Here is a 461,373-nt window from a genome sequence, read left to right on the forward strand (position 1 = left end):
CTGTGATTCGCTTAAATCACCGCAGCGCATATCCTCCGCGCGATAGTCGTCCATTCGTTTTTGGGTTTTGAATATAGTGCAGGGAAACTCTAGTGCTGACATGGCGATACATTCCTTGTGTCGTCGTCCATTGCGGTCCTTGTCCATGGATAATAGGTCATGACCGACTGCGGTGTAAATGTTGAGCAACTCTCCCTGTCGGCTTACCGAAAGCAGGGCAGGCTGTGCCATTTTTCTCTCCGCTGGGGTAGCGCCTGGCGTAAACGGGAAAAATGAGAATTCTCTTACTGTCCCTATACGATAAAGTAAATTTTATTTGTGTTGTATTTTTACTATCTCACCATTGTGGTCTAAACGATAATCGCTGCCATCATATACAACAAAGATAGTACCCATGTTTTTACTATGGTCCACAGAGAAAATTGCATTTTTATCAATGCAATTTTTCTGTGTTTTCATATCTTCAAAACATAACCTGTCATACTTACCTTCTTCTTTATATCCGTCACCAAAGTCCCAAAATATCACAGTATAAAAACCATCTGAAGCAGGTTTGGGTATGTTATATTTCTCTTTCAATATCTCCTTATTTTTTAGCCACCAATTTACCTTCCTTTTATCGCTAAAAGGAAAATTTTTTACTAAAACAGAACTATAGTTATTTCTCTGATGGATAGATATGATTTCTACCGGACGTGACGACAACCAGAATAAATAACCAAGCATAGCGAAACCAATTAGTGATAGCACTGCTAGGATTTTTTTATTTATTTCCTTCATTTCGTCCCCCAGTAATTTCTACAGTGGCTTCCATATTGGTCATAAAGGGTTTAAAACCAAACTGATGGTATCGCTGAAGTACAAACCAGATACGGAAAAAACGGAGCCGGTTAAATTTAGAGTTTGAAATATCGTCACCGTCCAGGCCGAAGTGATCCTGTACCTTGTAGTGCACAATCGCACGATAGCGGTTATTATCAATCTGTAGTGACTTTATGGTGATATGAGTTGCCCAGGTATCGTGAACAGTGATGCCCATGCCGTTAAAATTATCCTGGAATCTGTCAAATTTAGGTAATCGCCCAAAGGATACTGCATCTGTTAATCTTCCATTATTACCTAACGGATAACATCTATTCTCCCAGTCTATATTTTTTTCAAAGGCCGCGCTTAATAAAAGACGTGTACTATTTTTAGAATTGTCACTCAAAACATGCTCCTTCAAAGCCGCATCCAGATGCGTACTGGTGAAGGGCGAACCTTTGCCATTCTGCATATGGGTGATCATCTTTTCGATCAGCGGCTTGTAGGGACCATATACGGAGAAAGGCTGCGAGAGGTGACGGAATTCATCAAACAGAATGTTGGCGCATGCCTCACGGGTAATTTTCTCGTCCTCACCGCGGGAACCATGCGCCAGTGATTGTGGCTGGCTGAACGGGGTGATTTTCGTCAAGGTGAACGGATTAACCCTGGCAGAGATGTCGGCCAGATTAAATGTATTTTTTAACTGTGATTCGCTTAAATCACCGCAGCGCATATCCTCCGCGCCATAGTCGTCCATTCGTTTTTGGGTTTTGAATATAGTGCAGGGAAACTGTAATGTTGGCATGGCGATACATTCCTTGTGTCGTCGTCCATTGCGGTCCTTATCCATGGATAATAGGTCATAGCCGATTGTAGTGTAAATATTGTTCAATAATGCCTGTGCAGATTCGGATTTTCGGCCGTTTCCGGATAAAAGGCCATGGCGGGTATCACCGCTATCCTCTTAACCTCTCAGCAGAATGTCATCAACCTCTATTGGTTGCCTATGTCTGATACTCTCAATCCGCGTGTTTATATGTTGCGAATCTTGCCGGATTGAATGGTTGGTCATTGCTCCGAATAGGGGCTAGCCCTTGTGATTACATCAGGTTCAGACATAAAAAATCCGGAGTCAGGGTTGACTCCGGATTGTCTTTTACTGCCGGGATCGTTCAGACATTCTTAAGAGATCTGTATTACCGGTCAAAACTAGGTTTTTTGAAGATTACTTCGCTTTACCCTGGTTTGCCACGGCGGCCGCTTTAGCAGCGATCTCGTCGGCATTGCCCAGATAGTAACGTTTGATTGGCTTGAAGTTCTCGTCGAACTCATACACCAACGGCACGCCGGTTGGGATGTTCAATTCGAGGATCTCGTCTTCGCTCAGGTTATCCAGGTATTTCACCAGCGCACGCAGGGAGTTGCCGTGAGCAGCAACGATAACGCGCTCGCCGCTTTTGATACGTGGCAGGATTTCTTCATCCCAGTAAGGGATCACGCGATCGATGGTCAGCGCCAGGCTTTCGGTCAGCGGCAGCTCTTGCTCGGTCAGCGCGGAGTAACGTGGGTCGTGGCCCGGGTAGCGCTCGTCATCTTTGGTCAGCTCTGGTGGGGTAACGGCGAAGCCGCGACGCCATTGCTTAACCTGTTCATCACCGTATTTTTCTGCGGTTTCAGCCTTGTTCAGGCCCTGCAACGCGCCGTAGTGACGCTCGTTTAGCTTCCAGGATTTTTCAGTCGGCAGCCAGGCTTGATCCAGTTCGTCCAGAATGTTCCACAGGGTGTGGATAGCGCGCTTGAGTACGGAAGTGTAAGCAAAGTCAAAAGCGAAACCTTCGTTTTTCAACAGTTCGCCTGCAGCTTTCGCTTCGGTACGGCCTTTCTCGGATAAATCAACATCATACCAACCGGTGAAGCGGTTTTCGTTGTTCCACTGGCTTTCGCCGTGACGCACCAGAACCAGCTTAGTTACAGCCATAACTTAACTCCTTAATAATCTGATATACCCGTCATACTTCAAGCTGCAGGTGTGTTGACTGCGATCGTTCACCCGAATCACTTACTTGAGTAAGCTTATCGGGATTCTCGCTCTTGTCGCCTTCCTGCAACTCGAATTATTTTGGGTATCGTTCAATGATAACGAAAATCATTATATTGCCGCGGCCGGTGGCTCGGCAATCGATAGTGTTTAACCATAGCCAATTTCTTGCCGCAAAGTAAGTGCTGCGCCGAGGAAAAGCTGAATCGTTCAGGCGGGCGCCGAAAGGGAAGGCAGCACGGCTAAAGGAAATTCAGCCGTGCCGCAAGAGCAGGGGGATCAGGCCGATTTTTTCAGGCAATTGCTCATGAAGGTTTTACGTTCGTCGCCTTTCAGACTTTTGGTCTTGGCGTCGGCGTTACAGGTTTTCATTTTCTGCTGCTGCGGGGTCAAGGTTTTGGTCGCAGCGGTGCCTTCGGATTTCAGGCAGGTGCTCATAAAGGTGGAGCGGTCCGCGCCTTTCAGCGCTTTGCCAGAGGCCTGTTGATTACAATCGGTCATGCGTTTCTGTTGTGCAGCCTGCGCCGGGGACGGCGTTTTTGTCGCAGTTTCGGCAGCCATCAGGTTTGAGCTCAGCAGTAAACCTGCCAGCAATGGAAGTGCAGTAATCAGACGCATAGGTGTTCCTTCAGCTATTGACCGGCCGGGGTGGCCGAAAATTGTGACCTTGCACAAGGTGTTGTGCTTATCACCGTAGCCTGATTCTAGTGCGCGTCCTGGAATAAGGAAAGGCGACCGCCAGTGGGGGGGAAGGGTAAAAAGGTAAGCATTTATAACAAACGGCCCCCTGCCGCGTGGCAAGGGGCGTAGCGGGTCAAATAGGATAAAACTGATAATGGGTGGCACTGAGATATTGCTGCCCTGGCTGCAACCAACAGCTGGGTTGCGGCCACTCCGGGTGGTTTGGGCTGTCTGGCAAAAATTCGCTTTCCAGCGCTACCCCGGCATAATTGGCATAGCTGCCGCCATCACGTGCCGGGGTACCGCCCAGATAATTGCCGCTGTAGAGTTGCAACGCCGGTGCGCTGGTGAACACGCTCATTTGCACCTGACCATCGGCCGACCACAGGTGAGCCGCCGGGCAATCCAGCGCGCCACAGGTGCGGTGCAGCAGATAGGCGTGGTCGTAGCCTTTAACCCGTTGCTGGTCGCGATCGCTCAAAAAATCCTGCAGCAGGGTTTTCGGGCGACGGAAATCCATGCCACTGCCTTCTACCGGGGTTAGGGAGGCGCTGGGGATACCCTCGCTGTCGACCGGCAGATAACGGTCGGCAAACAGTTGCAGCCGCTGGTGACGGGCATCGGTGCCGGCGCCGTCCAGATTGAAGTAGGCGTGGTTGGTCAGATTAACCGGGCAGGCGCTGTCGGTCCGCGCCTGATAGCTGATTTCCAGGCGATTATCGGCGGTGAGGCGGTAGTTGACCTGCACGTCGAGGTTACCGGGAAAACCCTGGTCGCCCTCTGGCGAATGCAGCGCGTAGCTCACCTGCTGTTCATCCTGCTGGATAATCTGCCAGCGGCGGGTGTTGAAGCCTTCCAGCCCGCCGTGTAACTGGTGTTCCCCTTGATTGGCCACCAGCGAATGCGGCTTGCCATCAATCAACAGGCTGGCGTTAGCGATGCGGTTGGCATAGCGGCCGACGGTAGCCCCCAGATAGGCTGCCTGCTGCAGGTAATCCGCCGGTGTTTGGCAACCCAGCAGCAGTTCACGCGTTTTGCCTGATTTCAGCGGTAGCAGGGCGGAAAGCCAGGTTGCGCCCCAATCCATCAGCGTGACCGTCATCCCGCCGGCGTTTTTCAACTGGGTTAACTGGTAAGGCTGGCCGTCAGGAGCCAGCGTCAGGCTGTTTTTCAGCATGTACCGGCCCCTTCTGACGCTTTGCAGACATAAAAGGTTTCTTTCAGCCCGTTGGTCTGCAACGGATACTCGCGTGCTACGGCTTCGCGAACCGACTCCACCAGCGCCAGCGGCATCAAGGCCACGATGCAACCGCCAAAGCCGCCGCCGGTCATGCGCACGCCGCCGCGCTCGCCGATAACGGTTTTGACAATTTCGACCAGCCGATCAATCGGCGGTACGGTAATTTCAAAGTCATCGCGCATTGAGGCGTGTGACTCTGCCATCAATTTGCCCATCATTTTCATATCACCGGCGGCCAGAGCATCGGCTGCGGCCAGGGTTCGATCGTTTTCGCTGATCACGTGGCGTGCTCGTTTGGCGACGATCGGATCCAGTTCGTGCTCGATCGGGAAAAACAGATCCGGGCTGACGTCGCGCAGTGCCTTGACGCCGAAGAAGCGTGCGGCCTCTTCACACTGTTCGCGACGAGTGTTGTATTCGCTGTCTACCAACCCGCGCTTCACATTGGAATTGATGATCACCACGGCAATATCTTCCGGCACCGATACCGCCCGGGTCTCTAATGTGCGGCAATCGATCAGCAACGCATGGTCTTTTTCACCGAGTGCGGAAATCAACTGATCCATAATGCCGCAGTTGCAACCGACGAACTGGTTCTCCGCTTCCTGACCATTGAGCGCCAGTGCTACGCCATCCAGCGGCAGGGCATACAGCGCCTGCATGGCCTGGCCAACGGCAACTTCCAGCGAGGCAGAAGAACTGAGACCGGCACCCTGCGGCACATTACCGGAAATCACCAGATCCGCCCCGCCAAAATCGGCGTTACGCTGCTGAAGGTGTTTGATCACTCCGCGAACATAATCGGACCAGCGTTGATCCGGATGGCTGACGATCGGGCTGTCGAGAGAGAATTGATCCTGCTGGCCTTCATAATCGGCGGCGATCACTCGGATCTGACGATCGTCGCGTTTGCCACAGGCGATCACTGTCTGATAGTCAATGGCGCACGGCAGCACAAAACCGTCGTTATAGTCGGTGTGTTCGCCGATCAAATTCACCCGGCCAGGAGCCTGAATCGTCAGCGTGGGCGCGTAGCCAAAATGTTCGGTAAACAGGGTGTGGGTAAGGTTCTTCAAACTCATTTTTTGGCTCCGGCTTCACGGTAATGAATATCGCTAACGGCACGCAGACGTTCTGCGGCCTGTTCTGCAGTCAGGTCACGCTGGGTTTCCGCCAGCAACTCATAACCCACCATAAATTTACGCACCGTGGCGGAACGCAGCAGTGGCGGATAGAAATGGGCATGCAGCTGCCAGTGGCGGTTATCCGCATCATTGAACGGTGCGCCGTGCCAGCCCATGGAGTAAGGGAAGGAACATTGGAAAAGGTTGTCGTAACGGCTGGTGAGTTTTTTCAGCGCCAGCGCCAAATCGCGGCTCTCTGCGGTGCCAAGATCGGTCATGCGTTGCACTGCGGTTTTCGGCAGTAGCAGCGTCTCAAACGGCCAGGCGGCCCAGTAGGGGACGACCGCCAGCCAGTGTTCGGTTTCCACCACCGTGCGGCTGCCGTCAGCCTGTTCGCGCTGCACGTAGTCCAGCAGCATTGAGGATTGGTGTTGCTGGAAATACTCGCGCTGCAGGCGATCTTCATGCTCAGCTTCATTGGGCAGGAAACTGTTGGCCCAAACTTGACCATGCGGATGCGGGTTGGAGCAGCCCATCGCCGCGCCTTTATTTTCAAATACCTGCACCCACGGATAGCTGCGCCCCAGATCGGTAGTCTGTTCCTGCCAGGCGGCGATCACGCTTTCCAGGGCCGGCAGCGTAAGCTCCGGCAGGGTTTTGCTGTGATCGGGGGAGAAGCAGATCACCCGGCTGGTGCCGCGTGCGCTCTGGCAACGCATTAAGGGATCCTGATTCTCTGGCGCCGGCGGGGTGTCGGTCATTAACGCGGCAAAGTCATTGGTGAACACATAGGTGTTCTGATAATTCGGGTTTTTATCACCGGTGACGCGGGTATTCCCCGGACAGAGGAAGCAGTCCGGATCGTGCTGCGGCAGTGTTTCAAGCTGCGTGGCTTCCTGTTGGCCCTGCCAGGGACGTTTGGCGCGGTGGGGGGATACCAATACCCATTGGCCGGTCAGCGGGTTGTAGCGGCGGTGGGGATGATCGATGGGATTAAAATCCGTCATGACGGTTCCTTTTTCTTGGTCGCTACGGCTGTGTGTAATCGCTTTCACCTGCCGCTAACGCACCTTTCACTCATGTAAATGGATAGCTATGGCCAAAAATATAGCATGCCCTTTGGAGTAAAAAGGTGATCCAGAGCGAAAAATGGAATCGTTTACACAACCTGGAACAAGCAAGAATACGGCCAGTACGCCAGGGGGAGATAAAGCAGGAAAAGTAACAATCAGGGGTGAGTGATAGCGTTTTCACCGGCATAACCGGCAGGGATTTACCTGCCGGTTATGAAAATCAGGGGTGCTGGTACAGCGGGTAAGTGAACAGCAGCAGATGGGTCAGATTAAGCCCGAAGTGGAACAGAATCGGCACCCACAGGCGGCCGCTCCACATCCACGCCAGACCGTAAATCAGCCCGGCAAGCGTAGCGAAAGCCACCATCAGCATACCGCCAGCCAGGTGCGCAGCGCCGAAGATCAGTGCGGCGATAATCAAGGCCGGCCAGGCCCCTAACCACTGACTGAGACGTTGCTGCAGATAGCCACGAAACAAGGCTTCTTCGGCCATACAGACAAAGAACAGGTTGGCCATGACAAATACCAGGATCCAGGCTGGGGCATGCAGTTCAATCTTCAGGCCGCCGAGAGCCACCGCCAACAGCAGCAAGGCCGGAACGCTGATAATCAGCGCGATCCAACCGGATTTGTTCGCGCTTTTACCGGTTTGTGCCGTAAACAACGTCGGCAAACAGGCAAACAGCAGGAAGGGCACCAGCGCCTTGTCGAAGTTGTAATACATGGTGAACGGCGCGCTCAATGGGCCGGCTTTATCACCGTCAATCATCAACTGGTTATGGAACCCCGGCACCCAATGCAGAAATAGCGCCACACAGCTCGCGACCACCAGCACTTCGAGTGCAACCGCCAGATTGCGCTGAGCACGAAAATGGTGTCGCAATCCTGCAAGAGCGAAAATACCTAATAAACACGCCAGGCTGAGCGGGGTCAGTACTCCATGGTACATCCCCATTCCTGCCGATGCAGCCAAAATTACCCAGGCAATAAGCCGGTTAAATGGCAAAAAGAATAACGCCGTAGCCAGTACGCCCCACATAACTATGTCCCTTTAAAATATGCACACGGTGCCCATTACCGAAGGCAATCATTGCTTTATCGGTGTGCTAATGATCGGTGAGTTGGGCACTATTTTGGATAGTAGCACAGTGAAATGACAGTAAAGGTCGGTGCAGTGGGTGAAATAGTGCGTTCAGCCCTTCATCCAGGTCGATGAACGAGTGATTTCCGCCAGATTCTGCAGAATATCCAGACTCTGCTGGTGCATCTCCAGAGTCGGCGCGGCGCACAAGTCCTGCAAGATGCTGACCTGAAAACCGGCGTCGTGCGCCTGTCTGGCGGTGCTCTCTATTGCCAGCGGGGTACTGACGCCGCCCAGCAATAAATGATGGCAGTGATGCTGCTGCAGCCAGGCTAACAAATTGTTACCGGCAAAGGCGCAAACACCGTTCTTTTCGAACTGAAAATCCGCCGGTAAGACCTGCAAATCCTTATCCCACTGGCAACCTGCACTGCTTAAACGCAGCGCGCCGATCTGTTTTAGGTGGTTGAACAGCGGAGAGTGGGCAGGAATATCGTGATAGTCATCGGCAAAGCCGACGCGCACCCAAATCACCGGAATTTTGCGTACCCGAGCGTAAGCCGCAGCGGCATTGGTGTTGGCAATCAGATTTTGCGCGATCACCTGTTCACGACAATGATTTGCACGTCCTTTGGGGCCAATCAGATCGTCGATAAGATCGATAATAATCAGTGCGGCGGACATAGTGTCTCCAGAAACGAACCCTTTCCACTTATGATAAAAGGCCAAATGTGATGTGTTACCGGGGAAGTGTTGCCGGATATGTCATCGGATGAGTGGTAAGGCCACCCATCCGGATTTTTCAGTTCAGCGCATCGCGTTGGTAACGATAGCCGTCGCCGTCAGGCACAAAGCTCAGGCGGTGGGTAATACTCTGTGGCGCGTCCTCTGCATGATGCGAAACAAACAGCAGCTGGGTTGCGCCCTGGCCGATCAACACGTCGACAAAACGGCGCACCAGTTGGCGATTGAGCGGATCCAACCCCTGTAGCGGCTCGTCGAGGATCAGCAGCGCTGGGTGCTTGACCAGTGCGCGGGCAATCAATGCCAGCCGTTGCTGGCCCCAGGACAGGCTGTGGAATGGGGCTTCACCCTTTGAGCCACCCAGCCCCAGCAGCGCCAGCCATTGGTCGGCCAATTGCCGCTGGCGGTCGGACACTGCCTGATAAATGCCTATCGAATCGAAGAAGCCGGACAGGATGACGGTACGCACGCTGGCACTGACGCGGTAGTCCAGATGCAGGCTGCTGCTGACGTAGCCGATATGGCGTTTGATATCCCAGATGGTTTCGCCGCTGCCGCGACGGCGACCGAACAGGGTAAGATCGTTACTGTACCCTTGAGGATGATCGCCGGTGATCAGGCTGAGAAGGGTGGATTTACCGGCACCGTTCGGGCCGACGATCTGCCAGTGTTCACCGGGGTTAACCTGCCAGTCGAGATGGTTGAGGATCGGTTGATCGTTATAACTGACCACGCCATCGCGCAGGGTGATTAAGGGTTGGTCTGCCGGCAGCGTGGTTTTTTGCGCGGGATCTTCGGTTTCCGGCAGCGCCAGACCATCCAGGTTCTCACTGTGTGCCAGTTGGGCGACCAGTGCGTCCGCCATCACCTGCTGCCGTGTTCCCTGACTTGCCAAAGTACAGTCTGCCAATACGCCCACCTGACGGATAAAGTCCGGCACTTCGTCAAAGCGGTTGAGTACCAGCACCAGGGTATAGCCATGCCCTGAAAGATCGCTCAGCAGCGCAGCCAATTGGGCGCGCGAATTGACATCCAGCCCGTCAAAAGGCTCATCGAGGATCAGCAAGTCGGGTTGCGGCATCAGCGCCCTGCACAGCAAGGTTTTGCGTGTTTCACCGGTGGAAAGATATTTGAAGCGGCGTGACAGCAGCGGGGTAATGCCGAACTGTTTGGCCAATTGCGCGCAGCGGGCTGGGTCCTTGAGCTCTTCCTGAATGATTTCCGCCACGCTACGGCCGGTATCTTCTTCACCAGGGCTGAGCAGGTCGGTGTTGTTGCGTTGCCATTCGTCGCTGACCAGCTTTTGCAACTGTTCAAAAGAGATACGTACCGCATGGCGGAAATCGCTGCGCCGCTCGCCGCTCAATAACACCAGCTCATCGGCCAGCGCGCGAGCCAGAGCAGATTTACCGCTGCCGTTGGCGCCGACAAAGGCCCAACTGTCGCCGGCCTGAATATCCAGCGCATCCAGCGTCAGGGTGCGGGTATCGCTTAAGCGGAATGAACCTTGCGAAATGTGCAACGACGACATCACCTGTTCCTTTTTATGCAATTATTTTGTTTAGAAATAGGCGCATTGCAGGGTGATGTCAATCGGCAAAAATGCAACGTTACGTTGCGTTTAACACAACGTGGCGACAATCACGCGATCGGCGTTAAACAAGGCATATACTGCACTGCCGGGCTGCAATTTAAGCTGTTGTAACTCCGGGGTGGTCAGGGTGGCGCACAGGGTTTCGCCTCCGCTTAGCCTGACCAAAACTTCGCAGTGATCGGCACCTGGCTGGATGCTGGCCACCACGCCAGCCAGTGAATTGTCTGCCGCACCGGCCAGTGCCGGATCGGTGTTCAGCTTTACCCACGGCGCTTTAATCAATGCCAGCACTTCCTTACCGGGCGAGAGCTGCAGTCGATCGGCGCTTTGCTGGGTAATGGCTGCGCTGAGACGGGTTTTGCCGTCGTTCAGTAAAATATCCAGATGTTGCTGCACTTGCTGATGGTCGCGTTCGATCACCGTACCGAAAAATTGGTTGCGCGCGCTGGTTTGCAGCGAAAAACGTGAGATGGCCGCCAGCAGGCTGTCGAGTGGCAGGTTGTCTTGCTGCAGTACGTCGAAGGCTTTTTGCTGGATCTGCCCCAGCAGATCGTAAAGCTGGATCAGCCGTTCACCATAATGGGTTACCTGAGCACCGCCGCCGCCTTTGCCGCCGGTAGCGCGTTCCACCACCGTCTGCTCCGCCAACTGGTTCATTTCGTTAATCGCGTCCCAGGCGCTCTTATAGCTGATGCCTGCCAATTTAGCCCCCTGACTGATGGAGCCGGTGTGTCGGACCTGCTTAAGCAGCGCGATACGGCGCGGATCGGCGAACAGTTTTTGCTGGAGTTTGAGAGTAAGAAGAATTTCGGCCTGCATAACACGTCCTGTCGGCTGCAAAAGGGTTATTGTCGCTGATTTGTGGACAAAGCGCCAAATGATGCGTCGCCAACCGTGATGGGCGCGGTGACACAGGGACAATAAAAACTGGCCTCCGGTTTGTGGTATGTTATAACATAACAAAAAATACAATAACGGTCTTCGGCCGTACCGGGTTTTTATTTCACCACAGGGATGCTGTAAATGAGTGCTGCACGTCGGCGTTTCGTCACGCCCAAAAAACCACCTTATTATCTGGCCACGGCCTTGTTTTTCAGCCTGTCGGGCACCGTACAGGCCGCCGCGGACTGCAGTAAAACCGAAAACTCACCGCGCTGCGAAGACAGCGTGACCGTTGAAGCATCAGCCCAGGCGCAAAGCCCTTATGGCGGGTTAAATACCGTTACCCAGACGGCTTCACGCCTGGGCCTGACTAGCCAGGAAACGCCGCGCAGTGTCGATGTTATCAGTCAGCAGGCTATTGAGCAGCGTGGCGATCGGACGCTGGCAGAGGTGGTTGAACACGCGCCCGGTATGTCAGGCGTGGCCTCGCCGACGCTCAGCAATAACTTTTCGCTCCGCGGTTTCCGGCCGGTATCCTGGCTGTATAACGGTGTCGAAACTCCCGGCAGTACCCTCCAATTAGCGGACCCTTCCCACTACGGCAGCGTAGAAGTTCTGCGCGGCCCCGGCTCGGTGTTGAATGGTCTGAGCGCCGCCGGCGGCAGCGTCAATCTGATCTCGCGCCAGCCGACCTTCAGCCGCCAGCCCGTTGAGCTCGACTACGGGCTGTCGAGTTATAACAGCCAGCGCCTGCATCTCGGTTCCGGGGGAACGTTGTTGGATGACGTGGCGGCGTATCGGCTGGACGTCAGCGGCAGCGACAGCGGCACCAACGTGCTATATGAGCGTGACAAACAGAAACGGGTGTCAGGCTCCTTGCTATTTAAGCTGACAGAGAATGCTCTGCTGACGTTGAGCCTGGATCGCATGCTTAACCGCACCACCAATCCTTACTACGGCACGCCGCTGGTGGAAGGGCAGATTGCCCGCGAACTGCGCGATATTAACTACAACAACCTGACCGACAGCCGGATCCAGAGCAACGCGACCTCGTTCCAGGCCAGTCTGGACTGGTTCACCACGCCGGAAATCGAGCTGCATAACCAGTTTTACTACTACAGCGGCTTTCGTGAGTGGCGAAATGTTGAACGCTTTCGTACCTCGGCGGCGACTCAGCCCGGTTACGTCAACCGTGATTCTTTCGGTGCGCTGGCCCATGACGACAGTCTGATCGGTAACCGCAGTTCACTGGTGTTCGATCGGCCATTGGGCGGTTTTGACAACCGGCTGGTGATGGGTGTTGATGTGAGCAAACGGCGCTTTCAGTACTACTCCAACGGCTTTCCCGGCTCTGAAAATGTGCCACTGCAGGCACCGGTCAGAGAAGATTTTTCACAGGGAACGGACCGTCAGCGCACCCCGGTTCGCCACGTCACGCAAAACCAGTACGCCGGATTTCTCGAAGACCGTTTCAGCCTGACCGACCGCTTAACCCTGCTGGGGCAGTTACGGTACAACCATATGCAGATGGATTGGCATTTCCAGAGTCCGCAAGAGGAAACCCATCAGCACACCTACGTCTTCAGCATCTGGAGCCTGGGCCCCAGCTATGCGTTAACTGACAATCTTAATATCTATGCCAACTTCACCACCGGCCAGGAGCCTGGCAACGATCTGTTCTTTTTAAGCCCGGCGCAAACCGGCTTGCCGCTCACCCGGGCGCGCCAGTGGGAAATCGGTGCCAAGGGGCAGTTTTGGGATAGCAAGGGCGAAGCCACGTTGGCGCTGTACGAACTGCGCAAGGACAACCTGTTCGTGCCGAATGCGCAACAGCCGGATACGCTGAATGCGGTCGGGCGGCAAACTTCGCGTGGCGTAGAGTTAAGCCTGATGCTGCGTCCCAGCTGGCAATGGGAGCTGGCTGCCAACGCGGCCTATACTCACGCCCGCTATGATGAATATCGCGGTGGTAGCCCGTTGCGCAGTTATAACGGCAATCGCCCGGCTTACATCCCCGACTGGACCGCCAACCTCACCGCTCGTTACAAGCCGACTCAGCAACTGGGGCTCACGTCATCGCTGCGCTACGTGGGCAGCAGTTATAACGACGATGCCAACCAACGCAAAATGCCGGCCTATACCACGCTCGATCTGGCGGCAGACTATCAGCTCACGCCGGTGGTCGACGTGGGGGTACGCATTAGAAACGCCACCAATCAACTGTATGCCTACCAGCGAACCTACCCGGATCAGGTGCTGATTGCACCGTCGCGAACTTATGAAAGTTTTATTTCGGTGAGGTTCTGATAGCGTCATGCAGCCGATAATTCGCCTGTTGCTCGCGCTGGGGCTGCTGTTGAGTACGCTGGTGCAGGCCGGGCCTGTTGCGCTCAACAACTGTGGCCAACAGTACCGTTACCCGGTGGTGCCGGAACGCGTGCTGGTGTACGCCAACCCCGCGCTGGAAAACCTGCTGGCACTGGGGTTGGCTCAGCGCATTATCGGGATTATTGGCTATGACTATGCGCGGGATACAGCTTCTTCTCCGGTGCCTGCCAGATGGGGCAAGGTACTGAGCCAACTGTCGGCCACTGCGCCACCGGCGGGGGAATCTTTGCTGCTGTTGAACCCGGATTTTATCTATTCGGCCAGCTATTACTGGTTCAACAGTCCGGAAACAGCCAATCGCGACCGGCTGGCAGAGTGGGGGATCGCCACCTATCTCTCGCCCAATGTCTGCGGAGGTCAGCAAAGCGCGGCCAGCTCATCGGCCAGCTTTGACGGCATTTTTGCCGAACTGCGGGATATCGCCCGCATTTTTGATGTTTCCCGCGACGCCGAAATCTTAATTCAGCATCTGCAAACTCAGCTGCGTGATCTGGGGCTGCAGGCGGCAGCGCTCCCTCATCGACGGATACTCTGGTGGTATGCCGGCACTCAAACCCCTTATGTGGCTGGCTGCTGCGGCGCACCGGCACTACTAACCCGGCAGGTCGGCAGCGAAAATCTGTTTGGCGATCTGCCCGAACTTTGGCCCACCGTCTCCTGGGAAACTATCGCCGCCCGCGATCCCGATCTGATTGTACTTGGCGATCTGCCCCGTGGCGGCCTTGGCGACAGCGCCAAAGATAAAATCCATTTTTTAGAGCACCACCCCCTGACCGCCAGCCTGCGTGCCGTGCGGCAAAAACGCTATGTGATTTTGCCCGGCTATGATCTGGATCCTTCGGTCCGCACGGTTGCGGCTTTGCACCGCTTAATAACGGGCCTGCAGCAGCAGGCCTTACGCTTAGCCACCTCCAATAAGGAACCCTGATATGTCCTCGTTTTCATTCTCTTCACTGCTGGCCTCGTGGGATCAACAACAGAGCGCTTACATCGCCGAGCGGGAAGCACGTTTTAATGCCCAGCTGGACGTGCTGGAGCTCTCGGTGGGCCAGGATTTTCAGGTACTGGATCTGGCCTGTGGCCCAGGATCGCTTAGCCTGCGCATTCTTCAGCGCTTCCCACAGGCCAGAGTAACGGCGGTGGATCTCGATCCGTTATTGCTGGCTATCGCGCGGGGTGCACTGGCGCAATACGGTGACAGGATCCGTATCATTCAGGCCGATCTTGCCGACCCGGAGTGTTTTGCATCTCTCGACGGCCTGGCACCGCAGGCGGTGGTTTCCAGCACTGCGCTGCACTGGCTGATGCCGGAGCATCAGGGGGTTTTGTACCGCAATATCGCCGAGCTGTTGCCTGACGGTGGCGTTTTTTTGAACGCCGATCATCAGCGCTTTGATCATCGGCACCCGCGGGTTAAAGCGCTGGCCGAACAGCATGATGAACAGACGCAACAACAGGCCTGGCAGGACGGCGTTGAGGATTGGGATCGGTGGTTTGCCAACGTGCAGGAGCTGCCGGAACTGGCGCAATATCGACAAGCGCGCGAAAGCCTGTTTGCCGGGCGGCCGGTTCCCCCGGCGACCGCGCTGGACTTTCAGGTTACCAGCCTGAGGCAGGCGGGTTTCACCGAGGCCGGGCCTGTCTGGCAGTTGCTGGATGACTACGTGATTGCAGGCTGGAAATAGCATGGACGGGTCTGTACGTCGCCGTTTCACTCTGCTGCCGGGGCGCTCAGGGGGCTGGTTGTTAATACTGGCTCTGGTGCTGCCGCTGTTTTTGCTGGGCGCTTCGCTGTACGGACCGGCGCCGATATCGCTGTATGACGCATGGCAGATTTTATCTGATCCCGGTGGCGCTAATGCTCAGGGCAACACCGAAGTGTATCAACGAATAATTTGGTCGCTGAGAATGCCGAGAGCTTTGCTGGCGGCGGTGGCAGGCGCCGGGCTGGCGCTGGCCGGCACTATTCTGCAGTCACTGACGCGCAACCCGTTGGCCGACCCCTGGGTGCTGGGGATCTCCTCCGGCGCCGGAGTGGGTGCGGTTTTGGTGCTGGTGTTGGGGCTGGGCGGTGGCCTGTTGTCGGTATCCGGCGGGGCGTTTATCGGCGCGGCCGGGGCATTTTCGTTGGTTTTACTGCTTGCCGGGCGTTCTCTGCACGCGGAGTCAACGCTGTTTATTCTGGCCGGGGTGGCTGTCACGCAGTTGCTTTCAGCCCTGACCTCGCTGATTACCTTGTGGCAGGCGGATGCCAATGCCACCCGCGGTGTGATGTTCTGGTTGCTGGGATCCTTCAGTGACGCCCGCTGGTCACAGGTCGGTTTGGTCGCGCTACTGCTGGCGCTGGCGTTGCTGGTTTGCTGGATGAGGGCGGGGAGCTGGATGCCTTGGCCTTTGGCGGTCTGACGGCGGCCTCTTTGGGGGTGGCGGTGGCGCCGCTGAAGCTGTTGCTGTATGTCATCACTATGGCGCTGACCGCCGTTATCGTCGCGTTCAGCGGCGCGGTGGGGTTTATCGGCCTGACGGTGCCGCATGTCGCCAGGCTGCTGGTTGGGCCGCGTCACCGGGTACTGCTGCCGGCCAGCGTATTGTGCGGTGCGCTATTTGCCGTGGCGGCAGATACCCTGGCCAGAACCCTGTTCGCGCCGCGCGAGCTGCCGGTGGGGGTATTGACCGCCCTGTTGGGCGTGCCGGTGTTTCTGGCGTTGCTGTATCGGAAAATAAACGCATGACGGCTGCAAAGGATTTGCCGGGACTGCGTGCCGAACGCTTGGGTTGGTCAACGCCGGAGAGAAGGGTATTGGAGAACCTTAGCTTCCATGCCCGCCCCGGTGAAATTACCGGGTTGCTTGGCGTCAACGGTAGCGGAAAGTCCACCTTGCTCAAGCTGTTGGCAGGGTTGATTTCGCCGAAGCTTGGGCGGGTTTATCTGCAAGATACCGACATCGCCAGCCTGTCAGGGCGTGAACGCGCCAAAAGTATGACTTTCCTCGAACAGTCCGGACCCGGGGCTTTTGCCATACCGGTAAAAGACGTGGTGCTGCTCGGGCGCCTGGTTTACGCCAGCCGCTGGGCGGGGTTTAGCGCAGAAGACTACCGCATTGCCGGGCTGGCGATGGAGCAAGTGGGCATTTCGCGGCTTGCCGAACGGGAATGGCATCAATTGTCCGGTGGCGAGCAACAGCGGGTTCATTTGGCGCGGGCACTGGCACAGCAAACCCCGTGGTTGCTGCTGGATGAGCCTGCCAATCATCTCGATATTGCCCACCAGCAACAGTTTATGGCTTTACTGCGACGACTGGGCATCAGCGTGGTGGTGTCACTGCATGACCTGAATTTGGCGGCCTGTTACTGCGACCGTCTGATGCTGCTAAAGCAGGGGTATATGCACGCATTTGGCTCACCGGAGGAGGTGTTGACGCCGGAAATTATTGACCAGGTGTATGGTGTAGAAGCTCGACTGGCGACGGTTGGCGATTATGCCGCACCGCTGATCTATTACCCGGCCCAGTAGTGCTCATTGGTTGTAGGGATTATAGCTTGCGGCACAAATGGCACGTTTGGCCGGTTACAAATTTCGTCCAGTCTTTAAAATAACCACGTTTTAGTGTGTATTTTGGTTTAAAGTAAAACACAGGTAGCGGTGTTCATTACCGCTCAATGGCAGTTAAGTGAGGCTACCATGATGGAATTATTGATAAGTTTGCTGTTCGCCGTAGTGATGGTGCCGATTGTCATGGCCATCATTCTCGGTTTGATCTACGGTTTGGGCGAGGTGTTCAACGTATTCTCCAAAGTGGGTCATTCTAAAGAGAACCGCACCTAGCACCACCTTTCCTCTATTAATACCCTATAGCTTTCAAGTTGCAGCCAGGCGGCCAGCTTGCTCATCCCCAGGCGCTTACTCGAGTAAGTTACTGGGGGGAGCAAGTGCAGATAACAACGCTGCGGCTTGAAAGATGACGGGTATATACCCGCCGGCATCGTTCGGTGGGTGTTTCTCAAGTTATCTCCCACTGTGCCGATAAACCGCATGACAAGCTTCTGCGTGACGTTATATTATTTTTTATATAACGAAGGGTGATAATGCACGTTAACTTGCGGAGAAAACAATGAAACAGCAATGGACCAAGTGGGTCGGCGGTATCGTATTGGTGTCCGGTCTGGTTATGCAGGCTTCTGCGGCGGAAAAAGTGACCGTTTTTGCGGCGGCGTCGCTGACTAACGCCTTGCAGGACATCGCAACCCAGTATCAGAAGGGCAAGGATGTTCAGGTCGTCTCCTCATTCGCTTCCTCTTCCACGCTGGCACGCCAGATAGAGCAGGGCGCTCCGGCCGATTTGTTCATCTCCGCCGATCAGCAGTGGATGGATTATGCCATCGATAAACAGCAGATGGTCAAAGACACCCGCTATACCTTACTGGGTAACGAATTGGTGCTGATCGCCGGCAAAGATGCCAAACAGGCTAAAATCACGCTCGATAAGCAGACAGACTGGACGAAGCTGCTTAATGGCGGCCGCCTGTCGGTGGGCGACCCGGATCACGTACCGGCCGGTATCTATGCCAAGGAAGCACTGCAAAATCTGGGGGCCTGGACTGCTCTGGAGCCTAAACTGGCGCGTGCCAACAACGTACGCAGTGCCATGACGCTGGTGGAGCGTGGTGAAGCGCCGCTGGGCATTGTTTATGGCTCAGACGCGGTAGCCAGTGATAAAGTCAGCGTAGTGGCTATCTTCCCGGAAGACAGTCACAAACCGGTTGAATACCCGATGGCCATCGTTAAAGGTCATCAGACACCGGCCGTCAGCGCGTTCTACAGCTACCTGAAGAGCCCGGAAGCGGCGGCTATTTTCAAACATTATGGATTCTCCCCGCGTAAATGATTTTGAGCGAGTATGAGTGGCAGGCGGTTGAGCTGAGCCTGAAAGTGTCCTCCGTGGCGGTGGTGTTCAGCTTACCTTTTGGCATTCTGATGGCCTGGGTGTTGGTCCGCTGTCAGTTTCCCGGCAAGTCGCTGCTGGACGGTATTATTCACCTGCCGCTGGTGCTGCCGCCGGTGGTGGTGGGCTATTTATTGCTGATCTCCATGGGGCGGCGCGGCGCGGTTGGTGAATGGCTGTATGACTGGTTCGGTTTCAGTTTCAGCTTTAGCTGGCGCGGTGCCGCCCTGGCTTCCGCCGTGATGGCCTTTCCGCTGATGGTCCGCGCCATCCGGTTGGCGCTGGAGGCAGTAGATACCCGTCTGGAACAGGCTGCCCGTACTCTTGGTGCCAACCCATGGCGGGTGTTTTTCACCATTACCCTGCCGCTTTCGTTACCGGGATTGATCGTCGGCGTGGTGCTGGGTTTTGCCCGTTCGCTGGGTGAGTTCGGCGCCACCATTACCTTTGTTTCCAATATTCCCGGTGAGACGCGTACCATCCCGTCGGCAATGTATACCCTGATTGAAACGCCGGGGGCTGAATCTGCCGCCGCACGCCTGTGCGTGATTGCTATTGTGCTGTCACTGGTTTCATTGATGGTTTCCGAGTGGCTGGCCCGCTGGGGACGCAAACGGATGGGCGTATAAATGCTGGAGCTGGATTTTTCCCAACGCCTTGGCGATCTGAATCTTAATGTGCGTGCCGATCTGCCTGCTCAGGGCATTACCGCGATTTTTGGCCTGTCCGGTGCCGGCAAAACCTCACTAATCAACGCCATCGGTGGCCTGACCCGCTTGCAGCAGGGGCGTATTGTCCTTAATGGTCGCACGCTGGTGGATACCGCCCGTGGCCTGTGCCTGCCGCCGGAAAAACGTCGCATTGGCTATGTGTTTCAGGACGCACGCCTGTTCCCGCATTACCGGGTACGCGGCAACCTGCAATACGGTATGGCGGCCGGTATGCGCGCGCAGTTTGACAATATTGTCGAGCTGCTGGGCATCGCTCCGTTGCTTAATCGTCTGCCATTGACGCTGTCTGGCGGTGAAAAACAGCGGGTGGCGATTGGTCGCGCCTTGCTGACCGCGCCGGAGTTGCTGTTGATGGACGAGCCGCTGGCCTCACTGGACTTGCCACGCAAGCGCGAGCTATTGCCCTATCTGGAACGTTTGGCGCAGGACGTTAATATCCCCATTCTTTACGTCAGCCACAGCATGGACGAAATTCTGCGCCTGGCGGAGCAGGTGATGGTGCTCGACAGCGGCCAGGTAAGGGCGTTCGGCGGGCTGGAGGAAGTGTGGGCCAGCAGCGCGTTGCGGCCCTGGCTGCAGCGTGAGGATCAGAGCAGCGTGCTGCGCGTCAGCGTAATTGAACATCACACGCGTTATGCGATGACGGCGCTGGCATTGGGTGACCAGCGATTATGGGTCAGCGGCGTCGACGCCGCCCTGGGTGCCCAATTGCGTATCCGCATCAACGCGGCCGATGTTTCGCTGGTATTACAACCACCGGTCAACAGCAGTATCCGCAACGTCTTGCCGGCCAGGGTGACCGAGTGCCTGGAGGTTGACGGGCAGGTGGAGGTGAAACTGGCGGTAGGAGAAAGTGTACTCTGGGCGCGTATTACGCCGTGGGCGCGAGACGAACTGGCGATCCGGCCGGGGCAGTGGCTGTATGCGCAGGTCAAAAGCGTGTCGATCAGCCGCGAGGCGCGTTGAATTCGGCCCTCCCGGTGGGGAGGGCGACGGCATTACTGACCCAAGACTCGAGTGCGGATGACTTCGGCAATGCCCGGCTGCAGGTGATCGGCAATCACCAGATCGGCGCGTTGTTTGATGGCGTCATCGGCGTTACCCATGGCGACACCCAGGCCTACCGCTTCCAGCATGCTGAGATCGTTGTAGTTATCCCCGAAGGCCACCACCTGGCTCATGCTTAAACCCTGTGACTCCACCCATTGCTGCAGGCGTTTCCCTTTGCTGTTACCGCCTTTGGCAATATCGACCTGATCGTGCCACGACCATTCGCAGGCCAGCCCCAGCTCTTTTTCTACCGTTTCGGCAAAGCGGCGCAGCGCAGGAATGTCGGCATGCGAAGTGGCGAACTTCCAGATCGACTGCGCCTCATCGGCCGCCTGAACCAGGCTGTTAACCTGCAACAGCGTTGGGCGTTGCGCCGGCGGCAGGGTTTCTGCCCAGGCCAATGAACGGGTGACGTGGCCGCTCGGCTCCTGATACAGCATGGCGTCGTCCACGTACATCAGGCCATGAATGTCGCTTTGTTTCAGCATCTGCAACACCAGCTTGGCCCGATCTTTTTCCAGCGGATCGGCCGCCAGCACTTTTTTCTGCTGGAAGTCATACAAATAGGTGCCGTTACAGCAGATTGCCGGAGTGTCTATCTCCAGCGCCTGATAGAACGGGTGGATCGCCACATGATGGCGACCGGTGACTACCACGACTTTGACGCCGGCGGCGCGCGCCTGGGCCAGGGCTGCCAGTGACTGCGGTAAAATGCGTTTTTGGTTGTCCAGCAAGGTGCCATCCAGATCGAGGGCAATGACGCGGTAGCTCATAGGGATCTCATTATCGTTAGCAACAAAATTAAACTGATGGTACACCGGATAAGCAACGGATAAAACCGCACAGATTTCATCTGCAACAGGTCACGGATGTGAGGTAAGCTAGGGGAAACCGAAAAACCTGAAACCGGTTTCTCTTTTACCCTATTCAAGGAGAATTCATGAAGCAAATCGTTTATGTCGCCAGCCCGGAAAGCCAACAGATTCACGTGTGGCAGTTAAGCGACGCGGGTGCGTTAGAGTTGCTGCAGACCGTCGAGGCGCCGGGCCAGGTGCAACCGATGGCGATCCATCCGGACAGAACGCATCTGTACGTGGGTGTGCGCCCGGCTTTCGGTATTGTCAGCTATCGCATTGAGGCGGACGGCAAATTGCAACAGGCCGGTATGGCACCCTTGCCTGGCAGCCCGACCCATATTTCTACCGATTTACAGGGGCGCTATCTGTTTTCCGCTTCTTACAGCGGTAACTGTGCCAGCGTCAGCCCTATCGGCCATGATGGCGTGGTGGTAGCGCCTATCCAGCAGATCGACGGTTTGAGCGCGCCGCACTCGGCCAATATCGACCCGACCAATCAACTGTTGCTGGTGCCTTGCCTGAAAGAAGATCGCATCCGTCTGTTTAATCTGGATCTGCAAGGTGAACTGACAGCGCACGCTCAGGAAGCCGTGACGACTGCCACCGGCGCAGGCCCGCGTCATATGGCATTCCACCCTAATGACAAATATGCTTACTGCGTCAATGAGCTCGATGGCACGGTAGACGTATTCGCCATCAGCGAAAACGGCGGCAAATATACTCTGGTGCAAACGCTGGATATCATGCCGACCGATTTCAACGGTACCCGCTGGGCGGCGGATATTCATATCACGCCGAACGGCCGCTTCCTGTACACCAGTGACCGTACCGCCAGTATCCTGACGGTTTTCAGCGTGTCCGAAGATGGCAGTACCTTGTCGGTGGTCGGTTATCATCCGACCGAAGAGCAGCCGCGTGGCTTCAATATCGACCACAGCGGCCGCTTTGTGATTTCTTCCGGTCAGAAGTCCGGTCATATCGGGGTGTATGAGATTGAGCAGGCCAGCGGCAAGCTGACCACGCTGGCAAGGTACCCGGTAGGTAAGGGCCCGATGTGGGTAAGCATCCTGGCTAAGTAAAAATCCCCGTCGTCTTTCAAGCTGCAGCGTTGTTACCTGCTTTACAAGACCCATCCGGGGGTCTTGCCCCTTCGGGGCCGCTGCAAGCAGCGTTCAAATCTGTTCCCGACAGATTTGTCGCTCACCCCAGTTACTTACTTAAGTCAGCGCCTGGGGATGAGCGAGCTGGTCGCCTAGCTGCAACTTGAAATCCATAGGGTATGAATTATTGGAAAGTAGGCTCGAAAGAGCCTTTTATTAACCAATAATCAGCTGTATTTCACCGTCAGCGTAGCGCTGCCGAGGCTATGGAAGTGCACGTTAAAACCAACCAGTGCGCCGCTGGAGCCTTCATCCACCTCAATGCTTTCTACGTCCAGCGCATGCACGGTGAAGTGATAGCGGTGGCTTTCGCCCTGCGGCGGGGCTGCGCCGCCGTAACCGGCAGAACCAAAGTCGGTGCGGGTCTGGATTGCCCCGGCCGGCAGGCCACCTTTGCCAGAGCCTGCGCCCGGAGGAAGTTCACGCGTTGCCGCTGGGATATTGGCTACCACCCAGTGCCACCAGCCGGAGCCGGTCGGGGCATCGGGATCGTATACCGAAATCACAAAGCTCTTGGTGCCTTCCGGCACGCCATCCCAGGCCAGATGTGGTGACAGGTTATCGCCGTGATAACCCATGCCGTTAAACACCTGACGCTCCGGCATTTTTGCGCCGTCCTGCAACTCATTGCTGTATAAACGAAAAGTCATGGTGGCTCCCTGTTGTCGGTAAAAGCAGAACTCCTAAGCTAGACCGTTTTGGCGGAACAATACAAGCAGCATTGTATCTCGCCAGTAGCCTTATCTATGGGTTACCATAATTAACTGCGAGGCTACATTCGCGATAACTATCATTCACAGTTCGATATAAAGTAATCATGATTTCATTCAAAAAACGCACGCCGTGGTTTGGCTGGTTGCGCCGCTGGGCCAGGGGCATCAAGCGCGACATTTATGCATTGTGGCTGGCGGCTCGTGACCGGCGTACACCCTGGTATGCCAAATTGGTCGCTCTGCTGGTTGCGGGTTATGCGGTGTCGCCGATAGATTTGATCCCGGATTTTGTTCCGGTATTGGGCTATCTGGACGATGTGATTATCGTGCCGCTGGGCATTATGCTGGCGGTGTGGATGATCCCCAAGCTGCTGATGGCGGAGTTTCGTGAGAAAGCGCAACGGCGCATCGATAATCCAACCGGCCGGATGGCGGCGGCGATGATTATTTTGCTGTGGGTGGGGTGTCTGGTGTGGCTGGCCCGTTATCTGGACCAGCATTGGTAAGCTATTACTCTACTGCGGCTGCTACGGCGGCGGTCAAACGGCTGAGCTGCTCGGGTTCAATGATATACGGCGGCATCAAATAAATCAGTTTGCCAAATGGCCGGATCCACACGCCGCGCTCGACAAAGCCACGCTGTAGCTGTGCCACATCCACCGATTCACGCATCTCTACCACGCCAATCGCTCCCAACACCCGCACATCCGCCACTTTTGGCAGTGCCTTCAGCGGCAACAGTTGCTGTTTCAACTGACTTTCGATAGCGGCGACCTGCTGCTGCCAGCGGTTTTCCGCCAACAGCGACAGGCTGGCGTTGGCTACCGCGCAGGCCAGCGGGTTGCCCATAAAGGTTGGTCCGTGCATAAAGCAACCGGCTGCACCGTTGCTGATGGTTTCCGCTACGTGGCGAGTAGTCAGGGTGGCAGATAGCGTCATATAGCCGCCGGTCAGCGCCTTGCCCAGACACAGAATATCCGGCACCACGTCGGCATGTTCACAGGCAAACAGCTTGCCGGTGCGACCGAAACCGGTGGCGATTTCGTCGGCGATCAGCAGCACCTGATGACGATCGCAGAGTTCACGCACCCGCTTGAGATAGGTCGGGTGGTAGATACGCATGCCGCCTGCCCCCTGAACCACCGGTTCGAGGATCACCGCGGCCACTTCCCCGGCATGCTGTTCCATCAACGCGGCGAAGGGGGCGATATCGTCTTCATCCCAGGCCTGGTCGAAACCGCACTGCGGCGCGGTAGCGAACAGGTGCGGCGCCAGATACCCCTGATACAGGCTGTGCATCGAGTTGTCCGGGTCGCACACTGACATGGCACCGAAGGTATCGCCGTGATAGCCGTGGCGCAGGGTCAAAATGCGTTGCCGCCGTTCCCCGCGAGCCTGCCAGTATTGCAACGCCATCTTCAGCGACACCTCTACGGCCACCGAGCCGGAATCCGCCAGGAATACGCATTGCAATGCCTCAGGCGTCATCGCTATCAGCCTGCGGCACAGGGCGATCGCGGCGGGGTGGGTAATGCCACCGAACATCACGTGCGACATCTTTTCCAGCTGTTGGGTGGCAGCCAGGTTCAGTTGCGGGTGGTTATAGCCGTGAATGGCCGCCCACCAGGAGGACATGCCGTCAACCAGACGTCGGCCATCGGCCAGCTGCAGTTCAACCCCGCTGGCAGCTTCGACCGGGTAACAGGGCAGCGGATGACTCATGGAAGTGTACGGGTGCCAGATATGGCGCTGATCGAATTCAAGGTCAGAGGCAGTGATAGACATACTTGTAAACCAAATCATATTCGTAATGGTTGACAGTATATCCACAATATCTAAACTGACGACACTTTTTTCATTTTGGAGACGCCGTGATGGCCGATCGCATTCACTGGACAGTGGGTCTTGCCCAGACCCTGTTTGATAAACCTTTGCTCGAATTGTTATTTGAAGCCCAGACGGTTCACCGTCAGCACTTTGACCCGCGTCAGGTACAGGTGAGCACGCTGTTATCAATCAAAACCGGCGCATGCCCGGAAGACTGCAAGTACTGCCCGCAAAGCTCGCGCTATAAAACCGGCCTGGAGTCGGAACGACTGATGCAGGTGGAGCAGGTACTGGAGTCGGCACGCAAGGCCAAGGCGAATGGATCGACCCGTTTCTGCATGGGGGCGGCGTGGAAAAACCCGCACGAGCGCGATATGCCTTACCTGCAGCAGATGGTGCAAGGGGTGAAGGCGATGGGCATGGAAACCTGCATGACGCTGGGCACGCTGGATGGTACGCAGGCGGAACGGCTGGCGGATGCCGGGCTGGATTACTACAACCATAACCTGGATACCTCGCCGGAATTCTACGGCAACATCATCACCACCCGCAGCTATCAGGAACGTCTGGATACCCTGGGTAAAGTGCGCGGCGCGGGCATTAAAGTCTGTTCCGGCGGCATTGTCGGGCTGGGTGAAACGGTGCGTGACCGCGCCGGGCTGCTGGTGCAGTTGGCTAATCTGCCGACGCCACCGGAGAGCGTACCGATCAACATGCTGGTGAAGGTCAAAGGCACGCCGCTGGCAGATAACGAGGACGTTGATCCGTTTGATTTCATCCGCACCATTGCGGTGGCACGCATCATGATGCCGGCTTCTTACGTCCGTCTGTCCGCCGGTCGTGAGCAGATGAACGAGCAAACTCAGGCGATGTGCTTTATGGCCGGTGCCAACTCCATCTTCTATGGCTGCAAACTGCTGACGACGCCAAACCCGGAAGAAGACAAAGATCTGCAACTGTTCCGCAAACTGGGCCTGAACCCGCAGCAGACCGAAACCGAGCACGGCGACAACCAGCAACAGCAGGCGCTGGCTGCACAGTTGATGCAGGCGGATACCGCTGAGTTTTACAACGCGGCACTGTAATGAGCTGGCAACAACGCATTGCACAAGCGCTGGAGGCGCGGCAGCAGAGCGCCGCTTACCGTCGCCGTCAGGTGAATCAGGGCGGCAATGGTCGCCATATTCAGCTTAAAGGCGAGCAGTACCTGAATTTCTCCGGCAATGACTATCTGGGCCTGAGCCAGAGTGCCCAGGTGATCGCTGCCTGGCAGCAGGGCGCGCAGCAGTATGGTGTCGGCAGCGGCGGCTCTGGCCACGTTACCGGTTTTTCTACGGCACACCAGGTGTTGGAACAGCAACTGGCGGAGTGGCTGGGCTATCCGCGTGCGTTGCTGTTTATCTCTGGCTATGCCGCCAACCAGGCGCTGCTGGCGGCCCTGATGCAGGCAGAGGATCGCATTTTAGCCGATCGACTCAGCCACGCTTCTTTGCTGGAGGCTGCTGCCCACTCACCGGCTCAGCTGCGTCGTTTTCGCCATAATCAGCCCCAGGCGCTGGCTGATTTACTGGCTAAACCTTGCGACGGCCAGATGTTGGCGGTGACCGAAGGGGTGTTCAGCATGGACGGTGACAGTGCGCCACTGGCGGAGCTGCACCGTTTGACCCGCGCGGCGGGTGCCTGGCTGATGGTAGATGACGCGCACGGTATTGGCGTTCATGGCGAACAGGGGCGCGGCAGTTGCTGGCAGCAGGGCGTAAGGCCTGAACTGTTGGTGGTCACTTTCGGCAAAGCCTTTGGCCTCAGCGGTGCGGCGGTGCTGTGCGATGAGCCCACCGCCGAATATCTGCTGCAGTTTGCCCGCCATCTGATTTACAGCACCGCGATGCCACCGGCGCAGGCCTGCGCATTGCAAGCGGCGTTGCATTGCATTCGGCAGGGTGACGAAGTACGCGCCCGACTGCAGGAAAACATTCAGCGTTTTCGTCAGGGGGCGGCTCAGTTGTCGCTGACCCTGACGGAGTCGGTTACCGCCATTCAACCTTTGCTGGTGGGGGACAATCAGCGAGCGCTCGATCTGGCGCAAAGCCTGCGCGAGCAGGGCCTGTGGGTGAGTGCTATCCGCCCGCCAACGGTGCCACCGGGCGGCGCGCGTTTGCGCATTACCCTGACGGCGGCACATCAGCCGCAGGATATCGATCGTCTGCTGGAGGTATTGCATGACGTCAGCGTTTGAATCAGTCAATAAGCAGGCGGTAGCCTCGGCCTTCAGCCGCGCCGCGGGCAGCTATGATGCGGCGGCGTTACTGCAGCGGGATGTTGGTGAGCGCTTGCTGGGGATGGGATTGGAGCTCCCGGGCGCGCAACTGCTGGATGCAGGCTGTGGTACCGGTCACTTTAGCCGCCGCTGGCGTGAACTCGGCAAACAGGTCACTGCATTGGATCTGGCACCGGGCATGCTGGCATTTGCCCGTCAGCAGCAGGCGGCGGATCATTATCTGCTGGGGGATATCGAAAATGTACCCTTGCCCGACGCCGCCGTGGATATCTGCTTCAGCAGCCTGGTGGTGCAATGGTGTAGTGACCTGCCGCGCGCCTTGGCGGAGCTATATCGGGTTACCCGCCCCGGCGGTGTGATCCTGTTTTCTACGCTGGCACAAGGATCGCTGGGCGAACTGGGCGACGCCTGGCAGCAGGTGGACGGCGAACGTCATGTGAATGATTTTCTGCCGCTGGCGCAGATTAGCGCAGCCTGCGCCGACTACCGTCACCAGTTGGACGTGGAGTGGCAAACTCTGAATTACCCGGATGTGATGGCGCTGATGCGATCGCTCAAGGGGATTGGGGCGACCCATTTGCATCAGGGGCGTGATGCCGGGCTGCTGTCGCGCCGACGGCTTGCGGCCTTGCAGGCGGCTTACCCCTGCCGGCGCGGGCAGTTTCCGCTCAGTTATCATTTGGTTTATGGAGTGATTTATCGTGATTAAGCGTTGGTTTGTCACCGGCACCGATACCGAAGTGGGTAAAACCGTGGCCAGCAGTGCCTTGTTGCAGGCCGCCACTCTGGCAGGCTACCGTACCGCGGGTTACAAACCGGTGGCGTCCGGCAGCGAGATGACCGCCGAAGGCTTGCGTAACGGCGATGCGCTGGCATTGCAGGCTAACAGTGCGGTTGCGCTAAGTTACCAGGAAGTAAACCCTTACGTTTTTGCTGAACCGACCTCACCGCATATTGTCAGCGCCGACGAAGGGCGGCCGATCGAACTGGCCCGGCTTTCCGCCGGATTACGCCACCTGGAACAGAAGGCCGACTGGCTGCTGGTCGAAGGCGCCGGAGGCTGGTTTACGCCGCTTTCTGAGCAAAATACCTTTGCCGACTGGGTACAGCAGGAGCAACTGCCGGTGATTTTGGTGGTGGGCATCAAATTGGGTTGCATTAACCATGCGCTGCTGACTGCACAGGCTATCAAACAGGCAGGGTTGTCGTTGGTTGGCTGGATCGCCAATGACGTCAGCCCACCGGGCCGCCGCCATCAGGAATATCTGGCCACGCTGCGCCGTATGTTACCGGCTCCGCTGTTGGGTGAGATCCCACACTTGCCCGAGCCCGAACGGCAGGCACTGGGGCACTATCTGGATTTAAGCGTTTTATGATGAGAAGGGGAAGGATTTTCCCCGCTTTATTGCCTCTTTAAACTGCCAGATAGGCATTAATCAATTCCTCGTCCAACTGTTCCAGCGTGCCATCCGCGACGCTGCGCCCCTGGTCCATCAGGCAAAAACGGTCGGCTACCCGACGGACAAACGGCAGCTTGTGTTCCACCAGCAGGATGGTCATGCCCAGCTCGCGGTTAAGCTTGCGGATCACGTTGCCGATATCGGCGGCGATCGTTGGCTGCACACCGCTGGTGGGTTCATCGAGGATCAGCAACTCAGGCTCCAGCACCAGGGCGCGACCAATCGCCAGCTGTTGTTGTTCGCCGTCGCACAAGTCGCCGGCTCTGCGGCTGCGCATCTCTCGCAGGTTGGGGAACAGGTGGTAAATCAAAGGCGGGATGCGGCGGTTTTTATCGCGGCCGGCCATCAGCGCTACCTGCAGGTTTTCCTCTACGCTGAGCTGCGAAAAGATTTGCCGTCCTTGCGGCACATAGCTTATCCCCAGCGCTGTGCGGGTTTCCACCGGTTGTTGCAGCAGGTTTTGTGGCGGTTCATCTGCCAACTGCCAGGTCATGCTGCCACTGACCACCGGCAAATGTCCCATGATGCAGTTCACCAGCGTGGTCTTGCCTACGCCGTTACGACCGATGAGCACCGTGCACTGGCCGCGTGGTAGCTCCAGATTGATATCCCACAGAGTATGGGTTTGTCCGTAAAACTGATTCACTGACCTTAAACTCAACATCCGGCATTCTCCTCAAAGAATTGTATTCCACTCCTGGCTACCGTTTTCGCAGTAGCGATTTCTTTCCCGAGTGTTTTAATGTCCAGAATAAAATGCTGAATGACTGCCTTTTACCAGGCAGTTTAAATTAGGGCAAAACAAGTGATACATAGCCAAAAATCGTAGTTATTGTCGACTTGTCCGCGCTCTTTGGCCTTTATCAAGTAAAGGACGGCAGTTTTACTCCCTTCTGGCCGCTAAATGACAGCGGATCATTCCGCTATTACAGCCCGGATATTTATCCCGACCGTACTTTTGCCGCCCAAGGGTAATGCAACCCTTGGGCCAACTTTATAAAACCGCTAAAAACAGGATTGTTATTGCCTTGTTAACGCTTTTGCGCGGCAGGGCAGGCCTGGCGGACCCAGTTAAAAAAGCGGGGAAAGTTAACGCGGACGATTTTTGCACTCTTCCAGTGCTGGGAAGAATGCTTATGGTGCAAACTATTTCGTCGGTTGTAGCAAGATGCATCAGGTGACGGCGACAATGAGATAAATCCGTTTTTGGCAATGGGGCTTTTTAGCATTAATCGGCATAACCAAAGCGATATTATTGTGAAAAAATAACTAAAAAAGCCATCTTGGCGGACAGAAACGGCAAAAAGCGTTCTTTCTGCAACTCCCAGCCGGGGCGGGGCGGTGAGAGTTATCCACTATTCCTGTGGATAACCTTGTGCATTAGATTTAGAAAACCGGTTTAAAGCGAGAGCGGACGCGGGTTCTGTTCGCTTTGTCCGCAATCTCGTCTTTTTTATAAAATCATTAATTATCAATATTTTAACTAAAATCAAGCGGCCAATGTATTGATGGGGTCTCTATGTATGATTTTTGGCCGCAGTGCTATCAATAAGTTAATTCGTGACGGATTTTGGGGATAAATCTGTTATTGACAATAAAAATGTCACGCGGCTGTAACCCCGACGGTGCATTCAGACTGATTTGACGCACGCTAAAGCGACGAATCGCTTGAAGCTGGTTTTATATCCAGTATCATGGGCACTGGCAAAAGTCGCCGGGGCTTTCCATAATTAGAGGCCATCAATTGAGCATTAGCTCTATGGCCGCCTGAGCGCGCACATCTCCAGGTAGGGGCGCTGCATGCTGCGCCCGCTCACCACGACAGCCGGTAGCAACGCGGCATTTTGAAAGACGAAGGGTATATGAGTAAAGTTTTCAAACTGCATTCCGATTTCAAACCGGCCGGCGACCAGCCGCAAGCCATCAGCAAGCTGGAAGAGGGCCTGGAAGACGGCCTGGCACACCAGACGCTGCTGGGCGTTACCGGGTCGGGCAAGACATTTACCGTCGCCAATGTGATAGCCGATCTGAACCGGCCCACTATGGTGCTGGCACCTAACAAAACGCTGGCGGCGCAGCTGTACGGCGAGATGAAAGAGTTCTTTCCCGAGAATGCGGTCGAGTATTTTGTTTCCTACTACGACTACTACCAACCGGAAGCCTACGTCCCCAGCTCCGACACCTTTATCGAAAAAGACGCCGCGGTGAACGAACACATCGAGCAGATGCGTCTTTCCGCGACCAAAGCATTGCTGGAGCGCCGCGATGTGATCGTGGTGGCATCGGTATCGGCGATCTACGGCCTGGGCGATCCTGATTTGTATCTGAAGATGATGCTGCACCTGACCAAGGGCATGATCATCGATCAGCGTTCGATCCTGCGTCGTTTGGCGGAGCTGCAATATGCCCGTAACGATCAGGCCTTCCAGCGCGCGACCTTCCGCGTGCGTGGCGAGGTGATCGACGTCTTCCCGGCTGAGTCGGACGAACTGGCACTGCGTATTGAACTGTTTGATGAGGAGGTCGAGCGGCTTTCGCTGTTTGATCCTCTGACCGGCCAGATCGAGCAGGTGGTACAACGCTTCACCATTTATCCGAAGTCGCACTACGTGACGCCGCGTGAGCGGATCCTGCAGGCGATGGAAGAGATCAAAGTGGATCTGGCCGAACGGCGCAAGGTGCTGTTGGCCAATAACAAACTGCTGGAAGAACAGCGCCTGACGCAGCGCACCCAGTTTGATCTGGAGATGATGAACGAACTGGGCTACTGCTCCGGCATTGAAAACTACTCGCGCTACCTGTCCGGGCGTAAAGAGGGCGAGCCACCGCCGACGCTGTTTGATTATTTACCGGCGGATGGCCTGCTGGTGGTCGATGAATCCCACGTCACCATTCCGCAAATCGGCGCCATGTACAAGGGCGACCGTTCGCGTAAAGAGACGCTGGTGGAATACGGTTTCCGCCTGCCGTCGGCGCTGGACAACCGCCCGATGCGCTTTGAAGAGTTCGAGGCCTTGGCGCCGCAGACCATTTACGTGTCTGCCACGCCGGGCAAATATGAGCTGGAGAAGTCCGGCGACGATATTATCGATCAGGTGGTGCGCCCTACCGGCTTGCTGGATCCACTAATAGAAGTGCGTCCGGTGACCACCCAGGTGGATGACCTGTTGTCTGAAATTCGCAAGCGGGTGGCAATCAACGAACGCGTACTGGTCACTACCCTGACCAAGCGCATGGCGGAAGACCTGACCGAGTATCTCGAAGAGCACGGCGAGCGGGTACGCTATCTGCACTCGGACATCGATACCGTGGAACGGGTCGAAATCATTCGTGACCTGCGCCTGGGCGAGTTTGACGTGCTGGTGGGTATCAACCTGTTGCGTGAGGGGCTGGACATGCCAGAGGTGTCGCTGGTGGCGATCCTGGACGCGGATAAAGAAGGCTTCCTGCGTTCCGAACGTTCGTTAATCCAGACCATTGGCCGTGCGGCACGTAACCTCAATGGTAAAGCGATCCTCTACGGTGACAGAATTACCGACTCTATGGCCAGGGCGATTAGCGAGACCGAACGCCGTCGCGCCAAACAGCAGGCGTTCAACGAAGAAAATGGCATCGTGCCGCAGGGCCTGAACAAGAAAGTGTCCGATGTTCTGCAGTTGGGTAAACCGGGTAACCGTGGCAAGGGCCGAGGGAAGGGCAAGGCGGCGGAAAATGCCGGGCAATACCAAAACCTCACGCCAAAAGCCCTGGATCAAAAAATCCGCGAGCTGGAAGCGCAGATGTATACCCACGCACAGAACCTGGAGTTCGAGCTGGCGGCGGGCTTGCGTGACGAGATACACCAGCTGCGTGAGCAGTTTATCGCTATTTCTTAAAGTATAAAGGTACCTGATGTTGTTTCAGAGCAACTCCCCAATGGATTTCGAGCTGCAGCTAGGCGGCAAGGGCGTGAGTCCCCATGAGCTTACTCTGGTAAGTGATTGGGGTGAGCGCGTGCGGCTAACAACGCTGCAGTTTGAAAGACGAAGGGGATAAATTTCTTGTCGCCTCCGCCAAAGCTGATTATGGTGTGCGGCCAATTGACTACTACGAGCCGCAGACCATGACCGAACACCAGTCCAAAGACCCGATGCACGGTGTCACTCTGGAACAACTTTTGAACAAACTGGTGGAGCACTACGGCTGGTCAGGGCTGGCTGAACGCATTCGTATCAACTGCTTCAGCAGCGATCCCAGCATAAAATCCAGCCTGAAGTTTCTGCGCCGCACGCCGTGGGCGCGCAAGCAGGTAGAAGATCTTTATATCGATATGGTCGAGAAGGCCGCCAGCGATAATCCCTGGTTGCGCGGCGGGCAGTAAAGCCTTAACCGCGGGCACCCAACTCGATCAATGCCTGATCCAGCGCCTGGCGTAGCAACTGACGGTCGTGGCGGTAAGGGATATCCGTCGCTTCCAGCGGTTGTTTAATCACCACCCGATCCTGTACTTCGCTGGCATCTACTGCCGGCCCAACAATCAGCGCGTCGATCATCTGGCGGCCAATTTTCTCTTCCATCAGCTCCAGCTTGTTCTTCAGCGTCAAGGCGGCTGCCGCGACGCTCAGTTCGCGCCCCAGATTGCCGATATAAATCATATTGGCGCTGCTGCGCCGCAAGGCCTGCGTCAGGTCATCGAGCAGCAGCAGCGGCATCAGGCTGGTGAGGAAGCTGCCTGGCCCAATCAGGATCACGTCGGCCTGTGCGATGGCGTCCAGCGCTTCGCGTGTCGCGTTGACGCGCGGTGACAGCATCAGTTCCTGCGGCATGTCAGTCAGTTGATCGACGTTCACTTCACCGTAGACGTGGTTGCCTTCATGGTCATGCGCCATCAGATCCACCGGCTGCTCAGACATCGGGATCAGCGCCGCGTCGACCTTCAGCAAGCTGCGTACCAAATTGATCGCTTCCAGTGGTCGCACGCTGAGATGATCCAACGCCTTCAGCATCAGGTTACCGAGGTTATGCCCCGAGAGTTCGCCATTGCCGCTAAAGCGGTACTCGAACATTGCCGAGGCTACGCTCGGTTCGGTGATCAACTGATTCAGACAGTTACGGGTATCGCCCCAGGCAATGCCGCCTTCCGAACGGCGAATACGGCCAGTGGAACCGCCGTTATCGGTGGTGGTGACAATACCGGTTAGACGGGATCCTAAAGACGACAGGGAAGACATCACGCGGCCAAGACCATGGCCACCACCTAATGCCACCACCCGATCGAGATCGGCCAGGGTACGATTACGCATAAATTTCCTTACAAAGGGGCTTAACTGCCCGCATAAAGTAGCGGATTTGGCGTAAAAACGCGAAAAAGAGTGTGATTTGCGTGATTCCGGTCAATTCGTCTGCGTGAAGGACGTTTATCATGGTTTACCTGATTTGAAAGCGCGTAAAAACGCTGTATACACAATTATATAGCGAAATTGGGCGTTGGCTATCGCCTTTGTTTAGCGCTAGAATTCTGATGAAAACCACGGTTTCGTTCCGGCTACTCAGGCAGCGGGAACTGAGACCAAAACTCCTAGCCTCTGGGCCTACGTTGTTCTTGCGAACAATATGGCGCTTGGGCCGTGGCGAAGTCAGCCACCAGGGTGCAGAGCGGAAACGCTCGCATCTCCCGACTTTGGAAGGTGTTATGGTGCCGCAACTCATTGATGCTTATGAGCGCAAATTCTATTACTTGCGCCTGTCGATCACCGACGTGTGTAACTTTCGTTGCACCTATTGTTTGCCGGATGGCTATCGCCCTAACGGCAGCCCGAAAACCTTCTTGTCGCTCGATGAGATCCGACGTGTCAGCCGTGCCTTCGCCGAGCTGGGCACCGAAAAGGTGCGCCTGACCGGCGGTGAGCCTTCGCTGCGTCGCGATTTTACCGAGATCATTGCCGCCGTGCGTGAAAATCCGGCCGTTCGCCAGCTTGCCGTGACCACCAATGGCTACCGCCTGTCGCGCGACGTTGCCGGCTGGCGTGACGCCGGCCTGACGGCGATCAACGTCAGCGTCGACAGCCTGGACCCCCGTCAATTTCACGCCATTACCGGCCAGGATAAATTCCGCCAGGTGATGGAGGGTATCGACGCCGCCTTTACTGCCGGTTTCAGCAAGGTCAAGGTCAATGCGGTGCTGATGCGTGACGTTAACCACCAGCAACTGGGCGCTTTCCTGCACTGGATAAAAGACCGTCCGATCCAACTGCGTTTTATCGAGCTGATGGAAACCGGGGAGGGCGGTGACTTGTTCCGCAAACACCACGTGTCTGGCGAAGTGATCCGTTCGCAACTGGAACAGCAAGGTTGGCAACTGCAACCGCGCGGCCGCAGCGACGGCCCGGCGCAGGTGTTTAGCCACCCGGATTACCAGGGTGAAGTGGGGTTAATCATGCCGTACGAAAAAGATTTCTGTGCCAGTTGCAACCGACTGCGGGTTTCCGCCATCGGTAATCTGCACCTGTGCCTGTTCGGTGAGCAGGGCATTAACCTGCGCGATCTGCTGGTGAATGACGCCCAGCTTGAAGAGTTGAAGGATCGCATTCAGGGCGGGCTGCGGACCAAAAAGCAAACCCACTTCCTGCACCAGGGCAACAGTGGCATCACGCAGAATTTGTCGTTTATCGGCGGATAAATTTTTCCAATTGCATGGGAGCAAGCAATGAGTCATGCCAGCAGTGAATTCATTCCGGCGCAGATCGCTATTCTGACCGTTTCGGACAGTCGCGGTGAAGCGGAAGACACCTCGGGCCAGTATCTGCAGGAAGCGGCGCTTGAGGCCGGGCACCAGGTGGTGGATCGCGCCATCGTCAAAGACGATAAATATCAAATCCGCGCCCGCATCTCCGCGTGGATCGCCGACGAGCAGGTTCAGGCCGTGCTGATCACCGGGGGCACCGGTTTTACCGCCAGGGACAATACCCCGGAAGCGCTGCTGCCGCTGTTCGATCGTGAAGTGGAAGGGTTCGGTGAACTGTTCCGCATGGTGTCCTACGAAGAGATTGGTACTGCCACTATTCAGTCGCGTGCGTTGGCCGGAATGGCCAACCAGACGGTGATTTTCGCCATGCCTGGCTCGACTCGAGCCTGCCGCACCGCCTGGGAACGTATTATTGAAGAGCAGTTGGACGCGCGTCATCGCCCGTGCAACTTCCTGCCACATTTGAAGAAATAGAAACTATGACGCAGCTGACTCACATTAACGCCGCGGGCGAAGCCCATATGGTCGACGTTTCCGCCAAGGCAGAGACGGTGCGCGAGGCGCGCGCCGAGGCCTTTGTTGAAATGCTGCCGACCACGCTGGCGATGATTATCGAGGGTAGCCATCACAAGGGTGATGTGTTTGCCACGGCGCGCATTGCCGGTATTCAGGCGGCGAAACGCACCTGGGAGCTGATCCCTCTGTGCCACCCACTGATGCTGAGCAAGGTCGAAGTGCAATTAGAAGCGCAGCCGGAACATAGCCGGGTACGGATTGAAACCTGCTGTCGGTTGACCGGCAAGACCGGCGTCGAAATGGAAGCCTTGACCGCTGCTTCGGTGGCCGCGTTGACCATTTACGACATGTGCAAGGCGGTACAAAAAGACATGGTGATCGGCCCGGTGCGGCTGCTGGCGAAAAGCGGCGGTAAATCCGGTGATTTTAAGGTGGAGCTATGATTAACATTCTGTTTTTTGCGCAGGTGCGCGAACTGGTCGGCACCGGCGATCTGTCAATGCCGGCGGACTACCCAACGGTAGAGGCGCTGCGTAAGGCGCTGTGCGCACGCGGCGATCGCTGGGCGCTGGCATTGGAGTCCGGCAAGCTGTTGACGGCGGTAAACCAATCCCTGGTGGCGGCGGAACATCCGCTGCGTGCCGGTGATGAAGTCGCTTTCTTTCCACCGGTAACCGGGGGTTAATGGTGGAAAATACCCGTATCCGCGTGGGTGAAGCGCCGTTCAACGTCGGCGAAGAATACCAGTGGCTGGCGCAGTGTGATGACGACGGTGCCGTGGTGACCTTTACCGGCAAGGTACGTAACCATAATCTGGGCGATAACGTCAGTGCGCTGACGCTGGAACACTACCCGGGCATGACCGAAAAAGCGCTGGCGGAAATCGTGGACGAAGCACGCAGCCGCTGGCCATTGCAGCGCGCGACGGTGATCCACCGCGTGGGTGAGCTGTTCCCTGGCGATGAGATTGTGTTTGTCGGCGTGACCAGCGCCCACCGCAGCATGGCATTCGAAGCCAGCGAGTTCATCATGGACTACCTGAAAACCCGCGCCCCGTTCTGGAAACGCGAAGCCGTTGGCCAGGGCGACCGCTGGGTTGACGCGCGCGATAGCGACCGTCAGGCGGCGGAGCGCTGGCATAAAGCGGCTAAATAATCGGTAAACAGCAGAAATATATCAATACCTTTGCAACTTTCAGGTTAGGTTTTCTGTGGTAGGCTTATAGCAGGTAGACCCCGCTGTTATGAGGGTCTGAAATCTTGTTCCACACGCAAAAGGTAACCGTCATGGACCGATATCCACGCTCTAATGGTTCAATCGTCGAACGTGCCAACAGCGGCATTCAGGCTTATATGGCGCAGGTATACGGCTGGATGACCTGTGGCATGCTGTTGACGGCGTTTGTATCCTGGTACGCGGCCAACACGCCCGCGATCCTTAACTTTATCTTCTCCAGCCAGATCACCTTCTTCGGCCTGATTATCGCGCAGCTGGGTCTGGTGTTCGTGATTTCCGGCATGGTCAATCGTCTCAGTGGCACGGTCGCCACCTCGCTGTTTATGTTGTATTCGGCGCTGACCGGGTTGACGCTTTCCAGCATATTCATCGCCTATACCTACAGCTCGATTGCCAGCACCTTTGTGGTAACCGCCGGGATGTTCGGTGCGATGAGCCTGTACGGTTATACCACCAAGCGTGATTTGAGCGGTTTCGGCAGCATGCTGTTTATGGCGCTGATCGGTATTGTGCTGGCTTCGCTGGTCAATATCTGGCTGAAAAGCTCCGCGCTGATGTGGGCGATTACCTATATCGGGGTGGTGGTGTTTGTTGGCCTGACGGCGTATGACACCCAAAAACTGAAAGCGATGGGCGAGCAGTTGAATGCCGATGACAAAGACAGCTTCCGCAAGTACGCCATTGTCGGCGCGCTGACGCTGTATCTTGATTTCATCAACCTGTTCCTGATGTTGCTGCGCATTTTCGGCAACCGCCGCTAAATCCGTTGTCTTTCAAGCTGCAGCGTTGTTGACTGCGCTCGCATACCCCAGTCACTTACTTAAGTAAGCTCTTGGGGATACACGAGCTGGTCGCCTAACCGCAGCATGAAATCCATAGGATTTAGAGCGAATAGAAAGACTCTGCGATCGAGATCGCAGAGTCTTTTTTTATGCGATTTTACGGCGGAACATGGCATAGGCGGCGCTGCCGGTGGTGGCGGTGATCGCCAGTAGCGGCCACAGGCTGTGCCAGATGATGCTGAAACTGGCGTCCTTCAGGTAGATCTGTTTGGTGATGTCGGTGAAGTGGCGGATGGGATTCACCCAGGTGAGGTTTTGCAGCCACACCGGCATGTTCTCCACCGGCGAGACATAGCCGGAAAGCAGGATCGCCGGCATCATAAACACGAAGACGCCGATAAACGCCTGTTGCTGGGTGGCGCACAGCGACGAAATCAGCAGGCCGAACCCCACCAAAGACAAGCCGTAAATCAGCATGGTGCCGTAGAACAGCAGCAGCGAACCGGCGAACGGGATCTGATAGATAAAGATACCGATCAGCAACACGACGCTGGCCTGGAAGGTGGCGACGATCAGCGCCGGCACCGCTTTACCGATAAAAATCTGCCAGGTGGTCAACGGCGACACCAGCAACTGCTCCAGCGTACCCTGTTCGCGCTCCCGCGCTACCGACAGCGAGGTGACAATCAGCACACCGATAGTGGTGATCATGGCGATCAGCGACGGCACCACGAACCATTTATAATCCAGATTCGGGTTATACCAGTTGCGTATTACCAGTTCGCTGTTGTTGGGTTTGGCACGGTTACCGATCAGCTCATTTTGATAGTCCTGCACAATTTGCTGCACGTAGTTGGCGGCGATTTGCGCGCTGTTGGAGTTGCGCCCATCGAGCAACAATTGCAGCGGGGCCGTATTGCCGCTCGCGATATTACGCGAGAACTGGGCCGGGAAGCGGATCAACAGCAATGCTTTTTGGTTGTCGATGGTGGTTTGTATTTCTTGTGGGCTGCGCAACAGCAGCACATGCGAGAAGGCCTTGGCTTTGGCAAAACGCTGGGTCAGTTCGACCGAGGCGTGGCCGCTGTCTTCGCTGTAGACCGCGATGGTGGCGTTGGTCACTTCCAGCGTGGCGGCGAATGGGAACAGCAGCACCTGCACGATAACCGGCATAATCAGGATGGCGCGGGTCTGCGGATCGCGCAGCAGCGACTGCATTTCTTTTATGATTAACGTCCAGAGACGGTGAAACATCGTCTTTCCCCTTAATCCAGCCGCCGCTGGGTTTTCCAGGCCGTCAGGCCGATAAACACCACCGCCGAAGCGATCAGGAACAGCAGGTTAATCATCAGCACCGTGCCGATATTGCCCGCCAGGAACAGCGTTTGCAGCGTGCTGACGAAATAGCGTGCCGGAATGATATAGGTTACGGCGCGGACGATGGCCGGCATGCTGTCGATCTGGAAGATAAAGCCGGACAGCATGATCGAAGGCAGAAAGGCGGCGTTCAGCGCCACCATCGCCGCGTTAAACTGGTTGCGGGTAATGGTGGAAATCAGCAGCCCCATGCCGAGCGTACTGGCCAGGAACAGGCTGCTGATGACGAATAAAATCAGCAGCGAACCGCGATAGGGTACGCCGAGCACCCACACCGATACCGCCATGCATAACACCATGGCGATCATGCCGAGGACATAGTAGGGCACCAGTTTGGACAGCAGCAGCTCCGCACGTGTTACCTGGGTAGAAAGTAACGCCTCCATGGTGCCACGCTCCCACTCGCGGGCAATCACCAGGGAGGTGAGGATGGCACCTATCACCGTCATGATAATGGTGATGGCACCGGGAATGATGTAGTGCCGGCTGATGGCCGCCGGGTTGAACCAATAGCGCATCTGCACGTCGATTAAGGGTTTTTCCTCGCGCCCGCGGTCGGTAGCGCGCTGTTGTTGCCAGACTTGCCACACCCCCTGGGTATAGCCCTGAACAAAGTTGGCGGTATTCGGCTCGCTGCCGTCGGTGATAATTTGAATCGGTGCGCTGTCGTGCGGCCGCGCCATACGTTGGGCAAAATCGTTGGGGATCACTACCAGCCCGCGGATGCGTCCGGCCTGCATCAGTTGGATCAGCTGCTGACGATTATCGCTGATGGTCGGCTCGATATAGGGAGAACCGGCAAAAGCATTGGCCAAATCACGCGCCTCTTCGCTCTGTTGTTCCATCAGGATGCCCAGCCTCAGTTTGCTGGAGTCCAGATTGATGCCGTAGCCAAAGATAAACAGCAGCATCAGGGGAATGACAAAGGCGATCAGCCCGCTGCTCGGATCGCGCAGAATTTGCCGCGTCTCTTTCAGGCACAGCGCGCGCAACCGTCGCCAGGAAAAACCACTGTCGTCACGGGTGGCGGTTTGACTGTTCATGCTTTTTCCTCCTGATCGTAACCCTGCACCAGTTCGATAAACGCCTGTTCCATTGATGGACTGGGGTTATCGCTGCTGGCGACCTGGTGTTTGAGATCGTCCGGCGTGCCGGCGGCAATGATCTTGCCGCGATACACCAGCCCGATACGGTCGCAGTATTCCGCCTCATCCATAAAGTGGGTGGTGACCATTACCGTCACGCCTTTATCCACCATGCCGTTGATATGCAGCCAGAACTCGCGCCGGGTCAGGGGATCGACGCCCGATGTCGGTTCATCGAGAAACAGGATATCCGGCTCGTGCATCAGCGCGCAGGCCAGTGCCAGCCGCTGTTTGAAGCCCAGTGGCAGCGAGTCCGGCGTCTGGTTGAGGATCGGGCCAAAGTTGAAGGCGTTGGACATCTCGCTGATTTTATCGCGCTGCGCCTTGCCGCTCAGGCCATAAACGCCGGAAAAGAACTTGAGGTTTTGCGCCACCGTCAGGTTGCCGTACAGCGAGAATTTCTGCGCCATATAACCCAAATGCTGGCGCGCCTTGCCGGAGCTGGTTTTCAAATCCATACCCAGCACCAGCGCCTTGCCTTCGGTGGGCACCAGCAACCCGCACATCATTTTAAAGGTGGTGGATTTACCGGCGCCGTTCGGGCCGAGCAGGCCGAAAATCTCACCGCGCTGCACTTTGAAGTCCACGTGATCGGTGGCGGCAAAGTCGCCGAATTTCTTGGTCAGCCCTTGCGCTTCGATCACCGTTTCCGTGCTTTCTCCCACGACGGTCGGCATGATCTCCGCCAGCGCAGATTTGCTGTTGGGGCCGCCGCCGAGCAGGTCGATAAAAGCATCTTCAAAGCGCGGTTCCGCTTCGCTCAGTTCAGCATCCGGCAGATCCAATGCCTGCAGTACCTGGCGATGATCTTCGCCTTGCTTGAGGATCAGCCGCAGGTATTTCCCCTGGAGAGCGCAGTCGGTGACCGACGGCAGGCAGATAGCCCGTTGCAGCAGGGCGCGGTGGCTACCGGCCGGTGGCGCGATCAGCACCGTGCGTCCGGCCATTCTCTGGGTAAGATCTTTCGGTGCGCCGCTGAACAGCAGTTCCCCTTCGTTAAGCAGCAGCACTTCGCGGCACTGTTCGGCTTCGTCCAGATAAGAGGTGCTCCACAGGATCAACATGCCGTCGTTGGCCAGTTCATGCACCATACGCCATAGCTCGCGGCGCGAGATCGGATCGACGCCAACCCCAGGCTCATCCAGCAACAGCACCTGCGGTTGCCCGACCAGCGTACAGGCCAGCCCGAGTTTTTGCTTCATGCCGCCGGAAAGTTTGCCCGCCAGCCGGCTGGTAAAGCGAGTGAGATCGGTAAATGTCAGCAGCCGATCGAAGGTTTGCTTGCGGAGATCGCCGGTGACGCCGCGCAGATCGGCGTACAGCGTCAGGTTTTCCATCACCGTCAGATCTTCATACAGGCCGAACTTTTGCGGCATGTAGCCGAGGATGGCGTGCAACTGACGATCCTGGGCGATCGGATCCAACCCGGCGACGCGCAACGTGCCACTACTGGGTTTCAACAACCCGGCCAGCATACGCAGCAGGGTGGTTTTACCGGCGCCGTCCGGACCCACCAGCCCGGTGACGGCGCCGCTGGTCAGCCGGGTCGTCAGGCTGGCGACCGCCGGTTTTGCCAGTGACGGGAAACGCTTTTCCAGCGCCTCAAGCTCAATGACCTGTTCCATCACCGCTCCCTCAAGGTTGGGTAAAGCGAACGGTGACCGGCATCCCCTGGCGCAGCGCGTCATCGGCGTCGGTCACTATCACCCGCAGGCGATACACCAGGTCGGTACGCAGGTCCGGGGTTTCGACGCTTTTCGGCGTGAATTCAGCGGTCGGCGAGACAAAGCCGATTTTGCCGTGATACGGCTTGTCTGGCCGGCCGTCGGTGTAGATTTCCAACTCGGTACCGGGCGTCGCCTTACCCAGGCTGGCCTCGTTGACATAGGCGCGTACCCATACCGGACGGGTCAGCGACAAAGTAAACACCGTGCCACCGGCGCTGAGCATGGTGCCCGGCTCGACTGCCCGCGTCAGCACCGTGCCGGCGGACGGGGAAACCAGGCTGGTGTCGTGCAGGTTAAGCTGTGCCTGCGCCAGTGCGGCTTCGCTTTGCGCCAGATTGGCTTTGGCCTCTTCTATTTCTTGCGGGCGATTACCGCTTAGGTACTGCGTCAGCTTGTCTTTCGACGCCTGCAGGTTGGCCTGCGCCTGATTGCGTGAGGTGCGGGCATCTTCCAGTGCATCGGCAGAGGTGGCATTTTTCGCCCACAGGCCCTGCTGGCGCTTCAGGAAGCTATCGGCATAGCTAAAGGCGGACAGTCGCTGCGCCATTTCCGAACGTACCTGGGCAATTTCTTCGGCGCGGTAACCGGCCATCAGCAGCGCCAGCTTGGCTTTGGCGCTGCCAACGTTAGCCTGCGCCTGCTGCAGCGCGTTGATGTAGGGCGCGTCATCCAGTTTGCCGAGCAATTGCCCCGGTTGCAGGGTATCGCCTTCATCCACCGTCAGCGACGCCAGCCGCCCATCGACGCGGAAGCCCAAATTCACCGTGCGAATATCCACGTTACCGTACAGCGTCAGCGGTTTGTCCTGATGCTGTTGGTAATACCAGACCCCGTAAACGGCCGCGGCGATCAGCACGACAACGGCCACCAAAAAGGCACTGCGTTTCTTGTTCATAACACTCCCTGCCTATAAAGATTAAACCCAATGAATTTCACGTTACGGTTAGGCGACAAGTGCGTGAATCCCCAGGCGCTTACTTAAGTAAGTGGCTGGGGGGAGCGCACGCAGTCAACAACGCCGTAGCTTGAAAGACGAAGGGTTTACGCGCCATGGCGTTGGCGCAGCCCATTAACCAGAATCTCAATGTGTTCAGCCAGTACTTCGCTGATTTGTTCTGCCTCGGCAGTGTCGATTTGCTGCCAACCGGCCTGTCGGCGAACGGTTTCCCGCGCCACGCGAAACGACAACACTTCGCCGATCAGCGCGTGGGTATGCAGCACAATTTTGGTCGAGTGCGGATCGATGCCGGTGTAGGCCGCCAGCAGGCGGCAAAGCTTGTTATGCAGCGGCGCCACCACCTGCTGGTGGATCAGCGGGTAGGCATCGGTGGGGGAGAGCTGCTCGCGCGACATGATTTTGCTCAGGTTCAGCGTCTGCGGTTGGGTCATCAGGTCGCTGAACGCCAGCAGGCCGCGTTTCAGATGTTCGAGGTAGTGCTCCGGCAGACGTTCGGCTTCCGGGAGTTGCCAGAAGCGGTCTATCTCTTCGGCCAGCGGGCGAAACGCCTGCTGGATAAAATCGGCAATCCACTGGGCGACGGCCAGATACAGGCCCTCTTTGGAATTGAAGTAGTAGGTGATGGCGGCGATATTGTGCCCGGCGCGCTGGGCAATATCGCGGGTGGTGGCACCCTGAATGCCGTATTCGCCGAACATTTCGATGGCGGCGGCAATCAACTGCTGACGCGCCTGTTCGCCCCGTGCCCGGCCGGCAGTCTGATTATTTGGCATTATTGATGATGCTCGCAAAAGTTAATCAATCGTATGATTAACTTTATGCCATATTGCACAAAATGCAATCAGTAACCGCCATTTATTTAAGGGCATCTTTTCAGACTTGGCTGAATTGTCGGCATATTGTGCTCTGCGTCACTTAATTTGCGTTTTCTTGTTCGACTTCTGCTACACTCGCCCGCTTGGTGCACTGCAGTTTGTGCCAATCCCTCGTGGTCATGCAAAATGTCCCGTCTGATAATCCTCCCAGGAAACTGCACCGAACACTGTTAGGTTAGGGGGGATCTGGAGTTTTTCTCTTTATGTCATTTGAAACCCTCGGCTTAAGTGCTGAAATTCTGCGCGCTGTTGAAGAACAGGGCTATCGCGAACCTACGCCAATTCAGCGCCAGGCTATTCCTGTCGTATTGGAAGGTCGTGACCTGATGGCCAGCGCCCAGACCGGTACCGGTAAAACCGCTGGCTTTACCCTGCCGCTGCTACAGCTGCTGAGTAAGCATGACCATGCGGTCAAAGGTCGCCGTCCGGTACGTGCGTTGATCCTGACGCCTACCCGTGAACTGGCTGCGCAGATCGGCGAAAACGTCGAATCCTACAGCAAATACCTGCGCCTGCGTTCGCTGGTGGTATTTGGTGGCGTGAGCATCAACCCGCAGATGATGAAACTGCGCGGCGGCGTCGACGTGCTGGTGGCAACACCGGGTCGCCTGCTGGATCTGGAACACCAGCGCGCGGTTGACCTGTCCAAAATTGAAATTCTGGTGCTGGACGAAGCTGACCGCATGCTGGATATGGGCTTTATCCATGATATCCGCCGCGTGCTGGCCAAACTGCCTGCCAAGCGTCAGAACCTGCTGTTCTCTGCAACCTTCTCCGACGACATCAAAGGGCTGGCCAACAAACTGTTGCACAACCCGGCATCGGTTGAAGTGGCGCGCCGTAACACCGCGTCCGAGCAGATTGAGCAAAGCGTGCACTTTGTTGACAAGAAGCGTAAGCGGGAACTGCTGTCCCAGATGATCGGCGAAGGTGACTGGAAGCAAGTCTTGGTGTTTAACCGCACCAAACACGGCGCCAACCACCTGGCTGAACAGCTGAACAAAGACGGCATCACTGCCGCCGCTATCCACGGCAACAAAAGCCAGGGCGCGCGTACCCGCGCATTGGCCGATTTTAAAGACGGCAAAATCCGCGTATTGGTCGCTACCGACATCGCGGCACGCGGTCTGGACATCGACCAGTTGCCACACGTGGTGAACTACGAGTTGCCTAACGTGCCGGAAGACTACGTGCACCGCATCGGTCGTACCGGTCGTGCTGAACGTACCGGTGAGGCGATCTCGCTGGTGTGCGTGGACGAACACAAACTGCTGCGTGATATCGAACGCCTGCTCAAACGTGAGATCCCGCGTATTGCTCTACCGGGCTATGAGCCGGATCCGAGCATCAAGGCCGAACCGATCATCAACGGTCGTCAGGCTGGTGGGCGCGGTGCTCCACGCGGCAACGGCGGTGGTCAACGCTCCGGTAACGGTGGCGGCCAGCGCAGTGGCAACGGTGGCGGCAATGGCGGTCAGCGTGAAAACCGCGGTGGCGGCAGTGCGCGTCCGCAGGGTGATGGCAAGCCGCGCTCAGGTGCTCCGCGCCGTCCGCGCAGCCGCCCGGCTGAGTAAATTGCGCTGTTGTCAGCCGTCTGAGGCCACCTTTAGGGTGGCCTTTTTTATACGTAAAAATCAGCGCATCTCAAGTTCCGGCACCACCGACATGCCAACGCGCAGCCGCGCCAGTTCCGGCTGATTTGGTTCCAGCAGGATTTTCACCGGCAGGCGTTGCACCACTTTGGTGTAGTTGCCGGTGGCGTTATCGGCGCTGATGGCGGCAAAGGTGGAACCGGTAGCCGGGGCGATGCTGTCAACGTGGCCGCGCAGCGTCACGCCGGGCAGCGCATCGACGGTGATGGATACCGGCTGACCGGCAGAGACGTTGGCTAACTGGGTTTCCAGGAAGTTGGCGACCACGTAGCTCTGCTGTAACGGCACCACCGCCAGCAGACGCGTACCGGCGGAGACCCAGGCACCCTGGCGTACCGCACGCTGACCGACGCTGCCGGCAATCGGCGCAATAATCTGGGTATAGGAAAGATTCAGACGCGCCTGATCAACGCTGGCCTGCGAGGCGGCAATATTCGCTTCGGCCTGTTTGCGGCTGGCCTGCAACACCCCAACTTCCTTGCGTGCCGACACCACTGCCGCCTGATTTTGCTTTAGCTGCGCGGCGGCGGTCTGCATTATGGAGGCCGATTTCTGCTGCTCATCTGCGGTGGCGGTGCCGGTTTTCAGCAACCGGCGATAGCGATCGGCGTTCTGCCCGGCATAGTTGAGCGTGGCCTGGCTGGCGCTGACGCCGGCTTCCTGCTGGGCAATATTGGCCTGCTGTTGATCCAGCTGCGCCTGAATACTGGACAATTTGGCCTGGCTAATCTGCAGATTGGCCAGTGCCGTTTCCAGCGCCACGCGGTAATCCCGATCGTCGAGGGTGGCCAGCACTTCACCGGCTTTTACCTGCTGGTTGTCACTGACGTTGACGCTGCGGATATAGCCGGAAATTTTGGGGGCCACCAGCGTGTAATCGGCGCTCACGACCGCATCATCGGTACGTAAATGGTGGCGATTGAGCGATGAGCGGACAAAAAAAGCGATCGCCAGCAGGATTAACAGCAGCAACGCCAGGGTTAAGGTTCGTTTTGCAGGGGTGAAGCTCATGGTTGTGATCCTGATGTTTTTGGAACTAAAGGTAAGAGCGTTTGCGGCGGATAGACACGCTTCGGCAACCAGGCGGTCAGCAACACCAACAGCAGCGCGCAGCCAATAATCAGCAGATAGGCATCACTGATGCTGAGGATCACCACCTGATGCTTTATCAGCGTCGAAAAATGCCCGAGATTTTCCGCTGAACTGACCGAGCCGTCCGGTAACAGCGGCATAGCCCCGCTGGCGTGTTCTGAGCTCTCTGCCGTCATCAGCCATGGGCGATTACCCAGCCGGTCAACCAGCACATGAGAGTGAAATTGCTCCCGGTGGCTAATAAAATTCTCGACCAGGCTGCCCGCCGCCACGGCGGAAAAACCGCGCACGGTGTTAAACATTGCCGAGGCAAAAGGCCCTTCCGGTGGCAGGATCACGCTGGTGGAGGTCATTAACACCGGCAAAATCATCATCGGCTGGCCAAATGCCTGCAGGCCTTGGATCAGCCAGAAGTTTTCTCGTGCCCAATCGTCGGTCAATTGCATTCCCAGCAGGCAGGAGACGGCGATTAGCGCGGCACCGATAGTCAGCACCCAACGGGCGTCTATCCAGCGCAGGTTCAACAGGGCGGCGATGAAAGGGGCTATCACCAACTGCGGCAGGCCGACGGCTAACGCCAGCGGCGCAAATTGTACGGTGCGAAAACCCTCCACCTGCGAAAAGTAAAACGACGGCAGCATTGAACCTGACAGCGCCAGCAACAGCACGCCAGCCAGCGTCAGCAGGCTATAAGAAAGATTGATTCGCCGCAGTAATTGCAGTTTTAACAGTGGCAACGGATGGAACCATTCGTTGATTAAAAACGTCACCAGCAACGCAATGGAAACCGGCAGCATCAGGCTAATCAAGGGGGAATTGAACCAGTCGAGCCGTTCTCCCTGTGTCAGCGAAAGGATCAACAGCGCAATACCGCTGCAACCGGTCAGCATGCCGAACAGATCGATCTGGCGGAAACGCTCCAGCCGCAAGGGATCCTGCGGCAGCCCCCAGCCAATCAATAAAGAAGCTATCAGACACAGCGGGATCGCCTGCCAAAAGACAAACTGCCAACCCAGACTGTCGGTCCACAGGGCCGCCAGCGGTGCCGCGACATTGGGGCCAAAGGTGGCGGTGAGCGCATAGGCGGCCAGCCCGTAAAGTTTGATGGTCGGGGGCAGAAAACGCAGTGCCACCGTCATCAGCAACGGCGGCAATGCCCCGCCAAACAGGCCTTGCACCACCCGCAGAGCAATAAACAGCGTGGGATCAGCGGTTAACGGCTGGAGTAAGCCGACGGTGGCAAAACCGCCGATCATCACCAGGGCGAAACGGCGTAGCGAAAAAGTCACGGCAAACCAGGGGGCCACCATCATGGCCGACACTTCCGCGGCCTGATAGGCCGAGGTGATCCAGCTCCCCTGGTCGAAACCGATACCGATAGCCGCGCGGATATCCGCCAGCGCCAAATCGCTGATGCGGTCATTGAGTCCAGAGGTCAGGGCGGCAATCAGCACACCCACTAACCCCACAGCCAGACGCAGGGTAAAAGGATGCGGCGCAGCGACGGCAGGCGCAGGCTGAGCATTCATAGTATGACTCCAGAAACGAAACTTACGATGCACTGTATTGTATAGCGATACATTGTGACGCATGCTACATTGTGATGCACTGTATTGCAATGTGGTACATCGTGCCGCCTGACCGGAAAAAATGTTACAGTGTGGTCAAAAGCAAGGAAAAGAGCCTTCCATGTCTGAACCCACAACATATTGTGATGATGAAAAAGCCGGCGGTATTCAGGTCATTACCCGTGCGGCTAAAATCCTCGATGCGCTGGGCGCCAAGCCCAATGGCATGAGCCTTGGCGAAATCGCACAGGCGGTCGAACTGCCGCGCTCCACCGTACAACGTATCGTCAACGCGCTGGACTCCGTGCAATTGGTACGCGGCGGTGCCGGTGGTGTGCGCCTCGGGCCGTCGTTGCTGCGGCTGATTGCCAGCGTACATACCGAAATGGTGTCGATTGCGACCCCCTGGTTGCAGGCGTTATGTGACGCTACCGGCGAGACGGTTTCGCTGGGGCGCGCCAGCGGTTTGCAACTGGCGGTAGTGCACTACATTGTGGCGGATCGTGAGCTGCGAGTGGTGCCACGCATCGGCATGAATCTGCCGCTGTACAGCACCTCCGGCGGACGAGCGCTGCTGGCGTTGAACAGCGACGATGCGGCCCGGGATTTACTGGGTGAGGCCTATAGGGCGGTGACCGATATGACGGTACGCGATTTTCCGGCACTGCTGCAGCACCTGACCGAAATACGCCGTACCGGCCTGGCCTTCGATCGGGAAGAAACGCTGGAAGGCGTCTCTACCATGGCGGTGGCTATCGACACCATTCTGGGGCGTTTCTCCATCAGTCTGTTAGTGCCCAGCACCCGTTTGGCCAAGAATGAAGCTCGCTTCCGCGAGGAGATCCTTAAGTGCAAAGACGCGTTGATCGATGAGATTGGCAAGGTGGCGTCGCGAGATTAACCGGAGAAGATAATGAAAACGCTGTTGGTGGCGGTTGATAATTCCGCTAATGCTCGTAAGGTCATTTCACTGGCTGCCGAACAGGCATTGGCGCAACAGGCGGCGCTAGTGGTGCTTTGTTGTGTCGATCTGAGTTATTGCGTAACGGGGCCGTTTGAAATAGAACCGGGTGAAGATCCGGCAGATTTCGGTTACGCGCAGGATGAACAACAGGCCGCCGCGACCGTGGTGCACCGGGCACTGAGCGAACTGCAGGCGGCAGGGGTCAATGCGCGCGGGCGGGTGGTGGCCGGTGAACCGGCAGAAACCATTGTTGCCCAGGCGAAAGAGCTGAATGCGACGATGATTATTATGGGGCGACGCCATCTTTCCCCCTTTAGACGTTTGTTGAATGGGTCGCACAGCGCCCTGGTGATTGAGAATGCCGATTGCCCAGTGTTGGTTGACGTGCGTGCCGACTGATTTTGCCTAATCCCGGAGCCGAAGATGAAACTGAAATGTGCCATTCTTGATGATTATCAGCAGGTCGCGCTCAGCATGGCCGACTGGTCTGCCCTCGGCGATCGGGTTGAAGTGTTCAGCATCGGCCAGCATTTTAGTGATGAAGCGGAACTGGCCGTGCATCTGCAGGACTGCGATATTTTGGTGATTATGCGTGAACGCACGCCAATCACCGCCTCGCTGCTGGCGCGTTTGCCTCGGTTAAAGCTGTTGATTACCTCGGGCATGCGCAATGCCTCTATTGATTTGGCGGCGGCGGCACAGCGTGGGGTTATTGTCTGCGGCACCGCCAGCGGCTCAGCCGCACCGATGGAACTGACCTGGGCACTGCTGCTGGGGTTGGCGAAGCATATGGTGCCGGAAAGCGTCGGCCTGCGTAATAACGGCCCCTGGCAGCAAGCGGTTGGCGTGACCCTGCAGGGCAAGACGCTGGGCCTGCTGGGATTGGGCAAGATTGGCAGCCAAATGGCGGTGGTGGCGCAGGCGTTTGGTATGCGGGTGCTGGCCTGGAGCCAAAACCTGACGGCAGAAAGGGCCGCCGAGGTGGGGGGGACGCTGGCAGCATCCAAACAGGCGCTGTTCGAACAGAGCGACTTTGTTTCGATTCATCTGGTGCTCAGTGAGCGTAGCCGTGGGCTGGTGGGCCGGCCAGAGCTGCAGGCGATGAAGAAAACCGCTTATCTGATCAATACCTCGCGTGCGGCGATTGTCGATCGCAGCGCGTTGATTGACGCATTGCAGCAGGGGCAAATTGCCGGTGCCGGGCTGGACGTGTTTGAGGTTGAACCCCTGCCGAGTGACGACATTTTCCGCCAACTGCCCAACGTGTTGGCGACGCCGCATCTGGGTTATGTGGCCGACAGCAACTATCAAATCTATTTCCGCGAAGCGATCGAAAACATCGAGGCGTTTATCGCCGGTGTTCCGCTGCGTCAATTGGCGTAGCGCGGTTTTATTCCCCCCAGATGCTTGTCTGCTGCGGGCATTCCCCCGTATCATTGCGCGTCTTTTTTAGCAGGGGTGAACATGCGCGTATTATTGGCTCCGATGGAGGGCGTTCTCGATTCTTTGGTGCGTGAGCTACTCACCGAAGTGAACGACTACGACCTGTGCATCACCGAATTCCTGCGCGTGGTTGATCAACTGCTGCCTGCCAAGTCTTTCTACCGCCTGTGCCCTGAACTGCATCATGCCAGTCGTACGCCGTCCGGCACCCTGGTGCGTATCCAATTGCTCGGTCAATACCCGCAGTGGCTGGCGGAAAACGCTGCCCGCGCAGTTGAACTGGGTTCTTACGGTGTTGATCTCAACTGCGGTTGCCCGTCCAAGCTGGTTAACGGCAGCGGCGGTGGGGCGACGCTGCTCAAAGACCCGGAGCTGATTTACCAGGGCGCCAAAGCCATGCGTGCAGCGGTGCCTGCCCATTTGCCGGTAACGGTAAAAATACGCTTGGGCTGGGACAGCGACAGCCGCAGCTTTGAAATTGCCGATGCGGTGCAACAGGCGGGCGCCACCGAGCTGGCGGTGCATGGGCGTACCAAAGAGGACGGCTACAAGGCCGAGCGCATTAACTGGGCGGCGATTGGCGAGATCCGCCAGCGGCTGACCATTCCGGTGATCGCCAACGGCGAAATCTGGGACTACCAGAGCGCACAAGACTGCCTGCAAACCACCGGTTGTGATGCGGTGATGCTGGGGCGCGGCGCATTAAACGTGCCGAACCTGAGCCGGGTGGTGAAATACAACGAACCGCGCATGCCGTGGCCGCAGGTGGTGCAGCTATTGCAAAAATACGTTCATCTGGAAAAGCAGGGCGACACTGGTCTGTACCACGTGGCGCGGATCAAGCAGTGGCTGGGGTATTTGCGCAAAGAGTATGCCGAGGCCACCGAACTGTTCGGCGAAGTGCGTGCGCTGACCAACTCGAAGGACATTGCCCGGGTGATTTGCCGTTAAGGATTAAACAGGGGAGCAGTGCTCCCCCATTGAGTTAACGGTTATTTTCCTGCCAGCAGTTTAAGAACCTCATCTGCCACTGCAGCACCCGACGCCGGATTTTGTCCGGTGGCCACGCGTTGATCGCTCAATGCGAATGCGGCCCAGGGTTCAGCCGCTTTCTGATAAAGGGCTCCGCGTTTTTTCAGCTCGGTTTCGGTCAGGTAGGGCACCAGCTTATCCAATTCGGCCAACTGTTCCTCTTCATTGCTAAAACCGGTGACCTTTTTGCCGTTAATCAGGTAGTCGCCGTTGGCCAGTTTGATATTCAACAGGCCGATAGCTCCGTGACACACGGAGGAGATCACGCCACCGCTTTCATAAATCGACTGGCTAATGGTTTGCAGTGCCGGGTTGTCCAGGAAATCCCAGATCACGCCGTGGCCGCCGGCATAGTAGATAGCGCCATAATCGGTGGCGTTTACCTGAGAAGGTTTCAGTGTGGCACCCAGCCGGTTCATAAACAGCTTGTTTTGATACCATTCCCAGTCAGTGGCGTCAGCCATGGCCAGGCTGTGGGGATCGATTGGGGTATAACCGCCTGACGGGCTGACATAGTCAACCTGATAGCCGGCAGCTTCAACTTTTTTCACGAAGTGTACCGCTTCCCCCAGCCACAGGCCGGTGGCGCGATCGATACTGGGGTATTTGGCAATACTGGTGAGTACCACCAGGATCTTCTTTTTCATTATGCTTCCTCTCGATTGACTGCTTCCATCGGGCTAAAGTATAGCCAATCTCTGAGGTTCAGTTGTCCAGATCGATCTGGAAGTAGCGCATCAGCGCTGCACGCCGTTCGTCTTCGGAATGCAGCGTCGATTCATGGCGTTGGTGATCTTCGGTGATAATCAGTTTGTTCTCGCTGAGGGTCACACGGCCATTTTCCGTTGGCCGCGAGCACACCAGCCGCTGGGTAAAATGCGACTGCGGCGAGGTGCTGTGGTAGTGGCACATGCCGTCGAACTCACTCGGCTCACGGGCTTGCAGGGTAAAGCGGTACAGGGTTTTGGCGTGCGAGCGGTTATCGCCATTTCTGCGCTCCAGGTAATAGATTTCGCCTTCCTGCTCTAAGTGGAAGGTGCCGGTGCTTTGCGGTTGCTGCTCGGTGGTGGTGATCTTCAGCGGCGTCAGGAACGAATCACCAAACCCCACGTCCACCAGATACGGCTGATCCAGCTCCACCATCAGTGCCATATGGTCGAACGGCGGGCCGAAGCTGCCGTCGCGCGCGCGGATCTCACCGGAAATAAACTGCACGTTAAAGCCGATGTCTTTCAACAGCAGAGCAAACAGCCGGTTCAGCTCATAGCAAAAGCCGCCGCGGTTGCGTTCGACAATTTTATTGAACAGCGCCGGTTCCTCCAGATGAATCCCCTGGCGATAAATAATGCTCAGGTTCTCAAAGGGCACGCTCAGCATATGGCAGCGGTGTAATTGTTGCAGCGTCAGGAGGTCAGCCTGGGGGATGCCTGCGAATCCAATATGTTGCAGGTAGCGTTGTCTATCCACGGTGTGTCTCGCAGCAAAAAAATTGATTATATCTTTCATACTTCAAGCTGCCTCTTTGTTGACTTCCTATGCTTACCCCGGTCACGTACTGCTTGTACGCTCCCGGGGATGCGCTTAGTTGTCGCCGCGATGCAACTCGAATTATTTTGGATATATAAAATAGTTGGATTTTTTACTGCTGTGGGCGCAATACGTGCTGCGTCAGAACGCCGGGGGTTGGTCCGCCGCCTGCAGCAGCAGATTCACCCAGCGGCGGGTGGTGGCGCTAACGAACGCGCTGTCCGCCCAGCACAGGCGGTAGTGGTAGGCGGCGGGCAGTTGTCGGTCGTCGCCAAAGACCCGAACCAGCTTGCCGTTGGCCAGGGCATCCTGCGCGACAGCCAGGCTGCCGAGTACGATGCCGTTACCTTCTATCGCTTCCTGCAGGGCATGGCCGACGCTGTTGAAGGTGAGAATACCGCGCGGTGCCGGGGTGCCTTCGCCATAGGCGGCGAACCAGTCTTGCCAGCCGGCTATGCCCACCTTCTGCCCATCCTTCCACGGCGAGTGGATCAACTGCGACAGCGACAAATCGGTGGCCGTAATGCGACGAGGGTGCGCGGCGAGAAAGGCCGGGCTGGCTAACGGCGCGAAGGCATCGGCGAGCAGCTCGCGGGAGTGCGGCGGCGGGTTGGCCGTTGGGCTGTAACGGATGGCAATGTCTGCCTCGCCATTGGCCAGGTCACGCAGGCTTTCGTTGGCGTCCAGCACCAGCGAAACATCAGGATCGGCACGGCGCAGAGCCGGCAGGCGTGCGGCCAGCCAGTGGCTGGCGATGCCCAGCGTGCAGGTCAGCTTCAGCGTTTGCTGTTGCTCCGGCCGGACGCGATCGCTGGCTTTTTGCAGCAGCGTCAGTGCGCGGGTCACGTCGATGGCCAGTTGTTTGCCGGTGTCGTTTAGCGCCACCGCGTTCCCCTTGCGGTGAAACAGCTCAACGCCCAGCTCATTTTCCAAATGACGTATCTGGCGGCTGACCGCCCCCAGCGTGACGTTCAACTCCTCCGCTGCCTCGGTAAAACTGGCGCAGCGCGCCGCCACCTCGAAAGTGTGCAAGGCTTTCAGGGAGGGCAGGCGAGGTTGAGCGTTCAGCTTGAGTTTCATTCAACCATATTGCCAATCTATCGATGTTCCACAAGTGATTTTTTGCTTACTTTTAGGGCAAATATTCGACGGGAGTATCGCGTGGACATTGTGATGGGGCTGGCTGCCGCACTGTGCTGGGGCGGCACGGATTTTTTGGTCGGTATCAACGCCCGATCGGTGGGGGTGCGCAGGGCGGTATTTTTTTCGCAGGCGATTGGCTTTGTGATTTTTACTGCCTTATTACCGACAACGGCGGTTCCTGTCTTTGCGACTTCCGGCGTGGTTTGGGGGTTGGCATTGCTGGCCGCTGCCCTGATCGTAGGCGGTTCACTGGCGCTGTCGCAGGCCTTCGCTATTGGCAAGGCGGCGATGGTGGCCCCTATGGTCACCAGCTACGGTGCGGTTACCACACTGTTGTCGTGGCTAAGTGGCGAACCTTTGGCGGGGCTTACCCTGACGGGGCTGGTTATTTGTGTGCTGGGGGTGATGCTGACCGCCGTCAGCCCTGCTCGGCAGCCGGAAAACTCTTCGTCGACCTTAACGGCGATCGCCTGCGCGCTGATCGCCGCGTGCTGTTATGGCACCGGTTTTTGGCTGCAGGGGAAATACACGCTGCCGGTACTGGGGCCGAGTGTCAGCCTGTGGCTCGGCTATACGCTCGGGCTGACGGCCCTGTTGGCGCTGAGCGCTAACCGGCGTGCATTGGTGGCTCGTCCAGGCTGGCGGCAGGGTGGGCTATTGCTGGCCGCCAGTTTGCTCAACCTGGGTGGCTTTAGCGCCTTTGCCGTAGGGGCCGGTGGCGGATCGGTGGCGGTGGTAACGGTGCTTAGCACTCTGTCTGGCGGTATTGCCGCGCTGCTGGGCGCTTTGCTGCTGCGTGAGCGCCTTGCCGCCCTACAGTGGCTGGGCGTGTTAACGGTATTGGCCGGTGCCGTGGTGCTGCACTGGCATTAAGCTCCAGGCTCAGCCAATAAGTCCTTACTCCTGCGTGCCGGGGTGCATATTTTTTTGCATCCAGTGGCGTAATGACACGACGTCGGGGCGATCGGCAGTGTCTTCCAGCGTCACCAGATAATAATTCGCGCCGGGTAAAGACAGATCAAAAGGTGCCACCAGCATTTTGCGTTTTATCAAATCTTCTGCCAGCAACTTACTGGCAATAACCACCCCTTGCCCTGCCACGGCAGCCTGCAACGCATGGGTTTCATCGCTGAAATACAGGCCTCTTGAAATATTCAGGTTCTCCGGCCCGTAACCTTGCTGCCAGTGTTTCCAGTCAGGGTTTTCGGCAGGAACATGCCTGTTCTCGACGTGAAACAGCGTCGTGCGGTGCAGGTCGCTCAGGGTATTCAAGGCCAGTGCCGGGCTGGCAACCACGATAAACCGATCCTCATACAGCAAGGTACTGTGAAGGCCTATTTCAGCGGTTTCACGATAACGTATGGCTACGTCGACGGTACGCTGCGTTAAGTCGACGCTTTGCACGCTGGTATGCAGGTGTAAATCAATCTCGGGAAATTGTGCTTTGAAGCTTTCAAGGCGCAGCACCAGCCAATGGGTCAAAAAGTTCGAGGTGGTGGTGATGGTCAGCGCCGGAGGTTGTCTGGCCTGATCAATTTTTTTTACCGACTCTTCCAGGGCGGTAAAGGCGGATTGGGTGCCCGTATACAGTAAGTGTCCGGCCTCGGTCAGTTTCACCCCCTGCGCGTTGCGTTCGAACACGCGGCATTCCAGCATGGATTCAATCAAACGGATTTGATGGCTGACAGCGGTAGCGCTGACATTCAGTTGCCCGGCAGCCTGCTTGAAGCTAAGGCAATCGGCCACCGCATGGAAGGCGCGCAGTGCGCCCAGCGGCGGTAAACGGGAGGGTTTCATAATGAGTTATTTTCATCCATGGGTGAAAACTCTGACTTTGATTGCCTGATTATATATGCGATAGGCTCAACATACCTCCTTGTAAGGATGAAATAAATTTTCTATCGCCGCTTTTATATAGTGAGGATCATTATGAGCACGTCTCCTTTATCCGTCCCTTTTGCCGCGTCTGCGCAACAGCAGGCGCAAACCAATGCCGGTATTCTTTTAGTCAGTGGGCTGGTAGCGCAAGTTGCACTGTTACTGAAACTCTATGCGCTGGAGAACCCGCTGCAGCTGATCGCTTTGCTGGCCTGCTTGAGTCTTGCCTTTGTTTTGGCCGTATTTTTAATGCAGCTGAAAGTGTTCCAGAGCAAAAGTCGCCTGAGCCTGGTACGGCATGGGTTTGTCATCAGTGCCGTCGGCACCTTGCTGCTGATCCTGGTATTGCATGGTCTGCCAAACGACCTGCAGCTGTTTTCGGCAATGGCTGTTTGCGGGTTGGGCCAGGGAATGGTTTACAGCGCCGCGATACGTCGAGGCACCCACAACGACGGCCATGGACTGCGCCGACGCGCACTGCTGATTGCAGGGAGTATCCTTGCGGTTGCGGCTGTCCTGCTGATCCAATCGAGTTTTAGCGGAATAACGGGTTTTCCCTATGCTTTTGCGCTGTTGATTGACCTGTCGTTACTTGCGGCCTTGTACGTAAGGGTGGTCGAGCTGGAGAGCTAGCCGTTGATGCGACTAACCGGTCGCCGGATATAGGTCAAAGGATTGAGCGAGCGCAGGTGCATCTGCAATACGGTGCCACGGCGGAAGAAGTAGTTGAGGAGGGTCAATGACAACAATTCGGTCAGCAGGGTGCTGTAGGCCGCGCCCATCATGCCGTATTGGCGGATCAGGCAGTATGACAGCGGAATATTGATGATAAACACCAGGAACATCTTCTTCGACAAGAAGCCGTAGCCGGAGAAAATCACAATGTATTTGTAGGCCAGGGTGCCCAGTGCGGAAAGCAGGGTGGCAACCGCCAACACCCCCATCGCCGGGTAAGCCGCTAAATATTGCTCGCCGTACAGCAGCACAATCACCGGTTTGCCGAGCAAAAAGATGCCGGCGACGATCGCGGCGGCAATCGCCAGCACCAGCCCATTGAGTTTGGCGGCGGTGCGCATGGCGTCATCACGCTGATAAGCGAAAATTTTAGCGAAAAATGAGGTGATCACCGCATCGGTGACAAACATCCAGGCGGTGGCCAGCGTAATGGCAACGGAGTAAATTCCCAGCGCTTCGGCGGAGACGAACCACATCAGGAACAGCTGTGCCAGCCGAGTGTAGATGGCGATGGAGACATTGGAAACCGCCAAGGGCAGGCCGCTGGCGAGCAGATAGCGCACGTATTTGCGGCGAACGCGCCCTGGTGCGACAAAGCGCGGATTGCGGCGGTGATAGATATGGTGGCGGATCAGGTAGGGGATCAAATAAACCATCACGATCGGGATCGCCAGGTAATACAGATGCAGATCAAAATAAACGATCAGATAACGCACCAGCAGCGCACTGCCCAGCCCGCTGACGTTGGCCAGCGTATTGAAGCGCGACTCCAGCCGGGCATCATGATAGATGGTGAAAACGTCCCTGAGTGAGAAGAAGCTGGCGACAAAGGTGGCGGCGCAAAAGTAGAAGGTAATGAAATCCTCCCGTAGGCCGGTGTAAATCAATATTGCCGCAGAGAACAGCACAAAGCAGCCCTGACGCAGCCGGTTGGTGGAAAACATCAATGCCGTTCCCGAGGCCGGGTTGCGGCTAATCCGCTTGAACAGCACGGTATCCGAGCCCAGCAGCGCCAGCGTTTGAGTAATGGCGAAAATCGCGGTGGCAAAGGTGATTTTGCCAAAGCTTTCCGGGCCAATATATCTCGCCATATAGGCGGTGATAAAAATGACGCCAAGGATAGACACCATTTTTTCGGATATCATCCAAAACGCATTTCTCACGATATTGATATCTATGAATTTTAATTTCATGGGACTTTCCCTGTCGCATCTTATAATAGGAATCATCCGATTATTTCCTTACCCTCTGTAAGGAATGACTCACAGGGTTTTATAATTAAGATGCAATAACCGGAATGTCAGCAGCATTTATCCCTATGCTAGATTCATGGAAGAAAGAGAAGAATGAGAAAACTCGCAAAACGACTCTATCGGGCCGCGCCCGATTTTATCTATTATCAAGTCAGCCACTATCTTGCCCATGGCGCTTGGATTAACTTCAAATCCCCCAAGACATTTTCAGAGAAAATTTATCGGCGCATGCGCTACCCATGCCGTGATTTCAGTATGTTAGCGGACAAGGTGGCCGTCAGGGACTATATTTCACAGCGGGTATCGGAAAAGTACCTAACCCCCATCATGATGATTAGCGATAATTTCACCGAACAAGATTACCTTTCATTACCCCAATCGTTTGTTATCAAAACTAATAATGCTTCGCAACAGGTCAAGATAGTCAAAGATAAAAGCGAAGTTACTTTTTCCGATATTGCGAAGATTCTTAATGAATGGTCTGAAATAACCTACTGGAAAAGGTTTCGCGAAAAACATTACGACAATATCCCGCAGAAAATTATCGTCGAGCAGCTATTGGATATAGAAACGGCAGGTGAGCTGATTGATTACAAGGTGCATGTTTTTAACGGTAAACACGCTTATTTGTTCGTAGAGCTGTTACGTGGCGGGCCTGAGCCGACGTCCCTGGAGTTTTTGGACGAGCATGCGCACCACTGTTTCTTTACCCAGGCGGATATCCCGCAGGTCAATACCCTGTATGAAAAACCGGCGTTCTGGGATGAAATGATCCGGGTGGCGAAAGCCGTTGCGGCAGATTTGGACTATTGCCGCGTCGACTTCTATCTCACCCGCGAGCAAATCTACATTGGTGAACTGACGCTGACCCCCGGTGCCGGCAACGAGGTTTACCTGCCGCGCGCGACCAACCTGCTGCTGGGCGAGATGATGTCCAAAGTCGGGTAGTGGCTGCTGCAGCCTTTAGCGGCCACAGTCCATTGGCGCGATGCTTTGCAACCATCGGAGAAACTCAGCCGCTTTGGGTTTGTCCAGCGTGCGTTGCGGATAAACCAGGTAGTAGGGCTTGCTGAGCGGCAATGCCGGTTCTGCCAGCGGCACCAGCGTCCCCCTGGCCAGTTCGCGCTGGATCAACCGCTGCTGGCCGAGCAAAATGCCGTGGCCCTCGACCGCGGCGTCAATCGCCAGTGAGGTCAGGTTATAGGTCAGGCCACGCCGCTGTGGTGGCGGTAACCCGGCGGCACTGAACCAGTCATGCCAGCCCGGCAGAAACTGACTTTCCTTGCCCCAATCCACATGGATCAGCGGCCGTTGGGTCCAGTCGCAGCCGGCCTGCAATTGCGGGCTGCAAACCGGCTGCACGCAGTCCTGAAACAGCCGCACTTTTTCCAACAGCGGGTAGTCCTGATCGCCAAAACACAGGGCAAAGTCCGCCGCTGACCCGGCGAAATCGACTTCGGCATGGGTGGCGTGCAGGCGGATATCCACCTGTGGATGCCGGGCCAGCCAATCGCCGATCGCCGGGTTCAGCCATTTTGACGCCAATGCCGGCAAGGCGAATACCGTCAGCGTTTCCTTGCCCCGCTGGCGATCGACATGCTGTTGCGCCACGCGCAACGTTTCGAAGGCCTGTTGCACGTAGGCCAGGTAGTCCGCTCCCTGCTCGGTCAGCGTCACGCCGCTTTTAGCGCGGATAAACAGCACAATACCCAGCTGCTGCTCAAGCTGGCGGATCTGTTGGCTGACGGCGGCGGCGGTCAATGCCAGGTGGTCTGCCGCTTTGGCCAGGCTGCCGGTGCGGGCGGCGGTTTCAAACGCCAGAATGGCGTTCAGTTTGGGCAGCCGGGGACGGGAAGTTGGGCTCATGGCGCTTATCGCTAAGAAATGGTTAGCTCATCCTTAACGTATTTTTGTTATTACGGCAATCCGGCATTCGCTACAGTGGGTTATCCGGCCGCTACGCCTAAGGAGTCTCTGATGCAGCCACTCGCTCATATCGTTGATTTAACCGCCAACCCGATAGGTGATCCGGCCTTTCGGGCACGATGCAAAGCTACGTTGGATACGGCGGGGGCGCTGGTGCTACCGGGCTTTCTGACGGCGGCGGCGCTGGCGACAATCCGTCTGGAAGGGGCGGAGCACAGCCATGCGGCGTTTTATGCCGCCAGCAAGCATAACGTCTACCTCAGGCCGCAGGATGAAACGCTGCCGGCCGATCATGCACGCAACCGGCTGGTGGTCTCGTCCAAGGGCTGCATTACCGATGAGGAGATCCCACCGCAATCACCGCTGCGCACACTGTATGACGCGCAGCCGTTCCGCGATTTTCTCTGCGCGGTGCTGGAAGAACAGTGTCTGTATCCCTACGCCGATCGCCTGTCGTCGATCAACCTGCACTATGCCCATCGCGGGCAGGAACTGGGTTGGCATTTCGACAACTCGTCGTTCGCCATCACGCTGTTGATCCAGAAACCGCAGGCCGGTGGACGCTTTGAATATGTGGAAAACCTGCGCGATGCCGACCGCGGCGAGATGAATTACGCCGGGGTTTCCCAGGTGCTGGACGGTGAACGAGCGGTAAAGCCGTTGGCGATGGAAGAGGGGGATTTGGTGCTGTTCCGTGGCCGCAACGCCATGCATAGGGTCACGCCGACCGAAGGTGACATCACCCGCATGCTGGTGGTGCTGGCTTATAATGCACAGCCGGATATCGCGCTGTCGGAAAGCGCCAGAATGACCTTTTACGGCCGGGTGTAAGGGGAATAAAACTGCCCCGGTTGGGGCAGTTTAAAAACTCAGTGATGGGCTTCTTCGTGTGCCTGCTGTTCCAGTTTCACTTCCTGCGCGCGCTTGCGCAGGCCAAACCAGCCCAGCACCAGCAGCACGACCAGCACAGGAATGGTGGCGATGGTCCAGGTGCCGTTCGGGTAGTCAAACGCCATCATGACCACCACCGCCAGCAGGAACGCCAACGTCAGCCAGGAGGTGACCGGCGCGCCAGGCATCTTGAAGGTAACCGGCTTGGCACGGCCTTCACGCACGGCCTTACGCAGACGCATCTGGCAGACGATGATAAATGCCCAGGAGCTGATAATGCCCAGCGAAGCGATGTTCAACACGATCTCAAACACCTGTGAAGGCACCAGATAGTTCAAAATCACCCCGAGCACGTAGATACCGCAGGTCACCAGGATCCCGGCGTAAGGCACCTGCTGGCTGCTCATTTTGGCCATAAATTTCGGCGCCGAGCCGCCCATCGACAGCGAACGCAGAATACGGCCGGTGGAGTACAGCCCCGAGTTCAGGCTGGAGAGCGCGGCGGTCAACACCACGATGTTCATGATGGTGCCGATATAGGGCACGCCCAGCTTGCTGAAGAAGGTGACGAACGGGCTTTGGCCCGCCTGGTAGGCGTTCCACGGCAGCAGCAACACCAGCAGCACCACCGAGCCAACGTAGAACAGGCCGATGCGCCAAATAACGCTGTTGATAGCCTTCGGCAGCATTTTGGCCGGATCCTTGCACTCGCCGGCGGCGGTGCCGATCAGCTCAATCCCGGCGAAGGCGAAGATTACCCCTTGTACCAGCACCAACGCAGGCAGCAGGCCATGCGGGAACATGCCGCCGTTTTCGGTAATCAGATGCAGGCCGGTGGTATTGCCCGCCACCGGGGTGCCGGTGCCGAGAAACACCACGCCGACCACCAGGAAAAGCGCGATGGCGACCACTTTGATCAGGGCGAACCAGAACTCCATTTCGGCGAACCACTTCACGCCGATCATGTTCATGGTGGCGACCACCCCGAGGGCGCAGAGGGCAAACAACCACTGCGGCACATCGGCGAAGGTACCCCAATAGTGCATATACAGCGCTACCGCCGTGATGTCGACGATACCGGTCATCGCCCAGTTGAGGAAATACATCCAGCCGGCGACGTAAGAGGCTTTTTCACCGAGGAACTCGCGGGCGTAAGAAACAAAGCTGCCGCTGGTAGGGCGGTGTAAAACCAGTTCGCCCAATGCCCGCAGAATGAAGAAAGAGAAGATACCGCAGACCAGATACACCAGCGCCAGCGCCGGCCCTGCCAGTTCCAGCCGGCCGCCGGTGCCGAGGAACAGGCCGGTACCTATTGAACCGCCGATGGCGATCATTTGAATCTGCCGGTTGCCCATGCTTTTGTGGTAACCGGATTCGTGAGAGTCTAACCAGCGTCTTCTGGCTGCATGTTGCTCATGCGCCGATTTTTTTTGTGATTGCATCGTTCGTCCTGTTTTACCTGTCTGTAAAATTATCCTGCCCCAGCTTCGGAGCAAACGATTGCTACGACCAACCGTGATGAGAATGAGGTCATGGCATCATTCTGTTGTTTATACCCGTCGTGTTTCGATCTTCAGCAATGAAATTCATAGCGTATATTATATGAACAGCTGCCGTTAAATAACGGCGAGGCATGCTACCTTTTCTCTGGAAATGTGGCAAAAAATCCTGCGTATAAATCGTGAATAAGTGTGTTTATTTTTTGTTCCATATACAAAAGAACATATTATTCAATAAGATGATTGATTTTATCAAGACGGAAATAACGAGGAATAAAAAGTGATGAAAATCACAGAATAATAATTACCGTGCAAACTACAGGGGATTTTGCTTATTTATTCGCGATGAGAAAAAAGGGGAGGGGTAATAAACGTCACTTCGCCTGCGGCGATATTGCCACAGGCGAGGAACATCATGGGGAGGGGCGATTCTTAGGCTGATTCTCCGACCGGCAGGGCCGACGCAGGCAAACCGAATATCTTGTCGAACGCCCAGTTAAACACAAAGGTGTAGCACGGGATAATGACGATCAGCGCCATATCCAGCAGCAGCGCCTGCCACAGCGTAATTCCCATCCACCAGGCGATCAGCGGGATCAGATACACCACCAGCGTTAGTTGGAAGCCCACGGCATGGATAATGCGTCGCTTGAGCGTACGGCCCCGCGTTGCCTGGCGGCTTTCCCACAGTTCAAACAGTGAGTTGTAGATGAAGTTCCAGCTGACTGCGATGGTGGTGATGATCACCGCCAGCGGCCCGGTACTGCTGGGGGCGGTGCCGGAAAGCAATGCCAGCCCGAGTGCGGAGATCGCCATACCGATAATTTCATAGGCGGTGACATACACCAGTTTGCGTTTAACGCCTTGCATTACTCATCTCCTGACTGATTTTTTGGCTATAGGGTCGGATGACCTTTTGCCGTCTGACGAGTAAGATACCGTCAATCATATTGATAGAAAAAGTCAGGAGCTGTCAGTTTATCTGACAGGTGATGCAATGAACTTTTCCAGCGATAACATTGAGCTGTTTCTGGCGGTACTGGATCGCGGATCGTTTTCCGCTGCTGCCCGCTCGCTACGGCGTGTCCCTTCGGCGGTCAGCATGGGGATCGCCAACATGGAGGCGGAACTAGGGTTTCAGCTGTTTGATCGTTCACACCGGGAAACGCTACCCACCCCGCTGGCGTTGGCACTGGCGCCGCATGCGCGGTTGATCGCCGATCAGCTAAAGCAACTGCAGAACCACGCCATCGAATTATCCCAGGGGCTGGAAAGCACTCTGTCGGTCGGCGTCGCCTCGGACATCAACAGCAGCGGGCTGTTGGCTGCGGTCAAAACGCTGGCGGAACGCTACCCGTTGCTGAATATCGAAGTACTGACCGCCCCGCAGGACGACGTGTTGCATATGCTGCATCAGGGCAGGATTGGCGTTGCTCTGGCGTTCGGCGGGCTCAATATCAACAGCCAGGAGCAGTTCCACTTCGTCGGCGCTGAATCACTGGTTGCTATGCTCTCACCTTCGCACCCGGCGCTGAACGGGGCGGCAGACGAACTGTTTCTCGAAGATCTGGTTAACGTACGGCAGATTATGGTGGCCAGCCGCGATTTGCCGATTACCGATTTGCGGCCGCAGGTGGCGGAGTCCTACTGGCGTACCGACAGCCTGCCGATGGCGCTGAGCATGGTGGAGGCCGGTTTGGGCTGGGGGAATTTCCCGCTATCGTTGACCGCACCCTTGTTGGCGCAGCAACGGCTGGTCAGGCTGAAATTCAAAAACACCAAAAACGAACTGCGCCTGCCGATGCACCTGATCTGGCTGAAAAACAGGCCGCTGGAGAAGGCCGCCCATGAATTGGTGGCGTTAATGCGGGACAGGCCGCAAGTGGAATAATCCCCGTTATTGTATTGCTTTTATTTTCGTCGCTGAGCTACTTTGAGTGATGGCATCACTATGGGGGCAGCTAGCATGTTAAGCGAGACGGCATTATCGGTACTGAGCATTAGCGGGGCGATTACGCTGGGGGCAATGAGCCCAGGACAAAGTTTTATTCTGGTGGCGCGTACCGCGGTGGCCTCTTCGCGTCGCGACGGTATGGCGGTTGCGTTGGGCATGGGCGTCGGCTGCTTTATCTTTGCGCTCATTGCCCTGTTGGGGCTGCAATCTTTGCTGCTGGCGCTGCCGTGGCTTTACACCACGTTAAAAGTGCTGGGCGGGGCTTATCTTGTCTATCTGGCTTGCAAGATGCTGCGCGGGGCCAGCCAGCCGCTGACTGTGGAAACGGTCGGTGAGCAGCATCTGGGCTTTCGCAAGGCGTTTACCACCGGCCTGTTGACTCAACTGGGCAACCCCAACACCGCCATTGTGTTCGGCAGCGTGTTTGCCGCGTTGCTCAGCCACAAAATCTCACCGGTGATGTACCTCGTGTTGCCGCTGATCGCGCTGACTATCGATGTGCTGTGGTACGCCTTTGTGGCCTTTGTGCTGTCGTCACCGCGCCCACGCCGCACCTATCTGCGGTTTAAAGCCTGGTTCGATCGGCTGGGCGGCGGAGTTCTGGCCTTGCTCGGTCTGAAGCTGATGCTAAACCGATAACGCTAGTCGGCATGGCGGCGACACCACCAAAATCGCAGCAGCAAGATAACGGCGATCACCAGCGCGCAAAACAGCACGCTGGTCAGCCGTTTGTCGAAGCCCGAGATAAACCGGGCGATCGCTTCACCGCCGAAATAGCCCAGCAACACAAAGATTGTCGCCCACAGGATAGCGCCCAGAATATTCAACGGGACAAAACGCGACGGTGGCAGCTTGCTGGCACCGATTAACACCGGGCCAATAATGCGAAAACCATACATAAATCGCACGCCAATCACGAACAGCATCGGGTGGCGGGCAATCAGCTTTCTGGCGCGTTCAATGCGCTTTTCCTGGCTCTTCATGCGTGAAATCACCTTTCCGCCGAAGCGCCGACCGAGGAAATACAGGATCTGATCCCCTAGTGTGCCTCCCAATGCCACCACCGCAATCACCCAGGGCAAATGCAATAGCCCCTGGTGCGCCGCAATCCCCCCCAACAGAGTGATGGTTTCGCCTTCGGCCAGACAGCCGATAAACAGCGCCCAGTAGCCGTAATCCGTAATGTAGTGTGCCAAATCCGCCATACTGCTCCCTTTATGTCTTTAATACATAAGGGTCAGTATACTCTCTGTCAGTCAGCCGCGCCCTTCGGCGCGACGTAGCCGTAGAGGAGCAACAGATGTATCAGGATTTTGAGAGCGAACTGGACTGGGCTATGCGCCATATGCCACGCACCCGGGCGGCGGTAGCTGCGCTGCCGGATTTGAGCGGCGTGCGGCTGGCGTGCAATATGCATCTGGATCTGAAAATGGCACCGCTGGTGGCGGGCTTGCTGGACAAGGGCGCGGCGATTTATCTGACCACCTGTAACCCAACCACGGTACAGGATGACGTAGTGGCCTGGCTGGAGCGTCGCGGAGCCGAGGCTTATGCCTGGCGCGACATGAGCGATGCCGAATGGTCAGCTTCCTTTGACCGCGCTTTGGCCTGGGCGCCGACCCATCTGTGTGAAATGGGGGCGGATTTGACCACCCGTCTGCACCAGTCAAACGCCGGGCCACAGATTATCGCCGGGCTGGAGGCCACCGGTTCCGGCATCAGTAGGTTAAACGGCATGGCGCCGCGCTATCCGATCTTCAACTGGGATGACCTGCCGGTAAAAGAAGGGCTGCATAACCGCCATATGGTCGGCCTGACCGCCTGGCACACCTTCTTCCAGACCACCCATTTGACGCTGCATGAAAAATGCGTGCTGGTGATTGGTTATGGCCTGGTAGGGCAAGGCGTTGCGGCGGCGGCGAAAGCCTACGGTGGGCAGGTGATCGTGGCGGAAATCGATCCGGCGCGGGCGCTGCAGGCACGCTATGACGGCTGGGCGGTGGTCAGTCTTGCCAGTGCGGTGAGCCAGGCCGATGTGATTGCTACTGCCACCGGGGCGAAAAACGTGCTGTCGGCGCGGCATCTGCAGCAGGCGAAGGACGGGGTGTTTATTCTCAATGTGGGTCATGTGACGGCAGAGATTGACGTTGGCTTCCTGCAAAACCTGCCGCACAGCGAGCCTATGCCGTTTGTAAACGCCTACCAACTACAAGAGAAGACGCTGTATTTACTGGCCAACGGCTCGATGTTCAACCTGACGGCGGGCTACGGTGACAGCCTGAATGCCTTTGACGTGACGCTGGCAGTGATGGCGGCGGGCATTGGCCATATTGTCGGTGACGGTGCCCGGCAGCAGCCTGGTTTATATCTGTTGCCGCAGTCGGCCTGGCTGCCGGCGCTGTAACTTTTCTCTCGCGGGCGCTTATCCCAGAGCGCTCGCGGTTTGCGCAATTTTCTGTTCGACAGAATTTGTCACAAATCGGCTCGCATAATCCCAGTGCCAACTTCAGATCCCTCACATATAATTCGGCCAAATAAGACTTTCATCTTCTTCGTCACAGAGTAATGCATGTGAAAATACGTGTTTTGGTACTAACCCTGCTCGCTTTGCAGGCAGGAGCAGGCATCGCGCCGCGCGCGCTGGCCAGCGAAAATAACGCGGTCACCCGTGCCGCCGAGCCTGAACTGGCTTCCGGCAGTGCCATGGTGGTGGATATGCAGACCCACAAGGTGATGTATGCGCGTAACCCGGATGAAGTGGTGCCGATTGCTTCGATCACCAAGCTGATGACCGCGATGGTCACGCTGGACGCCCATCAGCCGCTGGATGAAATGTTGTCGGTGGACATACATCAGACGCCGGAGATGAAAGGGGTCTACTCGCGCGTTCGTCTGAACAGTGAAATCAGCCGTAAAGATATGCTGCTATTGGCATTGATGTCGTCGGAAAACCGTGCGGCCGCCAGTCTGGCGCATCATTATCCGGGCGGTTACGGTGCCTTTATCAAAGCGATGAATGCCAAAGCCAAATCCCTGGGGATGACCAACACGCGTTACGTGGAGCCGACCGGGCTGTCGATTCATAACGTTTCGACCGCACGCGACCTGACCAAGCTGTTGATTGCCACCAAGCAATATCCGCTGATTGGTCAGCTCAGTACCACCACCGAACGCATGGCGAGTTTTAAGGATCCGAACTACACGCTGCCGTTCCGCAATACCAACCATCTGGTATACAACCAGAAATGGAACATCCAGTTGACCAAGACCGGCTTTACCAATGAAGCGGGACACTGCCTGGCGATGCGTACCATGATCGGTAGCCGTTCGGTCTCACTGGTGGTGCTGGACGCCTTTGGCAAGTACACCCATTTCGCCGATGCCAACCGCCTGCGCACCTGGATCGAAACCGGTAAGGTGACGCCGATCCCTGCGGCGGCCCGTGATTACCGCCGTCAGAAAGATGCCCGTCTGGCGAAGAACGAAACCGAATAACCCGTTCTGCGGCCTGCGGAGTTTTTTGCAGGCCGCGTCTCTCCCTAAAGCCGCCTTGTCCTTGCCGTCAGCAACATCTCCAATTACCTTGGGTAGAGCCGCGGCGCTAATCCATCCGCTATCATTAATGAATACTCTATCGTCGTGAGGACAGCATCCCATGAGCAAGGTTTCCACTTTTGTCATGTTCCAGGGTAATGCCCATGCCCAACAGGCTATTGATCTTTATAGTGAGTTGTTCGCCGGTTTCAAGGTTCAGCAGGTGCAACATTATGATGACAGTAATGATGGGCCACTGCGGATCAGGCAGGCATTCATCGATTTTAATCGGCAGAGTCTGGTATTTACCGATAGCCCAATCAGCCATGATTTCAGCTTCACCCCGGCAATATCCCTGTTTGTTAATCTGGCCAATGAAGCCGAACTTGAGCGGGTTTTCACCCGTCTGGCAGAAGGCGGCAAGGTGCTGATGCCGATTGATGACTATGGTTTCAGCGCACGCTTCGGCTGGTTAAACGACCGCTTCGGCTTGTCCTGGCAGCTGAATGTCCCGGCAGGGGATATGGCGGGATAACTTTTGAACCTGACCTATTCAACATCAATTGCACTATGCTAAACAGCTAAGAGTTAAATTTAAAAAGGATGAACCGCTTTGGCCGGAAGTAGCTTACTGACGTTAATCGACGATATCGCCTCGCTGCTGGACGATGTCTCGTTGATGACCAAAATGGCGGCGAAAAAAACCGCCGGGGTATTGGGGGACGATCTGGCGCTGAATGCGCAACAGGTGTCTGGGGTAAAGGCCGATCGTGAGCTGCCTATGGTGTGGAGCGTTGCCAAGGGGTCGTTTATCAATAAAGCGATCCTGGTGCCGCTGGCGTTATTGATCAGTGCTTTCGCGCCTTGGGCGATCACACCGCTGCTGATGGTGGGCGGTGCCTACCTGTGCTACGAAGGTTTTGAGAAGGTGTTTCATAGCCTGACCCACAGCAAACAAACGGGTGAAGATAAGAAAGAAGCGCTGGACGCCAATGAGGACGTGGCAACCTACGAAAAACGGAAGGTAAAAGGAGCGATCCGCACGGATTTCGTGCTGTCAGCCGAGATTATCGCCATTACATTGGGCACCGTCGCTGGCGCGACCTTTAGCCAACAGGTGATTGTACTGTGCGGTATTGCGATTGTAATGACGGTGGGGGTTTATGGCATTGTGGCCGGCATCGTTAAACTCGACGATTTGGGGCTGTATCTCAGTCGAAAAAGCAGCGAACTGGTGCGGTCGATCGGCAACGGCATTGTCAGCGCAGCGCCTTATCTGATGAAGACGTTGTCCGTGGTCGGGACCATCGCCATGTTTATGGTCGGGGGCGGTATCCTGACCCATGGCCTACCGCCGGTGCATCATCTGTTTGAAGACTGGGCATCTTACGCCACCGTGGTGCCAACCTTCGGCCAGATCCTGCAGGGGGTTATTCCTGCTTTGCTCAATGTGGTGTTTGGCCTGGTGGCTGGCGGTGCGGTGCTGTTGGTGGTGTCTGCACTGGGCGCTATTCGGGGGCGTTTAAAGGCCTAACTAAATTCCGCGCCTGTGGGCGCGGGGTCATTTAAAAGATCAGTTTGAAGACGCCGGTGATGGTGAGCAGGCCAACGATAAAGATAATGGCGACAATCCACAGAATGATTTTCATTCGTCTCTCCCACTTGATTTGAATGATGGCGCAGGTTTCCGCTAACCCAATGAAATCATTATTTACTGTAGTTGATAATCCACAAATTGCCTGCTGCGTTGTCTATTTGGGGGGATTTGCGTCACCTGCGCTCAACACACGCTGCATGATATGGGTGTCGCGCCACGCGCCCAACTTAAAGCCTACCGCCTTTAATGTGCCCACGCTGGTAAACCCCAGTTTCTGATGTAAGGCCAGCGAACCCTGATTCTCTTTGGCATTGCCAATGGTCGCCAGCATTTGACGCCAAGGGCCAAGTTCGCAGCGTGCGATCAGTGCGGACAGCAACGCTTTACCGATACCTTTCCCTTGCTGACCCTCGGCGATATAGACGGAGTTTTCCACAGTAAAGCGGTAGGCTGGGCGCGGTCGATAAGGCGTGGCATAGCAATAGCCCACCACGAGGTCAGCTTGCCTGGCGACCAGCCAGGGTAAACCCGCTTCCTGTACCTTGGCGAGACGCTGCTGCATTTCTTCCAACGTCGGTGGCGTTTCTTCAAACGACGCCGCGCCGTACAACACATGATGAGCGTAAATCTGTTGCACGGCTGACATGTCGTCTGGCGTAGCCTCGAGGAGCGTCAGTGGAGCGGTATAGGGCATGGTGGTACCTGTTTATCTTAAAAAATAAGAAGATAAACACATTATGCACCCGGCTTTGCGACAAGGTAAATTGGGCTTTCTTATGCTGAGCATAAGAAAAACCTATGGCTATCCGATGGCCGAACGCCGTGGTACCAAGCGTATCAATACGCCGGAAGCCAACAGTACGCCGAGGATCACCCAAGCGGCTCCGGCCAACTGCCAAACGTTGGGGGCGGTGCCCGTGGCCGTCGCTACCAGCATGGTGAATACCGGCGCCAGATTAAAGAAAATCGCGGTGCGTACCGAACCGATTTTTTCCAATCCGTTAAACCACAGCAAGTAGGCCAGCAGTGATCCGCACAGTGCCAGATAAACCACGGCGGCATGGACATTGAGGCTGGCTGCGGCCAGGTTTTGCAGTGGATTCTCGAAGATAAATCCCAATGGCAGTAGGGCCAAGGTGCCGAACAGCATTGAGTAACTGGTGTTTTCAATAGCCGTGGCATTACGCACCAGTCGACGAGTCCCAACCATATTTAGCGCCCAGGCCAGGCTGCCGAGTAAAATAATGCCATCGCCGGGACTGACCTCCAGCCGCAACAGCGTTTGAATCTGTCCCTTGGTGATCACCAGCACCACACCGATAAAGCCAGCCAGCAGACCGGCGATACGTGATCCGTTCAGTTTTTCATTTTCCCACATTACGCCAAAGACCAATGTCCATAACGGTGTCGTGGCGAGAATCAGTGCGCCGTTGACCGGTGTGGTGGACTGCAGACCGAAAAAGGTGCATAGGTTGAAGATCGTGAAACCCAGTACACCCAGTCCCAGATAGGCCAGCCAGTTGTTTCTCAGCGTACTGAGGCGCAGTTGCCCGCGCAGGCCGAAGAACACGAACAGCGTCAGCGTTGCCAAACTAAAACGCTCGATAGAGGCGGTGATCGGCGGCTGATGGGCGATGATATAGGCACCGGCATTAAAGTTGGTGCCCCAGAAAAAGGTGGCGGCAATGACGCCCAGATAGGCCAGTGGCAGCGAGGTTTTCATTATGATTTCCTGTGGTGTCTGAATATACAGAAAACAGTTTGCGGCATAACCCTTTGCGGTAATATTCCCCATATATTCACTTTAGATGTGAGAAAACGCCCATGTTCAATTGGGAAGATCTGCACTATTTCATGGTGTTCGCGCAGGAAAAGTCGCTATCGGGTGCCGCCCGCAGTTTGAAGGTGGATCACGCAACCGTCGCCCGACGTATTGCCAGTCTGGAAATGGCGTTGGCGTTAAAGCTGGTTGATCGCCGCCCGCGCAGCTATTTATTGACCGTCGACGGGCAGCGCATCGCCGCGCAGGGTGACAGCATGACGCTCAACGCCTTTGCGGTCAGCCGTGCGGCGCTCAGTGGCCGGCAGGGCATTGCGGGTGAAGTGACGCTAAGCGTGCCGCCCGTTATGGGGCTGAAGCTGATCGCGCCGCGTATTGCTCAGTTACAGCGGCGTTATCCGGATTTACAGCTTGTCTTGCTGGCGGATACGACCAACGTCTCGCTGTTGCGTGGGGAAGCGGACATTGCCATTCGCCTGAGTCGCGCCAGTGAAAGCGATCTGGTCGCCAGAAAGATTGGCACCGTCGAGTTTGGTCTGTATGCCAATGCGGGATATTTGCAGGCAACGTCGGAGGCGGAATGGGGGTTTATCGGTTATCACGACTCGCGGGCGGCGTCGGTCCAGCAAAAATGGTTGTTGGAACAGGCTGGCGGGCGATCGCTGGTCATGCGCAGCAATGACCTGATGATCCAGGCCGCGGCCGCGGAGGCGGGGGCGGGTATTGCACTGCTGCCACATTTCGTCGGACAGGAGCTGGGGCTCGAACGTTTGGCAGGGCCGCGTTCGCTCCAGCGTGAGATTTGGCTAACGGTGCATGACGATATTCGTCATGCACCGGGTATTGCCGCTGTGACGGCGTTTTTGCTGGACTGCTATGCGGGCGTTGCGGGCATCACCCGGCTGGTAGATAACCTCGGCTGAACGTGGATTAACCACGCATAAGCTGGGCCACTGCCTGCTGCAAATAACGCAACAGCGGCGGTGTCAGCCAGGTACCTTCAACCAGCGTAGGTTCCCGTTCCATTGCCTGGCGGATTTTCATTTGGGTGGCCGGATTGGTCCCCGCATAAGATTGGAACAGCTCAAGCCATTGGGCTGCCAAGCGTTTTGCCTGTTCAGATTCTGGTGGTACCCCCTCATTCAGTGCCTGGTGGAACTGTGCGATCAGCGCCGGCCATTCCTGCAAGCGGGTAAAATAGTGTTGGTGCACATGGGCGTATTCCTCCTCCGACAGGTATTTCCGGTAGATGGACAGCTTGGTTTCGGCAAAGGCCCGGGTCACGTAGTCTGTCATTGTCGGGGTGATACCGGTTTGTTCGCGTATTGCAGGCTCATCGGCATGCATAGCATTTAACCGGGTGAGAAATGCCGGGTTGTTTGCGGTATCGCGTTCCAGCATAAGCATCCAACGCCTGGCCAGAGTCTGTGCCTGTAGCGTTTGCGGCGCGACGCCGTTGTCGATCAGTTGGCGAATGCCGCCGACCAGTTCACCCCATTCCCGGTTACGTGTCGGGTTGGCCTGATAGAAGGGCAATTGTGCCAGCTCATCGGCGGTAAAATATTTGTCGTACATGGTCATTAACTCCAATGTCGTCAGCCAGTCGCTCAAATCAGGTTCGTCCCCAACGGAAAGCTGCGCGTGCATTTGCTGTAAACGGTCGCGCAGTGCGGCAGTCTGCACCAGTTGTCGATTCAGCATGGTGATTTGCTGCTCAATCACCGTGGTGAGCGCCATCCCTGAACGCGCCAAAATGGCCCCGACCTCCGCCAGCGTCACCCCCATTCGGCGCAGTGCCTGAATATGGTGCAGGCGAGTGATGTCGGCCCGGTTATATAAACGATAGCCGGCGTCGGAACGCGCAGAAGGAACCAGCAAACCTATGCTGTCGTAGTAATGTAGCGTCCTGACGGTAATGCCGGAACGTCGGGCCAGTTCGCCCACTTTCAGTAACATGAGGTGTGCTCCTCCCTGGGTGCGTGCAGAAATACTAAAGCCTGACGTAGCGTAAGGGTCAATAGGGGCAATGTGGATATTTTCGGCGGGAAAAGTTTAGCTTTGTAAGAGCTCTTAATGGCAAAAGCCCAGCATGATGGCTGGGCTTTGCGGGTCCCTTAAAGGGAAGGTATAACATAAGGGCCTTTTCGGCTACGGCAGCAATGGTACCCGACTTGATTGTTTTGTCAACAAGATGAGCGTTATTCAAGCAGCATGTTTCGAGCATTAATTGATTTGATTACAGCTCGTTGTATCTCTGCGACCAGTTCACGATGTAAACATTGGATGAGAAATCCTCGTTCCTTTCGCGCCCTGTTAAGGCGTTGGCGACTCACCTGTTGCACCAGATCTCCTTTGGCCCAACGCGTTTGTGGGTGAAAGAATCTCATGTCTTCAATGGCCTCACCGGCAATCTCAATATGCATACCCAAGTTAAGTTTACTTATGTCTTTGGTAGTCGACAGCGGCACAATGATGCAGGCGTTACCGTTGATTTTGCCATTGAGCACCACGATAAGTCGATTCTTCACCATTTCTGGTGGAATGTGGCCATTATAAAAATGGGGCGTGTGAGGGTGGGAATGGGGGCCGGATAATTACCGTAGTTGCATTCGAGAATTTCCCCGACTTTAGGGGCGAAGTTGATAGGCATATGAACGCTCCTTGTTGCGCAAAACTAACAGAACTGAATGATAATAATCAGCATATTGCCCAGTCGGAGAAAGGCATAGAAAGGAGAATTTGGGAGGATAAGATTAAAAATGCGAGCCCTTACGCAAGAGCTCGCAAACAAACTGTCGAGTTACCAGCCTTTTACCGCACCGCCGTTGAAGATTTTCTCGGCGGCACTGGCGACTTCATCCGACTCGTAGGCCTTGATGAAGTTTTGCACGTTCGGCGCATCCTTGTTGTCTGCACGCGTTACGATGATGTTGGTGTACGGCGAATTCTTGTCTTCGATAAAGATGCCGTCTTTGGTTGGCGTCAGACCGGTCTGGTTGATGTAAGTGGTGCTGATGACGGCGACGGTGACTTTAGGGTCATCCAGCACCTGCGGCAGCTGTGCGCCCTCCAGTTCCATAATCTTGTAGTTATGCGGGTTGGCGCTGATATCCAGCGAGGTTGGCAGCAGTCCTTTGCCCGGTTTCAGCGTGATCAGACCGGTTTTCTCCAGCAGCAGCAGTGCGCGGCCGAGGTTGGTGGGATCCAGCGGGATGGCAATCACCGCACCGTCCTGCAGTTCTTTCAGCGATTTGATTTTTTTCGAATAGCCGGCCATTGGGAATACAAAGGTATTACCCACTGCCACCAGCTTGTAGCCGTGGTCTTTATTTTGCTGTTCGAGGAAGGGCCGGTGCTGGAAGACGTTGGCGTCCAGTTCACCTTTATCGGTAGCGTCGTTGGGCAGCAGCGAACCGCTGAAACCGACCAGTTCGACCTCCAGACCGTACTTCTCTTTAGCCACCTGTTTGGCAACCTCCGCCACGTCCTGCTCTGCGCCATTGATGACCCCGACCTTGATATGATTTTGATCGGTTTTTTGCTCACAGCCTTGCAGCGCCAGTACGGCGGCGAATGCCGCCAGCAGAGGGGTATAACGCCAGTTTTTGATCATCGACTTCTCCCTGAAAAAAACAATGAAATCAGTTGGTTTTGTGCTGCTAGCTAAGCCTGAACCGGTGGGGAAGTCAAACACCTGCTCAGCACAAAGGCTTCTAACTAATAACAGGAAGTTTTATTGCGCACCCTTATTTGGCGCGAAATACCACGATGCCCGGCGTGGCCTGCACGTAATCCATAAAGGGCGAGTCCACCACCTGCATATTTTCTTTGCGCGAAGACGCGTTACGCAGCACCGGGCCGTTTTCGGTCATGATATAGATACCGGTATGGGTAACGTCCAACCCGGCCAAATGGGTGTATATGCCGATGTAATCGCCGGTGTGCAATTGGGCCAGTACCTTGTCGTCAATAAAATCGCTGGGCAGGTAGGTGATGCTGCGCTGAACGTTTTTCAGCCCCGGCAGATAGCTGCTGCCGTCTGACTTTTGGTTCAGGTTTTTCACCAGCGTGACGGTATGCGGGCTGAGTGTGGCGGTGATATCCGTGACGTTGGTTTTGGCCTGGTGTGACCAATCGCTGAAGAAATGCTTGCGTTGCAGGAAGCTGATTTCACCATTGGCATAGCGGATGTGGGTCAGCCGTTGGACAAAATCCGTCTGGCTGTCCGCCTGGCGTAGGGCATCGACGTAATCGATATAGGTAAAACAGTCCAAACCACGGAAGTCGATTACCCGTTTTTCCGGCGTATCCTGCGAACCAATCAGCATGTTAGCCACGTAAGGCGTACCGAGGAAGGGCCGGGACAGCAGATCGATCATGTAGCCGCTATCCTGCTGCTGCTCTGTCGACGCGGCGGCGCGCAGGGCGAGAAGCTGATTGAGTTTGTTTAACGTCTGGTTATCCATGCTGGCCTTGAGGTCTACGGGTGAGGTGATAATGGGTTCTGGCGTTTGCCCAACGGGAATTTTATCTGCGCAGCCGCTGAGCGCAATAGCCAATATCAATGAAACAACCTTGTACATTTTCCCCTCCGATGGTTTTGGCCCGTGATGGTGAAAATGATAACAGCTCTCACTATCGCCTGGAGGGGCAATGCCTAAACATAGCCTCAACGTTCGGTTAACACTTAATAACCGATTTCACTGTTAAACGGCAGGTACCAGAACAGGGCGATTTCGTGATCGGCGATGTCCGGTTGAGCGCGATACAGCAGGTGGTCGATGCCGCCGAGGATAAAGCCAAAGCGTTGATAACAGCGGCAGGCGGGCAGATTGGTATTTTGCGTTTCCAGCATCAGCCCGGCGGTTTCGTGGCGTTGAGCCCAGTGCCGGGCGGTTTCCAGCAATGCGCTGGCAACCCCCAGGCGGCGCACGTGGGCGCTGACCACGATTTCTTCAATCAGCGCATAGCCGTTCCAGTTATTGCTCAGTGTGATATGGCCGACCGGCTCGCCGCGATGACGGACCAGAAAGGTGTCGCTTTCATCGTTGACGAACGGGGCCAGCGGGTAGTTCTTGCGAAAGGGGGTAACCGGCAGCAACGGCCAGCTGTCGACCGGCGCATCAAAAACCGGTTGGGCGTAGTGAGTGATGTGAAAGCTAAAGTCGCAACCGGTTAGGTAGCCGTCGGGTAAACGGCTGACCGGGGCAATTTGGATCGCCTGGCTCATGGGGCAAGCTCCCTCAGCAAACGCGCCGGGTTACCGGCATAGATCCCCTTACGGGTGATGTTTTTGGTGACCACTGAACCGGCACCGATCACCACACCGCTGCAGATTTCCACCGCCAGCACCGTGGCACCGGAGCCGATGGAAACACCATCGCCAATGTGCGTGCGGCCCCAACTGCTGGCATCGGCGTTGGGCGCGCCATCTTTAAACAGATCGTTGGCAAAGGTGACGTTGTGGCCGATAAAGCAGTCCGCGCCAATAGTGACATATTCACAGATAAAACTGTGTGACTGAATTTTGCTGCGGGCGCCAATGCTGACGTTTTTTTGGATCTCGACAAAGGGCCCGACGAAGACCTCATCGCCAAGTCGGCAGCCATACAGATTACAGGGCTGGACTACGGTGACATTTTGACCGGCGTCGACATCGACAATACCGGCCTGAAGAACACGAATGGCGAATGACATGACATTCCTCACGGCGGTGACGCAGGGAGGAATTATAAGACAAACCGTCGCCACGTCTGTGCTTTCCGAACGTTTTTTCAACGAAAGACTATAATTAGTACAGGGGAGAGAGCCCCGTGGCCGCAATCCTCGGACGGTCAGCAATCCGTCAGAGGGGTAAATTCGTTCGCCGAGCGCGACCTACGGCGATGGAGGAGGTGTCTCATGGTTAGTCATGTTTGGGGACTTCTGGCGCATCCAAGCACCGAGTTCGAACACATCAAAAGCGAGAACGAAAGCGTCTCGCACCTTTACACCCATCATGTACTGTTACTGGCGTTGATACCGGTTGTCTGCGCCTTTATCGGTACCACACAACTGGGCTGGCTCTCCGGCGAAGGACAGGCTATCCGGCTCGACATGTTCACCGCATCCTATACCGCGGTGGCTTTCTACCTGCTGATGCTGGCGGGTGTGGCGATTATGGGGAAGGTGATCCACTGGATGGCACGGCGTTATGAAGTGCGTCCGAGTCTGCATCGCTGCATGGTGTTTGCCGGCTATATCGCTACCCCGATGTTCCTCAGCGGCATCGTGGCGCTGTATCCCGTCGTGTGGCTGTGCCTGTTTGTCGGCGTGATTGGCCTGTGCTATTCGGGCTATCTGCTGAATCTGGGTATCCCGCATTTCCTGAATATCGACAGTAAAGAAGGGTTTATCTTCTCCAGCTCTACCTTTGCCATCGGCATCTTGTTGCTTGAGCTGCTGCTGGGGGTAACGGTGTTGCTGTGGGGGTATGGTTCCTGGTTATTCTAAACTCTGTTTTGATATTGCCCCTCACGCCGCTCTGGCGTGGGGGGCTTTTGCTATTCAGGAGGCCCAGTTTTTCCGCTTGCTGGTTTTGCCCAGGCCCGGATTAAAGCTGTTGGTCGGGTCGGCGCTGCGGTAGAACGCCTGCAGGTCGGGTTTGGCCGGGTACAGATGGCCGACGTTATGTTCCGCCGGGTACTCCGCACCGCGCTGGTCGAGGATCGCCAGCATTTTCTCTTTCAATGCGTGGCTGTCGACGCCTTTTTTCACCACATAATCCTGATGGAATACGTGACACATAAAGTGGCCGTAATACAGCTTGTGCACCAACTGGCTGTCGATTTCCGGCGGCAGGGTTTCGAACCAGTCGGTGTCATTACGGCGCAACGCGATATCCAGCGCCAGAATATCTTCTACCTTGTCGGCGTGCACCGCATGGTAACGCACGGCGGCACCGGCGGCGGCAAAGCGATGCAGGAAGGCTTTCTTGCCCTCGTCCGGGGTGCAGGTGAAGAACTCGCCGTCGGCCTGGGCAAAGTACTGTTTCAGGTACTGCTGCGCTTCTTCAACCCCCGGACCGGCCATTTTCAGCAGCAGGTGATGCTCAAAGCGTTCGCGGTAGTCTTTCATCCGTTTCGGCAGGTGGCTGGGGGCCAGATGGCTCAGGCCCTGCATCAGCCGGTCGGTCAGGTTGTGCGGCAGTAATGGCAGCTTGTTAAGGCTGGCATCCATACGGCCTTTCAGGGTGAAGAAGCTGGGCATCTGGTCGGTGCCGAGCTTGTCGATCAACATAAAGGTATCTTTGCCGTACACCTCGGCAATATCAAAAATATCCCGGTGCATATACTCGCCGGCTACCGGCAGGTTGTCGAACTGGCTGAGCATATGGCGGCGCAGTTCGGTCAACACGGCGGTGTCGTTGGTACCGATATAAAACACCTGTTCCTTGCCTTCTTTCTCGAAGGTGTCCAGCCGTACCGCAAACACCGCCAGCTTGCCGGCGCAGCCGGAGGCTTCGTACAAGCGGCGCTTGTCGGCATTAAAGCGGGAGGGCGTATCGGCATCGACGTCGCGTACCCGGCTGGCGTATTCGTTGTCGGAAGCACGCAGTTCGCCGTGCTCGACATCTTCCGGCCGGTAGTCGCCTTTTTCCAGCCGGGTGAGAATTTCCTCCGGCGTATCGCCGAGGTTAATCCCCAAATGGTTTACCAGCCGCAGTTGGCCGTCTTCCCCCAACTGGGCGTACAGCGCCATCTCGGTGTAGGCCGGGCCGCGCTTGACCAGCGAACCACCGGAGTTATTACACACGCCGCCAATCACCGACGCACCGATACAGGAGGAGCCGATTACCGAATGCGGCTCGCGGCCATAAGGTTTGAGCAATTTTTCCAACTGATTGAGGGTGCTGCCGGGGAAACCGACCACCTGTTTGCCGTTATCCAGCACCTGCACGTGGTTGAGCCGCAGGGTGCTGATAATGACGACATCGCGGTCGTAGTCGTTGCCGCTGGGGGTAGAACCTTCGGTCAGGCCGGTATTGGCTGCCTGCATGATGACAATTTTGTCGGCAGCGACGCAGGCCTCCAGCAGTTGCCAGAGCTGCAACAGGCTGGTCGGGAACACCACCGCCAGTGCCTGGCCAACGCCGGAGCGAAAGCCTTTGCGGTAGCGTTCGGTGCTGCGTTCGCCGGTCAGCAACTGCGGGCTGCCGACGATGCTTTTCAACTGATTGAGAAATGTCTGGTTGGACTGCGTCATGCCGATCTCCCTTCGAATATACCCGTCATCTTTCAAGCTGCAGCGTTGTTATCTGCACTCGCTCAGCCCAGTTACTTACTCGAGTAAGCGCCTGGGGATGAGCGAGTTGGCCACCTAGCTACAACTTGAAAGCTATAGGGTATGAATTGAATTACTAACTTATTAGGCTACTGGCCTGGTGGCTTAATAGCGTTCTGCAAAACCGGCCTGGCGTTCTTCGTCCCGCAGCGTCAGGATCTCCACGCCGTCGGCGGTGACTGCCACGGTGTGTTCCCATTGGGCCGACAGCTTTTTGTCGCGGGTTACCACCGTCCAGCCGTCTTTCTTCTGTTTAATCCGGTGGTCGCCCTGGTTAATCATGGGCTCGATGGTAAACACCATGCCTTCCTGCAAGACCATACCGGTTCCCGGTTGGCCAAAGTGCAGCACCGCCGGCTCTTCGTGCATATCCCGGCCGATACCGTGACCGCAGTACTCACGCACAATACTGTAGCCGGCCTGTTCGGCATGCTGTTGAATAGCGTGGCCGATATCACCCAGCGTCGCCCCCGGTTTTACTGCCCGGATGCCTTGCCACAATGACTCATACACGTTGTTCACCAGGCGTTTGGCCACCGGCGTGGTCTGGCCGATGCAGTACATCTTGCTGGAGTCGGCGATATAGCCGTCGTTTTCCAGCGTAATGTCGACGTTAACAATCATGCCGGAGCGCAAAATTTTGCTGACCGACGGAATGCCGTGGCAGACAACGTCGTCAATTGAGGTATTGAGCACATAAGGGAAATCGTACTGCCCTTTGCTGGCCGGGCGCGATTTCAGCTCATTGACAATAAAGGCCTCGGCGCGGTCGTTGATCTCCATGGTGGAAATACCGTCGACAATCACCTCATCGAGCATAGCAAACACCTGCGCCAGCAGGGCGCCAGAGTGGCGCATTTTGGCAATCTGTTCCGGCGTTTTGATCACAATCTCTTTCACCCGACAATCTCCTTCAACGTCAGCGCGTTATCTTTCATCATTTTTTTTACCAGTTGGGGATAGGTCAGTTCCGGATGGAACTCCGCCAACATGCCAATCTTGATCCAGTATTCCGCCTGCGCGTTGATCGAACGCGTCATCGTCAGGCTGGCGAGGCGCAGATCGTCATGCAGCGCGTCAGAAATTTTCACAATGCCCATCGTCTGCTCCATAAGTGATTTATATGCGAAGTGTATATGGTTTGGATGGTGAAAATTTTGCTTTCCGTGGCATGGGAATATTCTTGGTCACAATGATTGTCGCCGTCCGGCAATGCGTTTATTGTGATAAACGACTTTTTTGCACTGATTTTTCAGAAGGATTTAGGGCGTGAGCAAATTACGTGTTGGGGTGATCTTTGGCGGTAAATCGGCGGAGCATGAAGTTTCGCTGCAGTCGGCAAAAAACATTGTGGATGCAATCGACAAAGAGAAGTTTGACGTCACGCTGCTGGGGATCGACAAGCAGGGGCAATGGCACATTAACGATGCGTCCAATTACCTGCTGAATGCGGAAAACCCGGCGCTGATTGCGCTGAACCGCTCAAATAAAAATGTGGCGCTGATCCCCGGTCAGGAGAAACAGCAACTGATCGAGTCGGGCAGCCAGGGCGCACTGGGCCAGTTGGATGTGATATTCCCGATCGTACACGGCACATTGGGCGAAGACGGTTCGCTGCAGGGGCTGTTGCGAATGGCTAATCTGCCGTTCGTCGGTGCCGGCGTGTTGGGGTCGGCGGTCAGCATGGATAAAGACGTGACTAAACGCCTGCTGCGTGATGCCGGGCTGGCGATAGCACCGTTTGTGACGCTGACCCGCAGCAATCGCGCCAAATTCGATTTTGAGCAGCTTAGCAAACGTCTGGGGCTGCCGCTGTTTGTTAAACCGGCCAACCAGGGCTCTTCGGTCGGCGTCAGCAAGGTACAGGATCGCGCCGGTTTTGAGGCTGCGGTGGCGCTGGCGTTCAGCTTCGATCATAAGGTGCTGGTGGAGTCGGCGATTGTCGGCCGTGAAATAGAGTGCGCGGTATTGGGCAACGACGAGCCACAGGCCAGCCAGTGTGGTGAAATCGTGCTGAGCGACGCCTTCTATTCCTACGACACCAAATACATCAATGAGCAGGGCGCTCAGGTGATAGTGCCGGCGGCGATTGAGCCGGAGGTGAGCGATAAAATCCGCGACGTGGCGCTAAAAGCCTTTCGGGCGCTGGAGTGTTTCGGGCTGGCGCGCGTCGATGTATTTCTGACGCCGGACAACAACGTGGTGATCAACGAAATCAACACGCTGCCAGGCTTTACCAATATCAGCATGTACCCCAAACTTTGGGCCGCCAGCGGCGTGAGCTACAGCCAACTGATCACTCGCCTGATTGAGCTGGCGCTGGAACGCCATCAGCAGGATCGCGCTTTGAACAGTTCGGTGTTTGATCGGTAAAACAAACAGGGGCGAAGTGATATTCGCCCCTGGTTTTTACTTCACCGTCACATCAATATCGCCAAAATACTTCTTCGCCAGCTCGCTCACGGTGCCCTGCTGTTTCACTTTGACGATCGCCTCATTCAGCTTTTTCTTCAGTGCGTCATCACCCTTACGCAGGCCGAAGGCAATGCCCTCACCGAGGATTTTGTCGTCGCTGACCGCATCGCCGACAAAGGCGAAGCCCTTACCGTCCGGGTGCGCCAGAAAACCGCTTTGGCCCGAAGGTGCCATGACCAGCGTTGCGTCGAGCCGCCCGGCGGTCAGGTCAAGATAAGCCTGGTTCTGATCCTGATAGGACACCACGTCCACACCCTGCGGTGCCCAGTGGGCCTTGGCGTAGGTTTCCTGTATCGAGCCTTGCAGCACGCCGACATGCTTGCCCGCCAGCGAGGTGGCGTTTGGCAACAGACCGCTGTCGGCCCTGGCTATCAGGCGATTCGGCACCTGATAGATTGAATCGGTAAAGTCTATTGCCTGACGGCGCTGGTCGGTGACGTTCATCGCCGAGTTGATAGCATCGAACTTGCGCGCCTTCAGCGCCGGGATCAGGCTGTCGAACGAGGTCTCGACCCAACTGCATTTTAACTGGGCGGCGGCACACACCGCGTTGCCCAGATCGATATCAAAACCTTCCAGCTTGCCGCTGGCCGACTTGGATTCGAATGGGGGATACAGCGCTTCCAGCCCGAAGCGCATCGTGTTTTCCGCCGCCAGCGTAGAACCGGCGGCCAGCAGGCAGCCTGCGGCGATCAACGTTTTCAGTGATGTCATAGTTGGAGCCCTTTTCCCATGGTCAAAGCAAAAATAACTGCGTTATACCTGACACAGACGGCGTGCGCCCTCCAGCAGGGTCTCATTGTCTTTTGCAAAACTCAGTCGAATGATGCCGGTGTTGGTGCCATCGCTGTAAAACGCCGACAGCGGGATCGTCGCGACTTTGGCTTCGCGGATCAGGCGCACCGCAAAATCGTTGTCGCTTTCGTTACTGAAACCGCTAAAGCGGGCCAGCATAAAGAAACTGCCACGGCTGGGCAGTAATTCAAAGCGCGAATCCTGCAGCGCGCTCGCCAGTAAATCACGCTTTTGTTGATAGAAGTCTGCCAGACCCAGATAACTTTGCGGATTGCCCAGCGCCTCGGCGAAGGCGTACTGCATCGGCGTATCGGCGGAGAACACCATAAACTGATGCACCTTGCGGATCTCGTCCATCAACGCTGCCGGCGCCATGCAGTAGCCGACACGCCAGCCGGTCACGTGATAGGTTTTGCCAAATGACGACACAATCACGCTGCGTTCGGCCAGCAGTGGGTGGCGCGCCATGCTGTGGTGGATATCGCCGTCGAACACCACGTGTTCATAAACCTCGTCGGACAGGATGACGATATCGGTGTTGCGCGTCAGGGCGGTCAGCCGTTCGATGTCATGCTCGCCAAACACGCTGCCGGTCGGGTTGTGCGGACTGTTAACGATGATCATCCGCGTTTTGCTGTTGATGGCGGCGGCGACTTCGTCCCAGTCAATATGCAGATCCTGCAGCGACAGTTTGATGGCGACCGGCGTTGCCCCCTGCAAGCGTACGATCGGCGCATAGCTGTCGAACGCCGGTTCAAAATAAATCACCTCATCGCCCGGATGCACCAGCGCGCTGATGGCGGAATACAATCCTTCACTGGCACTGGCAATAACCGTGATTTCTTCGTCGGTGTCATAGCGTGCGCCATACAAACGTTCAACTTTATCCGCCAGTGCGGTGCGTAATGCCGCCACACCGCTCATCGGTGCGTACTGGTTATGACCCTTGCGCATGGCTTGCGCCACCGCTTCAACCAACTGCGGTTCACAGGCGAAGTTCGGTGCGCCCTGCGACAGGTTCAACGCCTGATGTTCGGCGCTAAGCTGGCCGATAACGGTGAAAATAGTGGTGCCGACGTCCGGCAACTTCGAGCGGTGTGAGCAGGCGCTCTGCATGAGTGGCTCCAGGGAAATGGGGGAGGTATCGCTTGATTAAGCATCACTAAGGGTGGGCCAACAAGGGAAAATTTGTCATACTAGCCATGCACTCAGATCATGACTGATTCCCCTTCATTCTTGAAACGATCTCGGCGTTGGCTGCGCTTACTTACCCGAATCACTGACTCATGTCAGCTCATCGGGTTGCGTTCACTGGCCGCCTTGATGTCGTTCCAATTATTTGGGGGAATCCTTGGAATTTCGGGGGATATCAAGGAAACCGCCATGCAGATATCATTGCCGTCGCTCGACGTATTGAAAACCTTTGTGGTGGTGGCGCAACGGCTTAATTTCACCCATGCCGCCCAGAGCCTGCACCTGACGCAGGGCGCGGTCAGTCGGCAGATCCTCGGGCTGGAGCAGCATCTGGGTTACCCGTTGTTCAGCCGGCGCGCGCGCGGCCTGACGCTGACCCCGCAGGGCGCAATGCTGCTGGCACCGGTGCAGCAGGCACTGGGGCAACTGGACGAAGCGCTGGCGCGGGTGGGGGCGCAACCCGGCACTCTGCGCATCAAGTGCCCGACCTGCGCCATGCGCTGGGTGCTGCCGCGCATTATCCGGCTGCAAAATGAACGGCCGGAAATGCATATTGAGTTGACCGCCTCGGTGTCGCACGGGCTGGATTTTGGCGCAGAACATTTTGATGCCGCGGTGGTATTCGGCCAGCCACAGGGAAAAAAGTTGCGGGTGCATCATCTGTTCGATGAAATTCTCACGCCGGTCTGCACGCCGTCTTACCTGCCCGACTTGTCACGTCCACCCACGCCGGCCGATCTGGCGGATAAAACCCTGCTGCACCCCACGCGCGATCGCCGCGATTGGCTGTTGTGGCTGAAGGCGGCGGGGAGCGAGGCGTTGCCATCCGGCAAGGCGCAGCATTTCGATACGCTGGATCTGGCGATGAGCGCTGCGCTGCAAGGCTTTGGCATCGCCATCGGCGACCTTTGCCTGCTGGAGGAAGATATCCAGGCGCAGCGTATCGTCACGCCGTTCCCGCTCAGCGTGGTCAGCGGGGCAGCCTATTATTTGGTCTATCCTGAACGGGCGGTGGTGCCGCAGGCATTGACCGAACTGGTCAATTTCCTCAGCGATGAAGCGGCGCAAAGCCGAAGCCGGCTGCAAAACTATCGACCGACCGCCGCTAACAGCTTGTAACTTTTAACATTACAAATTATTTCTGCGCCGAAAAGGAGTATGGCACACTGCCTTTTCACATTGATAAATCATCTCCGTCGCCGTCTGCGCTGGAAACATGCCTGAGATTAAATAATATGAAATGGCTTTGTGTGGTGAGTATGTTGTCCGGTCTGGCCATCAGCCCGGTTTTTGCGCAGGAAAGCGCCGTAATCCAGGGCGTTAATGCCCAGCAGCGCGACGCCTTTGTCAGCAACCTGATGAAACAGATGACGCTGGCCGAAAAAATTGGCCAGTTGCGCTTAATCAGCGTCGGGCCGGATAACCCGAAAGAGGCGATCCGCGACGGCATCAGCAGGGGGCAGATTGGCGCCATCTTCAATACCGTTACCCGACCGGATATTCGCGCCATGCAGGATCAGGCGATGCAGCTCAGCCGCCTTAAAATTCCGTTGTTCTTTGCCTACGACGTGGTGCACGGCCAACGCACCGTGTTCCCGATTAGCCTCGGGCTGGCGGCCAGTTTTGATCTCGAAGCCATCGCCCTCAGTGGCCGGGTATCGGCGCAGGAAGCCAGTGATGACGGCCTAAACATGACATTCTCGCCGATGGTCGATATTACCCGCGACCCACGCTGGGGCCGGGTTTCTGAAGGTTTTGGTGAAGACACCTGGCTGGTATCCAAAATTGCCAAAGTGATGGTGGATGCCTATCAAAACGGCGACCCGTCCAAGCCCGGCTCAATCATGGCCAGCGTGAAGCACTTTGCGCTGTACGGTGCCACCGAGGGCGGCCGCGATTACAACACCGTCGATATGAGTCCACTGAGAATGTACCAGGACTACCTGCCGCCTTATAAGGCCGCGGTTGACGCCGGCAGCGGCGGAGTCATGGTCTCGCTCAACTCGATAAACGGCATTCCGGCTACTGCTAACCCCTGGTTGCTGAAAGATTTGCTGCGCGACCAGTGGGGCTTCAAGGGCATCACCATCAGTGACCACGGTGCGATTAAGGAGCTTATCAAGCACGGCGTGGCGGCAGACGCGCGCGATGCGGTGCGCCTGGCGATTACCTCCGGCGTCGATATGAGCATGAGCGACGAATATTACGACCAATACCTGCCGGGGCTGGTGAAGGACGGGCTGGTATCGGAAAGTGACATCGACCGAGCCTGTCGCGACGTGCTGAATACCAAATATGATATGGGCCTGTTTAAAGACCCTTACACCCACCTTGGCCCGGTCGGTTCTGATCCGCAGGACACTAACGCTGAAAGCCGTTTGCATCGTGCCGAAGCGCGCGTAGTTGCGCGTAAGACCATGGTGCTGTTGAAGAATGATAAGCAGACGCTGCCGCTCAGCAAGCAGGCGACCATTGTGCTGGTCGGGCCGATGGCCGACAGCCAGCGTGACGTGATGGGCAGTTGGTCGGCGGCCGGGGTGATTAAACAGTCGGTCACCCTGCGTGAAGGGCTGGAACATGCGGTGGGTGACAAGGCGAAAATCCTCTACGCCAAGGGCGCCAACGTCACTCAGGACAAGAGCATTATCGACTACCTGAACGAGTATGAGCCGGCGGTGGTATTTGATACCCGTCCGCCACAGCAGATGATCGATGAGGCGGTGCAGGCGGCGAAGAAAGCCGATGTGGTGGTCGCGGTGGTGGGGGAATCACAGGGCATGGCGCACGAGGCTTCAAGCCGTGCCGACATCACCATTCCGCAAAGCCAGCGTGACCTGATCGCCGCGCTGAAGGCGACCGGCAAACCGCTGGTGCTGGTGCTGATGAACGGCCGACCGCTGGCGCTGAGCTGGGAAAGCCAACAGGCGGATGCGATGCTGGAAACCTGGTACAGCGGCACCGAGGGCGGTAATGCGGTGGCCGACGTACTGTTTGGCGACTACAACCCGTCGGGTAAGCTGCCGATGACCTTCCCGCGTTCGGTCGGGCAGATCCCGATGTACTACAACCATCTCAATACCGGGCGTCCGTTCGGCAAGGAAAACCCGGGCAAGTACACCTCCCGCTACTTCGACTCACCAAACGGCCCGCTGTATCCGTTTGGTTATGGCCTGAGCTACACCAGCTTTAGCCTGTCGGATCTGAAACTCTCCAGCCCGACGATGGCGCGTAACGGCAAGATGACTGCCAGCGTCACGCTCAAGAACACCGGTAAATATGATGGTGCCACCGTGGTGCAGTTGTATCTGCAGGACGTGACCGCTTCGGTCAGCCGCCCGGTGAAAGAGCTGCGTAATTTCAAAAAGGTGATGTTGAAAGCGGGGCAGTCGCAGAAGGTGGAGTTGCCTATCACCGAAGAGGATCTCAAGTTCTATAACGCCAGCCTGAAATGGGGCGCGGAACCGGGCAAGTTTAATGTGTTTGTTGGCCTGGATTCCGACGACGTACAGGCACAGAGCTTTACGCTGAAGTAATCACTCATGGCCCTCTCTCACTGTGGTGGGAGAGGGTTTTGTTGGCATGACCACGCCAATACTTCTTGTTTATCCCCCGTATTTCCTCAATCGTTGATCCCGCTGATTGTTTCGCCATGACTATCGCTATATCATTTTGTATATAACGATAACTCACCGGAAATTCCCATGTTGAAACGCTTCCCACGGCTGTTACTGCTTTTTGTCCTTTTCTCTTGTGCCGCGCAGGCGGACCGTCAGGTGACTGACCAACTCAACCGACAGGTCACGCTGCCCGATACCATCACCCGCGCGGTGGTGTTGCAACACCAGACGCTGAACCTGCTGGTGCAGCTCGATGCGCTGCCGCAGGTGGTTGGCGTGCTCAGCAGTTGGAAGAAGCAACTGGGGGCGAATTATCTGCGCCTGGCCCCTGGGTTGGCGAACATGCCGATGCCGGGCGATCTTACCTCGGTAAATATTGAAAGCCTGCTGAGCCTGCATCCACAGGTGGTGTTTGTGGCCAACTATGCGCCGCCGGAAATGATTGCCCAGATTGAGAGGGCCGGTATCCCGGTGGTGGCCATTTCACTGCGCCGTGAGGCGGCGGATCAGGCGGGTGAAATGAACCCGGTGCTGAAAGATGACGATCAGGCCTATAACCTGGGCTTGCAGGATGGCATTCGCCTGATCGCCAGCGTAATGGGCCATCAGCCGCAGGCCGAGGCGCTGATCCAGGACGTATTTCAGCAACGGGCGCTGGTGGCGGACCGGCTGCGCGGCCTGCCGGAGGATCAGCGGGTGCGGGTCTACATGGCCAACCCGAACTTAACCACTTACGGTTCGGGCAAATACACCGGGCTGATGATGCAGCATGCCGGCGCGCTCAACGTGGCGGCGAAGGAGATTAAAGGTTTTAAGCAGGTGTCGATTGAGGACGTGCTGAAGTGGAACCCGGCGGTGATTTTCGTGCAGGAACGCTATCCAGAGGTGGTAAAGCAAATCCTTGGTTCGCCGCAGTGGCAGGGGATTGATGCGGTGAAAAACAAGCGTGTCTATCTGATGCCTGAATATGCCAAGGCCTGGGGCTACCCAATGCCGGAGGCGCTGGCGCTGGGCGAATTATGGATGGCGAAAAAACTCTATCCGCAGCGTTTTGGCGACGTTAATTTGCCACAGCGGGTGGACGCCTACTACCGGCAGTATTACCGCAGTAGCTGCTGCCAGAGTGAGCAATGAGGCTGGGGTGGCTTATTCTGCTGACGTTGCTCTGCGCATTGTTGTCATTGGGCATTGGTCGCTACCCGGTGTCGGCAGCGCATAGTCTGACTATTCTGCTGGAGCCATTGACTGGCCCGCACGGCGGCATTGATGAGGTTCAGCGCCAGGTGATCCTCGGGGTGCGCCTGCCCCGGGTGCTGTTGGCTATGGGGGCCGGGGCGGCACTGGCCCTGTGCGGCGCGGCGCTGCAGGGCGTGTTTCGCAACCCGCTGGTGGATCCGCACATTATCGGCGTCTCCTCTGGTGCGGCTTTTGGCGGCACGCTGGCGATATTACTCAGCCTGCCGATGGCGGCGCTGCTGCTGTCTGCCTTCGTGTTCGGCATGGCGGCCCTGCTGCTGATTTTTGCTATTACCAGCGCTATCGCCCGGCGCAATATTCTGTCACTGGTGCTGGCCGGGGTGATCCTCAGCGGTTTTTTCTCCGCCTGCGTCAGCCTGCTGCAATATCTGGCCGATACCGAAGAAAAGCTGCCGAGCATCGTGTTCTGGCTGCTGGGTAGCTTTGCTACCGCCGACGATAACAAACTGTTGATGCTGTTCCTGCCACTGCTGTTGGGCGGCGGGCTGCTGCTGGCATTGCGCTGGCGCATTAATCTGTTGTCGCTGGGGGATGAGGATGCCGCCACGCTGGGCATCAATGTCGAAGGGACCCGCTGGCTGATCCTTACGCTGTGTGCCGCCATCGTCGCTGCACAGGTGGCGGTGAGCGGCAGCATCGGTTGGGTAGGGCTGGTGATCCCACACGTTGCCCGCCTGCTGGTCGGCCCGGATCATCGTCGTCTGTTGCCTGCCTCAATGTGTCTGGGTGCGCTGTATATGGTGTTGATCGACGATTTGGCGCGCACCTTAAGCAGCAGCGAAATTCCATTGGGCATCCTGACGGCGCTGATTGGTGCGCCGCTGTTTGCGTTGCTGTTGCGCCGGGCGCAACGGAGAGGCTGGCATGGCTGAGACATTGCTGCGGGTGGAGGGGCTGGGTTTTAGCTGGCCTGGCCAGGCACCGCTGTTTCATCAATTGAATTTACAGTTACGGCGCGGTGAGGTGCTGGCGGTGCTCGGCCCCAACGGACGCGGTAAAAGCACCCTGATGCAACTGCTGCTCGGTACCTTACCGTTGCAGCAGGGCGTGGTGGAACGGGGTAACGGCATCGGTTTTGTCCCGCAGCAGTTCGCTGCCCCCTTTGCTTATCGGGTGTTGGATATCGTGCTGATGGGGCGCGCGCGTTACGTGGGTTTGTTCCGCTCCCCCTCGGCGCAGGATCACCGGCTGGCGAAAGAGGCCTTGCAGTCGCTGGATATGCTGGACTTTGCCGAACGTGAATTTGGCAGCCTGTCCGGCGGGCAGCGGCAACTGATATTGATAGCCCGCGCATTGGCGATGAGCTGTGAGGTGTTGATGCTGGACGAGCCGACCTCGGCATTGGATTTGCACCATCAGGACCGGGTGTTGAGCCTGATTTCGCAGCTGGCGCGGGAGCGGCAGATGGCGGTGATGTTCTCTACCCATCAGCCTAACCACGCTCACGCAGTGGCCGATCGCGCCCTGCTGCTGGGGGGGGCAGGACAGCATCAGCTGGGATCCTGCGCCGAAGTGCTGACGGCCGAGAGCCTGTCGCCGCTGTTTGATTTGGCGATTGAACGGGTGGCCTTGCAGATTGACGGTCGTCAGTTTGAAACGCTGGTGCCCTTGTACCGCAGCCAACGGGAGCGTGAAAGTGAGTAATATCTTGTTGTTCGCCGCCGGTAGCCTGCGCGGCGCATTCGGTCCCTTGTTGGCGGCGTTTCAGGCGCAAACCGGTGAGGCGGTGGAAGCGGTATTTGGCCCGGCGGGCCTGCTGCGCCAGCGAATCGAAGCCGGGGAACGCCCGCATATTTTCGCCTCGGCCAACCTGGCGCATCCGCAGCGATTGGTGAGTTTGCAACTGTCGTCAGGGGTTGAGCCTTTTGCTCGCAACCGGCTGTGCGCCACGGTGCGTAATATTGCCGTCTTAACCGAACGGCCATTGCTGGAGGTCTTATTGGACTCGCGTTGGCGGGTGGCGACGTCAACGCCGGGTGCCGACCCTTCCGGCGACTATGCCCAGCAACTGTTCGAACGCATTGAGCAGTTAGTTCCGGGGCAAGGGGCAGCCTTGCAGCAGCGGGCTTTGGCATTGGTAGGTGGGGCGAGCTCAGCGCCGCTGCCGGCGAATCGCCTGGCGGCAGAGTACCTGCTCAATAGCGGGCAGGCGGATATTTTCCTCGGCTATGCCAGCTATGGCGCAGCCTTGGCGGGCTATCCCGAATTGTTGGTGCGCCAGTTACCCACGCCACTTGCGATAGAAGCGGACTACGGCCTGTGCCTGTTGGATGCGCGGGCGCAGCCTTTGGCCGAATTTATTCTGGCGGAGCAGGGGCAGGAGATACTGCGGGAACAGGGATTTTTACCTGCCAACGTAATAGGTTAGTGGCTTATCAAGTTGGCAGGTTGGGAGGTTATTACAGCTTTTTCAGCAGTTGCAGCAGATGGTCTTCGCTCTTTTCGGCCAGGCCGTCGATCGCCAGCTTGATGATGTCGGAGCGGGTAATGCGCACCACGCCGTTACGTGCTGCCTGCACAATGATTTCATCAATGGCGTCGACGTGGTTATCGGTCAGGCTGACCGAAATAGCTTTATAAGTGCGCTTGCGGCCCTGCGGCTTGGCTTCCGGCGCGGGGGGCAGCAAGGTGTGTGACGTGGCGCTATTGATGAATTCGTCTTCCGACATACGCTGGCTTGGGGTGCGCTTTTTCACAGGATCACCTCCTTCACCAGGCTTTCGATTTCCGCCTGTGCTTTTAGGTTATTCGCCTCATGCACGGTGATGGCTTCGCCCCAGGCATCGCGGTAAATCTTGCGGTCGCACAGGCGGTGGCTGACAAGCTGCAACTCCGGATATTCGCTGAGCACCTGTGCCGCTTCATTGGCTTCATTAATAAAGATATTGGTCGGGCACATGTTCAGCACAATGTAGCCTTTCACCTTCTCGTTATATTCCTGCGCGGTGGCAAACATTTCCGACAGATAGCCGACGGTGTCGAGATCCATCTGTGATGGGCGCAGCGGGGAGAGGAACAGATCGGCGGCCAGCAGACCGGAACGCAGCTCGGCGCTGTCACGGCCGGCGGTATCGACAATCACGTAATCGTAATGGCGATCCAGTTCCAACAGCGTCTCTTTGATTTTGCCCGAGGCAGCCACCACCGGGATATGCGGCAGGCCTTCGACATTCTGACGGTCGTTGTACCAGGTCATGATTGATTTCTGATCGTCAGCATCAACGATGATGGCGGTTTTGCCCTGTTTGAGGATCAGATATCCGGCGATATTGACCGCCTTGGTCGATTTCCCTACGCCACCTTTTTGCGAGCCAATCAAAACAATCATGCTGCCATCTCTCAAGTTATTAAGTTGATAGCTTATTAAGTTAACAACTTATTGGGTTGGTAATTAAACAGGTTAACAATAACAACGCTTGAACAATATGCACCAACGAGGGCGGCTTGCCAAGCCAGTATGCGGTTAACTTTACAGCTTATTTTGCTGGTAACTTAGTAGCTGGGTAAGTAGGAATGCTCTGGGAAGTGGCTGCGCGGAGAGAGTTTTTTTAATTTAGCAGCTTAATAAGTTATTAAGCTGCTAATGATGATTGAGCGGCAAAGGTTACTTTTTCAACATTGATTTCAGATTGGCGAACGGGTTATGGGTGGCTACCCCGACGTCTTTTTGCGCGTCTTCACCGGCAATCACCGTGGAGCCGTACTGATCGGCTTCGGTGTATTTGGAGTGCTCATGGTCGTGACAATACAGGCACAGCATTTCCCAGTTACTGCCGTCTTCCGGGTTATTGCTGTGGTCGTGATCGATATGGTGGACCGTCAGTTCACGCAGGTTGGAGTAAACAAACTCGCGCGAGCAACGCCCACAGACCCAGGGAAAGATTTTCAATGCTTTTTCGCGGTAGCCGGTCTCCAGCCTCGCGTAGTTTTTGGGGATATATGCCATGGTGTGTGCCCGTCGGGTGATAACAATAATGCGCTAAATAATACCACAACGTGCCGGGTTACAGCGTGCGGCACATCACCGTCACATCTTCGCCACAAACCTCCCGCAACTCAACCGGTTGCCAGCCCAGTTTTTGATACAGCAACTGTTGATCGGGAGTGTAGAGATACAATTCGGCGATTTGTTGCTGGCGGCAGTGGGCGACGCAGTGATCGATCAGGCGGCGAGCCACCCCCTGACCGCGGTGCTGGGGAGAAGTAAAGACTTCACCCAGCCAGAACTTTCGCTCCGGTTTATCCGCCAATTCGTAAACGATCAGGCTGGCAGTGCCGAGGATCTCTTGTTGCGGCGACAGAGCCAACAGCGCCATGCCAGGGTGCTGCGGTTCACAACGCTGTTCAAGACGCCGGCTGATTTTTTCGCGGCAGCTCCACGGGGGAAAGTCCTGCCACTCCTGATGCAGTAATGCAGCCAGTTCATCAATGCGCTGGCGATACGCAGAAAGTTGTTCAATACGCATAATTCGGTTCGTTTTTTGCCCAATAGCAGCCAACTATAGCGGCAGTTTTCGCTTATTTGAAGGTCTCGATCGCCCAATCGATAAACACGCGCATCTTGGCGCTAAGGTGGCGGTTAGAGGGATAGACCACGTACATCTGTTCCGAGGGCGGTTGCCAGTCGTGCAGCAGGCTGACCAGTTCGCCGTTGTTCAGATGCGGCTGCGCCATAAAGCGGAAGGTCTGGATCATACCCAGCCCGGCCAATGCCGCCGCCAGCAGCGCATTGCTCTCGTTGACGCTGACGTGATAGCGGTGCTGGATATCAATCTCCTTGCCCCGATCAACAAAGTGCAGCGGCTGGATGCGATCGTTCAGCGCATGGCGGTAGTGCGCCAACGGATAACCCTGCTCCAGATCGCACGGGTGTTGCGGCGTGCCGTGGCGTGCCAGATAGGCTGGGGTGGCGCAGGTGACCCATTCAAGTTCGAACAGCCGGCGGGCAATCAGGCTGGAATCGGCCAGCGGACCGCTGCGGATCACGCAGTCGGCGCTGTCGTTAATCAGATCGATCAGGCGGTCACCGACCCCCAGGTCGATCTGTATCTGCGGGTAGCGCGCGATAAAGTCCGGCAGCGCCGGTACCAGCAACTGCCGCGCCGTTGAGCCACCGGCGTCGATGCGCAGCACGCCCTGTGGCGCAGTCTGCGACTCGGTCATGCTGCCTTCCATCTGTTCCAGTTCCGCCAACCACTTAACCGTACGCTGGTAATAGCATTCACCCTCGGCGGTGACCGACACGCTGCGGGTAGTGCGCTGAAACAGCTTGGTTTGCAGATGATCTTCCAAACTCTGGACAAGCTTGGTGACGGTGGCCTTGGGCATCCGCAACGAGTCTGCGGCACGGGTGAAACCGCCGGTTTCCACCACGCGGTTAAACACCCGGATAGCGAGTAAATGATGGTCCATTGCGCTCTCAGTGCAAAACCCCGGCAGAGGCCGGGGTGTGTTTCTGTAGATAAATAATGGTTATGACTGTTTAGCGCTAATCATGCCGGAACGCAAGGTCAGGCCGAAAACCAGCGCGGCGGACAGGGTAAGTGCGCCGCCAAACAGCATGGCGCTGCTGACGCCCTGCCAGTCGACCACTTCACCGCCCAGTAGCGCACCGGAGGCCAGCGCAATCTGTATTACGCAGACCAGCAGTGCCTGACCGGCTTCCGGAGCCTGGGGTACGGCGGCGAACATCCAGTTGGTGGCGCAGACCGGCACGGCGCCAAACGCCAACCCCCACACCATCACCATCAGCGTGGCACCGGCGATACCGCTAAGGAACGGCGAGACAATCAGGATAGCCGCCAACATCGCGGTGATCAGGATAAAGGTGGCGCGCAGGCTGCGTTCGGCCAGTCGCTCACCGAGGAAGGTGCCCAGCAGGCCAATGGCACCGTAGGCCAGCAGTTGCAGTGATATCGCCGATGGGCTGAGAACAAACACCTGTTGCAGCAGCGGTTTCAGGTAGGTATAGGCAGCGAAGTGGCCGATAAACAGCAGCACGATGGCAATCAGCCCGGTACGTGCCATCGGCAGGCGTAGCGGTAACAGCAGGTCGCGTGCGGTAACCGGGCGAGTGGGTGGGACCGACGTCAAAAGGCGCAGTTGCGCCAGCAGCACCCCGATCGCCAGCACCGCACTGCCAAAGAAGGCGGCGCGCCAGCCGAACAGGTCACCAATCAAGGCCCCGGCGGGGACGCCGCACACGGCACCGACCGAAATACCGCTGAGGATCAGTGCGGTAGCGCGCCCCTGGCTGGCTTCCGGTACCAGATGGCGGCCATAGTTGGCGGCGAAAGCCCAAAAACCACCGACGCAGATGCCCAGCAACACGCGGCCCAGCAGCATCATGGGGTAGTTAACCGCCAGTGCAGAGACCAGATTGGAGATGGCCAGCAGTACGCTCAGCGCCAGCATCAGCAGGCGACGATCGAGCCGACCGGCTGCCAGGCTCAGTGCCGGTGCGGCGATCGCCGCGATAATGCCGGGCACGGTCACCATCAGGCCGGCTCTGCCGGTGCTGACATCCAGCGACGGCGCGATGTTGGTTAGCAGGCCGATCGGCAGAAACTCGGTGGTGACCATCACAAAGCAGGCAACCGTCAGTGAGAAAATCGCCAGCCAGGCTGATGGTGCAGGTTTATCATTATTATTCAGCATAATACCGCTCGTCCCAGGTAAATGTGTAAATCCGCGCGGCGGGCGCGGAGTGACAGAGATCACAATTTACGCAGGCATTGACGGCGGATAAATCCGTTTGCGGTAGTTACACTGTTTCTGTGGGGGAATAATCGCGCGAGGCAAGTAAAGCGGCGGCTGGCAGCCCATCGGCAGGCCAAATGCCTAATTGGCATAAACTTATCTGACGGACACAGCAAGCCGTGCCCGAACCAGATTCACAATCCCGGCGCTTTCCACATCGAGGTGGTCAGGCCATGGTCTACCAGCGTTAGCTGGTCGGCATAGACCTGTTGCCAGGTCTCTTTTTGTCGTTGGTACAGCTGATGATTGGCCATATCCGGCTGATACTCACGCTCCCAGCGCACCAGTTGTTCGCCGGTTTGGGCCAGCGACTCATACAGTCCGGCCCCCACTCCGGCAGCAATCGCGCAACCCAGTGCCGTGGCTTCTTTCACCACAGGTACGCGCACCGTCAGGCCGGTCACGTCGCTGAGAATTTGGCTCCACAGCTTGCCCTTCGAGCCACCGCCGGCAAATACCAGCGAGCGTGCTTGCACGCCGGAGAAACGGGCGATTTGCTCCAGATTGCAGGCCGAAACAATCGCGGCGTTTTCTTCCAGCGCACGAAACAGCGTTTGTTTATTGCAGCGTTCCGGATCGAGCGACAGGTTGATAAACGAAGGTGCGGCGTGGTACCAGGTCTTGAAATGCATGGCATCGGAGAAAATCGGCATCACTCCGTAGGCCCCAGGCGGCACTCGTGCTGCCATCTCTTCCATCAGGCTGTAGGCGTCCACGCCCAGTCGTTCGGCCATCAACTTTTCTTCGGCGCAGAAGGCGTCGCGGAACCAGCGCATGGTCAATCCGGTGAAGAAGCTGATCGACTCTGCCTGGGCCATACCGGGGATCACGTGCGGATTGATACGGATGTTCATCTCCGGATCGATAGCCGGCTCTGGCAGATTGACGATTTGTTGCCAGAAGGTGCCACCCAATACCGCAGTTTGCCCGGCATGGACTATCCCCAGTCCCAGACTGCCCAACTGCACATCGCCGCCGCCCATCACTACCGGCGTACCGCGCAGCAGGCCACTTTGTTGGGCCGCCTGTTCGGTGACGTGCCCCAGTACAGTGCCGGTTTCTTTCACCGGTGACAGCATATCGGCGCGCAGCCCGGCCATGTCGAGCAACGCTGGTCGCCAGTCACGGCTGACCAAATCCAGCATGCCGGTAGTCCCGGCGTTGGAAGGATCGACCGCCAGTTCACCGCTCAGCATGTTCGCCAGCCAGTCGCTGATCATGGTCAGGGTCGCGGCCTGACGGTAAATGTCCGGTCTGTGATGCGCCAACCACAGCAGGCGCGGCATAGCGCTTAGCGCCAGCGTTTGGCCTGAATATTGGTAAACCTCACGTTCGAAATTATGGTTATGCAGCTCTTTCAGCTCGCTGACCTCCTCGCTGGCGCGCGCATCAACGTTGGCGCAGGCCCAGATTGGCGTGCCGTCGCGATCGTAAAGCACTATGCCTTCGCGCATCGAGCAACAGGCGATGGAACGGATCGCCTGCCCAGAAATACCGGCATTTTGCAGCGCCTGGCGAATGCACTGGCAGGTCAGTTGCCAGTTATGGGCCAGATCAAACTCCATCGAGCCGGCCACCCCTGGCACCGCCAAATGTCGCCATTCGGCCTGGCCCTGTGCGATCTGATTGCCTGCCAGACTGAAGATGACCGCGCGAATGCTACCGGTGCCTGCGTCCAGCGCCATCAAATAGTTATCCATAGCTCACACTCTCTGGGGTTGGGATCTTAACTATAGATGGCCTGTACTTTGTACCGATGAGGGAAATGGCGAGGCCGGCAGGATTTGTGAACTGTGCTGCAAAATTGCCGTTGCGGGGGGTAAATCAGCGCGAATAAACCTATGGTTGGAAAGCACATTGACCTTCAAGGTGAAACAAGGAGCCACCATGCACGTCACGCTGGTAGAAATTAACGTTAAACAGGACAAGATCGACGAGTTTATTGAGGTCTTCCGCGCCAATCATCTGGGGGCGATCGAAGAGCCGGGTAACCTGCGTTTTGACGTGTTGCAGGATGAAACCATCCCGACGCGTTTTTATATCTATGAAGCCTACCGGGACGAGCAGGCTGTCGCCGCCCACAAAAAGACGCCGCACTATCTGCAATGCGTGGAAAAGCTGGAAGCCTTGATGACCGGGCCGCGCAAGAAAACCAGCTTTATCGGTCTGATGCCGGGTTAGGCCAATACGCCAGGGTAATTTTGTTCAATACATTGCTTACTCTGGCCGTCAATCTGGCACCTGTGAACTCTTTCTCAGGTGCCCGTAATGAATATTTATCTTTCGATGGCCGCTTTTGCGCTGGCCTCTTCAATCACCCCTGGCCCGGTCAATATCGTGGCGCTGAGCGCTGGGGCACAATTTGGTTTTAACGCCACCCTGCGGCATGTTTTTGGCGCCACGCTGGGTTTTACCCTGCTATTGATTCTGATTGGGCTGGGGCTGCACAAGTTACTGACGCTGTGGCCGGTGCTGACTCAGGTGATCCAGTGGGCGGGCATCGCCTTTTTACTGTTTATGGCTTATCAACTGGCCTTTGACGACGGACGGCTGGGCAACGGCAGCCAGTCGCAAGCCCCCTCGTTCTGGTATGGCGCCTTGTTGCAGTGGCTGAACCCCAAGGCCTGGCTGGCGTCGGTGGCCAGTCTGGGGGCGTTTGTCGCCGACGGTGACCGGCTGCTGTTATGGCAGTTTGCGGTGATTTATTTTGTTATCTGCTATGCCTCGGTGGCCTGCTGGGCCTACACCGGCGCGATGCTGACCGGTCTATTGCAGCAGGCTCGCAATGTGCAGCGTTTTAATCGTTTGATGGCATTGCTGTTGGCGGCCAGTGCCTGCTATTTGCTGGCCGACGGCGTTTAGCGCGGGTTTTGGTACTGGCCGGGGGTGGCAGCCAGTAGCAGTTTGAAGGTGCGTTGAAAGTGTGCCTGGTCGGCAAAGCCGCTTTCGCTGGCGGCCGCGGCGATCGGATAGCCCCGTTTCAGCAGCCGATGACCGAACTGAATACGCTGATTGACCAGGTAGGCGTGCGGCGTCATGCCGTAACGCCGCTTAAAGGCGCGGATTAAGTAAGAGGGCGAGAGTGCTGCCGCTTGGCAGATGGCTTCCAGCGTCAGTGGTTGGGTGCAATGCTGGCTGATAAAGCTTGCCGCCGCCTCGAGTCTCGGATGCTCGGCTTCGGCTGTAGATAGGCGAACATCGCCCTGACAGATTTGTAACTCGGTGAAGTATTCCACCAGAGCGATCTGTTTTTCCAACTGGCAATGCTGCGGATCGATCAGTAGGGCATACAGCCGGTTCAGGCCGTTGAACAGGTCAGGGGCATGGCTGATCACCTGAGCAAACGGAATAAAACCCCCGTCGCCACCGGCGATCTCCTGCTGCAGTTTACCCAACCAGGTGGCATCAATATAAAACATGATGTATGACCAGCGTTGCTCACCGATGGGGTTGCAAGCGTGGGCCTGCTGCGGGTTAATCATCACCACGTCGCCGGTACTGACCTGCAGTTGTTGGTTGCCGTTAATATAAATGCTGGTACCGCCGGTGATAGCACCGATGGAGAAGATTTCATGGCTATGCAGGGCGTAACAAACTTTGCGGCCATCTTCAATGGCGCGAGCTTCCACAAAAGGGAGCTGTGGATCACGCCAGAATTGCGGCGCGGTAGCGGTCATGAGCTTTCCTTTCAGAGACGACAGGGCAAGCTTGTTATAGCGTAAAATGAGCGTGGGAGGGAATGCGATGATGATTTTTAATGTGTTTGGCTGTCTTCAGAATTGAATAAGTCCCGGCCACAGAAATGACCGGGGTGGTTTTTAATCTTCTTCGTTACGGGCCATCAACTGGCGTTGATGTTCTTCGCTGGCCGCCTGGATTTCCTCCAGCACTGAACCGACATCGGCGCGTTTGTTGCTTTCGACAAACTTGCCGGTCAACACGCTGGCCGGCGTCAGGTTGCCTTCCTGATACAGCGCCCAAATTTCTTTGGCGTATTTGCTGCCCAGTAGTTCCGGCGCGTACTGACCGTAAAACTGCGACATATTGTTGATATCACGTTCGAACATGCTTTTGGCGTGGTTGTTGGCGGCGGCATCCACCACCTGCGGCAGATCGATAATCACCGGCCCGTTTTTGTCCATCAGCACGTTGAACTCCGACAGGTCGCCATGTACCAGTCCGGCGCACAGCATGCGCACCGCGTAATTCATCATCAGTGCGTGATCGGCCCGCGCCTGTTCCGGCGTCAGAGTGACATCGCTCAAACGCGGGGCTACCAGGCCTTCTTCGTCGGTGATCAGTTCCATCAGCAGCACGCCATCCAGACAGATATCCGGCTGCGGCACGCGCACGCCCGCTTTGGCGAGCAGGTACAGCGCGTCGACCTCGGTGTTCTGCCAGGCTTCTTCCTGCTGCTGGCGACCGAATTTCGAGCCTTTGCTCATGGCACGCGCATCGCGGCTATTACGCACCTTGCGGCCTTCCTGATAGTTCACAGCCTGCTTGAAGTTACGCTTGTCTGCTTCTTTGTAAACTTTGGCGCAGCGGATCTCTTCGCCGCAGCGCACGATAAAGACGTCGGCTTCTTTGCCACTTTTCAAACGGCGGATGACGTCGTCGATTAAACCATCATCTACCAATGGCTGGAGTCGTTTTGGAATTTTCATGCAGCCTTGTACCCTATTTAGGCTCCGGTGTGAATGGTTTGCTAAGGTGTTACCCTAATTTAGACCCGAAAGGCAAAATTTAGTTTGTCGCCGCTGCGACTGATTGCCGCAACGGCGCATTCTCTACAGGGTATCTGCCAGAACCCAAACGCTGACGCTGCCGCCATTTACCGGGAAAGTGGCATTCCCCTGTTCGTCGGTAGTGATCTCATCCTGCCGATTACCAAGCAGATCGCGCCAGTTTTTATGTGCCAGTTCAGCGCCCAGCGAAACCGCTTTGCCGCTTTCAGCACCATTGGTGAGTACCACTACGCAACCAGGGGCGTCGGCGGTACCGCTGCGGCTGAAAGCCACGCAGTTTTTATCATCAAAATAATCGGTTTGCACGCCGTTGGCAAAGCGTTGTCGCGCCTGAATCAACTTTTCCAGTTCAGGGATGATCGGCATCTCAATCTGGTATTCCTGGCCGTCGCTGCCTTTATCTTTATAACTGGCACCGTACAGGTCAGGATAGAACACGCAGGGCACGCCCTGTTCGCGTAACAGGATCAAGGCGTAGGCCAGCGGTTTGAACCAGGGTTCGACCGGTGCTTCCAGCGATTGTAGCGGTTGCGTGTCGTGGTTGGCGACCAGCGTGACCGAATGGGCTGGATCGGCAGCGGTCAGGGTATCGGTAAAAATCTGCGCCATGTTGAACCCGTCACCCTGTTTCGATGCCTGATGAAACTTCAGGTGCAAGGCTACGTCGAACAACATGACCTTGCCCTCGACCAGGTCAATATACTGTTGCAGCGCCGCCAGATCGTGCGACCAATATTCGGCGACAATAAACAGATCGCGCTGCGCGCTGTCGCGCACGTGATCGGCCCACTCTTTAAAGAACCAGGCCGGAATGTGCTTGGCCGCGTCGAGCCTGAAGCCATCGCAGGGCAGGGTTTCCAGCAGCCAGCGTGCCCAGTATTTCAGCTCTTCCACTACCGCCGGGTTGCGAAATTCGACGTCCGCTCCCATCAGATAATCATAATTGCCTTTTTCGTCGCCAACCTGATCGTTCCAGCCGTCGTCGCCGTAGTCATTGGCGATTTTGAACACGCCTTTTTCATCGGGCTGCTCAACGTAATCAACTCCGCCAAAGCATTTGTAATCCCAAATGAATTTGGAATAGGTGCCTTGTCTGCCGGGGAAAGTGAAGCGAGTGTAGGCCAGGGCGTCGAAGCCCTGGTCATTAATATCGTTGCGGTTGTTGGCATCCGCCTTGTACACGTGAACCTGTTCTTTCTCATCGGCACCGAGTTTATGGTTGAAAACCACGTCATAAATCACCCGCACGCCGTTGTCGCGAAGCGTATTCACGGCGTTTGCCAACCCCTCTTTGTCACCGTATTTGGTGGCGCGACTGCCTTTTTGATCGAACTCGCCCAGGTCGAACAGATCATAACTGTCGTAGCCCACCGAATAGCCGCCCGAAGCCCCCTTATAGGCGGGAGGCAGCCACAAGTCGGTGATGCCCAGCCCGGCAATTTGCGCTGCGCGTTCGGCTGCCTCTGGCCATAACTGGCCGCCATCCGGGTAATACCAATGGAAAAACTGCAGCAAGGTGGTTTTTTTCGTCATGAGCAAGCCGCCCTATTTGCCAAAAAGAGGTGCAGGATGAGCCGTGGCTCATCCATCCTGTTACAGCATGGGCTAGTTTTGGCAAAAGGGAAACTCGGTTCTGGCGGCTAATACCGGCCACAAAGCCAGTGGTATTTATTATGCGGAAAAAACAAAAGGCGGCCGGGGCCGCCTCTTTGCGCAATTTCTGATTCAGCAATTAATTGTAGATAATCGCAGTACCGTGCAGCTTGTTGTCGCCGGTAGTTGAGATGATCTGGAATGATTTGGCACCTGCTTCATCCGCTTTGGCAGCCAGTTTGTTTTCCAGGCTGGTCAGGTCGGAAGCACCGCTAACGGTAACCACACCGGCTTTTTGCAGATCGGCCGGTTGGGCATTTACCAGGTCGGCGGCGAAGCTACCGAAAGAAACAGAAGCCAGTGCGATGGCAGCGATGGTCATTTTCAGGTTTTTCATGGTCTTATTTCCTATCTCGATATTCTGTACGATGTTTTTATTGGGTCGTTAAATTAATTAACGATCGATAATTTAATGTTAGACGCCTGTTCGGCGCTTTGCAACTATTTTTTTAATGTTCGTTAATTAATTTTTTCTTATCGTCGTTAACCGGGAAGATAATAGCCGTTATCGGCCCAGAGAATGACGATTAACTGATTGTTATTGATAGATTACTGCGGTGCCATGCAGTTGATTGTTGCCACCGGCACCAATGATGCGGAATGATTTTGCACCGGCTGCATCTGCTTTGGCTGCCAAATCAGCTTCCAGCGAGCTGATATCGGAAGCACCGCTGACGGTGATCACACCGAGTTTTTGCTGATCTGCCGGCTGGTTGTGAACCAGGTCAGCGGCGAAGCTACCGAAAGAAGCAGAGGCCAGTGCGATGGCGGCAAGAGTAATTTTTAAGTTTTTCATGATGTTAATTCCTATATCAGCAGCGTAAACTGGGTTGGTTAATCTTTGTCGTCATAATTACTTAACGATCGATAACTAAATGTTAATCGCTTCTCGACGGCAGCGCAATATTTTTTTATAATGATCGTTAATTTAATTACCAAGCCCTGCTGCGGGGCGGGATAAGAGAGGGTCTATGAGTATCAATGAAGAAGTCTGCGCCAAAAAAACACGTGGCAGACCGAAACAGTTTGATCGCGACCGTGCGCTGGACAGCGCGCTCGATCTGTTCTGGCGGCACGGCTATGACTCTACGTCGTTGGCCGATCTGGTAGACGTCACCGGTGCAAAAGCGCCAACGTTGTATGCCGAGTTTGGTAACAAGGAAGGGCTGTTCCGCGCGGCGGTGGAGCGATATCTGCAAAAATACACCACCTGTACCAATCAACTGTTGGAGCAGGATTTGCCAATAGCGGAAATCGTTGAGGCTTATGTGCGTTCTTCGGCGGAGGTGTTTACCGATCCGGATACGCCGTCCGGCTGCTTTATGGTCTGTGCCTCCGCGGCGCTGTCTTCGTCTTCCGATGAAGTGGCCGAGATGCTGCGTAAAAAACATCATTCGAATGAAGCCAGCCTGCGAGACTGTTTTGACCGCAAGGTACAGCAGGGGGAGTTATTGGCGAAAACGGATACCGCGCTATTGGCGAAATATATCGTCTGTACCATTGAAGGGATGTCGGTTCAGGCACGTGAAGGGGCCAGCCGTGAGGATTTATATCGCTTGCTCGATGCACTGATGCTGGTTTGGCCGCGCCTGAGTCAGGTGGGCAATAAAGTCTAGGGAAGGGCACTCGCCAGGAAATCAGGCCGCATTGCTGCGGCCTGAGTGGGCATTACTGGTTAACCGGGATCACCGCGCCCTGGTATTTTTGGCGGATGAAGTCCTGAATCGCCTTGGAGTGCAGCACTTTTACCAGCGCTACGATTTCCGGCTTGTTCACGTCAGCCTTATGCACGGTGATGATGTTGGCGTAGGGGTTGTTTTCACCGCTTTCTACCGCAATCGGGTCTTTGGTCGGGTTCAGCCCGGCATCGATGGCATAGTTGGCATTAATCACCACCGCATCGCCCTCATCGTTGTTGTACATCTGCGGCAGTAGCGCGCCTTCCACGTTCGCCAGGAACTTCAGGTGTTTCGGGTTATCCACCACGTCAGAAATGCGAGCATCGACCTTGCTCACGCCCGGTTTCAGCTTAATCACGCCTTCCTTTTCAAAGATAGACAGAATGCGGCCTTCTTCCGCGACGGCATCACGCATGATGATTTTGCCGTTGTCCGGCAGATCTTTCAGGCTTTTATATTTCTTGGAGTAAATGCCGATCGGCTCGATATGGATGGCCCCGGCGCTGACAAAGTCGTAACTCTTATCGCCGGCATGGTCCTTCAGCACCGAATTTAGGTAGGGCACGTGCTGGAAATAGTTGGCGTCAATATCGTGACTGGCCAGCGCGGTGTTCGGCAGGATGTAGTCCTGGAAAGGTTTGATCACCAGATCGATGCCTTCCTTCGCCAGAATCGGCTTGGCCTGCTCGAGGATCTCCGCGTGCGGCACGTTGGACGCGCCAACCACCAGCTTGGTTTCCGCGGCGGCGCCAAAGGAGCTCAACGCGGTCAGTGAGGCGAAAGCCAGCATCATTATTTGCTTTTTCATCATCATTATTCCCTGGTTATTTATCGTTTATCGAGCGTTGTTGTCATGGTGTCGCCGATGAACTGGATAACGAAAACGATCAGCAGGATCGTCAGTGTCGCCACCAGCGTCACGTCACCGTGATTGCGTTGAAAACCTTCCAGATAGGCCAGATTACCCAGCCCGCCTGCGCCGATCACCCCGGCCATCGCGGTGTAGCTCACCAGCGCTATCAGGGTGACGGTAATCCCGGAAACCAGCGCCGGGGAAGACTCCGGCAGCAGCACGCGGAAGATAATGGTGCTGGTTTTGGCCCCCATGGAACGTGCCGCCTCTATGACTCCCTTGTCCACCTCGCGCAGGCCAATCTCAACCAGCCGGGCGTAGAAGGGCGCGGCGCCGACAATCAGCGCCGGTAGCGCGGCATCGGCCCCCAAAATGGTGCCGATCAACGTCTTGGTGAACGGGATCAGCAGCACAATCAGAATGATGAAGGGGATGGAGCGGAATACGTTGACCAGCACTGAAATCAGCGAATAGACGGCGCGGTTTTGCAGCAGTTGGCCGCGAGACGTCAGGAACAGCAGTACGCCCAGTACGATGCCCAGCACCAGCGTAGCCAACCCGGCGATGCCGGTCATGTACAGGGTTTCCCAGGTGGCGTTCAGCAACGGGTCAATACGCAGGTGAGGGAACAGTGACTCAATCATGTTTAATCACCTCAACGGCGATTTGTTGTTCTCTTAATAATTTCAACATGCTGTCGATTTGCAGGTCGTTGCCTTCGACGTGGATATACAGCTCGCCAAAGGAACCGTTCAGCGTCTGGCTGATTTTGCCGTGCAGAATGTTAATGCTCACTCTGTAGCGCAGGATCACGTCGGAAATCACCGCCTGATGGGTTTGCACACCGACAAAGGTCAGCTTGAAAATTGCGCCCGGCAGATGCTGAGCCAGTAAAGGGTTAAAGCTTTCCTCGGTTTCCTGATATTGCGCAACCTGTTTAACGAACTGCTGGGTAATCGGCTGCTGCGGCCGGGTGAAAACATCGATAACCGGGCCTTCTTCGACGATGCGGCCGTTTTCCATCACCGCCACCCGGTGGCAAATTTTGCGCACTACGTGCATCTCATGGGTGATCAGCACAATGGTCAGGTTCAGTTTGCGGTTGATATCCAGCAGCAGATCCAGAATCGAGTCGGTGGTCTGGGGATCGAGCGCCGAGGTGGCCTCATCGCACAGTAATACTCCTGGGTTATTGGCCAGGGCGCGGGCGATACCGACGCGCTGTTTCTGTCCGCCGCTAAGCTGCGACGGATAAGCATCCTCACGCCCCTGCAGGCCAACCAGTGCGATAAGCTCTGCCACGCGCGGGTTTATCTGCGCTTTGGGCACGCCGGCGATTTGCATCGAGAAGGCAATATTTTGGCTGACGGTACGTGACCACAGCAGGTTGAAATGCTGAAACACCATGCTGATTTTCAGGCGTGCCTGGCGTAACTGGTCGCCCCTGGCTTTGGCGATCTCGAACCCCTCGACCTGAATGCTGCCGCTGGTGGGGGCTTCCAGCCCGTTAAGCAAACGGATCAGGGTGCTTTTACCCGCTCCGCTGTAACCAATAATGCCGTAGATTTGTCCGGTTTCGACGGCCAGGTTGACATCATCCACCGCGACGACGCGGCCCTGTGCACTGTCAAAAGTTTTGCAAACGTTCGAAAGAACGATCATAGCGAAGTGGATCCTTATTAATACATCACAGCATTCCGCCCAGGGTGCGTAACGCCAGGCTGTGTTCGGTTTCCTGGAATAAGGGCAGGCGGGACGTCTGTTGCTGGTGAATACAGGGCAATCCTACCGGGGGTTTATAGTGACAGGAAGAATATAGATTCTATTAGATATTCTTATTTGATATATGAAGTGATGAGCAGAAGCGATGGTGGAACCGCGGCCAACGGGGATTTGGCCGCTTTATTGACTTTAACGTTTGTCGAGCTTCATGTGCAGCAGCGGGAAAGGATTGCCCTGACCGTCGAGTGCCGAACGGCCGGTAATTTCAAAACCGTAGTGGCGGTAAAAACCGCTGGCCTGCGGGTTCTGTTCATTAACGTCCAACTGCAACTCATCATGCAACGTTTCGGCGTGGGCCAGCAGTGCTCTGCCGACGCCTTTGCCACGCTGCTCTGCATCGATAAACAGCATTTCTACTTTATTACCGCTCAGCCCGATAAAACCGCAGGGATGACCGGGTCGATCTTCTGCAACCCAAACGTCAACCGTCGGCAAATAGTCGTTAAGCACCAACGGGTAGAGTTGGGCGATATTTTCTTCGCTGAGAAAATGGTGGGTGGCGCGGACCGAACGCTGCCAAATTTCCGCCAGTTGCGCATTGTCTTGTGCTGCGCGAGCTCGGATAGTGATCATAGAAACCCCTGTGATTGAATTAGCTTATTTTAAACGCGGCCCCAGAGTCTGGCGACGGTCAGGGCGATAAAAGCTTCCAGCTTGGGTGACTGCCGTCGTTCGGGCAGATAGACCAGATGCATCGGCCGCGACAGCGGTGAATAGTCCGGCAGTACTTGCACCAAGCGGCCACTGGCAATATCTGCTTCCAGCAGCATGCAGGCGTGCAGCGCAATACCGAAACCGGCCAGCGCCGCCCGACGTACCCCTTCGCCAGAGTCCATCCGCAGCCGCGGCCTGACCGGCACGCTGATTTCCCCCGTCGGCCCCTGCAAGCGCCAGAAATGGTTGCCGTCCCACTGACTAAAACCAAAACAGCTGTGTGCGCTGAGTTGCTCCGGCTGGGTTGGCACACCCTGCTGCGCCAGATAGTCCGGTGAGGCGGCCAGCGTCATGCGGTAATCGGGCAGGGCGCGGGCCACCAGGCCATCGTCGGCCACCGGTCCGATGCGAAACGCCGCCTCGTAGCCTTCTTCAATCAAGTCTACCTTGCGGTCCGACAGCACCACTTCCGCTTCTACCTCTGGGTGCCGCTGCAGGAACTCGGTGAGGACCGGCGTCAGTACGCGGTTGCCGAACGTGACGGGGGCACTGATGCGCAGCAGGCCGCTGGGGGAACTTAATAGCGCCCGGGCACTGGCTTCGGCGGCGTCAGCGTCGGCCAGCAGACGGCGGCAGCGTTCGTAGAACACCCGGCCGGTCTCGGTCAGCCCCTGCCTGCGGGTGGTACGGTTCAGCAGCGGTGCATTCAGCCGTTGCTCCAGGTAGCGGATGTGTTTGCCGACCATGGTTGGGGAGATGGCCATCTCCTCGGCGGCGGCGACAAAGCTGCCTTTTTCTACCACTCGCACAAACACCGCCATGCTGGTTAATCGGTCCATTATAAACCCCTGGTGTTTTCTGAATGCTCTGTGGGCTACTTCTCCTGATTATAGCGCTTTGCGATAATCATTCTATCGACCGTCAGTGTGTTATTGGCGGAAACTTTTCGGAGCAGCAACATGCACGCATTAGCATTTGAACATTTTGGCGGGCCGGACGTGCTCGAATACCTTGAGCTGCCGACGCCAGCGGTACCGGCGGGTGCGGTGCAGGTGAGCATGGGGGCCGCCGGGCTGAATTTCGCGGATATTTATCGCCGCAAGGGCAACTACGTGCTGCACGGCAACCCGCCTCATATCGGCGGTTACGAAGGCGTGGGAACTATTATCGCCGTGGGCGAAGGAGTCGATGGCTGGCGGTTGGGGGAGCGAATTGGTTTCGCCGACGTCCCTTTTTGCCACGCCACGCGTATCAACGTGCCGGTGGAGCATGCCCTGCGGCTGCCGCAGGCACTGAGCGACGTCGAAGCCGCTTCGATTCTGTTGCAGGGGCTAACGGCGCAGTACCTGATTAATGACAGCGTGCAGGTGAAAGCGGGCGATCGCGCTTTGGTGCATGCCGCTGCCGGCGGCGTCGGACAAATTTTGACGCGTATGCTGGTGGCGCGTGGCGCACAGGTTTACGCCGTGGTGTCTTCGGCGCACAAACAGCAGATTGCACTGAACAACGGCGCAGCGGCAGCCTTCACTTATCAGCAGGATTGGGTCGCGCAAATTGCTGCGCTGACCGACGGTGGCGTTGAGTACGGTTTTGACTCGGTGGGCATCACGCTGCAACAGAGCATCGACGCGCTGCGTCCCGGTGGCCGGGTAGTCACCTTCGGCATGGCGGGCGGCGAAGCACCCGCTATTTCCGCCTACGACCTGATGATGGATTCCAAGGGCGTGGTTGGTGGTGACCTCTGGACCTACCTTAATAGCGCCGGGGCAAGGCGAGAAAGGGCCGAGCGCCTGTTCAGCAGTTGGCAGAACGGCGAGTTTGCCGTGCCCCATATTGAAACCTTCCCGCTCAGTGAAGGGGCGGCTGCTCATCGCCGGCTGGAGGATCGCAGCTTTGCCGGCAAGATTGTATTGCTGAACGATCGCGACCCGCAGAGTTAAAAGCGGCCTTCCGCTGCATGTTACACTGGCCGCCAGGCGATAATGGGGGTCAGTCAGGATGGAAGTGATACGTGCAGCGATAGAAAAACAGGTGATCGGCCTGACCGGGCTGGCGCTTGGCGATGTCGACTTTGAAAACCCGCCGGGTGACCCGGGCCTGTATGGGCCGCAGTCGGTCATTTGGCAGGTACACAGTGATTTCACCACCATGCTGTGCGGGGGCGTCAGCGCCTTACTGCTGCAGATGCTGCACCCGTTGGCGCTGGCCGGCGTCTGGGATCATTCCAACTTCCGCGACGATATGCTCGGCCGCCTGCGCCGCACCAGCCAGTTTGTCTCCGTCACCACCTTTGGCCCCACCGCCGAGGCCGAACGGCTGATCGCCAAAGTCAAAGCCATTCACCTGCGGGTCAACGGCGTCAGCAGCGATGGCAGGCCTTACGCCGCCAGCGATCCTGACCTGCTCACCTGGGTACACGTGGTGGAAAGCAGCTGCTTTTTAGCCAGCCATCTACGCTACCGCAACCCGCATCTTTCCCGCGAACAGCAGGACGGTTATTACCGTGAAACGGCGCGAGTCGCCGCGGCACTGGGGGCACGCAATATCCCCATTTCTTGCGCGGCGGTCGAGGATTATCTGCAGCGAATGCAGTCGCAGTTGGTGTGCGATGAACGCACGCAGGAAGTGGCTCGTATTCTGCTGGCGGCCCCGGCACCGAGCGCGCTGGCACGACCATTTGGCATATTGGTGATGCAGGCGGGCATCGATTTGCTACCGGAGTGGGCGCAGCAGCAGTTTGGTTTTTCGTCCGGCGTATTGCGGCAAAAACTGGTGCGAGCCGGCGTCGGTGGCGTAGGTAAGGTGCTGCGAGGCTCGATGCGCAACGGCTCCTATCAACGGGCGCTACGACGAATTAACAAAGCCGTCGTAGCGCATTGACCATCACCGCAGGTTAGCAGGGAAATTTGCAGGCAGCTCGCTGGCCGGACAGTTAATCACCTGCTCATCGTTTTCACCGCAGTCGCGGACAAAGGTAATGGTGGCGAATTCGTCGATGACTTCAGTCGGGTACGTCGGACCTGCTTCACGATAGGCTGCCATCTGCGCCAGGTGCTCATTTTGGAAACATACGGTGTGCTGCGGATTATTCATAACCCAGCGCGGGAAGAAAATGGTGCCGTGGAAAATCAGATCGCCCAGATTAACGATGAGGCTAACGTCGGTCCCGGTCGGTTCAGTCCATGAAATCTTATACACTTCTGCGGCCACCCGAACCACGTAGACCGCCTGATCTTTCACCCAGCGATTGCCCACTAACCCACTGTGGATCCGGTAATCGATGGTTCCGGCATTCTTCAGGTAGATCTCATAATTCCAGCCGTTGTCATAGGTATACACCAGGTGTTTGCCAATAAAACCACTCAGGTCGTGTTTGTCAAAGCTGCTCATAATGGGTTCCTTTTTGGGAGTGTTTCAAGTCGATATGAGTAGCCTACGCTGATAAAAATCGATATAAAAACGCTAATATTGGCGCTTAATAATCGAATTATTAGATGTTTTAGGAGGCGAGAATGCGGGCACCCAAAACCACTCTGGATCAGTGGCACACGCTGCAGGCCGTGATTGAGCAAGGGGGGTATATTCAGGCGGCTGAATACCTGCACCGCAGCCAATCCTCGGTGAGTTACAGTTTGCATACCTTGCAGGAGCGGCTGGGGGTTAAATTGCTGATGATTGTCGGCCGTAAGGCGGAATTGACGGTGGAGGGCCGGGCATTATTGGAACATGCCAAACCGCTGATTACCGCTTTCACCCAGCTTGAAGCGCGGGCGTCGGCATTTGCTCTGGGGGAGAAGGTGGCGTTAACGCTGGTAGCGGACAGCGTTTTTCCCAAGCCATTATTGTTTCGCGCACTGCGGCAATTTCAACAGCGCTATCCGCAAACGCAGGTACGGTTACGTGAGATCCTGCGGGGTGAAAGCCGGGAACTGCTGGCACAAGGTGATGCCGACTTGTATATCACCACTTTACCGCCGGATGCTTCGGTGGACGGCAGTTTTTTGATGGATGTGAATTTTATCGCCGTCGCCCATCGCCAACATCCGTTGCATCAATTGCATGGCCCGCTGACTCAGGCCGAACTGGTACGTTTTCATCGCGTGGTGATTACCGATCCTCTGCAGCAAGCTGATGCCGATGCTGCGTGGAGTTTTACTACCTTTGACGCGGCGATACAGGCGATATGCCATGGGGTGGGATATGGCTGGTTGCCACAGGACCGGATCACCGGGCTGCTGGCCAGTGGTGAATTACAGCCCTTGCCGCTTGCCGGGCAGCGGATCCGTGCCACGCCGCTATATTTAATTTATGGCAACCCTCAGGGATATTTTGATTTGACGACCAGAGCCATGGCGGAAATGATTACCGATGCGGTGCAACCCGGCGAACAATTAGCCAACGGCCCGAAATTTTGAGACTTTTACGGGTGATCCGGCCGCTAATGCGCTTTACACTGGGCAAAAGCCATTTTCCATTTTATTTAGCGTGCAGCATTATTCTGCGCCTTGAACCTATTTGAGGTTATATGAACGAGTCACACGTACTTGCTGAAGTCAGTAATGAGAACCAGACGCTGGTGGCGGTGGTTCAGCAAGATAGTCGGGCTGCCTATTTTTATATTTATCCTTCTGAAGAAAATAGCGAACGTTTTCAGGTGCGCGCCTGTTGGCTGCGTAACCTGGCGGCCGCGCCGCAGCAGGAAGACAGTGCGGCACTGGCACTGGGCCAACCACCGATGCTGGCCGCCGAGTTTTGCCGCAATCTGGAGGGGGAAGCGCCACTGAACCCGGAAGGGCTGATGGTGGTCTGGACGGAGAGCGACGACGGTGCGGCGCTGTGGTATTACGGCCAACTGCTGGCGGTGATCCCTGGCTGGAGTCTGTATATCGACCACTCGGTGTGCTATTCCGCCAGTTGCATCAAGGAAAGCCCATTGGCTTATCCGCTGGGATCCGCCTCCACGAATACTCAGTATGCGCTGGCAGAAAACACCCGCCAGTTCTGGCGCAGTTGGCAGCGGGAAGAGGGTAACCCATGGCCAAAAATGCAGAGCGACTATCAGGCGATTTACGATCAGCATTTTGGCCCTTCGGTGAAATACTACGCGATCGATCAGGGAAAATGGCCACCGATGGCTATCACCCAACATGAGCGCGACGGCATCTACTATTTTCTCACCATGGGCGTCAGTATCCGCCCGATGCCGTGGGTGGAAATCCTGTTTAACGACGACGCTTCCCGATACCGCCGCATGGAAATGGGCATCGCCATCGACGGTCAGTATATGACCGAGGAAAATGCGGTGCAGATGGCCAGCGCACTGGCCGGATTCGCCCACGCGCCATGGGCTAAAATTACCTGGTTTGGCGAAGGCCATACCCTGGAATCTGAGGTGGCACCACAGGGTTATGAGGGCTACGTGCTGTCCTCTTCGTTTTACCCCTATAGTGAACACCTGAACCTGCCGAAACAGTATGGCGACCCGGTGAATATTTTTTGGGCCAGCCCGGTATTTGAAGGCGAGCGCCTGCTGGCGCACGCGACGCCGAATGGCGGTCACGATCTGGTGAGTAAGTTGCGTGAACAGGGTGTTGAGCATATCTTCCGTCCGCGCCAACCGCTATGCTGATCGTCGGTAAAATTCACGGGAGTTATCATGACGTCCGCTCTGTTAATTATTGATGTGCAGCAAGGGTTGTTTACGCCGCCGCCGGCCGATGCCGAAGCGACGATTGATCGCATTAACCGTTTGAGCACTGCTGCCCGTCGGGCTGGGGTACCGGTGATTTTTATCCAGCATCAGACTCCGGACGATGAGCTGGCGCACGGCAGCGATGCCTGGCAGATTGACGGCCGTTTGCAGGTGAAAGACGGCGATCATCGGGTGGAGAAAACCACGCCGGACTCCTTTCTGCGTACCGGATTGGGGCCGTTGCTGGTGGCCAACGGTGTTTCGCACCTGGTGGTTTGCGGCTACTCCAGTGAGTTTTGCGTCGACACCACCACCCGTCGTGCCGCCGGGTTAGGCTATCCGGTGACGCTGGCCGCCGACGCCCATACCAGTCACGACAAAGCCTACGCGACTGGCTTGCAGATCCGTGCTCATCACAACGCCACGTTGTCGAATATTGAAAGCTTTGGCGTGTTGATCAACGCGCTGCCGACGGCGGAAATTCACTTTTGATCGCCAGATAAAACACGGGCCCGTTATACGCGGCGGGCCCGCTAGCGTTATTTCAATCCCGCCCTGCGTGCTGCCACTTTGTCCGGCGCTGACCTACTCGGCTCTGTTTTCTTAACCGACCCGCGCACCGCCGTTAATCGAGGTGATGGTTCCGGTGACGAACGAGGCCTCTTTTGACGCCAGCCACAGTGCGGCGCTGGCGATGTCCTCCACCCGACCGGTGCGGCCCATCGGCGTTTCAGTGGCAATGGCGTCAATGCGATCCTGCGGTAGTCCGGCGCCGAAGAAGCGAGTATCGGCGATAAACCCCGGCGCAATGGCGTTGACGGTAATCCCCAACTGGCCAAGTTCGCGTGCCAGACTGAGAGTAAAGCCCTGCACGCCGGCTTTGGCAGCGGAATAACCTAATGCACCCGCGCTGCCGCTGCCGCACTGGGCGGCAATCGAGCTCAGATTAATGATACGGCCGCCCGGTTTGCTCAGGTGTGGCAACATCGCCAGGGTAAACAGGAAGGTACTTTTCAGGTTCCCTTCGATCACCGCGTCCCACTCTTGCTCGGCCTGCGCCAACGGCGTATTGGCGGCAATGACCCGGGTAAATCCGGCGTTGTTGATCAGGACATCTACCGTACCGAGATCGGCTGCCAACTGAGCGACGACGTCTTCCACTGGCCCGCGGCGGCTCAAGTCCGCCGAATAGTAGCGGGTAGCGGGCCCTATTTCCTGCGCCGCCTGCCGCAGGCGTTGCGGGTCGCGCGCCACAATGGCGACACGGTAACCCTGTTGCGCCAGTTGTTGAGCGATGGCCAGCCCAATACCGCTGGAACCGCCGGTAACAATCGCTGTACGTTGCGTCATAACTGTTCTCCTTTCTCGCCGAGCGCACCGGAATGGCGCAGCACTGTGCGGTCGGGAAAGTATTGGCTTTTGCTATTGATACATCCAATACTCTATTCATGCTTTCAAAATACGAAAAAGGTATTGCGTGATTGAACTACGCCAACTGCGGCAATTTGTTGCCGTCGCGGAAGAAATGAGCTTTCACCGCGCCGCCGAGCGCTTGCATATGGCACAACCCCCGCTGACGGCCGCTATTCGAAAGATTGAGCAGGAGCTGGGCGTGCTGCTGCTGGAACGCGGCAACCGCGTCACCAGGATCACCGAAGCGGGGCAAGTGTTTCTGATTGAGGCGCGGCGCACGTTGGCGCAGTTTGAACGCACCCTCGGCAATACCCGACGTGCGGCACGCGGCCTGACGGAGTCGTTGCGTCTGACCTTCGTCGACAGCACGGTAAACGCTCTGTTGCCCGGCATTCTGCGGCAGTTTCGCCAGGCGCATCCGCAGGCGGAGTTTCACCTGCAGGAGGCGACGACCGCCGAGCAATTGATCGCCCTGCGCGATGACCGCGCCGACATTGGCATGGTAGTGCTACCGGTAACGCCGCAAGAGGGCTTGCAGATCCTGCCTTTCCTGTTCGATCGCATGGTGCTGGCATTGCCGGAAAACCACCCGCTGGCGGCGCAGCAGCAAGTGACGTTGAGCAGCCTGGCCGATCAACCCTGGGTGCTGTTTCCGGCGCATTACGGCCCCGGTATGCACACGGCGATCCTGCAGGCCTGTGCGGTGGCGGGATTCAGTCCGCATATCGTGCAGGAGGCACGGCAGATGCAGACCATCGGCGGGCTGGTGGCGGGCGGTGTGGGGATAGCGTTGATGCCGGCCCTGTTTGCAAGACTGCAATCGCCCGGCGTGGTGTTCCGCGAACTGAACGGCACAGGCAGCCCGGTAGCCTATACGCTGGCGCTGGCGTGGCGCACGGCTTCACCGCTGACGGACGCTTTTTGTCGTATTGCCGCTGAACAGGCGCTGAATTTGGCAACCTGCGGTGATTGACAATACGCATACAGGGGGGATACCTTAAAAGCATGAATATACCGATGCAATCCACAGTTAATCAGTCCTGGTGGCGCCTCTTCTGAAGGCGGCACGGGTATTCACACCTCTTTTCAATGCCGCCGGTTCTGGCGGCATTTTTATTGCGTTGATCCGGTGGTGTATTTACTTTCAGGAGCAAGGCAATGAGCTATACCATTCTGACCGGCGATCGTCCCACCGGCTCCCTGCATTTAGGTCACTACGTCGGGTCACTGCGCCAGCGCGTTGAGCTGCAACAACACCATCAGCAAACGGTGCTGGTGGCGGATCTGCAGGGGTTGACCGATAACGGCAACAATCCGCAAAAAATCAGCACCAACGTGCTTAATCTGGTCGCCGACTATCTGGCGGTCGGTATCTGCCCGCAGAAGACCACCCTTTGCCTGCAATCCGCGCTGCCGGCGCTGGCTGAGTTGACCATGTATTATCTCAACCTGGTCAGCGTGGCGCGGCTGGAACGCAATCCGACGGTGAAAAGTGAAATCATCGAAAAAGACTTTTCTCGCAGCCTGCCGGCCGGCTTTCTGGTCTACCCGGTTAGTCAGGCGGCGGACATTACCGCCTTTGGTGCCACTCACGTGCCGGTTGGCGACGACCAATTGCCGATGCTGGAGCAAACCAACGAGATCGTCCGGCGTTTCAATCACATTGTCGGCCGGCAAGTCTTGACGGAGTGCCAGCCGTTGTTAAGTCACGTCAGCCGTCTGCCGGGGTTGGACGGGCAGGGCAAGATGTCGAAGTCGCGCGGTAACACCATCACTCTGGGCGCCGACGCCGATCAGGTACATAAGGCGGTGATGAGCATGTTTACCGATCCGGGCCATTTGAATATCAACGATCCCGGCCGGGTGGAGGGCAATATGGTGTTCACCTATCTGGATGCCTTCTGTGACGATGGCGCGCTGGTGGCGGAGCTGAAAGCGCACTATCGCCGTGGTGGGTTGGGCGACATGAAAATCAAACGCCTGTTGGAAGATTGCCTGCAAAGCCTGCTGGAGCCGATCCGCACTCGCCGGGCGCAATACCTGGCCGATAAAGGCGAGCTGTTGCGCATTCTGCGTCAGGGCACCCAACGTGCCGACCAGGTCAGTCGGCAAACGCTGGGGCAGGTGAAGGCCGCATTGGGGCTGGATTTCTTTACCCTGAGTTGAATACCGGCCCCTGTGTTGGGAGGGGCGTCAGGCGGCGCTGTCAACGATCGGGTGTTTAACCACGAAGATATACGACAGCGCGCCGATGACGGTAAAGCAGGAGCAGAGGGTAAGGGCCAGGCTGAAAGAGTGGGTGGTATCCAGGATCCAACCGGTGACCACTGGCGCGAACGAGGCAAAGATAAAGCTGGCAAAGTTTTGAATGCTGCCGACCGAAGCGGTCATGCGTGAATTCACCGCCACGTGGATCAGGCCCCAGCAGGAGGTACCCGCAAAGTGGATGCAAAACAGCGCCATGCCGATCAGCAATACCGCGCTGTAAGTGGTGGTGGCCTGAGCGACCACGGCGGTAAAGGAAGCGGACAGCAACATACCGGCGACGATGCAAATTTTACGGCTTTTCAGCGGTGCCATGCCGCGACGCACCAAAAAGTCGGTGACGAAGCCGTTCGACAACATGCCGGCGGCGCCAAACAGGAACGGAATGGCACTCAGCAGTCCGGTGCTTTTCAGATCCAGATGATAAGTGGTCTGCAGATAACCCGGCAGCCAGGCCAGGTATAGCCAGGCGGTGTAGTTAATGCCGCTGAAGCCAATCATCATGCCCCACATGGTACGGTTCCTGAACAGTGCGCGCCATTCGCGAAAGTTCATCGGTTCAGAGCGGGCGCTGACGCTACCGGCATTCAAATAAGCCTGTTCCTGAGCGCTCAGGCTGACGTCCTGTCGGTTGCGATACAGCATGTACCAGCCGATGGACAGTGCGATACCCAAAACGCCGATGGTGATAAACATGCCGCGCCATCCGAAGGCCAGCATCATGGCGGTGAGGATCGGTGGGCTGATTGCCAGCCCGATGGTCGAAGCGGCATTAAAAATCCCCATCGGCATGCCGCGATCCTTGATATTGAACCAGTCGTTGATCACTTTCACGCCGCAGGGGTTCATGGGGGCTTCGCCAATCCCCAGCCCGATACGTACCCAGATAAATTGGGTGAAGCTGTGGATCATGCCGGACAGCGTCTGGAATACCGACCAGACAAACAAGCCGATCCCCAGCATGATGCGTGGACCTTTACGATCCAGCAGCAGGCCGCAGGGCAACTGGGCGATGCCATAGGCCAGGGAGAATGCCGACAGCAACAAGCCGATTTCGGTACCGCTCAGCCCCATTTCTTGCCGGATGGTGGAGTTCGCCACTGAGAGCGAGCTGCGGTCAAGAAAGTTGATTATGGCTGCCAAAAATAACAGCACCATGGCTGTGGTTTGAATTTTTTTAATTCTGGCCGAGCGGACCAGCATTCCCTCAGGCGGCATCGGAATTATGTGATCGGAATAGGGTTCACCCTGTTCCTTCCCGGTATTAATCGTATGACTTCTTTCCATTTTATCCTCCAGAATTTCGCATTAATAATATTTATTATTCCGGGTATTCCCCTGGGTGGTGTCTTAATGAAGGTATTAGCAGGTGGTCGGCAGTAAGCCTAGAGGGCGAAATATTTTAGGCGGTGGGTTTTGTTACGGTTCCGTGCGACAGCCAGTATTTTGCTGCTTTTTATCGGTTTTAAATGACGTCAGGGTGTTTTTTATCGATAAAAAACACCCTGCAGCTCACACGATGGCCTGATTGAGTGAGCGGATCATCGACTGTTTGGCGGTATCCAAATGGCGGTGCAGCGCGTTGATGGCTTCCTGATCGTTACGGCAAATAAGCGCGCTGAGAATGGTCATGTGTTCTTCAATGGCAATGATATTACGCTGTTTAAGATCGGTCTCATCCCACTGATAATGGAAGTGGAAAATCACCGAAATAATCTCCAGCGACTGATTGAAAAAAGGGTTATTGGCGGCGGAAAGGATCAGCTGGTGGAAGTCGCGGTCCAGCTGGGAAAACAGGCGATAATTGTCGCTGATGTCTTCCCGCAGTTGGCGGTGGCGGCTCAGCAGTTCCTTGGCCTGTAGCCAGCGTGGGTCATGCGCCGGCAGATTGATAAAGTGGGACAGGGCGTGCGTTTCCAGCATCTGGCGCAGCTCAAACAGCTGTTCGGCATAACGCTGGTCAAACTGCTTCATGCGCCATTGCCCGCGCTTGCTGCTTTCGATCAGATTGTAACGGCTGAAGTGCAGCAGAAATTCCCGCACCACCACCGGGCTCACATTGACCGCGCGCGCCAGTTGCAGCTCGCTGAAGCTGTCCCCGGCGCGCAGCAGTTTCTGATTAATCATTTGGTAGAACGCTTTTTCGAACCTTTTTCCCTGTTCGTCCAGAGAAGGGCTTTGGCAGTCGAAGCCGTCTTCCGGCTGTGGCTGGCGTAAAATCACATAGTCGTCGCCGACCTTTTCCAGCACGCCGCGTTGGAACAAATGCGTCAACGTATGGCGCACCGTGGTGCGGCTGATATTGTACATTTCGGCCAATGCGGCCTGGGACGGCAGCGGAGAGCGCAGGTGGCTATTGTTGATGCTGTCGATCATCTGGTTAACCACGTTGTGGCGCAGGTTCTGGGTTCTGCTCATGCGAGCCTCGGATGTTTTTTATCTATTTAAAACCAATTTAAAGCGGTTTATTTTGTACTGCTTCACAGATTTCGCCTCCGACTTCATGCTTGCCGGCGCTTTTATTTAATAACTCTTCCCATAAATAAAGGGGAGGTTATGAAAACAATGAAAGTATTAGTTCTCGAGCAACCAACGAAATTAATTTATCAGCAGCGTCCGGCACCTATTCCTGCGCAGGCCGAAGCGGTAATCAAAATGATTACCGTGGGTATTTGCGGCACGGATATTCACGCCTGGTCCGGTCAGCAACCTTTCTTTAGTTATCCGCGGGTCCTGGGCCACGAAATATGCGGCGAGATTGTCAGCCTGGGCAGTCAGACGGCCGGCTGGCAGGTAGGGCAGCGCGTGACGGTGATGCCCTATCTTTCCTGCCATCATTGCGGTGCCTGCCAGAGTGGCAAAACCAACTGCTGCGAGAATATTTCGGTGATTGGCGTACATCAGGACGGCGGCTTTTGCGAGTATCTCAGCGTGCCGGTCAGCAACCTGCTGGCGGTGGACGACGTGGCGCCAGAGGCCGCAGCCCTGATTGAGCCGTTTGCCATCAGCGCTCATGCGGTTCGCCGCGCGGCCATAGCGCCGGACGATCCGTTATTGGTGGTGGGAGCCGGGCCCATCGGCCTGGGGGTGGCGGCGATCGCCAAGGCTGACGGGGCGCAGGTGGTGGTGGTTGATACCAGCGCCGAACGGCGGCGGCATGTTGAGCAGGTGCTGCAACTACCGACGCTCGATCCGCAGGATGACCAGTTTGAAGCCCGGCTGCGCGGCCATTTTGGCGGCATGCTGGCGGCTAAAGTGATCGATGCCACCGGCAGCCGACAGGCGATGAACAATGCCGTCAACCTGATCCGTCACGGCGGTAGCATCGTTTTTGTTGGGCTGTTCAAGGGGGATTTGCAATTCTCGGACCCCGAGTTCCACAAAAAAGAAACCACCCTGATGGGCAGTCGCAATGCGACCGAAGAGGATTTCGCCAAGGTCGGCCGTCTGATGGCGGCAGGCGCGATCACCGCCCGAATGATGTTGTCCCACCATTTCGATTTCGACAGCCTGGCGCAGCATTATGAAGAGCAGGTGATCAATAACAAGCAGCTGATTAAAGGCCTTATTCGCTTTTAACCCCAGCGGGAAATGGCGGCATTCGTCATTTCCCGGCCATAAAACCATCATCCCGTTGTCACAAAGTTATTCGTTAATAGGTGCCCATAATGATTAGTCACTGAAACCAGAGAAATCATATGGGTCAGGCACAGTTAAAACTAGCAACTACCGACTTTCCAGGGCAACAACCGCTATCATCCCGCAAGGTGTTATCGGTAAAAGGCTTGGGCAAAGCTTATAAATCACAGCAACGGGTGCTGGACGATATCAACTTCGACCTGCACGTTGGCGAGTTCGTGGCGGTGATCGGCCGTTCCGGCGCCGGTAAATCTACACTGCTGCACACCCTGAACGGCACCATACCTTCGAGCTGCGGCGAAATGCTGCACTTTGAAGATGACGGTGTGGCACTGGACATCGCGCAGCTGGGCGCCCGCCAAATGCGCCAATGGCGTGCCCGCTGCGGCATGATCTTCCAGGACTTCTGCCTGGTACCGCGGCTGGACGTGATAACCAACGTGCTGTTGGGCCGTCTGAGCCACACTTCTACCCTGAAATCCTTCTTCAAACTGTTTGATGACGCTGACCGCGCCCGCGCCATCGAACTGTTGCAATGGCTCAATATGCTGCCGCATGCGTTGCAGCGCGCCGAGAACCTGTCCGGTGGCCAGATGCAGCGCGTAGCGATCTGCCGTGCGCTGATGCAAAACCCCAAAATTCTGCTGGCCGATGAGCCAGTGGCCTCACTCGATCCAAAAAACACCCGCCGCATTATGGATGCGCTGCAAAAAGTCAGTGAAAACGACATCGCGGTGATGGTGAATCTGCACTCGGTCGAACTGGTGAAAGAATATTGCACCCGGGTGATTGGTATTGCCCAGGGCAAAATTGTGTTTGACGGTCATCCGTCGCAACTGAACGAACGGATACTGCACCAGCTGTATGGCGAGGACGCCAATCAGATCCATTGAAACCCTTATTTTCACTTTTACCTTACACACACAAGGCAGCGTAATGAAAAAAGTATTGAGTCTGACCACCCTGATGGCCGGCGCGATGATGGTATTTAACGCTACTGCAGCGGACGCACCCAAAGTACTGAATCTGGGCATTCTCGGCGGACAAAACGCCACCCAGCAAATTGGTGATAACCAGTGCGTTAAACAGTTCCTGGACAAGGAGCTGAGCGTTGACACCAAGCTGCGCAACTCTTCCGACTATTCCGGCGTCATTCAGGGTCTGTTGGGCGGCAAGATTGACCTGGTGTTAAGCATGTCGCCGTCGTCGTTTGCCTCGGTGTACATCAAGGATCCGAAAGCGGTGGATATCGTCGGCATCGCGGTTGATGACGTCGACCAATCCCGTGGTTACCACTCGGTGGTGATCGTTAAAGCCGGTAGCCCATATAAAAAGCTGGAAGACCTGAAAGGCAAGGCCGTGGGCTTCGCCGATCCGGATTCTACTTCCGGCTTCCTGATCCCGAACCAGGAATTCAAGAAACTGTTTGGCGGCACGGTAGACAACAAATACAACAATACTTTCTCCAGCGTGACCTTCTCCGGTGGCCATGAGCAGGACGTCCTCGGCGTGCTGAACGGTCAGTTCGAAGGCGCAGTGACCTGGGCGTCGATGATCGGCGACTACAACACCGGCTACACCAGCGGCGCGTTCACCCGCATGATCCGTATGGATCACCCGGACCTGATGAAACAGATCCGCATTATCTGGCAGTCTCCGCTGATCCCGAACGGCCCAATCCTGGTGAGCAACGCGCTGCCGGCAGAGTTTAAGGCCAAAGTCGTCACCGCGATCAAGAAGCTGGATAAGGACGATCACCAGTGCTTTATCAAAGCTATGGGCGGCAAACAGCACATCGGCGAGACCACCCTGGCGGAATACCAGAACATCATCGATATGAAGCGTGAGCTGACCAAAGGCGACCGTTAATACTGCCGGGGTTCAGCCTGTCTGAACCCCGTTGAATGACTCACGTCGGAAGCCTATACCCAATAGATTTCACATCGCAGGTAGGCGGCAACTGAGTGAGGCCTCAGGAGCTTGGCATTACCAAGTGACTGGGGGAGTGACAAATCTGCCGGGAGCAGATTTGAACGCTGCTTGCAGCGGCCCCGTCAGGGGTGAGGCCCAGGGGATGGGCCGAATAACGCAGTCAACACCCCTGCGATTTGAAAGATGAAGGGTATATTTTGAATAAAGATTTTACGCACTATTACCAGCAAATCCGCAGCAAGCAAAAACGCGAGACGTTGATCTGGTCGCTCGGCCTGGTGGTGCTCTATCTGGGCGCCGGCAATATCGCCGAGTTCAACTTGCACACCGTATGGGTGTCCATCCCTCATTTCTTTGATTATCTGGCAGAAACCATCCCGACCCTGCACTGGAAGTTGCTGTTCGCTGACGGGCACACCGAGGGGTCATTGGCCTACTGGGGTTACCGGCTGAACATTCAACTGCCGCTGATCTGGGAAACGCTGCAACTGGCGCTGGCGGCGACCGTTCTTTCGGTGCTGGTGGCGGGCGTTTTGGCGTTTCTGGCGGCCAACAACACCCACAGCCCGGCAACGCTGCGTATGGCGATCCGCACGCTGGTGGCCTTTTTACGCACCATGCCGGAGCTGGCGTGGGCGGTGATGTTTGTGATGGCGTTCGGTATCGGGGCCATTCCGGGCTTTCTGGCATTGGCGCTGCACACCATAGGCAGCCTGACCAAGCTGTTTTATGAGTCGATTGAAACCGCCTCCAACAAGCCGGTACGCGGGCTGACGGCCTGCGGCGCGACACCGTTACAGCGCATGCGTTTTGGCATGTGGCCACAGGTGAAGCCGGTGTTTCTTTCGTACAGTTTTATGCGGCTGGAAATCAACTTCCGTCAGTCGACCATTCTGGGGTTGGTGGGGGCGGGCGGCATTGGCCAGGAGCTGATGACCAATATCAAGCTCGATCGCTACGATCAGGTCAGCATGACGCTGTTGCTGATTATCCTGGTGGTTTCGATGCTCGATTACACCTCAGGTGAATTGCGCAAACGCGTCGTGGAGGGGAAAAAATGATAACGGCACCCACTATTTCGACGGAAAAGCTGCAAACGCTCAAACAGCAGCACCCGGAGATCTTCTCACAGCAACGCCGCTACCTGCGCACCATCGGTATTGTGGCGGCGGCTATCGCACTGTATTACCTGTTCTTCTTCCAGTTCTTTGGCATAGCCTGGCCGCAGTTTATTAACGGCTGTCATCAGCTTGGTCGTTATTTCATGCGTATGTTTGTCTGGCATGATTTCGTCAACTGGCCGTTTATGTACTACTTCCAGCAGATATTTATCACCATCGGCATAGTGTTTGCCGGCACTATTACTGCCTCGTTGATTGCCTTGCCGCTGTCGTTCTTTGCCGCACGCAACGTGATGTCGACGCCGTTACTGCGGCCGATTTCGGTACTGGTCCGCCGCCTGCTGGATATCCTGCGCGGCATCGACATGGCCATTTGGGGGCTGATTTTCGTTCGTGCCGTTGGCATGGGGCCGCTGGCCGGGGTATTGGCTATTGTAATGCAGGACGTCGGGCTGCTCGGCAAACTCTATGCCGAAGGGCACGAAGCGGTCGATAAATCCCCCAGCCGCGGTCTGACGGCGGTCGGTGCCAACGGCCTGCAAAAGCACCGTTACGGTATCTTTACCCAGTCGTTCCCCACCTTTCTGGCGCTCAGTCTGTACCAGATTGAATCCAACACCCGATCTGCAGCGGTGCTGGGGTTTGTCGGTGCCGGCGGTATCGGCCTGGTGTATGCGGAGAACATGCGGCTGTGGAACTGGGACGTGGTGATGTTTATCACCCTGATCCTGGTGGTGGTGGTGATGATAATGGATAAAGTGTCATCCATCCTGCGCAATAAATACATCATTGGCGAAGACATCCCGCTGTATCAGCAAAAAAGCCAAATCGATTGAGAAACCCCGCTCTGATCCCTATACTGCCGCACATATTCAACTGTGCGGCCGTTTTTTGTCAGCCCCTCGCGTTAATTACCCAAAGTAATTGGAATTGCGGCAAGGCGGCAACTGAACGAATGCCAATGAGCTGACTAAATTCAGCGATTTGGGTGAGTGAAGGCAGCCAACACCGCCGCAGTTTCAAGTACAAAGGGTAAAGGCAATTACATGATTAACAATGACGTACTGCGCAGCGTGCGCTACATGCTGGGTATCAACGACGCGAAAATGGTTGAGATTATCAAGCTGGATAATTTCGACGTTGCGGTCTCGGCAATGAGCACTTACGTCATCAAGGAAGGTGAGCCGGGGTTCGAAAACTGCCCGGACGAAGTGATGGCGCACTTCCTGAACGGTCTGGTGTTCTTCAAACGCGGCAAGGATGACAAGTTCCCGGCACCGGAAGTGGAACTGCCAATCACCAACAATCTGGTGTTGAAAAAGCTGCGCGTAGCCTTCGAGTTGAAAGATACCGATATGCACGAGATCTTCACCGCGGTTGATTTCCGTATTTCCAAGCCGGAATTGAGCGCGCTGTTCCGCAAAGAAGGCACCAAAAACTTCCGTCCTTGTGGCGATCAGATGCTGCGTTATTTCCTTAAAGGTTTGGCGCAGCGCATTCGCGGCGTAAAATAACACGTTTGGAAAGCTTCAAGCGCTGTCGCAAGACGGCGTTAGTCATGACGGCGCCGGGTTTATCCCCGGCGCCGTTTTAGCTTAGGAGATATCGCGTACCAGAATATTGGTGGGCGGATGCAGACTGATATTGATCTGTTTTTCCGCCGCCGTTTGGCGGTATTCATTGAGCATTGCACGGATATCGTCGTCCAGATAATTAATCCCTTCGCAATCAATAATCACCGTGCTGTTGTGTTCAATCTGCCCCAGCAAATGCTTCAACCGCATCTTATTGAGGAAGGTCAGGTTTTGCTGACACTGCAGCAGATAATGGTCGTCGTAGCGGGTCAGCCGCAGGGCGTGACGGTTGCTTTGATACAGGCTCCACAGCAGTTGCGCTACCAGGCCGATGGCAATACCCGCCAGCATGCCAAACGCCAGAATACCGCCCAGGGTGGCGGCAAAGGGGACGAACTGTTGCAGGCCCTGACGCCACAGAGTGATAAAAATACGTGGGTGCGCCAGCTTAAAACCGGTGTAGATCAGGATTGCAGCCAGGCTGGCCAATGGAATGTTGTTGAGCAGTTCGGCAAACAGCAAGGCGCTGAGCAACAACAGCACGCCATGCAGTAAAATAGATACCCGGCTGCGTGCACCGGCCTGCACGTTGGCAGAGCTACGTACAATGACGGCGGTAATCGGCAAACCGCCCAGCAGCCCACTGATGCAGTTGCCCACCCCTTGCGCGCGCAGTTCTTTATCGGGTGACGGTTCCGGCATCATCGGCGCCATCTTTTTCAACGCTTCCTGACTCAGCAGGGTTTCCAGACTGGCAACTATCGCCAGAGTAATGGCGACCAGATAGACCGACGGGTTACGCCATGCCTGCCAGTTGGGCAACGAAAATTGCCCTTGCAGCGCTTCAACGCTATCGACCGCCGGCAATTCAATTCGTGGCAGCGTGCCGATGGCGGGCCAAATCCTCTCGCCCAGCCAGACAAACAGACAGCCCCACAACACGGCGACCAGCGGGCCAGGCAATGCCGTCAGCCGCAGGCGTTGTTTGAGCGATGACTTCCCCCAAAAAACAATCAGTAGCAGTGCCCCCAGCGTCAGCATGACCGCCGCCGGGGCAATATCCCCACGGAGTTGCTCGGTGGACGGTTTTTCACTCAGACCCTGCCCAGACGGGTAACCCATTGCCAGCGGCAACTGTTGCAGGATCAGTAAAATGCCGATGGCGGCCAACATGCCGTGGATCACGGCTCCGGGGATCAGTGCTGCCAGTTTGCCGCCGCGCAGCAGGCCGAAGGCCAGTTGCAGTATGCCGGCCAATAGCAGGGCGAATAAGAAGGTGGAAAAGTCGCCCAGCGTCAACATGGCACCGGTGACAATGGTCACCAGTCCGGCGGCCGGGCCGCTGACCGAAAACGGCGAAGGGCTGAGCAGGGTAACGACGATGCCGCCAATCACGCCGGTGAGCAGGCCAACGAACGGCGGGACACCGCTGGCTTGTGCAATGCCCAGACTGAGCGGCAGGGCGACCAGAAAGACCACCAGCCCGGCGGGCAGGTCAAAACGCAGATCGGCACGATTCATGTCACCCTCCCGGCAGCGTTGCGTTGTTCCAGCACATTCAAAAATCCGTTATGCATATCGTAAATGCAGCCGACCAGCGTCAACCCGGCATTGTGTCGCCAGGCGCGTTGTATTAACTGGGTTTTGCTAAGGGTATTGAGCTGGAGCTGTACGTTGGCGTGGGCTGCTTTATTCAGGTCGTCGTCATGGGTATCGGTCTCAGCCGGCAAATGCGGCTCCAGTGTGGCTCGTAGCGCATTGAGACGGCGTGTGAGTGAGTCCTTACTGGGGGTGTGACGGCTGCTCAGGGCAGCTTTGATCCCACCGCAACCGTAATGCCCGCAAATCACGATGGCTCCCACCTCCAGATGCTCGACCGCGTATTGCACCACGCTCATCAAATTATCATCCTGTTCTTCGACCACGTTGGCGATATTGCGGTGTACAAACAGCTCACCGGGTTGTGCACGAACAATAGTTTCGGCGGGAACCCGGCTGTCGGAGCAGCCAATCCACAGAATGTGCGGTTTCTGCGCCTGTGCCAACTGTGGGAAGAAATTGGGATCGCGCGATTGTTGCTGAGTTGCCCAACTGCGGTTTTTGACCAGCAGATGATTAATGGATGTCATGAAAGCTCCTTGGGTCAGGGGATTTGGCAGCGAGAAAATTCGGCACTGACGTGCAGGCCGTCGCCACTAGCAAAAACGTCTGTCCAAGGTTAGTTCAATCACCTCACCAATGATAAGCAGGGTTTGTGTAAAGTTTTCTATATTGAGGCGGCTCTGGTTGGTTATCAGCCTTTTAATGCTATTAGGTTATAAATATATGTCGGTTATTTATTGGTTTTTAATTCTGAGTTTTTAATGCATGCCAAAATATATGTAATGCTTTAATTGGTTACTGTAATTCATTATGCTTTTTGTGTTTTGGCTTGAAAGTTGGTTGATCGCATTGTTATGTAACTAAATAATTTATTATATCCACAGGCTAATGATTTCTGATTAATCGTAAATGGGTATTCCATTGCACGCATTTAATCTAGGGTTAATTAATGAAAACCATTTTGGCATATCGCCATAATGCAATTTATTGCACCTTTTTTGTTCGCCAGTTGCCCACGGCTGGTGCAGATTTTTGCCGTTTTACTATAAGTTTTTCTTATATTTTATTGAAATCAGCCGATTAAAAATTGGCACGCCGGTTGCTGTATGAATCCCATCTTGTGTACCAGATGGAATTTTGCCGATGACTCAGTCCGTTAGCCTACGCGGTTTCACCCTCAGCGAATGGCAGCACCATTATCATACCCGCCCCGCCGGCGAGCGCATGGCCTGCGTGCGCACCACGCTGGTTGCCTTGCTGGCCAATTTGCCAGCGGATGACAATGCCTGGCTGTATCTTGCCAGCGCGGCACAACTGGAGGCGCAGTACCAACAACTGGCCCAACGGCTTGAAGCCGTCGCCGGGGATATCAGCCGTCTGCCGCTGTTTGGTGTGCCCTTTGCGGTCAAAGACAATATCGACGTTGGCGGCTGGCCAACCACTGCCGCCTGCCCGGAGTTTGCCTATCAGGCGGCGGCGGACGCAACCGTCGTTGCCAATCTGCGCGCCGCCGGTGCGCTGGTGATCGGTAAAACCAATCTCGATCAGTTCGCTACCGGCCTGGTCGGCACCCGCTCGCCGCACGGCGCAGTGGTGAACAGTTTCGACAGTCGTTACGTCAGCGGCGGCTCCAGTTCCGGCTCGGCCTCTGTGGTGGCGCGCGGCCTGATGCCGTTCTCATTGGGTACCGATACCGCCGGTTCAGGGCGCGTCCCGGCCGGATTCAACAATATTGTCGGCCTGAAACCGACCAAGGGCTGTTTGTCGAACCGTGGCGTGGTACCCGCCTGTCGGCTGAATGATACGGTGTCGGTATTCGCACTGACGGTGGCCGATGCCGCGCTGGTGGCCGAGCTGGCCGGTGGCTATGACCCGGCCGATGCCTATTCCCGTATCAATCCCCATACCGCCCCGGCGAGTCTCCCGGCGGCTCCCCGCTTTGCGGTACCGGCGCAGCTCGAGTTTTTCGGCGATACCCAGGCCGAGCAGGCATTTCAACGGGCACTGGAGCAGCTGCAAGGCTGCGGCGTAACGCTGGAAACCCTCGATTTTACCCCGTTCCGCGTTCTGGCGGATCAGCTCTATTACGGCCCCTGGGTGGCGGAACGCACCGTGGCGGTCGAGACAATATTGAGCGCCAATCCGCAGGCGATTAATCCGGTGGTGCGCGGCATCGTCAATAACGGCCTGAAGTACAGCGCCTGTGACGCCTACAAGGCGGAATATCTGCGTGCCGAGCTGGCGCGGCAGATTGAACAACGGCTGGCTCCCTTCGACGCACTGGTGGTGCCGACCTCGCCGACCATTCGCACACTGGCGGAAATGGAGCAGGAGCCGGTGTTGTTCAACTCGCAGTTTGGTACCTACACCAATTTCACCAACCTGGCCGATCTGAGCGCGCTGGCACTGCCTGCGCCGATACGTGACGACGGCCTGCCTGCCGGTATCACACTGGTTGCTCCGGCCTGGCACGATCGGGCGCTGGCGTCGTTCGGTTTGCGCTGGCAACAGACTCAGGATCTGCCGTTGGGTGCGACCGGCCGCGCGCTGCCGCCGCTGAATTCTTTGACGCCGTCGGCTCAGCACGTGCAGGTAGCGGTGGTTGGCGCACACCTCAGCGGGATGCCGCTGAATTTCCAACTCACGCAGCGTGCCGCGATGTTGCTGGAGCAAACCACCACCGCGCCGTGTTACCGGCTGTACGCGCTGGCCAATACTCAGCCGCCAAAGCCGGGGCTGGTCAAAACCGAGCAGGGGGCCGCAATCCGCGTGGAACTGTGGGAGATCCCGCTGGCGCGTTTTGGCGAATTGGTGGCGGAAATCCCGGCGCCGCTGGGTATCGGCACGCTGTTGCTGGCGGATGGTCGCCGGGTGAAAGGCTTTATCTGCGAACCCTGGGCGCTGCAGGGTGCCACGGATATCACTGAATTTGGCGGCTGGCGCAACTACATCGCCAGCCAGAAGGAGGCCTGATCATGTTTACTACCGTATTAATCGCCAACCGTGGCGAAATTGCCTGCCGCGCCATCCGCACCCTGAAGCGCCTGGGAGTGACCAGCGTAGCGGTTTATTCCGACGCCGACCGCAATGCACCGCACGTTACCGAAGCCGATTTGGCGGTGGCGCTGGGCGGTGAAAAGGCCGGCGACAGTTACCTGTGTATCGACAAGATCCTGGCGGCGGCAGCAGAAACCGGTGCGCAGGCGATCTATCCCGGTTATGGCTTCCTTTCCGAGAGCGCTGAGTTTGCCGACGCCTGTGAGGCGGCGGGCATCGCTTTTATCGGCCCGACGGCGGCGCAAATTCGCGAGTTCGGCCTGAAACACCGGGCGCGTGAGCTGGCGGCGCTGGCGCAGGTGCCGATGACGCCGGGCACCGGCCTGCTGGACAGCGTTGAGGAGGCGGTCAACGCCGCCGGCCAGATTGGCTACCCGGTGATGCTGAAAAGCACCGCCGGCGGTGGCGGCATTGGCCTGACGCGCTGCGATGACGAAGCCGCACTGCGCGATGCCTACGACAGCGTGAAACGGCTGGGGGAGCAGTTCTTCCGCGACTCTGGGGCTTTTATCGAGCGTTTTGTCGATCAGGCCCGTCATGTCGAAGTCCAGATTTTCGGTGATGGTCAGGGCTGGGTGGTGGCCCTTGGCGAACGCGATTGTTCATTGCAGCGCCGCAACCAGAAAGTGGTGGAAGAAACCCCGGCACCGAACCTGCCGACGGCTACCCGTCAGGCGCTGCATCAGGCGGCGGTGGCACTGGGGGCGTCGGTTAATTATCGCAGCGCCGGCACCGTGGAGTTTATCTACGACGGCGCGCGCGACGAATTTTATTTCCTTGAGGTCAATACTCGCTTGCAGGTGGAGCATCCGGTGACCGAGATGGTCACCGGGCTGGACTTGATCGAATGCATGTTGCAGGTGGCGGCGGGGGATGCTCTGGATTGGGCGGCGCTGCAACGCCCACCGCAGGGGGCATCGATTGAGGTGCGTATCTATGCCGAAGATCCGCTGAAAAACTTCCAGCCCAGTCCGGGCGTATTGACCGAGGTGCATTTCCCGGATGGGGTGCGGGTGGACGGTTGGGTCGCCACCGGCAGTGAAGTATCGGCATTTTACGATCCGATGATCGCCAAGCTGATTGTTCACGGCGAGGATCGCCGGCAGGCGCTGGAGAAAATGCGCCTGGCGCTGGGTGCTACCCGGCTGCACGGCATCGCGACGAATCTCGATTACCTGCGGCAGGTGATTGCCACCACGGCGTTCCAGACCGGCAGCGTGTGGACCCGCATGCTGGACAGTTTCCGCTTCCAACCCAGCAGTATCGAAGTGCTGCAACCGGGCACTTACAGCAGCGTGCAGGATTACCCGGGCCGTGTCGGCTATTGGGATATCGGCGTGCCACCGTCCGGGCCGATGGACGACTTCGCTTTCCGGCTGGCCAACCGCATTGTTGGTAACCACCCCAGCGCCGCCGGGCTGGAGTTTACCCTGCAGGGGCCGACCCTGCGTTTTCATTGCGACGCCACTATTGCGCTGACCGGTGCGGACTGCCCGGCGGATTTGGATGGCGAAACGCTGGATTACTGGCAGCCGATAACGGTTCGGGCTGGGCAGGTACTGACGATGGGCCGTGCGCGGCACGGGTGCCGTACCTATCTGGCGGTGCGAAACGGTTTTGACGTGCCGGTGTATCTGGGTAGCCGTTCGACCTTTGCCCTGGGGCAGTTTGGTGGCCATGCCGGGCGCACTCTGCGGGTGGCGGATATGCTGGCGGTGTCCCAACCGGCGTTGGCCGCGACCACCACGCCGGCACCGGTTGCCGCGCCGCAGGCGATGGATGAAAGCCTGATCCCAGAGTATGGCAACCTGTGGAACATCGGCGTGTTGTATGGGCCGCACGGCGCACCGGACTTCTTTACCCCGGCGTCTATCGACAGTTTCTTTGCCGCCGAATGGCAGGTGCATTACAACTCCAACCGGTTGGGTGTGCGCCTGTCCGGGCCAAAACCCGAGTGGGCAAGGCAGGACGGCGGTGAGGCAGGGCTGCATCCGTCCAACGTGCATGACTGCGAATATGCCATAGGTGCGATTAACTTCACCGGTGATTTCCCGGTGATCCTCACCCGCGACGGACCGAGCCTCGGTGGCTTTGTCTGCCCGGTGACCATCGCCAGGGCCGAGCTGTGGAAGGTCGGCCAGGTGAAACCGGGCGATCGCATTCGCTTCCATCCGATCGGTTTCAAACAGGCGCAATCGCTGGAACAGGCGCAGCTTGGCAGTATCGAAGCGCTGGCGGCGGTGAAGGCCATCACCCTGCCGGCACCGGATTTGACGCCGGGTACCACGGTGTCTGCCGCTATCCTGGCGGCACTGCCGGCGACAGACAACCACCCGGCGGTGGTCTATCGCCAGGCCGGTGACGGCTACATTTTGCTGGAATATGGCGACAACGTGCTCAGTCTGGCGCTGCGGCTACGCATTCATCTGCTGATGCAGTCGCTCAAGCAGGAGGCGATCCCCGGCGTCGAGGAGCTGGCACCCGGCGTGCGATCGCTGCAGATCCGCTATAACAGCCGCGTTCTGGGCCAGGCCGATTTATTGGCACGCTTGCTGGCGCGTGAACAGGCGCTGGGCGATGTCAGCCAACTGAAGGTGCCGACGCGCACGGTGTACCTGCCGATGGCGTTTGAAGACTCTGCCACCTTGGGGGCGGTGGAGCGCTATCAACAGACGGTGCGTTCGTCTGCGCCCTGGCTGCCGAACAACGTCGATTTTATCCAGCGTATCAACGGGCTCAGCATGCGTGAGCAGGTGCGCGACATCATCTTTAATGCCAGTTACCTGATCCTCGGACTGGGCGATGTTTACCTCGGCGCACCCTGCGCGGTACCGATTGACCCGCGTCACCGGTTGCTCAGTTCCAAATATAACCCGGCCCGCACCCATACCGCCGAAGGCACGGTCGGCATCGGCGGCATGTACATGTGCATCTATGGCATGGACTCGCCGGGGGGCTACCAGTTGGTCGGGCGCACATTACCTATCTGGAACAAATTCCTCAAGAACCCACAGTTCAGCGCGGGTGAGCCCTGGCTGTTGCACTTCTTTGATCAGGTGCGTTTCTACCCGGTCAGCGAGCAGGAGTTGGATGAGCAGCGCGAAGCGTTCCGCGAAGGGCGCGCGCAGGTCCGTATTGAGAACAGCGAGTTTGATTTTGCCGAATACAGCCGTTTCCTGGCGGACAACGCCGAAGACATCAGCGCCTTCCAGCAGCGTCAGCAGCAGGCGTTCAGCCATGAAGTGACGCGCTGGCAGGAAGAAGAGGGCGAAGCCGAGGCCCAGTTGCTGCCGCCACAGGATGATGAAGAAGAGGTGGATGGCTATCTGGTCAGCGCCGACCTGAACGGCAGCGTGTGGAAAATTCTGGTGGAGCCGGGGCAGCAGGTCGAAGCCGGCCAGCCGTTGATCGTGGTTGAGGCAATGAAAATGGAGCTGGCGGTCACCGCGCCGCGCGCCGGGATCATCAAACGCATCAGTTGTCAGCAAGGGCGGCCTGTCGGGCCGGGTGATGCCTTATTGTGGCTGGAGCACGCCAGTTAACCCTGTTTACTTGTCGGGGCGCGGCAGGCTGCGCCCGCAGAGAGGAATGCGATGCAAATCACCAATAACCGCAGCAAGGCGCGGCCGGAGGGGCTGGCGGAGCGTATCTACCTGCAACTCAAGGACGATATTTTTGATTTTCAGCTGCTGCCGGGCGATCGCTTTAGCGAAAACGAAGTGGCGCTGCGCATGGAGGTCAGCCGTACGCCGGTGCGTCAGGCCCTGTTTTGGCTGGAGCGCGAGGGGTATGTCGAAGTGCATTTCCGCAGCGGTTGGCAGGTGCGCCCCTTCGATTTTGCCTACTTCGAGGAGCTGTATGACCTGCGCATCGTGCTGGAGTGTGAGGCGGTAAAACGGCTGTGCGCACGGCCAATGGATGAGGTGCCGTTGCAACTGGAGGCGCTCGGCAGTTTTTGGATCGACGAGCCACGGTTGGAGGATGGCAAAACCGTCTCGTTGCACGACGAACAGTTTCATATGGCGCTGGTGGCTGCGGCGGGCAACGGCGAAATGGCACGCATTCATCGCGATCTGACCGAGAAAATTCGCATCATTCGTCGGCTGGACTTCACCCAGGGCAGCCGGGTGGCGGCGACCTACAACGAACACGCCGCCATATTGCGGGCAATCTTGCAACAGCAAACCGGGGAGGCGCAAACGCTGCTCAGCAACCATATTGCCGTCAGTAAGGCTGAGGTCAGAAAAATAACCCTGCATATGTTGCATCAAGCACGGCTTCAGCCCTAACCCGTCGCCTTTCGAGCTGCAGCGTTGTTAGCTGCAACTCGAAATCCATAGGGTTAGGTTTTTTTAAAAAGAAGGTTGGTTTTCTAACACACATCAGGAGTTTGAATTATGCAACGTCGTCACTTTATAAAAGCTTTTGCGTTGTCCGCCACCATGATCGGCATGGGGATGGCCTGGGGCGTGCAGGCTGCCGATACCATCAAGGTCGGCATCCTGAGTTCACTGTCCGGCACCATGGCCATTTCTGAAACGCCGCTGAAAGACGTGGCGCTGATGACTATTGATGACATCAACGCCAAGGGCGGCGTATTGGGTAAAAAACTCGAGCCGGTGGTGGTGGATCCGGCCTCCAACTGGCCGCTGTTCGCCGAAAAGGCGCGTCAGTTGTTGAGCCAGGACAAGGTGGCGGCAGTGTTTGGCTGCTGGACTTCGGTATCGCGTAAATCCGTGTTGCCGGTGTTTGAAGAACTGAACGGCCTGCTGTTCTATCCGGTGCAGTACGAAGGGGAAGAGATGTCGCCCAATGTGTTCTATACCGGTGCGGCCCCTAATCAGCAGGCGATCCCGGCGGTGGAATACCTGCTGAGCGAAGACGGCGGATCGGCGAAACGCTTCTTCCTGCTGGGCACCGACTACGTTTACCCGCGCACCACCAACAAGATCCTGCGCGCCTTCCTGCATTCGAAAGGTATTCAGGATAAAGATATCGAAGAGGTCTATACGCCGTTTGGCTACAGCGACTACCAGACCATCGTCGCCAACATCAAGAAATTCTCCGCCGGTGGCAAAACGGCGGTGATCTCCACCATCAACGGTGACTCCAACGTGCCGTTCTACAAAGAGCTGGCCAATCAGGGCATCAAAGCCACCGATGTACCGGTGATCGCCTTCTCGGTGGGGGAAGAAGAGCTGCGCGGTATCGACACCAAACCGCTGGTGGGCAACCTGGCGGCCTGGAACTACTTCGAATCGGTGGATAACCCGACCAACAAGCAGTTTGTCAGCGAATGGCGGGCCTATGCCAAGGCGCACAACCTGCCGAACTACGCCACCGCAGTGACCAATGACCCGATGGAAGCCACCTATGTTGGCATCCACATGTGGGCGCAGGCGGTCGAGAAGGCCGGTACCACGGACGTTGACAAGGTACGCGCGGCGATGGCCGGGCAGACCTTTGCCGCGCCGTCGGGCTTTACCCTGACCATGGATGCTACCAACCACCATCTGCACAAACCGGTGATGATTGGCGAAATTGAAGGCAACGGCCAGTTCAACGTGGTGTGGCAAACCGATGCGCCGGTACGCGCCCAGCCGTGGAGCCCATACATTGCCGGCAACGACAAAAAGTCGGAAAGCCCGGTAAAAGGCAGCAAGTAACACCGCAACCCATGGGCCGGGCATGTCCGGCCCCTACAGAAGAGGCTGCCGATGCAACTCCCATTTTTCTTTCATTTCCGACGCTGGCTTTGGCTGCTGTGCTGCCTGCCGATGTTCGCGCAGGCGGGGCCGGCCGATGATTTTGCTGCGGCCAACCGTACGCAGCAGGCCAAATTATTGCAGGCGTGGGCGACCGCGCCGGACGCTGCGCGTTTGCCGTTACTGCAGGCGTTAAAGCAGGAAAACCTGGTGATCGACGAGGCCAAACATGCATTTATCCCGCAGGGCGATCGCTATCAGCCACTGGAGGGTAGCGCTGCCCCGGTCGGTACGCCGAAAAAGCTGTGGCTGAATAACCGGCTGCGGATCCTGATCGCCAACGCGTTGTCGGCACAGCAGCTGATCAGTGAAGATCCGGCCCTGCGTTTACAGGCGGCAAAGGCTCTGCAGCTGGAAGCGCAAAGCAGCCAGTTGGCACTGCTGACCCAGCGCCTGGCGCAGGAGAAAGACAGCCGGGTGCATGAGGCGCTGAGTATCGCGCTGGCCAATCTGCAACTGAGCGATGCCGATGCCAAAGTGCGCCTCAATGCGGTGCGGCTGCTCGGCAGTTCGGGAGCAGCGGAAACCCAGACCCGGCTACAGGCATTGACCGATGCCGCCCGTGAACCGGATGCCGCAGTACGCGCCGAAGCGCTGAAAAGCTTGGCCAGCGTGAAACACCGGCTGATGATCGGTGACCTGATTGGCCAGGCGTTTACCGGCCTGTCGCTCGGTTCGATCCTGCTGCTGGCGGCGCTTGGGCTGGCGATCACTTACGGCCTGCTGGGGGTGATCAACATGGCCCACGGCGAAATGCTGATGCTCGGTGCCTACTCGGCCTATCTGGTGCAGGGATTGTTTCAGCAGTTTGCGCCGCAGTGGCTGGCGCTGTATCCGCTGGTGGCGTTGCCGGTGGCATTCACTATCACCGCCTGTATAGGTATGGCGCTGGAGCGGACGGTGATCCGCCATCTGTATGGGCGGCCGCTGGAAACCCTGTTGGCGACCTGGGGCATCAGCCTGATGTTGATCCAATGGGTTCGGGTGTTATTTGGCGCGCAAAACGTAGAGGTCGCCAACCCGACCTGGCTGTCGGGCGGCATTCAGTTACTGCCCAACCTGGTGCTGCCGTGGAACCGTATCGCGGTGATCCTGTTTGTGGTGCTGGTGTTGGTACTCACCTGGTTGCTGCTGAATAAAACCCGCCTGGGCATGAACGTGCGTGCCGTGACGCAAAACCGTGCGATGGCCGCCTGCTGCGGCGTGCCCACTGGCCGCGTCGATATGCTGGCGTTCGGTCTGGGTTCCGGCATTGCCGGGCTGGGCGGGGTGGCGTTGTCGCAGCTGGGCAACGTCGGACCGGAGCTGGGTCAGGGTTATATCATCGACTCGTTCCTGGTGGTGGTGCTTGGAGGCGTCGGCCAACTGGCCGGGACCGTGGTGGCGGCCTTTGGCCTGGGTATTCTTAACAAAATCCTTGAGCCGCAGATTGGCGCAGTGCTGGGTAAAATCCTGATCCTGGCGCTGATCGTGCTGTTTATTCAAAAACGTCCTCAGGGACTGTTCGCCTTCAAGGGCAGGGTGACTGACTGATGAGCCAACCATTGACTGTAACCGGCCTGCAGAAGGCACCCCGACTGGCGCTGGGCATTGGCGGACTGGTGTTGCTGGCACTGGCGATCATGCCGTTTCTGGCCCTGCTGCCGGCAGACCATCCGCTGGCGATCTCCACTTACACTCTGACGCTGGTGGGTAAAATTTTGTGTTATGCCGTAGTGGCGGTGGCGCTTGATCTGGTGTGGGGGTACGCCGGGCTGCTGTCGTTGGGGCATGGGCTGTTTTTCGCCCTCGGCGGCTATGCCATGGGCATGTACCTGATGCGCCAGGCGGCGGGCGAGGGCCTGCCGGCATTTATGTCGTTTCTTTCGTGGAATGAATTGCCGTGGTTCTGGAGCGGCACTCAGTACTTCGCCTGGGCACTGTGCCTGATCGTATTGGTGCCCGGCGTGCTGGCCTTTATCTTCGGTTACTTCGCCTTCCGCTCGAAAATCAAAGGGGTGTATTTCTCCATCATGACTCAGGCGTTGACCTACGCCGGTATGCTGCTGTTCTTTCGTAACGAAACCGGCTTTGGGGGCAACAATGGCTTTACCGGTTTCACCACCCTGCTGGGCTTCCCGATCACCGCCACCGGCACGCGGGTGGCGCTGTTTCTGACCACGGTGCTGCTGCTGGCCGCCAGTCTGGCAATCGGCTTTGCGCTGGCACGAAGCAAATTCGGACGGGTACTGACGGCGGTGCGCGATGCGGAAAACCGCCTGACGTTCTGCGGCTACGATCCGAAAGGCTTCAAACTGTTTGTCTGGACGCTGTCGGCGGTGCTGTGCGGGCTGGCCGGGGCGCTGTATGTGCCGCAGGTGGGCATTATCAACCCCGGCGAAATGTCGCCGACCAACTCGATCGAAGCCGCCATCTGGGTGGCGCTCGGCGGACGCGGCACGCTGGTGGGGCCGCTGCTGGGGGCAGGTATCGTCAACGGGGCCAAAAGTTGGTTCACCATGGCCATTCCGGAATACTGGCAGTTCTTTCTTGGCCTGATGTTTATCATCGTTACGCTGTTCCTGCCTAAAGGGGTTATCGGCCTGCTGCGCAGAGGGAAATCACAATGAATTCGCTGCAAATGACCGAAGATCTGTTCACCCAGCCGCTGCCGGCCGATAAATACCGCCAGCAAACCGATCCGGTACTGCTGCTCGACAAGATCAACGTCAGCTTTGACGGTTTTCGGGCACTGAGCGATCTGTCGCTGCAGATCGGAGTGGGTGAATTGCGCTGCGTGATCGGCCCCAACGGCGCGGGGAAAACCACGCTGATGGATGTGATCACCGGTAAGACCCGGCCGGACAGCGGCAGGGTGTTTTACGATCAAACCGTCGATCTGACCGCGCTGGATCCGATGCAGATAGCCCAGGCCGGCATCGGTCGCAAGTTCCAAAAGCCCACGGTGTTTGAGGAACTGACGGTATTCGAGAATCTGGAGATCGCCCAAAAAAACCAGAAGTCGGTATGGGCCTGCCTGCGCGCCAAACTGAGCAGCGAACAGCGCGACCGTATCGATGAAATGCTGAAAACCCTGCGGCTGGGTCATGAACGGCATCGTCCCGCCGGGTTACTTTCCCACGGGCAAAAACAGTTTCTCGAGATCGGTATGTTATTGGTGCAGGAACCGCATCTGCTGCTGCTTGATGAACCGGCGGCCGGTATGACCGATGCGGAAACCGAGTACACCGCCGAACTGTTCCGCTCGCTGGCGGGCAAGCATTCGCTGATGGTGGTGGAGCACGACATGGGGTTTGTCGAAACCATTGCCGACCACGTCACGGTACTGCATCAGGGCCAGGTGCTGGCGGAAGGCTCATTGGCGCAGGTACAGGCCAACGAGCAGGTGATCGACGTGTATTTGGGGCGTTAGGAGTAGCTATGTTGCAAGTGAATGAACTGAATCAATATTACGGCGGCAGCCATATTTTGCGCGGCCTGTCGTTTGAAGCTCATATCGGCGAAGTGACCTGCCTGTTGGGGCGTAACGGCGTGGGGAAAACCACGTTGTTGAAATGCCTGATGGGGCTGATCCCGGCCAAGAGCGGCAGCATCAATTGGCAGGGTGAAAGCCTTAACGGCAGAAAACCACACCAGCGGGTGCAGGCCGGGGTGGCCTATGTACCGCAGGGGCGCGAGATCTTTGGCCGTCTGACGGTGGAAGAAAATCTGCTGATGGGCCTGGCACGGTTTTCCGGTAGTCAGGCGCGCAAGGTACCGGATCAGATCTATGAACTGTTCCCGGTGCTGTTGCAGATGAAAGATCGGCGCGGCGGCGATCTCTCCGGTGGCCAACAGCAACAGTTGGCGATTGGGCGTGCGCTGGCCTGCCGACCGCAGTTATTGATCCTGGATGAGCCGACGGAGGGGATCCAGCCTTCGGTGATCAAAGAGATCGGCGCGGTGATCAAACAGTTGGCGGCCCAGGGGGATATGGCGATCCTGCTGGTGGAACAGTTTTATGATTTTGCCGCCGAGCTGGCGGACCGCTATCTGGTGATGTCGCGCGGCAGCATTGTCCAGCGCGGTGCGGGCAGCGCGATGGAGCAAGACGGCGTGCGTGGGCTGGTGGCGATATAAGGCCTAAGGTTGGGCAGTGAAAGGGGGATTATTTTTTTATGTAGCCTTTCACTGCTGCCATAAACACATCACGATCCCACTCCACAGCGTCCCCGCTGTTCTCACCCTCGGCGATCAAACGGCGTAGTTCTTCCAGCTTTGAGGCGGCGGTGCGCTCACGCAGGGTACGCACCGATTCACGAATCACTTCGCTGGGGGTTCGATAGTCGCCGCTGGCTACCAGACCTTCAACAAAGTTACGCAGTTCTTCACCCAGATCCACCGTTAATGTTCTGCCCATATTTCCTCCTCCGCTATTCTCTTAATCATTGTAAGATTAGTTCTTACATTGTGCACGTTAAAACTGGGGAGCCCGGAACTGCAGCAATACAAGGAACTCCGGGTTTTACATCACCATAAATTAGGGATAATTATGAACGAAATCACTATGTCACGACTGGGTTGCATCGTCCTGTCACTGTTTCCGGCTCTTTGGGGGATCTTCAGTTTGCTGAACAATACCGCCGATTTTTCCGGGACTGCCCAACATGCCGTGGCCCCGCTGCTGGCCATGCAGGATACCTATCAGGTTCCTGGATTAATGTGGCGTGCTATCAGCGTTGAATGGGCCGGGCAGGTCGGGCTGGCGATAATCACTTTGCTGGAGTCTGTGGCCGGTATCACCGCGGCCTTTGGCGTGGTGCTGATGCTGAAACATCTGGGCCATTCTTACGCGGCTTTTGCCAGGGGAAAAGCCTGGGCCATGCTGGGCGCGCTCTGTGCAATCGCGGTATGGGGCCTCGGCTTTATGGTGGTTGCAGGCGACTGGTTTATGGCCTGGCAGGCAAAGGACAACCCGCTGGCGGTGCAACTGGGCGCGATGCTGTATATGGTGCCCAATACGCTGGCGCTGATATTTTTGATGCTGCAACGCGACGTTCGCTAACCGATAAAGCCGCAGGGTTTTTTAATAAAACTGCGGCGAAATTCGCGAAAGTGTTGCCAAATGCTAACCTGCCGCCGGGTGTCACATTTCGTTCATAATTGTGCCATAGCATAATGACTCTTAAATAAATTAATAATAAATCAACAGGTTAATAATTTTCGAGGGAATGCCTATGAGCGATAAACCGAATAAGGATCTGCCGTTACCGGCAGAGGAGCAGCAGCCGAGCAACCCGGCACGTCGGCGTTTTCTGGCTGGCGCGACGGCGTTAGGGGTCGGTGCCTCCATTGCGCCGTTGGCCAGGGCCGCGGCTGAGGGTAACAAGAAAGTCTTGCTGAGCGCTGTGCCGGCCAGTGCACAAAACCCGCTGTTGCGGCGTCATGTGAAAAATGTGGTAGTGATCTACGCCGAAAACCGCAGCTTCAATAACCTGTTCGCCAATTTCCCTGGGGTAGAAAAACCGCTGTCGTCGCTCAAACCCGAGGAATACCAGCAGCGCGATCGCGATGGCAGTCTGCTGGATTCGCTGCCGCCAATCTGGAAAGGCCTGGTACCAAAGGCACAGGAGGTTGGGCACGTTAACTATCAAATTGGTGAAGACGCGGTGTTCACCAATCAATTGCCCAATCAGCCATTTGTGTTGACCGGGCCACAGGGGGAGAACTTGCCGCACGGCGTGGTCACCCGCGACCTATGGCATGTGTTTTATCAAAACCAAATGCAGATCAACGGTGGCAAAAACGACAAGTTTGTCGCCTGGGCCGACTCAGGCGCTTTGACAATGGGTTATTACGGTGACGGTGCCTACAACCTGCGGCTGTGGACGTTGGCACAGGAATTTACGCTCTGCGATAACTTCTTCCAGGGGGCGTTTGGCGGTTCCTTCCTGAATCACCAGTATCTGATCTGCGCCCGCCCGCCGTTTTACCCTGAGGTTCAAAACTCCGTCGCCAAAGACGGTATTGCCCAGCTTGAAAGCGATGACGTGACGGACTCGCGCCTGAAACCGTTGGGCGACTCGCCGGTCAGCGCCTCGTTTGGCATCCCGCTGTTTGGCAAGAGCCTGCTGACGCCGGATGGCTATGCGGTAAACACCATGGCACCGCCGTACTGGCCGTCGTGGACTCAGGATGAGAAAGACCCGACGCTGGCGGACGCCAGAATGCCCAACGTTATGCCACCACAGAAGCATCAGCACATCGGCGACTTACTGAGCCAGAAAGGGATCGATTGGGCGTGGTATGCCGGGGGGTGGCAGTACGCGCTGGACAACCGCAAGGATCAGGGGGATTTCCCCGGTGCGCCGGATTTTCAGTATCACCATCAACCGTTCAACTATTTCGAAAATCTGGGGCCGGGTAACCCGCAGGCGCGTGAGGCGCATTTGCGTGACGGCGGTATTGGCGATTCAACCGGCAGCAATAAATTTCTGGCCGCGGTAGAAGCGGGAACATTACCGCCGGTGGCATTCTACAAGCCGCAGGGCAACCTCAATATGCACGCCGGTTATTCCGATGTGGAGGCCGGCGATCGTCATATTGCCCATATCATCAATAGTCTGCGCAATGGCCCACAGTGGGAAAATAGTGTGGTGGTGATTACCTTTGATGAGAACGGCGGCTGGTGGGATCATGTGGCTCCGCCGCAGGGCGATCGTTGGGGCCCAGGTTCGCGTATCCCGGCATTGGTGGTTTCACCCTTTGCCCGCAAAGGCTATGTCGATCATGAGGTTTATGATACCGGGTCGATCCTGCGATTAATCAGCCGGGTGTTTGATCTGCCACCGCTGGACGGGCTGACGGAGCGCGATAAAGCGATGGCGGCGCGCAGTCAAAAACCGCTAGGGGATCTGACCGGCGCGCTGGAGTTTCCGGGCTAAGGGTTACAGCGCCTTCGACATATACCAGATGCCGATGGAGCCCTGGGCACTGGTGTAGCAGGTTTCACCGCAAATACTCAGCCCCTGGCGTTGGTAAAAACGCTGGGCGCTGGTATTGCGCTGTAACACTTCCAGCCACAGCGTTTTTTGCTTACGTTCGAGCGCCCGAAGCTGCACCTGGTCAAAAAAGTGCTGGCCGTAACCCCGGCCGGCATATTCCGGCAGGAAATAGATTTTTTGCAGCTCAGCACCGGTTGTTTGGGTCGGTGTCAGCAGGCTGTTGAAATTCAGTCGTGCGTAGCCCACCAGGTTGTCGTCTTCATACCCCAACAACCAGCAAATATCCGCGTCCTGCAGCGTCTTCTGTAGTGCTTCAACAGCAAAGTCTTGCGCCAAAAAAGCGTCCAACTCCTCTTTATGGTGCCAAAGTTCGCCAAAATGGGCCTGATAGGTGCGAATGCCCACATCACGAACCTGCGCTAAATCACCGCTCAAAGCCTGGCGGATACTGAACATAGGGACCTCTTGGTAAGAAATGAGAAACGGCGGCCAAGCTGAAAGGAAAACGCCGCAACTGGTGAAGATTTAGACAACCCAATGCATACGAGATATACTCAATATACGCAATATCTGAATGCCGGAGGAAGTATGACACTCAAACAGCAAACCCATCGTCGTCAGGGACATCGTAGCGTTATGCAAATGCTTACTGCCGATCAGCTACAGCATCTTAAGCCAAGTAAGCCTTCGGCGCGATTTTTGGTGATTGAAATTGATCCCGATTCTCATACCACCGATTCGGATCGTAACAATGACGCTGGCAATAGCGCCCTGAGAAAAAAGCTTACCGATATGATCAATGATCCTGCAGTAGATCCCAAAGCGGCGATGCAAATGCTGGAGATTGCCTGGGATAGGGTCACCAAGTCTGCAGCAGGGAAGATACCGGCGGCCCGAGTGGATGTCGATAGCGATAACGCTATGCCTGCCGCCAGTATCTTTGCCGGTTTTCCCGAGTTTCAGGCCCGCAATGAAGAAAGGAAGCAGGACCTTCGCCAGTACCTTCTGGCAGATGCCAACTGGCTGACATCTGCAGAACTCTCTGACCGGGCAGGTTTTAAAAATCGTAACCGTAGCGCAGGCCCAAACGGTTGGAAGCAACGCGGAAAGATTTTTGCGATTAACGTTGAGGGCCACGACCGCTATCCGGCTTACGCACTGGATGAGGCTTACCAGCCGCTAAAAATCCTCAAAGACATATTGACCGTTTTTGGTGACAGCACCAGCGCCTGGTCGATAGCGAGCTGGATGGGCACGGCCAATAGCTGGCTGGAGGGTAAAAAACCCAAAGATCTGATGAAACAAGATCCTGCTGCGGTGTTACATGCAGCTCTTATACAAAAGGCGGGAGCGCAGCATGGATGATGGCTTACTGCCCCCGGTAGGAAAGGTCAATATTAACAAGTACCTTGTTAAGGCAGGGACGCCGCTTTATCGAATTCATCGAGAAAAGTACGCTGGCGATGCTTTTAATAATAGCCCTGGTGGCGACGCACGATTTAGCCCGATTATCGACCAATACAATAACGTGATCGCCACTATTTATGCCGGTGATAATACCAAGGTGGCGTTGTGTGAAGTCCCTTTGCACGATGTCGATTTCACAAAACAATATGTTGGATTCAACGTCAGACGACTTTCGGGTTTGGTTCATACCGAACTGGTGGTGAATACCGAATTGCAGCTTGCTGCATTAGATCAACCTGGCCTGGCCAAGATGAGAGCGTCTAAAAAGGTGGCGCATTGCGATGCTGCCCACTATCAGGTAACGCGCAAGTGGGCTGAAGCTGTTTATGCGCAACATCCAGATATTCAGGGGCTGATTTGGCCGTCAAAACAACATCCCGGTAATGCCTATGTTTTGTTTGGCGACCGTTTGAATGGAAACGAGTTATCTATTACTGCTAAAACGGTATCAGTAACAGATAAAAGCGTTTTAATACATTTGTTTGAACTGGCGGATAAAATGGGCATTACCCTGCTGGAAGATGATTAATGTATCGATTGTGCCCATTACGTATTTTTGACCGCAGCAAACCCTCACTCAGCAAGATGCTTCGGCGATTCCTGCCGGAACCCCAGCCCGATAATCCGACCCAATAAGCGTGGCAGCCAGCGGCTGTTACCAACCCGAGCCATCAGACTGGATCTGCCGCCACCTCGGCGTTTTTTCGGCCTGCGCTGGCTCATCTTTATTTGCAGAAACTGGGTGGCTTTGGTGGGGAAATTACGGCGTTTTTGCACGCGCAGCAGGTGCTTGAGCTGCAAACCGTGGCTGCGTAACGGAGGGATAATCACGTTGGCGGTAGCAACCGCATCCTGAATCGCCAGATTCACCCCGACGCCGCCAATCGGCGACATGGCGTGTGCGGCGTCGCCAATGCACAGCACGCCCGGCCTGGCCCACTGATCCAGTCGATCGATACGAATACTCAATAACTTCACCTGATCCCAACTGAGGATCTCCTGCAGGCGGTGGTCCTGGAAGGGGGCGACCTCGGCGAGATGCAGCAAAAACGTTTCCAGCCCATCCTGTTGGATCGCCTCGAAGCTGCCCTTGTCGATTGAATAACCGCATTGCCAGTATTCACCCCGGTCGATCATGATGAAGTTTTGTTTTGGCCCGGTGTGCCCCATTGACCAGGCTGGATCGCCGGGCCGTTTATCGATCTTCATCCACAGCACATCGCGCGGCGAACCAAAACAGTGACTGCTGAGTGCCGCCTGTTCGCGTACCACCGAGTTACGTCCGTCAGTGCCGATGACCAGTTGACAGCGGACGCGGATCGGCCCGTCCGGCGTATCTGCCAGTACCCCGCAGACCTGGCCGCGATCGTACAATAACTGGTGTACCTGCGCCGATTTTATCAGGCTGAACGCAGGAAAGGCGGCGGCTTTTTCCGCCAGAAAGTTAAGGAACTCCCACTGCGGCATAAAGGCGATAAATTTGCAGCGCGTCGGTAGGTGGGTGAAGTCCGCAAGCGTAATATCACGCCCTGCGATTTCGGCATGCAGCGTTTCTGCACGCTGGTGCGGCAGTGCCAGCAGCTCCTCCAGCAGGCCAAGCTGATGCATGATTTCCAGGGTGGAAGGGTGAATGGTATCGCCGCGAAAGTCGCGCAGGAAATCGGCGTGCTTTTCCAGCACTATGACCTCTATCCCCGCCCGGGCCAGCAGATAGCCGAGCATCAGCCCGGCGGGGCCGCCGCCAACGATGCAGCAAGCGGTGGTGTAAGGTGTGATCGGTGGCTGTGACATAGCGGTTGGCCTCAAGGATCCGCATTCTGCCGATCCTGATTGAAAACTTAATATTGATAATGATTATCAATATCAGGTAAGGCTGTCAACCCGCGGTGCTGTGTGGTCAAAGGGGCTGGAAAGGTGGCCGATACGGTAACACTGGGCGGGCAGGGTGAAACTGTATTGCATGGCAAGCATGGCGATACTCCTGAAAGCGGTTGACCGGCTGAGCATGGCACGCCATCTTTGTGAGTAATATCGGCATTATTTTGACTGATGGTTCTTAAAAACGGGATGGTTGGTATGGGGCGAGTCACCTTTGATCTCGACGATTTGCGCAGCTACGTGACCGGTATTGAGCTGGGCAGTTTCGCAAAAGCGGCGGAACGGCTGGGGCGATCCACCTCGGCTGTCAGCGCGCATCTGAAAAAGCTGGAGCAGCAGGTTGGCAGCCCCATCCTGCGTAAGTCTGGGCGCGGCATGGTGATGACCGAGGCCGGTGAAACCCTGCTGGGCTATGCGCGTCGCTTGCTGGAGCTCAATGATGAGGCCGCGACCGCAGTGCGCGGCTTGGATCTACAGGGCATTGTGCGGTTAGGGCTACAGGAAGACTTCGGTGAAACCTTTTTGCCACAGGTCTTGGGCAGTTTTGCCCGAGCGCATCCGCGCGTGCGTATCGAAGCGCGTATTGCCCGTAATGCTGAACTGATCGAGTGGGTGTTGAAAGGACAACTGGATTTGTCGTTGGCGTGGGACGGCGGTATCAGCACGCCGTTCTATCAGGCACTGGGACAACGGCAGATGCACTGGATTGCCTCACCCCATTTTGAACTGACCTCCTGGCGCCAGGGGGATGAACCTCTGCCGCTGGTGATGTTTGATGCCCCTTGTCTGATGCGCAGCGCCGCGACTCAGGCGCTGGATCGTGCCGGTATTGCCTGGCGTGTCGTTTTCACCAGCCGCAGCCTGAATGGCGTATGGGCAGCGGTCAGCGCCGGATTGGGAGTAACGGTACGCACCGACGCCGGGTTGCCAGCGGGACTGTCCCTTTTGCCACCCGACGCTTTGCCGGCGCTAAACCCGTTAGCTGTGGTGCTGCACCGTGCCGAAGAAAGTCCGTCAGCGGCGATCCAGCGCCTGGCGCAGATCGTCGCCGATCGGATCAACAGCTAGTCCTGCTCGATCGGCTGCTTGCCGCTCAGTGCACCCCATTCGCTCCAGGCGCCGTCATACAGTTTCACCTGCGGTGCACCGAGTGATAACAGGCCGAAAGCCAGTACCGCTGCCGTGACGCCGGAGCCGCAGCTGGTGATGATCGGCCCGTCGAGACTCACGCCCTTGTCGCTGAAGGTTTGCTTCAGTGCTTCCAGCGATTTGAAACGGCCGTTTTCCAGCAGTTCGCCGTAAGGAATATTGATACTGCCGGGAATATGGCCGCGGTGCAGACCCGGACGCGGCTCTGGGGCTTCGGCGTAAAATCGCGGTGCAGCGCGCGCGTCAAGGATTTGCACCTCAGTGTTCAACGCCTGTTCCACCTGCTGCATATTGACTACCGCGTCCGCATTAAAGCGGGCGTTGAAGGTTTGCGGCGTGCGCGGAGCCGCGCCGGTAGCCAGCGGTTGGCCCAGTGCTGTCCAGCCGTTCAGACCTTCGTCCAACACATAAACCTGCTGCGCGCCAAAGTTGCGGAAGGTCCACCAACCCCGCGGGGCCGAGAACTGATTGCCTTCGTCATAAAACACGATGGTCTGTTGTTCGCTGATGCCCAATTTACCCACTGCCGCGCTGAATTCCTCTGCCGTCGGCAGCATATGCGGCAATGTGGTGTTTTTATCCGCGACGTCATCGATGTCAAAATACACCGCACCGGGGATATGGCCGCGTTCAAATTCTGCGAGCATGTCTTTTTTCGGCACCTGGCCGACCGGGGACATCCTGACATCAACCACTACCAGGTTTTCATCGTTGATATGCTGCGCAAGCCATTGCGGAGTAACCAGAAACGGAGAGTTCATCGTTATTATTCGCCTGTGGTGAAAACGGTTTTTCACTATACCTTAAATAATTGGCGTTGCCTCGGCGTTCAGGGGGGCGACAATAGCGGCCAAAGCGCGATGTGCAGCTTCATCGATTGAGCCTTCCACCCTGGTTGCCCCATTCTCCGCCAACAGCGCTTGCAGGCCAACCAACCAGTCGTAGATATAAAACGCGGTGTTTTTCGCCGGGGTGGGGGCCAGTTTGGTTAATCGTTGTTGGCTACTCCAGTCCACGGCGGGCTGCGGTGGAGGGGTAAAGATGGGCTGCCCGTGATTGATTCGGCTGGCGGGGCGTAACCTCGCCTCACGCTGCTGGAAGCCCAGCCAGGTGACGAAATCGCCCAATATCGCTAACGCCTGGCTGACCTGTCTGTCCTCAGCGTGTTCAGGCTGCGCCCCGGCAGACAATGCGCGTTCCAGTGATTCGGCAATGTCCAATCGACAGGCGGCGGTGATTAACGCATCGATCAGCATCTCCAGGTGCTGCTTGCCGATACCCAGCAATGCCAGCAGTTGGCTATTGTCCGGCAGGCTGCGCAGATGGTTTATCCAATCGGCAAACACCCGTTGGGCAAACGAATCATCGTCATGCCCGATGGGGGCTACGCAGGCCATATCTCCCTCGTCAAACAGATCTATCTCAACATCAAACGCTGGGGCAGTGGCCACCGGCGCGGACAAGCTATGCTGTTGCTGGCTATACAGCTGGCGCAGGGTATCGCACTGCGGCAGCAGCCACTCAAGCAGTTCGCCGTGTATTCCGGCCTGTGCCTGCAATTTGCGCAGTAACTGCTGGGCGCGCTGTTGCGTTAACGGTGTATCCGCTGGGTGGAGCCAGTTGCCGAGCAGGCTTTCCGTCAGTTCGCGTTGCAGTTCCTGCTGTTGTTCAAGGATGCGATCCTGCTTCAATGTCGGGTACGCCTGTGCTGCCAGCCAGGCCACCATGCGCTGGCAGTCGCTTTCATCCATCGCCAGCAGGGTGGCCCAACTTTCGCCCGGTTCACCGACATAGCGTTGAACGGCGTCGTCGGGGCGCACTTTCCCTTCCTGACGTGAGTCGAACGCGGTGATTGCCCAGATTAAACCCGGCTTGCGGCGGCTGCGTAGCTCCACGGTTTCCCCCTGGGTTTGTCTGACCCAGTAGGCCAGCGCGTTGCCCGTACGGCCGGCATCTTGTGGCGTAAGGGCCGCATCGCTTACCAGCAGCAGACTGGCGTGCAGGCCATCGGCAGCGAGAGTCAGCAGGTTGGCGCGTTTTGCCTGCTGCATGCGCTGTAGCAGCCCGGCACCTGGGCATGGGCTGCCGGCCGGCAGGTCTAGCAGTTCGATGTTGTTCGGTAACCCGACGCTTCCCCTCGCCGGCAAGGTTGTCGTGACCGAGGCCGCCAACCACGCCAGATCGGCCAGCGCGATCGCCACCTCGACGCCATGCTCCGTCAGCACGGTCAGCTTTTCCCCGGCCGATGCAGGGATTGCCTGGGCATGCGCAATCCCCTTATCCTGGCTCAATACCTGGCGGGGGGCATACAGCCGCTCGCAGTGGCCCAGGGCGTGCAGGGCATGCGCCAACTGGCGATAACAACTTGTCAGTGCCGGATCCTCGTCCCACAGCGGTGCGAACAGCCTGGCACGGTCGTCAACGCTCAAATAGGGTGCGAGTGAGATGGCATATGGCCAGAAGTGTCTCGCCAGCGGCGTTTGCCATTTGCCGCCCTGATGACGAAGGTTGTCCCACAGCAATACCATGGCGTTGCTGTCCAGCCCGCCGATAGCCATCGGCTGGCGGAGACGTTCCATTGCGTGCAGATGTGCGGCCATGGCACCGGCATTCCAATCCGGTCGAAAACCGCCCATCAATGCGCTGCCGATCAACAGGGCCACCAACTGCGCCTCATCCAGCAGGGAAACGGCAACAGGGTAAGACGGCGGATTTTGGGTGTCACAACAGCTGTAGCGTACCGCCAGCGTGGCATCTTCGGTCAATAGCCTGGCACCGGGTGCCAGTGCGGCCAACAAGTGGGCCTTGGCGGCGGCGTTATGGCCATAGAGGCCGATGGCCAGAGGCTGATGCATAGCGCTGTCCAACTGCCTGGCCCGGTTGTAGCTGCGGCGCAGACGGACAGTCAGGTTATCGGCTTCCCGATTCAGCCGGGTGGACTGCTGCCGGGTGGCCGCCACCCAGTCAATCGCCTGTGCAATGCTGCTTCCAAGGCTGTTTATCGACTCGGGCCGGCCGGAGGTGATAGGTTTCATTGCTGATAAATGCTCCCGCTGTCAATCCAATAGTGGGTTGCGCCAGAGGCGCTGGCAGCCAAGGTATTGAGTTTTAGTTGTAGGTGTTCTGCGGGCACCGGCGTGCCGTCGGCCAGGCGGGCTTCGGCAATGCTGACGCCTTCCGCTCCCTGCCCATCATTGCCGGTGAGGGCCAAACGCAGGCTGATGACCGCATCACCAGCCAGTTTGCGCGCCAGAGCGGCATCGGTAATGGTCAGGGTGTAGAGCGGCGATGCCGGCCAGCGTGGGTTATCCAACTGACGGAATCCCAGACGCAGCGGGCCACGTAGCTGGAAATAGCTGTCGGGATCCAGCGCAAAGTCTGCGCAGTCCAAATCGATATCGCGATAATAGACATTATCCTCTGCCAGCATGTTATTGCTGTCCAGCATGCCCAGATGACGAATCGTGGAATAGGGTTGGAAGTCGCCGACGTTAAAATAAAAGCTCTCCAGCCGCAGGTCGATAGCCAACAGGCACAGCATGGCACCCACGGCGGCGGTTGATTTGGGGTTGTTGATGCGCCCGCCTTGGTTAAACGGGTACCAACTGCGGGTGTGATAACCCTCAAGCGGCAAAATTCGGCTGGCGGGCAAGGGTTGCAGGTGGCGCAACAGCGCCTGAACGCCCGGAAAACACGCTGGACGGCCGGTGAGTAACAGCACATCGCAGCTATACAACGCCACCACTTCGCACAGCAGGCGCAGGCAGTGGCTGATGCCGATTCGGTCAGACAGGAAAGCGGCATGCACGGCACCCAGTCGGATGACCAGCGGAGTCTGCAGAATGTCGAAGGTGGCGTTGCCGGATCCGCGCTGAACCTCGTCGTTGATAAATGCCAGCACTTGCAGGGTGGGCATCTGTGGCAGCAGTTCGCCCAGCGTGGTGGCGATTTCCGCGTGGCTGTCCAGCGGATCGTAATCCTCATAGGCACTAAGCAGCGCGCGTCCGGCGGGCATGAAAATCTGCAGCGTGGCCTGCTGGCGCTGGGTGGAAAACCCATCCATACGCCCCTGGTTGCCAAACAGCTTGTCCATTGTCGCTGCTGCGGCGCTGACCCCGGCCTGTTCGAACGCCTGCTGTACGGCGGGCAAGATAAATTGCCCAATCACATCCAGCAAAATGTCGTCGCCGGCGAGCTTAAATCCTTCACGGAACAGCAGACGCGGATTGATTTTGATGTTGTTGCCTACGCCATTATCCAACCGGTATTGGGTGATCGCCAGATCGGTCGTGCCGCCGCCGATATCGATAGAGGCGATACGCAGTGATTTTCCCGGTTGTTCTCCCGCTTCTGGCGGTCGGTCCGGCCTGGCCATGGCGGCGAAAAAGGCGTCGGTGCGGCCGGCAAAATTGACCTGGGTTTCGTTATACAGATAAACCATCTGGCCGCAGGTGGCTTCGTCCCATTCCATATGCACCAGTGGCACCGGCATACGGGCTTGCTCAGCGCTGAACGGCGCATCCAGCGGGTGCCAGCCCATGGCTTTCCATATCAGGCCAATCGCCTCCTGCATGCGGCGGCGGAAAATTTCACGCTCCGGCTTGGGCATCGCCGAAGGCAATGTCAGGATGATGGTACGCAGACGCCGTGGAGCCGCGGTGTTCGGCATTTTGATTCGTTGGGCGGCGCTGTTGATTTGCATCAGTGCCTGCGCCAGCAGCTCGGTCAGCATCAGGGCCATGACCGCGCTGCGGCTATAGTGGGCGGCAAAAACCGGCAACCGCTCTTCTAGCGGCAGCGCAGACAGGGGGATACCCTCGTCGTTGATCAGTGAACTTAATGGCGCGGCCGCAGCCATGGGTTCTTGTTGGCCGTTAAAACGCCAGCCGGGTGCATAGCGTTCTTCGTCCCACAGGTAACGGCGTGGGCTGGAAATGCCGGTGGTGCCTTCGGTCCCTTCCCGCCGCAGTGCCAGTTGCGCGGCCTCCCGGCCCACGCGGAGGATGGAAGGCCAGACAAAGGCATCATCGCGGCCGCTTTGATATGAAAGGTGAGGTTTGCCAAATGACGCCTGGGCAAACTCTACCCGGCTTTCAAACAACGCGTTGTCCACGCAATGCGGTGCAGACAGGGAACGTAACTGCAGTTCATTGGTTTGTTTCAGGCCATTATTTTCTTGCGGATGATCTTCGACCAGTATCCCGCAGGTGTGCGAATTGCCGACATCCAAAATCAGATCTACGTTGATCGCGGGCTGCTGCGGCGACGCCCCGACGATTTTTATCTGCGGCACTGTTAATTGGCTGCCAATCAGGTTCAACAGGTTGAGGTAATGCGCCTGATATTCGAAAGTTTTCAGCCCGGCGCTTATTTCTGTTTCGCTGCGTAGTTCCTGGCTGCTCGCGGATTGGCTAAAGACTTCACGCAGCCAACTGTCTACCCAGGTCAGGTCAAGAAACTCACCCAGTTCATGGTTTTGATGGCCCAGCGAGAAGCTGATCCCGGTGTTGATATCGCTTTCGCCGGGGGCGAGTGCCTCCTGGCCTGCGGCGGCGAGCCGGGTATCAAAAGCCAACACCACCCGCAGCAGGTTGCCGTCCTGGTCGGGGTTATCGAGTAACAGCGTCTGCATGCGGGCCCAGTTATCCGGCCCGGACAAAAACACCCCTGATGAAGTACAGCGGAAGAATGGCAGCGGCAGCCAGGTTTTATCCAGCAGTTGCAGCGATTGCTGCAGAGAATGGCTGAACTCCGGGCGAACCACTTCAGCGCTCTGCCCCGGTTGGGCGGGCAACAGGTATTTACCCCTGTCGGCATCCCATTGCAGGCGCAGTAGCGGGCCACTGGCCGTCTGGCGGACAAACTTGCCCGGAAACTCATCATCCAGAACCGGCGTCAGGGCGAAGTCCAAAAATTGAATGCCACTATCCTGAACCAGCGTCATGCTGCGTGGGTAATCGTTAAGAGGGGCCAGCATTATTTACTCTCGCGCTTTAACATCATGGGATAGACCGTTTGGGCATCGTAGCGACCGACGCAAGCTGCCGGGCCGGTTTCATTTTGCGTACAGGTAATTTCCGGCATTTGGTAGCGGCTGCCATCGCTGCAGCGTGCCTTGGTGCGGCTGTTGATTACCAGATTGCCGGACTGCATCAGCCCGGCCTCGATCGGCACCCGGCAGGTGATGGCATCACCGTAAGTAATGCTTGCAGAGCCTTTCCCTTCCTTGATGCGATATTGCAGGCTGGGACGTTTACCGGTGGGCAGATCTTTGAGTGCCACAGTGGCACGCCATTTACCGTTCAGAAAACGGACTGAACCGGCTTTGACCGAATCGGCGGGCAATACCAGCGCATGCTTGTCCGCCGGCGGCATGACAACGGGGAGCGGAGCGGGTGGCATCAGCGTCGCCGGTGCTAACGGCAGTTGCAGTTTGAATGCGGGTACGACAGCGCGTTGCGACGGTACCGCTGGCGGTGCGACAGCAGGCTCTGCAAGCGGGGGGCTTGGGCGGTTCAGCCAGGCAACCAGCAGGGCAATCAGCATCAGCGCAGGCAACATCCAGCGATAGCGGCGCCATTGGCGACGTGCTTGCATCGGCTGCGTTGCCGCCAGCGGCTTAACCACTGGCTCTGGTACGGGTTTGGCGGCAGGCATGACCACCGGACGCGGTGCGGCAGCGATAGGCGTCGGTTTTTCTTCTGCAATTTCGGCCGGGCGCAGGCATGACAGCGGGTCGTCCTGGCACTGAGCGTTTGGTTTGATAAAGCCCCAGAAGGTCAATACCGGTTTGCCATCGACCAGATAAACATGGTTGGAGTCGGGGATTTGCATGGCTTTGGCCAGCAATGCGCCAAACAGACGGTGGCTGGGGTGCGGGTTGGACTGTGTCTGAGCGACCAGAGTACGGAATGTCGCCAGACTTTGTTCCAGCAACTGCACGGCCTGCGCGCGTTGGGCATCACTCGCTGCCAGCCAGGAAGTCACTTTCCCCGGAAAGGGGGAATACCAGTCAATGCGGGTACCCGTTTCGTTCGGCTGCGGGACAGCCAGGCAGTCTGCGGCCGGTTGCTGTTGGCGGATGCGCAATGTTTCTCGCAATTGCAGTGCGCAGGCGTAAACCGGTTGCCCATTTTCGCCCAATGCAAGCACATCATCTAAACTGCCACTGCGTAAAAAGGGTTTCACCACGGCAAAAAACCTTGTCCTGTTCGGCTAAACAAATAATCGGCCATGATAACCCGTGACCAGAAGGGTCAAACGGGTAAGGACAGGTGTAAAATGCCGTTCTTTAAGAGGTTCAAGATGTCACAAATTGATGACTCATACTTTGGCGGCGCAAAGATCGCGCTGTTGTGCGGTGACCACTTGCTGACCTACCAGCGTGATGACAAGGCGGATATTCCCTGGCCCGGCTGTTGGGATTTGCCGGGGGGCGGGCGCGAAGGGGATGAGACGCCGCTGCAGTGCGTGCAGCGGGAAACGCTGGAAGAGTTCGGCCTGCAGATTGACGCACAACAGGTGTGTTTACGGCAGCGTTACGAAGGGATTTTCCCCGGCTACCCGCCGACCTGGTTTATGCTGGGCCACATCATGCCGGAGCAGATAGCCGCCATACGCTTTGGCGATGAAGGGCAGCGCTGGCAGATGATGGCCATCGAGCGCTTTATTGATCATCCACAGGGCATCTCGCACCTGCAGCAACGGCTGGCGCAACATCTGCAGCGTTAGGCCCCTTCTACCGCCTCAATCCGGGCAATCAGCGCGTCGAGCTGACGGTCTGAAAACACCTCAATGCCATTCTGGCGCAGCAGTTCGGCGGTGACGCCGCTGCCGGGCTTGGTCTGACCGTTGAAAGAACCGTCGTAGATAAACTGGCTGCCGCAGGAGGGGCTGCCATCGGTAAGCAGCGCAAAGCGGCAGTCGTGCCGCTGTGCGATTTCCAGCGCCAGATGAGCGCCAAGCAGATAGCTGTCGGTGACGTCGCCACCGCTGGCCTCGATCACCCGCGCCCGTTGGGCCAGTACCGTGGCACCTTCGGCGGCAGGCGTGATTTCTGCTGAGGGACGTGGGGTGGAAAAGCCGGCGGCCAGCTCCGGGCAGCAAACCACCAGGCGGCCCTCGCGCTGCCAGCGCAGCAGCGTGGCGTTGAGCAAAGGTTTGTCGGAAGCGTTGTAGCGCACTTTAAAACCGGCCAGGCAGGCGCTGAATAAAATCTTTGACGGCATGAGGTCTGTCTCTGTCACAGGGGCGAAAGCGTGGGGCAGGCAGCCCACGCGCGCGGCTTTAACATAGCAGAATCATCCCGCCGATGGCAGCGCCAGACGATTGATCTCTGCCGGTTCGATGATCCGCAGCGCCGTTTCGTGGCGTGCCACTGCCAGCATCGCCAGCCCGACGCGTTCGGTGGTGGTGACCTGCTCGGGGAACAGCCGAAGCGCGCCAAACCACAGTGGTTTAAATAACCGATACAGCAGATCATAAAGCCGGGTTCTGGAGCGGATGCCGTGCAGCGGCACGATAGCGCCGGGACGGAACATCACGGCGTGGAAAGGCAGTGCCAGCAAGGCGTTCTCGGTTGCGCCCTTGACCCTGGCCCACATGCTGCGGCCTTGTTCGCTGCTGTCGGTGCCGACGCCGGAAACATAAATAAAGACCATCGCCGGGTTCAGCCGTGCCAACGGACGGGCGGCGGCCAGCGTCAGGTCGTAAGTCAGGGTGCGGTAACCTGCTTCGCTCATGCCGGCCGAGGAGACGCCAAGGCAGAAAAAGCAGGCGTCGTAACCTGCAAGCTGCGCCTCTACGGCAGAGAAATCACTCAGGTCGGGCAGCGTCAACTGCCTTAATTTGGCATGGTTCTGCACCAGCGCGCTGCGGCCGACGCAGAGGACTTCCGTTACCTGCGGGTCACGCAGGCATTCGCGCAGCGCGCCCTGGCCAACCATACCGCTGGCGCCAAATATAATGACGTTCATGCTCTGTTCTCCCTGGGGCCGGTAAGGCGTTGGCTGCGCCAGCGGTTTGGCGTTTGCGCCTCCCACTGCATAAAGGCGCGGCTGAACGAATTCAATTCTTCAAATCCGAGTACGAAGGCGATTTCCCCCGGCTCCAGACTGGTTTCTGCCAGCAGTTGGCAGGCGGTACGGTGGCGGATTTTATCCAGCAATTGCTGGTAGCTATAGCCGTGCTGTTGCAAGCGACGCTGCAGGGTGCGCGGGCTGATATATAGCTCGGCGGCCACGCTGTTAACGCTCGGGCGCTGGCCGCGCATGCTGCGGCCCAGGATCGCCATCACCTGGTTCGGCAGGCTGTCGCCCTGCAGCGATCTGGCCAGCTCGACCTCCAGCCCCGGCAGCAGCACCGTCAGCATGTCCTGATTGTAGGTGATGAAGGGGTGGTGCATCAGCGTACGGTCAAACACCAGCACATCCAGCGGGGCATTGAAATGCACCGGGCAACCGAAGTAGTGCGACAGCGGTGAGGTAGGATCCGGCCGCCGGGTCAGTTCGATTGCCCGTGGCCGTATCGCCTGGCCGGTGCCACGGCGGCACAGGGTAATAATCGAGGCGAACATTGCGTCTATCAGCAAATCCGGCGCATGGCTCTCGGCCATGGTCCAGCGGGTGTGCAAACGGATACAGTCGTCATCCTCTACCAGCATCAGTTCTTCCGGACACAGCAGCCGTTTGTAACGGGCGACCTTTTGCAACGCGTCCCCGAGAGTGGCGGAATGCAGTGCAGCGACCGAAGCAATATCATAGTGCTCTGGTGGCACCTCACTGCCCAGACGCAGGCCGAAGCTGGTGTCGCTCACCTGGGCCAGGGCACGCCAGATATCGAAAAACTGCCGGGTGGACAGCTTGACCTTCTCACGTCGCTCGCTGAGTAACCCTTCAGGCAAGCCGGCCAACTGACCGACCCGTTCGATATCTACGCCCAGCGTCCTCAGACGGGCCGAAAGGGCGCTGGACAGGGCGATCTGATCGCTGCTCATTGTTACTCCTTATGATTTACCGGTCATCAGAGCCGCCAGAGCGGCGTGATCCGGCTGGCTGTCGTCCCGATCGGTGCTCAGACTGAGCGTACGGAAGGCGGTATCTTCCACTTCACGTGCCGCCAGTACCTGTTGGGCCAAATGTACCGCATCGCTGCCCAGCAGCAGGCGTAACGGCGGTGGGTTCATCAAGTGAGGTTTCACTCTAGAAGGTTAGACGCTGTGCGGATAATCCGATCCCGCCAACTGTTAATCCGATTGCGCCAATGTGTTTTCGAACGTCGGCATTACATTAACTGTTGGATGGTTGCGCCGACCCGCAATACCGCTTGTTCAATCTCGGGCATCAGTTTAGGAGCATAGGCATAATTGATGCGCAGACAGTTACGGTATTTACCGGAGGCGGAAAAAATACTGCCGACCGCGATCTGCACGCCCTGCTGCTCCAGATGACGGTTCAGCCGCAAGGTATCGAACTCTTCATCCAGCTCAATCCACAGCATAAAGCCCCCCCGAGGCTGACTGACACGGGTGCCGGGCGGAAAATATTTCATAATCCAACCCGTCATCACATCGCGGTTTTGTTGGTAGCGGGAACGCATACGCCGCAGGTGCTGCAGGTAGTGGCCGTGACGAATAAATTCGGCAATCGCCAGCTGCGGCTGGGTAGCCGTGGAGCCGGTACCGATATATTTCATGTGCAGCACGCGCTCCAGATAGCGCCCGGGGGCGATCCAGCCGATGCGCAGACCGGGTGCCAGCGTTTTTGAAAAGGAGCTGCACAGCAGCACCCGGCCGTCTTCGTCGAAGGACTTGATGGTGCGTGGGCGAGGGTATTGATAGGCGATATCCCCATACACGTCATCTTCAATGATCGTCACGTCAAAGCGCTGTGCCAGCGTCAGCAAACGCTTTTTGCGCGCCTCCGGCATGATGTAACCCAGCGGGTTATTGCAGTTGGGGGTTAACAGGATGCTTTTGACCGGCCACTGTTCCAGTGCCAATTCCAACGCTTCCAGGCTGATGCCGGTCAGCGGATCGGTGGGGATCTCCAGCGCTCTCATGCCCAAGCCTTTCAAGGTCTGCATGGTGCCGTGAAAACAGGGGGAGTCAACCGCCACAATATCCCCTGGTTGACATACGGCGCGCAGCCCAGCGGACAGCGCTTCGTGACAACCGGTGGTGATCACCAACTGGTCGGCATCAATCTGGCAACCGGAATCCAGCAGCAGGCGGGCGATTTGCTCACGCAACCCCAGCACGCCCTGAATGCTGTCGTAATGCAGGCTACGCAGGTCGCCGTGGCGGCCCGTGTGCCCCAGCGCTTTCATCAGGGGTTTCAGCGTGGGTTCGCTGATATCCGGCATACCTCGGCCCAGTTGAATCAGGTCTTCGCGCGGCTTGTTGCGGATCAGCTCCAGTACCTGCTCCCACTGCGAAATATCGACCGGTCGCTGTACCGGCCGGGTCACGGCGGGCAGTTCGGCCAGGGTACGCCGTGTCTGCACAAAATAGCCCGACTTCGGCCTGGCCTCCACCAGTTGGCTCTCCTCCAGCAGGCGGTAGGCCTGTTGCACTGTACTGATACTGACGCCGTGCTCCTGGCTTAGCATGCGCACCGAAGGCAGCCGATCACCTGCAGGGTAAAGCCCCTGTTCTATGCGTTGACTGAGGATGGCGGCCAGCGTGGCGTAGCGTGTCATACAGATGCCTAAAATAAGAGTGAGTGAGGAAAAGACCGGTACAGATGAAGTTAAATTAGACCATTCAGACAGGCTGAGACAGCTTTTGTATGGAAAAAATACTGCCGGCTTGAATCTGTATTGTTTTTTGCCCGCGCAGCATCATCAACCTCAGGCTAAATCGCAGGAGATTGAATGATGACTGTTCTTGTTGGCGACGTACCCGCACCCCGTCAAACCCGATTAATTCCCCTTTGGCGACTTTATTGGCAGCGTTATCTTACTCGCCAATCCTTGTTGTTGTTGGATGACGTGCAGTTGGCGGATGTAGGCCTGACACGGACACAGGCATGGCGGGAAGGGCACAAGCCTTTCTGGCGAGGTTAAACACGGATGGTATTTTTTTAGAATAAAAAATTCATTTACACCCGCTGGGCCGGTTTATGCCTGCCTGGCTTTTTATCGTTTCATCCAAGCCTGCAAGCTTTTATGAACGGTATCACGAATATCATCTTTATTTTGTTCCTCACTTGTTATTGAAATTTATATTCCATATAAACATTTATCAGATGGTGTGTTTCATTGTGCGCACTGACAGGCTATGGGATCGGTAACGGGAGAAGGTAATGAAACAGGTACGCGTTGGTTTAATTGGCACCGGCTACATTGGGCGCTGCCACGCTATTGCTTATGCGCAGGCTGCCACGGTATTCCCCTTGAAGGGAGAACTGGTGCTGGAAATGCTGGCGGAGGTGACGCCGGAGCTGGCACAACAGCGCGCTGCAGAATTTGGTTTCTCGCGTTCGACCGGTGACTGGCGTCAACTGGTGGCCGATCCGTCGATTGATGTGGTGGATATCTGCGCGCCCAACTTCCTGCATAAAGAAATGGCGCTGGAGGCGATCCGACACGGCAAGCATGTCTATTCTGAAAAACCGCTGGCGCTGGACGCCAAAGACGCCGCCGAAATGGTGCAGGCCGCGCGGGCCAAAGGGGTCAAAACGCTGGTGGGCTTCAACTATATGAAGAACCCGACCAGCCAGTTGGCGCGTGAAATTATTGCCAATGGCGAGATAGGCGAAGTGGTGCATTTCTACGGTACCCACAACGAGGATTATCTCGCCGACCCGCGTACACCGATCGACTGGCACTGCCGCAAGGCCACGGCCGGGTTGGGGGCGCTGGGCGACCTGGCGGCGCACATCGTGAATATGGCGCACTATCTGGTGGGGGACATTGTTGCCGTCTCCGGCGATATGCAGACCATTATTAAACAGCGTCCGGATGCGAAAGACCCTACGCTGATGCATCAGGTGGAAAACGAAGATCAGGCCAGTGCGCTGGTTCGCTTTGCCAGCGGGGCGATGGGCACCATCGAAACCTCACGTATTGCCTGCGGGCGCAAAATGGGGCTGACCTATGTGGTCACCGGCACCAAGGGCACGCTGAGTTACACCCAGGAGCGGATGGCGGAACTGAAGCTGTATCGTCATGATGAACCGGCGGAGCGTCAGGGTTTTAAAACCTTGCTGGTGGGGCCAAAGCACCCGGATTACGCCGCTTTCTGCATTAGCGCCGGGCATGGCATCGGCTTTAACGATCAGAAAACGGTAGAAATCCGCGACCTGGTCAACGGCATTGCCGCCGATGATCCTATGTGGCCGGACTTTGAAGAAGGCTGGAAAGTCTCTTGCGTGCTGGATGCGATTGCCGCTTCCGCCGAACAGCGCCGCTGGCTGGAGATCAACCGCGACTGAGAATAACTTATGGCGCTCGTAAATTGAGAGCGCCATAAGTTGGGAAGAAATTAACTTATTAAGTTATCAGCTCATTAAGTTAATGGCTTGGTAACTTAAAAGGCAAAGCATGAGCAGCCGAATGCGCCCCAGAAAGCATTGTCGTCCGAGACGGGAATGCTGGAGCGGCGAGCGACATCATGCTGATGCGCATGTACACCGCACGGGCCGCAGCACTGGTGCGCCTGGCTTAATACCCCGGTACGTGGCGTGGCGACAGGCGGCGCAGAGCGATAATGCCCGGGTACCTGAGTGACCGGCGACCAGTCCGGCAGCACCGGTATTGCCGGTGGCGCCAGCGGGGAAAAGCGAGCGGCGGCATAAACCACTTTGCCGTCTACCACCGTCATCACCGATTCAATCCCTTTGATTTGCTCCTCCGGCACGCTGAAATAGTCCTGCGACAGCACCGCCAGATCCGCCAACTGCCCGACCTTAATCTGGCCTTTTTTGCCCTGTTCGGTAGAGAACCAGGCGCTGCCCTGGGTCCACAGCATCAGCGCCGTTTCACGATCCAGCCGGGCGTTATCGTCGTACATGGCCATGCCGCCGACCGTGCGGCCGGAAACCAGCCAGTACAGCGCGGTCCACGGGTTATAACTGGCCACGCGGGTAGCGTCGGTACCCAGCCCGACCGGCAGTTCGGCCGCCAGCATTTTGGCCACCGGCGGTGTCTGGCGGGTGGCTTCCTTGCCGTAGCGTTCGGCGAAATACTCGCCCTGGAACGCCATGCGGTGCTGTACCGCAATACCGCCACCCAGTGCTTTCACCCGTTCGATATTGCGATCCGAGATGGTCTCGGCGTGGTCGAAAATCCAGTGCAGGCCGTTGAACGGAATTTCGCGGTTCACCTTTTCGAACACGTTCAACATGCGGCTTATGGACTCGTCATAGGTAGCATGCAGACGGAATGGCCAGCGGTGCTCGACCAAATGGCGTACCACGCGCTCCAGCTCGTCTTCGGTGCCTTCCGGCAGATCCGGACGTGGCTGCAGGAAATCTTCGAAATCCGCGGCGGAGAACACCAGCATTTCACCGGCGCCGTTATGGCGATAAAAATCGGTACCCTGGCCCGGTTGCAGCATGTCGGTCCACAGCTTGAAATCCTCCGGCTCCTGTTTGGGACGCTGGGTGAACAGGTTGTAGGCAATCCGCAGGGTCAACTGCTTTTTCTCGTGCAGTTCGGCGATCACCTGATAGTCCTCCGGGTAGTTCTGGAAACCCCCTCCGGCGTCAATGGCGCTGGTCAGGCCGAGGCGATTCAATTCGCGCATAAACTGGCGGGTCGAGTTGACCTGCTGTTCCAGCGGCAGTTTTGGCCCTTTTGCCAGAGTGGCATACAGGATCATCGCATTGGGTTTGGCAATCAGCATGCCGGTCGGGTTACCGTTGCCGTCGCGTTGAATTTCGCCCCCAGGCGGGTTCGGCGTGTCTTTGGTGTAGCCCACCACTTTCAGCGCTGCGCGGTTGAGCAGGGCGCGGTCATACAGATGCAGGATAAATACCGGGGTGTCCGGTGCCGCCTGATTGATCTCTTCCAGCGTCGGCATGCGGCGCTCGGCGAACTGGAACTCGGTCCAGCCGCCGACCACCCGTACCCACTGCGGGCTGGGGGTGCGCAGCGCCTGTTCCTTCAACATGCGTAACGCATCGGCCAGGGAAGGTACCCCCTCCCAGCGCAGCTCCAGGTTATAGTTCAGGCCGCCGCGGATCAGGTGCAGGTGCGAGTCGTTAAGGCCGGGTACCGCGGTATGGCCGTGCAGGTCGATCACCTGCGTTTCTGGCCCTGCGTGCTGCATGACTTCGTTTTCACTGCCGACGGCGAGGAATTTGCCGTCGCGGATCGCCACGGCCTGGGCGACAGGAGCCTGGCGATCGACAGTGTGAAATTTACCGTTGGTGATAATCAGGGAAGCAAGGTTACTCATAACGTTCTCCCGGCAGGCCGCCTAGCGGCGGGTTAGCCATTGATGAAATACGCGGGTCACTATTGGCATCCAGAGGAATACCACCAGGGCAACCACGGTGGCGTCATTAAGAAAATGGCCGGTCAGGGTGCCGTTCAATTGCGGCAACAGCTTGCCCCAGAACCAGGGCACCAAATTGGTGGAGGGGAAGATCACCAGCAGGGTGATCAAAAATTGTTTCCACTTGGCAGGCTGGCGGGTATTGGGGCTTGGCGGCGTGAACCAGAATTCCGCACCGGGCCGAATTTCAATGCGATCGCTCTCCAGCAGCAGCGGTGAAACTTCCTCGATGTAGCGCTTGCGCAACGGCGAGTTAAGCCACAGATAGAGATTGTCCAGGTCGTCAAAACGCACTAATACGGTATAGGCCTGTTCGTTGCCGGTAGGGCGGATCACGTTAACGCCGAGGTGGCCGGTGAAGTTGGCGGCCTCGGGCATGATGCGTTTTAGCCAGGCCTCGTAGGCCGGTTCCTGTCCCGGTGCCAAACGGTGTGTAATGACTAATGTGACATGCTGTGGATGGCCCATAGTATTCCACTCCAGAAAAACCCGGCGCGGGGCCGGGATAAAGGGTTATTTCGCCACGCGTGCCGGAGCGTGATGCACCATGGTGTAAGCGTAGTCGACGCCCATGCCGTAAGCGCCGCTGTGCTCACGCACCAGTGCCATCACCGCGTCGTAAGTCTCTTTACGTGCCCAGTCGCGCTGGTATTCCAACAGCACCTGCTGCCAGGTCACCGGGATGGCACCGGCCTGCACCATGCGGTCGATTGAACGTTCATGTGCATCGATCGAGGTACCGCCGGAAGTATCGGTGACCACATAAACTTCGTAGCCGGCTTCAAGCGCCATCAGCGCCGGGAAGGTCAGGCACACTTCGGTCCACAGGGCGGAAATCACCAGCTTTTTGCGACCGGTTGCCTCTACGGCTTTCACGAAGGCGGCGTCTTCCCAGGAGTTCATCGAAGTTCGTTCAATCGGGGTGATTTCAGGGTGAACCGCCAGCAGTTCCGGCCAGATATAGCCGCTGAAACTTTCGGTTTCTACCGAGGTAAAAATCGTCGGGACGTTGAAAATCTTGCCGGCTTTGGCCAGACCGACCACGTTGTTTTTCAGCAGTTGGCGATCAATATTAGCCACACCAAAAGACATTTGCGGCTGGTGGTCAATGAAAATCAGTGCGGAATTATCTTTATCAAGTAATTGAAATTTAGACATGATTTACCTTCCCAGTGATACTGCGGTTTAACAGATGATGAATGTCATCTCGATAAACGCCAGAGTAGGCAGGGGCAGATTTCAAAGATAGCGCAGAATTTTTGCCGTCTTGTTGAGTTTTTTTATACACAAAGGGGGAGCGGTGAGATTAAACCTGGAAGCGTTACTGATTTTGGATGCGCTCGATCGGCATGGTTCCTTTGCCGCGGCGGCGGCAGTGTTGTTCAAAACGCCGTCGGCATTGAGCTATATGGTGCAGAAACTGGAAAACGATCTCGATATTACGTTGCTTGATCGCTCCGGCCATCGGGCGAAATTTACCGACACCGGCAAGCTGATGCTGGAAAAAGGCCGGTCGATATTACGTGCGGCGCAGGATTTGGAGCAGCAGGCGCGTTATGTAGAAAACGGCTGGGAAAGTGAGATCACGCTTGGCATTGACGCATCATTTCCGTTTGAGCGCTTGCTGCCACTGATTGAGGAGTTCTATCAACAGCATCACCATACCCGCCTGCGTTTTGGTCATGAGGTACTGGCCGGATCCTGGGAATCACTGGTTTATGGCTGCGCGGATATTATTGTCGGTGCAATCTGTGAGCCTCCGTCGCAGGTAGGCTATGCTTTTAGCCCGTTGGGAAGGTTGGATTACGTGTTTGCCGTGGCTCCGCAGCACCCGCTGGCGGCGTTGGCGGAACCCTTGCTAAAGGACCAAATCCGTCAGCATCGGGCGGTAGTGGTGCGTGATACCTCGCGGGTGAATGCGCCGCAAAACCTGAACATCCTCGAGGAACAAGACACCTTGACGGTCTTCGGTTTCGACGCCAAATTACGGGCGCAGCTCAGCGGCCTGGGTTGTGGTTACCTGCCGCGTTATTTGGCCGAACCTTACCTGAAAAGCGGCGAACTGGTGGCGAAAAGCGTTGAATCAGAACGCTGCAGCGACGTCGCTTATTTTGGCTGGCGAGAAAGTGCCAGCGGCCTGGCGGCGAAATGGTGGCGTGAGCGGCTACAGCGATATGCCGATGCCGGGGGCGTCTACCCGGAACACTGATTTTCCACCTTCGGGTGATAATACAAGGAAGTAGAGAATTGAAAGCAGGGATGTGGCTATGGGTGATGTTACTGACCGGCTGTAGCGCCGGCAGCGAAAACCGCACTGCGTTGGAAAGCGTGGCGACTTCAGTTCAGCCAACGAAGCTCCAGCGCAGCAATTATCCGGAAAGAATGCGGCAGGCCATCACGCAGGAAATGCAGTTGCCCGGCAAATATAAATCCAAAAGTTGTTCGATCAGCATTCATCTGTTGCCGGATGGATCTTTGAAAGACTTTAAAGTGCTGGAAGGTGACGCAGAGCTGTGTGCAGCGGCAAGCCAGGCGGTACAACGCGCCAAACTGCCGAACATGGCCAATGAGACCGAGTACGCGGTATTTCACAGCGTGGTACTGGATTTTGTTCCCTGATGAGGCAGTTGGCTTACCGCATCGGATGCGGTAAGCCATGCACCAGTTACAAAATACCTTTCTGCGCAAAGGTGATGCGAGTGGCCTCATTGAGATCGAGTTCAGGTATCCGGTCGGGCCTGAGCCAGGCGACTTCCTGAAACTCTTCATTGAAGGTGATCTGACGATTGGCACTGACACAATCGAAGATCAGATACAGCATGTAGATCTGTTCAGTTGTCCCATCAGGATAAGTCTTGGTACGAACATCATCCCTGAAAGTCCAGGGGGTGATCTGGGTAATTTCCAGTGCTTCCCCCAGTTCTTCCCTGATCTCACGACGAAGGGCTTCCTCAATCGTCTCTCCGGGTTCCATACCTCCACCGGACAGCGCCCATTGGCCGGGGAAAACGCCGCGGTCATCGGCCATTTTGCACAGTAAATACTCGCCATTATTTTCAATAATCGGGCAGACGATGATCCTTTGACGCATGTAACCTCCTGATGTCATAAGTTCTTATTAGCTAATCAGATAACTGCTGTTATCAAGCCAGAATGCTCGCAATACCACCCAGGGTAGTATCCCGTTGAACTGGATGGGGTATCCGTGATCGGGTTCTCATCAACAACAATGGCATAACTAGCTGATTTTTAACTTTGCTTTGCCGCTTTCGTTATTTTGAGCGCCCCTGCCGCTCGCTGATACTGAGCAAAATCTCAAACAGCGAGCCGCGCAATGTCTTCACCAAAAAGCCACAGCCACTATTTGCATCCTGCTCAACGCCTGTGGATACAGCAACTTAACCAGCGTTGGTCCTGGCGGCTGGAGCTGCCGACCTGGGGCATTATGGCGGCGGTTTACGGCGGCTGGTTTGGCGTGGTGCAGCACTGGCAGACGCTGGGGCCGTGGCTGGGCACGCCATTGTTAATCCTGCTGACCACCTGGTATATGTCGCTGCAACACGAGCTGATCCACGGTCATCCCACGCGCTGGCCGCGGCTCAATCAGTTATTCGGCCTGCTGCCGTTGGCGGTGTGGTATCCCTATGGGTTGTATCGCGACTCGCATATCCAGCACCACCGCAATGAACATCTGACCGTACCGCATGAAGATCCCGAAAGTTATTATTTCAGCCAGGTGCAGTGGCAGCGTTTCCCGCGGCTGTACCCACTGTTGGCCAGAGTCCGCAATACGCTGAGCGGACGCATATTGTTTGGCCCGGCGCTGGATATTGCCGCTACCGGGGTTAATGCGGCCAAAGCGATTGCCGCCGGTGAGTTACGCACTCTGACGATGTGGCTGGTGCATTTGCTGCTGCTGGCGGGGGTATTGAGCTGGCTACAACAGCAGGGCATTGGCGTGGCGTTTTACCTGCTGGCAATCAGCTATCCGGCGTTGGCGTTGACCAAGGTAAGATCGTTTTTTGAACATCGTGCCGTTGAAGCTCCACAGGCACGTTCTATTATTAATGAGGCAGCTTGGCCGTGGCGGTTACTGTTTCTTAATCTGAACTATCATTTAGTTCACCATGATCTCCCCGGCTTACCGTGGTACGGTTTACGGCAGGTGTATCTGGCGGAGCGTGATCAATACCGGCAGCGCAGCCAGGGATTTGTGGTGGCAGGCTATGGCCAGTGGGTGAGTGAATACGCATTTACCCCGGTTGCCGTTGAGCTTCATCCGTTTAATGCCGGTGAGTCGCCAGGGGAAACACCGGGCGAAAATGAAGCCTGGCCTGCAGAGACATTTATCGTGCGATGGAAGCGCACTTCTCAGGATTTTCCAATCGATCTGGCCAAATAGCCGGAAAATACACAACAAGAGGAAAAAATATGGCAATCACCCCCTCACGTGGTCGCGTATTCGCTTTGGCACTGAGTTTACTCGCTGCAAGCATCGGCGTGGCACAGGCGGCTGACACGGTGCGCGTTGGCTCCAAAATCGATACCGAAGGCTCGTTGCTCGGCAATATCATCGTGCAGGTGCTGGAATCCAACGGCATCAAAACCACCAATAAATTGCAGCTCGGCACCACCAAGGTGCTGCGTGGGGCGATCACCTCTGGTGAAATTGACGTCTATCCGGAATACACCGGCAATGGCGCATTTTTCTTCTCTGATGAAAAAGACCCGGCGTGGAAAAATGCCCAGGCTGGTTTTGAAAAGGTGAAGAAGCTCGATTATGACAAGAACAAAATTGTCTGGCTGGATGCGGCTCCGGCCAACAATACCTGGACCATTGCTATCCGTCAGGACGTAGCGGACGCCAATCACCTGAAAACGCTGGCCGATTTGGGCAAGTGGATCAACGGCGGCGGCAAGTTCAAGCTGGCAGCCTCGGCGGAGTTTATCGAACGCCCGGATGCGCTGCCTGCGTTCCAGAACGCTTACGGCTTTAAGCTGAACCAGGACCAGCTGCTGTCACTGGCTGGCGGTGACACGGCGGTGACCATCAAGGCGGCGGCGGAGCAAACTTCTGGCGTCAACGCGGCCATGGCCTACGGTACCGATGGCCCGGTAGCGGCGCTGGGGCTGATAACGCTGGAAGATCCAAAAGGGGTGCAACCGATTTACGCACCGGCGCCGATTATCCGCGAGGCAACGCTGAAACAGCATGCCAACATCGCCGAACTGCTGAAGCCGGTATTTGCAACACTTGACGGCCCAACGCTGCAAAAACTCAATGCGCAGATTGCAGTGGAAGGCCAGGACGCCAAACAGGTGGCGGCCGCCTATCTGAAAGAGAAAGGGTTGGTTAAGGGGTAACGCCGCTGGCCCCCGTTGGGGGCCAACATGGAGCTGGAGAGTTTCTTTGATTATTGCCGTAAAAAACCGCGTATTACTGACGCTGCTTATCCTGTTGCTGCTGGCCGCATTTGGCCTGCCGTTTCTCAGCTATGCCCCCAATCGCCTGCTGTCGGGCAAGAGCATTTCCCTGATTTCCCTGTTGCACGGCCCGGCGCTGTGGCTGCTGGTGCCCATGCTGGTGCTGGCGGTACTCTGCCTGTTGGCACCGGTCAGGCGCAATGCGTTGCTTACCGCGCTGACGGCTTCGGTGTTGCTGGCATTGACCTTCTGGTTGAGTGGGCACGCGGCCCAACAGTTGGCGTCGGAGGGATCCAAACTGGCGCGTACTTCCTGGGGCAGTGGCTGCTGGTTGATGCTGGCGCTGAGCCTGCTGATGGCCGCCGACGCCATGACCCGCGTTACCACCTCGCATTTGTGGCGCATTTTGGGCAACCTGCTGGTCGTGCTGCCTGCGCTGGTGCTGTTGTTTAGCCATCAGCTGGATCAGCTTTCGCTGCTGAAAGAGTACTACAACCGGCAGGACGTATTTGACGCCGCACTGTTGCAGCATTTGACCATCTTGCTGGCCACGCTGATACCGGCGTTGGTGATTGGCATTCCGCTTGGGGTGCTGTGCTTTCGCTCTGTCAGCTTACAAACACCGATATTTTCTACACTGAACATTATCCAGACCGTGCCGTCGATTGCGCTGTTCGGCTTGTTGATCGCGCCATTAGCCGGGTTGGCGAAGGCGCTGCCCTGGCTGGCAGAACACGGCGTCAGCGGTATTGGCATGGCGCCGGCGATTGTCGCCCTGGTGTTGTATGCGCTGTTACCTTTGGTGCGCAGCGTAGTGGCCGGATTGCAGAGCGTGCCGGCCAGCGTGATTGAATCCGCCAGTGGCATGGGGCTGACGCGTGGGCAGATCTTCTTGCGTGTGCAACTGCCATTGGCGATGCCGCTGTTCCTGACCGGCGTGCGCATTTTGGCGGTGCAGACCGTCGGCATGGCGGTGGTGGCGGCGCTGATTGGTGCCGGAGGTTTTGGCGCCATCGTTTTCCAGGGGCTGCTCAGCAGCGCACTGGATCTGGTGCTGCTGGGGGTGATCCCGGTGATCGTGATGGCGGTTATCGTCGATTCGCTGTTTAAATTTTTGGTTTCAATTTTGGAAGTGTCACGCCGATGATTCAGTTTAATCAGGTCAGCAAGATTTTTCAGGGCAAGCCCGCGGTGGACGATCTTACGCTGCGGATTGCCAAGGGCGAATTTGCCGTACTGATCGGCACCTCTGGCTCAGGGAAGTCCACCACGTTAAAAATGATCAACCGACTGATCGAGCACGATCGGGGCAAAATTTACTTTGCCGACGAAGAGATCCAGAAGTTCAAACCGCAGGATCTGCGCCGCCGCATGGGGTATGCCATTCAGTCGATCGGCCTGTTCCCGCACTGGACGGTGGAAGAGAACATTGCCACCGTACCACAACTGCTGAAATGGCCGCGTGCACGTATTCGCGATCGGGTGACCGAGTTGCTGGAGCTGCTGCATCTGGAGCCGGATCTGTTCCGCCGTCGATACCCGCACCAGCTTTCTGGTGGCCAGCAGCAGCGGGTTGGGGTGGCGCGTGCGTTGGCCGCCGACCCAGAAGTGTTGTTGATGGACGAGCCTTTTGGCGCACTGGATCCGGTGACCCGTGCAGCGTTGCAGACAGAGATTGCACGTATCCACCATCTTTCCGGGCGCACCATCGTACTGGTGACGCACGATATCGATGAAGCGTTGGCACTGGCGGACCGCATCGTGTTGCTCGATCAGGGCCGCATTGTGCAGCAGGGCACGCCGCTGGAACTGTTGACCGCACCGGCCAACGATTTTGTGCGTGATTTCTTTGGCCGCAGCGATCGCGGTATCAAGCTGCTGTCGCTGGAAACGGTAGCGCAACGGGTGCGGCCTGGCCATGTGGAAGGGGAGCCTATTGCCGCCGCCATGAGCCTGCGTGAAGCGCTGTCGGTGTTTGTGGCACGCGGCAGCGAATGTTTGCCGGTGACGGGTGAACAGGGCGAAGCGCTTGGCGTGCTGCATTTTAGCGATCTGATTGTCCAAAAGGCAGTGTCATGAGTGCCCTGCGCTGGCTGCGCGATCCGCTGCCCTGGACCTTTGCCCTGTTGTTGGCACTGGTGTTTGGCATGAATCATTTACATGGCCTGTTTGCCGCCTGGTTTCCCGAACTGGAGCGGCCGGTGTATCAGCAGGACAGCTTTATCTCACTGGTGTGGGCACATTTGTTGCTGGTGGCGGTTTCCAGCCTGGTTGCCGTGGTGATTGGCGTCAGCGCCGGCGTCGCTGTAACGCGCCGCGCCGGTAAGGAGTTCCGCTCATTGGTAGAAACGCTGGTGGCGGTGGGCCAGACTTTTCCGCCGGTGGCGGTACTGGCGATCGCGGTGCCGGTGATGGGGTTTAGTGAGCAGCCGGCGATCATCGCGCTGGTGCTGTATGGCTTGTTGCCGATTTTGCAGGGCACGTTGGCGGGGATTGAGTCGGTGCCCAGCGCTACCCGCGAGGTTGCGCAGGGAGTAGGGATGAGTCCCCGGCAGATCCTGTGGCGCGTCGAACTGCCGCTGGCGGCACCGGTGATCGTCGCCGGGATCCGTACCTCGGTGATCATTAATATTGGTACAGCGGCGATAGCCTCAACCGTCGGCACCAAAACCCTGGGATCGCCGATCATTATTGGCCTGAGCGGCTTTAACACTGCCTACGTGATCCAGGGCGCGGTGGTGGTGGCCCTGTTGGCGATTATTACCGACATGCTGTTTGAGCGCTGGGTACGCCATCTCACCGCCTGGCGTCAGCAGACGCTGGTGGCTTCTTCTTCAGCGGGATAAGGGAACATGATGCAGGTATCTTTACCGATGTACGGCGTGACACATCAACCGGCGGAAGCCTTCTGGCGGGTGCTGCGCGGCAAGTTACTGCAACTGGGATTACCGCAAGTGCCCGAGTCGCTCAGTTGGCCGCAAGATCTGGCGCAGCACTGGCAGCGCGATGACTTGTTGCTCAGCCAAACCTGCGGCTATCCGCTGGCCATCAGCCTGCCGCAGGTGCAACTGGTTGGCACCTATCATTATCGCGTTGAGGGTTGTGCAGGGCCGGAATACAGCAGTTGGCTGGTGGTACGCGATGATGAGCCCGGTGAACGGTTGGCGGATTTTCGCGGTCGGGTTGCGACCTATAACAGTACCGACTCGCAATCAGGCCATAACAGCCTGCGGGCGTTGATTGCCCCTCTGGCTCAGGAGGGGAAATTCTTCCGCGCCGCCATCGCCTCTGGTGCGCATTATCAGTCGATCAAACTGATCCAGAATCGGCAGGCGGATATTGCCGCCGTTGATTGCGTCAGCCTTGAACTGTTGAAACGGGCGCAGCCGCAGGCACTGGCGGGGCTAAAAATTATTGGGCGAACGGCCAGCGTACCGGGTTTGCCGCTGATTACCTCGCGACAAACCCCGCCGGAACAGCTGGAAATACTGCGCGCCGGGGCCAGGGCGATGCTGGGTGAAGCGGTGAGCGACAGCCTGTTGATCGCTGATTTCAGCCTGGTGCCGCGTTCGGCGTACCAAAAAATCGCCGGACTGGAACAACAGGCCGCTGCGCTGGGGGTGACGGCGCTGTAAATTTAAAGTTCTCCCGCCTGGGCGAGCCGGGCGGTGATTGCCGCCAGTCGAGAGGTGTAAACGCGCTTTTATCTCATTCTTCTTGCAATCTCTGTCGCTCAAGTATCATGAACGGTGATTTACTCATCTGTGAGTTTTACTATTTCTCCTTTTTGATTGGCTATATATTTTTTACCATCGAAAGAGAAAAAAGGCTCTTCATTGTTAAATTTGTAAATTGTCATGTATCTTTCTTTTTCTATGCAGTTTTTAACTGATTTCATTTTGTCAAAGCAGAGTCTGTCAGACTTGCCTTCTTCTTTATATCCATCGCCAAAATCCCAAAAAATAACAGTAAAACTTCCATCGCAATCTGGTCTTGGGGCTCCGTAGCGTTTTTTTAGCATGTCTTTATTTTTAAACCACCAGGATATTCTCCCCCTATCAGTAAATGGGAAGTTATTAACCAATATAGAACTGATTTCATGTCGTTGATGAACGGCTATGATTTCTACCGTACGTTGCGGTAACCAGAGTAAGTATCCTGACAGAGCACAGGCAGCCAGTGTCAGGATAAAGAGAATTTTTTTATTTTTTGCCTTCATTGCGTCTCCCGGTTATTTCTACGGTGGCTTCCATATTTGTCATAAAGGGATTAAAGCCAAACTGACTGTATCGCTGAAGCACAAACCAGATACGGAAAAAACGGAACTGGCTAAATTTAAACTTTGAAATGTCGTCACTATCCAGACCGAAATGATCCTGTACTTTGTAATGTACAATCGCACGGTAGTGGTCATTATCAATATACAGTGATTTTATTGTGACATGTGTAGCCCAAGTATCATGAACAGTGATACCCATCCCGTTGAAATTATCCTCAAATCTGTCAAATTTAGGCAGTTTACTAAAAAGAATAGCGTCTTTTAGCTTTTGATTTTTTTCTGCGGGATAACATTTTTCTTCCCAATCTATATGCTTATCTAACACTGTTTTCAACAACAGGCGTGAGCTATTATCTGGCGATCTATCGTTAAGTATCTGCTCTTTCAAAGCAGCGTCCAGGTGCATACTGGCGAATACAGAGCCGTTGCTGCTTTGCATATGGCCGATCATCTTTTCGATCAGGTATTTGTAGGGACCATACATGGCAAAAGACTGAGAGAGGTGGCGGAACTCATTAAACAATATTTTGGCACACTCCTGCCGGGTGATTTTTTCGTCCTCTTCACGGGAACCATGAAACATCAACTGCGGCTGGCTAGATGGGATGATTCTTGTCAGCGTGTAAGGATTTGCTCTGGCAGAAACATCCACCAGCCGAAAATGCGTTTTTAACTGCGCTTCGGATAAGTCCCCGCAACGCATATCCTCGGCACCATAATCGTCCATTTGCCTTTTGGTCTTGAATATAATGCAGGGAAACTCTAATGCAGACATGGTGATACATTCCTTGTATTGCAGTCCATTGGGTTTTCACAAGGGGATAATACGTTGTGACATGTGGCGGTGTAAATGTTGCGCAGTTTCTCTGACCTGGATTCGGATTCTTGCCCGTTTTCGCTCAAGGGAAAAGTGGGTATTACCATTATGCTCTTGAACCATAATCAAAATGCCACGCATCATCTTTCGGGTTTCCGGTAATATCTTTTGCAATGCCACCGGCGTACCAAAAAATCGCCGGACTGGAACAACAGGCCGCTGCGCTGGGGGTGACGGCGCTGTAAGCTTACAGCAGCCCGCCGCCGTCAATATCGATGATGCTGCCGGTGATAAAGCCGTTTTCCATCGCCAGCACATAGCCTGCTGCCACCTCCGCCGCCTGGCCGACACGTCCAACCGGCAACCCTGCGCCGGTTTTGGCAAACATCGCCTGACGTTGCTCGGCGCTCAGGGCGTCGTAGGCTTCGGTGGCCGTGACGCCAGGGCTCACCACATTAACCCGCCGCGGTGCCAACTCTTTTGCCAACTGCTTGCCGATGGCCTCAAGTGCCGCATTGATACCGGTTTTAATCAGCTGGCCGCTGAGGTATTTCCGTGACAGCTGGCCGGAGGTCAGGGTGATGGAGCCCTGTGGCGACAGGGTGGGCAATGCCGCCTGAATGGCGCGCAGGGCGCCCCACAGTTTGACGTCGAAGTTGGCCTGCGCCTCGTCAAAATCGGTATCCGCCAGCAGTCTGGCCTGCACCAGCGGCCCTGCAGTGAAGACCAGATGATCGAACTCGCCGACTTCGGCAAACAGCGCCCTCAGTGAGCTTTCATCGGTCACGTCAGCCTGCATCACCCGCAGGTTACCGCTACCGTCGGCTGGCTGATAGTGCTGCATGCTGCCGACGCGGCGGGAAGCCAACACCACATTGGCCCCGCGTTCTATCGCGGCATAAGCCACTGCCGCACCAATGCCGCTGTTACCGCCGAGGATCACCAGTTTTTGCCGGTTCAGGGAAGAAGAAGGATTAGTCATGATAGCGCCTCAATTTCAGTGAGTTTCAGTGCTATCTATCATTCCTGATTGAAAATGCGTGAGCAATTGGCCTAAATGGCAAACACTTGTAAAATTATTTTAATAATTGGTGCGCAGCAGGAATAACCCATGACATCCTTTATCGACCTCGAAGTGTTTGTCCGTACGGTGGAGGGCGGCAGCTTTTCAGCGGCGGCGCGTGCGTTGGATATGACGCCGGCGGCCGCCAGCATTGCGATTAAAAGGCTGGAACAGCGCTTGGGGGTACGGCTGCTGGTGCGTTCTACCCGTAGCTTGCGCCTGACGGAAGAAGGGCAGCGCTATCTCGACAGTGCCCGGCTGGCCTTGGGGGCGCTGGCGGAGGGCGAGCAGGCGATACGCGAGAAACATCAGGGGTTGTCCGGCGTGCTGCAGATCTCCGCACCCTCGGATTTTGGCCGCAACCTGTTGCTGGGCTGGCTTGATGAATTCCAACGGCAACACCCGCATATCCAACTGCAGTTACTGATTAATGACCGCCATGCCGATCTGTTTCGTGAACCGGTGGATATTGCGCTGCGTTTTGGTCAACTGGCGGACTCTTCGCTGGTGGCGCTACCGATCCTGCCGCAGCACCGACGCTTGATTTGCGCCAGTCCGGCTTATCTGCAGCAGCATGGCGCGCCGCAAACGCCAGCCGAACTTGCTCAGCACAGCATTCTGATTTACCAACCCAGTGGGCACAGGCAGGTAGAATGGCGTTTTTGGCGAGGCGATGAATTGACGGAGGTGCCGCTGACTGGCCGCTACTTTACCGATGACGGTGAAATAGCGCGTCGCTGGGCGCTGGCCGGGCACGGGATTGTCCGCAAATCAGCGATTGATGTGGTGGCAGATATTCAGGCCGGGCGTTTGGTGACGCTGTTGCCGGAGTGGCAAAGCGACGCGGTGCCCATCAGCCTGGTTTGTCCACATCGCTCGCAGGTGTCGGAGCGCGTCAGGTTGCTGCAGCGCTTTTTACAGCAGCGCTGTCAGGACTGGATGGCGCATCACTTGGTCTGAATGCTGGCTGCCGGGGTAGCGCTGGCAGCGGCTTCGCTGGAAGTGGTGGTTTCTTCGCTTGGCGTAGTGGAACGGGTGTACATATTCAGCCCGGCCAGGAAGACGCCGCCGAGTGAACCAAAGGCACAGAGAAAGATAACGATAATGAACGATTTTTTAAGCATTGGGATAATTTCGCAGGTTGCCCGGAACAGCGGGAATTATAGTCTCTTTGCCAAGTGAAACAAGAATCGTTTTGAATGGCGGCCGGCAGACCGCCATTTTGGTCACTCTTTAATGCTGCCGACCGACTGAACTTTGGACGGACGCGTAAACAGGAATTTGCCAAGGGTCACCAGTACTACCGCCGCGACGATAATCACCAGTGCTGCCCATTCACGCGGGGCCAGCGATTCGCCGGCAAAGCCGATGCCGAGCAGCACCGCTACCACCGGATTGACGTAGGCATAGCTGGTTGCCACCGCCGGGCGTACGTTTTTCAGCAAAAACATATAGGCGCTAATCGCCAGCATCGAACCGAAGACAATCAGATAACCCAGTGCAAAGAAGCCTTTGGCGCTGGGCATCTGCGTCAAACGCTCACCGCTGAGCTGGCTGACAACCAGCAGCACCACACCGGCCACCAGCATTTCCGCTGCCCCGGCCATTGGCCCGGCCGGCAGAGAAATGCGCGATCCCAGTACCGAACCAAAGGCCCAACTGGCGGAGGCCAGCAGGATCAGCAGTGCGCCGGTAGGGTTGCCGACCAGATTATTACCGGTATTAAGCAATATAATCCCCACCAATCCCAGACCAATCCCAGCCCACTCAAGCTTGGTATTGCGCATGCCCCACAGCAGGCTGAAACACAGGGTGAACAGCGGCACCGTCGCCACCATTACGGCGGCAATGCCGGAAGGCACATGCTGATGTTCTGCCACCGTCACCAGGCCGTTGCCCACCGCCAGCAGCAAAATGCCAATGGTGCCGGCAGCCAGCCACTGCTTTGCCGTCGGCAATGCATGGCCGCGCAGCGCTAAAAAGCCAAACAGCACAATACCGGCGACCAGGAAGCGGATACCGGCCATCATCAGCGGCGGCCAGCTCTCGACGCCCAGACGAATAACGAAATAGGTCGAACCCCAGACAATATATAACGTGAACAGCGCCCCGATTAACGGCAGGACGTTACGGCTACTTTGGCTTGGCATGGATTTTAATTCTGCAGGGAAGGTTATTATTAGAGGGTTCAGTAAACCCGATTGGGCAGAGGATAAGCAACGCTTTTCAGTACTTTTTTTAGCGTGCAATGGGCTGGCTATCCGGTGTTTACTCATCGGATGACGCCAGCCTGCGGGCTGCCTTACGCCGGGTGTCGGTTACAGCAATGAAATACGGTACGCGCAGCGGCGTGCACCGGCCAGAATATGTTCTGAGCGTTCAACCTGCGCCTGCAATACCTCGGTGAAAATGCTCAATTCTGCGCGGCAGAAACCCTGGCAAACGGTGGCGGCGGCGCAAATTGGGCAGTGGTTTTCTACCAGCAGAAAAGAGCCGTCTTCCTGTAGGCGCGATTCGGCCATGTAGCCTTCGCGACAACGGAGCGCCGTCAGGCGCGCCACGCGTTCCTGCAAATCCGTGGCTCCGACCATTGCCTGTTTGTAATTAATGCGCGTTTCCTGCTCGCGGGTGTCGATCAACAATTCGATTGCCTGTTCGCCCAGCTTGTCACGAACGGTGCGCAGCAGCTGTACTGTCAGTTCGGAATGGGTATCCGGAAAACGGGCATTGCCTGCGGCGGTCAGGTGCCAGAGCTGCACCGGACGGCCGACACCGCGAGTTTCCGCTACCGCTTCAACCAACCCATCTTTTGCCAGTTTGACGAACTGCTGGCGCGCGGCCTCACCGGTGGTACCAAGGACTTTACCTGCATCAGAAGCTTGCTGTGGGCCGCGGGTTTTTAACAGTGTCAGCAAACGGTCACTGACCGATTGTGCGGGACTACCGCTATTTTCCAAGTTTATTCTTGACATATTTCTCCGCCTCGCCCTACTCTTATTCCAAGATAATTCTTGTTAAATCTAACGCAGTATCACGATTAACTCAATGCCATTCCTCTGAAAACAGGACGACAACTGTGATAACCAACGATGATAGCCGCTGGGCCGATCTCTTTTCTGGTAAAAATGGTGCCAGTGCGATCGCGCTCTCACTCGGCGTAGCGCTGCACGCCATCAATATTCTGGTCGCCACCACCATTCTGCCCTCGGTGGTGCAGGATATTGGTGGCCTGAGCCTGTATGCCTGGAATACTACGCTGTTTGTGGTGGCGTCGATTCTGGGTTCGGCATTATCGGCTCGTTTACTCAGCGGTTACGGGGCTCGCAGTGCCTACGTAGTGGCGTCACTGTTCTTTATTGCCGGGGCAATGCTGTGCGCGCTGGCGCCGTCAATGCCGGTGATGCTGATCGGCAGAACCGTGCAGGGCTTCGGCGGCGGGCTGATTTTCGCGCTTTCGTACGCCATGATCAATCTGGTCTTTGAACAAAAGCTATGGCCGCGGGCGATGGCGTTGATTTCGGCGATGTGGGGCATCGCGACCCTGGTGGGACCGGCGGTGGGCGGCATTTTTGCCGAACTGAATGCCTGGCGCTGGGCCTTTGGTATCCTGTTGCCGGTGATGGTGCTGTACGCCGGGTTTACCTTCCTGATCCTGCCAAAAGGCAAACCGCAGCAACGGGCGGCACCGCTGCCGTTGGCTCAGCTACTGCTGTTGGCGACGGCGGTAATGGTGGTGTCCGCCGGCAGCCTGGCGGACAGCGCGTGGGTCAATCTTGGCGGCATTGCGTTGGCAGTGCTGATGATGGCCTGGCTGATACAGCGTGAAGCGCACTCCCGTGCCCGGCTTCTGCCGAAGGGGGCTTTGCATCATGGTTCGTCGCTGGCCTCGTTGTATATCACCGTTTCTTTGCTGGTGGTGGGCATGACCAGTGAAATCTTCGTGCCTTATTTCCTGCAAACGCTGCACGGCCAGTCCCCGCTGATTTCCGGTTATATCGCAGCCACCATGGCGGCGGGGTGGACGTTATCTGAAATCCTCAGTTCCGGCTGGCGCAGTGCGGGCATCCGCCGGGCCATTGTCAGCGGGCCGATATTGGTGTTGGTTGGGCTACTGGCATTGGGCCTGCTGATGCCGATACCTTCCGGCGGTCATTGGGCAGGGCTGACGCCGATTGTGATGGCCCTGACGCTGGTGGGCTTTGGTATTGGTTTCGGCTGGCCACACCTGTTGACGCGTATTCTGCAGGTTTCGCCTGAGGCCGATAAGGATATTGCCGGGGCGTCGATCACGACGGTGCAATTGTTTGCGACCGCCTTTGGTGCTGCGTTGGCCGGGATGATTGCCAACCTGGCCGGGTTGAATGTGCCGGGTGGGGCGCAGGGCGCGGCCTCCGCTGCACGCTGGCTGTTCCTGCTGTTTGCATTGGCGCCGCTGCTGGCGGTGTTCAGCGCCTGGCGCTGCGCGGCGATTGCCCCGCCGGTTGCCGACAGCGACAAGCGGGTACCAGACTCGTCGGCTCTGTCGTCCTAGCAGCGAAAAAGTTACCACCAATTAAAAATCTGGTTGACGAATCCCGTATTTGAGATTATTTCTCTTATATGGGATTTTTCGTGTCAGAGACTTAATGATGGATAACGGATTGGAAAGTGCCGATCTCAGACTGGCGCAGCGACTGTCTGATTTACGCCAGCAGCAGGGCTGGTCGCTGGAGGAATTGGCGCAGCAAACCGGCATCAGCCGGGCGACGTTGTCGCGGGTCGAACGCGCTGAAACCAGCCCGACCGCTTCATTATTAAACAAACTGTGCTCGGCCTATGGGCTGACCATGTCGCGGCTACTGAGCGAGGTCGAGGACGAGCCGCCGGAGTTGCTGCATCGTGAACAGCAGACGGTGTGGGTTGATCGCGCCAGTGGTTTTCATCGCCGTTCGGTATCACCGCCTGCTGCCCTGTATAAGGCCGAATTTATTGAATGCACACTCGAGGCCGGGGCGGTGATTGCCTATGACGCGCCTTCGGTGCATGCGCTTGAGCACCATCTGTGGCTGCTGGCAGGGCGGCTCGAACTGACGCTGGAGGGCAGAGCTTTCCAGCTTGAGCCGGGTGACTGCCTGCGTTATCGGCTGTTCGGCGCTTCAAAATTTCATGCTCCCGGCCCTGAGCCGGCCCACTACACCCTTGTTATCAGCAGGCCTTAATCATGATTGAGATACAGCAACTGAATGCCGAGGCGGCACAAAACGCGATCCCGGAACTGGCCGAAATGCTGCAGGCCAGCGTCGCCCAGGGGGCGAGCATTGGTTTTGTCATGCCGTTCACACTGGAGCAGGCGCAGGCGTTCTGGCGCAGCCTGTTACCGGCGATTGAGCGTGGGGAAAGGTTGCTGCTGGTGGCATACGATGCCGGGCGCGTGGTGGGGACGGTGCAGTTGCTGCTGGCGATGCCGGACAACGGCCGCCACCGGGCTGAGGTGGTAAAACTGATGGTGCACCCGGACGCTCGCCGCCGGGGTATTGCCCGCAGCCTGATGCAGCAGGTGCAACAAAGCGCACTTGAGCAGCATCGGCATTTATTGGTGCTCGATACCCTGACAGGCGATACGGCGGAGGGCATGTATCGCCTGTTGGGTTTTCAACTGGCGGGCAGCATTCCGCAATACGCTCTCGCCAGCAACGGCAGCGCGCTGGATGCCACCAGTTATATGTATAAGTTGCTGTAATTTTCCCCGTCGTCTTTCAAGCTGCAACGTTGTTGGCTGCAACTCGAAACCCATAGGGTAATAGACTCAGTGAGGGCACTGACTGCAGCATCTATCTAACCCAACTACTGCCCGTTCCAGGCCTTGATAGCCTGTTGGCGTATCAGCAATTTTTGCTCCGGCGTCAGCTTGTTATAGTCCTGCGCCATGCCACTTTCCCAGTCGCCGTACAGCGGGTTCGGCAGCACGATGTATTCGGTACCGAACTTGCTTTGGTTGTCGGCGACAAACGCCCGGCGCTGTGCGTTATCCTTGTGGTAGGTCGCGGCCCCGAAGTCGTTCAGGTTGTCACCGGCGTAGACCACAATATCGTAGCCCGCGTTTTTGATGGCGTCGAAGCGGGGCTGTTTGTTGGAGGTGTCACCGCTGAGCAGCACGGTTTTTTCCGACATGCCGGTAAAGCCCAGCTTCTGCATATTGGCCACCGTGGCGGCGTATTCAGACTGCTTGCGGTTGGAAACGTAGAACATGGTACCCTGATGGCTGTTGACGTAACGGGCAAATTGCACGGCGCCCGGTACCGCACCGGCCTGCTCTGCCTGCGACCATTTGGCCCAGGTGGCAGCGGCGAAAGGTTGGCCCTGCTTTGCCTGCCAGCCGGAATAAGGGCTGTTGTCCAGCAGGGTTTCGTCCAGATCTACCACCACCGCTTTCTTCTTGCCCGGCGTGGCCCTGGCCTGATCAAAGGCCAGTTTGGCACTGTTGAACGCCTGGTGTGACAGCGCCTGATATTCCCCGGACTGCTGGAACCAGTTCAGGGCCAGCACTGACTGATCTGCCAGGCGTTGCTGGGCCTGCAGGTCGGTTTTTGGCGGCTGCGCGCAGCCGGTCAGGGTCAGTAGCGCCATGCCGATGGCCGCGCCAAGGGCCATTTTCTGTGTATTTATTCCTGCCATAAATGAATCACTCTCTGCTTGTTATTGTGGTGTGCCTAAGGTCATCGTCATTTCAAACTGGCGTAACGCGTCCTGCTGCCAGCCGAGCCTGGCGAAGAAGGGGGCAGCCACTTCGGGAACGTAAACGTTGGCCGTCAGCGGTAGCGACGCGAATTTCGTCTGTAACGCGGCCAGCATCGCCCGGGCATGGCCCTGGAAACGGTGCTGCGGCGGGACGTAAATCATGCGTAAAAAGCACTTATCCGCGCCGACCTGCACCACCGCATAGGCCTGGTGTTGTTCCAGGGCAAAGGCATAGGGCTTGCCGGGCAGTTTGAACAGCGATTCCGGGGCGATCAGCCAAGGCAGGTCGGTGGCGCCATCGGCAATCAGGCGGTGGGAGACGAACAGCGGATCGACCTCTTGCAGTTCTGCAACTTCGGTGGCTATCTGCGGGCCGGCCAGATGCCCGGTCAGCGTGCGGACGATTTGCAGCCCAGCCTGATGGTACAGCGCAATCGCGGGGTCGTTGCCTTCGATCACCTCCAGCGACAGCTGGCGGTCACCGCGCTCACGCGCATCGGCGACAATGCGTTTCATCAGCGCTTTTCCCAACCCTTTACCACGCATTTCCGGTCGGATGGACAGCGCCGATACCCGACTGTGCAAACCACGGCGGCTAATCAACGCCAGCGCCACCGGTTGCTGTTGGTGCGTGACAATAATGCTGTCATTCAGGCTGAGGTCTTCGGCACCAAAACGACGGGCGAAGGTGTCACCATCAATGACGAAGCGCACAATGTAGTTTTCAAAACAGTGGCAAAGGATCTGCGCCAGCTCGTCACTGCTGTAGCGCAGTGCTGAGTGGTATTCGAATGGGGAAGTGGTTGGCATAGGTCATCCAGGTTGATTTGCGCAACATATAGATGTAGACCCGTTTGTTTTATAAGGCAAGTTTCCTGATGCGGCGATGAGAGGCGAAGGGCGGCCAGGGCACCAAATGAAAAAACCGGGCGTTGCCGCCCGGCGAAGTAACTCTGGGTATCAAGTGAAGCTAAGGTTTGCAGTGGTGGTTATTTCATCACATCAGAACTGGTAGGTCAGGGCGACGGCGATGACGTTGTCGTCTTTCAGACCCAGCTTGTTGCCGCTGTCGAGTTGGTTGATTTTATAATCGACATAGGTAGACATGTTCTTGTTGAAATAGTAGTAAGCGCCAACGTCGATATATTTCACCAGGTCGGCGTCGCCGATGCCTTCAATATCTTTGCCTTTCTGCTGAACATAACCCAGCGATGGACGCAGACCGAAGTCGAACTGGTATTGCGCAACCAATTCCAGACCTTCCGCCTTATTGGCAAAGCCGCTAACGGAGGTGGAAGTATTATTGATGGTCGCGGTGCCGGAAATAGGCGCGATATTACGGCTTTGCGAGTAGGTCGCTGCCAAATAAACGTCGTTATTGTCGTATTTCAGGCCGCCGGCCCAGATATCCGCTTTATCGCCTTTACCGAAGGTGCCTGCTTTTTGGCCTGCGGTACGGTTGGAAGAGGCGTAGGCAGCACCGACGCTCAGGCCGTCGATGATTTCATAGCTGGAAGACAGGCCCCAGCCGTCGCCATTCGCTTTGCTGTTGGCGCGGCCGTCGTTTTCGTTTTTGCCCTGGTACTGAACAGCGAATTTCAGACCTTCAACCAGGCCGAAGAAGTCGTTGTTACGGTAGGTTGCTACGCCGTTGGTACGGCCGTTCATAAAGTTGTCGGTCTTGACGTAGGCATCATCACCGAACTCAGGCAGCATATCCGTCCAGGCGCCGACGTCATAGATAATGCCGTAGTTGCGGCCGTAGTCGAATGAACCGATGTCTTTATATTTCAGACCAGCAAAGCCCAAACGGGTTTTGGTATCTTTGGTGCCGTCAGCCTCAGCATGGTTGGCAGCAATCTGATATTCCCACTGGCCATAACCAGTCAGCATATCGTTAATTTGTGTAGCGCCTTTAAAACCGATACGCACATAGGTTTTATCGCCATCATTACCGGCATCGTCAGAGAAATAGTGCAGTGCTTTTACGCGGCCGTAAAAATCAAGTTTGTTGCCGTCTTTATTGTAGATTTCCGCTGCCTGTGCTGTCTGCGCAATTAAAAGTGCCGGAATAATAACGGCCAGAAGATTAGGTTTCATGATTTACCCTGCTTTATTCGATTGAAAGACGCTTATCATCAGTTGTACTGCTGTTTCACTGTGCCGCCCGTTTTGTTTGCAGCGCAGGTTTTTTACCGTAGTTATGTGATCTATTTATGACAAAATATTCATTTCCATGTCGAACGATTAAAAAAGTTGCGGAAAGAGTGAATTTCTTCATCAGACAAGTGTCGGTGGTCGGTTTGTCGCTAACAATATCGCCCCAGGCTTCTGGAGGAATCATATGTGAGATTTATGCATCGGGCAGTCTCGAACGCCGCTCAATGTTTTAACAGTCCTGATTTTATGGACAAAGACTGCTAAAAATCCCGATTTTCACCAATAAGGATTGCGGATAGCTTAAGAGCATCCGTTAAACAGCAGGAGAGTGTGATGCAACCTTCTCAACAGGCCGGGCAACAGACGTTCGGCGACATTGCCCCCAAGCTGGCGCAGCTCAGTGACAACGTATTATTTGACGATGTGTGGCAGCGGCCAATACTGACACCGCGTGAGCGTAGCCTGATCACCGTGGCGGCGCTGGTGGCGCTCAACCGCGTGGAGCAATTGCCGTTTCATCTGCAACTGGCCCAGCGCAATGGCGTGAACGTCGAACAGCTTGCCGAGTTGATCACTCATCTGGCGTTCTATGCCGGCTGGCCTGCGGCCGCTTGTGCCGTAACGCGCTTGCGCGAACTGAAACAGGAGTAGCCTCATGCCATTTAGCCGCATTGCTTTGCATCAGGGGAAGTCTGCGCAATACCTGAAAACCCTGTCCGACAGCCTGCATCAGGCGCTGGTCGAAACCTTCAATGTCCCGCTGGCCGATAAATTCCAGGCCATCGATCAATATCGCCCCGGCGAATTGATTTACGATCGCGACTATCTTGGCGGCCCGCGTTCGGCGGATTTTGTGCTGTTCTACATTACCGCTGGTCGTCCGCGCGATACCCTGACCAAGCAGCGTTTTTATCAGCGGTTGGCGGAACTGCTGGCGGAAAATCTGCAGTTGCGGCCGCAAGATGTGATGGTGGTGATCACCACCACTCAGTTGGACGAATGGTCGTTCAGTGCGGGGCGTGCCTCAATGATCGAAGGCCAGGCTGACGCGGCCGACGGTCTGTGGGACAATAGCGCCATCATTTCGTAGAGATATAGAGTTGAATGGCGCTCTCCCCCGCAGTTAAAGATCAGATTGGCCAGTGGTACAAAGCCCTGCAGCAGCAAATACCGGATTTTATTTCCCGTGCACCGCAACGGCAGATGATCGCCGAAGTGGCAAAAACGCTGGCCGGTGATTACCCACGCCACCTGGCGATTGAGGCACCGACCGGCGTGGGCAAAACCTTGTCGTACCTGATCCCGGGGATCGCCGTTGGCCGCGCCGAAAGCAAGCCGCTGGTGGTCAGCACCGCCAACGTGGCGCTGCAGGATCAGATCTACAGCAAAGATTTACCCCTACTGAAGAAGATCATTCCCGATCTGAAATTTACCGGTGCCTTTGGCCGCGGGCGCTATGTTTGCCCGCGTAACCTGGCGGCGCTTTGCACTGACGTCAGCGAACAGGGTGACCTGATGCTGTTTCTGGGCGACGAGCTGGCGCCTTCGAGCGGCGAAGAACAGGCGCTGTGCCAAAAGCTGAGCAAGGCGCTTGGCCGCCATGAGTGGGACGGGCTGCGCGACCATTATCAACTGTCGATTGACGATCCGCTGTGGATCAAGCTGAGCACCGATAAAGCCAACTGCCTGGGCCGTAACTGCCATTACATTCGTGAATGCCCGTTTTATATCGCCCGTAAAGAGATTGAAACCGCCGACGTGGTGGTGGCTAACCATGCGTTGGTGATGGCGGCGCTGGAAACCGAGTCGGTACTGCCGAACCCGAAAGAGCTGCTGCTGGTGCTGGACGAAGGGCATCATCTGCCGGAAGTAGCGCGTGACGCGCTGGAGATTGAAGGCGAAATCACTGCCTTGTCGACCAATCTGCAGCTGGACATGATCGTGCGCCAGGTTGAGCAGTGCATGACGCAATACCGGCCGAAAAGCCCGCCGGGGTTGGCGAATGGCGAACGTTTGAAGAACCACTGCGAAGAACTGCGCGAACTGATCCAAATCTTCGAGCATCAGGTCAGCGCCTATCTGCCGACCGATACGGTCATCGCCGAACATCGATTTGAAATGGGGGAACTGCCGACGGAGATGGTAGAAACCTGCGCACGATTATTCAAGCTGACCGACGCCTTGCGTGGGGTGGCGGAGTTTATCGTCAATGACCTCAGCGAACAGACCGGCAAGCACGACATTGTGCGGCTGCACCGTTCCATCATTCAGATGAGCCGCACCCTGGGCTATCTGGAGGCGATGAGCAAGCTGTGGCGGCTGGCCGCGCTGGATAAATCTTCCAATGCACCGATCTCCAAATGGGTCACGCGCGATCTGCGCGATAACGTCACTCATCTATACCTGCATTGCGTGGGCATTCGCGTCAGCGATCAGTTGGAAAAACTGCTGTGGCGCAAGGTGCCGCACGTGGTGATCACCTCGGCGACGCTGCGCTCGCTGAACAGCTTTGCGCGCCTGCAAGAAATGAGCGGATTAAGTGAAAAGGCCGGCGATCGCTTCGAATCCCTGTCTTCACCGTTTAATCATGTGGAACAGGGCAAGATTGTTATTCCGAATATGCGCTTTGAGCCGGCGATCGCCAATGAGGCCGAACATCTGGAAGAGATGGCGCGCTTTTTCCGCGCCGAGCAGGCCACCGGCAAACACAAGGGGATGCTGATCCTGTTCAGCAGCCATCGGGCGATGCAGACCTTCCTCAGCTATGTGACCGACCTGCGCCTGATGCTGCTGGTACAGGGCGATCAGCCGCGCTATCGGCTGGTGGAAGAACACCGTAAACGGGTTGAAAAGGGCACGGCCAGCGTGTTAATCGGCCTGCAGTCGTTTGCCGAAGGGCTGGATCTGAAAGGTGAACTGCTGACTCAGGTGCATATTCACAAAATTGCTTTCCCACCGATCGACAGCCCGGTGATCCTGACCGAGGGCGAATGGCTAAAATCGCTGAAGCGTTATCCGTTTGAGGTGCAGAGCCTGCCAAGCGCCTCGTTCAACCTGATCCAGCAGGTGGGGCGACTGATCCGCAGTAATGAGTGCCACGGTGAGATCGTGATTTACGATCGCCGCCTGCTGACCAAAAGCTATGGTTCGCGCTTGCTGGCGTCACTGCCGGTATTTCCTATCGAACAGCGGGAAGTGCCGGAGGCCGACAAGGCGCACCTGGCCGCGGTCAAATCTGCCGCTGCGGCGGAGAAAAAAGACAAAAAACGCAAAAATCCGTTCGCCCGCCGACGCACGCGTTAATTAAAGCAGCGGGGGCAGGCGGCGCTTCACCGGCGTGGTTTTGACGATGGAAGTGTTGCTCTGCGCGCGCTCGGCCAGCCGATCGAGGATCTGGTCGAGTTGCTCCATCGAGTGCGCCACCAGCCGCACGATAAAACAGTCCTCACCGGTCACCTTGTCGCACTCAATCACCTCCGGGATATCCTGGATCAGCTGTTCGACCTTCTTGAGCATGCCTGGCAGCGGTTTGATGCGCACCAGCGACTGAAAAGCGTAGCCCAATGCCTGTAAGTTGACGTTGAGGGTATAACCCTGGATCACGCCATTTTCTTCCAGCCGACGCAGGCGTTCTGAAGTGCTGGGTGAAGACAACCCGGCTCTGGCGCTGAGCGTTTTCAGCGACACCCGTGCGTCCTCGGCCAGCAGGGTCAGGATTTGGCGGTCGATATCATCCATAAGGTCTCCATTAGGTTAATTCATGTTTATGCCTTCAATAAAAAGGCAGTTAAGCATGTTGGCCTTTTTTATGCCATGGAAACTAGTGCGGGAAAGTCGCAAGCTAAGCGTATTGGCTTACCCTGAGGAAATAACGATGAACGCAGAGATAAAACGCGGCTCGCTGGAGATGATTGCCGCGATGCTGATTTCCGGCACCATTGGTTGGTTTGTGTTGATGTCCGGCCAATCGGTAGTGAACGTGGTGTTCTGGCGCTGTGCGGTGGGGGCGCTGGTATTGCTGGCAATTTGTGCGGCGCTGGGCCAACTGCGGCGTGACAGTCTGACCCGCACCACGCTGTTGGTGGCGATTGCCGGCGGCATTGCGCTGGTGATCAACTGGCTGCTGCTGTTTGCCGCTTATTCCTATGCGTCTATCTCCATCGCTACGGCGGTGTACAACACCCAGCCATTTATGCTGGTGGCGCTGGGGGCGTTGTTCCTGGGTGAGAAGCTGACTGCCCGCAAGCTGTTATGGCTGGTGCTGGCGTTTATCGGCATGATGCTGGTGGTGTTGGCGCAGCCGAAGCAGGCGGGCGGACAGAACAACTACCTGATGGGTATTTTGCTGGCGCTGGGGGCCGCATTTTTCTATGCCCTCATGGCGCTGGCCGCAAAACGGCTGAAAGGAACGCCGCCACACCTGATTGCGTTGATTCAGGTGACGGTCGGCGTAGTGATGCTGCTGCCGCTGGTGGATTTCCATGCATCGGCCAATGCCGGGCAATGGGGCATGCTGCTGACGCTCGGGGTATTGCACACCGGGTTCATGTACGTGTTGCTGTATGGCGCGATCCAAAAGCTGCCGACCAACCTGATCGGCTCGCTGTCGTTTATTTATCCGATTGCCGCCATGCTGGTAGACCGCCTGGCGTTTGACCATCACTTGGTGGCGCTGCAGTTTGCCGGTGCGGCCATCATCCTGCTGGCAGCCGCAGGCATGAACCTGCTGGGTGAGCGCCGCGTGCGGCTAACGCCTACGCCAGGTGGCAAGCAGGCACCTGAACAGTGACAGTGCTGGAAAATGGCTGCGGCAGAGCTATGATAAAGCCTGTTTCCCGCTACGCGGTACCAGGTGATTTATGGTTGATGTTTCCACACTTTTGCTGTTTTCCGGCGCCTGTCTGGCGCTGGCGGTAACTCCCGGCCCGGATATGCTGCTGATTGCTTCGCGCAGCGTCAGTCAGGGGCGTCGTGCGGGTTTCGCGTCGCTGGCGGGGATCCAGCTCGGCACCTATTGCCACGCTTTGGCGGCAGCGTTAGGTTTGTCACAACTGTTCGTCGCGGTGCCGCTGGCCTATGACGCGGTGCGTATGTTAGGGGCGGCCTATTTGCTGTATCTGGCCTGGAAAACGCTACGAACCGGCAGCAGTTTGCAGGCCTCCGCCGGGTTAACGGCGGTACCTGCCATGCGGATTTTTCGCCAGGGGCTGTTTACCAATATCCTCAATCCCAAAATGGCGCTGTTCGTTCTGGCTTTGTTCCCGCAGTTTATCGATCCGCAGGCCGGTTCGTTGGTGGTGCAGATGCTGTTACTGGCGACGGTGCTGAACCTGGTGGGGCTGCTGATTAACGGCGGCTTGATTATGGCGGTCAGCAGTATGAAAAGCCGTTTTGTCGGCCGTCGCTTCAGTGCGCGTTGGCCGAATTACTTGCTGAGTGGCGTGTTTGCCGGGCTGGCCTGCAAGCTGATTTTTGACAGTCGTAAATAGCCTTACTCCTGCAATAACGCCTCAAACGCCGCGCTGGCCGGGCATTGCGCCAGCGCGCTGTACATCACCAGGCGTAAATGATTTTCCTCATCGACAATGAACGACGCATGTTCAAAAGTTACCTGGCCGACCTCCGGCACCTTGAAAGTACGCTGCCCTTGGCAACGACCGTGAATATCATGCTGCTGCCACAGTTGGCGGAACTGCGGTGATACCTGTTCCAGTGCCTGCACCCGTTGCTGCATGGTGGCGTCTTCCGGGGCGCGGGCGTAATCGCGGCGAAAGCTGGCAACAACCTGTGGCGCCTGCGACTGCCACTCCACCAGCCGTTGGTTGAGCTGTGGGTCGGCGAACAGCATCCACAGCATGTTGCGCTGCTGCGCAGGGCGATCGCCAATGGCGAACAGCCGGTCCGCCGCCGGGTTCCAGGCGATGATATCCCAGCTCAGGTTCATGACGTAAGCCGGCCGCAGTTGCAGATCGTCCAGCAGGCGGCGCACCAGCGGCGAAACCTGACACCACTGATGACCGACCGGTACCGGCGGGCGCTGATGCGCCAGCAAAAACAGATGGTAGCGCCCGGTTGCGTCCAGCTTCAGCACCCGTGCCAGATTCTCCAGAAAATCCACCGAGGCGTTGATTTCTCGGCCCTGTTCCAGCCAGGTGTACCAGGTGAGGCCGACGCCTGCCAGGGCGGCCACTTCTTCACGCCGCAGCCCCGGCGTTCTACGCCGGGTGCCACTCGGCAAGCCAACCGCCTGCGGCGATAACTTCTCACGCTTTTGACGCAGAAAATCCGCCAGATCCTGGCGGGTTCGGTTGAGGGTGCGCGGCGGCATAGTGGCTGTCCTGTTGCTGTTAGTAATAGTATAACGGGCTATATAGTAACAGTTTAGGACATGTTCCATACTGCCGCCATCCCAATCTTTGGAGGCATTTATGGAACAGTCATTAGCTAGTGGAGCTCGTCGTCTTCCCGGTTTGCCGGTGTTATTGCTGGGCGGTTTTGTCACGGTGTTCGACCTGTTTGTGGTGAACGTGGCAGCGCCGGTGATCCAGCAGCAATTCGCCGCTGACTTTGCCGGTGTAGGGTTGATTATTGCCGGTTATGAACTGGCATTCGGCGTGTTACTGATTGCCGGCGGGCGGCTGGGCGATCGCTTTGGTCGTCGTCGCATGTTCAGTCTCGGCATGTTGGGTTTTACGCTGACGTCGGCGCTGTGTGGCATGGCGACCTCTCTGAGCATGTTGATCGTAGCGCGTTTTTTGCAAGGGGCGACGGCGGCGCTGTTGTTCCCGCAGATCTATGCGTTGCTGCGGGTGTTGTACAGCCCGCAGCAGCGGCGGCGGGCCTTTGCCTGGCTGGGCATGACGCTGGGGCTGGCGGCGATTTTTGGTCAGATTTTCGGTGGCTTTATTATCGAAGCCGATATCTTCGGCAGCGGTTGGCGAATGATTTTCCTGATCAATCTGCCGGTGGGAGCGCTGGCCATGCTGGCGGCGCGGCATATTCCCGAATCACGCCTCGAACAGGCGCAGCGGCTGGATGGCGTTGGCCTGCTGTTGGCGGCAACCGGGCTGTTGTTACTGCTGGTTCCGCTGCTGGAAGGGCCGTCGCGTGGCTGGCCCTGGTGGGTGTTGCCTACGCTGGCGCTGGGCATAGCGGTGCTGTGGGCCTTTATCCGCTGGGAACGGCGGTTGGCGCAGCGTGCGGGGGATGCGGTGCTCGATCCGGCGTTGTTGCGGCAGGGGAGTTTTGCCCCGGGTGTGGCGGTGGTACTGGCGATTTATTCGACTGCCTCTTCGTTCTTTTTGTGTTTTGCCCTGCTGTTGCAGGCGGGGATTGGCCTGACGCCGTTTCAGGCCGGTAGCCTGTTTGCGCCTGCCAGCGTGGCATTTATGCTGGCCTCATTGCTGGCACCGACGCTGGTACAGCGCTGGGGCAATGGCGTGCTGGCGTTTGGCGTGGTGATTTACGCCACCGGGATGGCACTGCTGGTGGCGCAGGTACTGTGGGGCGCGGCGCTGGTTCAGCCACTGTGGCTGTTGCCGGGCCTGGTGATTCTGGGTTTTGGTCAGGCACTGAGTATGACGCCGCTGCTTAATCTGGTGCTCGGATTGGCAAAAGAACAGCAGGCAGGGATGGCGGCAGGGGTAATTTCCACCGTGCAACAGGTGGGTGGAGCGTTGGGAATTGCCGCCAGCGGCGCGTTTTTTGTTCCCTTGTTGGCGGGCGGTGCGGGCGCAGAGGGTTATGGGCGGGCGTTTGCCGGGGCAATGGTTTACAACCTGCTGGCGATGGTCGTTGCCCTGGTGCTGCTGAGGTGGATCATCCAACAACAGCGCAAAGTGGATCTTTAGTAAAGCTGTGGCGGGTGGTATTGCTATTCCACCCCTCCGAAAATGCTAAAGGATGCCTTACGCCATGTATCAACCCGCTTCATTTCGCGATGACCGCCTGGAAAGTCAAATTGCGCTGGTGCGTGCCCACCCGCTGGGCATGTTAATCAGCCACGGTGAACAGGGGCTGGTAGCGGACCCGCTGCCGTTTTTGATTGACGCCGATGAGCAGGGCAACATTGTGTTGCGGGCGCACCTGTCCCGCGCCAATCCCCATTGGTCCTTGCTACAGACCGTGCAGGAGTGCCTGGTGGTGTTTCAGGGGCCGGAGGGCTATGTCTCGCCGGGCTGGTATGAAACCAAGCGTCAGACCGGCAAGGTGGTGCCGACCTGGAATTACAGCGTGGTGCAACTGCGCGGTGTGCCGCGGGTAACGGAGGACGCGGGCTGGTTGCGACAACAGCTGGACGGGTTGACGGCGTTGCAGGAAGGCCGCCAGCCTGAACCCTGGCAAATCGACGATGCTCCGGCCAATTATATCGCTGCGCAGATCAGGGGCATTGTCGGTATCGAGATCGCCGTGACTCACCGCGAAGGCAAATGGAAGATGAGCCAGAACCGCAACGCCGAAGATGTCGAGGGGGTGATCGCCGCGCTGCGAGCCGGTGATGTTGACCAGCAGCAACTGGCAGATGAGGTTGAGCGGCGGCGTGGATAAGGTATGCTGACTCCAGACTGAATCAGGGGAAAGCAGACCATGGATTACACCAAAATTATTAAAGAGATCGGCCGTGGCAAGAACCATGCGCGCGATCTGGATCGGGAAACCGCCTTTCAGCTCTATCAAAAGATGCTGGCCGATGAGGTTGGTGAATTGGAACTGGGCGGCATCCTGATTGCCATGCGTATTAAAGGCGAAGCCGAAGAGGAAATGCTCGGCTTTTATCAGGCGATGCAACAGCAGGTGATCCGCCTGCAGGCACCGCTTGGGCGAGCGATGCCGGTGGTGTTGCCGAGTTATAACGGTGCGCGCAAACAGGCGAACCTGACGCCGCTGTTGGCGCTGTTGCTCAAACGTGTCGGCCTGCCGGTAGTGGTTCATGGCGTGCTCGATGACAGCACCCGCGTCACCAGCGCCGAAATCTTCCAGGCGCTGGGCCTGCCCTGGTCACAAGATACTGCTCATGCTCAGCAGCGGCTGGATGCGGGCGAAGTGGTGTTTATCCCGGTTTCCACCCTGTCTGCCCCTCTGGAGCGTCAGCTTGGCCTGCGCTGGCGCATGGGGGTGCGTAACAGCGCCCATACCCTGGCCAAACTGGCCACCCCGTTTGCCGAGCAGGATGTACTGCGTATCGCCAGCGTATCGCACCCGGAATACGTTGGCCGTGTGGCCTCGTTTTTCCGCCAAATCGGCGCTCGCGGGTTACTGATGCACGGTACCGAAGGCGAGGCCTATGCCAACCCGCAGCGATGCCCACAGATCCATTACATGGTTAACGGTGAGCAGCAGGTACTGCTGGAACGACCGGCGCAGGATGAAATTCCCGAGCTGCCGGCGGCAAAAGATGCCGAGACGACCGCGCGCTGGATCGAACGTTGCCTGGCGGGTGAGGTGGCGATCCCGCTGGCGATCCAACGGCAAATTGCCTGCTGCCTGCTGGCCGCCGGAGAGGTTGATACCCTGGAACAGGGATTGGAACGTTTACGCAGCGCGTAAATCCCTTGGCTATACTCGAACACTTCGTTAATCGGCTGAAAGGATGGTTATGCAACAGGCTCTCGATTACTTCAATCAATTGAATCAGGACTACCTTGAGGTTCACCGCACCAAAGAAGATCTGTTCTGGCACAACTATATGGGCACCGGTGGTGACGATGTTTCAGCCCGCTTTTCGGCGGTGGAAAGCGCTTATAAACGCTTTATCGCCGAACCGCGTCGATTGACGGAAATTCGTCAGTTGCTGGCTGGGCTGGACGATCTGCCGCAGGACGCACAGCGCGACGCGTTGCAACATGGGCTGAATGGCTGGCTGCGTTTCTTTGACTGTAACGCCATTGAAGATGCCGAGGCCCAGACGCTGCTGGATCAGATCATCAGTGCCGAGGCGGACTTGTATACCCGGCGCAAGGCCAACCCGGTCAGCCATCTAAATGCCGCCGGGCAGCGGGTAAACGCCTCGCTCGGTGAGCTGTTGACCAACCAGGCCACCAATGAAAATGAAGACTACCGTCGCAGTTCGCAGAATGCGCTGCGTGAGCTGGAGCAGTGGCTGTTGCACAACGGTTTGCCGGAGCTGATTAGCCTGCGTAACCGCTTTGCACGCCAGATGGGTTTTCGCAACTATTTCGACTACAAGGTCAACAAAACCGAGCGCATGACGCCGGAGCAGTTGTTCGCCATTCTGGACCGCTTTGAACAGCAAACCCGCGAAGCCAATTCACGCAGTCTGCAACAGCTGGCGGCGCAGAAGGGCGAACAGGCGCTGGAACCCTGGAACATCCGTTTTGCCAGCGCCGGTGACGTGACCCGACAACTGGATCCTTACTTCCCGTTTGCCCAGTCGCTGGAGCGTTGGATCAACAGCTTCAAACGACTGCATATCGGTTTTCGTGGTGCGCAGATGGATCTCGATCTGTTAGTGCGTCAGGGCAAGTATGAAAACGGCTTTATGCACGGCCCGGTACCGCCGTTTATCCAGCAGGGGAAATGGCTGCCGGCGCGGATTAACTTCACCAGTCTGGCGCAGCCGGATCAGGTGGGCAGTGGCGCTCATGGGCTGAATACGCTGTTCCACGAGGGCGGCCATGCCGCACACTTTGCCAATATCTGCCAGAACGCGCCCTGCTTCTCGCAGGAGTTTCCGCCGACCTCAATGGCCTATGCGGAAACTCAGTCGATGTTCTGTGACAGCCTGCTGGACGACGCCGATTGGTTGAAACGCTATGCGAAAAACGCTGCCGGTGAGCCGGTGCCGGACGCGTTGATTGAAGCCAGTATTGCGGCACGTCAGCCGATGCGTGCGTTCAATGAACGTCATATTCTGCTGGTGCCTTACTTTGAATGGGCGCTGTATCAGTGGGATGAGCAACAGCTGACACCAGAGGCGATTACCGCACTGGCGCGTGAGGTTGAGCACAAAATTCTGGGCATTAGCGGCAGCCCGCGTCCGACGCTGGCGATCCCGCATTTGTTGTCGCTGGAGTCGGCCTGTTCCTATCAGGGGTATCTGCTGGCATTGATGGCGGTCGAACAGACGCGTCATTTCTTTTTGCAGCGTGACGGCTATCTTACCGATAACCCGGCGATTGGCCCGGATCTGGCGCATCACTACTGGCTACCGGGTAACGGTGTCAGCCATGATGAGACGCTACGCAGCCTGACCGGCGAAGGCTTTAACCCGGACTATCTGGCGCGAGCCTGTAACCAGACGGTGGCGCAGGCCTGGCAGGAGGCGCAGCAAACCATAGCCACGGCGGCCGCGCGGCCGCAACCGGCGGCAGACTTCGACCTGGCGGCGCATATCCGCGTGGTAGATGGCGAGCAGGTGCTGGCGGATAACGCCGAGGGCGATGAAAAGATGTGCCGTGACTTTGCCGCAGCGATTAACGCGCGCCTGGCCTAAAACCCTTGAACAAACCCGCCGCGTGTCTGCACCGGCGGGCTTTTTATTACCACCCGTGAGCGCTCAGCGCTTTTGTGCGTCCGGGCGGGTCATGTCGAAACGGTGCTGTTCCGAGATGCCGTAGTAGGCGCTCGGGCCACCCGCACGCAAAATAGGTTCGGCGGCGGCAGTTTGATAGATGCCGTGTTCGTCCAGCAGCGCGGGATCGATATGCACCGCCACTACTTCCCCCAACACCAGCCAGGTATCCACCTTGTCACCCGCGGCGCTTTGCAATTGAATGCACTGCGACAGGCGGCATTCAAAGTTAACCGGGCTTTCCGCTACGCGTTCGGCCTTCACCCGGCGGCTGGGCAGTGGTGTGACGCCGGCAAAGGCAAATTCATCTTCACCGCGCGCCAGGCTGGCGGAGCTGTTATTCATGGCATTGGCCAGTGGACGCGTCGCCAGATTCCAGACAAATTCCCCGGTTTCGACGATGTTCGCCACGCTGTCTTTCCAGCCGCTGCTGGCGAAGCCGATGATCGGCGGACGGTAATTGAAGCAGTTAAAAAAACTGTAGGGTGCCAGGTTGCGTTGGCCGGTGACGCTGACTGAGGCGATCCAGCCTATCGGGCGCGGGCCGATAATGGCGTTCAGCGGATCGTGCGGCAAACCATGGCCGGCGGCGGGTTCATAGTAATAACGGGACTCACTGCTCATAGGTGGCCTGATATAGGGGAAACAGAGCTAATATTTTGACGTGTTTCCCGCCGCCTGCAAGTTTGCCTTCGCTTTATGGTATCTTACGCGCCAGAAATACCTTTAAGAGAGCCCGTCACGGTGGAAAAAAAGAAAAGCTTCCCGCAGCAGAAAAGCGGACTGCACCCGCGTAACCGTCATCGCTCACGCTATGACTTTCCGGCGCTGATCGCCAGCTGCCCGGCGTTGGAGCCGTTCGTCAAGCCGAACGCCTGGGGTGATATCTCGGTAGATTTTGCCGATCCGGCGGCGGTTAAAATGCTCAACCGTGCGTTGCTGCAACACTTCTATGGTATCGAGCACTGGGATATTCCCGCCGATTACCTGTGCCCGCCAATCCCGGGGCGCGCCGATTACCTGCACCATCTTGCCGATCTGCTGGCAACCAGCAACGAGGGTGAGATCCCGCGCGGCAAGGGCGTGGCGATCCTCGATGTGGGCATTGGTGCCAACTGCATTTATCCGATCGTTGGTTTGCGCGAATACGGCTGGCGTTTTACCGGTTCAGAGATTGACCCGGTGTCGCTCAATTCGGCCAAAATGATCGTCGAAATGAACCCGACGCTGAGAAACAGCGTGCGTCTGCGCCTGCAAAAACAGCCGGAGTTTATCTTTAACGGCATCATCGGTGTGGCTGAGAAGTTTGACGCTACGCTGTGCAACCCGCCATTCCACGGCTCCGAACAGGAAGCGCAGGCCAGCACCCGCCGCAAACTGCACAAGTTGGGCAAGGGCGAAGTGGCCGACAAGCCGGTACAGAACTTTGGCGGCAAGAATAACGAACTCTGGTGTGAAGGCGGCGAAGAAGCCTTCGTGCGTAAAATGGTCGAAGAAAGCGTCAGCAAGGCGCAGAACTGCCTGTGGTTCACTTCTTTGATATCCAAACACACCACCTTGCCGTCGATTTATCACGCGGCGAAGTTGGCCGGAGTGGCCGAAGTGCGCACCATCGAGATGGCGCAGGGGCAAAAGATCAGCCGCTTTGTCGCCTGGACCTTCCATGACGCCGAGCAGCAGGCCGCCTGGGCGGCAGAACGCTGGCGCTAATTTTCCAGACGCCGGTTATTTAGCCGGCGTCAATAATACCTCGCGTTTCCCTTTCAATTTCTTCAAGTTGCGTTATTCTCAATGTCGTTTCCAATAATAAAAACCCTGATTTAATCATTTATTTAAATAATAATAGTCACTTTGCTAAATTGATATATTTACCCCCGGTTAGCGTTATCTGTCTGGAGAATAAGGCCTGCCCGTTTCTCTGGTTGATGCGCGCCTGCGTGTGGGCGCGGCGTGCGTAAAAATAAAATGAGAAGCCGTTGTCCGCTAAATCATCTGCCAGAAGGATTTTTACCCTATGCTGTTACGATTCAGTCAGTTAAATACCCACAGCCGCGCGGAATTGAACGCGATAGAAAATGCCGTTGCCATGATTGTATTTACACCCGATGGCACCGTGCTGCGAGCCAATGATTTATTTCTGCAAACCATGGGATTCCAGCGCCAGGAAGTGATCGGCCAACATCACCGTATTTTTTGCGACTCGCAATATGTCCAGAGTGCGACCTACCGCAAGCACTGGAATAGGTTAAATCAGGGCAAGCCGATTACCGACAATATCAAACGCATTCGCAAAGACGGTGAAGTTGTATGGCTGCAGGGTACCTATACCCCGGTATTGAACAAGCATGGGCGGGTAATGGAGATCGTCAAGATTGCCAGCGTGGTGACCGAGCGCATTACCCAGGCACAGGAACATCAAAGTTTACTGGCAGCGTTAAATCGGTCTATGGCGATGATCACTTTCAACGCACAGGGAAAGATCCTCGACGCTAATGACAATATGTTGAATTTGATGGGTTATCGGCTGGAGGAGGCGCGCGGACAGTCGCATGCGGTGCTCTGCCCGCCAGAATTTGCCGCCTCTGACGATTACCGTCAGCACTGGCAGCGCCTGGCTCGCGGTGAGTTTATTACCGGGCGTTTCGAACGCGTGAACCGACGCGGGGAGCGGGTGTGGCTGGAGGCCAGTTATAACCCAATCCTCGACGAGGAGCAGCGGTTGGTGAAAGTGGTAAAAATCGCTCAGGACATTACCCGGCTGATGATCCAGCAGCAGCACGAGGAAGAGATGGTTCGCAACGCGCACCATCTTTCTTTGGATACCGACAGAACCGCGGCGCAGGGGGCGGTGATCGTGCAGCAGGCGGTGGCGGGAATGCAGCAGGTGGAAGCGACTGCGCGCGATACTTCTGCCGTAGTCAGCGAACTGGGTATCGGTTCGCAGCAAATTGGCACTATGGTGGAGGCGATCCGCAAAATTGCTTCACAAACCAATTTACTGGCAATCAATGCGTCTATTGAGGCCGCGCACGCGGGGGAACACGGGCGCGGTTTTGCCGTGGTCGCCAACGAAGTGCGAACCCTGGCAGAGCAGTCCCGCCAGGCGGCGACAGAAATCGAACGGATTACCAAAGCGATTCAACAGGGCGTGGCGGCGGCTATCGCAGGGATGGCAGTTTGCGTGGAGCAGGCGGGCGGTGGCGTTACTTTGACGCACGACGCCGGTGAGGTGATCAATCAGGTGAATGTGGGTATGCAAGATGTAGTGAAACTGATGCAAACTTTCACGTCGGTTAAACAAGAAGGTGCATTGCACTGATCGCCGCTGCGCTAACCCTGGCAACGGGGTTAGCGCCTTTACCGCTTTACCATTCCCCTGATTGTTTATCTTTGGTTCAAACTCGCCGGTTTGACATTCTGTATGCTGCAACCAAAAGTGAACGAACGTTCGTTCATTTTTGGTTATTTTGAACATCGCTAGCCACATTTCAACCGCGAGGCAGAACCATGGGAAACCGAGAAAAAATTGTTGATGCCGCATTGCATAGCTTTACCCACAAGGGGTTTCACCAGACCAGTATGCGAGATATCGCACTGGCAGCGGGCGTCAGCGTGGGCAATCTTTACAATCATTTTGCCGATAAGGATGATTTGATTGGTGAAATCGCGTTGCTGGAGAATGCGTTTTTCAGCGAGTTTGCCGCACGGTTGACCGCAGGGAAACATCGACCGAAGCAGGCGCTGTCCGACTTTTTCAACGCTTATCACGCTTTTGTGTCTTCACCGGACAGCGTGCAATTGTCGGCAGAGATTGTGGCGGAGGTTGCGCGTAATCCCACCCTGGCGGAGAGATTTGATGCCAACCAGCAGCAACTGATGGATGTACTGGTGCAGGTTATCGTCCTGGCGCAGCAGGCTGACGAGATTGCGGTAGCGTTGGATCCGCGCGAGCTTGCCCAACTGATTCTGGACGTGATTGAAGGCCAGGCCTGGCGGCAGGCGATTTTCCCTCGCAAGGCGTCGACGGTGGCCAATCACTTGCTGGAACAGTTGATTTTCACGCAAGGGTAACGGGGGCAAAATGCTTGATATACAACCTTACCGCGAATCCTGCCGATTACAGACGGCTGCGTTGATTTACTCTGCCTTCGATGACAAATTTCAACGCCAGTACGGGCTGAGCGCACGTCAACAATGGCGGTTGTTTTACTGGCTGTGGAGCTGGAAACAAAGCAACAGTCAGGAACAGAGCTTTGTCGTGAGGCGAGCGGGTAAGGTAGTGGCAGCATTTGGGCTCAAGTCAGCGGGGGGCCTGGGTAATTCTGCGTTAAGGGAACGCCCGTTGCCGATCCTGCGTTTGTGCTGCCGTTACGGCATGCTGAACTTTTGGCGCATGTACCTGCAAATCGTGACGCTTCAGCATGCTCCTGCTGCCGGTGAACTGTATCTCTCCTACCTGGCGGTAGATGAAAAGCAGCGGGGCAAAGGCGTGGGGAAGATGTTGATCCAATGGATAACGGAGTATGCGGCGGCACAGCGTCCTCACCGTTGGCTGCGTTTGCACGTGAGCCAGCAAAATCCCGGCGCACGGCGGCTGTATCAACAATGTGGTTTCAACACCGGTCGGCGGGAGAGACACGCCTCGCTGTGGTTGCTGTTTCGCCAGGCAAACTGGCTGCTCATGGAGAAGCGCATCGGGGAAACACGATGAAAAAAATAGTCGTTTCTTTACTGACACTGTTTGTGGTGGCGTTAGGCTGGGTTCTCTACGTCAATGACTATCAATATGTCACAGAACCGGTTCGGTTGACCGCGGGTGGTAACTCACTTGCCGGTACCCTGGTGCTGCCGAAGAACATGCGGGAAAAGCCGGGCGTGATTGTCTTTGTTCATGGTGATGGCCCTGCCAATGCCAGCCGTGACGAAGCCTACTACAGTATTTGGGAAAGCATGGCTGAGCAGGGCTATGCCGTTTTATCTTTTGATAAACCGGGTATCGGCGGCTCTTCCGGCAATTGGCTGCACCAAACCATGAATGACCGGGCAAAAGAAACGGCGGACATTATTGACTGGGCCAGAAAAGACGGGCGCTTTAACCCGCAGTGTGTCGGGTTGTGGGGCGCAAGCCAGGCGGGTTGGGTGATGCCGGAAGTTGCACGACTGCGGCCCGATATCGCTTTTACGCTGGTGATGTCTCCGGCGATCAACTGGTTAACGCAAGGGCAATATAACACCCGGGCGGAAATGGAGGCTGCAGGTATTGATGAGCAACGAATTCAGGAACGCGAAGCACAGGGGAGACGCGTGCTGTCCCTGTTAAAACAGCCGGACGGTTACGCGCAGTACCGCCGAGAGTACGGTGCTGCGGCGACCTTGAGTGCCGATCGCTGGCGGTTTATTCGAGCCAATATGGCCAGTGATGCCACGGCGGGGTTGAGCCATTACAAAACACCGGTACATCTGATGGTGGGGGGGCGTGACATCAATGTTGACGCGAACGAGACTGAACGCGTTTACCGGCAAGTCATCTCCGCCGATCTGTTGACGGTGATGCGAATCGAGCAGGCTGACCATGCCATGGTCAAACCGCTGTTTGTCCGTTACCCGTCGTTGATCAACATTGTCGGCCTGTTTGCGCCGCGATCGATACAGTATGACGCTTACCTGCAGGACGTGGCGGCGTTCCTTGCCGGCCACCCCTGCACGCCGCGGTGATGATTGTCAGGACGTTTCCGGCTGTGTTCCCGCGTTCGCAGCATAAGAAAGCTGCATGGCCTGTTGTGGCATGGCGATATTGGCCTGGTCAAAATGCATTTTTACCAGGCGATCGAGCGCGTACTGCACCACCCACTGTTTCAACGCCTGGGTGCGTACGGTAACCCGGGTGGTGAAGGAGCGGTCACCCAGCGCGACCACGCCGTTGAATACCGGTTCGCCGACCAGAAAATGTTTCACCTGATCGTCTTGTTTCAATGCCTCAACGGCCTGATGCAGCACTTCATGGACATGATCGATGTCTTCGTCGCGGCTAACGCTGTAATTGGCACGGTAGACGCCAAATTCGCGGGCATAGTTGGCCAGCGTGGTGATCGAAGAAAAGGGAACGATGTGATAAACGCCGTAGTCGTCCCGCAGACCGATTGAACGGATGGTCATGCGTTCCACCGTGCCGGTAATACCACTGACGGTGACATACTCGCCGGTATTCATGCCGTTTTCGAACTGGATGAATACGCCGGTAATCACATCTTTCACCAGCGTTTGCGCCCCAAAGCTGATAGCCAGCCCCAGTGCTCCGGCACCGGCCAGCAGGGGCGCAATGTTAATCCCCACCTGTGACAGTACAATCATGATGGTAATGGTGCTGATCACTATCGCCAGTACGTTGCGAAACAGCGTCAATAAGGTGCGTTCACGCGCGCTCGGACGAATGCCGTTGCTCAGTTCCAATGCCAGGCGGTGTTCGATAATGCTGGCCATTAGCGTCCAGCTGAACACGGCAATCACCACAATCAGCAGGATATGCACCAGCCCGCCAATGATTTTTTCGCCGTTTTCGCTGCCGGCCCACTGGTACAAATTGATCAGATGCCAGGCGTCAAACAGCAGCAGCGTTACCGCCAATACCACTATCACCCGCAGTATTTTCAACCCATTGGGTATATAGGAGTTAATGCGCCGTTCCAGCATCGGGTAGCGCCGGTTGACGTCATCCGGCAGTGAGATACGTCGGAAAATCCAGCGGGTCAGCATGCCGGAAAGTAGGGCACCGAGGCCAACAACGACCAGGCTTTTCACCGTCGCGGTCATCATAAAGCGCAGGCTGTTGCCGATATCAAACTGCGACAGCGCAAATAACACCAGGAAATAGGCGATCGCCAGCAGGTGCCAGACGTGGCCCAGACCGCGCAAAATAATGCTGAAAAACGCCATGGATCGTTCGGCCAGCAGGTTTATTTGCCGTTGTATCGGTTTGCGGTTACGCAAGATAAGCGCCACCGCATATAACGTCAGGGCCAGCATGATGATCAGATTGGCGGCCGCCGCTGCCGGATAGCTGATTTGCGTCGCCACTACCGGCACCACCACCATCAGTCCGTAGCCAATCAGGCCGCTTAGCCAGGCGAGACGCCGGTTCCAGTAGTGGGCGCTGGCATCGCTAAACGGGAAGGGGCGCAGATAATCGAAGCTGGGCGAGAAAATCAGCCGCAGTACCGCCTTGAAGAATTCGATAACCGTAAAGGCGCTAAGAAACAGGGTTTGCAAACGCAGGATGGTCGCGCTGTCGGCATTAACATGGCGAGCAAACAGGTTGCCCGCCGTCAGCGCCAACAGCAGGACCAGCAGATCGACGGCGAAAGCACCGAGTATGGCCGTCGGCCGCTTATACCACGGCCCCTGCTGCAGCTTGGCGCTGTGTCCCCAACTGCCCATGCGTTTGTACAGCGGGCGGATCAGTTGGCGGAACAGATGGAAGATGGTGAAGGTCACCACGACCGTTAGCAGGAAGTAGCCCAGAGCGCGGAAAAAACTGTCGGGATTAAAACTGCGTTTTGGCCCCGAGTCGATCAGCTTTTGCAGCGAGTTTAACCTTTGGTTAACGCTGCTGATGCCCCCTTGTGCCAGATTGCTCAGATTGTCGCTCAGCGACTCTGGCGTTTCTGACGCTTCTGTTTTCGGCGGACTGTTGGCAGATTCATCTGCTGCCTGTCTGAGGTGGCCAATCAGCTCGGCGCGGGCCTTATCGTCTTGCAGAATATCCGCCAGTGCGGCGTAAGAGGCTTTTTGCTGTTGGCTTTGGTCAACGGGAGCGGCTTTCTGCGCGGATTGCGCCATCGCCAATGGGGAAACTGTGCAGGCTATCAGCAGCAGTAACAGGGGGAACCAGCGTTCTCGCAGATGAGAACCTAATCGGGAGTATGCGGTTGCGGGCATTTATCCTCTCTTGGGGCTCTGTAAATCGGCGGATTAAAGACAAATGTTAATAAAAACAAGCAATATAGTAGGAAATGATACGAGGCGGGGAGTGGGAACGCGTGCTAAATAAAAACGGCGGACGCTAAGTACGCCCGCCGTTGAACAGGATAAATCAGGAAACGTGCTGCAGGAACTCTTTCAAACGCGGGCTTGGCGGGTTGTTGATCAACTCGTGAGGGTTGCCGTCCTCCGCAATCCGTCCCTTATCGATAAAGATCAGCCGTGACGCCACTTTTTCGGCAAAGCCGACTTCGTGGGTGACGATCACCATAGTCATGCCTTCTTCCGCCAGATCCTGCATCACCTTCAGCACTTCATGGCGCAGTTCCGGGTCAAGCGCTGAGGTTGGCTCATCGAACAGCATCATTTTCGGCTTCACCGCCAGCGCGCGGGCAATAGCCACGCGCTGTTGCTGACCACCGGAAAGCTCTGACGGATAGTGGTGCGCACGCTCTGCCAGGCCAACTTTGGCCAGCAGGTCACGTGCCAGCTTTTCCGCATCCGACTTTTTCAGTCCGCGCACGCGGATAGGGCCAAAGGCGACGTTTTCCAACGCGGTCAGGTGTGGGAACAGGTAAAACTGTTGGAACACCATGCCGGCTTCCTGACGGATCAACCGATCGTCAACCTTGGGATCGTTAGCTTTCAGACCGTCGACGATCAGATCGCCGCTGGTGATCTCTTCGAGCTTGTTGATACAGCGCAGCAGCGTAGATTTGCCGGAGCCGGAAGGCCCGATAATCACGACCACTTCACCCTGGTTAATCTTCAGGTCGATGTTGTGCAGCACCTGGGTTTGCCCAAAATGCTTGGAGACGTTTTTAAATTCAATCACAGGATTTTCATCCTTCTTTCCAGACGACGCAGCACGAAGCTCAGCACCAGGGTAATAATCAGATAAATAACCGCCACGGCGCTCCAGATTTCCAGCGCGCGGAAGTTACCGGCAATAATCTCCTGGCCCTGACGGGTCAGTTCTGCCACGCCGATCACGATAAACAGCGAGGTGTCTTTAATGCTGATGATCCACTGGTTACCCAGCGGTGGCAGCATGCGGCGCAGCGCCAGCGGCATAATGACATAGCGGATGGTTTCACGGCGTGACAGGCCCAATGCCAGGCCGGCCTCTCGGAAGCCGCTATGAATCGACAGCACGGCACCACGGGTAATTTCCGCAATATAGGCCCCGGAGTTGATCATAATGGTGACCACCGCCGCGCTGAAAGGATCGATGCGTAAATCGCTGAACGCCATCGGCAGGGCGAAATAGATAAACATCACCTGCACCACGATTGGCGTACCGCGGATAACTTCAATGAATACCAGAGCCACGTGGTTGGCGATCCAACCGCCGTAGGTACGGGCAAAGCCGGCAACCAGACCGATAATCAGGCCACCAATCAGACCGAGGACCGAAATCCACAGGGTCATTTTGGCGCCTTCTAACAGGATGGGGATGGCGGGCCAGATGGCGCTCCAGTCGAACTGCATGGTGTTTTCTCCCGGTGTTCCCAAACGTGGGAATCAGATACAACAAAGCGCAGGGGCCAAGACACACCCCTGTGCTCAAGTGAATCAGTGACTGACTTCATCCGTTATTTAGGTTCGGTACCGAACCATTTTTTGTAGATTTCGTTATAGGTACCGTTGTCGCGCAGCGTTTTCAGCGCGCCATTGACCTTCACGCGCAATTCGTCACTGCCTTTCGGGAAGGCGATGCCGTATTGCTGAGCTTCCAGTGAATCACCGACGGTTTTGAACTTGCCTGCACCGGCAGTTTTGATGAAATACAGGATGTTAGGCGTGTCATGCAGCACCGCATCGGCACGCTTGGTACCCAGTTCCATATAGGCGTTATCGATGTTCGGGAACTGACGCAGGTCCTTGGTTTTGATGTGTTGCTTGGCGTAATCAACGGAACCGGTGCCGCTCTTCACCGCCACCACTTTACCGTTCAGATCGTCAATGCCCTTGATGCTGTTGTCGTTGGCATTCACCATCACCAACAGGCCGCTTTTGTAGTAGCCGTCGGAGAATTCGATGGCTTTTTTACGTTCTTCGGTAATGGTGATACCGGCCAGCGCCAGATCGATATTTTTGGTTTGCAGTGCCGGGATAATGCCGCTGAAGTCCATTGGTTTCAGGGTGTAATCCAGTTTCAGTTCTTTGGCGATGGCGGCCCACAGGTCGATATCGAAGCCAACGTATTTATCGCCCTGTTTGAACTCAAAAGGCACGAATGCGGTGTCGGTGGCGACGACCAGTTTGTCTGCTGCGTGGGAGCTTACGGCAAAGGCCAGCGAAAGGGCGGCCAGGGAGACTTTAAAAATTGACTTCATGAGAGGAATTTCCTGTACAGGTTGCGGATTACCCATTTTTTATATTGCAGTTGGTGCCATGAAAGAATCGTGCCATGTTTTCAACTACTATAAAAACAAAGAGTTATGCTGTGATGTTGTGTTTGAAGATCGAATTATTATTTTCATGCACCAAGTTGAGGCACCAAAATGGTGCTTTTGGTCTCCTGTTGGTGCAGGGGCCTATCATTAACCAAATAATGGCGCTGAAACAACCGATAGTTAACCATTTAGCTTCAATACTGATAACTAACTCTAACTTTTGTGCTGCAAGACTGTTGCATTTGGTGCAGGAGTGTTCAGTTTAGGCGGTTCCAGGTATCTATCTACTTAACGCAGCTGGCTGTCTTTGCTGCCGCGGCGGTTATATAAGCTGCTCGCCGCCTGTTTTTTATCCAGCTCGGTTTGGCAGGCCAGACAATAGCGCACGCCTTTTAGCGCTTGCCGACGGGCTAAAGGAATTTCTTCTCCGCATTCCTGGCAATAATGCTCGCTTTCACCCCGGCCCAACGCCTGTCTGGCACGCTGTACGGCGTCATCTACGGTGGAGTCGATTTGATCCTGCACGGCGCCTTCCGCCGCCCATCCGCTTGCCATAGTCACCTCACTTTTGTGATGCTGCCCATTGCCTGTTTTATCTACTATGGGCGGTTTTTTGAGCAATTCAAGCCGTGTAAAAAGAAAAACAGGCCGGGGCGAAAGCCCGCAGCCTGCTGATTCCCGCGATGCGGGCCGTTTTGATCGGTACTATCGGTTTTATTCGATGTTGGACTCGATAAACCACAGGAACTTGTCCAGATCGCGGGATGCGGCGGTGAACATATCCGCGGTATCTTCATCCGCCACTTCAGTAATGGCCTTGCGAATGTCATTGGCCACGGCACCGTAACGATCGGCCAGCGCTTTCAGATGTTCCTGCACGCTGTGGATATTGGTCGGATAGCTTTTCAGCGGGGTCTTATCGTTCACAACCTGCACGGTGCCCAAGGCAACGCCGCCCAACTGTACGATGCGTTCAGCAAAAGTATCCTGATGATCGATGATGGCCGTACGGAACCCGTCCAGCATTTCATGCACGGCAATGAAGTTGGCGCCGCGCATGTTCCAGTGGGCCTGTTTGGTGATCAACGACAGGTCGATAAACTGGATAACCTGCCGGTTTAGCGCCTTGATGGCGTCCAGCTTGGTTTTCTCGTCCATGTCATTGCGCGTGTAAAGCAGCTCAGAAGATTTCGTTTTCACCAGTTTAGCGGTACTCATATCAGATCTCCTCTTGTTGTGGCGTAGTCCTATTTTGGTACGGGATTAATTATAGCAATGATATGAATTTTTTCAGGCCGAAAATGGCTATCAGATAAATAGGGAGTAACGAATTGAAAATGAGAAAAAATAAGAGTAGGTTCAAGCATGTAAGTTTATATTTTGTTTAACACTTTGATTTTTATTGTTTTTTCTTGTTTTCATCTTGCGACTTATTGCGGGTGTAATAATTTATAAATGTAATTTATTACTCTGTTTATTTTTATTTTATTCGGATGCTTCTGGTTTTTAAAATTTAAACCCCCTGTGTTGCAGCTATCATTAGAGCGATGAGAAAGCCGGCCGAATCGACCGGCTCACCGGTCACAGCAACAGGGTGTAATGCATTTTGACCACCGCTTTTTTGATCAGCATCGGTGCGTTTAACTGGCATCCGACCTGATGCGGCTCATGAGGAAAAAATATGGCGTACATGCCGGGGAACATCGTCAGCGTCTGGCGATGACGGATGATGTCCAACAGTTGCAGATCCCGAGCTTCGTCATAGGGTAATTCGCTGTGCCAGTCACCCAGCATGCCGTAATCAATACGTTCTTCGCCGCTGATCAACAGATGTATTTCGGCATATTCTTGATGCAGCTTTGCGCGCCGGGTTTCCGCCAATCCTGTGGTTAGTGACATTACTTCCATAAAAATATTTTCGCCGTCAATCTCATGCCGGCCCAGTGCCAGCTCGGGCAGATCGTATTGACGAAGGGCGGTGAGGGTTTCATTCAGTATCGGTGACAACCCACGGCCATAGCGCGGGTTAAACAGAGTGTTATAAATCACTTTAATTCTCCATGTGTTGAACCCTGCCGGGTTCGGTTCCATAAAACGTGGGGGATATTGCGCGGATAAAGTATGTCCGTTTGCCAGTGTGAAAACAGTTAACCCGCCTGCATTCCGCTTTTGGCAAATGCAGGCGAAGCCGATTTTCAGGACAGCTTTTCGATTTGTGGTTTTGGCCTGATGGTCAGGGTGGCGCCCATGGAAGCTGCGATGATCGCTGCCAGTGCCAGCCATTGCACCGTTGTCAGGTGTTCATTAAGGAACAACATGCCGGACAGTGCCGCCAGTGCCGGCTCCAGGCTCATCAGGGTGCCGAAGGTGCGTGCCGGAATTTTCGGCAATGCGATAATTTCCAGTGAATAGGGTAGCGCCGTAGACAAAATGGCTACTGCCAACGCAATAGGCAGGATGTCGATATTCAGCAACGCGCTGCCGGTTTGCCAGGCACCAATCGGGCAGAATACGACGGCGGCGATCAGGGAACCGACCGCCACGGTGCCGGGGCCGTGGTCACCGCCTGCTTTTTGGCCGCAGATAATATAGACCGCCCAACAGGCACCGGCACCCAACGCACAGGCCGCACCCACGGGATCGATACTGCCCATGTCATGACCCAGTGGCAACAGGAACCATAATCCGGCAATCGCCAATGCGACCCATAGAAAGTCGATCGGGCGGCGTGAAGAGAACATGGCGACCGCCAGCGGCCCGGTGAACTCCAGGGCGACGGCGATGCCCAGCGGCAGGGTGCGCAGAGAAAGATAGAACAGATAATTCATCGCCCCCAGCGTCAGACCGTAGATAAATAGTGGTAGACGGCTGCCGGCGGCGAAACGCATGCGCCACGGGCGGAAGATAATGAACAGGATCAGCGTGCCAATACTCAGGCGCAGCGTGGTGATGCCCTCAGCGCCGACCAGCGGGAACAGGCTTTTAGCCAGCGAGGCGCCGGTTTGAATCGACACCATGGCAATAATAAGCAAACAGATAGGCACCAGCGTGGAAGACGCTTTAGCGGTTGCAGACGAGGACATCCTTAAGAGCCTTTTATGGGGTTCCCACTACCAGGGAAGACTGTCGATATTCGGATGACGGCAGTGTAAATGAAATGAGGTAAATGTGTCTGAGAAAAGCGTTCGCAACGGAGAAAATCGCCAGATTTAGGACGGCCCACTGGGTTTTATGCTCAAAAAGTGCGCTTTTTTTAGGAATCATCTGGATTTTAAATGGGTGATTATTGTCACAGAAACGCGTAGAATATGGCTCGAAAATAGAGCGAAAAGAAGAAGATACACTGTTCTTGAAATCTAATGTTACACGATATAAAGCATTAGACACTCATTTAAAGGCAGAGTTTCACGCTAATTTTTGTTATATTTTCAATGCATGAACAAATGGATTTACTTAAAAATATAACGCGTTTGAGGTGGTTATGAAAAAAATTGCATGTCTTTCCGCAGTAGCAGCCTGTGTATTAGCAGTAACCGCAGGTACCGCATTCGCTGGCCAGAGCACCGTATCCGCAGGCTATGCGCAGGGTGATCTCCAAGGCGTTGCCAACAAAGCCGACGGTTTCAACCTGAAGTACCGTTACGAGTTCGACAACAACCCACTGGGTGTGATCGGTTCCTTTACCCACGTTGAAAAGAACGGTTCTGAGAACGGTTACTACGGTAAAGCTCAGTACAACTCTATCACTGCTGGTCCAGCTTACCGCTTCAACGACTGGGCAAGCATCTACGGTGTGATCGGTGTTGGCTACGGCAAAAACATCGACAATGCTCAAAACGGTACCGACCGTAACGGCAGCAGCGACTACGGCTTCACCTACGGTGCTGGCCTGCAGTTCAACCCAATCCAGGACGTAGCTCTGGATGTGGGTTACGAGCAGAGCCGTATCCGCAGCGTTGACGTTGGCATCTGGAGCGTTGGCGTAGGCTACCGTTTCTAAGATTTCTCCACGCCTACGGGTGTGAGCGTGTGGCGCAATTGGCCGCATCAGATAAAAATCCGCCCTCGGGCGGATTTTTTTTGCCTGTCATTCGGCGCAGGTGACTACTTGCCCAGTTTCTGTGCCGGCTCTGACGAAAATCGTGCGCTGCGGGCATCCCGCTCGTAGCCCTGTGGCTGGGTGAGAATACCGTACAGCGCGGGCCGTCGGCCGTGGATCCAGCGGCGTCCGGTACTGAGCGGGATCAGCGACAGATCCAGTTCGGCCGTGACCATCCGATCTTCCGCCGCCCAGGTTTCCGCCAAAATACGGCCATAGGGGTCGAGGATCATCGCATTGCCGGTGCGAACTTCGTCGTCATCGCGGCCCACACCATTGCTGAACAGAACAAACAGGCCATTATCATGAGCGCGGGCCGGTAGCCAACGCAGTAGCCAGCCGCGACCCTGTTCGCCCCGAAACGCCGCTTCTATCGCTGCCGGATTTTTCTGCCGTTGTTGCCAGATGTCCAGCGGGATTGGCTTCATACCATGCGGGCTGCGGGAATGGGTGCCGCCCGTTTGATGCGGAGCCAGCAGGACTTCAGCCCCCAGCAAAGCGGTCGCCCGCACGTTCTCTACCAGGTTATTGTCCCAGCAGATCAATACTCCCATCCTGACCCCCCATGGGGTGTCAAACACGGTAAAGCTGTCGCCGCTGGCTATCGCCGGGTGTTCAAAGGCGTGCAGTTTACGGTGTACGTGAAGCTTGCCATCGGGCAGGCAAACCGCGTAGGCATTGTAATATTTTCCGTCTTCACCCTGTTCGATAAGCCCGACACCGATTGCCATGTTATAGCGCTCCGCCAGCGGACGAATACGCGCCAGCGAAGGGCTGGTAGCAATCGGCTCCGCCAGTGCGCCAATTTCGCCGGCGCTGAGGTGTCGAACGTGCCAATAGCCGGTAATGCACATCTCCGGGAAGGTCAGCACCTGGATTTGTTCGGCGGCGGCGCGAGCGATAAAGCCCTCGATTACCGACAGGTTGTAATTTTTATCGTTGGCGCGATGCTGGAATTGCACCGTCGCGGCGCGCAGAGAGTTTGTCATAAGGTTACCTTTGGTCGTTGTCTGGCGTTGATTACAGCAAAGCTATTGATTACTGTATAATCAATTAAATTCCTTATTTGATAACCAATCGGAATGGATATTCGACAACTGCGCGCCTTTGTGGTGCTGGCCGAACAGGGCAATTATCGCCTGGCGGCAGAACGGCTGTGTATTACCCAGCCGGCGCTGAGCAAACAGATCCAGGCGCTGGAAGCGCTGCTGGGTGCTCGGTTGTTTAACCGTGGGCGCCAGGGGGCACAGCTCACCGCCGGCGGACAGCGGCTCTACCCCGAGGCACAGGCGCTGGTGGGGCAGCATTTACAGTTTCAACAGCGGGCTTTGAGTATCGTGCAAGGCGAAGCGGGGCGGTTGGCTATCGGGTTCGGGCTGTCCAGTTTTCACCTGGCACCGCAACTGGTTGCCACCTTCCGCCAGCATTTTCCCGAGGTTGCCGTGGGGCTGGAGGACTTGCCTTCGGAGCGACAGTATCAGCTGTTGTTGCAAGGAGAGTTGCAGGTGGGGTTCGTGCGGCTGCCGGTCAGCACACCGCTGCGGGCTAGCGCGCTGCTGAGCGATCGGTTGGTGCTGGCTGCACCCGCTGCGTTGGCGCTGAAGGCGGAAACGATCATCGGGCAATTCAATACCCTGCCGCTGTTGCAGCTGACGCCAAAGCGCGGACGCGGTCTGAGCGAACAGTCGCTGCGTTTTATTGCCGCCCATCAGCTGGTGCCGAATGTGGTGCAACAGGCGGGGGATATCCAGACGCTGTTGGCGCTGGTTGCCGCCGGCATTGGCGTTGCCCTGTTACCGCACAGCGTTACACATATTGTCCCGATGGGTATCGATATTCTGCCGCTCAGTGGTGAACAGACCGAGTGGCAGGTCGGCATTGCCTGGAATCCACAGCAGGCTGATGCGCTGCGGGATAATTTTATTAAGGTTGCGTTGGCTGCAGCGTCGGTGCGTTAACCGCCTGGTTTACAACGGGCAGTGCATCACCAGTATCGGGTTCTGATGGTATTCGCTGCGGTGGCTTTCACTAAAACCGACCTTCTTCGCCAGCGACACTGAAGCTTGGTTTTCCGGCGAAATAATACAGACCGCCTTATCGCCCGGTAAATGGTCTTTCCCCCATGCCAGGGCCGCACGCAACGCTTCGGTGGCATAGCCTTTGCCCTGAGCCGATGTCACTAACGTCCAACCCATCTCCGGGGCATCGAGCGCCGGGGTGATATGCCGCTGGAAGTCAGAAAAGCCGATGCCGCCGAGGTAAGCGCCGCTGATTTTATCGCGTACCGCCCAGTAGCCATAACCTAATAGCGCCCAGTGACCGACGTAACGCATCAGCCGTCCCCAGGAGTCTTCCCTATCTCTTGGCGTGCCACCGATATAGCGCACCACTTCAGGATCGGCCCACATAGCGGCCAATGCGTCAAAGTCGTCCAGCGTATGGGCATCCAGGCGTAAACGTTCGGTAAGCAACTGCGGTGCGACGGTAACAAGGGTCATTATTTTTTCCTGCACAGAGCCAAAGGGGGTCTGTGCAGTATGCCAGAGAAATTACACCGCCAGCCACAGCAACCAGGTGAACAGGAAGCCACTTAGGCCGAGGATAGTGGTCAGCACCGTCCAGGTTTTCAATCCATCGGCGACGGAGAGGCCGAGGTATTTGGTGACGATCCAGAAGCCGGAGTCATTCACATGCGACAGCCCCAATCCGCCGAAGCAGGTGGCGAGGGTGACCAGCACCAACTGTAAATGGTTCAGTCCGCTGACCGCTTCCGAAAGTAACCCTCCGGTTGTCAGGATCGCCACGGTGGCGGACCCTTGTGAGGCACGCAGGGCCAGCGAGATAATAAACGCCGCCGGAATCAACGGCAGGCCAATGGTGGTGAGAACGTCCGCCAATGCCTTGCCTACGCCAGACTCCACCAGCACTTTGCCGAACACGCCACCGGCACCGGTCACCAGGATCACCACGGCGGCAGTGGGCAGCGCGCCGCCCATTACGTCACTGGTGTGTTGCAGGCTCCAGCCGCGGCGAATGGCCAGGAAATAGAACGCCAGCAGCAGGGCGATCATCAGCGCCACCGCAGGGGAACCGACCAACGATAAAGTGTCACGCAGTACCGAACCTGGCTCAAGCAGGGTGGCGGAAACGGTACCTAGCATGATGATCGCGATAGGAATGACGATCAGCGCGGCCACCAGCCCGGCCCCCGGTGGGTTGATACGATCGCTTAACGGCGCTTTGCCTGCAGGAGCCGGCTCGGGGGCCGCCAGCTGCAGCTGCTCCAGCACTTCAATCGATAACGGGTAGGGCTTACGGTTCAGCCATTTGGCCGCGAGGTAGCCGATAACACCGACCGGAATGCAGATAGCCAGGCCGATGATGGTCAGCCAGCCGATGTCGGCGTTCAGTAACCCGGCAGCGGCCACCGGGCCAGGGTGCGGCGGCAGCGCGACGTGTACGGTCAGCATTACGCCGGCCATCGGCAGGCCAAACTTCAGTGGGGAAACTTTGGCCACTTTGGCAAAGCCGTAGATGATCGGTGCCAGAATGATAAAGCCGACGTCGAAGAACACCGGAATACCGAGAATAAACGCGGCGATGGTTAGCGCGGCGATGGTACGTTTTGGCCCTAACGCCTGGCTGAAACGCTGGGCCAGGGACTCCGCCCCGCCGGAATGCTCGATCATTCTGCCGAGCATCGCGCCCAGACCGATAATAATGGTGACTGAGCCCAGCACGCCGCCCATTCCGGCGGTCATCACTTTCATCACCTCACCGGTCGGAATACCGCTGGCCAGCGCCACCAGCAGGCTAACCACCAGCAGGGCGACAAATGGCTGGATCTTGGCCTTGATCACCATCAGCAGAAGCAACACTACGCCTAATGCGGCAATTATCAAAAGCAGGGAAGTCGACATGGGATAGCCTTTAATCGGGTAAGAGTCAGGCACCGCGATCGCCGGCTGGCGATACGGGTGCGTTTAATTTTTATATTGTTGTTGCGCAGGTACGGAGAAGCGGCCTGTTACAGGTAAGGTTTTATCCAACCCAGCCCGGCTCGGGTATTGCCACGCGGTTTGTACTCGCAGCCAATCCAGCCGGTATAACCGAGGCGGTCCAGTTGGGCGAACAGCCACGGATAATTCAGTTCGCCGTCGTCCGGTTCATGGCGTTCTGGTACTGAAGCTATCTGAATATGGGCATAGCGCCCGGCCAGCGCTGCCATCAGACCGCTGATATTGCCGTCGACCAACTGCGCATGGAAAAAATCGAACTGGATAAACACATTCGGGCGATCGACGGCTTCGACCAGTTTTTCTGCCTGATGCTGGCTGGAGAACAGATAGTTGGGTTTTACCTGTGGGCTGAGCGCCTCGATCAGCACCTGGATGCCGTGCTGGGCGAAGCTGTCGGCGGCGTAGCGGATATTGCCGATAAAGGTATCGCGGTAGCGTTGCCAATCTTCGCCGGGCGGAACCACACCGGCCATGACGTGTACGCTGGGGCAGTTGAGCTCGATGGCGTAGGCCAAAGCTCTGTCGATATCGGCACGCGCGGCCTGTTCGCGGCCAGGCACCGCCGCCAACCCCCATTCCCCGGCATCGGCATTGCCGGGGGCGGTATTAAACAGCACCTGCTGCAGGCCGTGGCGGCGCAGCTTTTCCGCCAGCAACCCGGCCGGATAGTCATAGGGGAACAGGAACTCCACTGCGGTGAACCCTTCGGCGGCCGCGGCCTCGAACCGCTCTAGGAACGGCAGTTCGGTAAACAGCATCGATAAATTGGCAGCAAATTTAGGCATGATTCAGCTCCGTAGCTCGGCAATCTCATCATCGGTCAAATAACGAATCGGGCGTTCGCCGAGGGTGAAAATCAGCTTCGCCGCATCCTCCATCTCTTCGGTGTTGTCCGCCGCTGCACGCAGGCTCTTACCTGTAACCACCGGGCCGTGATTGGCCAGCAAAAAAGCACGGTGCGTCGGTGCCAGCGTGGCCAGATCCTCTGCCAGTCGCAAGTCACCGGGGCGATAGTAAGGCACCACCGGCACCTTGCCGACCCGCATCACCACATAAGGGGTGAAGGGTTTGATGGCATTCTCCACGTCCAGCCCCTGCAGGCAGGACAGGGCTGTAAGATAGGTGCAGTGCAGGTGCACCACCGCTTTGCATTCCGGGTTGTTCAGATACAGCGCGCGGTGGAAACTGATCTCTTTTGACGGTTTATCCCCGGACAGCCATTCGCCGCTCAGGCTGACTTTCGACAACCGATCGGCCTGCAGTTCACCCAGACAGGAGCCGGTGGGGGTGGCCAGTAGCGAGCCATCCGCCAATAACAGCGAAAGATTACCGGCAGACCCGGTCGCGTAGCCACGCTGAAAGAACGAGGCTCCCAGACGTACCATTTCTTCACGTGCCTGCTGTTCGGTGGTCAGTGTCATAAGGGGAACTCCGTTTGCGCCCGGGCGAAAAAGTTCTCATCGCCAAAATTGCCCGATTTCAGGGCCAGTGAAATAGATTGATCGATGGCACGCACCCAGGGCACGCCGGGAGAAATGCAGGGGCCAATGTGGAAGCCACAAATACCCAGAGCCTGCGTTACCACGCCGGAGGTTTCGCCGCCGGCGACGATAAAGCGGCTGAATCCACGCTGCTGGAGCCGCTTGGCCACTCCGGCGAACAGCAACTCTACCGCCTGGCTGGCGGCGGCCATACCGTACTGCTGTTGCACCTGCTGCAGTTTTTCCGGCTCTGCGGTGGCGTACAGCAGGGGGGCCAGCGGGGCACTCGCCTGCTGTTGCACCCAGTCGCTCAGCTCGGTGATATAGGCCGTGCGCTCAGCGTCGTCCAGGCACCGCGCCACGTCGACCGCCATAGCGGCGGCCTGCTGACGGTAACGTGCCACCTGTTGATTAGTCATGGTGGAACAGGAACCGGACAACACCACGGCTTTTGCTCCCTGCGGCGCTCCAGCGGCCTGTGGGTTGCCTTGTCCCGGCTGTGCCCATTGGCGTGCCAGGCCAATTGCCAGGCCGGAGCCACCGGTCACCAGTTTCATCTCTTTCAGCGCTGCACCCTGGGTCAGCAAATGCTGTTCATTTAGCGTATCGAGCACGGCGTAACGCAAGCCCTGCTGTGCCAATTGCCGTAGTTTTTCAGCCACCGCCTCGGGGCCACGATCCATTTCTGCGGCGTTCACCAGCCCACAGCGTCCCTGAGCCTGTGCTTCCATCAGCCGCAGCAGGTTACTGTCGGTCATTGGCGTTACCGGGTGGTGGCGCATGCCGGATTCTGCCAGCAACCGATCCGACACGAACAGATAGCCCTGATATACGGTGCGACCGTTGACTGGCAACGCGGGTGAAATCACCGTCTGGTTTTCGCCCAGTGCATGAAGCAGGGCATCGGTCACCGGGCCGATATTGCCCTGCGCGGTGCTGTCGAAGGTCGAACAATATTTGAAGTAAAATTGCCGGCAACCCTGGCGCTGTAGCCAGGCCAGTGCCTGCAACGACTGCTCAATGGCCTGCGCCACCGGGCAGGAGCGTGACTTCAGGCTGATAACCACCGCCTGCGCTTCGACCGGCATATCATCCTGCGGCACGCCGTTCAACTGCACCGTCGGCAGGCCGTTTTCTACCAGAAAGCTGGCAATATCGGTGGCTCCGGTAAAATCATCTGCAATGACGCCGAGCAGCATTATGCGTTCTCCTTCTTTTGCGGCAGGCTGATACCGGCGAAGATCTTGATCACCGCACTGTCGTCCTCTTTACCGAAACCGGCGTTGCTGGCGGCGGTGAACATATTGAAGGCGGTTGAGGCCAGCGGCAGTGGGAAATGCAGCGCTTTGGCAGTATCCGCTACCAACCCCAGATCCTTCACGAAGATATCAACCGCCGATTTAGGCGCATAGTCACCGTCGACCACGTGGCGCATGCGGTTCTCGAACATCCATGAGTTACCGGCAGCGTGGGTGACGACATCGTACATCACGTCCAGCGGAATACCGGCACGGGCGGCCAGCGCCATGGCCTCGGCCCCGGCGGCGATATGTACCCCGGCCAGCAGTTGGTGGATGATTTTCACCGTAGCCCCCAGACCAATTTCTTCGCCAATGCGATAGACCTTGCCGGCAATGGCGTCCAGCACCGGTTGCAACTGCCGGAAAGTGGATTCGGCACCGGAGGCCATCACCGTCATCTGGCCCTCGGCAGCTTTGGCTGCGCCACCGGAAACCGGGGCGTCCAACATGTTCAGGCCCAAGGCCAGCAGCTGTTGTTCGATCTGCTTGGCATCGGCCGCGGAAATGGTAGAAGACACCATCACCGGCGTATTTGGCTTCAGTTTCGCGGCCAGGCCGTTGTCACCAAACAGGATCTGTTTCACTTGGGCTGCGTTGACCACCAGCAGCAGCAAGGCATCGAGTTCGGTTGCAAAGTCGTCTGCACGGGTAGCCGCCTGTTTTGCTCCGGCCTGTTGCAAGGTGGCCAGCGCCTGCGGGTTAAGATCGACACCGTAAGTGGTCAGCCCGGCATTAATGCACGACTTCGCCGCTCCCATGCCCATTGAACCTAATCCTACGATGCAAACTGCATAATTCGCGGGCTGTGTCATAGCGCACCTCATGTTAATTTTAGTGATAATTTGTTTTGTTGTGTTAAATATAAGCGCTTTGTCGTGTGCTATCAGCGATCGCTGTCACAATTATTAACAGTGAATGGATAAGGTTCACATCAGCCAATAATATGAGTTTTGTTTTATCTGGTTGTTTTAAAATATTAAAATTAAATAATCGATAATATGAGCGACTTCACGGCCTGAAAACAGCAGGCTTTCGCCGAACGAAAATTGACGTAAAATCACAATTATTATCACTGCGGTAAAGAGAGGGAACCGTGATACCTGTAGAACGCCATCAACAAATCTTAGCGTTGGTATCAGAACGCGGAGTGGTCAGCATTGCAGAATTGACTGAACGGCTGGGGGTGTCGCACATGACCATTCGCCGCGATCTGCAAAAGCTTGAGGAGCAGGGCGCGGTACTGGCGGTGTCGGGCGGCGTGCAGTCGGCAGAGCGGGTGGCGATCGAGCCTTCGCATCAGGATAAGGAAGGGATGTACAGCCAGCAGAAAGCGGCCATCGGGCAGTTGGCCGCCCGGCAGATCCCCGCTGACAGCTGTATCTATCTGGATGCGGGTACCACGACGCTGGCGCTGGCCAGGCACATTAGCGATCGCGATGACCTGACGGTAGTCACCAATGATTTCGTGATTGCGGGTTACCTGATTGAGCACAGCCAGTGCAAAATCATTCACACTGGCGGTACCGTCTGCCGTGAGAATCGCTCCTGCGTGGGGGAAGCGGCAGCGCAGGCATTGCGCGGGCTGTTTATCGATCTGGCGTTTATTTCCGCTTCGTCATGGGGGATGCGCGGGCTGTCGACGCCGAACGAAGACAAGGTGGTGGTCAAGAAAGCCATTGTGGATGTCAGCCGCCGCTGCATTCTGCTCAGCGATACTTCTAAATACGGTAAAGTCGCCACCTATCTGGCACTGCCGATAACGGTATTTGATGCGATTATCACCGATGACAACCTGCCCGCCGCCGCGCGCGAGGCGATCCTGCAGGCGGATATCACGCTGATGACGCCCGGGGAGTGAGCGGCTAAAACAGAAAACCCCCAAATGGGGGTTATGACGTTTCGTTGGAACGGTAGCGGCTGATGACCCGCCCTGGCGTACCGAGGCAACCTCGTTCACGCCACTCCTGGCATCTTTGTTCCCACCAGGCATCATGGAAAGCTTGTAAGGCCTGCAAGCGCTGTTCTTTAATACTCAAAAAATTCGAGCTTTGCTCCTGTGATTGATCCAAGACGTTAGATTTCGATGACATATAAACCGTCCTTTATGAATTCCATTTTGTATAAATACTGTACTCTTTGAGCATGTTTTTTCAATAGTGAATCATAGATTTTGGCCAGGGCGGGTCTTAAAGGTACGCTAAAAACGAGCTTTGCCTGATATTGGGTAACGAAGTCGATAATAGTTTTACCTATCCCATCGACGAACAGGCGCTCACGTTCAGAAAATGTATACCCCATGGGGGTATAGGTATCGAATGCGGAGCGTCCTTGTCTGGTGGCAAGACTTAGTGCTTTGATATCATAAAACTCTATGGCATAAGCGTTATCTAAAAAGTCTGGGTCGGTATAAACATGCGCAAACCATGCTCGCATTTCTTGAGTGATCTTTTTGAAATCCAGATAATATTCTGCAGTTTTTTCGTCACTTTTGCTTACTGTTATCTGATATCTGAATTCACCCGCCCGTAGCGTATAGCGCTCCGTAGCATCAATCTCCATGATAAAATCCTTTTTATTATTACTTTTCCAATAGTTATCTTCCTTGTTAATGGTGAATTATTAGCAGCGACGGGATATCTGTGCCAGCCGTCCGCGGGGATCCTGCGCAGCGCTGCGCAGAAAACTAAATACCGCTGAACCAGTTATAGCCCTGATCTTCCCAGTAGCCGCCGGGGTTGGTATCGCTGACAAAAATAGCGGCGATATGTTTGGCGTTCTTGAACCCCAGCTTGGTGGGTACCCGCAGCCTTAACGGGTAGCCGTAATCTGCAGGCAGCGCCTTACCGCCGAAATCCAGCGCCAGAATGGTCTGTGGATGCAGCGCGGTGGCCATGTCGATGCTGGAGTAATAACGGTCCGCGCATTTGAAGCCAACATAGCGCGCGTTCAGATCCGCCCCGACGTGCTGCAGGAAGTTACGCAACGGCACGCCGCCCCATTGGCCGATGGCGCTCCAGCCCTCGATACAGATCAAGCGGGTTATCTGGCTTTGCTGCGGCAGGCGCTGCAGCTGTTCCAGCGTCCAGGGTGCTTTTTTTTCTACCTTGCCGGAGACTTCCAGCTGATAGCTGGCCAGATCCACTTCCGGTACGTTGTACTCGGGATAAAACGCGTTAAACGGGAAGGGATGGGTGATTTGGTCCGAGCGATAGGTTTGTGCCAGCTTCTGGCCACTGAACAGCCAGGCCTGCACCCGATCGTTCCAGCGCGACATTGCCCACAACACTTTATCGACCTGATCGCCGTCCTGCAGGTTGCAGCCGCTCAGCATGGCGATGCCGCCCAGCGTCAGGCCGGAGCGCAGCATCAGGCGGCGCTGGAGATTGACCAATTGTTTCTTTTGCGCCGGCTCCAGCGTCGGTGCCGCAGGGCGCTGTTTTTTTTCACTCATGCTTGCCACCCGTAATCATTGCCCATAGCGTGCGCGGCACGATCGTCACCATCAGCAGGTGGACCACCACAAATAAACCAATGCCGGACATAGCGAAAAAGTGTACGTAACGCGCGGTGTCAAAACCGCCGAACAGGCTTACCAGCCCTTGTAGCTGCACCGGTTTCCAGATTGCCAGCCCGGAGAGCACCAGCAACAGCCCGAGAACCAGCACACCGAGGTACATGAGCTTTTGAATGGCGTTATATCGGCCGTGCTGATGCTTTAGTCGCAGCGTTAACGCCTGCCCGATATCGCGCCGTAACGCAGCGGCGGTGAGCGGCAGCAGATCTCGTCGAAAATGGCCGCTGAACAGGCTCCACAGGAAATAGCCCAGCGCGTTGCCTGCCAGCAGCCACATGACCGCCAGATGCCAACCAATCGCGCCCCCCAGCCAACCGCCGAGCGTGACCTGCGGCGGAAAGCGAAAGCCGAACAGCGGTGAGGCGTTGTAGATTTCCCAGCCGCTCATGAACATGCAGACCATGGCAAACAGGTTAATCCAATGGGTAAGGCGTACCGGCCAGCGGTGCACAGGTCGCGGCGCGTTGGTTTTCATCATCGACTCCCGAGTTACATCGGCGGAACGGTGCCGTCTTTGCCGGCAGAAATGCGGGTGGCGACGCGTTCGCCCTTATCGTCAGTGGCGGAGAACAACACGATGTGCGCGCCGGGTTTGAGCAGGCTGCGATCGCCGGGATCAAGCGTCACGATAGGCACATCTTCCGGCACGTTAACGGTTTTTTGCTGGTTGCCGTAGGTCACGGTCAGAGTACGGCCGTTGGATTTAACCAGTTTACCCACGGTGCCGTTGGTCATGGTATCCACCTTGCCGTCGGCAGATTCCCAGGCCGAATGGCCCTCACCGGTGCCGCGCAGGCTGGCGGCGAAGACGTGGACTTCCAGCGCTTTCAGGCTGCCGTCCGCTTGGGGTACCGCGGCGGTGCCGATAAAGCTGTCCGGTTTAATGTCATCCAGCGTGCCTTTTGAAACGCTCAGCACCTTCGTCTGGTCGTTGAGTTTGACATTGATCTTTTCCCCTTTACGGTCGGTAATTTGCAGGCTGCTGTCGGTCACCTGACTGATAGTGCCGCGCAGTGGAGCAATCACTTTCCCTGGCGTTTGAGCCGCAGCGGCGGCTCCGCTGCACAGCATCAGGGTGGACAGCAGTAAACCGGCAAAACGATGACGGGTAATCATAATGTTCTCCTCTGTTTAGGTTGCCGGTTAAGCATGGTTGAACAACAGGGACAGCACCATGTCCGTTTAATGACATTAATGTCATCAAGCATGTCTGCCGAAGCTGCTAATATTTCGGCTGGTGTAATGAGGTGGCGACAATGCGGATATTGGTAGTTGAAGACGACATCAGCACGGGTGATTACCTGAAGAAAGGGTTGGGCGAGGCCGGGTACAGCGTCGATTTGGCGCGTAACGGTACCGACGGCCTGTTTCGGGCGCTTGAGGATGCTTACGACGCCATTGTGCTCGACGTGATGCTGCCAGGGCTGGATGGCTGGCAGATCATTGAGGTACTGCGCAAGAAAAGCGACGTGCCGATCCTGTTTCTGACTGCCCGCGACGGGGTGCAGGATCGTATTCATGGCCTGGAACTGGGGGCCGATGATTATCTGATCAAACCTTTTTCCTTCACTGAACTGGTGTTGCGATTGCGCACGCTATTGCGGCGCGGCACGGTACGTGAGGCCGACCACTATGCGATTGCCGATCTGCAGCTCGACGTTCTGCGCCGCAAAGCGGTACGGCAGGAGCAGGTGATCCCGCTGACCAACAAGGAGTTCATGTTGTTGCACCTGTTGGTGCGCCGCGAAGGGGAAGTGCTGTCACGCACCATGATCGCCTCACAGGTCTGGGACATGAACTTTGACAGTGATACCAACGTGGTGGACGTAGCGATCAAGCGGCTACGCGCCAAGATTGATCGGCCCTTTGACGTCAAGCTGATCCACAGCGTGCGCGGCATCGGCTACGTTTGCGAGCCGCGTTCATGAAGGCTCTGGCTCAACGCTGGCGGGCGCTGTCGTTGACGTTGCGCAGTGCGATGCTGTTTGCACTGGTAGCCGCGCTGGTGGTTAGCGGCGCGGGAGGGTACCTGTACGGGGCGATGCGTCAGGAGATGACCCTCCGCAGCGATTTGCAGGTCACCGGACGGGTGGAGTATTTTCGCCATTTGCTGAGCCGACGCTTTCCACTTGAGCGGCTGACGGCGAATACTGGCCTGTTTGAGAATATGCTGGGCAACGAACAGGACGTACTGATTTTTCAGCTACCGGGGCAAAAACCGTTAATCAACGTTAACCCGGCCAGGCTGAGTCTGCCGGCGATGATCCCGACGCCGGTTGGCACGCCGCAGCGGTTAAGTGCGGTGCACGGTGGGCAAACGCCACAAGGCGTGCCACTGCGCGCCGTATCTGCACTGGTCAGGCTGGAGGACGGCCGCCTGCTGCAAATCTCGGCCGCACACGTGTTGGTCAATGAACAGAAAATGCTGGCGCGCTATCTTTGGCGGATTGTGGCTGCGGTGGCGATGGCGTTTGTGCTGATTGCATTGCTGGGGTTTTGGGTGATGCGTCGTGGGTTGCAGCCGTTATGGCGCATGGCGGCGCAGGCGGCGGCGATCACACCGAATACGCTGTCGACTCGGCTGAGCGAGCAGGGCGCGCCGAAGGAATTGCAGCAACTGACTCGTTCGTTTAATGCCATGCTCGATCGCCTGAACGAAGGCTATCAACGGCTGACGCAGTTTTCCGCCGATCTGGCACACGAGATCCGCACTCCGGTGGGCGCGCTAATGGGGCAATGTCAGGTGGCGCTGTATCAGTCACGCAGCGTGGAGGAGTATGAAACCCTGCTGTCGAACAACATGGATGAACTGGAACGCATTTCTCGCATGGTCGAAAATATTCTGTTTCTGGCGCGTGCCGGCGAAGGGCAGGCGGTGCTGAACGTCAGTCGCCTTGATATGGCGCATGAGCTGCAACGGGTGGCGGATTATTTTGAAGGCCTGGCGGAAGAGCGCGGCATTACGCTGGTTTGTCAGGGCGAAGGGCCATTGCTGGCGGATGCCATGCTGTTCCAGCGTGCCCTGAGCAATCTGGTGGCCAATGCGGTGCGTTATGCTGATGAAAACAGTCAGATATTGCTGCAAACCCTCAATCAGCAGACTGGGGAAGTGGTTGTACAGGTGGTTAATCAGGGGCCGGCTATTGCCCCGGCTCATCTTGATAAGTTGTTCGACCGTTTCTATCGCGCGGATGCTGCCCGCAGTGCCGGCAGCCATGCCAGCGGTTTGGGGCTGGCGATCGTCCGCGCCATAATGACGCTGCACGGCGGTGTTAGTCGTGCCCAGTGCTCAGCAGAGAATAACGCCTCCAGGATCACCTTTAGCCTGATCTTTCCCGCCGCAGATTAATTTAACCCCGCCGTTTGAGACTAATCTTTGCATCACTAATATAGTGACGCAGGGTATTATTGGCGCAAATGTATTCGTAACCATTTACTTTCATTTTCCCCGTTATTGTATCTATAACCCCCGAATCAAAAGATTAATCCTGCCGTAAATTGCGTCTATTTTACGCTTTACCCTTTGATTTTTGGTTAAATATAGTGTCATCAAAAATTATGCATTATTATTTTTTCATTAAAAATGCTTGCATTAAATGAGCAGGAAGGATTTTTAGCTTAAAGGCGATAATTTACAAAACAAAAAACTAACTTTAAGAACTTTTACATATAAATATATCAATGATTGTGATGTTTGTATAATCTTTAGTTATGGTTTATGAGAAAAATCTTATATCGAAAACAGTAAGGCGAGAAACATCCATTCTGTGGCGTTAATTGATTTTCATTGCGATTGGAGACTGGAATTACTGATTAACCTGATTAAATATTGCTTAATATTTTATTAACATTTAACGACGGCGATAAATAATCACTAGAGTGACCTCTAAAAAATGAAATATAGATTAAACGATCACATCATTTTTGATGTGGATACGGGCACCCTGAGCCTAACGGAGTTCTCTGATGACCCCATCTCTATTTCCAATCCTTCAAAGCGACTACTGCTGCTATTGATTACCCATCATGGTGAGGCAGTTGGCCGGGAAGTGATATTCAAGAAGGTTTGGGACGATTATGGCATGATTTCTGGTAACAATAATCTTAACCAGTGCGTGAGCAAGTTACGTCGGGTAATTAAAAACCTGGGCATTGAGGAAGAGGTGATCGCCACCGTACCCAAGGTCGGTTTTATGCTGCGCTATGAAATAATAGTTGAACACTGTGACGGGCCGGAAAACAGCTTCACCGACGAAGAAACGTCTGTTATTCCGCATGCCTCTGTTCAACCGGAAATAGCATCATCGGCCGGAAAGCCGGGGGGCGTCGGGGCAATGTATGCCGGCTATTCCCGACGTTGGTGGACGATAGCCAGCATCGTCGCACTGGGGGGGATTATGCTGGTGGTGGCGATTAGCTGCTACCTCACCGGCTCGGTTTCCCGGCAGGAGATTTATTTGGGTAAGGCCAACAGCTGTAAGGTTTTCATGTCGATGCCCGGCGCTGCGGTTGCCGTCAGTGCCGGCCTGAGTCGTGACATTCTGGCCTATGCCGCCCCGCAGACAGCAGAGTGCAGCGGCGACGAGTTCTTGTTGGTGGTGCGTAGTAACCAGGTGCGCTCCTACATTTCCGGTATTTCCCGGCTATTTTTCCTGCGTTGTCGCATTTTGCGTGAGCACAGGGTCGAAATTTGTTCTGGTCTTGAAAGCGACAAAGCAACAATTATCAATTAATCATTACTCGGTGTCAGGATGAACACCACCCCGGGGGAAAGGAATATGCCGCCAATATTATCACCTTGATATTAATAACTTAAGCTTTGCCTTTTGGCTACTAATGCAGCATTTCCGCCTCAATCGCTATTTTTATACCTAAATTACGGTAATAGATTATGACGAATATTCCTTTCAAAGAGGCTATTCTCTTTTTTGAACCCAATCCCTGGGTAAGAAAAGGATTACGGGCACTTATTGAACCCGAGCCAACGCGCTACCAATTTGTCTACAGCATCAGAGAAATAGAGGCTGTGCTGAAGGAGAATGAGAAACAAATCCTCATTATGGAGTTGTATAATGAAAGTGAGAATTTGTATGATGTATTACGCTTCATTCTGACGATTAATGATTTCTGGCCGAAGACACCGCTGATCATATTTACTGAAGTGACTAACGCCAGCATACTGGCGATGCTGGCTGCAGAGACGCATTTATCCCTGGTGGCAAAAGGCGATCCGCTGGATTGTCTGCTCGAAGCCGTTGCCGTTGCCGACACGGGAGTGGGGTTTCGCAGCCCGGGTATTCAGGCGGCGCTGACCCAGCCCGTGGAGCCTCTTTCACGCAGCGAATGGCTTATACTGGCGATGATGATTACCGACAGCGATCCGCGGCGCATCGCCCGTGTCACCCATCGCAGTTACAAAACGGTGAGTACCCATAAGTTGAATATCATGCGCAAACTTGGCCTTAATCAGGCAGGGTTTATGCGTCTGATTCTGGCCTTCCGCATTCAGCATCCTGCCTGAAAATCAACCGTCGGTCTGTCTTGTTACCAGTCAGTTCGGCGGCTTAATAAAACCTCCTCAGATCGCTTATTTTTCTCGCTACTTACCATTTCGCCAGAATTGATTTAGATCAATTTAAATATCCTACAAAAATAATTCAAATGGACGCATTTACGCCAGGCGTAATTGAGCATTTCATATGCTGTTTTGGCCGTGTTATTGGTATGGAAAATAATAGGGATTTTGTTCTTGCTGTGGGCATGTTCTGGGTTTTAAAGCTTAAACATGGTTGATTAAACGTTAATTGTGGAATTAAAATCTAAATATTTGTGTGTTGGTGGTTAATGGTTCTTTTTTGATTTGATGCGGTTACTCTCCTTCTCGTCAAGCAGACTGGCTAAAGCAGGTCACGCTAATGGACGCACAATCATATTTAAAGTTGAAGGGAGTTTTACCATGAAGAAAATTACACTGGCACTGGCCATTATTTCAGCCTTCGCTGCGGTTAGCACTGCACAAGCCGCCGACGTCACCGCTCAGGCGTTGGCCACCTGGTCTGCTACCGCAAAGAAAGACACCACCAGTAAACTGGTTGTTACCCCTATCGGCAGCCTGTCCTTCAACTACGCGGAAGGCATCAAGGGCTTTAACAGCCAGAAAGGTCTGTTTGATGTGACTGTGGAAGGGGATGCCACCGCTACCGCATTCAAACTGACTTCCAAACTGGTTTCCAACACCCTGACTCAGCTCGACACCTCTGGTTCTACCCTGAACGTGGGTGTGAACTACAACGGCGAGGCCGTAGAGAAAACCGCTGAGACCACCATGATTGATACCTCTGCCGGCATTCTGGGTGGCAACCTGAGCGCGCTGTCTAACGCCTATAACAAGGCGGTTCGTACCAGTGCACAAGACCAGTTCACCTTCACCATCATTGGTGCCACCTCTGACGGCACCACCGCAGTGACTGATTTTAGCACCTTGCCGGAAGGGATCTGGAGCGGTGATGTGAGCGTTGAGTTCAACGCCACCTGGACCGCTTAATCCCCTGAGCGACCGCTGTAAAACAGGGGGGTAACCCCCTGTTATTCACCGCTACTGAAGAACGCTACTGGAATACCGTCATGAAACCTTTCTCTCTCGCCGCCCTCCTGCTGTTATCGCTGTCTTACCCTGTTTTCGCGCTTGATGTCGGTGAGATCAGTTCGTTCATGCACAGCGATAGCGCGCGTCTGAGTAAAGAAATCAAGAACACCACCGACAGTGGTCGCCTGGTGAACATCAAAATCGAGCGTATCTCCAGCCCGCTGGAATCGGGTGCGGTGGTGCCGATGGGCAGCAAAGATGAAATGTTGCTATCACCGGCCAGCCTGATATTGCCGGCCAACGCCAGCGATGTGATTCGCTTTTATTACAAAGGGCCAACTGATGGCCAGGAGCGCTACTACCGCATCGTCTGGTTCGATCAGGCACTGAGCGACGTGGGGCAAAACTCGGCCAAGCGCAATGCCGTCGCGACCACCTCTGCACGAATCGGCACCATTTTGGTGGTGGCACCCCGGCAGGATCAATTCAATTACCAGTTTGCCGCCAGCCAGATCAAAAACACCGGTAACGCCACTTTCAAGGTGGTGGCCTACGGCAACTGTCGTAACAAGAAAGACGGCAATGACTGCAAGGAAAACTATTTCGTGATGCCGGGCAAGGCGCGGGGGTTCAGCAAAGTAGACGTCAACGACAAGAAAGGTCGCGTGGCGTTATGGCATGGCGACCAGTTTATCCCGGTGAAATAGAGCAGCTTGTCTGCAATGAAACGGAATGCACCACATTAAAGCAAGGAGTGGCATGTGAAGGCTGTGCTGTTGAAAACGCTGCTGGCCAGCGGGGTGATGGCGATCCCTGCGGTGTTGCTACCGGGGCAGACGGCGATCGCTGCCGGGCTGACCCAAATTGACGGTGTGTTGATCCCGCAGACCTTCAGCCTGGCGCTGCGCGAAGGCATGAGTATTCCACTGCTGCTGCACTTTGAAAAAAACAGCGCTGTAAAAGATGACAGCCGCATTGGGCACGCTTTTTTATATCTGGATAACGATCGGCTGAAAATCCGCCAGATCACGCTGGAAGACGGGGACGATGGCACGCCGCTGACCGCAGAGACCATCAGGCAATTACAGGCGTTGCAGGAGGCTAAGTTTGACCAGCAACAGCGCATTGCACTGACGGATGACGCCTGGCTGGCGCTGGATTTCCGCCAGCTTAATTTGCAGCTGGTGGTGAAGGAGGCGGCGATGGGGACCCTGCTGCGTGCTCGCTCCAGCGACATCGGCGTTTCCAGCGTGGATGCCGTCAGCAGTACGCTGGATTACAACCTCGGGGTTTATGATAACCGCACCCGGGCCAGCGAGGGCAATACCTCCAGCTACCTGTCGCTCAACAGCGTCACTGCCCTGCGTGAGCATCATGTGGAAGTTAACGGTTCCGTTTATGGCATCGGCAGCGGCGATGAGAACGCCACGCTGTATAAGGCAATGTACGAACGTGATTTCGCCGGCCGCCGCTTTGCCGCTGGCATGCTGGACAGCTGGAACCTACAGTCGCTGGGGCCGGTCACTACCATCAACTCCAGCAAGATCTATGGTCTGTCTTATGGTAACCGCGCCAACTCCACCGTATTTGATAACAGCCAATCGCTGACGCCGATCGTGGCGTTCTTCCCCTCTGCGGGGGAAGTGCATCTGTCGCGCGAGGGACGATTGCTGAGCGTGCAGAACTTTGCCATGGGCAACCATGAGGTGGATACCGGCAACTTGCCTTACGGCATTTATGACGTTGAGGTTGAGGTGGTGGTCAACGGTCGGGTGGTGGATAAACGCATGCAGCGGGTGAACAAGCTGTTCAGCCCCAACCGCGGCGCCAATGCGCCGCTGGCCTGGCAATTTTGGGGCGGCATGATCCGCATGGATGACTGGCGCGGTGATGATCAACGCCAGCGGCAGGCCAAGGATTCTTACCTGATCGGCGCGTCGGCCACCGGTAACCTGCAGACGCTGAACTGGGCGCTGTCCGGTTACTCGTTTGACAGCAATGCGGTGGGTGAAAGCCGTATCAGCGTGCCACTCAGCCAATCGATTCAGTTCAACGTGCAGAACATGGCGGCATCTGACCATTCCTGGAGCCTGGTCAACAGCGTTAGTGCTGCGCTGCCCGGCGGTTTCAGCAGTCTGTGGGTCAATCAGGAAAAAACGGTGATCGGCGACAAACTGCTGCAAAACGATGCGCACAACCGCGCCATCGGCGGCACGATGAATTTTGGCGCGCTTTGGTCACCGTTGGGGAGTTTAAGCCTCAGTTATAACGACGATAAAAAGAACGGCAGTCACTATTACAACGCTGATTATTACCAAAATATTTTCACCGGTCGTTTTGGCACGCTTGGCGTGCGTGCCGGCGTACAGCGCTACAACAACGGTGGCTACAGTTCGAATACCGGTAAATACATCGCACTCGATTTCTCACTGCCGATGGGCAACTGGCTCAGCGCCGGGGTTTCAAACCAGAACGGCTATACCACTGCCAACCTGGCCGCGCGTAAAGACATTCAAGACGGCCCCATTCGCACCCTGGGTGCCAACCTGTCACGGGCGATCTCCGGTGACACCAAGGGCGACAACAGTATGAACGGGGGCGCCTATGCGCGCTTTGACACCAAATATTCCGCCGGTACGGTCAACGTCAGCAGCTCTGCCGACGGTTACGTTAACACCAGCCTGACCGCCAGCGGCAGCGTAGGTTGGCAGGGGCGTGATATTGCCGCCAGCGGCAGAAGTGAGGGCAATGCGGGCATCATCTTTAACACCGGAATTGAAAATGACGGCATGCTGACCGCCCGGGTTGATGGCCGGACGGTCAAGCTGACCGGCAATAAAAACTATGTGCCGTTGTCGCCGTATGGCCAGTACGAAGTTGAGTTGATGAACAATAAAAACTCGGCGGAAAGCTTCGATATCGTCACCAGGCGCAAGAGCAAGTTAACGCTGTACCCGGGCAATGTGGCGGTGATCACGCCGGAAATTAAACAGATGGTGACGGTATTTGGCCGCATCAAGGCGGAAGACGGCACTCTGCTGGCCAACGCCTATATCAAAAACCATATCGGCCGCACCCGCACCGATGAAAAAGGCGAATTCATTATGGACGTCGATAAGAAGTTCCCGGTGATCGACTTCACCTACAGGGGTAACCAGAGCTGTGAAGTGAGTCTGGACCTGAGTAAGGCACAGGGGGCGATATGGGTCGGCGACGTGACTTGTAGCGGACTGCAAACCTACGCGGGTAACCTGCAGACAGGAGAGACGACCAATGAAGGCTAAGTTTACGCTGCTGCTGATGCTGTGGGTTACCTTGCCGCTACGCGCGGCGGTGAGCGTCACCAACTGGCCGGATGCCGCGACGATGAAGTTCGTGTTTGTCGAGAATAACGCCGATGACAACTTTTTTGTTACGCCGGCCGGTGGGCTGGATCCGCGCATGACTGGTGCCAACAAGTGGACTGGGCTAAAATACGGCGGCTCCGGCACCATCTATCAACAAAGCCTGGGCTATGTGGATAACGGCTACAATACCGGCCTGTCAGCCAACAATCGTTTTGACATGTGGCTGGAAAATACGCCGATCAAGAACCCGTTTCTCGGGCTGCGCTGCATTAACTGGTATGGCGGCTGCAATATGGATACCAGCCTGATTTTGCCGCAGGCTACCGACGAGAAAGGCTTTTACGGTGCCGTGGTGACTTCGGGTGGGGCTAAATGGATGCACGGCATGATGTCGCCGAGTTTCTATCAATACTTGCAGCAAATGGCCCCAGGCAGCGCATTCAGCATGCAGATTAATGCCTGCCAAACCGCGGATGTCTACGATGCCAGTAGCGGGGGGCGCTGTCAGAATCAGAGCAGAGGTAGCTGGTATAAACGCACCGTAACCCACAGCAAGGCGGCGCATCTGCGTTTTATCAACACCAACGCGGTGTCAGAAGTGTTTGTTAACAGTGATGGCGTACCGATCATCGGTGAGGGCAATGCCGACTGTAAAAACCAGACTATCGGTTCACGCTCTGGCATCACCTGTAAAATGGTCAGTTACGATCTGCAGACCGACGGCAGCGTCAGCAATACCTCGATTCACGTGTTCCCGGCGATCAACCATGCGGCGTTAACGTCGGCGACCAACGCCGCCGATTTGCAGTTCAGCCTGGATGGCAATAGCTGGAAAAACACCTCGGGAACCGGCAGCTATTACACCTTTAATCAACTGAAGAGCAGTAATGTGATTTACGTGTTCTTCGCCAGCAACTTTTTCAAGCAAATGGTGAAACTGGGGATTTCCGACAGCGGCACTCGTGACCTGATCAACTTCCGCTTCCAGAACACCACCTCACCCGAGTCTGGCTGGTACGAGTTTTCCACCTCCAACCAACTGATTATCAAACCGCGTGATTTCAGCATCAGCATTATCTCCGACGACTACGATAACCAGCCACACCGCGAAGGTTACGTCGGCCCGGCGGAGCCTCCGCTGGAGTTTGGTTATATCGTCACCACCAGCGGCAAGACCGCCGCCGACCAGGTGCGGGTAATGGCCACCGGCCCAACGCAGGTCATCAACGGGATTAATTACTGTATTTTTTCCTCGGCGGATAACCAAATTCAGGTGCCTTTCCCGGCCATGCTCAGTATCACTACCAGCACCAACGGCCAACAAAGCTATGACGCAGGCTGCGACGGACAGTGGCATGACATGACCAATGCGTTATGGAGCAGCACGCCGTGGAATGACATCTCCGGTGAGGTAGGGGTGCTGAACAAAACCCGGGTCAAGTTCAGCATTCCGATGAATAACCCGATTTCCCTAAAGACGGTGGACGGTAACGGCTGGTATGGCGACGTTAGCGCCGCCGGGGAGATCCACGTTGAAGCCACCTGGCGCAACATTAACTAGGAACAACCCATGAGAAACTGGCTGTTCTGGCTACTGTGTTGGCCATTTGGCGCGACGGCGATAAACGTCGGCACCCTGACGTTTGCGATGGATCAAGACCAATCGTTCACCGCCAAGCGGGTGCTGAACAACAACCGCAGCGCGCGTATTTATCAGGTGAATGTGCGCGCCATCGACAGACCGGGGGAGAAAGAAACACGCAGCCGCCCGGCGGACGGTGAACTGCTGTTTGCCCCGCGCCAGCTGCAACTGCAGGCCGGGCAGGGCGAATATTACAAGTTCTTCTACCGTGGTCCGCAGGACGATCGCGAACGTTATTACCGGGTATCATTTCGCGAAATTCCCACCCGCCTTTTCGACCCGGCGCAGCGTCAAACTGCCGGCGTCAATCTAGAGCCGATAGTGGTGATGGACACCATTTTGGTGGTGCGCCCACGCCAGAGTCATTTCGCCTATCGGCTGGATCCGCAGCGTGGCACGCTCACTAATACCGGCAACACCTACTTCAAGTTCCTGCTCAAGCCCGGTTGTGACAGTACCGACGAGGAGGGGAGCACCGAATACCTGCGTCCCGGTGATACCTTCACCCACGCCGGTATTCGGCTAAACGGACAGAAATTTATTATCTATAACGACAAATTTATCAGCATCGATAAAAGCTGCATTAATTAGCCATAAACCGCTAACGCAGCGGGATAGAGAAGCGGAAACAGGCACCGGTTTGCGGCCGCTCGATCAATTGGATATCGCTGTCGTGCAGCAGCAAGATGCGCCGAACGATCATCAACCCCAAACCGCTGGCATGACGGCGCGCGCTGCTCAGAATGGAAGGGCGTACGAATAGATCTGCACGCAGCTCCTGCGGAATACCCGGGCCGCTGTCATTAACCTGCACCAGCACCTTACCCGCCTGTTGCCACAGGCGCACCTCGATTTCACCGCCCTGTGGCGTGTGGCGGATGGCGTTGTCCAACAGGTTGGTCAGCACCCGCTCAATCATGCTGACATCGGCAAATACCAACGGAATACCGGGGGTGATATCCGCCAGTAGCCTTTGCTGGCGTGCCTCCGCCGCCAATTCAAACTTCTGGAAGACGTCCTGCACCAATTCGCTGAGCGAGAACGGCTCTTTCTGCGGTTTCACCACCCCATATTCCAGCCGCGCCAGCTCGAACAGTTCCTGCGCCAATCGGCCGACCTTACGGCTCTGCGCCAGTGCAATCTCCAGATAACGTTGGCGATCGTTGTCGCTCAGGCTGGCCGATTTAACCGACAGCGTTTCCAGATAGCCGTGCAACGACGTCAGTGGGGTGCGCAGATCGTGTGAGATATTGGCGATAAACTCGCGCCGTTGCTGATCCTGCTGCGAAAGCGTCTGCCACTGTTCGGCGATCCGTTGCGCCATGCTGCGGAACGCTTGCTGCAGTCGGCTGACCTCGTCTCGACCGTCACTGCTTTGCGCCGGCAGCGCCGCATAGGCTTGCACTGCCGCGATGCCGCCGCTGTCCAACTCACTGACCTGACGTGTCAGACGGCGGATTGGTCGGGTCACCCAATAAAAAGCAAAACCACCGGCCACCAGGCTGAACAGCACCATCAGGCCCGATGTCCACAGCGCCATGGAGACCGCGGAATTATGCAAGGCAGAGCTGGTTAGCGCATCGTAATCCTCACCCAGCAAAACCACGTACAGGTAGCCCTCAACCTGACCGTTGACCTTCAGTGGCGCGGCGCTGAACACTTTTTTGGCCTCCGGATTACGCGGGTCATCGCCGTAAACCGGCATACTGGCGCCATTGAAGAGCGCTTGCAGCGGCTGCAGACTCACTTTTTGTCGTTTCAGGTGACCTGCCGGTGCGGCGTTGCCGATAATCTCGCCCTGCTTATCGAGCAGATAAACCTCAACGCTGGGATTCACCGCCATCAGTTGACCAAACAGGCTTTGCACCGACTGCGCGTTCAGCCCGTTTTGCCCCAACAGTGGGTTGCTGTCGGCAATGTGCTGCGCCAGATTACCGGACAGCCGTTGGATCACCACCTGGCTGTACTGGGTGCTGCTGCGCACCTGCATCCAGCCGGAGATGGCGCAGCTGACGACCATCAACAGGGCGAAGATCAGGGTCAGACGTTGCGTTAGCGTAAGATTTTTCATGGTTTACTCTTGCGGCACAGCCGCGAATTTATAGCCCATGCCCCACACGGTGAGGATGCGCTCGGGTTCCGCCGGGTTGGTTTCGATCTTGATACGCAGCCGGTTGATGTGAGTATTCACGGTGTGCTCGTAGCCTTCATGCTGATAGCCCCACACCTGATTGAGCAGGCTGAGGCGGGAAAACACCTTGCCGGGGTGTTTGGCAAAAAAATACAGCAGGTCAAATTCGCGCGGCGTCAGATCGACATTCTGTTGGTTCAAATGCACTTCACGGGCAATAGGGTCGATGGTCAAGCCGTCAAAACTGAGCGTGCCGGCGTCCATCCGCAGGTTGCGGCTCATCGCTTCCTGGCGGCGAAACAGCGCCTTGACCCTGGCCACCAGTTCCAGCATGGAAAAGGGCTTGGCGAGGTAGTCGTCAGCGCCCAGCTCCAATCCCAAAACTCTGTGTACCTCGCTGGAGCGCGCGCTGGTGATGATGATGGGGGTGTAGCGCGTCATATTGCGGGCGCGGCGGCAGATTTCCAGCCCGTCAATGCCCGGCAGCATCAGGTCGAGGATCAGTGCGTCCCAGCCGCCCTGCTCCAGCATGGCCATGCCCAGATTGCCATCGGCGGCATGGCTGATGTCATAGCCTTCATCGCGCAGATGTAATTGCAGCAACTCCGCGATATTGCCGTCGTCCTCGACGATTAAAATTTTCTTTGGCTTTTCCATTCATCCCACCGCTGATTGCCAGACCTGATTGAAGTCTACACAACCCGCAGGGCCGGAGTTATCACATTTTATTTAACTTTGCGTGAGGTCTTGGGGAACAAATCAAACGGATACTCAGTACATCGAAACCGCTAACGTCAGGAGAGACTCCATGGATATGTCTGTTACGCCGGAAAAACCCGCGCTGATCCATCCGCTGTGGCTACGCCTGACGCACTGGCTGAATGCGCTGGCGATGCTGATTATGGTCACCAGCGGCTGGCGCATCTACAACGCCTCGCCGTTGTTCAACTTTAGCTTTATCAATGAGCTGACGCTGGGTGGCTGGTTGGGCGGCGCGTTGCAGTGGCACTTTGCCGGCATGTGGCTGTTTGGTATTAACGGGCTGTGTTATTTGCTGATTAACCTGTTCAGCGGCCGCCTGAAACGTAAGTTCTGGCCGCTCAGCCCGAAAGCCTTGCTCGGCGATTTGCTGGCGGCGCTGCGGGGCAAGCTCGGCCATAACGACCTGCGCCATTACAACATGGTGCAACGGGCGGCCTACCTGTTTGTGATGGTTGCCAGCGTGGTGATGGTGCTTTCCGGCCTGGTGCTGTGGAAGTCGGTGCAATTTCCGCTGCTGCGTGAGCTGCTCGGCGGCTATGACACAGTGCGGTACATCCACTTTTTTGCCATGTCGGGGCTGGTGGGTTTTGTGGTGGTACATCTGGTGATGGTGGCGCTGGTGCCACGCACGCTGTTGGCCATGCTGCGTGGACGTTAAGGAGAGCCTGATGAAAGCACAGAAACAGCCAATAAGCCTGAGTGAAGGGCAAGAGATCGTCAGGGAAGCGCAGCAATTGCTGGCACGCCAGCTGGAGTCCTCTTCGCGGCGGCGCTTCCTGCGCAACGGACTGACGCTGGGGGGGATTGCCATGCTCACCGGGTGTGACATCAGCGACAACGCCAATGTAGAACAGGCGCTGAACCGCATCTCGCGGTTTAACGATCGGGTACAGGGCTGGCTGTTCAATGCTGACCATCTGGCACCGGTGTATGCCGAATCGATGATCACCCGTCCGTTCCCGTTCAACGCGTTTTATGCCGAGGAGCAGGCACCGGAGATCAATGGCGACGACTACCGGCTGGAGGTCAACGGGCTGGTGCTGAATAAGCAGCCCTGGACGCTGCCGCAATTGCACAAGATGTCGCAGATCAGCCAGGTGACGCGCCATATCTGCGTTGAAGGCTGGAGTGCGATCGGCAAATGGGGCGGCGTGCCGTTTGCGGAGTTTCTCCAGGCGATCGGCGCCGACCTGAGCGCCAAATATGTCAGCTTCAAATGTGCCGACGATTACTACACCAGCATCGATATGGCGACGGCGCTGCATCCGCAAACCATTATGGCGCTGACCTACGACGGCCAGATCCTGCCGCGTAAATACGGTTATCCGATGAAGCTGCGGATGCCGACCAAGCTCGGCTACAAGAATCCGAAACATATTCAGGTGATTGAAGTCACCAACCGCTTTCCCGGCGGTTACTGGGAAGATCAAGGTTACAACTGGTTTGGCGGCAGTTAACGACGGCCGCAACTATCCCCCGGCACACAGGTGCTTTTTAAATGAGAGAAGGAAATACCATGAAAAAGTTATTCGCAGTGATGATGTGCAGTGCGTTGATGTTGGGTTCTATCGGTGCCAATGCTGCAGACAGCATGAGCAAAGACGCGATGAAAAAGGACAACATGGGCCAGATGTCTCATGACGGCATGGCTAAAGATGGCATGAAAAAAGACGCCATGAAGAAAGACTGCATGAGCAAGGATTGCATGAAGAAAGACAGCATGAGTAAAGATGCGATGAAACACGACGGCATGAAAAAAGACAGCATGGCCAAAGACGGCATGAAGAAAGATGAAATGAAAAAGGACGCCATGGGGAAATAAGTGGCTCAGCCTACCCTGAAAACCAAAGGCCACGTAATGTGGCCTTTGGTGTTTAACAGCGGATTAGCGCTTACATATCCGGGAAGGTCAGGGTATTGCCCGGTGCCTCACGGTGGATATGCACAAAGTTCAGGTGTTTCTCGTACTGATCGAGAATATCGCCGATCACCTGTTCTTTGCTGTAGTCCATCAGGTCATTGCCCTGGGTGCCTTCCATCAGGAAGGTTTCCAGCCGGTAGTAGTGCGACTTGCCGGAGCGGGCGCGATAGGTAAAGCCCGGCACCGAGTAACGCTGCGGCCAGATCTGATAGATAAAGTTTTGTTCCTCACCCAAATGCACCAGCAGTTCCAGATGGTTTAAACGCTCATCTTCGGTTGGCGGCACTTCACTGAACTCCACTTTGGCTCCGCGCAATTCCAGCTCACGCGCCACTTCCTGCATCGCCGGGCGGCAACGGGTATCCATCATTTTCTGTGTGTATTGGGTGCCTGGATAATTCATCACTCGGGACAGGCGTTGTTTCCAGTTCAACACGTCATTGCTGGACACCGGCATTGGCGCGGTGGTGTTCAGGGCGCTGGCCTTGCGGTAATCCTCCACCCGTAGCGATTTATACAGCCCGGCCATCACGAAGAAGATCACAAAGCTGAACGGCAGGCCCATGATTACCGTGGTTTTCTGCAGCGCGGGCACGCCGTCGGTCATCAACATGCCTATGGTCAGCAGGCCAATCGCCACCGACCAGAAAATACGCAGCCAGTTGGGGGCGTCATTATTGATATCACTCAGGCGTGAGGTGAAGTTACCCAGCACCAGCGAGCCTGAATCCGCCGAGGTGACGTAGAACAGCAGCCCGGTGATAGTGGCCACCGAAGCGCTGAAGGTAAAGCCCGGATACTGCGCCAGCAGGCTGTAGAAACCCCGTTCCGGGTACTGCATCACTTCCTGCGCGAAGGCGGCGTTACCGTGAATAATCTGGTACAGCGCGCTGTTACCGAAGATTGACAGCCACAGCAGGGTAAACACAAACGGAATAATCAGCGTGCCGACCACGAACTGACGGATGGTACGCCCGCGTGAAATTCGCGCCAGGAACAGGCCGACAAACGGCGCCCAGGCAACCCACCAGGCCCAGAAGAACAGGGTCCAGTTATTCATCCATTCCACCGGACGATCGAAGGCAAAGCTGTTAAGCGTCATGCCCATAAAGCGGTTGATGTAATCACCGACGTTAAGCACCAGCGCATTGAGCAGGAACTCGGTATCGCCGAAGAACAGCACGAATAAAATCAGCCCCAGTGCCAGCAGCACGTTGAGCTCGGACAGAATACGGATGCCCTTATTGACGCCGGAAGTCACCGAAATGGTGGCCATGATCACCGAAAGCAGGATCAGCGCGGCCTGAACCGTCAGGTTTTCCGGTATGTGGAACAGCACTTTCAGGCCGTAGTTCAACTGCACCACGCCAATGCCGAGCGTGGTGGCGATACCGAAGATGGTACCCAGTACCGCGGCGATATCTACGCTGTGGCCAATCGGGCCGTTAATACGCTTGCCAAAGATCGGGTACAGCGCCGAACGGATAGTCAGCGGCAGGTTATAGCGGTAGCTGAAGTAGCCAAGGGCGATGCCCATCAGCGCGTACATCGACCAGCCGGTCAGGCCGTAGTGGAACAGCGTCCAGACCATTGCCTGGCGTGCGGCTTCCAGCGTCTGGCCCTGGCCTTCCGGTGGCATCATATATTGTGTCACCGGTTCGGCGACCGAGAAGAACATCAGATCGATACCGATACCGGCGGCGAACAGCATCGCGGCCCAACTCATCAGGCTGAATTCGGGTTTTGATTGCTCCGGCCCGAGCTTGATCGAACCAAAGCGCGAAGCGGCGATAAACACCACGAATACGATGTACAGGGTGGCGGCCAGCAGGTAGTACCAGCCGAAGGTGGTTGAAACCCAATTCAGGGTGCGGGTGATCCATCGCCCGGAGAAATCGGTAAAAAAGATGGTCATCAGCGAGAAGGCCAAAATCAGCCCTGCCGAGGTAAAGAAAACCACAGGATTAAGGCCATCCTTTTGCGGTTTTGAGGAGGTTTCGCGTGTTGTCATCGTCTTCCTCTGTTTTTTAACAACTGAGTAAAATCGTGCCCACACACCAGCCTGAACGACACGCGGGTGTCGCCCGGAAACAGTGCGGATAAAAACGCCGCGGCAATCGCCATTCTGCTTGCCAAGGATTGCCGCTTTGCTTGTTTACGAAGCGGAAAATCGCCTCGTGGTGGGAACCGCTTACAGACACTGATTTTGGTCAGATTCGTTAAATACCTCACAAAAATCAGCCAGTTCCACAACCGAAAAATACATATTTGTAACCAATCGGCAATAAAATATATGCAATTTTTATTGAACGTTCAATCAAAAAAAAGTTTAATAGTTGCCATGAAGACCAAGTTCAGCAGGCGGAAAGGCAGTGAAATCCCGCCGCTGAGACGAGGCCGAAGTCGGTTTTGTGAGAGTCGAATTATGCCAAAGGTAGGAATGCAGCCGATCAGAAGGCAGCAGTTGATAGATGCCACGCTGGCCGCAGTCAATGAAGTTGGAATGCATGATGCCACCATTGCGCAAATAGCGCGGCGGGCGGGGGTTTCCAACGGCATCATCAGCCACTATTTCAAGGACAAGAACGGCCTGCTGGAAGCCACGATGCGCTATTTGATTAGCCATCTGGGCGAAGCGGTGAAGCTAAGGCTGCAGGCGCTGAGTGACCACAGTCCGGCATCGCGGCTGCAGGCGATCGTCGCCGGCAACTTCGACGACAGCCAGATCAACAGCGCGGCGATGAAAACCTGGCTGGCTTTTTGGGCCAGCAGTCTGCACCAGCCGCAGTTGAACCGGCTGCAGCAGGTGAATGGTCGTCGTCTGTATTCCAACCTGTGCGCCGAATTTAGCCGGGAACTGCCGCAGGCGCAGGCACGGCTGGCGGCTAAAGGGCTGGCGGCGTTGATCGACGGCCTGTGGCTGCGCAGCGCGTTGCGCGGTGCGGCATTTAATCAGGCCCAGGCGCTAGCGCTCACTACCGATTACATTACGTTTCAACTCCGGGGGCACACGCCACCCTGAGGACAACCCAAGGAGAACCTATGTCCCGTTTTGGCTTACAGAAGCTCTATATTAATGGTGCCTATGTAGACAGTACCGATGGAAAAACCTTCAACGCAGTGAACCCGGCGAACGGCGAAGTGCTTGCCGAAATCCAGTCCGCCAGCGCTGAAGACGTCAACCGTGCGGTGGCCAGCGCAGCCAGCGGACAAAAGGTGTGGGCGGCAATGACGGCGATGGCGCGTTCTCGCATCTTGCGTCGTGCGGTGGATATCCTGCGCGAACGTAACGACGAACTGGCCGCGCTGGAAACGCTGGATACCGGCAAGGCGATGTCAGAAACCACGGCGGTAGATATTGTCACCGGTGCCGACGTGCTGGAGTATTACGCTGGCCTGATCCCGTCCATCGAGGGGCAGCAGATCCCGCTGCGCGATACCTCCTTTGTTTATACCCGCCGCGAACCCCTGGGTGTGGTGGCCGGTATCGGCGCCTGGAACTACCCAATTCAAATCGCCTTATGGAAGTCTGCGCCCGCACTGGCGGCAGGCAACGCCATGATCTTCAAACCCAGTGAAGTGACTTCTTTGACGGCGCTGAAGCTGGCGGAGATATACAGCGAAGCCGGCCTGCCGGATGGCGTATTCAATGTGGTCACCGGCAGCGGCGCAGAAGTGGGCCAGTACCTGACCGACCATCCTGGCATCGCCAAGGTGTCGTTCACCGGTGGGGTGAAAACCGGCAAGAAAGTGATGGCTAACGCCTCCGGCTCGACGCTGAAAGAAGTCACCATGGAACTGGGTGGCAAATCGCCGCTGATTATCTTCGACGACGCCGATTTGGATCGCGCCGCTGATATCGCCATGATGGCCAACTTCTACAGCTCCGGCCAGGTGTGTACCAACGGCACCCGCGTATTTGTTCCCGCAGCGTTGCAGGCGCAATTTGAAGCCAAAATCCTCGAGCGTGTAAAACGCATCCGTCTGGGCGACCCTACCGATCCGCAAACCAACTTTGGCCCGTTGGTCAGCTTTGCGCATATGGAATCGGTGCTGCGCTTTATCGAAAGCGGCAAGAGCAGCGGTGCGCGTCTGCTGTGCGGTGGCGAGCGTGTCACTGAAGGGGAATTTGCCAAGGGCGCTTATGTGGCCCCGACGGTGTTTACCGATTGTCGTGACGAGATGGAAATTGTGCGTGAAGAGATCTTCGGGCCGGTCATGAGCATCCTCAGCTATCACACAGAAGAAGAAGTGGTGCGCCGCGCCAACGATACCACCTTCGGCCTGGCCGCGGGTGTCGTGACCAATGATCTGACCCGCGCCCATCGGGTGATCCACCAGTTGGAAGCCGGCATTTGCTGGATTAATACCTGGGGTGAATCGGCGGCAGAAATGCCGGTCGGTGGTTACAAGCAGTCCGGCGTCGGCCGCGAGAATGGCCTCGGCACGCTGGAACACTACACCCAGATCAAATCGGTGCAGGTCGAGCTGGGCGAATATATTTCCATCTTTTAAACACCCCATTATCGATTAAATGCTTGTCCGGGCATCCTAAGCTATTAATCATAAAAATATATACCCAATGGATTTCAAGTCACAGCTAGGCGGCAAGTGCGGGAGCCCCCAGGAGCTTACTTAAGTCAGTGACTGGGGTGAGCGCATGCAGCCAACAACGCTGTGGCTTGAAAGACGAAGGGGATAAGGAGATATCGATGGAATACGATTACATTATCATCGGGGCCGGCTCGGCCGGTAACGTATTAGCCACCCGTTTGACCGAAGACGCTGACGTCAGCGTGCTGCTGCTGGAAGCCGGCGGCCCGGATTATCGGATGGATTTTCGCACTCAGATGCCGGCGGCGTTGGCATTCCCGCTGCAGGGCCGCCGTTACAACTGGGCCTATGAAACTGACCCTGAACCGCACATGAACAATCGCCGCATGGAATGTGGCCGTGGTAAGGGCCTGGGCGGTTCGTCGCTGATAAACGGCATGTGCTACATCCGCGGCAACGCGATGGATTTCGATAACTGGGCGAAGGCACCGGGTCTGGAAGACTGGAGCTATCTGGACTGTCTGCCGTATTTCCGCAAGGCGGAAACCCGCGATATCGGGCCGAACGATTTTCACGGTGGCGATGGCCCGGTCAGCGTCACCACGCCGAAAGCCGGTAACAACGAATTATTCCACGCGATGGTGGAGGCCGGCGTTCAGGCGGGCTATCCGCGTACCGAGGATCTGAACGGCTACCAGCAGGAAGGTTTCGGCCCGATGGATCGCACCGTAACGCCGAAAGGTCGTCGTGCCAGCACCGCTCGCGGTTATCTGGATCAGGCGCGTTCTCGCCCTAATTTGACGATTGTGACCCACGCGTTGACCGATCGCATCCGTTTCGAGGGGAAACGCGCCGTGGGCGTTGACTACCTGCAGGGTGAAGCAAAGGATGTCACCAGTGCCCGTGCGCGTCGGGAAGTGCTGCTGTGCGCCGGGGCGATCGCCTCGCCACAGATCCTGCAGCGCTCCGGGGTGGGACCAGCCGCCTTGCTGAACTGTCTGGATATTGATCTGGTGCACGAACTGCCGGGGGTGGGTGAGAACCTGCAAGACCATCTGGAAATGTACCTGCAGTACGCCTGTAAAAAGCCGGTGTCGCTGTACCCGGCGTTGCAATGGTTTAACCAGCCGAAAATCGGTGCGGAGTGGCTATTCAATGGCAGCGGTATTGGTGCCAGCAACCAGTTTGAAGCCGGTGGTTTTATCCGCAGCCGTGAAGAGTTTGCCTGGCCGAACATTCAGTATCATTTCCTGCCGGTGGCGATCAACTACAACGGCAGCAATGCGGTGAAAGAGCACGGTTTCCAGGCGCATGTCGGTTCGATGCGCTCCCCGAGCCGCGGCCGGGTACAGGTCAAATCCAAAGATCCGCGCCAGCACCCGAGCATCTTGTTCAACTATATGGCCACCGAGCAGGACTGGCAGGAGTTCCGCGATGCCATCCGTATCACGCGTGAAATCATGGCGCAGCCGGCGTTGGATGAATACCGTGGTCGTGAAATCAGCCCGGGGCCGGAAGTACAGACTGACGAACAGTTGGATGCTTTTGTGCGTGAGCATGCCGAAACCGCCTTCCATCCTTCCTGCTCATGCAAAATGGGCGAAGACGAAATGGCGGTGGTAGATGGTCAGGGCCGGGTGCACGGCATGGAAGGACTGCGGGTGGTGGACGCGTCAATTATGCCGTTGATCATTACCGGTAATCTGAATGCCACCACCATCATGATCGCCGAGAAAATCGCCGACCGTATCCGCCAGCGTACGCCGCTGCCGCGCAGCACCGCTGAATACTACGTGGCCGGTAACGCCCCGGCGCGTAAACAGTAACCAACATGTCCTCTCGCCACCGAGGGGGAGGGCTGCTGTAGCAAGCAACCCCTCTCCAAAGTCCTTCCCTGAGGCGAGGGGACAATCCACCGCTTAAACCGGCAGGGCGATCGCCTGATCGAAACTGTTTGGTGTCGCCATACGCCACATGCGTGCATAGAAATCGCTTTCAATCTCTTTTTGCAGCAGTGCCCCAGGTTTCAGATAGTAATAGATGTCGGCATAGACCTTGATTTCCGTTGAGGTAATGCGGCGCAGCATATGGTGTGAAGTCAGCTGTTCCGGACGGCTGACCCCGGCCGCTGCCAACATTTCCGCCAGCGCTTTTACCGTGTTCTGGTGAAAATGGTAAACGCGTTCCGCCTTGTTTGGCACCACCAGCGCTTTCTGACGCAGCGGATCCTGGGTGGCGACGCCGGTCGGGCAGTGGTTGGTGTGGTAACTTTGCGATTGAATGCAGCCGACGGCGAACATAAAGCCGCGCGCTGAATTCACCCAATCGGCACCCAATACCAATACGCTGGCGATGTCGAAGGCGCTGATAATCTTGCCGCTGGCACCTATTTTAATTTGGTCACGCAATCCACAGCCAACCAGCGTGTTATGCACGAACAGCAGCCCTTCGCGCAGGGGCATGCCCATATAGTTGGACAACTCCAGCGGAGCCGCCCCGGTGCCGCCTTCTTTGCCGTCCACCACGATAAAGTCCGGCAATATTTGGGTCTGCAACATGGCCTTGGCGATGGCGACAAACTCCCAGGGATGGCCGATACACAGCTTGAAGCCCACGGGTTTACCACCAGACAGCTCGCGCAGCTGCTGGATGAAGTGCATCATTTCCACCGGGGTGCTGAAGGCACTGTGTGAGGCCGGTGAAATACAGTCGATCCCTTCCGGTACACCGCGCGTCGCGGCAATTTCCGCATCCACTTTTTTCGCCGGCAGAATGCCACCATGGCCCGGTTTGGCGCCCTGACTGAGTTTGATTTCAATCATTTTGACCTGCGGGTTTTTAGCCTGTTCGGCAAAGCGCTGTGGATCAAAATGGCCATCGCGGGTGCGGCAACCAAAATAGCCGCTACCCAATTCCCACACCAGATCGCCGCCGTTCTCACGGTGATAGCGGCTGATGCTGCCCTCACCGGTATCATGATAGAAATTGCCCTTGGCCGCGCCCAGATTGAGGGCTCGAATGGCATTGGCCGACAGCGCGCCGAAACTCATGGCAGAGATATTGAAGATAGAAGCGGAGTAGGGCTGGCTGCAGCCGGGGCCACCGATCGCCACACGGAAGCTGGCGGGATCGGATACCGCTACCGGGCACATGGAATGGCCGATGCATTCATAGCCGGTTTGATAGACGTCCAGCTGAGTGCCGAATGGCTTGTCACCCATTTCGTTTTTGGCACGACGATAGACCAGCGTGCGTTGAGTGCGGGAGAACGGGATCTGCGCGTTATCTTCTTCCAATAAATATTGGCGTATTTCCGGGCGGATAAATTCGAAGAAGAAGCGCAGGCGGCCAATGATCGGATAGTTACGGCAGATGGCGTGGCGCTGTTGGGTCAAATCGTAAATACCCAGTGCGCTCAGTCCCCCAAAAATGATCGCCGGCAGCCAAAACCAGGGCCAGTGCGGCAACAGTGCCAATGATGCCAGTGTCAACAAGAGACTCAACACAAAGCAGGTGTAACGGCTGAATAAGGACGACTTCATAACATCTCCTGATGTTTTTTTGATTTTGATCCAGACGACATGACTCACGGGAAAATTCCGTGGCTGGATCTTAACCAATGCGCAGGCGTGTTATGTGACTGTTGCTGCTTTGTCGCTGCTTGTTACATTAATTTAACGTGAGCGGAGAGAGGCAGGCCGCCGGGCGGCGGCCTGAAGGATCACTTACTGGCGACGAAGATGCTGCTCATGCTGCGCAAACGCAGCTTTTTCATCGCACTGTATTTCTGTGAGAAAATGGTTTTGGGGTGAGTGCCGCGCTTTTGGGCAATGTGCAGCAGGCTATCGCCACGCAGCAAATTGAAAATAACGTCACTTTCCGCTGGGCTGAGTTCACGGGTTTTCTGCATTTTTATCCCGCCGGGCTCTTTGCTTTCTAACAGGGTTTGTATTTTTTCCTGTAGTGAATAAAGAGGGATACGGGTAGAGACCAGCTCAACGGAGATGCCCAGAATCGACAACAGCTTCACTACGCGCTCATCGTCATAAAACACCAGCAGGCGTGTTTTTGAGTTGTATTGCTGATGCAAAGACACCAGGCTTTCAATGACATTGACGCTTTGTTCCAGATTCTGGGAGGTGAATATCAGCGCGATGTCGTGCTTGATTATTTTCTCCGCCTTGGCTCCACCGTGCATAAAATCCGAAAACAGTCTGATATCGTACTTGCCGTAATGTTTTTTCAGTAATACCGAAAGGCCGACATAGCTGTACTTACACTCACTAATAACAAGGACATTGTTTTTAGACATAATGGCAAAAACCCATAATGAGTTAAAAGTATTCAGCTGTAAGAAGCGAGTTCAAATCCTTGATGTCGGATTCCTTCCACAGCTTTCCCTGCAGTGCGTAATATGGCATTTCGTCCAGCCATTTTTTATGTTCGGGAGTTTCTACTCCTTCGATAATCACCTTGTAATGATTAAGGTGAAAAAAGCGCAATAAAGCGCGCATTAAACCTTCACCGCCGGACTTTTTCATAAAGTCCCATAGTAAAAAACGGTCCAATTTAACGAAGCGAAATTGGCTGTTATACAACGCGGAAAAACCCGCATAGCCAGAACCAAAATCATCGAGCCAAAATGAATAACTCTTGAGAGAGGGATCGCCGTGGACGCGATCCTTTACCAATCGGGTTGAGTTTTCGCTGATTTCAAAATGAATACAGCGAGTAGCACTAATTCTTTCTGCAAAATGGCTATTGGCCAAAGACCTCAGAGAATGGTCGTCCACATTTAATGTGGCTATAACCTGATTTTCACGAAACCAGTGATTATATTTTTCTATCAGACAGACCTGCTCTAACAGAATCTCAATCCGGGTGGCGCTATCGGCAGATCGAAAGAACTGTTCAGGAGAGAAATGTGCATATCCACTATTAAAAGTGAATCGCGACAGGCACTCAACGGCCAGCAATTGTCCGGATTTTGCGAACATTGGCTGGAAAACATAATTAATTCCGTTATTTTGCTCTCTAAAAGAACTGTGCATTTCTCAATCCCTTGATTGATATGTAACTATCTATTTTGTAACGAAAATAAAATAAAATGCGTCTATTTATGGGTAAAAATCTTATTTAATGCAGTCAGGATGAGTTATGCCGCTTACAGACCGCTAAACGGGCAATTTGTCGCGAAGTCAAAATCGCTAAAAAAGTAACAAAATGTAAATATATAGAATAATATGCTGTAAATCAGACCTTAAGGCAAAATGTCTAACTGCATGACTTTCCCAAACACAGATTATTCCTATTCGATTGAATCGTCAACATCGATCGATAGGTATTTGTTGATAGTTTATTCCTATCAAGAGGGGGCTTATGAATGTTTTAAACGATTTAACAATAAGAATACGCTTAGTCTATATTTCGGCGGGTAATGGATTCATCGGGGCTTCATTCCTGACAAGGAGTTGCATCGTTGAATGTACTTAATGGTTGTATTAATTCATCGAGAGTCTAAATATGAAAATCTCTAAACTGTCTGCTGTATTGGCATTGGCTGTAAGCACCGTAGGTATTTCTTCTTTCGCTGCGCAAGCTGCGGATGGCACTATTACTTTTAACGGTAAAGTGACTGACCAAACTTGTACTATCAGCACCCCAGGCGGTAAAGATTTCACCGTAACTCTGCCAACTGTTTCTGCTTCTACTCTGGCAACTCAGAGCTCAACTGCTGGTCGTACTCCATTTGCGATCAACCTGACCAAATGTTCTAAAGGCCAGGTAGCGACTTATTTCGAACCAGGTGCAACTGTTGATTTCAACACGGGTCGTCTGAATAACCAGGCACAGACTGACGCTGCAACTAACGTGCAGATTCAACTGCTGGGTAGCAACAACCAATTCCTGCCTATCCTGGCGGCTGGCGCTAATGGCGCACAGCAGAACTCCCAGTGGGTTACTGTTGCTAACGAAGGTGACTCTGCTGACCTGAACTACTATGCAGAGTATTACGCGACTAACGCAGCAGGCGCTGGTGATGTGACCTCTAGCGTGCAATACACCATCATTTACCAATAAGTAATATTCTTATTCGGGCGGGTGGTTAATTCCCCCCGCCGTTTTTCCCTACCGTAGTGATAAAATAATGAAAAATTCATTTAAAAAATACAGTGTATTGTTGATCGCCGCGCTATTTAGCAGCAGCGTTTTTTCCAGTGTCATCATTAACGGTACGCGTATTATTTATCCGGGAAAACAACGGGAAGTTACCGTCCAATTATCAAATAATGGAGCTTCACCGGCATTAATCCAATCCTGGATTGACGAAGGCGATGCGAAAACCACGCCTGAAAACAGCAAAGCGCCATTTGTCGTTTCTCCGCCAATCAGCCGTGTTGAACCGGCTACAGGCCAGGCACTGCGCGTATCGCTGACCACTTCGGCATTGGCTCAAGATAAAGAATCCCTGTTCTGGTTGAACGTATTGGAGATCCCTCCTGCACCGACCGGGGCAAACAGTACTACGCCTGAGAACTTTCTACAGGTGGCTTTCCGCACCCGCGTCAAACTGCTGTATCGTCCTGCCGGCCTGACTGGCGAAGCGAACGATGCCCCTGAAAAATTGCAGTGGCGCTTTAGCAGCGCCGGCGTCAGCGTGAAAAACCCAACGCCTTATTACGTGTCGTTTACCGAAATCGATGCTGTCGTCAACCAGAAGAAAGTGCCGTTGGCACCCCATGGCGACATGTTGGCCCCTGGCCAGGAAAAAACCCTGTCGTTCTCTGGTGACAGCTCACGTATTGCCGACGTTGCATATACCACCATTAACGATTTTGGCGGACGCGTGTCCCGTACTAAGAATAAGCAAAAGTAACTCTTGGAAGAGAGCCTCATACCCCAGAGCTTTGGCTGTCGGTGGGGTGAGCTTAATTTGGTAAAGGAATGCTTTATATGAAAGAGTTACCTATCTCTGCTGCTATTAAATTGGCGCTATTTAACTGCAAATCAATTTTATTGTTATCTGGCAGCGCAGTCTGCCTGGTTTCCTCTGGTTTTGCCTGGGCGGAAACGGCTGCCGACAACAAGAAGCCAGCCGCGCCTGTTGAAGCTTCCTTCAACAGCAATTTCTTGATAGGGGAGGCGCAGGGCGTCGATCTTTCACGTTTCCGTGATGGCAACCCTATTCTGGCGGGTAAATATTCACTCGATATTTATGTTAACGGTGAATGGAAAGGTAAAAAAAGCATCGACTTTAAAAATGTGCCGGGAAAAAACAGTGCAGATACCTGTTTTAGCCTGTTGTCATTGGATGAGTTCGGTGTAGATACCACCGCGTTGAGCAGCGATCCGACTATTAATACCGACACTTGCAAAAGTCTGTCTCAGTGGGTACCGGAAGCTTATTACCGTTTTGATACCAGTTCGTTGCGCATGGATATCAGTATCCCGCAGGCGGCATTACGCCGAAGTGCCCGTGGCTATGTCGATCCAAAATTCTGGGATCGCGGCATTACCGCCGGCAGCCTGTCGTATAATTTTAACGCCTTCAATACCCACAGCTCTGCCAACGGCAGTAATTCTGACTCAACCAATGCTTATCTGACGTTGAATGCAGGGTTGAACGTAGCTGGCTGGCAGTTACGCCATGATTCAAACGTTAACTGGCGTTCCAACGAAAGTACCCACTGGCAAAATACCGCGACCTACGCGCAACGAGCCATTCCGGGTGTGCGCGGCATGCTGACGTTGGGTGACAGTTACACCAGTGGCGACTTCTTTGACTCTATTGGCTTTCGTGGCGTGCAAATCGCTACGGATGACCGCATGTTACCGGACTCTCTGAATGGTTATGCGCCCGTCGTTCGCGGCGTAGCTCAAAGCAATGCCCTGGTAGAAATTCGGCAGAATAACCAGCTGATTTATCAAACTACCGTTGCCCCTGGCGAGTTCGTCATTAACGATCTCTATCCTACCGGTTACGGCGGTGACCTGAACGTTACCGTTAACGAAGCCGACGGTAGCAAGCGCCAGTTTAGCGTTCCTTATGCATCTGTGGCGCAGATGCTCCGCCCGGGTATTCAGCGTTATGCAATGACCGCAGGCCGAGTGCGCGATGATAATTTGAGCAAGGAACCCGACATGTTCCAGGCGACTTATCAGCGCGGGTTTACCAATATTATCACCGGTTATACCGGCGCGATCGCCAGCGATGGTTATGGCGCGGTATTGCTGGGAAGTGCGGTTGCGACGCCGGTCGGTGCCTTTGCTCTGGACGTGACTCAGTCAAATACGCGTCTGAAGCAAGGTGACCAATCGGGTCAAAGTTATAAGCTCAGCTACAGCAAGTTGATGACGGAAACCAGTACCAACTTCACGATTGCTGCTTATCGCTATTCGACTTCGGGTTATCTCTCCTTGCGCGACGCCGTGTTTTCACGCGACAACGAACGTAAAGGTTTGAGCGCCGATGCGGTTAACCGTCAGCGCAGTGAATATCAACTGACCCTAAACCAGGGGCTGGGTGACAACTACGGTTCCTTATACATCACCGGCTCGGTGCGTGATTATTGGAACCGTGGCGGCAGCACCAAACAGTACCAGGTGGGTTACAACAACTATTACGGGCGTGTCACTTACGGCCTTTCCGCCATGCGCACCTCGGATATGTATAACCGTGATGAAACACGTTATTACCTGACGTTGTCGATTCCGTTCAGCGTGGGTTCACAGACCCTGAGTCTTAACAGCTCATTGGGCTATACCGATAACGGTTATGACAGCAGCCGCCTGGGTATTAATGGCTCTACCGGTGAAGACAACAATATTAGCTACAGTGCAACGCTGGCCAACGATCAATCTGGTGGTACCAATAGCAGCGTCAGCGGTGAATATCGTAGCCGGTTCTCTACTCTTAACGGCTCTTACAGCTACGGCAAAGATTATCGTCAATCGTCAGTTGGGGCTTCGGGCAGCATCGTTGCCCACAGTGGCGGCGTTACCATGACGCCACAGCGCGGCCAGACTATGGTGTTGGTTGAGGCACCGGACGCTGCGGGTGCAATTGTGACCAACTCGCCGGGTGTGCGTATCGACAACAACGGTTATGCAGTCGTTCCTTATGTGGCGCCATACCGTATGACTAACGTCACGCTTGATCCGAGCGGCATGTCGCGCGACGTAGAGCTGGAAAGCAGCAGCCAGCAGGTAGCGCCTTACGCCGGAGCTATCGCCCGACTGGAGTTTAAGACCACCAAAGGGCAGGCGTTGATCATTCATGCTCTCGGTCCTGATGGCAATGCGTTGCCGTTTGGTGCCGAAGTTCTGGACACCCGCAATCAGGTGGTCGGCATTGTCGGGCAAGGCAGTCGTATTTACTTGCGTACCGAAGCGCGTAAAGGTTTGTTGCAGGTTAAGTGGGGCACGCAGCCAACGCAGCAGTGTTCTGTCAGCTACAGTGCCAAAGCGCAGAGCAACAATACTGACTACGAAATTATTGAAGCGAGTTGCAAATGATAAAATTAATGCGTGTTCCATCGCTGCATAAAAGGTCAGCGAAATACCTGATGCTGTTCGGGTTGATTATGGTTGGCAGCCAAAGCGCTTATGCCGCCTGTTCCGTTAGGGCGGGTTACAAGGCTCAGGTGATCAATATGAAGCTTGGGCGTGTACTGGTTACACCAAGCAGTCAGGTAGGTGATACCTTGACCACCGGTCAGTTCCCGATCAATCAGGTTAGTAATATCGGCAGTTGTTCAAGAGGCGGTAGCTCGATTGGCCGGATTATGCAGGGCAGCCCTACCAGTTTCACCAATGTGTGGAGCACCAATATTCCGGGGATCGGTATCCGGTTGTACCGTGAAGCCGGTTCGGTGAGTAACTTTTACCCGCATGATATTAGATTTTCTGGTAATACCAACGTTACCCTTAACGGCGGTTACTTCAAGATCGACATTGTTAAAACTGCCGCGCAGACTGGCACCGGCCAGCTGACTACCGGGCTCTATACCAATTATTATATGGATGGTACCGGTCCTGGGTTGCCACTGCTGCAATCGATTGTTGACGCCAATAGCCTGACGATCGTGACTTCAACCTGTAATGTCGACAGCGGTTCTAAAAACAAGGTTGTTAACCTGGACTCCGTCACGGCAGCGTCTTTTGGCGGTGTCGGCTCAACTCAGGGCGAGAAGGCGTTTGATATCAACATCAACTGCGTGGGGGGCGTGGGTGAGAATCTGTTGCCTGGGAGCGCGGGCCAGGGGATTGTGAATGTGCGTTTCGACTACACTCAAGATCCTTCGAATGCGCCAGGCGTGATCAAATCAGAGACCGGTGCCAATTCAGCCTCTGGCGTAGCCGTACAGTTGTTGACCGGCAGTACCACACAGCCGATTAAGAATGGCGATGCGGTCAATGCCGGACACACGATTCCTAATCAGGCCAATACATTAACCCTGCCTTTGAAGGCCCGTTACTATCGTACCGGCTCGACGATTAAAGGCGGTAATATAAAGTCGACCGCCGTTTTTACCATCGAATACAACTAAGTTTGTCGGTATTAAAAAGCCAATGGGATTAGCCCATTGGCTTTTTGCTTTTTATCTCACTCACTGCTGACCAACCCAGTTGGTGCAGACACTGTCCAGACATTTACCCGCATACCACAGATGCACGCCCGGTGACTCATGGCGATGCCCATTCAGTGGCTCTATCGGCTGTGGCTGCATCTCTGCGACATCCCAGCGGGTAGTGCGGCGATATACCGCCGGTGTTTTGCCAAACTGTTTTTTAAACGCGCGTGAAAAAGACGGTTGGGAATCGAAATGATATTGCAGAGCGATGTCGAGAATAGGGCGAGGGCTTGAACGCAACGCTTGTGCGGCTTGCGACAGCCGGCGCTCACGGATATAGCTGCCCAAAGCATGCCCGGTAGTGCTGCGGAACATCCTTTGCAGATGCCATTTGGAGTAGCCTGACTTGGCTGCCACGTTGTCTAACAGCAAGGGTTGATCCAGATGATTTTCAATCCAGTCCAGCAAATCGTGAATGATATTGACGCGATCCATGTTTGAGTTCTCCCGCAGTACGACATTCAGGTCAGTGTAGGTAAGAGTAATTATCCAAGTTTGTTCTTTGATAATAGGCTGCAGCAACGGGTTACGCAAGTGTTAACTAGGGTGCTAAAGGTGGCTAAATGTGCTCTTACCGTCGCGGAGAAATTAAAAAGGCCGCACGAGGCGGCCTTAAAGCGAGTCGGGGAAACGGCTATCAGTTAGTTTCCGGCTTCACTTCGATATAGTCCAACTGCAACACGCTGCTGGTGTAGCCACGGATCTTGTTGGTCATTTCAATATCGCCGTTCAGCTTGTGGCCGTAGGACGGAATGATCTCTTTCAGCTTGCTCTGCCATTCCGGCGTCGCCACTTTATCTTTGAACACGGTTTCCATCAGGTGCAGCATGATCGGTGCGGCAGTCGATGCGCCCGGTGATGCACCCAGCAGGGCAGCAATGCTGCCATCTTTAGCGCTGACCACTTCGGTACCGAACTGCAGCAGGCCACCTTTGTCATCGTCTTTCTTGATGATTTGCACGCGTTGGCCGGCAGTCCACAGCTTCCAGTCAGCCTGTTTGGCTTCAGGGAAATACTCTTTCAGCGCGGCGAAACGGTCGTCGTCGTTCATCATCAACTGGCCAACCAGGTATTTCACCAGGTCGAAGTTATCCAGACCGACGTGAGTCATTGGCATCAGGTTGGAAGTGCTCAGGGAATGCAGCAGATCGAACAGTGAACCGTTTTTCAGGAACTTGCCGGAGAAGGTAGCGAACGGCCCGAACAGCAGAACGCGTTTGCCATCCAGCATGCGGGTATCCAGGTGTGGAACCGACATCGGTGGCGAACCTACGCTGGCCAGGCCATAAACCTTGGCCAGATGCTGGTTGGCGATTTCCGGGTTGGTGGTCACCAGGAACTGACCGCCGACCGGGAAGGCACCGTAACCTTCGGCTTCAGGAATGCCGGTTTTTTGCAGCAGCGTCAGGGAAGCACCGCCCGCGCCGATAAACACGAACTTGGCGTTAACGGTGGTTTCTTTACCGTCACGGTTCAGATCGGCCACGGTTACGCGCCAGGTATTGTCGTCGTTGCGTTTGATATCGCGTACTTCATGGCTCAGGTTCAGCTTGAAGTTTGGATTTTTGGTCAGCGTATCCACCAGTTGGTGGGTGATCACGCCAAAGTTAACGTCGGTGCCCAGCGGCATGCGAGTGGCGGCAATTTTTTGCTTAGGATCGCGACCGTCCATGACCAGCGGTGCCCACTGTTTAATCTGGTTGGCGTCCTCTGAGTACTCCATACCGCGGAACAGGGTGCTGTGCTGCAGCGCCGCATAGCGTTTGCGCAGGAAATTGACGTTATCGTCACCCCAGACAAAGCTCATGTGCGGCACGCTGTTGATAAAGGACTTTGGATCTTTCAGGACGTTATTTTTAACCTGATAAGACCAGAATTGACGAGAGATTTCAAAAGACTCGTTCACCACCACGGCTTTGCTGATATCAATACTGCCGTCTTTTTTTTCTGGGGTGTAGTTCATTTCGGCGAAGGCGGAGTGGCCGGTACCGGCGTTATTCCAGCCGTTGGAGCTTTCTTCCGCCACGCCATTCATGCGCTCATACATGTCGATGGACCAGTTTGGCTCCAGCTCATGCAGGTAAGTTCCCAAAGTGGCGCTCATGATGCCGCCGCCGATCAGAACCACATCAACGGTCTTATTCTCTTCCGCTGCTGCCTGTTGCGCGACGCCAAACAGGTTCAGACAGAAAATCAGGACGAGTAATTTTCTCATTAATTCAAATCTCTTGTGTGTAAATTCTACTCATTGCAGGTGAAAGAATTTATCGGGAGCTACCCTGGAAATAAGTGAAATCAACCCGCCCGGCAAAACCGGATTGCAGTGATAATGTCTTTTTGTTAATCATTTTTTTAACGAAAAGTGGATTATTACAGGCTGCCTGGGGACAGATTGTTCAACTCTGGTTACTGAGGGGATATTATTGTTTGCAATATTGTTAAAAACTACTTTTGTAATTAAAAAAAGCGAATTAAAGGCAGGAATAATTCATTTGTTATTTTATTTAAATATAACCGCTATATTTAAAGGGTTTAATTGCCGCGGATTTAAACGATATTCAGCTATCACACAATATTTATAGAACAATAGCAAATGTCCTCGGTAACAAAAAGAAAATGGCCGCCGTGCAGGGCGACCATTAACCGGTTAACGCGTTTGCCAAACTCCGCTGGGGAGGGTGTCGGCGATGTAAGTGCTGAAATCGCGCGGTGCGCGCCCAAGACTACGCTGGACATCATCGGTCAATGACGCGTTGCGTCCGTCCAGCACCGTGCTGAACAGATACTCCAGCAGCGTGACCATTTCGGCCGGCAGCTGTGCCTCGCGCAGGAATCCGACGTAATCTGCCACCGGCACCTGCTGATAGTGGATCTCACGCCCAGCGGCGGCGGCAATCTCGCCAATGGTCTGTTCAAAGGTCATCAGACGCGGGCCGGTCAATTCATAATGTGTATTGCTGTGGCCAGGTTGGGTGAGGGCGGCAACCGCAACATCGGCAATATCTTCCGCATCAATAAAAGGTTCGGGGATCTCGCCCGGTGGCAAATAGACTGCGCCGTTTAGCAATTCATCAAGAATAAAACTCTCGCTGAAGTTTTGCATAAACCAACTGGCGCGCAATATCGTCCAGTCTGCACCACTGCGTTCAACCACTTCTTCCGCCTGACGGGCCTCGTCTTCGCCGCGCCCGCTGAGCAACACTATTTTTTGCACGCCGCCAGTTACCGCCTGCCGGCAAAAACGTTCAACGATTTCGGTGGCGCCCGGTACTGCCAGGTCGGGTTGAAAGCTGAGATAAAGTTTTTCCACATCCTGCAAGGCAGGTTGCCAGGTGGTGCTGTCCTGCCAGTCGAAAGGGATGGCGGCGCTACGATGTCCGGCACGCACCGGTATGCCCTGATGCTGCAAACGTGCTGCCACACGGCTACCGGTTTTTCCAGTAGCGCCTAAAACCAGAATGGGTGAACCCTTTTCGTTGCTGCTCATCGTGCTGCTCCAAATGTGAGTGTTACTCATGTTTTGTAAATATGATAAACCCTCGTATTATTGTCGAGGCGGTTTTTGTTCAAAGGACGATGCATGATGAATGATAAGCAAAAAAATAGTGCCGCCCTGCGGCGTAAACCCAGCCAGACGCGTAGCCGTGAGAAGGTGAAGCTGATCCTGGACTGCGCAACTGCGCTGATAGCCCAGCAGGGCAGTGATGCGATGCGTATGAGTGAAGTGGCGCAAAATGCCGGTATTTCGATTGGAGCGCTGTACCAATACTTTCCGGATAAAACCGCTATCGTGCGAGTGCTGGCGCAACGATATAACCAGGAGGCGCGTGAATGCATCGAGCAAGGCTTGATTCAGGTACAGACGTTACCGCAGTTGATCGAGGCTTTTAGCTGCCTGATTGACGAATATTACGCCTTGTTTATGGCTGAACCGGTGATGCGGGATATCTGGGCGGCGACCCAGGCCAACAAAACGCTGCGTGAAGAAGAAGTGGCGGAAAGCCGGTTGAACGGCGCGTTGCTGGCGACGACGATACGCCGGTTACGGCCGCAGTCAGATCCGGCGACTGTGGAAAATGCCGCTTTCCTGTTGATGCATTTGGGGGAGGCGACGATGCGACTGGCGGTGAGTACCGGCCCGGATGAGGGCCGTGCTCTGGTTGCGAGTTATAAGCGAATGGCGGCCAAGATGTTGGCGGATACCTAAAAGTTCTCTGGTTGCCGGAATTGACACCACTCTTCATTCAGCAGGGCATAAATCAATTCATCGCCCCATTTGCCGTTGAAACGATCATTTTGCCGCAGGTGCGCCTCTTTACGCATTCCCAGGCGTTCGACCACGCCAATCGAGCCCTGGTTGGCGGCATCAAGGCGGGCAAAGATGCGATGAAAACCCGATTCGGCAAACCCGCGATCCAGTACCGACTTTACGGCTTCCGCGGCATAACCCTTTCCTGAATAAGCCGGGTTGAAAATGTAGCCAATCTCCCCTTGCAATGCTGCGCCGTTGGCCAGTTTCAGCAAGACTTCACCGATCAGTCTCCCGCTGTTTTTCAAGGTCACGGCACAATAAAGAATGTCGCCGTCTTCACTGAAGCGCGAGGTTATCGCCTGGGTAAACAGGGAGGTCAACTGCGCATCGTCCGGTGTGGGTGCATACAGATAACGATAGACTTCCGGCAAGCGATGATATTCCGCATAAGCATCCAGATCGGCAGATGTAAAGCCGCGCAGTTGCAGACGTTCGGTGGTAAAGGGCAAGGTAATCAAATTCAAAAGCAGATCCTTATTTTTGGGCCGGCTCACACTGGTTTTCAACAGGCTGGGAAACAATGAACTGATTAGCGTAAACAAACGCAGCAACGCTTTGAAAAGCCTTTCTCGAAAGCGAAAGTGTTTTTCAATATAGCAGTTGCCTGCTGTTTATAAAGGGGAAAAACGCTATTCATCCCAGGTACTCCAGGCGATGAACAGCGTTTGGATTTCTGGCTATTAACTTACTTAATCGCCATGGCGTCGCGCATGGTATAGAACAGATCCGTCTGATCGGTCAGGCCAACCACGTTGCCGGCATGCGGGCCGTAAGCCGCCACCCGCAATTGAGTCCCGGTATGCCCTTGTGAGTCTTCTTCTGAGTTGCCGTAGCTGATGGTCATCGGCGCGCCATCTTTGGTGGTCAGCGTTTGCGTCAGGCCCGGCGCCTTGGCGTCGGCGGCGATAATCTGGCTGGAGTGGGCGTGGTCGGCTGTGACGATCACCAGGGTGTTGCCATCCGCACGGGCGAATGCCAGGGCTTTCTGAACCGCTTCATCCAGATCGACGGTCTCGCCAAACTGGCCGCATGGGTTGGCCGCATGATCCTGTTTGTCGATCGACGCGCCTTCAATTTGCAGGAAGAAGCCGTTTTGGTTGGTTTTCAGTAGGTCGATGGCTTTTTCAGTCATCGTCGCCAGCGTCGGGATATCCGCAGTGCGTGCCGGATTATTCTCGCAGGTCACCGCCGGCTGGTCGATATTGCCGTGATAAGTGGCTTTCGGCCCCAGCCAGCGCACCGGCATATTACCGGCGGCAAACAGCCCGAGCAGCGGTTTCTGCTGGTTGGCTACGCTGACGGCGTTCAGGGTTTCAAGGTTCTCGACCCACTGATAGCCCAGAGCTGCTGCCTGTTCTTTTAGCGATTTTCCCTGCCATTCGCCGCTTTTTGCCAGCTGATTAAAGGATTTTGCCCCACCGCCCAGCGTGACGTCGGCGCGGGCCTTCAGCAACTGCTCGCTGATGGAGCCGCGGCCGCCGTTTTCCAGCGCGTTGGTGGCACATTTTTCGCTGGTTTCTTCCGGGCCGTAACATTTACGTGAGGTGACGTGAGAAATTTGTGCCGCCGGTGTGGCGTCCTGCAGCTCGGCGGTGGACACATTCCCGGTGGCCTTGCCCGCCGCCTTGGCGATTTCCAGCAGTGTCGGCTGGTCTTTGCCATTGACGTCAACGCCCAGTGCGCCGTTGTAGGTTTTTACGCCGGTTGACCAGGCGGTCGCCGAGGCGGCGGAGTCAGTGACGTAATCCGGTTTGTGGGTTTTCTTGTCCAGCGAGTAATGGGTGTATTGACCGGTCAGCGGCAGGGCATCGATACCTTTAAAATAGCCGCCCGCACCTTCGGCGTAGTTGCGCGCCGAGGTGATTTCCGAATCACCCATGCCATCGCCGATCAGCAAAATCACGTTTTTGACCGTTTTGTCGGACAGAGAAGCCTTCAACGCGGCAGTTTGATCGCCATTCAGGCGGCGTGCGCCACCGGGTTCCACGATGTTGCCGCGTGCCGCGCGTTCGTAAAGGCTGGCAGTATTGACCGGGGTTTCATCGGCTAAGGCGGCGGAACAGAGTAAGGCGGATAACACGGCGCCGGCGATCAGGGAAAGGGACTGCTGCATGGGAAAGCTCCTTGTCGAAATACAAAATGTAAATTTCCTCGTCGTCTTTCAAGCTGCAGCGTTGTTACCTGCACTCAGTTATGTGGCCCGTCCATGGGCCACACCCCTTTGAGGCCGCTGCTGGCAGCGTTCAAATCTGCTCCCGGCAGATTTGTCATCCCAGTGACTTACTCAAGTAAGCGCCTGTGGATGAGTGAGTTGGGTGCCTAGCTGCAACTTGAAAGCCATAGAGGAAAAACATTAATTTATTTTATGACGAAGGAGGGTAGTGCAGGGGTGTGACAGTTTTATGACGGTAATTGGGGGCAAGGATAGCCGGGCGGCTATCCCAGACTATCCATTATTCGCTGCGGGCAGGAATATTCAGGCCGCGTTGTACTGCCGGACGGGCCAGACCGCGCTCCAGCCATTGTCCTACCCGCGGGAAGCTATCAAACTCGACCAGCTCACGGGCTTCATAAAAGCCGATCAGGTTACGTACCCAGCCCAGCAATGAAATATCGGCGATGCTGTAATCCTGGCCCATGATCCAGTCACGGCCCTCTAGCCGGGTTTCCAGCACGCCGAGCAGGCGTTTGGATTCATTTTTATAGCGTTCCAGCGGACGTTTATCTTCATATTCGCGACCGGCGAATTTGTGGAAGAAGCCGAGTTGACCGAACATCGGACCCACCGCCGCCATCTGGAAAAACACCCACTGGATGGTTTCGTAGCGCAGGGCAGGATCCTGTGGCAGGAATTTGCCGCTTTTTTCCGCCAGGTACAGCAGGATAGCGCCGGATTCAAACAGCGCCAGCGGCTTACCGTCCGGGCCGTTGGGATCGATGATCGAGGGGATCTTGCCGTTCGGGTTCAGCGACAGAAACTCGGGCGTCCAGGTTTCGTTCTTGCCGATATCGATCAGGTGCGGTTCATAAGCCAGGCCGATTTCTTCCAGCATGATGGAGACCTTGACACCGTTGGGCGTTGGCAATGAGTAAAGTTGCAGTCTTTCCGGGTGCTGAGCGGGCCAGCGTTTGACGATCGGGAATTGGGTTTGGTCGAGCATGACGAGTCCTCGGGTTGACGGTTTGCCTATTGAGTATTGCAGCAAAGCTAACGCGGCGCAGGGTTAAAGCGTGAGACCAAAATGTGCTGTCAGCGCTTTTTTACCGGCGGGGGTGAGTTGTAGCTCACGGCTTTCAAGCTGACGCCTGATCCAACCACGATCGATAAAAGCACTGAGTACAGCCGCACCCAGTGCGCCGCCAAGATGAGCCTTACGTTCGCTCCAGTCCAGACAGCCGCAGGCGAAACGCCGCCGTGAAGGGGCCGCAGAACAGTCGATGCCTAACCGGGTTAACTCGGTCAGGCCCGTTTGTGTCAGCCGATAGTCTGCTTCACCTTCCAGCCAGCGTAACTGGTGCAGGCGGTCATGCAGTTTTACTGCCACCTCTCCGGCCATATGGTCGTAACAGGTGCGGGCGAATTGCAGTGAAGTTGGGGTACTGCTTTTCACCGTCGGTGTTTCGACGCCGGCCAGCGCCATCAGCGTTTCCAGCGCGGCGGCCACCGCCGGGCCTGCCAGGCGGAAATAGCGATAGCGCCCCTGCCTGAGGCAGACGATCAACCGCTGCTCCTGCAGGCGTGCCAGATGCCCGCTGGCGGTAGAGGCGGCTACGTCCGTCGCCGCGCTCAGTTCGGTCGCGGTATAGGCGCGGCCATCCATCAACAGGCACAGCATGCGCGCCCGGCTGCGGTCGGCAATGGCAGCGGTCAGCGCGGTAAGGCGATCTTCAATATCGATGTTATTCATACTTCGAGATTAGACGAAGTATGGCTGCAGCGCTAGCGCTAGGATGCGTTTTCACACCGGCCTCGTTTGATGGAGAACATCATGACCCTTTGTCCTTATACTCGTGCTATCGCTGCCGTCACGGCTGACGACCCGCTCGCTGATTATTCGCAGATGGCGCCGATGGCGTTTCAGCCTAATTTGCACAGTTGGGTCGCGGCTTCCCCGGCGGCAGTCCGTGAGGTTTTGCACAGTAGCGATTTTGGGGTGCGCCCAGCACATGAACCTATTCCTGCTGCGTTGTTGAATACGCCTGTGCAACCTATTTTTGGTGCTCTGGTACGCATGCAGGATGGTGAACAACATCTCAAACTCAAAGTGGCCATCTTGCAGGCGTTAGCCGCTGTTGAAGAGACGATGATCCAGAAAACCGCATTAGCCGTCGCGCAAAAATTAATGCCTTCTTTAGCGTCGGACGCAAATCAGATCACCCGTTTCAACTATGCCCTGCCAGTTTGTGTGATTGCCACACTTCTGGTCGTTCCTGTGGATGCGTGGCCGGCGTTAGTCGATGACATACTGGATTTTTCCCGTTGCATTGCGCCAGGTGGCAGTGAGCAGCAGGTCGAAAGAGGGAGCGTGGCTGTGGGGCGCCTGTTAACAGGTTTGGATGGTTGCGATGGGCCATTATGGTTGAGTTTACAGCATGCATGTCGGGCGCAAGGTATTGACGGTCAGGCCGCCATGTTCAATGCCATTGGCTTGATGTTTCAGGCCTGTGAGGGAACCGCCGGTTTGATCGGACAGGCATTGTTACTGATGCGAAACCACACGGGGAGTGTGCAGGAACTGATTGCTAAAGTCTTGTCTGATACACCTTCGATTCAGAATACCCGCCGTTTTGCGCTCAGGGATACGCGGATTGCGGGGTGTCCGATATTGGCGGGACAGAGTGTCTTGGTATTGTTGTGCACGGGCGACGAAAGTTTTGCTTTTGGTGGTGGCGTACATCGTTGTCCAGGGGAGGGCTGGGCGAGAATTATCGCGCAATGCGGGATTCAGTATTTATCCGCATTGCGTATTGATCTACAGATGTTGAACAACGTTCATTGGCGGTCTTCGCAAAACGCACGTGTACCTGAATTTACTTCTGACAGGAGCTCATTATGATTGCCGTTATTTTTGAATTGCAGGCCGCCGACGGGCAACGTGAAACCTATCTTGAGTTGGCTGCTGAGTTGAAGCCGCTTCTGGCGGAGATTGACGGGTTTATTTCGATTGAACGCTTCCAAAGCCTGGCCGATCCGCAGCGTTTACTGTCACTGTCTTTTTGGCGTGATGAAGCGGCAGTACAGCAGTGGCGCAATATTGAGCAGCATCGCGCCGCACAAAAACGTGGCCGCCATGGCGTGCTGGCACAGTATCGCCTGCGGGTGGCAGAGGTGGTGCGCGACTATGGTCTGGATCAACGGGGGCAGGTGCCGCAAGACAGTCGTGGCTATCACGCCGATTGACAATTCTTGGGGGTTATCTTATTGATAACAGATGAACAGAAACCGTTTTGCATTCGCGCAGATTATTATCACCATTCATAGAGTGGTGGGATAGCGCGTCTGTTTTAAGCGAAACCCCGCCAGTCAGGCGGGGCAAAAAGGTCCTCCGACTGGCAATATCCCCAGGAGGCACGTATGAAGAACCATCCCCCCGCCGTTTTACACTTGATGTGCGGTAAAGCCGGTTCCGGCAAGTCGACGTTAGCGTACAGCCTTGCGCAGCAACCCCAAACGCTGCTGATGGTTGAAGATAACTGGCTGGCGACGCTGTATGAACAGCAGATGGCATCCCTGCAGGACTATGTGCGTTATTCGGCCCGACTGCGACAAGCGTTGAGTGAGCATATTGTACAACTGTTGGGTCATGGGCTGTCGGTGGTGTTGGATTTTCCGATGAATACGCCCGATCGGCGACTGTGGGCAAGGCAATTAGCCGAGCTGGCTGGCGTTGAGCATTGTTTGCATTTTTTGGATGTCAGTGAGGCATTATGTAAAAGCCGGATAAAGCTCAGAAATGAGCAGGGTGAACATCCCTTTACGTTAAGCGAAGAGACATTCGATCTGCTTACTCAGTATTTTGTTCCCCCCTCAGAAGAAGAGTGTTTAGCCGTTATCCGCTATTGCTGATCATCCCGTAATAAGGCAGGCCCTTATTTGGGCGCCGCCTTATTCATCGGGTTATCAGAAAGGCTTGGTCGGCAGGTATTTACCGTCCAGGGTGATTACCGCGCGCTCACCACCGTCTGGATCCGGTACTTTTTTGATATCCAGCTTGAAGTTAATCGCGCTGATAATGCCGTCGCCAAACTGTTCATGTACCAGCGCTTTCAGCGTGGAGCCGTAGATCTGCACCATTTCGTAGAAGCGATAAATGGTCGGGTCGGTCGGCACGCCGCCGGGGATGCTGCCGCGCAGCGGAATGGTTTGCAACAAGCGAATGGCGTCTTCATCCAAATCCAGCTTCTCTGCCACCACGCGGGCGGCCTGTTCCGGCAGCGGATGCTGGCCCAGCAGGGCGGCAGTGACGAACGCCAGACTCAAGCCGGTGCCCTGGTTAATCGCTTCAAAGGTCAGGTTTTTGCGGATCTTGGCCATCATAATGGTGTCGGTCAAGGTTTCGCGGGGGGATGAGTAGTGCAGTGACTGAGTCATATTGTTTCCTTATAAATGAAATTAAAAGCGAGATACGGCAGGGGTTGCCGTGACCTCAGGATTAGTGGCCAGCGGAATAAAACGGCGGGTTTCGCCATCCAGCGCTTCAATGCCGCCGCTGGCGATGTCATACACCCAACCGTGCAGCCTCAACTGCCCTTGTTCAAGTGCCAGTGCCACCGACGGGTGGGTTTTAATATTGTTCAGCTGTGCGATGACGTTCTCACGGACCATCGAACTGACTTTCTCGCTTTCGGATGCATGCGGATAAGCCTGATTTACCACCTTGGCAGCGTCGGCATAGCGCAGCCAGTTAGCCACGGTTGGCATATGTTCCAGGCACTGGCAGGTGGCGATGGCGGTCATTGCGCCACAGTCGGAATGCCCGCAGATCACGATATCTTCAACGCCGAGTGCAGAGACGGCATATTCTACTGATGCGGAGACGCCACCCGGTTCCGGGCCGAACGAAGGCACGATATTGCCGGCATTGCGGATCACGAACAGGTCGCCAGGTTCGCGCTGGGTAATCAGTTCCGGCACCAGGCGGCTGTCGGAACAGGAGATAAACAGGGTGCGTGGGCTCTGCTGGGTCGCCAGCCGCTGGAACAGTGCCGTGCGTTCGACAAACGCCTCACGCTGGAACTTCAAAAAGCCTTCAATAACCTCTTTCATACTGTCTCCATCTGGGTGCTGTTAAGCGATGGACGTATCTTGCGCCGCTCTGGCTATAGGGTCTAAGACCCATTTATAATGATTACCATAGGAATTACTAATAGTAGGGGCGCTATGCTGTTGCGACATATTCGTTATTTTCTGGCCGTTGCCGAGCAGGGCAACTTCACCCGCGCTGCCGAAGTGCTGCATGTCTCGCAGCCCACGCTGTCACAGCAAATCAAACAGCTGGAGGAGACGCTGGGTACGCCGTTGTTGGATCGCAGTGGCCGTACCGTGCGCCTGACCGATGCCGGTGTGGCCTGGATGCGCTATGCCCGCCTGGCATTGCAGGATCTGGACGAAGGGGCGCGCGCGATCCATGACGTGGCGACGCTGGAGCGCGGCAATCTGAGGCTGGCAATGACACCGACCTTTAGCGCCTACCTGGTTGGCCCGGTTATCGATGCCTTTTATCGGCGTTATCCGGGCATATCGCTGAGTATTCAAGAAATGACGCAGGACAGAATCGAGGCGTTGCTGGCAGAGGACCGGCTGGATTTGGGCATTGCTTTTAGCCAGGCGCAGTCGCCAGATATCGAGGCCAAAGACCTGTTTATTGAATCGTTGAATATGGTGGTTGGCGCCGACCATCTTTTGGCCCAACGGCAACACCCTTTGACGGCGGGGGAGCTTGAACGGCAACCCCTGGCTTTGCTGAGCGAAGATTTTGCTACCCGTCAGTTCATCGACGGTTATTGTCGTCAGCAGAATATCTGCCCACTGGTGGCGGTAGAGGCCAATGCGATTGGTGCTATCCTCGAGATTGTGCGCCGTGGTCAGCTTGCCACCATTCTACCGGCGGCGATCGCCCAGGCGGATCCGCAGTTACGGTCGGTGCAACTTGTCGCCGCCCTGCCGGCGCGTCGGGCGGTATTATTGCAACGTAAAAGCGCTTACCGCAGCGCGGCATCGCAGGCGTTTGTTGCGGTTTTACATCAGCAGGATTTGATGTCGGCACATTCCAATCCGGTATAAAACTGCTTGAATAGGGAGACTTTTATGAAAATGATTTTTCGCGTTGTGACTTTGCTTGTAGTTTCTTTCTGTTCCCTCAACGCTTACACCGCTGAACAAAGCAGGGAAGAGACAGAAAATGTTTTATCCAGGGTTAACAATTTCTCTTTGGGAATAAATGGGTTTGTTGGTATCGGCAGCGTTGGCGAAACCGAGTTAATAAAAATCCTAACCTATCAGGATGCGGGAGTCATTTTCTTGCGTATTGCCAAAAATCCGCAGGCAACGCCAGAAGCGAAACTTTATGCTGCCTGCGGCTTAAAAAAGCTAAATAACAACGACGGCGAAGCCGATTTCGCCCAAGAGTGGGATAAACAGGTTTCGGTATTGAAAGGGGATATTTTAAGGACAGAAAAGTTTAAAGAGGTCTATTTCAATATCTTAAAACATGGCTGCTGGTGATTTCTTTTTCGCAGAAAGTGCATTAGCCGGGATTTCCCCAGCAGATGGTGCAGATGGATACTGTCTCGTTATATTTTGGCGCTTTGCAGGCATAACTCTTGCCGCCAGCGGTGGCTCAGAAATTCGACCAGTACCCTCGCAGCTGGCCCCACAGGCCCTGGTGGGTAAACGGAGTAAACCCCAGTCTCTCTGCCCGTCCATTGCGGCAACACCTGCACCAACTCGCCCGAACTGATGGCGTCGGCCATGGTCACGGCGGAATGAAACGCAATGCCTTGCCCATCGAGACAAAACTGTTTAACTGCATCGCCGTTGTCTGCACGCATTCTGCCCTTGGGGCGAAAGAGGGTTTCACCTTTAAGGCCAAACAGGCGCCATTTCTCACCGTCGTGGCTCGCTGTAGAAACCAGACACTGGTGCCGTTGCAACTCCTCCAGGGTTTCCGGTATGCCATGCTGCTGCAGGTAGCTCGGTGCAGCAACAAGAATGCGACGATTATTGAGCAGTTTGCGTGCCACCAGGCTGGAGTCAGGCAGGCGGCCGATGCGGATAGCCACGGCCACGTGCTCCGCAACGATGTCGACATAACGGTCAGTCATCAGCATATCTATCCGTAACTGGGGATACTGGCTCATAAAAGCCGACAGGTGCGGCGCAACATGAAGACGACCAAAGGACAGAGAAGTGCTGACTCGCAGCGTTCCCCGTGGCTGACTTTGCTCATCGCGCATTCGCTCATAGGCGATGCGCAATTGCTCAAGTGCAGCGCTGCAGTCAGTAAAGTAACGCTGGCCCGCATCGGTAAGCGACATGGCTCGGGTGGTCCTGTTGATCAACAACATATCAACCTGTAGCTCAAGCTTTTTGACCAGACGGCTGATGGCCGAAGGGGTCATATTGAGCATTTGTGCCGCCCTGGCGAAGCTTTGGTGTTCCGCCACGGCAACAAAGACTTTCACCAGATGCAGGGAAGGTTCTTCCATTCGTTCTCCTGAGGAATGAATATCTGGAATTTGCCGCTATTATCATCCAGATTGCCGATGGTTAGAATATGTTTTTTATCGGGAGAATTTTATGGATCTCAACAATAACGCCACCGTTTTTGCCCGTTTACACTGCCAACCCCACCCACTGCGCCTGCCCAATGCCTGGGACGCCGGTAGCGCATTGTTGATTGAAAGCCTTGGTGCGGAGGCGATCGCGACCACCAGCGCCGGTGTTGCCTGGTCACTTGGTTATCGTGATGGGGATAAGCTACCGCTGGACCTGCATCTGGCGGCCACCGCGGCGATAGCCCGGGTGATTAAAGTGCCGCTCAGTGTTGATATTGAAGGCGGCTATGGCACGCAAGAAAGCAGTTTCGAAAATGTGGTTGCCCGCTTTATTGATGCCGGAGCGGTTGGCATCAATATTCAGGATGGCGCTGGTCCGCCGCAAATATTGTGCGAAAAAATTAGTCAGGCACGTAGCGTGGCAGATCACATGGGAGTCAGACTTTATATCAATGCTCGCACGGATGTTTATGCGCGCAATCTGGCTCCTGCCGCTTTACAAGTCAATGAGACGCTGGCGCGCGCCAAACTTTACCGTGACGCTGGGGCCGACGGCCTGTTTGTTTTGGGTCTGACGGATCCGGAGCAAATCCGTGATATTGCCGACAACACGGATCTGCTACTGAATGTGATCGCCTGGCCCGGTCTCCTGCCGGCAGGCCAGCTTGCTGAACTTGGCGTTCGGCGGGTGAGTATCGGCTCATGGATCCCGCAAACGCTGTGGGCAAATACCGCCAAATTAGCCGCAGGTTTTTTGGCCGACGGCAACTCTGAGCCATTGTTTACAGATGCGGCAGCTTATGGGCATATCAACGGTTATTTTCCTGATTAACCCGTCTTTCTGTCGGATGGGGATGATCGCATCCGACTTATCCATAAAACACCGCGCTTGTCTCGCTTCTTCTGCCACCGCGCCGTTGCTCAAATTGTCACCAAAACTTCCCGCGATCTCTTATCCCCGTTATGGCATAATGCGCGCCAAATCACATTCCTAATGATATGAAGAGCGAGCGCTGTGTTAAGCACTAACAACATTACTATGCAGTTTGGCAGTAAGCCGCTGTTTGAAAACATCTCTGTAAAATTTGGTGGCGGTAACCGCTATGGTTTGATCGGGGCCAACGGCTGCGGCAAATCCACCTTTATGAAAATCCTGGGCGGCGATCTGGTACCGAGCGGCGGCAACGTATTCCTCGATCCGAACGAGCGTCTGGGTAAGCTGCGTCAGGATCAGTTCGCTTTTGAGCAATACAGCGTGCTGGACACCGTTATCATGGGCCACCATGAACTGTGGGCGGTGAAAGAAGAGCGTGACCGTATTTACGCCATGGCCGAAATGAGCGAAGAAGACGGCTATAAAGTAGCCGATCTGGAAGTGGCTTACGGCGAAATGGACGGTTACACCGCCGAAGCGCGTGCCGGCGAGCTGCTGCTCGGTGTTGGCATCCCGGTCGAACAGCATTATGGCCCGATGAGCGAAATCGCGCCGGGTTTCAAACTGCGTGTGTTGCTGGCGCAGGCGCTGTTCTCCGATCCGGAAATCCTGTTGCTCGACGAACCAACCAACAACCTGGACATCGATACCATTCGCTGGTTGGAGCAGGTGCTGAACGAGCGTAACAGCACCATGGTTATCATTTCGCACGACCGCCACTTCCTGAACATGGTGTGTACTCACATGGCGGACCTGGACTACGGCGAACTGCGCGTGTATCCGGGCAACTACGACGAATACATGACGGCGGCCACGCAATCGCGTGAACGTCTGATGGCGGACAACGCCAAGAAGAAGGCACAGATTAACGAACTGCAGTCGTTTGTCAGCCGCTTCAGCGCCAACGCCTCCAAATCCAAACAGGCGACTTCACGTGCCCGCCAGATAGACAAGATCCAACTGGAAGAAGTGAAGGCTTCAAGCCGTCAGAACCCGTTCATCCGTTTCGATCAGGACAAAAAACTGTTCCGTAACGCACTGGAAGTGGAAGCGCTGACCAAAGGCTTCGACAACGGTCCACTGTTCAGCAAGCTTAACCTGATGGTTGAAGTGGGCGAGAAAGTGGCGGTGCTGGGCCCGAACGGTGTCGGTAAGTCTACCCTGCTGAAAACCCTGGTTGGCGATGCACAACCGGACAGCGGCAGCGTGAAATGGTCTGAAAACGCCAAGATTGGTTACTACGCGCAGGATCACGAATACGAGTTCGATGACACCCTGACGGTATTCGACTGGATGAGCCAGTGGAAGCAGGAAAAAGACGACGAGCAGGCAGTTCGCAGCGTGCTGGGTCGTTTGCTGTTCAGCCAGGACGACATCAAGAAGAAAGTGAAGGTGCTGTCTGGTGGTGAGAAGGGCCGCATGCTGTTCGGCAAGCTGATGATGCAGCGTCCTAACATCCTGATTATGGATGAACCCACCAACCACCTGGATATGGAATCCATCGAGTCGCTGAACATGGCGTTGGAAATGTACGAAGGCACCCTGATCTTCGTTTCCCACGACCGTGAGTTCGTAAGCTCGCTGGCAACCCGCGTACTGGAAATGACACCGACCAAGGTTGTCGACTTTACCGGCAACTACGAAGACTACCTGCGTAGCCAGGGTATCGTGTAACTCTCCGGTAGGGGCGCTGCATGTTGCGCCCAGTGATAATCGAAGGGGCGGGAGCGAATATTCCCGCCTTTTTTGTGTCTGCTATTCCCTGCCACACACTTCGCACAGAGGATCCTTCGGCAGCCTCATCTCACGGAACTGCATGGTCATGGCATCAAACATCAGCAATTTGCCGGTGAGCGGCTGGCCGTATTGCGTCAGCAGTTTGATGGCCTCGATAGCCTGCAGAGTGCCGATGGTGCCCACCAGCGGTGCCATCACACCTGCCTCGACGCAGGTCAGGGCGTTGTCGCCGAATAACCGGCTCAGGCAGCGGTAACAAGGTTCATCGACCTGGTAGGTGAATACGCTGAGTTGCCCTTCCATACGGATCGCCGCGCCGGACACCAGCGGTTTGCGCTGCGCATGGCACAGGCGATTGAGCAGATCGCGGGTTGTCACGTTGTCGGTACAGTCCAGTACCAGATCGTTGGCGGCAATCTGTGCCGCCATCTGTTCATCGTCCAGCTGCCCGTCAACGGCATCAATATGGATATGCGGATTGATGGCGCTCAGTTCGATACGCGCCGAATCAACCTTCGCCATGCCAATGCGCGCATCGTGGTGCAGGATCTGCCGTTGCAGGTTGGAGAGCGAAACGGTGTCGAAATCAACCAGCGTCAGATGACCCACCCCTGCCGAAGCCAAATAGGGCGCGGCGGCGCAACCCAAACCGCCCAGGCCAACAATCAGCACCCGTGCGGCTTTCAGCTTTTCCTGACCGTCGAAGTCGAAGCCGCGCAGGATAATCTGGCGGTTATAGCGCAGCGCTTCGGCATCGGTTAATTCCGGCAGCATGTTCAGCTCCTCAGTAGGGCGTTGAAGGGTTCAATTTCCACTTTTTCACCCATCGCCACAGAGCCGCGATCGCGCTCCAGTACGATAAAACAGTTACCCTGGCTGAACGAACTGAACACGTGCGAGCCCTGATGACCGGTGCTGCTGACTTCCAACTCGCCCTGGGCGTTACGGCTAAATACCCCGCGCTGGAAGTCGAGGCGGCCCGGCGCTTTCTTCAACGGTGTCAATGCGCGCGCTTGCAGACGCGGTGGCAACTGCCAGTCGCTGTGACCGGCCAGTTTTGCCAGCAGCGGTTGCACCAGTTGGTAGAAGGTCAGGGCGGCAGAAACCGGGTTGCCCGGCAGGCCGCAGAACCAGGCGTGTTTCAGCTTGCCGAAGGCGAAAGGCTTACCCGGTTTGATTGCCAGTTTCCAGAAGCTGACTTCGCCCAGTTCATCCAGCATCTGCTTGGTGTAGTCGGCTTCACCGACCGAAACGCCACCGCTGCTGATCACCACGTCGGCCTGACTGTCCGCCTGCTCGAAAGCGGCGCGCAGTGCTGCTTGATTGTCGCGGATAATGCCCAGATCGATCACCTCGCAGTCCAGCTGTTCCAGCATCAGGCGCACCGCAAAGCGATTGGTATCGTAGATTTGCCCTGCCTGTAACGGCTGGCCGACCGGTTGTAACTCGTCGCCGGTAGAAAACACCGCGACTTTCAGTTTGCGCATCACCTGGACTTCAGCGACGCCGAGCGAGGCCAGCAGCGGCAATTGCGCAGCACCCAGCCTGACGCCTGCGGGTAACACGCCTGCGCCCTGGCGAATATCTTCCCCTGCCAGACGAATATTTTGCCCGGCTTGTACTTCGGCCGTAAAGCGCACGCCTGCATCACTCAGTTCGGCCTGTTCCTGCATGATCACCGCTTCGGTGCCTACCGGGACAGGGGCGCCGGTCATAATGCGTACGCAGGTCTTGGCCGGCCAGTCGCCATTAAACGGCGCACCGGCAAAGGCTTTGCCCGCCACCGGCAACGGCGCGTTGGCTTGCAAATCCGCCAGGCGCACGGCGTAACCGTCCATAGCCGAATTGGCGAATGGCGGCACATCAATCGGCGAAATGACCGGTGCGGCAGTAATGCGGCCTGCGGCGGCGGTCAGGGCAATGGATTCGGTCTGCTGCAGGGGGGAGAGCTGGCTGAGCATCTTCTCCAGCGCCTGCTCCAGGGAAATGAGATCGGAAGTATGGCAATGATCCATCGGGGGAACTCCGTAATCAGGGTGCGCGATAAATAGCGGCAATGTGGGGGTATTATGAAGGATGCTATGCTGATGTAAACAACAGGAGGCAGTGATGCACAGACAGGTATTAGACTTTTGGTTTGATGAGATCGAACCGGCTTTGTGGTTCAAAAAGGATGATGATTTCGATCGCCTGCTGCATACGCGCTTTGGGCAGATCTGGCAGGCGGCCGCCGCTGGGGAGTTGGCACATTGGCGAGAAACCATTGAGGGGCGACTGGCGGAGGTGATTGTGCTCGATCAGTTCAGCCGCAACCTGTTCCGCGGCACGCCGCGTTCATTTGCCAGCGATTGCATGGCGCTGGTGTTGGCGCAAGAAGCGATCCGCAGCGGGCAGTGTGAACAGCTCAGCAAGGAACAACGGGGGTTTCTCTATTTGCCGTTTATGCACTCGGAATCGGCGCTGATCCATCAGCAGGCGCTGGCGTTATATACCGAGCTGGATAATGGCGACCAGTTGGAGTTTGAATTGCGGCATAAGGCCATTATTGACCGTTTTGGCCGCTACCCGCACCGTAATGCGATATTAGGTCGCGTCTCAACCCCGGAAGAAGAGGCATTTCTGTTACTGCCAGGCTCCGGGTTCTAAATATTATCATCTGCGTTCAGCCTGCTAAAAAGCAGCAGGTTGAACCTGTGAAAGTTAAATGTTCAGAGCTATCGGTTATTTTTCCGGATATTAGTTGTCTATCCACTCGCTGCTTTTACCAAAAATTCCAATCGTTATTTATGGCTTTTTTGTACTGTTCTAACTGTATGTTTTTATTCCATTAAGCTATTTCAATGTGCGAAATAATCTAAGCGAACTACGCTGAATGCTGAGCGTTGTCTTAATGCTTTACATAGAATGCAGGGCTAAATATAGTCGGGAAAAGAAAAAATAAGTCATTACCCATCCGGGAACGGTGCGGGATTAACACAGGGTGTCAGGCATATGAGCAAACCAGTGATTGCCATTCATGGCGGCGCGGGCGCAATTACCCGCTCGGCGCTGAGTGCGGAAAAGGAACAGGAGTATATCCAGGCGTTATCCGGCATTGTTGCCGCAGGTCAGCAGATCCTGGCCCAGGGCGGCAACGCATTGGATGCGGTGACCGAAGCCGTGCGCTTGCTGGAGGAGTGCCCGTTGTTTAATGCCGGCAAAGGCTCGGTGTTTACTCATCAGGGTACCCATGAGCTGGACGCCTGCGTGATGGATGGGCGCACCTGTGATGCCGGTGCGGTGGCGGGTGTTAGCCGGATACGTAACCCGATACTGGCCGCACGCGCGGTGCTGGAAAATAGCCAGCATGTCCTGTTCGCCGGCGAGGGGGCGGAGAAGTTCGCCGCCGCCCATGGACTGGAAATGGTTACCCCCGATTTCTTCTTTACCCAACAACGTTTTGACCAGCTGCACCGCGCCCAGGCAGAGCAGGGGCGAGTATTGCTCGATCACGATGGCGCTGAGCCGATCGATCCCGACAGGAAGTTCGGCACCGTCGGCGCGGTGGCGCTGGATGCTTTGGGCAATTTGGCGGCGGCGACATCGACCGGTGGCATGACCAACAAACAGGCCGGTCGGGTGGGAGATACTCCGATCATCGGTGCCGGTTGTTATGCCAACAATGCCACCGTGGCGGTGTCCAGCACCGGTACCGGCGAGATATTCATGCGTGGCGTGTCGGCCTATGACGTTTCCGCGCTGATGGAATACGCCGGTCTCAGCCTGCAGCAGGCCAGCGACCGGGTGGTAATGGAAAAACTGCTGGCGATGGGTGGTAGCGGCGGCATGATTGCCATCGACAGCCAGGGCAACGTGGCGCTGCCGTTTAACAGCGAGGGGATGTACCGCGGTTTTGGTTATGTCGGCGATGCGCCGTCCGTAGGGATTTACCGCTAACCGATCGCCAGGAGGGTACATGACCGAGACCTTTATGCCGCCCACGGCCGAGTCGGGGTTGTGGCTACCGCCGCAGCGCATACTGTCGGTGCGCGATCTCAGCGTTCAGTTTCATCAACAGGGCGACACCCTGGATGCGGTACGTAACCTGTCATTTGATGTCGATCGCGGTGAAACGCTGGCGATCGTCGGTGAATCCGGTTCGGGCAAGTCCGTCACCTCTCTGGCATTGATGCGGCTGGTTGAACAGGGCGGTGGCAACATCGTCAGCGGCACCATGCCATTGCGTCGGCGAAACGGCGAGGTGCTCGATTTGGCTCGCGCACGTCAGGGCACGCTACGCAGGGTGCGCGGTGCCGATATGGCGATGATCTTTCAGGAGCCGATGACCTCGCTGAACCCGGTGTTTCCGGTGGGCGAACAGATTGCCGAATCCCTGAGGCTGCATCAGGCGATGGACCATCGGGCCGCCAAACTGGCCGCCTTGCAGATGCTCGATCTGGTGCGCATTCCTGAAGCCAAAGACGTGCTTAACCGCTATCCGCATCAGCTTTCCGGCGGCATGCGCCAGCGAGTGATGATCGCCATGGCGCTGTCTTGCAAACCGGCATTATTGATTGCCGACGAACCTACTACCGCATTGGACGTCACCATTCAGGCGCAAATCCTGCAGCTCATCCGCGTGCTGCAGCAGGAAATGCAGATGGGGGTGATTTTCATCACCCACGACATGGGGGTGGTCGCGGAAATTGCCGACCGGGTATTGGTGATGCGTCAAGGGGAACGGGTGGAGCAGGGGCCAGTGCGCGAGCTGTTTGCCGCTCCACAACGGCCCTACACCCAGGCATTGCTGGCCGCGGTACCAAAACTCGGTTCGATGGCAACCCAGGACTTTCCGGCCAAATTCCCGCTGCCGAACGGTGCGGACAATGGCGGGCCGCAGGACACCGTACCGCCCGGAGCGGCACCGATCCTGCGGGTGGAGAATTTGGTCACGCGCTTTGATCTGCGCAGCGGCATTCTCAACCGGGTTACCCGCCGGGTGCACGCGGTGGAAAACGTCAGTTTTGACCTCTACCCCGGTGAAACTTTGGGGCTGGTGGGGGAGTCCGGCTGCGGCAAGTCCACCACTGGCCGCTCCTTGCTGAAGCTGGTGGACAGCCAGCGCGGCACCATTACCTTTGACGGCCGCCAGATTAATCAGTTGAAAGGCCCGGCATTGCAACACCTGCGGCGGGATATTCAGTTTATCTTCCAGGATCCTTACGCTTCGCTCGACCCGCGTCTGACCGTCGGTTTCTCAATTATGGAACCCTTGCTGGTGCATAACGTGGCGCGCGGCAAGGCGGCGCAAGAGCGGGTGGCCTGGCTGCTGGAGCGTGTCGGCCTGAAACCGGAACACGCACACCGCTACCCGCATGAGTTCTCCGGTGGACAGCGGCAGCGGATCTGCATTGCGCGCGCCCTGGCACTCAATCCTAAAGTGGTGATCGCCGACGAGTCGGTGTCGGCGCTCGACGTGTCGATTCAGGCGCAAATCGTCAATCTGCTGCTTGATTTACAGCGGGAGTTTGGCATTGCCTTTCTGTTTATTTCCCATGATATGGCGGTGGTGGAGCGCATCAGTCATCGCGTTGCGGTGATGTACCTCGGGCAGATTGTCGAAATTGGCCCGCGCCGCGCCGTGTTTGATAACCCGCAGCATGCCTACACCCGCAAGCTGATGGCGGCCGTGCCGGTGGCCGATCCGGCTCATGCGCGTAAACGCCAGCCGCTGCTGGTTGATGAAATTCCCAGCCCGATCCGTGCGCTGGGCGATGAACCCGTTACCGCACCGCTGGTGCAGGTTGGCCCCGGGCACTTTGTTGCCCGTCATCCGATCGCCGGTGCCTTTTAATGACCTCAGGAGATGCAAGCACCATGAAGCACACATTCAAACGTAAGGCATTGGCGGCCGTCGTGCTGTTGGCGGCAGTGGGCGCAGGCCCGGCCTGGGCGGCGAAAGATGCGGTGATCGCCGTCGCATCCAACTTCACCACGCTTGACCCCTATGATGCCAACGACACGCTGTCGCAGGCCGTGGCCAAATCTTTCTATCAGGGCCTGTTCGGTTTCGACAAGGACATGAAGCTGGTGAACGTGCTGGCAGACAGCTATGAGGTTAGCCCAGATGGCCTGACTTACACCGTCAAGCTGCATCCGGGGGTGAAATTCCATGACGGTACCGATTTTAACGCCGAAGCGGTGAAGGTGAACCTGGATCGCGCCAGCAATCCGGACAACCACCTCAAGCGCTACAACCTGTTCAAGATGATCGATAAAACCGACGTGGTGGATGCCACTACGGTGAAAATTGTACTAAAGGCGCCATTCTCGGCGTTTATCAACAATCTGGCGCACCCGGCGGCGGCGATCATTTCCCCGGCGGCGCTGAAACAGTACGGCAAAGAGATTGGTTTCCATCCTGTGGGTACCGGACCTTATCAGTTTGTGACCTGGAACCAGACCGATTTTGTCAAGGTGAAGAAGTTTGACGGCTACTGGAAGCCAGGGCTACCGAAGCTCGACAGCATCACCTGGCGCCCGATCGTCGATAACAATACCCGTGCGGCGATGCTGCAGACCGGCGAGGCCACCTTTGCCTTCCCGATCCCCTATGAGCAGGCCAAGGTGCTGGAAGGCAATGCCAAGCTTGATCTGGTGGCTGCGCCGTCGATTCTGCAACGCTATATCAGCCTGAATGTCACCCAGAAGCCGTTTGATAACCTGAAAGTACGTCAGGCGCTGAACTATGCCATCAACAAAGATGCGCTGATCAAGGTGGCGTTCTCCGGTTACGCGGTACCGGCAGAAGGCCCGGTGCCGCCGGCGATTGACTTCGCTACGCGTTATAAGTCCTGGCCATACGATCCCGCCAAAGCGCGCGAATTGCTGAAAGAGGCCGGATATCCGAACGGTTTCACTACCACTTTATGGTCGTCCCATAACCACAGTACTGCGCAGAAAGTGTTGCAGTTTGCCCAACAGCAGTTGGCGCAGGTTGGGGTGAAAGTGACGGTGACGGCGATGGATGCCGGTCAGCGTGCGGCACAGGTAGAAAGCGTTGGGGTGAAAGACACCGGCGTGCGTATGTTCTATACCGGCTGGTCCGCGTCGACCGGCGAGGCCGATTGGGCGTTGTCGCCGCTGTTCTCTACTCAGGCAGCACCTCCCAAGCAGTTCAACACCGCGTTCTACAGTAACCCGCAGGTGGACAAGGATCTGACCGGCGCGCTGGCGACCACCGATCGCGCCGAAAAGCAGAAGTTGTACAAAGACGCGCAGGATCGTATCTGGGCCGATGCGCCGTGGATATTCCTGGCGACTGAACGCCTGCTGTCGGCCAATAACAAGCAGCTGAGCGGTTTCTATGTCATGCCGGATACCTCGTTCAACTTTGATAACGCTGACCTTAAATAAGGCGCCAACCCCCGCTCTCTCTGAGGGCGGGGTGAGGGGATTCACCCGAGATGCTTAATTATTTTCTGAAACGGCTGCTGGGCCTGATCCCGACGCTGCTGATTGTCGCGGTGCTGGTGTTTCTGTTTGTCCATCTGCTGCCCGGCGATCCGGCACGGCTGGCAGCGGGGCCGGAGGCCGACGAGGCGGTGGTGCAACTGGTGCGTAAGGATCTGGGGCTCGACAAGCCGCTGCCGCAGCAGTTCGTACACTTTTTTGTCAATGCACTACAGGGGGATTTTGGCACCTCGATGGTCTCCAAACGGCCGGTAAGCGAAGAAATCAGCTCGCGCTTTCTGCCGACCCTGTGGTTGACGCTGACCAGTATGATATGGGCGACATGCTTCGGTATGGGCATCGGCATGCTGTCTGCCGTTTGGCGCAACCGCTGGCCGGATCGTATTGGCATGGCGCTGGCGGTTTCCGGCATCTCATTCCCCGCGTTTGCGCTGGGCATGCTGCTGATGCAGGTGTTCTCGGTCAATCTGGGCTGGTTACCGACGGTGGGGGCCGACAGCTGGCGGCATTATATTTTGCCCTCCATCACGCTGGGGGCGGCGGTAGCGGCGGTGATGGCGCGTTTTACCCGGGCCTCGTTCGTTGAGGTGCTGCAGGAAGACTATATGCGCACCGCGCGTGCCAAGGGCGTGCCGGAAACCCTGGTGGTGGTGAAGCATGGCCTGCGTAATGCGATGATCCCGGTGGTCACCATGATGGGGCTACAGTTCGGCTTTTTGCTCGGCGGCTCGATCGTGGTGGAAAAGGTCTTCAACTGGCCAGGGTTGGGCAGGTTGCTGGTCGACTCGGTGGAAATGCGCGACTATCCGGTGATCCAGGCCGAGGTTTTGCTGTTCTCGCTGGAGTTTATTCTGATTAACCTGTTGGTGGACCTGCTGTATGCGGCAATTAACCCGGCGATACGCTACAAATGAGGACGCTGGATGATTAAGCATTGGCGACGCAACGCTGCAATGAAGGCGATGCCGACGATTAACCCTAACGCGGTGCGCACACCGTGGCATGAGTTCTGGCGACGGTTCCGCCAACAACGGGTGGCGCTGATCGCCGGGCTGTTGGTGCTGTTGCTGGTGGTTGCCGCACTATTGGCACCTTACCTGGTGCCGTTTGACGCGGAAAACTACTTTGATTATGACCGCCTGAACGAAGGCCCCTCACTGGTGCACTGGCTGGGGGTAGATTCCCTTGGGCGAGATATTTTCAGCCGCATTCTGATGGGCGCCCGTATTTCGCTGGCCGCCGGGGTGTTCTCGGTGCTGGTCGGCGGGCTGATCGGCACGCTGCTGGGGCTGCTGGCCGGCTATTACGAAGGCTGGTGGGACCGCATTACCATGCGCATCTGTGACGTGCTGTTTGCCTTTCCCGGTATTTTATTGGCGATTGGCGTGGTGGCGATTATGGGCAGCGGTATGTCCAACGTGATCGTTGCGGTGGCGATTTTCAGCATTCCGGCGTTTGCCCGGCTGGTGCGCGGCAATACGCTGGTATTGAAGCACCTGACCTATATCGAGTCGGCGCGCAGCATTGGGGCTTCCGACTGGACCATCATCCTGCGACATATACTGCCGGGGACGATTTCGTCGATTGTGGTGTATTTTACCATGCGTATCGGCACCTCGATCATTACCGCCGCCAGCCTGTCATTCCTCGGCCTGGGCGCGCAGCCACCCACGCCGGAGTGGGGCGCGATGCTCAACGAGGCGCGGGCAGATATGGTGATGGCTCCGCACGTGGCGATTTTCCCCAGCCTGGCGATATTTATCACCGTGCTGGCATTCAACCTGCTGGGCGACGGGCTGCGTGACGCGCTGGATCCGAAATTAAAAGGATAGAATAAAGTAAAATTAATAGCGGTTAATATTCGAGGTGTTAATTGTTTAATTAACTTTGACAGTTTAACGTATTCGGTGAATCAACCGGATACGTTAGTATGATTATTATTCTAGTCATATCACTATAATTAATGGTTATTTTTATTTTATTTGCAATGGGTGGTGTTACCTTGTTTTTCTTAGTGTTATTATTATTTTCACATGGACGTGCAAATGAAAGACTGCATTTTTATAGCCCTTTGGATATTTATTTCATTCTCTTTAATCGAGTATTCATCACTGCTAATTATGAAACCCTGTAATAGTTATGTGGATGTTGCAATTGCGGTGATTACAGTGATCGGCACCAAAGCCTTATTAACCTGGTTTGAAGATGTTTATTATTGGTTCACTGGGCGAGAGCGTTAACTGGCGGTGTTATCAGGAAGAATAACCGCTTGCGATACTGTCTATCGCAAGCGGTTAGGGCCGATCAACGGAACAGATGTTCGGCGTGGAAGCGCAGGTGGTCTTCGATAAAGCTGGCGATGGTGAAGTAGCTGTGGTCGTAGCCCGGCTGGATGCGCAGGGTCAGCGGCCAGTCGCGCTGGCGCGCCAGTTCGGCCAGCTTTGCCGGTTGCAGTTGATCCGCCAGGAACTGATCGTCGTCCCCCTGATCCACCAGCACCGGCATTTTTTCCGCGCCGCTCGCCAGCAGATGGCAGCTGTCATACTGCAGCCACTGGCTTTCGTCGTTACCCAAATAGGCGGCGAAGGCTTTACGCCCCCATGGCACCTGGCAGGGGTTAACGATTGGCGCAAATGCCGACACCGAACGGAAACGCTGTGGATTGCGCAATGCCATCACCAACGCGCCGTGGCCGCCCATTGAGTGACCGAAGATCGACTGGCGATCGCTGACGCTGAAATGCTGATTGATCAACGCCGGTAACTCGTCGCTGATGTAGTCATACATGCGAAAGTGCTTGTCCCAGGGCGCCTGGGTGGCGTTCAAATAGAAACCGGCACCCTGGCCAAGATCGTAGCCTTCATCATTGGGCACATCGTCGCCACGTGGGCTGGTATCGGCCATCACCAGCACCAACCCCAGCTCGGCGGCGATACGCTGCGCGCCGGCCTTCAGCGTGAAGTTCTCATCATTGCAGGTCAGCCCCGACAGCCAGTACAACACTGGCGGCGGGTTATCATCGCGCGGTGGCGGCAGATAGATGCTGAAAGTCATGTTGCAATTCAGGCTCTGCGCCGCATGGCGATAACGCTGTTGCCAGCCGCCGAACATACGGTGCTCTTCGAGAAGTTCTAATGACAAGGTCATCTCTGCCTCCTGGCTTATTTTTTGTCGAAGTGAATAACGGAACGGATGGATTTGCCTTCGTGCATCAAATCGAACGCTTCGTTAATCTGCTCCAGCCCCATGGTGTGGGTAATAAAGTCATTCAGCGCGAACTCGCCGTCCATATAACGCTGGACGATGCCCGGCAGTTGCGAACGGCCCTTCACGCCGCCGAAGGCGGAACCGCGCCATACGCGACCGGTCACCAGTTGGAACGGACGGGTAGAAATTTCCTGGCCGGCACCGGCAACGCCGATAATCACCGATTCGCCCCAGCCTTTGTGGCAGCACTCCAGCGCCGAGCGCATCACGTTAACGTTGCCGATACACTCGAAGGAGAAATCAACGCCGCCGTCGGTCAGTTCGACGATCACGTCCTGAATAGGTTTATCGTAGTCTTTCGGGTTAATCAGGTCGGTGGCGCCCAGCTTGCGCGCCAGGTCGAACTTGCTGGTGTTGATATCGATGCCGATGATGCGGCCTGCGCCGGCCATCTGTGCGCCGATGATGGCCGACAGGCCGATGCCGCCGAGGCCAAAGATAGCCACGGTATCGCCTTTTTGCACTTTGGCGGTGTTGATCACCGCGCCCATGCCGGTAGTGACGCCGCAGCCCAGCAGGCAAACTTCTTCCAGCGGCGCTTCTTTACTGATTTTCGCCAGTGAGATTTCCGGCACTACGGTGTATTCGGAGAAGGTTGAAGTGCCCATGTAGTGGAAGATTGGCTTGCCGTCTTTGAAGAAGCGGGTGGTGCCGTCCGGCATCAGGCCTTTGCCCTGGGTAGCGCGTATCGCCTGACACAGGTTGGTTTTGCCGGATTTACAGAATTTGCACTCGCCACATTCCGGCGTGTACAACGGGATCACGTGATCGCCCACCGCTACGCTGGTCACGCCTTCACCGATGGCTTCTACCACGCCGCCGCCTTCATGGCCGAGGATCGCCGGGAATACGCCTTCAGGATCGGCGCCGGACAGGGTGTAGGCGTCGGTGTGGCAGACGCCGGTAGCGACGATCCGCACTAACACTTCGCCTTTTTGCGGCGGCATCAGATCCACTTCTTCGATTTTCAGCGGTTGGTTCGGGCCCCAGGCAACGGCGGCACGGGTTTTGATCATTTCCATCATAGTCTCCAGTGGTCTACCCTTCTTACTTGAAGCTGCAGCGTTGTTGGCTGCATGCACTCACCCCAGTCACTTACCAAAGTAAGCTCCTGGGGACTCATGCACTTGCCGCCTAGCCGCAACTTCAATTAATTTGGGTCTATATTTTTATCAGGCTATGTCAATAACACCTGATGAAACAGGGGTTGTGTTTTCAACAATAGCGGTTTCGGTTTGTTCAATAATTAATTCTTTCAGGGCGCGAACGTTCGGGCCGAAGGCATCACGTCGCCATAGCAGCCAGGTGGCGGTTTGGGCGATGTCGTCCGGCAGGGTATGCACTTTTACCCGTTCATGGCCCGGCAGCAGGCTCAGCACCGAATGCGGGATCATCGCCAGCCCGGCACCGCTGGCGACGCAGGCCAGCATGGCGTGGTAAGACTGGATTTCCATCACCTGGCCCGGCGATATGCCTTCGCGCTTGAACCAGGACTCCAGCCGCAGGCGGTAAGAGCAACTGGCGCGGAAGGCAAACAGCGTTTCGCCCTTGGCGTCCTTGGCGCTATGGATCGGCAGGTGATCGAGGCAAGAGATCACCACCATATGTTCGGGGAAGGCGATACAGCCATTGAGTTCGTCATACTGTACCGGCCCATCGACCAGTGCCGCCGCCAGCGTACCGGCGCGCACCCGTTCGGTGATCTCGCCGGAGGTACCGGTAGTCAGCGACAGTGACACCTGTGAGAAACGTTGGTGGTAGGCTGCCAGTAGCGTCGGCAAGCGGGTGGCGGCGGTGCTTTCCATCGAACCTATGGCGAAGTTGCCTGCCGGCTCGCCGGCATGGGTAATGCTCATCGCCTCTTCGCTCAGAGCCAGAATGCGGTTGGCGTAGCAGAGAAAGTTATGGCCCATCGGCGAAAGGCGCAGGCGTTGTTTTTCGCGGATGAACAGATCGGTGCCCAGCTCCTGTTCGAGCTGACGCAGGCGGGTAGTCAGGTTCGAGGGTACGCGGTGCAACTGCTCGGCGGCACGAGCAACGGAGCCGGTTTCGGCGACGCTGCAGAACATTCGGAGCTGGGTGAGATCCATTATCTTCTCTTTTCGTGATGAACTTGATGAGTATTATTCAGTTTTTGTGAGTTTAATACTGCGGCATGATACTGGCAACTTTCTTTTAACAGTCTGGATACTCTACATGGCCTTAAGAATTGCCCTGAGTGGTTTTATTGCATTGATCGTCGCCATGGGAATTGGTCGCTTCGCCTTTACCCCGCAGGTGCCGCTGATGATTGCCGAGCACCAGTTTACCCTGACCGGGGCCGGGTTGGTGGCGGCCATTAACTACCTGGGGTATCTGTGTGGTGCCTTTGATGCGATGCGCGCCAACCGACATGTTGAACGTCGGCTGTGGTTGGGCGTATGGGGGGCGGTAATCTTGACCTTGCTTTCGGCCTGGGTGCAGGGCGAATGGTGGCACGGTACCGTGCGTTTCCTGATTGGTTGGGCCAGCGGCTGGGCGATGGTGCTGGTGGCGGCCTGGACCAACGAACGACTGGCTCACTATGGCCGCCCGGCGCTCAGTGCGGCGGTCTTCGCCGGGCCGGGGGCCGGGATTTTTATCAGCGGCATGCTGGCGGTAGGCATTCACAGCCTGGCGCTGACGGCGTCTCAGGCCTGGTTGGTGTACGGCGTGCTGGCACTGGTATTGATTGGCGCAATCAGCATTAACCTGCCGAAGGCCGGTGAATTGCATCGTCCTGATGTGGCACCGGAGCCTCTGCTGTTGACTCCGGCGCTGAAACGGCTGGTGTGGAGCTACAGCCTGGCGGGTTTCGGCTATATTCTGCCGGCCACCTTTCTGTCGCAAATGGCCGCCGCGCGCTTTCCCGGCAGCGTGTTCGCGCAATTTGTCTGGCCTGTCTTCGGCGGAGCGGCGGTGCTGGGGATTGTCATTGGTATCCTGACCCGTCACAAACTCACCACCCAAACGCGTCTGGCCATGACTCTGTGGGTACAGGCGCTGGGGGTTTTGAGTGCGGAAATCGTGCCGGGGGTCGCCGGACTGGCGTTGGGGGCATTGTTGACCGGCGGTGGCTTCCTCAGCGTGGTGCAGCTGTCGATCCAGCACGGCAGGGAACTGGCACCCAATCATGCGCGTTACATGGCGGGGCTGTTGACTACCGGTTATGCGATTGGTCAGTTGGTCGGCCCGACGCTGTCGGCGCTGTCCACCGCTTTGACCCATCGGCTGGAACCGGCGTTATATGTCGCCGTGGTGGCACTGATCGTTGCCGGTCTGCTGGTGGTGAATACGCCAGCGCGTGAGCTGGCACGAAAACCGACGGCGCCGTGATTAAATTCCGTACAAAAAGCGTGGAATAGCCGCAGCGGGCCTGATTGTGCTAAATGCGAACATTTCACCTGCGGATGAAGCACAATCGCTGGATAATCCCCTCACTCTCATCTAGAGTGGGACAAAATCTTGACCGGGTTCACGTTACCAATGACGGAAACCTCTGCCGTCAGGAGAGTATGCAATTCACCAGTCTGCTCGGTAAAGCAGCCGGATTGGCGAGTTCAGGTCCGTTGGAGAGATGAAATGACATCATTAAGTAAAGAAGCTGTTCTGGTTCATGCGGCGCTCGAAGAGCGTGGCCTGGAAACCCCGTTGCGTGGTGAAGTGCTGGATCGCGAGACGCGCAAGCGCCGTATTAAAGAGCACATGACGGAAATCATGCAGCTGCTTAATCTCGATCTGTCCGACGATAGCCTGGCGGAAACGCCGCATCGTATTGCCAAGATGTATGTCGATGAAATTTTCTCCGGCCTGGACTACGCGAATTTCCCAAAAATTACCGTTATCGAAAACAAGATGAAGGTAGATGAAATGGTGACGGTGCGTGACATTACCTTGACCAGCACCTGTGAACACCATTTCGTCACTATCGACGGTAAAGCGACCGTGGCCTACATTCCGAAAGATGCGGTGATCGGCCTGTCGAAAATCAACCGTATCGTGCAATTCTTCTCCCAGCGCCCACAGGTGCAGGAGCGTTTGACTCAACAGATCCTGGTGGCATTACAAACCCTGTTGGGCACCAATAACGTGGCAGTATCGATTGATGCGGTCCATTATTGTGTTAAGGCGCGCGGTATCCGCGACGCGACCAGTGCCACCACCACCACCTCGCTGGGTGGGCTGTTCAAGTCCAGCCAGAACACCCGTCAGGAATTCCTGCGCGCGGTGCGACATCACGGGTGATGTGGGTTTAAAGAACAAGAACAGGCGCCTGCGGGCGCCTTTTTAATGGCCGGAATACAGCGATAAAATAATGAGCAACCCTTCGACCACACCGCTGCCGCGCATCGCCACTCTGGACTGTGTGCGCGGTATCGCCATCCTTGGCATTCTGCTGCTGAATATCAGCGCCTTTGGCCTGCCTAAGGCGGCCTACCTCAATCCTGCCTATCTGGGGTTGCCGTCAACGCGTGATGCCTGGACCTGGGCGCTGCTGGATATTTTCGCTCAGGCCAAGTTTCTGGCGATGTTTGCCTTATTGTTTGGTGCCGGCCTGCAGATGCTGCTGCGCCGCGGCAAGGGCTGGATACGTGCGCGGCTGTCGTGGCTGGTGCTGTTTGGCTTGGCGCATGCCATTTTTCTTTGGGACGGCGATATCCTGTTGGCCTATGGCCTTATCGGGCTGGTGTGCTGGCGGATGATCCGCGATGCCAAGGAAACTTATCAGCTATTGAAAACCGGCGTAGTGCTATACCTGATCGGCGTCGGGGTGTTGCTGCTGTTGGGCTTTATCTCGCACGGTGAGCCGGGCGGTTTCTGGCAGCCCGGCGTGGCGGAACTGCAGTATGAAAAATTCTGGAAGCTGCAGGGCGGCATGGAGGCCTGGCGCAGCCGTACCGATCTGCTCTCGTCCAGCCTGTTGGCGATTGGCGCGCAATACGGTTGGGAGTTGGCGGGGCTGATGCTGTTTGGTGCCGGACTGATGCGCAGCGGTTGGCTGCGCGGCACCTATTCGCCGGGATACTATCGCCGTCAGGCCGCCTGGCTGATACCGCTTTCATTACTGATCCAACTGCCGGCGGTGGCGTTGCAATGGCATCTTCACTGGGACTACCGCTGGAGCGGCTTTTTATTGCAGGTGCCGCGCGAACTGGGTGCTCCGCTGCAGGCGATGGGCTATCTGGCACTGTGCTACGGTTTCTGGCCGACGCTGTCGCGGCTGCGTATTGGGCATTGGTTGACGCAGGTTGGGCGCATGGCGCTGAGTAATTACCTGCTGCAAACGCTGATTTGTACCACGCTGTTCTATCGCTTTGGCCTGTATCAACAGTTCGATCGCCTGCAACTGCTGGCGTTTGTGCCGCTGGTCTGGTTGGCTAACCTGTTGTTTTCTAACCTGTGGTTGCGCTATTTCGCCCAGGGGCCGGTGGAATGGCTATGGCGTAAATTGACCACTCTGGCCGCCGGCAACACGGAGCCCAAGGGAGTGAATTGAGATCTGGCGCAGGTAGGTTAAAAAAATGTATGTAAACGTTTTCTTTCCTGTGACGAGATTCACGCAGAGGAGGATGACAAACGGGGTAGGATAGCGCCACTGTCAACTACCCCGACCTCAGGATTTTTCATGACCTCTGTTCACCCAACCACCATTCGCGACGTGGCGAAGCGTGCGGGCGTGTCCGTGGCGACCGTCTCCCGCGTGCTGAACCACAGCGCCCTGACCAGTAAAGAGACGCGTGAACAGGTGCTTAAGGCGGTGGCTGAACTCGGTTATCGGCCCAACGCCAATGCACAGGCACTGGCCACCCAGAGCAGCGATACTCTCGGAGTGGTGGTGATGGACGTCTCCGATCCCTTCTTTGGTGCGCTGGTGAAAGCGGTAGACACCGTAGCGCAGCAACACCACAAATATTTGTTGATCGGCAACAGTTATCATCAGGCGGATAAAGAGCGTCACGCCATTGAAGTGCTGATTCGCCAACGCTGTAACGCTTTGATTGTGCATGCTAAAGCGCTGTGTGATGCCGAATTGATGACTTTCCTCGACCAGGTGCCGGGCATGGTGTTGATCAACCGCATCATTGCCGGCTATGAGCATCGCTGCGTTGGCCTGGACAACGTCAGCGGCGCGGAGATGGCACTGCGTTTGCTGCTGTCGCAGGGGCATCAGCGCATTGGCTATCTGGGTTCCAACCACCCGATAGAAGACGGGCCGCTGCGCCAGCAGGGCTATACGCAGGCGATGGCTGCGGCTGGGTTGCTTACGCCGGACAATTGGCGTGCCTATGGTTCGCCGGATCTGCAGGGTGGGGAAGCGGCAATGGTCGAGCTACTCGGGCGTAACCTGCATTTGAGCGCGGTGTTTGCCTACAACGACGCCATGGCTGCCGGTGCCATGGCGGTGCTGAAAGAAAACGCTATCACAGTACCGCAAAATTTCTCGCTGGTGGGGTTCGATGATATCCCCATCGCACGCTATACCAGCCCCAAGCTCACCACGGTGCGTTATCCCATTGTCACCATGGCGACGCTGGCCACCGAGTTGGCCCTGCTGGGCGCGGCAGGCCGGCTGGAGCCGCAGGACCGCCATTTGTTTATGCCCACTCTGGTACGCCGCCATTCCGTGGCTCCGTGGCAAATTGAGGCAGCGGTCACTCTCTGAACATTTAATCTTGTGTAACCGTTTTCAATCTGTGAGAAAATTCACAGATTATTAACATCACGCCGTCTATGCTCTAGTCGTTTTCCAGCGCAAAGGCACTTGCCGCTGCTGTTCTTTACCTCGCGCTGGCACCACACTTTTCAGGAATAACATGATTCACGGATGACAGGGAAACTGCCAGGCCCGGTTGTGCATTCACCACCGGTTACCTTTGGCCTAATACCGAGCAAGACCCTACATAAACCGGAGACACACAATGAATAAGAAGGTTTTCACCCTGGCCGCGACGGCCGCAGCCATGATGTTTGGCGCCGCAGCACATGCAGATACCCGTATTGGCGTCACAATTTATAAATATGACGACAACTTTATGTCGGTGGTACGCAAGGCTATCGAGAAAGACGCCAAGGCCTCTCCGGACGTCACCCTGCTGATGAATGACTCGCAGAATGACCAATCCAAGCAAAACGATCAGATCGACGTGCTGATCGCCAAGGGCGTTAAAGCACTGGCGATCAACCTGGTTGACCCGGCAGCTGCCCCGGTGGTGATTGATAAGGCGCGCGCAAACGATATCCCGATCGTGTTCTACAACAAAGAGCCTTCCCGTAAAGCGCTGGACAGCTATGACAAGGCTTATTACGTGGGGACCGACTCCAAGGAGTCCGGTGTGATCCAGGGGAAACTGATCGAGAAGCACTGGAAGGCTAACCCGAACTGGGATCTGAACAAAGACGGCCAAATCCAGTATGTATTGCTCAAAGGCGAACCGGGCCACCCGGATGCTGAAGCGCGTACCACCTACGTGACTAAAACGCTGAACGACGACGGTATCAAGACGCAGGCATTGCAGATGGATACCGCGATGTGGGACACCGCCCAGGCCAAAGACAAGATGGATGCCTGGCTGTCCGGCCCTAACGCCAACAAAATCGAAGTGGTGATTGCCAACAACGATGCGATGGCAATGGGCGCGGTAGAGGCTCTGAAAGCGCACAACAAATCCAGCATTCCGGTATTCGGTGTGGATGCGTTGCCAGAAGCGCTGGCGATGGTGAAATCCGGCGCGATGGCGGGAACAGTACTGAACGATGCCGACAATCAGGCCAAAGCCACTTTCGAACTGGCGAAAAACCTGGCTGCGGGCAAACCGGCCGCCGATGGCACCCAATATAAGATTGAAAATAAAGTGGTGCGCATTGCTTACGTTGGCGTAGATAAAGACAACTTGTCTCAGTTTATTAAGTAAGCCCTGAATAACCCCGCCTGGGGTGCGCTACCCAGCGCCAACACCAGGAAAGCCGCAGGCGGGGAATTTATTCTTAATATCACAGCCTATACCCGATGAATTTCAAGCTGCAGCGGATAATGCCGATGCTTGAAAGCCGACGGGTATACTAGCCAGGTGTATTTATGGCCGACAGCCCACGCGAATTTCTGCTGGAAATGACCGATATCAGTAAGTCATTTCCCGGCGTCAAGGCATTGGATAATGTGAATCTGCGCGTTCGTCCGCACTCCATTCATGCATTAATGGGGGAGAACGGCGCGGGGAAATCGACATTATTAAAATGCCTGTTCGGCATTTATAAAAAAGATGCCGGCAGTATTGTTTTTCAGGGTCAGGAAATTGATTTCAAAAGCTCCAAAGAGGCGCTGGAACACGGCGTTTCAATGGTGCATCAGGAATTGAACCTGGTGTTGCAGCGCACCGTGATGGATAACATGTGGTTGGGACGTTACCCGACCAAAGGCATGTTTGTCGATCAGGACAAAATGTTGAAGGACACCCAGGCGATATTCGACGAGCTGGATATTGATATCAATCCACGGGATAAAGTGGGCACGTTATCGGTATCGCAGATGCAGATGATCGAAATTGCCAAGGCTTTTTCCTACGACGCCAAGATTGTGATTATGGATGAGCCAACCTCATCGCTGACGGAAAAAGAGGTGAATCATCTGTTCACCATTATCCGTAAGCTGAAAGAGCGCGGCTGCGGCATCGTCTATATTTCGCACAAAATGGAAGAGATTTTCCAGCTGTGCGATGAAATAACCATCCTGCGCGACGGTCAGTGGATAGCCACCCAGCCGCTGGAAGGGCTGGATATGGACAAGATCATTTCGATGATGGTGGGGCGCTCGCTCAGCCAGCGTTTCCCCGATCGGCAAAATACGCCGGGCGAGGTGATCCTGGAGGTGAAGGGCCTGACCTCAATGCGCCAGCCTTCGATTCGCGATATCTCCTTCGATCTGCATCAGGGGGAGATCCTCGGCGTTGCCGGATTGGTGGGGGCCAAGCGTACCGACATTCTGGAGACGCTGTTCGGCATCCGCGAAAAAATTGCGGGTACTATCAAGCTGCATGGCAAGGCCATCAACAACCATAGCGCCAATGAAGCGATTAACCACGGTTTTGCCCTGGTGACGGAAGAGCGCCGTTCCACCGGGATTTACGCTTATCTGGACGTCGGTTTTAACTCGCTGATTTCCAATATCCGTAACTATAAAAACAAAATTGGCCTGCTGGATAATGCCCGAATGAAAAGCGACACCCAATGGGTGATCGATGCCATGCGGGTCAAGACTCCGGGTCATCATACCAACATCGGCTCGCTGTCCGGGGGTAACCAGCAGAAGGTGATTATCGGCCGTTGGCTGCTGACCCAGCCAGAAATATTGATGCTGGATGAACCGACGCGCGGTATTGATGTTGGCGCCAAATTCGAAATTTATCAGCTGATGACCGAACTGGCGAAGAAGGGCAAGGGGATCATTATTGTCTCGTCTGAAATGCCGGAGCTTTTGGGAATTACCGACAGAATATTGGTGATGAGTAATGGTCAGGTTGCGGGCATCGTTAACACCAAACAGACCTCGCAAAATGAAATTTTACGTCTCGCATCCCTGCACCTTTAAGGATCAGAATTATGAACGCGCTGAATAAGAAAACTTTGTTCACCTATTTCAAGGAAGGTGGCATTTACGTGGTGTTGCTGGTGCTGCTGGCAATTATTATTATCCAGGATCCGACGTTCCTCAGCTTAATGAACCTGAGCAACATTCTGACGCAGTCTTCGGTGCGCATTATTATTGCACTGGGTGTGGCCGGGCTGATTGTTACCCAAGGGACGGACCTGTCCGCCGGGCGTCAGGTGGGGTTGGCGGCGGTGGTTGCAGCGACGCTGTTACAGTCGATGGACAACGTCAACAAGGTGTTTCCGCACATGGAAACCTGGTCGATCCCACTGGTGATCCTGCTGGTATGTGCCGTGGGCGCGGTGATTGGCCTGGTGAACGGTTTGATCATTGCCTACCTCAATGTGACGCCGTTTATTACCACGTTGGGTACCATGATCATCGTGTACGGCATTAACTCGCTGTATTACGATTCCGTTGGCGCATCGCCAGTGGCGGGGTTTGATCCCAAGTTCTCCGCCTTTGCTCAGGGGTTCCTGCGCTTTGGCGATTTTAAGCTGTCTTACATTACCTTCTACGCCATCATTGCGATTATTTTTGTCTGGATCCTGTGGAATAAAACCCGCTTCGGCAAAAACATCTTCGCCATCGGTGGCAACCCTGAGGCGGCAAAGGTTTCCGGCGTGAATGTGCCGTTGAACCTGATCATGATTTATGCGCTGTCTGGTGTGTTCTATGCTTTCGGCGGCTTGCTGGAAGCGGGCCGTATCGGCAGTGCCACCAACAACCTCGGCTTTATGTATGAGTTGGATGCCATTGCTGCCTGTGTGGTCGGTGGGGTGTCCTTTGCCGGTGGGGTCGGTACGGTATTGGGAGTGGTGACCGGGGTGATCATCTTCACCGTCATCAACTACGGCCTGACCTACATTGGTGTTAACCCTTACTGGCAGTACATTATCAAGGGCGGCATCATTATCTTCGCGGTAGCGCTGGACTCCTTAAAATACGCCAAGAAAAAATAGTTGTGTCTCAGCTATGAAAACGGCCAGCCAATGCTGGCCGTTTTTGTTTCTATGGCGGGAAAGTCAAGGCTGTTTGGCTTTTTGCTTTTCCGCTTCCAGCTTGTGTTCCAGCTCGACCAATTGTTCCGGCGATACCGCCGGATAGCCCTGGGCGTCCTCCGGGATAGTGTGCATGGAGGAGATTGGGATCAGCGGGCCGAGGAAGCGCGGTTCACGTTTGAGGATGTACAAATCGGTCAGCGCGCCAAGGCGGGCGAAGATCTCGCGCACACGCACTGTCATCATATCTTTTGGTGAGGGTACCGCATAACACTGCGCCTGGATCCCCATATGCAGCGCGATAAACAGCGCACGTTCACAGTGGAAGCGTTGGGTGATGATAATAAAGTCGTTGGTGTCGAACACCTTGCGGGTTCGTACAATCGAATCCAGCGTGCGGAACCCGGCATAATCCAGCACGATATCGCTGGGTGCCACACCGGCGGCGATTAAATCGCGGCGCATGGTCATGGGTTCGTTGTAGCTTTGCTGGGCATTGTCACCGCTCAACAGCAGGTATTTCACTTTGCCACTGTTGTAGGCGTTGATCGCCCCCTGAATACGGTAGCGGTAATATTGGTTGATCACGCCGGTACGGTAATATTTGGCGGTACCCAGTACTACACCGACCTGGCGATGGGGCAGCCCTTGCAGTTCGTCATAGACGAAAGGCGCAGTTTTCCAACTGATCCAACGATCGAGCGCGATAGTCGAGATCATCAGCAATGCAGCGATGACAAACAAGCCGATTATCAGGCGTTTCCACATGTTATTGCCTTACGCACACCGTGGCCAAAAAAGATGGCTCAAGGCTACTTTACCTGACTACTTGAAGCAAGCTTGTCCCCCTTCTGGCACGCATTGCGCCGCATTTTTAGGCGGTTTCGGCCATAAAAAAAGTCCGGCGAGCCGGACCTTGAGTTTTTAATGAGTTATCTTCATGCCCGAGATACCCGGGCCTAGAGCCCCTTCGGCACGCTCTCCCTAATATCGAGCTTTAGGGGGATAATCTACCTACAACTCAGAAAGAGGTGCGCTTGTAGCTGCGGTATTGCGGTCGCCAGAAGTTGTGTTCGATGGCTTTCGACAGCGCTTCTTCAGAAGTGACTACCGCCATTCCCTGCAGTTGAGCCGCTTTACCCACTTCCATTGCGATGCATTTTGACACGCCCTGAATATCGTCAATATCCGGTAACAGTGCGCCATGCCCGTCGGTGGCCAGCGGCGAACACTCGGCCAGTGCCCGGCTGGCGGCCATCAGCATCGCGTCCGTTACACGGGTCGCGCCAGAGGCCAACACACCCAGACCAATCCCCGGGAAGATATAGGAGTTGTTGCATTGGGCAATCGGGATCTGCTGATCTTTATAGTGTACCGGTGCGAACGGGCTGCCAGTGGCGACCAGCGCAGCGCCTTCGGTCCAGTTGATGATGTCTTCCGGACGGGCTTCCACGCGTGAGGTTGGGTTGGACAGCGGCATCACAATCGGCCGCGGGCAATGCTTGTGCATTTCGCGGATCAGTTCTTCGGTGAACAGGCCTGGCTGGCCGGAAACGCCGATCAAAATGGTGGGTTTGGCGTTACGTACCACGTCCAACAGCGAGATGGCATCGCTTTGGGTCTGCCATGCGGTCAGGTTTTCGCTTTTTTGCACCAACTTGCTCTGGAAATCGAGCAGGTTAGGCAGTTTGTCTGTCAACAGACCAAAACGGTCGACCATGAACACGCGGGCGCGCGCTTCGTCTTCGCTCAGGCCTTCGGATTTCATCTGGGCGATAATTTGCTCGGCAATGCCGCAGCCGGCGGAACCGGCACCCAGGAAGGTCACGGTTTGGTCACGCAATTGGCTACCCGCGGCACGGCTGGCGGCAATCAGGCTACCCAGCGTGACCGCGGCGGTGCCCTGAATATCGTCATTAAAGCAGCAGATTTCGTCACGATAGCGGTTCAACAACGGCGTCGCGTTGTTCTGAGCGAAATCCTCGAACTGCAACAGCACGTTCGGCCAGCGGCGTTTCACCGCCTGGATAAACTCTTCAACGAAAGCGTGGTATTCATCACCGGAAATACGCGGATGACGCCAGCCCATGTACAGAGGATCGTTCAGGCGCTGTGGGTTGTTGGTGCCCACGTCCAGCACTACCGGCAGGGTATAGGCCGGGCTGATGCCACCGCAGGCGGTATACAGCGAAAGCTTGCCGATAGGAATGCCCATGCCGCCAATGCCCTGGTCGCCCAGGCCGAGAATACGTTCGCCGTCGGTGACGACGATCACTTTGACGTTTTGTTTGGTGGCGTTTTGCAGCATGTCGTCAATACGATCGCGGTTCGGGTAGGAGATAAACAACCCACGCGCCCGGCGGTAAATATCGGAGAAGTGTTCGCAGGCTTCACCCACCGTTGGCGTGTAGATGATCGGCATCATTTCGCTCAGGTGGGAGTCCAGCAGGCGGTAGAACAGGGTTTCGTTGGTGTCCTGGATATTGCGCAGGTAAATGTGCTTATCGCTGTCGTTTTTGAAATCCTGATATTGGCGATAGGCGCGCTCAGCCTGTTCCTCAATGGTTTCCACCGCGTCGGGCAGCAAGCCTTGCAGGTTGAAATGGTTGCGTTCTTCCTCGGTGAAAGCACTGCCTTTATTCAGCAGTGGGAATTCCAACAGGATCGGGCCGGCATAAGGGATGTAGAGAGGGCGTTTGCTTTCGTATTCAAGTTCCATGACTTTTGCTCTTCAACGTATCGGATAACTTTATAAGGGTGATCCTAAAAGATCGGCGAAATATGTACAGCAATTGTTATCGGATCATGAGGTAAATTGGCGTAATTATCGACGATCAAATCCTAATTTAACTAAAGAAAGTGTTTTAAGACGTGAATGCCATTGTAATCGGCTGGCGGGGCTGTTAACAGCGGTGCCGGGCGGCACCGCCAGGATCAGGATCAGAAAGTAATGCGGCTGACATTTTGGCAGCCCAGGGCAGCCAGCGTGGCACGGGTAGCATCCCATTGGGTGAGGATGGCACTTTCTGGCTCAGCCAGCACTGCGCGTTTCACTTTTTGACAGTCGCCGCCGGAAACATTCATCAGAATCAGCGCGGCCTGCAAGGGTGGCAAACTGGGGTTGAAGGCGGCGTTTTCCGCATAACGGCCAGTGTAAATCCTGCCGTCATCAGCCTCTAGTGCGACGCCGCTGTGGGCGTTGCTGTAGGGCGCGTGGCTCTGATTGGCGGCGGACAGCGCTGCTTTTTCCAGTTCGTCCGTCAGCACCAGTTGGAAACCATGATCGACCCGGTCCATCAACAGCGTGGTGATATCAAGGTCTTTCGGGCCAAAGGAGTCCGGCAGGTAATCGCCAAGCGTTGCCGGTTCACGGCCAGGCAGACGAATTTTAAGGCTGACGCCGCTGTTCAGTTCGTTCATAAACTGACGGCAGTGGCCGCAAGGCGTGTAGTTAACGGTGATGGAGGCCAGGGCGGGTTCACCGCGTAGCCAGGCGTGGGTCACCGCACACTGTTCCGCATGAATGGTTTGTTGCATTGGGGCGCCGCTGAACTCCATATTGGCACCAAAATACAGATTGCCGCTCTGCCCACGGGCAATGGCACCGACATAAAATTGCGAGATTGGGGCTAACGAGCAGGCCGCCGCCAGTGGCAGCAGAGCGAATGCCAGAGCATCATCATCCAGCCCGCAGCGCTGCTTGATCGCGTCCACTTGTTCCGCCTTGAGCATGGCCGGGAAATCAGGCGCATCAATATAAGACTGCAGGGCAGATTGCAAGGTGGCGGGCAGTTCGCCAAAAGCGGTTTGAAAACGCGGGTGCATAGAAACTCTCTCTACAGGTTAACGGGATAACATTCTAGGCAGCCTCGTGTGAATAAAGTGTGATCTAAATCTCTTTATTGATGAAATCAATGCAATGAAAAGAATAATTGCGAGATGTGTCTCAAGTTTTAACCACCCTAACTGAACATGTGCAGTAGCACCGGGAACAGGAAGGGGGCCAGCAGCGAGGTAATAATCCCGCAGATCACCAACGCTAAAGAGCCGAAAGCACCTTCCTGATAGTCCATTTCCGCGCAACGAGCCGTACCCAGTGCATGAGATGCGGTACCCATGGCCAACCCCCTCGCCGAGCGAGTGGTGATTTTCAATAGTTTAAATAATGTATGCCCGAACACTGCGCCGAGAATACCGACGAAGATTACGCAGACGGCGCTGATTGCCGGGATGCCGCCGAGCGATTCCGCGACCGCCATGGCGATAGGGGTCGTAACCGACTTCGGCATGATGGAAGCGGCAATTTCCGGAGTCGCCCCCATCCATAAAGCGATGGCACCGCCGCTGATCATGGCCGTCATACTGCCGATAAAGCAGACGGCGATAATAGATTTCCAACGGGCGCGGATCTGGTGCAGCTGTTCATACAAGGGGTAGGCCAGCGCAACGACGGCGGGCTGCAGTAAGTCATTGAGGATTTTGCTGCCCTGAAAATAGCGTTCATAGGGGATGCCGGTCAGTAACAGCAGGGGAATGATCACCGCCATCGATACCAGCAGCGGGTTCAGTAGCGGCATGTTCAGCCATTGCGCCAGCTTGCGCGCGGCAAAGTAGACTGCCAGCGTCAACGGCAATGACCACCAGATTTCATGGATCATTTCTCACCCTCCGCGGCACCCGGCTTGCCGACTATGCGACGCTCTCGGTGGAAATAATGCGAGGTATAACCCACCACCACCAGCACCATCAGGGTGCTGATAATGCAGGAAACCACCAGCGGGCCCAAATGCTCGATAATTTGGTCATAGTATTTCATCACGCCCACGCCGATAGGCACGAACAACAGCACCATATAGCGGATTAGCAGATGACAGCCGGGTTTGACCCACTTGGCCGGCATAATCTGCGTGGAAAGCAGGGCGAACAGCAGCAGCATACCGATAATGCTGCCGGGAATGGCGATCGGCAGCAGCGCCGCGATTGCATTGCCGGCGAATAAGCAAAGGTAGATAAGGACGATTGCCCTTAGGTATTTCCAGCACAGAGTGAATAGCTTGGCCATAACTTAATCCCGTTTAACCGATGCATTCATCATACAATTAAACTGTGACCTCCGCCACAAATCACACCATGAATTCTCTCTATGGTTGCCATGCCTGCCAGGCAGGTTGACAGCCATAGTCAAGCCCGGTGCGCCTTCATTTTGTGCTGATGATACTTGCGCGGTATTGCTGCTTTTGCGCCAGGCGATGGCCGAGGAAAAAGAATAGCAGGCTGAACAATGCGGCGGCAATCAGCATCACAAACATCATTTGCGGTGCGGCATAGCTGAGTATAAAACCGCAAAGCACCGGGTTGATGGCACCGCCCAGAGCGCTGAGGTTTTGCACACCGTAGTAGCTGCCTTTCAGATGCTGTGGGGCGATAAAGTCGATAAACATATACTCCACCGGGATCACGATAATCTCCCCCAGGGTAAATACCGCCATAGCGATGGCCCATAGCCAGAGTGATTGCCCGGCCAGGCTAAAACCAATCAGCCCCATAATGAAAAATACGGTGCCCAGCGCCAGCCAGCGCAACATGTTTTCCTGTCGCATACCTCGGCTCAGTAAATACTGCAGGGTGATGACGATACAGGCATTGACGATCATCACCGCGCCTATGACCTGGTAGGCAAACTCTGCGTTGGAAACCAGGATCAGGTATTGCGACAAGTAACCGGTGAACTGGCCGAAAACCACCGCGCCAAGCGTACTGCCGAGAGTAAAATAAATCAGCCGGTGGTCGTTGCGCAGAATGGTCAGCGTTTGGCGGAAATTGGGCGGCGCAGAGGGGACGACCTCAGTCGCTGCTGGCGGTGTAGCGCGTTGTCGGTGCAGGCTAAAACTCAATGCCGTCACTGTGAATAAAGCCAATCCGCCTGAAAGGTAGAAGGGCAATAATGGGTTCAGCCCTGCCACCATCACCCCCAGTGATGAGCCCACCGCCCAACCCACGTTCACCAGCGTGTAGTTTATTGAAAAGGCTTTGATACGTTGCGCAACCGGTAGCCAGTCGGCAAAACAGGCCTTGATGGTGATGCCCAGCACCGAATAGGCGGTATGCAAAATAGCCAATACCACGATGATCCCACCCGGACGCGGGATCCACGGAATAGCGAAAAAACTCAAGGCGAACAGCAAAATAGCCGTCAGAATCAAGGTGTTTTTGTTGAACTTGTCGACCAGGTAACCGCCATACAGACTGGCGAAAATACCGATCATCAGGCTGATGCCCAAAATGATACCGACGCTTTTCGGAAGCAGGTGGAAATGCCCGGTGAGATAGATGGTAATGAACGGTAGCGTGACGCCACGCCCAATGGTCAATACCAGCGAGCTGGCCAGCAATGTGTTGATCAGCGGTGGGAATCCCTTCATGTCAGACCTGCTTATACGTACGGTGATTAATTTGGTGTGGGTAACCGTAGGGGGCGACGATATTCGGCCCGATTAACGCGGGCGCCGCTGTGGCGCCCCTATAATCTGCCTGAGTATATGCAGGATCTGAATTATTTGCTCGTTTTGGCCTGCAGCGTGGCGAACCAGGGCTGGATGAATGCATCACTGCTGCCCCAGCCCGGAATGATTTTGGCCAGGCCGGCGACGTTGACTGGCCCCGGCTGGCTGACCAGCAGTGCCTGTGGGATCGCGGCGGCTTTAAATTCATAGGTTGCCGGCGTCGGTTCCCCGGCAATTTTGTTCGCTACCAGACGCAGGTTGATTGCGCCGATCAGTTTGGTGTCCACCGCCACGCTGACTTTCCACGGGCTGTTGGCTTCGCGCATCAGTTGCAAATCCTGATTAGAGATGTCGATGCTGTACAGTTTGATCTCGGTACGGCCATTCTCTTTCAACGCCTTGTAGGCCCCCTGACTGAAGGCATCCCAGGTGCCCCAAATCGCGTCGATCTTGCCTTTCGGATATTTGGCCAGCACGGCGCCAACCTTGTTGGCGGTATCACCCTGAACATCGGATGACACTGCACCAATTGATTCCAGTTCATGAATGCCAGGGTTCTGTTTCAGCAACTGTTGATAAGCGGCCTGGCGGCGTTCCATCGGCGGGAAACCGGCTACCCAGAGTTTGATGATATTGGCCTTGCCGTTGAAATCCTTGATCAACTGACCGAAAGACTCATTGGCCAGCGAGGCGTCATCCTGCTGTGAAACGGTGACACCGGGGAGGGTGCCGCTGATGTCGGTATCAAAGGCAGATACGGCAATGCCCGCCGCCGTAATGCGTTTGACCAGATCGGTGGAATAGGGCGCGCGGCCCTGCGAGAGAATAATGCCGTCATATTTCTGGCTGATGGCCTGATTCACGAAATCCTGAAAGCGTGCGTCGTCACCGTTGCTGAGGAAGGTATCCACCTTAAAACCCAGCTTGCGGCCTTCCTGGAGGGTACCGGCCAGAAACTGAGTGGTGTTGTCGTCGGAGCCCAGATTACGGATCACCGCAATGCGAATGGGGCCCTGATGTTGAGCGATGGCGGTGGGTACCGGCGCAAGAGTTTCTGCGGCAAACAACGGCAGTGCGGTCAGCAGGCCAATGGCCAGCAGCGGGGTCTTTAGGGTTTTCATTATTATTGGCTCCGAAAGCAGGTGAGAATTATCCCGGTAAGAGGTTACTTATAGCAGTCTTTCCTTCTGGACGTCTACTTTTTGTGTGGCAGTATCATGCTCCTGTGTCCATTGATAAGACACTTTCTTTGTTATTAATTTTTACCGGCTTTTTTGGAAGCAGTGCGCAAGTTTGACGTTTGGATCAAGGTTCATACCGCGCCTGGCATTATTGTGCAGTCGGAGGTCTTTATGGAAAGGACATCAACGCCTATATCGCGTCGGTTGCGAACCAATATGACCAAGGCGGAAAAACGGCATGGAGACGACTAAGGGACCGCCGTTTTTATGGTTTGAAATTACGTCGTCAGTTTCCGATTGGGCCTTTTTTGTTGATTTTGTTTGTTGGCAACGGAAGCTGGTTATTGAATTGGACGGAGGGCAACATATGGAACAGGTCAGTTATGGCACCCGTCGTAGTCATTTCCTGGTGAGCCGCGGATTTACCGTATTGCGTTTTTGGAATGATGAAGTGTTAAACCATTGGGGGGAGTGACTGAGATTATTATGCAGTATTTGACGGTGGATAAAGATCCCCTCACCCCGGCCCTCTCCCAGGGGAGAGGGTAAGGGTGAGGTGGCTCGTTAAGAGGCTTACTTCACCTGCATCCCTGGCTGCGCGCCGCTGTCCGGGCTGAGCAGGAAGATTTCTTTTCCGCCCGGGCCGGCAGCCATCACCATGCCTTCAGAGATACCGAAGCGCATTTTGCGTGGCGCAAGGTTGGCAACCATGATGGTCAGTCGGCCTTCCAGCGCTTTTGGATCCGGATAAGCGGAACGAATACCGGAGAAGATCTGGCGTGTTTCGCCACCCAGATCCAACAGCAGCTTCAACAGCTTGTCAGAACCTTCGACAAAGTCGGCGCTCTTGATCAAGGCAATACGCATATCAACCTTGGCGAAATCGTCAAAGGTGATGGTGTCCTGAATCGGATCCTCAGCCAGTGGACCGGTGGCCACTTTCGCCGCCACCATATCTTCTTTCGAAGCGCTGACCATCTCATTCACCTTGTCCAGATCGATACGGTTGAACAGGGCTTTGAATGTATTAACCTGATGGCCCAGCAACGGTTGCGAGATGCTGTCCCAGCTCAGCTCACAATTAAGGAAGGCTTCGGTGCGTTCAGTCAGTGACGGCATTACCGGTTTCAGATAGGTCATCAGTACGCGGAACAGGTTGATGCCCATGGAGCAAATGGCTTGCAAATCTGCATCGCGGCCTTCCTGTTTAGCCACTACCCAGGGTGCCTGCTCATCTACATAGCGGTTTGCCAGATCGGCCAGCGCCATGATTTCGCGGATTGCCCGGCCAGACTCACGGCTGGCATAGGCTTCGGCGATGCTTTGCGCCGCATCAACGAAAGTTTGGTACAGCGCGGGGTCGGCCAGCTTGTCGGCCAGTTGGCCACCAAAACGCTTGCTGATAAAGCCGGCGTTGCGCGAAGCCAGGTTCACCACCTTGTTCACGATGTCGGCGTTCACCCGCTGTACGAAATCTTCCAGATTCAGGTCGATATCGTCAATGCGTGAAGACAGTTTTGCGGCGTAGTAGTAACGCAGGCAATCGGCATCCAGGTGTTGCAGATAGGTACCGGCCTTGATAAAGGTGCCGCGAGACTTGGACATCTTGGCGCCGTTCACCGTTACGTAGCCATGTACGAACAGGTTGGTCGGTTTGCGGAAATTACTGCCTTCCAGCATTGCCGGCCAGAACAGGCTGTGGAAATAAACGATGTCCTTGCCGATAAAGTGATACAGCTCGGTGGTGGAATCCTTGCGCCAGAACTCGTCAAAGTCTAGATCGCCGCGCTTGTCACACAGGTTTTTGAATGAACCCATGTAGCCGATTGGCGCATCCAGCCAGACGTAGAAGTATTTGCCGGGGGCATCCGGGATTTCAAAGCCGAAATACGGCGCATCGCGGGAGATATCCCACTGTTGCAGACCGGACTCAAACCATTCCTGCATCTTGTTCGCCACCTGCTCTTGCAGCGCGCCGGAACGGGTCCAGGCCTGCAGCATTTCGCTGAACGATGGCAGATCAAAGAAGAAGTGCTCGGAATCACGCAGCACCGGCGTCGCACCGGAAACCACGGATTTCGGATCGATCAGCTCTGTCGGGCTGTAGGTTGCGCCACAAACTTCGCAGTTATCGCCGTATTGATCCGGCGATTTGCATTTCGGGCAGGTGCCTTTAACGAAGCGGTCAGGCAGGAACATGCCTTTTTCTGGGTCGTACAGCTGAGAAATGGTGCGGTTCTTGATGAAACCGTTTTCTTTCAGGCGGCCGTAAATCAGGCTCGACAGTTCACGGTTCTCATCGCTATGGGTTGAATGATAGTTATCATAGCTGATGCCAAAACCGGCGAAATCCTGTTGGTGCTCCTGGCTCATTTCCGCGATCATTTCTTCCGGCTTGATGCCCAACTGCTGAGCTTTCAGCATGATCGGCGTGCCGTGCGCGTCGTCCGCGCAGATGAAATGAACCTCGTTGCCGCGCATTCGTTGGTAACGAACCCAGATGTCTGCCTGGATGTGCTCGAGCATGTGGCCGAGATGGATGGAACCATTTGCGTACGGCAGCGCGCACGTCACCAATAATTTTTTCGCGACTTGAGGCATAGTGAGAACTTGGTTTCTGTAATGAATAAAAAGGGTCTTTGATGTTACCCGATCGCGTCCGCCACGGCTAGGGCGGTTTCTTTATACAGACATGCGCCGACCGGCCTGCAGTTCTGATATGCTTAGCGAGAAGCTATCCATTAAAATCAAGGAGCCGGGATGAGCACAAAATCCCCCGAGCAGACCAACCCCGAAGTTCTGCGTGCCCTGGTGACCGGTGTACTGGCCGCCTTTGAACACCCGACGTTAAAAAATAATCTGACCGCGCTGAAGGCCATTCATCACTGCGCGTTGCTGGATCATGTGTTGCATATCGAACTGATTATGCCATTCGCCTGGCAGAGCGGTTTTGAGGTGCTGAAAGACAGCGTCAGTGCAGAATTACTGCGCGTGACCGGTGCTGAGGCAATCGACTGGAAACTGAAGCACGACATTACCACGCTGAAACGCGCCAACGATCAGGCCGGTATCAAGGGGGTGCGTAATATCATCGCCATCAGTTCCGGCAAGGGCGGGGTGGGGAAATCCACCACGGCGGTTAACCTGGCGTTGGCGCTGGCTGCGGAAGGGGCAAAGGTCGGTATTCTGGATGCCGATATTTATGGCCCGTCGATCCCGAATATGCTGGGCACCGAGAACGAGCGTCCAACCTCGCCGGACGGGCAACACATGGCACCGATCCTGGCGCACGGTCTGGCAACCAATTCTATTGGTTATCTGGTGACCGACGATAATGCCATGGTGTGGCGCGGCCCGATGGCCAGCAAGGCGTTAATGCAATTGTTGCAGGATACGTTGTGGCCGGATCTGGACTATTTGGTGCTGGATATGCCACCGGGTACCGGTGATATTCAGTTAACGCTGTCGCAAAACATTCCGGTTACCGGGGCATTGGTGGTCACCACGCCGCAGGATATCGCGCTGCTCGATGCCGCCAAGGGCATTGTGATGTTTGAGAAGGTTCATGTGCCGGTACTGGGTATAGTGGAAAATATGAGTGTGCATATTTGCAGCAACTGCGGACACCATGAGCCCATTTTCGGTACCGGCGGGGCGGAAAAACTGGTGAAGAAATACCATAGCCGCCTGTTGGGGCAATTGCCGCTGCATATTTCACTGCGCGAAGATTTGGATCGTGGCGAGCCGACGGTGATAAGCCGCCCGGACAGTGAATTTGCCGAGCTGTATCGCCAGCTTGCCGGTCGCGTTGCCGCGCAGATGTATTGGCAGGGCGAAGCTATTCCGACGGAAATCTCCTTCCGCGCCTTGTAAGTAGCTTAACGCCAGCCAGAAAATAACCCCGGACATGTTCCGGGGTTTTGTTTATGGGGTCGTAAGGTGTTTGTGCAGATCCGCGCGGGTATAAGGGCGTTCGATCTGCGCCAGAGCGGTGGCAATATGTTCCAGCAGCCCTTGTGTCGGCGCGGGTTGTCGTACCCCCATCAATACCATGGGCAGTGCCAGTGCAACGACGATCTGCGGTGTGGAGAGCCGGGGACGCGGTTTACCGCGCTGCAACCACAGAAAGAGCGTACTGGCCAGATAGCCAAGCACCAGGCCACTAACGACTTCCGAAGGTGAATGTACATGGATGGCAAGCCGAGATAGCCCTATGGTGACTGGCAATACCAGCCCCACAACCAGCGCCATGCTGCGTACTGCATGTGAGAAACGGCCTGTCAGTGCCCAGAGCAGTACCGGCCAGATACTGGCCGCCAGTGCGGAGTGGCCGCTAAAGCCGGTAAAGTCATAACTTTTTATCCCAATGCCCCAACCCATAAAGGCCAGTTTGGAGGCACATACCACGCCGCCGGCACTGCCGAAGATCAGCGCCCATTGCCAACCTGCGGTTCGGGTGGCTGGCGCCACGACTAAGACGAAAAAGAGAATCAATGAGCATGGCAGCAGCAACATACTATCGCCAAAAAATGTCAGAAAATACCAGTCCAGCACGTCAGTCTCCGGTGAAATAAGGCATCCCAATTGTCAGGATTATCATCAAGTCATCGAGTTTACCCCGGCATGCCCGATAGCCCTAGAAGCAATCATCCGAAAATTGTGGCAGACCAATCCGACGAAATAACCCGATATAGCGGCGTGGCGGCGACAATATAGGCTGGCGCTATGGCCGCTAACTCCCTATAATTGACGCGTTTTAGTTCCCCCCCTTCACACTACGAAATCAGGTCTTCAATTTTATGACTGACAAGCCGCATCAGTGCGTCATTATTGGTATAGCTGGCGCATCTGCCTCCGGAAAAAGCCTTATCGCCAGTACGTTATATCGTGAACTTCGCGATCAGGTTGGCGATGAACATATCGGCGTTATTCCTGAAGACAGTTACTACAAAGACCAGACTCACTTGACCATGGAAGAAAGGGTCAAGACAAACTATGACCACCCAAGCGCCATGGACCACAACCTGCTGTTTCAGCATCTGCAGATGCTGAAATCAGGCAAGGCGATAGAGTTACCCTTGTACAGTTACACCGAGCACACGCGTAAGAAAGAGACCATTCACCTGGAACCGAAAAAGGTGATTATTCTTGAGGGGATCCTGCTGTTGACGGATATCCGTCTGCGTCAGGAAATGAACTTCTCGATCTTTGTTGATACGCCGCTGGATATTTGCCTGATGCGCCGTATGAAGCGAGATGTGAATGAGCGTGGCCGTTCGATGGATTCGGTAATGGCGCAATACCAGAAAACCGTCCGTCCGATGTTCCTGCAGTTTATCGATCCTTCCAAACAATATGCCGACATTATCGTCCCGCGCGGGGGTAAAAACCGCATTGCGATCGATATTCTGAAAGCCAAAATCAGCCAGTTCTTTGAATAATGCCGTTCAATGGCCGGAAAACCCGAGTTTCCGGCCGGCGGGCAACTATTTACGCCGCGGCGTAGACCTTTAGCCCGTTGTGTGGCAATTTTTGTTTTAGTGACACGCCTTGATGGAGATGAATAAATGAGACTGTGCGACCGTGATATAGAAGCCTGGCTGGATTGTGAAAAGCTGGTGATTTCACCGCGTCCGCCGATTGAGCGTATTAACGGGGCAACAGTGGATGTCCGTTTAGGCAATCAGTTCCGCGTTTTTCGTGGCCATACCGCTGCATTTATCGACCTTAGCGGGCCGAAAGATGAAGTCAGTGCCGCATTGGATCGCGTGATGAGTGATGAAATTGTTCTGCCGGAAGGAGAGGCTTTCTTCCTGCATCCGGGGGAATTAGCGCTGGCGGTCACGCTGGAGTCGGTCACGCTGCCAAACGATTTGGTGGGTTGGCTGGACGGCCGTTCTTCCCTGGCGCGTTTGGGCCTGATGGTCCATGTGACCGCACACCGTATCGATCCAGGTTGGCAGGGCCGAATTGTCCTGGAGTTCTATAATTCAGGTAAGCTGCCGCTGGCATTGCGTCCGGGCATGCTGATCGGCGCACTGAGTTTTGAACCGCTGTCCGGGCCTGCGGCACGTCCTTACAATAGCCGCCAGGATGCAAAATACCGCGATCAGCAGGGCGCAGTTGCCAGTCGTATCGACAAGGATTAACAGCGCTTGAAGCACGGTCGGTGTGGCGCTGACAAGAGGATGGCATGAGAAGATTACTGACGACTTTGGTGATTTTACTGGTGGTGCTGCTGGCGGGGATGTCTGCGCTGGTACTGCTGGTAAATCCGAATGATTTTCGTGCCTACATGGTCACGAAAGTCGAGAAAAAGAGTGGTTATCATCTAACGCTGGATGGCGATTTGCGCTGGCATATCTGGCCGCAGCTCAGCATCCTGGCCGGTCGTATGACGCTGACAGCGCCCGGAGCCAAAGCGCCGGTGGTGAGTGCGGATAATATGCGCCTTGATGTCAAACTGCTGCCGTTATTGTCGCATCAACTGTTTGTGAAACAGGTGATGCTGAAAAACGCAGTGATCCGCCTGACTCCTGAAAGTGAAGAACAAAATCAACCCGACGCACCTATCGCTCCTGCGAGCCGCTCCGAAGAGTCGATAGATACGCCGTGGAAATTTGATATCGATAATCTGCGGGTGGTAGACAGCCTGTTGATTTGGCAACGCGCTAATAACGAACAGATAAACGTTCGCGATATTAATCTCACCCTGCAACAAAATGCCAAACGCCAGGCGCAAATGGAACTTTCCAGCCGGGTAAACCGCAATCAGCGCGATTTGACCTTCAGCATGGCCGCAGATATCGATCTGCAGCAATATCCGCGCCGCATTGCAGCCAATGTCACCCAGTTCAGTTACCAACTCGAAGGTGCTGACATCCTGGCCGGCGGTATTAAAGGCGACGGCAGTACTCAAATGGTATACCAACAGACGCCGCAGCAAGTGACACTTGGCCAACTGAGCCTGGGTGCCAATGACAGCACCTTTACCGGTGATGCCAGTATCCAGTTCGGCGAGATACCTGCCTATACGCTTAACCTGAAGTCTGCGGCGGTGAATTTTGACGCCTTTACCGGCTGGCAATCCAGTAGTTCGCCCGTGCAGCAAGAGCAAAATGTGACCTCCTCGCCGGTCATTGCCAGCCAGATGGACGATCCTCAGCAAAATTTAGAGGTGCTGCGAGATTTTAACGCACAGCTCAATTTGAGCGTGGATCAACTCACCTACCGCGGTATGAATATTACCCATCTTTCGACCCAGGCAGAAAACCGACAGGGTCTGTTAACGCTGCATTCGTTCTCCGGGCAGGTAGCCGGTGGTGACTTCGCTTTACCAGGCACCCTGGACGCACGTGGCCGCCGACCGGTGATCACCGTACAGCCGGTCGTGAAGCAGGTTGAACTTGGCAGTGTCCTGAAGGCGTTCGAAATGCCACAAATTATGACCGGAAAATTCAGCATGCAAGGGAATTTAACCGGCGACCGTCTGACGTCACAGTCGTTTGAACGGCGCTGGCAGGGCACCGCCCAGTTGGCGATGCAGGACGCGCAGTTGCACGGTCTGAACATTCAGCAATTGATTCAGCAAGCCGTGGCGCGCAATGATAGCAGCGTGCGTGGACAAAACGATTACCAGCGTTATACCGAAGTGAAACAGTTGTCGGCTAACGCCAGCCTGGATCGCGGCACGGTAAAAATCACCGAGTTGGGCGCCGATTCTCCGTTGTTAACCCTGAGCGGCAACGGGACGGTGGACATGCCGGGGAAACAGTGTGATATGACGCTTAACGTTCGGGTAACCGGCGGTTGGCAAGGTCGTGACGACCTGATTGAACAGTTGCAGAAAACGCCGATCCCACTGCGCGTTTACGGTCCGTGGAGCCAGCTTAACTATCAATTGCAGGTCGATCAGATCTTGCGTAAAACGCTGCAGAACCGGGCGAAGGATGCGCTTAACAAGTGGGCTGAGAAAAACAAGGATTCGCGCGAAGGCCAGGATCTTAAAAAACTGCTCGATAAGCTTTGATCTCGGATTGTGCGGGTTGGTCGTGGTCTGGCCCGCACTCTCTGTTAAACCTCGCCAGAGTATTTCCCTTTCCCAATAATTTCCTCCCGTAACTTTGACGGATATCATGACGTCTGTGCCTGAGTTTGTGCAGAGTGTGCGCAGTTAAGCGATTCATACGCTTTGGTACGGTCAAAAAACGAAAATGATAAGTTGAGGGAATATGATAGAGCTTCTGATCGGGGTGGTCGTCGCGGCAGGCGTTGGCCGTTACATCATCAAAGGTTACTCCGCCACCGGCGTATTGATGGTGGGCGGCCTGTTGCTATTGGCCATCAGCGCCCTGATGGGCAAAAGTCTGTTGCCTGCCAGCGCCACATCTACCGGGTGGCGCGCGACTGACATCATTGAATACGTCAAAATTCTGCTGATGAGCCGTGGTGGCGATCTTGGCATGATGATTATGATGCTGTGCGGATTTGCGGCCTATATGACGCACATTGGCGCCAATGATGTGGTGGTCAAGCTGGCCTCCCGTCCGCTGCAAATGATCAATTCCCCCTATCTTTTGATGGTGGCGGCCTATTTTGTTGCCTGTCTGATGTCACTGGCGGTCTCGTCTGCCACGGGGCTGGGCGTACTGCTGATGGCTACGCTTTTCCCGTTGATGGTCAACGTGGGTATCAGCCGTGGTGCGGCTGCGGCGATTTGTGCTTCACCCGCGGCGATTATTCTGGCACCCACCTCGGGTGACGTGGTGCTGGCCGCGAAGGCGGCGGAAATGCCATTGGTTGATTTCGCCTTTAAAACTACTTTACCCATCTCGATTGCGGCGATTGTCTGCATGGCGGTTGCGCATTTCTTTTGGCAGCGTTATCTCGATAAGAAAGCCAATGAACAGCATCACATTATGGATGTGAGTGAAATCACCACTCATGCGCCAGGGTTCTACGCGGTGCTGCCGTTTACACCTATCCTTGGCGTGTTGGTGTTTGATGGGAAATGGGGGCCGGAACTGCATATTATCACCGTGTTGGTAGGCTGTATGCTGCTGGCTGCGGTGATTGAATTCCTGCGCAGCTTCAGTGCCAAACAGGTATTTAGCGGTCTGGAGGTCGCTTATCGCGGTATGGCGGATGCTTTTGCCAGCGTAGTGATGCTGCTGGTAGCTGCCGGCGTGTTTGCCCAGGGGTTGAGCACCGTCGGGTTTATCAGCGGGCTGATCGGCCTGGCGCAGTCATTCGGCACCGGCGGCATTATCATGATGTTGGTGCTGGTGGTGATTACCATGCTGGCGGCGATGACCACCGGTTCAGGCAACGCCCCGTTCTATGCTTTCGTAGAACTCATTCCCAAACTGGCGGCGCAGATGGGGGTTAATCCGGCGTATTTGGTGATCCCGATGCTGCAGGCTTCGAACCTGGGACGCACTCTGTCGCCGGTTTCAGGGGTGGTGGTGGCGGTATCCGGCATGGCCAAAATCTCGCCGTTTGAAGTGGTGAAACGCACTTCGGTACCGGTGATTGTTGGGTTGATCGTAGTGATTGTGGCGACGGAGTTATTGGTTCCCCAGCATTTGTAATAGCGGCCGGGCGATGCCCGGCCCCGGTTTAAACCTCGTAGTCTGGTTCTGGTACCAACAACGGGGTGATTTTTACCTTCAAAATACGGTGGCTACTGACTTCCAGCGGTTCAAACAGGTAGTCACCGATCCGCAACCGCTCGCCTTCCTGGGGAATGCGCTGGCTGTGTTCCATCAGCAGGCCGGCCAACGTGTGGTACTCACGTTTGTCTTCCAGCGGTAATGGCAGATACAGCACCAGATCCTCCAGCGGCATATAACCGTTGGCGGTCCAGCTTCCGTCATCATTTTGCGCAATGTCATGCCGGGCATCGACTTCCTCTCCGGCTTCCGGTAGGTTACCGGCAATGGTTTCCATCACATCGGTCAGCGTGACTATCCCTTCCACCGAACCGAATTCGTCAACAACAAAGGCAAAATGCGTCTGTGCCTGGCGAAATTGTTCCAGGGCGCTCAGCAGGGTCAACTGCTCGGGGAAAATCAGTGGCTGCAGTACCAACGCACGTAAATCGAGTGGCGCCTGGGTTAACTGCTGCTTCAGCACGTCAATGGTATGAATGACACCGAGGGGTTCATCGCTGGCGCTGTCTTCCACTACCACGATGCGCGTATGCTGATTTTTCTCCAACAATTGGGTCAGCTTTTCCTGCGGATCATTCAATTCGAGATATTCCACGTCATGACGGGAGGTCATGATACTGCTTACTGTACGCTGTGCCATACCCAGCACGCGCTCTATCATATGGCGTTCCTGTTGGTTGAAAATTTCGCCGCTTTCATTGCCGCTGTCGGCCAACAGGTTGGCCGATTGGTTGTCGATTTCCGCTTCTTCGTGCTTGCCGCTCAACATGCGCAGTACGGCTTCTGCGGTACGTTCGCGCAGTGGTCGTGCTGTCGAGAGGAAACGGCGTCGGTTGAACTGCGACAGTTGGTTCAACGCTTCGATCATCACCGAGAAGCCGATAGCGGCATACAGATAACCTTTCGGAATGTGGTAGCCAAAGCCTTCGGCAACCAGACTGAAACCGATCATCAGCAGGAAACTCAGGCACAGGATGACAATTGTCGGGTGGGCATTGACGAAGCGCGTTAGCGGTTTACTGGCCAGCAACATCAGTCCGATAGCGATACAAACCGCAAGCATCATGACTGCCAGGTGATCGACCATGCCGACGGCGGTGATCACCGAGTCGAGTGAGAAGACCGCATCCAGCACCACGATTTGTGCCACAACAGGCCAGAAACGAGCGCCTTTGCGCTGGCCCTGTTGTTCTTCATCTTTACCCTCCAGTCGCTCATTGAGCTCCATGGTGGCTTTGAACAGCAGGAAGATACCCCCAACCAGCATTATCAGATCGCGGCCGCTAAAGGGGTGTCCGCCGGCAAAGAACAACGGTTGTGTCAGTGTCGCCAACCATGAGATGGAGGCCAACAGTGCCAGGCGCATCAGCAACGCCAGTAATAAACCCACAATACGGGCTTTATCTCTTTGATGTTTTGGTAATTTTTCCGCCAGGATGGCGATAAAGATAAGGTTGTCTATACCCAGAACGATTTCCAGCACGACCAGAGTGGCCAGGCCGGCCCAAATTGTTGGATCTGCGATCCATTCCATACGCCCAATTTCACCTGTAAGTTCGACGGCTTATGCCGTAAGCGAATGATGGGTGTTGAGGCGGGAAAATTCAACTTTAAAACAGAGGGCCTGCCTGCTAAATGAAAAAGCCAAGCAACAATAATGCATAAAAATTCGACCCTCCAGCAGGTGTTCAAAATGTAACACCACGAGGAATGGGGATTTTCTGAAAATGAAGACTGTTTCTGGAATAAGGGATTTAGACGCCTGTTGATAAAAACAGCGTAAATATAATTTTTAAAAATCAAATCGTTATAGATTCTTGCGGCTGCTACACTTTGTTCTGTTCGCCCCTGTGGGTAGTCTTATTCTGAAAAGGGTACCGAATAGGTATCTTGGGCTTGTATCGATAAAGCAATAGTATAAGAATCTTAGCCACATAAACATTTACAAGTATCATCGTTTGGTTATAAGGGCATATTTATTTTGTTGTATTTGTGATCTGACAGGCGCTTCACGAAAGAATACGTCCCTCCATTTACATTAAAGTGCGGCTGAATCTGGTCGCCCATAGAGAACGATGACAGTACATTGGTAGCTGAGAGCCAAGGGCGGTAGCGTGTCTAAATCATGCGACCCAGGCTTCGTAAGCATCTGGGAACAGACTTAGGTCGGCTACGTTGTAGTTATTTGATTTTGGATGAAAAAACATGCAAAAAAGATTGAAGGCTGTGATCCCTGTAGCTGGCCTGGGAACCCGTATGTTGCCGGCGACAAAAGCCATTCCTAAAGAAATGCTGCCGGTGGTCGATAAACCATTGATTCAGTACATTGTGAATGAATGTGTGGCGGCCGGGATCAAGGATATTGTGCTGGTTACCCACTCTTCCAAAAATGCGATCGAAAACCACTTCGATACCTCGTTTGAGCTTGAAGCGGTATTGGAGTCACGCGTCAAACGTCAGTTACTGGAAGAAGTACAGACTATCTCCCCGGCAGATGTGACGGTGATGCAAGTGCGTCAGGGGCAGGCAAAAGGTTTGGGCCATGCTGTGTTGTGCGCCAAACCTATGGTAGGCGACGAACCTTTTATTGTACTACTGCCTGACGTATTGTTAGATGATTCCACGGCGGATCTGCGTAAAGAAAATTTGGCCAAGATGATTGAACGTTTCACAGAGACTGGCTTTAGCCAAATTATGGTGGAACCGGTACCGGAACAGGATGTCTCGAAATATGGCGTCGTCGATTGCGGCGGTGCAACACTGTCGGCAGGGGAGAGCACCCCGATGACAGCGGTAGTAGAAAAGCCAGCGCTTGAAGATGCCCCCTCCAACTTGGCGGTAGTAGGCCGTTATGTTCTGTCTGCCGATATCTGGCCGCTGTTGGAAAAAACCTTGCCGGGTGCCGGCGATGAAATTCAACTGACCGATGCCATTGCGGCTTTAATGGAACAGGAAACCGTAGAAGCTTTCCATATGAGCGGAAAATCACATGACTGCGGTGATAAGCTGGGCTATATGAAAGCGTTCGTACAATATGGTCTGCGTCACTCCTCGGAAGGTGAAGACTTTACCCAGTGGTTGAAACAGACGCTGAACAGCAAGTAAGCGTTACGGCTGAGAAGACGATCATAAGATATCAAGAGGATTACCATGACCAAGTTAAAAGCTGTCATTCCCGTTGCAGGCCTGGGTATGCGTATGCTGCCTGCAACGAAGGCTATTCCAAAGGAAATGCTGCCGATCGTTGATAAGCCGCTGATTCAATACATTGTTAATGAGTGCGTTGCGGCGGGGATCAAAGAGATCATCCTGGTGACGCATTCATCCAAGAATGCAATCGAAAACCATTTTGACACCTCGTTCGAGCTGGAAGCGATGCTTGAAGCGCGTGTTAAGCGCCAGTTGCTGGACGAGGTGCAGTCGATTACGCCAAAAGGCGTGACGCTGATGCATATTCGTCAGGGGCAACCGAAGGGGCTGGGGCACGCGGTACTATGTGCTAAACCTTTGGTTGGGGATTCGCCCTTTGTTGTGTTGTTGCCCGATGTCTTGCTTGATGATGCAAAAGCCGATCTGAAGAAAGACAACTTGCCGCATATGATTGCTCGCTTTGAACAAACGGGCTTGAGCCAGGTGCTGGTTCAGGCTGCTGATGAGCATGTTTTACACGACTACTCGGTGGTTGAATGTGAAGCCAACAAGCTGCAGCCTGGTGAAAGCTCGCGTATGACCTCGATTATCGAAAAGCCTGGTCGTGAGGTTCAACTGAAGTCCAATTATACTGCAGTAGGACGATACGTTTTGTCCGCAGATATTTGGCCACTATTGGAGAAAACAGAGCCAGGCGCTTGGGGAAGAATTCAGCTTACAGATGCCATTGCCGAGTTGTTGAAGCACAAACCGGTTGAAGCGATAGAGTTGGTTGGGGAATCGTTCAACTGCGGGGAGAAAATGGGTTACCTGCGTGCGTTTGTCACTTACGGTTTACGCCACCCCACACAGGGCAAAGCTTTTCGCGAGTGGGCTGAGCAGCTATCATTATAATTAATGCCGCGAAAAATTTTGAGGGCTGACTAAGTGTAATACTTAGGCGGCCTTCAGTTGCGTTTGGTTGATGTACATACTCTTTTGTTTGATTATTATGTAATAATGCTCTCAACTTAACGCTTATACTAGCAGACTAGAATTCAATGCTTGCTCAATGAATGCGAATTTTCATATGTACTGAGCAGATAACACACTTTTTGCTGAGTGCCAGATAAGCGCAATGGTCGGCTTGGGACTTAGCACCGCAAACATTTTTACTTTGATAGTGATGATAACTCGATGGCAAAAAAACAATGGAAACTGATACCACTTTTGGTATCAATCAGTGTGATTAGCGGTTGCACAATAGTACCGGGTACTCACCTTTCAACTAGCGGGAAAGACGTTGTAAAACAGCAGGATGGGGATTTTGATATCGATAAGCTGGTGAATGTCTATCCGATGACACCAAGTCTCGTTGAAAAAATGCGGCCCAAGCCAGTGGTCGCCCAACCAAATTCTTCGCTTGAGCGTGAACTACAGAATTATGAATACCGAATTGGTGTCGGTGATGTGCTGATGGTCACGGTATGGGATCATCCGGAACTGACAACGCCCGCTGGCCAGTATCGTAGTGCTAGTGATACCGGTAACTGGGTAAACTCGGATGGCACTATCTTCTATCCGTATATAGGCAAAGTGAAGGTTGCAGGTAAAACAGTCAACGAAGTACGCAGCGATATAGCATCTAGACTGGCGAAATATATTGAAAGTCCACAGGTAGATGTCAGCATCGCTGCTTTTCGTTCCCAAAAGGCATATGTTACTGGAGAAGTAATCAAGTCGGGTCAACAACCCATAACAAATGTCCCTATGACTGTAATGGATGCGATCAATTCGGCTGGTGGCTTATCCGAAAATGCAGATTGGCGTAATGTTGTTTTGACACATAACGGAAAAGAAATAAGCATTTCATTACAAGCATTAATGCAGAAAGGTGACCTAACTCAGAATCACTTACTTTACCCAAGGGATATTCTTTACATACCACGCAATGATGATTTGAAAGTTTTCGTGATGGGTGAAGTTAAGAAGCAGACTACGCTAAAAATGGATCGTAGTGGCATGACCTTGACTGAAGCCTTAGGTAATGCTGAAGGAATGGACCAATCTTTCTCTGATGCAACAGGCGTTTTTGTTATTCGCCCACTGCGTGGCACTGAGGGCAAAAAATTGGCAAATATTTACCAATTAAATGCATCTGATGCTGCAGCAATGGTAATGGGTACGGAATTCCATCTTCAGCCTTATGATATTGTTTATGTGACTACAGCACCTGTTGTCCGCTGGAATAGGGTTATTAGCCAACTAGTACCGACAATTTCAGGTTTCAATGACCTTACCGAAGGGACACTTCGTATCCGCAATTGGCCTTAGTATTAGAAATGGTATGGATATGTTTAATTCAATTTTAGTCGTCTGTGTTGGAAATATCTGCCGTTCTCCAACTGGAGAACGGTTGTTGAAGAAAAATTTGCCAGAAAAAAAAGTTATTTCTGCAGGTCTTGGTGCATTGGTAGGAAAACCTGCAGATGTTACAGCGCAAGAAGTTGCATCGTCGCATGAACTGTCTCTAGAAGGCCATCAAGGGAAGCAGCTTACGGCTACAATGTGTCGTGAGTTCGATCTTATTCTTGTTATGGAAAAAAGTCATATTGAGGCTGTTTGTCGTCTGGCACCGGAGGTTAGAGGTAAAACCATGTTATTCGGTCATTGGATTGGGCAGCGTGAGATAGCTGATCCATATCGCCAGAGTCGAGAAGCCTTTGAGTTCGTATACGGTCTTCTTGATGAATCAGCTCAGAAATGGGCATTAGCCTTAAGTCGATAGTCAGTAGGACTTACAATGTTAAACAAGAATATAGCAAAAAATTCCAGTAATGATAAATCAGACGAATTCGACCTTGGTCGGCTTTTAGGTGAGATAATAGACCATCGGTGGTTAATTACTGGTATTACTACGATGTTTTTAACGCTCAGTATTGTATATAGCATCTTCTCGACACCTGTATATAGGGCGAATGCTTTGATCCAGGTTGAGCAAAAACAGGGTAATGCAATTCTAGATAATTTGAGTCAAATGCTCCCGGATAGACAGCCGCAATCTGCACCAGAAATATCATTGCTGCAATCCAGGATGATTTTGGGAAAAACCGTTAGTGATTTAAACCTGCAAGTGGTAACTGAGAAAAAATACTTTCCGATATTTGGTCGTGGCTTTGAACGTTTATTAGGAAGTAAACCTGGTGATATAAAAATTAGCCATTTATATATTCCTAGAGCTGACGGGGAAAGTAAAACACCAGAGTTAACTATATTAGTTTTAAGTGAAAAAAAAGTTAAGATAATTGGCGATGATTTCGAAGATGAAAGTAGTGTTGGACATATTTATAATAAACACGGAATCACGTTGAAAGTGGACAGCTTGGATGCCACTACAGGCACTGAGTTTAGTGTTCAGCTGTTAACTGAATTAGAAGCAATTGTTAATTTACAAAAAATATTTACAGTTGAAGAGCAAGGCAAAGATACGGGAATGCTAAGCTTAGCGGTAACTGGTGAAGACCCTCAGTTAGTTGGTAAAATAGTAAACAGTATAAGTACAAACTATTTACAGCAGAACATTGATCGTCAAGCGGCTCAAGATTCTAAGAGTCTAGATTTTTTAGATGCAAAGATTCCTAAAGTTCGTGCAGAACTTGATTTAGCCGAAGATAAATTAAATGCTTATCGTCGACAAAAGGATTCAGTTGATTTAAATTTGGAAGCACAGTCTGTCTTAAATCGTATCGTCAATGTTGATAATCAGTTAAATGAGTTGACATTTAGAGAAGCGGAGATTTCTCAACTTTATACAAAAGACCACCCGACTTACAATGCCTTGATGCAAAAAAGAGAAACATTGCAACAAGAAAAAACAAAGTTGAATAAGCAGATTTCAGCAATGCCAGCGACTCAACAGGAAGTCTTGAGATTAAGTAGGGATGTTGATTCTGGTAGAGCTGTATATATGCAGCTTTTGAATAGACAACAAGAGTTAAATATTGCAAAGTCTAGTGCAATAGGAAATGTCAGAATAATTGATCGGGCAATTACCGAACCTACGCCAGTAAAACCAAAAAAACTTTTAATCATAATTATTGGTGTTTTCTTAGGTGGGTTTGTTTCTATTGGTGTTGTCTTGGTTAATGTATTCCTACGAAGAGGAATCGAGTCTCCAGAGCAATTGGAAGAGCAAGGTATTAATGTTTATGCAAGCATTCCTGTTTCTGAATGGTTGCAAAAGAATACTTTAAATAAAGCAAGAAATAGACGTTTGACCAGCGGGCAGAGAAAAATAAATGAGTCAGGTGCTTTTTTAGCTGTTGAAAATCCAGCAGACCTGGCTATTGAGGCAATCCGAGGTCTTAGGACTAGTTTGCATTTCGCAATGATGGAAGCACAAAATAATGCTGTAATGATTTCTGGTGCAAGTCCTAGTGCGGGTAAAACATTTGTAAGTACAAACTTAGCATCTGTTATCGCGCAGAGCGGTCAAAAAGTATTGCTTATAGATGCGGATATGCGAAAAGGTTATGTTCACAAACTATTTGACGTCAATAATGATGGTGGGCTTTCTGATTATCTTGTTGGAAAGGTAAAAAGAGAAAATGTAATCAAGGTTATTCCGAGTGCTGGTTTTGATTTCATATCAAGGGGACAGGTTCCACCGAATCCGGCAGAACTACTGATGCATGAAAGATTTCAAGAGCTTCTCGAGTGGGCAGCAAAAAATTATGACCTTGTTATGATAGATACACCACCAATTTTAGCTGTAACTGATGCTGCTATTATTGGGCGCTATGCTGGGACTACTTTACTCGTAGCACGTTTTGAAAATAATACGGTCAAAGAGATTGACGTGAGTATCAAGCGTTTTGAGCAGAGCGGTGTAAATGTTAAAGGATGCATCCTCAATGGTGTTGTCAAAAAGGCAAGCAGTTATTATGGTTATGGTTATAACTATTATGGTTATAATTATGATAGCAATAAAAGCAAATGATTGACTTTGACTGCCGCTATATAAATATAGTGGCAGTTATTCATTTATTGAGGTGGTTAAGTGGAATCAGGGAAAAGAGTATTAATTATAAGTCACACTCGTGCTGTATCTAATTTTAAAATAGGTAGTCATCATTATGCAAATCAATTGGCAAAGAATGGTAATGATGTGACTTTTGTAGGGACACCGTATTCGTTTATCCATAAGATATTCGGGAAGAAAAAACAAGGTATAATTCAGACGGAAGAAGCGATAAAAGTCAAAGAACTAAAGTTTTTACTTCCAATAACCATGAAGAGAAATATATTTGTTATTATAATAAATAAATTTTTAAATTTATTATTTAATGCCCACAACCGCAGAGAAAATTACTACGATGTGGTTATTTGTGACTATCCTTTTTTTGAGCCATACATCGATATATTTAAATTTAAAAGCCTTATTTATAGACCAACTGATAACTATAGCTCAATGGCTGGAGACAAGGTTTTAGAGTATGAGCGTCGATTACTAGAGAAGGCGAATTGTACAATCGCTACATCGAAGGAAGTTGCCGCGGAGTTAGCTTTAAAAAATCCTATTAAAGATAGCATTGAGGTTATAAATAACGGATATGATGATGATGTTTTCTTTATAGATAAAGATGTCGTAAAAAACGGCGCTGTTTATATAGGTGCTATAGATTATCGATTTGATATTAAAGCCATAGAGTGTCTGGCTGGAGCGTTTGTAGATGATGAATTTAGTATATATGGTCCTATCGATGCAGCGTTGAAGGATGAGGTTGGACGATTAGAGTTAAAATTAAAAAATCTTAAGTTCTGTGGACCTATAAGCTATAAAGAAACTGCTGTAAAGCTTAGGGCCGCAAAGGTTGGTTTGCTTCCTTTAAATGATTCAGGTGCAAATAGGGGACGGAGCCCAATGAAATTATGGGAGTATGCCGCCTCAGGATTAAATGTATTGTATCGTGGAGTAAATCTTGATTATAGAAGTGAAGTGTCATTTTTGTATGAGTACAAAAACTATAATGAATTATTGGATAGCTATTTGAAAGCGCGAGATAGTGCTTTTTTGGAAAGTCAGTTAGTCATTGTAAAAAATCAGTCATGGAAAGAAAAGACAAAAAAAATGCTCACTATTATAAACAAGAATCAAAGTAATATAAGTTAATATGATCATTATAGAATTCACAACCAGTAAAAGACAAGATGAACAGTATGGATAGTTTGCTTGGTCAATGTTTTAAAGTGATTAAGAAATCGAATTCTAAAGGTTTGGCTTATGAATATAAATAAAATGGAGCTCAAGTTATATGAGTTACTATTCGGTATGTTACTTGTATTTTCAATTGCAATAGGATTGTTTTCGCCGCTACTTGCATTCTATTTTTCTTTATCTCTTCTTGTTATATTTCCAACGTTTTTTGCTAACAGATATTTGCGAGTATATCTGAGCATTTTTGCAATAGTTTGTGGTTGTATCATTTTCTCATCACGAGGGTATTTTTTATCGACCAGCGATGACTTTGCTCATTATTACTCCGCCTACCAAGAGTTATTGAAGGGCGGAAGTATAGCTCAGTATTCTCAAGGAATTGAGTTTCTAATTTCATTGTATTTCAAAATAACTATAATTCTCTTTGGAGAACTAAAACCAACCGCTTTATTCTTTTTAGTTTCCTTTTTTAGTTGTTTTACTTTTTATCTATGGTTAGAGAAATATGGTTTGGATCAATTGGAGGGGACAAAAAAATCTCTCTGTGTAGCTTCGTGCATCGGTTTTTTCATGTTTGCATTATCAACTCAACTGATGAGGCAAATGATAGCAACGCCTTTTCTTTTGTTTGCCTTAAGTTATGGCTTGAAAAATAAGAAAGGAATCATTTCAATGATTCTCGCTATAGGAGGGCATTTATCATCACTTCCAATATATGTGGTTCTGAAAATATTCCTAAGCGATAATAGGAAGAGAAAATTTATAACTCTCGGGCTATTTCTTTTCTTTGGGTTATTGTTCTCATTACTGTTAAGTCAATTGTCTATACTCTTTAATATACCGGTTGTCGGTGAGTTGGCAGCTAAGCTGCAGTATTATAATAATATAGCAGATAGAAATAGTACCGAAACAGGGAATACTTTTTTAAAATATATGTTTGTAATGCTTGTTGGTTTTTGGTTTTTTGGACCAAAAAACGGCGAGTTAGAAAAAATAAAGAAATTCTTTTATTTAGCATGCATGTCTTACTTGTTTTTATTACCCATTCCATTGCTGTCATCAAGAATATTTCTAGTGATGTCAGCTGTTGCTTTAGGGTATTTTATGTTTTTTGCATTCTATCGGATTAGTAATGTATATAGGGTGCTTCTTGTTCTATATTTTATTGTTAGGGTGGTGACGTTGGGGCCGTATTATAGTGAAAGAATGGATGGATTTGATTTATGGTATAGCTATCCTTGGTATTCAACAGAAGCCTTATATTATATTTACGCATTATAATTAAATTGAATTTTTAAAATTAATTTTTAGGAGGTGTTATGTCAAAGATTCTCTTTGATGGGAGGTGGATTGGCGAGCATGGTATTGGAAGGTTTGCACGAGAGATCTATGGCGCTGTAGATAATTTAGAAGAAATAAAATTAGATGGGGATCCAGCCAGTAAATATGATAGTTTTAGGCTTACAAAATACTTGAGTAATAATAAAGGATGTTTTTTTTCACCAGGATATAACTCACCATTAAAATTTTTAGAGCGATGTATCATAACTGTACATGACTTAAATCACATAGATGTAATATCTAATACAACACTATTAAAAAAAATATACTACAATACAATTTTAAAAAATGCGTGTAAAAAATCAGCAAAAATATTCACCGTTTCTGAGTTCTCAAAGGAGCGAATCTGCGAGTGGAGTCATGTAGATAGTGGTCAGGTAATAGTCGTTGGGAACGGTGTCTCACCATCATTTAACTTTAATGTGGATAATTATGCGGCGGTTCGTCCATATATATTGACAGTTGGAAATCGTAGGCGGCATAAAAATGAGTTAATGGCACTTCAAGCATATGCTAGGTCAAGTCTATCGAAAACACATGATTACCTTTTCACTGGTGAGACTACTAATGAGTTAATGCAAGAAATTAATAATTATGGAATCGATGGGAATGTTATATTCACAGGGAAAGTTTCTGACGATGTATTGGCTACAATATATAAGGGGGCTTCATTGTTATTTTTCCCCTCATTATATGAAGGTTTTGGTCTCCCAGTGATAGAGGCAATGGCGTGTGGTACTCCTGTAATAACGTCTAATGGAACTTCGCTTAAGGAGGTTGCAGGGGAGGCAGCTTTACTTGTAGATCCATGTAATATAGATGAAATGGTTTACTCTCTGGAAAAAGTGGTTAATTCTGAGTCAGTGGCAGAAAGTTTGAAATTAAAAGGTTTAGAGCAAGCTAAAAAATTTACATGGGAAAAAACAACAAATAAAATCAACCAAGAATTGAAAAAATTAATTGGGTAAAAAAATGGGGTTAAAAGCTAAGGCATTTCAAGGGGCAAAATGGACCGCTCTTTCAACAGTATGTATTGTTGGGTTAGGTTTGTTGCAGATGACAATTCTAGCCAGGGTTATGGAACCCAAAGAATTCGGTTTGCTTTCAGCGGCCATGATTATTATTGCATTGGCTGATACTCTTTCAGATTTCGGAATATCAAACTCGATAATTCAAAAGAAAAATATCACTCCTGATGAGTTAACATCTCTATATTGGATTAATGTCTTAATTGGTTTTTTTGTTTTTTCTGTTTTTTTTTCTTTGAGTGGTTATATATCAAGTTTTTTAAATTTAGCTGGTTTAGATAAATTAATTAAGCTTTTGTCCATTGCATTTATTTTTATTCCGCACGGGCAACAGTACAGAGCGTTACTTCAGAAAGAATTAGAATTTTCAATAATTGGTAAAATTGAAACGACGAGTTTTCTAGTGGGTTTCTTGTTTACTATATGTATAGCGTTATACTACCCATTTGCGATATCGGCTGTATGGGGATACCTCGTTAACTCTGTAGTACGAACCATATTGTTCTATGTCAATGGTGTGAAAATGTATAGGCCATCTTTTTCATTCTCTATTTATAAAATAAAGGATAACTTAAAATTTGGGGCTTACCTTACTGCTGATAACTTAGTTAACTTTTTCAATGTGAATATTTCAACGGTAATTCTAGCTAGATTACTCGGTCCTATAGCTGTTGGAGGGTATAACTTAGCATATAATATGACTGTAATACCTCCGATGAAATTGAACCCAATTATCACGAGGGTTTTATTTCCTGCTTTTTCAAAAATACAAGATGATACTAAAAAACTGAGGATTAATTTTTATAAATTACTTTCCCTGGTTGGAATAATAAACTTCCCTCTTTTACTCGGACTGGCTATAGTTGCGAAAAATTTTGTATTATTTATGTTCGGTGAAAAATGGTTGTTTATTACTCCGGTAATGCAAATTTTATGCATTGTTGGCCTGCTACGTTCTGTAGGTAATCCGATCGGTGCATTGCTAATGGCTAAAGCTAGGGTAGATATTAGCTTTAAATTTAACATTTTTAAGACGATTTTATTTCTTCCGACAATGTTTGTCGGTGGGCTGTATTATGGCGTTACAGGGGTGGCTGTTGGTTTTTTAATTGTTCAGATGATAAACACTGTGCTCAGCTACTTTATTTTGATAAAGCCTATTTTAGGAGATAGTTACAAAGAATATCTTTTGAGTTTAATAGTGCCTCTGAAAACTGCTCTTCCGATGCTAGTTTTCGTATGGGTATTTAAGTTTGTAACGGAAAGTTTCTTTGATTTAAATAATACTGCTGTGCTATTCATATCCGTTTTTATTGGGGTTTGTGTTTACGGTACAACAATTATTTTTTCATCGTCACCACTTCTACTTGAATTGAAAGAAGTTATTAAGGGTCGGTTTTAATAGGTATTCTATGAATAAAATGAAAGTGTTAAATGAAAATCTCTCAGTTATTACATCGGTAGTTCCAAAAAAAAGCAAAATAATTTATTTGGATTACCCTTTGCATTTAAATGTGGGTGACTTGTTGATCCTTAAAGGAGCAGAGAAGTTCTTCTCTAATATGGAATATAATGTTGTTGCAAGGTACTCAGATCTTGGTAGTCATCGTTTTTTTCATGATTATAAAAAAGTTCCAGACGACGTAATTATTGTTTTGCATGGCGGTGGAAATTTCGGTGATTTATATCCGGCACATCAAAAATTACGAGAGCGAGTAATAGAGAATTATCCAGGAAATAAAATTATTATACTTCCTCAAACTGTACATTTCTCAAACAAAGAAAGTATGATTGCTTCATCTCAAATTTTTGAAAAACATAATAATCTACATATTTTTTGTCGAGATGAGCGAAGTTTCGAACTTTTAAGTTCTTATTTCAGCAAGAAAACATATTTATGTCCAGATATGGCACATTCTCTATATGATTCCTTTCCTAAGCAGTCCATATCTAATGTGTCAAATGAAACGCTCTGGATGTTGAGAAAGGATATTGAAATAAGTGAAATCCCTACAAAATTAGTAACTATGCCCGAAAAAATTATAGCTGAAGATTGGGAAGACATTTGTACTGCTAAAGATCGAGCTATTTTAAAGATATGCCACCATGGTGAGTTGTTAAATAACAAGCTTAAAATCAACGTCATCCCTGTAAATGCGATCTGGTATAGTTATACCAATCGTTTAGTTAAAAGAATGAATGAATATTTTATGATGCACGGTGAGGTTGTGACTTCGCGTATGCATGGTCATATTCTCGCATGTCTTTTAGGGATGAAAACTAAGTTAATTGATAATTCCTATGGCAAAAACTCCGGATATTATAATGCCTGGACAAAAGATGTTGATGGTTGCGAGATAGCAAATGAGAAATGAAGATGTAGATGTTTTAGATCTTACAGTTATAATTCCTGTTTATAATGTTGAAAATTATTTGTCAGATGCAATTAATTCAGTGATCGCGCTTAATCCGCGCCCAGCTCAAATTGTAATTGTCAACGATGGCTCTACTGATAGTTCACTTGAAATACTTAATTTAGAATTTGAAAAATATAGCTTTATAGAAATACACTCTACAAATAATAATGGGTTAGGTATTGCAAGAAACATAGGCACATCTTTGGCTAGATGTAAGTATGTATATTATTTTGACTCTGATGATTTATTGGTTCAGGGGCTCACTGAGGCATTTTTACAGGCCCTAAAAGTTAGTTCCGAATTAGATATATTCGCATTTTCAGCAAAGTCCTTTTATGACGTTGATAGCAAAAATGTAAAAAACATGAGGAAACTCCCTAGTTACTCAAGAGGTGTGGAGGGCTCTTTTGAAACTGGTGAAGACTGTTTTATTGAACTTTCGAAAAAGAATACGTTTTACCCTAATGCATGGATGTATATTTTCAGAAAAGATATCGTTCAAAGAAATTCACTGAAATTCAAGCCAATAATTCATGAGGATGAAGATTTCACACCTCAACTTTTTTTTAAAGCTAAAGTAACATATGTATCCAGTAGTGTGTTCTTTTTGAGACGAGTAAGGAAAGGTTCCATCATGCAGTCTCAATTTACGGAAAAGAATATAATTGGATATGTCGAGGCTATAACTTCACAGGGGGACTTATTAGTAACCTCGTGTTCGAGTTTAACTGCAAAGAAAGCGCTTTTACAAAGAATTAGAGCAAATCTCATTAATATTCTATCTATTCAACGGAGTTCAAATATTACTCCTTCAAATGAAGTTAATGGCAGAGTTTTAACTTTATTTGAAAAATTCGCATCACCCTTAGAAAAAATAGCAATAAATAACTTTATAGTGTACAAGGTTATTAATATTCCCATGAAAATTTTCAGGAAATTAACTCATAGATAGGTGATATATGTCTCACTCAAAATGTGGTGCTGTTTTTTTAGTCTTACTATTTATGTGGTCTACATATAGCTCAGCTTTTGAGTTAGGGGTCGGTGTGCATTTAAGGAGCTATGAAGGTGATGGAAGTAAATACCTAAATTTAGTTGGTGGCACTGGTTTTAGCTCTATAAGAGAGGACTTTACTTGGGATCAGGTTGAAAGAGTGCCGGGGGAATACGCAATTAATGGGAAGATGGAAAGTGTTGATGAAGTTATAAATAAGTCTGCTAAGGAAAATGTAAATATACTTCTTGTGTTAGACTACGGTAATAAAAATATAACTAATAGAAACTATCCAACCTCTGACTATGAAATAAAAAAATTTGCTGACTATGCTCATTGGACTGCTTCACGCTATAAAGGGAAAGTTAAGTACTATGAAATTTGGAATGAGTGGTTGGTTGGAGCAGGGGTGCCAAAAAAATTTAAGAGGCCAGATGATAGCATATATCTAAAGCTGGTTAAGGAAACGTCAATGGCTATTAGGAAAGCTGATCCTGATGCTATTATCATAACGGGCTCGCTTAACCCTTTGGTTCATCGTGACAGAAAGTGGATGCTTGATTTAATTAAAAATGGATTACTTAATTATGTCGATGGTATATCATTGCATCCTTATTCTTATATGCTGGCAAATAAAAATCTCAATATTCCAAAAAATGCGATAATGAATATTTCATCATTTTCCGGACAAATAAAGACTATTGCTGGGAAAGATATACCTTTATATATAACTGAAATGGGATATCCTACATATTTTGGGAGAGGAGGGGTTAGCGAAGTAGATGCTGCGAATTGGGTCATTGAGTACTCAATATTAGCTAAGCAAACTGGCTATATAAAGGGGGTGTGGTGGTATGATCTAATAAACGATGGAACTAATGTTGATAACAAAGAGCATAACTTCGGATTTTATAAAAAAGACCTACAAGAGAAAGAATCAGCTCAACAAATTAAAGTCCTTGGGAGTATTATTAGGAACTATTCACCGTCGGAAAATAATGGGAAAAAACAAAGTACTGTAAAAAATAATCTGTTGGATAACACAAATAAAGATTGGAATGATTATATTTTGAGTGGTGATACCGGAGTGGTGCAGGTCAGTTGTCCCAGTGAAGGGGGAACTAAAAAAGATTTGCTATGTACTATAAAAAAGTAATTTAAATTTAAAGTAAAGAGGTTCATCTTGAAAGATTATGATTTGGGAATCGTAGCTGATTGGCTAGTAACTTATGCCGGTGCTGAACGAGTTATTAAGGAGTTTGTAGACTTATATCCAGATTCGACATTATATTCTGTAGTCGATTTTCTCTCTGATAATGATAGAAGCAATTTTCAGGGTAAGAAGGCGATAACCTCAATGATACAAAATTTCCCTTTATCTAAAAGTAAGTATCAGAACTATTTACCTTTTATGCCATTCGCTATTGAGCAGCTCGATGTTTCTAAGCATGATATAGTCTTATCAAGTAGTCATGCAGTAGCTAAGGGGGTTATTACTGGTCCTAATCAACTTCATATTAGTTATGTTCACTCCCCTATTCGATATGCTTGGGATCTCCAGCATCAGTATTTGAAAGAGTCAGGTTTAGATTCTGGTGTTAAAGGCTTTCTAGTTCGTTGGTTATTACATAAGATCAGAATATGGGATTGTCGGACTGCTAATGGTGTAGACCATTTTATTGCTAATTCTCATTTTATAGCCCGCAGGATAAAAAAAGTATATGGACGTCAAGCTGATGTTATTTACCCACCGGTTTCTGTAAGTAATTTTGACGTTTGTGACGTTAAAGAGGATTTTTACCTTACTGCTTCACGGATGGTGCCATACAAAAAAATAGATCTTATTGTAGAAGCCTTTAGCCGTATGCCAGATAAAAAGTTGATTGTTATCGGCGATGGTTCAGAAATGAAAAAGATAAAGTCAAAGGCCGCCAGTAATGTTGAAATATTAGGCTACCAGACAAATTCTGTTATGAAGGGTTATATGGAGAAGGCTAAGGCATTTGTTTTTGCTGCTGAAGAGGATTTTGGTATAACTCCTGTTGAAGCTCAGGCTTGTGGCACTCCTGTTATTGCTTATGGTAGGGGGGGGGCCTTGGAAACCGTAATCCCTATAGGTAATAGTAAACCCACCGGAGTTTTTTTCGAGAAACAAGATATAGCTTCATTAATACAAGCCGTGGAACGTTTTGAGTCAAACTCTGCTGTGTTTGAACCTGTTAATTGCAGAAGTAATGCCTTGAGATTTTCAGATGATAGATTTAGAAATGAAATTAGTGATTACATTAATGAAAAATGGCATCTTTACCAAAATGAAAGATAAGCCAATGATGATATGTTTCCTTATGCTTAATTAAGTTGATGTGTAATATTGCATTTTTACGACTCTATGGATGTCCCATTTGGAGTTATTAAATGACTCTAGATGATATAAAATTTTATTCCTGAATCTTATGTGGTGTTTAAAATCACTGTCATATTTTCATCGTTATAATTAATTATTAGCAAGTAAGGATGGTGGATGCAAAAAAATAATATAGATCAAATCCAATGGTTAAGAGGGATTGCCGCGATTTCAGTCGTGTTTACTCATTTAACTGCGAAAGCATTTTCCGTTGGTATGACTGAATTTTCATTCACTAGAGGAAGTATTGGTGTTGATATTTTTTTTATAATATCTGGTTTTATCATGATGTACGTTTGTGATAGAAAGGAGTATAACTTTGCGTCTTTTTTAAAAAATAGAGCGATAAGGATACTACCTCTTCATTATTTATTTCTTTGCCCTCTGGTTATTGTATATTTATTAAAGCCATCCATTATTAATAGTAATTCTATTGGGACATTTTTTTGGGAATCTTTTGCATTGATCCCAGTAAAAAAAGAAGGATATGAATATTTAAACCCGGTTGTATGGACGCTATGTTATGAGTTTTTATTCTACTCTATTTTTGCTTCATTCTTGTTTTTGAAGAATATATATTTTATTTCAATTGGTACTATCACTATGATAGTTACTTTTGTTACTTTTGGTACCTTTTACCAAGGTGAAAATGAGTTTATAGTTGGACTGACTGATAGTATATCCCTTGAGTTTTGTTTCGGTATATTATTGTACTTGCTGTTTAAAATAGATAAACTTTCGGTCAACCCAATTGTTTTCCTTTTTATTGCTATCGCAACATATTTTTTGTTATATAAATTTTCATTACCAAGATTTATCAAGGATGGAATTCCGTCGGTATTCCTATTTGTTTCTCTTGTTAATATTAATAATTTGAAAATTAAGTGGCTTGAGATTCTCGGGGATATCTCGTATGAGGTTTATCTTTGCCATATCATAGTCCTTTCTGGGACATATGTCCTATTGAGTAAAATTGGGTTGCATAATTTGACTGTTTATTATGTCATTGCTTTTTCTTCTATCGTCATCTTGGGGTTCTTGATGAAGAAGCTTTTCTCCGATAAAGTCAATGTTCTATTAAGAAAAATGACACATACAAAAATTAAAGTTAAGTCAATGTGATATTTTAATTGTGACGGGTGCTTTTTAGCACCCGGTAAATTCATTTTTTATCAAATTTTTCAATAACTTTAATTAAATTATTTGTCGATTCTTCCCATGAGAATCTCTTTGCGTTTTTATAACCTTTCAAAATCAATTCTTTTCGTAAGTCAATGTCATTTATGATTTTATCTATCGACAGACTTATATCTGCTATGTCATGTGGGTTGAAATAGAGTACACTTTCTGCCAATATTTCAGGCATTGATGTTGTATTTGATGATATGACAGGGCAGCCGCAAGATTGTGCCTCTAAAGGCGGTATTCCAAACCCTTCACAAAACGATGGAAAAATGAAAGCTATTGCATTTTGATAAAGTTTAACCAACTCCTCATCACTGACCCTCCCTAAAAACTCTATATTTTCTGTATCCCCCCCCATCCAAGAGCCTTGTTTCGAGAATGATTTTGCTGTTTGGCCAATTATTTTTATTTTTATACATTCACTTTTAGGTGATTTTTTTAATACTTCAAGGAATGCATTTATCATTCCATGATGGTTTTTATGATAATTATGAGAGGAGACTGCAAGTAAATATGTTTCGGGGTTTGATATACATTTTGGCTTGAAATTTTCACCAGCAGCGTTATATATTACTGATGTTTTATTATCTGGATAGTTATAAGTTTTTGTTATTTCTTTTTTTGAGAAATGACTTACAGTTAGTAGATGCTTAGATGTCTTAAGTATAAGTGGAATTATTATTTTGTAAAAAGCAAGGAATGACCTGGAGTAACTTTCTGGGTATTTTAAATAAGTTATATCATGATGTGTTACTATTTTATTTGTATAAAAAACTGGGCCCGTGCTGCCTAGATTTATAAGCAGAGGGAAGCCATGTTTTGCCAAGTATAATGGAAGCTCCAATTGTTCCCATAGATGCCCGTTCCGCCAGCCTATCTGTTTTGCATTTAGTTCTTTAGCTATTGACTCTCGGATAACACCTGGTGGACAAAGGAATATTATATCATCTATCTTTTTATTTAACTGTAAGGATATCATTTCTGCAAATCTTTGTACACCTGTCATCTCTTGTGTAAGAAATCGAGCGTTAACATATATCATAAAGATCTCACATTATATCTTGTAAATTTAGCGGCAGGGCCTTTGCTGTGACTTGTTATACTTTGTTGTTATTTTTATATAACGCACTTAGGTTCGGTTTTTGTCTTTATGATATTTCTTCATGTATTCTAACCCTGTATTTCTAAATCTAAATCTTCGATATGAAATATCAATATTGGTTATTTTTCTTGGTGGGGATTTTCAAACATGTGCTTTGCTTTGCATATTGATTAGCCTGTTATTTGTTTTTTTTTGATGGAAATTATTGCTTACATGGTCGACGCTCACATCCTTGATTCTTAGTTTAATAACGCATATATATCTATTATAGCGCTCTTTTACACTTTTCGCGCTTAGAAATTGATGCCTCATCTACTCTCTTTTATAGATGAATGGACTTAATGTCTTTGGTTTTTTTGTGTGTTTTTTCATGCTGTTTTTTGTTTTTTTTCGACATTTTTCTCTTTTGGGTTGACAGTTTTTTTTTTATGGACTTTTCTTACACAAGCATGCTTCGCATGTTTTTGTTATTGAATGAGAACAGTATCTCACCTTGCGTGATGTTTTCGTTTGATTTTTAACTATTTAGTTAAACGTTTATCCTAAGGATACGATTATGGCTTCTCTAGTATACCAGAAGGAAGTTGCCTCAATACTTTATGCCGTATTGGGCAACGAAACTTATACCGGTGTTGTTGCGTTTGATGATGCGGCTCTAAAAATAGGTAAAGGCCAGCTTACATTTCAATCATATATAGACAGTCTGCTTACATCCTCTGCTGGTCAAGCTCTTTATGGTAATCAATCTGAAGTCCAGATTTTGCAATCTATCTATGTAAAGGTTTACGGCTCTTCACCAGCAACCAACGATTTACAGGAAATACTGAACAATACTTCATTGAAAGATGCCATTTTTAATGCCATTGACTCTCTTCTTAATTATCAAGGGCTTGACTCCGGGACGTTACAAAATCAGTCAACTCTCGACTCGCATGTCGAGCCAATTATTTTTAAATCCTATGGCACGGCTGCATGGGACCAATGGTCATCAGCACTTGCGTCACAAGAACAAGTTGCATCAGTTTATCTCGCTGTTCCATATCGAGGTATCGATGCTTTGGGTTTGGACTCATGGACAAGTTATTTACTTCAGCCTGGTAAATCGTTTGACCTATTGATAAAAAACTTACTTGGTTCTGTTGAGTTCCAGAGAAAAGGCGCTCAATTAACAGGCGAGGATTTCATTAAGCATGTTTATTTTGGTGTCTATGGTGAGCAACCTACAGCGCAAGAAATAGCACTCTATAGTGGCTTGACTGATAAGATAGCGATTACATCGGCTATTATTAATAACTTGAGAAGTTCTACTGCTACAGATGCTGCTACCGTTACTCAGCAGCATGCATTCGAACACGACATCGGTACCAGCCTGCTGTACAAAACTGCAGCTTCATTAACGACCACAGCTGCCGGCGGTAATGCAACGGGTACTATTAATAACGGACTTTCACACCAGATCAGCAACGCAGAAACTGCGGTCCTGCAGAATGTGCTGTTGAACGCCAACGCCGCCAGCGTGGTTAACCTGAAGTTTGCCGACCATCTGGCGAACCTAACGATTAACGGCTCCAGCGCGGCTACGGTTAACCTGTCTGACAACGGTGTTAACCCGGGTGTCGATATTACCGTCAATAACGGCAACGTTATTCTGAATGCCAGCTCGGGTGCTGATGACGTTCTGGTTACTGCTGCAGCGAACGTCGGTCTTGCGGCTTCAACGGCCAAGTTTAATCTTGGCGATGGGAACGACAGCCTGAAATGGTTGGGCAACGCCGCCGTTGGCGGTGCCAACACGGTAAGTGCGAACATCCAAGCCAACGGCGGTAACGGTATTGATACCATTTCCGCTAACTTCATTACCAAAAACGTAGTGATGTCTGGTAACGCGATTACTCGCACTGCGACGATTACCAGCAATGCTTCGCAGTTCACCAATTTTGAGAAAATTGACCTGGCGGGCTACATTGGCAAAGCAACGGTAAGCAGCGGCTCAACGGCAGCAAACCACACATTTGACTTTGGCTTGTTAACCGGTCATGCAGTTTCTGAATCCAGCACTACCGGTTTGACCAACAACGTCGTTCAGGCTGCAACTTCCACTATTGGCTCACAAGGTTTTGTGTTGTCTGGCTTGGCTGAAGCAGTGAAAGTGATTAATGCTGCAGGCGGTAACTCCGCGCAGTTGGAAGTGACCGGTAATGCAACGGCGGCAAGCAGCGTGGAAATTACTTTCCTGCAAAATGCTACCGATCACTTTAACGTCACTTTCGATGCCGTTAGCTCAACCGATGTGAATGCCGGTTCTCTGGCACTGAACAGCAGCAGCAGCTTATTGTTGCCAACCGTGCTGAGCACGCTGAACATTGCGTCTGGCGGTACCGGTAACTTTGACAACATTTTGTCATTGACCGGAACTAACGCGCAGGTACAGAACATTGCCATCACTGGTGATCATGTCCTGGATCTGACTGTGGGCAGTGGTTTTACCAACGTGCGCGATATTAACGCAACGGCTAATACTGCCGGCCTCAATCTTGACTCCAGCCATGCCGGTACCGGTGATGGTATCATCGTTCAGTTGCTGAACATTCTGCCACTGAGTGTGATCACCACGGGGCTGTTGGCGCCAGTACTGACCAGCTTGGGCCTGAACGGTTATCAACTGACGGTAGAAGGGACCGGGGCTGCTGACAGTTTCAACGTACTGGGTAACACTACCTTGACCGGTGGCAATGGTGTGAACACCTATGATCTGAAGTCCAGTACTACTCAAGCCGGTGTCACCATTACCGACTTTGACAGTACCAAAGACAAGATTGTTGACGCGGCTTCTGCTTTGACCATCTCCGGCAATACCAGCGGTACCGCGGTGGCGGATTATGGCACCCGTGCTTCTGATACTCTGGATGCGCTGTTGGGTACTCTGGTTGGCGGGCTGACTAACGGTGTTATCGGTCTGTTGGGCGGTATCCTCGGTTTGGGCAGCAGCAACGCATTGACCGCGAAAGTGGGCGTCGCGTCTGTGGTATTCGGTGGATCGGGTGATAACGCCAGCTCCTATGTGATTATTGATAACAACAATAACCACACGTTGGATGCCAACGACAGCGTGGTTTACCTGACTGGGCAAAACCATCAGCAACTGTTGGATACTCTGCATTACGCGTGAGTGTAAACTCAGTAGAGAAATAGTTTCCATGGAAACTGTTGGTTGTTAAATAATACGGGGAGGTTAACCTCCCCATTTTTTATTTTGTGATCGGAGTCATTGTCTTTAACTTATTATTTCTCCCAATAATTCCCCTGTGTTTTTTATGCCTTTCATCCTTTTGTTTTCCCTGGTTTTGCTGGGGAGGAGCCTCAGAGTTTTTTTTGTATGCCGCCTTGCCGATATCCACTTTCTCTACCTATAGTTAAAAAAAAGTATCTGCAGTCTCGAGCATGTTTGAGGGGGCTTCTTTAGGATTTTCTTTGTCTTTATTTTTTTTAAGAATTTCCTTAGAAGAAATCAATGCGGATTGGACTGACAGTGCACATGATGTAAGGGCAGAAAGTGAATCAATTTATACCGCGTAATGAAATTGCGGATGTTATACGGACACGCAGTAAAATCTTCTGGACCGTTGGCATATTCACCGCATTTATAAATTTATTAATGTTAGTTCCCTCTGTCTATATGTTGCAGGTCTACGACAGGGTACTTCCTTCACGTAATGAAATCACTTTGCTGATGTTAACGCTGATTATGCTGGGAATGTTCGGCATGATGGCGCTACTTGAGTATGTCCGTAGCATGGTTGTTATCCGTATCGGCAGTCAGTTGGATATGCGATTGAACACCCGTGTTTACACTGCGGCCTATGAGTCCAACCTGAAAAATGGCTCTTCCGACGCAGGGCAGATGCTGGGTGATTTGACAACCGTTCGGCAGTTCTTAACCGGCAGCGCATTGTTTGCGTTCTTCGATGCGCCCTGGTTCCCGATTTACCTGCTGGTGATCTTCCTGTTTAACCCGTGGTTGGGATTGTTCGCCCTGGTTGGCTCACTGTTGCTGGTTGCGTTGGCGGTGGTCAACGAAATGGTTTCCAAGAAACCTTTGGGGGAAGCCAGCAAGCTATCGATCATGTCCAGCAGTTTGGCGAGTACAAATTTGCGTAATGCCGAAGTGATCGAGGCATTGGGCATGTTACCTAATCTAAAGCGTCGCTGGTTCGGTTTGCATCAGAGATTTCTGAATAGCCAACGTGTCGCCAGCGAGCGTGCCACTACCGTTACCTCCATAACCAAATTTGTTCGTCTTTCGTTGCAATCCTTGGTGCTGGGACTGGGCGGCTGGTTGGCGATTGATGGTCATATCACCCCCGGCATGATGATTGCGGGTTCTATCCTGATGGGACGTACGCTGGCACCTATCGAACAGGTGATCAACGTTTGGAAGAGCTGGAGCTCTGCCAAACTCTCTTATCAACGTCTGGTGAAATTACTGGATAAACATCCGCCACGCGGTATGGGCATGTCCTTGCCGCGGCCGGAAGGGGTCATCTCTGTTGAAGGTGTCACTGCTACGCCTCCGGGTTCCAAGGGCGATGCGGTATTGCATAATGTCAGCTTCGCTATCCAACCGGGTGACGTACTGGGGATTATCGGGCCAAGCGCCTCCGGCAAATCCACGTTGGCGCGTTTATTGGTAGGTATCTGGCCGGTCAGCGAAGGTATTGTGCGGCTTGATAACGCCGACATTTACCAATGGAACAAAGACGAACTGGGACCCTACATCGGCTATCTGCCGCAGGATATCGAACTGTTTGCCGGCAGCATTGCCGAGAACATCGCTCGTTTTAACGACATCGATTCTGAGAAAGTGATTGAAGCCGCCAAGTTGGCCGGAGTCCATGAGCTGATCCTGCGTTTCCCTAACGGTTATGACTCAATCATTGGCAACGGCGGGGCGGGATTATCCGGCGGACAGAAGCAGCGTATTGGCCTGGCTCGTGCGCTGTATGGCGATCCTTCCCTGATCGTATTGGATGAACCCAACTCCAATCTGGATGATGCCGGTGAAAAAGCGCTGAATCAGGCGATTCTGTTCCTCAAGCAGCGTAATAAAACGGTGATCCTGATTACCCATCGAACCAACCTGTTGTCGATGACTACCAAGTTGCTGCTGTTAGTGAACGGCACCGTCAATGCGTTTGGCCCAACTCAGCAGGTGCTGCAAGCGTTGGCCAATGCGCAGAAGGCGCAAACTCCACAGCAGGCGGTGCGTGCAGTCAACTCCGAGCCGGACGAAGGCAATATCCCAAAAACTCAAATTAATTAAGCTGTGTACTTGCCGGGCGGCGCCAAAATGCCGCCGGCAGTCAAAGGAGTTGGTATGTCTACGCACATTGGCGAGCCGCAAGACTCGTATTCAGAACAGATCCCACAGGATGAACGGCGTTTCACCCGCATGGGGTGGTTAGTGGTTGGGATTGGCCTGTTTGGCTTCTTCGCCTGGGCTGCGTTTGCGCCTTTGGATAAAGGGGTCGCGTCGCCCGGTTCGGTGACCGTTTCCGGCAACCGTAAAACCGTACAGGCCCCGGCCAGTGGCATCATCAAAAGTATCACGGTAAAAGAAGGCGACAAGGTTAAAGCGGGCGAGGTGCTGGTGCAGTTGAGCCAGGTTCAGGCTCAGGCGCAGGTTGACTCGCTTCGCGACCAATATTACACCACGCTCGCCAGCGAAGGCCGTTTGCTGGCTGAGCGTGATGGCTTAAGCAAAGTCACTTTTTCTCCTGTTTTTGAAACCATCCAGGCTCAGCCGCGGGTCGCTGAGATCATCGCGTTGCAAACGCAGTTATTCTCTTCACGTCGCCAGGGATTACAAAGCGAAGTTGACGGTTATAAACAGTCAATGGACGGCATGCGTTTCCAACTGAAGGGTTTACAGGACTCAAGGGTCAACAAGCAAATCCAGCTTTCCAGCCTGCGCGAACAGATGAACAGCATGAAGCAACTGGCGGCGGACGGTTATTTACCGCGTAACCGCTATCTGGAAGTACAGCGTCAGTTTGCGGAAGTGAACAGCAGTATCGATGAAACCGTTGGGCGTATTGGCCAGGTACAAAAACAGTTGCAGGAGTCTCAGCAGCGGATCGACCAACGCTTTGCCGACTATCAACGCGAAGTCAGAACCCAACTGGCGCAAACGCAGATGGATGCCAGCGAGTTCAGAAACAAGCTGGAAATGGCGAATTTTGACCTCGGCAATACCGCTATCACCTCGCCGGTGGATGGTACTGTCGTTGGGTTGAATATCTTTACTCAGGGGGGCGTCGTGGGAGCGGGTGACCACCTGATGGACGTTGTACCCAGTCAGGCGACATTGGTGGTGGATTCGCGCCTCAAGGTAGAGCTGATTGATAAAGTGTACAACGGGTTGCCGGTGGATTTGATGTTTACCGCCTTCAACCAAAACAAGACCCCGAAAATACCGGGGACGGTGACGTTGGTTTCTGCCGACCGCCTGGTCGACAAGACCAATGGCGAACCCTACTACCAAATGCAGGTCACGGTTTCGCCTGAGGGCATGAAATTGCTCAGTGGCGAAGACATCAAACCGGGGATGCCTGTTGAGGTGTTTGTGAAGACTGGCTCGCGCTCACTGTTGAGTTATCTGTTTAAACCTATTTTGGATCGCGCTCATACTTCATTAACCGAGGAATAATTTTGATTCAATTTAAACGACAGGTTGCTGGCCTTGCTATCAGTACCCTCTTGTTTGCGATAGCTGCGCCGGTTCATTCGATAGGGATTATAGACGCATATTCGCTGGCACTTGAAAAAGATCCGACCTTTAGGGCGGCTATAAAAGAGAAAGAGGCGGGAGACGAAAACGAAAACATCGGCAGGGCGGGGCTGCTGCCGAAGGTATCGCTTAATTACCAGAACTCACCGAGAAACTGGCAAACGCAAAAATATCCGCAAAGCGATTTCTTTGGCAACGTCACTGAAGCTACCAAGCGGCAGCAGTATCGCAGCTATTCCAGCTCGGTAACGCTAACACAACCGCTGTTCGATTATGAGGCTTATGCGCGTTACAAGGCTGGTGTGGCGCAGACGCTGATGTCTGATGAGCGCTACCGTAGCAAGTTTCTCGATTTGGCGGTCCGGGTGATCTCCGCCTATGTGGAAGTGGCTTACTCCAAAGACCAGATTGCCTTAGCTTCTGCGCAAAAGGCGGCTTATAAAGAACAGCTGTCGCTGAACGATCGTTTAATGAGTGCAGGTGAAGGCACTATTACCGATGTTTCTGAGACGCAGGCGCGCTACAGCCTGGCAGAGGCCCAGGAAATTGAGGCGCGTGATGCACTGGACGCGGCTCAGCGCGAGTTGGAAGTCATTATTGGCATGCCACTCAATCAGCTGGATGACGTACAGCTGCTACGCCCTGGCAAGTTCCAGGTGGCACCGTTGATCCCTTCCAAATTTGAAGAGTGGCAAAAAATTGCCCTCGAGAATAATCCGATGTTGGCGGCTTCTCGCCACGGGGTTGATGCGGCGAAATATGAAGTTGAGAGAAATCGTGCCGGTTTTATGCCGCAGGTGCAGCTCTATGCCTCGCATTCTGAGAATGATTCCAGCAGTGATAACACGGTTAACCAAAAATATCGCACTGACAGTATTGGTGTGCAGGTGAGTATGCCGATCTACGCCGGTGGCGGCGTTTCGGCATCGACTCGCCAGGCTGCATCACGATATGGGCAGGCGATGTATGAAATGGATGCGCAGGTGGGCACCACGCTCAACGATCTGCGCAAGCAGTATAACCTTTGTATCAGCAGCCGTGCCAAGCTGGCGGCCTATGAGCTGGCAGTTAAATCGGCGACTACACAGGTGACGGCAACCCGGCAAAGCGTGCTGGCGGGGCAACGCGTCAACGTCGATGTGCTGAATGCAGAACAACAGCTCTATAGCGCCCAGCGCGATCTGGCTTCAGCCAAGTACACCTACATAAAATCCTGGATCACGTTGTTGAGTGATTCGGGAACGCTGGATGAAAGTGATGTCAAGCGTGTGGCGCAGTATTTCTCACATAGCCGTTAGCCCTACTCTGGCTATTTATTTACCATGAGTATTAATCTGAAAGAGCAGTGTCAAGCTGCTCTTTTTTGCATGAATACGTTATGTTAGCGGTCACTAGTTGCTTCCGTCGTCACCCTGCGTTGTTCATTTTTCGTTGATTGTACTCGTATGCTTCGTTTGAGCGCTTGCTAGCTCTGATGTCATGCAGTTTTTAACATAACAAGCGTAAATGTTTGTGTGCAGATGAATGGATTTTATAATGACGGGATAGGCTGATGATAAGCGACGTTCTCGATTATGAGAAAGACAACTGAGTAAAGGGTTTATAATGTCAAAACTTATACCTGTGGTTATGGCCGGTGGGACTGGCAGCCGGTTATGGCCACTTTCGCGTGAGTCATTCCCCAAGCAATTTTTATCTATCGACGATAGCGGATTTAGCTTGTTGCAACAGACACTGCAACGTTTGTCAGGACTGGAGGGTGTGCACGTTGCGGCACCTTTGGTTATCTGCAATGAAAATCATCGTTTTTTGGTTGCGGAACAACTGCGAGAAATTGATCAACTGGCGACCAACATTATTTTAGAGCCTGTAGGGCGTAACACGGCGCCTGCCGTTGCCTTAGCTGCACATCTGGCAGCAGAGGAAGACGATGACAGCATATTGTTGGTGTTGGCAGCAGATCATTTGATTAAAAAGGTGGATAACTTCCACGCGGCAATAAAAACGGCTATTCAGCATGCCACTGAAAATCACTTGGTGACTTTCGGTATTATTCCTGGGCATCCAGAAACGGGTTATGGCTATATCAAGCGTGGCAGTGCGCTTTCTGGTGAATGCTTTAAAGTCGATGCCTTTGTAGAGAAGCCGTGTCTGGAAAAAGCCGTTGAATATTTAGCCAGCGGCGAGTTCAGCTGGAACAGTGGCATGTTCATGTTCAAAACGGCCAAGTTCTTACAAGAGTTGGAACAGTTCAGCCCTGAGATTTTCAGTACAACACAACAATCTGTGGTCGATAGCCAGCGTGACATGAACTTTATCCGTGTTGATCAGGAAATTTTTAAGCACTGCCCAAGTGACTCCATCGATTATGCGGTGATGGAAAAGACACGAGATGCAGTGGTAATTCCTATTGATGCTGGATGGAGCGATGTAGGCTCATGGTCATCATTGTGGGACGTTTCCGAAAAAGATAGCCAGGGCAACGTTAACGTTGGTGAAATTATTTCGATCGACTCAAACAATAACTATATCTCATCTGATGCTGCGCTGGTTGCCACCATCGGATTGGATGACCTGATAGTGATCAACACCAATGATGCGTTGTTGATTTCGACTAAGGATAGAGTTCAAGACGTTAAGAAAGTGGTTGATGAGCTAAAAAAACGCAATCTTCATCACTTCCGCCAGCACTCCTCTTCTTATCGCCCCTGGGGCAAGATCTGTGATATCGACAGCGGTGAGCACTTCCAGGTAAAAAAAATCATTGTTCGTCCAGGCGAAGGGCTGTCTGTGCAACGCCATCTTCATCGTGCAGAACACTGGGTGGTCGTCAGCGGCACGGCCAAAGTGAATCTGGGTGATAAAGAGTTCTTCTTATCAGAAAATCAATCGACCTTCATACCAGCAGGATGTGTGCATACGCTGGAAAACCCGGGCAAAATCGACCTTGAAATCATTGAGGTTAGATCGGGTTTTTACCTGGGAGAAGATGATATTGAGCGTTTACACGATCGGTACGGCAGAGTTTAATAAAGGGTTTGATGATGGAAAAGTTAGCATGTTTTAAAGCTTATGATGTACGCGGTAAATTGGGTGAAGAACTGAACGATGATATTGCCTATCGTATCGGTCGCGCTTATGGCGAGTTCCTAAAACCAAAAACTATTGTGCTGGGCAGTGACGTGCGTCTGACCAGTGAAAGTTTGAAACTGTCCCTGGCAAAAGGGTTGCAGGATGCCGGTACCGACGTTATCGATATTGGCATGACAGGGACTGAAGAAGTCTACTTTGCTACTTCCCATCTTAAAGCCGATGGTGGCGTTGAAGTGACGGCCAGCCATAACCCGATCGACTATAACGGAATGAAATTGGTCCGCGAAGGCTCGCGCCCTATCAGTGGCGATACCGGTCTGCGAGCTATACAAGAGTTAGCGGAAAACAACCAATTCCCGGCCCCTTCTGCAGTGCGTGGCAGCTATATTCGTCAGGACGTACTTGGCGCATATGTAGAACACATACTTTCTTACGTTGACGTAAAAAACTTCAAACCGTTAAAACTGGTGATCAACTCAGGTAATGGCGCAGCCGGTCATGTGATCGATGCCATCGAAGCATCCCTTAAGGCGTTGAACATTCCGTTGGAGTTTATCAAGGTTCATCATCAGCCGGACGGCACATTCCCCAATGGTATTCCCAATCCACTATTGCCTGAGTGTCGTGCAGATACCGCCAATGCGGTGCGTGAATACGGTGCGGATATGGGGATCGCTTTCGATGGTGATTTTGATCGTTGCTTCCTGTTTGACGAAAAAGGCGACTTTATTGAGGGATATTATATCGTTGGCCTGCTTGCAGAAGCTTTCCTGCAAAAACAACCAGGTGCAAAAATCATTCATGATCCGCGCCTGAGCTGGAACACGATTGATGTGGTGAGCAAGGCTGGTGGTGTGCCGGTCATGTCAAAAACAGGTCATGCCTTTATTAAAGAGCGCATGCGCTCGGAAGACGCTATCTACGGTGGCGAGATGAGTGCGCATCACTACTTCCGCGATTTTGCCTATTGCGATAGCGGCATGATCCCATGGTTGCTGGTGGCTGAATTGGTCAGTGTGAAAGGCCAAACGTTGGGGCAACTGGTGCAGGATCGTATTGCTGCTTACCCGTCTTCCGGCGAAATCAACATCAAGTTGGCCCAACCAGCGGTGTCAATTGAGAGCGTCAAGCAACATTATTTGGCGCAGGCTGGTGAAGTAGATTATACCGATGGTATCAGCATGGAGTTTGCCGACTGGCGTTTCAACCTGCGTTCATCCAATACGGAACCTGTGGTTCGCCTTAATGTAGAGTCGAGAAAAAATAATGTCTTGATGAAAGAAAAGGTTAAGGAATTACTTGATCTATTAAATGAATAATATAAATAGTGTGCTTTTCTTTTCGATTTTAAATAAATAGGTTGAGCACGCTTTTTTAACAAGAGTGGTTTTATTATGAAAATACAACATCAGCGAGCGCACTCCAATGCAAATGCATCTATTATTTCTATGGTGCAGCGTTTTTCTGATATTTTTATTATTTTCTTTGGCGGTTATGTTGCAAGTGTAATAAATGACTATGGCTTTAATTATGAACATGTGTTAGTTACACTAATAGCTTTAGTCGTATTCCAAATGATTGGCGGTATAACTGATTTTTATCGTTCTTGGCGCGGAGGGAAATTTTCGACAGAGTTGAGGCTGATTCTAAAAAATTGGACGTTAAGCTTGATTGTTACTTCAGGGATAACTTCATTTATGCCTAACTCTAACTTTACATTTGAAGTGTTTATCTGTTGGTATTTTTCTGTTTGTCTTGGGTTTATGCTCTGCCGCTCCGCGATCCGTTTTCTTGCAGGGTTGGTGCGCAACTTTGGATATAACACACGCAGAGTTGCTGTTGCTGGTTCTATGCCTATAGGCATCAAATTACTAAGAAGCTTTAAGGATGATCCATGGCTAGGATTCGTTGTTGAAGGGGTTTATGATGATACCAAGAATTTTAATGATAATGAGATAAAGTATTCTGGTAATTTAGATAAATTGGTTGCAGATGCTCGTGAAGGGCGGATTGACTATGTCTATATTGCAATGAATATGAGTGAAGAGAGTAAGTTTAAAAAAATACTCGGCCAATTAACAGATACAACTTGCTCTGTCATGTTTATCCCGGATGTTTTTACATTTAATATTTTACAATCAAGAACAGAGGAAGTTAATGGGGTTCCGGTTGTCCCATTGTTTGATACGCCACTAAATGGGATTAATAAAGTATTTAAAAGGCTTGAAGATATTTTACTGTCTTTCTTTATACTTGTTTTTATTTCGCCAGTTTTATTATTGATTTCAGCTGCTGTCAAACTGACTTCTGCGGGCCCAGTTATTTTTAGGCAGACTCGTTATGGCATGGACGGAAAACCTATAAGGGTGTGGAAATTTCGCTCTATGACTGTCATGGAAAATGATAATATTGTTACTCAGGCCAAGAAAGGAGATGCTCGGGTAACTAAAGTCGGTGCCTTTTTACGACGGACTTCTCTGGATGAATTACCACAGTTCTTCAATGTATTGCTTGGTGGAATGTCTATTGTCGGACCTAGACCACATGCAGTAGCTCATAATGAGCAATATAGAAGTCTTATTGAAGGCTACATGCTTAGACATAAGGTCAAGCCCGGAATAACTGGGTGGGCACAGATTAATGGTTGGCGGGGCGAAACAGATACTTTGGATAAAATGCAAAAACGTGTTGAATATGATCTCGAGTATATTAGAGATTGGAGTATATGGCTTGATGTGAAAATAATATTCTTAACTGTTTTTAAAGGTTTCGTACATAAGGCTGCATACTGATAAATATTTTTTAAGTGTTGGTGGCCACGTAAGTGGTCACCATTTCTTAGTCTGTAAATATATTTTGGTCCTGATTTATATTAATTGTCGGTCATTTATGTATTTTTTCTTGTAAAAATGGCAAGGAAATATTTTAATTCTGGAGTGGTAGATATTTTTCTAGAGCGATTAATCCTCGGTTGATTAAATATATTTTTTAAAAGTGTGTTTGAGTGATGTGTATCATATACCGTTTTATAAAATCATAACTAATAGTGATAATTTAAGATTAATTCTGATGTTTATCAAAGTAGAACCAGTTAAGATGAGTCTTCATTCTAAAGCCAACACTTTAGTGCATAAAAGGAGCTGTTATGGCCATTTTAGTCACCGGCGGTGCCGGATATATTGGATCTCACACCGTCTTGACTTTACTGGAGCGTGGTGAAGATGTCGTTGTGCTGGATAACCTGTCGAACTCGTCAGAAGAATCATTGCATCGCGTCGAACAGTTGGTGGGTAAAGCAGCCACTTTCTATCAAGGTGACATCTTGGATGGCGAATTCCTGAAGCGTATTTTCGATGCTCATGCGATAGATTCGGTTATCCATTTTGCTGGTCTGAAAGCTGTGGGTGAGTCAACCCGCAAGCCACTTGAGTACTATCAAAACAATGTTGCCGGGACGCTGGTATTGTTGGAAGAAATGCGTCGTGCTGGGGTGCATCAATTTATCTTCAGCTCTTCAGCGACGGTATATGGTGCCAACTCTCCGGTTCCTTATGTAGAAACCACGCCGATCGGCGGTACCACGAGTCCTTACGGCACGTCAAAGTTGATGGTGGAGCAGGTTTTACAGGATTTTGCCAAGGCTGAGCCTCAGTTTTCCATTATCGCCTTGCGTTACTTCAATCCGGTAGGTGCGCATGAGTCAGGTTTGATCGGTGAAGATCCAAATGGTATCCCGAACAATTTGTTACCCTATATCTCTCAGGTAGCAATTGGCAAACTGGATCAGTTGGGCATTTTTGGCGGTGACTATCCAACCAAGGACGGTACCGGTGAGCGTGATTACATTCACGTGATGGATCTGGCCGAAGGGCACTTGATGGCGATGGATCACCTGAAGAAAATAGAGGGCTTCAAAGCATACAATCTGGGAGCTGGGGTAGGGCACTCAGTCTTGGCAATGGTGCAAGCCTTCGAAAAAGCATCAAGTGTAAAAATACCTTATCAAATTTTGCCGCGACGCGACGGTGATCTGCCAGCTTTCTGGGCTGATGCCAATCTGGCTTATCGGGAACTGGGTTGGAAAGTGAGACGCGGCATCGATGACATGATGCGTGATACCTGGAATTGGCAAAAGAATAATCCGCAAGGATATCGTAGCTAGCTCTTTTCTCATTAAACCTATCCCCCTCTTTCATGATCACGTTCTGCATGCTGCAGACCGTGATCATCGATCTAAGATAGATCCTGATTTGTGCACCCACCCCAATTATAAGAAAACTAACCATTTGATAGCTATGCTACTTCTTGACATGAATTTTATTCTGTCGGTTTAATGAGCGTTCATTTTAAGATAAGGCTGAAAGAAAGGATAATCTACAGGTGTTTTGATAGGTAAGGTGGTAGTATACGCAGCAAAAATATTGCGCTGTTATCTTATGTCTAATGTTACCTATCAGGATGACAACGGTATGACATATTGTGCCAAGTTGGCGGATGTTCCGCTGACAGTAAGTGATAGAGCATATAAAACTTACTTAAAGATCAGTCGATTGGTAGCTGTTGAGCCAAGGGCGGTAGCGTGGTTTTTTACAAGTACCGAAGAACTCACCGCCCCTGATTGACGGGATGAACTGTGCTCATTTACAGGTGTTGAAGTGGTAGCATTTGTGATGAGTAATGCGCCCTCGGCTCACACAGTGATATGTAAGGTGTAGTAAGTGCAGTAGCTTAACGCAATGTATTTACTTAACTAATTTAATTTATGGTGCTATAAAGCTAGCGTTATAAGGAAAAAAAATGTTACTCCCGGTAATTATGGCAGGTGGTACAGGTAGCCGTCTTTGGCCGATGTCCCGCGAACTTCACCCTAAACAGTTCTTGCGTCTGCATAGCCTGCACTCGATGCTGCAGGAAACGTTAAAACGTCTTGATGGGATAGAGGTGAGTGAACCTGTCGTAATCTGTAACGAAGACCACCGCTTTATGGTAGCTGAACAACTGCGTCAAATAGACATGTTGTCTCATAACATCATTTTGGAGCCGATTGGGCGCAATACGGCACCGGCTATCGCTCTGGCTGCTTTGAATGCCGTCGCTCAGGGGCATGACCCCATCATGCTGGTGTTGGCAGCAGACCATATCATAAAAGACGTCACAACCTTCCATAACGCGATTGAAGCGGCAATGCCTTATGCTGCTGATCAAAGTCTCGTTACCTTTGGTATTGTGCCAACCGGGCCGGAAACCGGCTATGGCTATATCCAACGTGGCGAAAGCACGGGGGAAAATGCGGAAGCGTCCAGTGTAAAACGTTTTGTTGAAAAACCAGATCTTGCGACAGCGCAGACTTATGTCGATTCAGGTGAATACTTCTGGAATAGCGGCATGTTTATGTTCCGCGCCAAACGGTATTTGGAAGAGTTGGAGCGGTTCCGCCCCGATATTCTGGATGCATGCCGTCGCTCTCTGGCGGATACTGAGTGCGATAAGAACTTTATCAACGTTAATTATGATGCATTCTCTAGTTGCCCAGACGAATCAGTTGATTATGCGGTCATGGAGAAAACTCATGATGCCGTTATGATCCCGCTAGATGCAGGTTGGAGTGATGTAGGGTCATGGTCGGCATTGTGGGAAGTCAGTCAGAAGGACGAAGCAGGTAATGCGCTGACGGGGGATACGTTCCTTCACAATACCCATGATTGCTATATCAATACTGACGAAAAGTTAGTTGCTGCTATTGGCGTAGATAACCTAGTGATTGTTAATACTAAAGATGCTGTGTTGGTTGTTGATAAATCCAAGGTGCAGGACGTCAAAAAAGTCGTAGAGCACCTCAAAAAGTGTAAGCGCAGCGAATACAGAAGACATCGAGAAGTGTATCGCCCATGGGGCATCTGCGATCTTCTGGTGGATGAAAAACGTTTTAATGTGAATCGAATCACCGTGAATCCTGGCGAAGCGTTCTCTTTGCAGATGCATCATCATCGTACTGAACATTGGGTGGTGCTTGCGGGCACGGCAAGAGTAACAACCGAAGATAAAACCTTTTTGCTGACAGAAAATCAGTCCACGTTTATTCCTATTGGTGTTATTCACCGTTTAGAAAATCCAGGGAATATTCCGTTGGAACTGATCGAAATTCAATCAGGCTCTTATTTAGGGGATGATGACATTATCCGTATTAAAGATCATTACGGTCGTTGCTAATTCTTGAGGTTTTAATGAGTACCTTAACTTGTTTTAAAGCATATGATATTCGTGGGCAGCTTGGTGAAGAGCTGAATGAAGACATTGCCTACCGTATTGGTCGCGCTTATGGCGAATACCTGAAACCGCAGCGTGTGATTGTGGGTGGGGATATACGTCTGACGAGCGAGGCGCTCAAGCTGGCTTTGGCTAACGGGCTTCAGGATGCCGGTGCCGATGTGTACGATATTGGCATGAGTGGAACAGAAGAAGTGTATTTCGCCACTTTCCATCTGGGTATGGATGGTGGCATTGAGGTTACGGCTAGCCATAACCCAATGAATTACAATGGAATGAAGCTAGTTAAAGCTAATGCCCAACCGATTAGCGGTGATACGGGCCTATTGACTATTAAGCAACTGGCGGAAGATAACAACTTCGCTCCGGTTGATGAAAACCAGCGCGGCAGCTACCAGACTCTTTCTATTCTGGATGAGTATGTGGACCATTTGCTGAGTTATATTGATGCGGCTGAGTTGAAGCCTATGAAACTGGTCATCAACTCCGGTAATGGTGCGGCTGGCCACGTTATCGATGAGATCGAGCGTCGATTCAAGCGTGATAATATCCCGGTATCTTTCGTCAAGGTTCATCACCAACCTGATGGCCATTTCCCTAATGGCATTCCTAACCCGCTATTGTCAGAATGCCGTGCTGACACAGCTAAAGCGGTGGTTGATCATCGGGCAGATATGGGCATCGCTTTCGACGGCGACTTTGACCGTTGCTTCCTGTTTGATGAAAAAGCAACCTTTATTGAGGGCTACTATATCGTTGGTCTACTTGCTGAAGCTTTCCTTCAGACTAACCCTGGCGCCAAGATCATTCACGATCCTCGTCTGTCCTGGAACACGATTGATATTGTCAATCAGGCTGGCGGTGTACCGGTTATGTCGAAAACCGGGCATGCCTTTATCAAAGAACGCATGCGTAAAGAAGACGCCATCTACGGTGGAGAGATGAGCGCACATCATTACTTCCGCGATTTCGCTTATTGCGACAGCGGCATGATCCCATGGCTTCTGGTTGCGAGTCTGCTTTCAGCCAAAGGCAAAGCGCTGAGTCAATTGGTGAAGGATCGCATGTGTGCCTATCCGGCATCTGGCGAGATTAACCGCAAGCTGCTTGATGCCAAGGCTGCCATTGAGTGCGTCTTGAACGTCTATAAAAATGATGCTTTGGTTTTCGATATGACTGACGGTATTAGTCTTGAGTTTGATGAGTGGCGTTTTAATTTGCGTACATCAAATACCGAACCTGTCGTGCGTTTGAACGTTGAATCAAAGGGTAATGTAGAACTGATGCAGAAGAAAACTAAAGAGATTCTGGCACTCTTAGGCGGAGAATAACAATGAAAGAGATGTTATTGGCCATCTACGGTTATCGGGGTTTCATTTGGAGCAGTATTAAACGGGACTTTCAGTCCCGTTATCAGACCAGCATGTTGGGTGCAATATGGTTGGTATTACAGCCGTTAGCTATGATTTTAGTTTATACGCTGGTGTTCTCAGAGGTGATGAAAGCCAGGATGCCTGATAATTCTGGTCCTTTTGCTTACAGTATTTATTTGTGTTCCGGGGTGCTGACGTGGGGGCTATTTACTGAGATTCTGGATAAGAGTCAAAGTGTATTTATCACCAATGCCAATTTAATCAAAAAACTCAGTTTCCCTAAAATATGTTTGCCGGTTATTGTTACCGCATCCGCTATTTTAAACTTCTGCATCATATTCAGTTTGTTTTTGATCTTCCTTATTTTTACTGGTAACTTCCCAGGCGTCTTATTCTTTTCCGTGTTGCCGGTTTTGGCATTGCAAGTCCTGTTCACCGTTGGGCTAGGGATGACATTGGGGGTGATGAACGTTTTCTTCCGCGACGTCGGGCAGTTCGTTGGTGTATTGTTGCAATTCTGGTTCTGGTTTACACCTATCGTTTACGTCTTGAATTCGCTGCCGGAATGGGCAAGAAAATCACTGATGTACAACCCAATGGCTCGGGTAATGCAGTCATACCAATCGATATTTGCCTATCATCAGCAACCTAACTGGTACTCATTATGGCCGGTATTGGTACTGGCCATAATATTTTGCGCGTTTGGTATGAGACTGTTCAGGAAGCATGCTGCAGATATGGTGGACGAGTTATAATGAGCTATATCAAAGTACATAATGTTGGCAAGGCATACAAACAGTACTCGTCTAAAACCGGGCGGCTGCTTGAATGGATTTCGCCATTTAATATCGTCAAACATAAACTGAAATGGATCCTGCAAGATATCAGTTTTAACGTTGACCCTGGCGAAGCGTTGGGGATTATTGGTATCAACGGCGCGGGTAAAAGCACATTATTGAAGTTGATTACCGGCACTGCCAAACCAACCTGTGGCGACATTGCTCTTTCTGGCCGTGTTGCCGCGCTGCTGGAGCTCGGGATGGGCTTCCACTCTGATTTTACTGGTCGCCAGAATGTTTATATGTCCGGTCAATTGCTGGGTATTCCCGTCGAAAAGATTACGGAACTGATGCCGGAAATCGAGGAGTTTGCTGAAATCGGCGAATATATCGATCAGCCAGTCCGGGTTTATTCAAGCGGCATGCAGGTGCGGCTGGCATTCAGCGTAGCAACAGCGATTCGGCCGGATATTCTGATTGTTGATGAAGCATTGTCCGTTGGTGACGCCTATTTCCAGCATAAAAGTTTCGAACGGATACGCGAGTTTCGCAAATTAGGCACCACGCTTTTGCTGGTTTCACATGATAAGCAGGCGATCCAAAGCATATGCGACAGGGCTATTTTGCTCAATAAGGGCAGGATAGAGATGGAGGGCGAGCCTGAATCCGTAATGGATTATTATAATGCGCTGCTCGCCGACAAACAGAACTTGTCCATTCGCCAGGTTGAAAATAACGGAAAGTTACAGACTCGTTCAGGCTCTGGTGAAGCGAGCATCATTGATATTCGTCTGCTGAACGATGAGGGTGAAAGCATCGAGGTTGCGACAGTGGGGCAGCCTGTTAACCTGCAGGTAAAAGTTCATATCAATGAGGCTCTTTCTGAGCTGGTCGTAGGGTATATGATTAAAGACCGATTAGGACAGCCGGTTTTTGGTACCAATACCCATCACCTGAGGCAGCCGTTGTTTGAGCTGAAAGAGAATGACTCACGAACCTTTTCATTTGCTTTCTCAGCCAATTTGGGCGTTGGATCCTACTCGGTTGCTGTAGCTTTACACACGTCTGGAACTCACGTTGGTAAAAATTACGAATGGCGCGATTTAGCGGTCGTTTTCAACGTTGTGAATTCAGACGAGAAAGAATTTATTGGAGTAGCCTGGTTGCCTCCTAAGTTGGAGATTTCTGAATGAGTGATGATTTCTATCGCGTTTTTGAGGAAAAGCATCGGGGTAGCGTACAGGACATCAAACAACGCTTATCCGTGTACCTTCCTTTCATCACGGCGTTGGCAAAAATTTACCCTTCAGCTGAAGTTGTCGATGTGGGCTGTGGGCGGGGAGAGTGGCTCGAAATTTTAAGAGACAATGCAATTTCGGCCATGGGTGTCGATCTTGATGATGGTATGCTCGAACGCGCTTTGCAGGTCGGTCTGAACGTGAAGAAGATGGATTGCCTGGACTTTCTCCAACAGCAGGCAGACGACAGCCTGCTGGCCATTACCGGTTTCCATATTGCCGAACATCTGCCCTTTGAGGTTTTACAGTCACTGGTCAAAGAGGCTCTGCGGGTGCTAAAACCTGGCGGCCTGCTGATTCTGGAGACGCCAAATCCTGAAAATGTGAGCGTCGGAACCTGCTCTTTTTATATGGACCCCACCCACAACCACCCGCTGCCACCCGCGTTGCTTGAGTTCATTCCAAACTATTACGGCTTTCTGAGAACTAAAATACTGCGCCTGCAGGAAAAAGCCGCGTTGAGAGACTCTGCCTCGTCGATTTATTTGGTCGACGTGTTGAAAGGGGTCAGCCCCGATTATAGCCTGATAGCCCAGAAAGAGGCCGGCGCGTCAGTGGTCCGCGAATTAGATCCTTATTTTGACAAAGAATATGGGATTACTCTCGATGATTTGAGCAATCGCTATGACCAACGGCTGCATAGTCAATTTAAGCGAGTGGACAAGGCGCAGCGTGCGCAGACAGTGAAACTTCACTACATGGGCAATCAATTGGAGCTCCTCCGGCACCAATGGGATAAGTCACATCAGGAACTAATGGCGGTTCATGCTCACAATCAAAGCTTGCAGCAACAACTCATTGATGTACATGCTAGTAATTCTTGGCGTGTGTCCTATCCATTGCGGTGGGTTTCTTGTCAACTGCAGGCTGTTCGGAATGAAGGCATCAAAGCCCGGGGTCGCAAGGCGGTCAAAAAGGTTTTGAGAAAAACGATCAATACGACCCTCGGTCTGTTCCATGAGCATCCAAAGTTCAAGGGCTTTGTGCTCTCCAGCGCTAGAAAGCTGGGTGTATACCGGTTGCTGCAATCTGTTTTCCGACGCGTTTTGAATTCCGCACCTAACTATCACGCCGATCTTATGGCGAATGAACGTCATGTTGTTTATCAGGAGAATATGACGACCAGGGCCATTGATATGTATGAACAGTTAAAGAATGCAAATAATAAGAAGCACGGAGAGTCATAATGCGCATTGTTATTGACCTGCAAGGGGCACAAACGGAAAGCCGCTTTCGTGGGATTGGTCGCTATACTATTTCGATCGCCAAAGCAATTATTCGCAACAACAGCCAACATGAAATTTTTATCGCTTTGTCCTCATTATTCCCGGAAACCATCGCTGATCTGAAGGCGCAGTTTAGTCGCCTGGTTCCGGCCGAAAATATCGCGGTTTGGTATGCGCCTGGCCCGGTACGAGCGATGGATAGGCACAATGCCTGGCGGAGCGAATGCGCGGAATATGTTCGCGAGGCCTTTTTGCACAATCTTGAACCTGATGTTGTTTTTATCACCAGCTTGTTTGAAGGGCATGTGGATAATGCGGTGACCTCGATCGCCAAATTCACTCCTAAAACAAAAGTGGTGGTGTTGCATCATGATCTGATCCCATTGGTGCAATCGGACGTTTACCTTCAGGATGAAGTTTATAAAGAATACTACCTAAAGAAAATCAATTGGTTGAAGAAAGCCGACTTGCTGCTCACCAACTCGGACTACACCTCTGCCGAGGTGATGGAATGGTTGGATATCCCCGCAGACAAGGTGTGTACGATCTCTGCTGCGACAGAGGAGCATTTTGTTATCAGCGAGGCATCAAGCGATGAATTTTCCACTTTAAAACAGCGATACGGTATTACCCGCGATGTCGTGCTGTATGCTCCTGGCGGTTTCGATTCCCGTAAAAACTTCAAACGTTTGATTGAAGCCTATAGCAAATTAACGCCGGCATTGCGTGAAAAAAACCAGCTGGTCATCGTCAGTAAGCTGTCGGACAGCGATCGCAGCTACCTGAGGTCTATTGCTCAAAACGTTCAACTGCGTGAAGACGAGATGATCCTGACCGGATATGTATCGGAGCAAGACTTGGTCGTTTTTTATCAGTTGACCAAGCTGTTTGTTTTCGCTTCGCTGCACGAGGGGTTTGGTCTGCCGATTTTGGAGGCCATGACGTGTGGCGCGGCGACTATCGGCTCTAACGTAACCAGTATTCCGGAAGTGATAGGTTACGCCGATGCACTGTTTGATCCTTATTCGGTGGAATCAATTAAAGAGAAGCTTCATCAGGCGCTGAGTGATGAGATATTCCTCGGTAAGCTTAAGCAGCACGCGATGGATCAGGCCAGCAAGTTCTCGTGGGACAAGGCAGGTATTACCGCCTTGTCCCGCGTTGAAAAATTGGTTTCCGATGCAGGGGAAGTTATGCCTGAGGCGGTAACATCATCACAATTGATTGCCGCCATCTCCACGTTCAAATGTCGCGAAGAACCTACAGATAACGATTTACGCTCCACCGCCGAAGCGATGGATCGCAATGCCAAACGATTGGAACTGCAGGGTATTGATTTGACTGCGCTGTCTTGGCGGGTAGAAGGGCCTTATGACAGCTCCTACAGTTTGGCTCTGGTGAATAGAGAATTCGCGCGTGCGCTCAGTCGGGATAATGTTGAGGTTTTGCTGCACTCAACGGAGGGGCCGGGCGACTTTGCCCCGAGTGAAGCCTTCCTGAATGATGAGAGCAATGTGGATCTGAAGGGATATCAGCAACGGGTTCAGCAACAGAGCGATCGGCCGATTAACGTATTGAGCCGCAACCTCTATCCGCCACGCGTCAGTGACATGAAGGCCGATGTGAAGTTCCTGCATTGCTATGCCTGGGAAGAAAGCGGTTTTCCGCAAGGTTGGATCAACAACTTCAACCGTGAGCTGGATGCGATCCTTTGTACTTCCGAACATGTGCGTAAAGTATTGATTGATAATGGTACCAAGGTTCCCGTGTTTAATGTGGGGAACGGTTGCGAGCATTGGGAGCGAATTCAGTCCGCGAAACAACCACAGCTAAACGCTAAGGCATTCAGGTTCTTGCATGTCTCTTCATGTTTCCCGCGCAAGGGCGTTCAGGCGATGCTGGCGGCCTATGGTGCCGCTTTCACCGCCAAGGATGACGTTTCCCTGATTATTAAGACCTTCGCTAATCCGCACAATGAAGTGCAGGCTTGGTTGAAGCAGGCCCAGAAGCAGCATGTCAGCTATCCTGACGTCATTATCATCGAACAGGATTTGCCGGAGCAGGAACTGAAGGCGCTCTACGAGTATTGCGATGTGCTGGTGGCGCCAAGCTGCGCCGAAGGGTTCGGTTTGCCGATTGCGGAAGCCATGCTGAGTGGTTTGCCGGCGATCACCACCGATTGGAGCGGGCAGCTTGATTTTTGCACTCAAGAAAACGCGTGGCTGGTTGATTACCGTTTTGAGCGTGCGAAGACACACTTTGGCCTGTTCTCTTCGTCATGGGTCAGCGTTGATGTCGAAAGTCTGACAAAGGCAATGCAACAGGCCGCTGCTACCGACAAGGCGCGGTTATCTGCTATGGCGTCAAAAGGCCGCGAGCTTATTCTCCGTCAGTTTACCTGGGACGATGTCGCACAGCGATCGACCGCGGCGGTCGGCGCGTTGCGTAAGCATTTTGACGTCGCGCAAGAGAGCGCTCGAATCGGTTGGCTCTCAACCTGGAATACCAAATGCGGCATTGCCACCTACTCGCAACATTTGGTTGCTGACATGCCGAGCGATCAAATCGTGATTTTTGCACCGACAGCAAATGATCTGGTTCATGTGGATGAAAGCAATGTTCTGAGGAGTTGGATGGTTGGGAAAGAAAACAACTATCTTGATGGCCTGGATGCGCAGATCGAAGCTCTGCGCTTGAATACTCTCGTTATCCAGTTTAACTACGGGTTCTTTAACCATCGCGAGCTATCGGCCTTTATCGAAAGGCACCATCAGGCGGGCCGGGTTATCGTTATGGCCATGCATTCTACGGTCGACCCACTGGAAAAAGAACCGCACTGGAACTTCCGGTTGTCAGAAATGACTGACGCGTTGAAAATGTGCGATCGTTTGTTGGTGCACTCTATTACTGACATTAACCGCCTGAAACAGCTGGGTCTGGTCGATAATGTGACCCTATTCCCGCACGGGGTGATTAATTATCCCGTGAAGGAGCCGGTGGCAGCCAAGCGCAATGCGCTGCCTCTGGTGGCTAGCTATGGTTTCTGCTTGCCGCATAAAGGGTTGCAAGAGCTAATCGAAGCGGTGGCCTACCTTAAAAAGTTGGGTAAACCTATCCGATTAAGGTTGGTTAATGCAGAATATCCTGTCAGTGAATCTGCCGCACTAGCGCGCGAACTTAAAGCGACAGCGGCCAACCTGAAGGTTGAAGACCTGGTCGAGATACATAACGATTTTCTTGATGACAAAGAAAGTCTGCGTCTGCTCTCTGACGCCGATCTGCTGGTTTTCGCTTATCAAAATACCGGTGAGTCAGCCAGTGGAGCGGTGAGATACGGCATGGCGACGCATAAGCCCGTGGCGGTTACACCGCTAGCCATCTTTGACGATCTTGGTGATGCCGTCTTCAAATTTAAGGGAGCTTCGGTAACGGATGTTGCAGAGGGCATTTCTGAAATTATTTCTGATATCGCCAAAAACTCGGCGTGTTCAGTTGAAACACAGCGACGTGCTGATGCATGGTGCGAACAGCATGATTATCATGCCGTTGCCAGAAGGCTTGAAAATATGTGTACGGGTTTGTTAAGAGCCAAGCACTTCAAGTAGCCTCCTAGTTTTGGTCCTCTTCAATGCAGCAGGTGCAGTTATTTGCCCTGCTGCATTGAACTTATTATGTTGAAAGCATAAATATTCCATGGAATATGATTCTAGATGAAAATAATTCTTTCTGTTGAGCCAATCAAATTTCCGCTGACTGGCATAGGGCGTTATACCTATGAGCTGGCGAAGGGTTTGCAAAGCAGCAACGAAATTGAAGAGCTTCATTTTTTTTCCGGTACTCAATTTTTACCAGATATCCCCACAGCAAAAAATACCTCCGATGGGAGCCACCGATTAAAAAAAATTGTGCAAAGTAACTCGCTGGCGATTGAAGCCTATAGGGTGCTGATGCCACGGCTCAAAAAGAAGGCGCTGCGTGGCTATGAGCGTTGTCTTTTCCATGGTCCTAACTTTTTTCTCCCTCCTTTTGAGGGCCTCTCCGTTGCAACGTTTCACGATCTGTCGCCCTTCAAATGGGAGCACTGCTTCGATCCCAAAAGGAATCGTTTTACCAAGAAAGAAATGTTAGATGCATTGTCCCGGGCCAATGGTCTCATAACGGTATCCAACTATATTCGTAATGAGATCCATGAGTATTTTGACTATCCGCTTGAAAAAATTCACACGGTCCATCTGGCAAGTTCTCCCGATTTTTACCCGCGCAAGGCTGAGCAGGTATCCAGTGTTTTAAAAAAATTTGACTTAGGTTATAAAACCTTCACCTTATTTGTTGGTACCATTGAGCCGCGAAAAAATATCCTTTCCTTAATTCATGCCTATAGAAGCCTTCCTGGAGAGTTACGCACTCGCTATCCGTTAGTTCTCTCAGGCTATAAGGGATGGCGCAATGATGACATCATGCAGGAAATCGAACGAGGACAGCGTGAAGGCTGGCTTAAATACCTAGGTTTTGCCGCCGCAGAGGAATTACCGCTGTTGTACTCTGCCGCCAGCCTATTTGTTTTTCCTTCGAACTATGAAGGCTTCGGGCTCCCGGTTTTGGAAGCGATGAGTTCAGGAACCCCGGTAATCTGTTCTAACAGTTCCTCTTTGCCGGAGGTTGTGGGCGATGCGGCGATGACCCATGTCCCAGAGGATATCTGTTTATTAACGGAGCTTATCACCAGGGGCCTGACTGATGAGCAGTGGCGCAAACAGGCTGTCGAACTAGGGCTGTCAAATGCAGCAACGTTTTCCTGGCAAAGTTGCACTCGCCAAACTTTAGACGTTTATCAAAAATTGGCCAATAATGATTAAAGTACTCCATTTCTATAAAACTTATTATCCAGACTCTTTCGGCGGCATCGAGCAAGTGATATATCAGCTTGCTGAAGGCTGTGTCGAAAAAGGAGTGTCGACGGATGTCTTGTCCGTGACGGCTGTGGATAAGGATAGTTGCGAAGTTATTTCACAGCATATTGCGCATAAAGTCAGACAAGATTTTAGCATCGCGTCTAACCCTTTCTCGTTTCGTGTGATAAAGAAGTTTAAAGAGCTCAGCGAACAAGCGGATATCATTCACTACCATTTCCCATGGCCTTACATGGATCTCGTACACTTTCTCTCCGGAGTTAAGAAGCCGACGGTAGTGAGTTACCACTCCGATATAATCAGACAAAAAAAACTGCTACGGCTTTATAAGCCGCTGATGCACCTTTTTTTGCGAAAAATAGATTGTATTGTCGCGACGTCACCGAACTATGTGGCTACTAGCGACGTATTGGAAACCTTTAAAAATAAGGTCACCGTAATCCCGATTGGCTTGAATAAAGCGACTTACCCCGTGCCGGAACAGAGTCGGCTTGATAAATGGCAACGGCAGATCGGTCAGCCATTCTTCCTGTTCATCGGTACGTTGCGCTATTACAAAGGGTTGCACATCCTGCTTGAGGCTGCCGTTGGTGCAGACTATCCGATCGTGATTGTGGGCGCCGGGCCGATAGAAAGTGAATTGCGTGAGCAGGCTCAAAATCTGGGACTGAAAAACGTCCATTTTCTTGGGGCGTTGCCGGATGAGGATAAAACGGCACTATTGATGCTCAGTTATGGCATTGTTTTTCCTTCACATCTGCGTTCAGAGGCGTTTGGCATATCGCTGCTGGAGGGGGCTATGTACCGAAAACCGATGATTTCCAGTGAAATCGGTACCGGTACCACCTTCATCAATATTGATAACCAGACTGGGTTGGTGATCCCTCCGTCAGATCCTTCGGCCTTGCGAAAGTCCATGGATAAGTTGTGGGCCAACCCTCTGTTGGCAGAGCAGTTTGGCAATAAGGCGTATGAACGCTACGAAGAAATGTTTACCTCCAAGCAAATGGTTGAGGAATATACGAAAATCTATAGATCTCTACTGGGACGCCAAAATGAACTCGGATGAAACAGGCAGGCCAGCGCCCTGCTGGTTTGAGGCGTCCGCTTGTTTTGTGAACTTTGCCAGCCAGTTATTGAAAATTTAAACGAGATATGTAACCTATCGCACCAATCACTACCCACGCGGTTCAATCCTGAGTTAACATGTGTGCCACATCACAAAACCTGTTGGCCAAAGTTGTCAACAGGGTCATCCTCAGACAGGAGTTCCTCAATGTCCAAGCAACAAATCGGCGTTGTCGGCATGGCAGTTATGGGCCGCAATCTGGCACTGAACATCGAAAGTCGTGGTTACACCGTTTCGATCTTCAACCGTTCAGGCGATAAAACTGATGAAGTTATTGCCGAGAACCCAGGTAAAAACCTGGTGCCGCACTACACCGTTGAAGAGTTCGTTGAATCGCTGGAAAAACCACGCCGCATTTTGCTGATGGTGAAAGCGGGCGAAGCGACTGACAAGACCATTGCTTCCCTGACTCCGCACCTGGATAAAGGCGATATTCTGATCGACGGTGGCAATACCTACTATCAGGACACCATACGTCGTAACCGTGAACTGTCTGACCAAGGTTTCAACTTCATCGGCACCGGCGTTTCCGGTGGTGAAGAGGGCGCATTGAAAGGCCCTTCAATCATGCCAGGTGGCCAGAAAGAAGCTTACGAACTGGTTGCCCCAATCCTGAAGAAAATCGCTGCGGTAGCGGAAGGCGAGCCTTGCGTGACCTATATCGGCGCTGACGGTGCCGGTCATTATGTGAAGATGGTGCATAACGGTATCGAGTACGGCGACATGCAGCTGATTGCAGAAGCATACTCCCTGTTGAAACAAGCGTTGAATCTGAGCAACGAACAGCTGGCTGAAACTTTTGCCGAGTGGAACAAAGGCGAACTGAACAGCTACCTGATCGACATCACCAAAGATATCTTCACCAAGAAAGATGAAGAAGGTAAATATCTGGTTGATGTGATCCTGGACGAAGCAGCCAACAAAGGCACTGGCAAATGGACCAGCCAGAGCTCTCTGGATCTGGGCGAGCCGCTGTCACTGATCACCGAATCGGTGTTCGCTCGCTACCTGTCTTCACTGAAAGACCAGCGTGTTGCCGCGTCTAAAGTGTTGACCGGCCCTAAAGCGACACCCGTTAGCGGTGACAAGGCCGAATTCATTGAGAAAGTGCGCCGCGCACTGTACCTGGGCAAAATCGTTTCTTATGCGCAGGGCTTCTCTCAATTGAAAGCCGCTTCCAAAGAAAACAACTGGGACCTGCATTACGGCGATATTGCCAAGATCTTCCGCGCCGGCTGTATCATCCGCGCTCAGTTCTTGCAGAAAATCACCGACGCTTATGCACACGACGCGGATATCGCCAACCTGCTGCTGGCACCATACTTCAAGCAGATTGCTGATGAATACCAGCAGGCGCTGCGTGACGTAGTTTCCTATGCGGTGCAGAACGGCATTCCAACGCCAACCTTCTCTGCGGCGATTGCCTACTACGACAGCTACCGTTCAGCGGTTCTGCCTGCCAACCTGATCCAGGCGCAGCGCGACTACTTCGGTGCTCACACTTACAAACGTATCGACAAAGAAGGCGTATTCCATACCGAATGGATGGAATAATCCCGACGTTTGAAGTATAAAAAAGCCGCCGAGGTTTACGCCCGGCGGCTTTTTTTTGCCTGAAAAACAAGGTTATTTCTGGTGCCGCTCGCGCAACCGTCCAATCACTTTACTCAAGTCCAAATCCTGATCCTGCAGCAGCACCAACAGGTGATAAATCAGATCAGAAGCTTCGTTGGTTAACTCTTCGCGGTCGTTCACCGTGGCGGCCAGTGCGGTCTCCACGCCTTCTTCACCGACTTTCTGCGCGATACGCTTGGTGCCGCTGGCGTACAGGCTGGCGGTATAAGAGCTGTCGGGGCTGGCCGTCTTGCGTTCTGCCAGCAGCTGTTCCAACTGATACAGAAATCCCCAATCGCTGCTGGCCGGGTGGAAGCAACTGGTGTTACCCAGGTGGCAGGTTGGGCCGATTGGATTGGCCAGAATCAACAGCGTATCGTTGTCGCAATCTGGGGTGATGCTGACTACGTTGAGGAAGTGGCCAGAGCTTTCGCCCTTGGTCCACAGGCGCTGTTTGGTGCGTGAGAAAAAGGTGACCTTACCGCTCTGTTCGGTCACGGCCAGCGCTTCCTGATTCATATAGCCGAGCATCAGCACTTCGCCGGATACGGCATGCTGGATGATTACCGGCAGCAAGCGATCCGTTTTTTCCCAGTCCAGCTGGTTTCTTTGTTGTTCTGTTAACACAGGCGGATCTCCACACCTTGTTCGGACAAGAACCTTTTCAGGTCACCGATATTAATGATTTGTTTGTGGAACACCGAAGCGGCCAGTGCGCCATCGACATCGGCATCGCGGAAGGCTTCCAGGAAGTGTTCCACGGTGCCTGCGCCGCCGGAGGCGATCAATGGCACTTTGCACACGTCGCGCACCAGGCGCAGCTGCTCCAAATCGTAACCGTTACGCACGCCGTCCTGATTCATCATATTCAGCACAATTTCGCCGGCGCCGCGCTTCTGCACTTCTTTCACCCAATCGAGGGTTTCCCACTCGGTGACGCGGGTGCGGCTTTCGTCTCCGGTGTACTGGTTAACGTGGTACTTGCCGGTTTCAGCTTCGAACCAGGTATCAATGCCTACCACAATGCACTGCACGCCAAAGCGATCCGCCAGGCGGCTAATCAGCGTCGGATCGGCCAGCGCCGGGGAGTTGATGGAAATTTTGTCGGCGCCGAAAGACAGGATCTGGCTGGCGTCTTCGGGGCTTTTAATTCCACCGGCGACGCAGAAGGGGATGTCGATCACCTCGGCCACTCGTGATACCCAGCTTTTATCTACCACCCGGCCGTCGCTTGACGCAGTGATATCGTAAAACACCAGTTCGTCCGCGCCTTCCTGCGCATAGCGCTGCGCCAGCGGCACGATGTCGCCGATAATTTCATGGTTGCGGAACTGCACGCCTTTCACTACCTGCCCGTCTTTAACATCCAGGCACGGGATTATCCGTTTTGCCAGCATGCGATCGCCTCCTCAACGCTAAACTTACCTTCCAGCAGGGCACGCCCCACAATCACACCCTCAACGCCACTGCCGCGCAGCTGGGCGATATCCTCCAAATTACCGATACCGCCAGAGGCCTGGAAGGCGATCTGCGGATATCGTTGGCTGATTTCCTGATACAGCGCCACGTTGGAACCGGCCAATGTCCCGTCACGGGAAATATCGGTGCACAGTACGTGCTTGAGGCCATAAGGCAAGAACTGCTCAACCACCTGTTCCAGTGTGGCGTCAGAATTCTCTTGCCAGCCGCTGATCGCCACGCGTTTGCTGCCGTCTTCCTCTATGCGTACGTCCAGCGCCAGTACCATGGCATCGGCACCGTAGCGTTCGAACCAGCCCTGTACCAACTGCGGCTGTTTTACCGCGGTAGAGCCGATCACCACGCGGGTCGCGCCGGCCTCGAGCAGGGCAGCGACGTCCTGCTCATTGCGAATACCGCCGCCGACCTGAACCGGTACGTTAACCCCCGCCAGCAGCTTACGCAGCAGGGGGATTTGGCGCGCGGTCGGGTCTTTCGCGCCGGTCAGGTCGACCAGATGCAATACCTGCGCGCCCTGTTGCTGATAGTCCTGCAGGCGTAACAGCGGATCGTTGCCGTAGTCGCGCTGCTGGCCGTAATCGCCCTGATGCAAGCGAACCACGTTGCCGTCGATCAAATCCAAAGCCGGAATAATCATGCTGCCTACATCTCCAGAAAGTTTTTCAACAATTGCGCACCGGCCGCGCCAGATCGCTCTGGATGAAACTGCACGCCGAAGAAGTTGTCTTTTTGCACGGCGGCGGTGAAGGGCTCGCCGTAATTCGCCTGGGCGATGGTGCTTGGGCATATCGGCATCGCATAGCTGTGAACGAAGTAGAAGTAGGCACCCTCTTCGATGCCGCGGAACAGGTGATGGCCCGCCTGGGCAGAGACCTGATTCCAGCCCATGTGTGGCAGAGGCAGACCGAAGTCGGTCATCTGGGTTACCGGGGTATCAATAATGCCCAGCGTGTCGATGCCGCCGTTCTCTTCGCTGCTTTTTGCCAGCAACTGCATGCCGAGGCAAATCCCCAGCACCGGCTGGGTGCAGGCCTTGATCAACTCAATCAGCTCGCGCTGTTCCAGTTGATCCATCGCCGCCTGCGCGGTACCCACGCCCGGCAGGAACAGCTTGTCGGCGCGCAGGACAGTTTCCGGGGCACGGCTCACTTCCGGGCGGTAGCCCAAACGCTGCACCGCGTAGGTGACGGAGGCCAGGTTGGCGCAGCCGGTGTCCAGAATCACCACGTCCATCACAGCACTCCTTTTGAACTCGGGAGGGTGTTGCCCTCAACGCGGATCGCCTGGCGCAGCGTGCGGCCAAACACTTTGAACAGGCTTTCGACACGGTGGTGGTCGTTTTTACCCTTGGTTTTCAGGTGCAGGGTGCAGCCCATGGTGTAGGACAGCGAACGGAAGAAGTGCTCGACCATTTCTGTGCTCAGGTCGCCGACGCGCTGATAGTTGAATTCCGCTTTGTATTCCAGGTGCGGGCGGCCGGAGATATCCAGCGCACAGCGCGCCAGGCACTCGTCCATCGGCAGAACAAAGCCGAAGCGTGCGATGCCGCGCTTGTCGCCCAGCGCCTTGTTCAGCGCTTCGCCCAGCGCCAGGCCGGTGTCTTCTACGGTGTGGTGGTCGTCAATATACAGATCGCCTTTGACGTTGATATCCATGCGGAAGCCGCCGTGGGTGGCGATCTGATCCAGCATGTGATCGAAGAAGCCCACGCCGGTCTTGATCTTGCTGCCGCCTTCGCGATCCAGCCAGACGTTGACGTCAATCTGCGTTTCCTTGGTCACGCGGTTAACCTGTGCATGACGATCGCGCTGGGTCAGTTGGCGAGTAATTTCTTTCCAACCCAGGGAGCCACGCTGATAACGCAGCCCCTGAATGCCCATATTCTCAGCCAGTTGCACGTCGGTCGGACGATCGCCGATCACGTAGCTGTGGACGGTATCCATCACGCCGGGTTCGAGATAGCCTTTGACCAGCGCGGTCTTCGGTTTGCGACAGTCACAGTTGTCCGCTGGCAGGTGCGGGCAGATCAGAATATCTTCAAAATGAATACCCTGTGAGCTGAGGATCTGCATCATCAGGTTATGCGGCGGATCGAAGGTTTCCTGTGGGAAACTGGCGGTGCCGAGGCCATCCTGGTTGGTGATCATCACCAGTTGATAACCCGCCTGCTGCAGCTCCAGCAGGCAAGGGATCACATCCGGCTCCAGCGCCAGTTTATCCAGGCGGTCGACCTGGAAATCTTCTGGTGGTTCAGCAATCAGCGTGCCGTCACGGTCAATAAAGAGGAATTTCTGGCTCACATTGGCTCCTGGCGAGTCTTGGTTGCACCGGGCAGGGCAGACAGCGCATCAACCACGCGCTGGCATTCTTCACGGGTGCCTATGGTGATGCGCAGGCAGCCGGATAACCCCGGTTGTTTATTTTGGTCTCTTAAGATGATGCCCTGATCCCACAAGGTTTTAAACACATTACTGGAGGCAGTGAATCGTGCCAGCAGGTAATTGCTGTCGCTGGTGAAAACCTGTTCAACGCAGGCACAGTTTTGCAGCGCCTGCAGCAGCCAACTACGGTTGGCGGCAATTTCGGTAACCCGTTGGCGCATGATGCGGATCCCCTCGGTGCTGAGCGCCTGGGCGGCGATATCGGCGACCGGAGTGGAGAGCGGGTAAGGGGCGATCACCTTCAGCAACAGAGCGATTAAATCTTCATTGCCGAGGGTAAAACCGCAGCGCAAACCAGCCAGTGCAAAGGCCTTGGACAGGGTGCGCAAGATAGCCAGGTGGGGGTACTCGTTCAGCCAGCCGGCGACGCTTGCCTGTGGGCAAAATTCGATGTAGGCCTCGTCGACCGCAACGATCGCCTTGCCTTTGGCCATTTCCAGCAGGCTGCGCAGATCGTTGGCATCGATCAGGTTGCCGGTCGGATTGTTGGGGCTGCAGACGTAAATCAGTTTAACGTTGTCCAGGCTGTCGGCGATGGCCGGCAAATCCAGCTGCCAGTCCTGTTTAGCCGCCACGGTACGGCGTTCCACACCAAAGGTTTCGGCGCTGACGGCATACATGCCGTAGGTCGGCGGACAGAACAAGATGGCGTCTTTTCCTGGCTCGCAGAATGCGCGGATCAGCAGCTCGATACCTTCGTCTGCCCCACGGCTGACCAGCACCTGGTCCTTTTTAACCCCGGCGTACTCGGCGTAGCGTTCGATCACCAGTGCCGGTTGGCACTCTGGGTAACGGTTAAAGGTTTGAGCGGTCAGTTGGAACTCTGGGGCGATCGGGTATTCGTTGGCATTCAGCCACACGTCGCCGTTGCCACCCAGGCGGCGTGCCGACTGATAAGGGGTCAGATCGCGCACGTTGGTGCGTGCCAGATTTTCAATGCTCATGCTTGCTCCTTCAGGGCGGCAACGCGCAGGGTCACGGCGTTTTTGTGGGCAATCAACTGCTCGGCGGCGGCCAGGGTCTCAATGGTGGCGGCCAGGTTCATAAAGCCCTGCGGCGTCAGCTCTTGTACCGTCATGCGCTTTTGGAAGTCCGCCAGCCCCAAACTGGAGCAGGTGGCGGTGTAACCATAGGTTGGCAGCACGTGGTTGGTGCCGGACGCATAGTCACCGGCAGACTCCGGTGACCAGTCACCAAGGAACACCGAACCGGCGCTGGTGATGCTGTCGACCAGAGCGCGGGCGTCGCGGGTCTGAATGATCAGGTGTTCCGGGCCATACTGATTGCTGATGGCCACGCATTCGGCCAAATCTTTGGTGACAATCAGTCGGCTACTGGCCAGCGCCTGACGTGCAGTTTCGGCGCGTGGTAATTGTGCCAGTTGCTGTTCTACGGCATCGCGTACCGCCTGTGCCATCGCGGCATCCGGCGTCAACAAAATCACCTGCGAGTCCGGGCCATGCTCTGCCTGCGACAGCAGGTCCGAGGCGACGAACGCCGGCGTGGCACCGGCGTCGGCGATCACCAGCACTTCGGAGGGGCCGGCCGGCATGTCGATGGCGGCGCCGTCCAGTCGTTGGCTGACCTGACGTTTGGCTTCGGTGACAAAGGCATTGCCCGGCCCGAAGATTTTTGCCACGCGCGGTACGGAGTCGGTACCGAATGCCATAGCGGCGATCGCCTGTGCGCCGCCAACCTGAAATACCTCTTCTACTCCGCACAGTTGCGAGGCATACAGAATTTCATCGGCAATCGGTGGCGGTGAACACAGCACTACGCGGCGGCAGCCGGCGATGCGTGCCGGTGTTGCCAGCATCAGCACGGTAGAAAACAGCGGCGCGGAGCCGCCGGGAATATACAGGCCAACCGAGTCGATCGGGCGGGTTACCTGCTGGCAACGCACACCCGGCTGGGTTTCCACATCAACCGGCGGCAACTTTTGCGCATTGTGGAAGGTTTCCACATTACCAACCGCTACGGCCATCGCCTGTTTGATCTCATCACCCAGACGCGCGCTGGCAGCCGCTATTTGTTCTGCGGTGACGCGCAGTGCGCCAACTTCGGTTTTATCAAATTTGGCGCTGTATTCGCGCAGCGCCTGATCGCCATTGGCCTTCACGTTGTCGAGGATTTCGCTCACCGTGCGGGTGATGCTGTCCGAGGCGGAGATCGCCGGACGCATCAGCAGTGCCGTGCGCTGTTCGACGCTGCAGTCTGCCCAATTGACCAGAGTATTGAAGTTCGACATGGCCTTACTCCATCATCTTCTCAATAGGCAATACCAGAATCGAGCTGGCACCGAGCGCTTTCAGCTTTTCCATGGTTTCCCAGAACAGGGTTTCGCTACTGACCATGTGCATGGCTACGCGGTTCTGTGCCCCGGCCAATGGCAGAATGGTCGGGCGTTCGGCACCCGGCAGCAGCGCGACGATTTCGTCCAGGCGCTCGCTTGGTGCGTGCAGCATGATGTACTTGGATTCACGCGCCTGGATCACGCCCTGAATACGGGTCATCAGACGGTCGATCAACTGCTGCTTGGCTTCCGGCATTTCGCCATCGCGCTGGATCAGGCAGGCTTTTGAGCGGTAAATTACTTCAACTTCACGCAGCCCGTTGGCTTCCAGCGTGGCGCCGGTGGAGACCAGGTCACAGATGGCGTCGGCCAAACCGGCACGTGGAGCGACTTCGACCGAACCGTTCAGCAAACAGGATTTGAAGCGCACGCCCTGTTTGTCGAGGTATTGCTTGAGCAGGTGCGGGTAAGAGGTGGCGATGCGGGCGTCTTGCAGGCTTTGCGGGCCGGTATATTCACTGTCGAGTGAAGTGGCCAGCGACAGGCGGCACCCGCCGAAATCCAGGCGACGCAGGGTGAAATAACGTGGGTCTTCGCCTTGAGCGCGGCGGGTGAGCAGTTCTTCTTCCAGCACGTTCTCACCGATAATACCCAGGTCGACCACGCCATCCATCACCAGGCCCGGGATGTCGTCATCGCGGACGCGCAGGATATCGATCGGCATATTCTCCGCGAAGGCAATCAGGCGTTGTTGCTGCAGGTTGATTTTGATACCGCAGCGCGCCAGCAACTCCTGAGACTCATCGCTCAGGCGGCCCGATTTCTGCATTGCTATCCGTAAACGTGTTTTATCCAGCATGGTAACCTCTGTTTAATCTGTAATTTTATACCCGTCATACTTCAAGTGGCTTGGGTGTTGGCTGCCTTCATTCACTCCAGTCACTTACTTGAGTAAGCTCCTGGGGATTCACTCAGTTGCCGCCTACAAGCAACTCGAATTATTTGGGGTATTTGAATTTATTATGAAAATTATTTTATCTGTCTGTCCGGAGCCAAAAAAAAACCCTCGGAAGAAATCTTCCGAGGGCTCTCTCTTGCATTCTGCGCGCCACTGGAAGATTAAAAAACCGTCTTCCAGCACACATCGCCTGAAAGACTAGTCAGGGTGATGGTGATGATGGTGGCTGAACTGAATGCGTGTCATGGTGTTTTCTCTGTATAAAGTCGCTACAAACTCAATTGCTAATTAACCTAAACTATCCACTGTCTTTCACGCAACTCTTTTTTCTCGTCATAAATTTAATTTATTGAAACAGGATGAATTATTAGCCAGACGCGACTTTACCTAAGCTTAAGGTCGGTGGATTGAATCACTACGCCGACTGGCGTAGCCTTAATGGGCAAAGCGTTGCAGTCTTCAAGAGAGGAAGCTGATGAAAAAGGTAGCCATTATTGGCCTGGGTTGGTTGGGTATGCCGCTGGCTCTGTCGCTGATGAGCCGTGGGTTTGACGTTGTTGGCAGTAAAACCACGCCGGATGGCGTCGAGGCCGCACGGATGAGCGGGATTGAATGCTATCAGCTGGAACTGACGCCGGAACTGATTTGCGAACCGGAGGATCTGGAGGCGCTGCTGCGCGTCGATGCGCTGGTGGTGACACTCCCAGCCCGCCGTACCGTCGAAGGCAGCGAAAACTATTTTAATGCGGTGCGCATGCTGGTGGACAGCGCCATGGCCTTTGGTGTGCCGCGCATCCTGTTTACCAGTTCAACTTCGGTGTATGGAGAAACTACCGGCACGGTACGCGAAGATTCGCCCTTGAAGCCGGTTTCACCTTCCGGGCTGGTGCTGGCGGAGCTAGAGCGTTGGCTGCATGAACTGCCGAACACTTCGGTGGATATTTTGCGCCTGGCGGGGCTGGTGGGAGGCGATCGCCATCCTGGACGTTTCCTGGCGGGCAAAGTCGATGTCAAAGGCGGTTCGCAAGGGGTCAATCTGGTGCATCAGGACGACGTGATCGGCGCGATCCAACTGCTGCTGAAACTGCCGAAAGGCGGCCATGTTTATAACCTGTGCGCCCCGGCCCATCCCACCAAGCGTGAGTTCTACCCGGCGCTGGCCGAACAATTAAATCTGTCGCCGCCGCAGTTTGCTGCCGAGACGGAGCAGGGCGGTCGGCTGGTGGACGGCAGCCGTATCTGCAATGAACTGGGGTTTGAATATCAGTACCCGGATCCTGCGCGTATGCCGGTCAACTAAGCGTTTGAACATGCCCTGCCACGTGCGGGGCATTTTTTTATGCAGTTTGCAGGGTTGCTACATCAGCGCGATAGCGGCTGAAACCTCCCCGGCGCGCTGCAAATCCTCCAGCAATGCGCTCAGCGCTTCTTTCGGCAACCCCGGGCGGGTCACCAGGCTCAATGCCGCCTGATAAGACAGCGCTTGCCCCCCCAACTGTTTCAATGCGCCTTGTTCTACCCAACGCGCAGCGTAATGGGTGGGCAGATAACCGAGATACTCACCGCTGAGCACCAAATGGGCGACGCCTTCCATATGATGGGCGACGGCGCCGAGGTTTAACGGTGCCAGCGGACAAAGTTGCTGTGCCAACAAATAGCCGCGTTTAACCCAGCGTGCATTTTCAATCTGTTCACGGCCCGGTTGCTCCAGCGAAAACAGCGGATGATCGCTGCTGCAATAAACCGCCTGCGTCTCTGCTATCCAGGGCTGGTACTGTAGCTCGTCCAACTGCTGACCGAAATAGCCGATGCCCAAATCGAGTTGCTGATTCAGCAGCCCCTGTTCTATTTCGCCGGGGGCGCAAATGCGGCACTGTAACTGCACATCCTGGTGTCGGCGTTGAAATTGTTTGATGGCATGGCTGAAGGGATTGCCCGGCAGCGACACCAGATTATCTACCAGGCCAATCTGCAAATCACCGGTTAGCAGCCCGTTCAGGGATTGACTGACGCGGGTAAAGTCCCGAGCGGCATTGAACAGGGTACGGCAGGCGATCAGCATGCGTTCGCCTTTCGGCGTCAGCATAAAACCGGAGCGGCCTCGCTGACACAGACGAAATCCCAACCGGGTCTCCAGGGTGGCGAGATGGGTGCTGATGGTCGACTGGTTCATCAGCAACGTTTCCTGGGCAGCGCTGACGCCATGGGCTTCGGCGACGGCGACGAATACCCGCAGCAGTCGCAGATCAATATCGCTTAGGTTGGTGAGCATCCGTTCCTCCGCAGTAATAGCGTTTATTAACCATTTTACAACACCCCAAAAATGAAGCTGGCGGTCGTAAATCTGTCTTTTTATGTCACGAATGCTAAATAAAATCCAATGGTTCAATTGGTTACCAAGCATCGGTGTTTTCAATGCTTACATCCCAAAGATGGAATGGTAGCCCTGTCAGGTGGCGGGTAGCCTGTATTTGTTATCCAAATGTTGAAATTATCTAACGGCCGAATAAGGAAAGATCATGCTGAATCAACCCCAAAGCGGTAACGATATGCCGCGTTTTGCCGGCATCCCCACCATGATGCGGCTCCCCGTCGCCGACGATGCACGGGGGGCTGAATGCGGCCTTCGTCGGTATTCCCCTCGATATTGGTACGTCTAACCGCAGTGGCACGCGCTATGGGCCGCGGCAAATCAGGCAAGAGTCGGTGATGATCCGTCCTTACAACATGGGCACCGCTGCCGCACCTTTTGAACGGCTGCAGGTTGCCGACCTGGGGGATGTCGCCATCAATCCTTATAGCCTGGAAGACAGCGTTCGCCGCATTGAGCTGGCCTATAACGGTATTCTGGCCCACGGCTGCATTCCACTGACGCTGGGGGGCGACCACACGCTGACGTTACCAGTGCTGCGCGCCATGGCCAGCCGATATGGCCCGGTCGGCTTGATTCACGTAGATGCTCACTCAGACACCAACGAAGAGATGTTTGGTGAAAAGTTGGCGCACGGGACGACTTTCCGGCGGGCCTTTGAAGAGGGGTTATTACAGCCACAACGGGTCATTCAGATTGGCCTGCGCGGCAGCGGCTATGAGGCTGATGATTTCGATTGGTCGCGCAAGCAGGGGTTCCGCGTGGTACCGGCAGAAGCCTGCTGGTACCGCTCGTTGGCACCGCTGATGGAGGAAGTGCGCGAACAGATGGGCAATGCACCGGTTTATCTCAGTTTCGACATCGACGGCCTGGATCCGGCATTTGCTCCGGGCACCGGCACGCCGGAGGTCGGCGGGCTGTCGGTCTGGCAAGGCCTGGAAATTGTCAGAGGCTGCCGGGGGCTGAACCTGGTCGGCAGTGACGTGGTGGAGGTTTCTCCACCTTACGATCGTTCCGGCAACACCGCGCTACTGGCGGCTAACCTGTTGTTTGAAATGCTGTGTGTACTGCCGTCGCAATAAGGCGACGGCGATAACCCGATCGGCGGAGCCGTTGCGCCTGATACCGAATAATAACAAGCATGCGGAGTGACCGATGAATCTCGACCTGCTGGTAGTAGTGTTTTACTTTTTGGTGATAGGGGCGGTGGGTTGGCTTGGCGTTCGCCGGGCCACCACCAAGGAAGATTATCTGGTGGCTGGCCGCAATCTGGGGCCCTGTTTGTACCTGGGTACACTGTCCGCTGTAGTGCTTGGCGGGGCGTCTACCATTGGCAGCGTTAAGCTGGGTTACACCTACGGGATCTCGGGCGTGTGGCTGTGTGGTGCGCTGGGGGCGGGGATTGTCGTATTGAGCATGGTGTTGGCCAAACCCTTGCTCAAGCTAAAGCTCTACACCGTCAGCCAGGTGTTGGCGCGGCGCTATCATCCGGCCGCCAGGGTCACCAGCGGTGCCATTATGCTGGCTTATGACCTGATGGTGGCCGTTACCTCGATTATTGCTATCGGCAGTGTGATGCAGGTGATGTTTGAGTTGTCGTTCACCGCATCAATTCTGCTCGGCGGCGGTTTGGTGGTGCTTTATTCCACGCTGGGCGGCATGTGGTCATTGACGCTAACCGACATCATCCAGTTTATCATCATGACCGTCGGCATGATGCTGGTGTTGATGCCGATGAGCATCGTCAAGGCCGGTGGCTGGGCGGCATTCAGTCACCTGCTGCCGGACAGTTACTACCAGCTGTCGTCGATCGGGCTCGATACCATCCTGGTGTTCTTCCTGATCTACTTCTTCGGCATTCTGATTGGTCAGGATATCTGGCAGCGGGTATTTACCGCCCGTAGCACCAATATTGCTCGCTACGCCGGGTTGGGGGCTGGGGTGTACTGCGTGCTGTATGGGGTGGCCGGTGCTCTGATTGGCATGGCCGGCAAGTTGGTACTGCCGCAACTGACCAATACCGACGGCGCCTTTGCCGCCATTGCTCAGGCGGTGCTGCCGCCGGGCGTTAGCGGGCTGGTGGCTGCGGCGGCGTTGGCGGCGCTGATGTCGACGGCCAGTGCCTGTTTGTTGGCATCGTCAACCATCGCGCTGGAGGATGTATTGCCGGCTATTCGCAAGCGGCCCTCCGGTGGGCTGGCGGCCGGGAGATTCACGACGTTTGTCATGGGTTGCATTATGTTGGGGCTGGCGTTCGTGGTGCGCGACGTGATGATGGCGCTAACGCTGGCCTATAACCTGTTGGTGGGCGGTATGTTGATCCCGCTGATCGGTGCGATTTTCTGGCAACGTGCCACCAGCACCGGTGCTATCGCCAGCATGCTGACCGGCAGTCTGAGCGTATTGGTGCTGATGTATTATCACGGCATTGAGGCCAACAGCCCAATCTGCGGCGGTCTGTTGGCGGGCGGGGCGGCCTTTCTGATTGGCAGCCTGCTGACCCGGCCAAGTTCTCAGCCGCAGGTACAGCCGGAATAATGGGTAACCATGGGGCTGTGGCAGGTCGCCCCATTACCCGCTACAGCCAGCCGGATCTCTTCAGTTTTTGATACAGGAAGAAGCAGCCGACGGCGGTCACCCCGAGGATGGTGTGATAGGCCCAGGGGAATTTCAGTTCCGGCATATTGGCGAAGTTCATGCCGTACAGGCTGAATATTACCGTTGGGATCGCCAGTATTGCCCCCCATCCCGCCAGTCGTTTTACCACTTCGTTCTGTTTCACCGTGACCAGCGCCAGGTTGACGTGCATGGCGTTGGTCAGCATTTCGCGCATATCGTCGATAGTGCTGACTACCTGGCGCGCATGGTCTTGCACATCTCGCACGTAGGCGCGCAGCTCTTTCGGGATCACCTCTTCATGCAGGCGAATCAGCTGATTGCAGATTTCGTCCATCGGCATCGCAGCATTGCGCAACGCCAGCAGGTGGCGCCGCAGGGTATAGACGTTCTCAATGGCGGCCTGATCAAACTCGGATTTGAACATGTTGGCTTCGATGGCTTCGATCTCCGTCTCGAACTTCGCCACCACGGTGCGGTAGTTATCAACCACAAAGTCCATCACCGAATACAAGGCAAAGCCCGGCCCACGGCACATCTGTTTGTGGTTTTCCTCGGCCTTGAGACGGATCGGCGCATAGCTGGGCGAATCACCGTGACGCACCGTGACCAGAAAGTTTTTGCCGACAAAGAAGTGGGTTTCACCGTACTCGACTTCGTCCTGGCCCCACTGCGCAGTTTTAATCACGATAAACAACGAGTCGCCGTAGGCTTCCAGCTTGGGCCGCTGGTGGGCGCAAAGCGCGTCCTCAATCGCCAGATCGTGCAGTCCAAACTCCTCCTGAACCTTGCGCATAAAGGCGTCTTCCGGCTGCCACAACCCGAGCCAGACGAAGGTGTCCGGCTGTTTGACCACTTCGCTGATATCATCAATGGTCACTTCGCCCAGCCGTTGACCGGCTTTGTACGCCACGCAATTCACAACCATGGTTGCGGTTTCCATCAAGCCACCTGCTATTCAATAAGAGTTTTGGTGAGAACGTAACATTCGTGCTCAACCGGATAATTCTGCAGCGTCATCTGTAGTTGGTAACCGAGTTTCTCGTAGAAAGGTCGCGCCTGAAAGCTGAAGGTATCCAGGCGAACATAACGACAACCCCGCGCCTTGGCTTCCTGTTCCGCCGCCAGGACCACCTTGCGACCTAACCCGCTGCCGCGCTGCGAATCATCCACCCACAACCATTCCACGCTCAACCAGTTGCCCCAGGTCTCACCGGTCAAGCCTGCGACCACCCGACCGGCTTCATCCTTGCTATAGACGGCAAGGGGTTTGCGTTGGGTAGGGTCAATATACGGACTATTATGGGCTCGCAGCCCCAAACGGATAACGTTGAGGGTCTCTTCGTCAGGTATTTCGGTAACGGTGATGTTCATGTTTCCTCCTTGGTGAACCCTTAACTTAAGCACAGTCCACGGAAAAGGCAACATGTTGAAATTTAATATAAACATTGGAGTCAGCACACTGGGGGCGTTACGGGCGGCGGGGGCGGGGCCGCCAAGCAGGGCTGGATGACTTCAAGGTGACGTTCCGGCAACGGGCGGAGAAATAATAGCGCCCCGACAGGGGCGCAGAAAACTCAGGTCAATTCACTCATCACGCCGCGCTGATAAGCGGGACGCGTGGTTAACCGTTGGTACCAGCGTTCCATGTTCGGGCGGGGTTGGCGCTCAATCGGCATAGAGAACCAGGCGTAAGCAAAGCTGCCAAGCGGAATGTCACCGATACCGAATGACTCGCCGGAAAGATAAGGCTGGCGGCCCAGGGTGTCTTCCACGATGTCGAAGTGCTTTTCCAACGCGGCGATCGCCGCTTCAATCTTGGCCATGTCGCGCAGTTCCGGCTTGGTGCGTACCAGGCCCCAGAACACCACGCTAAAGTGGCTGACAATGGTGGCGGTGGTCCAGTCCATCCATTTCTCAGCGCTGGCACGGGCCTGTAGATCCTGCGGGTAGAATGGCGCACTGCCAAACTTTGCCGCCAGATAGCGCACTATGGTGTTGGATTCCCATAGCACGAAGTCATCGTCCTGCAGCAACGGCACCAGGCCGTTCGGGTTTAATGAACGGTAGAGCTCATCGTTCACCTTGCCGAATGCGCCACCGGCATTGATATGGCTGTAGTTCAGCTCCAGTTCTGCGGCGCACCACAGCACTTTCCTGACGTTGTTCGAATTTTCACGACCCCAAATGGTCAGCATAGAACGCCTCTTTATACGGGTGAATTAACCTAAGAGCCTATCCCATTAGGCTATCTTACTTGCCATTTTGCCCCTGGGCAGTGCTCAAAATCCTCACGTACTTCGTGTACGCTGCGGTTTTTCCGCGCTGTCCGTGTCCAAACTGGCTGCGACAATAACGCCTACTGGGATAGGCTCTAAGCTGTTATTCGTACGCCACAATGGGGGCGTTGTCACACCGGAAGGCATTTTTTGCCGACCAGGTTGCCATTTAACGTTCCCAGCGGCAAATTTCCCAACCCTGTTCCACCGCCAGCGCCTTGAGTTCGGTGTCCGGGTTGATCACCGTAGCGCTATCGACGTACTCCAGCATCGCCTTGTCGTTGAGGGAGTCGCTGTAACCGTGGCTGTGTTCAAAGCTCAGCTCCGGGTGTTCAGCCAGCCATTTCTTCAGGCGAGTCACCTTACCCTGTTGGTAAGTCATGGTGCCGTAAGTGTTACCGGTGAAGCGACCGTCTTGCACCTCAACGCCAATCGCCAGTGCGCCGTCGGCCCCCAACTGTGCGGCTATCGGCGCGACCAGATGTTCGCCGGTGGCGGAAATAACCAAAATGCAGTCGCCGCGCTCACGGTGCCACAGCAGTCGTTCACGGGCGGCGGGATAGACCCGCGGCAGAATATCGCGGCGGATATAACGCTGCACCCAACCGGCCACCGTCTGGGTGTTCAGGCCGGCCAACGGGGCCAGCGTGGCCTGCATGTAATCCTCCATCGACAGCTTGCCCTGATAATAGAGCTGCATCAGTTGCTGTTCCTGCTGTTCCAGTTCCGCCGGCGCAAACCCCTCGGTGACTAACCAGCGCATCCACAGGCTGGCGCTGTCATCATCAATCAGGGTTTCATCCAGGTCGAATAAGGCTAAATCCATCAGTATTTCTCCGGCAGGCAGGGAGTGAAATGGGGGTGTATACAGAATAGCGGATAGCGTAAGCCGCCAGCCAGTGGCGGCAAACAAATTGCGCAGAGCATAAGAAACCTTGATGACAGTTTTGCGACGCTTTGTTGAATCTTTGCATAACTTAGAACGCAACAATATTGGCTGGCGTCTCTGGCGGGGTGGTAACTATAGGGCCAATGCACTGGCCATCCAGGAGTTAACGATGCTGATCATTCGCCTTTATAGCGGTCCGGTTTTTGTCGGAGAGGAAGAGGAGCAGGATAATGACGCCACCACTGACGTTGAAGACGCTGCCGCAGCTGAGTCTTTCGCAGCTTGACGGCGACGGGCGACAGCGGCAGGCATTTCTTGATGGGCTACGTGAGGCCGCACGTGACGTAGGTTTTTTCTATCTGCGCGGACACGGCGTGGATAACAGGTTGAATGCTCAACTGCAGCAGCATGCCAGGCAGTTTTTTGCGCTGCCGGAAGCGGACAAGCTGGCGGTGCAGATGGTGCATTCGCCGCATTTTCGCGGTTATAACCGAGCGGCGGCAGAACTGACGCGCGGACAGCCTGACTGGCGTGAACAGTTCGATATTGGCGCGGAGCGTCCTGCGCTGCAACTGGCCAATGAGACTCCGTGTTGGGCGCGTTTACAGGGGCCGAATCAATGGCCTGAGGCGTTGCCCGCGCTCAAACCGTTGTTGTTGCAGTGGCAGCAGGCGATGACGGCCATGTCGCTGCGTCTGTTGCGCGCTTTTGCCCAGGCACTTTCTTTACCGGAGCAGGCGTTTGATTCACTCTACGGCGACAAACCCAATGAACATATCAAACTGATCCGCTATCCGGGGCGGGATGCGACCACCAGCGGGCAAGGGGTGGGGGCGCATAAAGACTCCGGTTTTCTCAGTTTCCTGTTGCAGGACCGGCAAAAAGGCTTGCAGGTTGAAGTTGACGAAGGAAGGTGGATTGACGCCGAGCCGCTTGAAGACAGCTTTGTGGTCAACATCGGTGAACTGCTGGAGTTGGCAACCAACGGCTATCTGCGTGCCACGGTGCACCGGGTTGAGACGCCGCCGGCGGGCAGTGAGCGCCTGTCGATTGCCTTCTTCCTCGGGGCGCGACTGGATGCCGTGGTGCCGCTGTATCAGCTACCGGCAGCTCTGATGGCCCAGGCGCGTGGTCCAGCCAGCGATCCGCATAATCCGCTGTTGCGAGACGTGGGCTTTAACTACCTGAAGGGACGGATCCGCTCTCATCCCGACGTGGCGCAGCGCTATTATCAGGATGTTATTGCCTGACAAAAAGGCCTGGCGGGTTGCCAGGCCTCTCGATGTTTCTTCGTAGTGGGCCATTACTCCGCCAGCGCCTGCTGCAGATCGGCGATCAGATCTTCCGCATCTTCAATACCCACTGACAGACGCAGTAACTGTGGCGTGATGCCGGTTTTTAGCCGCTGCTCCAGCGGGATCGACGCATGGGTCATGCTGAACGGTTGGCTGATCAAACTTTCCACACCACCCAGGCTTTCTGCCAGGGTGAACAGTTTTGAACGTTTGATCACCCGGCGAGCAAAGGCATCATCACCTTTCAGGCGCACCGAAATCATGCCGCCAAAGTGGCTCATCTGCCTGGCCGCCAACCCATGCTGCGGATGGCTCGGCAGGCCTGGATAGTAGACTTCTTCTACCTGCGGCTGGCTTTCCAGCCACTGGGCGATACGCAAGGCGCTGTTACTGTGGCGTTCCATGCGCAGCGCCAGCGTGCGGATACCGCGTAGCGTCAGGAAGCTGCTGAACGGATCGAGAATGCCACCTACCGCGTTTTGCAGGAAACCCAACTGTTCGGCCAGTTCCGGGTTATTCCCTACCGCAGCCACGCCGGCTACCACGTCGGAATGGCCATTGAGGTATTTGGTGGCGGAATGCACTACCACGTCAAAGCCGAGTTCCAGCGGACGTTGAATATAGGGTGAGGCGAAGGTGTTGTCCGCCACGCTGATTAGACCGTGTTTTTTGGCGATCGCCGCGATGGCGCCAAGATCCGCCAGCTTTAACAGCGGATTGGTCGGCGTTTCCACCCAGATCATTTTGGTATCCGGCTCGATCGCCTGCTCCAGTGCGGTAATGTCCGCCGGGGAAACATAGGTAACCCGCAGACCGGCAGTGCGGCTACGTACCTTTTCCAGCAGGCGATAGGTCCCGCCGTACAGATCGTCTACCGCCACCAGGTGGCTGCCCTGATCGAGCAGTTCCAGCACTGTCGAGCAGGCTGCCAGACCAGAGGCAAAAGCGTAGCCGCGGCTGCCGCCTTCCAGTTCGGCGATGGCGCTCTCCAGCGCGGTGCGTGTTGGGTTGGCGCTGCGCGAATATTCATAGCCGGTATGTTCCCCCGGTGCCGGTTGGGCATAGGTGGAGGTGGCATAAATGGCCGGCATCACTGCGCCGGTAGCGTCCGGGGTATAACCGGCGTGAACGGTCAACGTATCAAACTTGGCCATACAATCATCCTTATTAACGTAATTTTTGGCGCCAGGCGTTAAGCACGTCTGTGCGGGTAATCAGACCGAGGAAACGTTCGCCGTCGAGCACCACCGCCACGTGGCCGTGGTTGAAGGTGGCGAGCAAATCCTGATAGCTGGCTTCTTTTTGCAAGGTTTTGACCGAATGGGTCATGGCGCGGGAGGCCGGCAGGCTGAAATGCTCGGCGTCTGCCTGCACGGCATTCAGCAGATCCCACTCGTCGATCAGACCGATCACCCGATCGCCCTCCAACACCGGCAGCTGCGAAATGTCATACAGCCGCATGCGGGCATGGACGATAGCCAGGGTATCTTCCGATGCCACCGATACTGCCGCGCCTTCGTCATGGCGGTAGGCGATCAGATCGCGCAGATCGCCATGCTGCGGTTTGCTCAACAGGCCCTGTTCCAGCATCCAGTGATCGTTATACATTTTAGACAGGTATTTGTTGCCGCTGTCGCACACGAAGGTGACCACCCGTTTGGGTTCCGTCTGCGCCCGGCAATAGCGCAGCGCGGCGGCCAACAGGGTGCCGGTGGACGAACCGGCCAGCACGCCTTCTTTGCGCAGCAGGTCGCGTGCGGTAGTAAAGGCCTCGGCATCACCGATGCGGTAGGCGTTGCGCACCTGATTGAAGTCGCTTAACGGCGGGACAAAATCCTCACCGATGCCTTCCACCAGCCAACTGCCGGCCTCACCGATCTGGCCGTTATCGAGATAGTCCACCAGAATTGAACCGGCGGGGTCAGCCAGCACAAATTCGGTCTGCGGCGACACGTCGGCAAAATAGTGGCTAAGGCCGCCCAGCGTGCCGCCGGAACCGACGCCAACCACGATAGCGTCCACCTGATGGTCCATCTGTTGCCACAGTTCCGGGCCGGTGGTGCGGGAATGGGCCGCCGGGTTGGCAGGGTTGTTAAACTGATCGATATAGAACGCACCGGGTATCTCACGCGCCAGACGTTTGGCATAGTCCTGGTAGTAAGCCGGGTGGCCCTTGCCCACGTCGGAGCGGGTCAGCAAAACCTCCACACCCAGAGCGCGCAAATGGAAAATCTTCTCTCGGCTCATTTTGTCCGGTACCACCAGCAGCAATTTATAGCCCTTCAGGGCGGCGACCAGCGCCAGCCCCAGGCCGGTATTGCCGGCGGTGGCTTCAATGATGGTCCCACCTGGCTGCAGGCTGCCATCACGCTCCGCCTGTTCGATCATCGAGAGTGCCACGCGGTCCTTGATCGAACCGCCGGGGTTTTGATTCTCCAGTTTGACGAACAGCCGGCAGGGGCCGGTATCGAACTGGGTCAGTTCCAGCATCGGAGTATTGCCGATCATATCGATGACGGAATGGGGTATGGCCATGGGTTGCCTCCAAGATAATTCGGTTTAAAAGCCGTTATCTGGATGATAGCGCTGCCAATAAGCGTATTAAAAAGAACAAATAACCGTTCAATATGCATTTTTGGAATATATTAATCCAATTTGGACGTATGGAAGCGCAGATGTGCGGCGGTTTAGATGTGTAGCCGTGTAGCGGTGGGGAGTATAAAAAAAACACTTACGGCTGGCTTTTTATCCAAATTACGCGTAACAGCGTACAGTTATGTAAAAATGATGAAAATTCATGCTAAACCCTGCAAAAATAAGATGAATCTAATAAACTCACAGCAAGGGCATTTTCGGTACGCCGCTCACCCGTCATGGGGCCGCAGGGAATTTGCGGTTGGTAAATGCGTGCCGGGCCACTCTCGCTGGTTGGCTGAAAACGTGAATATGTTTGAAAGTTAACGCTATTTCAATGATTTGAATGGACACTCTGGCGACGTCATGATGAAAAGAAACTTACCTACCACCCTGAAAAAATTAACTTTTAGCGTCAGCATACTGTTGCTGGCAGTGCCTGTTGTCCAGGCGGCCGAAGCGCCGGCGGCTCCGCAGGTGGACGCCAAGGCCTACGTGCTGATGGATTACAACAGCGGTAAAATCCTGGCAGAAGGCAATGCCGACACCCGTCTCGATCCCGCCAGCCTGACCAAGATCATGTCCAGCTATGTGATCGGCCAGGCAATCAAGGCCGGCAAGATTAAACCTGAGGATATGGTGACCGTCGGTAAGGACGCCTGGGCGACCGGCAACCCGGCGCTGCGCGGCTCCTCGCTGATGTTTATCAAGCCGGGCGATCAGGTGCCGGTAATGGAACTGAACAAGGGCATAGTTATTCAGTCAGGTAACGATGCCAGCATCGCGTTGGCTGATTACGTCGCGGGCAGCCAGGATTCGTTTGTTGGCTTGATGAACAACTACGCCAAATCCCTGGGCCTGCAGAATACCCATTTCCTGACGGTGCACGGCCTGGATGCGGAAGGGCAGTACAGCACCGCGCGTGATATGGCGCTGCTCAGCCAGGCGCTGATCCGGGATGTGCCGGATGAGTACGCACTGCACAAAGAAAAAGAGTTCACCTTCAATAAAATTCGTCAGGTTAACCGCAACCGTCTGTTGTGGAGCACCAACCTGAGCGTCGATGGCATTAAAACCGGCTATACCGGTGGCGCCGGACATAACCTGGTGGCTTCCGCCACTGACGGGCCAATGCGTTTGATTTCGGTGGTGCTGGGCGCGCCAAGCGACCGTATCCGCTTTAGCGAGAGTGAGAAACTGCTGACCTGGGGTTTCCGTTTCTACGAAACCGCCACGCCAATCAAAACTGACAAGCCGTTTGTGACCCAGAAAGTGTGGTTTGGCGACGTCGGCGAAGTGCCATTGGGCGTAGCGAAAGATGCAGCTGTCACTATCCCGAAAGGCCAGATGAAAAACCTGAAGGCCAGCTACAAGCTGAATCAGCCGACGCTGGAAGCACCGTTGGCAAAAAATCAGGTGGTCGGCACCATTGATTTCCAGCTCGACGGCAAAACCATTGAGCAATATCCGCTGGTGGCGATGCAGGAAGTGAAAGAAGGTAACTTCTTCAGCCGTATCTGGGACATGGTGATGATGAAGCTGACCCAGTGGTTCGGTAGCGTGTTTGGTTAAGGGTTACAGCAATAAGCTTTAAGAAGAGGGCGCCGTCATTGATGATTGCGCCCTCATTTTTTATCAGTTACAGGCCACTACCTTGATCGCCAATCCCCCTTGCGATGTCTCGCGGTATTTGGCGTTCATGTCTTTGCCCGTTTCATACATGGTTTCGATCACCTTATCCAGGCACACGCGCGGCTCACTGGTGCGGCGCAGTGCCATACGTGCGGCATTGACCGCCTTCACCGCGGAAATCGCGTTACGTTCGATACAGGGCACCTGAACCTGACCGGCCAGCGGATCGCAGGTTAGCCCCAGGTGGTGCTCCATGGCGATCTCAGCCGCGATACAAACCTGTGCCGGGCTGCCGCCCATCAATTCTGCCAACCCTGCTGCGGCCATTGAGCAGGCGACGCCCACCTCGCCCTGACAGCCTACTTCGGCACCGGAGATTGAAGCGTTCATCTTATACAGCGCACCGATCACGCCAGACGTCAGGAAATAACGGCTGTAGGAGTTTGGATTTACCGGGCGAATAAACTGGTCGTAATAGGCCAGCACCGCCGGGATGATGCCACAGGCGCCGTTGGTTGGCGCAGTGACCACACGGCCACCGGCAGCGTTTTCTTCGTTGACGGCAAAGGCGAACATGTTGATCCAGTCAACCACGTTCATTGGGTCGATATTGTTCTTGTCGCCGGTTACCAGTAGGCGGCGCAGGGCCGCGGCGCGGCGCTGAACCTTCATCGGGCCGGGCAACAGGCCTTCGGTGTTCATACCTCGTTCGATGCCGGCACGCATGACCTGCCAGACGTCGGCGAAGTGAGCGTCGATCTCGGCCTTGCTGTGCAGTGCCAGTTCGTTTTGCATCACCAGGCCCGACAGCGACAAGCCGGCGTCTTTACAGTGTTGCTGCAAGTCTCGCGCCGAGCTGAACGGGAAGGGCACCTGAACCGGATTGGCCGCAGCCAGGCCGAAGTTTTCTTCATCGACGATAAAACCGCCGCCGGTAGAGTAATAGGTTTTGCTGTGTAACAGTCGTTCACCGGCGAAGGCGCTGATACGCATGCCGTTTTCATGCAGCGGTAAATTATCGCTGTTGAAATTCATGCTGGTTTGCAGCGGGAAATCCACTTCGTGGTGGCCCTTGGCCAGCAGCAGACGGCCGCGTTGCTCAACGTCGCGGATAAAACCGGCGATACCGTCGATATCAACGTCGTGCGGCAGGTTACCCGCCAGACCCATAATAATCGCGATATCGGTGTGGTGACCTTTGCCGGTCAGTGACAGCGAACCGTAGACGTCCACCACCACGCGAGTGGTATCCAATAACTGCTGGCCGGCAATCAATTCATCGACGAACAGCTTGCCGGCTTTCATCGGGCCGACGGTGTGAGAGCTGGACGGGCCAATACCAATTTTGAAAATATCGAAAACGCTGACCATGGTCTCGCCTCCTTCTTCAGGTGTTAGGCGTTAATGCAGGAAAGGGGGCCGTGCAGAAAAGCCGGCGCAAGATAGCGCCGGCTGGTCTTGATTAGAAGCTGTACAGGATTGCGGAGATGGCGATCAGGCCCATCACGACTACGAACACGTTGCTGATGTGGCCGCTGTATTTGCGCATGGCCGGCACTTTACGGATAGCGTACATCGGCATCAGGAACAGCAGCATGGCGATGATTGGGCCACCCATGTTCTCAATCATGCCGAGGATGCTTGGGTTCAGGGTCGCGACAATCCAGGTGGTCACCAGCATAAACAGGGCGGTGATACGGTTCAGCTTGTTGGTGCTGATGGTTTTACCACGGCTCTTCATCGACTTGGCGATCAGACCGTTAAAGCCTTCACGTGCGCCCAGGTAGTGGCCGAGGAACGATTTGGTGATGGCGATAAAGGCGATAACCGGCGCGATGTAGGCAATCATCGGGTTATTAAAGTGGTTAGCCAGGTAAGACAGAATGGAGATGTTCTGTGCCTTGGCTTCCGCCAGGTTTTCCGGCGACAGGCTCAGCACGCAGCTGAACACGAAGAACATGACGGTCAACACCATCATGATGTGAGCGAAGCCCAGAATGCGAGAGCATTTCTTCTCGGCTTCTTCCTGACCGTACTCTTCACGCTTGGCGACGGCAAAGGCAGAGATGATTGGTGAGTGGTTGAAGGAAAACACCATCACCGGGATCGCCAGCCACAGGGTGATAACCAGACCATGACCCATCCCCGTGCCTGCGCCAGACAGAGAAACGTTATCGAAGATAGCGGTGGTCCAATTCGGGATCAGGTACACAGCCAGCAGCATCAATACGGCGACAAACGGGAACACCAGGATACTCATGGTCTTCACGATAGCCTGCTCACCGAAACGCACGATGGTCATCAGGCCGACAATCAGAATCAGCGACAAAATGGCACGTGGCGGTGAGGTCATACCCAATTGGTGGGTAATAAAGCTGTCGACAGTGTTGGTGATGGCGACGCTGTAAACCAACAGAATGGGGTAGATGGCAAAGAAGTAGAGCAGGGTGATTAGCTTACCGGCGCTGATACCAAAGTGTTCTTCAACCACTTCGGTGATGTCTTCACCGGCGTTTTTACCGGAAAGAACGAAGCGGCACAGGCCACGGTGAGCAAAGAAGGTCATCGGGAACGCAATGATGGCCATGATGATCAGGGGGATCAAACCACCGATACCGGCGTTGATTGGCAGGAACAAAACGCCCGCGCCAATCGCGGTGCCGTACAGGCCCAACATCCACATGGTGTCGGTTTTACGCCAGGTACTGGTAGAGCCAGAAGCCGCAGAGGCAATAGTGCCGGTCTGTGTAGTGTCCATAAATATCTCCGAAGTGAACACGCTAATTTAAAATTAAAGGCAAAACTTAAGGTTAAATCCGAATGACGCAATATCAGATGGCGGCATCGGTAAGAATCAGATGTTGCTTGCGGGGAGTGTTGGCGTCCCCCTGGTTGTTTAATAGGCTAATTACCTTTGGCAGCGATGCCGGATAATTAATCAAATGATATTTAGCCTGTAGTGGGCATCGTATCGGTACTGCTGCCGGAAGGTCATTGCCTGCCGATTTTCGTTGGCGGCAAGATAACGATTTACAGTAGAAACAACCGTGATCATGCTCTCAAATGCGTAATGTGTGCGGCTAACTGCTTTTATATTGGTTTTTCATGCATATGTTGCGCGCTTGTGTAAAATTTCGTGCTGAACGCGCTCTCATCAATGTTTCAGAGTTTATCTGGTATGAACAATCTGTAACCAGATAAAACGCTGCCGTTATCAGCAAGTCGAGCAATATATTTTAAGCGTGGGTTTGGATCTAGCTAAAAACCCGCAATAAGCGGTTTTAGTGACGCAGATCACATTGCGATTTAACGCGAAATTCATCTTAACTTGTTGTTTTTAATTTGTTTATTAAAATTATCCAGCTAATAACGCGGGTAAACTAGTTAAGTGGCTAGCGGATAAAAATGCTTAATCATTCATCATATGAATAAGCTGGATTGGTTATATTTAAAGCTTATGGGTTGCGAAATTGTTGATATTTATCGTACGGACGTTACTGCGATTTATCATATAAAAGCGTTGTTATGCAGAGTGCGGAAGTAATATCGCGCAAGATTTATCTGCGCAGAAGGAATAAGCCTGCAAAACTGTTTCAATTTATTAACCTGCTTTCGGGTAGGGATAATAAAACAATCGAATCAGTTGCGCATTATTTGTCCAATATTTTGCCGGTATAGCAGGAGGATTGAAGAGCACCGCCGACCGGGGTCGACGGCAGGGTGCAGATTAAAAACGGATGGCGATCGCGTTTTCGCTGAAAAACTCCGCAAACTCGGGGTCAGGCTGGCGATCGGTGATCACCCGGTCGAATTGAGTCAATGGTCCGATGCAGGCGGGTTTGGTTTTGCCGAATTTACTGTGATCGGCCACCAGGATTTTTTGTTGTGACATTGTTATCGCCCGGTGCTTCATCTCCAGTTCATCAAAGTTAAAGCAGGTTGCGCCATGCTGCAGGCTCAAACCGGCGGCGGAGATAAAGGCGATATTGGGACAGATATGATCCAGCTCGCTGTGGCGGCCGACGGCGGTGAATATATAGTTGTTCGGCTTGAATTCGCCGCCGCACAGGATCACCTTGCAGTTCGGTTTGTCCTGTAATGCCAGGAAGGTATTCAGTGAGTGGCAGACCGCGGTGAAGACCAGGTCGTCAGCGATAGCGTCGATGATCGCCGGCGTAGTGGTGCCGCAGTCGAAAAATACGGTGTCGTTTTCACTGATAAGCTGCGCGGCGAGCAGGCCGATACGGCGTTTTTCCGTGACCTGCTTGGCTTTTTGGTCGGAAACAAAATAGTGGGTCACGCCGTTGCTGCGGGGGTCGGCCACCACGTAACCGCCCAGCAGAACCACGGCCGCCGGTTCTGCACTGAGATCGCGGCGAATGGTCATTTCTGACACGCCCAACAGGACGGCGGCTTCTTTTAAGTGGATCTTGTCAGAGCGCTTTAACGCCTGCATTAATCGATTGATACGTTCTTCGCGCCGCGTTTCCATCTGTCTGTCTTCCCACAGGGTTAAGAAAGTTTCATCAGGGCTGAACACACAAATGCGGGGTAATAGCGGCCCAGCCATCGGCTGAACTTATTACCCCGCATCAGATTATCACGGCGTGCGCCCGGTACCCAGACGCCTCAGGTTATCAGTAGCTGCCGGCAGCAGCCTGATCACCGGAAACGATTGCTACGCCAGAGCTGGTGCCAATACGCGTTGCACCTGCTTTGATCATCTTCTCGGCGGTTGCGCGATCGCGCACGGCGCCGGATGCTTTAACGCCCATCTCGCTGCCCACCGTCGCGCGCATCAGTTTGACGTGCTCTTCACGAGCACCGCCGGTGCTGAAGCCGGTAGAGGTTTTAACGAAGGCCACATCGAGTTCGCGACACATTTCACAAACCTGAACGATCTGCGCATCGCTGAGCAGGCAGGTTTCCAATATTACCTTCAACGGGATCGCCGCGCAAACCTCGCGCACAGCGGCGATGTCGGCTTTAACTTCATCCAGCAGGCCGCTTTTCAGCCAACCCACGTTGATCACCATGTCAATTTCCTGCGCACCGGCAGCAATTGCCGCTTTAGCTTCGAAAGCTTTGGTTACCGTCAGGCCGGCACCCAGCGGGAAACCAATCACCGAGCAGATTTTCACTTCGCTTTCTTGCAGCAGGTGCGCAGCCAATGGCACGTAACCAGAGTTAACGCAGACGGCGTAGAAGTTGTGTTGCTGCGCTTCTTCACACAGTTTGGCGATTTGCTCTTCAGTGGCATCCATAGCCAGCAGGGTGTGATCGACATAGCGGGCGTAATCAATGTTTTCGGTAGTCATCTCGATTCCTTATTAAGGTTTTATCAAAGCAGGATGTGAGTAATGTTATAATAATAACATTTAACTGGCGGTAAACATAGTGATGTTTAAAAATGAATGCCAGATCATCGTTTTTTGGCTGTTTAACGTATAACATGGGGTGAGGTAAATGTTATTTAAGTAACATTTTAGGCGTTGGTCACGGGAAAACTCACGTGAACACCCAGGGGGAAAAGTATGGATATGATAATAAATTTGGCGCCAGAACAGTTCGGAGCGCAACCGTATGAAGTTTTCCGCAATGCGGATTTTGTAGTCACCGCTTTTAGCTGTGAAGCCGCAGGGCCGATGCTGACGCTGGCAAACCGCCGTGGCTCGCTGCGAGTATTGCCTTACCGCGCGCTGACGATTTGGGATGCTGATTTTGATGGTTACTCGTTGAAGTCGGGTCGTCGCAGTGACAAAACTCTCGGGGGTAAGTCGGAGGGCCATGTTGCCTTTCATTCCCCCTGGTCACCTCAGGGGGGGGCATTATTAGACATGCAGCTTGTCTGGTTGCAGGTTGAGGGCGATACGCTGACGCTTTACGGCTGCGGGGAATCTGCCCATCAACATTGTCGGCTGCGTCCGGCGGTCCGTTTGACGGCGGAGAGTGCTCAATTATCCATTGATATGCAAATCACTAACCTTGCCGACCGCCCCCTGCCGCTAAGTTATGTTTGCCAGCTTAACTACGGCTGTATTCCCGCAGCGGTGTTCAGGCAGAACCTGCCGACGCCGGCGCTGATGCCACCGGGGAGCATCATCGAAGAAGGGCTACAGTGCTCGGACGATTTGTCACTGTATGTTGATCAGGCTGAGTTCTATATGTTGGCGTCGAAGGGGAGGCGATATGTTACGCGTTTCTCCACCGAGCAGTTCAATTATGGCCTGCGCCGCATTACACAGCAGGGAAATCAGCGCCTGTTCAGGTTCATTCAGCCGGCCACCTGCAGTCCGCAAGGGCAGGGTGAACACTCGAGAATGATGATTGGGGCGGGGAAAACGCGTGAGTTCTGCGTGACAACCGGGGTGGTGTGATAGCCGGGGCGGTGTCGCCCCGGCCAAAATACAGGCTTATTCTTTCACCCAGCCTTTGCGGATCGGGAAGGCGAACAGAAAGCGGTACAGGCGCGTCAGCTTGTTGGCGATGCTATCGCCAAACAGGTTCCATACCAATTGAGCGAACAGGCAACCGACCAGGCCGACCAGGAGGCCACCTACCATATCCAGCGGCCAGTGCACGCCCAGATAAACGCGCGACCAGGCAATGCCGGCCGCGACAACCAGCAATAAAATGCCTGACCAGACCCGATGCCAGAACAAAAAGGCTAGAGCGAAAGTGAAGATGGCGGTACCGTGATCGCTCGGGAAGGAGCTGTCCGGAGCATGGGCCAGGAAGGTATAACCGACACCGGCCACAAACGGCCGTTCGTGCGGCAGCAGCATGCCAATGGTCGCGGAGGCAAGCATGGCGAACAGCAGAGCAATTGTCGTCTTTGCCACCACTTGACGCTGCGACACCAATTGATTCTGCGGCCCCCACAGCCATAGCCCAACGATCAGCATAGGTACGATAGCGATCAGATCGCGCGCCAAAAAGGTGGCGATATCAATCATCCACTCGGGGGACGCCGGGGTCGCGTTGATCCAGGCGAAAAGAAGATAATTCAATTGCTCCATAATATTTACCTCGTCTTGCGGCGGAGATACCCGCTCACCATCCAATAAACAGCCAGTTGGCTGAGCCAAACCCACCAACCCGCCCACAGGTTATGGGTAAGAAAATGTGCTCCGCGCATTACCTGACCAAAACCCATCAGCATGCCGAGCGCAATACCGCCGAACCAGCACCAGTAGGCCAGGCGCGGGCGTTGCGGATAAAACAGGAAAAACAGCGCCATCACTGCAAAACCACTGGAAGCATGACCACCAGGGAAGCAACGGCCCGGCCCGGGCTCTGCCGGGATTGCGCCGAACAGCGGGTAGGACATCGCCTTGCCGCCGTATTCGATCAAATCCCATGGGCAGGAATGTGCGCTGGTGGCTTTAAGAATGCCGACCACCAGTGGGCCAATGCCGATCAGCAACATGGTGACGATCATGCGCGGGTTACGGCGGTAAATGCCCCAAAACAGCGCCAGAACCGCACAGGTAATAACGCCAATTTTCAGCAGGCGATGGTTAATCAAGTCCAGCCAGCGATCGTTCTGCCAGGGGAAATGCCCGCTGGTGGCATCGAACCAGTAATTGCTGACAGCCCAGTCCAGCTGTTCGTTACGCGACAGCCAAAGGAACAGCAAGCCACTGACTACCAATCCCAAAACCTGCCAACGGTAAAAGGATGCCGGCAGGGAGTAAAGGGCGTTAGTCTTAATTTGGGGTATCGTTGAGGATTGATTTAATGAAGGTTTTGGGTTCACGCGCAGGCTCGGTGACATTAACGGATGTTGCCACTGTAATAATTCTGTCTTAAGAAAACCTTAATGCCCCAGATTACCAAGATTGCGAAAGCAATAGGCGGATTATCGGCTTTCGGCTAAGGTAATCGTTTGCTTTTTATTGGAATGATGTGGTGATGACAAGAAAATTGAATTTGGCGCTGTTGGCAGCCTGTAGTGCGGTTTTTTCCCCCTTGGCATTAGCGGAGGTTACCGGGCCGATTGTGGTGCAGGGCGCGATGCCGGTAGAGGCAGAACGTTTTGCCCAGCGCCTGGAAAACCCGCGTGAAGAGCAGATTGGCGGTTGGCGTTTCTGGCGTGGCACGGTGGATGGGTATCCGGTGGTGGTGTCAGAAACCCTGAAAGGCATGTCGAATGCAGCGGCCGCGACGGCTATTGCCGCTACCCAATTCCATCCGGTAGCCATCATCAATCAGGGGACCGCCGGTGGCCACGATCCTGCGTTGAAGGTGTACGACATCGTATTGGGCAAGTACTCGGTCAGCCTGGGCGCGTTTAAAACACCTAAGAAGGCGGCGGGGGAAGGCAGTGACTCGCGGCAATGGCAGCCGATGGATTTACTGGCTTCGAAAGGCAGTGCCGGTGAAGATAAAAATGCCCACACCATCCGTCAGTTTCCGGCTGACGCCAAACTGTTGGCGATAGCTGAAAGTGTTAAGGGCAGCTATACCCAGGGCAAAGTGGTTGAAGGGGTTATCGGCTCTGCCGATGTGTGGAACAGTGAACTGGACCGTATTGGCTATTTCCACGCCAGCTATCATACCTCGGTTGAAGAGATGGAGACCGCCTCCGCTGCGCAGATCGCCGCTTCCTTCAACATCCCTTTTGTTGGCATCCGCGTGCTGTCCAACAATATTACCAATCAGGGTAAATACGACCCACAGACTGGCCTGGCGTGCCAGGATTATGTCTATCAGGTGGTGAAGGCTTATATCGCCAAAAACGCATCTCGTTAATGATTTATCCTGATTGATGGTCAGGAGTGGGTTATTGCAACTGGTTATTGCCTATTGTAAAGAAGATTAAACCACTGGCGAGCTTGCCGGTAGTGTATTAGCTTATGCCCAGAGCATTTAATAAATTGTAGGGATATAAACATGAACAAGGCATCCGTTGTATTTTCCGGCCTGCTGATGGCCGCTTCAGCCAGCGCTATTGCTGCCACCTCTTCCGAAGACACCGATATCAGCAAGCAACCGCTGGAAAAGGTCGCCCCTTATCCTAAAGCCGAGAAGGGCATGAACCGCCAGGTGATTTACCTGCCGAAGCAGGAACACGAAGAGAACTTCAAGGTTGAACTGCTGATTGGCAAAACGCTGGAAGTGGACTGCAACCGCCACATGATTGGCGGCACGTTGGAAACCAAAACCCTTTCCGGTTGGGGTTACGACTACCTGGTGGTGGAAAAACTGTCTGAGCCGGCTTCCACCATGATGGCTTGCCAGGACAATACCAAGCAGCAGAAATTTATCGCTGCCAACCTGGGTGACGCTGCCATGCAACGTTACAACAGCCGCCTGCCAATCGTGGTCTACGTACCGAAAGACGTGGAAGTGAAATACCGCGTGTGGAAAGCCGAAGACACCGTGAGCAAAGCAGAGCAGAAGTAATGCCGAGGTGTGCTAACCATTAGCACGGCTAAGTTATTACTCGAAAATGAACCCGTTTGGAGAGTGCATTGCGCCGTTGGCCATTGCCCCTCGGACGGGTTTTTTTTTGTATATCGCACCGTGGCGTGAAGCAATAGAAAACGGCAGTAAAAGTCTGTAGTTTTGCGTGTATTCCGATAAAGGCTGAAGGATTAAAATGTCAGCTTTATATACGCAACAATAAAATTCACCTGATGGGCAACAATGACAAAATTAATTGAATTTAGCGCCATTACTGAAGCAGCAGAACGGCTCAACGGGAAAGTTATTCGTACCGCCACTATTCCAGGACCAAAACTGACTGAAAAACTACAGAGACCGGTTTTTCTGAAACTTGAAAATACTCAGCTGGGAGGGTCTTTTAAAGCCAGGGGCGTGCTTAACAAGTTTTTGAGCTTGGCGGACGATGTTAAAGATAACCGGTTTGTGGCGGTGAGCGGCGGTAATTTTGGCATTGCGATAGCCGAGGCGGCGAAAATCTTTGGGGCTGATGTCACTATTATTATGCCGAAAAGTGCCCCGGTAACCGCCATTGACCGGGTTGGTGAACTGGGCAGCTCTGTGGTCGTGGAATCTGATGTTCACGCCGCGTTTGAGCGGGCTAAGGCTTTGGCTGACCAGGGATACCTAGTCATTGATGATTGCAACGACTCGCTGATCGCCGAAGGACACGGAACCCTGGCACTTGAGTTCATTGCCGACTGTCCGGAACTTACCGACGTCCTGGTTGCGGTGGGGGGCGGCGGTATGCTGGCTGGTGTGGCTACTGCGCTAAAAGCCATAAAGCCAGAGATTAGAATTTGGGGGGTTGAAACCGCTGGGGCAAGTTCGATGCACCAGGCATTGCGCGCCGGAAAACCGGTGAACATTGAGGTGACTTCAATTATCTCTACCCTCGGTGTGCCTGTCATTGATGAAATGATGCTGGCCCATGCTCAAGCTTATATCGAGGAAGTGGTAGTGGTATCGGATAAGGCCGCGATAGAGGGAATGCTGGCCTTTGGCGAAGATGCAAAATTATGGGTTGAACTGGCGTCTGGAACGTTGATACCTGCGGCTATGACCATTGCTCCCAAGCTTCCCGCTAACGCCGTCATTGGGATCGTAGTGTGCGGTGGAAATATCTCCCATCAGGACATGTCGAAATGGGTTAGCTACTCGCAAACCCTGTGATTTTTCTCCTGCAGAGTTTATTCAGGCAATAAAAAAACCGCTTCCTCATAGCAACAATAAAATCAATAACCTATTGTTTTTACAATAGGTTGTTATGACGGTGTGGGGTGAGGAAATATGGGGATTGCCAACCTATGCCGCCACTTTGTCGCCACTTGGCATGGTCGCTAGCGGGTTGAATTGCAGGGCTGTTTCGAGGTGTTCCGGCGCAAGGTCATCTTGATTTCATAGTGCCCAAGGATACGTTGTAGAACCAGGATATTAGCCATGCATGCATTAGGTGCATGAATTTGCATGATGATCCGGTGTGACATTTACCCCCGCAGCGCCAGCACTGGCGAGGATCGCACCGGATCATGCAACTGCATTAAAAGCGACACATGAAGCGGGCAGGGATAGCATTGCGCGCTTCGACAGTAATCAGCAGTAGGGGATTTATAATCAGATTGTGAATAGATGTTTTCAAATTAATAACAAAAAGAAACTATTTTTTTGTTAAATTTTCTCTTGTTAATTGTCTTTTTTAGCCTTGCACAGGATGACATCTAAAATACCACTTATTTGGTATTTATTTATATGGCCTATAATGAATGAAAATTTAATGTTGGATGTGAAATTATGGTTGGTTGAAGTTAAATTTTAATTAAAAAGCTATAAAAAATAATAACTTAATTGTGATTTAGATTCTGAAAAAAAAATAAAATGTTATAATATAACAAAAAAAACTTGAAACCGGAGTCTTGATGTTTTAATTTTTATTTAGTTGTTTTGTTTTGGTTACATATATATCGGAAATTCCGATGCTTCTATAAGGATATACTATGCGTTTTACTCCTATCTTGCTTGCGACAATGCTGAGTGCATGTAGTTTTAGTTTTCTTAAGTTTGATAATGAACCTGTTGTTAAGGCTACATATGCAGCAGGTGCGACAAAAGAATCAATTATTGCGGCAGGAGGTAAACCTGAGAGTGAGGTAAATATTCCAGAAATTTCTGGTACTTGTGTAAACTATACTTTGCGTAAGGATGGGGAGACAATGCCATTTTATGTCGCATTTGATAAAAGTGGAAAACCCACACACTACAGCTATGTGACTTGTGCAGAAGCAAAACGACTTGGTGTTTTTAAGAAGGGTGAAAATAAATGATTTTTTACTATTCTGATTATGATAAGTAAATTTTATTATAACATGCACATATGAATATATTGCATGCTTTATGTGTTTTTTTAATTGTGTGATTGTCTTTAATAACAATCACACAATTGGTAATGATTTATTTATGGTGAGCGTTTTATAATGGTTAGAATTGTTGGTATTACATTTTTTTCTCTATTGTTGTGTGGCTGTAGCGCAAACTCTTTAAATTCTAATGCAAAAAGTGTAAGAGTTACAAATAGTGAGCCAAGAGAGAATTGTAAGTTTATTGATCAGGTTACTGGTAGCCAGGGTAACTACTTTACTGGTGGCTGGACATCTAATAAAAACCTTGAGCAAGGTGCAATAAATGACCTCAGAAATGAGACGGCAAAAATTGGGGGGGATACAGTTGTAATCCTTACTCAACGATCTGGTCAGACTGGCTCATCTTACATTGGTTCAGGTAGTAGTCAGCAGACAAATGTTATCGTGACTGGTTCCGCCTATAATTGTCAGTAGAGTATATTAAAAAAACTTAATGAATAATTCTGCAAGGTAAAATGTGTTTGTTTGGAGGTAGGATGCTCTATTTCGTGTTTGCAGTTGCTATAAGTTATTTCCTGTTAAGCGTGGTGTTGTTTTTTAGCGTTATATGCGCTGAGAGATTATTCAGTTTGGGGTGTTAAATTGTAAGAATATTTTTATTAAAACTGCTGATTTGTCATCATTTAATAGTGAAACCCCATTATTCAAAAAATAACCTATAAACGTAATTATTTCAAAGAATGTTTTTAAACCTCTTCTTGGCTATGCAAGTAACCAAGAAGAGGTTTTTATTAATAACCTGCTGCTTTATTTGCCGCCTTAATTCTTTTGTTCATTACCTCTTTGTCGTTTTTATCCTTTGCTTGCATGATGCCTCCAGCAGCATTTATCCAGTCACTGCTGGAACAACCAGACAAAAAAACATCATTGTTACAAATATAATTACCCTCATATTACCTCTATTTGTTTTAACTGGAAAAATGATGCCTTAGAATATCGTAAGGGATGAATCTAGAGTTTGATGTTATATCATAGCTTTAGGTATTTAAGTGTTTCAAGTTAAAATTTATCAATTTTAATTTTTATAATGCTTGATGTTTTAATTTTTGGGATTTTTATTATTTCCCTGGGTTTGGTTTAATTATCCTTTAGCGTTATGAATGGCAATTATGCGTTAATTACATCTAAATTAGTTTGATGTTAATGAGAATGGGGTGAAGTTGACTACATCCGTTCCTAACCATGCATTTATCTCTTTTATTCTTTCTTGCATGGGGGTTAGTTCATTACGAACATCACCCCGGAAACGCCGGTCAAGGTCAGCGGGTTTAAAGCAGTGATCGACGCGCAGGATTGGATAGTGAGTAAAGCCACGCACAGCCTGAGCAACAGCGGCTTTACCACAACGCTAGAGTTTGAGGTTTTGCTTTCTGATGTGACTTATGAAGTCTCGTAATGTGAATTATTGTTTGTAAATTCACTTAAAGGTTGTTTTGTTCTCGATCGGGGAGGGTATTATCGCGACAATTGAGAGATTAAGAAAGGGATATCAATATGATGCATTGCCCGCTTTGCCGAACAGCCGCCCATGCCGCTATCTGAGTGAAAACACGAAAGAGCGCTACCATCAGTGCCAAAACATAAATTGCAGTTGCACTTTCGTGACGCTGGAATCTATTCAACGACAGATTGTGTCACCGGGTAAAATTGATATTGCTCCACCGCATCCAACAAGGAGCAAGCAGGGGTCACTTTGGATTTAACAAGAAGCCTGCGGAAGCAGGTTTTTTTGTGCCCGCAAAACGGCTGTCGCCACTTTGCCGCCATCGGGCAATGCTATGGTATGTAACCTGCTGTTTTATATGTTTATAATTTCATGGCAATAAAAAACCCGCTAGTCTTGAACCTAAATAGGCGGGACTAACGGGCTCCACAAAATGGGGACATCAAAGAAAAGCAGTGGCACTAATTAAGACTACCCCCCGAAAGGAAAGTTCTCATCGGGGATAAAAATTTCAAAATATTTTTGCCACTGATTCATCTTCATTGCTTATCGGTTAGCCGAGGATCCCCGGCCACAACACCACTATCAACGAACCCGCCAGGGTTAACAATACGTTAGCGATGGCGTAGGTGCCGGCATAACCCAGCGCCGGAATGTTACTGCGCGCGGTATCGCTGATAATTTCCATCGCCGGCGCGCAGGTACGGGCCCCCATAATCGCGCCGAACAGCAGGGCGCGGTTCATGCGCAGCACGTAGGCACCGAACAGGAAACAAATCACCACGGGTACCAGGCTGACGATTAACCCGGCGATCAGCATCTGGCCGCCAACGGCTCCCAGACTGTTACCGATGCCGGCACCGGCGCTCAGACCGACGCCGGCCATAAAGACCATCAGGCCGAACTCTTTGACCATGTTCAGCGCACCCTGCGGAATGTAGCCGAAGGTCGGGTGGTTGGCGCGCAGGAAGCCGAGCATGATACCGGCCATCAGCAAACCGGCGGCGTTACCGATACCGAACGAGAAATTGCTGAACTGAATGGTGATCTGGCCAATCAATAGCCCGATGATAAAGAAGGCGCAGAATGCCAGCAGGTCGGTCACCTGGCTGTGGATCGAAATAAAGCCAATCTTCTCCGCCACGCTTTTCACCCGGCGGGCGTCGCCGCTGACCTGCAGCACATCGCCTTTATTGAGCACAATGCTGTCGTCGATAGGCATTTCAATCTGACTGCGGATCACCCGGTTGAGGAAGCAGCCGTGATCGGTCAGCTTCAGCTGACTCAGGCGTTTGTTCACCGCATTGCTGTTTTTAACCACGATCTCTTCGGTAACGATGCGCATATCCAGCAGGTCGCGGTCGAATACTTCTTTGCCGTTGCGGAAGCTGGGGTCCAGTCGCGCATGGGCATCGGGATAGCCGACCAGTGAAATTTCATCGCCTACCTGCAATACCGCGTCACCGTCCGGGTTGGCCAAAATACCGTTACGACGGATACGTTCGATATAGCAACCGGTCTGGCGATAGATACCCAGCTCGCGCAGATTTTTGCCATCGGCCCAAGCCACCAGCTCGGGACCAACGCGATAGGCGCGGATGACTGGCAGGTAAACCTTGCGTTGGCTGTCGGTGTCCAGGCCGCGTTCGCGGGCAATCTGTTGGGCGGAGGTGGAAAGGTCCTGGTGTTGCAGCTTGGGCAGGTAGCGCGCGCCGAAAATCAGACTCACCAAACCAATCAGGTAGGTCAGGGCGTAGCCGAGGCTCAGATGATCCTGCGCTGCCAGCAGTGCCGGGCCATTGGTAATGGTATTCCGTAGCGTATCACCGGCGCCCACCAGAACCGGGGTCGAGGTCATTGAGCCTGCGAGCATACCGGCGGTCAGACCGATATCCCAATGGAACAGTTTGCCCAGACCGATGGCGATCACCATCGCGGAACCCACCATCACCAGCGCCAGCATCAGGTAATTTTTGCCGTCGCGGAAAAATATCGAGAAAAAGTTTGGCCCGGCTTCCACGCCAACGCAGAAAATAAACAGCATAAAGCCGAGATTCAGCGCTTCGGTGTTAATGGCGAAGTGTTGTTGACCGAGCAACAGTGAAACCACCAAAACGCCAATGGAATTACCGAGTTGAACGGAGCCCAGACGGACTTTACCGAGGCACAGCCCCAGCGCGAGTACCACGAACAGTAACAGGATGTAGTTACCGTTTAACAAACTAGCGACGTTTATGTTCACGTAGGATAACTTATTGTTTACCAGTAAGTGCTTGATATAGATAAATATAAGATATAAATTCAGTCAAAAAGCGACTTCATAAATAACTAACCAGCGAAAGGCGATTCGAAGCATCGATCGGCGGCGTTTATTCTAGTCGCTATGGCGCGTGACAGCCAGCATAAAGCTGGGTTCATGCCCTGCCGGCAGCATTTAACCCTCTTTAGGCCAAGGAAAAAGTTCAGTTTAGCGTTGTCGGTTTACGACAAGGCGTCACCGGCTTTGTGGTACGGCTGATTTCTACGGTGTGGTAATGAGGTTAAAGGGGGGAGGGGGCATGGCGAGTGAACGGTATTGGTGGGGGATCTTAAGCTGTTTTCTGCTGTTCAGCCTGGTGTATCTGGGCCAGCAGAGTGGGGCATTTGGCAGCACAGATCATGAACATCGGGGGGAGACCGGCCTGTTGCTGTTTGTGATACCCGGCGTGGTCGCCAGCTATCTATCGAGCAAAAAACGCATTCTCTGTCCGTTACTGGGGGCATTGTATGCGCTGCCGCTGTGTCTGATTATCCGTCATTTCTGGCTTACGCCGTCTGCCTCGGTGTGGCAGGAATTGGCTTATGCGACCAGCGCGGTGTTCTGGTGCGTGTTCGGGGCATTACTGGCTCTGTTTGTGCGCAGCCTGTTGCAGGCCTACCTGCAGTGTCATCGTGGCTAACGGCAATAAAAAAGGCGCTATGAGCGCCTTTTTGTCGTTCTGCCTGAAGCTTACTGGAACAGATTCAGGTTTTCTTTGGCATAGGCTTCGAAATCGGTGCAGCCGCCGATGTGTTTCTCATCGAGGAAAATCTGCGGTACGGTTTCTACCGGCTTGCCGACGGTTTTTTCCAGGTCGGCCTTGGTGATGCCTTCAGCGTGGATATCAACATAACGGAAGTTGAAATCGTCACGTTCTTCAGTCAGTTTTTCCGCCAACTCTTTCGCACGGACACAATAAGGACAGCCTGGGCGCCCGAAGATAACTGCAAACATGCAACACTCCTTAGATTGATATTCAATAATTTAATCGCAACTGCAATGACATTCTGTCAGTCGAAAAGACGTAAGCCTGAACATTACCCGCATTGATGGCGCTTACTATGCCCGTTGGGTCGGCGAAAAAAAAGCAGGAATTACCTGTTAATTTGATTCATGTAACCGATTAAGCCGCCGGGGCTGTCGCCGCCGATGGGAATTCACTACACTGGAGACAGGGCTTCTGGAGAAGAAAAATATGCGTTCATTCGGTGACTTACCGCGTTCGGTGCTGGTTTTGGAAGGGCTGGGCATGCTGTTGTTGGTGCTGGCCTATCTGAGTATTCATAGCCACGTTCAATTACCGGGCTGGTTGGCCTCACAGCAGGCGGCGGTGGGGATGATCTTCTTCGGTGTGGCGTTGATGGTTCCCGCGGCGGCGTTTCTGGTTTGGCGAGTGGTGCAGGGGTTTGGCCCATTAATGCGCGGCGGTCAGCCGCCACAGAACGATCGGCACAAGCCTGATATACCTGAAGATAAAAACGACAGTGAGCCGCGTGCCTGAATAATGGCCACCGGAGACATGCCTGCCAGGCAGGTGATTGCCTTTTTGGGGTGACGAGTGAAAATTGCCATTCTTTCGCGCGATGGAACGTTGTACTCATGTAAACGCTTGGTGGAGGCGGCGGAACAGCGCGGCCACAGCATCGAAGTTATCGATCCACTCTCTTGCTATATGAACATCAACCCGGCCGCACCGACTATCCACTACCGCGGCCGCCAATTGGAGCGTTACGACGCGGTGATCCCGCGCATCGGCTCCGCCATTACCTTTTATGGCACTGCAGTGCTGCGCCAGTTTGAACTGTTGGGCAGTTATCCGCTTAATGAGTCGGTGGCGATCACTCGTGCGCGCGACAAGCTGCGTTCGCTGCAGTTGCTGGCGCGGCAGGGGATAGATTTGCCGATCACCGGTTTTGCCCATTCGCCCGACGACACCGGCGATTTGATTGAGCTGGTTGGTGGTGCGCCGCTGGTGGTCAAACTGGTGGAAGGCACGCAGGGTATTGGCGTGGTACTGGCGGAAACTCGCCAGGCGGCAGAAAGCGTGATTGATGCCTTTCGCGGCCTTAACGCCCATATTTTGGTGCAAGAATATATTCGCGAGGCGCAGGGCAGTGATGTGCGCTGTCTGGTGGTGGGGGGCAAGGTGGTGGCAGCGATTGAGCGCCAGGCCAAACCCGGGGAGTTTCGTTCCAATCTGCACCGTGGTGGCACTGCCCGCAGGGTAAGCATCACTGCCAAAGAGCGCGCGATTGCGGTCAAGGCCGCCACCACTCTGGGGCTGGATGTCGCCGGGGTAGATATCCTGCGTGCGGCCCGTGGCCCGCTGGTGATGGAGGTCAATGCTTCACCGGGGTTGGAAGGGGTGGAAAGCACCACCGGGCTGGATATCGCCGGCAGGATGATCGAGTATATTGAGCAGCGCGGCAGGCCGGGGTTCAGGTTGAAATCGGGCGGATAAGTTTGCCGTAAAAAATTCAGCTTTCTGTGGCTGGAGTTGCGTCTTTTTATCGACCATATTTACCCTAATAGCGAATTAAGCCGCATTGATCGTGGCGTAGCTGGGCAATATTCCGTAAGCTATGCGCCTTTTCGCGTTTTGAATATTGTGAGGCTGGTATTATGGATTCACTCATTGTCCCTGATTTGGCGTTGTTGCGACGCTGGCTGGATCAATCGGGCATTTCATTCTTTGAGTGCGATTCTTGTCAGGCGCTGCACCTGCCGCACATGCAAAATTTTGATGGCGTGTTTGATGCCAAGCTCGATCTGGTCGACAACGTGATCCTGTTCTCCGCTCTGGCCGAGGTCAAGCCGACCGCACTGATCCCGCTGGTCGCCGATCTCAGCCAGATCAACGCCAGTTCGCTGACCATCAAGGCGTTTGTTGATATTCAGGACGATAATCTGCCGAAGCTGATCGTCTGCCAGTCGCTGAGCATTGCCGTTGGCGTCACGCTGGAGCAGTTCACCCACTTTATGCAGCAGGGTGAAGAGCAAATCTCGATGGTGATCCTCGAGGCGCGGGCGAACGATCTGCTGTTTATGGGTGATGAAGAAGAGAACACGGCTGCGGCTGACCGCCTGCCAATGCTGCACTGATCCCCTCTGTACATGATGCGTGCCGTCCCTCTGGCGGCATGCTGCCGTTATTCCCTTCCGCAATAATATATTCTGTGTTTTACCCTTTGCTGCCAGATATTCCTCTTCGTTTATGCCGTTAATGGCGTATCACATACAGACAAACTGCATAAAAAATCGATAAAAGCCGGTTTTATCCCCGGAGGCTGGTGCGTTTTGGCAACAGCGGTTATGCTGCTGATTCTGCTAAGGGCTTGCGATTCCCCTGGTGACCATGCGGGCTGGGCAACTGAAAAAGGTGTATGCAATCAACTGCATAGACATTCAATCCGCGGTTGCAATGATTGCGCTCGATCAGGAAAGGTTTTGTATCGTTTGGCGGTACAAGTTCAATTCTATGATTCACCCCTGTTTTGGAGGAAGTTACGGATGGTCACCCTACGTAAAAAGTGGTTATCGGGTGTGGTTGCCGGCCTGCTGATGGCAGCAAGCGTTACGGCGTCAGCCGAGGAAAAAACGCTGCATATCTATAACTGGTCCGACTATATTGCGCCGGACACCTTAGCCAAATTCCAGAAAGAAACCGGCATTAAAGTGGTGTACGACGTCTTTGACTCCAACGAAGTGTTGGAGGGCAAACTGATGGCGGGCAGCACCGGTTATGATCTGGTAGTACCTTCATCCAATTTCCTTGAGCGTCAGTCGAAGGCTGGCATTTTCGAGCCGCTCGACAAGAGCAAGATGCCGAACTACAAAAACCTTGATCCCGAGATGCTGCAACTGGTGGCGCACAATGACAAGGACAACAAGTACGGTATCCCTTATCTGATGGTGACCACCGGCATCGGCTATAACGTCGACAAGGTGAAGGCGGTATTGGGCAAAGACGCACCGGTTGACAGTTGGGATCTGATCCTCAAACCGGAAAATCTCGAGAAGTTGAAAAGCTGCGGCGTTTCCTTCCTGGATGCGCCAAGTGAGGTCTATGCCACCGTGCTGCACTACCTGGGCAAGGATCCCAACAGCACCAACGCGGCAGATTACACCGGTGCGGCCAACGATCTGTTGCTCAAGCTGCGGCCGAACATCCGTTATTTCCACTCTTCCCAGTACATCAACGATTTGGCAAACGGTGATATCTGCGTAGCGATCGGTTGGTCCGGCGACGTGATGCAGGCGGCCAACCGTGCCAAAGAAGCGAAGAACGGCGTGAACGTGGCTTATGCAATCCCGAAAGAGGGGGCGCTGACTTACTTTGACATGTTCGCCATGCCGGCGGATGCCAAAAACAAGGACGCCGCCTACCAGTTCCTGAATTTCCTGATGAAGCCTGACGTAATGGCGGGGATCAGTAACTTTGTGTATTACGCCAACGCGGTGAAGGACTCTACACCGCTGGTCAATGCCGAAGTCCGCAACAATCCGAACGTGTACCCACCGGCCGATCTGCGCGCCAAGCTGTTTACGCTGAACGTGCAGTCGCCGAAGCTGGACCGTGTGATTACCCGCGCCTGGACTAAAGTTAAAAGCGGGAAATGATAGATAGGGGCTCAGCATGCTGAGCCCGGTGTCATACCAGCAGGCGGGTGCTCCCCGCCTGCGTTGCCATTTTGGGCCATGGCAATCGCCGTGGTTTTTTGTACTGTTTGCACCGGAGAGCACCCCGATTGAACGACGTTATCCCTCGTCCTCAAGCCAAGTCGCAGAAGGTCTTCACCCCTCTGCTGGAAATCCGTAACCTCACCAAAACCTTTGACGGCCAAAACGCGGTCGAAGACGTCAGCCTGACCATCTATAAAGGCGAAATATTTGCTTTGCTGGGGCCATCTGGCTGCGGAAAGTCGACGCTGTTGCGCATGCTGGCCGGTTTTGAACAGCCGACGGAAGGGCAGATTGTGCTCGATGGGCAGGACATGTCGCATGTGCCGCCTTACCAGCGACCGATCAATATGATGTTCCAGTCCTACGCGCTGTTCCCGCACATGACGGTAGAGCAAAACATCGCCTTCGGTCTGAAACAGGACAAAATGCCGCGTGCGGAAATCGCCGATCGGGTAGCGGAAATGCTGTCGCTGGTGCACATGCAGGAATTCGCCAAGCGTAAACCGCACCAGCTATCCGGTGGCCAACGCCAGCGGGTGGCACTGGCACGCAGCCTGGCCAAACGGCCGAAATTGCTGCTGCTGGATGAGCCGATGGGCGCACTGGATAAAAAGCTGCGTGACCGCATGCAACTGGAAGTGACGGATATTCTTGAGCGTGTTGGCGTGACCTGCGTGATGGTCACCCATGACCAGGAAGAGGCGATGACCATGGCAGGGCGCATTGCCATCATGAACCGTGGCAAATTTGTACAAATCGGCGAACCGGAAGAGATCTACGAGCATCCGAACAGCCGTTTCAGCGCTGAATTTATCGGTTCGGTCAACGTTTTTGATTGTGTGCTGCAAGAGCGTCATGACGATGGCTTGATCCTGCAAAGTCCCGGTTTGCGCCATGCGATCAAGGTGGACTCCGACGCCTCGGTAGTGGACGGCGTGCCGATCCAGGTCGCGCTGCGGCCGGAAAAAATCATGCTGTGCGAAGAGGTTCCGCAGGACGGTTGCAACTTTGCGGTAGGAGAAGTGGCACATATCGCCTACCTCGGCGACCTGTCTATCTACCATGTGAAGTTGCTCAGCGGCCAGATTATTAGCGCCCAATTGCAAAACGGTCACCGTTTCCGCAAAGGGATGCCGACCTGGGGCGACGAAGTGCGCCTGTGCTGGGAAGCCGACAGCTGTGTCGTGTTGACGGTGTGAGTCGAGAAGGTGAGGAATAATCATTATGACAATGCTTGCTGAACACACACCGCCGGAACCACCGGCCAAAGGGCCCGGCCCGCTAAAAGCCTTTTTCCAGCGCCTGCAGATGGCCCATGGCCGCAAGCTGGTGATCGCGGTGCCGCTGCTGTGGTTGACGCTGCTGTTCCTGCTGCCGTTCCTGATCGTGTTCAAGATCAGCCTGGCGGAACTGGCGTTGGCGGTCCCGCCATACACCGACCTGATGAGCTGGGCAGAGGGTAAGCTGGACATCGCGCTCAATTTTGCCAACTACCTGCAACTGACCGACGATCCGCTGTATATAGACGCTTATCTGCAATCGCTGCAGGTGGCGGCGGTATCGACGGTTTGCTGTCTGGTCATCGGCTATCCGCTGGCCTGGGCGGTGGCGCACAGCAAATCCTCAACCCGCAATATTTTGCTGTTGTTGGTGATCCTGCCGTCGTGGACCTCGTTCCTGATCCGCGTTTACGCCTGGATGGGCATTCTGAAAAATAACGGTATCCTCAATAACTTCTTGTTATGGACCGGGGTGATCGATCAGCCGTTGGTGATCTTGCACACCAATCTGGCGGTGTATATCGGCGTGGTGTACTCCTACCTGCCGTTTATGGTACTGCCGATTTATACCGCGCTGACGCGGTTGGATTATTCATTGGTGGAGGCGTCGCTGGATCTGGGGGCTAAGCCGTTGAAAACCTTTTTCAGCGTAATTATGCCGCTGACTCGCGGCGGGATTATTGCCGGTTCCATGCTGGTGTTTATCCCGGCGGTCGGCGAATTTGTGATCCCGGAACTGCTGGGCGGACCGGACAGTATTATGATCGGCAGAGTACTGTGGCAGGAGTTCTTTAATAACCGTGACTGGCCAGTAGCCTCGGCAGTGGCCACCGTCATGTTGCTGCTGTTGATCGTACCGATTCTCTGGTTCCATAAGCACCAGAACAAGGAAATGGGGGGGCAGGGATGAACAACTTGCCGGTAGTGCGCTCGCCGTGGCGTATCGCTATTTTGGTGTTGGGTTTCACCTTTTTGTATGCGCCGATGCTGATGCTGGTGATCTACTCGTTCAACAGTTCCAAACTGGTGACGGTGTGGGCCGGTTGGTCAACGCGCTGGTATACCGAGTTGTTCCATGATTCGGCAATGATCAGCGCCGTCGGGCTTAGCCTGACTATCGCCGCCGCCTCGGCGACCGCCGCGGTGGTGCTGGGGGCGATTGCGGCAGTGGTGATGGTCCGTTTTGGCCGTTTTCGGGGTTCAACCGGTTTTGCCTTTATGCTGACGGCACCGCTGGTTATGCCGGACGTGATCACCGGGCTGTCGCTGTTGCTGCTGTTTGTGGCGATGGGGCATGCCTTTGGTTGGCCGTCGGAACGGGGGATGTTTACCATCTGGCTGGCGCACGTCACTTTCTGTACTGCCTATGTTTCGGTGGTGATCAGTTCGCGCCTGCGTGAGTTGGATCGCTCTATCGAAGAAGCGGCGATGGATCTGGGCGCGACACCGCTGAAAGTATTTTTCGTGATCACTCTGCCGATGATTGCACCGGCGCTGATCGCTGGTTGGATGCTGGCCTTTACCCTGTCGCTGGATGATCTGGTGATTGCCAGTTTCGTCGCCGGGCCGGGCGCGACTACCTTGCCAATGCTGGTGTTCTCCAGCGTACGGATGGGGGTTAATCCGGAAATTAACGCCCTGGCGAGTTTGATCCTGCTGGTGGTCGGCGTTATCGGCCTGATTGCATGGTGGTTTATGGCGCGCTCGGAAAAACAGCGATCGCGCGAATTACAAAAGGCTGCCCGTAGCTGAGTCTGATTAAACCTGCTATTTTGCAATTATTGGTATTGCAATTGATTACCTGACTTTATATATCTCGTTTGAATATACCCTATAGCTTTCGAGTTGCAGCTAACAACGCTGCAACTCGAAAGATGACGGGCATAGGCGGCGCTTCGTTGCGGAACATGGACATGTCAGACATGCTGAACAGCAGGCAGGGAATAAGAATGAATTCAGATGCGCCAGTGCCGGTGATGGTGGCCGGAACGGCGATGGTGGCTATCAAGTGCATCAGCGTGCTGTTGCTGTTGGGGGAACTGGGGGTCGATGGCGCTCAGGAGTTCGTCAGTACCAGCGCACAGGCCTGGGATTCCACCCTGATCTTTTTGGCTGGCCTGTTATTATTGTGCCTGCAAATCAGTTGCGGTTTTGCGGTGATGCGCGGCCGTAACTGGGGGCGTTGGGGTTATGTGGCCTGCCAATGCCTGGTGGTCGGTTATCTGCTGCTGGCCACCATTGGCAGTTTTCTGCCGGAGGTCTTTACCGTCGAAGGTGAAAGTAGCGGTCAAATTCTGCACGTCCTGATCCTGCAAAAAATCCCTGATATCGTGATCCTGGCATTATTGTTTGTTCCCGCAACCAGCCGCCATTATTTCGCCGCGCACAATTGAGATTTTAACGGGGCAGAGTGATAAACTCTGCGCCCTTAATTATTCACCCCGAACTCAGGGTTATCTTCATGCAATGCGCTTTGTATACGGCGGGCACCTGCCGTTCCTGTCAATGGTTGGAAAAACCGTACCCGCAGCAACTGACGGACAAACAGCATCATCTGCAATCACTGCTGAGCGACAGTGACGTTGCGCAGTGGCTGCAGCCGATCGCCGGTGAGCAGCGCGCATTTCGCAATAAAGCCAAAATGGTGGTCAGTGGCAGCGTAGAGCGTCCGCTACTGGGCATGCTGCATCGAGACGGTACGGCGGTGGATCTGAGCGCCTGTCCGCTGTATCCCGCCAGTTTCTCGCCGATGTTTGATGTGCTGAAAAGTTTTATCGCCCGCGCCGGTTTGGTGCCCTACAACGTGGCGCGTAAACGTGGCGAACTGAAGTACCTGCTGCTGACTGAAAGTACCCACAGTGGTGGCGTAATGCTGCGCTTCGTACTGCGTTCGGACAGCAAGCTGGCGCAGCTGCGTGCCGCACTGCCGTGGTTGCAACAGCAGTTACCCCAGCTCAGGGTGATTTCCGCCAATATTCAGCCGGTACATATGGCGATTATGGAAGGGGAGCGCGAGATCCCGCTGAGCGAGCAACAGGCGCTGGAAGAGCAATTTAATCAGGTGCCGCTGTATATCCGTCCGCAAAGTTTCTTCCAGACCAATCCGCAGGTGGCCGCCGAGCTTTACGCCACCGCCCGTGACTGGGTGCGGGCACTGGCTATCGACAGCATGTGGGATCTGTTTTGCGGCGTGGGTGGGTTTGGCCTGCATTGCGCACTGCCGGAAACACGCCTGACCGGCATCGAGATTAGCGCCGAGGCGATTGCCTGCGCGCGCCAATCGGCGAAAACCTTAGGCTTGCAACACGTCGATTTCCAGGCGCTGGATTCTACCCGGTTCGCTACCGCCGAAGGCAGCGTGCCGCAACTGGTGCTGGTTAATCCGCCACGACGCGGTATTGGCAAGGCACTTTGCGACTATCTGAACCAGATGGCACCGGGCTATATTCTGTATTCGAGCTGCAACGCCGAGAGCATGGCGAAAGACATTGAGATGTTGCCGGATTACCGCATCGAGCGCGTACAGCTGTTTGATATGTTCCCGCATACCGCCCATTACGAAGTGCTGACGCTGCTGGTTCGGCAGTAATCAAGGATTAAGGTTATACTAAGCCCACTAGCGAGGGGAAAACATGAAAAAGCACCAGCCACAGAGACAACCCGGTAAGCCGTCGTCAGAGCGCATTGCACGTGCCGTAGCCACTTCCACGGCCATTGAAACCGGGCAGGCGTCAACACAGGTGGCGGCTACATTGGCCGAAAAACGCGAAAAATACGCTTATCTTCACCTGGCACTTTAGCCAGCTGTCAGTGCCTGTCTAACCCACTCCTGCATCGGTTGATAATCCATCAACATCCCATGATGAATGGCGGCGATATACTGCGGCCGATTATTTTCCCAACAGCCATAATCCAAAGGTTCAAACCCCGCCTGAACCGCCATCACGTCCGATAATAACCGCGCCAACCGACCATTTCCCTCGCGAAAAGGATGGATCAGAATCAACTCGATATGGGTAATGGCGATGGCTTCAATTAATGTGGTTTCATCCAAATCGGTGCAGGGGGTATAGCGATCCAGGCAGTTTGACTGAAATTGGCCCATCAGCTTAACGATTTGTGCCGCCGGTGCGAACATAAAGCCGTCCTTACTGATATTGACCGAGCGGTCGTGGCCGGCCCAGTCATAGACATTACCCAACCAGCGGTGATGCCATTGCCTGAGCATGGCCAGTGTAATCCTGCCCTGAGGGAAGTCAGCGCCTAAAACGGAGTGATATAATTTCTCCAGCAGCACCAATTCAACATCGTTGATATCTTCCACGCGAACTATACCAAGTTTATTGAGCAGTACTTCCTGGCGCTCACCGTCGGCAAAGTGCCCCTGTGAGTTTGAAACATCGTATTTGCTCATCATCGCCACCTGTAAGTGGGTTGCTTTATGAACAGAATAGACTACGGAGAAAAGTGTGGGGCGTGGTACTCCACGCCCTGAACCGCTGTTACTGAGGGAACCACTTGTCGTTAATGGCTTTGTAGGTGCCGTCGGCCTTAATGGCCTCCAGCGCACTGTTGAGCTTGGCCAGCAGCGCCTGATTGTCCGGCCGTACCGCAATACCCAGACCGGTACCGAAGTATTGTGCATCGGTAACGTGTTCACCTACCGGAGCCAACTGAGGATTGTTCTTCAGCCACTCATTCACCACGGCGGTATCACCGAATACGCCGTCAATACGGCCATTTTTCAACTCGAGAATGGCGTTCTGATAGCTGTCGTAAGAGACGGTGTTAATCTCCGGGTGCTTGTCCTGCATGTATTTCTGGTGGGTGGTGCCGTTCTCCATGCCGACCTTTTTCCCTTTCAGATCCGCCAGCGAACTGAATTTGCCTTTTTCGGCAATCACAATTGCCGAGTTGGCATAATAGGGCTGAGTGAAGGCAACTTGCTTGCTGCGCTCTGGCGTGATGTCCATACCGGAGATCACCGCGTCGTATTTCTTGAACTTCAGCGCGGCGATCAGGCTGTCGAACGCCTGGTTGGTGAAGGTACATTCGGCCTTCATTTGTTTGCACAACGCGTTAGCCAGATCGATATCAAAACCCACGATCTTGTTGTTGGCATCCAGCGACTCGAACGGCGGGTAGGTGGCGGAAGCGGCGAAACGAATGGTCTCGGCTGCGCTGGCGTTAAAGGCGATGCCTGCTAATACCGTGGCGGCCAGCAATAGTTTTTTCATGCTTAAAGCTCCTGTCTGCAAGTCTGCGTGTTTTTATCTCGTCACCGCTTGATTTTACTGACAATAAACCAGAGGTTTTGGCGGTTGTCGGTCGGTATTAACCCTGCCATTTAATGAATTAATATGCAATATAAATGATTAATAATTTGTTGTGGGTGTAAAAAAGCCCCGCGCGATGACAGGGCTTTGAGAGTATCGCTCTACAGACTCAGTTGCGACGTTCAAACGCCAATGCACGGCGCTCGACCAGACGCATCAGCAGCGTCAGCAAGCCGTTGACGCACAGATAAACCAGCCCGGCAGCGCCAAACACCATTACGTCGTAGGTGCGGCCATACATCAGCTGGCTGTAGCCCATGACTTCCATCAGGGTGATGGTATAGGCCAGTGAGGTACTTTTGAACACCAGCACCACTTCGTTGGAGTAAGACGACAGCGCACGCTTGAAGGCGAATGGCAGCAGGATACGCAGCGACTGCGAACGCGACATGCCGAGCGCTTCACAAGATTGCCATTGACCGGCCGGTATTGCCCGTACCGCACCGTAAAACAGTTGGGTGGTATAGGCGGCACTGTTCAGCGCCAATGCGATCATCGCACACAGCCACGGCTGTGACAGCAAGTTCCATAACCACGGATACTCGCGGATCGCCGGAAACTGACCGGGGCCGTAGTAGATCAGGAAGATCTGCACCAGCAGCGGTGTACCGGTGAACAGGGTGATATAGATTTTTACCAACGGCGTCAGGATCGGCGTTTTCAGCGTCAGGATCACCGTCAGCACCAGTGACAGCACCAGCGCCACGATCAGCGCGGTGATGGTCAGCGTCAGGCTGGTGTGCAGCCCTTTGATAATTTCCGGCAAGAACTCAAACATCAGGATGGCCCCCGCTCAAAACGCGTGGTGCGCAGTTCGATACGCTTAATGATGTACTGGCTGAACAGGGTGACCACCAGATAAATCGCCGCCGCTATCACGTACCAGGTAAAAGGCTCCTGGGTGCGGGTGGCAATGCTTTTGGTTTGCAGCATCAGATCGTTAACGCTGATCAGTGACACCAACGCGGTATCTTTCAGTAATACCAACCATTGGTTGCCAAGACCGGGTAGCGCGTGACGCCACATCTGCGGCATGATCAGGCGGAAGAAAATCGCTGCTGTGCTCATCCCAAGCGCCTGACCGGACTCCCATTGCCCCTGTGGCACGGCCTTCAGCGCGCCACGCAGCGTTTGCGACGCATAGGCCGAATAGAGCAGGGCGAGGGCAATTACGCCGCACAGGAACGGGCTGACTTCAAAGTTATCAATCGCCAGTTGGATCGGCAGTTGGAACAGGCCAAGGTTCAGGGTGAAGCCATCGGACAGCATCAACAACAGCTGCGATGAGCCGAAATAGATGAACAGCACCACCAGAATTTCCGGCAGACCGCGCAACAGAGTGACCCAGGCGGTGCCGAGCCAGCTAACCACTTTCCAGCGTGATGACTCCCAGACGGCAAACAGCATCGCCAGGATCAGCCCAAGGATAAGGGCACAAACGGCAAGGCCGACGGTCATCCCGGCGGCGCTTGCTAAAGGTTGGATTTCATTCATCAGAGTTGATTACTGCTGGAACCATTTTTTGTAGATGGTTTCGTAAGTCCCATCCTGTTTGATCTTGTCCAGAGCGGCGTTGAACTTGCCCTGCAGATCGGTATTTTTCTGGCGAACGGCAATGCCCAGGCCGGTACCGAAATAGTCTTTATCGGTCACTTTGTCGCCCACGGCGGCCAGTGCCGTATTCTGTTTCAGCCATTCGTTGACCACCGCAGTGTCGCCGAATACCGCATCGACCCGGCCATTTTTCAGATCCAAAATGGCGTTCTGATAGCTGTCGTAAGGCACGGTGGTGATTTCCGGGTGCTTATCGGTCAGGTATTTCTGATGGGTGGTGCCATTCTGCACGCCCACTTTCTTGCCTTTCAGCGCGGCGACGTCAGCCACTTTGCCTTTCTGGGCCACAAACAGGGCGGAGTTGTCGTAATACGGCTTGGTAAACAGCACCTGCTTTTCACGTTCAGGCGTGATGTCCATACCGGCCATCACCGCGTCGAAGCGCTTGAACTTCAGGCTTGGGATCAGGCTGTCAAAGGCCTGATTGGTGAAAGTACATTCGGCCTGGATCTCTTTACACAGCGCATTGGCCAGATCGACATCAAAGCCCTGGATCTTGTTGCCGGCGTCAATAAATTCAAATGGAGGATAAGAAGCTTCGGTAGCGAAACGGATGGTTTCGGCTGCAGAGGCGGAAACGCTGATGCCAGCCAGAACGGCGGCGATTATTAGTTTTTTCATCGCAAACTCCCCAAATTACAGCAAGTAAAATTGTTAGTGTGATAAGTAATTGGCAAACTCGGTGGTCTGTGGATTCTTGAAGTGGCTGGCATCGCCTTGTTCCACTATGTGACCGTTTTCCATGTACACCACGCGGCTGGCGGTTTTGCGCGCCACTTCCACCTCGTGGGTCACGATCACCTGGGTGATCCCGGTGCCGGCCAATTCGCGAATGATGCTGACGATTTGGGCGGTGATCTCCGGATCCAGCGCGGCCGTCGGTTCATCAAACAGCAGGACCTGCGGTTCCATCATCAGCGCACGGGCAATGGCCACGCGCTGTTGCTGGCCACCGGATAGGTGCAGCGGGAAACGATCGGCAAAGTCGGTCAGGCGCAGGCGCTTGAGCAGCTTGTCGGCACGCTCCATCGCCTGAGCCTTGGTCAGGCCCAGCACGCGGCACGGCGCTTCGATCAGGTTTTGCACCACGGTGAGGTGAGGCCAGAGATTGTATTGCTGGAATACCATGCCGACGTTCTGCCGTAACTCGCGGATGGCTTTTTCGCCCGGAGCCTGCTTAAAGTCGAACTGGTTACCGGCGATCTGCAACTGGCCCGAACGTGGCATTTCCAACAGGTTCAACACCCGCAATAACGAGCTTTTCCCCGCGCCGCTGGGACCCAGCAGCACTAAGGTTTCCCCTGCTGGGCAATCCAGCGTGATGTCAAACAGCGCCTGATGTGCGCCGTAATAGCAATTGATACCGTTAAGTTGAATGCTCATGCGCCAGAACTGAATAGATATTGATGCCGCGAATGTTAACTTCCACAGAATACTTATGCAATCTTTGTGCGTTAAAATTTATTACTGCGCGGCAGAATAGTAAAAGAATAGCACAAGATACCGCGAGTCAGGTTCGAAGGGGGGATTTGTCGTGCATGCTGTGAGGCAGGTAGCGAAATTTCTCAAATTGAACAAATATTGCGCGTAATCAATGCGTTTTTCTAACCACCGGTACCCAGGGGCGCCGGTGGTTGAGTTGGCTTACTGGTTTTCCAATACTTGACGCAGCGTGCCGCTGGCGGCGTGCGGTGGCACATTCAGATAGCGAATATCGTCCACGACCCAACAGGTGCCTTCGCGCACCATCAGCACTTCATCCTGCCAGTTGACTGCGCTGCCACCGTCTTTCTGATAGCTGAGTTGAACGCGCAACGGGATATTTTTGGCATCGGTATTAGGAATGGTCGACGCGCTGGCGACGGTGGCGCTGGTCGGCCCCTGAGCATTGCCGGTAAACAGATCGCCGGTGACCTGATGTTTACCCGGATTCTGGTTAGCCGTCACCAAATCCTGGTACAGCACTTTACTCAGGTAAGGCTGCAATTGTGCCAGACGATTGCTGTCCGGCAGGGTAGTTCCGGCACCTTGTTGCAGGCGCAAATCGTAAAATTTCTGTGCGACCGCATCCGGGCCGCCTTCCACACAACCGCCGGTACGGGTGCCGATATCCTTGAATGCCGGTTCAACGGTGGTGCAGGCACTCAGTAACAGCGCTAAGGGAAAAACAGCCGCAATCGTTTTTGTTTTCATCTCATTACCTTATGTGAAAGTCTCTACCATGAAGACCACTAGCCTACAGTATAAATGCGATTTCAGGCCTTGCATTCGTAGTGCGTGCCATTTCAATACAGAACATAATGCTAAAACGATGGTCAGATAAATGCCATGAATCAATCAAGCAAGGAGTTTTGATGCAGCTTTCAACCACCCCGACCCTGGAAGGGTTTACCATTACCGAATACTGCGGCGTTGTTACCGGCGAGGCTATTTTGGGTGCCAATATTTTCCGTGATTTCTTTGCGGGCGTGCGTGACATCGTCGGCGGCCGTTCCGGGGCTTATGAGAAAGAGCTGCGTAAAGCGCGTCTGATCGCCTTCAAGGAGCTGGAAGAACAGGCACAAGAGTTGGGCGCCAATGCAGTGGTCGGTATTGATATTGATTACGAAACCGTGGGTAAGGACAGCAGTATGCTGATGGTGACTGTCAGCGGCACCGCAGTGAAAGTCAGTCGTTAATCCCTTCTTTGCCCCCGGCCAAGGCCGGGGGCATTCGTTTATCCTACCTTGTGTTCTTCCACTTTTAGTGGGCGATGTTCCTGCGGTTTGACCGCAGGGGCCGGGCGATGCTGTGCCTGTTGAATCTGTGGCTGATGGAACGGCGTCGGTGCGTTATGCGGCATCATGGCATTTGGCCGTGGTTGAACCGGCTGTGGGCGGGGAACGTTAGCCTTGGGCGCGACGTGTTCGACAGGTTTGACGGCCGGCAGCTGCGCCCTTTGCTGTACGGTGACAGGTGTCGGTAGATGTTGTTCAGGCGTACGAGCCGGTCGGATCTCGGCCTGATGAATGGGTGCTGTGACTGTCGCTGGGTGCGGGCGCACGGCCGCCGGTGTCGAATGAGCGAAACTCGGCAGGGTCATTGGCTGCTGAACATGGGCAACCGGTGTCATCGCATGGGGCGCTGGCGTAGCTGCATGGGCAAAGTTCGGCGCCGTCATCGGTTGGCGTTCCTTGGCTGTGGCGGGCGGCGTAAAATGTGGCTGTTGCAAGTTGGCAGCCTTAGGGGCTGCATAAGGCGTTGGCGCGGCAAAATGCGGCACCTGATTGACTGGCGCGTTGTGGTAGTTATTCACGGTGTTGCTGCGATTCACATTATTATATTGATTGATATTGGTGACGCGATTAATCACCGTAGTGGAATGCGAGATATAGGGCGCATTGTTGTAGACCACCGGCTGACGCCGATTATTCCAGTGAACATCCCAGCTATGCCAGTCGTCATGATGGTTCTGATTAATCAATGCCCCGACCACGATACCTACGCCAAAGCTGATAACGCCGGTTGCCAGCATATCGCCGCTGCTATAGCGGGGCGCACTTTGATAGTGGTAGCTCGGATAGGCGGGGATCGGTTCGCCGTAGGCCACCCAGGGGTCGTAACGTGGCACGTAAACCACATTCGGCTGACTGGGCTCAATCACAATGGTTTGTGCCGGAGCGGCCACCACAGTTTGCGGGTAGGGTTGCTGTTCAACATATTGCGTGGCCGGGGCGACGACCACCCTCTGCTGCGGTGAGGTTTTCAGCGTACCTTTGGCGGCGGCGCGTTGGCGCATCACCTGAATGGCGTTCATCACGTCGCCAGGGTCGTTGAGATAGGCACTGCCCAGCGCGGTGGTCCAGGGGATATTTTTCGCCATCTGGTCCAGCACGTCAGGAAATTGTACCAAGCCACGTACGCTGGGGTCCCAGGGCTGAGCGTCGGCCGCCGTAGTCAGCGCCGCCGGTTGCAGCCCGCGGTTTTGTGCCAGCCAGTTATCCGCCGTGCTGATTTGGTCAGGATACCCGGCACCGGCCAGCACCTGCGCCAACAATTTGTCAGGAAAAAGCGCCACCGGGCTGACCAACTGGTAGAGTTGATCGGCGCTCAATGGGGTATAGACCGGTGCTGCAGGGGAGGACGAGGATGCTGCGGTCGCCGGGGGTGCCCCCATTGCGCTCGCCACGGTCTTTTGGTCACAGCCGCTGAGCGGCAGCATGGCGACGCAGATCAGCCATGTGATGGAGTTTAGTTTGTACATGGTGACTCACTTTTTTTCAGCGCAGGTAATATTATGAAGCTACCATCTGCCATAGAGTCTGCCAGCGCAGAGCAACACTCACTTGCACATCTGGCCACTCTGTCATCATTAATTGAATAACTTGATTATTGGATACAAGTTAATCAATCCGAGTTACAAATTTGCGTATTTAAACCGCAGGAGGGATTCGTGAAAATTTGGCCAGGGATATTTGCCGCAGCGTTGCTCGCAGGCTGCCAAAGTGTGCCACAGGACACCATCGTCGATCAGGGTGGCTATCAGCTTGAAACGCTGCATCAGGCCCAGGGCGCAGACCAGCGCATTCGCTTTTTGGTGATGCATTACACCGCCGAAGACTTCCACTCCTCATTGAAAACCCTGACGGATGAACACGTCAGTGCGCATTATCTGTTGCCGGCGCACCCACCGTTGGCTCAGGGCAAACCGGTGGCATTTCAACTGGTGCCGGAAGCACTGCGAGCATGGCATGCCGGGGCCAGCAGTTGGCGCGGCAGAACCAACCTGAACGACACTTCGATCGGTATTGAGATCGTCAATCGCGGATTCAACCAAACCCTGCTGTTTACCCACTGGCAGCCCTATACGCCACAGCAAATTGCCCTGTTGATCCCACTGAGCCGCGATATTATCCAGCGCTACGGTATTTTGCCAACGGACGTGGTGGGGCACAGCGATATTGCGCCGCAGCGCAAGCAGGATCCCGGTCCGTTATTCCCCTGGCAACAGCTGGCGCAGGCGGGCATAGGCGCCTGGCCGGATGAGTTGCAGGTGCAGAAACTGTTGGCGGGGCGGGATAAGCATGCCGAAGTGCCGCTGGCACCGTTGATGGCCAAGCTGGCGAGTTACGGTTATGGCATTGATGCGCACTGGGATGTTCGGCAGCAGAAAAACGTGCTGGCGGCGTTTCAGATGCATTTCCGGCCCAGCGATTATCGCGGTGAGCCGGATGCGGAGAGTGAGGCGATTGTCGATGCGCTGCTGCTGAAATACGGAGCCGCCCGTTAATTACAGACCGTGCAGTTTGCCGTGATCCTTCAGCCAGCGGGCGGTGCGCGAGATACCTTCATCCAGCGAAATAATAGGCCGGTAGTCCAGTTCTTGCTGGGCACGAGTGGTGTCCAGTGTCAGATCAAAATTGAGCTTGGCGACACCATAGTGAGTCAGTACCGGCTCTTTTTCACTTTTGCTGCCGAGCTTTTCCATGCCGCGCGCCATCATGTCGAGCATTGGGTAGGGTACTGAACGGATCCGACACTTCATGCCCAACTCGTCGATCAACTGTTGCACCACACTGCGTAGCTGACGTGGCTGCTGGTTGGTGATGTTGTAGGCGCGGCCCGACGGGGTATTTTCCTTCTGGGTCGCCAGCCACATGGCGTGCACCGCGTTTTCCAGATAGGTCATGTCCACCAGCGCGGCACCGCCGCGTGGCAGCAGCAGGTTGCCATAGCGTTTGATCATCTGTAACAGACGCGGCAGCATCACCTTGTCGTGCGGTCCGAATAACCCCTGAGGACGCAGGATGGTGAAGTGGGTTTGCGGGTTGGACAGCGCCAACTGCTGGATCACTTGTTCACCTGCGGCCTTGCTGCGGGCAAACTCGTTGGCATAGCGTACAGGGCGGAAGTCTTCGGTAACGTTGCGATGGTGATGATAGTCGAAGTAAACCGCCGGCGAAGAGATATGGATAAACTGCGAAACACCGTAGGCCGCCGCCCATTCGCCCAGGCGACGGGTGGCGCGCACGTTGGCCAGTTCAAAGGCTTCTTCGGTACCCCAGGGGGAAGTGAAACTGGAGCAGTGCCACAGTACGTCCACATCGGCCAGCATGGCTTTGGCCTGCGATGAGACCAGGTTGGTGAGATCGGCATGAATGAATTCTGCACCCATTTTGACCAGCAGACTGCCCATCGCCTGGTTGCGACCGGTGGCGCGCACTTTAATGCCCTGACGGCGCAGATATTCAACGGCGTTACGGCCTAACCCACTGGTTGCACCGGTGACCAATACCTTCATAACGAACTCTATTCTCACCAAAAATCAGAATGCTGACGGCCTTCAGCGGCGCGCCAGCAAATAAGATGCCATTCTTCCGTTATTTCGTGCTCTATGCAATCGGAAAGGACCTAACCGCAGCAGCAAAGTGTGCGGTTGATCGACAATTGAACACCTGAATACTGCCTATTACGGCAGATTGCGCTGATGTTCTTCGGCCAGTTTGGCAATTCGCCGGGCCATACCGCGGAAAATAAACAGATGAGCGGGCATCATGGCGAACCAATACAGCAGCCCGCTAAACCCGGCAGGGTGCCACCAGGCCCGTACGTCCAGGGTGCGGTGGTCGCCGTGATCCTTGATGGTGAAAGCGAGGCGGCCCAGGCCGGGGGCTTTCATGCCAAACAGCAGTGCCAATAGCCGCTGTGGTTTGAGGGTGATCACCTTCCAACCATCGACGACGTCGCCAACCTCCAGCGTGTCGCGCTGTGGCCGGCCATACACCACGCGATTACCAATCATATCGTCCATACGTGCGCGGATCTGCCACAGAATATTGGCGTAAAAATAGCCCTCTTTGCCGCCCAGTTGCTGCACCGTATGCCACAGGGCCTGGCTGGATGCCTGGGTTTCTATCGAGCAACCCGCCTGCTTCGGATAAAAACCATAGCCTGGCCGCCAGCGCGCACGTGCTTCCGGGTCGTAACCCCAGTCGGCGGAATCGACCACCTCTTCTTCGCGTTGCAGGGTGGCCGTCACCGCCTGATCGAAGGTTTGCAGCGTTTGCGGGATCAGCGCCTGCAGCGGTTTGCCGTCGGCGGGCAGATCGTGGTTCAACCCCTGGATCAGCGCGCTGGCGATAGAGGTGGGCACCGAGGTGATCATGCTGATAAACCAGACCGAGATAAAACGGGTCGGCAGCGGGATCGGGATCAGCCAGCGTTTTTTGCCGCTGATGGCGATAAAGCGTTCGAACAGGGTTTGATAGCTGATGTACTCCGGGCCGGCGACGTCAAAAATGCGACTTTCTTCCGCCGGATGTGCCAGCAGATCGGCCAGATACACCAACAGGTTTTCCAACGCTACCGGTGACGATTTGGAACGCACCCAGCGTGGCGGCGTAAGCACCGGCAGGTTGTAAACCATATCGCGCATGATTTCGAACGCAGCCGAACCGGGGCCGACAATAATACTGGCTCGTAGCTCGGTGACGGGAACACCGCTCTGACGCAGGATCTCCCCGGTCAGCTTGCGTGCCACCAGGTGTGGCGAGCTGTCGCCCTCGGGTTGCAATGCGCCGAGAAAAATGACCTGCTTGACGCTGGAGTTGCGCAGCGCGTCACGCAGGTTTTCAGCGGCCTGGCGTTCCTTTTCAATAAAATCATCGCCGTCGCCCATCCCGTGGATCAGGTAATAAACCGCGTCGATCTCCCACAGCGCGGCGGCCAGGGTTTCCGGCCGGTAAACGTCGACATATTGGCAGTTAACCTGCGGCCAGTGCTGCTCCTGCAGCCATTCGATGCGACGCGCGGCGGCGGTAATGTGATGTCCCTGTTCAATCAGGTGGGGGATCAGGTTTTGGCCGATATAGCCGCTGGCCCCAAGAACCAGTACGCGTTGAGCTGTCATTAGCGCCGCCTTTGCGGTGAAAGTCTGTTTAGCATAGTCACAGGATGCCAAACTCGTGGTTTAAATGCACTTTTTGTGTGGTTATGCGGGCATTGCATCCGCTGACGGGGGACGTCACACTACCCGCCGTTTGTCTGCGTTAAGCCGGAAGATATGAAACTCAATGCTGTTTGTTATGCCCTGTTGGGACTGGCGCTGATCGCCAGTTTGTTTTTTCTGCATCCGATCTGGATGTGGTGGCTGTTGGCTAACCTGCTGACGCTGGTGGTCTACGGTGCGGATAAGTTTGCTGCGCGCAGAAGCTGGCAGCGGGTGCCGGAAAGCACGCTGCTGGTGTTCGGGCTGGTGGGCGGTTGGGTGGGAGCAATAGTTGCGCAGCAGGTATTTCGCCATAAAACCCAGAAACAGCCGTTCAAAACCTGGTTTATCGTCAGCATGGTGCTGAATATTGTGGCGACGCTGGCGATTTGGTACTGGGTTTATGGCCGCTGGATACTCTGAGGCGGGGCGTGTTAACGCCCCGTACAGACAAGCACTCAGGCGTGCTGCCTGAGGAACTGCTGCCATAAATCGACCACGTGCTGCAAATCCTGACGGCTGACGTCAAGGTGGGTCAGAATGCGCGTCAGTGGCCCGCTGCTGATCAGCACGCCGCGCTCACGCATCCAGGGACCCAGCCTGGCTGCCCGCTCTGCTGACTGGCGCAGGTACAGCACGTTGGTTTGCGCGCCCGGTTCAACAGTCTCAACGCCAATTTGTTGCAGCTGCTGTTCCAGCCATTTGGCATTGTCGTGATCTTCACGCAGGCGTTCGACATTGTGCTCCAGCGCATAGAGACCGGCCGCGGCCAGAATACCGGCCTGGCGCAGCCCCCCCCCGGTCATTTTGCGCCAGCGCAGGGCCTGCTGGATAAAGGCTTCACTGCCGCACAACAATGAGCCCACCGGGGCACCCAATCCTTTCGACAGGCAAATGGTGAAGGTGTCGCAGTACTGCACAATCTCTTTCAAGGGCACGTTCAGCGCGACGGCGGCGTTAAAGATGCGTGCGCCGTCGATGTGTAACGCCAACTGATGTTCACGGCTGAACTGCCAGGCTTGCTGCAGGTACGCCAATGGCAAGACTCGGCCGCTGATGGTGTTTTCCAGGCTCAGCAGGCGAGTTTTGGCAAAGTGGATATCGTCGGGTTTGATGGCCGCCGCGACCTTATCGAGCGGCAGGGTGCCGTCCGGGTTAGCTTCAATCGGCTGTGGTTGGATGCTGCCGAGCACCGCCGCACCGCCGGCCTCGTATTTATAGTTATGCGCCTGTTGGCCGACAATGTACTCGTCACCGCGCTGGCAATGGCTCAGCAACGCCACCAGGTTGGCCTGGGTACCGCTTGGCAAGAACAGCGCCGCTTCTTTACCGGACAGGCGGACCGCTTCTGCCTCCAGAGCGTTGACCGTAGGGTCATCGCCGTAAACATCATCACCCACTTCCGCCTGGGCCATGGCATCGCGCATAGCGGCGCTGGGGCGGGTCACTGTGTCACTGCGTAGATCGATAAGCATAAAAATCCTTTATCCCCTTCATCTTTCAAGCCGCAGCGTTGTTGGCTGCTCATGCTCACCCCAGTCACTGACTTGAGTCAGCTCTTGGGGAACCTCATGCTTGCCGCCTGGCTGCAACTTGAAATCTGTTGGGGATAGTTTTAGCTGAAAGAGGACACGATTATTAACGCAACCAGTTGGTTTTTGCCAGCTCGACCACTTCGTCACCGCGGCCGTTGATAATGGCGCGCAGCATATACAGGCTAAAGCCCTTGGCCTGCTCGAATTTGATCTGCGGCGGCATCGCCAGTTCCTGTTTGGCGGTGACGACGTCCAGCAGTGCCGGGCCGGGATGCGCCAGTATTTCCTGCAGCGCACCATCCAAATCAGAAGCTTTCTCCACGCGAATGCCTTTGATACCGGCGGCGTTGGCGATTGCCGCAAAATCAGGATTGTGCAGATCGGTGCCGTCGGTCAGGTAGCCGCCGGCCTTCATTTCCATCGCCACAAAGCCCAGTACGCTGTTGTTGAAAATCACAATCTTGACCGGCAGTTTCAGCTGCGCCAGCGACAGGAAATCCCCCATCAGCATGGTGAAGCCGCCGTCGCCGCACATGGCGATCACCTGTTTGTCCGGTTCGGTGGCCTGTGCGCCAATCGCCTGTGGCATGGCGTTAGCCATCGAGCCATGGTTGAACGAGCCGAGCAGACGACGTTTGCCGTTCATCTTCAAATAGCGTGCCGCCCACACGGTGGGCGTGCCGACGTCGCAGGTGAAGATGGCGTCATCGCTGGCGTACTGGCTGAGCTGTTGCGCCAGATACTGCGGGTGAATCGGCCGATCGTCGTTGGCCGTCGCCAGCCCGTCGAGATCCTTGCGCGCAGTACGGTAGTGCTCCAGCGCCTTGTCGAGAAATGCCCGGTCGCTCTTTGGCTCTATCTGCGGCAGCAGGGCGGTGAGAGTGGTATGAATGTCACCCACCAGCGCCATATTGACCGGGCAATGTGCGCCGATACTGCCGGGGTTGATGTCGATCTGAATGATATTGGCATTGGTCGGATAGAAGGCGCGGTACGGGAACTGGGTACCGAGCAATACCAGAGTGTCGGCGTTCATCATGGCGTGGTAGCCGGAAGAGAAACCGATCAGCCCGGTCATGCCGACGCTGTAGGGGTTATCCCATTCGATATGCTCTTTACCGCGCAGTGCATGAACCACCGGCGCCTGCAACAGTTCGGCCAACTTGACCACTTCGTCGTGGGCACCGGCGCAACCACTGCCGCACATCAGCGTAATGTTCTTCGCCTTGTTCAGGGTCTCCGCCAGCTTGTTCAGTTCGCTCATTGGCGGCTGCACCAGCGGCAGTGCCGGGGTGTGCCACACCATGCTGGCGTCTTCCGGTGCCATCTGCAGCGCCACGTCGCCCGGCAGGACGATCACTGACACGCCGCGATTGAGGATCGCCTTGCGCATGGCGATTTCCAGTACCCGGGGCAACTGTTCCGGGTTAGAGACCAGTTCACAGTAGTGGCTGCATTCGCGAAACAGTTCTTGCGGGTGGGTTTCCTGAAAATAGCCACTGCCGATCTCGCTGGAGGGAATGTGTGCGGCAATCGCCAGCACCGGCACATGGTTACGGTGGCAGTCAAACAGGCCGTTAATCAGATGCAGGTTGCCGGGGCCACAGGAGCCGGCACAGACCGCCAACTGGCCGGTCAACTGGGCTTCTGCACCGGCGGCAAAGGCGGCGACCTCTTCATGGCGGGTTCCCAGCCATTCGATGGTACCCATACGGTGCAGGCTGTCGCTGAGACCGTTGAGCGAATCGCCGGTGACGCCCCAAATGCGTTTCACACCGGCCTGTTCCAGAGTTTTGGCAATCAGTGTGGCTACAGTTTGCTTCATAATTCCCCCAAGCGTTGTAAAGGCCCTTTATCTTTCAAACCACAGCGTGTGTCGCCTGGCCGTGACGTGAAATCTATTGGGTATGACCTATCAGTCTTTCTCAAATAAACGCAGTAACGAACATGGAACCGGGAAAGTGTAGAAGGGGAAGGTAAAGCCTGCTTGCCGATAAATGCCCCATCCTGACCGACGGGGCGCAAATATCAGGCGAGGGTGACGTCACCTTGCAGTTGGCAACTGCAGGCCAGCACATAACCCTGGGCGATTTCAGCCGGGGTCAGGGTCATGCTGCTGGTGGTGGTGTAGTCACCTTCGAGGATGCGGGTTTTGCATGATCCGCACACCCCTGCGCGGCAGGCGGCGTTGACCGGCAGCGCGTGAGCTTCCATTGCTGCCAGTAGCGTGCTGCCGACCGGTACGCGAAACTCACGCAGAGGGCGGGCGGTGCGTAAGGTTAATCCTTCGCTCTGTTCGCCATCGGTGGCTGCCGGGGTATGGAACTGCTCTTTATGGAAGCGGCTGGCCGGCACGCCAAGCTGCAGGCAAAGTTGTTCTGCCTGAGCCATATAGGGGGCCGGACCGCAGGTCATCACGGTGCGCTCGGTGATATCCGGTGCCGCCTGGCGCAGCACTTCGGCACTGATTCGCCCACTGAGATAACCCGGTTGAATGTCCTGTTCGGCCATCAACGTCAGCCGCAGTTGCGGGTGGCTGGCGCATAACTCGCGCCATTGTTCGGCAAAAAGGGTATCGGCGGGAGTGCGGACGTTAAAGATCACCGCGATATCGCAGGCAGGGCGGTTCGCCACCAGCCAGCGACACATGGAGATGATAGGCGTGACGCCGCAGCCGGCCGCCAGCATCAGGTAACTGTCCGCCGGATGTTGTTCACAGCTGAACTCGCCTTGCGCATCGGACAGCCACAGTGTGTTGCCGGGTTTGACTTCGCCGGTTAACCAGCGCGAACCCACGCCGTCCGGCAGGCAACGTACACTGAGACTGAGAAAACGGCTCTGGCCGGGCGAGGAAGACAGCGTATAGGCACGCAGAGTGTCTTCGCTATTACGAATACTGACCAGTGCAAACTGGCCGGGTTGGTAAGGGTAAAAAACATCGCAGATCAGGTTGAGTGTCCAGACGTCGGCGGTTTCCTGTTGGATCGAATGCACCTGCATGCGGTTGGGGCAAAGTGGGCTGGGTTGGGTCATAGGGCACCTCAAAAGCAAAGGGGCCGACGTCTGCGGCCCCGAGAAACAGTGGCATTAGCCGAGCAGGGCTTGCAGATCCTGGTCAACGGTGGTGATCGGGCGCATGCCGAATTTTTCGTTCAGGATCGCCATCAGGTTGTCGGTCAGGAAGCCCGGTGCGGTTGGCCCAGTAACAATGTTTTTAACGCCCAATGACAACAGCGTCAGCAGAATGACGATCGCCTTTTGCTCAAACCACGACAGCACCAGGCTCAGCGGCAGTTCGTTGACCGAGCAACCGAGGGTGTCGGCGAGTTTGACCGCCAGCATGATGGCGGAATAGGCGTCGTTACACTGACCGACGTCCAGCAGGCGTGGCAAGCCTTCCAGGGTACCGAAATCCAGCTTGTTGAAGCGGTATTTGCCGCAGGCCAGCGTCATGATCAGGCAGTCTTGCGGAACGCTGCGGGCGAAGTCGGTGAAATAGCTGCGCTCATCGCGGCTACCGTCACAGCCGCCGACCAAAAAGACGTGACGCAGTTTCTTTTGCGCCACCAGGTCAATCACCGTATCGGCGGCATTGAGCAGCGTCTGGCGGCCAAAGCCGACGGTGATCATATGTTCGATTTCGGTATAGGGGAAACCACTCATGCTCTGCGCCTGAGCGATCACCTGGCTGAAATCGTCCCCTTCCAGATGGTTGACGCCCGGCCAACCGACGATGCTGCGCGTCCAGATACGATCGCCATAGTGACCGACATTCGGATCGATAATGCAGTTAGAGGTCATCAGGATCGGGCCGGGGAATTTGGCGAACTCGGTCTGCTGGTTCTGCCAGCCACTGCCGTAGTTGCCCACCAGATGCTTGAATCTTTTCAGTTCCGGGTAGCCGTGCGCCGGCAGCATTTCACCGTGGGTGTAAACGTTCACGCCCCGGCCCTCGGTTTGCTCCAGCAACATGCGCAAATCTTTCAGATCATGGCCCGAGATCAAAATCGCCTTGCCTGCCACCGGGCGCACGTTCACCGCACTGGGTACCGGATCGCCGTAAGCCTGAGTCTCACCGTGATCGAGGATAGCCATCACGTTGAAGTTCATTTTACCGATGCCCATGGCGTTGTTCAGCAGGGTATCTACGTCACGTGGCTGGGTGCCGAGCCAGGCCATAAAGGCGTGGTAGTCGGCGTAGATGTGGTCATCGGACTGACCCAGCACGTGGGCGTGCTCCATATAGGCCGCAGCGCCTTTCAGGCCGTACAGGCACAGCATGCGCAGGCCATGTACGTCGTCGCCGACCTCGGCTTTATCGGTATTGAGGGCAAACTGTGCGGCCTGCTGTAGCAGCGAAGGCATATCATCGCCGGCCAACTGCAGACTGGCCAATGGGTGTTCGACACGGACGCTGGCATCCAGCAGACGGCAGCGGGTGGCCAGGGATTCGCGCAGGGCGATGGTTTCGCGTGCGTAACCGATGATGCGATCTGAATCGAAGTTGACGTTGGTCAGGGTAGAAAAGAAAGCGCGCGGGGCAAAGCTGTCGATATCATGATCGACGATCCCGAGCGCCCGGGCTTGCAGCGCCCAGGCGGAAAGCCCCTGTAACGCCGCAACTAACAGATCCTGCAGGTCGGAGGTTTCCGCCGTTTTGCCGCACATGCCCTGGGCATAAGAGCAGCCGTTGCCTGCCGGGGTACGGATGGTTTGTTCACATTGCACACAAAACATAATCGCTTCCTTTTTAAAGTTGCATTTATAATGCTTGTTTAAGAGCATAGATCGGCAACCAGGGCTTAAAAAGGCTTTTGTGATGCTACCAAGGGCAAGTTTGATTTAGCGCAATTTTACCGTGCGGATGGGAATTATTACGTTTTCCGGGGGCGGTCCCCCGGAGAAGGGTCAAGAGAACAGGGCGATCAGTACCGGTGCCAGCAGGCTGAGCAGAAAGCCATGCACGATGGCCGGTGGCACTATCTCCATACCCCCGCTGCGCTGCAGCACCGGCAGGGTAAAGTCCATGGAGGTGGCGCCGCACAGACCCAGCGCTGACGAGCGGCTACGACGTACCAGCGTGGGGATCAGCACTATGGCTACCAGTTCACGCGCCAAATCGTTAAAGAAGGCTGCGCTACCCAACACCGGGCCATAGGCGTCGGTGATTAAAATGCCGGAAAGCGAATACCAGCCAAAACCGGACGCCATGGCCAGCCCGGCCTTAATCGGCAGCCCCAGCAGTTGTGCCGCCAGCGCACCACCGGCCAGTGAACTGATCGTCACTACCACGGCCACTATCATGCCACGCCGGTTGAGCACTATTTGGCGTAGCGTCATGCCGCTGTTGCGCAGTTGGATGCCAACCAGCAGCAGCAGGAAGATCAAGGCGTATTCGCTGCCTTTGTTGGCAAACTGCAGCCATTGCCACTGGGTCAGGCCGAGCAGGAAGCCGCCGAGAACCACGCCGCAAAGCTTGAGCGATTCGAGCGCCATATGCAGGCGTGAGGGCAGCTTTTCCTGTTTATGGCTGTTGTGCCACGGCATTTTGCGTTCCAGCAGTGCCAGCATCAGCAAACTGGCGGCGAGAATGCACAGGAAGAACACCGAAGCATACTGGAATATCAATACCAGGTTGCTGCTCAGATCCTCAAGAAAAGCCAGGCTGATACCCATGAAAAACAGGATCACGTAGACCATCCAGCTCAGCAGGCGGTTGATGGTTTGCAGTAACGTCCGGCTACGTAACGCAATGAGATAACCGGCAATCAGCGGTAACAGAATAATCAGCAGTCCTGAATACATGGTGAAACTTGCGTCCTTTGTTCTGAGGGCAGCGCCTGGATGAGCGGCGAGGCCCCACACGCTAACCAAAACCACGTCCGGAGTAAAGCGGCAGATTTGACGTCGTCCGCTTGACCTGCAAGGGGTTTTTTGACCATGCTCTGAGGAGGCCACCCCATTAAGGACGGTGACCGCGCGCACGGGAGGCGACAGATGTTCTTAGAGCGAATCGAGATTGTAGGTTTCCGCGGCATTAACCGGTTGTCACTGATGCTGGACGACAACACGCTGCTGCTCGGTGAAAATGCCTGGGGTAAATCCAGCCTGCTTGACGCGCTGACTCTGCTGCTGGCACCGGAACCCAAGCTGTACCGTTTTGAAGCGCACGATTTCCATTTCCCACCCGGTGAGGAAGAGGCCAAAGATCGGCACTTGCAGGTGGTATTTACCTTCTGTGAGAAAGATATCGGCCATGCTCACCTACCGCGTTACCGCCACCTGTCGCCGCTGTGGGTCAAGGGCGGGGATAACCTGAACCGCATTTATTATCGCTGCGAAGGTGAACTGGCCGATGACGGCACGGTGTGTACCTGGCGCGGTTTCCTGGATGCCGACGGCAATGCGATGCAGTTGCACCATATTGAGCAATTGGCACACGCCATTATCCGTATCCACCCGGTACTGCGCCTGCGCGATGCGCGCTTTATCCGCCGCCTGCGGCCCAGCACGTTAAATGATGAACACCCGGCCGATAATAAGGCGCTGGCCCAGCAGTTGGATCAACTGACGCGTGAGCTGGTGCGCAACCCGCAAAAGCTGACGAATGCCGAACTGCGCCAGGGGCTGGCGGCTATGCAGCAACTTTTGGAACATTACTTTGCCGAGCAGGGGTCGCAGGTGACGCGGCCGCGCCGAAAACGCCTGGATCAAGATCAGGATCAACAGGCATGGCGCTCGCTGGACAGTATCAACCGTATGGTGGCCGAACCCAATAGTCGCAGCATGCGTCTTATTTTACTGGGCATGTTTTCTACGCTGTTACAGGCCAAGGGCAGCGTCAAACTGGATCCGCACGCCCGGCCGCTGCTGTTGGTGGAGGACCCGGAAACGCGCCTGCATCCGATCATGCTGTCGGTGGCCTGGGGGTTGCTTAACCAGCTGCCGCTGCAACGCATCACCACCACTAACTCCAGCGAACTGGTGTCCCTGGTGCCGGTTGAGCACGTTTGTCGGTTGGTGCGTGAGTCGGGACGGGTGGCCACTTATCGTCTTGGGCCACGCGGCCTGGGGCCGGAGGATGGGCGACGCATTTCTTTTCATATTCGTTTTAATCGGCCGTCGTCGCTGTTTGCCCGTTGTTGGCTGCTGGTAGAAGGCGAAACCGAAGTCTGGCTGCTCAACGAGCTGGCTCGCCAGTGTGGTTATCATTTTGAGGCGGAAGGGGTACGGGTGATCGAGTTCGCCCAGTGCGGCCTGAAGCCGCTGCTGAGGTTCGCCCGGCGTATGGGCATTGAGTGGCATGCGTTGGTGGATGGCGATGAAGCGGGGCGCAAATACGCCGGCACCGTCCGCGGCATGCTGGATAACCATGAGTATAACGAGCGTGACCGGCTGACCGCGTTACCCGCGCCGGATATGGAACACTTTATGTTCCGTGAAGGTTTTAGCCCGGTCTATTACCGGGTCGCCTCCGTGCCAAGCAATGCTCAAATGCCGGTACGCAAGGTGATCCTCAAGGCAGTGCATCACTCCTCGAAGCCCGACCTGGCCATCGAGGTGGCGATGCAGGCGGGCGAGTGGGGCACGGACTCGGTGCCGCCCTTGCTGAAAAAAATGTTCTCCCGCGTGATCTGGCTGGCGCGCGGTCGGGCCGACTAGGCCCCGGAAAAACAGGGCTGGGTGCTGAAGTGCTCGGCCATCCCTTGTTCCAGCTGGTCCAGCAGTTGGTAACGACGGCGGTATTCTGCACGTTTTTTGCTGACTACCTGATCGATCGGTTTACGGGCGATCTGTTCCGGCAGCAGGAAATAGCCGCTTTCCAGCATTTTTCCGCCCATCGATGTCCAGAATTGATCGTAATCGGCATGCAGCTGGTCTTTCTTTTTACTGTGATAACGCCAGTTTTGATAGATATGGGTGGCGTTGCCGACTGCGACAATTTGCTGAATACCCAAATGGCGCGCCAGAGTACAGATTCCTTCCAGCGCCAGGCGTTTCGGGAACAGTCCGTGACATTCTTTGGTGGTCTGCTGGATTTCCGCATGCGGTACCTGCTGATTGGCGCCCTGTATCCCCCCGATAAACAGCGTCGGTCGCTGCTGATAGTGCATCAGCGCGAAGGTGATCTCGGCCAGCATGATGCCGTTGGCGTTACGCAGCAGCAGGGTGGCTTCCCCTTCTTTATTCAGGTGATCGATGGACGCCAGTTCCAGTGAAACCGTTTCGCCGCTCTTGCCGCTGGCTTTGGCCAGTACAAAGGTTTTATTCAGATGACCGAGCAGCATTTTCATCGGCATGCGTTGCTTGCTGAGAGCGTAATGATCGCGCAAGGCGAACAGATTCTCGATTTTGCTCATATTCGCCGCCAGATAAGGGCGATGCAGTTTGCATGGCAGATTGGGTTGCGCCTTCAGTATTTCATCCAGTAACGGGTTGGATGCCAGGGTGTTGAGCAGAGCGCTGGTGGTCGGCCAGCGAAATAATGAACGGCCAATAAACTTCAGGCGGAATGATGTTTTCTTCCAGGCTTTGCTGGGTGCCTTGTCGCCATTGGCCAGCGCCGTCATCAATTGCCAGCCGTTAAGCGGGCGTGCAGATACGAGTGGATAGCTGAGCTGAGACATGATGAAATCCTTGGCTGTGTTGAATGGCGCTATTTCACCAAGCCTTCACTAAACGGGAGTTCAATGCAGAATGTAACCAAGGGTGTCTCCACATTGTGTTGAACCAAGGTTTAGTTATTCATCATCGTGCGTGATAATTTACCTCCGCTGTCGCTGTTGGCAGCATGAATTGCAACAGGCAGGAACCTATTTTGACGTGGTTTAAAGGACATAAGCGACGCTGGCTCATGGCGCTAATCGTATTGGTGGCGATCGTTGCGATGGCGGCCTGGCACTTCAGCCATCCGGCCCCCATTCCATTTAAAACGGTAAAGGTGGTCAAGGGCGACCTACAGCAAAACGTACTGGCGACTGGACAGCTTGACGCGGTACGCAAGGTCGACGTGGGTGCGCAGGTTAGTGGGCAGTTGGAAAGCCTGTATGTCGAGATCGGCGATCGGGTTAAAAAGGGTCAGCTGCTTGGGGTTATCGATCCTCAACAGGCGCAAAACAGCATCCGTGAGGGCGAGGCGACGTTGCGTGAGCTGCACGCCCAGTTGCAACAGGCGCAGGCTGAGCAACAGCTGGCGGCGGTAACGCTGCAGCGTAATCAGGCGTTGGCCAAATTGCAGGCGGTGTCACGCCAGGATCTGGATCAGGCGGCGACACAACTGGCGGTGAAGAAGGCGCAAGTGGGGACTATTCAGGCACAGATCGCCAGGAATCAGGCCAGCCTGGATACCGCCAAGATCAATCTGGCGTTTACCCGTATAGAAGCACCGATGGACGGGGACGTGGTGCAAATCACCACGCTCCAGGGCCAGACGGTGATTGCCGCGCAGCAGGCTCCGAACATTTTGACGCTGGCGGATCTCAGCACCATGCTGGTGAAGGCCCAGGTGTCGGAAGCGGACGTCATCAGCCTCAAGCCGGGCCAAAAAGCCTGGTTTACCGTGTTGGGCGATCCTGACCGACGCTTTGACGGCGTGCTGAAAGATATTCAGCCAACACCGGAAAAGGTCAATAACGCCATTTTTTACTATGCGCGTTTTGAAGTGCCCAATCCCGAGGGATTATTGCGACTGCAGATGACGGCACAGGTACATATTCAACTGGCGGGCGTCAATCAGGTGCAGGTCATTCCTCTGGCAGCGTTGGGCGATCAAATCGCCGATAATCGCTACCATGTTTCGATATTGAAACAGGGCAAGGAGGAAAAGCGCGAGGTGGCCATTGGCCTGCGTAATAATATCGACGTGCAAATTCTCAGCGGACTGAACATTGGCGATGAAGTGATTGTCAGCCGTGGCGGCGCGGAGGCTCTCTGATGGCCGCGCTGTTGGAACTGAGCGGCATCAGCCGTAGCTATCAGTCGGGCGATCAGACCGTAGCGGTGCTGAAGGGCGTGAGCCTGAGCATCAATGCCGGTGAAATGGTGGCGATTATGGGCGCCTCCGGCTCCGGCAAGTCGACGCTGATGAATATTCTTGGCTGTCTGGATAAGCCCAGCGCCGGCGTCTATCGGGTGGCCGGGCAGGACGTAGCGACGCTCGATGGTGATGCGCTGGCCCGGCTGCGGCGTGAGCATTTCGGTTTTATCTTCCAGCGTTATCATTTACTGCCTCATCTGAGTGCGGCGCATAATGTTGAAGTCCCGGCGGTCTATGCCGGACTGGGTAAGGCAGCGCGGCGCGAGCGTGCGATTGCGCTGTTACAGCGTTTGGGGCTGGGTGAACGCGTTGGCTACCGGCCAAGCCAGCTTTCCGGCGGCCAGCAGCAACGGGTCAGTATTGCCCGTGCGCTGATGAACGGGGGGCAGGTGATCCTGGCGGATGAACCGACCGGTGCCCTCGACAGCCATTCTGGCGAGGAGGTGATGACCATCCTCAAGCAACTGCGTGAGCAGGGGCATACGGTGATTATCGTCACTCACGATCCGGCGGTGGCCCAGCAGGCTGAGCGGATTATTGAAATTCGCGACGGAGAGATCATTGCCGATTCACGCCCGGATCGGCAGATCAACCCGAACGCCAAACCGCTGGATATGGTGGCGCCGGCACCGTCATGGCAGCAAACGATCGGCCGTTTTCGTGAGGCATTGGTGATGGCCTGGCGAGCGATGGCGGCAAGTAAAATGCGTACTGCGCTGACCATGCTGGGCATTATTATCGGCATTGCCTCGGTGGTGTCTATCCTGGTGATCGGCGATGCCGCCAAACAGATGGTGCTGGCGGATATCAAGTCCATCGGTACCAATACGGTCGACATTTACCCCGGCAAGGACTTCGGCGACGACGATCCGACCTTCCGCCAGGCACTGAAATACGACGATCTTGAGGCACTGCGCGAGCAGCCTTACGTCAATGCGTTATCACCCACGATTGCCAGCAGCATGCGGCTGCGCTTGGGTAATGTCGATGTGGCGGCCAATGTTACCGGGGTCAGCGAACAGTTTTTCCGCGTCTACGGCATGACCTTCACCCAGGGCGTCGGTATTGATCAACTGCAGGTGCAATCGCAGTCGCAAACGGTGGTCATCGACGCCAATACCCAGCGCCGGTTATTCCCAAACCAAAAGGACGTGGTAGGTCAGGTGATCCTGGTGGGCAATATGCCGGCGACGGTGGTTGGCGTGGCAAAGGAGAAGCAGTCGATGTTCGGCAGCAGCAAGACGCTGAACGTCTGGGTGCCCTACAGCACTATGGCCAACCGGCTGATGGGCAACGCCTATTTTGATTCGATTACCGTGCGTATCCGTGAGGGTTACAATAGCCAGGAAGCGGAGCAGAAATTGACGCGTCTGCTGACGCTGCGCCATGGCAAGAAAGACATTTTCACCTACAACATGGACAGCCTGGTGCAGACCGCAGAAAAAACCACGCGCACGCTTCAACTGTTCCTGACGTTGGTGGCGGTGATTTCACTGGTGGTTGGCGGGATCGGCGTGATGAACATCATGTTGGTGTCGGTGACGGAGCGCACTCGCGAGATCGGCATTCGTATGGCGGTAGGCGCTCGCTCCGGGGACGTGTTGCAGCAGTTTCTGATTGAAGCGGTGCTGGTATGTCTGGTAGGCGGTGCCCTGGGCATTACGCTGTCGTTTGCCATTGGCCTGCTGGTGCAGCTTGTTCTGCCAGGCTGGCAGATCAGTTTCCCACCGGCGGCGTTGTTGAGTGCGTTTGTCTGCTCTACCGCCATCGGTGTGGTGTTTGGCTATCTGCCGGCACGCAGCGCAGCGCGGCTTAACCCGATTGACGCGCTGGCACGTGAATAGCCTGGCCTGTCCTATTGACATTCATAGGGCATAATAAAAAATGCCAGTCATACGGCGGCTGGCATTCTTTTCGCTGTTTCAGACTGACTCGGTGGAAGCGTTTAGGCCAACGCCTCGCTTTCCACTGGCACAATAAGACTCGCATGATTCCCTTTTGGCCCCTGGTGCACGTCAAAACTGACCTGTTGGCCAGCTTTTAGCGTCCGGTACCCATCCATCTTAATCGTAGAATAGTGGGCGAATATGTCTTCGCCACCGCCTTCAGGACAAATAAACCCAAACCCTTTGGCGTTGTTGAACCATTTAACAGTACCCGTCTCCATGCTTTTACATCCCTCGCAACGCTATTTTTAGGTGAGATGAATAACTGAATTCGCACCCGCCAGTGGCAGGCGGCAGATGAGCCTGAAAGTGGTTAAAACACCACCAGCCCATGAATTTACACTCTAGAGCAAATGATTATCACGTCAAGTGATCGGCTTTTGTCGGCAGCGAGCAGTTCATCAAAGTTTGAAGCAGGTAACGCTATTGACATTGTTTGGTAACAATTCGTCAGAGATATTTGCGCACGTTCCAGTGCGGCGGGATGCCGGCGAAGATGATAAAATAGTATGGATACCCCACTTTGAATAACCGGAACCTGTCCCCATATAAAAGGACAGAGCAGAGAAGATGAGCAGCGATGGGCAATAACAACGATTGGCTAAATTTTGAACACTTGGCCGAAGAAAAACAAATCGATGCGGTAAAACCGCCGTCTATGTATAAAGTTATACTTAACAACGACGATTACACACCGATGGAATTTGTGATTGACGTTCTGCAAAAGTTCTTTTCTTATGATATTGAACGCGCAACGCAACTGATGCTCACGGTCCACTATCAAGGCAAGGCGATCTGCGGTGTATTTACCGCCGAGGTGGCGGAAACCAAAGTCGTGCATGTGAACCGTTATGCCAGGGAGAACGAGCATCCGTTGCTTTGTACGCTGGAAAAAGCCTGAATAAGGCAATCTATTGGGGAGGTGCTTATGCTCAATCAAGAACTGGAACTCAGTCTCAACATGGCTTTCGCCAGAGCGCGTGAGCACAGACACGAGTTTATGACCGTGGAGCACCTGTTGCTGGCGTTACTCAGCAACCCTGCCGCGCGGGAAGCGCTTGAGGCATGCACGGTGGACCTTGCCGCACTGCGTCAGGAACTCGAAGCCTTTATCGAACAAACCACGCCGACGCTGCCCGTCAGCGAAGAAGAGCGCGACACTCAGCCGACGCTTAGCTTCCAGCGCGTACTGCAGCGTGCGGTATTCCATGTCCAATCTTCTGGCCGCAGCGAAGTCAGCGGGGCCAACGTGCTGGTGGCAATTTTCAGCGAGCAGGAGTCGCAGGCGGCTTACCTGCTGCGCAAACACGACGTCAGTCGTCTTGACGTAGTGAACTTCATTTCACATGGCACACGTAAAGACGAGCCGGGCCAAGCGCCGAATGCGGAAAACCCGGTGAATGAAGAGCAGTCCGGAGGGGAAGACCGTATGGAAAACTTCACCACCAACCTCAACCAACTGGCCCGGGTGGGCGGTATCGATCCCTTGATTGGCCGTGGTCCTGAGCTGGAGCGTGCCATTCAGGTGTTGTGCCGTCGCCGCAAGAATAACCCGCTGTTGGTGGGGGAGTCCGGCGTGGGTAAAACCGCGATTGCCGAAGGGCTGGCCTGGCGCATCGTGCAGGGCGACGTCCCGGAAGTGATGGCAGACTGTACGCTGTATTCGCTGGATATAGGGTCATTGCTGGCCGGTACCAAATACCGTGGTGACTTCGAGAAACGCTTCAAGGCGTTGCTGAAACAGTTGGAGCAGGACAAGAACAGCATTTTGTTTATCGATGAGATCCACACCATCATCGGTGCCGGAGCGGCTTCCGGTGGGCAGGTAGATGCCGCGAACCTGATCAAACCGCTGCTTTCCAGCGGCAAGATCCGGGTTATCGGCTCGACCACTTACCAGGAATTCAGCAACATCTTTGAAAAAGATCGTGCGTTGGCCCGTCGCTTCCAGAAAATCGACATTATCGAGCCGACGCCGGAAGAGACCATTCAGATCATCAACGGCCTGAAAACCAAGTACGAGGCGCACCACGATGTGCGTTATACCGCGAAAGCGGTGCGTGCCGCGGTTGAGCTGTCGGTGAAATACATCAACGACCGTCATCTGCCGGACAAGGCTATCGACGTGATCGACGAGGCGGGGGCTCGCAGCCGGTTGATGCCGGTCAGCAAGCGCAAGAAAACCGTTAACGTTTCCGACATTGAGTCGGTGGTGGCGCGTATCGCGCGTATCCCGGAAAAAACCGTGTCGGCGAGCGATCGCGATGTATTGAGAAGCCTGGGCGACCGTCTGAAAATGCTGGTATTTGGGCAGGATCAGGCGATTGAAGCGCTGACCGAGGCCATCAAGATGAGCCGTGCGGGTCTGGGCCACGATCGCAAGCCCGTCGGTTCCTTCCTGTTTGCCGGGCCAACCGGGGTCGGGAAAACCGAGGTTACGGTACAGTTGGCGAAGGCGATGGATATCAAACTGCTGCGCTTTGACATGTCCGAGTATATGGAACGTCATACCGTTAGCCGTCTGATTGGTGCGCCTCCGGGCTATGTCGGTTACGACCAGGGCGGCCTGCTGACCGACGCGGTGCTCAAACATCCGCACTCGGTCGTGCTGCTCGATGAAATCGAGAAGGCGCATCCGGACGTGTTCAACCTGCTGCTGCAGGTGATGGACAACGGTACCCTGACCGACAACAACGGCCGTAAGGCGGACTTCCGCAACGTGATCCTGGTTATGACCACCAACGCCGGGGTGCGCGAGACTGAACGTAAATCGATCGGCCTGGTGCAGCAGGACAACAGCACCGACGCGATGGAAGAGATCAAAAAAGTGTTCACGCCGGAATTCCGTAACCGCCTGGACAATATTCTTTGGTTCAACCATCTGTCGACTGAGGTGATCCAGCAGGTTGTCGATAAGTTTATCGTCGAACTGCAGGCACAGCTGGATGCGAAGGGTGTGTCGCTGGAAGTGAGCGACGAAGCCCGTGACTGGCTGTCCGTGAAAGGCTATGACCGTGCGATGGGCGCTCGTCCAATGGCGCGTGTGATGCAGGAAAACCTGAAGAAACCGCTGGCCAACGAACTGCTGTTCGGCTCGCTGGTGGACGGCGGCTCGGTGAAAGTCGAGTTGGATAAAGAAAACCAGAAACTGACTTATCAATTTATCAGCGCGTCAATGCGCAAGGCGGACGAAGGTGCGGTGCACTAAGTCTGGGTCAGATTCAGATAAAGAAAAAGCGATGCTTCGGCATCGCTTTTTTTATGGGTGAAAATCATCACCACAACAGAAATGATTGAGCCCTCTCAGTTTACCTGCGCACCTGCAACTCGATGTTGAACGTTGCTACGGGGGTAAACGGAAAGGGCTCCGGAGGCATTACATCCTCGGTGCCGCCATCGGCTGGCGACGAGTGAGCCGATTAACGGCTACGGAAGACAATGCGGCCTTTGCTCAGGTCGTACGGGGTCAGCTCTACAGTGACTTTGTCGCCCGTCAGGATGCGGATGTAGTTCTTGCGCATTTTACCGGAGATATGTGCGGTTACCACATGCCCGTTTTCTAATTCAACGCGGAACATGGTGTTCGGCAGCGTATCAAGAACGGTGCCCTGCATTTCAATATTGTCTTCTTTGGCCATCGAATCCTCTAGGTCTAACTACCTTAGTTTTTAACCGGCAAGATAATGCCGAAAAACCCACATTATGTAAAGAAGTGTCGGTGAACATTGCACCGTTTCCGCAAAATTAGTTTGTTGGGGAGGGTGGTTCAACCTGCTGTGGGGGTAACACTTGCGGTGCCCAGCATTCTGGCGCTAATGGCTTGCGCTGAAGTTGACTGAGCTGCTGCAAAAATTGTCTTCGGGGGATCTCTTTCGCTCCCAGCGTGGCAGTGTGAGCGTTAAGCACCTGACAGTCAATCAATTCTCCGCCATAAGCGGCAAAATGACGGCAAAAAGTCATCAGGGCGCACTTGGAGGCGTTGGTGGTACGGCTAAACATGGATTCGCCACAGAACAGCGCGCCCTGAGCCACGCCGTACATGCCGCCGACCAGTTCGTCGCCCTGCCATACCTCGATGGAATGGGCGAAGCCAAGGCGGTGCAGATGCAAATAAGCGCGCTGTACTTCCGGGCCAATCCAGGTGCCTTCTTCCGGTCGATCGGCACAGGCGGCGATCACCGCGGCAAAGTCGTGATTTATCGTCACACGAAAGGGGTTACTGCGCAGAAAGCGTTTCAGACTGCGGCTGATATGGCGCTCGGCCGGGAACAGCACCGCGCGTGGGTCAGGCGACCACCACAGAATGGCTTCCCCCGGTGAAAACCAGGGGAAAATGCCGCGCTCATAAGCGGCCAGCAAGCGCGGCGCGGTTAAATCCCCCCCCAATCGCCAACAGACCGTTAGGATCGCGCAGCGCGCCCTCAGGAGAGGGGAACGCCAGTGAATGCGGTGACAGCTTAACTATGCGCATAAAAAGTCTCAGCGTCCTCTACAGGCCATTTTACAGCGGTATGCCATTGATGCGTTGGCGGAACTGAGCATAACGCCCCTGTTGATGCATCAGGGTGAGATGGTCGCCTTGCTCGACAATCTGGCCGCCGTCCATCACGCAGATGCGGTCCAGGTGTTCCAGCCCATACAGACGGTGGGTCACCAGGATCAGCGTTTTACCCCGGCAGTGCCGGCGCAGCAGCGCCAGGATCTGCTGTTCGGTTTCGGCGTCCAGGCCTTCGGTCGGTTCATCGAGCAACAACAACGGTGCCTGCTGCAACAGCGCACGGGCAATGCCCAGACGGCGCTGCTCACCGCCGGAAAGCTGGCGACCGCCATCTCCCAGCCAGGCGTTCAGCCCCTCGTTGTCCAGCAGCTTGTCCAGGCCGACCTGCTGCAATACTTCACACAATTGCTCATCGGCCGCTGCAGGCGCGGCGATGCGCAGGTTTTCACGCAGCGTATCGCTGAAAATATGCACCCGCTGGCTGACCACGGTGGTCATCTGACGCAGCGTGGCTTCATCGTAAGCACTCAGTGGCTGGCCATTGAGCAGTATCTGGCCGCTGTCGGCGTTCCAGGCGCGGGTTAGCAACTGCAGCAGAGTCGATTTGCCGCAGCCGGTACGTCCGAGTAGCGCAATGTGTTCGCCGGCAGCAATCTCCAGCGAGACATTTTGCAATACCGGCAGCGGCTGGTCGGGGTATGTGAAAGTGAGTTGCTGCAGGCCCAGCGTGGCAACGTTCTCGGCCGCCGGGCCATGGGGCGGGAAAGTCACTTCCGGCTGTCGGTCGATGACCTGCTTCACCCGCGTGGCGGAAGCAATCACCTGACCCAGATGCTGGAAAGCACCGGCCACCGGCATCAGCGCTTCAAACGAGGCCAGCGCGGCAAACACGAACAGCGCAATCAGCGCACCGGGTTGGCTGTCGCCGCCGATACCGGCCGCAGTGAGCCACAGCATCAACGTGACCGTCAGGCCACTGGCCAGGATCATCAGTGCCTGTGCCATTCCACCCAGAGAGGCCTGTTGCCATTGACGGCGTTGCCAGCGTTGTTCGGTGGCATCCAGACCGGTGCGGAAGCTTTCAACGGCACCGAATACCACCAGTTCGGCCTGGCCCTGCAGCCAGGCGGTCAAATCGGTGCGGTACTGGCCGCGCAGCGCGGTCAACTGACCGCCAATCGGTTTACCTGCACGATAAAACACCGGTGGCACCAACAGCAGCAACAACAACAGAATGCCGCCGAGCGTCAGGGCCAGCGTGGTGTCCAGCCAGCTCAGGCCATAGGTCACCACCACAATCACTGCGGCGGCGCTGACCAGCGGCGAGATCACCCGCAGGTATAAATGATCCAGCGTATCGACATCCGCCACCAGGCGATTAAGCAGATCGGCCTGGCGGAAGCGAGCAATGCCGCCCGGCGACAGTGGCAGGATCTTTTTAAAGGTAAATACCCGCAGATGGGATAGCACGCGGAACGTGGCATCGTGGCTGACCACGCGTTCGGCGTAGCGCCCGGCGGTGCGGAAAATAGCGGCACCCCTGACACCCGCGGCCGGCAGCATATAGTTGAAGGTAAACAAACCGGCCATCCCGGCCAGGGCCGACGCGGCGAGGAACCAGCCAGACAGCGCCAGCAGGCCGATGCTGGCCAGCAGAGTCACGATGGCCAGGACGATGCCTAAACAAATCAGCAGGCTGTGACGACGGTATAGCGCCAGAAACGGCAGCAAAACGCGCATGATTAGAGATCCCCGCTGCGGTGTGCGATCAGATTGGCAAACAGACCCGGTTGAGCACGCAGCGTGGCGTAATCGCCTTGCTGAACGATTTGCCCACCTTCCATCACCCAAATCTGGTCGTAATCTTCGGTATCTTCCAACTGGTGAGTGACCAGCAGGGTGGTTTGCTGGTGTGAGGCGACATTCAGCGCCTGCATCACTCGCCGTTCACTGTGGGCGTCAAGACTGGCAGCCGGTTCATCCAGCAGCAGCAAACGACGCGGACTGATGAGCGCCCGGGCTACGGCCACGCGTTGAGCCTGGCCGACGGATAACCGGGCGGCGTTATCGCCCACCTCAGTCTCTAATCCCTGCGGCAGATACGGCAGGATCTCGCCGACGTAGGCTTGCTCCACCGCCTGTTGCAACTGGGCCTCGCTGGCCTGTGGGTTCCCCAACAGAATATTGGCCCGCAAGGTCTGAGCCGGCAGGTGGGGGTTCTGACCCACCCAGCCAAGCTGCTGACGCCAGCCTTCGGCCGCCAACTCGCGCAGTTCGGTTCCATTGACGGTTAACGAACCGCGATAGGGCAGAAAACCGAGCAGCAGATTCAGCAGCGAGCTTTTACCGGCGCCGCTCAACCCGACCAGGGCAATGCGCCGGTTCGCCGGCAGGGTGAAACTCAGTGGGCCGGCCAGCAGCACGCCATTGGGTGACAGGATCTCCAAATCCTGTGCCTGCAGTTCCAGCGGCGCATTGGTATCCAGCGTTTTCGTGCCGTTACCCATTTGCTCGCCTTCGGCGCTGAGGAAGGTTTCCAGCGCTTCTGCTGCGCCCACCGCCTGCGCCTTGGCATGGTAGAAAGCCCCCAGGTCACGCAGGGGTTGGAAGAACTCCGGAGCCAGGATCAGCACCAGAAAACCGGCAAACAGCGTGACGCCAGTGCCGTAGCTGCCAAAATTAAGTTCGCCAAGGAAGGAAAAACCAAAATAGACCGCCACCACGGCGATGGAGATAGAGGCAAAGAACTCCAATACTGCCGAGGACAGGAATGCCAACCGCAGCACTTCCATGGTGCGGCTGCGGAAGTCCTCGGACGATTTTGCGATCTGCGCGGTTTCTGCTTCAGCCCGGTTGAACAGGCGCAGCGTATCCAGCCCGCGCAGACGGTCGAGAAAATTACCGCTCAACCGTGCCAATGCCACAAAGTTACGACGGTTGGCATCGGCGGCACCCATACCGACCAGCGCCATAAACATCGGGATCAGCGGGGCGGTGGTCAACAGGATCAGACCGGCAGCCCAGTTTATCGGGAAGACGGTAATCAGGATCAGCACCGGGATAAACACCGCCAGATACATCTGCGGCAGATAGCGAGAATAGTAATCCTGCATATCTTCGATTTGTTCGACGATGATGCTGGCCCAACTGCCGGCCGGCTTGCCCTGGATCCAGGCCGGGCCGAGCTGTTGCAGTTTATCCAGCACCTGTTGGCGCATACGCTGGCGGATCACCTGCCCGCAGATAAAACCGACGCGCTCACGTAGCCAACTCAACACCGCCCGTAGTGCGAAGGTAGCGGCCAGCCAGATAAACGAGGGGATCAGTTGTTCACGCGGGGCGTGTTCGATAATCAGGGCGTGGAGCAGGGCAGCCAACAGCCATGCCTGAGCGACGATCAAAACGCCGCTTATCAGCCCCAACAACATGGAAAGGCGCAACCAACGCTGCGCCAGGGTGCTCTGAGTTTTGAGCCAACGGGTTAACTGTTGCTGTCTGGTTTTTTTCATCAGATATGAGTCTGCGTCGCCGGCGCCTGTTGTTACAGACAAGGTTAACGTACTGTTAAAAAAAGTGTTTGCCCCAACCTGAAGCAAACAAGTGAAGGCCAATGTTACCTCTTCACCCGGCAGACTGAAAATAATAAAGCGGTCAAATATCGCTATAACAGACGGCGGCTCCCGGGTTATTTCACCTCCTGACTTGCTGCTTCCGCAGCCAGGGCGGTTTGTACGGATTCGCGGCGGGCGATCAACGCCATATAACGGGTTAACGATGGCCAGTCTTTTAGTTCGATGGAAAACTGGGACATCCAACGCAGCACGGTAAATAAATAGGCATCCGCTACGCTAAAACATTCGCCCAGCAGGAAGGGGGGTTTGTCCAGCGCCTGGGCAAGGTAATCGAGGCGGCGACGCAGCTTGTCGCGAAACAGTGTTTTGGTTGCTTCCGGCAGTGCCGAGTTGAACAATGGACTGGAGCCTGCGTGGATCTCGCTGGTAATGAAGTTCAGCCATTCCTGTAAACGCACCCGCTCGAAAGACTCGCCAGGTGGGGCCAGGGCGGCGTCGGGGCGCAGATCTGCCAAATATTGCACGATGGCAGCACCTTCGGTAATCACCCGCCCGTCATCCAGCATCAGGGCGGCGACGTAGCCTTTGGGATTTACCTGAAAAAAGTCCCGGCCGTCGGCGCTGCGTTTGGTGCGGTTATTGACTCGGATCAGGTCGAACGGCAATCCCAGCTCGCGTAAAACAATGTGGGGGGAGAGCGAACAGGTGTTGGGTGCAAAGTAGAGTTTCATGGCAGTTCCTGCGCTAAGAAGCGAAATTGCTTGAACGTCAGAATGCCGTCGGCGCTGCCTGCTGAATAATTAAAATATCAGAAACCTGTTATCAGCTCAGCTACTGACGGGCAGGTGCTGCTGTAGATATTGCAGCAGGGTCTGTACCGGCGCTGAAGCTGCGCTGCCAAACGAACAGACCAGGCCAAAATGACGATAAAGCGGCGTAGCCAAAGGCAACGTGCAAATGCCCGAAAGATCGGCCGGTATCACCGAGGCTGGCATCAACGACACACCGACGTCTTCCCGAACCAGCGTCAGGGCGGTGTTCCAGTCACTGACGGTGACACGTACATCGGTTAATACCAACCCGGCCTGCTGTGCCAACAGCTGCGCATTGAGATTGCAGCCGCCGGTAGCCAGCACAAACGGCTGTTTGGCCAGTGCGCTGAACGCCACCGGTTGCCGCCCCCTGGCCAGTGGATGATGACTGGCGGTCACGGCCAGCCACAGGTCTTGCCCCAATGGGTAGCTTTGCCGTTCTCTATTTGGGTTCAACACCACACCGACGTCGGCGGTTTCCAGTGCCAACCAGTTTTCCACTTCCTGGTCGGAACCTTCCAATTGAACCAGTTCAATTGCGGGATAGCGACGGCGGAATTTACGTAATAACGGCGGCAGTAACAGGGAGAATGCGGAGGGGAAACTGGCCAGGCGAATCTTTCCGGCGTGCGCGCTTTGTGCCCGCTGCGCGTAGTGTTGGATAGCATCCAGCTCGGCCAGCATGGCGCGGGCATGAACGACAATTTGTTCACCGCTCTGGGTAAGCGCAACGCTGTGCGGCAGGCGAACCAGCAGCAAGGTATTGAGCGCATCTTCCAACTGCGCGATGGCCTGACTGGCGGCGGATTGGGTCATGCCGCATTGGCTTGCCGCTTGGGTGATTTTACCGCTGTCGGCTACCGCAACCAATAAACGCCAATGGAGAAGATTGTGCATCGAATCACCGTCCAACTTAACTTGCAGGAACAAAAAAAGCGGCTGTGAGAGCCGCTTTTCAGGATGACGCCGAATGCTGTTACAGCACTTCTGCGCCGGCAATACCGTCCAGATAACGCTCTGCGTCCAGCGCTGCCATACAGCCGGTCCCGGCAGAGGTGATCGCCTGGCGGTAGATGTGGTCCATCACGTCGCCGGCGGCGAACACGCCAGGAATGGTGGTCTGGGTAGCATTGCCGTGAATACCGGACTGCACCTTGATGTAGCCGTTTTCCAGTTCCAGCTGACCACCGAAAATACTGGTGTTCGGGCTGTGGCCGATGGCGATAAACACGCCGGCCAGTTCCAGTTCCTGCGTTTGGTTTTCCGCTTTGGTGCTACGGATACGTACGCCGGTAACGCCCATTTGATCGCCCAACACTTCATCCAGAGTATGGTCGGTGTGCAGCACGATATTGCCGTTTTTCACTTTCTCCATCAGCCGGTTGATCAGGATCTTTTCTGAACGGAAGCTGTCACGGCGGTGAATCAGGTGAACTTCGGCGGCGATGTTGGACAAATACAGCGCTTCTTCCACGGCAGTGTTGCCACCACCGACCACCGCGACTTTCTGATTGCGGTAGAAGAAACCGTCACAGGTGGCACAGGCAGACACGCCTTTGCCTTTGAAAGCCTCTTCGGTAGGCAGGCCAAGATAACGGGCCGATGCGCCAGTGGCGATAATCAGTGCATCACAGGTGTATTCGCCGCTGTCGCCAAACAGGCGGAACGGACGGTTCTGCAGGTCAACGCTGTTGATGTGGTCAAACACAATCTCTGTCTGGAATTTTTCAGCATGCTCGCGCATACGCTCCATCAGCGCCGGGCCGGTCAGGCCTTCGGCATCACCCGGCCAGTTTTCCACTTCGGTGGTGGTGGTCAACTGACCCCCTTGCTCCATACCGGTAATCAACACCGGGTTCAGGTTGGCGCGCGCTGCGTAAACTGCGGCGGTATAACCCGCCGGGCCGGAGCCCAGGATCAATAATTTGCTGTGTTTAGCCGTGCCCATGAATACCCTCTTTTCCCACAATGGCGGACAATGGATCCGATTGTAGGGAAAATGCAGCATTAAAAAAAGCGTCAGGGGATGTTGTTAACGATTTGTTTGATAGCCATTGCCTATTAATTATTAAATTGCTGCTAAAGCGAGCGTAAAACGCAGCAATTTAACTTATGGAAACCGCTCATCGCCGCTCTTTACTCCATTGACCGGAAACAGCCCATTTAGCGGGTTTAAGCGCCTTTACTGCGGGCTTTTCAAGCCAGCGATTCATAACTAAAAACGGGGTGCTAACTTTTCATGACGGTACGTTCTTCTGATTTTGCTTCTTTTACTTTGACAATCCGCTGCGCATTTGCGAAAACATCATAGGAAGAAGAAATTATCCCTGTCCCTACAGTAAATCGTACGTATTTACAGCGTTGGTGCAGAATTTTGCGCCGTTGCTGCAGCTTCGTGTGGCAGGTGAGGGGACAGCGCACAAGCGGGGGAATTCTTCTTGCGATAACGTCATTTAAATACCCGGTGCAGGGGTTGACAGACAGGCTGCACAAGGGGAAATGATGGTAGTGAAGCATATGACAGGCATTGGGTCTTCGCTTGGAACGAACCCTTACACATTGACGTTGGTTAGGGTGTGGCAAGTGCAGGGAAGAAAATAAGAGAGACAATAATAATGGCAGACAATAAGAAACGCCCGGGTAAAGATCTCGACCGTATCGACCGCAATATCCTGAACGAACTGCAGAAGGATGGGCGTATTTCGAACGTTGAGCTTTCCAAGCGCGTGGGGTTATCCCCAACCCCATGTTTAGAACGTGTGCGCCGCCTCGAGCGCCAGGGTTTTATTCATGGTTATACCGCTTTGCTCAACCCGCATTATCTGGATGCGTCCCTGCTGGTCTTCGTAGAAATTACGTTGAACCGCGGTGCGCCGGATGTGTTTGAGCAATTCAACTCGGCAGTACAGAAACTTGAAGAAATTCAGGAGTGTCATCTGGTGTCCGGTGATTTCGACTATTTGTTGAAAACCCGCGTGCCGGATATGTCGGCTTACCGTAAGTTGCTCGGTGAAACCTTGCTGCGTCTGCCGGGGGTTAACGACACCCGTACGTACGTGGTAATGGAAGAAGTGAAACAGAGTAACCGTCTGGTTATCAAAACACGGTAGGGTGCAGGTGCAAAACCTGATTAAATTGGTTACACTCCTGTTTATTCATACAGTTTCGGCGCCGGGGAAGCTTCTCGGCGCTGTTGCTATGTCAGCTAACAGGAACCTGGAGAGCCTTTCTTGAGCCAGGAATATACAGAAGATAAAGAAGTTACCTTGAGAAAACTCAGCAGCGGCCGCCGTTTGCTCGAAGCTGTGTTGATTGTGGTAGCCATTTTTGCCATATACCTCATGGCTGCCTTGGTCAGTTTCAATCCGTCTGACCCAAGCTGGTCGCAGACCGCGTGGCATGAGCCTATTCATAACCTGGGCGGTGGCGTCGGGGCCTGGATGGCCGACACATTGTTCTTCACCTTCGGGGTTCTCGCCTATGCGATACCGCCGATCATGCTGGTGTTGTGCTGGGCAGCTTATCGCCAGCGCGGCGGCGGCGAATACATCGACTATTTTGCGCTTTCACTGCGCCTGATCGGCATGTTGGCGCTGGTGCTCACTTCATGTGGCCTGGCGGCATTGAATGTCGACGATCTCTATTACTTCGCATCCGGCGGTGTGATCGGCAGTTTGCTGAGCAACGCCATGTTGCCGTGGTTCAACGGCATTGGCGCCACCCTGGGCCTGCTGTGCGTTTGGGCTGCGGGGCTGACGCTGTTTACCGGCTGGTCCTGGCTGGTGATCGCCGAGCGTATCGGCGGTGTGGTGTTGGGGACGGCGACCTTTATGACCAACCGTTCACGCCGTGAAGAGCGTTATCACGACGATGACGACCGCTACGTCGAAGAGCAGCCTGAGTCTGCAGACAAGGAAGCCGCACTTGCGGCGTCTGCCACGGCGACGGCGGCCAATGCAGCGGAAGATGACGTATTGTTCTCTGCGCCGTCGGTCACGGAAACCGCTAAAATGACGGCGGAAGATGCCGAAGATCCGTTGCTCAGCGGCCTGCGGGCTAATGACGACGATGATGCGAATATCACGCCTGTTGCGCCGGCGCCAGCCAGCGTACCAGCCACGGCGGCACCTGTTGTGGCTCCGGCCCCGTCGGTTACTGCGGCACCCGCGGCTCCGGCCTCGGTGAACCAGCATCCGATGAGCGCGGTAGCGGAAAACACCGCGCCACCGCTGTACTCGTTTGAGATCCCTGAAGAGACACCAACGCCTAAGACGACACGTCCGATCAATCCTTACCAGGACGACGACGAGCCGCGTATGGGCAATTGGGATGCTCCGGCCGTATCGCCGTCGCACGACCGATCTCCATTTGATTTCTCTGCCGCCCAACGTGATCATGTTGATGTCAGTGCTCCGGCCGGTTTCAGTGCCGCCGAGCCTGCCGTCTCACCGTTTGGCAGCGCGAAACCTCAGGCACCCGCCGCCGCGACGGCAATTGCCGGTGCTGTTGCCGCCAATACCTTTATGCCGGCCTTTACCGCTACCAGTGACGCAAATTCACAGGTGAAACAAGGCCTCGGCCCAGAATTGCCGCGCCCGAACCCGGTGCGTATTCCGACCCGGCGTGAGCTGGCTTCCTACGGCATCAAGCTGCCTTCCCAGCGTATGGCCGAACAGGAACAACGTACCCGTGGGGACGATGAGCCACTGCAGCAGGCGGATAATCTTTCGCAAGATGATGAAGCCCTGCAGGAAGCGGCGTTGCGCCAGGCGTTTGCCGAGCAGCAAAGCCAGCGTTACGGCGGGGAGTCCGAGTCGGATAATCTGGATGATGAAGCTGCTCTGCAAGAGGCCGCGCTGCGTCAGGCGTTTGCCGACCAGCAAAGCCAGCGCTATGGCCAGCCAGAGGCCGCGCCATCGGTGGCACCAACTACGCCGGTAGATACCCGCAATGCGTTTGGCTTCTCGCCGATGGATGATTTGGTTGATGATGGCCCGGTTGAGCCACTGTTCACCCTGTCGCCGCAGTTGGAAGAACGTATCGAGCTGCAAAGCGAGCGTGAAGATGATGTGCCTTTCGGTCAGTTTGAGCCGGCCGCGCCGGGTTATCCGTCGCAGGCGCAGCCTCAGACCCCGCCGGTACAACAACCTTATCAACATCAACCGGCGCAGCCAGCTTATCAACCAGCGCAGCAGCAACCGGTCGTGCAGCAACAGCCTCCTGCCTATCAGCAGCCTGTAGCGCAACCTGAGCCTGCGGCCGCGCAGCAGCCGGCAATGGACAGTCTGATCCACCCGTTCCTGATGCGTAACGAAATGCCGTTGCAAAAACCGACCACGCCGTTGCCGACGCTGGATTTGCTGACCGAAGCCCCGAAAGAGGTGGAACCGGTAGATTCCTTCGCGTTGGAACAAAAGGCGCGTTTGGTGGAAGCCAGCCTGGCCGATTACCGGGTGAAAGCCGACGTGGTAGATATTTTGCCAGGCCCGGTCATCACCCGTTTCGAGCTGGATTTGGCTCCGGGCGTCAAGGCTGCACGCATTTCCAACCTGTCGCGCGATCTGGCGCGTTCACTGTCAACCTCGGCGGTACGTGTGGTTGAAGTGATCCCCGGCAAGCCTTACGTCGGGTTGGAACTGCCTAACGTTAAACGTCAGACGGTCTATCTGCGAGAAGTGCTGGACTGCCCGGCGTTCCGCGATAATCCGTCGCCGCTGGCGATCGTCCTGGGTAAAGATATTTCTGGCGAACCGGTCGTCGCCGACCTGGCGAAAATGCCGCATCTGTTGGTGGCGGGGACCACCGGTTCCGGTAAATCGGTTGGGGTCAATGCCATGATCCTGAGCATCTTGTATAAGGCCACGCCGAAAGAAGTGCGCTTTATCATGATCGACCCGAAAATGCTGGAGCTGTCGGTTTATGAAGGTATTCCGCACCTGTTGACGGATGTGGTCACCGACATGAAAGACGCCGCTAACGCCCTGCGTTGGTGCGTCGCCGAGATGGAGCGTCGCTACAAGCTGATGTCTGCGCTCGGTGTGCGTAACCTGGCCGGCTATAACGAACGCGTCGATCAGGCTGAAGCCATGGGGCGTCCGATCCCGGATCCGTTCTGGAAACCGACCGATAGCATGGACATGACGCCGCCGGTACTGGAGAAAGAACCTTATATCGTGGTGATGGTCGACGAGTTTGCCGACCTGATCATGACGGTCGGCAAAAAGGTTGAGGAACTGATTGCTCGTCTGGCGCAGAAAGCGCGTGCGGCGGGGATCCACCTGGTGCTGGCAACCCAGCGTCCGTCGGTGGATGTGATCACCGGCCTGATCAAGGCCAACATCCCGACCCGTATTGCCTTTACCGTGTCCAGCAAGATTGACTCCCGTACTATCCTCGATCAGGGCGGTGCTGAATCCCTGCTGGGGATGGGTGACATGCTGTATCTGGCCCCTAACTCCTCGATTCCGGTCCGTGTGCATGGTGCATTTGTGCGCGATCAGGAAGTGCATGCGGTAGTTAAGGATTGGAAAGCGCGTGAGCGACCTCAATATAAAGAGGGTATCCTCAGCGCCGGTGACGACGGTGAGGGGGGAACTGGCGGCGGCCTGGACGGTGACGAAGAGCTGGATCCGTTGTTTGATCAGGCGGTGGAGTTTGTGGTGGATAAACGCCGCGCCTCTATCTCTGGCGTACAGCGCCAGTTCCGCATCGGTTATAACCGCGCCGCGCGTATCATCGAACAGATGGAAGCGCAGGGCATCGTCAGCGAGCAGGGGCACAACGGCAACCGCGAGGTGCTGGCACCGCCACGGCATGACTGATTAAGTTTTAATCGTTGTTATTTAATCATAAAAGGGCCGCTTAGCGGCCCTTGTGCAAAGAAGCGTAAACCCATCGGCTTCTCGGAACATTGGCCTATCTGCCGGCGAATGGCTTCGGGTAGAGTGAAGGTGTTGAGGGTTCATTTGACCCGCACGGCACCGCCTTGCGGTTAACGCATTTCATAAGGTATCTGGAATAATGAAAAAACTGTTAGTTGCCTGTTGTCTGCTTTCGGGATTCGCTTCCACCTCTGTGCTGGCCGACGCCGCGCAGGATTTGCAAAGTCGCCTGGCGAAAGTGAACAGTTTCCACGCCAGCTTCTCCCAGACCGTGACCAGCAGCGATGGCGCTGCGGTACAGCAGGGTGAAGGTGAACTTTGGGTGAAACGTCCAAACCTGTTTAACTGGCACATGACCTCGCCAGACGAGAGTGTACTGGTGTCAGACGGTCAGACCCTGTGGTTCTACAACCCCTTTGTTGAGCAAGTGACCGCCACCTGGCTGAAAAATGCTACCGGCAATACGCCGTTTATGCTGATCACCCGCAATAACGCCAATGACTGGAAACAGTACAACGTTAAACAGAAGGGTAATGATTTTGAGCTGACGCCAAAATCCAGCAGCGGTAATCTGAAGCAGTTCGCCATTAGCGTGGATAACAGCGGCACTATCCGCAGTTTTGCCGCGGTTGAGCAGGATGGCCAGCGCAGTTCTTACGCACTGAAAAGCCAGCAGAACGTTGCTGCCGATGCCAGCAAATTTAAATTTACCCCGCCGAAGGGGGTGACGCTGGACGACCAGCGCCAGTGAGGTCCGCGTGAGTAATATGTCGCTCGATTTTTCCCAGAATGAGTTCCAGCCATTGGCCGCGCGGATGCGGCCGACCACGCTGGCACAGTATATCGGCCAGCAGCATCTGCTGGCCGCCGGCAAGCCTTTGCCGCGCGCTATCGAGGCGGGGCAACTGCATTCGATGATTCTGTGGGGGCCTCCGGGCACCGGGAAAACGACGCTGGCGGAATTGATCGGCCGTTATGGTCAGGCGGACGTCGAGCGTATTTCTGCCGTCACGTCCGGGATCAAAGAGATCCGTGAGGCGATCGAGCGAGCACGCCAAAACCGTGACGCCGGTCGCCGCACTATCCTGTTTGTCGATGAGGTCCATCGCTTCAACAAAAGCCAGCAGGACGCCTTCCTGCCGCACATTGAAGACGGCACCATCACCTTTATCGGCGCCACCACCGAAAACCCGTCTTTTGAGCTTAACTCGGCGCTATTGTCACGGGCCCGTGTTTATTTGCTGAAGGCACTGACCGCCGAAGATATCAGCCAGGTGCTGGATCAGGCGATGCAGGACAGCAGCCGGGGCTTTGGCGGCCAGAACATCGAACTGCCGGAAGAGACGCGTCGCATGTTATCAGAGCTGGTTGGTGGCGACGCCCGCCGGGCGCTGAACAGCCTGGAGATGATGGCGGACATGGCGGAGATCAACGCCAAAGGCATTCGCGTGTTGACACCGGAATTACTGAAAGAAGTTTCCGGCGAACGCAGCGCGCGTTTCGACAATAAAGGTGACCGCTTTTACGATCTGATCTCGGCGCTGCATAAATCGGTGCGTGGTTCAGCACCGGATGCTGCGTTGTACTGGTATGCACGTATTATTACCGCCGGGGGCGATCCCCTGTATGTGGCACGCCGGCTGCTGGCGATTGCTTCTGAAGATGTGGGTAATGCCGATCCGCGTGGCATGCAGGTAGCCATCGCAGCCTGGGACTGCTTTACCCGCGTCGGCCCGGCGGAAGGCGAGCGGGCTATCGCCCAGGCTATTGTCTATTTGGCCTGCGCGCCAAAAAGCAACGCCGTTTACACGGCCTTCAAAGCGGCAATACGTGATGCCAAAGAGATGGCTGATTATGATGTCCCCGAACATCTGCGCAATGCGCCAACCAAGCTGATGAAGGAAATGGGGCTGGGTGCAGAGTATCGTTATGCTCACGATGAGCCCAATGCCTATGCCGCCGGCGAGGATTACTTCCCACCCGAAATGGCCAGGACGCGTTACTATCATCCAACCACGCGCGGGCTGGAAGGTAAAATTGGTGAAAAGCTGGCATGGCTTGCTGAGCAGGATCAAAATAGCCAGACAAAACGCTACCGCTAGCGTTGCCGTTGCGGTAAGGTTAGCGGGTATCACTCTTCCTTTATGCGGCTTCAAATTCAGCCGAATAAAACATCAAATTTTCTTTCAATAACAATAAGCACAGGATTAGCATGCTCGATCCCAATCTGCTGCGTAATGAGCTAGACGCAGTCGCCGTCAAACTGGCTCGCCGAGGCTTTAAACTCGATCTGGATCTGCTGCGTTCTCAAGAAGAGCGTCGCAAAGTTCTGCAGGTAGAAACCGAAACGCTGCAGGCAGAACGTAACTCCCGATCGAAATCCATCGGCGCGGCTAAAGCACGCGGGGAAGACATTGAGCCGCTGCGTCGCGAAGTAAACGAACTGGGTGACAAGCTGGACACGGCCAAGGCCGCGCTGGATCAGCTGCAGGCTGAAATCCGTGACTATGCGTTGGCGATCCCGAACCTGCCTGACGATGAAGTACCAGACGGTAAAGACGACAGCGATAACCTGGAAGTCAGCCGCTGGGGTGAACCGCGCCAGTATGATTTCCCGGTGCGCGATCATGTCGATCTGGGCGAAATGGCCGGTGGTCTGGACTTTGCCGCTGCGGTAAAACTGACCGGTTCACGCTTTGTGGTGATGAAAGGGCAAATTGCCCGCATGCACCGTGCGTTATCCCAGTTCATGCTGGATCTGCATACCGAACAACACGGCTACCAGGAAACTTACGTTCCTTACCTGGTTAACCATGCCACACTGTTCGGTACCGGCCAGTTGCCGAAATTTGGTGAAGACCTGTTCCACACCAAACCGCTGGAAGAAGAATCCGACAGCAGCAACTACGCACTGATCCCAACCGCAGAAGTGCCATTGACCAACCTGGTGCGCGACGAGATCCTGGAAGAGGAATCTTTGCCGCTGAAGCTGACTGCGCATACGCCTTGTTTCCGTGCCGAAGCCGGTTCTTATGGCCGTGACACCCGTGGTTTGATCCGCATGCACCAGTTCGACAAGGTCGAGATGGTGCAGATCGTCCGTCCGGAAGACTCGATGGCTACGCTGGAAGAGCTGACCGGTCATGCAGAGAAAGTGCTGCAGTTGCTGAACCTGCCATATCGCAAAATGTTGCTGTGTACCGGTGATATGGGCGCAGGCTCGTGCAAGACCTACGATCTGGAAGTGTGGCTGCCGGCGCAGGATACTTATCGTGAGATCTCATCCTGCTCTAACATGTGGGATTACCAGGCACGCCGCATGCAGGCCCGTTGCCGCAGCAAAACCGAGAAGAAGCCGCGCCTGGTGCATACGCTGAACGGTTCTGGTCTGGCGGTCGGTCGTACGCTGGTGGCAGTGCTGGAAAACTACCAGCAGGCTGATGGTCGTATTCAGGTACCGGAAGTATTACGCCCATATATGGGTGGTCTGGAATATATCGGTTAACGAATTAGTTATGCTACGAAAAGCGCCTGCGGGCGCTTTTTTTATATAAAAATTATTACTCCCTTGTTCGAAAGCCATTTTCTTTCAGATGCTTCCCCTGCTTTATTGATAGCCGACAAAGTTCACTACTCAAGCCCATTTGCATGGAGTCATGTCCGCTGTGGGCACTGAACTTTGGCCCAATCGAAAAATTACGGCAACGGCATGGCACCCTGGCGCAGGTGGCTCCGCTGCCGGCGGCGCATCTTATCCGGCCCGGCATAGTGCTGAAACCAATGCCAATAGCCGGCCAGGTGGCGATACCACGGGCTATTTGGCCAATCCGAAGGCGGTTTAATATGGGCATGGGATGGCATGAGTGGCCGCTGATGGGCATCGCTATTGTCGCTTCTAGGCTACACCTGGGGTACCGTTACGGGCGTTTAACGCGTTAAACCGCATTGGCGCTTCGGCGTTGAGTAACGAAATTGCCAGCGGCGCGTTGTTCTTTGCCGTCGGTTTTTTTGGGTTGCCGGCGATACTGGGCAGAATGCCAGCGGCTTTGGGTAAAGTATGGCGCTGGGCGCGGTCTTTGTTTACGCCATGACGCGGGGGTATCAAATCGATACTGTGCCAACCTGGCATAACGGTTACACTACGCTGAACTTTTTCCTGACGACGCTGATCTGCGGGCCGTTGCTGGGCGTTTTATTGCTGCGTGCGGCTGGATTAGCGGTATCAGCCCGCTATTCGCTGGCTATTCTTAGCGTGGTGGCACTTGTTGGCAAGCCTGTGTGCAGTGATGATGCAAGGCTATGAGTTGGCCAGTATCAATAGCTCGGTACAGCAGGCATCCACGCTGATCCCGCAATTTGGCCAGTTAATGGTTGGGCAGCTGGTGTTGGTGGTGTCAGGTTTAGGCTGTTGGATTTGCCCACTGTTGCGCCGGGGTAACGCGAGCGTGATGGGGATGGTTTTGGGTTTGATTTTGGTTATCGCCGGTGAGTTGGTAGGCCGTGGTGTGTTCTATGGCCTGCATATGACCGTTGGCATGGCGGTAGCCGGTTAATATTGTAGTCAGGCACAGTTCGCTGTGCCCTTAATAGGATCCTTGATTTATGACGCTTGAAAATATCGCTTTAACGGGCCGGGTGCTGGGCGTGTTGTTGTATGCACCGCCAGAAAGTGAAGACGGTCAACAGCTGTTGGCAACCTTGTCTGAATCTGAGTGGGTCAAAGAGTGGCCGTATGGCGACGCCGAGCAGTTGCAGACGGCGGCAGCACTGATCGCCACCGGCATTGAAGATGAACAAGAGGAGTCGTTGGCAGAGGCTTACCAACGTCTGTTTGTCGGGCCTGACACCTTACCGGCTCCGTTATGGGGTTCGGTGTATCTGGACAAAGAGAACGTGCTGTTTGGCAATTCTACTTTGCGCCTGCGCAGGTGGTTGCGTTCGAATGGTATCGACGCGCAACACGATCGCAATGAGCCGGAAGATTACATCGGTACCTTGTTGATGATGGTGGCATGGTTAGCCGAAGAGCGTCAGGGTGGGTTGGTGGAGCAATTGCTGACCAAACATTTACTGCCTTGGGCACCGCGCTATCTGGAATTGCTGCAGGCGAATGCGCAACATCCTTTCTATCTTGGGCTGGCGCAATTGGCGCAGGTCACTCTGAGCGCCTGGGCTGCCGAATGCTCTGCTGACGTTGAATCTTTAGATCTGCATTTCTGATACAAAGGAACGGCCGCCAAAGTAGGCGGCTGTTCCTGGTTTACCCTCCGCATCGACTCATAAAAGGGCGGGTTATCGCCAGTGCCTCCCCTCTGCTCCACCATCAGCTCCCTGAATGTTTAATTTTAATGAATTATTAAATCAATCTTAACATTCCATTGACATGCTTTATCGATGGGTGTAGTTTTTTTTGCGGATTATATGAGTAAAAGCTTCTTGGCATCGTTCTTAGGCTTTGCTGTACAAGGATTGTAAAATCACCTTAGTGGTTTTTTAATGCGCAGGTCACACATTATGATAGGCAATTTTAAAAATATTTTTATCGCTATTCTTAGCGGTTTTTTTCTTACCTTAATGTTTCAAGCCAACAGCGCTCTGTCTGAACAAACCTCTTCTGTCGTCGCCTCGTGGGTGGCACACGGTATTGGCATGTTGAGTTCATTGCTGCTTATTCTATTATTTGTTAAAAAAAATCCTCAGGAATCGAATAATAAGCCACAGAAACGATCCTGGTGGCTCTATCTTGGCGGAATTCCCGGAGCCTTTACCGTCATTTTGGCGACGATGGCAATTAACGGTGGCATTCCTCTCTCCAGCACAATTTCTCTTGGCCTGGTTGGGCAATTATTATTCGGTTTTGTCTCAGATCACTTTGGTTTATTCGGCTCACAAAAACGAAGAATGACACGCAGTAGCCTGTATATCTCTGCTCTGATTATTTCCGGCTGTTTTCTAATTATCTATAGCCTTTAGGGAGCGATGACGTGGATACGCTTATTTTTATTGCCCTGTTAAACGGGATGATTATTAGCTCTGCCAGGGTGATTAATGGCCAGCTGAGCGCCTCTATTGGCGCATTTCGCACCTCCTTATGGAATCACTCGGTGGGGTTCTTATTTCTGACCCTGATGGTGGCGGCGTTTTACTGGCAACAGCTAGGGCAGTTCCATTGGGCGCAAGTTCCGGCCTATGCCTGGATTGGTGGTGGGTGTGGCGCGCTGTTCGTGGCAACCAGCAGCTACGTGTTCCCCAAAATGGGGGCGCTGAATACTTCGGTATTAATTATTGGCGGTCAGATGTTCTCGGCCGTGCTGTTTGATGTGATTAATCAAGGTGGGCGCAGTCATCTCATTCAGCTATTGGGAGTGGCACTGATCACCCTTGGGATCATCCTATCGACACTCGAGAAATATCATCATGATAAATGAACTGTTAGATGATCAGCGATACGACATAGAGTTTAACGGGCATCTCACCAACCATGTTAAACATGCGGTTATCGCCTTGGCTGGATTGGGCGTGCCTGAGGAACGCATCCTTTGGTATTACCGCCGCTATGCCGCCATGACGCCTTACGGCATGGGGTTGGAGCCACCCAGAAAAGCCAGGTATCAGGTTGACAGTGCGAACTGGCGTAGCCTGCTGGGCAAACGCAGCAGTTTTAGCGCCTATTGCGACTTTTTCCGGCAGCAGATACGTGAACAGGGTCGTGAACAGGTGCTTGCCAGCTACCTGCCGGAACTGATTGATGGTTGGGTGGGTTCGTTGACGCACGGCACCATTCATCTGGGCTGGGCGTTGCTGGCCGAGCATGAGGTGATGATCGTCGAAGGCTTGGCCTATATGGCCTATTCGTACGTACCCTGCCATCATCGACGCTCTCGATACGACCCTCGTCTTGCGGAGCCAGCGGTCTTTGACTCTGTGCTACGTTTGGCGAACGGCTGGCAGCAACGGCGGGAAGAAATGCTGGCCTGGCAGAGCGCAGTTATTGAAACGCCTGCTGAGGAAATCAAGGCGCGTATCCATCCTGAATTACAGCGTTCCGGTCTGCAATATCGCATAGCCTGCGTGCTGGAGCAGGGCCATGAGGAGATTTATCGCCAGCCGGAGTGGCTGACGCAACAGAGCCTCGAGCAGGCCTGGGCGCAACTCTATCAGACGGTCACATTAATCTACCTGACCACTCCGGGAAATTTTCTGCTGCTTCACTTATTGACGTCATTGTTGGCCATGGAACAAATCGCCGGGCATTTACCTGAGCAAGAAGCGCGCGAGGTGCTTTGTAGCTACTGGGTCGGGATGCAGTGCATGTTGTTTGCCACCGATAGTTTGGCTCACCCTGATAAGCTACAATCTCTCCAGCATCTTTATGCCGATGAATACGACGATATCCGCGATCCGCTATGGGAACGCGAGTGGCGGCAGCTCACCGCGCGAGCCGTGGAAGAGGAAGAGGAGCATAACCCAAAACTGGTTTATGTGATGAAACTGCTATGGTTGCGTACCAAATGCACCCTGTATCGTGCCACCGCACATCAGTTCACCACAACTCCCCAATTGCCGCCGTCGTTTGAACATGCACCTAACCTGGAGTGAGAGGTCAACAGAGTGAATAACAAGCCTGCTGCAAAGTTCATTGATAAATTAGGCTGGGTTTATATCCAGGATAAAAAAGTCCTGATGGCTCGTTCGTATAACAAGGAGACGTTTTATATTCCCGGCGGCAAACGGGAAATAGGAGAGAGCGATCGAGACGCTTTGACCCGAGAAATTAAAGAAGAACTTTCCGTCGATTTAATTAATGACAGTATTATTTCACTGGGCGAATTCCATGGGCAAGCCGATGGTAAACCTGCAGGCGTGATGGTGAAGATACATTGTTTTTCTGCCGATTTCAGCGGTGAAATCAAAGCCAATGCCGAAATAGAAGAGATTTCCTGGTTAACCCATGCGGACTGCTATCGCTGTTCCGAAGTTGCGGTAAAAGTATTGAACGAGCTCAAGGAAATACACCTTATCGACTGATGATTACCTGTTGATATTGATAAGTTACAGACTGACTTTTATTTTTAATCGATATAAGCCTTCCTTTCACCCAAGCCGGTGAAGGGCGGTGCTTATGCATCTATTACTCTGTTAAAAGAACAAGGTTATGAAACTTTCTAATATTCATCTGCTGGCCCCAAGTCATTATCTTACTTATTTACACACTCAAATCCGTAATAAGCAGGCGGAGCACGCCTGCTTTGAATATTATAGCGATCAATTGCTGCGCCAACTGCTGGTGCAGGCCGCCGCATTACTGCCGTATGAAAAACATGAGGTGATTACGCCAATTGGCGAAACCTACACGGGGCTAAAACTTGCCCGTGGTATTTGCGGCGTTTCGGTGATCCGCGCCGGGGAAAGTTTTGAGGGTGAGTATCGCAGAATGTTTAGCGGCCAGCCGATAGGCAAAATACTTATTCAACGCAATCCGCAAAGCAAGCTGCCAAAATATTTCTACTCTCATTTCCCCGACGACATTGCCGAACGCGCCGTGTTGCTATTTGAACCTATGCTGGCCACGGGCGGATCGCTGATCATGGCAATCGAAACGCTGTTGGAGCAAGGCGTGCCGGTGGAAAATATCTATGTTGTTAATGTATTGGCATCGCCGGTAGGGGTCGATCGTTTGTTTACCCGCTTCCCGGCCATCCAACTGGTGACGTCGTCCATTGAGCAGGGACTCTCGGATCAGGCCTTTATGAAACCGGGGATCGGCGACTTCGGTGACCGTTATTTTGGTACCCGGCACGGGTAATTAAACTCTACAAAGGAAAAAACATGCCGCACGTGAAAATTCAGCACTTTCCGCAGGTGCTTTCCCAAACCGCCAAGAATGCTTTGGCAGAGGAGATAACGCGGGCTATTACGCAAGCATTACAGTGCGATGCCGGTGTCGTTTCCATTGCAATAGAGCAGGTGTCTGCCGATGACTGGCAGACGCAGGTTTATCGCCCGGAAATAGAAAATAAAAAAGACTGTTTAATTAAAGTCCCTAATTACTGACCTTCAAGAAGATGACATCTATGAAACCTGAACTCCGAGTCATTATGTTTGACCTTGACGGTACCCTTTTTGATACGGCGAGAGCGATAGTGTCTGCCTTTCGTGCCACCTTTCAACAACTGCAGTTACCACAACCGGCCGATGATGAGCTGATCCGTGAAACGATAGGCCTGCCGTTGGAGCGTGCCTTTGCACAATTGCTGTCTCAGGAGGCCGATGGGCGGGCAGTGGCTGACTGCGTAGCGGAGTATCAACGGCAGTTTCAGACGCTGATTTTACCCATGGCGGCTTCGCTGCTATTTCCTGGCGTCGCTGCGGGCCTGCAACAGTTGAAAGAAGCCGGTTTTCATCTGGCAGTGACCACCAATAAGTTCGCACGCAGTGCAAATTCGCTATTGGCGGCGGCGGGCATTGCTCCGCTGTTTGATGTGGTGGTTTGTGCCGACCAGGTGACGGAGAAAAAACCGGCGCCGGAGTCCGGCAACAAAATCCTGGATCACTATCAGGTCAGAGCGATCGAGGCGGTGATGGTGGGGGATACTACGCACGACATATTGATGGCTCATCAGGTTGGCTGTCAGGTGATCGCGGTGGATTATGGTATCCAAAATCGTAAGGTACTGGCCGCGGCCGAGCCCAGCATTATTGTAAGCTCTTTTGCCGCCGTGGTTGACTGGTGCCGGCACAGAGAGGTTAGTCGCGTAGCAGGCTAGCAGCAGCAAAGGAATTACTGGTTATTCAGGGCCGCAGACAGCGCTATTTCTTAATGGTGAAAGTTTACGGGCGATAAATATCGCCATGCTTACACTGATAACGTAATTAGCGCCATGACGAATAAATAGATCCAAAGGATATGGGCAAAAAGTCGCTCAGGCTCATGCCTGCGAAAAAATGACGTCAGTTGTAATCTGCCAACTGACAACTATTAACTCTGAAAGAGGGTGAGTGCCGAAAAGTTGTATGGATAACGACAGTAATGACAACGACAGATATCCCTAATTGTATAAGGTTGGGCAATTCCCTGAATGGGAAGTGCTGCTAAAGCACGTCGTCATTACAACCCTACCGGGATCCTTGCAAATGTGAGGCGTTCATAGAGTAAAAATGGATATTTCGGCGGGACTATTTGAACAGTTGGCTCAACACTATAGCCAGCAACCCGAAGCCATAGCGGTACAGGACGCGGACGGCGTACTGAATTATCGCGACTTCTGCCATCATGTTTTCAGTATTGCCTCCTGTTTGCGGCAGCGGGCTAGAACAGACAGCGTTTGTATCGGTTTATTCTGCGAGCCTTCCACTATTGTGGTAAGCGGCGCCTGGGGGATTTTGGCCAGCGGCTATGCTTATTTACCTTTGGCGCCAGAATATCCCGATGAGCGGCTGCGTTATATGATTGCCGACTCTGCGGTAAAAGTTATTTTTTGCCAGTATCATCTCAAAGAAAAATTGCAAACGCTGATCGGGGCCGATGTCACGATTATTACCGACAATGACATTCCTTATCTTTCTGACTTACCCGAAGCAGCTTTTGACATTGCTGATGCCAGCGATACCGCGCGGCTGGCCTATGTCATTTACACCTCCGGCAGTTCGGGCAAACCGAAAGGCGTAATGGTCAACTACCCTAATATTTCCCGTCATATGCATTACCTGACCGGTCGTTTCGCTTTTGGCGCACACAGCAAAATTTTGCAGAAAACGCCCATGAGCTTTGATGCGGCACAGTGGGAGATCCTGGCGCCGGCGATGGGATGTTCGCTGGTGATGGCACCAAAGGATTGCTACCGCGATCCGGATATGATGGTGATGACATTGCTGCGTCATCAAATCACCAGTCTGCAATGCGTCCCGACGCTGCTGCAAGCGCTGGTCGAGCAGCCACTGTTGCAGGATTGCCAGGCGCTAACCCAGGTCTTTTGCGGCGGCGAAATATTGACGCGTAACCTGGCGCGGCAGTTCTTTCAGTGTCTGCCGCAGGCCGGCCTGGTCAACCTGTATGGTCCAACGGAATGTACCATCAATGCGTCGGTGCACGAGGTTGAGAAAGAGGGGCTGGAACAGTCGCCGGACGCCGTTTCAATTGGCAGGCCGGTGGTGGATACCGCGTTTTATGTACTTGATGCGCACCGTCAGCCGGTGGCCGAGGGCGAGAAAGGCGAGCTGTACATTTCCGGTGTGCAGGTGGCCAATGGCTATTTGCAGCGTCCCGAGTTGACGGCTGAACGATTTCTGACGAATCCGTTTACCACTGCGGCCGAACATGCGCGTATGTATCGCACCGGCGATGTGGTTTACCGGGATAGCCTCGGCGATTACCACTTTTCCGGCCGGGCCGATAACCAGATTAAACTGCGTGGCTACCGTATCGAGCTCGATGAAATTCGCCTGGCGATTGAGCGTCACCTCTGGGTGAAAAGGGCGGCGGTGATGGTCAATGAGGATGAGCGAACCCACTATCAAAACCTGATCGCCTGCGTCGAGTTGGACTCGCAGCATGCGGTGTTGATGGATCAGGGTGTCCATGGCGAGCATCATCAATCCAAGGCCAGTCGGCAACAGGTTAAAGCTCAGCTGTCCAATGCGGGGTGCCGCAGCGAGGAGGAGTGTCGGGCATTGCCCGCGATCGCGCTTGGCGGCGCACAGGCTACAGCGCAGCAAAGCTATCGGGCTTTCAGCCGCAAAAGTTACCGTTTCTTTGAAGGGACGACGCGGGTCACCGAGGCGCAATTATTGTCGATCCTGGGGCGTAGCCCGCGCGCCGTATTAGCGAGTGAGCTGCATGCGCTGTCGGCGGAGGATTTTGGCGCGCTGCTGCGTAACTTTGGCCAGTTCGCCAGTGAAAAACGTTTGTTGCCCAAATACGCCTATGCATCGCCGGGGGCGTTGTATTCGGTTCAGATGTATCTCGAACTTCACCGCATGTGTGACTGGCCGGCGGGGATCTATTATTACCACCCTGTACACCACCGCTTGTATTGCGTATGCGAACTGCCTGAACAGGCAACGGCGAGCCTTAAAATCCATTTTATCGGCAAACGCGCGGCCATCGATCAGGTTTATCAGAACAATATTCAAGAGGTTCTGGAGATGGAGGCGGGTCATATGTTGGGGCTATTCGATGAACTGTTGCCGGAATATGGCCTGCAGGTCATCAACGGTGCCAAACCGGAGGCATTGCCACAGTGGTATGACGGAGCCGCAACTGACTATTATTTTGGCGATTACCGCATTCAGCCTGCCAATATGGAGGCCGTTGTCGAGCATCCGGAATTTTTTGTCCAGGTGCATGCGCAGGGCGTCGCCGATATGTCTCCTGGGCTGTACCACTATCGCCAGGGAGCGCTGCATTTTATGGATGAGGAGATCCTGGCACGCCACCACGTTATCGCCATCAATCAGCAGGTCTATCAACGTGCGGGCTTTGGCATCATGCTGGTGAACAACCATGCCGATGCTCTGGGGCATTACATTATGCTGGGGCGTGCGCTGCATCGCCTGCAAGCCAATCCGCTGGGGCTGGGGATGATGTCGGCCGGCTATAGCTCGAAAAGCGGGCACGACTTGCCTGCCGCAAAGGCGATGAGGGCGCTGTTGACTCGCCACGGGTTACCGATGCAGAGCTGCTATTTCTGTATCGGCGGCCCGCTCAGCCAGTCGCAGCTGTGCCATGACGGCATGGATGAGGATCGGGTGCATATGCAAGGGCCAACCGAAATGCTGAAAGCCGATCTAGCCGTACAGTTGCCACAATATATGATCCCGAACCGCGTGCTGGTCATGGACAAACTGCCGCTAATGGCCAACGGTAAGGTCGACCAACAAACGCTTAATCGCATGTATGCTTGCCAACTCAATACCGAAAAGCCGCTCCTGAGTCCAGAGGGCGAATTGCAACAGCGTTTGGCCGAAATCTGGTGTCGGGTCATGAAGTGGGAAAGGGTCTCTGCGGATGATGATTTCTTTGAAAGCGGGGGTAACTCACTCACTGCAGTGATGTTTATCAACCAGGTAAACAAAGCGCTCGATATTAAATTGCCGATGCAGATCCTGTTCCAAACGCCGAACATCGTTGCTTTGGCCGACTGGATAGAACGCAATGCCTATCTCGCGCCACAGCTATCGCGCTTGGTGCCCTTTAATCGACAACAGGCACCGGCGATTTTCTGCTGGCCAGGTCTGGGAGGCTATCCACTAAGTCTGAAAGCGCTGGGAGAGAGCCTGAGTCAGGCGCGTGGCTTTTATGGCGTGCAAGCGCTGGGAATTAACGAAGGGGAGCTGCCGCTGGAGTCCATTCAGCAGATGGCGGCGGCCGATATCGTGCAAATCCGGCGCTTGCAGCCCCACGGGCCCTATACGTTGTGGGGATACTCGTTCGGCGCACGCGTGGCTTTTGAAGCGGCCTACCAGTTGGAGGCCGAAGGGCAGGAAGTGGAGGCGCTGTATCTGATTGCTCCCGGTTCGCCGAAAACGCAATTTGACCGAGAGCAAGAGGGTAACCAACAGGTCAGTTTCACCAACCCGGTGTTTGTGGCGATTTTATTTTCCGTTTTTGCCCGCCAGGTGGAGGGACCCTTGCTTGAACGCTGTCTGTCAGAGTGTCGCGAAGAGGGGGATTTTGTGCGTTTTATTTGCCGCTGTTTCCCACAGCTTCAGGTGGAACTGGTGGCGCGGATCATTGAGATCGTCAAGCAAACCTATGCCTTCGGTTATAACTTCGAGGAATTGCAGCAACGCCAGGTTCGGGCGCCGGTGACCGTTATTAAAGCGGCCGGTGACCATTATTCCCAACTTGAAAACTCACCGGCCCTGCAGGCCAATCCGCCGCGGGTGATCTCGCTGGCGGTGGACCATTACCAGCTGCTGCTGCCTGAAGGTGTCGCGCAACTGCAAGCGGCGTTGTTTCCCTCTGTTTCCGTTAATGTGATAAGTGAGTCATGATGCGAGCTAATTTACTGCCTTTAGTTATTCATCCAGAAGTGAAGGCCGCCCTGGAAAGTCACCGTGCGGTGGTTGCGCTGGAATCAAATGTCATTACCCATGGGCTGAACTATCCTGCCAATGTGGAGACTGCGCTGGCGGTGGAGGCGGCAGTACGCCGCAGCGGCGCGGTTCCTGCGACCATTGGCATTTGCGATGGCGAAATTTTGGTGGGCATGCACCGCGAACAGATCGAACGTTTCGCCACCACGCCTGGTATTGCGAAAGTATCCAGCAACAATTTGCCTTTTGTGCTGGCGCAAAAAGGCATGGGGGCCACCACGGTGGCTTCGTCGCTGATGCTGGCCGAACTGGCAGGCATTCGTTTCTTTGCCTCTGCGGGTATTGGCGGCGTGCATCGCGGGGGGGAGGACAGCATGGATATCTCTTCCGATTTGATTCAATTTACCCGCACCGACGTGACGGTGGTGTGTGCAGGTGCCAAAAATATCCTCGATATCGGGCGTACGCTGGAGTTTCTGGAAACCCAGTGCGTTCCCGTGGTGACCTATCAGACGGACGATTTCCCGGCATTCTATTGCCGCAGTAGCGGTTATCGCAGCCCGCAACGGCTGGACAGCCTGGAGGCGATTGCTCAGGCGATTGATATTAACCGCGCATTGCCGGGCAGTGCGGCCATGGTGGTGGCAGCCCCGACCAAACCGGAGGATGCGATTGACAGCCGTGACGTTCAGGCAGCGATCCAGACCGCCATCGAGGACGCGACCGCCGAAGGCGTGACTGGCAGCCAGGTAACCAAATTCATTATGAAAGCGGTAGAGCAGGCAACCCATGGCCGTTCGGCCATGGCCAACGCGGCGGTGTTGGTGAATACAGCCGAAATTGCGGGCCAGTTGGCCATGGTTTATCACCGGTCGCGCTAAGAAAAGCCGGCGTTGTCCTCAGGGAGGGGGCGACGCCGAAACCCGATTGGCGCATGCCTTAAAGGGTCATTGGAAGTTTGTTTTCTGAAGAAGTTACTCTGCGCCAGGGTGACAAAAAACAAATCGTGCGATCCACTGATAAGAGCTGATTGACTTTTTTATCGCCAGTGGCATGATGCGCGCACTCTCATTGCGCGTTCGGTTTCAATCTCACTATGTCCGCATATTCCCGGCCAGTGCTCCTGCTGCTCTGTGGCCTGTTGTTGCTCACGGTTTCTATTGCCGTATTGAATACGTTAGTTCCTCTTTGGTTAACCCATGCTCAGTTGTCAACCGGGCAGGTGGGAATGGTAAGTTCCTCTTACTTTACCGGCAATCTGTTTGGCACGCTGATGGCGGGCAAACTGATCCAGCGCATTGGCTTTACCCGCAGTTATCACCTTGCCTGCGTGGTGTTCGCCGTGGCGACCGCCGGTATGGCGTTGTCGCTCGATTTCTGGAGTTGGATGGGCTGGCGTTTCTTTGCCGGTATCGGCTGCGCCTGGATTTGGGTGATTGTTGAGAGCGCCTTATTGCGCAGCGGAAACCTATCCAACCGTGGCCAACTGCTGGCGGCCTATATGATGGTTTACTACCTGGGAACGGTGGTCGGCCAGCTGCTGCTGAGTATGGTGTCTACCGAACTGTTGAACGTGGTGCCCTGGGTGACGGCCATTGTGATCAGCGCCATATTGCCGATGTTGTTTGCCCGGATTAACAGCCAGCACGACGAACCTCAGCACGCCGCGGTTTGGCCGATGTTGAAACGCCGCAGTGCGCGGTTGGGCATCAATGGCTGTATTATCTCCGGTATTGTTCTCGGTTCGTTGTATGGCCTGATGCCGCTGTATTTATCCCATCAGGGGATGAGCGACGCCAACGTCGGTTACTGGATGGCATTACTGGTCAGTTCAGGCATTGTCGGCCAGTGGCCGGTAGGGCGCCTGGCTGATCGCTATGGGCGCCTGCTGGTGCTGCGTATTCAGGTATTTGTGGTGATCCTCGCCAGCGTGGCGATGCTCAGTCACTCTGCCATGGCACCGGCGCTCTTCATTCTCGGCTGTGCCGGGTTTACCCTGTACCCGGTGGCGATGTCCTGGGCCTGTGAGAAAGCGATGCCTCATGAGCTGGTGGCGATGAATCAGGCACTGTTGATGAGTTACACCATCGGCAGCCTGCTCGGCCCGTCGATGACGGCGCTGCTGATGCAAAATTATTCCGACCAATCGCTGTTTGTGATGATCGCCGCAGTAGCACTGGTCTATCTGATGATGCTGCTGAAGAAACCGGACCCTCAACACACCCCGCTGGCTGCTGCCTGAGCATAAAAAACCCGGCCATAGCGCGCCGGGTTTTTTGTTGTAGCCATGGCCTCAGTACATTACTTTGTGGCCGTAGCTTTCCAGAATGCCTTTGACGCGTTCCATGGTGTCCGCTTTCGGTGGATGGACGCCGTCCAGCTTGTACTCTTCCCCCATCGCCACCCACTTATGCTTGCCCAGTTCGTGATAAGGCAGCAGTTCGATTTTCTCGATGTTGGTCATGTCTTTGGTGAACTCACCCAGCAGGTGCGTCGACTTGTCATCATCTGACCAACCCGGCACCACGACGTAACGGATCCAGGTGCGTTGATTGCGCTTCGCCAGATAGCGGGCGAACTCCAGCGTGCGGTGGTTGGAAACGCCGACCAGATTTTGGTGAATGTCGTCGTTCATCTGTTTCAGATCCAGCATGACCAGATCGGTGGCATCCAGCAGTTCGTCGATCACCGGATCGTAACGGCGGACAAAACCATTGGTGTCCAGACAGGTGTTGATACCTTCTTCGTGACAGGCGCGGAACCAGTCGCGGACGAACTCGGCCTGCAAAATTGCTTCGCCGCCGGAAGCGGTAACGCCGCCGCCGGAAGCGTTCATAAAGTGGCGATAAGAGACGGCGTCTTTCATCAGCTCTTCCACGGTGACTTCTTTCCCGCCGTGGGTATCCCAGGTATCACGGTTGTGGCAATACAGGCAGCGCATCAGGCAGCCCTGGAAGAAAACGATAAAGCGGATCCCCGGGCCGTCTACGGTGCCACAGGATTCGAAGGAGTGGATACGGCCTTTTACTGACATTGCAGGGTTTTCTCCAATATTGACTGTCAAACGCAGTCTAAAAGTAGGCTTGTAACCGCCAGCCAGGGATCAGCGATGCAGCAAGCGGGCAGGGCCCGACGACTGGGGTGGAACGATTCCTGTTGGCCGGTTATTACGCCGGTTAACTGTTTTGCCGGAGAGCCATTCCCTAGAGTATAGCCATCTGGCAAAACAGACTCGCGCTGAGTCAGGGGAGTGCATTTATTGAAAAGGCCGGAAAGATCCGGCCCCGGGGTTCAGCTTAACCACCGGGCGGGAAACCCCGCCCGGATGGGGCAATTACATCGACTGAGTGAAAGTACGGGTAATTACGTCTTGCTGTTGTTCTTTGGTCAGCGAGTTGAAGCGAACGGCATAACCGGATACGCGGATGGTCAGCTGAGGATATTTCTCAGGGTTTTCCATCGCGTCCAGCAGCATTTCACGGTTCATCACGTTAACGTTCAGGTGCTGGCCACCTTCGATAGAGGCTTCGTGGTGGAAGTAACCGTCCATCAGACCTGCCAGGTTGGCTTTACGCACGTCGTCATCTTTACCCAGCGCGTTTGGCACGATGGAGAAGGTGTAGGAGATCCCGTCTTTCGCATAGGCAAACGGCAGTTTGGCTACGGAGGTCAGGGAAGCTACGGCACCTTTCTGGTCACGGCCGTGCATTGGGTTGGCACCTGGACCGAATGGAGCGCCTGCACGGCGACCATCTGGGGTGTTACCGGTTTTCTTGCCGTAAACCACGTTAGACGTGATGGTCAGTACAGACTGAGTCGCTACGGCATTACGGTAGGTACGCAGTTTCTGAATTTTCTTCATGAAACGTTCTACCAGGTCACAGGCGATGTCATCTACGCGAGCATCGTTGTTACCGAACTGCGGGTATTCACCTTCGATTTTGAAGTCTACGGCCAGGCCGTCTTCGTCACGGATGGTGGACACTTTAGCGTATTTGATAGCAGACAGGGAGTCAGCCGCAACCGACAGGCCGGCGATGCCGCAAGCCATGGTGCGATAAACGTCACGGTCATGCAGCGCCATCAGTGCAGCTTCATAGCTGTACTTGTCGTGCATGTAGTGAATGATGTTCAGCGCGGTCACGTACTGCTTGGCCAGCCAATCCATAAAGTGGTCCATGCGCTCCATGACTTTGTCATAGTCCAGTACGGTATCCATCATTGGCGCTTCTTTCGGGCCAACCTGGATTTTCATTTTTTCATCAACGCCGCCGTTGATGGCGTACAACATGGTTTTCGCCAGGTTGGCACGGGCACCGAAGAACTGCATTTGTTTGCCGACAATCATCGGGCTGACGCAACAGGCGATGGCATAGTCATCGTTGTTGAAGTCAGGGCGCATCAGGTCGTCGTTTTCATACTGTACGGAGGAGGTGTCGATAGACACTTTCGCAGCGTATTTTTTGAAGTTCAACGGCAGTTTTTCAGACCACAGGATGGTCATGTTCGGTTCCGGAGACGGCCCCATGGTGTACAGGGTGTTCAGGAAACGGAAGCTGTTTTTGGTGACCAGAGTACGGCCGTCAACGCCCATACCTGCCAGGGACTCAGTCGCCCAGATTGGGTCACCGGAGAACAGTTCATCATATTCAGGGGTACGCAGGAAGCGAACCATACGCAGTTTCATCACCAGGTGGTCAATCAGTTCCTGCGCCTGTTCTTCGTTCAGTTTGCCCGCGTCGATGTCGCGTTGGATAAACACGTCAAGGAAGGTGGACACGCGGCCGAAGGACATGGCTGCGCCGTTCTGGGATTTTACTGCGGCCAGGTAGCCGAAGTAGGTCCACTGTACGGCTTCTTGTGCGGTGGTGGCCGGGCCAGAGATATCACAGCCGTATTTGGCCGCCATTTCTTTAATTTGACCCAGAGCACGATGCTGTTCAGCGATTTCTTCACGCAGCTGGATGGTCATTTCCAGATCTTCGCCGTTTTCCAGCTTGGTCTGCAGTGACTTGAACTGGTTCAGCTTGTCGGCCATCAGGAAATCGATGCCGTACAGTGCTACGCGACGATAGTCACCGATGATGCGGCCACGGCCGTATGCATCAGGCAGACCGGTCAGCACGCCGGATTTACGGCAGTTCAGAATGTCTTTGGTGTAAACATCGAATACGCCCTGGTTGTGGGTTTTGCGGTATTCGGTGAACACTTTTTTCAGCTGTGGATCCAGTTCGCGGCCGTAAACCTTACAAGAACCTTCCACCATTTTGATGCCGCCGAATGGGATCAGCGCACGTTTCAGTGGTGCATCAGTCTGCAAACCAACGATGGTTTCCAGCTCTTTGGCAATGTAGCCCGCGTCGTGGGAAGTAATGGTAGCGGCAACGTTAGTGTCGAAATCAACTGGCGCATGGGTGCGGTTTTCCAGTTTGATCCCTTCCATAACCTTGTCCCACAAGGTGGAGGTGGCCTGAGTTGCACCAGCGAGGAAGGATTCATCACCCTCGTAAGGAGTATAGTTTTTCTGGATGAAGTCACGAACGTTGACCTCGTTCTGCCAGTCACCTTTACTGAAACCTTCCCAAGCTTTGGCTAACTTCTCGTTAAGTTCGGTCATTATACACCTACCTTTAATTGTGGAGTTCTAACTCGGCGCGCGGTAACTAACAGCTTAGTGCTGTTGTTCACCACCACGCAGATAAATTACCCAGTAAGTCAACCCAACCAGCAGGCCGCCACCAATGATGTTGCCAATGGTGACCGGGATCAGGTTGTCGATGATAAAGTTGCTTACGGTCAGATGAGCAAATTGCTCAGGTGTTGCCCCTACGGCTTGCCAGAATTCTGGCGTGGCGAAGTTTTTAACCACGATACCCATAGGGATCATAAACATGTTGGCGATGCTGTGTTCGAAACCGCTGGCGACAAACATGCCGACCGGCAGGATCATGGCGAACATTTTGTCCATCAGGCTGCGGCCGGAGTAGCTCATCCATACTGCCAGGCAGACCATCAGGTTAGCCAGGATGCCGAGGCAGACGGCCTCAACAAAGGTGTGATGCAGCTTGTGGTCCGCGGTTTGCAGAACGTTCAGGCCCCACTGGCCGTTGGCGACCATGTGTTCACCAGAGAACCAGATGAGTGCTACAAAGAACAGTGCGCCAATCAGGT

At 54.5% G+C, this 461,373-nt stretch carries 427 protein-coding genes, 11 pseudogenes, 1 riboswitch and 1 other annotated feature (1 of these 440 only partly in view); of the genes and pseudogenes, 236 read left to right on the forward strand and 202 right to left on the reverse strand.

Features of this window, described 5'->3' with window-relative positions:
• From OCH02_RS08660 to modE, 12 genes are all read right to left on the reverse strand, one after another.
• The coding region (locus OCH02_RS08660; protein ID WP_261430850.1) for a DUF3289 family protein at positions 1-231 on the reverse strand (231 nt) is incomplete at its 3' end.
• Between the two features lie 81 nt (positions 232-312).
• On the reverse strand, positions 313-780 hold the full coding sequence (locus OCH02_RS08665; protein ID WP_261430851.1) for a DUF943 family protein: 468 nt from the start codon (positions 778-780) through the stop codon (positions 313-315).
• Positions 764-1,612: a DUF3289 family protein gene (locus OCH02_RS08670; RefSeq protein ID WP_261430852.1), complete on the reverse strand. Its 849-nt coding sequence runs from the start codon at positions 1,610-1,612 to the stop codon at positions 764-766. The genes OCH02_RS08665 and OCH02_RS08670 overlap by 17 nt, the downstream gene beginning before the upstream one ends.
• Before the next feature lie 420 nt (positions 1,613-2,032).
• The gene (gene gpmA, locus OCH02_RS08675; protein WP_012005722.1) at positions 2,033-2,785 is read right to left on the reverse strand and encodes a 2,3-diphosphoglycerate-dependent phosphoglycerate mutase; all 753 of its coding nucleotides are present in this window, start codon (positions 2,783-2,785) and stop codon (positions 2,033-2,035) included.
• A gap of 339 nt (positions 2,786-3,124) precedes the next feature.
• On the reverse strand, positions 3,125-3,463 hold the full coding sequence (locus OCH02_RS08680) for a PsiF family protein (RefSeq protein ID WP_261430853.1): 339 nt from the start codon (positions 3,461-3,463) through the stop codon (positions 3,125-3,127).
• A gap of 196 nt (positions 3,464-3,659) precedes the next feature.
• Positions 3,660-4,703 (reverse strand): galactose-1-epimerase, encoded by a 1,044-nt coding sequence (galM, locus tag OCH02_RS08685; RefSeq protein ID WP_261430854.1) that lies wholly within the window; start codon positions 4,701-4,703, stop codon positions 3,660-3,662.
• Positions 4,697-5,848, reverse strand: a complete 1,152-nt coding sequence (gene galK / locus OCH02_RS08690; RefSeq protein WP_261430855.1) for a galactokinase — start codon at positions 5,846-5,848, stop codon at positions 4,697-4,699. Before galK ends, galM begins: the two co-directional genes overlap by 7 nt.
• On the reverse strand, positions 5,845-6,897 hold the full coding sequence (gene galT, locus OCH02_RS08695; protein WP_261430856.1) for a galactose-1-phosphate uridylyltransferase: 1,053 nt from the start codon (positions 6,895-6,897) through the stop codon (positions 5,845-5,847). Before galT ends, galK begins: the two co-directional genes overlap by 4 nt.
• 286 nt (positions 6,898-7,183) lie before the next feature.
• Positions 7,184-8,002: a CPBP family intramembrane glutamic endopeptidase gene (locus OCH02_RS08700; RefSeq protein WP_261430857.1), complete on the reverse strand. Its 819-nt coding sequence runs from the start codon at positions 8,000-8,002 to the stop codon at positions 7,184-7,186.
• A 153-nt stretch (positions 8,003-8,155) separates the two neighbouring features.
• A complete protein-coding gene (locus OCH02_RS08705) occupies positions 8,156-8,728 on the reverse strand; it encodes a cysteine hydrolase family protein (protein WP_261430858.1) in 573 nt (190 codons plus the stop codon).
• A gap of 118 nt (positions 8,729-8,846) precedes the next feature.
• A complete protein-coding gene (modF, locus tag OCH02_RS08710) occupies positions 8,847-10,319 on the reverse strand; it encodes a molybdate ABC transporter ATP-binding protein ModF (RefSeq protein ID WP_261430859.1) in 1,473 nt (490 codons plus the stop codon).
• A gap of 90 nt (positions 10,320-10,409) precedes the next feature.
• A complete protein-coding gene (modE, locus tag OCH02_RS08715) occupies positions 10,410-11,201 on the reverse strand; it encodes a molybdenum-dependent transcriptional regulator (protein WP_261430860.1) in 792 nt (263 codons plus the stop codon).
• Between the two features lie 204 nt (positions 11,202-11,405).
• On the opposite strand from modE, the gene OCH02_RS08720 reads away from it, so the two are divergent.
• The 9 genes and pseudogenes from OCH02_RS08720 to modC all read left to right on the forward strand — a co-directional run bounded on the left by OCH02_RS08720 (position 11,406) and on the right by modC (position 20,292).
• Positions 11,406-13,571, forward strand: a complete 2,166-nt coding sequence (locus OCH02_RS08720; protein ID WP_261430861.1) for a TonB-dependent siderophore receptor — start codon at positions 11,406-11,408, stop codon at positions 13,569-13,571.
• 7 nt (positions 13,572-13,578) lie between these two features.
• The gene (locus tag OCH02_RS08725) at positions 13,579-14,580 is read left to right on the forward strand and encodes an ABC transporter substrate-binding protein (RefSeq protein ID WP_261430862.1); all 1,002 of its coding nucleotides are present in this window, start codon (positions 13,579-13,581) and stop codon (positions 14,578-14,580) included.
• 1 nt (position 14,581) lies between these two features.
• Entirely contained in the window at positions 14,582-15,337 is a 756-nt protein-coding gene (locus tag OCH02_RS08730; RefSeq protein ID WP_261430863.1) for a class I SAM-dependent methyltransferase, read from the forward strand.
• 1 nt (position 15,338) lies between these two features.
• Positions 15,339-16,384: pseudogene (locus OCH02_RS08735) on the forward strand (FecCD family ABC transporter permease).
• Entirely contained in the window at positions 16,381-17,166 is a 786-nt protein-coding gene (locus OCH02_RS08745) for an ABC transporter ATP-binding protein (protein ID WP_261430866.1), read from the forward strand. Before OCH02_RS08735 ends, OCH02_RS08745 begins: the two are co-directional and overlap by 4 nt.
• Positions 17,167-17,334: 168 nt before the next feature.
• A complete protein-coding gene (locus OCH02_RS08750) occupies positions 17,335-17,478 on the forward strand; it encodes an AcrZ family multidrug efflux pump-associated protein (RefSeq protein ID WP_012005736.1) in 144 nt (47 codons plus the stop codon).
• A 286-nt stretch (positions 17,479-17,764) separates the two neighbouring features.
• Positions 17,765-18,538 (forward strand): molybdate ABC transporter substrate-binding protein, encoded by a 774-nt coding sequence (gene modA / locus OCH02_RS08755; protein ID WP_261430867.1) that lies wholly within the window; start codon positions 17,765-17,767, stop codon positions 18,536-18,538.
• Positions 18,535-19,224 carry a molybdate ABC transporter permease subunit gene (gene modB, locus OCH02_RS08760; protein WP_218215623.1) on the forward strand — a complete coding sequence of 230 codons (690 nt, stop codon included), beginning with the start codon at positions 18,535-18,537 and terminating at the stop codon, positions 19,222-19,224. The genes modA and modB overlap by 4 nt, the downstream gene beginning before the upstream one ends.
• Entirely contained in the window at positions 19,225-20,292 is a 1,068-nt protein-coding gene (gene modC / locus OCH02_RS08765) for a molybdenum ABC transporter ATP-binding protein ModC (protein ID WP_261430869.1), read from the forward strand.
• A 32-nt stretch (positions 20,293-20,324) separates the two neighbouring features.
• Here the strand turns inward: modC and OCH02_RS08770 are convergent, their stop codons facing one another.
• The gene (locus tag OCH02_RS08770) at positions 20,325-21,149 is read right to left on the reverse strand and encodes a pyridoxal phosphatase (protein WP_261430870.1); all 825 of its coding nucleotides are present in this window, start codon (positions 21,147-21,149) and stop codon (positions 20,325-20,327) included.
• Positions 21,150-21,316: 167 nt separating this feature from the next.
• Here OCH02_RS08770 and pgl point away from each other — a divergent pair, with 167 nt between their 5' ends.
• A complete protein-coding gene (pgl, locus tag OCH02_RS08775) occupies positions 21,317-22,312 on the forward strand; it encodes a 6-phosphogluconolactonase (RefSeq protein ID WP_261430871.1) in 996 nt (331 codons plus the stop codon).
• Between the two features lie 248 nt (positions 22,313-22,560).
• Here pgl and OCH02_RS08780 read toward each other — a convergent pair whose 3' ends face one another.
• Entirely contained in the window at positions 22,561-23,043 is a 483-nt protein-coding gene (locus OCH02_RS08780; RefSeq protein ID WP_261095505.1) for a kinase inhibitor, read from the reverse strand.
• Positions 23,044-23,210: 167 nt separating this feature from the next.
• Here OCH02_RS08780 and OCH02_RS08785 point away from each other — a divergent pair, with 167 nt between their 5' ends.
• A complete protein-coding gene (locus OCH02_RS08785) occupies positions 23,211-23,612 on the forward strand; it encodes a YkvA family protein (protein WP_261430872.1) in 402 nt (133 codons plus the stop codon).
• Positions 23,613-23,616: 4 nt separating this feature from the next.
• On the opposite strand, the gene bioA is transcribed toward OCH02_RS08785, so the two are convergent.
• Complete coding sequence (gene bioA, locus OCH02_RS08790; protein WP_261430873.1) at positions 23,617-24,891, reverse strand: adenosylmethionine--8-amino-7-oxononanoate transaminase; 1,275 nt, start codon at positions 24,889-24,891, stop codon at positions 23,617-23,619.
• An 89-nt stretch (positions 24,892-24,980) separates the two neighbouring features.
• Between bioA and bioB the strand changes: the two genes are divergently transcribed.
• From bioB to bioD, 4 genes are read left to right on the forward strand one after another with little or no spacing between them, the layout of a single operon-like run.
• On the forward strand, positions 24,981-26,018 hold the full coding sequence (gene bioB / locus OCH02_RS08795; RefSeq protein ID WP_012005745.1) for a biotin synthase BioB: 1,038 nt from the start codon (positions 24,981-24,983) through the stop codon (positions 26,016-26,018).
• On the forward strand, positions 26,018-27,169 hold the full coding sequence (bioF, locus tag OCH02_RS08800) for an 8-amino-7-oxononanoate synthase (RefSeq protein WP_261430874.1): 1,152 nt from the start codon (positions 26,018-26,020) through the stop codon (positions 27,167-27,169). The genes bioB and bioF overlap by 1 nt, the downstream gene beginning before the upstream one ends.
• Positions 27,153-27,920, forward strand: a complete 768-nt coding sequence (bioC, locus tag OCH02_RS08805) for a malonyl-ACP O-methyltransferase BioC (RefSeq protein ID WP_261430875.1) — start codon at positions 27,153-27,155, stop codon at positions 27,918-27,920. Before bioF ends, bioC begins: the two co-directional genes overlap by 17 nt.
• Positions 27,913-28,587, forward strand: coding sequence for a dethiobiotin synthase (bioD, locus tag OCH02_RS08810; protein WP_261430876.1), 675 nt, complete (start codon positions 27,913-27,915; stop codon positions 28,585-28,587). The genes bioC and bioD overlap by 8 nt, the downstream gene beginning before the upstream one ends.
• Before the next feature lie 37 nt (positions 28,588-28,624).
• On the opposite strand, the gene OCH02_RS08815 is transcribed toward bioD, so the two are convergent.
• Positions 28,625-29,335 (reverse strand): ATP-binding cassette domain-containing protein, encoded by a 711-nt coding sequence (locus OCH02_RS08815; RefSeq protein ID WP_261107629.1) that lies wholly within the window; start codon positions 29,333-29,335, stop codon positions 28,625-28,627.
• Between the two features lie 1,198 nt (positions 29,336-30,533).
• Here OCH02_RS08815 and uvrB point away from each other — a divergent pair.
• Together uvrB and OCH02_RS08825 are read left to right on the forward strand one after the other, a co-directional pair.
• Positions 30,534-32,546: an excinuclease ABC subunit UvrB gene (uvrB, locus tag OCH02_RS08820; protein WP_261430877.1), complete on the forward strand. Its 2,013-nt coding sequence runs from the start codon at positions 30,534-30,536 to the stop codon at positions 32,544-32,546.
• Between the two features lie 227 nt (positions 32,547-32,773).
• Positions 32,774-33,031 (forward strand): VF530 family protein, encoded by a 258-nt coding sequence (locus OCH02_RS08825; protein ID WP_261431340.1) that lies wholly within the window; start codon positions 32,774-32,776, stop codon positions 33,029-33,031.
• A 4-nt stretch (positions 33,032-33,035) separates the two neighbouring features.
• Here OCH02_RS08825 and yvcK read toward each other — a convergent pair whose 3' ends face one another.
• Positions 33,036-33,953 (reverse strand): uridine diphosphate-N-acetylglucosamine-binding protein YvcK, encoded by a 918-nt coding sequence (gene yvcK, locus OCH02_RS08830; protein ID WP_174353146.1) that lies wholly within the window; start codon positions 33,951-33,953, stop codon positions 33,036-33,038.
• 260 nt (positions 33,954-34,213) lie between these two features.
• Positions 34,214-34,356: riboswitch (molybdenum cofactor riboswitch) on the forward strand.
• Here yvcK and moaA point away from each other — a divergent pair.
• The 6 genes from moaA (at position 34,343) to OCH02_RS08860 (ending at position 37,908) form a co-directional block, all read left to right on the forward strand.
• Positions 34,343-35,329, forward strand: coding sequence for a GTP 3',8-cyclase MoaA (gene moaA, locus OCH02_RS08835; RefSeq protein WP_261430878.1), 987 nt, complete (start codon positions 34,343-34,345; stop codon positions 35,327-35,329). It overlaps the preceding riboswitch by 14 nt.
• A gap of 27 nt (positions 35,330-35,356) precedes the next feature.
• Positions 35,357-35,869, forward strand: a complete 513-nt coding sequence (gene moaB, locus OCH02_RS08840) for a molybdenum cofactor biosynthesis protein B (RefSeq protein WP_261430879.1) — start codon at positions 35,357-35,359, stop codon at positions 35,867-35,869.
• A gap of 5 nt (positions 35,870-35,874) precedes the next feature.
• Positions 35,875-36,354, forward strand: a complete 480-nt coding sequence (gene moaC / locus OCH02_RS08845; protein ID WP_012005756.1) for a cyclic pyranopterin monophosphate synthase MoaC — start codon at positions 35,875-35,877, stop codon at positions 36,352-36,354.
• On the forward strand, positions 36,351-36,596 hold the full coding sequence (gene moaD / locus OCH02_RS08850) for a molybdopterin synthase sulfur carrier subunit (RefSeq protein WP_017891981.1): 246 nt from the start codon (positions 36,351-36,353) through the stop codon (positions 36,594-36,596). Before moaC ends, moaD begins: the two co-directional genes overlap by 4 nt.
• A gap of 2 nt (positions 36,597-36,598) precedes the next feature.
• Entirely contained in the window at positions 36,599-37,066 is a 468-nt protein-coding gene (gene moaE / locus OCH02_RS08855; RefSeq protein ID WP_261431341.1) for a molybdopterin synthase catalytic subunit MoaE, read from the forward strand.
• Between the two features lie 131 nt (positions 37,067-37,197).
• On the forward strand, positions 37,198-37,908 hold the full coding sequence (locus OCH02_RS08860) for a Bax inhibitor-1 family protein (protein WP_012005759.1): 711 nt from the start codon (positions 37,198-37,200) through the stop codon (positions 37,906-37,908).
• 168 nt (positions 37,909-38,076) lie between these two features.
• On the opposite strand, the gene OCH02_RS08865 is transcribed toward OCH02_RS08860, so the two are convergent.
• The 5 genes from OCH02_RS08865 to cecR form a co-directional block, all read right to left on the reverse strand.
• Positions 38,077-39,183 (reverse strand): ABC transporter permease, encoded by a 1,107-nt coding sequence (locus OCH02_RS08865; protein WP_261430880.1) that lies wholly within the window; start codon positions 39,181-39,183, stop codon positions 38,077-38,079.
• 11 nt (positions 39,184-39,194) lie between these two features.
• Positions 39,195-40,349, reverse strand: coding sequence for an ABC transporter permease (locus OCH02_RS08870; protein ID WP_261430882.1), 1,155 nt, complete (start codon positions 40,347-40,349; stop codon positions 39,195-39,197).
• Positions 40,346-42,076, reverse strand: coding sequence for an ATP-binding cassette domain-containing protein (locus OCH02_RS08875; protein ID WP_261430883.1), 1,731 nt, complete (start codon positions 42,074-42,076; stop codon positions 40,346-40,348). Before OCH02_RS08875 ends, OCH02_RS08870 begins: the two co-directional genes overlap by 4 nt.
• A 10-nt stretch (positions 42,077-42,086) precedes the next feature.
• Positions 42,087-43,073 carry a secretion protein HlyD gene (gene hlyD / locus OCH02_RS08880; protein ID WP_261430884.1) on the reverse strand — a complete coding sequence of 329 codons (987 nt, stop codon included), beginning with the start codon at positions 43,071-43,073 and terminating at the stop codon, positions 42,087-42,089.
• Positions 43,074-43,219: 146 nt separating this feature from the next.
• Positions 43,220-43,909: a transcriptional regulator CecR gene (gene cecR, locus OCH02_RS08885; RefSeq protein WP_261430885.1), complete on the reverse strand. Its 690-nt coding sequence runs from the start codon at positions 43,907-43,909 to the stop codon at positions 43,220-43,222.
• 305 nt (positions 43,910-44,214) lie between these two features.
• On the opposite strand from cecR, the gene rhlE reads away from it, so the two are divergent.
• Positions 44,215-45,585 (forward strand): ATP-dependent RNA helicase RhlE, encoded by a 1,371-nt coding sequence (gene rhlE / locus OCH02_RS08890; RefSeq protein ID WP_012005765.1) that lies wholly within the window; start codon positions 44,215-44,217, stop codon positions 45,583-45,585.
• A gap of 60 nt (positions 45,586-45,645) precedes the next feature.
• Here the strand turns inward: rhlE and OCH02_RS08895 are convergent, their stop codons facing one another.
• A complete protein-coding gene (locus tag OCH02_RS08895) occupies positions 45,646-46,674 on the reverse strand; it encodes an HlyD family secretion protein (RefSeq protein WP_261430886.1) in 1,029 nt (342 codons plus the stop codon).
• Complete coding sequence (locus tag OCH02_RS08900) at positions 46,671-48,284, reverse strand: MFS transporter (protein ID WP_261430887.1); 1,614 nt, start codon at positions 48,282-48,284, stop codon at positions 46,671-46,673. Before OCH02_RS08900 ends, OCH02_RS08895 begins: the two co-directional genes overlap by 4 nt.
• A 160-nt stretch (positions 48,285-48,444) precedes the next feature.
• Between OCH02_RS08900 and OCH02_RS08905 the strand changes: the two genes are divergently transcribed.
• From OCH02_RS08905 to dusC, 4 genes are all read left to right on the forward strand, one after another.
• Positions 48,445-49,224, forward strand: coding sequence for an IclR family transcriptional regulator (locus OCH02_RS08905; RefSeq protein ID WP_261430888.1), 780 nt, complete (start codon positions 48,445-48,447; stop codon positions 49,222-49,224).
• 12 nt (positions 49,225-49,236) lie between these two features.
• Complete coding sequence (locus tag OCH02_RS08910) at positions 49,237-49,686, forward strand: universal stress protein (protein ID WP_261430889.1); 450 nt, start codon at positions 49,237-49,239, stop codon at positions 49,684-49,686.
• A 24-nt stretch (positions 49,687-49,710) separates the two neighbouring features.
• Positions 49,711-50,670: a D-2-hydroxyacid dehydrogenase family protein gene (locus tag OCH02_RS08915; RefSeq protein ID WP_261430890.1), complete on the forward strand. Its 960-nt coding sequence runs from the start codon at positions 49,711-49,713 to the stop codon at positions 50,668-50,670.
• Positions 50,671-50,751: 81 nt separating this feature from the next.
• Positions 50,752-51,681: a tRNA dihydrouridine(16) synthase DusC gene (gene dusC, locus OCH02_RS08920; protein WP_012005771.1), complete on the forward strand. Its 930-nt coding sequence runs from the start codon at positions 50,752-50,754 to the stop codon at positions 51,679-51,681.
• Positions 51,682-51,722: 41 nt separating this feature from the next.
• Here the strand turns inward: dusC and OCH02_RS08925 are convergent, their stop codons facing one another.
• From OCH02_RS08925 to OCH02_RS08935, 3 genes are all read right to left on the reverse strand, one after another.
• The gene (locus OCH02_RS08925; RefSeq protein ID WP_261430891.1) at positions 51,723-52,409 is read right to left on the reverse strand and encodes a type 1 glutamine amidotransferase domain-containing protein; all 687 of its coding nucleotides are present in this window, start codon (positions 52,407-52,409) and stop codon (positions 51,723-51,725) included.
• Between the two features lie 58 nt (positions 52,410-52,467).
• Positions 52,468-53,229, reverse strand: coding sequence for an arylamine N-acetyltransferase family protein (locus tag OCH02_RS08930; protein ID WP_261430892.1), 762 nt, complete (start codon positions 53,227-53,229; stop codon positions 52,468-52,470).
• A gap of 201 nt (positions 53,230-53,430) precedes the next feature.
• Positions 53,431-54,369: a LysR substrate-binding domain-containing protein gene (locus OCH02_RS08935; protein ID WP_261430893.1), complete on the reverse strand. Its 939-nt coding sequence runs from the start codon at positions 54,367-54,369 to the stop codon at positions 53,431-53,433.
• Positions 54,370-54,450: 81 nt separating this feature from the next.
• Between OCH02_RS08935 and OCH02_RS08940 the strand changes: the two genes are divergently transcribed.
• Positions 54,451-55,305, forward strand: a complete 855-nt coding sequence (locus OCH02_RS08940; protein ID WP_261430894.1) for a DMT family transporter — start codon at positions 54,451-54,453, stop codon at positions 55,303-55,305.
• Between the two features lie 24 nt (positions 55,306-55,329).
• Here the strand turns inward: OCH02_RS08940 and OCH02_RS08945 are convergent, their stop codons facing one another.
• Positions 55,330-56,229 carry a LysR substrate-binding domain-containing protein gene (locus OCH02_RS08945; protein ID WP_261430895.1) on the reverse strand — a complete coding sequence of 300 codons (900 nt, stop codon included), beginning with the start codon at positions 56,227-56,229 and terminating at the stop codon, positions 55,330-55,332.
• 132 nt (positions 56,230-56,361) lie between these two features.
• Between OCH02_RS08945 and OCH02_RS08950 the strand changes: the two genes are divergently transcribed.
• Positions 56,362-56,943, forward strand: coding sequence for a hypothetical protein (locus OCH02_RS08950; protein WP_261430896.1), 582 nt, complete (start codon positions 56,362-56,364; stop codon positions 56,941-56,943).
• On the opposite strand, the gene OCH02_RS08955 is transcribed toward OCH02_RS08950, so the two are convergent.
• The gene (locus tag OCH02_RS08955) at positions 56,940-58,238 is read right to left on the reverse strand and encodes an oligosaccharide flippase family protein (RefSeq protein WP_261136601.1); all 1,299 of its coding nucleotides are present in this window, start codon (positions 58,236-58,238) and stop codon (positions 56,940-56,942) included. The genes OCH02_RS08950 and OCH02_RS08955 overlap by 4 nt on opposite strands.
• A 153-nt stretch (positions 58,239-58,391) precedes the next feature.
• Between OCH02_RS08955 and OCH02_RS08960 the strand changes: the two genes are divergently transcribed.
• A complete protein-coding gene (locus tag OCH02_RS08960; RefSeq protein ID WP_261430897.1) occupies positions 58,392-59,246 on the forward strand; it encodes an ATP-grasp fold amidoligase family protein in 855 nt (284 codons plus the stop codon).
• Positions 59,247-59,261: 15 nt separating this feature from the next.
• Here OCH02_RS08960 and OCH02_RS08965 read toward each other — a convergent pair whose 3' ends face one another.
• Positions 59,262-60,164 carry a LysR substrate-binding domain-containing protein gene (locus OCH02_RS08965; protein WP_261430898.1) on the reverse strand — a complete coding sequence of 301 codons (903 nt, stop codon included), beginning with the start codon at positions 60,162-60,164 and terminating at the stop codon, positions 59,262-59,264.
• 111 nt (positions 60,165-60,275) lie between these two features.
• Here OCH02_RS08965 and OCH02_RS08970 point away from each other — a divergent pair, with 111 nt between their 5' ends.
• Positions 60,276-61,055 carry a 2OG-Fe(II) oxygenase gene (locus tag OCH02_RS08970; protein WP_261430899.1) on the forward strand — a complete coding sequence of 260 codons (780 nt, stop codon included), beginning with the start codon at positions 60,276-60,278 and terminating at the stop codon, positions 61,053-61,055.
• A 38-nt stretch (positions 61,056-61,093) separates the two neighbouring features.
• Here the strand turns inward: OCH02_RS08970 and ansP are convergent, their stop codons facing one another.
• Both ansP and OCH02_RS08980 read right to left on the reverse strand, forming a co-directional pair.
• The gene (ansP, locus tag OCH02_RS08975) at positions 61,094-62,557 is read right to left on the reverse strand and encodes an L-asparagine permease (protein ID WP_261095487.1); all 1,464 of its coding nucleotides are present in this window, start codon (positions 62,555-62,557) and stop codon (positions 61,094-61,096) included.
• Positions 62,558-63,046: 489 nt separating this feature from the next.
• Positions 63,047-63,484, reverse strand: coding sequence for a PACE efflux transporter (locus tag OCH02_RS08980; RefSeq protein WP_153857604.1), 438 nt, complete (start codon positions 63,482-63,484; stop codon positions 63,047-63,049).
• Positions 63,485-63,611: 127 nt separating this feature from the next.
• Here OCH02_RS08980 and OCH02_RS08985 point away from each other — a divergent pair, with 127 nt between their 5' ends.
• Both OCH02_RS08985 and OCH02_RS08990 read left to right on the forward strand, forming a co-directional pair.
• The gene (locus OCH02_RS08985; RefSeq protein WP_261430900.1) at positions 63,612-64,505 is read left to right on the forward strand and encodes a LysR family transcriptional regulator; all 894 of its coding nucleotides are present in this window, start codon (positions 63,612-63,614) and stop codon (positions 64,503-64,505) included.
• A gap of 75 nt (positions 64,506-64,580) precedes the next feature.
• Positions 64,581-65,207, forward strand: a complete 627-nt coding sequence (locus OCH02_RS08990; protein ID WP_261430901.1) for a LysE family translocator — start codon at positions 64,581-64,583, stop codon at positions 65,205-65,207.
• Positions 65,208-65,209: 2 nt separating this feature from the next.
• On the opposite strand, the gene OCH02_RS08995 is transcribed toward OCH02_RS08990, so the two are convergent.
• The gene (locus OCH02_RS08995) at positions 65,210-65,773 is read right to left on the reverse strand and encodes a DedA family protein (RefSeq protein WP_261430902.1); all 564 of its coding nucleotides are present in this window, start codon (positions 65,771-65,773) and stop codon (positions 65,210-65,212) included.
• 95 nt (positions 65,774-65,868) lie between these two features.
• Here OCH02_RS08995 and OCH02_RS09000 point away from each other — a divergent pair, with 95 nt between their 5' ends.
• From OCH02_RS09000 to OCH02_RS09015, 4 genes are all read left to right on the forward strand, one after another.
• Positions 65,869-66,972 (forward strand): adenosylhomocysteinase, encoded by a 1,104-nt coding sequence (locus OCH02_RS09000; protein ID WP_261430903.1) that lies wholly within the window; start codon positions 65,869-65,871, stop codon positions 66,970-66,972.
• A gap of 161 nt (positions 66,973-67,133) precedes the next feature.
• Positions 67,134-68,063, forward strand: a complete 930-nt coding sequence (pbpG, locus tag OCH02_RS09005) for a D-alanyl-D-alanine endopeptidase (protein ID WP_261430904.1) — start codon at positions 67,134-67,136, stop codon at positions 68,061-68,063.
• Between the two features lie 160 nt (positions 68,064-68,223).
• Positions 68,224-68,637 (forward strand): VOC family protein, encoded by a 414-nt coding sequence (locus tag OCH02_RS09010; RefSeq protein WP_261430905.1) that lies wholly within the window; start codon positions 68,224-68,226, stop codon positions 68,635-68,637.
• Between the two features lie 78 nt (positions 68,638-68,715).
• Entirely contained in the window at positions 68,716-69,636 is a 921-nt protein-coding gene (locus tag OCH02_RS09015; RefSeq protein ID WP_261430906.1) for a DUF808 domain-containing protein, read from the forward strand.
• A 217-nt stretch (positions 69,637-69,853) separates the two neighbouring features.
• Here OCH02_RS09015 and OCH02_RS09020 read toward each other — a convergent pair whose 3' ends face one another.
• Entirely contained in the window at positions 69,854-70,393 is a 540-nt protein-coding gene (locus OCH02_RS09020) for a GNAT family N-acetyltransferase (protein WP_261430907.1), read from the reverse strand.
• Positions 70,394-70,501: 108 nt separating this feature from the next.
• A complete protein-coding gene (locus tag OCH02_RS09025; RefSeq protein ID WP_261430908.1) occupies positions 70,502-71,422 on the reverse strand; it encodes a DMT family transporter in 921 nt (306 codons plus the stop codon).
• A gap of 101 nt (positions 71,423-71,523) precedes the next feature.
• Between OCH02_RS09025 and OCH02_RS09030 the strand changes: the two genes are divergently transcribed.
• Positions 71,524-72,402, forward strand: coding sequence for a LysR family transcriptional regulator (locus OCH02_RS09030; RefSeq protein WP_261430909.1), 879 nt, complete (start codon positions 71,524-71,526; stop codon positions 72,400-72,402).
• Positions 72,403-72,409: 7 nt separating this feature from the next.
• On the opposite strand, the gene OCH02_RS09035 is transcribed toward OCH02_RS09030, so the two are convergent.
• The 6 genes and pseudogenes from OCH02_RS09035 to OCH02_RS09060 all read right to left on the reverse strand — a co-directional run bounded on the left by OCH02_RS09035 (position 72,410) and on the right by OCH02_RS09060 (position 77,176).
• Positions 72,410-73,435, reverse strand: coding sequence for a MerR family transcriptional regulator (locus OCH02_RS09035; RefSeq protein ID WP_261430910.1), 1,026 nt, complete (start codon positions 73,433-73,435; stop codon positions 72,410-72,412).
• Positions 73,436-73,677: 242 nt separating this feature from the next.
• A pseudogene (locus OCH02_RS09040) lies at positions 73,678-74,129 on the reverse strand (type II toxin-antitoxin system PemK/MazF family toxin).
• Positions 74,130-74,279: 150 nt separating this feature from the next.
• On the reverse strand, positions 74,280-75,092 hold the full coding sequence (locus OCH02_RS09045) for a MetQ/NlpA family lipoprotein (protein ID WP_261430911.1): 813 nt from the start codon (positions 75,090-75,092) through the stop codon (positions 74,280-74,282).
• Between the two features lie 133 nt (positions 75,093-75,225).
• Complete coding sequence (locus OCH02_RS09050) at positions 75,226-76,062, reverse strand: DUF1460 domain-containing protein (protein WP_261430912.1); 837 nt, start codon at positions 76,060-76,062, stop codon at positions 75,226-75,228.
• Between the two features lie 104 nt (positions 76,063-76,166).
• Complete coding sequence (locus OCH02_RS09055) at positions 76,167-76,709, reverse strand: GNAT family N-acetyltransferase (protein ID WP_261430913.1); 543 nt, start codon at positions 76,707-76,709, stop codon at positions 76,167-76,169.
• Positions 76,706-77,176 carry an acyltransferase gene (locus OCH02_RS09060; RefSeq protein ID WP_261430914.1) on the reverse strand — a complete coding sequence of 157 codons (471 nt, stop codon included), beginning with the start codon at positions 77,174-77,176 and terminating at the stop codon, positions 76,706-76,708. The genes OCH02_RS09055 and OCH02_RS09060 overlap by 4 nt, the downstream gene beginning before the upstream one ends.
• A gap of 204 nt (positions 77,177-77,380) precedes the next feature.
• Here OCH02_RS09060 and OCH02_RS09065 point away from each other — a divergent pair, with 204 nt between their 5' ends.
• Complete coding sequence (locus tag OCH02_RS09065) at positions 77,381-77,971, forward strand: Yip1 family protein (protein ID WP_099065209.1); 591 nt, start codon at positions 77,381-77,383, stop codon at positions 77,969-77,971.
• A 54-nt stretch (positions 77,972-78,025) separates the two neighbouring features.
• Here the strand turns inward: OCH02_RS09065 and dld are convergent, their stop codons facing one another.
• From dld to OCH02_RS09080, 3 genes are all read right to left on the reverse strand, one after another.
• Positions 78,026-79,723, reverse strand: a complete 1,698-nt coding sequence (gene dld, locus OCH02_RS09070; RefSeq protein WP_261430915.1) for a D-lactate dehydrogenase — start codon at positions 79,721-79,723, stop codon at positions 78,026-78,028.
• 183 nt (positions 79,724-79,906) lie between these two features.
• A complete protein-coding gene (map, locus tag OCH02_RS09075) occupies positions 79,907-80,701 on the reverse strand; it encodes a type I methionyl aminopeptidase (protein WP_261430916.1) in 795 nt (264 codons plus the stop codon).
• Positions 80,698-80,901 (reverse strand): ParD-like family protein, encoded by a 204-nt coding sequence (locus OCH02_RS09080; RefSeq protein ID WP_006324220.1) that lies wholly within the window; start codon positions 80,899-80,901, stop codon positions 80,698-80,700. Before OCH02_RS09080 ends, map begins: the two co-directional genes overlap by 4 nt.
• A gap of 169 nt (positions 80,902-81,070) precedes the next feature.
• On the opposite strand from OCH02_RS09080, the gene ddlA reads away from it, so the two are divergent.
• A complete protein-coding gene (ddlA, locus tag OCH02_RS09085; RefSeq protein ID WP_261430917.1) occupies positions 81,071-82,174 on the forward strand; it encodes a D-alanine--D-alanine ligase in 1,104 nt (367 codons plus the stop codon).
• Between the two features lie 36 nt (positions 82,175-82,210).
• On the opposite strand, the gene OCH02_RS09090 is transcribed toward ddlA, so the two are convergent.
• The gene (locus tag OCH02_RS09090; RefSeq protein ID WP_261430918.1) at positions 82,211-82,990 is read right to left on the reverse strand and encodes an ABC transporter substrate-binding protein; all 780 of its coding nucleotides are present in this window, start codon (positions 82,988-82,990) and stop codon (positions 82,211-82,213) included.
• A gap of 42 nt (positions 82,991-83,032) precedes the next feature.
• Positions 83,033-84,187, reverse strand: a complete 1,155-nt coding sequence (locus tag OCH02_RS09095; protein WP_261430919.1) for a pyridoxal phosphate-dependent aminotransferase — start codon at positions 84,185-84,187, stop codon at positions 83,033-83,035.
• Positions 84,188-84,454: 267 nt separating this feature from the next.
• On the opposite strand from OCH02_RS09095, the gene OCH02_RS09100 reads away from it, so the two are divergent.
• The 6 genes from OCH02_RS09100 (at position 84,455) to OCH02_RS09125 (ending at position 91,507) form a co-directional block, all read left to right on the forward strand.
• Entirely contained in the window at positions 84,455-85,384 is a 930-nt protein-coding gene (locus OCH02_RS09100; RefSeq protein WP_261430920.1) for a LysR substrate-binding domain-containing protein, read from the forward strand.
• A 116-nt stretch (positions 85,385-85,500) separates the two neighbouring features.
• Positions 85,501-87,798, forward strand: coding sequence for a beta-glucosidase BglX (gene bglX, locus OCH02_RS09105; protein ID WP_261430921.1), 2,298 nt, complete (start codon positions 85,501-85,503; stop codon positions 87,796-87,798).
• Between the two features lie 168 nt (positions 87,799-87,966).
• Positions 87,967-89,016, forward strand: coding sequence for an ABC transporter substrate-binding protein (locus OCH02_RS09110; protein WP_261430922.1), 1,050 nt, complete (start codon positions 87,967-87,969; stop codon positions 89,014-89,016).
• Complete coding sequence (locus tag OCH02_RS09115) at positions 89,013-90,011, forward strand: FecCD family ABC transporter permease (RefSeq protein ID WP_261430923.1); 999 nt, start codon at positions 89,013-89,015, stop codon at positions 90,009-90,011. Before OCH02_RS09110 ends, OCH02_RS09115 begins: the two co-directional genes overlap by 4 nt.
• Positions 90,004-90,783: an ABC transporter ATP-binding protein gene (locus OCH02_RS09120; protein WP_261430924.1), complete on the forward strand. Its 780-nt coding sequence runs from the start codon at positions 90,004-90,006 to the stop codon at positions 90,781-90,783. The genes OCH02_RS09115 and OCH02_RS09120 overlap by 8 nt, the downstream gene beginning before the upstream one ends.
• On the forward strand, positions 90,776-91,507 hold the full coding sequence (locus OCH02_RS09125) for a substrate-binding domain-containing protein (protein ID WP_261430925.1): 732 nt from the start codon (positions 90,776-90,778) through the stop codon (positions 91,505-91,507). Before OCH02_RS09120 ends, OCH02_RS09125 begins: the two co-directional genes overlap by 8 nt.
• Positions 91,508-91,538: 31 nt before the next feature.
• Here OCH02_RS09125 and OCH02_RS09130 read toward each other — a convergent pair whose 3' ends face one another.
• From OCH02_RS09130 to lsrK, 7 genes are all read right to left on the reverse strand, one after another.
• Complete coding sequence (locus tag OCH02_RS09130; RefSeq protein ID WP_261430926.1) at positions 91,539-91,835, reverse strand: hypothetical protein; 297 nt, start codon at positions 91,833-91,835, stop codon at positions 91,539-91,541.
• Complete coding sequence (locus tag OCH02_RS09135) at positions 91,832-92,467, reverse strand: AAA family ATPase (protein WP_261430927.1); 636 nt, start codon at positions 92,465-92,467, stop codon at positions 91,832-91,834. Before OCH02_RS09135 ends, OCH02_RS09130 begins: the two co-directional genes overlap by 4 nt.
• A gap of 276 nt (positions 92,468-92,743) precedes the next feature.
• Positions 92,744-93,085 (reverse strand): HNH nuclease YajD, encoded by a 342-nt coding sequence (gene yajD / locus OCH02_RS09140; RefSeq protein ID WP_004942039.1) that lies wholly within the window; start codon positions 93,083-93,085, stop codon positions 92,744-92,746.
• Between the two features lie 58 nt (positions 93,086-93,143).
• On the reverse strand, positions 93,144-93,605 hold the full coding sequence (locus tag OCH02_RS09145; RefSeq protein ID WP_261430928.1) for a GNAT family N-acetyltransferase: 462 nt from the start codon (positions 93,603-93,605) through the stop codon (positions 93,144-93,146).
• Positions 93,606-93,657: 52 nt separating this feature from the next.
• Positions 93,658-94,551: a LysR family transcriptional regulator gene (locus OCH02_RS09150; RefSeq protein ID WP_261430930.1), complete on the reverse strand. Its 894-nt coding sequence runs from the start codon at positions 94,549-94,551 to the stop codon at positions 93,658-93,660.
• Between the two features lie 60 nt (positions 94,552-94,611).
• Positions 94,612-95,796 carry an MFS transporter gene (locus OCH02_RS09155; protein ID WP_261430931.1) on the reverse strand — a complete coding sequence of 395 codons (1,185 nt, stop codon included), beginning with the start codon at positions 95,794-95,796 and terminating at the stop codon, positions 94,612-94,614.
• Positions 95,797-96,032: 236 nt separating this feature from the next.
• Positions 96,033-97,598, reverse strand: coding sequence for an autoinducer-2 kinase (gene lsrK / locus OCH02_RS09160; RefSeq protein ID WP_261430932.1), 1,566 nt, complete (start codon positions 97,596-97,598; stop codon positions 96,033-96,035).
• 187 nt (positions 97,599-97,785) lie between these two features.
• On the opposite strand from lsrK, the gene lsrG reads away from it, so the two are divergent.
• Together lsrG and OCH02_RS09170 are read left to right on the forward strand one after the other, a co-directional pair.
• Positions 97,786-98,079 carry a (4S)-4-hydroxy-5-phosphonooxypentane-2,3-dione isomerase gene (gene lsrG / locus OCH02_RS09165; RefSeq protein ID WP_012005816.1) on the forward strand — a complete coding sequence of 98 codons (294 nt, stop codon included), beginning with the start codon at positions 97,786-97,788 and terminating at the stop codon, positions 98,077-98,079.
• Positions 98,080-98,166: 87 nt separating this feature from the next.
• Positions 98,167-98,760 carry a LysE family translocator gene (locus OCH02_RS09170; RefSeq protein ID WP_261430933.1) on the forward strand — a complete coding sequence of 198 codons (594 nt, stop codon included), beginning with the start codon at positions 98,167-98,169 and terminating at the stop codon, positions 98,758-98,760.
• On the opposite strand, the gene OCH02_RS09175 is transcribed toward OCH02_RS09170, so the two are convergent.
• From OCH02_RS09175 to bhsA (OCH02_RS09195), 5 genes are all read right to left on the reverse strand, one after another.
• The gene (locus OCH02_RS09175) at positions 98,757-99,575 is read right to left on the reverse strand and encodes an AraC family transcriptional regulator (protein WP_261430934.1); all 819 of its coding nucleotides are present in this window, start codon (positions 99,573-99,575) and stop codon (positions 98,757-98,759) included. The genes OCH02_RS09170 and OCH02_RS09175 overlap by 4 nt on opposite strands.
• Before the next feature lie 141 nt (positions 99,576-99,716).
• Positions 99,717-100,565, reverse strand: coding sequence for a PA4780 family RIO1-like protein kinase (locus tag OCH02_RS09180; RefSeq protein ID WP_129935589.1), 849 nt, complete (start codon positions 100,563-100,565; stop codon positions 99,717-99,719).
• A gap of 123 nt (positions 100,566-100,688) precedes the next feature.
• Positions 100,689-102,179 carry an alpha-amylase gene (amyA, locus tag OCH02_RS09185; RefSeq protein ID WP_261430935.1) on the reverse strand — a complete coding sequence of 497 codons (1,491 nt, stop codon included), beginning with the start codon at positions 102,177-102,179 and terminating at the stop codon, positions 100,689-100,691.
• Positions 102,180-102,378: 199 nt separating this feature from the next.
• Positions 102,379-102,636 carry a multiple stress resistance protein BhsA gene (gene bhsA, locus OCH02_RS09190; protein WP_099063954.1) on the reverse strand — a complete coding sequence of 86 codons (258 nt, stop codon included), beginning with the start codon at positions 102,634-102,636 and terminating at the stop codon, positions 102,379-102,381.
• Between the two features lie 201 nt (positions 102,637-102,837).
• Positions 102,838-103,095: a multiple stress resistance protein BhsA gene (bhsA, locus tag OCH02_RS09195; RefSeq protein ID WP_012005826.1), complete on the reverse strand. Its 258-nt coding sequence runs from the start codon at positions 103,093-103,095 to the stop codon at positions 102,838-102,840.
• Between the two features lie 175 nt (positions 103,096-103,270).
• Here bhsA (OCH02_RS09195) and OCH02_RS09200 point away from each other — a divergent pair, with 175 nt between their 5' ends.
• Positions 103,271-103,915 carry a TetR/AcrR family transcriptional regulator gene (locus tag OCH02_RS09200; RefSeq protein WP_261430936.1) on the forward strand — a complete coding sequence of 215 codons (645 nt, stop codon included), beginning with the start codon at positions 103,271-103,273 and terminating at the stop codon, positions 103,913-103,915.
• 52 nt (positions 103,916-103,967) lie between these two features.
• Here the strand turns inward: OCH02_RS09200 and OCH02_RS09205 are convergent, their stop codons facing one another.
• The 5 genes from OCH02_RS09205 to OCH02_RS09225 form a co-directional block, all read right to left on the reverse strand.
• Positions 103,968-104,789: a MetQ/NlpA family ABC transporter substrate-binding protein gene (locus OCH02_RS09205; protein WP_390901838.1), complete on the reverse strand. Its 822-nt coding sequence runs from the start codon at positions 104,787-104,789 to the stop codon at positions 103,968-103,970.
• 17 nt (positions 104,790-104,806) lie between these two features.
• Positions 104,807-105,475 (reverse strand): methionine ABC transporter permease, encoded by a 669-nt coding sequence (locus tag OCH02_RS09210; protein ID WP_261430937.1) that lies wholly within the window; start codon positions 105,473-105,475, stop codon positions 104,807-104,809.
• A complete protein-coding gene (locus OCH02_RS09215; protein ID WP_261430938.1) occupies positions 105,468-106,493 on the reverse strand; it encodes a methionine ABC transporter ATP-binding protein in 1,026 nt (341 codons plus the stop codon). Before OCH02_RS09215 ends, OCH02_RS09210 begins: the two co-directional genes overlap by 8 nt.
• 249 nt (positions 106,494-106,742) lie before the next feature.
• Positions 106,743-107,186 carry an acetyltransferase gene (locus tag OCH02_RS09220; protein ID WP_261430940.1) on the reverse strand — a complete coding sequence of 148 codons (444 nt, stop codon included), beginning with the start codon at positions 107,184-107,186 and terminating at the stop codon, positions 106,743-106,745.
• Positions 107,187-107,215: 29 nt separating this feature from the next.
• Positions 107,216-108,106 carry a LysR family transcriptional regulator gene (locus OCH02_RS09225; RefSeq protein ID WP_261430941.1) on the reverse strand — a complete coding sequence of 297 codons (891 nt, stop codon included), beginning with the start codon at positions 108,104-108,106 and terminating at the stop codon, positions 107,216-107,218.
• A gap of 120 nt (positions 108,107-108,226) precedes the next feature.
• Here OCH02_RS09225 and OCH02_RS09230 point away from each other — a divergent pair, with 120 nt between their 5' ends.
• Both OCH02_RS09230 and OCH02_RS09235 read left to right on the forward strand, forming a co-directional pair.
• Positions 108,227-109,207, forward strand: coding sequence for a quinone oxidoreductase family protein (locus tag OCH02_RS09230; protein WP_261430942.1), 981 nt, complete (start codon positions 108,227-108,229; stop codon positions 109,205-109,207).
• A 58-nt stretch (positions 109,208-109,265) separates the two neighbouring features.
• The gene (locus tag OCH02_RS09235; RefSeq protein ID WP_261430944.1) at positions 109,266-110,147 is read left to right on the forward strand and encodes an oxygenase MpaB family protein; all 882 of its coding nucleotides are present in this window, start codon (positions 109,266-109,268) and stop codon (positions 110,145-110,147) included.
• A 3-nt stretch (positions 110,148-110,150) separates the two neighbouring features.
• Here the strand turns inward: OCH02_RS09235 and OCH02_RS09240 are convergent, their stop codons facing one another.
• Positions 110,151-110,657: a phenolic acid decarboxylase gene (locus OCH02_RS09240; RefSeq protein WP_153857560.1), complete on the reverse strand. Its 507-nt coding sequence runs from the start codon at positions 110,655-110,657 to the stop codon at positions 110,151-110,153.
• Between the two features lie 122 nt (positions 110,658-110,779).
• On the opposite strand from OCH02_RS09240, the gene OCH02_RS09245 reads away from it, so the two are divergent.
• From OCH02_RS09245 to OCH02_RS09255, 3 genes are all read left to right on the forward strand, one after another.
• Positions 110,780-111,682, forward strand: a complete 903-nt coding sequence (locus tag OCH02_RS09245) for a LysR family transcriptional regulator (RefSeq protein WP_261430946.1) — start codon at positions 110,780-110,782, stop codon at positions 111,680-111,682.
• Positions 111,683-111,792: 110 nt separating this feature from the next.
• Positions 111,793-112,896, forward strand: a complete 1,104-nt coding sequence (locus OCH02_RS09250) for a suppressor of fused domain protein (protein ID WP_261430947.1) — start codon at positions 111,793-111,795, stop codon at positions 112,894-112,896.
• Between the two features lie 27 nt (positions 112,897-112,923).
• Entirely contained in the window at positions 112,924-113,451 is a 528-nt protein-coding gene (locus OCH02_RS09255) for a cysteine hydrolase family protein (protein WP_261430949.1), read from the forward strand.
• 111 nt (positions 113,452-113,562) lie between these two features.
• On the opposite strand, the gene OCH02_RS09260 is transcribed toward OCH02_RS09255, so the two are convergent.
• Positions 113,563-114,309: an SDR family NAD(P)-dependent oxidoreductase gene (locus OCH02_RS09260; RefSeq protein ID WP_261430950.1), complete on the reverse strand. Its 747-nt coding sequence runs from the start codon at positions 114,307-114,309 to the stop codon at positions 113,563-113,565.
• 127 nt (positions 114,310-114,436) lie between these two features.
• Here OCH02_RS09260 and OCH02_RS09265 point away from each other — a divergent pair, with 127 nt between their 5' ends.
• Entirely contained in the window at positions 114,437-115,345 is a 909-nt protein-coding gene (locus OCH02_RS09265; protein ID WP_261430951.1) for a LysR family transcriptional regulator, read from the forward strand.
• Positions 115,346-115,530: 185 nt separating this feature from the next.
• Positions 115,531-116,538 carry a tryptophan--tRNA ligase gene (gene trpS, locus OCH02_RS09270; RefSeq protein ID WP_261430952.1) on the forward strand — a complete coding sequence of 336 codons (1,008 nt, stop codon included), beginning with the start codon at positions 115,531-115,533 and terminating at the stop codon, positions 116,536-116,538.
• Positions 116,539-116,565: 27 nt separating this feature from the next.
• On the opposite strand, the gene OCH02_RS09275 is transcribed toward trpS, so the two are convergent.
• Both OCH02_RS09275 and OCH02_RS09280 read right to left on the reverse strand, forming a co-directional pair.
• Positions 116,566-117,924 (reverse strand): MFS transporter, encoded by a 1,359-nt coding sequence (locus OCH02_RS09275; RefSeq protein ID WP_261430953.1) that lies wholly within the window; start codon positions 117,922-117,924, stop codon positions 116,566-116,568.
• A 225-nt stretch (positions 117,925-118,149) separates the two neighbouring features.
• A complete protein-coding gene (locus tag OCH02_RS09280; protein ID WP_261430954.1) occupies positions 118,150-119,055 on the reverse strand; it encodes a GntR family transcriptional regulator in 906 nt (301 codons plus the stop codon).
• A gap of 138 nt (positions 119,056-119,193) precedes the next feature.
• Between OCH02_RS09280 and OCH02_RS09285 the strand changes: the two genes are divergently transcribed.
• The 6 genes from OCH02_RS09285 (at position 119,194) to OCH02_RS09310 (ending at position 124,843) form a co-directional block, all read left to right on the forward strand.
• Positions 119,194-120,216, forward strand: a complete 1,023-nt coding sequence (locus tag OCH02_RS09285) for a zinc-binding alcohol dehydrogenase family protein (protein ID WP_261430955.1) — start codon at positions 119,194-119,196, stop codon at positions 120,214-120,216.
• Positions 120,217-120,335: 119 nt separating this feature from the next.
• Entirely contained in the window at positions 120,336-121,169 is an 834-nt protein-coding gene (gene phnC, locus OCH02_RS09290) for a phosphonate ABC transporter ATP-binding protein (RefSeq protein WP_261430956.1), read from the forward strand.
• 43 nt (positions 121,170-121,212) lie between these two features.
• A complete protein-coding gene (phnD, locus tag OCH02_RS09295; protein WP_174353073.1) occupies positions 121,213-122,145 on the forward strand; it encodes a phosphonate ABC transporter substrate-binding protein in 933 nt (310 codons plus the stop codon).
• 260 nt (positions 122,146-122,405) lie between these two features.
• On the forward strand, positions 122,406-123,269 hold the full coding sequence (gene phnE / locus OCH02_RS09300; RefSeq protein ID WP_261430957.1) for a phosphonate ABC transporter, permease protein PhnE: 864 nt from the start codon (positions 122,406-122,408) through the stop codon (positions 123,267-123,269).
• Complete coding sequence (gene phnE, locus OCH02_RS09305) at positions 123,266-124,165, forward strand: phosphonate ABC transporter, permease protein PhnE (protein ID WP_012005846.1); 900 nt, start codon at positions 123,266-123,268, stop codon at positions 124,163-124,165. The genes phnE (OCH02_RS09300) and phnE (OCH02_RS09305) overlap by 4 nt, the downstream gene beginning before the upstream one ends.
• Before the next feature lie 210 nt (positions 124,166-124,375).
• Positions 124,376-124,843: a DUF1456 family protein gene (locus OCH02_RS09310; protein ID WP_174353070.1), complete on the forward strand. Its 468-nt coding sequence runs from the start codon at positions 124,376-124,378 to the stop codon at positions 124,841-124,843.
• Between the two features lie 81 nt (positions 124,844-124,924).
• On the opposite strand, the gene OCH02_RS09315 is transcribed toward OCH02_RS09310, so the two are convergent.
• Positions 124,925-126,424, reverse strand: coding sequence for a SulP family inorganic anion transporter (locus OCH02_RS09315; RefSeq protein WP_261430958.1), 1,500 nt, complete (start codon positions 126,422-126,424; stop codon positions 124,925-124,927).
• A complete protein-coding gene (locus tag OCH02_RS09320; RefSeq protein WP_261430959.1) occupies positions 126,421-127,032 on the reverse strand; it encodes a carbonic anhydrase in 612 nt (203 codons plus the stop codon). The genes OCH02_RS09315 and OCH02_RS09320 overlap by 4 nt, the downstream gene beginning before the upstream one ends.
• A gap of 616 nt (positions 127,033-127,648) precedes the next feature.
• On the opposite strand from OCH02_RS09320, the gene atzF reads away from it, so the two are divergent.
• The 8 genes from atzF to urtE all read left to right on the forward strand — a co-directional run bounded on the left by atzF (position 127,649) and on the right by urtE (position 139,446).
• Positions 127,649-129,478, forward strand: a complete 1,830-nt coding sequence (gene atzF, locus OCH02_RS09325; protein WP_261430960.1) for an allophanate hydrolase — start codon at positions 127,649-127,651, stop codon at positions 129,476-129,478.
• Between the two features lie 2 nt (positions 129,479-129,480).
• Positions 129,481-133,104, forward strand: a complete 3,624-nt coding sequence (gene uca, locus OCH02_RS09330; protein ID WP_261430961.1) for an urea carboxylase — start codon at positions 129,481-129,483, stop codon at positions 133,102-133,104.
• Between the two features lie 51 nt (positions 133,105-133,155).
• On the forward strand, positions 133,156-133,851 hold the full coding sequence (locus OCH02_RS09335) for a GntR family transcriptional regulator (RefSeq protein ID WP_261430962.1): 696 nt from the start codon (positions 133,156-133,158) through the stop codon (positions 133,849-133,851).
• A 108-nt stretch (positions 133,852-133,959) separates the two neighbouring features.
• Entirely contained in the window at positions 133,960-135,228 is a 1,269-nt protein-coding gene (gene urtA / locus OCH02_RS09340) for an urea ABC transporter substrate-binding protein (protein WP_261430963.1), read from the forward strand.
• A 51-nt stretch (positions 135,229-135,279) separates the two neighbouring features.
• Positions 135,280-136,860: an urea ABC transporter permease subunit UrtB gene (urtB, locus tag OCH02_RS09345; RefSeq protein ID WP_261430964.1), complete on the forward strand. Its 1,581-nt coding sequence runs from the start codon at positions 135,280-135,282 to the stop codon at positions 136,858-136,860.
• Positions 136,860-137,936 (forward strand): urea ABC transporter permease subunit UrtC, encoded by a 1,077-nt coding sequence (urtC, locus tag OCH02_RS09350; protein WP_261430966.1) that lies wholly within the window; start codon positions 136,860-136,862, stop codon positions 137,934-137,936. Before urtB ends, urtC begins: the two co-directional genes overlap by 1 nt.
• Positions 137,933-138,739, forward strand: coding sequence for an urea ABC transporter ATP-binding protein UrtD (gene urtD / locus OCH02_RS09355; RefSeq protein ID WP_261430969.1), 807 nt, complete (start codon positions 137,933-137,935; stop codon positions 138,737-138,739). Before urtC ends, urtD begins: the two co-directional genes overlap by 4 nt.
• An 8-nt stretch (positions 138,740-138,747) precedes the next feature.
• Positions 138,748-139,446 (forward strand): urea ABC transporter ATP-binding subunit UrtE, encoded by a 699-nt coding sequence (gene urtE / locus OCH02_RS09360; protein WP_261430970.1) that lies wholly within the window; start codon positions 138,748-138,750, stop codon positions 139,444-139,446.
• Positions 139,447-139,474: 28 nt separating this feature from the next.
• Here urtE and OCH02_RS09365 read toward each other — a convergent pair whose 3' ends face one another.
• Complete coding sequence (locus OCH02_RS09365) at positions 139,475-139,726, reverse strand: type II toxin-antitoxin system ParD family antitoxin (RefSeq protein WP_261430971.1); 252 nt, start codon at positions 139,724-139,726, stop codon at positions 139,475-139,477.
• Positions 139,727-139,858: 132 nt separating this feature from the next.
• On the opposite strand from OCH02_RS09365, the gene OCH02_RS09370 reads away from it, so the two are divergent.
• Together OCH02_RS09370 and acpA are read left to right on the forward strand one after the other, a co-directional pair.
• Entirely contained in the window at positions 139,859-140,371 is a 513-nt protein-coding gene (locus OCH02_RS09370) for a DUF2165 domain-containing protein (RefSeq protein ID WP_261430972.1), read from the forward strand.
• A gap of 172 nt (positions 140,372-140,543) precedes the next feature.
• Positions 140,544-142,250 (forward strand): acid phosphatase, encoded by a 1,707-nt coding sequence (gene acpA / locus OCH02_RS09375; RefSeq protein WP_261430973.1) that lies wholly within the window; start codon positions 140,544-140,546, stop codon positions 142,248-142,250.
• Between the two features lie 3 nt (positions 142,251-142,253).
• Here acpA and OCH02_RS09380 read toward each other — a convergent pair whose 3' ends face one another.
• Complete coding sequence (locus OCH02_RS09380) at positions 142,254-142,766, reverse strand: GNAT family N-acetyltransferase (protein WP_261430974.1); 513 nt, start codon at positions 142,764-142,766, stop codon at positions 142,254-142,256.
• A gap of 132 nt (positions 142,767-142,898) precedes the next feature.
• On the opposite strand from OCH02_RS09380, the gene OCH02_RS09385 reads away from it, so the two are divergent.
• Both OCH02_RS09385 and OCH02_RS09390 read left to right on the forward strand, forming a co-directional pair.
• Positions 142,899-143,675 (forward strand): MbcA/ParS/Xre antitoxin family protein, encoded by a 777-nt coding sequence (locus OCH02_RS09385; protein WP_261430975.1) that lies wholly within the window; start codon positions 142,899-142,901, stop codon positions 143,673-143,675.
• Positions 143,668-144,306, forward strand: coding sequence for an RES family NAD+ phosphorylase (locus OCH02_RS09390; RefSeq protein ID WP_261430976.1), 639 nt, complete (start codon positions 143,668-143,670; stop codon positions 144,304-144,306). The genes OCH02_RS09385 and OCH02_RS09390 overlap by 8 nt, the downstream gene beginning before the upstream one ends.
• Positions 144,307-144,350: 44 nt before the next feature.
• On the opposite strand, the gene OCH02_RS09395 is transcribed toward OCH02_RS09390, so the two are convergent.
• Entirely contained in the window at positions 144,351-145,568 is a 1,218-nt protein-coding gene (locus OCH02_RS09395; protein ID WP_261430977.1) for an FAD-dependent oxidoreductase, read from the reverse strand.
• A 72-nt stretch (positions 145,569-145,640) separates the two neighbouring features.
• Positions 145,641-145,748 carry a DUF4865 family protein gene (locus OCH02_RS09400; protein ID WP_261430979.1) on the reverse strand — a complete coding sequence of 36 codons (108 nt, stop codon included), beginning with the start codon at positions 145,746-145,748 and terminating at the stop codon, positions 145,641-145,643.
• 105 nt (positions 145,749-145,853) lie between these two features.
• Here OCH02_RS09400 and OCH02_RS09405 point away from each other — a divergent pair, with 105 nt between their 5' ends.
• Complete coding sequence (locus tag OCH02_RS09405) at positions 145,854-146,723, forward strand: LysR substrate-binding domain-containing protein (RefSeq protein ID WP_261430980.1); 870 nt, start codon at positions 145,854-145,856, stop codon at positions 146,721-146,723.
• Here OCH02_RS09405 and sseA read toward each other — a convergent pair.
• From sseA to OCH02_RS09425, 4 genes are read right to left on the reverse strand one after another with little or no spacing between them, the layout of a single operon-like run.
• Positions 146,720-147,565: a 3-mercaptopyruvate sulfurtransferase gene (sseA, locus tag OCH02_RS09410; protein ID WP_261430981.1), complete on the reverse strand. Its 846-nt coding sequence runs from the start codon at positions 147,563-147,565 to the stop codon at positions 146,720-146,722. The two genes, OCH02_RS09405 and sseA, sit on opposite strands and share 4 nt — an antisense overlap.
• A 42-nt stretch (positions 147,566-147,607) precedes the next feature.
• A complete protein-coding gene (locus OCH02_RS09415) occupies positions 147,608-149,839 on the reverse strand; it encodes a virulence factor SrfC family protein (RefSeq protein WP_261430982.1) in 2,232 nt (743 codons plus the stop codon).
• Complete coding sequence (locus OCH02_RS09420; protein ID WP_261430983.1) at positions 149,836-152,781, reverse strand: virulence factor SrfB; 2,946 nt, start codon at positions 152,779-152,781, stop codon at positions 149,836-149,838. Before OCH02_RS09420 ends, OCH02_RS09415 begins: the two co-directional genes overlap by 4 nt.
• Complete coding sequence (locus OCH02_RS09425; RefSeq protein WP_261430984.1) at positions 152,781-153,995, reverse strand: SrfA family protein; 1,215 nt, start codon at positions 153,993-153,995, stop codon at positions 152,781-152,783. Before OCH02_RS09425 ends, OCH02_RS09420 begins: the two co-directional genes overlap by 1 nt.
• Before the next feature lie 114 nt (positions 153,996-154,109).
• On the opposite strand from OCH02_RS09425, the gene OCH02_RS09430 reads away from it, so the two are divergent.
• Entirely contained in the window at positions 154,110-154,535 is a 426-nt protein-coding gene (locus OCH02_RS09430; protein WP_261430985.1) for an NUDIX hydrolase, read from the forward strand.
• On the opposite strand, the gene OCH02_RS09435 is transcribed toward OCH02_RS09430, so the two are convergent.
• From OCH02_RS09435 to OCH02_RS09455, 5 genes are all read right to left on the reverse strand, one after another.
• Positions 154,532-155,032, reverse strand: a complete 501-nt coding sequence (locus OCH02_RS09435) for a DUF523 domain-containing protein (RefSeq protein ID WP_261430986.1) — start codon at positions 155,030-155,032, stop codon at positions 154,532-154,534. The two genes, OCH02_RS09430 and OCH02_RS09435, sit on opposite strands and share 4 nt — an antisense overlap.
• Before the next feature lie 72 nt (positions 155,033-155,104).
• Positions 155,105-155,779 carry an epimerase gene (locus OCH02_RS09440; RefSeq protein WP_261430987.1) on the reverse strand — a complete coding sequence of 225 codons (675 nt, stop codon included), beginning with the start codon at positions 155,777-155,779 and terminating at the stop codon, positions 155,105-155,107.
• Complete coding sequence (locus OCH02_RS09445) at positions 155,776-156,798, reverse strand: AraC family transcriptional regulator (protein ID WP_261430988.1); 1,023 nt, start codon at positions 156,796-156,798, stop codon at positions 155,776-155,778. Before OCH02_RS09445 ends, OCH02_RS09440 begins: the two co-directional genes overlap by 4 nt.
• Before the next feature lie 9 nt (positions 156,799-156,807).
• Positions 156,808-156,990 carry a hypothetical protein gene (locus tag OCH02_RS09450; protein WP_261430989.1) on the reverse strand — a complete coding sequence of 61 codons (183 nt, stop codon included), beginning with the start codon at positions 156,988-156,990 and terminating at the stop codon, positions 156,808-156,810.
• A gap of 95 nt (positions 156,991-157,085) precedes the next feature.
• The gene (locus OCH02_RS09455) at positions 157,086-158,501 is read right to left on the reverse strand and encodes a PLP-dependent aminotransferase family protein (RefSeq protein ID WP_261430990.1); all 1,416 of its coding nucleotides are present in this window, start codon (positions 158,499-158,501) and stop codon (positions 157,086-157,088) included.
• A 177-nt stretch (positions 158,502-158,678) separates the two neighbouring features.
• Here OCH02_RS09455 and OCH02_RS09460 point away from each other — a divergent pair, with 177 nt between their 5' ends.
• Together OCH02_RS09460 and OCH02_RS09465 are read left to right on the forward strand one after the other, a co-directional pair.
• Positions 158,679-158,867 carry a DUF1127 domain-containing protein gene (locus tag OCH02_RS09460; protein WP_261431342.1) on the forward strand — a complete coding sequence of 63 codons (189 nt, stop codon included), beginning with the start codon at positions 158,679-158,681 and terminating at the stop codon, positions 158,865-158,867.
• A gap of 239 nt (positions 158,868-159,106) precedes the next feature.
• Positions 159,107-160,237 carry a Gfo/Idh/MocA family protein gene (locus tag OCH02_RS09465; RefSeq protein WP_261430991.1) on the forward strand — a complete coding sequence of 377 codons (1,131 nt, stop codon included), beginning with the start codon at positions 159,107-159,109 and terminating at the stop codon, positions 160,235-160,237.
• A gap of 95 nt (positions 160,238-160,332) precedes the next feature.
• On the opposite strand, the gene OCH02_RS09470 is transcribed toward OCH02_RS09465, so the two are convergent.
• From OCH02_RS09470 to OCH02_RS09480, 3 genes are read right to left on the reverse strand one after another with little or no spacing between them, the layout of a single operon-like run.
• Entirely contained in the window at positions 160,333-162,204 is a 1,872-nt protein-coding gene (locus OCH02_RS09470) for an amidohydrolase (RefSeq protein WP_261430992.1), read from the reverse strand.
• Between the two features lie 21 nt (positions 162,205-162,225).
• Entirely contained in the window at positions 162,226-162,771 is a 546-nt protein-coding gene (locus OCH02_RS09475) for an antibiotic biosynthesis monooxygenase (RefSeq protein WP_261430994.1), read from the reverse strand.
• 45 nt (positions 162,772-162,816) lie between these two features.
• Entirely contained in the window at positions 162,817-163,461 is a 645-nt protein-coding gene (locus tag OCH02_RS09480; RefSeq protein WP_261430995.1) for a hydrolase, read from the reverse strand.
• A gap of 142 nt (positions 163,462-163,603) precedes the next feature.
• Between OCH02_RS09480 and OCH02_RS09485 the strand changes: the two genes are divergently transcribed.
• Both OCH02_RS09485 and OCH02_RS09490 read left to right on the forward strand, forming a co-directional pair.
• Positions 163,604-164,512 (forward strand): LysR family transcriptional regulator, encoded by a 909-nt coding sequence (locus tag OCH02_RS09485; RefSeq protein ID WP_261430997.1) that lies wholly within the window; start codon positions 163,604-163,606, stop codon positions 164,510-164,512.
• 38 nt (positions 164,513-164,550) lie between these two features.
• Positions 164,551-164,922 carry a cell envelope integrity TolA C-terminal domain-containing protein gene (locus OCH02_RS09490; RefSeq protein WP_261430998.1) on the forward strand — a complete coding sequence of 124 codons (372 nt, stop codon included), beginning with the start codon at positions 164,551-164,553 and terminating at the stop codon, positions 164,920-164,922.
• A 46-nt stretch (positions 164,923-164,968) separates the two neighbouring features.
• On the opposite strand, the gene nudI is transcribed toward OCH02_RS09490, so the two are convergent.
• Positions 164,969-165,394 (reverse strand): nucleoside triphosphatase NudI, encoded by a 426-nt coding sequence (gene nudI, locus OCH02_RS09495; RefSeq protein ID WP_261411095.1) that lies wholly within the window; start codon positions 165,392-165,394, stop codon positions 164,969-164,971.
• Positions 165,395-165,637: 243 nt separating this feature from the next.
• Here nudI and OCH02_RS09500 point away from each other — a divergent pair, with 243 nt between their 5' ends.
• Genes OCH02_RS09500 through OCH02_RS09525 form a run of 6 tightly spaced genes read left to right on the forward strand, consistent with a single transcriptional unit; the run spans position 165,638 to position 171,362 of the window.
• A complete protein-coding gene (locus OCH02_RS09500) occupies positions 165,638-166,705 on the forward strand; it encodes a fatty acid desaturase (protein ID WP_261430999.1) in 1,068 nt (355 codons plus the stop codon).
• Positions 166,706-166,734: 29 nt separating this feature from the next.
• Positions 166,735-167,667 (forward strand): ABC transporter substrate-binding protein, encoded by a 933-nt coding sequence (locus tag OCH02_RS09505; RefSeq protein ID WP_261431000.1) that lies wholly within the window; start codon positions 166,735-166,737, stop codon positions 167,665-167,667.
• A 46-nt stretch (positions 167,668-167,713) separates the two neighbouring features.
• Positions 167,714-168,874 (forward strand): ABC transporter permease, encoded by a 1,161-nt coding sequence (locus OCH02_RS09510; RefSeq protein ID WP_261431001.1) that lies wholly within the window; start codon positions 167,714-167,716, stop codon positions 168,872-168,874.
• Positions 168,871-169,806, forward strand: coding sequence for an ABC transporter ATP-binding protein (locus OCH02_RS09515; protein ID WP_261431002.1), 936 nt, complete (start codon positions 168,871-168,873; stop codon positions 169,804-169,806). The genes OCH02_RS09510 and OCH02_RS09515 overlap by 4 nt, the downstream gene beginning before the upstream one ends.
• Entirely contained in the window at positions 169,803-170,573 is a 771-nt protein-coding gene (locus tag OCH02_RS09520; RefSeq protein ID WP_315899176.1) for an ABC transporter permease, read from the forward strand. The genes OCH02_RS09515 and OCH02_RS09520 overlap by 4 nt, the downstream gene beginning before the upstream one ends.
• Before the next feature lie 9 nt (positions 170,574-170,582).
• Entirely contained in the window at positions 170,583-171,362 is a 780-nt protein-coding gene (locus OCH02_RS09525; RefSeq protein WP_261431345.1) for a phosphate/phosphite/phosphonate ABC transporter substrate-binding protein, read from the forward strand.
• A gap of 119 nt (positions 171,363-171,481) precedes the next feature.
• Here the strand turns inward: OCH02_RS09525 and OCH02_RS09530 are convergent, their stop codons facing one another.
• The 3 genes from OCH02_RS09530 to OCH02_RS09540 form a co-directional block, all read right to left on the reverse strand.
• Positions 171,482-171,946 (reverse strand): DUF943 family protein, encoded by a 465-nt coding sequence (locus OCH02_RS09530; RefSeq protein WP_261431003.1) that lies wholly within the window; start codon positions 171,944-171,946, stop codon positions 171,482-171,484.
• Positions 171,930-172,781, reverse strand: coding sequence for a DUF3289 family protein (locus OCH02_RS09535; protein WP_261431005.1), 852 nt, complete (start codon positions 172,779-172,781; stop codon positions 171,930-171,932). The genes OCH02_RS09530 and OCH02_RS09535 overlap by 17 nt, the downstream gene beginning before the upstream one ends.
• Before the next feature lie 289 nt (positions 172,782-173,070).
• Positions 173,071-173,805 carry an SDR family oxidoreductase gene (locus tag OCH02_RS09540; RefSeq protein ID WP_261431006.1) on the reverse strand — a complete coding sequence of 245 codons (735 nt, stop codon included), beginning with the start codon at positions 173,803-173,805 and terminating at the stop codon, positions 173,071-173,073.
• Between the two features lie 129 nt (positions 173,806-173,934).
• Here OCH02_RS09540 and OCH02_RS09545 point away from each other — a divergent pair, with 129 nt between their 5' ends.
• Complete coding sequence (locus OCH02_RS09545) at positions 173,935-174,846, forward strand: LysR family transcriptional regulator (protein ID WP_261431007.1); 912 nt, start codon at positions 173,935-173,937, stop codon at positions 174,844-174,846.
• Here OCH02_RS09545 and OCH02_RS09550 read toward each other — a convergent pair.
• From OCH02_RS09550 to OCH02_RS09560, 3 genes are all read right to left on the reverse strand, one after another.
• Entirely contained in the window at positions 174,834-175,010 is a 177-nt protein-coding gene (locus OCH02_RS09550; protein WP_261089575.1) for a hypothetical protein, read from the reverse strand. The genes OCH02_RS09545 and OCH02_RS09550 overlap by 13 nt on opposite strands.
• Positions 175,011-175,112: 102 nt before the next feature.
• The gene (gene yedA / locus OCH02_RS09555; RefSeq protein ID WP_261431008.1) at positions 175,113-176,036 is read right to left on the reverse strand and encodes a drug/metabolite exporter YedA; all 924 of its coding nucleotides are present in this window, start codon (positions 176,034-176,036) and stop codon (positions 175,113-175,115) included.
• A 168-nt stretch (positions 176,037-176,204) separates the two neighbouring features.
• Complete coding sequence (locus OCH02_RS09560; RefSeq protein WP_261431009.1) at positions 176,205-176,858, reverse strand: helix-turn-helix transcriptional regulator; 654 nt, start codon at positions 176,856-176,858, stop codon at positions 176,205-176,207.
• A gap of 104 nt (positions 176,859-176,962) precedes the next feature.
• Between OCH02_RS09560 and OCH02_RS09565 the strand changes: the two genes are divergently transcribed.
• The 3 genes from OCH02_RS09565 to OCH02_RS09575 all read left to right on the forward strand — a co-directional run bounded on the left by OCH02_RS09565 (position 176,963) and on the right by OCH02_RS09575 (position 179,605).
• Positions 176,963-178,417 carry an MFS transporter gene (locus OCH02_RS09565; RefSeq protein WP_261431011.1) on the forward strand — a complete coding sequence of 485 codons (1,455 nt, stop codon included), beginning with the start codon at positions 176,963-176,965 and terminating at the stop codon, positions 178,415-178,417.
• Between the two features lie 97 nt (positions 178,418-178,514).
• The gene (locus OCH02_RS09570) at positions 178,515-179,084 is read left to right on the forward strand and encodes a helix-turn-helix domain-containing protein (protein WP_261431346.1); all 570 of its coding nucleotides are present in this window, start codon (positions 178,515-178,517) and stop codon (positions 179,082-179,084) included.
• A 2-nt stretch (positions 179,085-179,086) separates the two neighbouring features.
• A complete protein-coding gene (locus OCH02_RS09575) occupies positions 179,087-179,605 on the forward strand; it encodes a GNAT family N-acetyltransferase (protein WP_261431012.1) in 519 nt (172 codons plus the stop codon).
• A gap of 104 nt (positions 179,606-179,709) precedes the next feature.
• On the opposite strand, the gene OCH02_RS09580 is transcribed toward OCH02_RS09575, so the two are convergent.
• The 3 genes from OCH02_RS09580 to ompC form a co-directional block, all read right to left on the reverse strand.
• Entirely contained in the window at positions 179,710-180,516 is an 807-nt protein-coding gene (locus tag OCH02_RS09580) for a 5'-nucleotidase, lipoprotein e(P4) family (RefSeq protein ID WP_410001247.1), read from the reverse strand.
• Positions 180,517-180,561: 45 nt separating this feature from the next.
• Positions 180,562-181,413, reverse strand: a complete 852-nt coding sequence (locus OCH02_RS09585; protein WP_261431014.1) for a GNAT family N-acetyltransferase — start codon at positions 181,411-181,413, stop codon at positions 180,562-180,564.
• 192 nt (positions 181,414-181,605) lie between these two features.
• On the reverse strand, positions 181,606-182,703 hold the full coding sequence (gene ompC, locus OCH02_RS09590) for a porin OmpC (protein WP_261431015.1): 1,098 nt from the start codon (positions 182,701-182,703) through the stop codon (positions 181,606-181,608).
• Between the two features lie 393 nt (positions 182,704-183,096).
• Between ompC and OCH02_RS09595 the strand changes: the two genes are divergently transcribed.
• From OCH02_RS09595 to dinG, 3 genes are read left to right on the forward strand one after another with little or no spacing between them, the layout of a single operon-like run.
• Entirely contained in the window at positions 183,097-183,414 is a 318-nt protein-coding gene (locus tag OCH02_RS09595) for a carboxymuconolactone decarboxylase family protein (RefSeq protein WP_261431016.1), read from the forward strand.
• A gap of 4 nt (positions 183,415-183,418) precedes the next feature.
• Positions 183,419-183,853, forward strand: coding sequence for a tautomerase family protein (locus OCH02_RS09600; protein ID WP_261431017.1), 435 nt, complete (start codon positions 183,419-183,421; stop codon positions 183,851-183,853).
• 14 nt (positions 183,854-183,867) lie between these two features.
• Positions 183,868-186,066, forward strand: coding sequence for an ATP-dependent DNA helicase DinG (gene dinG / locus OCH02_RS09605; protein WP_261431018.1), 2,199 nt, complete (start codon positions 183,868-183,870; stop codon positions 186,064-186,066).
• Here dinG and OCH02_RS09610 read toward each other — a convergent pair whose 3' ends face one another.
• Complete coding sequence (locus OCH02_RS09610) at positions 186,067-186,501, reverse strand: Lrp/AsnC family transcriptional regulator (RefSeq protein ID WP_012005895.1); 435 nt, start codon at positions 186,499-186,501, stop codon at positions 186,067-186,069. It abuts the gene before it with no gap.
• Between the two features lie 136 nt (positions 186,502-186,637).
• Here OCH02_RS09610 and OCH02_RS09615 point away from each other — a divergent pair, with 136 nt between their 5' ends.
• Positions 186,638-187,552 carry a DMT family transporter gene (locus OCH02_RS09615; protein ID WP_261431019.1) on the forward strand — a complete coding sequence of 305 codons (915 nt, stop codon included), beginning with the start codon at positions 186,638-186,640 and terminating at the stop codon, positions 187,550-187,552.
• 70 nt (positions 187,553-187,622) lie between these two features.
• Positions 187,623-188,252 carry a LysE family translocator gene (locus OCH02_RS09620; protein ID WP_261431020.1) on the forward strand — a complete coding sequence of 210 codons (630 nt, stop codon included), beginning with the start codon at positions 187,623-187,625 and terminating at the stop codon, positions 188,250-188,252.
• A gap of 2 nt (positions 188,253-188,254) precedes the next feature.
• On the opposite strand, the gene OCH02_RS09625 is transcribed toward OCH02_RS09620, so the two are convergent.
• Positions 188,255-189,091, reverse strand: a complete 837-nt coding sequence (locus OCH02_RS09625) for a helix-turn-helix transcriptional regulator (RefSeq protein WP_261431021.1) — start codon at positions 189,089-189,091, stop codon at positions 188,255-188,257.
• Positions 189,092-189,191: 100 nt separating this feature from the next.
• Between OCH02_RS09625 and OCH02_RS09630 the strand changes: the two genes are divergently transcribed.
• From OCH02_RS09630 to OCH02_RS09645, 4 genes are all read left to right on the forward strand, one after another.
• Positions 189,192-190,613, forward strand: coding sequence for an MFS transporter (locus OCH02_RS09630; protein WP_261431022.1), 1,422 nt, complete (start codon positions 189,192-189,194; stop codon positions 190,611-190,613).
• A gap of 64 nt (positions 190,614-190,677) precedes the next feature.
• Positions 190,678-191,310 (forward strand): FMN-binding negative transcriptional regulator, encoded by a 633-nt coding sequence (locus OCH02_RS09635; RefSeq protein WP_261431023.1) that lies wholly within the window; start codon positions 190,678-190,680, stop codon positions 191,308-191,310.
• Between the two features lie 39 nt (positions 191,311-191,349).
• A complete protein-coding gene (ybiB, locus tag OCH02_RS09640; RefSeq protein ID WP_261431024.1) occupies positions 191,350-192,309 on the forward strand; it encodes a DNA-binding protein YbiB in 960 nt (319 codons plus the stop codon).
• Positions 192,310-192,358: 49 nt separating this feature from the next.
• Complete coding sequence (locus tag OCH02_RS09645) at positions 192,359-194,215, forward strand: M3 family metallopeptidase (RefSeq protein WP_261431025.1); 1,857 nt, start codon at positions 192,359-192,361, stop codon at positions 194,213-194,215.
• Positions 194,216-194,278: 63 nt separating this feature from the next.
• Here OCH02_RS09645 and OCH02_RS09650 read toward each other — a convergent pair whose 3' ends face one another.
• Positions 194,279-194,917: a flavin reductase family protein gene (locus tag OCH02_RS09650; protein WP_261431026.1), complete on the reverse strand. Its 639-nt coding sequence runs from the start codon at positions 194,915-194,917 to the stop codon at positions 194,279-194,281.
• Between the two features lie 120 nt (positions 194,918-195,037).
• Between OCH02_RS09650 and rlmF the strand changes: the two genes are divergently transcribed.
• The 5 genes from rlmF (at position 195,038) to OCH02_RS09675 (ending at position 200,008) form a co-directional block, all read left to right on the forward strand.
• The gene (gene rlmF, locus OCH02_RS09655; protein WP_261431027.1) at positions 195,038-196,003 is read left to right on the forward strand and encodes a 23S rRNA (adenine(1618)-N(6))-methyltransferase RlmF; all 966 of its coding nucleotides are present in this window, start codon (positions 195,038-195,040) and stop codon (positions 196,001-196,003) included.
• A 304-nt stretch (positions 196,004-196,307) separates the two neighbouring features.
• Positions 196,308-197,612, forward strand: a complete 1,305-nt coding sequence (locus OCH02_RS09660; RefSeq protein WP_261431028.1) for a PAS domain S-box protein — start codon at positions 196,308-196,310, stop codon at positions 197,610-197,612.
• A gap of 188 nt (positions 197,613-197,800) precedes the next feature.
• A complete protein-coding gene (locus tag OCH02_RS09665; protein ID WP_261431029.1) occupies positions 197,801-198,364 on the forward strand; it encodes a TetR/AcrR family transcriptional regulator in 564 nt (187 codons plus the stop codon).
• Between the two features lie 10 nt (positions 198,365-198,374).
• On the forward strand, positions 198,375-199,004 hold the full coding sequence (locus tag OCH02_RS09670) for a GNAT family N-acetyltransferase (protein ID WP_261431031.1): 630 nt from the start codon (positions 198,375-198,377) through the stop codon (positions 199,002-199,004).
• On the forward strand, positions 199,001-200,008 hold the full coding sequence (locus tag OCH02_RS09675) for an alpha/beta hydrolase family protein (protein ID WP_261431033.1): 1,008 nt from the start codon (positions 199,001-199,003) through the stop codon (positions 200,006-200,008). The genes OCH02_RS09670 and OCH02_RS09675 overlap by 4 nt, the downstream gene beginning before the upstream one ends.
• A gap of 6 nt (positions 200,009-200,014) precedes the next feature.
• On the opposite strand, the gene ybiO is transcribed toward OCH02_RS09675, so the two are convergent.
• From ybiO to rhtA, 8 genes are all read right to left on the reverse strand, one after another.
• Entirely contained in the window at positions 200,015-202,228 is a 2,214-nt protein-coding gene (gene ybiO / locus OCH02_RS09680) for a mechanosensitive channel protein (RefSeq protein WP_261431034.1), read from the reverse strand.
• A 154-nt stretch (positions 202,229-202,382) separates the two neighbouring features.
• The gene (gene glnQ / locus OCH02_RS09685; protein WP_012005910.1) at positions 202,383-203,105 is read right to left on the reverse strand and encodes a glutamine ABC transporter ATP-binding protein GlnQ; all 723 of its coding nucleotides are present in this window, start codon (positions 203,103-203,105) and stop codon (positions 202,383-202,385) included.
• Positions 203,102-203,761 (reverse strand): glutamine ABC transporter permease GlnP, encoded by a 660-nt coding sequence (gene glnP, locus OCH02_RS09690; RefSeq protein WP_012005911.1) that lies wholly within the window; start codon positions 203,759-203,761, stop codon positions 203,102-203,104. The genes glnQ and glnP overlap by 4 nt, the downstream gene beginning before the upstream one ends.
• Before the next feature lie 104 nt (positions 203,762-203,865).
• On the reverse strand, positions 203,866-204,609 hold the full coding sequence (gene glnH, locus OCH02_RS09695; RefSeq protein WP_046374121.1) for a glutamine ABC transporter substrate-binding protein GlnH: 744 nt from the start codon (positions 204,607-204,609) through the stop codon (positions 203,866-203,868).
• A gap of 348 nt (positions 204,610-204,957) precedes the next feature.
• Positions 204,958-205,224: a DksA/TraR family C4-type zinc finger protein gene (locus tag OCH02_RS09700; RefSeq protein ID WP_012005913.1), complete on the reverse strand. Its 267-nt coding sequence runs from the start codon at positions 205,222-205,224 to the stop codon at positions 204,958-204,960.
• Positions 205,225-205,383: 159 nt separating this feature from the next.
• A complete protein-coding gene (gene dps / locus OCH02_RS09705) occupies positions 205,384-205,887 on the reverse strand; it encodes a DNA starvation/stationary phase protection protein Dps (protein ID WP_012005914.1) in 504 nt (167 codons plus the stop codon).
• A 363-nt stretch (positions 205,888-206,250) separates the two neighbouring features.
• Entirely contained in the window at positions 206,251-206,718 is a 468-nt protein-coding gene (gene nanQ / locus OCH02_RS09710) for an N-acetylneuraminate anomerase (RefSeq protein WP_261431035.1), read from the reverse strand.
• A gap of 146 nt (positions 206,719-206,864) precedes the next feature.
• Positions 206,865-207,752 (reverse strand): threonine/homoserine exporter RhtA, encoded by an 888-nt coding sequence (gene rhtA, locus OCH02_RS09715; protein ID WP_261431037.1) that lies wholly within the window; start codon positions 207,750-207,752, stop codon positions 206,865-206,867.
• 398 nt (positions 207,753-208,150) lie between these two features.
• On the opposite strand from rhtA, the gene ompX reads away from it, so the two are divergent.
• A complete protein-coding gene (ompX, locus tag OCH02_RS09720) occupies positions 208,151-208,669 on the forward strand; it encodes an outer membrane protein OmpX (protein ID WP_135315736.1) in 519 nt (172 codons plus the stop codon).
• Between the two features lie 104 nt (positions 208,670-208,773).
• Here ompX and OCH02_RS09725 read toward each other — a convergent pair whose 3' ends face one another.
• On the reverse strand, positions 208,774-209,757 hold the full coding sequence (locus OCH02_RS09725) for a nitrilase family protein (protein WP_261431038.1): 984 nt from the start codon (positions 209,755-209,757) through the stop codon (positions 208,774-208,776).
• 93 nt (positions 209,758-209,850) lie between these two features.
• On the opposite strand from OCH02_RS09725, the gene OCH02_RS09730 reads away from it, so the two are divergent.
• A complete protein-coding gene (locus OCH02_RS09730; protein WP_261431039.1) occupies positions 209,851-210,726 on the forward strand; it encodes a LysR family transcriptional regulator in 876 nt (291 codons plus the stop codon).
• A gap of 9 nt (positions 210,727-210,735) precedes the next feature.
• Here the strand turns inward: OCH02_RS09730 and OCH02_RS09735 are convergent, their stop codons facing one another.
• The 6 genes from OCH02_RS09735 to ltnD form a co-directional block, all read right to left on the reverse strand.
• Positions 210,736-211,266 carry a GNAT family N-acetyltransferase gene (locus OCH02_RS09735; RefSeq protein WP_261431040.1) on the reverse strand — a complete coding sequence of 177 codons (531 nt, stop codon included), beginning with the start codon at positions 211,264-211,266 and terminating at the stop codon, positions 210,736-210,738.
• Positions 211,267-211,317: 51 nt separating this feature from the next.
• Entirely contained in the window at positions 211,318-212,688 is a 1,371-nt protein-coding gene (locus OCH02_RS09740; RefSeq protein WP_261431041.1) for a GntP family transporter, read from the reverse strand.
• A 107-nt stretch (positions 212,689-212,795) separates the two neighbouring features.
• Positions 212,796-213,572: a 2-oxo-tetronate isomerase gene (gene otnI, locus OCH02_RS09745; RefSeq protein WP_261431043.1), complete on the reverse strand. Its 777-nt coding sequence runs from the start codon at positions 213,570-213,572 to the stop codon at positions 212,796-212,798.
• Between the two features lie 3 nt (positions 213,573-213,575).
• The gene (gene otnC, locus OCH02_RS09750) at positions 213,576-214,208 is read right to left on the reverse strand and encodes a 3-oxo-tetronate 4-phosphate decarboxylase (RefSeq protein WP_261431044.1); all 633 of its coding nucleotides are present in this window, start codon (positions 214,206-214,208) and stop codon (positions 213,576-213,578) included.
• The gene (gene otnK, locus OCH02_RS09755) at positions 214,205-215,467 is read right to left on the reverse strand and encodes a 3-oxo-tetronate kinase (protein WP_315899179.1); all 1,263 of its coding nucleotides are present in this window, start codon (positions 215,465-215,467) and stop codon (positions 214,205-214,207) included. Before otnK ends, otnC begins: the two co-directional genes overlap by 4 nt.
• Positions 215,467-216,381, reverse strand: a complete 915-nt coding sequence (gene ltnD / locus OCH02_RS09760) for an L-threonate dehydrogenase (protein WP_261431045.1) — start codon at positions 216,379-216,381, stop codon at positions 215,467-215,469. The genes otnK and ltnD overlap by 1 nt, the downstream gene beginning before the upstream one ends.
• A 281-nt stretch (positions 216,382-216,662) precedes the next feature.
• Between ltnD and ygbI the strand changes: the two genes are divergently transcribed.
• Positions 216,663-217,427 carry a DNA-binding transcriptional repressor YgbI gene (gene ygbI, locus OCH02_RS09765; RefSeq protein ID WP_261431046.1) on the forward strand — a complete coding sequence of 255 codons (765 nt, stop codon included), beginning with the start codon at positions 216,663-216,665 and terminating at the stop codon, positions 217,425-217,427.
• Between the two features lie 215 nt (positions 217,428-217,642).
• Here ygbI and OCH02_RS09770 read toward each other — a convergent pair whose 3' ends face one another.
• From OCH02_RS09770 to OCH02_RS09785, 4 genes are all read right to left on the reverse strand, one after another.
• The gene (locus OCH02_RS09770; RefSeq protein ID WP_261408263.1) at positions 217,643-218,128 is read right to left on the reverse strand and encodes a hypothetical protein; all 486 of its coding nucleotides are present in this window, start codon (positions 218,126-218,128) and stop codon (positions 217,643-217,645) included.
• Between the two features lie 124 nt (positions 218,129-218,252).
• Positions 218,253-219,020: a molybdopterin-dependent oxidoreductase gene (locus OCH02_RS09775; protein WP_261431047.1), complete on the reverse strand. Its 768-nt coding sequence runs from the start codon at positions 219,018-219,020 to the stop codon at positions 218,253-218,255.
• A complete protein-coding gene (locus tag OCH02_RS09780) occupies positions 219,013-219,618 on the reverse strand; it encodes a cytochrome b/b6 domain-containing protein (protein ID WP_261431348.1) in 606 nt (201 codons plus the stop codon). Before OCH02_RS09780 ends, OCH02_RS09775 begins: the two co-directional genes overlap by 8 nt.
• Before the next feature lie 14 nt (positions 219,619-219,632).
• The gene (locus OCH02_RS09785; protein WP_261431048.1) at positions 219,633-220,259 is read right to left on the reverse strand and encodes a hypothetical protein; all 627 of its coding nucleotides are present in this window, start codon (positions 220,257-220,259) and stop codon (positions 219,633-219,635) included.
• A gap of 140 nt (positions 220,260-220,399) precedes the next feature.
• On the opposite strand from OCH02_RS09785, the gene OCH02_RS09790 reads away from it, so the two are divergent.
• The 9 genes from OCH02_RS09790 to OCH02_RS09830 all read left to right on the forward strand — a co-directional run bounded on the left by OCH02_RS09790 (position 220,400) and on the right by OCH02_RS09830 (position 231,309).
• Entirely contained in the window at positions 220,400-221,071 is a 672-nt protein-coding gene (locus tag OCH02_RS09790) for a heavy metal response regulator transcription factor (RefSeq protein ID WP_115182929.1), read from the forward strand.
• Positions 221,068-222,492, forward strand: a complete 1,425-nt coding sequence (locus tag OCH02_RS09795) for a heavy metal sensor histidine kinase (protein WP_261431049.1) — start codon at positions 221,068-221,070, stop codon at positions 222,490-222,492. The genes OCH02_RS09790 and OCH02_RS09795 overlap by 4 nt, the downstream gene beginning before the upstream one ends.
• A gap of 544 nt (positions 222,493-223,036) precedes the next feature.
• On the forward strand, positions 223,037-223,876 hold the full coding sequence (locus OCH02_RS09800; RefSeq protein WP_410001248.1) for a transcriptional regulator: 840 nt from the start codon (positions 223,037-223,039) through the stop codon (positions 223,874-223,876).
• 158 nt (positions 223,877-224,034) lie between these two features.
• Complete coding sequence (locus tag OCH02_RS09805; protein ID WP_112363846.1) at positions 224,035-224,664, forward strand: LuxR C-terminal-related transcriptional regulator; 630 nt, start codon at positions 224,035-224,037, stop codon at positions 224,662-224,664.
• A gap of 435 nt (positions 224,665-225,099) precedes the next feature.
• The gene (locus OCH02_RS09810) at positions 225,100-225,687 is read left to right on the forward strand and encodes a common pilus major fimbrillin subunit EcpA (RefSeq protein ID WP_012005935.1); all 588 of its coding nucleotides are present in this window, start codon (positions 225,100-225,102) and stop codon (positions 225,685-225,687) included.
• An 80-nt stretch (positions 225,688-225,767) separates the two neighbouring features.
• The gene (locus tag OCH02_RS09815) at positions 225,768-226,436 is read left to right on the forward strand and encodes a hypothetical protein (protein ID WP_261431052.1); all 669 of its coding nucleotides are present in this window, start codon (positions 225,768-225,770) and stop codon (positions 226,434-226,436) included.
• Between the two features lie 96 nt (positions 226,437-226,532).
• Entirely contained in the window at positions 226,533-229,013 is a 2,481-nt protein-coding gene (locus tag OCH02_RS09820) for a CS1-pili formation C-terminal domain-containing protein (RefSeq protein WP_261431350.1), read from the forward strand.
• The gene (locus tag OCH02_RS09825; RefSeq protein ID WP_261431053.1) at positions 229,003-230,637 is read left to right on the forward strand and encodes a hypothetical protein; all 1,635 of its coding nucleotides are present in this window, start codon (positions 229,003-229,005) and stop codon (positions 230,635-230,637) included. The genes OCH02_RS09820 and OCH02_RS09825 overlap by 11 nt, the downstream gene beginning before the upstream one ends.
• A gap of 9 nt (positions 230,638-230,646) precedes the next feature.
• A complete protein-coding gene (locus OCH02_RS09830; RefSeq protein WP_261431054.1) occupies positions 230,647-231,309 on the forward strand; it encodes a fimbria/pilus periplasmic chaperone in 663 nt (220 codons plus the stop codon).
• 10 nt (positions 231,310-231,319) lie between these two features.
• Here OCH02_RS09830 and OCH02_RS09835 read toward each other — a convergent pair whose 3' ends face one another.
• Both OCH02_RS09835 and OCH02_RS09840 read right to left on the reverse strand, forming a co-directional pair.
• A complete protein-coding gene (locus OCH02_RS09835) occupies positions 231,320-232,789 on the reverse strand; it encodes a sensor histidine kinase (RefSeq protein WP_261431055.1) in 1,470 nt (489 codons plus the stop codon).
• A 3-nt stretch (positions 232,790-232,792) separates the two neighbouring features.
• On the reverse strand, positions 232,793-233,506 hold the full coding sequence (locus OCH02_RS09840; protein WP_261151253.1) for a response regulator transcription factor: 714 nt from the start codon (positions 233,504-233,506) through the stop codon (positions 232,793-232,795).
• A 151-nt stretch (positions 233,507-233,657) separates the two neighbouring features.
• Here OCH02_RS09840 and OCH02_RS09845 point away from each other — a divergent pair, with 151 nt between their 5' ends.
• From OCH02_RS09845 to OCH02_RS09855, 3 genes are read left to right on the forward strand one after another with little or no spacing between them, the layout of a single operon-like run.
• Positions 233,658-234,269: a cytochrome b/b6 domain-containing protein gene (locus OCH02_RS09845; protein WP_261431056.1), complete on the forward strand. Its 612-nt coding sequence runs from the start codon at positions 233,658-233,660 to the stop codon at positions 234,267-234,269.
• Positions 234,270-234,279: 10 nt separating this feature from the next.
• The gene (locus OCH02_RS09850; RefSeq protein WP_261431057.1) at positions 234,280-235,068 is read left to right on the forward strand and encodes a molybdopterin-dependent oxidoreductase; all 789 of its coding nucleotides are present in this window, start codon (positions 234,280-234,282) and stop codon (positions 235,066-235,068) included.
• 59 nt (positions 235,069-235,127) lie between these two features.
• Complete coding sequence (locus OCH02_RS09855; protein ID WP_261431058.1) at positions 235,128-235,433, forward strand: pentapeptide MXKDX repeat protein; 306 nt, start codon at positions 235,128-235,130, stop codon at positions 235,431-235,433.
• Positions 235,434-235,503: 70 nt separating this feature from the next.
• On the opposite strand, the gene OCH02_RS09860 is transcribed toward OCH02_RS09855, so the two are convergent.
• Positions 235,504-237,543 carry a choline transporter gene (locus OCH02_RS09860; RefSeq protein WP_174352983.1) on the reverse strand — a complete coding sequence of 680 codons (2,040 nt, stop codon included), beginning with the start codon at positions 237,541-237,543 and terminating at the stop codon, positions 235,504-235,506.
• Positions 237,544-237,957: 414 nt separating this feature from the next.
• Here OCH02_RS09860 and betI point away from each other — a divergent pair, with 414 nt between their 5' ends.
• The 3 genes from betI (at position 237,958) to betA (ending at position 241,912) form a co-directional block, all read left to right on the forward strand.
• Positions 237,958-238,554 (forward strand): transcriptional regulator BetI, encoded by a 597-nt coding sequence (gene betI / locus OCH02_RS09865; protein WP_261431059.1) that lies wholly within the window; start codon positions 237,958-237,960, stop codon positions 238,552-238,554.
• Positions 238,555-238,574: 20 nt separating this feature from the next.
• Entirely contained in the window at positions 238,575-240,047 is a 1,473-nt protein-coding gene (gene betB, locus OCH02_RS09870; RefSeq protein ID WP_261431060.1) for a betaine-aldehyde dehydrogenase, read from the forward strand.
• A gap of 197 nt (positions 240,048-240,244) precedes the next feature.
• Positions 240,245-241,912, forward strand: coding sequence for a choline dehydrogenase (betA, locus tag OCH02_RS09875; protein ID WP_261431061.1), 1,668 nt, complete (start codon positions 240,245-240,247; stop codon positions 241,910-241,912).
• Between the two features lie 93 nt (positions 241,913-242,005).
• Here betA and OCH02_RS09880 read toward each other — a convergent pair whose 3' ends face one another.
• From OCH02_RS09880 to OCH02_RS09890, 3 genes are all read right to left on the reverse strand, one after another.
• Positions 242,006-243,628, reverse strand: a complete 1,623-nt coding sequence (locus OCH02_RS09880) for an FMN-binding glutamate synthase family protein (RefSeq protein ID WP_261431062.1) — start codon at positions 243,626-243,628, stop codon at positions 242,006-242,008.
• Positions 243,629-243,807: 179 nt separating this feature from the next.
• Positions 243,808-244,398, reverse strand: a complete 591-nt coding sequence (locus OCH02_RS09885; RefSeq protein ID WP_261431063.1) for a LuxR family transcriptional regulator — start codon at positions 244,396-244,398, stop codon at positions 243,808-243,810.
• A gap of 22 nt (positions 244,399-244,420) precedes the next feature.
• Positions 244,421-245,137, reverse strand: a complete 717-nt coding sequence (locus tag OCH02_RS09890; RefSeq protein ID WP_261431064.1) for an EAL domain-containing protein — start codon at positions 245,135-245,137, stop codon at positions 244,421-244,423.
• A gap of 472 nt (positions 245,138-245,609) precedes the next feature.
• Here OCH02_RS09890 and OCH02_RS09895 point away from each other — a divergent pair, with 472 nt between their 5' ends.
• The 4 genes from OCH02_RS09895 to OCH02_RS09910 all read left to right on the forward strand — a co-directional run bounded on the left by OCH02_RS09895 (position 245,610) and on the right by OCH02_RS09910 (position 250,636).
• Complete coding sequence (locus tag OCH02_RS09895; RefSeq protein ID WP_261431065.1) at positions 245,610-246,167, forward strand: fimbrial protein; 558 nt, start codon at positions 245,610-245,612, stop codon at positions 246,165-246,167.
• 67 nt (positions 246,168-246,234) lie between these two features.
• A complete protein-coding gene (locus OCH02_RS09900) occupies positions 246,235-246,963 on the forward strand; it encodes a molecular chaperone (RefSeq protein ID WP_261431066.1) in 729 nt (242 codons plus the stop codon).
• Between the two features lie 77 nt (positions 246,964-247,040).
• Positions 247,041-249,602 (forward strand): fimbria/pilus outer membrane usher protein, encoded by a 2,562-nt coding sequence (locus OCH02_RS09905; protein ID WP_261431067.1) that lies wholly within the window; start codon positions 247,041-247,043, stop codon positions 249,600-249,602.
• Positions 249,603-249,610: 8 nt separating this feature from the next.
• Positions 249,611-250,636 (forward strand): fimbrial protein, encoded by a 1,026-nt coding sequence (locus tag OCH02_RS09910; protein ID WP_261431068.1) that lies wholly within the window; start codon positions 249,611-249,613, stop codon positions 250,634-250,636.
• A 60-nt stretch (positions 250,637-250,696) separates the two neighbouring features.
• On the opposite strand, the gene OCH02_RS09915 is transcribed toward OCH02_RS09910, so the two are convergent.
• The 3 genes from OCH02_RS09915 to OCH02_RS09925 all read right to left on the reverse strand — a co-directional run bounded on the left by OCH02_RS09915 (position 250,697) and on the right by OCH02_RS09925 (position 254,207).
• Positions 250,697-251,155: a helix-turn-helix domain-containing protein gene (locus OCH02_RS09915; protein ID WP_261431069.1), complete on the reverse strand. Its 459-nt coding sequence runs from the start codon at positions 251,153-251,155 to the stop codon at positions 250,697-250,699.
• Positions 251,156-251,357: 202 nt separating this feature from the next.
• Entirely contained in the window at positions 251,358-252,935 is a 1,578-nt protein-coding gene (mqo, locus tag OCH02_RS09920) for a malate dehydrogenase (quinone) (protein ID WP_261431070.1), read from the reverse strand.
• A 432-nt stretch (positions 252,936-253,367) separates the two neighbouring features.
• Positions 253,368-254,207 carry an NAD(P)H-binding protein gene (locus OCH02_RS09925; RefSeq protein ID WP_261431072.1) on the reverse strand — a complete coding sequence of 280 codons (840 nt, stop codon included), beginning with the start codon at positions 254,205-254,207 and terminating at the stop codon, positions 253,368-253,370.
• 93 nt (positions 254,208-254,300) lie between these two features.
• Here OCH02_RS09925 and OCH02_RS09930 point away from each other — a divergent pair, with 93 nt between their 5' ends.
• Positions 254,301-254,927: a TetR/AcrR family transcriptional regulator gene (locus OCH02_RS09930; protein WP_261431073.1), complete on the forward strand. Its 627-nt coding sequence runs from the start codon at positions 254,301-254,303 to the stop codon at positions 254,925-254,927.
• Here OCH02_RS09930 and OCH02_RS09935 read toward each other — a convergent pair.
• The 4 genes from OCH02_RS09935 to OCH02_RS09950 form a co-directional block, all read right to left on the reverse strand.
• Positions 254,924-255,496: a GNAT family N-acetyltransferase gene (locus OCH02_RS09935; RefSeq protein WP_261431075.1), complete on the reverse strand. Its 573-nt coding sequence runs from the start codon at positions 255,494-255,496 to the stop codon at positions 254,924-254,926. The genes OCH02_RS09930 and OCH02_RS09935 overlap by 4 nt on opposite strands.
• Positions 255,497-255,717: 221 nt before the next feature.
• The gene (phoA, locus tag OCH02_RS09940) at positions 255,718-257,145 is read right to left on the reverse strand and encodes an alkaline phosphatase (RefSeq protein ID WP_261431076.1); all 1,428 of its coding nucleotides are present in this window, start codon (positions 257,143-257,145) and stop codon (positions 255,718-255,720) included.
• Between the two features lie 340 nt (positions 257,146-257,485).
• On the reverse strand, positions 257,486-258,193 hold the full coding sequence (locus OCH02_RS09945; protein ID WP_261431077.1) for a glutathione S-transferase N-terminal domain-containing protein: 708 nt from the start codon (positions 258,191-258,193) through the stop codon (positions 257,486-257,488).
• Between the two features lie 63 nt (positions 258,194-258,256).
• Positions 258,257-258,940: an ArsR/SmtB family transcription factor gene (locus tag OCH02_RS09950; protein WP_261431079.1), complete on the reverse strand. Its 684-nt coding sequence runs from the start codon at positions 258,938-258,940 to the stop codon at positions 258,257-258,259.
• A gap of 81 nt (positions 258,941-259,021) precedes the next feature.
• Here OCH02_RS09950 and OCH02_RS09955 point away from each other — a divergent pair, with 81 nt between their 5' ends.
• The 3 genes from OCH02_RS09955 (at position 259,022) to OCH02_RS09965 (ending at position 261,099) form a co-directional block, all read left to right on the forward strand.
• Positions 259,022-260,089: a cytochrome P450 gene (locus OCH02_RS09955; protein WP_261431081.1), complete on the forward strand. Its 1,068-nt coding sequence runs from the start codon at positions 259,022-259,024 to the stop codon at positions 260,087-260,089.
• Positions 260,086-260,433, forward strand: a complete 348-nt coding sequence (locus tag OCH02_RS09960; RefSeq protein ID WP_153857444.1) for an antibiotic biosynthesis monooxygenase family protein — start codon at positions 260,086-260,088, stop codon at positions 260,431-260,433. Before OCH02_RS09955 ends, OCH02_RS09960 begins: the two co-directional genes overlap by 4 nt.
• A 174-nt stretch (positions 260,434-260,607) precedes the next feature.
• On the forward strand, positions 260,608-261,099 hold the full coding sequence (locus tag OCH02_RS09965) for an AAA family ATPase (RefSeq protein ID WP_261431082.1): 492 nt from the start codon (positions 260,608-260,610) through the stop codon (positions 261,097-261,099).
• Positions 261,100-261,153: 54 nt separating this feature from the next.
• Here the strand turns inward: OCH02_RS09965 and cynS are convergent, their stop codons facing one another.
• Together cynS and OCH02_RS09975 are read right to left on the reverse strand one after the other, a co-directional pair.
• Positions 261,154-261,624: a cyanase gene (cynS, locus tag OCH02_RS09970; protein ID WP_012005966.1), complete on the reverse strand. Its 471-nt coding sequence runs from the start codon at positions 261,622-261,624 to the stop codon at positions 261,154-261,156.
• A 21-nt stretch (positions 261,625-261,645) separates the two neighbouring features.
• Positions 261,646-262,299: a carbonic anhydrase gene (locus OCH02_RS09975; protein ID WP_261431084.1), complete on the reverse strand. Its 654-nt coding sequence runs from the start codon at positions 262,297-262,299 to the stop codon at positions 261,646-261,648.
• Positions 262,300-262,413: 114 nt separating this feature from the next.
• On the opposite strand from OCH02_RS09975, the gene cynR reads away from it, so the two are divergent.
• Both cynR and mchS3 read left to right on the forward strand, forming a co-directional pair.
• Positions 262,414-263,316, forward strand: a complete 903-nt coding sequence (gene cynR / locus OCH02_RS09980) for a transcriptional regulator CynR (protein ID WP_261431085.1) — start codon at positions 262,414-262,416, stop codon at positions 263,314-263,316.
• Positions 263,317-263,340: 24 nt separating this feature from the next.
• Positions 263,341-263,757, forward strand: a complete 417-nt coding sequence (mchS3, locus tag OCH02_RS09985) for an MchS3 family protein (RefSeq protein ID WP_261431086.1) — start codon at positions 263,341-263,343, stop codon at positions 263,755-263,757.
• Between the two features lie 68 nt (positions 263,758-263,825).
• Here the strand turns inward: mchS3 and OCH02_RS09990 are convergent, their stop codons facing one another.
• A complete protein-coding gene (locus tag OCH02_RS09990) occupies positions 263,826-264,740 on the reverse strand; it encodes a LysR family transcriptional regulator (protein ID WP_261431087.1) in 915 nt (304 codons plus the stop codon).
• 91 nt (positions 264,741-264,831) lie between these two features.
• Between OCH02_RS09990 and OCH02_RS09995 the strand changes: the two genes are divergently transcribed.
• Positions 264,832-265,641: an isocitrate lyase/phosphoenolpyruvate mutase family protein gene (locus OCH02_RS09995; RefSeq protein WP_261431088.1), complete on the forward strand. Its 810-nt coding sequence runs from the start codon at positions 264,832-264,834 to the stop codon at positions 265,639-265,641.
• 183 nt (positions 265,642-265,824) lie between these two features.
• Positions 265,825-267,417: an ABC-F family ATPase gene (locus OCH02_RS10000; protein ID WP_261431089.1), complete on the forward strand. Its 1,593-nt coding sequence runs from the start codon at positions 265,825-265,827 to the stop codon at positions 267,415-267,417.
• An 81-nt stretch (positions 267,418-267,498) separates the two neighbouring features.
• On the opposite strand, the gene moeB is transcribed toward OCH02_RS10000, so the two are convergent.
• On the reverse strand, positions 267,499-268,254 hold the full coding sequence (gene moeB, locus OCH02_RS10005) for a molybdopterin-synthase adenylyltransferase MoeB (protein WP_261431090.1): 756 nt from the start codon (positions 268,252-268,254) through the stop codon (positions 267,499-267,501).
• A 2-nt stretch (positions 268,255-268,256) separates the two neighbouring features.
• The gene (gene moeA, locus OCH02_RS10010; protein WP_261431091.1) at positions 268,257-269,495 is read right to left on the reverse strand and encodes a molybdopterin molybdotransferase MoeA; all 1,239 of its coding nucleotides are present in this window, start codon (positions 269,493-269,495) and stop codon (positions 268,257-268,259) included.
• 94 nt (positions 269,496-269,589) lie between these two features.
• On the opposite strand from moeA, the gene OCH02_RS10015 reads away from it, so the two are divergent.
• The 6 genes from OCH02_RS10015 (at position 269,590) to gsiD (ending at position 276,764) form a co-directional block, all read left to right on the forward strand.
• Positions 269,590-270,126 (forward strand): DUF924 family protein, encoded by a 537-nt coding sequence (locus tag OCH02_RS10015; protein ID WP_135315789.1) that lies wholly within the window; start codon positions 269,590-269,592, stop codon positions 270,124-270,126.
• A gap of 345 nt (positions 270,127-270,471) precedes the next feature.
• Entirely contained in the window at positions 270,472-271,416 is a 945-nt protein-coding gene (locus OCH02_RS10020; protein ID WP_112362689.1) for an isoaspartyl peptidase/L-asparaginase family protein, read from the forward strand.
• A 19-nt stretch (positions 271,417-271,435) separates the two neighbouring features.
• Complete coding sequence (locus OCH02_RS10025; protein WP_261431092.1) at positions 271,436-273,313, forward strand: dipeptide ABC transporter ATP-binding protein; 1,878 nt, start codon at positions 271,436-271,438, stop codon at positions 273,311-273,313.
• Positions 273,314-273,336: 23 nt separating this feature from the next.
• Positions 273,337-274,875: a glutathione ABC transporter substrate-binding protein GsiB gene (gene gsiB, locus OCH02_RS10030; protein WP_261431094.1), complete on the forward strand. Its 1,539-nt coding sequence runs from the start codon at positions 273,337-273,339 to the stop codon at positions 274,873-274,875.
• A gap of 50 nt (positions 274,876-274,925) precedes the next feature.
• Positions 274,926-275,846, forward strand: a complete 921-nt coding sequence (gsiC, locus tag OCH02_RS10035; protein WP_261431095.1) for a glutathione ABC transporter permease GsiC — start codon at positions 274,926-274,928, stop codon at positions 275,844-275,846.
• A 9-nt stretch (positions 275,847-275,855) separates the two neighbouring features.
• Positions 275,856-276,764 (forward strand): glutathione ABC transporter permease GsiD, encoded by a 909-nt coding sequence (gene gsiD, locus OCH02_RS10040; RefSeq protein ID WP_261431096.1) that lies wholly within the window; start codon positions 275,856-275,858, stop codon positions 276,762-276,764.
• A gap of 472 nt (positions 276,765-277,236) precedes the next feature.
• Here the strand turns inward: gsiD and fghA are convergent, their stop codons facing one another.
• From fghA to ptrR, 3 genes are all read right to left on the reverse strand, one after another.
• Positions 277,237-278,079 (reverse strand): S-formylglutathione hydrolase, encoded by an 843-nt coding sequence (fghA, locus tag OCH02_RS10045; RefSeq protein ID WP_261431097.1) that lies wholly within the window; start codon positions 278,077-278,079, stop codon positions 277,237-277,239.
• 14 nt (positions 278,080-278,093) lie between these two features.
• Entirely contained in the window at positions 278,094-279,221 is a 1,128-nt protein-coding gene (locus tag OCH02_RS10050; protein ID WP_012005990.1) for an S-(hydroxymethyl)glutathione dehydrogenase/class III alcohol dehydrogenase, read from the reverse strand.
• 150 nt (positions 279,222-279,371) lie between these two features.
• On the reverse strand, positions 279,372-280,289 hold the full coding sequence (gene ptrR, locus OCH02_RS10055; RefSeq protein WP_261431098.1) for a putrescine utilization regulator PtrR: 918 nt from the start codon (positions 280,287-280,289) through the stop codon (positions 279,372-279,374).
• A gap of 106 nt (positions 280,290-280,395) precedes the next feature.
• Here ptrR and OCH02_RS10060 point away from each other — a divergent pair, with 106 nt between their 5' ends.
• The 7 genes from OCH02_RS10060 (at position 280,396) to mglC (ending at position 288,825) form a co-directional block, all read left to right on the forward strand.
• Positions 280,396-281,553, forward strand: coding sequence for an MFS transporter (locus OCH02_RS10060; RefSeq protein WP_261431099.1), 1,158 nt, complete (start codon positions 280,396-280,398; stop codon positions 281,551-281,553).
• A gap of 246 nt (positions 281,554-281,799) precedes the next feature.
• A complete protein-coding gene (gene folE, locus OCH02_RS10065; protein ID WP_153857423.1) occupies positions 281,800-282,462 on the forward strand; it encodes a GTP cyclohydrolase I FolE in 663 nt (220 codons plus the stop codon).
• 70 nt (positions 282,463-282,532) lie between these two features.
• Positions 282,533-283,714 (forward strand): DUF418 domain-containing protein YeiB, encoded by a 1,182-nt coding sequence (yeiB, locus tag OCH02_RS10070; RefSeq protein WP_315899180.1) that lies wholly within the window; start codon positions 282,533-282,535, stop codon positions 283,712-283,714.
• Between the two features lie 129 nt (positions 283,715-283,843).
• The gene (gene galS, locus OCH02_RS10075; RefSeq protein WP_261431100.1) at positions 283,844-284,881 is read left to right on the forward strand and encodes an HTH-type transcriptional regulator GalS; all 1,038 of its coding nucleotides are present in this window, start codon (positions 283,844-283,846) and stop codon (positions 284,879-284,881) included.
• Between the two features lie 256 nt (positions 284,882-285,137).
• Complete coding sequence (mglB, locus tag OCH02_RS10080) at positions 285,138-286,130, forward strand: galactose/glucose ABC transporter substrate-binding protein MglB (RefSeq protein ID WP_012005996.1); 993 nt, start codon at positions 285,138-285,140, stop codon at positions 286,128-286,130.
• A gap of 164 nt (positions 286,131-286,294) precedes the next feature.
• Positions 286,295-287,803, forward strand: coding sequence for a galactose/methyl galactoside ABC transporter ATP-binding protein MglA (mglA, locus tag OCH02_RS10085; RefSeq protein WP_261431101.1), 1,509 nt, complete (start codon positions 286,295-286,297; stop codon positions 287,801-287,803).
• Between the two features lie 11 nt (positions 287,804-287,814).
• The gene (mglC, locus tag OCH02_RS10090) at positions 287,815-288,825 is read left to right on the forward strand and encodes a galactose/methyl galactoside ABC transporter permease MglC (protein WP_261431102.1); all 1,011 of its coding nucleotides are present in this window, start codon (positions 287,815-287,817) and stop codon (positions 288,823-288,825) included.
• Positions 288,826-288,888: 63 nt separating this feature from the next.
• Here mglC and sanA read toward each other — a convergent pair whose 3' ends face one another.
• The 7 genes from sanA to OCH02_RS10125 form a co-directional block, all read right to left on the reverse strand.
• Positions 288,889-289,632 carry an outer membrane permeability protein SanA gene (sanA, locus tag OCH02_RS10095; RefSeq protein WP_261431103.1) on the reverse strand — a complete coding sequence of 248 codons (744 nt, stop codon included), beginning with the start codon at positions 289,630-289,632 and terminating at the stop codon, positions 288,889-288,891.
• Positions 289,633-289,885: 253 nt separating this feature from the next.
• The gene (locus OCH02_RS10100; protein ID WP_261431104.1) at positions 289,886-291,583 is read right to left on the reverse strand and encodes an NAD-dependent malic enzyme; all 1,698 of its coding nucleotides are present in this window, start codon (positions 291,581-291,583) and stop codon (positions 289,886-289,888) included.
• A 221-nt stretch (positions 291,584-291,804) separates the two neighbouring features.
• Positions 291,805-292,689, reverse strand: coding sequence for a cytidine deaminase (cdd, locus tag OCH02_RS10105; RefSeq protein WP_261431106.1), 885 nt, complete (start codon positions 292,687-292,689; stop codon positions 291,805-291,807).
• A 137-nt stretch (positions 292,690-292,826) separates the two neighbouring features.
• Entirely contained in the window at positions 292,827-293,522 is a 696-nt protein-coding gene (locus tag OCH02_RS10110; RefSeq protein ID WP_153857416.1) for a CidB/LrgB family autolysis modulator, read from the reverse strand.
• Positions 293,519-293,926 carry a CidA/LrgA family protein gene (locus OCH02_RS10115; RefSeq protein WP_261431109.1) on the reverse strand — a complete coding sequence of 136 codons (408 nt, stop codon included), beginning with the start codon at positions 293,924-293,926 and terminating at the stop codon, positions 293,519-293,521. Before OCH02_RS10115 ends, OCH02_RS10110 begins: the two co-directional genes overlap by 4 nt.
• Positions 293,927-294,062: 136 nt before the next feature.
• Entirely contained in the window at positions 294,063-295,286 is a 1,224-nt protein-coding gene (locus OCH02_RS10120; RefSeq protein ID WP_261431110.1) for an MFS transporter, read from the reverse strand.
• 131 nt (positions 295,287-295,417) lie between these two features.
• On the reverse strand, positions 295,418-296,488 hold the full coding sequence (locus OCH02_RS10125) for a sugar ABC transporter substrate-binding protein (RefSeq protein ID WP_261431111.1): 1,071 nt from the start codon (positions 296,486-296,488) through the stop codon (positions 295,418-295,420).
• 332 nt (positions 296,489-296,820) lie between these two features.
• On the opposite strand from OCH02_RS10125, the pseudogene OCH02_RS10130 reads away from it, so the two are divergent.
• Positions 296,821-297,023 (forward strand): annotated as a pseudogene (locus tag OCH02_RS10130) (DUF559 domain-containing protein).
• A 98-nt stretch (positions 297,024-297,121) separates the two neighbouring features.
• Here OCH02_RS10130 and metG read toward each other — a convergent pair.
• Positions 297,122-299,149, reverse strand: a complete 2,028-nt coding sequence (metG, locus tag OCH02_RS10135) for a methionine--tRNA ligase (protein ID WP_261431113.1) — start codon at positions 299,147-299,149, stop codon at positions 297,122-297,124.
• 159 nt (positions 299,150-299,308) lie between these two features.
• Between metG and apbC the strand changes: the two genes are divergently transcribed.
• Entirely contained in the window at positions 299,309-300,421 is a 1,113-nt protein-coding gene (gene apbC / locus OCH02_RS10140) for an iron-sulfur cluster carrier protein ApbC (protein ID WP_017892171.1), read from the forward strand.
• A 51-nt stretch (positions 300,422-300,472) separates the two neighbouring features.
• Here apbC and OCH02_RS10145 read toward each other — a convergent pair whose 3' ends face one another.
• The gene (locus OCH02_RS10145; RefSeq protein WP_261431114.1) at positions 300,473-301,102 is read right to left on the reverse strand and encodes a phosphatase PAP2 family protein; all 630 of its coding nucleotides are present in this window, start codon (positions 301,100-301,102) and stop codon (positions 300,473-300,475) included.
• A 245-nt stretch (positions 301,103-301,347) separates the two neighbouring features.
• Here OCH02_RS10145 and udk point away from each other — a divergent pair, with 245 nt between their 5' ends.
• From udk to dcuC, 4 genes are all read left to right on the forward strand, one after another.
• Complete coding sequence (gene udk / locus OCH02_RS10150; protein WP_012006009.1) at positions 301,348-301,989, forward strand: uridine kinase; 642 nt, start codon at positions 301,348-301,350, stop codon at positions 301,987-301,989.
• A gap of 126 nt (positions 301,990-302,115) precedes the next feature.
• Positions 302,116-302,697, forward strand: a complete 582-nt coding sequence (gene dcd / locus OCH02_RS10155; protein WP_012006010.1) for a dCTP deaminase — start codon at positions 302,116-302,118, stop codon at positions 302,695-302,697.
• A gap of 44 nt (positions 302,698-302,741) precedes the next feature.
• Positions 302,742-304,577, forward strand: coding sequence for an outer membrane assembly protein AsmA (gene asmA, locus OCH02_RS10160; protein WP_261431115.1), 1,836 nt, complete (start codon positions 302,742-302,744; stop codon positions 304,575-304,577).
• Positions 304,578-304,779: 202 nt separating this feature from the next.
• Positions 304,780-306,138, forward strand: coding sequence for an anaerobic C4-dicarboxylate transporter DcuC (dcuC, locus tag OCH02_RS10165; protein ID WP_261431116.1), 1,359 nt, complete (start codon positions 304,780-304,782; stop codon positions 306,136-306,138).
• A gap of 28 nt (positions 306,139-306,166) precedes the next feature.
• Here dcuC and OCH02_RS10170 read toward each other — a convergent pair whose 3' ends face one another.
• On the reverse strand, positions 306,167-307,753 hold the full coding sequence (locus OCH02_RS10170) for a TerC family protein (protein WP_261431117.1): 1,587 nt from the start codon (positions 307,751-307,753) through the stop codon (positions 306,167-306,169).
• Positions 307,754-308,424: 671 nt separating this feature from the next.
• Here OCH02_RS10170 and galU point away from each other — a divergent pair.
• The 14 genes from galU to OCH02_RS10240 all read left to right on the forward strand — a co-directional run bounded on the left by galU (position 308,425) and on the right by OCH02_RS10240 (position 324,871).
• Positions 308,425-309,324 (forward strand): UTP--glucose-1-phosphate uridylyltransferase GalU, encoded by a 900-nt coding sequence (galU, locus tag OCH02_RS10175; RefSeq protein WP_261431118.1) that lies wholly within the window; start codon positions 308,425-308,427, stop codon positions 309,322-309,324.
• Positions 309,325-309,369: 45 nt separating this feature from the next.
• The gene (locus OCH02_RS10180; protein ID WP_261431119.1) at positions 309,370-310,263 is read left to right on the forward strand and encodes a UTP--glucose-1-phosphate uridylyltransferase; all 894 of its coding nucleotides are present in this window, start codon (positions 309,370-309,372) and stop codon (positions 310,261-310,263) included.
• A gap of 282 nt (positions 310,264-310,545) precedes the next feature.
• Positions 310,546-311,682, forward strand: a complete 1,137-nt coding sequence (locus tag OCH02_RS10185) for a polysaccharide export protein (protein WP_261431120.1) — start codon at positions 310,546-310,548, stop codon at positions 311,680-311,682.
• 19 nt (positions 311,683-311,701) lie between these two features.
• Positions 311,702-312,136 (forward strand): protein tyrosine phosphatase, encoded by a 435-nt coding sequence (locus tag OCH02_RS10190; RefSeq protein ID WP_198642553.1) that lies wholly within the window; start codon positions 311,702-311,704, stop codon positions 312,134-312,136.
• Between the two features lie 15 nt (positions 312,137-312,151).
• The gene (locus OCH02_RS10195; RefSeq protein WP_261431123.1) at positions 312,152-314,347 is read left to right on the forward strand and encodes a polysaccharide biosynthesis tyrosine autokinase; all 2,196 of its coding nucleotides are present in this window, start codon (positions 312,152-312,154) and stop codon (positions 314,345-314,347) included.
• Between the two features lie 60 nt (positions 314,348-314,407).
• Positions 314,408-315,520 (forward strand): glycosyltransferase, encoded by a 1,113-nt coding sequence (locus tag OCH02_RS10200; protein WP_261431125.1) that lies wholly within the window; start codon positions 314,408-314,410, stop codon positions 315,518-315,520.
• A gap of 111 nt (positions 315,521-315,631) precedes the next feature.
• Entirely contained in the window at positions 315,632-316,846 is a 1,215-nt protein-coding gene (locus tag OCH02_RS10205; protein ID WP_261431127.1) for an EpsG family protein, read from the forward strand.
• A 38-nt stretch (positions 316,847-316,884) separates the two neighbouring features.
• Positions 316,885-317,874 (forward strand): glycosyltransferase family 4 protein, encoded by a 990-nt coding sequence (locus OCH02_RS10210; RefSeq protein ID WP_261431128.1) that lies wholly within the window; start codon positions 316,885-316,887, stop codon positions 317,872-317,874.
• A gap of 4 nt (positions 317,875-317,878) precedes the next feature.
• Positions 317,879-319,336 (forward strand): MOP flippase family protein, encoded by a 1,458-nt coding sequence (locus OCH02_RS10215; protein ID WP_261431352.1) that lies wholly within the window; start codon positions 317,879-317,881, stop codon positions 319,334-319,336.
• A 10-nt stretch (positions 319,337-319,346) separates the two neighbouring features.
• Positions 319,347-320,309 carry a polysaccharide pyruvyl transferase family protein gene (locus OCH02_RS10220; protein ID WP_315899181.1) on the forward strand — a complete coding sequence of 321 codons (963 nt, stop codon included), beginning with the start codon at positions 319,347-319,349 and terminating at the stop codon, positions 320,307-320,309.
• A complete protein-coding gene (locus OCH02_RS10225) occupies positions 320,299-321,303 on the forward strand; it encodes a glycosyltransferase family 2 protein (protein WP_261431129.1) in 1,005 nt (334 codons plus the stop codon). Before OCH02_RS10220 ends, OCH02_RS10225 begins: the two co-directional genes overlap by 11 nt.
• A gap of 7 nt (positions 321,304-321,310) precedes the next feature.
• Positions 321,311-322,501, forward strand: coding sequence for a glycoside hydrolase family 5 protein (locus tag OCH02_RS10230; protein ID WP_261431130.1), 1,191 nt, complete (start codon positions 321,311-321,313; stop codon positions 322,499-322,501).
• A gap of 24 nt (positions 322,502-322,525) precedes the next feature.
• Positions 322,526-323,668: a glycosyltransferase family 4 protein gene (locus OCH02_RS10235; RefSeq protein ID WP_261431354.1), complete on the forward strand. Its 1,143-nt coding sequence runs from the start codon at positions 322,526-322,528 to the stop codon at positions 323,666-323,668.
• A gap of 198 nt (positions 323,669-323,866) precedes the next feature.
• Positions 323,867-324,871, forward strand: coding sequence for an acyltransferase family protein (locus OCH02_RS10240; RefSeq protein ID WP_261431131.1), 1,005 nt, complete (start codon positions 323,867-323,869; stop codon positions 324,869-324,871).
• A gap of 40 nt (positions 324,872-324,911) precedes the next feature.
• Here OCH02_RS10240 and OCH02_RS10245 read toward each other — a convergent pair whose 3' ends face one another.
• Entirely contained in the window at positions 324,912-325,940 is a 1,029-nt protein-coding gene (locus OCH02_RS10245) for a glycosyltransferase family 1 protein (RefSeq protein ID WP_315899182.1), read from the reverse strand.
• Between the two features lie 652 nt (positions 325,941-326,592).
• Between OCH02_RS10245 and OCH02_RS10250 the strand changes: the two genes are divergently transcribed.
• From OCH02_RS10250 to gndA, 17 genes are all read left to right on the forward strand, one after another.
• Positions 326,593-329,205 carry a beta strand repeat-containing protein gene (locus tag OCH02_RS10250; protein ID WP_261431133.1) on the forward strand — a complete coding sequence of 871 codons (2,613 nt, stop codon included), beginning with the start codon at positions 326,593-326,595 and terminating at the stop codon, positions 329,203-329,205.
• A gap of 384 nt (positions 329,206-329,589) precedes the next feature.
• Positions 329,590-331,356, forward strand: coding sequence for a type I secretion system permease/ATPase (locus OCH02_RS10255; protein ID WP_026142282.1), 1,767 nt, complete (start codon positions 329,590-329,592; stop codon positions 331,354-331,356).
• Between the two features lie 54 nt (positions 331,357-331,410).
• Entirely contained in the window at positions 331,411-332,742 is a 1,332-nt protein-coding gene (locus OCH02_RS10260; protein ID WP_261431134.1) for an HlyD family type I secretion periplasmic adaptor subunit, read from the forward strand.
• A 2-nt stretch (positions 332,743-332,744) separates the two neighbouring features.
• Positions 332,745-334,121 (forward strand): TolC family outer membrane protein, encoded by a 1,377-nt coding sequence (locus OCH02_RS10265; protein WP_261431135.1) that lies wholly within the window; start codon positions 332,745-332,747, stop codon positions 334,119-334,121.
• 307 nt (positions 334,122-334,428) lie between these two features.
• Complete coding sequence (locus OCH02_RS10270; protein ID WP_261431137.1) at positions 334,429-335,853, forward strand: mannose-1-phosphate guanylyltransferase/mannose-6-phosphate isomerase; 1,425 nt, start codon at positions 334,429-334,431, stop codon at positions 335,851-335,853.
• A 14-nt stretch (positions 335,854-335,867) separates the two neighbouring features.
• Positions 335,868-337,235, forward strand: coding sequence for a phosphomannomutase CpsG (gene cpsG, locus OCH02_RS10275; RefSeq protein WP_261431139.1), 1,368 nt, complete (start codon positions 335,868-335,870; stop codon positions 337,233-337,235).
• A 75-nt stretch (positions 337,236-337,310) separates the two neighbouring features.
• Positions 337,311-338,708, forward strand: coding sequence for an undecaprenyl-phosphate glucose phosphotransferase (gene wcaJ / locus OCH02_RS10280; protein WP_261431140.1), 1,398 nt, complete (start codon positions 337,311-337,313; stop codon positions 338,706-338,708).
• 353 nt (positions 338,709-339,061) lie between these two features.
• The gene (gene galE, locus OCH02_RS10285; RefSeq protein WP_261431142.1) at positions 339,062-340,078 is read left to right on the forward strand and encodes a UDP-glucose 4-epimerase GalE; all 1,017 of its coding nucleotides are present in this window, start codon (positions 339,062-339,064) and stop codon (positions 340,076-340,078) included.
• Between the two features lie 635 nt (positions 340,079-340,713).
• Positions 340,714-342,126, forward strand: a complete 1,413-nt coding sequence (locus OCH02_RS10290) for a mannose-1-phosphate guanylyltransferase/mannose-6-phosphate isomerase (protein ID WP_261431143.1) — start codon at positions 340,714-340,716, stop codon at positions 342,124-342,126.
• Positions 342,127-342,140: 14 nt separating this feature from the next.
• Entirely contained in the window at positions 342,141-343,514 is a 1,374-nt protein-coding gene (gene cpsG / locus OCH02_RS10295; RefSeq protein ID WP_261431144.1) for a phosphomannomutase CpsG, read from the forward strand.
• 11 nt (positions 343,515-343,525) lie between these two features.
• Complete coding sequence (locus OCH02_RS10300) at positions 343,526-344,311, forward strand: ABC transporter permease (protein WP_410001251.1); 786 nt, start codon at positions 343,526-343,528, stop codon at positions 344,309-344,311.
• Complete coding sequence (locus OCH02_RS10305) at positions 344,311-345,528, forward strand: ABC transporter ATP-binding protein (protein ID WP_261431147.1); 1,218 nt, start codon at positions 344,311-344,313, stop codon at positions 345,526-345,528. Before OCH02_RS10300 ends, OCH02_RS10305 begins: the two co-directional genes overlap by 1 nt.
• Positions 345,525-346,820, forward strand: coding sequence for a class I SAM-dependent methyltransferase (locus tag OCH02_RS10310; RefSeq protein ID WP_261431149.1), 1,296 nt, complete (start codon positions 345,525-345,527; stop codon positions 346,818-346,820). Before OCH02_RS10305 ends, OCH02_RS10310 begins: the two co-directional genes overlap by 4 nt.
• On the forward strand, positions 346,820-350,464 hold the full coding sequence (locus tag OCH02_RS10315; protein WP_261431150.1) for a glycosyltransferase: 3,645 nt from the start codon (positions 346,820-346,822) through the stop codon (positions 350,462-350,464). Before OCH02_RS10310 ends, OCH02_RS10315 begins: the two co-directional genes overlap by 1 nt.
• 105 nt (positions 350,465-350,569) lie before the next feature.
• The gene (locus OCH02_RS10320) at positions 350,570-351,715 is read left to right on the forward strand and encodes a glycosyltransferase family 4 protein (RefSeq protein ID WP_261431151.1); all 1,146 of its coding nucleotides are present in this window, start codon (positions 350,570-350,572) and stop codon (positions 351,713-351,715) included.
• Entirely contained in the window at positions 351,708-352,838 is a 1,131-nt protein-coding gene (locus OCH02_RS10325; protein ID WP_315899185.1) for a glycosyltransferase family 4 protein, read from the forward strand. Before OCH02_RS10320 ends, OCH02_RS10325 begins: the two co-directional genes overlap by 8 nt.
• Positions 352,839-353,045: 207 nt before the next feature.
• The gene (gene gndA, locus OCH02_RS10330; protein ID WP_012006041.1) at positions 353,046-354,452 is read left to right on the forward strand and encodes an NADP-dependent phosphogluconate dehydrogenase; all 1,407 of its coding nucleotides are present in this window, start codon (positions 353,046-353,048) and stop codon (positions 354,450-354,452) included.
• Between the two features lie 72 nt (positions 354,453-354,524).
• On the opposite strand, the gene hisIE is transcribed toward gndA, so the two are convergent.
• The 9 genes from hisIE to hisL form a co-directional block, all read right to left on the reverse strand.
• Complete coding sequence (gene hisIE, locus OCH02_RS10335) at positions 354,525-355,139, reverse strand: bifunctional phosphoribosyl-AMP cyclohydrolase/phosphoribosyl-ATP diphosphatase HisIE (RefSeq protein WP_261431152.1); 615 nt, start codon at positions 355,137-355,139, stop codon at positions 354,525-354,527.
• The gene (hisF, locus tag OCH02_RS10340) at positions 355,133-355,909 is read right to left on the reverse strand and encodes an imidazole glycerol phosphate synthase subunit HisF (protein WP_261431153.1); all 777 of its coding nucleotides are present in this window, start codon (positions 355,907-355,909) and stop codon (positions 355,133-355,135) included. Before hisF ends, hisIE begins: the two co-directional genes overlap by 7 nt.
• On the reverse strand, positions 355,891-356,628 hold the full coding sequence (hisA, locus tag OCH02_RS10345; RefSeq protein ID WP_261431154.1) for a 1-(5-phosphoribosyl)-5-[(5-phosphoribosylamino)methylideneamino]imidazole-4-carboxamide isomerase: 738 nt from the start codon (positions 356,626-356,628) through the stop codon (positions 355,891-355,893). Before hisA ends, hisF begins: the two co-directional genes overlap by 19 nt.
• A 5-nt stretch (positions 356,629-356,633) precedes the next feature.
• A complete protein-coding gene (hisH, locus tag OCH02_RS10350) occupies positions 356,634-357,224 on the reverse strand; it encodes an imidazole glycerol phosphate synthase subunit HisH (RefSeq protein WP_261431155.1) in 591 nt (196 codons plus the stop codon).
• Positions 357,224-358,291, reverse strand: a complete 1,068-nt coding sequence (gene hisB, locus OCH02_RS10355; protein ID WP_012006046.1) for a bifunctional histidinol-phosphatase/imidazoleglycerol-phosphate dehydratase HisB — start codon at positions 358,289-358,291, stop codon at positions 357,224-357,226. Before hisB ends, hisH begins: the two co-directional genes overlap by 1 nt.
• Positions 358,288-359,376: a histidinol-phosphate transaminase gene (gene hisC / locus OCH02_RS10360; protein WP_261431156.1), complete on the reverse strand. Its 1,089-nt coding sequence runs from the start codon at positions 359,374-359,376 to the stop codon at positions 358,288-358,290. The genes hisB and hisC overlap by 4 nt, the downstream gene beginning before the upstream one ends.
• Entirely contained in the window at positions 359,373-360,680 is a 1,308-nt protein-coding gene (hisD, locus tag OCH02_RS10365) for a histidinol dehydrogenase (RefSeq protein ID WP_261431157.1), read from the reverse strand. The genes hisC and hisD overlap by 4 nt, the downstream gene beginning before the upstream one ends.
• Before the next feature lie 4 nt (positions 360,681-360,684).
• A complete protein-coding gene (gene hisG / locus OCH02_RS10370; protein WP_012006049.1) occupies positions 360,685-361,584 on the reverse strand; it encodes an ATP phosphoribosyltransferase in 900 nt (299 codons plus the stop codon).
• Between the two features lie 195 nt (positions 361,585-361,779).
• Positions 361,780-361,906: a sequence feature (His leader region), on the reverse strand.
• Positions 361,882-361,929: a his operon leader peptide gene (gene hisL / locus OCH02_RS10375; RefSeq protein WP_101495319.1), complete on the reverse strand. Its 48-nt coding sequence runs from the start codon at positions 361,927-361,929 to the stop codon at positions 361,882-361,884. It overlaps the preceding feature by 25 nt.
• Positions 361,930-362,158: 229 nt before the next feature.
• Between hisL and OCH02_RS10380 the strand changes: the two genes are divergently transcribed.
• Positions 362,159-362,983 (forward strand): SDR family oxidoreductase, encoded by an 825-nt coding sequence (locus OCH02_RS10380; RefSeq protein WP_112362346.1) that lies wholly within the window; start codon positions 362,159-362,161, stop codon positions 362,981-362,983.
• A 57-nt stretch (positions 362,984-363,040) separates the two neighbouring features.
• Here the strand turns inward: OCH02_RS10380 and OCH02_RS10385 are convergent, their stop codons facing one another.
• Positions 363,041-363,955, reverse strand: a complete 915-nt coding sequence (locus OCH02_RS10385) for a LysR family transcriptional regulator (RefSeq protein WP_261431158.1) — start codon at positions 363,953-363,955, stop codon at positions 363,041-363,043.
• 247 nt (positions 363,956-364,202) lie between these two features.
• Here OCH02_RS10385 and speB point away from each other — a divergent pair.
• A pseudogene (speB, locus tag OCH02_RS10390) lies at positions 364,203-365,136 on the forward strand (agmatinase).
• Between the two features lie 73 nt (positions 365,137-365,209).
• A complete protein-coding gene (locus OCH02_RS10395; protein WP_261431159.1) occupies positions 365,210-366,592 on the forward strand; it encodes a sodium:solute symporter in 1,383 nt (460 codons plus the stop codon).
• A 40-nt stretch (positions 366,593-366,632) separates the two neighbouring features.
• On the opposite strand, the gene corA is transcribed toward OCH02_RS10395, so the two are convergent.
• The 4 genes from corA to OCH02_RS10415 all read right to left on the reverse strand — a co-directional run bounded on the left by corA (position 366,633) and on the right by OCH02_RS10415 (position 369,775).
• Positions 366,633-367,613, reverse strand: a complete 981-nt coding sequence (corA, locus tag OCH02_RS10400; RefSeq protein ID WP_261431160.1) for a magnesium/cobalt transporter CorA — start codon at positions 367,611-367,613, stop codon at positions 366,633-366,635.
• An 11-nt stretch (positions 367,614-367,624) separates the two neighbouring features.
• Positions 367,625-368,044 carry a GNAT family N-acetyltransferase gene (locus OCH02_RS10405; protein ID WP_261431161.1) on the reverse strand — a complete coding sequence of 140 codons (420 nt, stop codon included), beginning with the start codon at positions 368,042-368,044 and terminating at the stop codon, positions 367,625-367,627.
• A gap of 203 nt (positions 368,045-368,247) precedes the next feature.
• Positions 368,248-368,868: a glutathione S-transferase family protein gene (locus OCH02_RS10410; protein WP_261431163.1), complete on the reverse strand. Its 621-nt coding sequence runs from the start codon at positions 368,866-368,868 to the stop codon at positions 368,248-368,250.
• A 250-nt stretch (positions 368,869-369,118) separates the two neighbouring features.
• A complete protein-coding gene (locus tag OCH02_RS10415) occupies positions 369,119-369,775 on the reverse strand; it encodes an HAD family hydrolase (RefSeq protein WP_261431164.1) in 657 nt (218 codons plus the stop codon).
• A 112-nt stretch (positions 369,776-369,887) separates the two neighbouring features.
• On the opposite strand from OCH02_RS10415, the gene OCH02_RS10420 reads away from it, so the two are divergent.
• Complete coding sequence (locus tag OCH02_RS10420) at positions 369,888-370,124, forward strand: hypothetical protein (protein WP_261431165.1); 237 nt, start codon at positions 369,888-369,890, stop codon at positions 370,122-370,124.
• Entirely contained in the window at positions 370,069-371,088 is a 1,020-nt protein-coding gene (locus OCH02_RS10425; RefSeq protein ID WP_261431166.1) for an isopenicillin N synthase family dioxygenase, read from the forward strand. The genes OCH02_RS10420 and OCH02_RS10425 overlap by 56 nt, the downstream gene beginning before the upstream one ends.
• Before the next feature lie 53 nt (positions 371,089-371,141).
• On the opposite strand, the gene OCH02_RS10430 is transcribed toward OCH02_RS10425, so the two are convergent.
• The gene (locus tag OCH02_RS10430) at positions 371,142-372,287 is read right to left on the reverse strand and encodes a trans-sulfuration enzyme family protein (RefSeq protein ID WP_261431167.1); all 1,146 of its coding nucleotides are present in this window, start codon (positions 372,285-372,287) and stop codon (positions 371,142-371,144) included.
• Between the two features lie 13 nt (positions 372,288-372,300).
• Positions 372,301-373,668 carry a cystathionine beta-synthase gene (locus tag OCH02_RS10435; RefSeq protein WP_261431168.1) on the reverse strand — a complete coding sequence of 456 codons (1,368 nt, stop codon included), beginning with the start codon at positions 373,666-373,668 and terminating at the stop codon, positions 372,301-372,303.
• A 465-nt stretch (positions 373,669-374,133) separates the two neighbouring features.
• Here OCH02_RS10435 and OCH02_RS10440 point away from each other — a divergent pair, with 465 nt between their 5' ends.
• The gene (locus OCH02_RS10440; RefSeq protein WP_167519893.1) at positions 374,134-375,339 is read left to right on the forward strand and encodes a serine hydrolase; all 1,206 of its coding nucleotides are present in this window, start codon (positions 374,134-374,136) and stop codon (positions 375,337-375,339) included.
• Positions 375,340-375,402: 63 nt separating this feature from the next.
• Here the strand turns inward: OCH02_RS10440 and OCH02_RS10445 are convergent, their stop codons facing one another.
• The 4 genes from OCH02_RS10445 to deoC form a co-directional block, all read right to left on the reverse strand.
• Complete coding sequence (locus OCH02_RS10445; protein ID WP_261431169.1) at positions 375,403-376,770, reverse strand: L-serine ammonia-lyase; 1,368 nt, start codon at positions 376,768-376,770, stop codon at positions 375,403-375,405.
• Positions 376,771-376,861: 91 nt separating this feature from the next.
• On the reverse strand, positions 376,862-378,157 hold the full coding sequence (locus OCH02_RS10450; protein ID WP_135315862.1) for an HAAAP family serine/threonine permease: 1,296 nt from the start codon (positions 378,155-378,157) through the stop codon (positions 376,862-376,864).
• A gap of 969 nt (positions 378,158-379,126) precedes the next feature.
• Positions 379,127-379,891, reverse strand: coding sequence for a DNA-binding transcriptional repressor DeoR (gene deoR / locus OCH02_RS10455; RefSeq protein ID WP_261431170.1), 765 nt, complete (start codon positions 379,889-379,891; stop codon positions 379,127-379,129).
• Between the two features lie 145 nt (positions 379,892-380,036).
• The gene (deoC, locus tag OCH02_RS10460; protein ID WP_012006065.1) at positions 380,037-380,717 is read right to left on the reverse strand and encodes a deoxyribose-phosphate aldolase; all 681 of its coding nucleotides are present in this window, start codon (positions 380,715-380,717) and stop codon (positions 380,037-380,039) included.
• Positions 380,718-380,933: 216 nt separating this feature from the next.
• Here deoC and OCH02_RS10465 point away from each other — a divergent pair, with 216 nt between their 5' ends.
• A complete protein-coding gene (locus OCH02_RS10465) occupies positions 380,934-381,776 on the forward strand; it encodes a hypothetical protein (protein WP_261431171.1) in 843 nt (280 codons plus the stop codon).
• 36 nt (positions 381,777-381,812) lie between these two features.
• Here the strand turns inward: OCH02_RS10465 and ybjG are convergent, their stop codons facing one another.
• Complete coding sequence (gene ybjG, locus OCH02_RS10470; protein ID WP_261431173.1) at positions 381,813-382,418, reverse strand: undecaprenyl-diphosphate phosphatase; 606 nt, start codon at positions 382,416-382,418, stop codon at positions 381,813-381,815.
• Between the two features lie 5 nt (positions 382,419-382,423).
• On the reverse strand, positions 382,424-383,176 hold the full coding sequence (locus tag OCH02_RS10475; protein ID WP_315899186.1) for a phosphatase PAP2 family protein: 753 nt from the start codon (positions 383,174-383,176) through the stop codon (positions 382,424-382,426).
• A gap of 137 nt (positions 383,177-383,313) precedes the next feature.
• On the opposite strand from OCH02_RS10475, the gene OCH02_RS10480 reads away from it, so the two are divergent.
• The 3 genes from OCH02_RS10480 (at position 383,314) to OCH02_RS10490 (ending at position 386,019) form a co-directional block, all read left to right on the forward strand.
• Entirely contained in the window at positions 383,314-384,153 is an 840-nt protein-coding gene (locus OCH02_RS10480) for a 5'-methylthioadenosine/S-adenosylhomocysteine nucleosidase (RefSeq protein WP_261431175.1), read from the forward strand.
• A 141-nt stretch (positions 384,154-384,294) separates the two neighbouring features.
• The gene (gene eco / locus OCH02_RS10485) at positions 384,295-384,807 is read left to right on the forward strand and encodes a serine protease inhibitor ecotin (RefSeq protein ID WP_261431176.1); all 513 of its coding nucleotides are present in this window, start codon (positions 384,295-384,297) and stop codon (positions 384,805-384,807) included.
• A gap of 243 nt (positions 384,808-385,050) precedes the next feature.
• Positions 385,051-386,019, forward strand: a complete 969-nt coding sequence (locus OCH02_RS10490) for a threonine/serine dehydratase (protein WP_261431177.1) — start codon at positions 385,051-385,053, stop codon at positions 386,017-386,019.
• Positions 386,020-386,151: 132 nt separating this feature from the next.
• Here the strand turns inward: OCH02_RS10490 and OCH02_RS25485 are convergent.
• Positions 386,152-386,282 (reverse strand): annotated as a pseudogene (locus OCH02_RS25485) (site-specific integrase); the annotation flags it as partial.
• 558 nt (positions 386,283-386,840) lie between these two features.
• On the opposite strand from OCH02_RS25485, the gene OCH02_RS10495 reads away from it, so the two are divergent.
• Together OCH02_RS10495 and OCH02_RS10500 are read left to right on the forward strand one after the other, a co-directional pair.
• A complete protein-coding gene (locus OCH02_RS10495; RefSeq protein ID WP_261431178.1) occupies positions 386,841-387,167 on the forward strand; it encodes a hypothetical protein in 327 nt (108 codons plus the stop codon).
• A gap of 150 nt (positions 387,168-387,317) precedes the next feature.
• Entirely contained in the window at positions 387,318-387,677 is a 360-nt protein-coding gene (locus OCH02_RS10500) for a DUF4156 domain-containing protein (protein ID WP_261431179.1), read from the forward strand.
• Between the two features lie 715 nt (positions 387,678-388,392).
• Here the strand turns inward: OCH02_RS10500 and OCH02_RS25435 are convergent.
• A pseudogene (locus OCH02_RS25435) lies at positions 388,393-388,497 on the reverse strand (Presumed portal vertex protein); the annotation flags it as partial.
• Here OCH02_RS25435 and OCH02_RS10505 point away from each other — a divergent pair.
• Positions 388,495-388,659, forward strand: a pseudogene (locus OCH02_RS10505) (phage late control D family protein); the annotation flags it as partial. The pseudogenes OCH02_RS25435 and OCH02_RS10505 overlap by 3 nt on opposite strands.
• 98 nt (positions 388,660-388,757) lie before the next feature.
• Positions 388,758-388,966, forward strand: a pseudogene (locus tag OCH02_RS10510) (DNA-binding transcriptional regulator).
• A gap of 294 nt (positions 388,967-389,260) precedes the next feature.
• Here the strand turns inward: OCH02_RS10510 and OCH02_RS10515 are convergent.
• Positions 389,261-390,949 (reverse strand): aspartate:alanine antiporter, encoded by a 1,689-nt coding sequence (locus OCH02_RS10515; RefSeq protein WP_012006072.1) that lies wholly within the window; start codon positions 390,947-390,949, stop codon positions 389,261-389,263.
• Positions 390,950-391,265: 316 nt separating this feature from the next.
• Here OCH02_RS10515 and OCH02_RS10520 point away from each other — a divergent pair, with 316 nt between their 5' ends.
• Positions 391,266-391,646: an inner membrane protein YbjM gene (locus tag OCH02_RS10520; RefSeq protein WP_261431180.1), complete on the forward strand. Its 381-nt coding sequence runs from the start codon at positions 391,266-391,268 to the stop codon at positions 391,644-391,646.
• A 50-nt stretch (positions 391,647-391,696) separates the two neighbouring features.
• Here OCH02_RS10520 and OCH02_RS10525 read toward each other — a convergent pair whose 3' ends face one another.
• Positions 391,697-391,960, reverse strand: coding sequence for a GrxA family glutaredoxin (locus OCH02_RS10525; RefSeq protein WP_012006074.1), 264 nt, complete (start codon positions 391,958-391,960; stop codon positions 391,697-391,699).
• 241 nt (positions 391,961-392,201) lie between these two features.
• Here OCH02_RS10525 and OCH02_RS10530 point away from each other — a divergent pair, with 241 nt between their 5' ends.
• The 10 genes from OCH02_RS10530 (at position 392,202) to OCH02_RS10575 (ending at position 400,769) form a co-directional block, all read left to right on the forward strand.
• Entirely contained in the window at positions 392,202-392,507 is a 306-nt protein-coding gene (locus OCH02_RS10530) for a YbjC family protein (RefSeq protein WP_261431181.1), read from the forward strand.
• A 57-nt stretch (positions 392,508-392,564) separates the two neighbouring features.
• On the forward strand, positions 392,565-393,467 hold the full coding sequence (gene rimK, locus OCH02_RS10535) for a 30S ribosomal protein S6--L-glutamate ligase (protein WP_261431182.1): 903 nt from the start codon (positions 392,565-392,567) through the stop codon (positions 393,465-393,467).
• Positions 393,468-393,628: 161 nt separating this feature from the next.
• Positions 393,629-394,108, forward strand: coding sequence for a YbjN domain-containing protein (locus OCH02_RS10540; protein WP_261431183.1), 480 nt, complete (start codon positions 393,629-393,631; stop codon positions 394,106-394,108).
• 408 nt (positions 394,109-394,516) lie between these two features.
• Entirely contained in the window at positions 394,517-395,626 is a 1,110-nt protein-coding gene (gene potF / locus OCH02_RS10545; RefSeq protein ID WP_261431184.1) for a spermidine/putrescine ABC transporter substrate-binding protein PotF, read from the forward strand.
• A 128-nt stretch (positions 395,627-395,754) separates the two neighbouring features.
• Positions 395,755-396,888 carry a putrescine ABC transporter ATP-binding subunit PotG gene (gene potG / locus OCH02_RS10550; protein ID WP_012006079.1) on the forward strand — a complete coding sequence of 378 codons (1,134 nt, stop codon included), beginning with the start codon at positions 395,755-395,757 and terminating at the stop codon, positions 396,886-396,888.
• 25 nt (positions 396,889-396,913) lie between these two features.
• Positions 396,914-397,879 carry a putrescine ABC transporter permease PotH gene (potH, locus tag OCH02_RS10555; protein WP_135315877.1) on the forward strand — a complete coding sequence of 322 codons (966 nt, stop codon included), beginning with the start codon at positions 396,914-396,916 and terminating at the stop codon, positions 397,877-397,879.
• Positions 397,876-398,721: a putrescine ABC transporter permease PotI gene (gene potI / locus OCH02_RS10560; RefSeq protein WP_261089128.1), complete on the forward strand. Its 846-nt coding sequence runs from the start codon at positions 397,876-397,878 to the stop codon at positions 398,719-398,721. Before potH ends, potI begins: the two co-directional genes overlap by 4 nt.
• A 161-nt stretch (positions 398,722-398,882) precedes the next feature.
• Positions 398,883-399,362 carry a YbjO family protein gene (locus tag OCH02_RS10565; RefSeq protein WP_261431185.1) on the forward strand — a complete coding sequence of 160 codons (480 nt, stop codon included), beginning with the start codon at positions 398,883-398,885 and terminating at the stop codon, positions 399,360-399,362.
• A 68-nt stretch (positions 399,363-399,430) separates the two neighbouring features.
• Entirely contained in the window at positions 399,431-400,558 is a 1,128-nt protein-coding gene (gene rlmC / locus OCH02_RS10570) for a 23S rRNA (uracil(747)-C(5))-methyltransferase RlmC (RefSeq protein ID WP_261431186.1), read from the forward strand.
• 43 nt (positions 400,559-400,601) lie between these two features.
• Positions 400,602-400,769, forward strand: a complete 168-nt coding sequence (locus OCH02_RS10575) for a hypothetical protein (protein WP_261431187.1) — start codon at positions 400,602-400,604, stop codon at positions 400,767-400,769.
• Here OCH02_RS10575 and OCH02_RS10580 read toward each other — a convergent pair.
• The 7 genes from OCH02_RS10580 to OCH02_RS10610 all read right to left on the reverse strand — a co-directional run bounded on the left by OCH02_RS10580 (position 400,766) and on the right by OCH02_RS10610 (position 406,112).
• A complete protein-coding gene (locus OCH02_RS10580; protein WP_261431189.1) occupies positions 400,766-401,383 on the reverse strand; it encodes a Fic/DOC family protein in 618 nt (205 codons plus the stop codon). The genes OCH02_RS10575 and OCH02_RS10580 overlap by 4 nt on opposite strands.
• Positions 401,384-401,471: 88 nt before the next feature.
• Positions 401,472-402,206 carry an arginine ABC transporter substrate-binding protein gene (gene artJ, locus OCH02_RS10585; protein ID WP_261431190.1) on the reverse strand — a complete coding sequence of 245 codons (735 nt, stop codon included), beginning with the start codon at positions 402,204-402,206 and terminating at the stop codon, positions 401,472-401,474.
• 208 nt (positions 402,207-402,414) lie between these two features.
• Positions 402,415-403,083, reverse strand: coding sequence for an arginine ABC transporter permease ArtM (gene artM, locus OCH02_RS10590; protein ID WP_012006086.1), 669 nt, complete (start codon positions 403,081-403,083; stop codon positions 402,415-402,417).
• Complete coding sequence (gene artQ, locus OCH02_RS10595) at positions 403,083-403,799, reverse strand: arginine ABC transporter permease ArtQ (protein WP_261431191.1); 717 nt, start codon at positions 403,797-403,799, stop codon at positions 403,083-403,085. The genes artM and artQ overlap by 1 nt, the downstream gene beginning before the upstream one ends.
• Positions 403,800-403,808: 9 nt before the next feature.
• Positions 403,809-404,540 (reverse strand): arginine ABC transporter substrate-binding protein, encoded by a 732-nt coding sequence (gene artJ, locus OCH02_RS10600; RefSeq protein WP_037426527.1) that lies wholly within the window; start codon positions 404,538-404,540, stop codon positions 403,809-403,811.
• 33 nt (positions 404,541-404,573) lie between these two features.
• Positions 404,574-405,302 carry an arginine ABC transporter ATP-binding protein ArtP gene (artP, locus tag OCH02_RS10605; RefSeq protein ID WP_261431192.1) on the reverse strand — a complete coding sequence of 243 codons (729 nt, stop codon included), beginning with the start codon at positions 405,300-405,302 and terminating at the stop codon, positions 404,574-404,576.
• 261 nt (positions 405,303-405,563) lie between these two features.
• Positions 405,564-406,112 (reverse strand): lipoprotein, encoded by a 549-nt coding sequence (locus OCH02_RS10610; RefSeq protein WP_012006090.1) that lies wholly within the window; start codon positions 406,110-406,112, stop codon positions 405,564-405,566.
• A 161-nt stretch (positions 406,113-406,273) separates the two neighbouring features.
• On the opposite strand from OCH02_RS10610, the gene OCH02_RS10615 reads away from it, so the two are divergent.
• The gene (locus tag OCH02_RS10615; RefSeq protein WP_037426521.1) at positions 406,274-406,597 is read left to right on the forward strand and encodes a heavy metal-binding domain-containing protein; all 324 of its coding nucleotides are present in this window, start codon (positions 406,274-406,276) and stop codon (positions 406,595-406,597) included.
• A 38-nt stretch (positions 406,598-406,635) separates the two neighbouring features.
• On the opposite strand, the gene OCH02_RS10620 is transcribed toward OCH02_RS10615, so the two are convergent.
• Complete coding sequence (locus OCH02_RS10620) at positions 406,636-408,162, reverse strand: DUF3300 domain-containing protein (RefSeq protein ID WP_261431193.1); 1,527 nt, start codon at positions 408,160-408,162, stop codon at positions 406,636-406,638.
• Between the two features lie 189 nt (positions 408,163-408,351).
• Here OCH02_RS10620 and OCH02_RS10625 point away from each other — a divergent pair, with 189 nt between their 5' ends.
• On the forward strand, positions 408,352-409,188 hold the full coding sequence (locus OCH02_RS10625) for an N-acetylmuramoyl-L-alanine amidase (protein WP_261431194.1): 837 nt from the start codon (positions 408,352-408,354) through the stop codon (positions 409,186-409,188).
• Here OCH02_RS10625 and OCH02_RS10630 read toward each other — a convergent pair whose 3' ends face one another.
• Together OCH02_RS10630 and OCH02_RS10635 are read right to left on the reverse strand one after the other, a co-directional pair.
• Positions 409,189-410,199: an NAD-dependent epimerase/dehydratase family protein gene (locus tag OCH02_RS10630; RefSeq protein ID WP_261089105.1), complete on the reverse strand. Its 1,011-nt coding sequence runs from the start codon at positions 410,197-410,199 to the stop codon at positions 409,189-409,191.
• Between the two features lie 168 nt (positions 410,200-410,367).
• The gene (locus tag OCH02_RS10635; protein ID WP_261431195.1) at positions 410,368-411,807 is read right to left on the reverse strand and encodes an SDR family oxidoreductase; all 1,440 of its coding nucleotides are present in this window, start codon (positions 411,805-411,807) and stop codon (positions 410,368-410,370) included.
• A gap of 153 nt (positions 411,808-411,960) precedes the next feature.
• Here OCH02_RS10635 and OCH02_RS10640 point away from each other — a divergent pair, with 153 nt between their 5' ends.
• The gene (locus OCH02_RS10640; protein ID WP_261431196.1) at positions 411,961-412,308 is read left to right on the forward strand and encodes a DUF1294 domain-containing protein; all 348 of its coding nucleotides are present in this window, start codon (positions 411,961-411,963) and stop codon (positions 412,306-412,308) included.
• 35 nt (positions 412,309-412,343) lie between these two features.
• Here OCH02_RS10640 and ltaE read toward each other — a convergent pair whose 3' ends face one another.
• From ltaE to OCH02_RS10665, 5 genes are all read right to left on the reverse strand, one after another.
• Complete coding sequence (ltaE, locus tag OCH02_RS10645) at positions 412,344-413,360, reverse strand: low-specificity L-threonine aldolase (RefSeq protein ID WP_261431197.1); 1,017 nt, start codon at positions 413,358-413,360, stop codon at positions 412,344-412,346.
• Between the two features lie 163 nt (positions 413,361-413,523).
• On the reverse strand, positions 413,524-415,245 hold the full coding sequence (gene poxB / locus OCH02_RS10650; protein WP_261431198.1) for a ubiquinone-dependent pyruvate dehydrogenase: 1,722 nt from the start codon (positions 415,243-415,245) through the stop codon (positions 413,524-413,526).
• Between the two features lie 203 nt (positions 415,246-415,448).
• A complete protein-coding gene (gene hcr, locus OCH02_RS10655; RefSeq protein WP_261431199.1) occupies positions 415,449-416,453 on the reverse strand; it encodes an NADH oxidoreductase in 1,005 nt (334 codons plus the stop codon).
• Positions 416,454-416,507: 54 nt separating this feature from the next.
• Positions 416,508-418,157 carry a hydroxylamine reductase gene (hcp, locus tag OCH02_RS10660; RefSeq protein WP_261431200.1) on the reverse strand — a complete coding sequence of 550 codons (1,650 nt, stop codon included), beginning with the start codon at positions 418,155-418,157 and terminating at the stop codon, positions 416,508-416,510.
• 171 nt (positions 418,158-418,328) lie between these two features.
• Positions 418,329-419,225: a lysine exporter LysO family protein gene (locus OCH02_RS10665; protein ID WP_261431202.1), complete on the reverse strand. Its 897-nt coding sequence runs from the start codon at positions 419,223-419,225 to the stop codon at positions 418,329-418,331.
• Positions 419,226-419,417: 192 nt separating this feature from the next.
• On the opposite strand from OCH02_RS10665, the gene OCH02_RS10670 reads away from it, so the two are divergent.
• Positions 419,418-421,082 (forward strand): ATP-dependent endonuclease, encoded by a 1,665-nt coding sequence (locus OCH02_RS10670; RefSeq protein WP_261431203.1) that lies wholly within the window; start codon positions 419,418-419,420, stop codon positions 421,080-421,082.
• On the opposite strand, the gene OCH02_RS10675 is transcribed toward OCH02_RS10670, so the two are convergent.
• Entirely contained in the window at positions 421,079-422,047 is a 969-nt protein-coding gene (locus tag OCH02_RS10675) for a VirK/YbjX family protein (protein WP_261431204.1), read from the reverse strand. The genes OCH02_RS10670 and OCH02_RS10675 overlap by 4 nt on opposite strands.
• A 191-nt stretch (positions 422,048-422,238) precedes the next feature.
• Between OCH02_RS10675 and macA the strand changes: the two genes are divergently transcribed.
• Positions 422,239-423,354, forward strand: coding sequence for a macrolide transporter subunit MacA (gene macA, locus OCH02_RS10680; protein ID WP_261431205.1), 1,116 nt, complete (start codon positions 422,239-422,241; stop codon positions 423,352-423,354).
• The gene (gene macB / locus OCH02_RS10685) at positions 423,354-425,300 is read left to right on the forward strand and encodes a macrolide ABC transporter ATP-binding protein/permease MacB (protein ID WP_261431206.1); all 1,947 of its coding nucleotides are present in this window, start codon (positions 423,354-423,356) and stop codon (positions 425,298-425,300) included. The genes macA and macB overlap by 1 nt, the downstream gene beginning before the upstream one ends.
• Positions 425,301-425,401: 101 nt before the next feature.
• Here macB and cspD read toward each other — a convergent pair whose 3' ends face one another.
• The gene (gene cspD / locus OCH02_RS10690; RefSeq protein ID WP_012006105.1) at positions 425,402-425,623 is read right to left on the reverse strand and encodes a cold shock-like protein CspD; all 222 of its coding nucleotides are present in this window, start codon (positions 425,621-425,623) and stop codon (positions 425,402-425,404) included.
• A gap of 359 nt (positions 425,624-425,982) precedes the next feature.
• Here cspD and clpS point away from each other — a divergent pair, with 359 nt between their 5' ends.
• On the forward strand, positions 425,983-426,303 hold the full coding sequence (gene clpS / locus OCH02_RS10695; RefSeq protein ID WP_004928347.1) for an ATP-dependent Clp protease adapter ClpS: 321 nt from the start codon (positions 425,983-425,985) through the stop codon (positions 426,301-426,303).
• A gap of 27 nt (positions 426,304-426,330) precedes the next feature.
• Positions 426,331-428,610: an ATP-dependent Clp protease ATP-binding subunit ClpA gene (gene clpA, locus OCH02_RS10700; protein ID WP_153857337.1), complete on the forward strand. Its 2,280-nt coding sequence runs from the start codon at positions 426,331-426,333 to the stop codon at positions 428,608-428,610.
• Between the two features lie 211 nt (positions 428,611-428,821).
• Here the strand turns inward: clpA and infA are convergent, their stop codons facing one another.
• From infA to trxB, 7 genes and pseudogenes are all read right to left on the reverse strand, one after another.
• The gene (infA, locus tag OCH02_RS10705; protein ID WP_002211347.1) at positions 428,822-429,040 is read right to left on the reverse strand and encodes a translation initiation factor IF-1; all 219 of its coding nucleotides are present in this window, start codon (positions 429,038-429,040) and stop codon (positions 428,822-428,824) included.
• A gap of 106 nt (positions 429,041-429,146) precedes the next feature.
• A pseudogene (aat, locus tag OCH02_RS10710) lies at positions 429,147-429,873 on the reverse strand (leucyl/phenylalanyl-tRNA--protein transferase).
• A gap of 30 nt (positions 429,874-429,903) precedes the next feature.
• On the reverse strand, positions 429,904-431,640 hold the full coding sequence (cydC, locus tag OCH02_RS10715) for a heme ABC transporter ATP-binding protein/permease CydC (RefSeq protein WP_261431207.1): 1,737 nt from the start codon (positions 431,638-431,640) through the stop codon (positions 429,904-429,906).
• A gap of 2 nt (positions 431,641-431,642) precedes the next feature.
• Complete coding sequence (gene cydD / locus OCH02_RS10720) at positions 431,643-433,409, reverse strand: heme ABC transporter permease/ATP-binding protein CydD (RefSeq protein ID WP_261431208.1); 1,767 nt, start codon at positions 433,407-433,409, stop codon at positions 431,643-431,645.
• A gap of 176 nt (positions 433,410-433,585) precedes the next feature.
• Positions 433,586-434,203, reverse strand: a complete 618-nt coding sequence (gstA, locus tag OCH02_RS10725) for a glutathione transferase GstA (protein WP_261431209.1) — start codon at positions 434,201-434,203, stop codon at positions 433,586-433,588.
• Positions 434,204-434,299: 96 nt separating this feature from the next.
• Positions 434,300-435,181: a LysR family transcriptional regulator gene (locus tag OCH02_RS10730; RefSeq protein WP_261431211.1), complete on the reverse strand. Its 882-nt coding sequence runs from the start codon at positions 435,179-435,181 to the stop codon at positions 434,300-434,302.
• A gap of 79 nt (positions 435,182-435,260) precedes the next feature.
• Entirely contained in the window at positions 435,261-436,232 is a 972-nt protein-coding gene (gene trxB, locus OCH02_RS10735) for a thioredoxin-disulfide reductase (protein WP_153857332.1), read from the reverse strand.
• A gap of 667 nt (positions 436,233-436,899) precedes the next feature.
• Here trxB and lrp point away from each other — a divergent pair.
• The 18 genes and pseudogenes from lrp to OCH02_RS10825 all read left to right on the forward strand — a co-directional run bounded on the left by lrp (position 436,900) and on the right by OCH02_RS10825 (position 457,444).
• Positions 436,900-437,394, forward strand: coding sequence for a leucine-responsive transcriptional regulator Lrp (gene lrp, locus OCH02_RS10740; RefSeq protein ID WP_004928318.1), 495 nt, complete (start codon positions 436,900-436,902; stop codon positions 437,392-437,394).
• Between the two features lie 120 nt (positions 437,395-437,514).
• On the forward strand, positions 437,515-441,105 hold the full coding sequence (locus tag OCH02_RS10745; protein WP_261431212.1) for a DNA translocase FtsK 4TM domain-containing protein: 3,591 nt from the start codon (positions 437,515-437,517) through the stop codon (positions 441,103-441,105).
• Between the two features lie 199 nt (positions 441,106-441,304).
• Positions 441,305-441,916 carry an outer membrane lipoprotein chaperone LolA gene (gene lolA / locus OCH02_RS10750; RefSeq protein WP_135315908.1) on the forward strand — a complete coding sequence of 204 codons (612 nt, stop codon included), beginning with the start codon at positions 441,305-441,307 and terminating at the stop codon, positions 441,914-441,916.
• A gap of 7 nt (positions 441,917-441,923) precedes the next feature.
• Positions 441,924-443,267, forward strand: a complete 1,344-nt coding sequence (locus tag OCH02_RS10755) for a replication-associated recombination protein A (RefSeq protein WP_012006115.1) — start codon at positions 441,924-441,926, stop codon at positions 443,265-443,267.
• 110 nt (positions 443,268-443,377) lie between these two features.
• The gene (gene serS, locus OCH02_RS10760; RefSeq protein WP_261431213.1) at positions 443,378-444,670 is read left to right on the forward strand and encodes a serine--tRNA ligase; all 1,293 of its coding nucleotides are present in this window, start codon (positions 443,378-443,380) and stop codon (positions 444,668-444,670) included.
• A 131-nt stretch (positions 444,671-444,801) separates the two neighbouring features.
• A pseudogene (locus OCH02_RS10765) lies at positions 444,802-445,007 on the forward strand (dimethyl sulfoxide reductase subunit B); the annotation flags it as partial.
• 1 nt (position 445,008) lies between these two features.
• Positions 445,009-445,718, forward strand: a pseudogene (locus OCH02_RS10770) (DmsC/YnfH family molybdoenzyme membrane anchor subunit).
• A 49-nt stretch (positions 445,719-445,767) separates the two neighbouring features.
• On the forward strand, positions 445,768-446,385 hold the full coding sequence (dmsD, locus tag OCH02_RS10775) for a Tat proofreading chaperone DmsD (protein WP_261431214.1): 618 nt from the start codon (positions 445,768-445,770) through the stop codon (positions 446,383-446,385).
• 294 nt (positions 446,386-446,679) lie between these two features.
• Entirely contained in the window at positions 446,680-447,138 is a 459-nt protein-coding gene (locus tag OCH02_RS10780) for a DMT family transporter (RefSeq protein ID WP_261431215.1), read from the forward strand.
• Between the two features lie 11 nt (positions 447,139-447,149).
• Positions 447,150-447,593, forward strand: a complete 444-nt coding sequence (locus OCH02_RS10785; RefSeq protein WP_261431216.1) for a DMT family transporter — start codon at positions 447,150-447,152, stop codon at positions 447,591-447,593.
• Positions 447,583-448,764, forward strand: coding sequence for a questin oxidase family protein (locus tag OCH02_RS10790; RefSeq protein ID WP_261431217.1), 1,182 nt, complete (start codon positions 447,583-447,585; stop codon positions 448,762-448,764). Before OCH02_RS10785 ends, OCH02_RS10790 begins: the two co-directional genes overlap by 11 nt.
• A 12-nt stretch (positions 448,765-448,776) precedes the next feature.
• Entirely contained in the window at positions 448,777-449,193 is a 417-nt protein-coding gene (locus OCH02_RS10795) for an NUDIX hydrolase (RefSeq protein ID WP_261431218.1), read from the forward strand.
• 127 nt (positions 449,194-449,320) lie between these two features.
• Positions 449,321-449,971: a uracil phosphoribosyltransferase gene (gene upp, locus OCH02_RS10800; RefSeq protein WP_135315917.1), complete on the forward strand. Its 651-nt coding sequence runs from the start codon at positions 449,321-449,323 to the stop codon at positions 449,969-449,971.
• 23 nt (positions 449,972-449,994) lie between these two features.
• Positions 449,995-450,219 (forward strand): tautomerase PptA, encoded by a 225-nt coding sequence (pptA, locus tag OCH02_RS10805; protein ID WP_261431219.1) that lies wholly within the window; start codon positions 449,995-449,997, stop codon positions 450,217-450,219.
• Between the two features lie 20 nt (positions 450,220-450,239).
• Positions 450,240-450,932: an HAD family hydrolase gene (locus OCH02_RS10810; RefSeq protein WP_261431220.1), complete on the forward strand. Its 693-nt coding sequence runs from the start codon at positions 450,240-450,242 to the stop codon at positions 450,930-450,932.
• 391 nt (positions 450,933-451,323) lie between these two features.
• A complete protein-coding gene (locus tag OCH02_RS10815) occupies positions 451,324-455,160 on the forward strand; it encodes an amino acid adenylation domain-containing protein (protein WP_261431221.1) in 3,837 nt (1,278 codons plus the stop codon).
• Complete coding sequence (locus tag OCH02_RS10820) at positions 455,157-456,083, forward strand: pseudouridine-5'-phosphate glycosidase (protein ID WP_261431222.1); 927 nt, start codon at positions 455,157-455,159, stop codon at positions 456,081-456,083. Before OCH02_RS10815 ends, OCH02_RS10820 begins: the two co-directional genes overlap by 4 nt.
• Before the next feature lie 215 nt (positions 456,084-456,298).
• Complete coding sequence (locus OCH02_RS10825; protein WP_153857318.1) at positions 456,299-457,444, forward strand: MFS transporter; 1,146 nt, start codon at positions 456,299-456,301, stop codon at positions 457,442-457,444.
• Between the two features lie 51 nt (positions 457,445-457,495).
• On the opposite strand, the gene pflA is transcribed toward OCH02_RS10825, so the two are convergent.
• From pflA to focA, 3 genes are all read right to left on the reverse strand, one after another.
• Positions 457,496-458,236, reverse strand: coding sequence for a pyruvate formate lyase 1-activating protein (gene pflA / locus OCH02_RS10830; protein ID WP_012006131.1), 741 nt, complete (start codon positions 458,234-458,236; stop codon positions 457,496-457,498).
• A gap of 300 nt (positions 458,237-458,536) precedes the next feature.
• Positions 458,537-460,819: a formate C-acetyltransferase gene (pflB, locus tag OCH02_RS10835; RefSeq protein ID WP_135315923.1), complete on the reverse strand. Its 2,283-nt coding sequence runs from the start codon at positions 460,817-460,819 to the stop codon at positions 458,537-458,539.
• A gap of 54 nt (positions 460,820-460,873) precedes the next feature.
• Positions 460,874-461,373: the 3' portion of a formate transporter FocA gene (focA, locus tag OCH02_RS10840; protein ID WP_261431223.1), read on the reverse strand. 361 nt of this gene lie beyond the right edge of the window; the window shows 500 of its 861 coding nt (coding positions 362-861); its start codon lies beyond the right edge, outside the window; the stop codon is at positions 460,874-460,876.

It is taken from the genome of Serratia quinivorans (assembly GCF_946227985.1).
Taxonomy (GTDB): Bacteria; Pseudomonadota; Gammaproteobacteria; order Enterobacterales; family Enterobacteriaceae; genus Serratia; species Serratia quinivorans_A.

Coding starts and splice junctions, on each gene's coding strand:
- OCH02_RS08665 (WP_261430851.1), bottom strand. CDS start 780: ATGAAGGAAATAAATAAAAAAATCCTAGCAGTGCTATCACTAATTGGT.
- OCH02_RS08670 (WP_261430852.1), bottom strand. CDS start 1,612: ATGCCAACATTACAGTTTCCCTGCACTATATTCAAAACCCAAAAACGA.
- gpmA (WP_012005722.1), bottom strand. CDS start 2,785: ATGGCTGTAACTAAGCTGGTTCTGGTGCGTCACGGCGAAAGCCAGTGG.
- OCH02_RS08680 (WP_261430853.1), bottom strand. CDS start 3,463: ATGCGTCTGATTACTGCACTTCCATTGCTGGCAGGTTTACTGCTGAGC.
- galM (WP_261430854.1), bottom strand. CDS start 4,703: ATGCTGAAAAACAGCCTGACGCTGGCTCCTGACGGCCAGCCTTACCAG.
- galK (WP_261430855.1), bottom strand. CDS start 5,848: ATGAGTTTGAAGAACCTTACCCACACCCTGTTTACCGAACATTTTGGC.
- galT (WP_261430856.1), bottom strand. CDS start 6,897: ATGACGGATTTTAATCCCATCGATCATCCCCACCGCCGCTACAACCCG.
- OCH02_RS08700 (WP_261430857.1), bottom strand. CDS start 8,002: ATGTGGGGCGTACTGGCTACGGCGTTATTCTTTTTGCCATTTAACCGG.
- OCH02_RS08705 (WP_261430858.1), bottom strand. CDS start 8,728: ATGTCCGCCGCACTGATTATTATCGATCTTATCGACGATCTGATTGGC.
- modF (WP_261430859.1), bottom strand. CDS start 10,319: ATGTCGTCGTTGCACATTTCGCAAGGTTCATTCCGCTTAAGCGATACC.
- modE (WP_261430860.1), bottom strand. CDS start 11,201: ATGCAGGCCGAAATTCTTCTTACTCTCAAACTCCAGCAAAAACTGTTC.
- OCH02_RS08720 (WP_261430861.1), top strand. CDS start 11,406: ATGAGTGCTGCACGTCGGCGTTTCGTCACGCCCAAAAAACCACCTTAT.
- OCH02_RS08725 (WP_261430862.1), top strand. CDS start 13,579: ATGCAGCCGATAATTCGCCTGTTGCTCGCGCTGGGGCTGCTGTTGAGT.
- OCH02_RS08730 (WP_261430863.1), top strand. CDS start 14,582: ATGTCCTCGTTTTCATTCTCTTCACTGCTGGCCTCGTGGGATCAACAA.
- OCH02_RS08745 (WP_261430866.1), top strand. CDS start 16,381: ATGACGGCTGCAAAGGATTTGCCGGGACTGCGTGCCGAACGCTTGGGT.
- OCH02_RS08750 (WP_012005736.1), top strand. CDS start 17,335: ATGATGGAATTATTGATAAGTTTGCTGTTCGCCGTAGTGATGGTGCCG.
- modA (WP_261430867.1), top strand. CDS start 17,765: ATGAAACAGCAATGGACCAAGTGGGTCGGCGGTATCGTATTGGTGTCC.
- modB (WP_218215623.1), top strand. CDS start 18,535: ATGATTTTGAGCGAGTATGAGTGGCAGGCGGTTGAGCTGAGCCTGAAA.
- modC (WP_261430869.1), top strand. CDS start 19,225: ATGCTGGAGCTGGATTTTTCCCAACGCCTTGGCGATCTGAATCTTAAT.
- OCH02_RS08770 (WP_261430870.1), bottom strand. CDS start 21,149: ATGAGCTACCGCGTCATTGCCCTCGATCTGGATGGCACCTTGCTGGAC.
- pgl (WP_261430871.1), top strand. CDS start 21,317: ATGAAGCAAATCGTTTATGTCGCCAGCCCGGAAAGCCAACAGATTCAC.
- OCH02_RS08780 (WP_261095505.1), bottom strand. CDS start 23,043: ATGACTTTTCGTTTATACAGCAATGAGTTGCAGGACGGCGCAAAAATG.
- OCH02_RS08785 (WP_261430872.1), top strand. CDS start 23,211: ATGATTTCATTCAAAAAACGCACGCCGTGGTTTGGCTGGTTGCGCCGC.
- bioA (WP_261430873.1), bottom strand. CDS start 24,891: ATGTCTATCACTGCCTCTGACCTTGAATTCGATCAGCGCCATATCTGG.
- bioB (WP_012005745.1), top strand. CDS start 24,981: ATGGCCGATCGCATTCACTGGACAGTGGGTCTTGCCCAGACCCTGTTT.
- bioF (WP_261430874.1), top strand. CDS start 26,018: ATGAGCTGGCAACAACGCATTGCACAAGCGCTGGAGGCGCGGCAGCAG.
- bioC (WP_261430875.1), top strand. CDS start 27,153: ATGACGTCAGCGTTTGAATCAGTCAATAAGCAGGCGGTAGCCTCGGCC.
- OCH02_RS08815 (WP_261107629.1), bottom strand. CDS start 29,335: ATGTTGAGTTTAAGGTCAGTGAATCAGTTTTACGGACAAACCCATACT.
- uvrB (WP_261430877.1), top strand. CDS start 30,534: ATGAGTAAAGTTTTCAAACTGCATTCCGATTTCAAACCGGCCGGCGAC.
- OCH02_RS08825 (WP_261431340.1), top strand. CDS start 32,774: ATGACCGAACACCAGTCCAAAGACCCGATGCACGGTGTCACTCTGGAA.
- yvcK (WP_174353146.1), bottom strand. CDS start 33,953: ATGCGTAATCGTACCCTGGCCGATCTCGATCGGGTGGTGGCATTAGGT.
- moaA (WP_261430878.1), top strand. CDS start 34,343: ATGGTGCCGCAACTCATTGATGCTTATGAGCGCAAATTCTATTACTTG.
- moaB (WP_261430879.1), top strand. CDS start 35,357: ATGAGTCATGCCAGCAGTGAATTCATTCCGGCGCAGATCGCTATTCTG.
- moaC (WP_012005756.1), top strand. CDS start 35,875: ATGACGCAGCTGACTCACATTAACGCCGCGGGCGAAGCCCATATGGTC.
- moaD (WP_017891981.1), top strand. CDS start 36,351: ATGATTAACATTCTGTTTTTTGCGCAGGTGCGCGAACTGGTCGGCACC.
- OCH02_RS08860 (WP_012005759.1), top strand. CDS start 37,198: ATGGACCGATATCCACGCTCTAATGGTTCAATCGTCGAACGTGCCAAC.
- OCH02_RS08865 (WP_261430880.1), bottom strand. CDS start 39,183: ATGTTTCACCGTCTCTGGACGTTAATCATAAAAGAAATGCAGTCGCTG.
- OCH02_RS08870 (WP_261430882.1), bottom strand. CDS start 40,349: ATGAACAGTCAAACCGCCACCCGTGACGACAGTGGTTTTTCCTGGCGA.
- OCH02_RS08875 (WP_261430883.1), bottom strand. CDS start 42,076: ATGGAACAGGTCATTGAGCTTGAGGCGCTGGAAAAGCGTTTCCCGTCA.
- hlyD (WP_261430884.1), bottom strand. CDS start 43,073: ATGAACAAGAAACGCAGTGCCTTTTTGGTGGCCGTTGTCGTGCTGATC.
- cecR (WP_261430885.1), bottom strand. CDS start 43,909: ATGCCAAATAATCAGACTGCCGGCCGGGCACGGGGCGAACAGGCGCGT.
- rhlE (WP_012005765.1), top strand. CDS start 44,215: ATGTCATTTGAAACCCTCGGCTTAAGTGCTGAAATTCTGCGCGCTGTT.
- OCH02_RS08895 (WP_261430886.1), bottom strand. CDS start 46,674: ATGAGCTTCACCCCTGCAAAACGAACCTTAACCCTGGCGTTGCTGCTG.
- OCH02_RS08900 (WP_261430887.1), bottom strand. CDS start 48,284: ATGAATGCTCAGCCTGCGCCTGCCGTCGCTGCGCCGCATCCTTTTACC.
- OCH02_RS08905 (WP_261430888.1), top strand. CDS start 48,445: ATGTCTGAACCCACAACATATTGTGATGATGAAAAAGCCGGCGGTATT.
- OCH02_RS08910 (WP_261430889.1), top strand. CDS start 49,237: ATGAAAACGCTGTTGGTGGCGGTTGATAATTCCGCTAATGCTCGTAAG.
- OCH02_RS08915 (WP_261430890.1), top strand. CDS start 49,711: ATGAAACTGAAATGTGCCATTCTTGATGATTATCAGCAGGTCGCGCTC.
- dusC (WP_012005771.1), top strand. CDS start 50,752: ATGCGCGTATTATTGGCTCCGATGGAGGGCGTTCTCGATTCTTTGGTG.
- OCH02_RS08925 (WP_261430891.1), bottom strand. CDS start 52,409: ATGAAAAAGAAGATCCTGGTGGTACTCACCAGTATTGCCAAATACCCC.
- OCH02_RS08935 (WP_261430893.1), bottom strand. CDS start 54,369: ATGAAACTCAAGCTGAACGCTCAACCTCGCCTGCCCTCCCTGAAAGCC.
- OCH02_RS08945 (WP_261430895.1), bottom strand. CDS start 56,229: ATGAAACCCTCCCGTTTACCGCCGCTGGGCGCACTGCGCGCCTTCCAT.
- OCH02_RS08950 (WP_261430896.1), top strand. CDS start 56,362: ATGAGCACGTCTCCTTTATCCGTCCCTTTTGCCGCGTCTGCGCAACAG.
- OCH02_RS08955 (WP_261136601.1), bottom strand. CDS start 58,238: ATGAAATTAAAATTCATAGATATCAATATCGTGAGAAATGCGTTTTGG.
- OCH02_RS08960 (WP_261430897.1), top strand. CDS start 58,392: ATGAGAAAACTCGCAAAACGACTCTATCGGGCCGCGCCCGATTTTATC.
- OCH02_RS08965 (WP_261430898.1), bottom strand. CDS start 60,164: ATGAGCCCAACTTCCCGTCCCCGGCTGCCCAAACTGAACGCCATTCTG.
- OCH02_RS08970 (WP_261430899.1), top strand. CDS start 60,276: ATGCAGCCACTCGCTCATATCGTTGATTTAACCGCCAACCCGATAGGT.
- ansP (WP_261095487.1), bottom strand. CDS start 62,557: ATGCAATCACAAAAAAAATCGGCGCATGAGCAACATGCAGCCAGAAGA.
- OCH02_RS08980 (WP_153857604.1), bottom strand. CDS start 63,484: ATGCAAGGCGTTAAACGCAAACTGGTGTATGTCACCGCCTATGAAATT.
- OCH02_RS08985 (WP_261430900.1), top strand. CDS start 63,612: ATGAACTTTTCCAGCGATAACATTGAGCTGTTTCTGGCGGTACTGGAT.
- OCH02_RS08990 (WP_261430901.1), top strand. CDS start 64,581: ATGTTAAGCGAGACGGCATTATCGGTACTGAGCATTAGCGGGGCGATT.
- OCH02_RS08995 (WP_261430902.1), bottom strand. CDS start 65,773: ATGGCGGATTTGGCACACTACATTACGGATTACGGCTACTGGGCGCTG.
- OCH02_RS09000 (WP_261430903.1), top strand. CDS start 65,869: ATGTATCAGGATTTTGAGAGCGAACTGGACTGGGCTATGCGCCATATG.
- pbpG (WP_261430904.1), top strand. CDS start 67,134: ATGCATGTGAAAATACGTGTTTTGGTACTAACCCTGCTCGCTTTGCAG.
- OCH02_RS09010 (WP_261430905.1), top strand. CDS start 68,224: ATGAGCAAGGTTTCCACTTTTGTCATGTTCCAGGGTAATGCCCATGCC.
- OCH02_RS09020 (WP_261430907.1), bottom strand. CDS start 70,393: ATGCCCTATACCGCTCCACTGACGCTCCTCGAGGCTACGCCAGACGAC.
- OCH02_RS09025 (WP_261430908.1), bottom strand. CDS start 71,422: ATGAAAACCTCGCTGCCACTGGCCTATCTGGGCGTCATTGCCGCCACC.
- OCH02_RS09030 (WP_261430909.1), top strand. CDS start 71,524: ATGTTCAATTGGGAAGATCTGCACTATTTCATGGTGTTCGCGCAGGAA.
- OCH02_RS09035 (WP_261430910.1), bottom strand. CDS start 73,435: ATGTTACTGAAAGTGGGCGAACTGGCCCGACGTTCCGGCATTACCGTC.
- OCH02_RS09045 (WP_261430911.1), bottom strand. CDS start 75,092: ATGATCAAAAACTGGCGTTATACCCCTCTGCTGGCGGCATTCGCCGCC.
- OCH02_RS09050 (WP_261430912.1), bottom strand. CDS start 76,062: ATGTACAAGGTTGTTTCATTGATATTGGCTATTGCGCTCAGCGGCTGC.
- OCH02_RS09055 (WP_261430913.1), bottom strand. CDS start 76,709: ATGAGCCAGGCGATCCAAATTGCCCCGGTCAGCCGTTTACCCGACGGC.
- OCH02_RS09060 (WP_261430914.1), bottom strand. CDS start 77,176: ATGTCATTCGCCATTCGTGTTCTTCAGGCCGGTATTGTCGATGTCGAC.
- OCH02_RS09065 (WP_099065209.1), top strand. CDS start 77,381: ATGGTTAGTCATGTTTGGGGACTTCTGGCGCATCCAAGCACCGAGTTC.
- dld (WP_261430915.1), bottom strand. CDS start 79,723: ATGACGCAGTCCAACCAGACATTTCTCAATCAGTTGAAAAGCATCGTC.
- OCH02_RS09080 (WP_006324220.1), bottom strand. CDS start 80,901: ATGGGCATTGTGAAAATTTCTGACGCGCTGCATGACGATCTGCGCCTC.
- OCH02_RS09090 (WP_261430918.1), bottom strand. CDS start 82,990: ATGACATCACTGAAAACGTTGATCGCCGCAGGCTGCCTGCTGGCCGCC.
- OCH02_RS09095 (WP_261430919.1), bottom strand. CDS start 84,187: ATGCAGAGCGCCTGCTCACACCGCTCGAAGTTGCCGGACGTCGGCACC.
- OCH02_RS09100 (WP_261430920.1), top strand. CDS start 84,455: ATGCAGATATCATTGCCGTCGCTCGACGTATTGAAAACCTTTGTGGTG.
- bglX (WP_261430921.1), top strand. CDS start 85,501: ATGAAATGGCTTTGTGTGGTGAGTATGTTGTCCGGTCTGGCCATCAGC.
- OCH02_RS09110 (WP_261430922.1), top strand. CDS start 87,967: ATGTTGAAACGCTTCCCACGGCTGTTACTGCTTTTTGTCCTTTTCTCT.
- OCH02_RS09115 (WP_261430923.1), top strand. CDS start 89,013: ATGAGGCTGGGGTGGCTTATTCTGCTGACGTTGCTCTGCGCATTGTTG.
- OCH02_RS09120 (WP_261430924.1), top strand. CDS start 90,004: ATGGCTGAGACATTGCTGCGGGTGGAGGGGCTGGGTTTTAGCTGGCCT.
- OCH02_RS09135 (WP_261430927.1), bottom strand. CDS start 92,467: ATGATTGTTTTGATTGGCTCGCAAAAAGGTGGCGTAGGGAAATCGACC.
- yajD (WP_004942039.1), bottom strand. CDS start 93,085: ATGGCATATATCCCCAAAAACTACGCGAGGCTGGAGACCGGCTACCGC.
- OCH02_RS09145 (WP_261430928.1), bottom strand. CDS start 93,605: ATGCGTATTGAACAACTTTCTGCGTATCGCCAGCGCATTGATGAACTG.
- OCH02_RS09150 (WP_261430930.1), bottom strand. CDS start 94,551: ATGGACCATCATTTACTCGCTATCCGGGTGTTTAACCGCGTGGTGGAA.
- OCH02_RS09155 (WP_261430931.1), bottom strand. CDS start 95,796: ATGCTGAATAATAATGATAAACCTGCACCATCAGCCTGGCTGGCGATT.
- lsrK (WP_261430932.1), bottom strand. CDS start 97,598: ATGGATAACTATTTGATGGCGCTGGACGCAGGCACCGGTAGCATTCGC.
- lsrG (WP_012005816.1), top strand. CDS start 97,786: ATGCACGTCACGCTGGTAGAAATTAACGTTAAACAGGACAAGATCGAC.
- OCH02_RS09170 (WP_261430933.1), top strand. CDS start 98,167: ATGAATATTTATCTTTCGATGGCCGCTTTTGCGCTGGCCTCTTCAATC.
- OCH02_RS09175 (WP_261430934.1), bottom strand. CDS start 99,575: ATGACCGCTACCGCGCCGCAATTCTGGCGTGATCCACAGCTCCCTTTT.
- OCH02_RS09180 (WP_129935589.1), bottom strand. CDS start 100,565: ATGAAAATTCCAAAACGACTCCAGCCATTGGTAGATGATGGTTTAATC.
- amyA (WP_261430935.1), bottom strand. CDS start 102,179: ATGACGAAAAAAACCACCTTGCTGCAGTTTTTCCATTGGTATTACCCG.
- bhsA (WP_099063954.1), bottom strand. CDS start 102,636: ATGAAAAACCTGAAAATGACCATCGCTGCCATCGCACTGGCTTCTGTT.
- bhsA (WP_012005826.1), bottom strand. CDS start 103,095: ATGAAAAACTTAAAAATTACTCTTGCCGCCATCGCACTGGCCTCTGCT.
- OCH02_RS09200 (WP_261430936.1), top strand. CDS start 103,271: ATGAGTATCAATGAAGAAGTCTGCGCCAAAAAAACACGTGGCAGACCG.
- OCH02_RS09205 (WP_390901838.1), bottom strand. CDS start 104,789: ATGATGAAAAAGCAAATAATGATGCTGGCTTTCGCCTCACTGACCGCG.
- OCH02_RS09210 (WP_261430937.1), bottom strand. CDS start 105,475: ATGATTGAGTCACTGTTCCCTCACCTGCGTATTGACCCGTTGCTGAAC.
- OCH02_RS09215 (WP_261430938.1), bottom strand. CDS start 106,493: ATGATCGTTCTTTCGAACGTTTGCAAAACTTTTGACAGTGCACAGGGC.
- OCH02_RS09220 (WP_261430940.1), bottom strand. CDS start 107,186: ATGATCACTATCCGAGCTCGCGCAGCACAAGACAATGCGCAACTGGCG.
- OCH02_RS09225 (WP_261430941.1), bottom strand. CDS start 108,106: ATGGACCGATTAACCAGCATGGCGGTGTTTGTGCGAGTGGTAGAAAAA.
- OCH02_RS09230 (WP_261430942.1), top strand. CDS start 108,227: ATGCACGCATTAGCATTTGAACATTTTGGCGGGCCGGACGTGCTCGAA.
- OCH02_RS09235 (WP_261430944.1), top strand. CDS start 109,266: ATGGAAGTGATACGTGCAGCGATAGAAAAACAGGTGATCGGCCTGACC.
- OCH02_RS09240 (WP_153857560.1), bottom strand. CDS start 110,657: ATGAGCAGCTTTGACAAACACGACCTGAGTGGTTTTATTGGCAAACAC.
- OCH02_RS09245 (WP_261430946.1), top strand. CDS start 110,780: ATGCGGGCACCCAAAACCACTCTGGATCAGTGGCACACGCTGCAGGCC.
- OCH02_RS09250 (WP_261430947.1), top strand. CDS start 111,793: ATGAACGAGTCACACGTACTTGCTGAAGTCAGTAATGAGAACCAGACG.
- OCH02_RS09255 (WP_261430949.1), top strand. CDS start 112,924: ATGACGTCCGCTCTGTTAATTATTGATGTGCAGCAAGGGTTGTTTACG.
- OCH02_RS09260 (WP_261430950.1), bottom strand. CDS start 114,309: ATGACGCAACGTACAGCGATTGTTACCGGCGGTTCCAGCGGTATTGGG.
- trpS (WP_261430952.1), top strand. CDS start 115,531: ATGAGCTATACCATTCTGACCGGCGATCGTCCCACCGGCTCCCTGCAT.
- OCH02_RS09275 (WP_261430953.1), bottom strand. CDS start 117,924: ATGGAAAGAAGTCATACGATTAATACCGGGAAGGAACAGGGTGAACCC.
- OCH02_RS09280 (WP_261430954.1), bottom strand. CDS start 119,055: ATGAGCAGAACCCAGAACCTGCGCCACAACGTGGTTAACCAGATGATC.
- OCH02_RS09285 (WP_261430955.1), top strand. CDS start 119,194: ATGAAAACAATGAAAGTATTAGTTCTCGAGCAACCAACGAAATTAATT.
- phnC (WP_261430956.1), top strand. CDS start 120,336: ATGGGTCAGGCACAGTTAAAACTAGCAACTACCGACTTTCCAGGGCAA.
- phnD (WP_174353073.1), top strand. CDS start 121,213: ATGAAAAAAGTATTGAGTCTGACCACCCTGATGGCCGGCGCGATGATG.
- phnE (WP_012005846.1), top strand. CDS start 123,266: ATGATAACGGCACCCACTATTTCGACGGAAAAGCTGCAAACGCTCAAA.
- OCH02_RS09310 (WP_174353070.1), top strand. CDS start 124,376: ATGATTAACAATGACGTACTGCGCAGCGTGCGCTACATGCTGGGTATC.
- OCH02_RS09315 (WP_261430958.1), bottom strand. CDS start 126,424: ATGAATCGTGCCGATCTGCGTTTTGACCTGCCCGCCGGGCTGGTGGTC.
- OCH02_RS09320 (WP_261430959.1), bottom strand. CDS start 127,032: ATGACATCCATTAATCATCTGCTGGTCAAAAACCGCAGTTGGGCAACT.
- atzF (WP_261430960.1), top strand. CDS start 127,649: ATGACTCAGTCCGTTAGCCTACGCGGTTTCACCCTCAGCGAATGGCAG.
- uca (WP_261430961.1), top strand. CDS start 129,481: ATGTTTACTACCGTATTAATCGCCAACCGTGGCGAAATTGCCTGCCGC.
- OCH02_RS09335 (WP_261430962.1), top strand. CDS start 133,156: ATGCAAATCACCAATAACCGCAGCAAGGCGCGGCCGGAGGGGCTGGCG.
- urtA (WP_261430963.1), top strand. CDS start 133,960: ATGCAACGTCGTCACTTTATAAAAGCTTTTGCGTTGTCCGCCACCATG.
- urtB (WP_261430964.1), top strand. CDS start 135,280: ATGCAACTCCCATTTTTCTTTCATTTCCGACGCTGGCTTTGGCTGCTG.
- urtC (WP_261430966.1), top strand. CDS start 136,860: ATGAGCCAACCATTGACTGTAACCGGCCTGCAGAAGGCACCCCGACTG.
- urtD (WP_261430969.1), top strand. CDS start 137,933: ATGAATTCGCTGCAAATGACCGAAGATCTGTTCACCCAGCCGCTGCCG.
- urtE (WP_261430970.1), top strand. CDS start 138,748: ATGTTGCAAGTGAATGAACTGAATCAATATTACGGCGGCAGCCATATT.
- OCH02_RS09365 (WP_261430971.1), bottom strand. CDS start 139,726: ATGGGCAGAACATTAACGGTGGATCTGGGTGAAGAACTGCGTAACTTT.
- OCH02_RS09370 (WP_261430972.1), top strand. CDS start 139,859: ATGAACGAAATCACTATGTCACGACTGGGTTGCATCGTCCTGTCACTG.
- acpA (WP_261430973.1), top strand. CDS start 140,544: ATGAGCGATAAACCGAATAAGGATCTGCCGTTACCGGCAGAGGAGCAG.
- OCH02_RS09380 (WP_261430974.1), bottom strand. CDS start 142,766: ATGTTCAGTATCCGCCAGGCTTTGAGCGGTGATTTAGCGCAGGTTCGT.
- OCH02_RS09385 (WP_261430975.1), top strand. CDS start 142,899: ATGACACTCAAACAGCAAACCCATCGTCGTCAGGGACATCGTAGCGTT.
- OCH02_RS09390 (WP_261430976.1), top strand. CDS start 143,668: ATGGATGATGGCTTACTGCCCCCGGTAGGAAAGGTCAATATTAACAAG.
- OCH02_RS09395 (WP_261430977.1), bottom strand. CDS start 145,568: ATGTCACAGCCACCGATCACACCTTACACCACCGCTTGCTGCATCGTT.
- OCH02_RS09400 (WP_261430979.1), bottom strand. CDS start 145,748: ATGCTTGCCATGCAATACAGTTTCACCCTGCCCGCCCAGTGTTACCGT.
- OCH02_RS09405 (WP_261430980.1), top strand. CDS start 145,854: ATGGGGCGAGTCACCTTTGATCTCGACGATTTGCGCAGCTACGTGACC.
- sseA (WP_261430981.1), bottom strand. CDS start 147,565: ATGAACTCTCCGTTTCTGGTTACTCCGCAATGGCTTGCGCAGCATATC.
- OCH02_RS09415 (WP_261430982.1), bottom strand. CDS start 149,839: ATGAAACCTATCACCTCCGGCCGGCCCGAGTCGATAAACAGCCTTGGA.
- OCH02_RS09420 (WP_261430983.1), bottom strand. CDS start 152,781: ATGCTGGCCCCTCTTAACGATTACCCACGCAGCATGACGCTGGTTCAG.
- OCH02_RS09430 (WP_261430985.1), top strand. CDS start 154,110: ATGTCACAAATTGATGACTCATACTTTGGCGGCGCAAAGATCGCGCTG.
- OCH02_RS09435 (WP_261430986.1), bottom strand. CDS start 155,032: ATGCCGTCAAAGATTTTATTCAGCGCCTGCCTGGCCGGTTTTAAAGTG.
- OCH02_RS09440 (WP_261430987.1), bottom strand. CDS start 155,779: ATGAACGTCATTATATTTGGCGCCAGCGGTATGGTTGGCCAGGGCGCG.
- OCH02_RS09445 (WP_261430988.1), bottom strand. CDS start 156,798: ATGAGCAGCGATCAGATCGCCCTGTCCAGCGCCCTTTCGGCCCGTCTG.
- OCH02_RS09455 (WP_261430990.1), bottom strand. CDS start 158,501: ATGACACGCTACGCCACGCTGGCCGCCATCCTCAGTCAACGCATAGAA.
- OCH02_RS09460 (WP_261431342.1), top strand. CDS start 158,679: ATGACTGTTCTTGTTGGCGACGTACCCGCACCCCGTCAAACCCGATTA.
- OCH02_RS09465 (WP_261430991.1), top strand. CDS start 159,107: ATGAAACAGGTACGCGTTGGTTTAATTGGCACCGGCTACATTGGGCGC.
- OCH02_RS09470 (WP_261430992.1), bottom strand. CDS start 162,204: ATGAGTAACCTTGCTTCCCTGATTATCACCAACGGTAAATTTCACACT.
- OCH02_RS09475 (WP_261430994.1), bottom strand. CDS start 162,771: ATGGGCCATCCACAGCATGTCACATTAGTCATTACACACCGTTTGGCA.
- OCH02_RS09480 (WP_261430995.1), bottom strand. CDS start 163,461: ATGTCTAAATTTCAATTACTTGATAAAGATAATTCCGCACTGATTTTC.
- nudI (WP_261411095.1), bottom strand. CDS start 165,394: ATGCGTCAAAGGATCATCGTCTGCCCGATTATTGAAAATAATGGCGAG.
- OCH02_RS09500 (WP_261430999.1), top strand. CDS start 165,638: ATGTCTTCACCAAAAAGCCACAGCCACTATTTGCATCCTGCTCAACGC.
- OCH02_RS09505 (WP_261431000.1), top strand. CDS start 166,735: ATGGCAATCACCCCCTCACGTGGTCGCGTATTCGCTTTGGCACTGAGT.
- OCH02_RS09515 (WP_261431002.1), top strand. CDS start 168,871: ATGATTCAGTTTAATCAGGTCAGCAAGATTTTTCAGGGCAAGCCCGCG.
- OCH02_RS09520 (WP_315899176.1), top strand. CDS start 169,803: ATGAGTGCCCTGCGCTGGCTGCGCGATCCGCTGCCCTGGACCTTTGCC.
- OCH02_RS09525 (WP_261431345.1), top strand. CDS start 170,583: ATGCAGGTATCTTTACCGATGTACGGCGTGACACATCAACCGGCGGAA.
- OCH02_RS09530 (WP_261431003.1), bottom strand. CDS start 171,946: ATGAAGGCAAAAAATAAAAAAATTCTCTTTATCCTGACACTGGCTGCC.
- OCH02_RS09535 (WP_261431005.1), bottom strand. CDS start 172,781: ATGTCTGCATTAGAGTTTCCCTGCATTATATTCAAGACCAAAAGGCAA.
- OCH02_RS09540 (WP_261431006.1), bottom strand. CDS start 173,805: ATGACTAATCCTTCTTCTTCCCTGAACCGGCAAAAACTGGTGATCCTC.
- OCH02_RS09545 (WP_261431007.1), top strand. CDS start 173,935: ATGACATCCTTTATCGACCTCGAAGTGTTTGTCCGTACGGTGGAGGGC.
- OCH02_RS09550 (WP_261089575.1), bottom strand. CDS start 175,010: ATGCTTAAAAAATCGTTCATTATCGTTATCTTTCTCTGTGCCTTTGGT.
- yedA (WP_261431008.1), bottom strand. CDS start 176,036: ATGCCAAGCCAAAGTAGCCGTAACGTCCTGCCGTTAATCGGGGCGCTG.
- OCH02_RS09560 (WP_261431009.1), bottom strand. CDS start 176,858: ATGTCAAGAATAAACTTGGAAAATAGCGGTAGTCCCGCACAATCGGTC.
- OCH02_RS09570 (WP_261431346.1), top strand. CDS start 178,515: ATGGATAACGGATTGGAAAGTGCCGATCTCAGACTGGCGCAGCGACTG.
- OCH02_RS09575 (WP_261431012.1), top strand. CDS start 179,087: ATGATTGAGATACAGCAACTGAATGCCGAGGCGGCACAAAACGCGATC.
- OCH02_RS09580 (WP_410001247.1), bottom strand. CDS start 180,516: ATGGCCCTTGGCGCGGCCATCGGCATGGCGCTACTGACCCTGACCGGC.
- OCH02_RS09585 (WP_261431014.1), bottom strand. CDS start 181,413: ATGCCAACCACTTCCCCATTCGAATACCACTCAGCACTGCGCTACAGC.
- ompC (WP_261431015.1), bottom strand. CDS start 182,703: ATGAAACCTAATCTTCTGGCCGTTATTATTCCGGCACTTTTAATTGCG.
- OCH02_RS09595 (WP_261431016.1), top strand. CDS start 183,097: ATGCAACCTTCTCAACAGGCCGGGCAACAGACGTTCGGCGACATTGCC.
- OCH02_RS09600 (WP_261431017.1), top strand. CDS start 183,419: ATGCCATTTAGCCGCATTGCTTTGCATCAGGGGAAGTCTGCGCAATAC.
- dinG (WP_261431018.1), top strand. CDS start 183,868: ATGGCGCTCTCCCCCGCAGTTAAAGATCAGATTGGCCAGTGGTACAAA.
- OCH02_RS09610 (WP_012005895.1), bottom strand. CDS start 186,501: ATGGATGATATCGACCGCCAAATCCTGACCCTGCTGGCCGAGGACGCA.
- OCH02_RS09615 (WP_261431019.1), top strand. CDS start 186,638: ATGAACGCAGAGATAAAACGCGGCTCGCTGGAGATGATTGCCGCGATG.
- OCH02_RS09620 (WP_261431020.1), top strand. CDS start 187,623: ATGGTTGATGTTTCCACACTTTTGCTGTTTTCCGGCGCCTGTCTGGCG.
- OCH02_RS09625 (WP_261431021.1), bottom strand. CDS start 189,091: ATGCCGCCGCGCACCCTCAACCGAACCCGCCAGGATCTGGCGGATTTT.
- OCH02_RS09630 (WP_261431022.1), top strand. CDS start 189,192: ATGGAACAGTCATTAGCTAGTGGAGCTCGTCGTCTTCCCGGTTTGCCG.
- OCH02_RS09635 (WP_261431023.1), top strand. CDS start 190,678: ATGTATCAACCCGCTTCATTTCGCGATGACCGCCTGGAAAGTCAAATT.
- ybiB (WP_261431024.1), top strand. CDS start 191,350: ATGGATTACACCAAAATTATTAAAGAGATCGGCCGTGGCAAGAACCAT.
- OCH02_RS09645 (WP_261431025.1), top strand. CDS start 192,359: ATGCAACAGGCTCTCGATTACTTCAATCAATTGAATCAGGACTACCTT.
- OCH02_RS09650 (WP_261431026.1), bottom strand. CDS start 194,917: ATGAGCAGTGAGTCCCGTTATTACTATGAACCCGCCGCCGGCCATGGT.
- OCH02_RS09660 (WP_261431028.1), top strand. CDS start 196,308: ATGCTGTTACGATTCAGTCAGTTAAATACCCACAGCCGCGCGGAATTG.
- OCH02_RS09665 (WP_261431029.1), top strand. CDS start 197,801: ATGGGAAACCGAGAAAAAATTGTTGATGCCGCATTGCATAGCTTTACC.
- OCH02_RS09670 (WP_261431031.1), top strand. CDS start 198,375: ATGCTTGATATACAACCTTACCGCGAATCCTGCCGATTACAGACGGCT.
- OCH02_RS09675 (WP_261431033.1), top strand. CDS start 199,001: ATGAAAAAAATAGTCGTTTCTTTACTGACACTGTTTGTGGTGGCGTTA.
- ybiO (WP_261431034.1), bottom strand. CDS start 202,228: ATGCCCGCAACCGCATACTCCCGATTAGGTTCTCATCTGCGAGAACGC.
- glnP (WP_012005911.1), bottom strand. CDS start 203,761: ATGCAGTTCGACTGGAGCGCCATCTGGCCCGCCATCCCCATCCTGTTA.
- glnH (WP_046374121.1), bottom strand. CDS start 204,609: ATGAAGTCAATTTTTAAAGTCTCCCTGGCCGCCCTTTCGCTGGCCTTT.
- OCH02_RS09700 (WP_012005913.1), bottom strand. CDS start 205,224: ATGGCAAGCGGATGGGCGGCGGAAGGCGCCGTGCAGGATCAAATCGAC.
- dps (WP_012005914.1), bottom strand. CDS start 205,887: ATGAGTACCGCTAAACTGGTGAAAACGAAATCTTCTGAGCTGCTTTAC.
- rhtA (WP_261431037.1), bottom strand. CDS start 207,752: ATGTCCTCGTCTGCAACCGCTAAAGCGTCTTCCACGCTGGTGCCTATC.
- ompX (WP_135315736.1), top strand. CDS start 208,151: ATGAAAAAAATTGCATGTCTTTCCGCAGTAGCAGCCTGTGTATTAGCA.
- OCH02_RS09725 (WP_261431038.1), bottom strand. CDS start 209,757: ATGACAAACTCTCTGCGCGCCGCGACGGTGCAATTCCAGCATCGCGCC.
- OCH02_RS09730 (WP_261431039.1), top strand. CDS start 209,851: ATGGATATTCGACAACTGCGCGCCTTTGTGGTGCTGGCCGAACAGGGC.
- OCH02_RS09735 (WP_261431040.1), bottom strand. CDS start 211,266: ATGACCCTTGTTACCGTCGCACCGCAGTTGCTTACCGAACGTTTACGC.
- OCH02_RS09740 (WP_261431041.1), bottom strand. CDS start 212,688: ATGTCGACTTCCCTGCTTTTGATAATTGCCGCATTAGGCGTAGTGTTG.
- otnI (WP_261431043.1), bottom strand. CDS start 213,572: ATGCCTAAATTTGCTGCCAATTTATCGATGCTGTTTACCGAACTGCCG.
- otnC (WP_261431044.1), bottom strand. CDS start 214,208: ATGACACTGACCACCGAACAGCAGGCACGTGAAGAAATGGTACGTCTG.
- otnK (WP_315899179.1), bottom strand. CDS start 215,467: ATGCTGCTCGGCGTCATTGCAGATGATTTTACCGGAGCCACCGATATT.
- ltnD (WP_261431045.1), bottom strand. CDS start 216,381: ATGACACAGCCCGCGAATTATGCAGTTTGCATCGTAGGATTAGGTTCA.
- OCH02_RS09770 (WP_261408263.1), bottom strand. CDS start 218,128: ATGGAGATTGATGCTACGGAGCGCTATACGCTACGGGCGGGTGAATTC.
- OCH02_RS09775 (WP_261431047.1), bottom strand. CDS start 219,020: ATGAGTGAAAAAAAACAGCGCCCTGCGGCACCGACGCTGGAGCCGGCG.
- OCH02_RS09780 (WP_261431348.1), bottom strand. CDS start 219,618: ATGAAAACCAACGCGCCGCGACCTGTGCACCGCTGGCCGGTACGCCTT.
- OCH02_RS09785 (WP_261431048.1), bottom strand. CDS start 220,259: ATGATTACCCGTCATCGTTTTGCCGGTTTACTGCTGTCCACCCTGATG.
- OCH02_RS09790 (WP_115182929.1), top strand. CDS start 220,400: ATGCGGATATTGGTAGTTGAAGACGACATCAGCACGGGTGATTACCTG.
- OCH02_RS09795 (WP_261431049.1), top strand. CDS start 221,068: ATGAAGGCTCTGGCTCAACGCTGGCGGGCGCTGTCGTTGACGTTGCGC.
- OCH02_RS09800 (WP_410001248.1), top strand. CDS start 223,037: ATGAAATATAGATTAAACGATCACATCATTTTTGATGTGGATACGGGC.
- OCH02_RS09805 (WP_112363846.1), top strand. CDS start 224,035: ATGACGAATATTCCTTTCAAAGAGGCTATTCTCTTTTTTGAACCCAAT.
- OCH02_RS09810 (WP_012005935.1), top strand. CDS start 225,100: ATGAAGAAAATTACACTGGCACTGGCCATTATTTCAGCCTTCGCTGCG.
- OCH02_RS09815 (WP_261431052.1), top strand. CDS start 225,768: ATGAAACCTTTCTCTCTCGCCGCCCTCCTGCTGTTATCGCTGTCTTAC.
- OCH02_RS09820 (WP_261431350.1), top strand. CDS start 226,533: ATGGCGATCCCTGCGGTGTTGCTACCGGGGCAGACGGCGATCGCTGCC.
- OCH02_RS09825 (WP_261431053.1), top strand. CDS start 229,003: ATGAAGGCTAAGTTTACGCTGCTGCTGATGCTGTGGGTTACCTTGCCG.
- OCH02_RS09830 (WP_261431054.1), top strand. CDS start 230,647: ATGAGAAACTGGCTGTTCTGGCTACTGTGTTGGCCATTTGGCGCGACG.
- OCH02_RS09835 (WP_261431055.1), bottom strand. CDS start 232,789: ATGAAAAATCTTACGCTAACGCAACGTCTGACCCTGATCTTCGCCCTG.
- OCH02_RS09840 (WP_261151253.1), bottom strand. CDS start 233,506: ATGGAAAAGCCAAAGAAAATTTTAATCGTCGAGGACGACGGCAATATC.
- OCH02_RS09845 (WP_261431056.1), top strand. CDS start 233,658: ATGGATATGTCTGTTACGCCGGAAAAACCCGCGCTGATCCATCCGCTG.
- OCH02_RS09850 (WP_261431057.1), top strand. CDS start 234,280: ATGAAAGCACAGAAACAGCCAATAAGCCTGAGTGAAGGGCAAGAGATC.
- OCH02_RS09855 (WP_261431058.1), top strand. CDS start 235,128: ATGAAAAAGTTATTCGCAGTGATGATGTGCAGTGCGTTGATGTTGGGT.
- OCH02_RS09860 (WP_174352983.1), bottom strand. CDS start 237,543: ATGACAACACGCGAAACCTCCTCAAAACCGCAAAAGGATGGCCTTAAT.
- betI (WP_261431059.1), top strand. CDS start 237,958: ATGCCAAAGGTAGGAATGCAGCCGATCAGAAGGCAGCAGTTGATAGAT.
- betB (WP_261431060.1), top strand. CDS start 238,575: ATGTCCCGTTTTGGCTTACAGAAGCTCTATATTAATGGTGCCTATGTA.
- betA (WP_261431061.1), top strand. CDS start 240,245: ATGGAATACGATTACATTATCATCGGGGCCGGCTCGGCCGGTAACGTA.
- OCH02_RS09880 (WP_261431062.1), bottom strand. CDS start 243,628: ATGAAGTCGTCCTTATTCAGCCGTTACACCTGCTTTGTGTTGAGTCTC.
- OCH02_RS09885 (WP_261431063.1), bottom strand. CDS start 244,398: ATGTCTAAAAACAATGTCCTTGTTATTAGTGAGTGTAAGTACAGCTAT.
- OCH02_RS09890 (WP_261431064.1), bottom strand. CDS start 245,137: ATGCACAGTTCTTTTAGAGAGCAAAATAACGGAATTAATTATGTTTTC.
- OCH02_RS09895 (WP_261431065.1), top strand. CDS start 245,610: ATGAAAATCTCTAAACTGTCTGCTGTATTGGCATTGGCTGTAAGCACC.
- OCH02_RS09900 (WP_261431066.1), top strand. CDS start 246,235: ATGAAAAATTCATTTAAAAAATACAGTGTATTGTTGATCGCCGCGCTA.
- OCH02_RS09905 (WP_261431067.1), top strand. CDS start 247,041: ATGAAAGAGTTACCTATCTCTGCTGCTATTAAATTGGCGCTATTTAAC.
- OCH02_RS09910 (WP_261431068.1), top strand. CDS start 249,611: ATGCGTGTTCCATCGCTGCATAAAAGGTCAGCGAAATACCTGATGCTG.
- OCH02_RS09915 (WP_261431069.1), bottom strand. CDS start 251,155: ATGGATCGCGTCAATATCATTCACGATTTGCTGGACTGGATTGAAAAT.
- mqo (WP_261431070.1), bottom strand. CDS start 252,935: ATGAGAAAATTACTCGTCCTGATTTTCTGTCTGAACCTGTTTGGCGTC.
- OCH02_RS09925 (WP_261431072.1), bottom strand. CDS start 254,207: ATGAGCAGCAACGAAAAGGGTTCACCCATTCTGGTTTTAGGCGCTACT.
- OCH02_RS09930 (WP_261431073.1), top strand. CDS start 254,301: ATGATGAATGATAAGCAAAAAAATAGTGCCGCCCTGCGGCGTAAACCC.
- phoA (WP_261431076.1), bottom strand. CDS start 257,145: ATGCAGCAGTCCCTTTCCCTGATCGCCGGCGCCGTGTTATCCGCCTTA.
- OCH02_RS09945 (WP_261431077.1), bottom strand. CDS start 258,193: ATGCTCGACCAAACCCAATTCCCGATCGTCAAACGCTGGCCCGCTCAG.
- OCH02_RS09950 (WP_261431079.1), bottom strand. CDS start 258,940: ATGAATAACATCGATATTGAAGATCGCCTTACCGCGCTGACCGCTGCC.
- OCH02_RS09955 (WP_261431081.1), top strand. CDS start 259,022: ATGACCCTTTGTCCTTATACTCGTGCTATCGCTGCCGTCACGGCTGAC.
- OCH02_RS09960 (WP_153857444.1), top strand. CDS start 260,086: ATGATTGCCGTTATTTTTGAATTGCAGGCCGCCGACGGGCAACGTGAA.
- OCH02_RS09965 (WP_261431082.1), top strand. CDS start 260,608: ATGAAGAACCATCCCCCCGCCGTTTTACACTTGATGTGCGGTAAAGCC.
- cynS (WP_012005966.1), bottom strand. CDS start 261,624: ATGACTCAGTCACTGCACTACTCATCCCCCCGCGAAACCTTGACCGAC.
- OCH02_RS09975 (WP_261431084.1), bottom strand. CDS start 262,299: ATGAAAGAGGTTATTGAAGGCTTTTTGAAGTTCCAGCGTGAGGCGTTT.
- cynR (WP_261431085.1), top strand. CDS start 262,414: ATGCTGTTGCGACATATTCGTTATTTTCTGGCCGTTGCCGAGCAGGGC.
- mchS3 (WP_261431086.1), top strand. CDS start 263,341: ATGAAAATGATTTTTCGCGTTGTGACTTTGCTTGTAGTTTCTTTCTGT.
- OCH02_RS09990 (WP_261431087.1), bottom strand. CDS start 264,740: ATGGAAGAACCTTCCCTGCATCTGGTGAAAGTCTTTGTTGCCGTGGCG.
- OCH02_RS09995 (WP_261431088.1), top strand. CDS start 264,832: ATGGATCTCAACAATAACGCCACCGTTTTTGCCCGTTTACACTGCCAA.
- moeB (WP_261431090.1), bottom strand. CDS start 268,254: ATGCTGCCGGAATTAACCGATGCCGAAGCGCTGCGCTATAACCGCCAG.
- moeA (WP_261431091.1), bottom strand. CDS start 269,495: ATGGATCATTGCCATACTTCCGATCTCATTTCCCTGGAGCAGGCGCTG.
- OCH02_RS10015 (WP_135315789.1), top strand. CDS start 269,590: ATGCACAGACAGGTATTAGACTTTTGGTTTGATGAGATCGAACCGGCT.
- OCH02_RS10020 (WP_112362689.1), top strand. CDS start 270,472: ATGAGCAAACCAGTGATTGCCATTCATGGCGGCGCGGGCGCAATTACC.
- OCH02_RS10025 (WP_261431092.1), top strand. CDS start 271,436: ATGACCGAGACCTTTATGCCGCCCACGGCCGAGTCGGGGTTGTGGCTA.
- gsiB (WP_261431094.1), top strand. CDS start 273,337: ATGAAGCACACATTCAAACGTAAGGCATTGGCGGCCGTCGTGCTGTTG.
- gsiC (WP_261431095.1), top strand. CDS start 274,926: ATGCTTAATTATTTTCTGAAACGGCTGCTGGGCCTGATCCCGACGCTG.
- gsiD (WP_261431096.1), top strand. CDS start 275,856: ATGATTAAGCATTGGCGACGCAACGCTGCAATGAAGGCGATGCCGACG.
- fghA (WP_261431097.1), bottom strand. CDS start 278,079: ATGACCTTGTCATTAGAACTTCTCGAAGAGCACCGTATGTTCGGCGGC.
- OCH02_RS10050 (WP_012005990.1), bottom strand. CDS start 279,221: ATGGAAATGATCAAAACCCGTGCCGCCGTTGCCTGGGGCCCGAACCAA.
- ptrR (WP_261431098.1), bottom strand. CDS start 280,289: ATGGATCTCACCCAGCTCCGAATGTTCTGCAGCGTCGCCGAAACCGGC.
- OCH02_RS10060 (WP_261431099.1), top strand. CDS start 280,396: ATGGCCTTAAGAATTGCCCTGAGTGGTTTTATTGCATTGATCGTCGCC.
- folE (WP_153857423.1), top strand. CDS start 281,800: ATGACATCATTAAGTAAAGAAGCTGTTCTGGTTCATGCGGCGCTCGAA.
- yeiB (WP_315899180.1), top strand. CDS start 282,533: ATGAGCAACCCTTCGACCACACCGCTGCCGCGCATCGCCACTCTGGAC.
- galS (WP_261431100.1), top strand. CDS start 283,844: ATGACCTCTGTTCACCCAACCACCATTCGCGACGTGGCGAAGCGTGCG.
- mglB (WP_012005996.1), top strand. CDS start 285,138: ATGAATAAGAAGGTTTTCACCCTGGCCGCGACGGCCGCAGCCATGATG.
- mglA (WP_261431101.1), top strand. CDS start 286,295: ATGGCCGACAGCCCACGCGAATTTCTGCTGGAAATGACCGATATCAGT.
- mglC (WP_261431102.1), top strand. CDS start 287,815: ATGAACGCGCTGAATAAGAAAACTTTGTTCACCTATTTCAAGGAAGGT.
- sanA (WP_261431103.1), bottom strand. CDS start 289,632: ATGTGGAAACGCCTGATAATCGGCTTGTTTGTCATCGCTGCATTGCTG.
- OCH02_RS10100 (WP_261431104.1), bottom strand. CDS start 291,583: ATGGAACTTGAATACGAAAGCAAACGCCCTCTCTACATCCCTTATGCC.
- cdd (WP_261431106.1), bottom strand. CDS start 292,689: ATGCACCCGCGTTTTCAAACCGCTTTTGGCGAACTGCCCGCCACCTTG.
- OCH02_RS10110 (WP_153857416.1), bottom strand. CDS start 293,522: ATGATCCATGAAATCTGGTGGTCATTGCCGTTGACGCTGGCAGTCTAC.
- OCH02_RS10115 (WP_261431109.1), bottom strand. CDS start 293,926: ATGGCCAAGCTATTCACTCTGTGCTGGAAATACCTAAGGGCAATCGTC.
- OCH02_RS10120 (WP_261431110.1), bottom strand. CDS start 295,286: ATGAAGGGATTCCCACCGCTGATCAACACATTGCTGGCCAGCTCGCTG.
- OCH02_RS10125 (WP_261431111.1), bottom strand. CDS start 296,488: ATGAAAACCCTAAAGACCCCGCTGCTGGCCATTGGCCTGCTGACCGCA.
- metG (WP_261431113.1), bottom strand. CDS start 299,149: ATGCCTCAAGTCGCGAAAAAATTATTGGTGACGTGCGCGCTGCCGTAC.
- apbC (WP_017892171.1), top strand. CDS start 299,309: ATGAGCACAAAATCCCCCGAGCAGACCAACCCCGAAGTTCTGCGTGCC.
- udk (WP_012006009.1), top strand. CDS start 301,348: ATGACTGACAAGCCGCATCAGTGCGTCATTATTGGTATAGCTGGCGCA.
- dcd (WP_012006010.1), top strand. CDS start 302,116: ATGAGACTGTGCGACCGTGATATAGAAGCCTGGCTGGATTGTGAAAAG.
- asmA (WP_261431115.1), top strand. CDS start 302,742: ATGAGAAGATTACTGACGACTTTGGTGATTTTACTGGTGGTGCTGCTG.
- dcuC (WP_261431116.1), top strand. CDS start 304,780: ATGATAGAGCTTCTGATCGGGGTGGTCGTCGCGGCAGGCGTTGGCCGT.
- OCH02_RS10170 (WP_261431117.1), bottom strand. CDS start 307,753: ATGGAATGGATCGCAGATCCAACAATTTGGGCCGGCCTGGCCACTCTG.
- galU (WP_261431118.1), top strand. CDS start 308,425: ATGCAAAAAAGATTGAAGGCTGTGATCCCTGTAGCTGGCCTGGGAACC.
- OCH02_RS10180 (WP_261431119.1), top strand. CDS start 309,370: ATGACCAAGTTAAAAGCTGTCATTCCCGTTGCAGGCCTGGGTATGCGT.
- OCH02_RS10185 (WP_261431120.1), top strand. CDS start 310,546: ATGGCAAAAAAACAATGGAAACTGATACCACTTTTGGTATCAATCAGT.
- OCH02_RS10190 (WP_198642553.1), top strand. CDS start 311,702: ATGTTTAATTCAATTTTAGTCGTCTGTGTTGGAAATATCTGCCGTTCT.
- OCH02_RS10195 (WP_261431123.1), top strand. CDS start 312,152: ATGTTAAACAAGAATATAGCAAAAAATTCCAGTAATGATAAATCAGAC.
- OCH02_RS10205 (WP_261431127.1), top strand. CDS start 315,632: ATGAATATAAATAAAATGGAGCTCAAGTTATATGAGTTACTATTCGGT.
- OCH02_RS10210 (WP_261431128.1), top strand. CDS start 316,885: ATGTCAAAGATTCTCTTTGATGGGAGGTGGATTGGCGAGCATGGTATT.
- OCH02_RS10215 (WP_261431352.1), top strand. CDS start 317,879: ATGGGGTTAAAAGCTAAGGCATTTCAAGGGGCAAAATGGACCGCTCTT.
- OCH02_RS10220 (WP_315899181.1), top strand. CDS start 319,347: ATGAATAAAATGAAAGTGTTAAATGAAAATCTCTCAGTTATTACATCG.
- OCH02_RS10225 (WP_261431129.1), top strand. CDS start 320,299: ATGAGAAATGAAGATGTAGATGTTTTAGATCTTACAGTTATAATTCCT.
- OCH02_RS10230 (WP_261431130.1), top strand. CDS start 321,311: ATGTCTCACTCAAAATGTGGTGCTGTTTTTTTAGTCTTACTATTTATG.
- OCH02_RS10240 (WP_261431131.1), top strand. CDS start 323,867: ATGCAAAAAAATAATATAGATCAAATCCAATGGTTAAGAGGGATTGCC.
- OCH02_RS10245 (WP_315899182.1), bottom strand. CDS start 325,940: ATGACAGGTGTACAAAGATTTGCAGAAATGATATCCTTACAGTTAAAT.
- OCH02_RS10250 (WP_261431133.1), top strand. CDS start 326,593: ATGGCTTCTCTAGTATACCAGAAGGAAGTTGCCTCAATACTTTATGCC.
- OCH02_RS10260 (WP_261431134.1), top strand. CDS start 331,411: ATGTCTACGCACATTGGCGAGCCGCAAGACTCGTATTCAGAACAGATC.
- OCH02_RS10270 (WP_261431137.1), top strand. CDS start 334,429: ATGTCAAAACTTATACCTGTGGTTATGGCCGGTGGGACTGGCAGCCGG.
- cpsG (WP_261431139.1), top strand. CDS start 335,868: ATGGAAAAGTTAGCATGTTTTAAAGCTTATGATGTACGCGGTAAATTG.
- wcaJ (WP_261431140.1), top strand. CDS start 337,311: ATGAAAATACAACATCAGCGAGCGCACTCCAATGCAAATGCATCTATT.
- galE (WP_261431142.1), top strand. CDS start 339,062: ATGGCCATTTTAGTCACCGGCGGTGCCGGATATATTGGATCTCACACC.
- OCH02_RS10290 (WP_261431143.1), top strand. CDS start 340,714: ATGTTACTCCCGGTAATTATGGCAGGTGGTACAGGTAGCCGTCTTTGG.
- cpsG (WP_261431144.1), top strand. CDS start 342,141: ATGAGTACCTTAACTTGTTTTAAAGCATATGATATTCGTGGGCAGCTT.
- OCH02_RS10300 (WP_410001251.1), top strand. CDS start 343,526: ATGTTATTGGCCATCTACGGTTATCGGGGTTTCATTTGGAGCAGTATT.
- OCH02_RS10305 (WP_261431147.1), top strand. CDS start 344,311: ATGAGCTATATCAAAGTACATAATGTTGGCAAGGCATACAAACAGTAC.
- OCH02_RS10310 (WP_261431149.1), top strand. CDS start 345,525: ATGAGTGATGATTTCTATCGCGTTTTTGAGGAAAAGCATCGGGGTAGC.
- OCH02_RS10315 (WP_261431150.1), top strand. CDS start 346,820: ATGCGCATTGTTATTGACCTGCAAGGGGCACAAACGGAAAGCCGCTTT.
- OCH02_RS10320 (WP_261431151.1), top strand. CDS start 350,570: ATGAAAATAATTCTTTCTGTTGAGCCAATCAAATTTCCGCTGACTGGC.
- OCH02_RS10325 (WP_315899185.1), top strand. CDS start 351,708: ATGATTAAAGTACTCCATTTCTATAAAACTTATTATCCAGACTCTTTC.
- gndA (WP_012006041.1), top strand. CDS start 353,046: ATGTCCAAGCAACAAATCGGCGTTGTCGGCATGGCAGTTATGGGCCGC.
- hisF (WP_261431153.1), bottom strand. CDS start 355,909: ATGCTGGCAAAACGGATAATCCCGTGCCTGGATGTTAAAGACGGGCAG.
- hisA (WP_261431154.1), bottom strand. CDS start 356,628: ATGATTATTCCGGCTTTGGATTTGATCGACGGCAACGTGGTTCGCTTG.
- hisH (WP_261431155.1), bottom strand. CDS start 357,224: ATGGACGTGGTGATTCTGGACACCGGCTGCGCCAACCTGGCCTCCGTC.
- hisC (WP_261431156.1), bottom strand. CDS start 359,376: ATGAGCATTGAAAATCTGGCACGCACCAACGTGCGCGATCTGACCCCT.
- hisD (WP_261431157.1), bottom strand. CDS start 360,680: ATGTCGAACTTCAATACTCTGGTCAATTGGGCAGACTGCAGCGTCGAA.
- hisG (WP_012006049.1), bottom strand. CDS start 361,584: ATGCTGGATAAAACACGTTTACGGATAGCAATGCAGAAATCGGGCCGC.
- OCH02_RS10380 (WP_112362346.1), top strand. CDS start 362,159: ATGAAAAAGGTAGCCATTATTGGCCTGGGTTGGTTGGGTATGCCGCTG.
- OCH02_RS10385 (WP_261431158.1), bottom strand. CDS start 363,955: ATGCTCACCAACCTAAGCGATATTGATCTGCGACTGCTGCGGGTATTC.
- OCH02_RS10395 (WP_261431159.1), top strand. CDS start 365,210: ATGAATCTCGACCTGCTGGTAGTAGTGTTTTACTTTTTGGTGATAGGG.
- corA (WP_261431160.1), bottom strand. CDS start 367,613: ATGGAAACCGCAACCATGGTTGTGAATTGCGTGGCGTACAAAGCCGGT.
- OCH02_RS10405 (WP_261431161.1), bottom strand. CDS start 368,044: ATGAACATCACCGTTACCGAAATACCTGACGAAGAGACCCTCAACGTT.
- OCH02_RS10410 (WP_261431163.1), bottom strand. CDS start 368,868: ATGCTGACCATTTGGGGTCGTGAAAATTCGAACAACGTCAGGAAAGTG.
- OCH02_RS10415 (WP_261431164.1), bottom strand. CDS start 369,775: ATGGATTTAGCCTTATTCGACCTGGATGAAACCCTGATTGATGATGAC.
- OCH02_RS10420 (WP_261431165.1), top strand. CDS start 369,888: ATGACAGTTTTGCGACGCTTTGTTGAATCTTTGCATAACTTAGAACGC.
- OCH02_RS10425 (WP_261431166.1), top strand. CDS start 370,069: ATGACGCCACCACTGACGTTGAAGACGCTGCCGCAGCTGAGTCTTTCG.
- OCH02_RS10430 (WP_261431167.1), bottom strand. CDS start 372,287: ATGGCCAAGTTTGATACGTTGACCGTTCACGCCGGTTATACCCCGGAC.
- OCH02_RS10435 (WP_261431168.1), bottom strand. CDS start 373,668: ATGGCCATACCCCATTCCGTCATCGATATGATCGGCAATACTCCGATG.
- OCH02_RS10440 (WP_167519893.1), top strand. CDS start 374,134: ATGATGAAAAGAAACTTACCTACCACCCTGAAAAAATTAACTTTTAGC.
- OCH02_RS10445 (WP_261431169.1), bottom strand. CDS start 376,770: ATGGTCAGCGTTTTCGATATTTTCAAAATTGGTATTGGCCCGTCCAGC.
- OCH02_RS10450 (WP_135315862.1), bottom strand. CDS start 378,157: ATGGACACTACACAGACCGGCACTATTGCCTCTGCGGCTTCTGGCTCT.
- deoR (WP_261431170.1), bottom strand. CDS start 379,891: ATGGAAACGCGGCGCGAAGAACGTATCAATCGATTAATGCAGGCGTTA.
- deoC (WP_012006065.1), bottom strand. CDS start 380,717: ATGACTACCGAAAACATTGATTACGCCCGCTATGTCGATCACACCCTG.
- OCH02_RS10465 (WP_261431171.1), top strand. CDS start 380,934: ATGGATATGATAATAAATTTGGCGCCAGAACAGTTCGGAGCGCAACCG.
- ybjG (WP_261431173.1), bottom strand. CDS start 382,418: ATGGAGCAATTGAATTATCTTCTTTTCGCCTGGATCAACGCGACCCCG.
- OCH02_RS10475 (WP_315899186.1), bottom strand. CDS start 383,176: ATGTCACCGAGCCTGCGCGTGAACCCAAAACCTTCATTAAATCAATCC.
- OCH02_RS10480 (WP_261431175.1), top strand. CDS start 383,314: ATGACAAGAAAATTGAATTTGGCGCTGTTGGCAGCCTGTAGTGCGGTT.
- eco (WP_261431176.1), top strand. CDS start 384,295: ATGAACAAGGCATCCGTTGTATTTTCCGGCCTGCTGATGGCCGCTTCA.
- OCH02_RS10490 (WP_261431177.1), top strand. CDS start 385,051: ATGACAAAATTAATTGAATTTAGCGCCATTACTGAAGCAGCAGAACGG.
- OCH02_RS10495 (WP_261431178.1), top strand. CDS start 386,841: ATGCGTTTTACTCCTATCTTGCTTGCGACAATGCTGAGTGCATGTAGT.
- OCH02_RS10500 (WP_261431179.1), top strand. CDS start 387,318: ATGGTTAGAATTGTTGGTATTACATTTTTTTCTCTATTGTTGTGTGGC.
- OCH02_RS10520 (WP_261431180.1), top strand. CDS start 391,266: ATGGCGAGTGAACGGTATTGGTGGGGGATCTTAAGCTGTTTTCTGCTG.
- OCH02_RS10525 (WP_012006074.1), bottom strand. CDS start 391,960: ATGTTTGCAGTTATCTTCGGGCGCCCAGGCTGTCCTTATTGTGTCCGT.
- OCH02_RS10530 (WP_261431181.1), top strand. CDS start 392,202: ATGCGTTCATTCGGTGACTTACCGCGTTCGGTGCTGGTTTTGGAAGGG.
- OCH02_RS10540 (WP_261431183.1), top strand. CDS start 393,629: ATGGATTCACTCATTGTCCCTGATTTGGCGTTGTTGCGACGCTGGCTG.
- potF (WP_261431184.1), top strand. CDS start 394,517: ATGGTCACCCTACGTAAAAAGTGGTTATCGGGTGTGGTTGCCGGCCTG.
- potH (WP_135315877.1), top strand. CDS start 396,914: ATGACAATGCTTGCTGAACACACACCGCCGGAACCACCGGCCAAAGGG.
- potI (WP_261089128.1), top strand. CDS start 397,876: ATGAACAACTTGCCGGTAGTGCGCTCGCCGTGGCGTATCGCTATTTTG.
- OCH02_RS10565 (WP_261431185.1), top strand. CDS start 398,883: ATGTCAGACATGCTGAACAGCAGGCAGGGAATAAGAATGAATTCAGAT.
- rlmC (WP_261431186.1), top strand. CDS start 399,431: ATGCAATGCGCTTTGTATACGGCGGGCACCTGCCGTTCCTGTCAATGG.
- OCH02_RS10575 (WP_261431187.1), top strand. CDS start 400,602: ATGAAAAAGCACCAGCCACAGAGACAACCCGGTAAGCCGTCGTCAGAG.
- OCH02_RS10580 (WP_261431189.1), bottom strand. CDS start 401,383: ATGAGCAAATACGATGTTTCAAACTCACAGGGGCACTTTGCCGACGGT.
- artJ (WP_261431190.1), bottom strand. CDS start 402,206: ATGAAAAAACTATTGCTGGCCGCCACGGTATTAGCAGGCATCGCCTTT.
- artM (WP_012006086.1), bottom strand. CDS start 403,083: ATGTTTGAGTTCTTGCCGGAAATTATCAAAGGGCTGCACACCAGCCTG.
- artQ (WP_261431191.1), bottom strand. CDS start 403,799: ATGAATGAAATCCAACCTTTAGCAAGCGCCGCCGGGATGACCGTCGGC.
- artJ (WP_037426527.1), bottom strand. CDS start 404,540: ATGAAAAAACTAATAATCGCCGCCGTTCTGGCTGGCATCAGCGTTTCC.
- artP (WP_261431192.1), bottom strand. CDS start 405,302: ATGAGCATTCAACTTAACGGTATCAATTGCTATTACGGCGCACATCAG.
- OCH02_RS10610 (WP_012006090.1), bottom strand. CDS start 406,112: ATGAAAACAAAAACGATTGCGGCTGTTTTTCCCTTAGCGCTGTTACTG.
- OCH02_RS10615 (WP_037426521.1), top strand. CDS start 406,274: ATGCAGCTTTCAACCACCCCGACCCTGGAAGGGTTTACCATTACCGAA.
- OCH02_RS10620 (WP_261431193.1), bottom strand. CDS start 408,162: ATGTACAAACTAAACTCCATCACATGGCTGATCTGCGTCGCCATGCTG.
- OCH02_RS10630 (WP_261089105.1), bottom strand. CDS start 410,199: ATGAAGGTATTGGTCACCGGTGCAACCAGTGGGTTAGGCCGTAACGCC.
- OCH02_RS10635 (WP_261431195.1), bottom strand. CDS start 411,807: ATGACAGCTCAACGCGTACTGGTTCTTGGGGCCAGCGGCTATATCGGC.
- OCH02_RS10640 (WP_261431196.1), top strand. CDS start 411,961: ATGAAACTCAATGCTGTTTGTTATGCCCTGTTGGGACTGGCGCTGATC.
- ltaE (WP_261431197.1), bottom strand. CDS start 413,360: ATGCTTATCGATCTACGCAGTGACACAGTGACCCGCCCCAGCGCCGCT.
- poxB (WP_261431198.1), bottom strand. CDS start 415,245: ATGAAGCAAACTGTAGCCACACTGATTGCCAAAACTCTGGAACAGGCC.
- hcr (WP_261431199.1), bottom strand. CDS start 416,453: ATGACCCAACCCAGCCCACTTTGCCCCAACCGCATGCAGGTGCATTCG.
- hcp (WP_261431200.1), bottom strand. CDS start 418,157: ATGTTTTGTGTGCAATGTGAACAAACCATCCGTACCCCGGCAGGCAAC.
- OCH02_RS10665 (WP_261431202.1), bottom strand. CDS start 419,225: ATGTATTCAGGACTGCTGATTATTCTGTTACCGCTGATTGCCGGTTAT.
- OCH02_RS10670 (WP_261431203.1), top strand. CDS start 419,418: ATGTTCTTAGAGCGAATCGAGATTGTAGGTTTCCGCGGCATTAACCGG.
- OCH02_RS10675 (WP_261431204.1), bottom strand. CDS start 422,047: ATGTCTCAGCTCAGCTATCCACTCGTATCTGCACGCCCGCTTAACGGC.
- macB (WP_261431206.1), top strand. CDS start 423,354: ATGGCCGCGCTGTTGGAACTGAGCGGCATCAGCCGTAGCTATCAGTCG.
- cspD (WP_012006105.1), bottom strand. CDS start 425,623: ATGGAGACGGGTACTGTTAAATGGTTCAACAACGCCAAAGGGTTTGGG.
- clpS (WP_004928347.1), top strand. CDS start 425,983: ATGGGCAATAACAACGATTGGCTAAATTTTGAACACTTGGCCGAAGAA.
- clpA (WP_153857337.1), top strand. CDS start 426,331: ATGCTCAATCAAGAACTGGAACTCAGTCTCAACATGGCTTTCGCCAGA.
- infA (WP_002211347.1), bottom strand. CDS start 429,040: ATGGCCAAAGAAGACAATATTGAAATGCAGGGCACCGTTCTTGATACG.
- cydC (WP_261431207.1), bottom strand. CDS start 431,640: ATGCGCGTTTTGCTGCCGTTTCTGGCGCTATACCGTCGTCACAGCCTG.
- cydD (WP_261431208.1), bottom strand. CDS start 433,409: ATGAAAAAAACCAGACAGCAACAGTTAACCCGTTGGCTCAAAACTCAG.
- gstA (WP_261431209.1), bottom strand. CDS start 434,203: ATGAAACTCTACTTTGCACCCAACACCTGTTCGCTCTCCCCCCACATT.
- OCH02_RS10730 (WP_261431211.1), bottom strand. CDS start 435,181: ATGCACAATCTTCTCCATTGGCGTTTATTGGTTGCGGTAGCCGACAGC.
- trxB (WP_153857332.1), bottom strand. CDS start 436,232: ATGGGCACGGCTAAACACAGCAAATTATTGATCCTGGGCTCCGGCCCG.
- lrp (WP_004928318.1), top strand. CDS start 436,900: ATGGCAGACAATAAGAAACGCCCGGGTAAAGATCTCGACCGTATCGAC.
- lolA (WP_135315908.1), top strand. CDS start 441,305: ATGAAAAAACTGTTAGTTGCCTGTTGTCTGCTTTCGGGATTCGCTTCC.
- serS (WP_261431213.1), top strand. CDS start 443,378: ATGCTCGATCCCAATCTGCTGCGTAATGAGCTAGACGCAGTCGCCGTC.
- dmsD (WP_261431214.1), top strand. CDS start 445,768: ATGACGCTTGAAAATATCGCTTTAACGGGCCGGGTGCTGGGCGTGTTG.
- OCH02_RS10780 (WP_261431215.1), top strand. CDS start 446,680: ATGATAGGCAATTTTAAAAATATTTTTATCGCTATTCTTAGCGGTTTT.
- OCH02_RS10790 (WP_261431217.1), top strand. CDS start 447,583: ATGATAAATGAACTGTTAGATGATCAGCGATACGACATAGAGTTTAAC.
- upp (WP_135315917.1), top strand. CDS start 449,321: ATGAAACTTTCTAATATTCATCTGCTGGCCCCAAGTCATTATCTTACT.
- pptA (WP_261431219.1), top strand. CDS start 449,995: ATGCCGCACGTGAAAATTCAGCACTTTCCGCAGGTGCTTTCCCAAACC.
- OCH02_RS10810 (WP_261431220.1), top strand. CDS start 450,240: ATGAAACCTGAACTCCGAGTCATTATGTTTGACCTTGACGGTACCCTT.
- OCH02_RS10815 (WP_261431221.1), top strand. CDS start 451,324: ATGGATATTTCGGCGGGACTATTTGAACAGTTGGCTCAACACTATAGC.
- OCH02_RS10820 (WP_261431222.1), top strand. CDS start 455,157: ATGATGCGAGCTAATTTACTGCCTTTAGTTATTCATCCAGAAGTGAAG.
- OCH02_RS10825 (WP_153857318.1), top strand. CDS start 456,299: ATGTCCGCATATTCCCGGCCAGTGCTCCTGCTGCTCTGTGGCCTGTTG.
- pflA (WP_012006131.1), bottom strand. CDS start 458,236: ATGTCAGTAAAAGGCCGTATCCACTCCTTCGAATCCTGTGGCACCGTA.
- pflB (WP_135315923.1), bottom strand. CDS start 460,819: ATGACCGAACTTAACGAGAAGTTAGCCAAAGCTTGGGAAGGTTTCAGT.